The organism is Photorhabdus luminescens subsp. luminescens (assembly GCF_001083805.1).
GTDB lineage: Bacteria > Pseudomonadota > Gammaproteobacteria > Enterobacterales > Enterobacteriaceae > Photorhabdus > Photorhabdus luminescens.
The window spans coordinates 576,715-1,038,087 of record NZ_JXSK01000001.1; the positions used below are offsets into that span (position 1 = coordinate 576,715).

General features: G+C 41.6%; 366 protein-coding genes, 5 tRNA genes, 2 other RNA genes, 12 pseudogenes and 2 CRISPR repeat arrays (2 of these 387 cut by a window edge). Of the genes and pseudogenes, 173 read left to right on the forward strand and 212 right to left on the reverse strand.

Annotation, left to right across the window (positions count from 1 at the left end; translation table 11 throughout):
• The 3 genes from TI10_RS02270 to TI10_RS02280 all read left to right on the forward strand — a co-directional run.
• On the forward strand, positions 1–797 hold the 3' portion of the coding sequence (locus TI10_RS02270; protein WP_049581545.1) for an Rpn family recombination-promoting nuclease/putative transposase. It extends 106 nt beyond the left edge of the window; only the last 797 of its 903 coding nucleotides appear in the window; its start codon lies beyond the left edge, outside the window; it ends in the stop codon at positions 795–797.
• Positions 798–1,323: 526 nt separating this feature from the next.
• A complete protein-coding gene (locus TI10_RS02275) occupies positions 1,324–1,980 on the forward strand; it encodes an SGNH/GDSL hydrolase family protein (RefSeq protein ID WP_049581546.1) in 657 nt (218 codons plus the stop codon).
• Between the two features lie 10 nt (positions 1,981–1,990).
• Positions 1,991–3,034, forward strand: a complete 1,044-nt coding sequence (locus TI10_RS02280) for an acyltransferase (protein ID WP_049581547.1) — start codon at positions 1,991–1,993, stop codon at positions 3,032–3,034.
• A 169-nt stretch (positions 3,035–3,203) separates the two neighbouring features.
• On the opposite strand, the gene TI10_RS02285 is transcribed toward TI10_RS02280, so the two are convergent.
• The 11 genes from TI10_RS02285 to TI10_RS02335 form a co-directional block, all read right to left on the reverse strand.
• A complete protein-coding gene (locus TI10_RS02285) occupies positions 3,204–3,818 on the reverse strand; it encodes a rhomboid family intramembrane serine protease (RefSeq protein WP_049581548.1) in 615 nt (204 codons plus the stop codon).
• 279 nt (positions 3,819–4,097) lie between these two features.
• Positions 4,098–5,264, reverse strand: coding sequence for a cupin domain-containing protein (locus TI10_RS02290; protein WP_049581549.1), 1,167 nt, complete (start codon positions 5,262–5,264; stop codon positions 4,098–4,100).
• Between the two features lie 184 nt (positions 5,265–5,448).
• Positions 5,449–8,346 carry a salicylate synthase gene (locus TI10_RS02295; RefSeq protein ID WP_394298755.1) on the reverse strand — a complete coding sequence of 966 codons (2,898 nt, stop codon included), beginning with the start codon at positions 8,344–8,346 and terminating at the stop codon, positions 5,449–5,451.
• 35 nt (positions 8,347–8,381) lie between these two features.
• On the reverse strand, positions 8,382–9,179 hold the full coding sequence (locus tag TI10_RS02300; RefSeq protein ID WP_049581551.1) for a thioesterase II family protein: 798 nt from the start codon (positions 9,177–9,179) through the stop codon (positions 8,382–8,384).
• The gene (locus TI10_RS02305) at positions 9,179–10,276 is read right to left on the reverse strand and encodes a Gfo/Idh/MocA family oxidoreductase (RefSeq protein WP_049581552.1); all 1,098 of its coding nucleotides are present in this window, start codon (positions 10,274–10,276) and stop codon (positions 9,179–9,181) included. Before TI10_RS02305 ends, TI10_RS02300 begins: the two co-directional genes overlap by 1 nt.
• The gene (locus TI10_RS02310; RefSeq protein ID WP_049581553.1) at positions 10,273–21,984 is read right to left on the reverse strand and encodes a hybrid non-ribosomal peptide synthetase/type I polyketide synthase; all 11,712 of its coding nucleotides are present in this window, start codon (positions 21,982–21,984) and stop codon (positions 10,273–10,275) included. Before TI10_RS02310 ends, TI10_RS02305 begins: the two co-directional genes overlap by 4 nt.
• Positions 21,984–28,106: a non-ribosomal peptide synthetase gene (locus tag TI10_RS02315; RefSeq protein WP_049581554.1), complete on the reverse strand. Its 6,123-nt coding sequence runs from the start codon at positions 28,104–28,106 to the stop codon at positions 21,984–21,986. Before TI10_RS02315 ends, TI10_RS02310 begins: the two co-directional genes overlap by 1 nt.
• A 47-nt stretch (positions 28,107–28,153) precedes the next feature.
• On the reverse strand, positions 28,154–29,995 hold the full coding sequence (locus TI10_RS02320) for an ABC transporter ATP-binding protein (protein WP_244161490.1): 1,842 nt from the start codon (positions 29,993–29,995) through the stop codon (positions 28,154–28,156).
• Positions 29,895–31,694, reverse strand: coding sequence for an ABC transporter ATP-binding protein (locus tag TI10_RS02325; protein ID WP_244161491.1), 1,800 nt, complete (start codon positions 31,692–31,694; stop codon positions 29,895–29,897). Before TI10_RS02325 ends, TI10_RS02320 begins: the two co-directional genes overlap by 101 nt.
• Entirely contained in the window at positions 31,687–32,931 is a 1,245-nt protein-coding gene (locus TI10_RS02330) for an MFS transporter (protein ID WP_049581556.1), read from the reverse strand. Before TI10_RS02330 ends, TI10_RS02325 begins: the two co-directional genes overlap by 8 nt.
• Positions 32,928–34,934: a TonB-dependent receptor gene (locus TI10_RS02335; protein WP_049581558.1), complete on the reverse strand. Its 2,007-nt coding sequence runs from the start codon at positions 34,932–34,934 to the stop codon at positions 32,928–32,930. The genes TI10_RS02330 and TI10_RS02335 overlap by 4 nt, the downstream gene beginning before the upstream one ends.
• Positions 34,935–35,230: 296 nt before the next feature.
• On the opposite strand from TI10_RS02335, the gene TI10_RS02340 reads away from it, so the two are divergent.
• On the forward strand, positions 35,231–36,208 hold the full coding sequence (locus TI10_RS02340) for a helix-turn-helix transcriptional regulator (RefSeq protein WP_049581559.1): 978 nt from the start codon (positions 35,231–35,233) through the stop codon (positions 36,206–36,208).
• A 78-nt stretch (positions 36,209–36,286) separates the two neighbouring features.
• On the opposite strand, the gene TI10_RS02345 is transcribed toward TI10_RS02340, so the two are convergent.
• Positions 36,287–38,137, reverse strand: a complete 1,851-nt coding sequence (locus TI10_RS02345) for a polyurethane esterase (protein WP_049581560.1) — start codon at positions 38,135–38,137, stop codon at positions 36,287–36,289.
• Positions 38,138–38,797: 660 nt separating this feature from the next.
• On the reverse strand, positions 38,798–39,067 hold the full coding sequence (locus TI10_RS02350) for a CopG family ribbon-helix-helix protein (protein ID WP_049581561.1): 270 nt from the start codon (positions 39,065–39,067) through the stop codon (positions 38,798–38,800).
• A gap of 272 nt (positions 39,068–39,339) precedes the next feature.
• On the opposite strand from TI10_RS02350, the gene TI10_RS02355 reads away from it, so the two are divergent.
• The 3 genes from TI10_RS02355 to TI10_RS02365 all read left to right on the forward strand — a co-directional run bounded on the left by TI10_RS02355 (position 39,340) and on the right by TI10_RS02365 (position 41,352).
• Entirely contained in the window at positions 39,340–39,594 is a 255-nt protein-coding gene (locus TI10_RS02355) for a type II toxin-antitoxin system Phd/YefM family antitoxin (protein ID WP_049581562.1), read from the forward strand.
• The gene (locus TI10_RS02360) at positions 39,594–40,010 is read left to right on the forward strand and encodes a type II toxin-antitoxin system VapC family toxin (protein ID WP_049582139.1); all 417 of its coding nucleotides are present in this window, start codon (positions 39,594–39,596) and stop codon (positions 40,008–40,010) included. Before TI10_RS02355 ends, TI10_RS02360 begins: the two co-directional genes overlap by 1 nt.
• A 328-nt stretch (positions 40,011–40,338) precedes the next feature.
• Positions 40,339–41,352, forward strand: coding sequence for a tail fiber protein (locus TI10_RS02365; RefSeq protein ID WP_049581563.1), 1,014 nt, complete (start codon positions 40,339–40,341; stop codon positions 41,350–41,352).
• A gap of 160 nt (positions 41,353–41,512) precedes the next feature.
• Here TI10_RS02365 and TI10_RS02370 read toward each other — a convergent pair whose 3' ends face one another.
• On the reverse strand, positions 41,513–41,767 hold the full coding sequence (locus TI10_RS02370) for a hypothetical protein (protein ID WP_049581564.1): 255 nt from the start codon (positions 41,765–41,767) through the stop codon (positions 41,513–41,515).
• Positions 41,760–42,188: a putative toxin-antitoxin system toxin component, PIN family gene (locus tag TI10_RS02375; RefSeq protein WP_049581565.1), complete on the reverse strand. Its 429-nt coding sequence runs from the start codon at positions 42,186–42,188 to the stop codon at positions 41,760–41,762. Before TI10_RS02375 ends, TI10_RS02370 begins: the two co-directional genes overlap by 8 nt.
• An 827-nt stretch (positions 42,189–43,015) precedes the next feature.
• Between TI10_RS02375 and tssB the strand changes: the two genes are divergently transcribed.
• The 20 genes from tssB (at position 43,016) to TI10_RS02475 (ending at position 68,642) form a co-directional block, all read left to right on the forward strand.
• Complete coding sequence (tssB, locus tag TI10_RS02380) at positions 43,016–43,564, forward strand: type VI secretion system contractile sheath small subunit (protein ID WP_049581566.1); 549 nt, start codon at positions 43,016–43,018, stop codon at positions 43,562–43,564.
• Positions 43,565–43,571: 7 nt separating this feature from the next.
• Positions 43,572–45,053 (forward strand): type VI secretion system contractile sheath large subunit, encoded by a 1,482-nt coding sequence (tssC, locus tag TI10_RS02385; protein WP_049582140.1) that lies wholly within the window; start codon positions 43,572–43,574, stop codon positions 45,051–45,053.
• A gap of 56 nt (positions 45,054–45,109) precedes the next feature.
• Positions 45,110–45,604 (forward strand): Hcp family type VI secretion system effector, encoded by a 495-nt coding sequence (locus TI10_RS02390; RefSeq protein WP_049581567.1) that lies wholly within the window; start codon positions 45,110–45,112, stop codon positions 45,602–45,604.
• Positions 45,605–45,658: 54 nt separating this feature from the next.
• Positions 45,659–46,099, forward strand: a complete 441-nt coding sequence (gene tssE / locus TI10_RS02395; protein ID WP_049581569.1) for a type VI secretion system baseplate subunit TssE — start codon at positions 45,659–45,661, stop codon at positions 46,097–46,099.
• A 4-nt stretch (positions 46,100–46,103) separates the two neighbouring features.
• Positions 46,104–47,915, forward strand: coding sequence for a type VI secretion system baseplate subunit TssF (gene tssF, locus TI10_RS02400; RefSeq protein WP_049581570.1), 1,812 nt, complete (start codon positions 46,104–46,106; stop codon positions 47,913–47,915).
• Positions 47,906–48,862 carry a type VI secretion system baseplate subunit TssG gene (gene tssG, locus TI10_RS02405; RefSeq protein WP_049581571.1) on the forward strand — a complete coding sequence of 319 codons (957 nt, stop codon included), beginning with the start codon at positions 47,906–47,908 and terminating at the stop codon, positions 48,860–48,862. The genes tssF and tssG overlap by 10 nt, the downstream gene beginning before the upstream one ends.
• A gap of 24 nt (positions 48,863–48,886) precedes the next feature.
• On the forward strand, positions 48,887–50,893 hold the full coding sequence (locus TI10_RS02410) for a type VI secretion system Vgr family protein (protein ID WP_049581572.1): 2,007 nt from the start codon (positions 48,887–48,889) through the stop codon (positions 50,891–50,893).
• A gap of 34 nt (positions 50,894–50,927) precedes the next feature.
• Positions 50,928–51,524 (forward strand): DUF6931 family protein, encoded by a 597-nt coding sequence (locus tag TI10_RS02415; protein ID WP_049581573.1) that lies wholly within the window; start codon positions 50,928–50,930, stop codon positions 51,522–51,524.
• Complete coding sequence (locus TI10_RS02420) at positions 51,524–51,823, forward strand: PAAR domain-containing protein (RefSeq protein WP_175445317.1); 300 nt, start codon at positions 51,524–51,526, stop codon at positions 51,821–51,823. Before TI10_RS02415 ends, TI10_RS02420 begins: the two co-directional genes overlap by 1 nt.
• Before the next feature lie 13 nt (positions 51,824–51,836).
• On the forward strand, positions 51,837–52,919 hold the full coding sequence (gene tssA, locus TI10_RS02425) for a type VI secretion system protein TssA (protein WP_244161492.1): 1,083 nt from the start codon (positions 51,837–51,839) through the stop codon (positions 52,917–52,919).
• An 8-nt stretch (positions 52,920–52,927) separates the two neighbouring features.
• Positions 52,928–53,605: a type VI secretion lipoprotein TssJ gene (locus TI10_RS02430; RefSeq protein WP_049581576.1), complete on the forward strand. Its 678-nt coding sequence runs from the start codon at positions 52,928–52,930 to the stop codon at positions 53,603–53,605.
• Positions 53,606–53,608: 3 nt separating this feature from the next.
• Positions 53,609–55,006, forward strand: a complete 1,398-nt coding sequence (gene tssK, locus TI10_RS02435; protein ID WP_049581577.1) for a type VI secretion system baseplate subunit TssK — start codon at positions 53,609–53,611, stop codon at positions 55,004–55,006.
• Positions 55,003–55,626, forward strand: coding sequence for a DotU/TssL family secretion system protein (locus tag TI10_RS02440; RefSeq protein ID WP_244161493.1), 624 nt, complete (start codon positions 55,003–55,005; stop codon positions 55,624–55,626). Before tssK ends, TI10_RS02440 begins: the two co-directional genes overlap by 4 nt.
• A 15-nt stretch (positions 55,627–55,641) precedes the next feature.
• Positions 55,642–59,151, forward strand: a complete 3,510-nt coding sequence (locus TI10_RS02445) for a type VI secretion protein IcmF/TssM N-terminal domain-containing protein (protein WP_049581579.1) — start codon at positions 55,642–55,644, stop codon at positions 59,149–59,151.
• Entirely contained in the window at positions 59,144–61,687 is a 2,544-nt protein-coding gene (gene tssH, locus TI10_RS02450) for a type VI secretion system ATPase TssH (RefSeq protein WP_049581581.1), read from the forward strand. The genes TI10_RS02445 and tssH overlap by 8 nt, the downstream gene beginning before the upstream one ends.
• A 111-nt stretch (positions 61,688–61,798) precedes the next feature.
• A complete protein-coding gene (locus tag TI10_RS02455) occupies positions 61,799–63,067 on the forward strand; it encodes a hypothetical protein (protein ID WP_049581582.1) in 1,269 nt (422 codons plus the stop codon).
• Positions 63,068–63,070: 3 nt separating this feature from the next.
• Positions 63,071–63,697, forward strand: coding sequence for a response regulator transcription factor (locus TI10_RS02460; protein ID WP_049581583.1), 627 nt, complete (start codon positions 63,071–63,073; stop codon positions 63,695–63,697).
• 3 nt (positions 63,698–63,700) lie between these two features.
• The gene (locus TI10_RS02465; protein ID WP_049581584.1) at positions 63,701–67,312 is read left to right on the forward strand and encodes a transporter substrate-binding domain-containing protein; all 3,612 of its coding nucleotides are present in this window, start codon (positions 63,701–63,703) and stop codon (positions 67,310–67,312) included.
• Positions 67,313–67,604: 292 nt separating this feature from the next.
• Positions 67,605–68,018, forward strand: a complete 414-nt coding sequence (locus TI10_RS02470; RefSeq protein WP_049581585.1) for an Exc2 family lipoprotein — start codon at positions 67,605–67,607, stop codon at positions 68,016–68,018.
• Between the two features lie 345 nt (positions 68,019–68,363).
• Complete coding sequence (locus TI10_RS02475; protein WP_049581586.1) at positions 68,364–68,642, forward strand: KilA-N domain-containing protein; 279 nt, start codon at positions 68,364–68,366, stop codon at positions 68,640–68,642.
• Between the two features lie 45 nt (positions 68,643–68,687).
• Here TI10_RS02475 and TI10_RS02480 read toward each other — a convergent pair whose 3' ends face one another.
• From TI10_RS02480 to xylA, 3 genes are all read right to left on the reverse strand, one after another.
• Positions 68,688–69,062: a VOC family protein gene (locus tag TI10_RS02480; protein ID WP_049581587.1), complete on the reverse strand. Its 375-nt coding sequence runs from the start codon at positions 69,060–69,062 to the stop codon at positions 68,688–68,690.
• A 365-nt stretch (positions 69,063–69,427) separates the two neighbouring features.
• Positions 69,428–69,529 carry a DUF5397 family protein gene (locus tag TI10_RS26565; protein ID WP_162202213.1) on the reverse strand — a complete coding sequence of 34 codons (102 nt, stop codon included), beginning with the start codon at positions 69,527–69,529 and terminating at the stop codon, positions 69,428–69,430.
• Between the two features lie 192 nt (positions 69,530–69,721).
• Positions 69,722–71,041, reverse strand: a complete 1,320-nt coding sequence (xylA, locus tag TI10_RS02485) for a xylose isomerase (protein ID WP_049581588.1) — start codon at positions 71,039–71,041, stop codon at positions 69,722–69,724.
• A 319-nt stretch (positions 71,042–71,360) separates the two neighbouring features.
• Here xylA and TI10_RS02490 point away from each other — a divergent pair, with 319 nt between their 5' ends.
• Positions 71,361–72,545 (forward strand): XylR family transcriptional regulator, encoded by a 1,185-nt coding sequence (locus TI10_RS02490; protein WP_049581589.1) that lies wholly within the window; start codon positions 71,361–71,363, stop codon positions 72,543–72,545.
• Between the two features lie 52 nt (positions 72,546–72,597).
• On the opposite strand, the gene TI10_RS02495 is transcribed toward TI10_RS02490, so the two are convergent.
• Entirely contained in the window at positions 72,598–74,040 is a 1,443-nt protein-coding gene (locus TI10_RS02495) for a 6-phospho-beta-glucosidase (protein ID WP_049581590.1), read from the reverse strand.
• Positions 74,041–74,081: 41 nt separating this feature from the next.
• Positions 74,082–75,395 (reverse strand): glycoside hydrolase family 30 protein, encoded by a 1,314-nt coding sequence (locus TI10_RS02500; RefSeq protein ID WP_049581591.1) that lies wholly within the window; start codon positions 75,393–75,395, stop codon positions 74,082–74,084.
• Positions 75,396–75,623: 228 nt separating this feature from the next.
• Between TI10_RS02500 and TI10_RS02505 the strand changes: the two genes are divergently transcribed.
• The 4 genes and pseudogenes from TI10_RS02505 to TI10_RS02515 all read left to right on the forward strand — a co-directional run bounded on the left by TI10_RS02505 (position 75,624) and on the right by TI10_RS02515 (position 79,284).
• Complete coding sequence (locus TI10_RS02505; protein WP_049581592.1) at positions 75,624–76,502, forward strand: PhzF family phenazine biosynthesis protein; 879 nt, start codon at positions 75,624–75,626, stop codon at positions 76,500–76,502.
• Positions 76,503–77,032: 530 nt separating this feature from the next.
• The gene (locus TI10_RS02510) at positions 77,033–78,076 is read left to right on the forward strand and encodes a nucleotidyltransferase family protein (protein WP_244161494.1); all 1,044 of its coding nucleotides are present in this window, start codon (positions 77,033–77,035) and stop codon (positions 78,074–78,076) included.
• Between the two features lie 153 nt (positions 78,077–78,229).
• A pseudogene (locus TI10_RS24785) lies at positions 78,230–78,298 on the forward strand (IS200/IS605 family transposase); the annotation flags it as partial.
• A 77-nt stretch (positions 78,299–78,375) separates the two neighbouring features.
• Positions 78,376–79,284: a LysR family transcriptional regulator gene (locus TI10_RS02515; RefSeq protein WP_049581593.1), complete on the forward strand. Its 909-nt coding sequence runs from the start codon at positions 78,376–78,378 to the stop codon at positions 79,282–79,284.
• 57 nt (positions 79,285–79,341) lie between these two features.
• Here TI10_RS02515 and nemA read toward each other — a convergent pair whose 3' ends face one another.
• Entirely contained in the window at positions 79,342–80,454 is a 1,113-nt protein-coding gene (nemA, locus tag TI10_RS02520) for an alkene reductase (protein WP_049581594.1), read from the reverse strand.
• 490 nt (positions 80,455–80,944) lie between these two features.
• Positions 80,945–81,865: an alpha/beta hydrolase gene (locus tag TI10_RS02525; RefSeq protein ID WP_049581595.1), complete on the reverse strand. Its 921-nt coding sequence runs from the start codon at positions 81,863–81,865 to the stop codon at positions 80,945–80,947.
• A gap of 254 nt (positions 81,866–82,119) precedes the next feature.
• Here TI10_RS02525 and TI10_RS02530 point away from each other — a divergent pair, with 254 nt between their 5' ends.
• The 5 genes from TI10_RS02530 to TI10_RS02550 all read left to right on the forward strand — a co-directional run bounded on the left by TI10_RS02530 (position 82,120) and on the right by TI10_RS02550 (position 88,651).
• Positions 82,120–82,371 carry a type II toxin-antitoxin system Phd/YefM family antitoxin gene (locus TI10_RS02530; protein WP_049581596.1) on the forward strand — a complete coding sequence of 84 codons (252 nt, stop codon included), beginning with the start codon at positions 82,120–82,122 and terminating at the stop codon, positions 82,369–82,371.
• Entirely contained in the window at positions 82,368–82,655 is a 288-nt protein-coding gene (locus TI10_RS02535; protein WP_049581597.1) for a type II toxin-antitoxin system RelE family toxin, read from the forward strand. Before TI10_RS02530 ends, TI10_RS02535 begins: the two co-directional genes overlap by 4 nt.
• A gap of 474 nt (positions 82,656–83,129) precedes the next feature.
• Entirely contained in the window at positions 83,130–86,495 is a 3,366-nt protein-coding gene (locus TI10_RS02540; protein WP_244161495.1) for a molybdopterin-dependent oxidoreductase, read from the forward strand.
• A 174-nt stretch (positions 86,496–86,669) separates the two neighbouring features.
• Complete coding sequence (locus TI10_RS02545) at positions 86,670–88,001, forward strand: aspartate aminotransferase family protein (RefSeq protein ID WP_049581600.1); 1,332 nt, start codon at positions 86,670–86,672, stop codon at positions 87,999–88,001.
• Positions 88,002–88,201: 200 nt separating this feature from the next.
• A complete protein-coding gene (locus TI10_RS02550) occupies positions 88,202–88,651 on the forward strand; it encodes a cytidine deaminase (protein WP_049582144.1) in 450 nt (149 codons plus the stop codon).
• 20 nt (positions 88,652–88,671) lie between these two features.
• On the opposite strand, the gene aac(3) is transcribed toward TI10_RS02550, so the two are convergent.
• Entirely contained in the window at positions 88,672–89,502 is an 831-nt protein-coding gene (gene aac(3), locus TI10_RS02555; RefSeq protein WP_049581601.1) for an aminoglycoside 3-N-acetyltransferase, read from the reverse strand.
• A gap of 497 nt (positions 89,503–89,999) precedes the next feature.
• On the opposite strand from aac(3), the gene TI10_RS02560 reads away from it, so the two are divergent.
• The gene (locus TI10_RS02560) at positions 90,000–91,181 is read left to right on the forward strand and encodes a DmpA family aminopeptidase (protein WP_049581602.1); all 1,182 of its coding nucleotides are present in this window, start codon (positions 90,000–90,002) and stop codon (positions 91,179–91,181) included.
• Positions 91,182–91,303: 122 nt separating this feature from the next.
• Complete coding sequence (locus TI10_RS02565) at positions 91,304–92,065, forward strand: DUF4184 family protein (RefSeq protein ID WP_049581603.1); 762 nt, start codon at positions 91,304–91,306, stop codon at positions 92,063–92,065.
• Positions 92,066–92,208: 143 nt separating this feature from the next.
• Here TI10_RS02565 and TI10_RS02570 read toward each other — a convergent pair whose 3' ends face one another.
• From TI10_RS02570 to TI10_RS02585, 4 genes are all read right to left on the reverse strand, one after another.
• The gene (locus TI10_RS02570) at positions 92,209–92,475 is read right to left on the reverse strand and encodes an LCI fold-containing protein (protein ID WP_049581604.1); all 267 of its coding nucleotides are present in this window, start codon (positions 92,473–92,475) and stop codon (positions 92,209–92,211) included.
• A gap of 764 nt (positions 92,476–93,239) precedes the next feature.
• A complete protein-coding gene (locus TI10_RS02575) occupies positions 93,240–93,782 on the reverse strand; it encodes an MltR family transcriptional regulator (protein ID WP_049581605.1) in 543 nt (180 codons plus the stop codon).
• Between the two features lie 89 nt (positions 93,783–93,871).
• Positions 93,872–95,032 carry a mannitol-1-phosphate 5-dehydrogenase gene (locus TI10_RS02580; RefSeq protein ID WP_049581606.1) on the reverse strand — a complete coding sequence of 387 codons (1,161 nt, stop codon included), beginning with the start codon at positions 95,030–95,032 and terminating at the stop codon, positions 93,872–93,874.
• A 2-nt stretch (positions 95,033–95,034) separates the two neighbouring features.
• Positions 95,035–96,999 (reverse strand): PTS mannitol transporter subunit IICBA, encoded by a 1,965-nt coding sequence (locus TI10_RS02585; protein WP_049581607.1) that lies wholly within the window; start codon positions 96,997–96,999, stop codon positions 95,035–95,037.
• 561 nt (positions 97,000–97,560) lie between these two features.
• On the opposite strand from TI10_RS02585, the gene TI10_RS02590 reads away from it, so the two are divergent.
• Together TI10_RS02590 and TI10_RS02595 are read left to right on the forward strand one after the other, a co-directional pair.
• Complete coding sequence (locus TI10_RS02590; RefSeq protein ID WP_049581608.1) at positions 97,561–98,649, forward strand: AAA family ATPase; 1,089 nt, start codon at positions 97,561–97,563, stop codon at positions 98,647–98,649.
• Positions 98,646–99,101 (forward strand): annotated as a pseudogene (locus tag TI10_RS02595) (DUF4276 family protein); the annotation flags it as partial. The gene TI10_RS02590 and the pseudogene TI10_RS02595, both read left to right, overlap by 4 nt.
• 207 nt (positions 99,102–99,308) lie before the next feature.
• On the opposite strand, the gene TI10_RS02600 reads toward TI10_RS02595, so the two are convergent.
• The 13 genes from TI10_RS02600 to TI10_RS02660 all read right to left on the reverse strand — a co-directional run bounded on the left by TI10_RS02600 (position 99,309) and on the right by TI10_RS02660 (position 123,950).
• Positions 99,309–101,639, reverse strand: a complete 2,331-nt coding sequence (locus TI10_RS02600) for a beta-ketoacyl synthase N-terminal-like domain-containing protein (protein ID WP_279615313.1) — start codon at positions 101,637–101,639, stop codon at positions 99,309–99,311.
• A 38-nt stretch (positions 101,640–101,677) separates the two neighbouring features.
• Positions 101,678–102,622: a nuclear transport factor 2 family protein gene (locus TI10_RS02605; RefSeq protein ID WP_162202216.1), complete on the reverse strand. Its 945-nt coding sequence runs from the start codon at positions 102,620–102,622 to the stop codon at positions 101,678–101,680.
• Between the two features lie 22 nt (positions 102,623–102,644).
• The gene (locus TI10_RS02610) at positions 102,645–104,453 is read right to left on the reverse strand and encodes a phosphopantetheine-binding protein (RefSeq protein ID WP_049581611.1); all 1,809 of its coding nucleotides are present in this window, start codon (positions 104,451–104,453) and stop codon (positions 102,645–102,647) included.
• Between the two features lie 2 nt (positions 104,454–104,455).
• Entirely contained in the window at positions 104,456–108,733 is a 4,278-nt protein-coding gene (locus tag TI10_RS02615; RefSeq protein ID WP_244161512.1) for an SDR family NAD(P)-dependent oxidoreductase, read from the reverse strand.
• Positions 108,619–114,453 carry a beta-ketoacyl synthase N-terminal-like domain-containing protein gene (locus tag TI10_RS25800; RefSeq protein WP_049581613.1) on the reverse strand — a complete coding sequence of 1,945 codons (5,835 nt, stop codon included), beginning with the start codon at positions 114,451–114,453 and terminating at the stop codon, positions 108,619–108,621. The genes TI10_RS02615 and TI10_RS25800 overlap by 115 nt, the downstream gene beginning before the upstream one ends.
• Before the next feature lie 194 nt (positions 114,454–114,647).
• The gene (locus TI10_RS02625; RefSeq protein WP_049581614.1) at positions 114,648–115,523 is read right to left on the reverse strand and encodes an ACP S-malonyltransferase; all 876 of its coding nucleotides are present in this window, start codon (positions 115,521–115,523) and stop codon (positions 114,648–114,650) included.
• A gap of 30 nt (positions 115,524–115,553) precedes the next feature.
• Positions 115,554–115,958 carry a DUF1801 domain-containing protein gene (locus tag TI10_RS02630; RefSeq protein WP_049581615.1) on the reverse strand — a complete coding sequence of 135 codons (405 nt, stop codon included), beginning with the start codon at positions 115,956–115,958 and terminating at the stop codon, positions 115,554–115,556.
• A gap of 129 nt (positions 115,959–116,087) precedes the next feature.
• Positions 116,088–117,155, reverse strand: a complete 1,068-nt coding sequence (locus TI10_RS02635; protein WP_049581616.1) for a cupin-like domain-containing protein — start codon at positions 117,153–117,155, stop codon at positions 116,088–116,090.
• Positions 117,152–117,406, reverse strand: a complete 255-nt coding sequence (locus TI10_RS02640) for an acyl carrier protein (RefSeq protein WP_049581617.1) — start codon at positions 117,404–117,406, stop codon at positions 117,152–117,154. Before TI10_RS02640 ends, TI10_RS02635 begins: the two co-directional genes overlap by 4 nt.
• 1 nt (position 117,407) lies before the next feature.
• Positions 117,408–117,671, reverse strand: a complete 264-nt coding sequence (locus tag TI10_RS24790) for a hypothetical protein (RefSeq protein WP_049581618.1) — start codon at positions 117,669–117,671, stop codon at positions 117,408–117,410.
• Positions 117,672–117,737: 66 nt separating this feature from the next.
• Entirely contained in the window at positions 117,738–118,406 is a 669-nt protein-coding gene (locus TI10_RS02650; protein ID WP_049581619.1) for a KS-MAT linker domain-containing protein, read from the reverse strand.
• Positions 118,355–122,851, reverse strand: a complete 4,497-nt coding sequence (locus TI10_RS02655) for a type I polyketide synthase (protein ID WP_049581620.1) — start codon at positions 122,849–122,851, stop codon at positions 118,355–118,357. The genes TI10_RS02650 and TI10_RS02655 overlap by 52 nt, the downstream gene beginning before the upstream one ends.
• A gap of 445 nt (positions 122,852–123,296) precedes the next feature.
• A complete protein-coding gene (locus TI10_RS02660) occupies positions 123,297–123,950 on the reverse strand; it encodes a Crp/Fnr family transcriptional regulator (protein ID WP_049581621.1) in 654 nt (217 codons plus the stop codon).
• A 534-nt stretch (positions 123,951–124,484) separates the two neighbouring features.
• Between TI10_RS02660 and TI10_RS02665 the strand changes: the two genes are divergently transcribed.
• Positions 124,485–125,066: a beta-class carbonic anhydrase gene (locus TI10_RS02665; protein WP_049581622.1), complete on the forward strand. Its 582-nt coding sequence runs from the start codon at positions 124,485–124,487 to the stop codon at positions 125,064–125,066.
• Positions 125,067–125,239: 173 nt separating this feature from the next.
• Here the strand turns inward: TI10_RS02665 and TI10_RS02670 are convergent, their stop codons facing one another.
• The 4 genes from TI10_RS02670 to TI10_RS02685 all read right to left on the reverse strand — a co-directional run bounded on the left by TI10_RS02670 (position 125,240) and on the right by TI10_RS02685 (position 130,527).
• The gene (locus TI10_RS02670; RefSeq protein WP_049581623.1) at positions 125,240–126,841 is read right to left on the reverse strand and encodes an APC family permease; all 1,602 of its coding nucleotides are present in this window, start codon (positions 126,839–126,841) and stop codon (positions 125,240–125,242) included.
• 60 nt (positions 126,842–126,901) lie between these two features.
• Entirely contained in the window at positions 126,902–128,482 is a 1,581-nt protein-coding gene (locus tag TI10_RS02675; RefSeq protein WP_049581625.1) for an aldehyde dehydrogenase (NADP(+)), read from the reverse strand.
• A 42-nt stretch (positions 128,483–128,524) separates the two neighbouring features.
• Entirely contained in the window at positions 128,525–129,445 is a 921-nt protein-coding gene (locus TI10_RS02680; RefSeq protein WP_049581626.1) for a dihydrodipicolinate synthase family protein, read from the reverse strand.
• A 245-nt stretch (positions 129,446–129,690) separates the two neighbouring features.
• Positions 129,691–130,527: an AraC family transcriptional regulator gene (locus tag TI10_RS02685; RefSeq protein ID WP_139180473.1), complete on the reverse strand. Its 837-nt coding sequence runs from the start codon at positions 130,525–130,527 to the stop codon at positions 129,691–129,693.
• Positions 130,528–130,930: 403 nt separating this feature from the next.
• On the opposite strand from TI10_RS02685, the gene TI10_RS02690 reads away from it, so the two are divergent.
• The 7 genes from TI10_RS02690 (at position 130,931) to attM (ending at position 137,730) form a co-directional block, all read left to right on the forward strand.
• The gene (locus tag TI10_RS02690) at positions 130,931–131,881 is read left to right on the forward strand and encodes a 4-hydroxyproline epimerase (RefSeq protein WP_049581627.1); all 951 of its coding nucleotides are present in this window, start codon (positions 130,931–130,933) and stop codon (positions 131,879–131,881) included.
• The gene (locus tag TI10_RS02695) at positions 131,878–133,005 is read left to right on the forward strand and encodes an NAD(P)/FAD-dependent oxidoreductase (protein ID WP_049581628.1); all 1,128 of its coding nucleotides are present in this window, start codon (positions 131,878–131,880) and stop codon (positions 133,003–133,005) included. Before TI10_RS02690 ends, TI10_RS02695 begins: the two co-directional genes overlap by 4 nt.
• Positions 133,002–133,256, forward strand: a complete 255-nt coding sequence (locus tag TI10_RS02700) for a 2Fe-2S iron-sulfur cluster-binding protein (protein ID WP_049581630.1) — start codon at positions 133,002–133,004, stop codon at positions 133,254–133,256. Before TI10_RS02695 ends, TI10_RS02700 begins: the two co-directional genes overlap by 4 nt.
• Positions 133,257–133,258: 2 nt before the next feature.
• Entirely contained in the window at positions 133,259–134,569 is a 1,311-nt protein-coding gene (locus tag TI10_RS02705) for an FAD-dependent oxidoreductase (protein ID WP_049581631.1), read from the forward strand.
• 139 nt (positions 134,570–134,708) lie between these two features.
• Complete coding sequence (locus TI10_RS02710) at positions 134,709–135,680, forward strand: P1 family peptidase (protein WP_049581632.1); 972 nt, start codon at positions 134,709–134,711, stop codon at positions 135,678–135,680.
• Positions 135,681–135,867: 187 nt separating this feature from the next.
• Positions 135,868–136,578, forward strand: a complete 711-nt coding sequence (locus TI10_RS02715) for a hypothetical protein (RefSeq protein WP_049581633.1) — start codon at positions 135,868–135,870, stop codon at positions 136,576–136,578.
• A gap of 360 nt (positions 136,579–136,938) precedes the next feature.
• Positions 136,939–137,730: an AttM family quorum-quenching N-acyl homoserine lactonase gene (gene attM, locus TI10_RS02720; protein WP_175445313.1), complete on the forward strand. Its 792-nt coding sequence runs from the start codon at positions 136,939–136,941 to the stop codon at positions 137,728–137,730.
• Positions 137,731–137,831: 101 nt separating this feature from the next.
• Here attM and TI10_RS02725 read toward each other — a convergent pair whose 3' ends face one another.
• Entirely contained in the window at positions 137,832–138,809 is a 978-nt protein-coding gene (locus TI10_RS02725; protein ID WP_244161496.1) for a class I SAM-dependent methyltransferase, read from the reverse strand.
• A gap of 381 nt (positions 138,810–139,190) precedes the next feature.
• Positions 139,191–140,090 (reverse strand): hypothetical protein, encoded by a 900-nt coding sequence (locus TI10_RS02735; protein ID WP_049581636.1) that lies wholly within the window; start codon positions 140,088–140,090, stop codon positions 139,191–139,193.
• A 421-nt stretch (positions 140,091–140,511) separates the two neighbouring features.
• On the opposite strand from TI10_RS02735, the gene TI10_RS02740 reads away from it, so the two are divergent.
• Positions 140,512–141,750 (forward strand): stiblene epoxidase, encoded by a 1,239-nt coding sequence (locus TI10_RS02740; RefSeq protein ID WP_049581637.1) that lies wholly within the window; start codon positions 140,512–140,514, stop codon positions 141,748–141,750.
• A 131-nt stretch (positions 141,751–141,881) separates the two neighbouring features.
• On the opposite strand, the gene TI10_RS02745 is transcribed toward TI10_RS02740, so the two are convergent.
• Positions 141,882–143,585: a glycosyl hydrolase family 18 protein gene (locus TI10_RS02745; RefSeq protein ID WP_049581638.1), complete on the reverse strand. Its 1,704-nt coding sequence runs from the start codon at positions 143,583–143,585 to the stop codon at positions 141,882–141,884.
• Positions 143,586–143,987: 402 nt separating this feature from the next.
• On the opposite strand from TI10_RS02745, the gene stlA reads away from it, so the two are divergent.
• The 5 genes from stlA (at position 143,988) to TI10_RS24395 (ending at position 148,967) form a co-directional block, all read left to right on the forward strand.
• Positions 143,988–145,586 carry a phenylalanine ammonia-lyase StlA gene (gene stlA, locus TI10_RS02750; protein WP_049581639.1) on the forward strand — a complete coding sequence of 533 codons (1,599 nt, stop codon included), beginning with the start codon at positions 143,988–143,990 and terminating at the stop codon, positions 145,584–145,586.
• A gap of 101 nt (positions 145,587–145,687) precedes the next feature.
• Positions 145,688–146,437, forward strand: coding sequence for a bifunctional NADP-dependent 3-hydroxy acid dehydrogenase/3-hydroxypropionate dehydrogenase YdfG (gene ydfG, locus TI10_RS02755; protein ID WP_049581640.1), 750 nt, complete (start codon positions 145,688–145,690; stop codon positions 146,435–146,437).
• A gap of 117 nt (positions 146,438–146,554) precedes the next feature.
• A complete protein-coding gene (locus tag TI10_RS02760; protein ID WP_049581641.1) occupies positions 146,555–146,917 on the forward strand; it encodes a DUF1283 family protein in 363 nt (120 codons plus the stop codon).
• Positions 146,918–146,939: 22 nt separating this feature from the next.
• Positions 146,940–147,212 (forward strand): DUF1161 domain-containing protein, encoded by a 273-nt coding sequence (locus tag TI10_RS02765; protein WP_049582149.1) that lies wholly within the window; start codon positions 146,940–146,942, stop codon positions 147,210–147,212.
• Positions 147,213–147,569: 357 nt separating this feature from the next.
• Positions 147,570–148,967, forward strand: coding sequence for a metallophosphoesterase (locus TI10_RS24395; protein WP_080984980.1), 1,398 nt, complete (start codon positions 147,570–147,572; stop codon positions 148,965–148,967).
• 107 nt (positions 148,968–149,074) lie between these two features.
• On the opposite strand, the gene bioD is transcribed toward TI10_RS24395, so the two are convergent.
• The 3 genes from bioD to TI10_RS02785 all read right to left on the reverse strand — a co-directional run bounded on the left by bioD (position 149,075) and on the right by TI10_RS02785 (position 152,213).
• Positions 149,075–149,782, reverse strand: coding sequence for a dethiobiotin synthase (gene bioD / locus TI10_RS02775; RefSeq protein WP_049581642.1), 708 nt, complete (start codon positions 149,780–149,782; stop codon positions 149,075–149,077).
• A 174-nt stretch (positions 149,783–149,956) separates the two neighbouring features.
• On the reverse strand, positions 149,957–151,168 hold the full coding sequence (gene mlc / locus TI10_RS02780; protein ID WP_049581643.1) for a sugar metabolism global transcriptional regulator Mlc: 1,212 nt from the start codon (positions 151,166–151,168) through the stop codon (positions 149,957–149,959).
• 130 nt (positions 151,169–151,298) lie between these two features.
• A complete protein-coding gene (locus TI10_RS02785; RefSeq protein ID WP_049581644.1) occupies positions 151,299–152,213 on the reverse strand; it encodes a LysR family transcriptional regulator in 915 nt (304 codons plus the stop codon).
• Positions 152,214–152,372: 159 nt separating this feature from the next.
• On the opposite strand from TI10_RS02785, the gene TI10_RS02790 reads away from it, so the two are divergent.
• Positions 152,373–153,614: an MFS transporter gene (locus tag TI10_RS02790; protein WP_244161513.1), complete on the forward strand. Its 1,242-nt coding sequence runs from the start codon at positions 152,373–152,375 to the stop codon at positions 153,612–153,614.
• Positions 153,615–153,800: 186 nt separating this feature from the next.
• On the forward strand, positions 153,801–154,820 hold the full coding sequence (locus tag TI10_RS02795; RefSeq protein WP_049581646.1) for a hypothetical protein: 1,020 nt from the start codon (positions 153,801–153,803) through the stop codon (positions 154,818–154,820).
• Between the two features lie 157 nt (positions 154,821–154,977).
• Here the strand turns inward: TI10_RS02795 and TI10_RS02800 are convergent, their stop codons facing one another.
• The 16 genes from TI10_RS02800 to TI10_RS02875 all read right to left on the reverse strand — a co-directional run bounded on the left by TI10_RS02800 (position 154,978) and on the right by TI10_RS02875 (position 174,894).
• A complete protein-coding gene (locus tag TI10_RS02800; RefSeq protein WP_049581647.1) occupies positions 154,978–155,514 on the reverse strand; it encodes a hypothetical protein in 537 nt (178 codons plus the stop codon).
• A gap of 462 nt (positions 155,515–155,976) precedes the next feature.
• On the reverse strand, positions 155,977–157,122 hold the full coding sequence (locus tag TI10_RS02805; protein ID WP_049581648.1) for an acyl-CoA dehydrogenase family protein: 1,146 nt from the start codon (positions 157,120–157,122) through the stop codon (positions 155,977–155,979).
• Positions 157,112–158,758, reverse strand: a complete 1,647-nt coding sequence (locus TI10_RS02810) for an amino acid adenylation domain-containing protein (protein ID WP_049581649.1) — start codon at positions 158,756–158,758, stop codon at positions 157,112–157,114. Before TI10_RS02810 ends, TI10_RS02805 begins: the two co-directional genes overlap by 11 nt.
• Positions 158,758–159,012 (reverse strand): acyl carrier protein, encoded by a 255-nt coding sequence (locus TI10_RS02815; RefSeq protein WP_049581650.1) that lies wholly within the window; start codon positions 159,010–159,012, stop codon positions 158,758–158,760. The genes TI10_RS02810 and TI10_RS02815 overlap by 1 nt, the downstream gene beginning before the upstream one ends.
• 37 nt (positions 159,013–159,049) lie before the next feature.
• The gene (locus TI10_RS02820; RefSeq protein ID WP_049581651.1) at positions 159,050–160,183 is read right to left on the reverse strand and encodes a 3-oxoacyl-ACP synthase III family protein; all 1,134 of its coding nucleotides are present in this window, start codon (positions 160,181–160,183) and stop codon (positions 159,050–159,052) included.
• Positions 160,184–160,683: 500 nt separating this feature from the next.
• Positions 160,684–161,379 (reverse strand): SDR family oxidoreductase, encoded by a 696-nt coding sequence (locus TI10_RS02825; RefSeq protein WP_049581652.1) that lies wholly within the window; start codon positions 161,377–161,379, stop codon positions 160,684–160,686.
• A 109-nt stretch (positions 161,380–161,488) separates the two neighbouring features.
• Positions 161,489–161,671, reverse strand: a complete 183-nt coding sequence (locus TI10_RS02830) for a hypothetical protein (protein WP_049581653.1) — start codon at positions 161,669–161,671, stop codon at positions 161,489–161,491.
• 60 nt (positions 161,672–161,731) lie between these two features.
• Positions 161,732–162,655: a hypothetical protein gene (locus TI10_RS02835; RefSeq protein ID WP_049581654.1), complete on the reverse strand. Its 924-nt coding sequence runs from the start codon at positions 162,653–162,655 to the stop codon at positions 161,732–161,734.
• Positions 162,645–163,568: a hypothetical protein gene (locus TI10_RS02840; protein WP_049581656.1), complete on the reverse strand. Its 924-nt coding sequence runs from the start codon at positions 163,566–163,568 to the stop codon at positions 162,645–162,647. Before TI10_RS02840 ends, TI10_RS02835 begins: the two co-directional genes overlap by 11 nt.
• 2 nt (positions 163,569–163,570) lie before the next feature.
• Complete coding sequence (locus TI10_RS24795) at positions 163,571–165,388, reverse strand: HEAT repeat domain-containing protein (protein WP_049581657.1); 1,818 nt, start codon at positions 165,386–165,388, stop codon at positions 163,571–163,573.
• Between the two features lie 527 nt (positions 165,389–165,915).
• Complete coding sequence (locus TI10_RS02850) at positions 165,916–170,790, reverse strand: RHS repeat domain-containing protein (RefSeq protein WP_049581658.1); 4,875 nt, start codon at positions 170,788–170,790, stop codon at positions 165,916–165,918.
• Positions 170,791–170,953: 163 nt separating this feature from the next.
• Positions 170,954–171,964 carry a hypothetical protein gene (locus TI10_RS02855; protein ID WP_049581659.1) on the reverse strand — a complete coding sequence of 337 codons (1,011 nt, stop codon included), beginning with the start codon at positions 171,962–171,964 and terminating at the stop codon, positions 170,954–170,956.
• A 23-nt stretch (positions 171,965–171,987) separates the two neighbouring features.
• The gene (locus tag TI10_RS02860; RefSeq protein ID WP_049581660.1) at positions 171,988–172,548 is read right to left on the reverse strand and encodes a hypothetical protein; all 561 of its coding nucleotides are present in this window, start codon (positions 172,546–172,548) and stop codon (positions 171,988–171,990) included.
• 52 nt (positions 172,549–172,600) lie between these two features.
• Entirely contained in the window at positions 172,601–172,846 is a 246-nt protein-coding gene (locus TI10_RS02865; RefSeq protein WP_049581662.1) for an acyl carrier protein, read from the reverse strand.
• A 12-nt stretch (positions 172,847–172,858) separates the two neighbouring features.
• On the reverse strand, positions 172,859–173,635 hold the full coding sequence (locus TI10_RS02870; RefSeq protein WP_049581663.1) for a hotdog family protein: 777 nt from the start codon (positions 173,633–173,635) through the stop codon (positions 172,859–172,861).
• 5 nt (positions 173,636–173,640) lie between these two features.
• On the reverse strand, positions 173,641–174,894 hold the full coding sequence (locus TI10_RS02875; RefSeq protein WP_244161497.1) for a beta-ketoacyl-[acyl-carrier-protein] synthase family protein: 1,254 nt from the start codon (positions 174,892–174,894) through the stop codon (positions 173,641–173,643).
• A gap of 731 nt (positions 174,895–175,625) precedes the next feature.
• Here TI10_RS02875 and TI10_RS02880 point away from each other — a divergent pair.
• Positions 175,626–176,252, forward strand: coding sequence for an RES family NAD+ phosphorylase (locus tag TI10_RS02880; RefSeq protein WP_049581666.1), 627 nt, complete (start codon positions 175,626–175,628; stop codon positions 176,250–176,252).
• A gap of 40 nt (positions 176,253–176,292) precedes the next feature.
• On the opposite strand, the gene TI10_RS02885 is transcribed toward TI10_RS02880, so the two are convergent.
• The 3 genes from TI10_RS02885 to TI10_RS02895 form a co-directional block, all read right to left on the reverse strand.
• Complete coding sequence (locus TI10_RS02885) at positions 176,293–176,982, reverse strand: hypothetical protein (protein ID WP_074524806.1); 690 nt, start codon at positions 176,980–176,982, stop codon at positions 176,293–176,295.
• Positions 176,983–177,094: 112 nt separating this feature from the next.
• Entirely contained in the window at positions 177,095–177,505 is a 411-nt protein-coding gene (locus TI10_RS02890) for a putative toxin-antitoxin system toxin component, PIN family (RefSeq protein ID WP_049581668.1), read from the reverse strand.
• On the reverse strand, positions 177,505–177,744 hold the full coding sequence (locus TI10_RS02895; RefSeq protein ID WP_049581671.1) for a ribbon-helix-helix domain-containing protein: 240 nt from the start codon (positions 177,742–177,744) through the stop codon (positions 177,505–177,507). The genes TI10_RS02890 and TI10_RS02895 overlap by 1 nt, the downstream gene beginning before the upstream one ends.
• Before the next feature lie 539 nt (positions 177,745–178,283).
• On the opposite strand from TI10_RS02895, the gene TI10_RS02900 reads away from it, so the two are divergent.
• On the forward strand, positions 178,284–179,894 hold the full coding sequence (locus tag TI10_RS02900) for an ABC transporter substrate-binding protein (RefSeq protein WP_049581672.1): 1,611 nt from the start codon (positions 178,284–178,286) through the stop codon (positions 179,892–179,894).
• 86 nt (positions 179,895–179,980) lie between these two features.
• Here the strand turns inward: TI10_RS02900 and TI10_RS26570 are convergent.
• Positions 179,981–188,979, reverse strand: a pseudogene (locus TI10_RS26570) (TcdA/TcdB pore-forming domain-containing protein).
• Positions 188,980–189,639: 660 nt separating this feature from the next.
• Here TI10_RS26570 and TI10_RS02915 point away from each other — a divergent pair.
• On the forward strand, positions 189,640–189,930 hold the full coding sequence (locus TI10_RS02915; protein WP_049581675.1) for a hypothetical protein: 291 nt from the start codon (positions 189,640–189,642) through the stop codon (positions 189,928–189,930).
• A 528-nt stretch (positions 189,931–190,458) separates the two neighbouring features.
• Here TI10_RS02915 and hcaD read toward each other — a convergent pair.
• Genes hcaD through hcaE form a run of 6 tightly spaced genes read right to left on the reverse strand, consistent with a single transcriptional unit; the run spans position 190,459 to position 195,632 of the window.
• Positions 190,459–191,628 (reverse strand): phenylpropionate dioxygenase ferredoxin reductase subunit, encoded by a 1,170-nt coding sequence (gene hcaD, locus TI10_RS02925; protein WP_049581678.1) that lies wholly within the window; start codon positions 191,626–191,628, stop codon positions 190,459–190,461.
• A 1-nt stretch (position 191,629) separates the two neighbouring features.
• Positions 191,630–192,583, reverse strand: a complete 954-nt coding sequence (locus TI10_RS02930; protein WP_049581679.1) for a 3-carboxyethylcatechol 2,3-dioxygenase — start codon at positions 192,581–192,583, stop codon at positions 191,630–191,632.
• On the reverse strand, positions 192,573–193,415 hold the full coding sequence (gene hcaB, locus TI10_RS02935; RefSeq protein WP_049581680.1) for a 3-phenylpropionate-dihydrodiol/cinnamic acid-dihydrodiol dehydrogenase: 843 nt from the start codon (positions 193,413–193,415) through the stop codon (positions 192,573–192,575). Before hcaB ends, TI10_RS02930 begins: the two co-directional genes overlap by 11 nt.
• Positions 193,415–193,732, reverse strand: a complete 318-nt coding sequence (hcaC, locus tag TI10_RS02940) for a 3-phenylpropionate/cinnamic acid dioxygenase ferredoxin subunit (protein ID WP_049581681.1) — start codon at positions 193,730–193,732, stop codon at positions 193,415–193,417. The genes hcaB and hcaC overlap by 1 nt, the downstream gene beginning before the upstream one ends.
• Positions 193,732–194,274, reverse strand: a complete 543-nt coding sequence (gene hcaF / locus TI10_RS02945; RefSeq protein ID WP_036806283.1) for a 3-phenylpropionate/cinnamic acid dioxygenase subunit beta — start codon at positions 194,272–194,274, stop codon at positions 193,732–193,734. Before hcaF ends, hcaC begins: the two co-directional genes overlap by 1 nt.
• Complete coding sequence (gene hcaE, locus TI10_RS02950) at positions 194,271–195,632, reverse strand: 3-phenylpropionate/cinnamic acid dioxygenase subunit alpha (protein ID WP_049581682.1); 1,362 nt, start codon at positions 195,630–195,632, stop codon at positions 194,271–194,273. The genes hcaF and hcaE overlap by 4 nt, the downstream gene beginning before the upstream one ends.
• 136 nt (positions 195,633–195,768) lie before the next feature.
• On the opposite strand from hcaE, the gene hcaR reads away from it, so the two are divergent.
• The 3 genes from hcaR (at position 195,769) to TI10_RS02965 (ending at position 198,536) form a co-directional block, all read left to right on the forward strand.
• Positions 195,769–196,647: a DNA-binding transcriptional regulator HcaR gene (gene hcaR / locus TI10_RS02955; RefSeq protein ID WP_049581683.1), complete on the forward strand. Its 879-nt coding sequence runs from the start codon at positions 195,769–195,771 to the stop codon at positions 196,645–196,647.
• Positions 196,648–196,766: 119 nt separating this feature from the next.
• On the forward strand, positions 196,767–197,669 hold the full coding sequence (locus TI10_RS02960; RefSeq protein WP_244161500.1) for an alpha/beta fold hydrolase: 903 nt from the start codon (positions 196,767–196,769) through the stop codon (positions 197,667–197,669).
• An 84-nt stretch (positions 197,670–197,753) separates the two neighbouring features.
• Positions 197,754–198,536, forward strand: a complete 783-nt coding sequence (locus tag TI10_RS02965; protein ID WP_049581684.1) for a fumarylacetoacetate hydrolase family protein — start codon at positions 197,754–197,756, stop codon at positions 198,534–198,536.
• A 90-nt stretch (positions 198,537–198,626) separates the two neighbouring features.
• Here TI10_RS02965 and TI10_RS02970 read toward each other — a convergent pair whose 3' ends face one another.
• The 8 genes from TI10_RS02970 to upp form a co-directional block, all read right to left on the reverse strand.
• On the reverse strand, positions 198,627–199,562 hold the full coding sequence (locus tag TI10_RS02970) for a pseudouridine-5'-phosphate glycosidase (protein WP_049581685.1): 936 nt from the start codon (positions 199,560–199,562) through the stop codon (positions 198,627–198,629).
• A 55-nt stretch (positions 199,563–199,617) separates the two neighbouring features.
• Positions 199,618–203,490 (reverse strand): amino acid adenylation domain-containing protein, encoded by a 3,873-nt coding sequence (locus TI10_RS02975; RefSeq protein WP_053093414.1) that lies wholly within the window; start codon positions 203,488–203,490, stop codon positions 199,618–199,620.
• 305 nt (positions 203,491–203,795) lie between these two features.
• Positions 203,796–204,974 (reverse strand): questin oxidase family protein, encoded by a 1,179-nt coding sequence (locus TI10_RS02980; protein WP_049581686.1) that lies wholly within the window; start codon positions 204,972–204,974, stop codon positions 203,796–203,798.
• Positions 204,975–205,001: 27 nt separating this feature from the next.
• On the reverse strand, positions 205,002–205,439 hold the full coding sequence (locus TI10_RS02985; protein ID WP_049581687.1) for a DMT family transporter: 438 nt from the start codon (positions 205,437–205,439) through the stop codon (positions 205,002–205,004).
• Positions 205,439–205,915: a DMT family transporter gene (locus TI10_RS02990; protein WP_049581689.1), complete on the reverse strand. Its 477-nt coding sequence runs from the start codon at positions 205,913–205,915 to the stop codon at positions 205,439–205,441. Before TI10_RS02990 ends, TI10_RS02985 begins: the two co-directional genes overlap by 1 nt.
• On the reverse strand, positions 205,912–206,580 hold the full coding sequence (locus tag TI10_RS02995; protein WP_049581691.1) for an HAD family hydrolase: 669 nt from the start codon (positions 206,578–206,580) through the stop codon (positions 205,912–205,914). Before TI10_RS02995 ends, TI10_RS02990 begins: the two co-directional genes overlap by 4 nt.
• 39 nt (positions 206,581–206,619) lie before the next feature.
• Positions 206,620–206,844 (reverse strand): tautomerase PptA, encoded by a 225-nt coding sequence (pptA, locus tag TI10_RS03000; RefSeq protein WP_049581693.1) that lies wholly within the window; start codon positions 206,842–206,844, stop codon positions 206,620–206,622.
• Positions 206,845–206,897: 53 nt separating this feature from the next.
• A complete protein-coding gene (gene upp / locus TI10_RS03005; protein WP_049581694.1) occupies positions 206,898–207,554 on the reverse strand; it encodes a uracil phosphoribosyltransferase in 657 nt (218 codons plus the stop codon).
• Positions 207,555–208,294: 740 nt separating this feature from the next.
• Between upp and TI10_RS03010 the strand changes: the two genes are divergently transcribed.
• Together TI10_RS03010 and uspE are read left to right on the forward strand one after the other, a co-directional pair.
• Positions 208,295–209,050, forward strand: coding sequence for an FNR family transcription factor (locus TI10_RS03010; protein WP_049582153.1), 756 nt, complete (start codon positions 208,295–208,297; stop codon positions 209,048–209,050).
• A 177-nt stretch (positions 209,051–209,227) separates the two neighbouring features.
• A complete protein-coding gene (uspE, locus tag TI10_RS03015; RefSeq protein ID WP_049581695.1) occupies positions 209,228–210,172 on the forward strand; it encodes a universal stress protein UspE in 945 nt (314 codons plus the stop codon).
• Between the two features lie 63 nt (positions 210,173–210,235).
• On the opposite strand, the pseudogene TI10_RS03020 reads toward uspE, so the two are convergent.
• The 7 genes and pseudogenes from TI10_RS03020 to TI10_RS03050 all read right to left on the reverse strand — a co-directional run bounded on the left by TI10_RS03020 (position 210,236) and on the right by TI10_RS03050 (position 215,842).
• Positions 210,236–211,200: pseudogene (locus TI10_RS03020) on the reverse strand (urease accessory protein UreD).
• Complete coding sequence (gene ureG / locus TI10_RS03025; protein WP_049581696.1) at positions 211,197–211,850, reverse strand: urease accessory protein UreG; 654 nt, start codon at positions 211,848–211,850, stop codon at positions 211,197–211,199. Before ureG ends, TI10_RS03020 begins: the two are co-directional and overlap by 4 nt.
• A 34-nt stretch (positions 211,851–211,884) precedes the next feature.
• Positions 211,885–212,571: an urease accessory protein UreF gene (locus tag TI10_RS03030; protein ID WP_049581698.1), complete on the reverse strand. Its 687-nt coding sequence runs from the start codon at positions 212,569–212,571 to the stop codon at positions 211,885–211,887.
• Complete coding sequence (gene ureE, locus TI10_RS03035) at positions 212,568–213,164, reverse strand: urease accessory protein UreE (protein WP_036775655.1); 597 nt, start codon at positions 213,162–213,164, stop codon at positions 212,568–212,570. The genes TI10_RS03030 and ureE overlap by 4 nt, the downstream gene beginning before the upstream one ends.
• Positions 213,165–213,238: 74 nt before the next feature.
• Positions 213,239–214,954, reverse strand: coding sequence for an urease subunit alpha (locus TI10_RS03040; protein ID WP_049581700.1), 1,716 nt, complete (start codon positions 214,952–214,954; stop codon positions 213,239–213,241).
• Between the two features lie 104 nt (positions 214,955–215,058).
• On the reverse strand, positions 215,059–215,448 hold the full coding sequence (locus TI10_RS03045; protein ID WP_049581702.1) for an urease subunit beta: 390 nt from the start codon (positions 215,446–215,448) through the stop codon (positions 215,059–215,061).
• Between the two features lie 91 nt (positions 215,449–215,539).
• A complete protein-coding gene (locus tag TI10_RS03050; protein ID WP_011146425.1) occupies positions 215,540–215,842 on the reverse strand; it encodes an urease subunit gamma in 303 nt (100 codons plus the stop codon).
• A gap of 373 nt (positions 215,843–216,215) precedes the next feature.
• On the opposite strand from TI10_RS03050, the gene TI10_RS03055 reads away from it, so the two are divergent.
• Both TI10_RS03055 and TI10_RS24800 read left to right on the forward strand, forming a co-directional pair.
• Positions 216,216–217,241 carry a HoxN/HupN/NixA family nickel/cobalt transporter gene (locus tag TI10_RS03055; protein WP_049581703.1) on the forward strand — a complete coding sequence of 342 codons (1,026 nt, stop codon included), beginning with the start codon at positions 216,216–216,218 and terminating at the stop codon, positions 217,239–217,241.
• Positions 217,242–217,350: 109 nt separating this feature from the next.
• Complete coding sequence (locus TI10_RS24800) at positions 217,351–217,524, forward strand: hypothetical protein (RefSeq protein WP_155416457.1); 174 nt, start codon at positions 217,351–217,353, stop codon at positions 217,522–217,524.
• 125 nt (positions 217,525–217,649) lie between these two features.
• On the opposite strand, the gene pntB is transcribed toward TI10_RS24800, so the two are convergent.
• Positions 217,650–219,038, reverse strand: coding sequence for a Re/Si-specific NAD(P)(+) transhydrogenase subunit beta (pntB, locus tag TI10_RS03060; protein ID WP_049581704.1), 1,389 nt, complete (start codon positions 219,036–219,038; stop codon positions 217,650–217,652).
• A 10-nt stretch (positions 219,039–219,048) separates the two neighbouring features.
• Positions 219,049–220,578, reverse strand: a complete 1,530-nt coding sequence (gene pntA, locus TI10_RS03065) for a Re/Si-specific NAD(P)(+) transhydrogenase subunit alpha (RefSeq protein ID WP_049581705.1) — start codon at positions 220,576–220,578, stop codon at positions 219,049–219,051.
• A gap of 440 nt (positions 220,579–221,018) precedes the next feature.
• Between pntA and ydgH the strand changes: the two genes are divergently transcribed.
• Positions 221,019–221,972, forward strand: coding sequence for a DUF1471 family protein YdgH (ydgH, locus tag TI10_RS03070; RefSeq protein WP_049581706.1), 954 nt, complete (start codon positions 221,019–221,021; stop codon positions 221,970–221,972).
• 201 nt (positions 221,973–222,173) lie between these two features.
• On the opposite strand, the gene stlE is transcribed toward ydgH, so the two are convergent.
• From stlE to stlC, 3 genes are all read right to left on the reverse strand, one after another.
• Positions 222,174–222,416 carry a stilbene biosynthesis acyl carrier protein StlE gene (gene stlE, locus TI10_RS03075; RefSeq protein ID WP_049581707.1) on the reverse strand — a complete coding sequence of 81 codons (243 nt, stop codon included), beginning with the start codon at positions 222,414–222,416 and terminating at the stop codon, positions 222,174–222,176.
• Between the two features lie 79 nt (positions 222,417–222,495).
• Positions 222,496–223,644, reverse strand: a complete 1,149-nt coding sequence (gene stlD, locus TI10_RS03080) for a beta-ketosynthase StlD (RefSeq protein ID WP_049581708.1) — start codon at positions 223,642–223,644, stop codon at positions 222,496–222,498.
• Positions 223,645–224,592: a stilbene biosynthesis aromatase StlC gene (gene stlC / locus TI10_RS03085; RefSeq protein ID WP_049581709.1), complete on the reverse strand. Its 948-nt coding sequence runs from the start codon at positions 224,590–224,592 to the stop codon at positions 223,645–223,647. It abuts the gene before it with no gap.
• 971 nt (positions 224,593–225,563) lie between these two features.
• Here stlC and TI10_RS03090 point away from each other — a divergent pair.
• Positions 225,564–226,955: an amino acid permease gene (locus TI10_RS03090; protein ID WP_049582154.1), complete on the forward strand. Its 1,392-nt coding sequence runs from the start codon at positions 225,564–225,566 to the stop codon at positions 226,953–226,955.
• 313 nt (positions 226,956–227,268) lie between these two features.
• Here TI10_RS03090 and TI10_RS03095 read toward each other — a convergent pair whose 3' ends face one another.
• A complete protein-coding gene (locus tag TI10_RS03095; protein WP_049581711.1) occupies positions 227,269–228,111 on the reverse strand; it encodes an alpha/beta fold hydrolase in 843 nt (280 codons plus the stop codon).
• Between the two features lie 580 nt (positions 228,112–228,691).
• Here TI10_RS03095 and TI10_RS03100 point away from each other — a divergent pair.
• From TI10_RS03100 to TI10_RS03115, 4 genes are all read left to right on the forward strand, one after another.
• Positions 228,692–229,222 (forward strand): fimbrial protein, encoded by a 531-nt coding sequence (locus TI10_RS03100; RefSeq protein ID WP_049581712.1) that lies wholly within the window; start codon positions 228,692–228,694, stop codon positions 229,220–229,222.
• Between the two features lie 130 nt (positions 229,223–229,352).
• Complete coding sequence (locus TI10_RS03105; protein ID WP_049581713.1) at positions 229,353–230,027, forward strand: fimbrial biogenesis chaperone; 675 nt, start codon at positions 229,353–229,355, stop codon at positions 230,025–230,027.
• A gap of 37 nt (positions 230,028–230,064) precedes the next feature.
• Entirely contained in the window at positions 230,065–232,605 is a 2,541-nt protein-coding gene (locus TI10_RS03110; protein ID WP_049582155.1) for a fimbria/pilus outer membrane usher protein, read from the forward strand.
• A gap of 18 nt (positions 232,606–232,623) precedes the next feature.
• The gene (locus TI10_RS03115) at positions 232,624–233,616 is read left to right on the forward strand and encodes a fimbrial protein (protein WP_049581714.1); all 993 of its coding nucleotides are present in this window, start codon (positions 232,624–232,626) and stop codon (positions 233,614–233,616) included.
• Between the two features lie 245 nt (positions 233,617–233,861).
• On the opposite strand, the gene TI10_RS03120 is transcribed toward TI10_RS03115, so the two are convergent.
• Both TI10_RS03120 and TI10_RS03125 read right to left on the reverse strand, forming a co-directional pair.
• A complete protein-coding gene (locus TI10_RS03120; RefSeq protein ID WP_049581715.1) occupies positions 233,862–234,128 on the reverse strand; it encodes a CcdB family protein in 267 nt (88 codons plus the stop codon).
• Positions 234,103–234,351, reverse strand: coding sequence for a type II toxin-antitoxin system CcdA family antitoxin (locus tag TI10_RS03125; RefSeq protein ID WP_049581716.1), 249 nt, complete (start codon positions 234,349–234,351; stop codon positions 234,103–234,105). Before TI10_RS03125 ends, TI10_RS03120 begins: the two co-directional genes overlap by 26 nt.
• A 298-nt stretch (positions 234,352–234,649) precedes the next feature.
• On the opposite strand from TI10_RS03125, the gene TI10_RS03130 reads away from it, so the two are divergent.
• Genes TI10_RS03130 through tssD form a run of 3 tightly spaced genes read left to right on the forward strand, consistent with a single transcriptional unit; the run spans position 234,650 to position 236,024 of the window.
• A complete protein-coding gene (locus tag TI10_RS03130) occupies positions 234,650–235,012 on the forward strand; it encodes a tlde1 domain-containing protein (RefSeq protein ID WP_049581717.1) in 363 nt (120 codons plus the stop codon).
• Positions 235,009–235,536, forward strand: a complete 528-nt coding sequence (locus tag TI10_RS03135; RefSeq protein ID WP_074524809.1) for a hypothetical protein — start codon at positions 235,009–235,011, stop codon at positions 235,534–235,536. The genes TI10_RS03130 and TI10_RS03135 overlap by 4 nt, the downstream gene beginning before the upstream one ends.
• Positions 235,537–235,538: 2 nt before the next feature.
• On the forward strand, positions 235,539–236,024 hold the full coding sequence (tssD, locus tag TI10_RS03140; protein WP_049581719.1) for a type VI secretion system tube protein TssD: 486 nt from the start codon (positions 235,539–235,541) through the stop codon (positions 236,022–236,024).
• A 447-nt stretch (positions 236,025–236,471) separates the two neighbouring features.
• Here the strand turns inward: tssD and hrpA are convergent.
• A pseudogene (gene hrpA / locus TI10_RS03145) lies at positions 236,472–240,244 on the reverse strand (ATP-dependent RNA helicase HrpA); the annotation flags it as partial.
• Positions 240,245–240,569: 325 nt separating this feature from the next.
• On the opposite strand from hrpA, the gene TI10_RS03150 reads away from it, so the two are divergent.
• Positions 240,570–241,172, forward strand: coding sequence for an FMN-dependent NADH-azoreductase (locus tag TI10_RS03150; protein ID WP_049581720.1), 603 nt, complete (start codon positions 240,570–240,572; stop codon positions 241,170–241,172).
• Between the two features lie 78 nt (positions 241,173–241,250).
• On the opposite strand, the gene TI10_RS03155 is transcribed toward TI10_RS03150, so the two are convergent.
• The 3 genes from TI10_RS03155 to TI10_RS03165 are packed head-to-tail and all read right to left on the reverse strand — an operon-like array spanning position 241,251 to position 244,411.
• On the reverse strand, positions 241,251–241,577 hold the full coding sequence (locus TI10_RS03155; protein WP_049581721.1) for a YdbL family protein: 327 nt from the start codon (positions 241,575–241,577) through the stop codon (positions 241,251–241,253).
• Between the two features lie 12 nt (positions 241,578–241,589).
• A complete protein-coding gene (locus TI10_RS03160; RefSeq protein WP_049581722.1) occupies positions 241,590–241,787 on the reverse strand; it encodes a YnbE family lipoprotein in 198 nt (65 codons plus the stop codon).
• The gene (locus TI10_RS03165; protein WP_175445314.1) at positions 241,784–244,411 is read right to left on the reverse strand and encodes a YdbH family protein; all 2,628 of its coding nucleotides are present in this window, start codon (positions 244,409–244,411) and stop codon (positions 241,784–241,786) included. Before TI10_RS03165 ends, TI10_RS03160 begins: the two co-directional genes overlap by 4 nt.
• Before the next feature lie 241 nt (positions 244,412–244,652).
• Here TI10_RS03165 and TI10_RS03170 point away from each other — a divergent pair, with 241 nt between their 5' ends.
• The 3 genes from TI10_RS03170 to TI10_RS03180 all read left to right on the forward strand — a co-directional run bounded on the left by TI10_RS03170 (position 244,653) and on the right by TI10_RS03180 (position 247,049).
• Entirely contained in the window at positions 244,653–245,657 is a 1,005-nt protein-coding gene (locus TI10_RS03170) for a 2-hydroxyacid dehydrogenase (protein WP_049581723.1), read from the forward strand.
• A 21-nt stretch (positions 245,658–245,678) separates the two neighbouring features.
• Positions 245,679–246,104: a heat shock protein HslJ gene (gene hslJ, locus TI10_RS03175; protein ID WP_049581725.1), complete on the forward strand. Its 426-nt coding sequence runs from the start codon at positions 245,679–245,681 to the stop codon at positions 246,102–246,104.
• A gap of 324 nt (positions 246,105–246,428) precedes the next feature.
• A complete protein-coding gene (locus TI10_RS03180) occupies positions 246,429–247,049 on the forward strand; it encodes a hypothetical protein (protein ID WP_049581727.1) in 621 nt (206 codons plus the stop codon).
• Positions 247,050–247,117: 68 nt separating this feature from the next.
• Here the strand turns inward: TI10_RS03180 and TI10_RS03185 are convergent, their stop codons facing one another.
• The 4 genes from TI10_RS03185 to TI10_RS03200 form a co-directional block, all read right to left on the reverse strand.
• Complete coding sequence (locus TI10_RS03185) at positions 247,118–247,759, reverse strand: hypothetical protein (RefSeq protein ID WP_049581728.1); 642 nt, start codon at positions 247,757–247,759, stop codon at positions 247,118–247,120.
• Positions 247,760–248,071: 312 nt separating this feature from the next.
• Entirely contained in the window at positions 248,072–248,506 is a 435-nt protein-coding gene (locus tag TI10_RS03190; protein WP_208599769.1) for a YcgN family cysteine cluster protein, read from the reverse strand.
• A 21-nt stretch (positions 248,507–248,527) separates the two neighbouring features.
• Positions 248,528–249,184 (reverse strand): fumarylacetoacetate hydrolase family protein, encoded by a 657-nt coding sequence (locus tag TI10_RS03195; RefSeq protein WP_049581730.1) that lies wholly within the window; start codon positions 249,182–249,184, stop codon positions 248,528–248,530.
• A 106-nt stretch (positions 249,185–249,290) separates the two neighbouring features.
• Positions 249,291–249,563, reverse strand: coding sequence for a YcgL domain-containing protein (locus TI10_RS03200; protein WP_049581731.1), 273 nt, complete (start codon positions 249,561–249,563; stop codon positions 249,291–249,293).
• Positions 249,564–249,703: 140 nt separating this feature from the next.
• On the opposite strand from TI10_RS03200, the gene minC reads away from it, so the two are divergent.
• Genes minC through minE form a run of 3 tightly spaced genes read left to right on the forward strand, consistent with a single transcriptional unit; the run spans position 249,704 to position 251,496 of the window.
• The gene (gene minC / locus TI10_RS03205) at positions 249,704–250,387 is read left to right on the forward strand and encodes a septum site-determining protein MinC (protein WP_049581733.1); all 684 of its coding nucleotides are present in this window, start codon (positions 249,704–249,706) and stop codon (positions 250,385–250,387) included.
• A gap of 23 nt (positions 250,388–250,410) precedes the next feature.
• Positions 250,411–251,223 carry a septum site-determining protein MinD gene (gene minD, locus TI10_RS03210; protein WP_049581735.1) on the forward strand — a complete coding sequence of 271 codons (813 nt, stop codon included), beginning with the start codon at positions 250,411–250,413 and terminating at the stop codon, positions 251,221–251,223.
• Between the two features lie 3 nt (positions 251,224–251,226).
• Entirely contained in the window at positions 251,227–251,496 is a 270-nt protein-coding gene (minE, locus tag TI10_RS03215; RefSeq protein WP_036775580.1) for a cell division topological specificity factor MinE, read from the forward strand.
• A 138-nt stretch (positions 251,497–251,634) separates the two neighbouring features.
• Here the strand turns inward: minE and rnd are convergent, their stop codons facing one another.
• Positions 251,635–252,762 carry a ribonuclease D gene (gene rnd / locus TI10_RS03220; protein WP_049581736.1) on the reverse strand — a complete coding sequence of 376 codons (1,128 nt, stop codon included), beginning with the start codon at positions 252,760–252,762 and terminating at the stop codon, positions 251,635–251,637.
• 90 nt (positions 252,763–252,852) lie between these two features.
• Entirely contained in the window at positions 252,853–254,541 is a 1,689-nt protein-coding gene (gene fadD, locus TI10_RS03225; RefSeq protein ID WP_049581737.1) for a long-chain-fatty-acid--CoA ligase FadD, read from the reverse strand.
• Positions 254,542–254,894: 353 nt separating this feature from the next.
• Here fadD and TI10_RS03230 point away from each other — a divergent pair, with 353 nt between their 5' ends.
• Entirely contained in the window at positions 254,895–255,428 is a 534-nt protein-coding gene (locus tag TI10_RS03230) for a GNAT family N-acetyltransferase (RefSeq protein WP_049581739.1), read from the forward strand.
• Positions 255,429–255,527: 99 nt separating this feature from the next.
• Here TI10_RS03230 and TI10_RS03235 read toward each other — a convergent pair whose 3' ends face one another.
• From TI10_RS03235 to TI10_RS03245, 3 genes are all read right to left on the reverse strand, one after another.
• Positions 255,528–256,109: a Slp family lipoprotein gene (locus tag TI10_RS03235; RefSeq protein ID WP_049581740.1), complete on the reverse strand. Its 582-nt coding sequence runs from the start codon at positions 256,107–256,109 to the stop codon at positions 255,528–255,530.
• A gap of 95 nt (positions 256,110–256,204) precedes the next feature.
• Positions 256,205–256,900, reverse strand: coding sequence for a tRNA (adenosine(37)-N6)-threonylcarbamoyltransferase complex dimerization subunit type 1 TsaB (gene tsaB, locus TI10_RS03240; protein ID WP_049581741.1), 696 nt, complete (start codon positions 256,898–256,900; stop codon positions 256,205–256,207).
• A gap of 67 nt (positions 256,901–256,967) precedes the next feature.
• Positions 256,968–258,884, reverse strand: coding sequence for an ATP-dependent DNA helicase (locus tag TI10_RS03245; protein ID WP_049581742.1), 1,917 nt, complete (start codon positions 258,882–258,884; stop codon positions 256,968–256,970).
• Positions 258,885–258,977: 93 nt separating this feature from the next.
• On the opposite strand from TI10_RS03245, the gene TI10_RS03250 reads away from it, so the two are divergent.
• From TI10_RS03250 to TI10_RS03260, 3 genes are all read left to right on the forward strand, one after another.
• Positions 258,978–259,322, forward strand: a complete 345-nt coding sequence (locus tag TI10_RS03250) for a RidA family protein (protein ID WP_049581743.1) — start codon at positions 258,978–258,980, stop codon at positions 259,320–259,322.
• 334 nt (positions 259,323–259,656) lie between these two features.
• Entirely contained in the window at positions 259,657–259,989 is a 333-nt protein-coding gene (locus TI10_RS03255; protein ID WP_049581744.1) for a helix-turn-helix transcriptional regulator, read from the forward strand.
• 70 nt (positions 259,990–260,059) lie between these two features.
• Positions 260,060–260,293 carry a hypothetical protein gene (locus TI10_RS03260; RefSeq protein WP_175445315.1) on the forward strand — a complete coding sequence of 78 codons (234 nt, stop codon included), beginning with the start codon at positions 260,060–260,062 and terminating at the stop codon, positions 260,291–260,293.
• Positions 260,294–261,062: 769 nt separating this feature from the next.
• Here TI10_RS03260 and mdtI read toward each other — a convergent pair.
• The 3 genes from mdtI to zwf all read right to left on the reverse strand — a co-directional run bounded on the left by mdtI (position 261,063) and on the right by zwf (position 263,788).
• On the reverse strand, positions 261,063–261,395 hold the full coding sequence (gene mdtI, locus TI10_RS03270) for a multidrug/spermidine efflux SMR transporter subunit MdtI (RefSeq protein ID WP_049581746.1): 333 nt from the start codon (positions 261,393–261,395) through the stop codon (positions 261,063–261,065).
• Between the two features lies 1 nt (position 261,396).
• Positions 261,397–261,813 (reverse strand): multidrug/spermidine efflux SMR transporter subunit MdtJ, encoded by a 417-nt coding sequence (gene mdtJ, locus TI10_RS03275; protein ID WP_049581747.1) that lies wholly within the window; start codon positions 261,811–261,813, stop codon positions 261,397–261,399.
• Between the two features lie 499 nt (positions 261,814–262,312).
• Entirely contained in the window at positions 262,313–263,788 is a 1,476-nt protein-coding gene (gene zwf / locus TI10_RS03280; protein WP_049581748.1) for a glucose-6-phosphate dehydrogenase, read from the reverse strand.
• A gap of 344 nt (positions 263,789–264,132) precedes the next feature.
• Between zwf and TI10_RS03285 the strand changes: the two genes are divergently transcribed.
• The 9 genes from TI10_RS03285 (at position 264,133) to darE (ending at position 276,970) form a co-directional block, all read left to right on the forward strand.
• Entirely contained in the window at positions 264,133–264,993 is an 861-nt protein-coding gene (locus tag TI10_RS03285; protein ID WP_049581749.1) for a MurR/RpiR family transcriptional regulator, read from the forward strand.
• A 491-nt stretch (positions 264,994–265,484) separates the two neighbouring features.
• The gene (locus tag TI10_RS03295) at positions 265,485–266,387 is read left to right on the forward strand and encodes a tail fiber protein (RefSeq protein ID WP_049581752.1); all 903 of its coding nucleotides are present in this window, start codon (positions 265,485–265,487) and stop codon (positions 266,385–266,387) included.
• Positions 266,388–266,625: 238 nt separating this feature from the next.
• The gene (locus TI10_RS03300; protein ID WP_049581754.1) at positions 266,626–267,639 is read left to right on the forward strand and encodes a tail fiber protein; all 1,014 of its coding nucleotides are present in this window, start codon (positions 266,626–266,628) and stop codon (positions 267,637–267,639) included.
• A 606-nt stretch (positions 267,640–268,245) separates the two neighbouring features.
• Complete coding sequence (gene pyk / locus TI10_RS03305; protein ID WP_049581755.1) at positions 268,246–269,688, forward strand: pyruvate kinase; 1,443 nt, start codon at positions 268,246–268,248, stop codon at positions 269,686–269,688.
• Positions 269,689–270,520: 832 nt separating this feature from the next.
• Positions 270,521–270,697 (forward strand): darobactin family peptide antibiotic, encoded by a 177-nt coding sequence (gene darA, locus TI10_RS24805; RefSeq protein ID WP_088373068.1) that lies wholly within the window; start codon positions 270,521–270,523, stop codon positions 270,695–270,697.
• 441 nt (positions 270,698–271,138) lie between these two features.
• Positions 271,139–273,646 carry a darobactin export ABC transporter permease subunit gene (gene darB / locus TI10_RS03310; protein WP_049581757.1) on the forward strand — a complete coding sequence of 836 codons (2,508 nt, stop codon included), beginning with the start codon at positions 271,139–271,141 and terminating at the stop codon, positions 273,644–273,646.
• A gap of 82 nt (positions 273,647–273,728) precedes the next feature.
• Positions 273,729–274,907: a darobactin export ABC transporter periplasmic adaptor subunit gene (darC, locus tag TI10_RS03315; RefSeq protein WP_244161514.1), complete on the forward strand. Its 1,179-nt coding sequence runs from the start codon at positions 273,729–273,731 to the stop codon at positions 274,905–274,907.
• Between the two features lies 1 nt (position 274,908).
• Positions 274,909–275,571: a darobactin export ABC transporter ATP-binding protein gene (gene darD / locus TI10_RS03320; RefSeq protein ID WP_049581759.1), complete on the forward strand. Its 663-nt coding sequence runs from the start codon at positions 274,909–274,911 to the stop codon at positions 275,569–275,571.
• Positions 275,572–275,680: 109 nt separating this feature from the next.
• The gene (gene darE / locus TI10_RS03325) at positions 275,681–276,970 is read left to right on the forward strand and encodes a darobactin maturation radical SAM/SPASM protein DarE (protein ID WP_049581761.1); all 1,290 of its coding nucleotides are present in this window, start codon (positions 275,681–275,683) and stop codon (positions 276,968–276,970) included.
• A gap of 140 nt (positions 276,971–277,110) precedes the next feature.
• On the opposite strand, the gene lpxM is transcribed toward darE, so the two are convergent.
• From lpxM to znuA, 3 genes are all read right to left on the reverse strand, one after another.
• Complete coding sequence (gene lpxM / locus TI10_RS03330) at positions 277,111–278,079, reverse strand: lauroyl-Kdo(2)-lipid IV(A) myristoyltransferase (protein ID WP_049581763.1); 969 nt, start codon at positions 278,077–278,079, stop codon at positions 277,111–277,113.
• 157 nt (positions 278,080–278,236) lie between these two features.
• Positions 278,237–279,547, reverse strand: coding sequence for a murein DD-endopeptidase MepM (gene mepM / locus TI10_RS03335; RefSeq protein WP_049581764.1), 1,311 nt, complete (start codon positions 279,545–279,547; stop codon positions 278,237–278,239).
• Positions 279,548–279,567: 20 nt separating this feature from the next.
• The gene (gene znuA / locus TI10_RS03340; RefSeq protein WP_049581766.1) at positions 279,568–280,515 is read right to left on the reverse strand and encodes a zinc ABC transporter substrate-binding protein ZnuA; all 948 of its coding nucleotides are present in this window, start codon (positions 280,513–280,515) and stop codon (positions 279,568–279,570) included.
• 76 nt (positions 280,516–280,591) lie between these two features.
• On the opposite strand from znuA, the gene znuC reads away from it, so the two are divergent.
• Both znuC and znuB read left to right on the forward strand, forming a co-directional pair.
• Positions 280,592–281,350 carry a zinc ABC transporter ATP-binding protein ZnuC gene (gene znuC, locus TI10_RS03345; protein ID WP_049581768.1) on the forward strand — a complete coding sequence of 253 codons (759 nt, stop codon included), beginning with the start codon at positions 280,592–280,594 and terminating at the stop codon, positions 281,348–281,350.
• A complete protein-coding gene (gene znuB / locus TI10_RS03350; RefSeq protein ID WP_049581769.1) occupies positions 281,347–282,132 on the forward strand; it encodes a zinc ABC transporter permease subunit ZnuB in 786 nt (261 codons plus the stop codon). Before znuC ends, znuB begins: the two co-directional genes overlap by 4 nt.
• Before the next feature lie 108 nt (positions 282,133–282,240).
• Here the strand turns inward: znuB and ruvB are convergent, their stop codons facing one another.
• The 6 genes from ruvB to aspS form a co-directional block, all read right to left on the reverse strand.
• Positions 282,241–283,248 (reverse strand): Holliday junction branch migration DNA helicase RuvB, encoded by a 1,008-nt coding sequence (gene ruvB / locus TI10_RS03355; protein ID WP_049581771.1) that lies wholly within the window; start codon positions 283,246–283,248, stop codon positions 282,241–282,243.
• A 16-nt stretch (positions 283,249–283,264) separates the two neighbouring features.
• On the reverse strand, positions 283,265–283,882 hold the full coding sequence (gene ruvA, locus TI10_RS03360) for a Holliday junction branch migration protein RuvA (protein ID WP_049581773.1): 618 nt from the start codon (positions 283,880–283,882) through the stop codon (positions 283,265–283,267).
• 78 nt (positions 283,883–283,960) lie between these two features.
• The gene (gene ruvC / locus TI10_RS03365; protein ID WP_049581775.1) at positions 283,961–284,482 is read right to left on the reverse strand and encodes a crossover junction endodeoxyribonuclease RuvC; all 522 of its coding nucleotides are present in this window, start codon (positions 284,480–284,482) and stop codon (positions 283,961–283,963) included.
• 115 nt (positions 284,483–284,597) lie between these two features.
• Positions 284,598–285,341, reverse strand: a complete 744-nt coding sequence (locus TI10_RS03370; protein WP_036806426.1) for a YebC/PmpR family DNA-binding transcriptional regulator — start codon at positions 285,339–285,341, stop codon at positions 284,598–284,600.
• A gap of 29 nt (positions 285,342–285,370) precedes the next feature.
• Positions 285,371–285,808 (reverse strand): dihydroneopterin triphosphate diphosphatase, encoded by a 438-nt coding sequence (gene nudB, locus TI10_RS03375; RefSeq protein WP_049581777.1) that lies wholly within the window; start codon positions 285,806–285,808, stop codon positions 285,371–285,373.
• Positions 285,808–287,580, reverse strand: a complete 1,773-nt coding sequence (gene aspS, locus TI10_RS03380) for an aspartate--tRNA ligase (protein WP_049581778.1) — start codon at positions 287,578–287,580, stop codon at positions 285,808–285,810. The genes nudB and aspS overlap by 1 nt, the downstream gene beginning before the upstream one ends.
• A gap of 231 nt (positions 287,581–287,811) precedes the next feature.
• Here aspS and TI10_RS03385 point away from each other — a divergent pair, with 231 nt between their 5' ends.
• Positions 287,812–288,207, forward strand: a complete 396-nt coding sequence (locus TI10_RS03385; RefSeq protein ID WP_049581779.1) for an MAPEG family protein — start codon at positions 287,812–287,814, stop codon at positions 288,205–288,207.
• Between the two features lie 129 nt (positions 288,208–288,336).
• On the opposite strand, the gene TI10_RS03390 is transcribed toward TI10_RS03385, so the two are convergent.
• Positions 288,337–288,582, reverse strand: coding sequence for a type II toxin-antitoxin system RelE family toxin (locus TI10_RS03390; RefSeq protein WP_049581780.1), 246 nt, complete (start codon positions 288,580–288,582; stop codon positions 288,337–288,339).
• A gap of 221 nt (positions 288,583–288,803) precedes the next feature.
• Here TI10_RS03390 and cmoA point away from each other — a divergent pair, with 221 nt between their 5' ends.
• Both cmoA and cmoB read left to right on the forward strand, forming a co-directional pair.
• Complete coding sequence (gene cmoA, locus TI10_RS03395; protein WP_049582159.1) at positions 288,804–289,562, forward strand: carboxy-S-adenosyl-L-methionine synthase CmoA; 759 nt, start codon at positions 288,804–288,806, stop codon at positions 289,560–289,562.
• Positions 289,559–290,530 carry a tRNA 5-methoxyuridine(34)/uridine 5-oxyacetic acid(34) synthase CmoB gene (gene cmoB / locus TI10_RS03400; protein ID WP_049581781.1) on the forward strand — a complete coding sequence of 324 codons (972 nt, stop codon included), beginning with the start codon at positions 289,559–289,561 and terminating at the stop codon, positions 290,528–290,530. The genes cmoA and cmoB overlap by 4 nt, the downstream gene beginning before the upstream one ends.
• Positions 290,531–290,697: 167 nt before the next feature.
• Here the strand turns inward: cmoB and cutC are convergent, their stop codons facing one another.
• From cutC to TI10_RS23410, 3 genes and pseudogenes are all read right to left on the reverse strand, one after another.
• Complete coding sequence (cutC, locus tag TI10_RS03405) at positions 290,698–291,444, reverse strand: copper homeostasis protein CutC (RefSeq protein ID WP_049581783.1); 747 nt, start codon at positions 291,442–291,444, stop codon at positions 290,698–290,700.
• Positions 291,445–291,611: 167 nt separating this feature from the next.
• Positions 291,612–292,166: a VOC family protein gene (locus tag TI10_RS03410; RefSeq protein ID WP_049582160.1), complete on the reverse strand. Its 555-nt coding sequence runs from the start codon at positions 292,164–292,166 to the stop codon at positions 291,612–291,614.
• A 153-nt stretch (positions 292,167–292,319) separates the two neighbouring features.
• Positions 292,320–292,409: pseudogene (locus TI10_RS23410) on the reverse strand (transcriptional regulator); the annotation flags it as partial.
• Positions 292,410–292,948: 539 nt separating this feature from the next.
• Between TI10_RS23410 and TI10_RS03415 the strand changes: the two are divergent.
• Positions 292,949–293,320, forward strand: a complete 372-nt coding sequence (locus TI10_RS03415; protein ID WP_049581784.1) for a LecA/PA-IL family lectin — start codon at positions 292,949–292,951, stop codon at positions 293,318–293,320.
• Between the two features lie 262 nt (positions 293,321–293,582).
• Here TI10_RS03415 and TI10_RS03420 read toward each other — a convergent pair whose 3' ends face one another.
• Together TI10_RS03420 and TI10_RS03425 are read right to left on the reverse strand one after the other, a co-directional pair.
• On the reverse strand, positions 293,583–294,161 hold the full coding sequence (locus tag TI10_RS03420) for a YceI family protein (protein ID WP_049581785.1): 579 nt from the start codon (positions 294,159–294,161) through the stop codon (positions 293,583–293,585).
• Between the two features lie 26 nt (positions 294,162–294,187).
• Positions 294,188–294,742 carry a cytochrome b gene (locus TI10_RS03425; RefSeq protein WP_049581788.1) on the reverse strand — a complete coding sequence of 185 codons (555 nt, stop codon included), beginning with the start codon at positions 294,740–294,742 and terminating at the stop codon, positions 294,188–294,190.
• A 543-nt stretch (positions 294,743–295,285) separates the two neighbouring features.
• Here TI10_RS03425 and TI10_RS03430 point away from each other — a divergent pair.
• The gene (locus TI10_RS03430) at positions 295,286–296,023 is read left to right on the forward strand and encodes a cyclase family protein (RefSeq protein ID WP_049581789.1); all 738 of its coding nucleotides are present in this window, start codon (positions 295,286–295,288) and stop codon (positions 296,021–296,023) included.
• Positions 296,024–296,253: 230 nt separating this feature from the next.
• On the forward strand, positions 296,254–297,984 hold the full coding sequence (argS, locus tag TI10_RS03435; RefSeq protein WP_049581790.1) for an arginine--tRNA ligase: 1,731 nt from the start codon (positions 296,254–296,256) through the stop codon (positions 297,982–297,984).
• 158 nt (positions 297,985–298,142) lie between these two features.
• On the opposite strand, the gene murJ is transcribed toward argS, so the two are convergent.
• Positions 298,143–299,681, reverse strand: coding sequence for a murein biosynthesis integral membrane protein MurJ (gene murJ, locus TI10_RS03440; protein ID WP_049581791.1), 1,539 nt, complete (start codon positions 299,679–299,681; stop codon positions 298,143–298,145).
• Positions 299,682–300,476: 795 nt separating this feature from the next.
• Positions 300,477–301,404: direct repeats of the CRISPR family, unit length 28 nt; unit sequence TTTCTAAGCTGCCTGTACGGCAGTGAAC.
• Between the two features lie 227 nt (positions 301,405–301,631).
• A complete protein-coding gene (gene rimJ, locus TI10_RS03445) occupies positions 301,632–302,216 on the reverse strand; it encodes a ribosomal protein S5-alanine N-acetyltransferase (protein WP_049581792.1) in 585 nt (194 codons plus the stop codon).
• 189 nt (positions 302,217–302,405) lie between these two features.
• Between rimJ and mdtH the strand changes: the two genes are divergently transcribed.
• Positions 302,406–303,611, forward strand: coding sequence for a multidrug efflux MFS transporter MdtH (mdtH, locus tag TI10_RS03450; RefSeq protein WP_049581793.1), 1,206 nt, complete (start codon positions 302,406–302,408; stop codon positions 303,609–303,611).
• A 37-nt stretch (positions 303,612–303,648) separates the two neighbouring features.
• Entirely contained in the window at positions 303,649–304,212 is a 564-nt protein-coding gene (locus TI10_RS03455; RefSeq protein ID WP_049581795.1) for a lipoprotein, read from the forward strand.
• 65 nt (positions 304,213–304,277) lie between these two features.
• Here TI10_RS03455 and TI10_RS03460 read toward each other — a convergent pair whose 3' ends face one another.
• Positions 304,278–304,817 (reverse strand): TorD/DmsD family molecular chaperone, encoded by a 540-nt coding sequence (locus tag TI10_RS03460; protein ID WP_049581797.1) that lies wholly within the window; start codon positions 304,815–304,817, stop codon positions 304,278–304,280.
• Positions 304,818–304,889: 72 nt separating this feature from the next.
• Positions 304,890–305,831: a glyoxylate/hydroxypyruvate reductase GhrA gene (gene ghrA / locus TI10_RS03465; protein ID WP_049581799.1), complete on the reverse strand. Its 942-nt coding sequence runs from the start codon at positions 305,829–305,831 to the stop codon at positions 304,890–304,892.
• Positions 305,832–306,160: 329 nt separating this feature from the next.
• Between ghrA and TI10_RS03470 the strand changes: the two genes are divergently transcribed.
• From TI10_RS03470 to mazF, 7 genes are all read left to right on the forward strand, one after another.
• Positions 306,161–306,250, forward strand: a tRNA-Ser gene (locus TI10_RS03470).
• Between the two features lie 48 nt (positions 306,251–306,298).
• Positions 306,299–306,422: non-coding RNA, RtT sRNA (locus tag TI10_RS23420), on the forward strand.
• A 48-nt stretch (positions 306,423–306,470) separates the two neighbouring features.
• A non-coding RNA gene (locus TI10_RS23425) (RtT sRNA) lies at positions 306,471–306,594 on the forward strand.
• A gap of 247 nt (positions 306,595–306,841) precedes the next feature.
• Positions 306,842–307,120: a type II toxin-antitoxin system RelE/ParE family toxin gene (locus TI10_RS03475; RefSeq protein ID WP_049581801.1), complete on the forward strand. Its 279-nt coding sequence runs from the start codon at positions 306,842–306,844 to the stop codon at positions 307,118–307,120.
• On the forward strand, positions 307,120–307,422 hold the full coding sequence (locus tag TI10_RS03480; protein WP_011146340.1) for a HigA family addiction module antitoxin: 303 nt from the start codon (positions 307,120–307,122) through the stop codon (positions 307,420–307,422). The genes TI10_RS03475 and TI10_RS03480 overlap by 1 nt, the downstream gene beginning before the upstream one ends.
• Before the next feature lie 19 nt (positions 307,423–307,441).
• Positions 307,442–307,687 carry an AbrB/MazE/SpoVT family DNA-binding domain-containing protein gene (locus TI10_RS03485; protein ID WP_049581802.1) on the forward strand — a complete coding sequence of 82 codons (246 nt, stop codon included), beginning with the start codon at positions 307,442–307,444 and terminating at the stop codon, positions 307,685–307,687.
• A 3-nt stretch (positions 307,688–307,690) separates the two neighbouring features.
• Positions 307,691–308,020 carry an endoribonuclease MazF gene (gene mazF, locus TI10_RS03490; protein WP_074524814.1) on the forward strand — a complete coding sequence of 110 codons (330 nt, stop codon included), beginning with the start codon at positions 307,691–307,693 and terminating at the stop codon, positions 308,018–308,020.
• A 36-nt stretch (positions 308,021–308,056) separates the two neighbouring features.
• Here the strand turns inward: mazF and TI10_RS03495 are convergent, their stop codons facing one another.
• The 16 genes from TI10_RS03495 to TI10_RS03570 all read right to left on the reverse strand — a co-directional run bounded on the left by TI10_RS03495 (position 308,057) and on the right by TI10_RS03570 (position 324,624).
• Positions 308,057–308,479, reverse strand: coding sequence for a hypothetical protein (locus tag TI10_RS03495; protein ID WP_080984981.1), 423 nt, complete (start codon positions 308,477–308,479; stop codon positions 308,057–308,059).
• Between the two features lie 549 nt (positions 308,480–309,028).
• Entirely contained in the window at positions 309,029–309,610 is a 582-nt protein-coding gene (locus tag TI10_RS03500; protein WP_049581804.1) for a hypothetical protein, read from the reverse strand.
• Positions 309,611–309,780: 170 nt separating this feature from the next.
• On the reverse strand, positions 309,781–310,893 hold the full coding sequence (gene luxE, locus TI10_RS03505; protein WP_033875254.1) for a long-chain-fatty-acid--protein ligase LuxE: 1,113 nt from the start codon (positions 310,891–310,893) through the stop codon (positions 309,781–309,783).
• Positions 310,894–311,071: 178 nt separating this feature from the next.
• A complete protein-coding gene (gene luxB / locus TI10_RS03510) occupies positions 311,072–312,055 on the reverse strand; it encodes a luciferase subunit beta (RefSeq protein ID WP_033875255.1) in 984 nt (327 codons plus the stop codon).
• A gap of 14 nt (positions 312,056–312,069) precedes the next feature.
• Positions 312,070–313,152 carry a luciferase subunit alpha gene (gene luxA, locus TI10_RS03515; protein ID WP_033875256.1) on the reverse strand — a complete coding sequence of 361 codons (1,083 nt, stop codon included), beginning with the start codon at positions 313,150–313,152 and terminating at the stop codon, positions 312,070–312,072.
• A 48-nt stretch (positions 313,153–313,200) separates the two neighbouring features.
• Entirely contained in the window at positions 313,201–314,124 is a 924-nt protein-coding gene (locus TI10_RS03520) for an acyl transferase (RefSeq protein ID WP_049581805.1), read from the reverse strand.
• 12 nt (positions 314,125–314,136) lie between these two features.
• Positions 314,137–315,579 (reverse strand): long-chain-fatty-acyl-CoA reductase LuxC, encoded by a 1,443-nt coding sequence (gene luxC, locus TI10_RS03525; RefSeq protein ID WP_049581807.1) that lies wholly within the window; start codon positions 315,577–315,579, stop codon positions 314,137–314,139.
• Positions 315,580–316,382: 803 nt separating this feature from the next.
• Positions 316,383–317,363 (reverse strand): hypothetical protein, encoded by a 981-nt coding sequence (locus TI10_RS03530; RefSeq protein WP_049581808.1) that lies wholly within the window; start codon positions 317,361–317,363, stop codon positions 316,383–316,385.
• A gap of 75 nt (positions 317,364–317,438) precedes the next feature.
• The gene (locus TI10_RS03535; protein ID WP_049581809.1) at positions 317,439–318,314 is read right to left on the reverse strand and encodes a class-II aminoacyl-tRNA synthetase family protein; all 876 of its coding nucleotides are present in this window, start codon (positions 318,312–318,314) and stop codon (positions 317,439–317,441) included.
• A 189-nt stretch (positions 318,315–318,503) separates the two neighbouring features.
• Positions 318,504–320,255, reverse strand: a complete 1,752-nt coding sequence (locus tag TI10_RS03540) for a carbamoyltransferase family protein (RefSeq protein ID WP_049581810.1) — start codon at positions 320,253–320,255, stop codon at positions 318,504–318,506.
• Positions 320,256–320,341: 86 nt separating this feature from the next.
• On the reverse strand, positions 320,342–321,526 hold the full coding sequence (locus tag TI10_RS03545; RefSeq protein ID WP_049581811.1) for a beta-ketoacyl synthase N-terminal-like domain-containing protein: 1,185 nt from the start codon (positions 321,524–321,526) through the stop codon (positions 320,342–320,344).
• Positions 321,516–322,265 (reverse strand): hypothetical protein, encoded by a 750-nt coding sequence (locus TI10_RS03550; RefSeq protein ID WP_049581812.1) that lies wholly within the window; start codon positions 322,263–322,265, stop codon positions 321,516–321,518. The genes TI10_RS03545 and TI10_RS03550 overlap by 11 nt, the downstream gene beginning before the upstream one ends.
• Positions 322,255–323,115 carry a hypothetical protein gene (locus TI10_RS03555; RefSeq protein ID WP_049581813.1) on the reverse strand — a complete coding sequence of 287 codons (861 nt, stop codon included), beginning with the start codon at positions 323,113–323,115 and terminating at the stop codon, positions 322,255–322,257. The genes TI10_RS03550 and TI10_RS03555 overlap by 11 nt, the downstream gene beginning before the upstream one ends.
• A gap of 61 nt (positions 323,116–323,176) precedes the next feature.
• Positions 323,177–323,467 (reverse strand): acyl carrier protein, encoded by a 291-nt coding sequence (locus TI10_RS03560; RefSeq protein WP_080984982.1) that lies wholly within the window; start codon positions 323,465–323,467, stop codon positions 323,177–323,179.
• Between the two features lie 247 nt (positions 323,468–323,714).
• Entirely contained in the window at positions 323,715–323,939 is a 225-nt protein-coding gene (locus TI10_RS03565; RefSeq protein ID WP_049581815.1) for a hypothetical protein, read from the reverse strand.
• Positions 323,932–324,624 (reverse strand): SDR family NAD(P)-dependent oxidoreductase, encoded by a 693-nt coding sequence (locus TI10_RS03570; protein ID WP_049581816.1) that lies wholly within the window; start codon positions 324,622–324,624, stop codon positions 323,932–323,934. The genes TI10_RS03565 and TI10_RS03570 overlap by 8 nt, the downstream gene beginning before the upstream one ends.
• Positions 324,625–325,383: 759 nt before the next feature.
• On the opposite strand from TI10_RS03570, the gene dauA reads away from it, so the two are divergent.
• Entirely contained in the window at positions 325,384–327,099 is a 1,716-nt protein-coding gene (gene dauA, locus TI10_RS03575; protein ID WP_049581817.1) for a C4-dicarboxylic acid transporter DauA, read from the forward strand.
• Positions 327,100–327,204: 105 nt separating this feature from the next.
• Here dauA and kdsA read toward each other — a convergent pair whose 3' ends face one another.
• The 5 genes from kdsA to hemA form a co-directional block, all read right to left on the reverse strand.
• Positions 327,205–328,059, reverse strand: a complete 855-nt coding sequence (gene kdsA / locus TI10_RS03580) for a 3-deoxy-8-phosphooctulonate synthase (protein WP_049581818.1) — start codon at positions 328,057–328,059, stop codon at positions 327,205–327,207.
• 96 nt (positions 328,060–328,155) lie between these two features.
• The gene (gene sirB1, locus TI10_RS03585) at positions 328,156–328,965 is read right to left on the reverse strand and encodes an invasion regulator SirB1 (RefSeq protein WP_049581819.1); all 810 of its coding nucleotides are present in this window, start codon (positions 328,963–328,965) and stop codon (positions 328,156–328,158) included.
• Positions 328,949–329,797, reverse strand: coding sequence for a peptide chain release factor N(5)-glutamine methyltransferase (gene prmC, locus TI10_RS03590; protein ID WP_049581820.1), 849 nt, complete (start codon positions 329,795–329,797; stop codon positions 328,949–328,951). Before prmC ends, sirB1 begins: the two co-directional genes overlap by 17 nt.
• Entirely contained in the window at positions 329,797–330,879 is a 1,083-nt protein-coding gene (gene prfA / locus TI10_RS03595; protein WP_049581821.1) for a peptide chain release factor 1, read from the reverse strand. The genes prmC and prfA overlap by 1 nt, the downstream gene beginning before the upstream one ends.
• Before the next feature lie 31 nt (positions 330,880–330,910).
• Complete coding sequence (gene hemA / locus TI10_RS03600; protein ID WP_049581822.1) at positions 330,911–332,173, reverse strand: glutamyl-tRNA reductase; 1,263 nt, start codon at positions 332,171–332,173, stop codon at positions 330,911–330,913.
• A 249-nt stretch (positions 332,174–332,422) separates the two neighbouring features.
• On the opposite strand from hemA, the gene lolB reads away from it, so the two are divergent.
• From lolB to prs, 3 genes are all read left to right on the forward strand, one after another.
• A complete protein-coding gene (gene lolB / locus TI10_RS03605; protein WP_049581823.1) occupies positions 332,423–333,046 on the forward strand; it encodes a lipoprotein insertase outer membrane protein LolB in 624 nt (207 codons plus the stop codon).
• Positions 333,046–333,921 carry a 4-(cytidine 5'-diphospho)-2-C-methyl-D-erythritol kinase gene (gene ispE, locus TI10_RS03610; RefSeq protein WP_049581824.1) on the forward strand — a complete coding sequence of 292 codons (876 nt, stop codon included), beginning with the start codon at positions 333,046–333,048 and terminating at the stop codon, positions 333,919–333,921. Before lolB ends, ispE begins: the two co-directional genes overlap by 1 nt.
• 63 nt (positions 333,922–333,984) lie before the next feature.
• The gene (prs, locus tag TI10_RS03615) at positions 333,985–334,932 is read left to right on the forward strand and encodes a ribose-phosphate diphosphokinase (protein WP_011146321.1); all 948 of its coding nucleotides are present in this window, start codon (positions 333,985–333,987) and stop codon (positions 334,930–334,932) included.
• Positions 334,933–335,061: 129 nt separating this feature from the next.
• Here the strand turns inward: prs and ychH are convergent, their stop codons facing one another.
• From ychH to TI10_RS03660, 9 genes are all read right to left on the reverse strand, one after another.
• Entirely contained in the window at positions 335,062–335,337 is a 276-nt protein-coding gene (gene ychH / locus TI10_RS03620; protein ID WP_049581826.1) for a stress-induced protein YchH, read from the reverse strand.
• Positions 335,338–335,816: 479 nt separating this feature from the next.
• Positions 335,817–336,776, reverse strand: a complete 960-nt coding sequence (locus TI10_RS03625) for an Ig-like domain-containing protein (RefSeq protein WP_049581827.1) — start codon at positions 336,774–336,776, stop codon at positions 335,817–335,819.
• A gap of 113 nt (positions 336,777–336,889) precedes the next feature.
• Complete coding sequence (locus TI10_RS03630; RefSeq protein WP_049581828.1) at positions 336,890–338,215, reverse strand: hypothetical protein; 1,326 nt, start codon at positions 338,213–338,215, stop codon at positions 336,890–336,892.
• Positions 338,212–338,898, reverse strand: a complete 687-nt coding sequence (locus tag TI10_RS03635) for a hypothetical protein (RefSeq protein ID WP_049581829.1) — start codon at positions 338,896–338,898, stop codon at positions 338,212–338,214. Before TI10_RS03635 ends, TI10_RS03630 begins: the two co-directional genes overlap by 4 nt.
• Positions 338,899–339,068: 170 nt before the next feature.
• A complete protein-coding gene (locus TI10_RS03640; protein WP_049582163.1) occupies positions 339,069–340,571 on the reverse strand; it encodes a hypothetical protein in 1,503 nt (500 codons plus the stop codon).
• A 447-nt stretch (positions 340,572–341,018) separates the two neighbouring features.
• Positions 341,019–342,518 (reverse strand): hypothetical protein, encoded by a 1,500-nt coding sequence (locus TI10_RS03645; RefSeq protein WP_049581830.1) that lies wholly within the window; start codon positions 342,516–342,518, stop codon positions 341,019–341,021.
• A gap of 444 nt (positions 342,519–342,962) precedes the next feature.
• A complete protein-coding gene (locus tag TI10_RS03650) occupies positions 342,963–344,468 on the reverse strand; it encodes a hypothetical protein (RefSeq protein WP_049581832.1) in 1,506 nt (501 codons plus the stop codon).
• A gap of 693 nt (positions 344,469–345,161) precedes the next feature.
• Positions 345,162–351,689 (reverse strand): Ig-like domain-containing protein, encoded by a 6,528-nt coding sequence (locus TI10_RS03655; RefSeq protein WP_155416458.1) that lies wholly within the window; start codon positions 351,687–351,689, stop codon positions 345,162–345,164.
• Positions 351,690–352,102: 413 nt separating this feature from the next.
• The gene (locus TI10_RS03660; protein WP_049581833.1) at positions 352,103–353,785 is read right to left on the reverse strand and encodes a phage tail protein; all 1,683 of its coding nucleotides are present in this window, start codon (positions 353,783–353,785) and stop codon (positions 352,103–352,105) included.
• Between the two features lie 365 nt (positions 353,786–354,150).
• Between TI10_RS03660 and pth the strand changes: the two genes are divergently transcribed.
• Both pth and ychF read left to right on the forward strand, forming a co-directional pair.
• Complete coding sequence (gene pth, locus TI10_RS03665; protein ID WP_049581835.1) at positions 354,151–354,741, forward strand: aminoacyl-tRNA hydrolase; 591 nt, start codon at positions 354,151–354,153, stop codon at positions 354,739–354,741.
• Between the two features lie 135 nt (positions 354,742–354,876).
• On the forward strand, positions 354,877–355,968 hold the full coding sequence (gene ychF / locus TI10_RS03670) for a redox-regulated ATPase YchF (RefSeq protein ID WP_049581836.1): 1,092 nt from the start codon (positions 354,877–354,879) through the stop codon (positions 355,966–355,968).
• 224 nt (positions 355,969–356,192) lie between these two features.
• On the opposite strand, the gene TI10_RS03675 is transcribed toward ychF, so the two are convergent.
• Both TI10_RS03675 and TI10_RS03680 read right to left on the reverse strand, forming a co-directional pair.
• Positions 356,193–357,941 (reverse strand): ABC-F family ATP-binding cassette domain-containing protein, encoded by a 1,749-nt coding sequence (locus tag TI10_RS03675; RefSeq protein WP_049581837.1) that lies wholly within the window; start codon positions 357,939–357,941, stop codon positions 356,193–356,195.
• A gap of 527 nt (positions 357,942–358,468) precedes the next feature.
• On the reverse strand, positions 358,469–359,677 hold the full coding sequence (locus TI10_RS03680) for a phage tail protein (protein WP_049581838.1): 1,209 nt from the start codon (positions 359,675–359,677) through the stop codon (positions 358,469–358,471).
• Positions 359,678–360,466: 789 nt separating this feature from the next.
• On the opposite strand from TI10_RS03680, the gene TI10_RS03685 reads away from it, so the two are divergent.
• A complete protein-coding gene (locus TI10_RS03685; RefSeq protein WP_049581839.1) occupies positions 360,467–361,273 on the forward strand; it encodes a hypothetical protein in 807 nt (268 codons plus the stop codon).
• A 560-nt stretch (positions 361,274–361,833) separates the two neighbouring features.
• Entirely contained in the window at positions 361,834–362,676 is an 843-nt protein-coding gene (locus TI10_RS03690; protein WP_049581840.1) for a hypothetical protein, read from the forward strand.
• Positions 362,677–362,830: 154 nt separating this feature from the next.
• Here TI10_RS03690 and TI10_RS25820 read toward each other — a convergent pair.
• Together TI10_RS25820 and TI10_RS03695 are read right to left on the reverse strand one after the other, a co-directional pair.
• A pseudogene (locus TI10_RS25820) lies at positions 362,831–362,950 on the reverse strand (AbrB/MazE/SpoVT family DNA-binding domain-containing protein); the annotation flags it as partial.
• A 22-nt stretch (positions 362,951–362,972) separates the two neighbouring features.
• The gene (locus TI10_RS03695) at positions 362,973–364,400 is read right to left on the reverse strand and encodes an aminotransferase-like domain-containing protein (RefSeq protein WP_049581841.1); all 1,428 of its coding nucleotides are present in this window, start codon (positions 364,398–364,400) and stop codon (positions 362,973–362,975) included.
• A 130-nt stretch (positions 364,401–364,530) separates the two neighbouring features.
• On the opposite strand from TI10_RS03695, the gene TI10_RS03700 reads away from it, so the two are divergent.
• The 9 genes from TI10_RS03700 (at position 364,531) to TI10_RS03735 (ending at position 374,257) form a co-directional block, all read left to right on the forward strand.
• On the forward strand, positions 364,531–365,868 hold the full coding sequence (locus tag TI10_RS03700; protein WP_049581843.1) for a cytochrome ubiquinol oxidase subunit I: 1,338 nt from the start codon (positions 364,531–364,533) through the stop codon (positions 365,866–365,868).
• On the forward strand, positions 365,858–366,865 hold the full coding sequence (cydB, locus tag TI10_RS03705) for a cytochrome d ubiquinol oxidase subunit II (protein WP_049581845.1): 1,008 nt from the start codon (positions 365,858–365,860) through the stop codon (positions 366,863–366,865). The genes TI10_RS03700 and cydB overlap by 11 nt, the downstream gene beginning before the upstream one ends.
• Entirely contained in the window at positions 366,846–367,019 is a 174-nt protein-coding gene (locus TI10_RS23440) for a DUF2474 domain-containing protein (protein WP_074525009.1), read from the forward strand. Before cydB ends, TI10_RS23440 begins: the two co-directional genes overlap by 20 nt.
• A 208-nt stretch (positions 367,020–367,227) precedes the next feature.
• Positions 367,228–368,316 (forward strand): histidine kinase, encoded by a 1,089-nt coding sequence (locus TI10_RS03710; RefSeq protein WP_244161501.1) that lies wholly within the window; start codon positions 367,228–367,230, stop codon positions 368,314–368,316.
• Between the two features lie 138 nt (positions 368,317–368,454).
• Positions 368,455–369,288, forward strand: a complete 834-nt coding sequence (locus TI10_RS03715; protein ID WP_049581848.1) for a siderophore-interacting protein — start codon at positions 368,455–368,457, stop codon at positions 369,286–369,288.
• Between the two features lie 580 nt (positions 369,289–369,868).
• Positions 369,869–371,794: a lipase family protein gene (locus TI10_RS03720; RefSeq protein ID WP_049581849.1), complete on the forward strand. Its 1,926-nt coding sequence runs from the start codon at positions 369,869–369,871 to the stop codon at positions 371,792–371,794.
• Complete coding sequence (locus tag TI10_RS03725) at positions 371,791–372,543, forward strand: hypothetical protein (RefSeq protein WP_049581850.1); 753 nt, start codon at positions 371,791–371,793, stop codon at positions 372,541–372,543. Before TI10_RS03720 ends, TI10_RS03725 begins: the two co-directional genes overlap by 4 nt.
• Before the next feature lie 101 nt (positions 372,544–372,644).
• A complete protein-coding gene (locus TI10_RS03730; RefSeq protein ID WP_049581852.1) occupies positions 372,645–373,400 on the forward strand; it encodes a hypothetical protein in 756 nt (251 codons plus the stop codon).
• Positions 373,401–373,501: 101 nt separating this feature from the next.
• Positions 373,502–374,257 carry a hypothetical protein gene (locus TI10_RS03735; protein ID WP_049581853.1) on the forward strand — a complete coding sequence of 252 codons (756 nt, stop codon included), beginning with the start codon at positions 373,502–373,504 and terminating at the stop codon, positions 374,255–374,257.
• Between the two features lie 263 nt (positions 374,258–374,520).
• Here TI10_RS03735 and phoH read toward each other — a convergent pair whose 3' ends face one another.
• From phoH to TI10_RS03780, 9 genes are all read right to left on the reverse strand, one after another.
• Positions 374,521–375,312 (reverse strand): phosphate starvation-inducible protein PhoH, encoded by a 792-nt coding sequence (gene phoH / locus TI10_RS03740; RefSeq protein ID WP_049581855.1) that lies wholly within the window; start codon positions 375,310–375,312, stop codon positions 374,521–374,523.
• 623 nt (positions 375,313–375,935) lie between these two features.
• Positions 375,936–376,919: an endonuclease gene (locus tag TI10_RS03745; RefSeq protein ID WP_049582165.1), complete on the reverse strand. Its 984-nt coding sequence runs from the start codon at positions 376,917–376,919 to the stop codon at positions 375,936–375,938.
• A gap of 250 nt (positions 376,920–377,169) precedes the next feature.
• Positions 377,170–378,444: a phage tail fiber protein gene (locus TI10_RS03750; protein ID WP_049581856.1), complete on the reverse strand. Its 1,275-nt coding sequence runs from the start codon at positions 378,442–378,444 to the stop codon at positions 377,170–377,172.
• Between the two features lie 289 nt (positions 378,445–378,733).
• Positions 378,734–379,360, reverse strand: coding sequence for a tail fiber assembly protein (locus TI10_RS03755; RefSeq protein WP_049581858.1), 627 nt, complete (start codon positions 379,358–379,360; stop codon positions 378,734–378,736).
• Positions 379,361–379,381: 21 nt separating this feature from the next.
• A complete protein-coding gene (locus TI10_RS03760; RefSeq protein WP_049581859.1) occupies positions 379,382–380,140 on the reverse strand; it encodes a phage tail protein in 759 nt (252 codons plus the stop codon).
• 360 nt (positions 380,141–380,500) lie between these two features.
• On the reverse strand, positions 380,501–381,196 hold the full coding sequence (gene aqpZ / locus TI10_RS03765) for an aquaporin Z (RefSeq protein WP_049581860.1): 696 nt from the start codon (positions 381,194–381,196) through the stop codon (positions 380,501–380,503).
• Positions 381,197–381,562: 366 nt separating this feature from the next.
• Entirely contained in the window at positions 381,563–382,000 is a 438-nt protein-coding gene (locus TI10_RS03770; protein WP_049581861.1) for a universal stress protein, read from the reverse strand.
• Between the two features lie 430 nt (positions 382,001–382,430).
• On the reverse strand, positions 382,431–382,859 hold the full coding sequence (locus TI10_RS03775) for a universal stress protein (RefSeq protein WP_049581862.1): 429 nt from the start codon (positions 382,857–382,859) through the stop codon (positions 382,431–382,433).
• Between the two features lie 721 nt (positions 382,860–383,580).
• On the reverse strand, positions 383,581–383,805 hold the full coding sequence (locus TI10_RS03780; protein ID WP_049581864.1) for a DUF2594 family protein: 225 nt from the start codon (positions 383,803–383,805) through the stop codon (positions 383,581–383,583).
• Positions 383,806–384,239: 434 nt separating this feature from the next.
• Between TI10_RS03780 and uvrY the strand changes: the two genes are divergently transcribed.
• The 6 genes from uvrY (at position 384,240) to TI10_RS03810 (ending at position 387,773) form a co-directional block, all read left to right on the forward strand.
• A complete protein-coding gene (uvrY, locus tag TI10_RS03785) occupies positions 384,240–384,905 on the forward strand; it encodes a UvrY/SirA/GacA family response regulator transcription factor (protein ID WP_049582166.1) in 666 nt (221 codons plus the stop codon).
• Positions 384,889–386,721, forward strand: coding sequence for an excinuclease ABC subunit UvrC (gene uvrC / locus TI10_RS03790; RefSeq protein ID WP_049581865.1), 1,833 nt, complete (start codon positions 384,889–384,891; stop codon positions 386,719–386,721). The genes uvrY and uvrC overlap by 17 nt, the downstream gene beginning before the upstream one ends.
• Positions 386,722–386,778: 57 nt before the next feature.
• Positions 386,779–387,327, forward strand: a complete 549-nt coding sequence (gene pgsA / locus TI10_RS03795; RefSeq protein ID WP_049581866.1) for a CDP-diacylglycerol--glycerol-3-phosphate 3-phosphatidyltransferase — start codon at positions 386,779–386,781, stop codon at positions 387,325–387,327.
• Positions 387,328–387,471: 144 nt separating this feature from the next.
• A tRNA-Gly gene (locus tag TI10_RS03800) sits at positions 387,472–387,547 on the forward strand.
• A 59-nt stretch (positions 387,548–387,606) separates the two neighbouring features.
• Positions 387,607–387,680, forward strand: a tRNA-Cys gene (locus TI10_RS03805).
• Between the two features lie 6 nt (positions 387,681–387,686).
• Positions 387,687–387,773, forward strand: a tRNA-Leu gene (locus tag TI10_RS03810).
• A 287-nt stretch (positions 387,774–388,060) separates the two neighbouring features.
• On the opposite strand, the gene TI10_RS03815 is transcribed toward TI10_RS03810, so the two are convergent.
• The 4 genes and pseudogenes from TI10_RS03815 to TI10_RS03830 all read right to left on the reverse strand — a co-directional run bounded on the left by TI10_RS03815 (position 388,061) and on the right by TI10_RS03830 (position 391,739).
• Entirely contained in the window at positions 388,061–388,441 is a 381-nt protein-coding gene (locus TI10_RS03815) for a hypothetical protein (RefSeq protein ID WP_049581867.1), read from the reverse strand.
• Between the two features lie 144 nt (positions 388,442–388,585).
• A complete protein-coding gene (locus TI10_RS03820) occupies positions 388,586–389,212 on the reverse strand; it encodes a tail fiber assembly protein (RefSeq protein ID WP_049582167.1) in 627 nt (208 codons plus the stop codon).
• A 225-nt stretch (positions 389,213–389,437) separates the two neighbouring features.
• Positions 389,438–390,067 (reverse strand): annotated as a pseudogene (locus tag TI10_RS03825) (tail fiber protein); the annotation flags it as partial.
• A gap of 790 nt (positions 390,068–390,857) precedes the next feature.
• On the reverse strand, positions 390,858–391,739 hold the full coding sequence (locus TI10_RS03830) for a tail fiber protein (RefSeq protein ID WP_049581869.1): 882 nt from the start codon (positions 391,737–391,739) through the stop codon (positions 390,858–390,860).
• A 539-nt stretch (positions 391,740–392,278) separates the two neighbouring features.
• On the opposite strand from TI10_RS03830, the gene TI10_RS03835 reads away from it, so the two are divergent.
• The 3 genes from TI10_RS03835 to TI10_RS03845 all read left to right on the forward strand — a co-directional run bounded on the left by TI10_RS03835 (position 392,279) and on the right by TI10_RS03845 (position 394,957).
• The gene (locus TI10_RS03835) at positions 392,279–392,785 is read left to right on the forward strand and encodes a DUF2569 domain-containing protein (protein ID WP_049581870.1); all 507 of its coding nucleotides are present in this window, start codon (positions 392,279–392,281) and stop codon (positions 392,783–392,785) included.
• A gap of 309 nt (positions 392,786–393,094) precedes the next feature.
• Positions 393,095–393,796 carry an XRE family transcriptional regulator gene (locus TI10_RS03840; protein ID WP_049581872.1) on the forward strand — a complete coding sequence of 234 codons (702 nt, stop codon included), beginning with the start codon at positions 393,095–393,097 and terminating at the stop codon, positions 393,794–393,796.
• Positions 393,797–393,805: 9 nt separating this feature from the next.
• A complete protein-coding gene (locus tag TI10_RS03845; protein ID WP_049581874.1) occupies positions 393,806–394,957 on the forward strand; it encodes a type I restriction endonuclease in 1,152 nt (383 codons plus the stop codon).
• A 228-nt stretch (positions 394,958–395,185) separates the two neighbouring features.
• A CRISPR array of direct repeats spans positions 395,186–395,633; the repeat unit is 28 nt; unit sequence TTTCTAAGCTGCCTGTGCGGCAGTACAC.
• A gap of 201 nt (positions 395,634–395,834) precedes the next feature.
• On the opposite strand, the gene TI10_RS03850 is transcribed toward TI10_RS03845, so the two are convergent.
• Positions 395,835–396,752, reverse strand: coding sequence for a phage tail protein (locus TI10_RS03850; protein ID WP_049581876.1), 918 nt, complete (start codon positions 396,750–396,752; stop codon positions 395,835–395,837).
• 726 nt (positions 396,753–397,478) lie between these two features.
• On the opposite strand from TI10_RS03850, the pseudogene TI10_RS03855 reads away from it, so the two are divergent.
• Positions 397,479–398,152: pseudogene (locus TI10_RS03855) on the forward strand (LuxR C-terminal-related transcriptional regulator).
• A 408-nt stretch (positions 398,153–398,560) separates the two neighbouring features.
• Complete coding sequence (locus TI10_RS03860) at positions 398,561–399,229, forward strand: PAS and helix-turn-helix domain-containing protein (protein WP_049581877.1); 669 nt, start codon at positions 398,561–398,563, stop codon at positions 399,227–399,229.
• 258 nt (positions 399,230–399,487) lie between these two features.
• Here TI10_RS03860 and TI10_RS03865 read toward each other — a convergent pair.
• A pseudogene (locus tag TI10_RS03865) lies at positions 399,488–399,712 on the reverse strand (S-type pyocin domain-containing protein); the annotation flags it as partial.
• 982 nt (positions 399,713–400,694) lie between these two features.
• Here TI10_RS03865 and TI10_RS03870 point away from each other — a divergent pair.
• The 12 genes from TI10_RS03870 to TI10_RS03920 all read left to right on the forward strand — a co-directional run bounded on the left by TI10_RS03870 (position 400,695) and on the right by TI10_RS03920 (position 408,795).
• Positions 400,695–401,387: a PAS domain-containing protein gene (locus TI10_RS03870; protein ID WP_049581880.1), complete on the forward strand. Its 693-nt coding sequence runs from the start codon at positions 400,695–400,697 to the stop codon at positions 401,385–401,387.
• Between the two features lie 52 nt (positions 401,388–401,439).
• Positions 401,440–402,120, forward strand: coding sequence for a helix-turn-helix transcriptional regulator (locus TI10_RS03875; RefSeq protein WP_049581881.1), 681 nt, complete (start codon positions 401,440–401,442; stop codon positions 402,118–402,120).
• A 29-nt stretch (positions 402,121–402,149) separates the two neighbouring features.
• A complete protein-coding gene (locus TI10_RS24810; protein ID WP_387554914.1) occupies positions 402,150–402,326 on the forward strand; it encodes a hypothetical protein in 177 nt (58 codons plus the stop codon).
• Positions 402,311–402,991 carry a helix-turn-helix transcriptional regulator gene (locus tag TI10_RS03880; protein WP_049581882.1) on the forward strand — a complete coding sequence of 227 codons (681 nt, stop codon included), beginning with the start codon at positions 402,311–402,313 and terminating at the stop codon, positions 402,989–402,991. Before TI10_RS24810 ends, TI10_RS03880 begins: the two co-directional genes overlap by 16 nt.
• A gap of 28 nt (positions 402,992–403,019) precedes the next feature.
• The gene (locus tag TI10_RS03885; RefSeq protein ID WP_049581884.1) at positions 403,020–403,700 is read left to right on the forward strand and encodes a helix-turn-helix transcriptional regulator; all 681 of its coding nucleotides are present in this window, start codon (positions 403,020–403,022) and stop codon (positions 403,698–403,700) included.
• A gap of 29 nt (positions 403,701–403,729) precedes the next feature.
• Positions 403,730–404,413, forward strand: coding sequence for a helix-turn-helix transcriptional regulator (locus tag TI10_RS03890; RefSeq protein WP_049581886.1), 684 nt, complete (start codon positions 403,730–403,732; stop codon positions 404,411–404,413).
• A 28-nt stretch (positions 404,414–404,441) separates the two neighbouring features.
• Positions 404,442–405,122: a helix-turn-helix transcriptional regulator gene (locus TI10_RS03895; protein ID WP_049581887.1), complete on the forward strand. Its 681-nt coding sequence runs from the start codon at positions 404,442–404,444 to the stop codon at positions 405,120–405,122.
• A gap of 29 nt (positions 405,123–405,151) precedes the next feature.
• Positions 405,152–405,832: a helix-turn-helix transcriptional regulator gene (locus TI10_RS03900; protein WP_049581888.1), complete on the forward strand. Its 681-nt coding sequence runs from the start codon at positions 405,152–405,154 to the stop codon at positions 405,830–405,832.
• A gap of 29 nt (positions 405,833–405,861) precedes the next feature.
• On the forward strand, positions 405,862–406,542 hold the full coding sequence (locus TI10_RS03905) for a helix-turn-helix transcriptional regulator (protein ID WP_049581890.1): 681 nt from the start codon (positions 405,862–405,864) through the stop codon (positions 406,540–406,542).
• Between the two features lie 29 nt (positions 406,543–406,571).
• Positions 406,572–407,252 (forward strand): helix-turn-helix transcriptional regulator, encoded by a 681-nt coding sequence (locus TI10_RS03910; RefSeq protein WP_049581892.1) that lies wholly within the window; start codon positions 406,572–406,574, stop codon positions 407,250–407,252.
• Between the two features lie 30 nt (positions 407,253–407,282).
• Complete coding sequence (locus TI10_RS03915; protein WP_049581894.1) at positions 407,283–407,954, forward strand: helix-turn-helix transcriptional regulator; 672 nt, start codon at positions 407,283–407,285, stop codon at positions 407,952–407,954.
• Positions 407,955–408,099: 145 nt separating this feature from the next.
• The gene (locus TI10_RS03920; protein WP_049581895.1) at positions 408,100–408,795 is read left to right on the forward strand and encodes a helix-turn-helix transcriptional regulator; all 696 of its coding nucleotides are present in this window, start codon (positions 408,100–408,102) and stop codon (positions 408,793–408,795) included.
• Between the two features lie 237 nt (positions 408,796–409,032).
• Here TI10_RS03920 and TI10_RS03925 read toward each other — a convergent pair whose 3' ends face one another.
• The 10 genes and pseudogenes from TI10_RS03925 to TI10_RS03975 all read right to left on the reverse strand — a co-directional run bounded on the left by TI10_RS03925 (position 409,033) and on the right by TI10_RS03975 (position 419,912).
• A complete protein-coding gene (locus TI10_RS03925) occupies positions 409,033–410,130 on the reverse strand; it encodes an aminotransferase class V-fold PLP-dependent enzyme (protein WP_049581896.1) in 1,098 nt (365 codons plus the stop codon).
• A 224-nt stretch (positions 410,131–410,354) separates the two neighbouring features.
• A complete protein-coding gene (locus TI10_RS03930) occupies positions 410,355–411,710 on the reverse strand; it encodes a YhfT family protein (protein ID WP_049581897.1) in 1,356 nt (451 codons plus the stop codon).
• A 10-nt stretch (positions 411,711–411,720) separates the two neighbouring features.
• Positions 411,721–412,080: a DUF2620 domain-containing protein gene (locus tag TI10_RS03935; protein WP_049581898.1), complete on the reverse strand. Its 360-nt coding sequence runs from the start codon at positions 412,078–412,080 to the stop codon at positions 411,721–411,723.
• A gap of 12 nt (positions 412,081–412,092) precedes the next feature.
• Positions 412,093–412,982, reverse strand: a pseudogene (locus TI10_RS03940) (phosphotriesterase-related protein).
• Between the two features lie 58 nt (positions 412,983–413,040).
• The gene (locus tag TI10_RS03945) at positions 413,041–414,219 is read right to left on the reverse strand and encodes a YhfX family PLP-dependent enzyme (RefSeq protein WP_049581900.1); all 1,179 of its coding nucleotides are present in this window, start codon (positions 414,217–414,219) and stop codon (positions 413,041–413,043) included.
• A gap of 114 nt (positions 414,220–414,333) precedes the next feature.
• Positions 414,334–414,693, reverse strand: coding sequence for a hypothetical protein (locus TI10_RS03950; RefSeq protein ID WP_049581901.1), 360 nt, complete (start codon positions 414,691–414,693; stop codon positions 414,334–414,336).
• Between the two features lie 24 nt (positions 414,694–414,717).
• Positions 414,718–415,622: pseudogene (gene yhfZ / locus TI10_RS03955) on the reverse strand (GntR family transcriptional regulator YhfZ).
• 152 nt (positions 415,623–415,774) lie between these two features.
• Positions 415,775–417,445: a PTS fructose transporter subunit IIBC gene (fruA, locus tag TI10_RS03965; RefSeq protein WP_049581905.1), complete on the reverse strand. Its 1,671-nt coding sequence runs from the start codon at positions 417,443–417,445 to the stop codon at positions 415,775–415,777.
• A 72-nt stretch (positions 417,446–417,517) separates the two neighbouring features.
• Entirely contained in the window at positions 417,518–418,645 is a 1,128-nt protein-coding gene (gene fruB / locus TI10_RS03970) for a fused PTS fructose transporter subunit IIA/HPr protein (protein ID WP_049581906.1), read from the reverse strand.
• Positions 418,646–419,291: 646 nt separating this feature from the next.
• Positions 419,292–419,912: a tyrosine-type DNA invertase gene (locus TI10_RS03975; RefSeq protein WP_049581907.1), complete on the reverse strand. Its 621-nt coding sequence runs from the start codon at positions 419,910–419,912 to the stop codon at positions 419,292–419,294.
• Positions 419,913–420,873: 961 nt separating this feature from the next.
• On the opposite strand from TI10_RS03975, the gene TI10_RS03980 reads away from it, so the two are divergent.
• The 7 genes from TI10_RS03980 (at position 420,874) to TI10_RS04005 (ending at position 427,200) form a co-directional block, all read left to right on the forward strand.
• A complete protein-coding gene (locus TI10_RS03980) occupies positions 420,874–422,415 on the forward strand; it encodes a PTS transporter subunit EIIC (protein ID WP_049581908.1) in 1,542 nt (513 codons plus the stop codon).
• 13 nt (positions 422,416–422,428) lie between these two features.
• Positions 422,429–423,787 carry a 6-phospho-alpha-glucosidase gene (locus TI10_RS03985; RefSeq protein ID WP_049581909.1) on the forward strand — a complete coding sequence of 453 codons (1,359 nt, stop codon included), beginning with the start codon at positions 422,429–422,431 and terminating at the stop codon, positions 423,785–423,787.
• Positions 423,788–423,837: 50 nt separating this feature from the next.
• Positions 423,838–423,978, forward strand: coding sequence for a hypothetical protein (locus TI10_RS24815; protein WP_155416459.1), 141 nt, complete (start codon positions 423,838–423,840; stop codon positions 423,976–423,978).
• Between the two features lie 206 nt (positions 423,979–424,184).
• A complete protein-coding gene (locus TI10_RS03990) occupies positions 424,185–424,961 on the forward strand; it encodes a MurR/RpiR family transcriptional regulator (RefSeq protein ID WP_049581910.1) in 777 nt (258 codons plus the stop codon).
• Positions 424,962–425,285: 324 nt separating this feature from the next.
• Positions 425,286–425,759, forward strand: coding sequence for a hypothetical protein (locus TI10_RS03995; RefSeq protein ID WP_049581911.1), 474 nt, complete (start codon positions 425,286–425,288; stop codon positions 425,757–425,759).
• A 444-nt stretch (positions 425,760–426,203) separates the two neighbouring features.
• On the forward strand, positions 426,204–426,449 hold the full coding sequence (locus TI10_RS26440; protein ID WP_336431634.1) for a helix-turn-helix transcriptional regulator: 246 nt from the start codon (positions 426,204–426,206) through the stop codon (positions 426,447–426,449).
• A 55-nt stretch (positions 426,450–426,504) separates the two neighbouring features.
• On the forward strand, positions 426,505–427,200 hold the full coding sequence (locus tag TI10_RS04005) for a helix-turn-helix transcriptional regulator (RefSeq protein ID WP_049581913.1): 696 nt from the start codon (positions 426,505–426,507) through the stop codon (positions 427,198–427,200).
• Between the two features lie 320 nt (positions 427,201–427,520).
• Here the strand turns inward: TI10_RS04005 and TI10_RS04010 are convergent, their stop codons facing one another.
• From TI10_RS04010 to TI10_RS04020, 3 genes are read right to left on the reverse strand one after another with little or no spacing between them, the layout of a single operon-like run.
• Positions 427,521–428,774 carry a PTS ascorbate transporter subunit IIC gene (locus TI10_RS04010; protein WP_049581916.1) on the reverse strand — a complete coding sequence of 418 codons (1,254 nt, stop codon included), beginning with the start codon at positions 428,772–428,774 and terminating at the stop codon, positions 427,521–427,523.
• 13 nt (positions 428,775–428,787) lie between these two features.
• A complete protein-coding gene (locus TI10_RS04015) occupies positions 428,788–429,075 on the reverse strand; it encodes a PTS sugar transporter subunit IIB (protein WP_049581917.1) in 288 nt (95 codons plus the stop codon).
• Between the two features lie 29 nt (positions 429,076–429,104).
• Positions 429,105–429,548 (reverse strand): PTS sugar transporter subunit IIA, encoded by a 444-nt coding sequence (locus TI10_RS04020; RefSeq protein WP_049581918.1) that lies wholly within the window; start codon positions 429,546–429,548, stop codon positions 429,105–429,107.
• A gap of 316 nt (positions 429,549–429,864) precedes the next feature.
• Here TI10_RS04020 and TI10_RS04025 point away from each other — a divergent pair, with 316 nt between their 5' ends.
• Entirely contained in the window at positions 429,865–430,905 is a 1,041-nt protein-coding gene (locus TI10_RS04025; protein ID WP_049581919.1) for a LacI family DNA-binding transcriptional regulator, read from the forward strand.
• A gap of 218 nt (positions 430,906–431,123) precedes the next feature.
• Positions 431,124–431,333 carry a hypothetical protein gene (locus tag TI10_RS24820; RefSeq protein ID WP_139180533.1) on the forward strand — a complete coding sequence of 70 codons (210 nt, stop codon included), beginning with the start codon at positions 431,124–431,126 and terminating at the stop codon, positions 431,331–431,333.
• Between the two features lie 23 nt (positions 431,334–431,356).
• Here the strand turns inward: TI10_RS24820 and TI10_RS04030 are convergent, their stop codons facing one another.
• The 4 genes from TI10_RS04030 to TI10_RS04045 form a co-directional block, all read right to left on the reverse strand.
• Positions 431,357–431,758, reverse strand: coding sequence for a nuclear transport factor 2 family protein (locus tag TI10_RS04030; RefSeq protein WP_049581920.1), 402 nt, complete (start codon positions 431,756–431,758; stop codon positions 431,357–431,359).
• A 182-nt stretch (positions 431,759–431,940) separates the two neighbouring features.
• Positions 431,941–432,996 (reverse strand): alkene reductase, encoded by a 1,056-nt coding sequence (locus tag TI10_RS04035; protein WP_049581922.1) that lies wholly within the window; start codon positions 432,994–432,996, stop codon positions 431,941–431,943.
• Between the two features lie 343 nt (positions 432,997–433,339).
• Complete coding sequence (locus tag TI10_RS04040; RefSeq protein ID WP_049581923.1) at positions 433,340–433,669, reverse strand: type II toxin-antitoxin system RelE/ParE family toxin; 330 nt, start codon at positions 433,667–433,669, stop codon at positions 433,340–433,342.
• Positions 433,638–433,874, reverse strand: a complete 237-nt coding sequence (locus TI10_RS04045; protein ID WP_011146234.1) for a TA system antitoxin ParD family protein — start codon at positions 433,872–433,874, stop codon at positions 433,638–433,640. Before TI10_RS04045 ends, TI10_RS04040 begins: the two co-directional genes overlap by 32 nt.
• A gap of 407 nt (positions 433,875–434,281) precedes the next feature.
• Here TI10_RS04045 and TI10_RS04050 point away from each other — a divergent pair, with 407 nt between their 5' ends.
• The gene (locus tag TI10_RS04050; RefSeq protein ID WP_049581924.1) at positions 434,282–435,880 is read left to right on the forward strand and encodes a phospholipase D-like domain-containing protein; all 1,599 of its coding nucleotides are present in this window, start codon (positions 434,282–434,284) and stop codon (positions 435,878–435,880) included.
• A gap of 193 nt (positions 435,881–436,073) precedes the next feature.
• On the opposite strand, the gene TI10_RS04055 is transcribed toward TI10_RS04050, so the two are convergent.
• Positions 436,074–437,405, reverse strand: coding sequence for a D-serine ammonia-lyase (locus TI10_RS04055; protein WP_049581926.1), 1,332 nt, complete (start codon positions 437,403–437,405; stop codon positions 436,074–436,076).
• Positions 437,406–437,839: 434 nt separating this feature from the next.
• Positions 437,840–439,183, reverse strand: a complete 1,344-nt coding sequence (dsdX, locus tag TI10_RS04060) for a D-serine transporter DsdX (RefSeq protein WP_049581927.1) — start codon at positions 439,181–439,183, stop codon at positions 437,840–437,842.
• A 241-nt stretch (positions 439,184–439,424) separates the two neighbouring features.
• Between dsdX and dsdC the strand changes: the two genes are divergently transcribed.
• Together dsdC and TI10_RS04070 are read left to right on the forward strand one after the other, a co-directional pair.
• On the forward strand, positions 439,425–440,363 hold the full coding sequence (gene dsdC / locus TI10_RS04065; RefSeq protein ID WP_049581929.1) for a DNA-binding transcriptional regulator DsdC: 939 nt from the start codon (positions 439,425–439,427) through the stop codon (positions 440,361–440,363).
• 544 nt (positions 440,364–440,907) lie between these two features.
• The gene (locus TI10_RS04070) at positions 440,908–441,525 is read left to right on the forward strand and encodes an Ail/Lom family outer membrane beta-barrel protein (protein ID WP_244161502.1); all 618 of its coding nucleotides are present in this window, start codon (positions 440,908–440,910) and stop codon (positions 441,523–441,525) included.
• Positions 441,526–441,939: 414 nt separating this feature from the next.
• Here TI10_RS04070 and TI10_RS04075 read toward each other — a convergent pair.
• Positions 441,940–442,015 (reverse strand) — tRNA-Lys (locus tag TI10_RS04075).
• A gap of 252 nt (positions 442,016–442,267) precedes the next feature.
• On the opposite strand from TI10_RS04075, the gene cycA reads away from it, so the two are divergent.
• From cycA to xylB, 3 genes are all read left to right on the forward strand, one after another.
• Positions 442,268–443,674: a D-serine/D-alanine/glycine transporter gene (gene cycA / locus TI10_RS04080; protein WP_049581932.1), complete on the forward strand. Its 1,407-nt coding sequence runs from the start codon at positions 442,268–442,270 to the stop codon at positions 443,672–443,674.
• A 480-nt stretch (positions 443,675–444,154) separates the two neighbouring features.
• The gene (locus TI10_RS04085; RefSeq protein WP_049581934.1) at positions 444,155–445,183 is read left to right on the forward strand and encodes an NAD(P)-dependent alcohol dehydrogenase; all 1,029 of its coding nucleotides are present in this window, start codon (positions 444,155–444,157) and stop codon (positions 445,181–445,183) included.
• A 3-nt stretch (positions 445,184–445,186) separates the two neighbouring features.
• Entirely contained in the window at positions 445,187–446,698 is a 1,512-nt protein-coding gene (gene xylB, locus TI10_RS04090) for a xylulokinase (protein ID WP_049581935.1), read from the forward strand.
• Between the two features lie 176 nt (positions 446,699–446,874).
• On the opposite strand, the gene putP is transcribed toward xylB, so the two are convergent.
• The gene (gene putP, locus TI10_RS04095) at positions 446,875–448,359 is read right to left on the reverse strand and encodes a sodium/proline symporter PutP (protein ID WP_049581936.1); all 1,485 of its coding nucleotides are present in this window, start codon (positions 448,357–448,359) and stop codon (positions 446,875–446,877) included.
• A gap of 486 nt (positions 448,360–448,845) precedes the next feature.
• Between putP and putA the strand changes: the two genes are divergently transcribed.
• Positions 448,846–452,826, forward strand: a complete 3,981-nt coding sequence (gene putA / locus TI10_RS04100; RefSeq protein ID WP_049581938.1) for a trifunctional transcriptional regulator/proline dehydrogenase/L-glutamate gamma-semialdehyde dehydrogenase — start codon at positions 448,846–448,848, stop codon at positions 452,824–452,826.
• Between the two features lie 72 nt (positions 452,827–452,898).
• Here the strand turns inward: putA and TI10_RS04105 are convergent, their stop codons facing one another.
• The 4 genes from TI10_RS04105 to TI10_RS04120 all read right to left on the reverse strand — a co-directional run bounded on the left by TI10_RS04105 (position 452,899) and on the right by TI10_RS04120 (position 456,225).
• Positions 452,899–453,417, reverse strand: a complete 519-nt coding sequence (locus tag TI10_RS04105; RefSeq protein ID WP_049581939.1) for a GNAT family N-acetyltransferase — start codon at positions 453,415–453,417, stop codon at positions 452,899–452,901.
• A 212-nt stretch (positions 453,418–453,629) separates the two neighbouring features.
• Positions 453,630–454,142 (reverse strand): flagella biosynthesis regulatory protein FliZ, encoded by a 513-nt coding sequence (fliZ, locus tag TI10_RS04110; protein ID WP_011146218.1) that lies wholly within the window; start codon positions 454,140–454,142, stop codon positions 453,630–453,632.
• 52 nt (positions 454,143–454,194) lie between these two features.
• Positions 454,195–454,917, reverse strand: coding sequence for an RNA polymerase sigma factor FliA (locus TI10_RS04115; RefSeq protein WP_049582169.1), 723 nt, complete (start codon positions 454,915–454,917; stop codon positions 454,195–454,197).
• A 234-nt stretch (positions 454,918–455,151) separates the two neighbouring features.
• On the reverse strand, positions 455,152–456,225 hold the full coding sequence (locus TI10_RS04120) for a flagellin FliC (RefSeq protein ID WP_049581940.1): 1,074 nt from the start codon (positions 456,223–456,225) through the stop codon (positions 455,152–455,154).
• Between the two features lie 274 nt (positions 456,226–456,499).
• Between TI10_RS04120 and fliD the strand changes: the two genes are divergently transcribed.
• Genes fliD through fliT form a run of 3 tightly spaced genes read left to right on the forward strand, consistent with a single transcriptional unit; the run spans position 456,500 to position 458,721 of the window.
• A complete protein-coding gene (gene fliD / locus TI10_RS04125; protein WP_049581942.1) occupies positions 456,500–457,924 on the forward strand; it encodes a flagellar filament capping protein FliD in 1,425 nt (474 codons plus the stop codon).
• 12 nt (positions 457,925–457,936) lie between these two features.
• The gene (gene fliS / locus TI10_RS04130) at positions 457,937–458,347 is read left to right on the forward strand and encodes a flagellar export chaperone FliS (RefSeq protein WP_036775505.1); all 411 of its coding nucleotides are present in this window, start codon (positions 457,937–457,939) and stop codon (positions 458,345–458,347) included.
• Positions 458,347–458,721 carry a flagella biosynthesis regulatory protein FliT gene (fliT, locus tag TI10_RS04135; RefSeq protein ID WP_049581944.1) on the forward strand — a complete coding sequence of 125 codons (375 nt, stop codon included), beginning with the start codon at positions 458,347–458,349 and terminating at the stop codon, positions 458,719–458,721. The genes fliS and fliT overlap by 1 nt, the downstream gene beginning before the upstream one ends.
• Before the next feature lie 385 nt (positions 458,722–459,106).
• On the opposite strand, the gene TI10_RS26775 is transcribed toward fliT, so the two are convergent.
• The 4 genes from TI10_RS26775 to fliE all read right to left on the reverse strand — a co-directional run bounded on the left by TI10_RS26775 (position 459,107) and on the right by fliE (position 460,428).
• Positions 459,107–459,499, reverse strand: a complete 393-nt coding sequence (locus TI10_RS26775) for a DUF7823 domain-containing protein (RefSeq protein ID WP_455430404.1) — start codon at positions 459,497–459,499, stop codon at positions 459,107–459,109.
• On the reverse strand, positions 459,496–459,678 hold the full coding sequence (locus TI10_RS04140) for a PIN domain-containing protein (RefSeq protein WP_049582170.1): 183 nt from the start codon (positions 459,676–459,678) through the stop codon (positions 459,496–459,498). The genes TI10_RS26775 and TI10_RS04140 overlap by 4 nt, the downstream gene beginning before the upstream one ends.
• Positions 459,678–459,923: a type II toxin-antitoxin system Phd/YefM family antitoxin gene (locus tag TI10_RS04145; RefSeq protein ID WP_049581947.1), complete on the reverse strand. Its 246-nt coding sequence runs from the start codon at positions 459,921–459,923 to the stop codon at positions 459,678–459,680. The genes TI10_RS04140 and TI10_RS04145 overlap by 1 nt, the downstream gene beginning before the upstream one ends.
• A 193-nt stretch (positions 459,924–460,116) precedes the next feature.
• Positions 460,117–460,428 carry a flagellar hook-basal body complex protein FliE gene (gene fliE / locus TI10_RS04150; protein ID WP_049581949.1) on the reverse strand — a complete coding sequence of 104 codons (312 nt, stop codon included), beginning with the start codon at positions 460,426–460,428 and terminating at the stop codon, positions 460,117–460,119.
• Between the two features lie 284 nt (positions 460,429–460,712).
• On the opposite strand from fliE, the gene fliF reads away from it, so the two are divergent.
• Positions 460,713–461,373 carry the 5' end (the start) of a flagellar basal-body MS-ring/collar protein FliF gene (gene fliF, locus TI10_RS04155; protein ID WP_049581950.1) on the forward strand. 1,043 nt of this gene lie beyond the right edge of the window, so only the first 661 of its 1,704 coding nucleotides appear in the window; the start codon lies at positions 460,713–460,715; the stop codon falls past the right edge of the window.

The window sequence follows — 461,373 nt, forward strand, 5'->3', positions numbered from 1 at the left end:
TCCAGTCGTTGTGTGATTTAGCCACATTGAAACTGGAACCCGGCAGTTTTGTGGACCGGCATTTACGTCAACTGCACAGTGATGTGCTGTACTCGGTTAAAACGGTCCAAGGACCAGGTTATATCTACTGTCTGATTGAGCATCAGTCCACCCCTGACCCGTTTATGGCCTGGCGGTTGATGTATTACGCCATGTCAGCGATGGCGGCTCACCTGAAAAAAGGCCATACTGAACTCCCTTTGGTGGCGCCTCTGCTGTTTTATCATGGCGAGGTTCGACCTTATCCTTACTCAAACCGGTGGCTGGATTGTTTTACGCTTCCTGAACAGGCTGCTCGCTTATACCGTCAGGCGTTTCCGTTGGTGGACGTCAGTGTGCTCAGCGATGAAGAAATCCTGACACATAAAGGCGTTGCCCTGATGGAGCTGGTGCAAAAACACATCCGCTGTCGGGATATGCTGGAATGGGTCCCTCAATTGGTGGAACTCTTGAATGCGGGGTATAATACAACCGAGCAGCGCAATATTGCGTTAAGCTATATTTTACTGAATGGACATACGCTGGATCTCTCCCAATTTGTCCATCAACTGATTGAACAATCTCCGGAGCATGAAACGATGTTGATGACTATTGCAGAACAGCTTGAACAAAAAGGGCGCGAGCAAGGCCGAGTTGAAGGTAGAGAGGAAGGTAAACTGGAAACGGCTCGTGCCTTATTACGGCATGGAGTGAGTTTGGACATTATTGTCACCAGTACCGGACTGAGCCGGGATAAAATTGAAATGTTAAAGCATTAAATTAATCTCCTCTTTCGCTGCAAAATGCCGATATTCAAGATCGGCATTTTTGTTATTAAATTCAGGTGGTCAGGAATTCAATATTATGTTTCAGATCCATTTTTCTCCTTAGCTAATTTATCAGCCATTTCTTTAGCAAACTAATTATCGCTATCAGCATTTTTTAGTGCCTGACAATAATTTGTTTATGATAGCCAATCCGTATTTCTGTTATGAATGTGTACGATTAAAGGGTCGTAAAAGGGGTTGATATCGAACTATTTATATGAGACAACTTTATCCGAGATCCAACCGCAGTGACGAAATTCATTTTCACTATCCGGTCAGCGATCCTCATACGGATATGATTTACATGGGATCAGGATGATGACTCGTCATATAGACCAAGCTACCAATAAAACACAAAGGCTTCTCGCCGAACATCCGGGCGCCATTCTACTGAAACGCCTGCGTCCATTCCAGCTAACATTCGATACTGATAGAAAGCCAGTCGGTCTACATTTTATTTTTAAAAGGATGAAAGTGAATGTCTTATATTCAATCGCATTTGAAGGGAGGGTGTTGGTTTGCCCTCGGAGACAGTATAACTGAAAGAGGGTGGTATCAACCAATAGTGACTAAAGATTTAAGTCTAAAAGAATGGAAAAACTACGGAATAGGGGGAACATGCATAGCCCAAAAAGATAAAAATGACAATTCAGCCATTTGTTTAAGATATGAAAAAATGGGAAGTAATCCAGATATTATTACAATATGGGGAGGGGTAAATGATTTTGGATTTGACTTTGGCTCCTATGGGGGTGTGGAAATAGGCGATTATAAAGATAGAACCTCCTTGACATTTATTGGAGGCATGAAGTTATTAATGACTGGCATTACCAAAAAATACCCATTAGCGAGAATAGGGTTTATTATAACAACACCAATATCAGTACAAAGAGGTATGAATAGTAAAAACGCCAAAGGGTACTACTTGTCTGACTATTGCAACGTTTGTCGGGAAATTTGCGAAAAACACTCCATCCCATATCTGGATTTGTTAAAACAATCTGGATTCAATGAAGGAAATATCGATATTATGACCAGCAATAGCTTGGGCACAGTGTCCGATGGTTTGCATCCATCAAAAATAGGTATGGCCAGGCTTGCCCCAAAAATTTCAAACTTCATTTTATCCATTTAAGAGACAAATAATGAGAATATTAACCATAGATTTATTAAAGATCGTTTCTATATTTTTCGTTGTAATTTCTCACGTTACTTTATTTTTCTTGTTGCGCGATGATAATGACGTGGTTTTGTATTTTTTTAGGCAGATCGGTCAGTTGGGAGTCTCGTTGTTTTTTATGTGCAGTGGCTATTTTTTACTAAACAACAAGCATGAAAAGCAGGTGGATTACATCATTAATAAAGCCAAAGGGATATTAACTGTATTGTTGTTTTGGCTTATCTTTTATTATCTTTATGACACATGTTTTATCAGTAAATTTACAACAGTACCTACTGTTGATTTTTTAAATTATATTAATGTTAGTAGAACCACATCAGACGCCACCCATTTATGGTTTATATTTGCAATTGTCTCTCTCTACATATTAACACCACTAATGCGTAACACATTTAACGAAACAAATGCAAAGGGGATTATGAAAATACTTGTCATAATGCTTATAATTTCTAATCTTACATTGCTGAATGCACTAACAGATTACCAATTCTCTTTTTCCCTAATTCCATTCAATATTTTGCTTCCGTTCCAAGTTGAGGGTTTGATTAGTTTCTTGATAGGCGGATATTTAGGGCTAACTAAACCTCAAATAAAGACTTTTTCCTGTAAACACATAATGCTGCTGGTGTTTTTTATTATATCATTGATATCTTTATCAATCATTTCATCCAGGACGGGGATGACCTTCTTTTATGGGAAGTTTTATAATATATTCCTTCAGGTTTCTTCGGTTTGCCTGTTTTTATTCTTGGTTAATTTGAATATCAACGAAATACCATTATTAATAAATGATATTAGCAAGAATATACTAGGAATATATCTCGTTCACAATATTTTTGTTATTGAAATACATAACGAATTTGTCCATAATTTATTTTTAGAAAAATTTAATTACATAAATATATATGTTTACATAATAGCCTATTCTTTGCTGGCTTTTACTCTGTCATATATATTATGTGTTTTGCTACGGAAATCAAAAATAACATCAAAAATTATAACCATCTAACGTTATATTTTCGTTGGCAGTAAAATGTATTAGCTAAATGGAAGGCGTTTTGCAATTATCACAGACCACACAGTGGTTTGAAAGGTAAAACGCCTTATGAGGCTTCCGTTGAAAAAATGTTTCATAGAATATTCTCAATTATTAATTTATTCGTGGATAATTATTATTTTCAAATAACAATATTATCAAAATAAGATTTATTTTTCCTATAGAAAAACAAACTCATTGCAAGCCCAATACAAATAGAAAGAACATGACCTGGCTTAGGGTAGTGAGCATAAATAAAATCTAAAGCCATCGCCGGCAGCATGGAAAAAACAACAGCGAACTTTAATATACCAGAGGTATGTTCTTTGACAAAAACCAACAACAATGCAAAGGAAGATACGCCCAAAACAGCTTGTGATGCTCCTGTACCAATATTCCAAGGGTAACTAACAAAGTTAGTACTATAAAGAGTTCCCAAAGCACCAGAAGTAAACCATAAAACTAATAAAAATTTAGATCCAAGATGTTTTTCTAATAAAATTCCCAGTATGGAAAATGATAGCACATTGTAGACCATATGCAGTTGTTTAACATGTATGAACTGAGAAACCAGAAGTCGCCAATATCCAAATTCATATAATTTACTTGGTGTTAACCCTCCATATTTCTCTAGATCTATAATACTTATTTTACCGATAAAGCTACCTGTTAATGAATATGAAACAAATGTGGAATAAACAATTGTCACACATACTATAAATAATGTTGTTATAGGCGTTTTTTCAATTTGGAACATTCAATATTTCCTTCATAATCATGAGATGTCATCATAAATTATATCAAGTAAATCTTTACATGTAATGTCTATATCATCAATTTTACTTGATTCTATGTTACGCTTTAAAGTTAGTTACAATCTCAGGATTATCCAACCCTCTTTTTATTGGTAAATATTAAGATTAATACCTACCTGTTTAATCATTTTTACTACTGTTAAATAAAGCCCCGTGTAAACGAGGCTATTTCTGATATACAAGGTTATGTAAGTTTCTTCAATACACCACGGTGTAATATCTCAACTCCTACGGCGTGATATAACTAACTTATCCTTAGGACGATCCACCCAATCGGAAGGCTTATTGTTGAAGTTATCCGCCAGCAGATAAGACGGAGTTTTAGCTAGCCAATCAGAGAGTGAAATATCTTCGTAAATACCATTATCCAGTACAACCAGCACTGTAAGATCATCATTGCCAATATTTTCGATATAGTGACCAAATCCTTGTGGCACATAACCAACATCAGTTGGCCCATATTTTGCGGTTTGTGCGTGTCCGTGGGAACTAAACACGGTCATACGTCCTTTGCCTGAAATGTAATATTGCCACTCGTTGGCATTCGGATGCCAATGTAATTCACGTATTGCGCCAGGTTTAACCGTCTCTATGAGACCGGTGATCGTTGTAGAAATAGGAAATTCTTTCGATGATGCCCGATAAATACTTCCTGCATCGTTTTCAAAGAAGGGTTTGTTCTTCAAAAGTTCATAACGGTGGGTGAGTGGAGCATCATTCAATCCCCCATCGTCAGCAGGTAGAGGAAGTTTTGGCGGTATGGCGCCACCAACGATGTAAGCTTCACCCTGTTTAATATTAGAAAAAACAGATGCCGGCATGTTAACGCTTTTCTCAAGCACCTCTTTCGGCATATGCGTTATCCAATCAGTGATGCTGAAAGTACCAAATTCTGAGAAGTGCCCGTTATCAAAAGCCAGAATAAAATGCGCGCCATCTGCAAGCGCCTGAATGGAATGACCATGACCTTTGGGAAAATACCATACATCGCCGGGGCCAAAATCGGCTACTTCACTTTTGCCTTCCGGATCGATAATGGTAATACGCGCATGACCTTCAAGCATATATGCCCATTCAGCGGCAATAGCATGCCAATGAAGTTCACGGACACCACCCGGTTTAAGTAACATATCAACACCAGCAACACCTTCAGATATCGGAAATTGTTCTACTGTAGCTTCCCGTGCCCATCCATTTTCCAATATCCGTTTTTTGCTATCGGTGAATTTATATTTATACAAACTTTTGGCATTTGTTGGCGGTTTATTATCACCAGCAGTGATTGTATTGTGTTGTTCATCAGCAGCGGCAGCTTTAATCATACCGCCCATGCTAGCGGCTGCCGCGCCAATTGCGGATGCCTTCAAGATATCACGACGAGAGAACATATTTATTGCCTCCAGGTAAAATGGGTATCAGCAGGAATAAAGCTGATATCTATTTGTTTGGGTTTTTTTAAGTTAATGGTTGTCACAGAAGGAAAAATTAGAGGTGACCTGTTAAGCATAGTAGAAAATGAGTCGTCTAGGGAAAACCAGAGACAACTCTGGTTTTCCCGGAAGTGTTATTACTTCATTCTTTTTTGCCAGAATAAGGGCGAACGTATTTCATAATGCAGTCAAGTTTTTCACAAGTTTCCTGCCATTCTCTTTCTGGTTTTGAATCTCTTACCAATCCTGCACCCGCCTGAAGCCAACAGCGCCCTTGATATTGATAGAGAGAACGTAATACCAGCGCCGCATCCAGTTTACCTGAGCTATCTAGTAACATGACACAACCGCTATAAAGCCGGCGTGGTTCGCCTTCATAACGTGAAATTGCCTGTAAAGAAGGTTTTTTCGGTATCCCAGAAGCGGTTACTGCCGGGAATAGGGCGATAAACGCATCCCAACAATTTTTGTCTGTTTGTAGTAATCCTTTTACCCGTGATGCCAAATGTTGTACTGAACCCCGTTCACGAATCGCCATAAACTCTGACACACAAAGTGTTTCAGACTGACAAATCGGCGCCAGCTCTTCTAATGCCAATTTGGCTGAAACGGCATGTTCTGAGATCTCTTTCGGGTCAGAAAGCAAATCTGCTCTCAATCGTTGATCCTGATCTTTGTCATGTGTCAATGCTCTAGTTCCAGCCAATGGTTGCGTGCTGACCCAACCTGAACCATCTGCTTCAACCACGGTTTCTGGGCTGAAACCATAAACAGAGAAATCTTCATCCCGTAAGAAGAAGGAGCGGGCAGGTGTATTAGCCTGACGACCTAACCAGTAACTGTGCGGCATATCAATGTCTGAGCCAAGTTCAACCCGACGTGACAGGATCACTTTCTGGTAGTGGCCCGCAGCAATATCCTTAACCGCATTGGCGACGTTATCCTGATAATATTTCGCTGCGTCTGGCTTATTAATGATTTCCATATCTTCTGTACATGAGAAAACGGGTGTGCCTAATTGATCAGCCTGGCTAATTTTCCCACTCAATATGGCAAGTTGACCTTCTTCGAGCGTTCGTATCAGAACCTGTCCTTGAGTTATGCGTAATTCATGTTGTGGAATGGTGATTTTTATTAACGCTTCGTTTTGTTGTGCTAATGGCAACCCATATGTCATGTGGGAGAATTCAAATAAAGTTCTTCCATAGGCCCGCCAATCCTGAATGGGGAGGGCATTAAGCGCCTGTTCCAGTTTTTGGCTCAATGTGCTGATATCGTATGGATGACAATTACCTTGTGCATCAAGCAATTGTCCCGATGCATCCGCGCAGATGGTCGCTGCACAGCCTATCCCCAATGACCATTCACCTTTCACTTCATAAAGCATATAAGGTTGTGCATTGTCATCCGAAAGCAAATGCGTAATTAAATCTAACGGAGTGCTGGCAATCGAGACGGTTTGTTCATGATATTGCTGCATCGGACAGCCATGTTCTGCCTGTGCCATCTGTACCAAGCGGCGTTTATCGATTTTTCCCACAGTGGTGAGTGGCCAATATGGGACAAACAACCATTGATCAGGGATTTTATGACGCTGAACGCCTTTCTGCTGTAGAAATTCCTCTATTTGCCCCGGTTCTGGTTGATTACCGTTGTTAGGTAAACAAGCGCAAGTTCGTTCACCCAACAGTTCATCAGGCACAGAAATGACAACTGCATCATCAATGTCAGGGTGTTGTAACAACAAGGTTTCAACTTCTTGGGTCGAAATTTTTTCACCACTGCGGTTAATCTGCTCTTTAATTCGGCCTTCAACGATCAGGTTGCCATCTGAGGTCATTCGCACCAGATCGCCAGTACGATAGAACCCATCGGTGGTGAAAGCCACAGTATTATGCTGTTCTGCACGGTAATATCCCGTGATGGTGTAGGGGCCACGTGTAATCAGCTCCCCGACCTCACTGGGCGCCACAGGTTGCAAATTGGCATCAACAATCTTGATTTCATCTTCTTCTGATAACGGACGCCCTTGAGTATTAATAATGACCTCATGAGGATCATCCAATCGGGTATAACAGAGCAATCCTTCTGCTGTACCAAACACTTGCTGCAAAGGTCCAAGGCGTGCTATTACCTGTTCCGCCAGTTCTGGCGTCAACCTGCCTCCACCTACTTGCAAACAGCGTAAGGATGAAAGATCGCTTTGTTCCCAGTCGCGAGCCTGTTCCCAGAGCCGCGCCAGAGCCGGAACTAATGCTAGATGGGTTACCTTGTACTGTTCGATCAACGGCATAGCTTCATCACAACTGGCGGTATCACTCATAAGAACACTGCCGCCTTGAGAAAGGGTACCCAGAATACCGGGGCTGCCTAATGTGAAGTTATGTGCAACAGGCAGCACAGCTAAATAAACGCTTTCCGTGTTTACTGCACACAGGCGAGCAGAGAGCACAAAATCATAAGTATAAGCATCGTGAGTACGGGGAATTAATTTCGGTGTACCGGTCGTTCCCCCTGAAAGCAACAATACGGCAATATCGCCATAGCTTGGACCGGGAATATTTGCCGGTTCATCATCAATGGAGGCCAATGCGGTAAATTCCTCCGCTTCTCCGTCAACAATAATATGTTTCAAATCGGGGCAAGATGCCGCAATTTCTCGCGCCATTTCCCGGTAGTCAAAATCATGGATGCAATCAGGAATAATGTAAGCGACCGGGCGGGCAATCTGGCAAAGGGCATGAACGTCATGTGTCCGCTGTGTCGGCATTAATAACACAGGATGAGCGCCTAACCTAAACAGGGCAAAACAGGTAACGACAAAGGAGATACGGTTAGGCAGTTGTACCATAACGTTATCCCCGCGACGGACCCCACGACGAAATAGTCCACTAGCCAATCTCTCTGCGGATTGGTGCAATTCACGGTAAGTTAGTTGTTGTTCTTGATAGATCAGCGCTGTTTTATCGCCCCAAATACCAGACCATCCGGCAAGTTGTTGGTCTAGCGTTTTGCCATTCCAAAGATAGTCTGGCGTCATAGTAAGTGTTTTCCCTGGAATAGAAAAAGGTGCCATTATGCAAACTCCTGTACATATTGTATAAATTGTGTAATGTGACGAATAAAACTTTCAGGTTCTTGAGTAATATAAAAATGGTCGCCTACAACCTCCTTGTAGCGATATGAAAGATGTCGCTCTCCGTCTACAAGCCATTGCTGCCATTGCTGAACCTCTATCGCGGAAGCCTCTTTGTCTCCACTGCCATAAAGCAGCAATGTTGGTGTTTGCAGTTTTACCGCATCAGTCTGCATGAGCCGGTAATAGCGTTCTGTAGCAAGGAAATCAGCTCGCAACATTGGTAAAAATAGCGCAAGCAAGCTGGGATCTTCCCGCAAAATCGGGCTACAACCGCCGATATCAATCAATTGTTCGAGAAACTCATGATCAGGTAATCCGCTAAGTTGACGGCGAGATTGAAGATGAGGAGCATGGCACCCCGAAAGCACCAGCGCCTTGGGTGAGCAGTTTTGTTGCTCAAGGCGATAGCAAGTTTCAAAAGCAACTTGTGCCCCCATACTGTGACCGACAAGTATCAGGCTCTCTCTTTGCGCAGGGGTGAATGACACCATCAGGTCAGAAAGTGACTGTGCCAATGGCGCAATACTGGCGGCAGCCTTTTCCGCCATGCGACTGTCACGTCCGGGGTAAATCACCAATGAAGCCGCGATCTCTGAATTTTCCAGTGTGGACCAACGGCGGAACGCACTGGTACTGCCCCCGGCAAAGGGGCAGATTAACAGCGTGTATTTGGGTTTGCCTTGAGTCGTCAGGCAAGGACGAATCATCGGGTGTGTAGGGAGTGCCCACGTCATCAACATTCTTCCTCAGTTAACATCAATTTTGCTGGTTCAATCCAAACAGGAGGCGGCAAGTCCTGAGTAATAGGCTCTCCCATAATGCGCAAAATTTGTTGCCATAAACCTGCTAACCGCAGTTGATAATCGTAAGCAAAAGCAGACGGGCAAGGAGCGCCGTTCAATACAGAACTTAAGGTATTGAGTAGAAATGCCACACCTTTAGCGCCATCACATTCAAATGCCGTCATCCAGTTTTTGGTTGCCGGACAAAGAATTTGTGATGTTGCCTGGTGCAAATAGTTACCATCCGGCTGACTGGCATTCAGGTAGAGGCTTTGTTCGTTATTCAGATGATCAGGAGCATGAAGGACGGGAGTCCAAATGACCGGCCCATAACTGGCTTCCTGCGTAAGATAACCGGCAGGCCAAATCAGCGTCATTTTATGCATCACCAGATTGTGCATATCGGGATCTCTCGGGTCCAGATAGGATTGCACGTTCAATGTTACTGTTGTTCCTGCGAAGCTAAGTTCAAAGCAATGAAATGCGTTGCTTCGCTGACCAACATAGACTATCTCCATCTGTTCTGGACAGTGACATGCCTGTAACAACAGATCGAGCGCGGAAAACAGCAATTGGCGACTGGTTGTCAGATAACCGCTTACCGGACGCTGCTGTGATAAGCGACTAATTTGCCGTGCCGCGTGTAACCAACTTCTTCCAGCATGACATTGGCTATAAAAGCTATTTACCAAAAACACCGCATTATGTTTGTTGGCGGTTAATTGATGTCTTTTGATGGCTTCGGCGTCAAGGGGGTGTTCCTGGATGACAGAAATTCCACGCGCCAAGAGTGCCTGAGTGAGCTGATCGCCTTTGCCGCCAATAACCTCTGCCCGTATTACTACGCAGGCAATATCAATATCGTCTGGTAACTCATCCAATGAGCGGAATAGCGGCACATTGAAATCACGAGCAAGTTGCTGCGAGCGAGCGCTGCCCTGTGCCAAAATACCAGCCAGTTCCAGACCAGACTGAGGTTGTAGGAACGCATTAAGATATAATTCGCCAAATTTCGAACCGACAATCAGAACCCGCCGTGGCTTTATCATATGTTCTCCTTAACAAGATTAGTGGTTGGTGCTGAATTCAAGATATCTTTCATACAAGTAACCAATGAGCCAACATGTTCATGTTGGAACAAGGTGTAATGATCGCCCGCAAGTTGGGTCACATGGACTGGCCCAAAAGCCTGCCAGCCAAGATCAATTGAGGCGATGGTGGTTGGATCGAGATAATCCATAAAATCAGGTAATGCCTGCGCTGCCCGAATAAGCCAGAAACGCTGTGAAGTCTGCGGTGGACAGTAGTCAAGCAACGCATTCAAGTTATGGCGCCACACGTCATAAAGCGCGGTCAGAGAGCTATCAATCTGGGCAGATTGCGGCAAAGCATCGTGCAATGCATTAAGGAAAGTTTTAGTGTCGGCAGCGATAACATGATTATCCAACGTCAGATCGGGGAATTGTCCCTGCAAATCAAGCAGGAAATGACGATGACAAAATGTTTCATTCAGCGTCAAATCAGTGCGCACATTTGGCGCAAAGCTGTCAATTAAGATACATTGAGAAACACTTTCACCCATCGCTCGTAATTGATGAGCCATTTCATAGGCCACCAATCCACCGAAAGACCATCCTGCCAAAGCATAAGGTCCTTGCGGCTGGAAGGCGCGGATTTGATTGATATAATCAGCCGCCAACGCCGCCACGGAAGGGGTATCGGTATTTAAATTATCTGGCGAAAACGCCAGTCCAATCATGCGTTGGTCGCCGAAATTGGCTGCCAAATGGCGATACCCCAACAGATGCCCGCCAATAGGATGGACGATAAACAGGGCTGGTTGCTCAACGCTTCCCTCATTCAATATCACCCCTTGGCAAGGGCTTTCTGGTTGATGTTCAATAAATTCAGCCAAAGAATGTACGGTATCGTAAGTTTGCAGCAGACTGAGTGGGTATTGACGGTTAAACGTCTGGTTGATTTTCACCATTAACCGCACCGCCGCCAGAGAATCGCCGCCTAGCGTAAAGAAACTCTCATGCACACTGATAGATTGTTGTGCCAATACCGATTGCCAAAGATCCAACACAGTTTGTTCTGTCACACTGAGAGCAACTGATGTTGGATTGGCTTCCTGTGCAGTTTCCTCAACCAAAACCGCCAATGCGCGTCTGTCAATTTTGCCGTTGTCTGATACAGGTATGGTATCGAGAATGATAAAGCGCTGTGGACACATCCAAGCAGGTAAGGTTTGTTGCAACCAATGAGGCAAAACCGGTAAAAGTTCGGTAGATAGCGGCGCTTCATCAGATAAACGCACACCTGCGACAAGTTGCAATGCGCCGGTTGACGTAGTATGCGCAAACGCTAACGCCTGTTGTATATCTGGGTGCTCACATAAACGATGTTCGATCTCGCCTAGCTCAATCCGGTAGCCACGAACTTTAATCTGATGATCATTGCGCCCCAAGAATTCAATATTACCGTCTGGCCGCCAGCGCCCTAAATCACCGGTGCGGTACAACCGTTCACCGGTTTGAGGATGAGTAATAAAGGCTTGGGCGGTTTTTTCTGAATCAGCCCAATAACCTAAAGCTAACCCTTGTCCGCCAATATAAAGTTCCCCCGTTACCCAGACCGGGCAGGGTGAAAGCGTTGCATTGAGCACATAGAAAGTCTGATTAGCCAATGGCTTTCCATATGGAATGCTGCGCCAGTTTGGATCAATCTGAACAATAGGATAAGCAATAGACCAAATTGATGCTTCGGTTGCACCGCCCAAACTGAGAAGATTCAGCGCAGGGTTAAGGATAGATAATCTTTCCGGCAAACTGATCGGTATCCAATCACCACTCATCAATACCCAACGCAAACTATCCAAGGAATGTGGATAATCTCTGGCGTATTCCTCAAGCAGTTGCACAAATGCCGGAACGGAGTTCCAAACTGTAACCGATTCTTGCTGTAACCACGTCAGTAATTTGTCGGGTTGTCGGCTGTCACCGGGAGAAGGAATAACCAGTTTTGCTCCACAACTTAAAGTACCGAACAGATCATAAACTGAAAGGTCGAATGTCAATTCTGAGATTGCCAGTACGCTATCGTGTTCATTGAGGGCAATGCGTTGGTTAATATCGAGGATAGTATTAACCGCGCCCTGATGATCTATCATCACGCCTTTGGGTTTGCCGGTAGAGCCTGATGTGAAGATCACATAAGCCAAATCCTCAGCACAAGCAGATAAGCTCTGTACACCAGTATTTTTCGGCAAGCAGTTAAGTAATATTTCATCCAGAGAAATAACCTGTACACCATCAGGCCAACTCATTTGTTGAGTAAACTTAGGTTGAGTTAATACCGTATCAACTTCCCCTGATGCCAATAGCTGATGGATGCGCTGTTGCGGGTAGCTGGCATCAATAGGCAGATAAGCCCGTCCTGCCAACAAAATCGCCATAACCGCGACAATCTGTTGCCAACCTTTTTCCATCACCACGCCAATCAGAGACGAATGCTGATTTTCTTGCGCTTGTAGATGGGCGGCCAGCGCCAGGCTTTGTGACCACAAAGTGCGATAATCGATTTGACGATCAGCATCGACTACCGCGGTACGTTGTGGGTAACGGTTTACCGCCTGTTCAATCAACGAGCAAAGCGTATACGGCGGAAAAACTTCCTTTGTCGCATTACTGTCTTGGCACAAAATCTGATCACTTACCGGGAGCCACTCTGGCAGTGGAGCGTTCCATTGGTAATCGGGTTCAAGCAGGGCGGCGACGCTAGCCTGATAATGAGCAAACATGTTTTCTGCAACTTGTGGCTGGAACAGTTGCGGCAAAATTGCCCATTGAATGATAACGCCGCCGTCTGAGCTAGAAATCAGCATACAGTCGAGATAAACATGCGGTGTTTGTGCGCCAAAAAGATTCAGCGTTCCCAATCCTGATGGCCCTTGACCCGCAGTACCAGTTGTATCGTTGAACACGATCGGCATACCGGCATTGAGATTGTGGCGGTGCTGATTTTTCTCTCTGAGCACTAATTGTCCGTCAAATAGCGCATGTTGCAGATCAGCTAACCACTGTTTCTGTATCCGACTTACCGCGTCGCTGAATCCAGTGTTATTGCGTAAATCCACTTCCAATAATGACGTGGTGGACAGATTTCCTACCAGCGTATCGCAATGTTGCGGCATTAACAGCCGGTTGCCATGCAGGACATTGATGGTGAAATGCTCACTGTTGCTCCATACCGCCAGAATATGGGTGAATAACGTCAACATAACCTGTGATGGCGACACTCGGTATTCTGCTGCACGCTGTTGCAAACGTTGCCATTGCTGTGGGCTGATATAGCCTGCCAGACATTGTTGATTAAGCTGTTGTGACTGATGATCTTTTAATGGTAATTCAGGAGCATCAGGCAGATGAGGTAAACGATTAAGCCAGTATTGCCGGCTTTGTCGCCAAACTTCCCCTGCTTTCTCATCTTCCAGTGCTTGAATATAGTCACTAATCGTCGCTGCTGGTGGTTCTGGCTGCCAGTTAGGTTCCTGATATCCACGTTGCAAATCCCCTAGGATTAACGTCAAACTTTTACCATCAGCGACCAACAGGTCGATAGTCAAATGCAATAAATGTGTCCGGTCATCAGTATGATATAGAATTAAATCAAACAGCGGCCAGTTATCGCTAGGAACACCTTTAGTGCGCAGGATATCGCGGGCATCAGCGAGTTTGGTCTCGCGTTGAGCAGGCATCATGTTACGACAGTCGATTACCGTTGGGGTATAGCAGGGAACTTCCGGCAAAATATGATATTGTCCCTCCTTCACATAACCACGTAATTGCGCATGATGGTTGATCACACGGTTCCAGGCGGTAGTGAAACGTGGCAGATCAAGATCATTGATAGCCAGTTCAGCGTAGAAATGTGCAATACCGTTACCAAACTGAAACAGTTGGCTTTCACCTAACCAATAAGCATATTGCAATGCAGTAAGTGGAAGCGTCTGCTCCGATGCTGGCTTAGTCTCAAGTGGAATAGCCTGTGTAGCGGGTGTTGTTTCAACTACTCGCAAGGTACGACAAAACTCACTCAACTTAGGATGTTCAAACAATTGTTGCAGATTTGCCTGTTTGTAACCTTGACGACGCAATTGCACCACCATCCGGGTAGCAATTAAGCTGTCACCGCCACTCTGGAAAAAGTCACTGTGACGCTGTATTGGTTGAGGAAGCAGTGAACACCAGAGCGCGATTACCTGCTGTTCTATATCATGAAGCTGGTCATCCGCGGTTTCCGATTGCACTGTTCCCACAGTTGATGACTGTGCCACGCTCTCTTTAGCGGTCACAATCAGCGGCAATTGTTCTTGTTGTTGAATATGCAATGAGTAAGGCAAAGTGGAAAATTGCGCCGCTATTTCACTGACATCAAGCCGCGCTTGCCGTTCAGCCCGCGCCAGAATCAGTTGTTGATGCAGTTCTGGCCCATCTTGCCCCGGCCATTCCAATGAAACCCGATAGCCGGATTTCTCCAGACATTGACGCCAATCATCAAGCGCCATTAATGCGCTATCACCGCGATCATCACTCCAGGCATTAATGCCTTCAATAAAGCCGACACTGGCGAGTTGCATCGCGCTTTCGGATTTCGTTGATTCAATAATCAATAACCATCCACCCGCTTTCAGTAACCGTGACAGACGTTGTAGGGTATTTCGCAGATGGGTTGCATCATGTAGCACGTTAACCGCCATAATCAGGTCATAACCGGATTCAGGATGCTGGCTAAAATCAATATGCTGATTAATATCGAACAACGCAAATTTTACGGTTTCGCCATAGTGATTAAGCAACTGGCGTGCATCATCCAGAAATAGCGGCGAAACATCGGTAAAGTGATAGCGTTCAATTGATTGTGCATTGTGCTCAAGTACCTTCGCTGAGGTTGCGCCAGTCCCTGCGCCGACTTCCAGGACAGTGAAATCGTTAGATACCTGACTCAATTGCCGGATAATTTCAGCGGCAGTTTGGTTCAGGCATCGTAACGCGGGATTCTCGCTATAAAGGCTGGCAGTGGTCTGTTTATCGGCAAACAACAGTTCCAACGCATTACCTCGTCCGGCAAGCAGGGCGTCATGTTGCTCGATACATGTCGCTACATAGCGGCTAATTGTTTGACACCACCCTGCGTCATCCAGTTTTGCCGTAGGGGCAGGAACATGATTAAGTGGTTGCAAACAGCGGTATCCATCAGCGGTTTTCTCAATAAATCCTTGGTTGTTTAATAACGTCAACCATTGGGTAAGAAGACGCTGATACTGTGGCGCAAGTTGTAAACGTTGTTCAATCTCCTCATGGGAGTGACATTGCTGAGGATAAGTGAATAGGTTATGGCGCAGTAATGTCTGGATCAGACCAAATAACGCTTGCTGTTCAATGTGTTGCCAAGAGCGCTCAAACGCCTGTTGCTCTGCCAACTCAGGCAGCGGTAACACATCGGTGTTTATTGCCAATGGTTCTGGTAGCGATAACGGCAAATTGTTTTCTGCCACCAGCCATAAATTATAACCTTGCGTGTCGTCCTGACGTGGCTGAATCTCTGCCAGTCGGATTTCAGGCTTGGAACGCAAATATTGCTCGACCTGACGTAATTCAGGTTGTTGCGGCCAGAAATCATAACGGGTATGACCAGAAGGTGGTGTATGAAGATCATAATGTTCTATGTGGTCAGGCTGGCGGCAAATTTGCACTAACAGCGCGTTATAAGCGGTAAACAGCGCCTCAATAACCCCCGGTTCCAACACATCATCCATGCAGTACCAGTTAAACAGTAAATCACCATCCACTTCCATGACCTGATGATCCAGCCAGACTTGTGGGGTTTGACTCAGAACAAAAACCGGGTCCCCCAGTAACTGAGTGATAGATTGTTTGATGGCGACGCCTTCTTGCGCCATTCCTAACATGCTGGTGAAAACCACCGGCGTCAGCGGTTGTCTGCTTTGCGCTTCACCATTTTGCTGGCGGCCAAGTTCCCGCAACACTTCAACGCCATTGATATAGTTATGGCTCAGTCGTTGCCATAGCAAAGCTTGTGTTTTCTCCATGCTGGCACGCAGGGAAGTTGTCTTACGTAAGTCAAAATCCATCAACATGACGGAGGTAAAATCACCAATCAGATCTTGAACCTCTGGATGGAAAGGCTGACGGTTAAAGAATGTCAGGTTAAGAGTAAACAACGGATGGCGGCTGTACCATTCCAGAGTATGAGCAAACAGCGTCAACAGACCGGCAGAAGGCGTTACGCCCCATTGTTGCCAGCGTTGTTTAAGCATTTGCCAATCAGATTGTGCTAATCGACCTTCATAAGTCGTGAATTGCGGCTGACTACGCTGAGGCAGTTGTGGATTCAGCGGCAATCTTGGCGCCGGAGGCAACGAAGGCAATTGTTCCTGCCAGTATGCCCATGATGCCCGCCACTCTTTACTTGCCCGTTGAGCTTGTTCGGCCATCACATAGTCACGGAAAGTAAACACCTGTGGAGCCAGTGGTTGCTGGTGGTAAGCGCGTTGCAAATCGTCCATCATGATTCGGAAACTCTGGACGTCAAACTGCAACAGATCCAGATTCATGTGTAAGCGACAGTGCGCATTCGGTAACAGGGAAACAGAAACTTCAAATAACGGCCATTGTTCTGCTGGCGGGACTTGGTAGGAAAGCGTGTGACGACGCTGAACCAGCGCCTTTTGGCAAGCCGTTTCATCCAGCATACGCAAATCATCTTGTGATAAAGCGTACCAAGGGGTTTCAGGCAGAATTCTTTGTTGTCCGTCTTCATCCACTACCATGCGCAACATGCCATGACGCTGAATTAAAGCATTCCATGCCTTCTCAAAACGCTGAACATTAAAACTATCCAGTGTCAGATCCCATTCAAATAAGACGTGACAAGCGACACCGCCAAAATCAATGGCCTGAGTACGACCAATCCAGTAAGCATGCTGAATAGGTGTCAGAGGGAATGGCGCATGACGCTGGGCGCTGTCAATAATCATCTCAGGCGGAGAGGCGGTTACTGGCTGTTCAGGCAATGCATCTCCGATGAGCCCATTAAGCCCCTCTAAAGTCATATTCTGATAAGCCAATTCGGCTGTTAATCTGAACCCAAATTGCTGGTGGATCACCGCATTTAGCTCCAGAAATAACAGGGAATCCAAACCAAGTTGCAGTAAATCCTGTTGCGGTTCCAAACCTTCAGGCTGTTCTAACCGTAACAACACAGAGATACGTTGACGCAACCAACTAAGCCGTTCCTCATTATCCTGATACAGCATGTTATCGACTGAGTGCGAAGGAGAAGGAATAAGCGTTGTCGTTGTTATGTCAGCCTGTAAACGGCGCAAAATATCGGGATGATGCTCATCTAACCGTATCGCCAGATAGCAGGGAGATGCGGTACGCAGAGATTGATTAAAATGCCAGATACCTTCATTGACGCTGAACGGCAACATGCCATCTTGCGCCAATTTTTCCACTAATCGCTGGTCGCTGGCCATACCAATGCCACCCCAAACACCCCAGACCAGTGTTTTTACCATCAACGGATTCGATGCTGTCAGCGCTAAAGATTCTAAGTACGCATTAGCAACAGCATAAGCGCCTTGCCCTTGAGCGCCTAACATGGATGCGGCAGAAGAATGAAGCAACAGATAGTGTGCATTATGTTGCTTAAGAGCAGTTTGCAACGCCGATGCACTCAGGGCTTTCACCGATAACATCTGTGACAGATGTTGAGGTCCAAGTTCTGCCAACCGGGTGTGATCTGCGATACCCGCTGCATGAATTGCCCCGGCGATACCATCCTCTTGCGCCAGCGACTCTATTGCATTTAACAAAGCTGGCGTATCAGTAACATCAACGTTAATCCAGCGTATCTCACATTCAGTATTCAGTGATAACTCTTGTACAAAAGTCTCCCAATCTGCATGTTGACGACGGGCAAATACCGCAATCCTACGTGCGCCTTGGGCCAACAACCAACGGATAGAAATCTGACCAATTCCTCCCATACCGCCGGTCACGATATGCCAACCCTGATGGGGAATCGCCATCGGCTGTTGGGAAAGCAGTAAGGATTGACGTTGTAAAACCGGTACCGAGACTTGACTTCCGCGTACTCTCAGCCAACGGTTATGTTCATTCAAATATCCAAGCGCCAATGATAAAGAGTCAGCATCGTTGATATCAGCAATATCAATCGCTTGAATATGGCGGTGGGGATACTCTTCAACCGCGACACGCAGCAACGCCCAAACAGCATATTGAGCTGGATTGATATTCTCTGGTGATAAGGTAGTTTCCGGTTGAGCACAACAAGTAATAACAGTTAAAGATGTTGCTTCATCACGTTTTAATTCGGTAATAACCTGACTGCATAATTCAACTACATCATTGCCGGTAAGCAGTAATAAAGTGTTTCCGCTTGCTGGCTGTAAATGAATACCCGCCTGACGCCAATGATTAACCATTTCGTCATTCGCAGTTGAAGAACGGAGAGTATATACCGTTGAAGATCTTGGGTTATCTGCGGTGTTTATGGTGCGCCAGTGTAGGGCATAATGAGTGTCAGGACACGGTTGTGGTGCAGGAAGCCATGAGTTGGTCATGACCTGTGTTGCCACAAACTGACGCGGCAGATCCGAACGATCGCTTAACAGGGCGAATAGACGCTCACCCGCATAGATCAAGGCAGGAAAAGCAGTGAGTAAACGTGACTCTAATAATCTGCGTTTGACATATGGCAAAGCGCGATCAGGGCGATACATTTTACTGGCTGTTGGCCCAGAAACTTCCCGGTAATAACCTTGCTGGACGCAATAGGTTAATAATTGTTCCAACAAAGGGCGCCAACAAGGTTGCAGTCGGCCAGCCCGAATAGTGTCGATGGCACTGAAACCTTGTTCAGCATCACGCCCATGACATTGATATATCAATGCATCGGTATACAGTACCCGTAGTGTTGCAGCATCGGGATTTTGCTCAATGGCAGGATCGAGCAGAGCATTCACATCAAGTTCAGCATTGATATTGGTTGTAGACTGAACAGATTTGGCAGCAGGGAAGCGGTAATGCTGCTCATCAAATGGATAAAGCGGAGCGTGGCATTTTTCCCCAGTAAGTGGGAAAAGCTGCGGCCAATCAAGCTGTACACCAGCACAGTAAAGTTGCATCAGAGCCGTTTGCTGATTTGTCTCTGGAGAGCTTTGACGTTGTACGCCAGCAATCCAGGTTTCCTGTGGCAGACTAACACGCCGCCCAATGCCGGTTAATTGTGCATCAGCCCCCATCTCCATAAATAATGCCACACCTTGCTGACGGGCAAATTCAATAGCCGGATAATAGCGTACAGTCTGACGCATATGGTTGCGCCAGTAATCTGGTGAAGCCAATTGTTCAGCCGTTGCAATATTGGCTGTTAGGGTAGAAATCAGCGGAATTTCCCCCAATGCAGGTTGCAACTGGCTACAACGTAGAGAAAATGCCGCTAGTACACCATCAAGCATGGCTGAATGTGCCGCACAGGCAACGCTAAGACGCTGGCAACGAATCTGTTGTTGCTCCAGACGTTGTGCCAAAGTAGCAATTTCCGTCTCTGTACCGGCCCAAACCCAATGTTTCGGGCCATTGCAAGCCGCCAGATCTAATGTCAGTGAATGAGTGAAGGGGATAATCTCTTCTTCGTTGGCAAAAACTGCCAGCATTGCTCCCCCTTGGGAGCAGCTTTGCATCAACTTGCCTCGTACCGCCACTAACGGCATCACCTGTTCAGGTGTGAAAATCCCGGCGACAACCGCAGCGGCAAATTCGCCAACCGAGTGCCCCAATACATAATCAGGTTTTAATCCAAGCGCCCGCCAATGTGCCGCCAGCGCAATTTGATGCGCCACAATCGCTAGTTGTGCATATTCGGTGGTGGCTAATGCGGCATCATGCTCTCCGAACATCACGGCTTTTAATGGCAATGCCAACTCTGACGCACATGCGGTACAGCAACGATCCAACATAGCGGAAAAAACAGGGGAGCTGGCATACATTGCTTTTCCCATGCCAGACCATTGACAACCCTGGCCGCTGAATTGCCAAAGTTGCTTACTTTCGCTATTGACTTGCCCACTGAAAATATTTTGTGTTGGATTTTTGTTGGCAAAGGCGGATAAATTTTCAGCGCCTTGTGGCGTTAGCATCAACGCTAAACGCCAAGGTAATGAAAGATCACGCCCCTGTAATGCGGTCCAGGCCAAATCTGCATGATGCTCTGGCGCATCATTAAATGCAGTCGCATAACGTTGCGCCAATTGACGCAACGAGGATTCAGAAGCGGCGGAGAGCAACAACGGGGCAAGTTGTGCATTATCGCTACGGCGACATTGTAATTCTTGCGGTAATGATTGCACTACGACATGACAGTTGGTACCGCCAATTCCGAACGAAGAGACGCCCGCAGTACGTAATGCTTGTGTCCAGCGCTGCCCTTGTGTTGCCAGCCTGAATGGACTTTGTTCCAACCGTAACGCTGGGTTGGGTTGCTGAACATTGATTGTCGGTGGAATATAGCCATGCCAAACAGACAGAACCGCCTTAATCAAGCTGGCAATGCCGGCAGCCGTATCAAGATGGCCCATATTGCTTTTCACTGAGCCAAGATAACAAGGCGGTACCGTTGCACTACGGTCAGAAAATATGCTGCGTAGCGCATCAACTTCTATCGGATCGCCAAGAGGCGTTCCTGTACCATGCGCCTCGATCATACCAACATCATCAACACTGACATCCGCCAGTTGGAGTGCTTCGATAATAACGTTGCGCTGACCGTTAACCGACGGGGCAGTAAAGCCAACTTTCTCATTGCCATCATTATTAATTGCGCTGCCACGTAATACAGCCATGATGGGATCGCCATCACGCAAAGCATCGCTCAAACGTTTCAGTGTGACAACACCGACGCCGTTGCCGCCGTAGGTGCCATTTGCCTGACTATCAAAGGGGCGGCAATGTCCATCAGGGGAGAAGATCATTCCCGGCTGATACGAGTAACCACTTTCTTGAGGGAAAGAAACCGCTACACCACCGGCTAACGCCATGTCACACTCACCGGCACGCAGGTTTTCACAAGCCATATGCACGGCAACTAGTGAACTTGAACACGCTGTTTGTACCATCAACGCTGGGCCTTTTAGGTTTAATTTATAAGCGGTACGTGTCGCAAGATAATCTTTATCGTTACTGATTAACGCTTGAAGCCCTTTAACTTTGCCAACATCGGTCATGGTAAATTGTGACCATGAAGGCCAAGTACTGACCCGGCTGCTACCAAAAACACCGGTTTTCAGGGGGACATGACGTGGCGCATAACCGGCATGTTCAAGCGCATGCCAGGCGGTCTGGAGAAAAAGACGCTGTTGAGGATCCAGCATTTCCGCTTCCTGGCGGGAATAGCCAAACAGCGAGGCGTCAAATTGTTCCGCCTTCTCTAATATCGCTGCCCGATTGACAAAATTTTCACTCTCAATGACTTCAGGAGGAATACCTGCATCTAATAATGTTTGACGGGAGAGTGGAACAGTACATTCAACTCCGTGTTGCAAGTTATGCCAGAAAACATCACTATCTGGCGCCTGCGGAAAACGGCAGGCAAGGCCAATCACTGCGATAGGATCGCAATTATCGTAGTGAGGCGTTAAATCAGTCATTATGCAGCTCCTTTATGACGTTTTTCCCGTTGTTGCAAACGCTTCTGTTGTTGACGCTGACGAGCGGTAATCGACTGGCGATTTCCATCGTGGGAATCCTTCCGGCAGCGCAAACTGAGCGTCTCTGGTGTTGGATAAGCAAATAAATCAGTCACAGCCAGATGATAAAAACCCGCATGTTGTAATTTGCTATGCAATTGAATTAGCTGTAGCGAGCTGGCTCCTGCCTCAAAAAAGTTTTGTTGTGCGTTAATAGGATGATTTGTTATGGACAAGAACAGGCGTTGAATTTCGCTGCATATTTGAGGATCGAATCCCTCCGAATACAGTGATGGCGCAATGACAACAGCATTATTTTCAACCATCACAGATTGCTGGCGCGGCATCAGTTGTTCCAGTGCTGCATGCCAACTTTCTGGCTGTGCCGCAAGGGTACGCAATAGCGTCATGTAGCTATTGAACATGTTTTGTAATTGATGCGGTTCAAACAATTCTTCGACAGCATCCCAATTTAGACAAAGTTCATTATCAGATTCATAAACCTGGTGATCCAACCAGATTTGTGGTGTTTGTGAAATACCCCAAACAGGTTTCATCCACGATGAATGCGAAAGGAATTGTCCTTGGCGTGTTCCCAATGCGCTGGTGAAAACAACCGGCATAATGGCCGCATCGGGGCCACGGCTCTGCGCCAGTTCACGCATCACTCTGATTGCTGAAATGTGGCGGTGATCCAGATCCTGCCAGAGCTGTTGTTGCAATCTACGGGCACTCGACAACCAATTTTTCTCCGGGTGCCAGGCCAGTAATGACAGAGAAGTGAAATCACCCAGAATGTGATTAATATCTTCATGCCAGTGTGGACGATCGAACAGGGTAAGGTTGAGCGTTAACTCCGGTTTAGTACTGAACGCAGAAAGAACCGCCGCATAAGCCGCAATTAATAGCGCGGAAGGCGTTATCTGATAGGGAGCCGCATGTTGTTTTAACTGACTCCATTCATGTGCAGACAATCGATCGCTATAGCGCACAAAACGTGGGGATTGAACACTTTCCGGGGCAATACGTAGTGGCAATTGGGGCGCCAGTGGTAATGTTTTCACTTGCTCCTGCCAATATTGCAGCGAACTCTGATGCGCTGGCGCCTGTTGCTGACGTAGTACACAATCCCGGAATGTTACTTTCAATGGCGGCAATGCATGCTGCTCGTCGAGATAGAGCTGTTCTAACTCGGCCAGCAATATCTGCATGCTCAACCCGTCTAATAACAGATTATCCAGACTGACAAACAGTCGGGAGATAATCCCATCGTCTTGCGCAAGCTGGAAATCGAATACCGGCCAGTTACTGGCATCTAATACCTGATGTGAAAGTTGTTCACGTAATGTATCTGCCTGCGTAACGTCAGTGAATTGATGTTGTTTGACGGAGAACTGCGGGACATTTTCTAATACCTGTTGCTGCCCATTAACAACCACGGTTCTCAGCATTGGATGACGCTGGATCAAGCGATTTAACACCCGATTTAAACGTTGAACATCTAACCGCTCTATCCGGTATTCAATAAAGAAATGCGCCCCAACACCACTCAAAGCGAAACCCGGATGACGTCCGACCAGATAAGCCTGCTGAACTTCCGTGAGTGGGAAAGGCTGGTATTCATTTTGCTCTTCTGGCAGAGCGCACTCTGCTGATGAGGTTTCAGCCAAAGGAACCAGTGTAGCCGCAAATGCCGCCAATTGCGGGTGACGGAAAAGATGCCCCAGTTCACCTTTGAAACCTTGTTGTATCAGCTCACCAACCAAACGTGTAGCCAGAAGACTGTCTCCGCCAAGCTGGAAAAAATCACTGTCACGGCCTAATTGCTCTGTATTGAGCAAGCGTTGCCAAATGCCAGCAACGGTTTGTTCCACCGCATTCAACAAAGTCATTTCATTCTGGCGTGGTGCTGCCTCTGTTTTTGTCGCTGACTGTAGTTCTTGCGACAACGCCTTACGATCAATTTTGCCATTAGGTGTCAATGGCAAGCGAGGAATGATATGCAAGCGCTGTGGAATCATATATCCCGGCAGATGCTGTGCCAGTACCGATTTAATCTTTTCCCGATCAGGAATGGTGACACTGTCACTTGCTTGCATCAATAACACACTAAGGTTACCGATGGTAATTGGCGTTTCGGCCTGTAGTGGTAATAGTTGCGGTAATAGCGATAACCACTGTGACGCAGAGCGTAATTGAATACCTTGAGGTGAAAGCAATTCAGTCGTAATCAAGGAAAGAGACGATGTTTGTTGCAACTCCATTGCCAATATCAACGCGCCAGGTTGAGCAAGCGGTACCAATTCCTTGATACAACGTGCGGGATCTGCTTCCCGATGTAATACGTTATTCAGCAAAATAATATCAGCCTGATGTTGCAGTGACTCAGGAACTTGTTCAGGCCAACGTTGCTCAGACCAATATTGTACTGATGCATGAGCATAACCGCTTAACCGTGTTTGCGCCTGATTAACCAGTGTCTGAGAACGTTCAAAGCCGAGATAACAGAGATGTTGATCAGTAATATGCTCTGCCAACCATTGTGCGCAGCGACCGCTACGAGCATCAAACTCTATCAAAGTCACAGGGCGTTGTAATCGCTGAGAAAGGGCAGTGATGACCTGTTGTAATCCTGCCAACCATTGCCGGGTTTCCGGCAACACAAACAATTGTTGTTCCGGTGCGAATTGCGGATCATCAAGTAATGCGATTGCCGGCTGTTGACCAGTAAGAACATCACGTAGCACAGTATGCCAGCGTTCAGGGATGTATATCGCCTCATTGTTGGATGCAGCAGGTAACCATCCGGCTTGATATACATGCTGTGTGGATTCAGTCAGTGCTTTGCATTGGCAAAGATATGCCAACATACGGCCAAACCAATCATGATATTCCGGTTGGGGCTGGTAGCGCTTCAAGCAATCTGTCAGCGATTGTGGTGAAGTAAAGGTAATATCGTGACGAGATAGATGTTCTAGCAGGAACATTGCAACTTGAGGTTCATTGCTATTCGCGGTTATTGCATGCACTGCGGGGAACAGATCTCGATAGCCAGCGGGTAACTGCGGCGCCCGATTTACTCGTCGGCATAAAGAATCACCTTCCAATTCAAGGAACGCCACCAGCGACTTCTCTTTTTCACCACTGGCTAATGCAACTCCTTTACTGATTCCAATTACTTGATTGAGGGCGGCATCAATTTCTCCCAACTCAATTCGATAACCACCAATTTTTACCTGGCTATCACGACGCCCCAGAAATTCAAGCCAACCTTCGGGATGGTAACAACCCAAATCACCGGTGCGGTACCAGCGCTCCCCTTGATCGACAACAAATTGCGCGGAAGTACGTTCTTCATCATTAAAGTAGCCTAATGCAACACCGGCGCCACCAATCCAAAGCTCACCGACAACCCAGTCAGGGCAATCACGACCATCCTCACCTACAACGCGGTAACGCTGGTTAGCTAAAGGATAGCCATACGGAATAGATCTCCACTGTGTTTTAACCTCTTTGACGATATATTCGTTTGACCAAATAGCCGCTTCTGTCGCGCCCCCCATTGCACTCAAAACACCATCAGGGTTGAATGCTCGGTAACGTTCAGGCAGCGATAAACCTATCCAGTCTCCAGACAACATCACGGTACGAAGCGCTTTCGGCGCATCCACCTCCATCCCTTCACAATAGGTCAGTAGCATATCGAACAGGGCAGGCACACTATTCCACAACGTCACATGATGACGTTCGATCAACACTTCCCAAGTTGATGGGTCACGACGTTGCGCTTCATTAATTAATACCAGCGCGCCTCCCGCCGTGAGGATACCGAAAATGTCATAAACGGAGAGATCGAAATGTAGGGCAGAGAGGGCCAATAACCGGTCGCTACTTTGGACTTGATGACGGCGATTAATATCCAAACAGGTATTGAGCGCGCTTTGGTGGCTAATAACCACCCCTTTTGGCATACCGGTTGAACCAGAAGTATAGATGATATAAGCCGGATCAGTAACCGCACGTTTAGCCATGTTTGCCAAAGGCTGCCATTGCTCATCCTGATGCCAGGAAACACAATGTACATCTTGTGACCAGTCATCATATTGTTGTTCTGGATTAATAATAACGACACGAATTCCAGCACTTTCGCAGATAGCACGACGTCGGTTTACTGGCTGATCAACCGGGACCGGCACATAAACGCCGCCGACATAAAGTATCGCTAATACCGCAACAATTTGTCCGACGCCTTTTTCCATGCTGATGGCAACCCGATCTCCCGGTATCACCGACATTTTTTGCAACACAGTTGCCAACCGGCGGGCGGCCAAACTTAATTCACAATAACTAATTTCCTTACTATTAGTCACCAAAGCAACAATATTTGGTGTACGTTCTGCCTGTAAAAACACACCTTCATGTAGAAGAGCATCCGGCAAAGGTTCAGTTGTGTCATTGATCTGAAACCGAAGCTGGTATTGTGATTCAGGCATCAGATCCGGTAATTCTTTACTCCACTGGGTGGCGTCTTCCGTTAGTCTCTCAATGAACCTCTGATAGGCGGTAAATAAAGTATCCATTAACCCATCGGGGAAGAGTTCGTCGTTACTATCCCACTGAATATTCAGCATGTTTTCATGTTCAAATGCAACGAAATCCAACCAGACCTGAGGGGTTTGCGATATTCCCCAACTTGGTTTTCCCAGAACATCACGGGTATTTTCGCCATACAAAGGTCGGCCTAAATTGCTGGTAAACACAATTGGCGCACCATGTGGATGATTGCCGCGTTTTTTAAGTTCACGTAAAACTTCTACACCAGACCAGTGACGGTGTTCGTAAGCTTCGGCAAATGTTGACTGCGCATCTTGAGCCAGTTGGCGGAACGGCAAATTATCAGCGGGAATATCTAACAGCAGAATATTGGTAAAGTCAGCCAGCAGACTATCCACTGCGGTGTGCAACGGCGCTCTATCAAACAACGTCAGGTTAAACAACAGGCGGGTTGCATGATTCCAGCGACATAATAAACCGGCAAATGCAGTCGCCAATGCCATTGTTGGCGTTACACCATTTTGTTGAGCAAGCTGTTTAAAACGTTGCCAATGTTCAGGCGCTAAACGAAAACATCTGCGTTGAATGCGGACGTTTTTTATCAGAGACGGTTCCTTAGCTAACGGAAGTTGCGGAGCAGGGGGAAGGGTATCCAATCGGTTACGCCAAAATATTTCTGCTTCTTGTCGAGCCTGCGCAAATTGCGCCTGATATTGCGCCAAATAACGGCAAAAATCGTAGTCAGAAGGGATATCCGGTAGGCTGCGTTTAGCAATTAATGCCGCCAGTTCAGTAAAGAACAGGCTAAAACTGGCGGCATCCATGATCAGTAAATCAATATTAGCGTGCAACCGGTGCTGACTCTCACCAAACAGACTTAGCTGAATATCGAACGTTTCCCCTTGTTCAACCTGTAATACCCGATGGCTTAGTTGTTCACGTATATTATTCAGCGCTTGTTGCTGTTCGTCTGTTGTCAAACTGCGCAGGTTATGAACCGTTAATTTTTTCCAATAAGCGTCGGCCATCCCTTGCTGGCGACCATCCGGCAAAAACCGTACTCGTAACATCGGATGTCGTTGAATCAACCGATGAATTGCCGCTTCCAGTTGTTCAGGTTCCAGCCCGATACCGTCAAATTCTTGATATAAATGGCAGCCCACGCCGCCTAACGTCTGTTCCGGCGAACGTCCAACAAAATAAGCATGTTGTACGGCGGTCAGCGGGAACGGACAAGCATCTGCAATCAGCGGCTGCAAAGTCGCGTCGGGTTTAGGCGCCATCTGTGTGACAGGCGTATGACGTTGCAGAAGCTGGTTCCAAGCATGCAACGTGGGTTTTTGATACAGTTCACGAAGGGTGACGCGATATCCCTGACGTCTCAACTGGTTTAACAATGCCATCATTTGCATTGAATCCAGCCCTTTGCGAATTAAATCGTCGTTATCATTCACCAGTATATTTTTCTGATTAAGAAGGCCAGATATGATCTGGCGCAGTGAATCTGGAGAGACAAGATCCGTATGCATGAAGATATCCTATAAATAATGACAATTACGAAACAGTAGGTTACACCTTAATTTGGTGTATTTGGGTATAGATGCCAGTGCTCTTCTGAGCCAAGATGGCTTTCCCAAAGAGATTGATAAAGTGAACAACGTCTTAACAATTCGTCGTGAGTACCACTATCACAAAGGGCGCCATGATCCATCACCAATATTTGGTCAGCGCGAGTTATCGTGCTCAATCGGTGAGCGATAACAAAGACCGTTTTATTCTGGGTAAGAGAATCAAACGCCTGTTGTATCAATTGTTCGTTTTCAGGATCGAGAGAAGCTGTCGCTTCGTCGAGGAATAAAACCGGAGATTGCTTTAAGATGGCGCGGGCAATGGCAAGGCGCTGACGCTCGCCGCCAGACAGCGTACCGCCATCCACCCCTAGCGGTGTATCGTACCCTTGCGGTAATGCCATAATCGTATCGTGAATATTGGCAAGGCGAGCAGCCTGCTCCAGTTCTAACTGGGTGGCATTAGGATCACCCAACCGAAGGTTATTAGCGACGGTATCCTGAAATAGTGCAGTTTCCTGAAATACCATAGTCACAGTGTCATACAGTGCCTGAGTTTGATAACGATGGATATCATTCCCACCCAGACGGATTTCCCCCTTATCCAGTTGATAGAAAGAGAGCAGCAGATAAGCCAGCGTGGATTTACCACTGCCGCTGGGCCCGACAATAGCAGTCATACTGCCTTGCGGAGCATAAAACGACACGTTTTGGATAGCGGGTTGATTCGTACCTGGATAACTAAACGAGATATTATTCACTTCAACATCATATTTGTCAGGCGCCGCTAATGGCCCGGAAGCTTGCGTGGCAACAGCTTCTATTTCTGCAATATGAGTTTCTCCTACTTGCGTTAAGGCCGTGATATTGAGCAGGGGGATGACTCCACGTAGAGGGGTGATCGTGGCAAACAGCAACAGAATAGTGATAAGCATTTCCGACAGCGTTAATGCTTCTGGTGCATTAAAGCGCAGGGCGCCCGCCAGAATACCAACAACCACGCTGGTATCAATGATGATGTAAAACAGGCTCAGTAGCGGAATACTTCTGAATACCCCACGGCGAAATGCAACCCGTAATTGGTCGATTTCGCGATCAAAACGCTGTTCTACCGTCGTGGTCGCTGCCGCAGCACGAATAAAGGACATACCTTGAGCGTACTCGACAATCGCTTCGGATACATCAGCCATCATAGTGGCACGTAACCGCAATATTTCATTCAGTTTTTTACGGATAGCCCCCAGGATGAACATCCCAACCATCAGCACCAATAATGCACTGCCGGCAACTACCCAATCGAACCAGAATAAAGCCAAGTAGATGAGGGTCAGCATCATCACCTGACAAGCGATTTGCGGCGTGGTATAGGCTGACTGATTTTCTTGCCATTGCACATCTTCTGATAACGTCAACGCTATCTTTCCGGCACTCAATCCTCTAATCGTGGCGATAGACATACTCACAAGGCGTTGTAGCAGGGCGCGACGGATTTCTATGCCCAAACCATAGGCGGCAATGGTGAGTTTGCGTAATGCGCGAGCCATAAAAGTAAATCGCAGCAACAGCAAAATAATCAATAATCCCAACGTGATAAGCGGCAGCATCACATTGTCACTTTCCCCCAGATGGGTAATAGCCCAGGCAGCAATAGCAAGTTGAGCCATAATCGCAACGGTATCAAATTGTTTATATAACAACCCTTTAAACCAAACTCTTTGCAGTTTTGGTGATAGATGTTGCTGGAGACGATTAAATAGCCCCATGATAATTTGCTCCTGTCCCGGTTTTTTCTCCCCGCCAAGCGGCCCACTGTCTGGCGTATGCACCTTGCTGTACGACCAGTTCTTCATGGGTGCCTTGTTCGATAATCCGTCCTTTATCTAAAACCAGTATTCGATCAAGATGACGGATAGTCGGCAGGCGATGAGCAATGACAATCACTGTCTTATTGCGGCATAAGGCATTGAGCGCCTGTTGCATCTCTTTTTCACATTCTGGATCGGCATAGGCTGTAGCTTCGTCTAATACAAGAATTGGCGCGTTTTTCAGAATAGCGGCAGCAACGGCAATACGTTGTTTTTCACCCACCGATAAACTTACGCCGCCGTTCAGTACCGTGTCGTAGCCTTGTGGTAATTGTCGAATAAATTGATCTGCTTGTGCTGCGATAGCCGCCGCTTCAACTTCCGACAGTGAGGCATTAGGACGGGCTAGTCGTATATTATTAGCCACCGTATCGTTGAACAGAAGCACACGCTGGAAAACAAAAGAGACGTTATTGCGTAGCGTCGGTTCATCCATATTACGGATATCAACACCGCCAATAGTCACCTGACCATGTTGCGGGTCCCAAAGACGGGCGATAAGACTCGCCACTGTAGATTTACCCGAACCACTGGCGCCGACTAAAGCTAATGAACTTCCCGCTGGTATAGAAAATGAAATGTTGTCTAATGCATTCTCCTGTTCATCCTGGTAGGAGAAACTGACATTATGCAGCGCGACACTGTGATCCGCCGGCGTTTGGCTTTGGGTACAAGGCGCCAGTTCAGGTTGATTCATTAACCAACGATAGCGGGTGATTAACGCCTCTTGCTGTTGCAAACGTGTCATCACAGCGAACATGGATGAGGCAATATTGCCAAATGCCATTGCCGCCAGAATAAAGAAAGTGAATTCGAATAACGTGATCTCTTGTCGATTTAATAGCCAGACCGCCAAAGGGAGGACAAACAACAAGTTAGCACTGGATAGCACGAAAAACCGACTGGATTTGACCTGCACTTTCTCAACCCAGACATCAATAATCCGTGTCAGGGCAGTGAAAGCTTCTTCAGCTCGTTGCAACGCAACCTTGCCGCCTGAGTAGGTTTTTACCACCGGAATCGCATTAATAACTTCACCCATTGTTGAAGCAATACGGTTTTGAGCGGCATAAAAACGCTGAGTTGTTGTTTGAACTTTTATCTGGATATAGATGAATAACAGGCAAGCGCCCAAAGTTGGCGCGAATGCCGCCAAAGCTAACCGCCAATCAATAACCAGCATGACGCTCAATGCGATCAATGGGCCAAACAGAGTAGCTGACATCTCTGGGATGATATGGGCAATCCCATCTTCAAGCTGTTCGACATCATCTAGCATCATCTTTTTTATTTCAGTGCTGTCAGTCAGCATGAAAAAGCCCAAAGGAACCGATTTCAACTTACTGCTAATGTTGCGGCGAACATCAGCCTGCACGTCGGCAGCAATCAAATGAGCAAAAAACGTTGAACCACTAAAGGTCAACATAGCGGCAAACGTGAATCCCAATAACATGACGCCATAATTCAATAGCGAGTCATATTGCCCGTCATAGATAGATTGGGTGATCAGCCCGGCCACTGCCGCCGGCAACATTTGCAAACCGGCGGAAAGAATCGCAAGTACAATCGCAACGTAACTCAAGGTGCGATATGGACGCATCATATACCATAACTCTTTAATTACGCCGGCATCAGCCGCACGCTGCTCCGGCGAATTCTGAACAGAAGTATCATGGCTATGCATGCACATTCTCCCTTTGGAAATCATGGAATTTACGCAATGTCCAAAACAGGGCAGTGAAGGTGCAGATGAGCGCAAGCATGAAAAGGGTAGAATAGTCTGCTTTAGTTACAATCAATCCACCCAACACTGAACAGATAATTGCAATACCCATATCTGCGGATTGCATCAAGGCGAAATCCACACCGGACTGAGCGCCTGCGGCTAGCGACATCATTTGGGTATATAACGCGACAAATTTAGCAGCGGTGATTAAGGTGATGAAGACATACGCCGCTGAAAGCAGGGATAACGGCGCCTCTGGTTGCTTAGCAAGCCAGAAGATGCAGGCTAATACGATAGCTTCAAGCAACATGATAGCCAGTAATGTCTGGACAGCACCAAATTTACGGACAATGATGCCGCCAAGCAAAACACCAGATAATCCAGCCAATGCGCCGCCACTGGCGGCAATGATACCGAGCTGAGCTAAATCTACGCCGCGATCTATCAGAAATGGCGAAAGCATACCGAGTGAAAGGCGTGTACCGATCATACACAACAATATCAAAACCAGCGCTTGCCTAACCGGCGCCCGGCGGAGTGCATTCTTAATAGAGGGGGCAACCGAGGCTTTTAAAACCGTTGGCGCTTTTTCTACCTGTGTTTCCCGTAAAAATAGGGCAGGCAATGACATCAACAGAATCACTATAGCTAACACTCCTGCGCCAATGTGCCAGCCATATAGTGAAACAAGGTATAGAAACAGGCCGCTGCCTATGATGGAGCCTAAATAACCGCCGCCAACTTGCATAACATTGCACCAAGGGCGGTGCTTTGGTGATAACCGGTCAATAGCGTGACCGTCTGTAGTGGTATCCACCACAGTCAGACAAATGGTGATCAAAAACAGACCGACGATAATCAGCGGCATATGTTCGGCAGGTCTTGCCAATGACATTGAACAAAAAAGCAATGTTATTAGCAGATTACCGCAGATCATGATACGACGGGGGTTTGTATCCCCCGAACCCGCTTTACGGTAGCGCTCTATAATCGGCGCCCAAAGGAATTTAAACGCCCAAGGCAACATCAGCAAGTAGAGCAAGCCGATTTTATCCGGGGTTACGCCGTGGCTGCGCAGAAACGCCGGCATACTTTGTAACGTCAACATGCCAATCGTGCTTTGGAGGGTGTAAACACCCGCCAAAGTTAGCAGTAATAACGATATATGACGAGGATGGGAGATATTATGCGTCATAGTGCGACACTCACATCCAGCCCAACATTCAAGCCTTTATTGATCATACTGAGCGTATTTGGCCCCACGGTGAAACTGGAGACACGATACTTTTTATCGCCCAGATTTTCGCCATAGAGTTTTACACTAACCCCATGTGCCATTTCTAAACTTAATGAAGCGTCATAAAGGGTGTATCCACCCTGTTCAAGGGTATTCGCTTCATTAAAGTAGCTTTTTGAATAGTAACGGGCACCGGCATTTAAATAGAGGTTACCCGGTAACAACGTTTGATCAATCAAATAGTCAAAACTTGCATTGAGCATGACATCTGGCGCATAAGGCAGACGTTTATCGTTATAACTTATGCCATTCTCTGTATCGGTTACATCAGTGAAGTTTGATTTACCAACATTTCCCCCAAGAGAAAATTTCAGCCCTTTCATCGGCTTAATCTGGCTACTCAACTCAATGCCTTTGCTCTCTGCTTTACCCACATTGCGTATAAACTGTGCGCCGATCGGACCAACATAAATTTGTTTATCTTTCGAACGAATGTAGTAAACAGCGCTGTCTAATGTCACCGCGTTATCAAAGAACGAGGTATGCCAACCGAGTTCATAATTATCTGAGGTTTCAGTATTGTAGGGTTTTCTATCATTGGCGGAGGAGACAATGTTATTGAATCCACCGGGTTTGTACCCTTTAGTGGCAGAGATATAGAAACGGGTATCTGGCGTCAATTGCCAACCCAATGCGGCCTTAGGTGTGAACTCATTGCTGGAAACCTGGTTATCAAAAGCTTCGAGCGCCATCATGCCAGGACGGCCCGCATAATCTATCTGCGATTTTTCATGGGACAAACGCCCGCCCAAAGTCAAATCCCACTGAGCAGCAAACGGCAATTTGACTTCACCAAACAGCGCCAGCGATTGACCTTTTATTGTGTTAGCCGCATCGCCATAGTAACCGGGATAACCACTGGTATGATGCTTATTCTTTTCATCTGAAAACCAACCGCCGAGAACACTGGTAATCCCATTTGAGAAATTGGAGTTCAAACGCAGCTCTTGCGTGGCGGCGTGGTGCTTCTCTTTCCACTTACCCCCGATGAAATCACGGTAAATATCGCGATCCTGATAAGAAGTCACACTGGTTAATACACTGTCGCCGAAATCATATTCAGCCTTGAATGCATAACTGTTTACCCGGCGGGTTAACTCTGGAATAGGGCCATCGTATTCTTTTCGGCGAAATTGCTCGTCGGTTAAATAAAGTTCTTCATGGGAATCGAGATCTTCATGAGCAAAACTGAGTTCAGCACTGAACGAAGAATCCTCCGGCGCAAATGTCAGTTGCCCTCGACCGAGCCAGGTTTTGCTGGAATCAATATTTTTATCGCCGCGATTTGGCGCATCAATTTGCCCAGGCTCTTTTACCCAACGCAGACTGGTGCTGCCATAAAGGATATCTTCAATAAGCGGTATTGATCCGCTGAAAGAACCGCCTTGTTTCAGCTTAGAGTAATTACCGGAGAGGTTAAGCCAGGGGCCTTCTTTCGGCGAACGGGTGACAATATTGATAACACCAGCTTGCGCGTTTCCGCCATATAAAGTCCCTTGCGGGCCGCGTAATAATTCTACACGTTCTACATTAATTAATTCTTGTGTTAAGAACTGGTGATCCTGAGGAACGCCATCGACATAAATTCGAACAGAAGGCGAGTAGAAGTCCGGTGAACTAATACCTCGAATGGTAGTTGCTGAATAGGTTCGGTTTCCCCGTGAGCGGATTTGTAAACCGGGGAAAGCGCGCTCAAGATCTTGTACTTGAGTGATACCCGCCTGCACAAGTTCCTCGCCAGTTTTAACCAGAACGCTACCATCGACTTTATTTAATGCTTCTTCCCGTTTATTGGCCGTCACAATCAAAGCATCTTCTGTCGCGCCAGGCGAATGTTCTGCCCATACCACAGGCGAAATTAAACAACATAAGACAGACGCCTTAGCATATTTTTTTTTCATATAAATAACTCGTTATGCACTGTTTAAATCATGTTTTACGAAAATTAAGTATGGTAAAACAAAAAACCTAACGGGAGACTATCGATAGTATTCCATCAGGGCTAACGGAATAGGGACAAAAGTAGCGCATTACGCACTATTGATAATGATTCTCATTAATGATAAAGTGAGTGACATTCACAATATGCATATATATATAAAATAAAAATATAATGCCTTTAATATGCAAAAAACACTGTTTTAAGTGCGAAAGCACTTTTTAACCGGTATCCGATGCTAATTTTACAGGGGATCTCATGAAGACGATCTATAGCAAGAAATTAGGAGTTTTCACGGCTGACCATTGCAATTGCATGCATTCACATGCGGAGAAAAATAACACACATACGCCTTTATTAACTGAGGAATTATCTGACGGAATTCATATAAACCGAATTCGCTTTGAGCTTAACAAAGATGTCACAGAATATTGTGAAGGGCCGCCAACGGTATCAATTGCGTTTATTTTAAGCGGGAAAGGGAAAATGGCGATTGAAAATGGCGATGTTTTAGATATCAATTCAGGAACGATGATATTTTTCCATTCCCCTAAAATAACGCGTGGCATGAACTTCTTTGGTTGCGGATCATGGCATATTCTCGATATCCGTTTTTCGTTGAACGAAATTGAAGCTCAAGAATTACCCCCATTCACCCAATTAGCGGCTGGCTTTGAGAAGAACGCCAGCTATAGTGATGTATTGATGATGGCATGCCCCATTTACCCGCCATTTATGCAGATAGTGAATCAAATAGAAGAGTGCCAATTAAGTGGCAGTATAAGAAAGGTTTATTTAAAAGCAAAAGCGTTAGAAATACTCGCTTGCGTAGCGTCTCAGGTTTATGATTGTCAATATAATGTGATCAGCGGGTTGCAACGCCGGGCTGTTTATAATGCAATAAAAATAATTAACAGTGATTATCATTACCCTTGGACGATAAAATCATTATCAAGAGCAGTTGGCTTGAATGAACGGAAATTAAAAGAGGGATTTCGTGCGGTTGTTTTTCGCACTTTCCATCAATATCTGGAGAATGTCCGTATGACAACCGCAGAAGATTTATTGAAAAAAGGCATGAGTGTGATTGATGTTTCTACCGCAGTGGGTTATTCCAGTCCAAGTCACTTTTCTAAACGTTTCCGGCAACATTATTTGATCAATCCTAAAGCATGGCAGGCGAAATACGCTGTTAGTCACACCTTATTAACAGAAAATCTCGTAGCCGGGAACTAGCTATTCAATTGACTCTAGCGCAAAGATGGCCATTTTACATGGCCACTTTACGGATAGGGGTATCGCATAATTTATATGTTACGCCAGTATTATATTATCTACCAATAAGCTGTCCATGCTGACGCCAATCAAAGTGACTGAGTTTTGGCCGAAAGTAAACACCAAATTATTGTCCACCATAGAAGCATGATCCAGATAATTACTTTTATCACTGCTGCCTTCGGTACCCAAGAACACCAATTTATCGGTCTTATTGTAGCCATAGATGATATCTTGCCCAAACTCGCCGTTGAACAGGAAAGTATTGTTATTACCCTGACTTTTCATGACATCGTTGCCTTCACCACCGACGAAAACATTATTGTTGCCGAAGCCGATCAACGTATCATCACCATCCAGACCGAACAGCCAGCTACCGGAGGTTTTAGAAGTCAGTGTATCATTCCCATCGTTGCCGGTTACTGAATTAGCGTATTTCGTTACTCCACGGCTGGAATACAAACCATCGGCTTTAACTTGAGAATCCACCTGTTTAGTCAGAAATAGCCAGGTACTTTCCTTACTTCTTATCGTCGAAATATCCGTAGCAACGGTGATACCACCTTGTGCATCACGCACATACAATGTCCCTGCCTTGTCATAGGCTATTTCTGCATTTTTTAGTGACTTCTGTAAGTCAAAGGTATTATGACCTTTTCCGCCGGCAATCATGTTAAATCCCCCGTCATCACGGAAGATATCATTGCCATCGCGCCCTTCCAGATAATCGTTTCCTCTACCACCTTTAATGAGGTCGTTGCCGTCGGTACCAATAACAAAAGTACTACCTGTGTGTTTCTCAGCATTCCGGTTCAAATCTTGTACCCAAGTATTTTCACGGGTGACATTGGAAAGATTGCTGACAACAATAGTAGAGTCTTTATGAGTTAGATTGTAGAACGTTGACTCCATAATACGTTGCATGCCGCTCTGATAAAACGGCGTCACATGCGAAACCCAGGTTGACAGATTAGCAATAGAGAAGGGCAATATATTCCACCAATTTGATGCATAGTGATCGTTAAAGTTAACAATATTATTTGTAGCCGAATCCCTTGGTACATCGTGAACACCTGGGGAGAACGCATCAACGGTGGTGCCGTTTAATACACGGAATACGGGATCATTTTCATATCCTACATTCAGCACCTTGTTACCTATTTCATACTGTGATGGCGAAGCGAAAGAGATATAATTCGACTGAGAGTAGAATCCCCCCCATTTCGTATCGCTAGACTCCGCCATACTATTCACAGCTAACCCACCCAAACTATGGCCGCTGACCACAACGTCATTGCCTGTCAAACCGTGAGCTTTGGCATAATTAGCCACATGGTCCAGCAGCCGACCAAAAGCGTTTGGCGTGTAGTCATTCGAATAGTCTTTCTTACCCAAAGCTACCAGCACATTATTCATAATGTCGCCGAATGTATCGGTAATAACTGACTCTCGAGGACCACTCGTACCACGAAACGCAATGCCAATAGAAATCAAATTACCATCAGCATCATATTTTCCCATTACCTCTGCCTGAGCAGTGGAATGACTTGATTTTTCGCCAAAAAAAGTACCGCGGGCATCAGTTTTACCCTGATAGCCTAACTCATCAGCACTGATAGTAAACCATCCCGATTCATTGAGTTTATCTCGTGCCTGTTTTTCTGCGTCCGGATTCCAAGGCAATTTAGGTGTGATACCCTGCGATGTCGTGCTGCCGAGAAGTGCGGTCACCAATGTTAATGGCATCCCTAAACCATAACCATAATTGTAATACCCCTCAGCAAATCCGCTGCCCAGATTATGGTAAGCATATCCGGAGATAATTTTTGCGTCGGAAAATAACTCTTTGGAAGTAGTGTCATCAAAGTCTTTGTACTGAAAAACACCCATGATGCATATCCTTGTTAAGTTAAAATAAGGTTAAAAAAGTGTTTTAAAAATATTAACCAGCTAGGTAAGTATAGATTGATGTAGATCATTTAAAGAGTAATTGTCTAAAAATTTATAAATTAGTGAGCCATAATGAAAATTTAATATTTTTACAAAACTTGTATTGAATAAATCTAGTTTATATGCTAATTGGTCTCGCGGGTGAGAATAAACACACTGACATATCTATTATCATCGTTGATAGTTTTTAGAAGTGACTAAATTAATAGATAACTATATGACATGACAAAGAGAGATTGATTCCATTTAATATTCTTGAAAAATATAGATGTGTGGATTGTGGTAGAAAATATTATCGCTGATTTATTTAATTTAATTGATTAAAGAAAGATAATTAAAACCCGTTATTCCATATAATGTCTTAACGTTCTTGAATATTGATTCAATATAAATTAATTCATGATATTGATATTCATTCTCCATATTAAAATAAGTCTCCATTACACCATCAATATAAACTCATTAATAAAAAATTCATGAAATAATTTATTTTTCATTTAAAGCAAGTGGTTAAATTAACATTACGTGTTGCATTCAAACAAAAGGATTATTTTAAATCGGCTAATGGATATATATCAGCGAAAGCAGATGGAGACCAAATCAAACGTGGCATTCAGGTAACTCCGCATCTTCTCCTGCTTCGAGCTTAGCTAACCAGTCATCCGCTTCTTCAAGCGTCAGGTGTAGTCCATTTTCTTGATATGCTTCCCAAGCATGCAACGCATCCTGTTTGAAAGATTCACGTTTTTCTTCACGCTCTACATAATCACATATAGCTTCACGCATTATCCAATGAGCTGAACGATGTCGCACTTCTGCCAAATACTGGATCCGGCTTTTCAAGTTATCGTCATTTACTGAGGTTGCCATTTTCTTCCACCTTAGTATTAAAAGGTAATACCTTTTAATACTGTATCATGAAATCTCCGCTTTGCTACCAACCAGGTAAAGAAAACCTTCGTTTTTCACTTGGTTGGGGCATTGGCTGAACTTGAACGTAATCTAACAAAGGGAAAGGACGCAAGCCAGACTTAAAGCTGCACGAGCCAGAGGGCAGAAGAGGAGGAATGACTAAAATTTGCTCCCCTTAGCATTATGTAGTAACGTACCTACATAAATTAGCGATTATACCGAGGTGCACCATGTCAATCACAACCTTATCGAGTCGGGAGCTTAATCAAGACGTCAGCAGGGCAAAAAAGGCGGCTAAAAGCGGTCCAGTATTCATCACAGATCGTGGCAAACCGGCACATGTCCTGCTAACCATTGAAGAATATCAACGAATCACCAAGCAGCGTCGGAATATCGCTGATGCTTTAGCAATGCCCGGTGTTGAAGATATTGAATTCAATCCACCACGTGTTTCCATTAATAGCCGTCCAGCCAATTTCTCATGATGTATGTTCTTGATACTAATATTGTCTCCGAACTTCGGAAAGTTCGAGTGGGTAAGGCTAATGCCGGTGTGGCTGCATGGGCTGAAAGTGTTGATGCAACAGAGCTCTTCCTGTCAGCCATTACCATTATGGAGCTGGAAACCGGCATCTTACAGATTGAACGACGAGACATAACCCAAGGCGCATTATTGCGCTCATGGTTCAACCACCATGTAATACCAGAATTTACTGGTCGGATCTTGCCAGTAGATATGGCTGTGGCTCAACGGTGCGCCCGGTTGCATGTCCCAGATCCATGCTCAGAGCGTGATGCACTTATCGCCGCAACCGCGCTGGTTCATGGTATGACTGTCGTCACACGAAATGTGATTGATTTTGAATTGACCGGCGTGCCAATATTAAATCCTTGGGTTTAAGGATGATAAAATATTTAAATATTCATGTTTATATTAATCAGGAAATAAACATGAATATTGATTTATTTATTAAAAATAAAAACGCTTTCATATTTCAACCTTAATGTCATATAAATTAATTTTCCATAAAAATATGGAAATAATAATTCATATACATCAATTTGTTTATTCTCTCCTTATACAAAAATAATTAACCCTGTAAGTTATAAAAACACTCCATTATTATTTTTATGAACTAGACTATGATTGGCGCCAATGGATAAAGTTATCTGCACGATAATTTAATATATTGATTACATAAGAAAACAATTTAATTAAAGAGGGGTGTATGAGCCAAAAAAATGATTTTAAAGCTTTTTCCATTAGTAATAATGCTAATGTAGTGAGTCAAGAAAAATATGAAGAAAATCAGAGTTTGCAGGTAGGATTCCCACCAGAAAATATCTCTACACATGTATTAAATAAGGCGTTACGCCAATCATCAACAATAGCTTCTGTGATAGCTAATTTTATCGCGACACAATCTGGCGATGATGTTTTGGATGATGGTGATCTAGCTAAACTCACTGCCCAATTAAACCAAGCGTTAAAACAGAAAGTTACAACAGAAATTCCCAGTGCCTCATTGACACAAAAAGGCGTTGTTCAACTGACCAATGAAATTGGCAATAATGACACATTAGCAGTGACACAAAAGCTAGTTCAGGAAATTATCAATTCATTGCGTGAAAATATTGATAGCAAAGTATCCAATAGCCGGAAAATAAATGGTAAAGCATTGACTGAGGATATTAATCTGAATGCAAGTGATGTAGGGGCTTATACTCGAACAGATGTATACACTCGCTCAGAAGTATATACACGAGCAGAAGTAGATAAACTGATTAAAACAGCCAGTGAAATTCCTATTGGTGCTCCTATTCCCTGGCCGTTAACGCATCCACCTATCGGCTATTTCACTTGTAATGGCTCCGCTTTTAATAAATTACAGTACCCGAAGTTAGCAGAAGCTTATCCTGATGGCAGATTGCCCGATTTAAGAGGCGAGTTTATTCGTGGTTGGGATGATGGACGTGGAGTAGATAGCGGGCGCAGAATTTTAACATTACAGAATGATGCGATTAGGAACATCACAGGTATAATCGATAACATAGCTCATGGAATTTCTCGTTATTCGTCAGCATCAGGGGCTTTTGTGAGAGTACATGGGAACGATACAGGTAACGCGCGAGGAGGAGGCTATACTGGAAAATTCACGTTGGATGCATCACGTGTTGTCCCAACAGCAAACGAAAACCGCCCCCGTAATATCGCCTTTAACTACATTGTAAAGGCGGAATAATAATGACCTAAGAATATAAAAGCTCATCAGGTAAGATGAGCTTGCTTATTTTCCAGCCACACTCAAATTTGGATTGAGCATTATCGCCATATTTAAAAATCCCTGATGGGCAAGAATACGGTTCCTATGCTCTGAAAAAGTAGCTTTCCAGTTCGGTATGTTATTGATGAGCAAGTTCATCATCAGAACGAGGCACTTCTCCACCTGTCCGGAACAGGATATCCCTGAATGCTTTCATATCAGCAGTTTTGGCACGGTCTGAAAAAAATCGCTCAGTTTCCAGAGCAGAAATTTTTTCCGCAACTGCGATAGCAATAAACTGGTTAACACTGGTACGATCACGCTTTGCCACTCTTGTGACTTCCTCTCTCAAGGATTTCGGTAATCGCAGTGGATAGGTTGATGTTTCACTCATTTCTCACTCTCCTAATAGCAATGGCCGGTGTTAGAACCTCAATATTAAACGTTCTAGGTACAGTACCATAGTCGCGTAAATTAAAGGTTACAATGGCATTAGCTCTGCCATTAACCGCTGCCTCCAGTACCATTTCATCATTGGGATCACGGAGCATTGGTCGCCATAAATAATGCGTTTTGACCGGCTCAATCAATGCTGCAAGCCCATCAACGAAAACATGAGCTTGCTTCTGAGTTAGGCCCGCCGCAATCCAATGCACAGGCATAGTACACTTTGCCTCATACTCAAAAAATAGCGGGACACTGGCCAATGACACAATCTTGTTATCTAAGGCTGCCCCTAACAGAGCAGCAGATGCACCACTTGGGCTACGCATGGCAGCTACGATGACATCAGTATCTAAAACGAATCTATTCATGCTTTGAAATATATGTCACATCACATACGATGTCAAACTTTCAAAACGCATAAGTAAAAAAACCTCGTTTTATTAACCATCTCATGCAATCCCTAAAAATCAATGAGTTTGATTAAAGTTAAATAATTTTCCAAAATGGTGCTACACCTTATCTACTAACAACCCTATGTATAACAATGGATTGAAGAAAACCACGTGTAGCGGAATTATGAAACCTTATTTAATGGTTAATATAAGTCGAATAGATATTTCATTAGTACTAAACATTAACTGACCTAAAAAGACATAAAAATAATAACGCTAAAACTTTACCAACATCAAATATTAATAAAGCGCTGTTTTTCAGTCAGCGCTTTGATTCAATAAAAACTCGTAAAGTATTTTGTTTTTCTTCCAAAGCTCATCCAAAGTTAAATTGAATTTTAATTCCATCCATATTTATATTTTTCTGACTCGTCAGATTCTCATTATTAAAAACGGCGAAATGAAAAATAAGACAAGTATGAAAATACATTTTTACCACGATGTGCTTTATCGATTTTTCCGCATAAATACAATCAGTTACAAAACAACACAAAATCGCAGATATTATATTTCACCCTGAGACTATTGCATTAAACTAATATTCGTGAGAATTTATTCCCCGCCGAAATACGGTGGGTTTTAAATATCATTAAATGCGTCACGGCATATTTACTTGCTATAAATAGTATTAATTGATCTCTCCATTTATTTCTCATCTTATTATTCGGCTATTTAATCAGGTTTGGTGCGGTTTAACGTAAGTAAGTTTGCACTTCCTGTCATATATAAAGGTAAAAGGTGCCATGAATACTCAACGTAAGCTTGATAAAGTCAGACCGCCCCGAGTTCAGATTACTTATGATGTTGAATTAGGCGGCGCGGTCGAGAAAAAAGAATTGCCTTTGGTTATTGGTGTTGTTGGGCAATTTGCTGAGCAATCTATTCCCATGCGTGAACGTCGTTTCATGCATGTTGATAAAGATAACTTTAATGCAGTGATGGAAGGTTTGTCGCCTTCATTGGAATTACAAGTTGAAAGCGCGCTGCCGGGTCAGAGCGGATTTATTAATGTCGATTTGCAATTTAAATCAATGGCTGACTTTACCCCAGAGAATTTGGCGAAGCAGATAGAACCGCTGCGCAATTTATTGGAAGTACGCAGCAAACTCAGTGATCTGAAAGGCCGTGCATTGAGCAATGAAAAATTGCGTGACCGTCTGGCGGAAATTCTGGCTGAACATGCGGATAAATTACCGCCGATAAATGAAGAAGCAGAAACCACCACAGAAAATACAGCGGATGACGTCACTCCGGAAAATAACAATACCCCGGAAAATAACAATGCACAGTGAGGACAGCATGGAACAAAGCGTTGTTGAACAACAAGAATTGAAAACGACGGAAACAAGTGGTGATTTTCTTGATCAGATTATTGATAACACGCAAGCCATTCGTCGGGAAGCAGATCGTGATCGGGTAAAAAGCCAGCTTGACCAGTTTCTGGCCGAAGTCACTTCCGGTTCATTGGTGGTTTCCGGCGATTTGGTAAACAGCATTGAGGAACGTATCGCAGCAATTGATGCGCTGATGTCCGCTCAACTGAGTCTGGTATTGCATCACCCGGAATTTCAACGTCTGGAATCTTCTTGGGTAGGGCTCAAAGGATTACTTGACCAAAGCGAAACGGATAATACTCAGATCCGCATGTTGAACGCGACAAAAACCGATTTGATTAAAGATTTTAAATCGGCATCGGATTTCGATCAGTCAATGCTGTTTAAGAATGTGTATGAATATGAATACGGTACGTTTGGTGGCGAACCTTATTCAGCGTTTGTCGGTGATTTCGACTTTGATAACAGCCCAGAAGATCTCTACTTACTGGAACAGATTTCTCATGTAGCAGCGGCAGCTCATGCGCCGTTTATCAGTTCAGTCAACGCGGGCATGTTGGGGCTGAATGATTTTGGCGAGCTACCACGTCCGCGTGATTTGTCCAAACTACTTGACACATCCGATTATCTGCGCTGGAAACGCTTCCGGGAATCTGATGACTCCCGTTATGTCGGCCTGACTTTGCCGCGAGTGATTGGCCGTTTGCCTTATGGGGCAAAAACTATCCCGGTCGAACAATTCTGCTTCGAAGAGCAGGTAAAGGAAGGGGATAGCGGTAGTTATCTGTGGATTAACGCCGCCTATGCACTGGCAGGCCGTATGGTGGCTGCATTTGAACAGTATGGTTGGTGCGCGGCGATCCGCGGTGTGGAAGGCGGAGGATTGGTCGAAGCATTACCAACCCATCATTACTCTTCGGTGTCTGGTGAAAAGATGCTGCAATGCCCGACCGAGGTTGCCATCTCTGATCGCCGTGAAAAAGAGTTGGCAGAATTAGGGTTTATTCCTCTGGTTTATTATAAAGGGACTGACTATGCCGCATTTTTCTCGGTGCAGTCACCGAATAAGCCAAGAAAATATAATTCTGACTTGGCAAATGCCAATGCAAAGTTATCAACCCAATTGCAATATATTATGACAACTTCTCGTTTCGCCCATTATTTGAAGATGATTGTACGTGACAAAGTGGGCAGTTTTATGTCCCGCGGAGAATGTCAATCTTATCTGCAAAATTGGATCAACCAATATATTGTTGGCTCGGATACCGTTGGCGCAGAAATAAAAGCGAGTCACCCATTACGGGAGGCAAGAGTTGATGTTGTTGAAGTTCCTGGATCACCCGGAACATATCGGGCTGTAGCCTATTTAAGGCCGCATTTCCAATTAGAAGGGTTAAGTATGTCTTTACGGTTGGTGGCTGATTTACCACCGTCATCGGCGGCCTGATTTTTCTATTTATTAATATTTATCCTATTTATTACAACTAACTGGAGTAGTTAATTATGAGTTCTTCAATTTTTTTACAAATTGATGGTATTAAAGGTGAGAGTACCGACAGCAAACATAAAGAGTGGATTGAGCTGGAACATGTCAATTTTGGTGCATTTAACCATGCTCGTATTGCAGACAGCGGTAAACGCAAAATTACCTCTGGCGCAGCGGATTTCCGTACCATTGACTGTGTGAAAGTGATGGATACCAGTTCTATTGGCTTACTGTCCGCCGTGGCGCAAGGTACCTCGATTAAGAAAGTGAAATTGGAAATCTGTACAATTTTTAAAGGGGAAATGCACCCTTACGCAGAAGTTGAAATGGACGAATGTATTATCTCTGACGTTCATGAAACCTGTACACGTGGCGGTGAATTCCCACAAGAACAGATTTCTATCACCTATTCCAAAATTAAATGGACATTCACACCACTCAACCCAGATGGTACTAAAGGCAACAAAGCCGGTCCAGAAGGTTGGGATCTTATCGAGAATAAGAAACAGTAATTTTGATTATTTACTGCCGGCCTTTGGCCGGCAGTTTCTACCCGGAAAAATATAATGATTCAGCCTTCATTACTCCATCGCCTGAAAGATGATTATCCACAAGATGAAAAACGGGGTGTTACTCTAGCCTGGTCACGTCAGGAAGTGGTACAAAGCCTGATTTCCGATTTAAGTATGTTATTTTCATCAAGACCGATTTCTGAAATTTCCCCTTTATTTGGTGAGTTACCGAAATCCGTTTTAAATTACGGCGTTTCTGATGTCATTAATGTGGATATTTCCGATGATGAACGTATTGATGCACTTAGCAATAATATTTACCAAGCTATTTCCTGGTTCGAACCTCGTTTGCAAAATGTCGTGATTACATTACAAAAAAATACGCCAGAAAATATCATTTTCTGGGTGAGTGGAATTTTCCTCGACGAACAAGTGGTGTTTTCTATCTCATGGAACAGTACCGCATATACTTATTCAATTTCATGGGATAAATAACAAGATGATGTTATTACCACAAAAAATACTGACTTATTACAACCGGGAATTGAGTTATTTAAGACAATATGGCGCGGCTTTCTCTCAGCATTTTCCCAAAATTGCTAAACGTCTTGGGTTCGCGGAAGGTGTTTCAGAAGATCCGCATGTAGAACGTCTGGTGGAATCTTTTGCTTTTTTGACAGCAAAAATCCACCAGCGGATTGATGAAGATATGCCGGAACTCAGTAATGCTATGTTGGAAGTCCTGGCGCCACAGTTTTTACGTCAGGTACCGTCGGTATCGTTGGTACAGTTTCAACAGGACCCATTAGCATCCGGCGTGACAGGCATGACGACGGTGGCGCGGCATACTCCGTTGATTTCTCAACCGGTAGGTGATGTAACCTGTCGTTTCCGCACCGTATATCCGCTAGAGATGTTGCCATTGGATTTGACGCACGCAGAACTGACACCAAACCCTTACGATCGGGACTTTATCTTAACGCTGAGTTTTACCCTATGGCCGGGCGCCAGCTTTCAGACACAACATATCCGGTTATACTTACATGGCGCACCGGTGCTGACTCATAGTTTGTATGAATTGTTGTCGGCGCAAGTTAAGCAACTGGAATGTCAGTTAGGCGAACGTACATTCAACCTGAATAGTCGGGGTGTTCAGGTGGTGGGCTTTGATCCGCAAGATAACTTATGCACTGATGATCCATTGATAAATCCGGTTCATCACTTATTTCGTGATTATTTCAGTTTCCCAGAAAAGTTCCTATTCCTGGATATTCCGTTACCAGATGCCGGTTTGATCACCAGTTCATTAGGTGAGCTGCAATACCGTTTCCGGCTTAAGGATTGTGTCGCATTGCGCCGCATTGAACGTATGAGCGATAAAGTCAGCAACGAAACCTTCCGGCTAAATTGCGTGCCGATCATTAACCTGTTTCCTCATCAGGCGGAACCCATTATTCCACTGGAAACAGAGCATGAATATCTGGTTCAACCGGATGCTCGTCGCCCCCAAAGTATGGAAGTTTATACCATCAATCAAGTCGAGATTGTCAGCCGTCAACAGGAACAATTAAGTTCCAAACCAGTGCCATCATTATTTGGTATTGAACATACACAGTCTGACGAACAGTTCCCGTTATTTTGGCAGGCAACGCCGCGCCCCTCACTCAGGCATAACGATCTGGGGATGAATATGTTTATCGGTTTTTCTGATAGCAACGGCGAACATCTGAAACCTGAAACCGATGTGGTGGTCCTGAACCTGACCTGTACCAACCGTGATATACCGCGGCAGTTGAGCAACGGTCATCCTGATGGCGATTTCGAATCAGAAAGCGCATTGCCAGGGGTAAAAATTCTGGGATTGATCCGTCCTCGATTGCCGGTACGTCCACAACCCAATAGTGCATTGAACTGGCGGTTGGTATCGCAACTCAATTTGAACCAAATGCTACTGAATGGTCCGCAGGGTGTTCAGTGCTTAAAAGAGACGCTGGAACTCTACAACCTGCTTGACGATCCAGCTATATCGCGGTTGATTGCACAATTACAACAGGTTGCTATTGCGCCAGTGAGTGCACGCCTGAATCCCGCCGACCCTTATTCTCTGGCGCGTGGGCTGGAGGTGGCCCTGACATTTCAGGCACAAGCAGGGGAATTTGTGGATTTTTATCTGTTTTGCAGCCTGTTAGAACGCTTTATCGCGATGTATGCGCCGATTAACAGCTTCACGCAGACTGTAACACAGCTAGAGACGGTTAATAACAGTACTCACCGTTGGCCTCGTCGCTGTGGGAGACTGACATGGCTGTAGAAAACAAGATACGTTTAGCTGGCGGCCGTTTTTATCAAAATGTACGTCGCCTGCTCAAACGTGGTCGCCAACGCGAAGAAGCGATAATCACCCCCGATGATATGGTGCAATTCAGCTCTGTACTGACATTAGATGCGCCAGAAAGGGAAGTCGAGTCGCTATTACCGCCACAAGAGGGATATGAGCAGTATCGCATGGCGGTACATCACTTTGGTTTATTAGGAACCCTTGGCGCATTACCGTTGCGTTATACGGAATGGCTAATTGACAGGCGTTACCGCTATGGCGACGAATCAGCTCAGGCATTTATTGATATTTTTACTCATCGTCTGCTTAGCCTGCGTTTTCAGGCATGGCAGAAATACCGGTTATATATTAACGCCGAATTACAAAACCATCAGGCTTTACCGGCAGTCATTTCAGCCGTTGCCGGCCAATTGATGGAGAGCAAGATACAGCGCCCTCATCCAGCTTGTGTTGGATTATTGGCAACACCGGTCCGCTCAATGGTGAATTTACAACATCTGTTGCAACGAGAATTGAGTATGGCGGTCAACATCCAACCCTTTAAAGGACGCTGGCAATATGCTGAACAGGCGCACTGTTGCTGTTTAGGTCGCAGTTTGTTAGGCGATAACCCGATGTTAGGTAGCGCTTATTGGGATATTCAATCAGGATTTCATATTCAGTTAGGGCCGTTCGCCGCTCAGCAACGAGCCGCCTTTATGCCGGGAAATGAACAATATCGCAAACTGACACAATGGGTGTGGCAATTTGCCGGACCATTGCTCTCCTTTTCACTGGAATTGTTGGTACAACATAGTGGACAAGGCAACGTATTAAACGGCAGCCATCAATTGGGGTGGGATGGTTGTTTGGGCGATACCGGCGAAAGCAATATTCAGCGTATTTATTTGGACGAATGTACAGGTCCTTACGCAAGTTAAACAAAAAATTCAGGTAATAAAAAGATGCTGTTAGGGCAAAAGAATCGTTTTTTACAGGTTATCGGTAGCCTGTCAGATATTGTGGCACTGAACAAAATAGAAGGTGAAGAGCATCTATCGCGGCCTTATTCATTTTCTGCTCAGCTCTATTCCAACGCAGACTGGGATACGCTGGAGTCTCATATTGGTAAACCTTTGGCATTTCGTATCGGTGATGCACCGAACCACCGCATTGTTCATGGCATATTGACTGAATTACAGCAGCAAGGTTTTAGCGACGGCCAGTTTTGTTATCAGGCACGAATTGAGCCCTGGCTGAAAATGCTGACATTAACCCACAATCTGCGCGTCTATCAGCGCATCAGCGTGCCGGATATGGTATGTGATATCTTCCGCAAACGTGGGTTTAACGACGTTGAACTGGCGCTAAAAAGTCGTTATCCGAAGCTTGAATATTGTATGCAATACAAGGAATCAGATTTTGACTTTGTGACGCGTCAACTGGAGCAAGCGGGGATTTTCTATTTCTTTCGCCATGAAGAAGGGCGTCATGTGCTGGTATTGGCGGATCACCCTTCAACGTTTATTAACGCGCCCTTAGCAGTATTGCCATACCAATCAAAGATAGGTGATCAACAGGGCTATGGGCTACGCGCCTGGCATATTCATCGCACCATGATTCCAGGTACGACGGAAATGAATGGTTATAACGCTAAAAGCGCAACGGCAATCAGCGCCAGCGCCAAAGCGAACAGCGGCTATTCTACCAATCCTAAGCTTTCTATCTATGATGACCGGCGTCAGGAGGAGCGTAATCAACTGGAAGCACAGGCAACGTTGTGCATGGAGCAATGGGAATCACAGTCCTATTACGCACGTGCCGTTAACAGTTATCCCGGTTTACAAGTGGGGCATCAGTTCACCCTGAAAGGGCACGCCAGCGCCGATGGCCGCTATGCAGTGGGCCGCCAGCGATTAAAAGCGGAGAACAACCTGGAAGAAGGCGAATTACTGTTTTTGTCTCAAGTGACCTTACTCCCGGCGAATAAAGCATTTCGCCCGCGTCCTTCTGTTACGCGGCCTTACATTTCCGGTGTATTGTCCGCGCTGGTGGTAGGGCCGACGTCAGAAGAGATCCATACTGATGAGCAAGGGCGAATCAAAATCCAGTTTCACTGGGATAAAGAACATAAAAAAAATGATGACAGCTCCTGTTGGATACGGGTCAGTCAGTTCTGGAATGGCGCAAAGTTTGGCGCACAATTTGTGCCACGCGTGGGTAGTGAAGTATTGGTGAGTTTCATCGATGGCGATCCAGATAGCCCGCTGGTGACCGGAACGGTTTATAACGGGGTAAAAATGCCGCCATTCGCGCTACCGGGACAGAAAACCCAAAGTGGTATTGCTACGCGCAGTAGTGCAAAAGGCACAGTGGAACAAGGACATCAGCTTTGCTTCGAAGATAAAAAAGGTGAAGAGTTTATTTTGCTTCACTCACAAAAAGATATGCGTCTGAAAGTGAAAAATGATTTTTCGGCGCAGATCGATCGCAACGTGTTATGGGAAATCCAAGAAAAACGCGACACCCAAATTAAAAAGGGTAATGACACGTTAATTTTGACCGAAGGCAATGCCGTAACCGAAGTAAAAAAAGGCGACAAGAAACAAACGTTGGATCGCGGTAATTTCACCACCACCGTCAGCGCAGGCAGTTATGAGCTGGAAGTATCCAGAGGTAACGCCAAAATCAATGTAGGTCAACAATGCACAATTACGGCAAATCAGGGTATTGAACTGAAAGTCGGCGCCAGCAAATTATCGATTACCCCATCCGGGATCACCATCAAAGCGCCATCCGTCACCGTAGAAGGATCAGGAAAACTGGCGTTAAAGAGCGGTGGCATGGCGGAGCTAACCGGCACCACAGTAAAAGTAGAAGGCAGTGCAATGGCACAATTAAAAGGCGGCATTGTTCAGGTGGATGCAACCGGCATTGCTATGGTGAAAGGAACTTTGACCAAGATTGGTTAATAGCAGGATCAACGAATAATAAGAGTTTGCAGTCATGGTCAAATTACGACATTGCCCGCTTTCGCCACAGGCGGAATCGGCGCTACAACAACACGCAGCACATGAACAGAATCTATCAGCGCTTAACAAGGAAATGTTGTGGCAAGACGCGGTGTACTACACCATTTTTATGTTGCCTTACCCCCAGGCTCTGGAGCTGGTACTGACATTTATCTCCTGCATTTACGAACGCGATCTCATGCAAGGACAACGGTCGTTATTGCAACAGGTGCGACGCTGGCGGGTTGATGGCGGTGATCCTTTGCGTCATGAACTGTTCGAACAGGCACAAACAGTTGGGTTCGATAACCCAATTTCATGTCTGGCGCTTTCTGTTTTTTGGAGTGAAGGCAGCATGACCACTGCGGATCTGGAAGCAGTCTATCCACAACCGTGGCTGTCACCGACGGCATTAGCCGATACGTTGTGCCTAATATTGCACCTTTACGGCGAGCAACCGGAACAACAAATGCAGTACGTTGAGCAATTTTTTCAACTGGCATACAGCCAACTAAGGCAATTGCCGCCGTCACAAGATCAGGGGCGCAAAAATTATCTGTACCATGAAGCCACATTATCAGGAGAGCAATGATGCCAATGCCAGCAGCCCGTGTGGGTGATATGCATATTTGTCCAATGGTATCGCCTGCGATACCGCCGGTGCCACATGTAGGCGGGCCGATTATGCCGCCAGGTGTGCCGACAGTGCTAATTGGTGGATTACCCGCGGCAACAATGGGCTCAATGCTGGTGTGCGTCGGTCCACCGGATACGATAGTCATGGGCAGCCCAACGGTATTGATTGGCGGACGGCCTGCGGCCAGACTCGGCGATTTGTGCGCACATGGCGGCACAATTACTACCGGTTACCCATTGGTGATTATTGCTTGAAATGGAAGTCACCGTGAACTTAGCCCAGACAGATATCGCGCGTTTTTTACAACCCATTACGGTTGACAAACCAGCCGGGTGCGATATCGAATACGAACCTATTTTTGAACAGATAAACGCAGCACGCGAAACCGACGATAATTTACTCCAAGACGACACATGGGGGTATGAAACCCGTCAGGCTGATTGGATGAAGGTTTCAGCGTTGTGCCAGGAAGTGCTGGAAAAACAGAGTAAAGACTTGCAAATAGCCTGTTGGTTAACCCAAGCACAAGGGGAACTGTATGGTTTGGCCGGGATTAGCGGCGGTATCACATTACTTGCCCATCTAGTGGAAACTTTTTGGCCGGTACTTTATCCGCCGCTGGATGATACAGAGACAAACAGCGCGGATGCCCGTCTTGGTCGGTTGAGCTGGTTAGATAAACAATTGGCGAAACAATTGGACAATCTGACACTAACCGATGATGGCAAATTGAGCCTAAACATTTGGCAACGGGTGCAATATTTTGAACAACGCGTTGCCGTTAATAGTGAATTACGCAGTGCCTTGATCAGTGACGGTTATTTCGGTATCGCTGAATGTGACGGCAGTATTCGCACTACGCCAGCCGAACGATTTAACCAACTGCTGGTACAAACTGGACAGGTCAGTAAAGCATTGGCAGAACTGCAACACATCATGGCGAGCCTGTTGCCAGATGCCGGTAACAGCATGAGCGCCAGTACCCAGCGATTGCAAGATCTGGTGGCCTTAATCGAACGATTTCGTGAAATGGCGGCGCCGGAATTAATTCAGGAATATAGCAATGCAGCAATAGCGGCAGGGGGAGATGCGCCAAACGGCATGAATACAACTTTTTTAACAGAAGATCGGGCGCACCATGAAATGCGCACTATCGCCATAGGACAAATGATCAATATCGCCAATTACTTTCGTCAAAATGAACCTACCAGTCCGGTACCCTATTTAATTGAACGTGCAGCACGTTGGGCCAATATGGGCATGGCCGAATGGCTGGAAGAAATGATGTCAGAAAATACCTCCGCGCTACAGGAAATTATGCGCGTGATAAAAGGACCAGAAGATAAATAGAGAGCAAAATGAATAACATGAATTTTTATAATATCATTAAACGCCGTTTTTTAATATTGACGGCAATTCTTTTAATAAATGGTTGTAGTCATTCTATTTCCAACGATGAAAAACGCTTACAAGCAATTGAACAAGCCAAACCGGTTTATGCCAGCAATGCCATTCGTTTAAAAATAACTGCGGTTCCACAACTGAATGTTTTTAATAATATGTCGAACAGTTGCACAATATTAATTGTTCAAGCGGAGAAACGTGAACAATTAGATAAATTACTGGCTAATTCCGCGTTATTACGCAATTTATTTGCCGGCACTGGGACAACAGAGCAAATATTACAGTTGGATAATTACGTGATGATGCCGGGGCAATCCGTATCTTTACACATCGATAGAGCAGAACAGGCGCGTTATATCGCACTAATTGCCGGTTACTACCCGGCGCCAGATAGTACTCATACGCGAGTATTATCATTGCCGCTGCGCCTTGAGCAACACGGTTGGTGGAATAGCTCCTGGAACGCTGAATTTATTCCCATGAGCATTAATCTGACGCTAGGACGTTACGCCATTACCCGCAGTGATTTCTCAGCAGGTAACACGGGAGATGAGGTGGTTTTCCCAGGACAAATAGTTTTCCCCGGACAAACGGCAGAATCCGGCAGTGACGAGAGTTTGTTGAGGAAGTAACCTATGTTTGAACATAAACCGATGTATTGGTATTCAGGCTTATATTTACAGCCGCAACACTTTCAGGCCCATGAATTGCAACAACAATACTGGCAAGGGCGCTATCAGTTACTGACACAGCCTTATGCTTTTGGTGTGGTGAAACTTGCATTCAATCTGGCCGCACTCAGTGACGAATTGCTGAGCGTCCATCACGCCGCGTTCATTTTTCCCGATGGCTGTTACGTAGATTGTGATGTCAATGGCGTACTGAGTGCCCGATCATTACGGGATGGCTGGCCGATACGCGACAAACCGCAGCGTATTTATGTCGGTTTGCGTATGTTCAGCCACAATCAGAGTAACGTCACCGGTATCACGGATGCCAACAGTGTCGGTCATATCACCAGCCGTTGGGTAACATGGCCGCAAGAACAGCGTATGCGAGATGCTTTTGGCGAGGGGCCGGAAGCGGAAGTGCAACAACTGACCTATAACTTACGTTTTTTCTTGCATGATGAGATTGCTCAGGCAACGGGTTATACATTATTACCGATTGGTCAACTGCACTGCACCAGTGACGGTATTACGCTGGATAACCGCTATCTACCACCCTGTTTGACGCTCTATGCTGTGCCACAACTGGGCCAACGCATTGATCAACTGTGTCAGGAGTTAACCGGGCGAGTCCATCAATTGGAAGAGTTAAAACGCCCGCAAACGCTAGAAGGGGAAATTTATACCCAGGAAAAAAGCACATTATTGCTGACACTACGGACTCTGGCGCGTTATGTCGTACAGTTGCACCATTTTCAGGAGGCGAGAGATATTCACCCCTTACAGATTTTTGGGTTATTACGCCAACTGATCAGCGAGCTTTCCTGTTTTACCGACCGTTGCTCCTTTTTAGGCGAATGGAACGGGCAGGAAGAAGTACTGGAAAAATATCAGCATTCGGATCTGGCGCTAACCCTTGATAGTTGTGAACGGACAATTACTGATTTGCTTAATGCACTGGTGCTGGAACCGAACACCGTGATCCCTCTGCAACAAGAAAGCCACGGCTATTATCATGCGGCCTTCAATGGAACAGGCGTCAATGAACAACAACGGCTCTATTTGGTGCTGCGCTCTGACAGCTTTACCCATCGTGAGCGTGAAATTCCTGACGATCGCCTGATTAAACTGGCTGCGGCGGAACAGATCGACAACATTATTAACCGTGCTTTGCCCGGTGTACGTCTGTACTACCAAGAAATTGCGCCACATGGTTTGCCCAACCGGACAAACACCCGCTATTTCCGGGTAGAAAACCGCGGTACGTTGTGGCGTCAGGTAGAAGATAGTAAACGTGTAGCGGTGCATTGGGCAGATGCGCCAGACGATTTACAAACAGAAATCGTTATAGTGAGAGCATCATGATGCAATTGTTGGATTGTTATATTCCAGTATTCACTTGCGTATTGCGCATGATCCAGCAGCAGGTGAATCAAGCGGAAACACTGCGGCAAGCCGTATTAGCTGAATTGACACAAGCACAGAATAGGGCGCGTTTGCAGGGTTATGGGGCGCAAGATATCGAAGAAGCAAATTTCGCCGTGGTGGTTTGGGCAGACGAAGCCATTCTGTGCGCAGGTCAGAAAGAATTGAATATTTGGCGCCAATCGTCGTTACAAGCAGAGCTTTATGATGCCGAACTGGGTGGGAATACATTTTTTGATCGCCTTGTCGCATTAGTACCGGATAATTATCAGGTCCGATTAGTCTATGTTTTTTGTCTGCTTGCTGGATTTTATGGTCGTTACGGCAAACGCGATAATTTGGAATTACACAATATTATCCAGCAAGAATTAGATAATCTTCCTGATACTTTGCGTGATTATCTCTCTTTAGAAAATCACCGATTAATGAATAGATACGATAATAAGTTGGAAAATAAGCGTGCCAATAATAAATGGCGCAGAAAATTAATATTATTCATGTCATCTCTTACATTAATTTATATTTTTCTTACCGTCTATTTATTAAGTATTGGCCGGTAAACTCGGAAATTAAACATGAAAAAATTACTTTATGCCATTGGCTGGCTTAGCGTGATGGTTATCCTTTTATTACTCAGTTTAACCATCGCTGTGGCATTCTCATGGCCGACAATAGGTGGCTTGTTATTATTTCTTTGCCTACTCCTGCTGTTATTATTGCTGCGTGTAGCAATTACACTCATGCCGCAAATAATGAATAAACTTAGCTGGATAAATAAATTATGGCGGAAAGGAGATAACCGTCTGGAATATTTACTGTACCAGCACTGGCGGCAGGGAGGATATTTACAAAGCTGGCGTCGCTTCCGTTCACTGTTACACCGTAACGATCCCGTTCCACCGTGGTTTCTGGTGGTAGGGGAACGGGGCAATGGTAAACAGAAGCTGTTAACACGCTGCAATGTGGCGCCTATGACGGGGAAAAATCTGCCATCACTGACAGAAAACACCTTCACGTGCCGCTGGTGGTTCTTCCGCCGGGCAATGTACATGGTCGTTTCCGGCCGCTATACCGAAGGTCAATCCCTGTACCGGCAAGCTTGGTTGCGTCTAATACGCTGGATCGCGCAGGTGCGTAAACCTGCTGGCGTACTCGTTTGCTTGTCAGTGGAGCAGTTGTTAAACAGCGACAATAGAGCGCTCTATATCGCCGCACGTCAGGTACGTGCGCAATTGGAACCATTACAGATACGTCTGGAACGCCGCTTGCCAATCTGGTTGATCCTTACTCATAGTGAAACATTGCCGGGATTTGACCATTGGTGCGCCCAATTGTCAGTAGAACAACGTGCCGAATTGCTAGGCGATTTTATCGGGCATCACACGGTGAGTCATGTCGCCGACATGCTGGATCAGAGCATGAACACCATCGTTAACACGTTGAAAATGATGCGTCTTAAGTTGCTCAATCAGCAACGGCAGCAACCCAATGCGGAAGTCTTAGCATTACCAGAAACCGTAGCCCAACTGCAACCAGCACTGGCTTGCTACCTGAATGCACTGTTCGACCAAGACCATTATCTGGAGCATGGCCTGCTACGTGGCATGTTTTTTACCGCCGAACATCAAACCGATGGCGTTTTCAGTCACCGTTTGTTGGGAGAATCTCTGCCTGATCAAGTTCAACATAGTCAAGATCAACGTAGTGATAACGTATTACTGACCGGCTGGCGGACGTTAACCAAACGCGTATTGGTTAGCCTATTAATCTTGATACTGGTGTGCGGCGCGGGCAACGCACTGATGACGACTTGGCGGGGTGTTACACAACTTGAAAATATCCATGAGGTAAACCCACTTGAGCGGAGTTATTTGCGTTACCAACAAGTTGAGTACTGGTCACAGGAAACTCTGTCACCTCTGCTTTTTTATCCAGTCAGCCATACGCTGGAACAACGGATAGCGCGGCAGTATCAACAACAAGCACCTGTTGACGCATTCAACCCGGAATCGGTAGCGACACATTTGCTAGCACGTTTCCGTCGTGCTGGGGCACTGCAAAAACAACAGTTGGCTTTACACTGGGCACGCTTTATTAACACTGAACAAGCAATGGCGCATGGCGCTACGCTGGAAACTTTACAGCATATGCCTGCTTATTCAGCGTCACTGTTAAGTGGTAAAAACGATCCTTTATCAGCAGAACAACGCGTCGCACTCCGTCTGGCGCAATATCGCCAAGGCAATGCACAGCAAGAATTTGATCAGTGGCGAAATGTATTGCAGACACTCTTGGAAGATAGCCATAACTGGCAGTGGCTGTTAGCTGACGAACAACCAGCAGGAACACGTTCGCTGACACTGGCTGATTTCTGGCCGCTCGCCAACGATGATGCTGCCGCAATTAACACGCGTATTCGTGGTGTTTATACCCAAACCGGCGAGCAAGATATTCAGGCAACCTTGGGGGAACTGGCACAAGCTCTTAACAGACCAGCATTTTTTGCTCCTTTACAGCGCTCATTCTATCAACAGTATCAAAATCAGCGCCAATCAGAGTGGTTAGCATTTGCTCAGGCTATGCCTCAAGGAGAAACATTAGTACGAGGCAAGAAAAACTGGCAAGCGCTGGCATTAGCCGCAGGTCAATATGGCAGTCCCTATATCGCCTTTCTGACCCAGTTAGAACATGATTTATCCACGGTAGAAAAGGCGGATCAGCAGTCCTGGTTGCAGGCACAGCAGCGCTTATGGCAACTGCATGGTTATGTGCAAAAAAGTAGTGTGATGCAACGAGTCTCGCTAGGGAACCTCTCTTTACGCCAACGCATCATGTCATGGCTTGGTATTTCACCGCAGATCTCGGTACGACTGGATGACACTGCGCTGACGCGCTATCGCGCCTACCGGCAAGCAGTGCAGTTAAATAGCCAACGCGAGTTGCTTAGTGATATGGAAACCGAGGTATTGGTTAAAAATGCGCTAAGTAATGAGAAAGGAGAGTTGAATGATAACGGTTTACGCGCATTGTTTAACCGTTTCACCCTGTGGCGCCATGAGACCGAAAGCAAGCAAGACGCAGGAGTAAATGAAACCTTATGGCGGCTCTATCAGGGTGATGCACATCTGGTACTACGTTACGCCTTCTTAAGTGCCGCCAGCCGCTTGCAAACCCAGTGGGAAAGCAAAGTGATTTGGCCGATGGAAAAATTGAGCAGACAAGAACTGTTTGATGGCCGGGAATTGAACGCGCGTTTGTATGAATACAGTAACTCATTTGTACGGGATACCGCAGAGTATGCGTTGGATATTCGTCCAGAAGGGATTAAGCCTCAGGAAATAGAAGATGTGCTCTTTCCGTTTAGCGACGATTTCACTTTCTACATCAATAACCTTATCCAGCCGAATGACCTACTTTCAGCGACATCGGATATTCGCCGTCGCCTGCAAGAGAAACTCGCCTTACTGGAAAGCGAGCAGCAACTGGCAACGGCACAACAGGAACCGGAGCAAGAACAGAAGCCATCGGCGGAAGTCACGATTGTCAGTCAACCGGCGACGGCTAACCAAGGGGCAAAGGTGTTGCCAGTGGGCAGTTCAGTGACGTTGAGTTGTGATGATGGCGTACAGCAGCTTAAGAGTATGAATTTCAATGACAGCATGACGCTGCATTGGAGCCCAGGAACATGCGGTAAAGTACAAATTGATGTCTATTTTCCTCGCTTTACATTAAGCAAAAGTTACGTTGGCCCCGATGGTTTGCTGAAATTTATGCACGCTTTTTCCCGTGGCGAATTGACACTGGCAGCACAAGCGTTCCCACAGCGGCGCGATGAATTAAGCGCACTGGGTATCAATAACATCACCGTGCGCTATCAGGTCAGCGGAAGCAAAACTGTTTCAAAACTCTATCAGCAGTGGCAACAACGTCAGCAACAACAAACAGCGTTGTTGGAACAGCGCAACCGACTGGATAGCCAGTTGTTAAATCTAAGTGAACCAACAGTGGCAAAAGGAACCCTCTCTACTTTGCCATCACAGATCACCACCCATTGGAACGAATTAAGGAAACCTAAAAGTGAGTAATTATCTTAAACAGATCGTTAGTAAATTAACGGTAGAAGCGCGTCAGTGCCTTGATGAAGCCGCTAATCTGGCGGTACGGCGCACCCATCATGAAGTGGAAATTGAACATCTGCTATTGGCTTTGTTTGAAAAACAGCTTCCGACGATGCAACAAGTGTGTCACCACGGTAGTATTGATGCCATGACGTTGCTGAATGCCTGTCAACGATCACTGGCATTATTACGCAGTGGTAACCATCGTCCGCCGGTACTGGCTACCAGCCTGACTGAATGGATGGAACAAACCTGGATGTACGCTAGTACTCACTGGGGAGCATCACAGATTACCGTTCAGGCATTGATTGTGGCGCTGATCATGAATCCGTCACTGCACCATTCACTTACCTCGGAGTTACAGCAAGCGTTACAGGGTAACACCGACGAAATAGAGCAATGGTTGCGTACACAGACACATACGGAACCGCAACACATTACGACGCCTGTCGGGGATAACACTCAATCCGCACTGGCACAATACACACATCACCTGACACAAGCAGCGCGTGACAACAAACTAGACCCGGTTTTGGGACGTGAGCGGGAGATTCGTCAATTAATTGATGTGCTATTACGCCGTCGCCAAAACAATCCATTGTTAACTGGTGAAGCAGGTGTCGGCAAAACTGCGCTGATCGAGGGGCTTGCTCAACGGATCGTTGAAGGCCGTGTCCCGAAAGTTTTGGCACAGGCTGAATTATTTACGCTGGATATGGGACTGTTACAAGCAGGCGCCAGCGTAAAAGGCGAGTTTGAAAGCCGCTTGCAGAAATTGTTGGATGAAGTGAAGGGTTATCCTACACCAGTGATTCTATTTATTGATGAAGCGCATACACTGATTGGCGCAGGCAGCCAAGCCGGACAAAACGATGCAGCCAATCTGTTGAAACCTGCGCTGGCACGTGGCGAATTACGGGCGATTGCGGCAACCACCTGGTCTGAATATAAGAAGTACTTTGAAAAAGACGCCGCGTTAGCCCGCCGTTTTCAGGTGATCAAAGTTGAAGAACCTTCGCTAGAGCTGGCAATCGCCATGTTGCGCGCCATGACACCGGCAATGGAAAAACATCATGGCGTCAAGATACTTGCAGAAGCGGTCACAGAAGCAGTTACGTTAGCCAACCGTTATATCACTGGACGTCAGTTGCCGGATAAATCGGTTAGCCTGTTAGATAGCGCCTGTGCCCGCGTTGCAGTTTCACAAACGGATGAACCAGCGCCGATTGAAGATCTGCGTGCTATGCTGGCAAACATTGTTACCGAACAAGAAGCATTATTGCGTGAAGGTGGTCATGAAACCCAGTTACAGAAATTGGCGCAGCGTCAGGCTGAATTGCAAACATCACTGGCAGAAATTTTGCCGGAATATCATGCTCAACGTCAGTTGGTGAGTGACATCCTCACCTGTGAAGAACACGACGAACGGCTACCTGTGTTACGTGCAGAACTGCATCAGCGCCATCATCAGCATGCTTATGTGTTTGACTGTGTTGATGCCGCCTGTGTCGCAGACATCGTTGCCGGTTGGACCGGAATCCCCCTTGGCCGGATGGTAGAAAATGAGCGTGATGTGTTGCGTCAGTTAGAGACCCGCCTCGGCCAACGGGTCATGGGGCAAGATCATGCGCTCAACCAGATAGCGCGTCAAATTCGGATTGCTAAAGCGCAACTGGCCGATCCGGTCAAACCTACCGGAGTATTTATGCTCGCAGGGCCTTCTGGTGTAGGAAAAACCGAGACTGCCTTAGCATTGGCTCATGAGTTGTATGGCGGTGAGCATCATCTGATCACAATTAACATGTCGGAATATCAGGAAGCCCATTCGGTTTCCGGCCTGAAAGGTTCTCCCCCAGGCTACGTCGGCTATGGACAAGGTGGTGTATTGACCGAAGCGGTTCGACGTCAACCTTACAGTGTAGTGTTACTTGATGAAGTGGAAAAAGCGCACCCCGATGTACTGGAACTGTTCTTTCAGGTATTCGATAAAGGCATGATGGAAGATGCTGAAGGGCAACAGATTAACTTTCGCAATACACTGATTATCCTGACCACGAATGCAGCATCAGATTTGGTGATGCGGGCGGCAATGCACGGAGTAAAAGAGCAGGGAGAAAATCGCCCGGCAACTCTCGAAGATATTCAAGAGATTATCCGGCCAGAGCTGCAACGTATTTTTACACCGGCATTTTTAGGCCGTTTGCAGGTCATTCCTTATCTGCCGGTACATGGCGAAGTTCTGCATGCCATTGTGCGTCATAAACTGAACAACGTTGTCGCACGATATCGTCAATCAACCCAATGCGAATTGCACTACAACGACACGCTGGTGGATTTTATCGCGGAAAGATGCCAGATCGCGGAAAGCGGCGCCCGTGAAATTGATAACCTGTTGACACAGTTTGTCCTGCCGCTGTTATCAGATCAATTGCTGCTAGGGGATACGCCAGTTAATCAGGATGTTTGGATGGACGTTATAGACGGTCAAGTGCAGTTACGATAAGACAAAAAGAAACTATCACTATCTAATATTATCAACTAAGGGTAGCAAACGCTTATCTCTGCTATTATTATCTTACATAAATGTAACATCAGTGTTACGGAATAGATCCCGATGAAAATGAAAAAGATAGTGATCTTCTGGTTTATTTTTACATTGGTCAATTTCGCACTGGCACTGTTAAGCCTACAGGTACGGGATGTGTGGAGTCTGTCATCACTGGTGTGGTTTCCGGCAGGCTTGTTACAAGGCATATTTTGCGCCAGGGCGCCACGGTACTGGCCTGTCTGGTTAATAACGGGCGCCTTGATTTCTCTGACTGCCAGTCAGTGGTATGGAAGACCGGTAAACGTATCGCTGATCTTTTCCTGCATCAATGTGATGATGCTGGTGGTAACCGCGCTGATCTGGCAGTTTTTTTACGGTGTTATGCGTGCCCCAAAGCGGGCAAGGGACATCATTAGCCTGACCATACTCTGTTCGTTAAGTGGCATCATTGAGCGATTTATCGCAAAGTGGATACTTCATCTCTTTGGCTATCCTACCGACATATCGGTTTCATTACCGATTGTCGTAGGCTCAGTGTTGAGTTATCTGCCATTTACGCTGTTTGTTATCTCCTGTATCACCTATGAGAAAAGTAGGGTTGAGAACTGGAAAGTCTACGGTTTATGGCTGGTGGCTCTATTTGCCATGACAGCATTGTTCATTAGTCCGCCCCCGGAAGCCGGGAAAATACACTGGCAAGGGATCGCACTGCTGTTTTCCTTTAGTTTGCCGATGTTGCTGGCACTTAGCGGTAATCTGCTGATATTAAGCAGCTTTTTATCCCTGTGTACGGTGGGGATCGTAAGTGCCACCATTTTTGGTCTTGGGCCATTCTCATCCCCGTTAACCAATCTCCAACAAAATGTGCAGATAGCGGCTTGGTACAGTACAGCGTTGACCTTGCCCGCGTTATTATGCTGTAGCTGTTTATCTAACATAATCAATGCATTACATCGCCGCAAAGCGCATCTTCTGTTAATGAGAGCCATGCTGGATGAAGAACAGGTGAATTGCTTTCGGTTAAGCGCCAAAGGACATCTGTACTGGCATCATAATGGTTCTGCTTGGATGCGGTACGGAAAAGCGCCTGCCTCCTGGTCGCAATTGATGGCTTGGGTACATCAGGAAGATCGGCATAAAATCGAACAACTTAAAAATTCAGTCTCGCAAATACCGCAGACACTAAAAGTTCGGATTGCCGATGGCAAAGGCGAATTTAACCTGATCATTATCGCTTTAATCGTCCATGTGGGAGAAGATGCCGGTTTTATTGAAGGAACGATACGTGAAATAGCACATAAAAAAAGTAAAGTAGAAAATAATCTGGAGAAATAACTTATGCCCAGACGAGTCATTATTGCTGACGATCATCCGGTATTTTTATTAGGACTACGCACGATACTGTCAACATTGCCGGAAAATTACCAGATTGTGGGGGAAGCTCATGATGTCGCCACGCTTTTCTCTCTACTGGAAGAAAAAGAAACGGATATGCTGATTACAGATTTCATTATGCCGGGTAATAACCAGAGCGACGGTCTGAGGATGATTAGCCGAATACGGGAACAATATCCAAACTTGCCTATTGTGGTCATTACCATGATCAGTGACCGAAAAATCATTGCTTCATTGATTGACTACAGAGTGAAAGCAATTCTGAACAAAAACAGCTTATCCCATGAGCTGGTCAAAGGGTTGTACAGCACAACCGGGCGTTATGAACCGTATTTAAGTGAACAATTTCTCGAATCGCCGTGCGAGGAAGTGGTAAAAACACTCACCAGCAAAGAGTTGGAAGTAATTAAATTGTTGGGCCAAGGGTTGAGTGTGAATGATATTGCTGCGCGTTTATACCGTACCAAACAGACGATCAGCGCACAAAAAATCAGCGCAATGAAAAAGCTCGGGTTAGATAATGAAGCCGAACTTTATAATTATTTGCATCAGATTGGACTGGGGCTATAAGCCATGAAGCACTGGCGTAAAGAATGGCGATGGCTTGTCCTATTGGTATTGCTGTTACCGCTATCTGGCTGGAGTCTCAACCTGTTTGAATACCGCAATGCGCAAAAGCTGCCTGCAAATGGACTACCGGTGGAGTTTTATTCAAACATCACGCAAGAATCGCAGGAATTTTTGCCTTTTCCCATCAAAGAACAAACTGTTCTTCCCTTACGATTTCCGACATTAAAAGTCGGCATTCTCTGTTGTATCGGCGCGCCATTGGTGATCCATCGTTGGGACGGCAAGTTAGAAGGGATTTATGCGGATTATCTGCGCTTAATTGAAACCGTACTAAAAAGGCCAGTGGAGGTACGGCTATTTGGCAACTGGGAATCCGGTTATAAAGCGTTGCAACGTGGAGATATCCAACTGTTATCGAATTCCGCCTCATCACAATCAGGAAATGGAGCAAATGACACTTACCCGATTCTGGTGCAACCACTTGCCCTGATTATGCGCAAAGAACAAGTGAATATGCCATTTGCCAAAATGAATATTATGGCGGCGCCAGGCAGTGATCCAGATGTCATTAAGCAATTACGTAAACATTACCGCACTATTTCAGTGGCGAAAAATCAGCAGGAAGGGATACAGGCCGTTGTGGATGGTGAAACGGATGCCTATCTGGATGGACAAAGCCAGATTGCCTATTTACTGGCTTTTCGTCCGTTTACCGGATTGACTTACCGCCGGGATATTTCATTCGGGGAACGATATGATTTTCTTGGTCATAGCGGCGATGGCATGGTTGAAGCAGTAAATCTGATTCTGACATCCATTCCCCATGCCATCAGAAATAAAGTTTATGAACGTTGGATTTCTGGACTGGCGTTGGGTAACAATAATGACGCCGCAATCTTTTCAGCTCAGGAAAAAGCCTGGATTAAAAAAAATCCTGTCGTTAATGTGGCACTGAATCGCAATGCGCCACCTTATTCCTTTCTGGATAAAAACGATCAAATCACCGGACTGGATGTGGACATTTTACGTTTACTGGGAGAAAAAAGCGGCATCACCTTTAATTTTATCCCAACAGATGGCGCAGTAGGCATTAAAAAGCTGCTAGAAAATGGCGAAGCACAAATGTCTTCCATGCTCAACACGCCCGAACGTAGCCGTTGGCTCTCTTTCAGTCATCCCTATGGTACCGTGGAATGGGTGATGATCACGCGCAATGAGCGCAATGCGCCTTATGAGTTTGAACAACTTAAACACCATCGGGTGGCGATTCAGCGCGGCAACGCACTTTTATCACTATTAAAACCGTATCCAGATATTTTTATCATCGAAGTTGACAGCGTGACGCAAGGTATTGATATGGTGCTGGCCGGAGCGGCAGATGCCACTTTCGATAGCCTGATCAGTGCTGATTACCTACAAGCAAGCCGCTACGGCGCCAATATTTCTGTTCAATTCTTTAAAGGCTCGTTGCAACCGGAACAATACGCCGTCATACCGGCTTATCCTCAATTGGTGGACATCTTAAATAAAAGCATTGATGCACTGCCGCCAAATGAACTGCGAGTATTACGGTTGAAGTGGTTATCTATGGCGAATGTCACACCTTATAACGACAATAAAATCTCTCCTTGGGTGAAACTGTGGGGAGGAGCGTTACTTGTGATTGCGTTAAGTTCAATTTTTTGGGGCAGTTACCTCGCACATCAAATCAGAAGACGTAAGACTGCGGAAAGCAACTTACAGGATTTACTGGCTTATTGGGAAACGCTGTTTAATAACATGCCTACGCCGATGTTTGTCTGCGATCCCACCATGTGCATCACGGCGGCTAACCTCTATTTCCGACATGAAATGAGCACTATCGGATCTGAAGTGATTGGCCGTAGTCTTTTTTCCCTATGCTTTTTAAAGCCGACCGATGAGCAAGAGATCAGCCTAATTTTTCTACGCTGTTTGGAAGGCGCTCCTGTACATTTTTCCGATCGCAACATTGTTATTCAGGGGCAGGATAAAGATGTCTATTTATGGCTTGAAAGTTATCGCAATACCGAAGGCGTTGTTCAGGGAATCATTGGCGGCTGGTTTGATGTGACCGAACGTAAATTGCTGGCGCAAGAACTACGCCAGGAACGTGATAAGGCGGAACTCGCCAGCTTGGAGAAATCAGATTTTCTGGCCCACATGAGCCATGAGATCCGCACCCCGCTGCAAGCCATTATCGGTATTCTTGATCTGGAGGTAAAACAGCAAACTCAGCCATCCACGCCATTACATATCGCCTGGCAGGCAGCAATATCTTTGCAAGGAATCATCGGTGATGTGCTGGATTTCTCCAAGATAGAATCTGGGCGGATGGTGCTGAATCTCAAACCGGAATCATTGCAGGCGATTCTGGAAAAGTGTGTGGCGACTTTTAGCCATCGAGCAAAGGAAAAAGAATTACTTTTCACCTATCAATTTGATTTACCGTCTGAATATTATCATCTACTGGACGCGACACGCGTAACCCAAGTCATCAATAACTTGTTGGGTAATGCCATTAAATTTACCGAACAGGGTAGTGTACAGATCAGCGCCAGTTATCAGCCTATTCCAGAGAGTCAGCAAGATGAAATTACGCTGGTGGTTGCTGATACTGGTTGTGGCATCCCGGAAACCATGTATGAAGCGGTTTTGCTGCCCTATGTACAGGTAACGCAAAATAATGGCGGTAAAACCGGGACGGGGTTGGGATTACCTATTTCTGTACAGTTAGTTGAATTAATGGGCGGTAGTTTGAAAATCACTGGCGCACCTAGTGGCGGCGCACAGGTTACCGTGGTGCTACCGCTTACGCGCACTATTATTGAAAAGCAGGCGATAAGTGAAAAAACCGAAAGCATTGAGACGCAAATTCATGAATCATTGAATATCTTAGTGGTTGATGATCTACCTGCCAATTTACAGGTATTGTCATTACAATTAGCGCCATCGGGCCATCGTATTGAGCTAGCTGAGAGCGGCGAACAGGCCATGAATCTGGTGGAAGAGGGCTATTTCGATATCGTGCTGACAGATTGCCAGATGCCGGTAATGAACGGTTACGAACTGGCTCAGTTACTGAGAAAACATGAGCAATTACGGCAACTACCGCCATTTATTATTCTGGGATGTACCGCGAATGCGTTTTCTACCGAACAGACTCGTTGTTTGGAAGCCGGAATGAATGGGGTATTAACCAAACCATTGGTGCAAAGCAAATTGCTGGCAGAAATTACCCGTTATTACCGGCAAGTCAATGACAAAACAACGTTAAAATTCGATGAAATTCAAGCGCTGGCTCAACAAGATGTAGCGGTAGAGCGCCAGTTACTCAGCGCAATACAGCAAGGGATGTCCGAAGACATTGCAGAATTGCAACAGCAGGAAAACCAACAATGCCATGAAAAAGTTGTGCATCACGCTCACCGTATGAAAGGCGCTTTTGCGCTGATGCAATATCAGCAAGGAATACGTGTCTGCCTGCGAATTGAAAAAAGTGAACATTGTGATGTGAAAACAATAGCCGTCTTATTAACTCGTGCGGAATATTTCCAACAGCAAATTAAGCAGAAATTGAGGGAATTGCATAGTTAGAAATCAAATGAAACGACACAGAAAAACCTTAGCTTGAAAATATAAATGCAATTTTTGTCATCGTAAAAATTGGAAAATACACCATTTTGACGTACATTGTTCTCACATTACACCTAAGGAAGGTATTTTCTATGAATACAGCTACAGTTAGTAACTTTATCCTGACCAGTACATTGGTTCGCTTCAATAAAAAGCTGGCAGATGCCTTCGAAGAACATAATCAACACATGATCAATAAATGACCGATAATTATTTAAATCTATTATTAGGACAAAATCATTGAGGATTTTTTATGCGTGCTTTATATTTTTTCCCTATTTTCTTATTTTTATCTTCTTGTTCAATAAATCTCCCACCTTATGAACGGGAAGCCCGACATTATGTTTATCGCTCTAATGATGATTTTGACCCTAATTTTGAAACACATGTAAATAATTCTATTAAGCTTATGACGCCATTCTTTGAACAATTTTATCGAGAAGGAGTTAAGGATAGAATGAATAACATCAGTTCACATGAATTTGAGCAAAAAATTAATTATTTTAAGAGTGATAATTTAATTCAAGAAATCGGCATGTCCGAAATATTCATTTCACCAAAAGTACACACAAAAGAAATCAACAATAGTCAGATTTCAAATAAGAAGAAAAAAGCATTAATTAACGGAATCATCAATTCTTACGAGGCAGGTTACTATGGCAAGTAAGAAAATTAACTCATGTAGGACTTCACAATCGAAGTCCTTTAGTTGCTATTTAAAGATATGGGTAAGCAAAATTTCTAGTATTGCGATAAACAACATACTGCATCTCAGAACACCCTATGCTATTCTTTCATGTGAAATCATAACGTCCCCAAAATGACACATTAAAACTATTATTAGCTATAATGGATAATTATTAGAACATTATCAACTGAGTTGCTAATTCACTTAATAGACATAGATTTATATACAATTTATATTATATCTTTCCATCCGTATTTAGGCTAAAACAAGACTGTCATTTAAACCTTCGTTTAACTGACACATCAAAAGTGAGAAAAAAGGTTTATGGCGCAAAAAATTGATGTCCGGGGTATAAAAGTCTCTGTTTTTTCCGACAAACAAGATGACTATATATCGCTATCTGACATCGCTAAGTACAAAGATGGCGACCGCAGTGATTACATTCTGCAAAACTGGATGAGAAACCGCAGTACCATTGAGTTTATCGGTTTGTGGGAACAGCTACATAATCCCGATTTTAATTCCATCGAATTCGATGGAATTAAGCAAGAGGATATGAAGACGGACGTTCTTTTAAACTCACAAAATCTCAGATTCGCCTAGCACACGCTTCCATGAAAAGTAGAAATTGTAGCGGAATCAATACATCTAATCCAAAGGACATACCCGAATAATATGACCATCGGGATCTTCAACGAGGAAAGTACGACCAAAGATTTCAGTGTGGGGTTCCTTCACAATCTTGATATCGGGTTTCTTCTGCCATTCTTCAAATAAGCGATCTACATCCTCACCAGATGGCAACATAATACCGATCTCAGAGAACCGAGGAATAGAGGCATCTGGCGTTGTTCCGCCTGACCAAATAGCGAATAGTGCTTCACCGCCGGCGGCAAATGCTACATAACGAGGACTCGAAAATACTGGTTCAGAATTCAAAAGTGTCTTGTAAAAGGCTGTCGAACGTTCAATATCAGATACGTAAACAAGTTGAAGGTTAGGTTTAGGGGATAATGTCATCATGTCATCATGTCATCATGTCATCATGTCATCATGTCATCATGTCATCATGTCATCATGTCATCATGTCATTCTCATCTAAGTTAGATTCAATAAGAGAGTAAAAGCAAATCGTTATATAAATCAATAGGTAAAATTTGTTACCGGATTACGCTTATCATTATAATATGATGTTAACCACCTGTATATACATACATATGTAAAGTGATATGAAAATTCTGGACGATAAAGATGTGCCTAAGATCGGATCTTGTGGAGATAATTTGTATTAGATGGAATTGTTATCATGAAATATGAAAGTTACCTCTTATGTTTTGGTATTTAAGGATTCGACATCCATATCAAAACCGGTGACTCTCAACCTTTTACTAAAAAGATCTTCCATTCGTACATTTTCCTACTTCATATTTTGGCCCAAACACACCAAAGCTTTTTATCGTGCCAACAGGTACAAATGGTGTCGTTATCATGACCGTTCCTCATTATTGAAATTCATTGATAGTGTAGTATTTTGAGAATATTGTTTCAAGAACGACTTTCGGGAATGCTAACCCCTTGATATTGTGTACTGTAAATTGGCCGTATAGTGCTTTCTCATAATTAAGTACTATTTTCGCTAATTTATCTGTTACCAATACGAGACCTGTTAGCCAACAATTAATTTAACCATAAATATAGCGATTAATAAGATTTTCGAGTAATTCCTGTTGTCCACTTCGATGCTTAGGTTCTTGAACCAATGTTTCTGCATAGTGTGCTACTTCATCAAGTGTCATTTTTCCTTCAAGAATATTTCTACCTAATTCACTATTCCAACCAGAATAACGTTGAGCGACATATTCATCTAATTTTCCGTCTACTAATATTTTCACCGCACTTTTTAATGATAAAGCCATAGTATCAATGGCGCCGATATGTCCATAAAATAGATCATCAATATCAATACTTTGACGGCGAACTTTCGCGTCGAAATTTAAACCACCCGTCGTAAAACCACCGGCTTTTAAGATTTCGTACATTACCAGCGAATTTTCCTCGACACTATTTGGAAATTGATCGGTATCCCAACCCAATTGAGCATCCCCACGATTCGCATCAATAGAACCAAATATCCCCAATGCAATCGCCGTGGCAACTTCATGTTGAAATGAGTGTCCAGCTAATGTGGCATGGTTAGCTTCAATATTCACCTTAATTTCATTTTCTAAACCAAACTGCTTTAGGAAACCATAAACGGTAGCCACATCATAATCATATTGGTGTTTGGTCGGTTCCTGAGGTTTAGGTTCAACTAATAATGTTCCCTGAAAACCAATTTTGTATTTATAATCCACAACCATTTGCATAAAACGGCCGATTTGTTCTCTTTCCTGACGTAAATCTGTATTGAGCAAACTTTCATAGCCTTCACGTCCGCCCCACAGTACATAGTTTTCACCACCCAGTTTTTTAGTCATTTGCATCACCTGACATACCTGTGTTGATGCATAAACGAAAATATTAAGATCTGGATTAGTTGCCGCACCGGCAGCATAACGCGGATGTGTAAAACAGTTTGCCGTTCCCCATAACAATTTAACGCCAGTCTCTGCTTGTTTATCTGCAAGAATATCGGACATGACGTCCAAATTATAAATATATTCTTTTAAACAACAACCTTCAGGGGCAACATCAATATCATGGAAACAATAAAAAGGAATATTGAGCTTGTAGAAAAATTCAAAAGCGACATCAGCTTTAAGCTTAGCCAGTTCTAAAGCGTCACTTCCTGTTTGCCAAAAACGCTCAAATGCCCCAGAGCCAAACATATCCGTACCATTCCAACAGAAACTGTGCCAATAGCAGACGGCAAAACGCAGATGATCTTTCATTTTTTTGCCTAAAATAATCTCTTCTGGGTTGTAATGACGGAAAGCCAATGGGTTATTACTTTGCCGACCTTCGTAACTAATTCTATTTATTCCCTCAAAATATTGCTGCATATCTGCCTCTATCTAATAGGTATATGTGTATATAAAATTTTGTTCATCAATGTCGCTATTTTCAATTGCGTTATTTTATTTCTTCATTAAGATTATTGTTAATTGTGTGATTTATCTCATAATTTATCATTAATTTAACCCTGAAAATAGAAAAATAATTATAATTAAGATTGTATATACCTAATAGATTTCGAGTTGCAGCGCGGCGGCAAGTGAATGAATCCCCAGGAACATAGATAACTATGTGACTGGGGTGAGTGAAAGCAGCCAACAAAGCAGCAGCTTGAAAGATGAAGGGTATAAATCAATAAGGAAATAAATGATGAATAGACGATACCATATAACACTATTATTTAACGCTAATAAAGCCTATGATCGTCAGGTGATAGAAGGAATAGGTGAATATTTACAGGCATTTAAATGTAATTGGGATATCTTCATTGAAGAAGATTTCACCGCGAAATTAAATAGTCTAGAAACCTTGCAGAGTGACGGAATTATTGCTGATTTTGATGATATAGAAATTCAACGTTTTTTTAGCCAGTTAGATATTCCTGTTATTGGTGTCGGCGGCTCTTATCACCTGGAAAGTCATTATCCTGCGGCTCATTATATTGCAACAAATAACTTCGCTTTAATAGAAAGTGCATTTAATCATTTAAAAGATAAAGGTATTAAACGTTTCGCATTTTATGGCCTACCACAGACAAGTGGTAAACGATGGGCAATAGAGCGTGAATATGCTTTCCGACAATTAGTTGAAAAAGAAAAATATCAGGGTGTCGTTTATCAAGGAATGGAGACAACACCAGAAAATTGGTTTTATGCACAAGATAGATTAAAAGACTGGCTCCAAACTTTATCCCCAAATACCGGAATTATTGCGGTAACGGATGCCAGAGCTCGACATATTTTGGCCGCGTGTGAACACCTCAATATTCCTATTCCTGATAAAATCTGTGTTATCGGTATAGATAATGAAGAAATAGCTCGTTTTCTTTCACGTACCGCGCTCTCTTCCGTCGTGCAAGGTACACAACAAATGGGCTACCAAGCAGCAAAATTGCTTCATAAACTCCTTAAAGGCCACGCTCCTAAGAAATACCACCGCCAATTAATTCCACCTTTAAAGGTTATTGCAAGGCAATCGACAGATTTTCGGGCATTAAGCGATCCCGCGGTTATTCAAGCAATGCATTATATTCGTCATCACGCTTGTAAAGGGATAAGGGTTGAACAAGTTATTGATGCTGTTGGTATGTCACGCTCTAATCTTGAAAACCGTTTTAAAAATGAATTTGGACAAACAATGCATACCATCATTCATAATGAAAAGTTAGATAAAGTAAAAAACCTTTTAATACATAGCTCTATTTCAATCAGTGAAATTGTTACCGTTTGCGGCTATTCTTCTTTACATTATTTTTACTCCATGTTCAAACGAAACTATAATATGACTCCTAAAGAGTATCGAGATAAATATAAAATCACCAAAGAGAATTAAATATTTCAAATCAATAAGCCATCCCAAACCAACAGGATAGCTTTTAATTTAATTAGATATCTTCGCCATTCGTTGCTATGACTTTTTTATACCAATAAAAACTCTTTTTCTTATAACGGGAAAAATCGCCATTTCCATTATCATCAACATTGACATAAATGAATCCATATCGTTTACGATATTCGCCAGTTGAAAAAGAGACGCAATCGATACATCCCCATGAGGTATAACCAAGGATATCAACACCATCGAACAAAATAGATTTTTTAATTTCAGATAAGTGTGATGCTAAATATTCAATACGATAATCATCATTGATAACACCATCTTGGAGTAATTTATCAACGGAACCCAACCCATTCTCAACGATAAAAATAGGTTTCTGATAACGTTCAGATAATTCAGATAAACTGTATCGAATGCCTATAGGATCAATTTGCCATTCCCATTCAGAAGATTTTAAATAGGGATTGAGCTTTCCTTTCTCAAAGAAGGAGAGGGATTGGCTATTTTTTTCTAACATTTCCGTGGATGAAGAGACAATATTACTCATATAATAGCTTATCGCTAAATAATCAGCGCAACCTTCCCGCAACCAATTTAAATCGCCATCTTCAATATGAAGTTCTATATTTTTTCTTTCCCATTCCTTAATAAGATAAGATGGATAATATCCACGAAGTTGAACATCACTAAACAGATATTTCTGACGCATAGCTTGTTGTGCATATAAAACATCTTCTGGCTTACAGCTCTCTGGATATAATGGCGACATATGGATCATGCAGCCAATTTTAAAATTAGGATTTATTTCATGGCCTAATTTGACAACTTTTGCACTAGCAACAAATTGATGATGAATGGTTTGATACATGACCTGTTCTGGATTATCGTGATCCTGGAAAATCACGCCTGAATTACAATAACCAAATAGTGGATATTGCCAGTTTATTTGGTTATTAATTTCATTAAATGTAATCCAGTATTTGACTTTATCTTTATATCTTTCCATAACCGTTAGGCTAAAATTCATAAAAAAGTCTATTACTTTTCGGTTATACCAACCACCATATTTCTTAGCCAAGTGATAAGGCATTTCAAAGTGAGATAAAGTAATAATGGGTTCAATATTATATTTCAACAATTCATCAATAAGATCATCGTAAAATTTTAAGCCTGCCTCGTTAGGTTGTAATTCATCACCATGAGGAAAAATTCTTGACCAAGCAATTGATGTCCTAAAGCATTTGAATCCCATTTCTGCAAATAATGCAATGTCATCTTTATATTGGGAATAAAATTTCACACCTTGATGATTAGGGTAGATTTTATTTTCCTCAATACCATTAGTGATGACACGATCAACACCGTGCTCTCCTTTTGTCATAACATCAGCAATACTCATTCCTTTGCCATCCTGATCCCAATGACCTTCAACTTGGTTAGCAGCAACCGCGCCGCCCCATAAAAAACCAGTAGGAAATTTATTCTTCATAAGTAACTCCTGATTATTATCTTCATCAAAAATCTACTTTCTTAGTTAAAGATAATAGAATTAATCGAGTTAGATTCCAAATAAACAGACCAAATCTCATTATTATAACTAATATTTATTTTTTGCTTTTCTTTATAAGAGTTATTTATATTCACCACAAGGGAACCCGTTTTATTCTCGAAAGCAACGGCATTTCCTGACATATTACCTTCTAATTCAATATGTTGTGCGTCAGGTAAAATTAAACCCGAAAAATGGCGCATGACATAATACTCTGGATTATATATTACTTTATTTATTCCTTTTGGAATACTTATCATGCTATTCTGTTTCCAACCCCAACTACTTTCTCCCTCCGAATGCAGCGCCATATTCCAGTAAAAATAACCATTAGCGCCATTGGTTAAATAATGCCTGAAAAGGGTAAATACATAATGAGCATATTCCCAACTATTATGACCATCACCACATTCATTTTCAGTTTGATAATATTTTAATTCTGGATAGCTTTGTACCGTTCTTTGAATAGCATTTTTCCCTTGCCATTGATAACCAACGCCTTTTATATATTTATAGGCCCCCACATCACGTAATACACAGTTTGCATAATCATCATAATCCTGTCCAATTTCTTTAGAGAATTCAGGGGCATTAATAGTACCTAGCCAAATCTCAGCTTTTACATTATTTTGTTCGAATTTAGGTCCGAGATATTTTTTTATAAAATATCTTAATTGCTCACCGCTCCACACACAAGAAGGGAATTTTTGATCCGCAGCAACTTCATTCTGGATATGAATTTGATTAATTAAAATACCTTCTTTCTGATACTCTTCGATAAATTTTGCAAAATATAAAGCATAGGCATCCTGACTTTGAGCATCACTCTTTAATCTGCCAAAATTATAGACCTGATGAGTCTTAAGCCATACCGGAGGGCTCCACGGTGAAGCAGATATTTTTAAATTTGGTTGTCTTTTTAAAGCTTCCTTTATATAAGGAATTAATAAATTTTTGTCTCTTTGAATTGAAAAATGATCCATATTATAATCATCTTCAATATCGTTTAAACTATACCAAGAAACAGCATAATCGCTGGCGCCTATTGGCATTCTAGCTAATGTTAATTTACATTCTCCATCCGGCGAAAATAGTTTATCTAAAACGGTTTTTCTATTCTCTTTATCCAGATCTAATAAAGCTTTCATCCCAAGTTCATTAAAACAACCGCCAAAGCCATCTAGTTTTCTACCTCGTTTATTGGTGATAATTAAATTAGCTTTTTCATCTGTTTTTTTAATCGATAATCCTTCTTTCCATTGTTCTTTATTATTTGTATAGATAAGTTTGATCATGGTTTATTGTTTCCCATAAAAGTATTAATTCATTGCAACCAATTAAACATAATTATTTTAATATTAGTATTATGTTATTTCATAAAGGATTTAATTTAATTGTTTTCTTTGAGTTTCATCACATATATTTTACCGAAATTATTCTTTTATTATAAACCACCGTGTTAAACGGTATATTCCCTGATACACCTCTAAACTGCTTTCTGCCACTAAAAATAAGGAAATTTCATGTCTCTCGTACCATTTAAACAGGTTGATGTATTCACTCACCGGCCTTTTAAAGGAAATCCCGTCGCCGTTGTTATGGATGCTCAAGCACTTTCACCGATACAGATGCAAGGCATTGCCAACTGGACCAATCTTTCTGAAACCACTTTTATTCTGCCGGCAGAAAATCCATTGGCAGATTATCGTGTACGGATTTTCACACCCAGTAGTGAACTTCCTTTTGCCGGTCATCCCACGATTGGTACCGCACATGCTCTTCTTGAAGCCGGATTAATTCAGGCGAGAGAAGGGCGTATTGTGCAAGAATGTGGGGCAGGACTGATTACACTAAATGTTACCGAAATAGAATCTGGTCAACAATCAATCACCTTCGAACTGCCAGAACCCACCATCACATTGCTTAATACTGAACAGACCGATCGCCTCGAAAATATTCTGGGCTGCCGGTTAGATCGCGCGTTAACACCCGCGCTTATTGACGTAGGAGCTAGCTGGATTGTCGCTCATACTGCGGGAGCAGAAGCCGTGCTGGCAACAGAACCTGATTATGCCAAGTTGTATGAACACGACACGCAAATGAACATCACCGGAGTTTGCCTGTATGGTAACTACCGTGAAGGAGCAGAAGCTGATATTGAAGTACGCTCTTTCGCCCCATCATGCGGCGTCAACGAAGATCCTGTTTGCGGTAGTGGAAACGGCAGTGTTGCCGCATTTATGCGCCACCACAAAGTAACAATGATTGACGATAAAGTCGTTCATTCATCACAGGGCAAAAAACTTGGCCGTCAAGGAAGCGTATGGCTCAGTCATTCTGATGGTAAGATTTTTGTCGGCGGCAGTGCTGTAACCTGTATCAATGGCGCCATCACGATCTAAAGAAAGCTATAAACCCTAATATGCATAATACTGCTTGAGGTTTTAGGTAAAATTTCTAATTAGATAACTCAAAAATAGCGCTTGCTTTGTCGGAAAACAAATGTTTTCCGACAATATCATATTATGAATCTATATCCTTCTAGTGGCTTAATTGTCATAGATAAGCCCTGCAATCAATAATTACTTTGAACCCACAAAATAATTCTATCCGAACCTCAAGCCAAGATTAAATGATAATGAATCCACGTTATTTGATAATGAAAATGCTCTTTTTTGATGGATATACTGACGATTACCATAGAACAGATTTATGAATTAATGGTGATATCGAAATCAACACTCTATAAATATATCGATGCAGCAAAACTCTGAAAGCTCTGCTTATATGTTATGGGCGATTCAAGATTATAAGTAACGGATTGAATTAATCACTACTGAATTAATTCCTATTGAAATTCTCAATGAAACATAGGAACAAATCCACCACCATTTAAAACTATCTAGTTATTAACTAAACTTAAGGAGTATATATGAATAATAAATTTCTTTCTTTATTGCCAGTCACACTATTTTTTTTCTCCTCGTTTTCCATAGGAGCAATTCAAGAAACGAGAATGATTAACTTTGAAAATAAAATTTCATTACCAAAAAGTACAGAAGAGCAACTATATAAACTTGGGAACGAGCTGTATAGCGCATCTGTTGACAAGTTGTATTCTGCAAAATATTGGGGCAAGTATGGTACTTTTTCAAAGGTTGGCATAGAGGTTCAGGGAAGTTTAGCTTATGGAATGGCTCTGGCTGGTCCATCGGATCTTGACATTGCATTTGTTTATAAATACAACAATGGCGACTCTATGGACAAACTTAGTCCGGTTAAACTAAAGGATGATGCTGTCAATGTATTCAAAGAAGTTTTTGGTAATAAGTATAATTATACTATCAAGATTCCAGTAGTAAATTTAAGTAACAGTACAGAAGATATCGATATTGCATTTTTCAATGTTCTGAACAAATCAGTACCTTTATGCTCTATCGATAAAAGGTGTTCTGAATTGAACTATGGAAAAGATGCCGACACATCAGAATGGTATCGTTCAGAACGTCTGAGTTTGTACTCCGAACTTGATAATATTTTCAGTAAAAGTACACCCAAAAGAGAGATAATTAATCGCTCAGGAAAAATATTAAAAGTATGGCGGGAGAAAATTTTTTCCGATCAAGAGGTGAAAATACCCTCAATTGCCTTAGTTACTATGATTTACGATTTCAGTAAGGATAAGGGCGCTACATATAATTATAATAAATCCACAGATACTCTTCGTGATGTCACCAGCTATAGTATTATTAAGTATTTTAAGAATGATAAATGTGAAGGTGCTCCAAATGCAAAGATTGACTTGCCTGTATATCAGAAAGATCAAAACCTCTTAAGTAAATTAAATTTATCACAACGTATTAATACCTGCCTGAAATTAGTTGAATTTAATAAAGCACTTATAAGGGCAACATCAGCTCAGGTAAGCGAAGCTGAGTCGGTTAAAATTCTTGAGCCTTTTATTGGTCGGTTCTGAGCTTTAAAGAAGGCACCCAAAGATATTTATGCAGGTGTGAGATTAGTATAGCAAATAAAACCTCATCTCCAGCTTTGTTGAATAAATCAGTCCAGGGAAACAATTCTTCCTGGACTACATACGCTAGTATGTCCGGTTAATTTCAATGCAAAATTTGCTGGTTCGTACGGTGGTACGCCGTTGGAAGTGGTTAAACAATATATTCAGCATCAGCGTGGCTGATTATTCTTCGGGCTTTTCAAGCCCGTCCCAATTTCCCTCCCGCCTTATGTCGGCGGGAGTACCCTTTGGAGGAAAAGATGGAATTGAACAGAATCGGCGATATTGCGGCTTTTGTGGCCGCGGTACGGGCCGGAAGTTATACACAAGCGGCGGGTTCTTTGGGGCTTACTCGCTCCGCCATTGGTAAAAGCATTGTGCGCCTGGAGACCCGCTTAGGCGTAAGATTACTGAACCGAACCACTCGGCGGCTTAGCCTGACAGATGAAGGGCGCATTATGTTCGAACGCTGTCGTCAGATTCTTGAAGACCTCGAAGAAGTGGATAACACGATGGCGATGCGCAGGGTAAACCCGACCGGGACGCTGAAATTAACCGCGCCGATCTCCTTAGGGAAACGCCATATTCTTTCCTTGCTGGAAACTTTCCTGAAACGCTGGCCTGAACTACAGGCGGATATTGCCTTTACTGATCGTTATGTTGACTTGATCGAGGAAGGGTTCGATATTGCCATCCGCATTGGTGAACCAAAAGATGATTCTCGTATTCTTACACGTACCATCGCTACTCAGCGGATGATTACCTGTGCATCACCGGATTATTTGGCCCGGCGAGGTGTACCTGAAACGCCGCAGGCGTTGCATGCACATGACACTATTTTCTTCCTGAGTGCGGATAAACGCCGTTCCTGGCGTTTTGAAACTGCGGAAGGAACCTACATTTTTGAAGGTCCAGGACGGCTAAATATCGATAGCGCGGAAGCTATGCTCGAATCGGCGCTGGCAGGGTTCGGTCTCATTCATCTACCTAGCTATGTTGTTGGCAAAGATCTTAGTAACGGTAAACTTGTTCCTGTGTTGGAAAATTACCATGTTGAGCCCGAACCTATCCGAATCATTTATCCAAGTAAAAAGCATCTTTCCCCTCGCATTCGGGGATTTATCGACCTCTTGGTAGAGAACTGGGAAAATGGCGTACCTTGGGAGTAGAAAGTGAAAGCGCTTTAATGGCGGTAATTATCACCGTCATTAAAGCGCACAGTACAATTATGCGCTTAATTGCTCTAAAGTAGGATAATCGGTGTATCCTTCAGGGCCATTAGCATAGAAGAATTCTGGACGTTGCTCGTTCAGGGGGGCGCCAATCCGCAGTCGCTCAACTAAGTCAGGATTAGCAATAAAGTTTCGCCCGAATGCCACTGCATCAATTAATCCTTTTGCAATCAGTTCCTCCGCTTTCTCGGCAGTATAAGCGCCTGCCGCAACAATCACACCAGGATAAGCCTCGCGGATAGTTTGACGAAATGCTTCACTGAAAGGTTCTCCTCCAGCCCAATCAGGTTCGGAAATGTGTAGATAAGCCAGATTACGTTTTGCCAACTCGCGGATCAGGTAAAGCGCGGCTTGCTCCTCATCTTCATAACGACTTAGACCATTATATGGCCCTAACGGATAGATACGGATGCCAATCCGATCAGAACTCCAACTTTCAGTGGCAGCATCCACCACTTCCAGAGCAAATCGCGCACGGTTCTCAATATTGCCGCCATATTCATCATCACGTTGATTGGCTGCGGGCGACAAGAACTGATGAATAAGATAACCATGCGCGGCATGGATTTCCATCATGTCGAAGTCAGCTTCTTGCGCATTGATGGCTGCCTGACGGTAATCGCTGACAATCTGATGAATTTCATCTTTCTTCAAAGCTCGCGGCTTGGACGTGTCGATTCGAATCACATTGCCTTGAGCGTCTCGCACCGAGGTCCGCGTGTTAGCAAATATCGCAGAAGGCGCCACTGGAGCTTGCTGTCCGGGTTGAAGAGATGAGTGAGATATTCGCCCCGTATGCCATAATTGCACATCGCTAAGGCCACCCGCTTGATGAATTCCTTCATTAATTTTTTTCCAGGCGCTTATCTGTTCAGACGTATGCAAACCGGGCGCGCCTGAATAACCTTTCGCCTGAAATGAAACCTGTGTAGCCTCAGTGATGATCAATCCGGCGCCAGCACGTTGACGATAATATTCAGCCATCATTGATGTGGGAATATCGCCGGGTTCAATACTTCGCAAGCGGGTAAGAGGCGCCATAAAAATACGATTAGGCGTAGTAATAGCACCTATTTTTAATGGATTAAACAGATGGGGAAATTTCATAAATCCTCCTTTATATGAGATCGCGAAATACTCAGACAAGAAAACGTATTTGTATTATTTTGTTGATGAGGGAAGGGTAATTGGTAAGAAAATCATGTTCAACAGTTTTAACTTGATGCATAAATCCAGTGAATTTATAATTCATTGTTTTAATTGATTTTAATTTCAATTAGGGAGAGTATGTACCTTAATATGGGAGCGATATTCCCCAAGTTGCTAATAATCAAACTTCAGAAGGAAAGGGGAATTAAGAGTAGATATATTGAGATGAAATCAAAGACTGTTTAGTTAAAATTTATAGCAATTAATGCTATTTCCATATTATGAAGAATCTAATTTGCTAATATTTTCGAAATGACATTAATCAAATCCCCGGAAGAGAAAGCAGTCATAGTTCATATTGAAAGGAACAACTACCAGCGCCCGTACCCTGATGATTCCAGAACATCATTGAGGCCAATTTTTATCAAATTGGCCTGATAGATACTTTTCAACAAAAGCGGGGCTTTTTGTAAAATACTTCAACAAATGGCGTCATCGCAGTCATATGCATCGCACCATGTATCATTCCCTCAATAGTTTCAATCTGTACAGACACACCGGCATCCCTTAATTGCTGTGCATAAGATTCTCCTTCACTTCTTAGCGGGTCATATTCGCAAAGCAAAATAGTTGCATCTGGCAATCCTTCAAAATGCGTTAAATTAGCAGGCGAGATAAGTGGATTTGTTCTGTCGTTGTGCTCACTGATGTATGCCTGCCAAAAGAATGTCATCATCTGCTTTGTCAATACATAGCCTTCACCATATTTATCGTATGAATCCGTTTCCATTGATGCATCTAACGCTGGATAGAATAGCAATTGATGGCAAATAGCAGGTCCTTTTTGGTTTCGCGACATCAAACAAGCCGCAACGGCAAGATTACCCCCTGCGCTATCACCGCCGACCGCGATTTGTTGCGTATTGATGCCAAATTTTTCCGCATTATCCGTGATATAGCATAGAGCTGCATAGAAATCCGTTAGTGGTACCGGAAAAGGGTTTTCGGGGGCAAGCCGATAATCTACCGAGAAGATAACGCAACCCGTTGATTCCGCCAGCTTGCGGCAAGGACGATCCCAGGCATCAAGACTGCCTACGCACCACCCACCGCCATGAGCATAAACCAGCGCAGGTTTATCACTCATCTTTTCTTTTCCATAAGGTACATACACGCGAACAGGAATGGGGAAACCATCCTCTGCGGGGACAGTAAAGCTGCTATTATATGTCGCATCGTTCCATTCGCCCTGTTGTTGGATAAGAGTATCCTCAATAGAGATTCGAAGTTGTTCCAAGGGGGAATTTGCTGTTATTTCAATTTCAGGCATGGAAGCAAGCCATTTTTCAACATTTTTATCAAGCGGCATAATGATGATTCCTCTGTAAAAAGGTGATTACCAGATGGCAAAATTTCTCGTGTCGCGTACTGAGCGCCAATAATAGCTAAAACCAGCATAGATAATTGTGTACGAGCTGGGCAAATCACCGAAAAAATACGCTGATAGTAATTGAGAATAAAAAAACACCGGAGAAGAAGACCTTTTAAGTGGTCTTTTTTGTTTCTCTTCTGAACAAAGAAAGCTACTATAAGACTTACTAACAAGTCTTTTGGAGTATTTCTATGGCTAATATAATTCTGTCTGAGATTAGCGCAAGCGTTAGTGAGCTTAAAAAGAACCCTATGGCGACCGTTAATGCTGGGGCTGGATACCCTGTTGCGATCCTAAATCGTAACCAACCTGTGTTTTATTGTATTCCTGCGGAACTCTACGAACAGATACTTGATACTTTGGACGATCAAGAGCTTATTCGACTAGTAAATGAGCGTAGAGGACAGGCATTGGTTGATGTAGATCTGGATAATTATCTATGACCTATAGCGTGAAATTCAGGGAAGATGCTCTCAAGGAGTGGGAGAGGCTTGATAAATCAGTCCAACAACAATTTGCTAAGAAGCTGAAAAAGTGTTGTGTTGAACCTCATATTCCATCAGCTAAACTTCGAGGCATGCCGAATTATTACAAAATAAAATTACGCGCTTCTGGTTTTCGCTTGGTTTATGAAGTCATGGATAATGTGTTGATCATCGCCGTGGTAGCAGTTGGTAAGCGCGAGCGGAATGAAGCGTATGAGCTGGCAAGTAAGAGACTAAGATAGATAAGGGAATAATATTGCCAAGAAATTAAAAAGGGAGTTAATTTTAATATTACTGAAAATTAAATTTCGACACCTATCATCAAAGCAGAAGAGGGGATAAATGAAGAAGTTATCTATGTCCCGGATACAGCAAAAACAACGCAAGTAAGTAACATTAGTATGAATTAGTTCAATATATGAAGTCACGTATAGAAAATTCAAAAACCTTCTATACGTGAAATTGTTCATTTAGTTTTCTATTACAATGAAATTTACGAGAAAAATATAAAAATGATCAGTCATTACGTTGTTAATCCTTTAGTTAATTAAGAAGGAGCCAGTAATACGTACTGGCATCAACCCTGCGCAACAACCGTGAAGCAAACATTTTGTGAAGTTATATGAGGTTATCTTATGAAGAGCGAGTTTAAAGAAGGATACTGTACCCTCTGTAGATCGAGATGTGGCACTGTCAACGAAGTTCGTAACGATACATTGATAAAAATCAAGCAGAACCCAAATCACCCCACCGGCAATGCCATGTGTATGAAGGGGAAAGCTGCACCAGAATTAGCTCATAGTCCTAACCGGATTCTTTATCCTCTCCGTAGGACAAATCCCAAAGGTGATGCAGATCCAGGTTGGGAAAAAATCACCTGGGATGAAGCTTTGAAATATGTTGCTGAGAAACTGGCTTTCTATAAGGCTGAGTCTGGTTCAGAATCGATTGCTTTCTCAATCACCTCACCGAGTGGAACACCTCTTAGTGATAGTTTTGAATGGATAGAACGCTTCACGCGACATTTCGGCAGCCCTAACGTCTGCTGTAGTACAGAAGTGTGTAACTGGCATAAAGACGAGGCACATAAGTTTACTTTTGGATGCAGTATTCCTGTGGCTGATTACAGAAATGCCGAGTTGATCATTTTATGGGGACACAATCCAACAAATACCTGGCTTGCGCAAGCTGAAGCTATTGGAACAGGCAGAAATGCCGGCGCCAAACTTATCGTTGTCGATCCTAAACATACGGCTCTTGCTAGAGAAGCGGATAATTGGCTCAACATCAATCCTGGGACGGATGCCGCGTTAGCCCTTGGGCTAATAAATATCATCATAAACCGAAGAGGATATGATCAGACATTTGTAGCACGGTGGACGAACGCCTCATTGTTGGTCCGAAATGATAATGGTCTTTTCTTGCGAGAAAAAGATATAAACATTTCAGCTCAGAAAAACAGATATGTTGTCTGGAATAATATAACTCAGTCTCCGCTAACGTATGATATTCACGAAAATGTGTCATGTGATGAAAATGATAATTATGCTTTATTCGGCGAATTTTCGGTTAACTCTGCGAAAGATGTGAATAAAAAAATACAATGTAAATCTGCATTCCAACTACTTATAGATGAGTGTCAACAATACACCCCTGAATATGTAGAGAAAATCACAGGCATAACCAAAGAAAAACTCCTATATGCAGCAGATTTAATCATGTCTTCCAAGCGAATTGCTTATCATTCTTGGACTGGTGTGGCTCAGCATACCAATGCAACCCAGACTGAACGAGCAATTGCCGTGTTGTACGCATTAACGGGATGCTTTGACACTCAGGGAAGCAACAGGGTGTACAATAAACATCCCGTTAATCCAGTGAATGACCGCAAACTTATGCCAAAAGAACAGCAAGAAAAAGCACTTGGCTTTAAGGAAAGACCGTTGGGGCCACCGCTAGATGGCTGGGTAACATCACAGGATTTGTATCAAGCAATCTTGCGCAAACGACCTTACCCTATTAGAGCTATGATGGCATTTGGTACGAATATGTTGTCATCTCATGCTGACACAAAGATTGGGATAGATGCGCTAAAACAGCTTGAGTTTCATGTTCATTGTGATCTCTTTGAAACGCCTACCGCACATTATGCTGACATCTTACTACCCGTGAATACGCCTTGGGAGAGAGAAGGGCTACGTGTAGGATTTGAGATTTCAGGTGAGGCAGAAGAGCTAGTTCAGTTAAGACAAAGAATGATTTCGCCTCGGGGAGAAAGCCGGTCAGATAATGAAATTGTCTTCGACTTGGCCTGTCGCTTAGGCATGAATGATATATTCTTTAATGGCAGCGTTGAAGCGGGATGGAATTATATTCTTGAGCCCATTGGCTTGACCGTAGAGGCGTTAAGAGAAAAGCCGGAAGGAATTTCAATTCCATTAATTCAGAGTGATAGGAAATACGCGGGAATCGATCCAGTTAAGAACACAGTTAAAGGTTTTGATACCGAAACAGGAATGGTTGAAATCTATTCTGAGAAATTGTGGCGGCATGGTTATCCACCACTCCCGATATATGATGAACCAAAAGAGAATTTAAATTCTGAGTCACATTTCCCTTATCGACTGACCTCGGTAAAAAATGGCTTCTATTGTCATAGCCAACAGAGAAGTTTAGCCAGCCTGCGTAAAAAATCACCTTATCCTAAACTTGATATAAACAGTAAATTGGCTGAAAAGAAAGGTATTAAAAATGAAGATTGGGTAGAAGTCATCACCCGCAATGGCAAAGCACTCTTTAAAGCCTCGTTAGATGATAATATTGCTTACGATACGATAATTGCTGAGTTTGGTTGGTGGCAAGCGTGCCCCGATTATGGGAAAGAGGATTTTCCCGTCATAGGAAAAAACAACAGTAACTATAATGCGCTCATTTCTGACGACTCTTGCGATCCTATTAGCGGCGCTTCTCCGCTCCGTTCATTCCGCTGTGATATTAAACTCGCAGAAGATGTCAACCCGGAAAGAAGGCCGTGGCAAGGCCGTAAGGCATTTCGGGTTGTAGGTACAAAACTCGAAGCCAAGGGTGTCAAAACCGTTGTTTTTGAGTCAAAAGATGGAGGAATGTTGCCTGATTATGAACCTGGTCAGCATATTACGGTACAAGTTTCCATACCTGGGCAGGATACCCCTGTCATTAGGGCCTATTCTTTAACAGGAACGGCAACACAGGAAGATAGAAAGACTTACAGTATCTCCGTACGGCATCAAAAAAGCATAACTTCTAACGGAGAAATTTTTGAAGGCGTCATGTCTTCATATATTAATAGGGCACTGGTAGCAGGAGCCGAAGTGGATCTGACGCCTCCGGGAGGAAACTTTATTATTCCGCTTAATGCTAAGCAACCTGTTGTTATGTTGGCAGGAGGAATTGGTATTACTCCATTCATAAGTTATCTTGAATCTCTTCCAGCTAACGGTGAAAATCCTGAACTCTTATTGCTGTATGCTAATCAAAACAGCAATACACATGCTTTTTCCAAAAGGCTAAAAGAACTTGAGTCAAAAATTAAGCAGTTGAAAATAATCAACTATTACAGCAATCCGCTGCCCGTGGATATTGAGGGTATTAATTACCAGCATCACGGATATATTACCGCCGATGCCGTTCCTGAATCGCTAATTAAACAGCAAGCTCGTTTTTATATGTGTGGCCCGGCTCCTATGATGAAAACTTTCGAAGAAGGTTTACTCACTCGGGGAGTTCCGCCTTTTGATATCTATAAAGAGGTGTTCCGATCGTTAACTCCGGTAAAAATTAAAGGCGGAAAAAGTTTCACAGTTAAATTTGAAAAATCTGGCGTTTTTCTTAAATGGTCTCCTGACAAAGGGACACTCCTTAATTTTAGCGAAAAAAGTGGTATTAAGATGGCAAGTGGATGCCGGGTTGGACAATGTGAAAGTTGTGCTGTGAAATTAAAAAGCGGCGAAGTGCAACATTTAAATGATGTAGAACCTTCAGAGCAAGGGATGTGCCTGACTTGTCAATGTATACCTCTCTCTGATATTTCCATTGATGCCTAAAAGAATACTAAGGTAACTTGCAGAGACGTTCAGGGAGAAATGTATGTTGATGACATTTCTCCCTCGCTCATTGTCGAGGTCACTGATGCCGTCATAAGGCTAGTTATTTATTGTTGGCGAAAACCGGAGGATTGAACTAAACTCAAATTTTACTTTTATGAGAGGAATTTAGCTATGTCCGAAACCCATTTTTCTGAATCGTTAAACCTAAAATCTCACTGGATGCCATTCACTGCCAACCGTAGTTTCCAGCGCGATCCACGCCTCATCGTTGCTGCCGAAGGACATTGGCTAAAAGACGATAAAGGACGCCGGATTTACGACAGTCTGTCCGGTCTTTGGACCTGTGGAGCAGGGCATACCCGGACAGAAATTCAACAAGCTGTCGCTAACCAATTGAGCACCCTCGACTACTCGCCAGGCTTTCAGTTCGGTCATCCCTTGTCGTTTCAACTAGCAGAAAAAATTGCCAATTTAACACCAGGTGATCTCAATCACGTCTTTTTCACCAGTTCAGGTTCTGAGACTTTAGACACCTCAGTCAAAATGGCGCAAGCCTACTGGCGTGTGAAAGGCCAGCCCGAGAAAACCAAACTGATTGGCCGCGCACGTGGTTATCATGGCGTCAATATTGCAGGTACTAGTTTGGGGGGAATTGGTGGCAATCGCAAAATGTTCGGACAGTTGATGGACGTAGATCACTTATCCCATACGCTACAGGCCAATATGGCATTTACGCCAGGTATGGCAGAAACTGGCGGCGTGGAATTGGCTAACGAGATGCTCAAGTTGATCGAACTGCACGATGCCTCCAATATCGCGGCGGTCATTATTGAGCCTGTGGCCGGTTCCGCTGGTGCGATTATTCCGCCCAAAGGGTATCTACAGCGTCTGCGTGAAATTTGCGATCAACATGATATTTTGTTGATTTTTGACGAAGTTATTACCGGCTTTGGTCGTATGGGATGTTGGACCGCTGCTGAGTATTTTGATGTGACGCCAGATATTCTTAATTTTGCCAAACAAATCACCAATGGCGCCATTCCTCTGGGAGGCGTAGTGGCAAGCAGTGAAATTTATGAAGCCTTTATGTCTCAGCCGCTACCAGAACACCTTGTAGAGTTTAGTCATGGTTATACCTATTCGGCACATCCGGTAGCCTGTGCCGCCGGGTTGGCAACCTTGGATCTGCTGCACAAAGACCATCTTATCCAACGCTCTGCTGAACTTGCTCCTCATTTCGAAATGGCCCTTCATTCTCTCGGAAACTGTCCAAACGTGACTGACGTCCGCAACTGTGGCTTGGTAGGGGCAATTGAGTTGGCTGCCCGTGACGGTGATGCCGCTATACGTCCTTTTGATGCCAGCATGATGCTTTGGAAAGCCGGTTTTTACGTACGCTTTAGCGGCGATACGCTGCAATTCGGGCCGATGTTCAATGCTGAACGAGCCGATTTGGATCGTCTTTTTGACGCCGTTGGGGAAGTATTGCATTACATTGACTAAGGGAAGGGATGGAACATAGAAGGGTATCAATGTACCGTTATAGAAAGTCTATGTGATGAATAAGGATATTACAGACGGAAGACGTGACTTTATAACTGACACAATATTCAACGCTCACCTATTAAGTGAGCGTTACTATATTCATAAATACTATGATCATGGTATTTATGATTTCTATATTAATAATGCGAGAAATAATAATGATTCCGAACAACGAAAACGTCGTTCTTGAAGAACAAGATGTTTCCCTAATTGAAGCTGCAAAAGCTGCGATCATATCTCGATATAAACCGGATTGGCATGTTGTGGGTGCCGCCCTACGCCTGCGCTCTGGCGAAATTGTAACGGGCGTTCATCTTGAAGCAAATGTCGGTCGTATCGCAGTTTGCGCAGAAGCCATTGCGCTTGGGCGTGCTGTGACGGAGTACGGTTCTGCCGATATCGACACGATAGTAGCTGTTTATCATTCTCGTGACGGAGAAGTTAGTATCGTGTCCCCATGTGGTATGTGCCGAGAACTGATTTCTGACTATGCGCCACAGGCGATGGCGCTGATCCAAGACGAGAAACACAACTACGTGAAGTGTCCAATCATGAGTTTACTTCCTGCTAAGTATCAGCGAGATATAACAAATGAGCCGAAAACCTGAATAATGGGCCAACGGTGGTATTAACTATATGACCCTGAATATGACTCAATCCAATGTACAGCAAAAGGCAGAATTTCAGCCGCTGGTACAAGCAAAGTTTTTGCATTTCCGACAACAGATAGGCCGATAATTTCTGGGTAAGCTGAAATAAAATCAGTAACAATCGTTGCAAAATACCCTTCCGGTAAATTTTGCGAAACAGGTGCGACAGTATCAAACTCTTCAATCATCTCCCAAATTACCGAACCGTCTTTTAAGAAAGGTACAGGCATATAACGGATCTTCTTATTCGGTATATTGGCTAAATGTTCAGCATGATGTAATAAGCTCATGGTGTCGTAAGGAGCGCCAAGCATTAATATTTTGCCTTTTTGTTCCACTAATTTGGCGAAAGGAGAGTTATCGCCATAACCGTACTGCAAGGAATGATTATCCGTATACCATTTAGCTCTTTTGCCAATAGCTGAAACAGATGCGCCGGGATTACTGCTTCTCAATGAACCCGGAAACGTGCGGATAAATTCCGCTAATATCCCGTGGTCTGAGCTGGCTCGGCTAAATTTAGCATCAAAAGGGGTAATATCGACTTTGATTTTTTCAGATAAATATCCATTTTCATCTACAGCATCTTCATAATTCTGATTCCAATTAACATAGGACAGTAATGTTCCGCTTGAACCAATGGTTTCTAATATGGCAGCAATGACATCATCGGGGCCGTTTATACAAGTACCTAGATTACGTATACTCGCATGTACCATAACATCATCATTCTTATGTAATCCTAAATTGGATAGTTGTTGCTTCAATAGGTTTTTTGTCCAAAATCTATCATTGCCAATTGTTAACATGTATACACCTATAATATATATTCCGCATTTTTAATATGGGGAATTGAGCTCTTTCTTAATAATAAACCGTCAGTATTTTGGCATATTAACGGTTTTGTAAAATTTATCAAAGTTCCATTTCCAACATAATCTTGATATCTGTCGGATGCCCCTTTGCGGCTCGTTTCGTAAATTTGAACGTAACTGCTTCTGGGTGAATAACTCTTTCACGTAAATAACCATGTTATCGATACCATTTTTTGAACAGATATTAGATCAAAAATTGTTGCATTTATGTGATTGCTCATAATTTTAGTACTAAATTGTCAAAACTATTGGTATTGATCACGCAGGAGGCTTACCATATTGGGAGTGAAACGCTAATGTTTAATTCCCACGAACCCAGAGAAAATGAATTGCGCATCATTGACAAGTTGATAGGTACAATGTGGATGCCATCGTTTTATTTATAGGGTTATTAATTTAGTGCTAAATTTATAGAGAGTGGTTAATACCATATGAAAATATTAAATATTATAATTTTATCTATATCGACAGTCATGGCTTCTAATTCTTTAGCCAATGAGATTAGAGCAAGGGATTTAGGCATTCCTTTCTCTGGAGTCACCGGGAAATATAATGCGATTACAGATGTTAGTGGTGTAGAAGTTGGCTATTCAACCATAATAGAAGGCGATGGAAAGCTAGAGGTCGGAAAAGGCCCAATCAGAACAGGCGTGACAGCTATATTGCCAAGAGGGAAGAAATTTAGCCCGGTATTTTCTAGTACATTCTCTTTAAATGGAAATGGAGATATGACCGGCAATCAATGGGTCAAAGAAAGCGGTTTCCTGGAAACGCCAATATTAATAACCAATACTCACAGTGTTGGTGTTGTTAGAGACTCAACAATTAGCTGGATGATTGATAATAATCTAACATCACCACTAAAAGATGATTTATTTTGGTTATTACCTGTGGTTGCAGAAACGTGGGATGGAATATTGAATGATATAAACGGTATGCATGTAAAAAAAGAACATGTATATCATGCGCTGAATAGCGCTAAATCAGGAGCGATAGAAGAGGGTAATGTCGGCGGCGGAACGGGAATGAACCTTTTTAAGTTTAAAGGAGGCACAGGTACTTCATCAAGAATTCTAGATAAGAAAGATGGAGGATATACTGTTGGCGTTCTTGTTCAAGGCAACTTTGGCGATCGGGATGACTTGATTATTTCTGGGATTCCGGTTGGTAAGGAAATAAAGGATCTCAACCCGATATATCATGGAGATAAGAAAAAGATAAAGGATGCCGGCTCTATAATAGCAGTGGTAGCCACTGATGCGCCATTAGCGCCTCACCAATTAGAAAAAATAGCTAAAAGAGTATCTCTGGGGCTGGCAAAAGTAGGTGGGGTAGCCAGGAATACGAGCGGTGAGATATTTATTGCATTTTCGACCGCAAATAGTGATGCTTTCTCTAGAAAGGATATAAGAACAATAAAAATGCTAGCAAATGACAAACTAGATCCTCTGTATGAAGCAACAATAAATGCAACAGAAGAAGCAATAATTAATGCTATGATCGCCGCCAAAAAAATGGTTGGGAGAAATGGTAATACTTCGTTTTCTATTCCTAAAGATAGAGTTAAAGAGATATTAAGAAAACATAATGTCTTAGTATCACCTGAAATGTAATAGCTCAGACCCAATCTGACGCTTAGATTTAAAAACAAACGAGTTACCGACTTTGATGAAAGGTTCTAAATCTGAAATCGAAGTCGGTAACTACTTTAACATTTATTTCAGGATTTTTCGTAATGCCGTGGACATTTTCACATCCAGCAGCCGTTTTTCCTTTGAAAAATCTTCCGGGGGGAAGGTTATTGAATTTGCCTGCGCTAATTATGGGTAGCTTATCTCCTGATTTCTTTTACTCTGTTGGGTTATATGATGTTGCAACCACTGCGCATCACTTACCCGGATGGTTTTATACCGCATTTCCTTTATGCCTATTGATATTTTTGATCGTACACCTATTGTCGTATCCTTTATCCATCCTTTTCCCAATATCCTTTGCTCGTTATGAAAAACAGGGCTATAAGGACAGAATTGTTTTTGTACTATCGTTGTTTATCGGAGCGGTAACCCATATTGTCTGGGATGCATTCACACACGATAATGGTTTTTTTGTCGAACTAATTCCTCTATTACAGTTCCGCGTTTTTCATTCCATTACCAACGAGCAGGGGATAAGTATATATAAAATTCTACAGCATCTCAGTTCATTGTTAGGATTATTGTACCTGACCATAAAGTACTGGCGATATCAGAAAAAATTGACTCCTATTATTCAAAAAAAGAACAAAAGAAAACTTTACCATCTGATTATTATTGGATTTATCTCAGGTTTTTTAACATGCCCTGTAGCACTGTTTTTATCCTGGGAGGTATCTGGGATAAATATAAGCAAGTTTATTTTTAAGGAACTTACTCTATCTGTATCAGTCTTTTTTATTATTCTGGTATTTATTGCGTTATGGATAAGGCATCCTTCTTCGAAGGATAAATCTATTCAATAAGAATCTATTGGTATTTAGATAGATTGATTCAAACAACGTAGTCAATAAAGTAAAAAACATAATAAAAGCAAAAACCCCGTTATTTTCAACGGGGTTTATCAGTATTCTAAAAATCCTATAATAAGCAGATTTTCTGTGGAATTTTATATTTTTCTACCTTCATAGAGCGCAACATATCGCCCATTACCACAAGATTTAGAAGCTTTAAAATACCATTTATACCCACCTTCTTTAATTACATTAGAAAAAACGTTACTAGAATTAACAATAGATTTAACTCTTACCCCCTTTCCACTATCGTATCCTTCCGAAGCTCTACAGTATTCATATCCATCGAATGCCGATGCAGTCCCAATGCCTCCGATTAATGCTGTTGCTAATGCCCCAACTGTTAATAATTTCTTGAACATAAAACTCTCCTTAAATAGTTTCAGAATTTACATATTTTAAACGTATTATTTACCAAAATCATATGTGATAATGCATGCAAAATCTAAATCACCACATCGATGATATTACAATTTTAAAATTCAAAAACTGCTTATATTTTTAATCCTAAGTTGGATTAGATTGGAAACCTAACTTCCATTTATCATCATAGTACCAGAAATCAAAAATGGCAAATCTAATATATAATGACAATTTGTTTTTCTATAGTTTTCCATGAAACTATCTTGAATATCAGTATATTTAACTTCTTTGGAATTTATGATTTACCTCACATATTAATAGGGGTTGAAATCTATAAATGTAGCAATATAGGGGTATCTTGAATAATGGAAAGTGGGCACTGATAATTGAGACAAAAAGAAATGCGTTTATATTTTACTCACTCACGCTGGATGAATTTCCTGATAATAATGTCAACTATCCTGACTCTGGGTGCTCTTAATGTGATTAACAGAAAACATTTTCCCTCATTATTCTTTCGGAATAATTATGATAAAAAATTCTTTTTATAATTATTGCCTTCAAATGCTATATATATTAATTATAATATTCATGAACAAGTAATCTCATCGTAATTATGTGACTACCCAATAAAAACATTCATGATTCCCCAAAAACATCATTTTTATTTTTATAATAAATTCACTCTTTATATTTTCATATAAAAAATAAATTTACTTTAAAGGTTAATCATCAAACATAAGCCTCAAAAAAATACCCATCTTCAGACTCCTATTCCAATCTCCCCCGTATCCAAAATTTCGGCAACTAATGCTGTAACTGCCAGCACCAAAGAAGAACGCACCATTTGTTTATATCGGTACTTTTGTAAATCAATTAATTGCTGATCAATCACATCCTCTGGCTGGTCAAATCGCATCATTTCAGGTAAAACCCCCATGCAGTGCAGCATCCTGACTGGACCGAGGATTTCATCATCTGTAAATTCATAGCGCTGCTGTTCTTGTTGTAACGTTGCATTTAAAGCCAGAAAAAGTTCGATGTCTTCATAGATTTCACGGGAAATAGCGCCAAGCGCATAAACCAATTTAAGTCTGACTGCCAGTTCGCCCAGCGGGCCATCTCCCTGGAGGAGCGGTTCAACAGCATATTTCACGGCATAATCATCTTTACGGAAAACTTTTAGCATCAATTGGTCAATAGCTCCCGTTATCAGGTGGATCACTTCCTGAATAAATGGCTTAACCTCGGTTCGCTTGTTGAGCCGCTCGAGGAGCTGGTTTTCTGTTTTTTGTCTATTTTCCATGATGATTCTTCACTTCACAGCGACATTGTTCTCTGTAGCCATGAAGTGAGTTTTAACAGTTCATTAAGTGTAGAAATTGATTACCGTGTTCACCGAATAAGTGCCCCTAAGCGCTGATATTCACTGCATATACGCTCAATAATAGGAAACTGGACATCCAGTCGGCAAATACGGAGAACTGCCTGTCTTATACCTTCCTCGTTAATTATCCTTCTCATTTCTACCGCCTGCGGATCAGAATCACTCCTGAAATGCAAAGCCGCAGCAATGCCGGTAATCAGGTTGTCGTTCGCCGAATAATACGCCATAGTCCCTGATAACGGCTTAATTAACCTGTCCTCTGGGCTGAGTTTACGCATTGGCTGACGCCCGACGCGTTCTACATCATCCTGTAAATAAGGGTTAGCAAAGCGATTCAGTATCTTTTCTATATATTGCGCATGGTTATCAGGGGAAAAACTGTAACGCCTTATTAACACTCGTCCGCTTTCTTCCATTGCTCCTTTAACAATGGTACGAATCTGAGGATCATTAATTGCTGCGCAAATCGTCTTATGACCGAAGAGTTGTCCCAAATAAGCCGTGATAGCATGACCAGTATTGAGGGTAAACAGTTTACGCTCCACGAATGCCATCAAGTTATCGGTCAGTTCCATGCCGTTGATAGCCGGGATTTCTCCTTTAAATTGTGTCCGGTCAACAATCCACTCACTGAATGTTTCAACGGTGACATCCAAAGACTCATCGTTAGCAGCATCTGTCGGCGGCACAATTCTGTCTACGGCTGAATCCACAAAACCGATATGCAGTTGTACCCATTTATGATCTGCCTGTGGAATAACTGCCAGCACATGCTGTTTCAACAGGCTGGTTCCGCGAACCATATTTTCACAGGCAATAATGTTCAGAGGTCGGTCATTACCTGTTTCTTTGCGCAACATGATGCCTTTTGCCAATGTTGTGGCGATCTTCTCCAATACCTGCGGGCCGACGGCGGTTGTCACCATGTCAGCCCGTGCAATGTATTCCACGGTTTTCGGATCAGTGCTATTGATGGCATTAACTTGTCGCACGCTTTCAACGCGATGTTCTTTGCCCACAATATGAACCTGATAGCACTGCTTATGTGCCAACTGGTCAACCAGCGGCTGGTCGATATCAGCAAATGTCATATCTGAATTAGCATCAGCCAAGAGTTTACCGATAAAACCTCGACCAATATTACCGGCGCCAAAATGAATCACTTTCATGATTAACCTCTCTGCTTAAACTGCACTTTCCCTGATAAGATTTCCAGCGCTTCCTGAACACTTTGCGTTTTGCTCAGGCGCTCAATCACACCGTCTTCGTCGAGCGTGCGGGTAATGTGGGCAATGACTTCAATATGCTCATTGCTACGAGCAGCAATACCTATCACCAGACAGGCGATTTCGTCAGGTTCTTCGCCAAATTGAACACCGGCCGGATACTGACAAATTACGATACCTGTTTTAAGCACCTGATCTTTCGCGTCAATCGTGCCGTGAGGAACGGCGATAGATTCCCCCAGATAGGTAGACGTTAGCTTTTCTCTTGCCAGCATCGCATCCACATAGTCCGGTTCGACATAACCGCCTTCCACCATCTTGTTGCCAGCAAAACGGATCGCTTCTTCTTTGGTCTGTGCAGTCAGGTTGAGGTAAATATGATTCTCATTCAGTGTAAATAGCGGCTCCTCCTGATTTTCGGGGTCATAATATTCATCGTTGGCAGCAGCGATTGTTTGGACCATCCGGCCATCGTTTGCCGCATTCGGGTGCTTTTCTGCCATCAGGCGGGTAACAAGGTCGCTGTAGACCTGACTGTTCAGAAAATGGGCCAGTGAGATATGAATGGCGCCCGGCGCAAAGATTTTCGCCCTGTCGGTCAAATCCCGGTGCGTTACCACGATATCCACATCATCTTTCAGATCGTTTATCGCCATGTTGGTAACAAAAACGTCAGCCAACCCCACATCATGTACTTTTTTCGCTAGTAAGCCCGCACCCATAGCGCTTGACCCCATACCTGCGTCACAGGCAACCACAATTTTTTTCACGTGGGATAAATTTTTATTATGGTTGTCTGCCAGAACGGCTTCCCTCTGTTTATTCGCCAAGTTGGGCGCTTTCATCCCACGTACTCGCTGAGTCGTATGGCTCAAAGCGTCTTCATCACCGATGCGGGTTCTCTTCAACAAAATGGCTGACACCAGAAATGAGACCAATGTTGCACTACACACTGAAAGAACCACGCCAATAAGAGAAGATTTCGGCGTCATCAGCAGTACAGCAAAGATGGAGCCAGGAGATGTCGGAGCAATCAGTCCAGCATGGAATACCCCCATGACGAAAACTCCTGTCATGCCACCAAGGATCAATGCAATCAGCAAACGAGGATTCATTAATACATACGGGAAATAGATTTCATGAATACCGCCAAGGAAATGAATGATGGCCGCCCCGGAAGCAGTGTGTTGGGCATTCCCTCGACCAAAGAACATGTAAGCCAGCAAAACACCTAACCCCGGCCCTGGATTTGCTTCAATAAAGAAGAAGATAGAAGCTCCCGTTTCAGTTGCCTGATGAATCCCCAAGGGAGAGAAAATACCGTGGTTGATTGCATTGTTGAGGAACAGGATTTTTGCTGGTTCGACAACGATAGACGTCAGCGGCAGCAGATTATATGTGACTATCACATTCACACCGGCAGCCAGAACTTTTGATATCTCAGCGATCAGAGGACCGATTGCCAGATAGGCAAGTATTGCAAGGAGGCCCCCGATAATGCCTGATGAAAAGTTATTCAGCAGCATTTCAAAACCGCTTTTGACTTTACCTTCCACCCGGCGGTCAAAATGACGGATGGCAAAACCCCCTAATGGGCCAGCGATCATAGCGCCCATAAACATAGGGATATCTGCGCCGGCAATGACCCCAATGGTTGTGATAGCGCCAACGGTACCACCGCGCTCGCCACCGACCAGTCGGCCTCCTGTATAGCCGATTAGCAAGGGGAGTAGATAAGTGATCATAGGGCTGACAAGTCGCGCCAGCGTTTCATTTGGGTACCAGCCAGTCGGGATGAATAGGGCAGAGAGAAGCCCCCACGCAATAAAAGCACTTAGATTGGGCATAACCATATTACTGAGAAAGCGCCCAAAATTCTGTACCTTTAATTTGATATTTGATGTTACCATGACAAAACCTCGTGGTACGAGAAAGATAAGGTTTGGTAGACGTTATCGCCAAATAACGCCTGTTGATTGTTGAACACCTTCACTTTATCACGCCTTTTTTCGGATGCGTACCACGGGTTTTTTTGTGATTAATATCACCAACTATCTCTTCTTCATCCCTTATTTATATCGCTCAGATCACATTTTACTCATTCAGAAAAATTAATCCGATCAAATATTAATCTATAAATAAAAATAACGTGAACTAAATCACTTTTTATTTAGTGGGCATTTTTCTTAAATAGAGAATTAGATCACAAAATATCTTTATCCAAAATCAGAAGGGTAGCGATGACCCTGTGGGATCACCTCTTTCGTTCCAGCCAGTAGCAATTAGAGCAGTCGTGACGGTAACAAAGCGTGGTGTATTAGGAGGATCATTTTAATGATAATGTATTCCACAAAGGAAAAATTTTTAGAGGAAGAACTGGACGCAAACCTGGCAATCAAGATAATACTTAACCTATTATTTACCCTAACATAGGGCATATTTGAGCCGCATAATGCTGAAAAGGCAAAATTATGAAACCAGTAACCAACAATAATTTCTTAAGAAAAATTAATATAAAAGGCTACAAATCTATCTTAGAATGTGATTTACAAATGGGATGTCTAAATGTACTCATTGGTGCCAATGGTGCTGGGAAATCCAATTTCATCAGTTTTTTTCGCCTAATCGCCGTTGTACTTGATCATCGTTTACAATCTCTTGTTGGCAAAATGGGCGGCCCCGACACATTATTGCATTTTGGTCGTAAAAAAACTGAGTCTATAAGCGCTGAGCTTTATTTTGGTCACAATGGTTATAAGTTTGAACTGGAACCCACAAATGATAACCGTATGATGTTCCAACATGAATCACTCTTTTTGGACACCAAAGGGGATTATAATATTGGTGCTGGACACTTTGAATCTCAGATCGTTCAGCATCATAACATTGAGGATTACGCATTACTTACTATGCTCCGATGGAGGGTTTACCATTTCCATGATACGAGTGATAATGCCAGAGTTAAACAAACTCATCGTATTAATGATAATGACTATTTACGGGAAGATGGCGCTAATTTAGCGGCATTCTTATATCGTCTGCAAAAAAATCATATTCTGCACTACAAACGCATTGTCAAAACCGTTCAAATGGTTGCACCATTTTTTGGTGATTTTTACTTGCGGCCCACCCCGGATAATACTGATTACATTCAACTCGAATGGACAGAGAAAGAGCAGGATATTCCCTTTAAAGCGAGTGAATTGTCCGATGGTACTTTACGATTTATTTTATTGACTACCGTGTTACTGCAACCCGAAGACTATATGCCAAGTTCAATTATTATTGATGAACCAGAGCTTGGACTCCACCCCTATGCTATTAATGTACTGGCTGGTTTGATCAAAAACGCCAGCAGTAAGCACCAACTGATTATTTCTACCCAGTCAGTCGAACTGGTTAATCAATTTGATGCTGATGATTTGATTATCGTTGACAAACAACAAGGGGCATCTACCTTTAAGCGTCTGAATAGTGACTTTCTTTCTGAATGGCTTGAAGACTATAGCCTTGGTGAATTATGGAAGAAAAACTTACTCGGCGGGAGGCCACAGCGATGATCCGTATCAATGTTTTTGTAGAAGGGCAAACGGAGGAAACTTTTGTGCGGGATGTGTTAGCTCCCTATTTTGTAGCACAGCAAATCTATCTGACGCCAATATTAGCTCAGACGAGTACCAGTCAGAAAGGCGGTATTACAAGTTACGGTAAGGTAAAATATCAAATTACTCGCTTATGTCGACAAGATCCCAGTGCATTCGTCACAACATTAATTGACTACTATGGCTTGCCTACTAATTTCCCTGATTATAATGAACAACAGGATAATGCAGCTAACGAACGGGTAGTTAAGCTAGAGCAAGCTTTCGCTAATGATATTGGGCAAACTAATTTTATTCCCAACCTGTTATTACATGAATTTGAAGCACTGTTGTTTTGCCAACCTGAAAAATTTGCGGATTGGCTTGATGACAACGCCCCCATTTCAGCATTACAAACCATCAAAGCTCAAACTTAAAAGCTGCGCCAAAATTGAGACATGGGGGGAGGGAGCCTCACACAGATTTCCGATACCCAAACAATATTTAACATAATATACATTAGGCGAACTATGATTGTAGCACCAATTGTTGGTGACTATGTCAGAGATTCAAATTCAGATAAAGAATCAAATCGATTGCGGTGTGCTACATAGCTTGCCCCCTCATTAACCGACGGATTAGAGGTGTTGTAATAGATGCTTAGCACCAATCTGAATACCAAACAGCGTAAGTACGTCGTAGCATTGTTCGGTGGTTAATCGACGCTCCTGACAGTATTGCTGACACTGAACAATATCCAGAGAAGACGAGGGTTGCAACGGCGAGAAAACAATACTCCCGGCAGTAAAATAACCTGAATACCGACTATCTGCTTCTTCACTCTTTTCTGTGCCTAAAGTAACATCAAAACTAAAAAACTGTCCTTTTTCAGACCAAGGCTCTGGTTTAATATTCACCGTCAGAGTCAATGCCTGTTCTGTTTCTGCCATGATGATCGGCTTCGCCCAACCAATGTTGCGCAAACTCAGCTGATTTGTTGCAAATGGGATATCCGCGCTTTCTATCTTGTTTGACAGCAACAGTATGACTGCATATCGTACAAACTCAAGATGAACCACACCGGGAAGAACCGTTTGCCCATTGACTATATGCTCACGTAAGTAGTGCTCAGTAGCGTTAACACGAAATTGATAGGATTTCTGTTCATCATTCAATTTAAATGGCGTAGTCAGCCCATCAGAGGAAGAGGAAAATGGCGGGCGATGGACAGCCCCTAAAAATGCACGAACTGGCAAACCTGACAGACGACGTGGATGCGTATTTCCCCATAAGAGTGACCAGTCAGGTTCTTCACCTTTTAACCAACGAAGCGCTAACTCAGCGAGCTCCCGATCTGTCAGGAATAGAGATATTGATTGTTGCGTCTGTAATACCGATCTTAACGTCTCTTCCTGCCGGGGTTCCTCTACATTCTGAATACAGATATCGCCATTAAGTACGCTATCTAGTTGTAATATCAGCTCAGGTAAATAAGATACGCCCAACATTACCCGATATTGTCGCGCTTCACGGGATTGCAACGTGAATGCTAAACGCGCTAAATCAACATCCTGTTTCTGTAAATACCGTTTTATCTGAACAACATAATCGTGTAACGATGCCTCCGAGTGCGACGACAACGGTATTAATACTGGCATGGTTGTTCGCTTAGCGCCGGTATTTTTCTGCCCGATAAACTCCTTAACGACGACGTGTGTGTTATATCCCCCTCCGGCAAATGAATTGATACCGGCAATCCTGGGTAATGAATATCCTTCCCGTGTGGAAGATTCCCATTTTCTATTCTGACGATTCAGATATAGCCCGGAACCCTCTATCCCCAAACTGTCATCAATCTCGCTTAGTCCCTGAATCCCGATAATTGTCTGATGACGCAGTTGCAGCAAAACTTTCACCAGCGCCACCAGCCCGGAAACAGCCTCCGTGTGCCCAATAGCGCCTTTTACGGTGGATAAATGGATATGTTGATCAGGCCGAAAAACTTTTTTTAAGGCGGTGATTTCAGTGAAATCGCCGGCTCTGACGCCGGATGCATTACACTCAATAACGGAGAAATCATCTGCCGATACCCCCGCATTTTGCCAGGCTTTAATGAGGGTTTTAGCCTGCTGTTCAACATTGGCGGAAATAAGTGAAAATGTTCTTCCGCTATTATTTGCCGCTCCACCGGCAATAATGGCATAGACATCATCGCCATCTTGTTGCGCTTTTAACAGCGATTTAAGCACCACAGAGACCACCGCTTCTCCCCTGAGCTGTCCTTTGCTTCGCCGACTGAACAATTCAGGCGCTGCCGTCGGCGATAGAATTCCTTCTTCACGGGCAATAAAACCGTAAGGATGCAGGAAAAGACTGGTCGCACTGACAATAGCCTGATCCATCTGCCCTGAGCGAATCAAATCATACGCTCCAAGCAATGCAGTGAGACCTCCCGTACATTCGGTATTAACAAATTGGGTGGGGCCCTGAATATCAAGAAATTGGGCTATCCGGCCTGATGACATCGCAGGTTCATTACCCGCCCAATAATAGAAGTTTTCCTCTACTTTATTGTCCCTCAACAGCTTTTCATAGTCACCAGACAAGGTTGAAACGAAAAGAGCTGTACGATCTCCACTCATATCTTGGTTTGTGTGACCACTGTCTTCAATGCTTTGAACAATGACTTCAAGCAGTAGGCGATGCTGAGGGTCCATGTACTGTGCGACTGCGGGTGGAATCTGGAAATATTGTTCATCAAACCGGAAAATATCATTAATAAACCCGGCGAAACGAATTATCGTTCCCACAGACAACCTTGGACGCTCCTCAGGAAATACAGAGAAACCCAGCTTTCCTGCAAGGAGGTTTTCCCAGAATTGAGCTACAGAATCAGCCTGCGGAAAGCGCCCCGCTATCCCAACAACCGCAACTTGCTCATTCTGAACAGATCTTGCTGACGACTGGATCGTTACCTCTGAACTATTTTTCTGCCGGCGTGTTGTCTCTAATCGCGGTCTGTGCCCCGAAAAAGCTGTTTCAGACGCGTTTCATGTTGAGAAAAATCAAGTCCCAGGAAAAACAGATAGTTCTCAGGATAAGTTTGAATTTTCGTAATATAACGATCGTCCATCTCCAGCTTCAATGTACATAACATGCCGTTCAAGCCGGATAAAACAAAGGGAGATGCCTGCGTTAACCCTATTCTGACAAATAAGGTTAGAGAATTCCTGTCGCGAATAAACAACTCATCAAATAGTGCTACCCCTCCCTCCCCGATCGCCGTCCGTAATGCATAAATAAAACTTTTCCACTCAGCAATTCCATATCCTTTTATATCGCCATTATGAAATATCAGCTCCGGGTGTAGCAGATTGTTAATTCGGCGTAACGCACCATGACCAAAGACACAATTAACAAGCTGTTGAGCCCATTTACTCATCTGCACAGACTGTTCATCGCAGTTTGTATGCAAACGTTCATTTTCTTTAACCAGCAAACGGTGCTGCCAGGGAGGATAATCCAGACGCTCTTCAGAGAAAGGGCTACCAAGCAGAAAAAGAAAGTTCTGTGCTTGTTGCCATAGCTCAACGATTTTGCCGTCACGGATACGCATTGCGACCTGACAAAAATTAGAGTATTCCCCACCAGAAATAACATCATCATGCCAGCAATCCGCTTTCCAACGGTGCAAGAGATGCAGGGTATCATCCTGAACAATAACGCTTTCCGGGATCAGTTTTAAATTGGATATGTTTTGCCTTACAGAATGAATAAACTCCTGAAACGCCTGAGCGCTTTTCAACTCATTACCCTGCATATGACAAACACAGGTTTGAGCGAACAGATTATTAAAGACGTCAGAAGATAATTCATCTTCCCATGCCTCTTTCAACCCCAGAACAAACTCCATGTACGGATGTTGCAGCAACCAAGTTGTTTTATCGATCATAGAAATGCCACCCATCACATAATCATATGAATAATTGGGGTTTGTCTTGTCTTACTTTGCTATCTTTTAAGTAAGGCAGTCGTACCTGATGCCCCATTGACTTCAACTGCATGAGTTTCTGAAATATCAAATCGGTCTGTTGTTGACGATCTTCGGGGCGTGCATGTGTTGCTATCTGTCTAAGAAAATCGAAGTACTCCTTGTCAATGGCGACATTCTCCTGCCAGAGTTCACGTGCAACCTTTCCGCTGGTTTGACCATCTATCTCACCGAGCAAGAAGAAAGAACTGATTCGGTTTCTTGCCTGTTCAACAACGCCGCTTAGAAACTTAAGCGCATCCACTGCACCAATATTCGATTCCATGAAGGTGTCATAAATAGTCTGTGTTTTCGCAAAACCACGGACATGGGTGGAGTAATATTCACCATAGATTCCCGGTGATTGAATGATTTTTGACGCAATAGAGGACATAAAGGTCGCGATACTTAAATTTGAGCCGGAAGTAAACCACGTACTGGTTCCACTCCCGCCGACCAGCGCCCAGTTTTCTCCGGTAAATCGTTCATACATGAAATGTTGTGTCGGGAGACTGACGATTTCCCGGCGACATGTGAAATGTTTTGAATAATCTAATCCCCGTCTCTTATAAGCTTTCGTCAGCAAAGCAATAATTTCTTCTGCCGTGCGATCACGAATATCTTCAGGCAACATACTGATGCCAACTGATATATAACTGCCCATCGGTATCAGCCAGGAAACCCCTTTTAACTGATCAAACTCTTCATCCGCACTCAGCAACGATGTCGCATGGACCCAAGGAAGTGCCTCTGAGTCACAAAGCTTGCTTCCCGCTTTTTGATAATAGTGGGTAAAAATCACTTCCCGGAGATTATCAAGATCGATGTATGGGAGCCCGATTTTACGGCCTAATAAACGGATGTGGTTAGTACAATCCCATACATAAGCGGGTTGAATAATCTGTCCGTCTGACAATTGAAGTAATGAAATCCTGTCACTGTCCTCAGAATATTCAACATGTTCAACTAATGTTTCAATCCAGATACATTCAGGAGCCGCAATAACTTCATCGTAAATAGCCTTATCAAATCCAAGCCTGTCAATATGAATAAAATGCTTCGGAATATCTTCTTCCATGAAAAGCGAAGCCAGCGATTCGAAAAAGTGGAATCGCAGCCCGGCGACTAATTCTCCCATAAAAAATGGCGTGAACTCTTTGGAATAAAAATAGCGGGACAGCTTTTTAAAACGCCGGGCAAATTCAATACTCACAACTTCAGTCATAGATTCACCGAGTTTTGGCGTATCACCGATTTCCGGCTTACCTACTACGATATGCGGGATCTTATCCTGAATAAGCTGATGGCTGATTAGCATACTTGCGATGCCGCCGCCAATAATGACAGGAAGATGTTGTTTGGTATCTCGACTCATTCCCTCCATATAAGCGACATCTACCATATTTTTGAGGCAACAAGCACTTTGACCGGCGTTTTCATCCTCCTGAAAAACATTCTCTTTTTTCTCTATTAACGCGACCGAGGATGAAGCAGTAAGAAATTGTTTAACTGCTGGCATCTGATAGGTAATGAGATAATCGGCAAATTTATCCAGCGTTGTGAACTCAAACAACACGCCGGGATGTATCTCTTCATCCAGAATATAGGAAATCTTATCTGTAAAGGTGACCAGCAATTTAGAATCAAATCCCAGATCCTGAATATGTGCTTCAGCGCTAATATCACCGTTACGCTGTAACACTTCTTTCACTATTGTTTTCAGTGATTCCAGTAACACATTCTTCTCATTCATCTCTATACTCCTTTTTCAATGCAATATTCTGCAAAAAACCAATATCTCTGTTCATCAAACGGGTAACCGGGAATATCAACGTATATCCCCTGACCATGAGCAAAAGCCCGCCAATCGATACAAGCGCCAGCAATCCAATCGTCCGCCAGTTGTTTCAACACAGGTAATGCCGTGGAAAATTCAACCTGTTTTTTTGATGTACGGCTTTTTTGAGAAACCATTCCCATTGCAACCATACCGTCTGTCGTGGCTTCATTTTTCTCTGCGATAACCCACTCCAGTACCGCGATGAGTTTTTCTAAATCGTTAACGATAATCGCCATGCGAAATGGCATATCTGAGCGACCCGTCTGGGAGCTGTAAGCCAGGTTCCTTAACGTGAACGCGTTACCATTACGGGATGACTTTTCCTGGCGTACATAATCCCGCCACTGGCTCAGATATGTATTTAAGGTTTTACGGTTTTTTGCAGAGATGGTGATTAAAAAGTAATCTCCATTTTTTGGGGGAGCCGATTCTGCTGACCAATGAGGTTCTTCCAAAATGACATGTGCATTTACACCCGTGATCCCAATCGAGTTTAAACCGGCCCGCCTTGGTTGTGTTTTGTCTAAGCCGGTTCGCTGCCATGAAACCGGTTCAAGAGGAAAGAACAAGGGAGTATTCTCAATAAAAATCGAGGGATGTAATTTAGAAAAAGAAGCAATGGGCGGGATTATTCTATGCTTCATTGACAATATCACTTTAATCAGTGACGCCATACCAGAAGCCGCTTCTAAGTGACCAATGTTGCCTTTAACCGTGCTGACTACACAACGATATGAAGCACAATGATGTAGAACTGAATGATGTAGAACTGAATGATATGGAGCTGGTTGATTTGCTGAGAAAATCTTTTTAAACGCAGCAACTTCGCTGGCATCATTAAATTGAGTCGCAGAGCCGTGGGCTTCAATATAGTCAACAGAACAGGGATCGATACCCGCTAAACGGTAGGTATTTCTAATATTCTCTTCTTGCTTCTCAATACTCGGCGCCATTGACGAAAATGCGCTCCGGCCATTATGAGAAACGCCTACACTTCTGATGACGGCCCGGACAGGATCACGTTCAAGGCGCGCCTGTTCCAAGGGCTTAATCATGACAGCACCTACTCCTTCGCCCCTGATATAGCCATCTGCCGTGTAGTCAAAAGGTGCCATTTTGCCTGACTGACTGAGAATTCCTCCCCGATCTCGAATATAAAACTCCATAAAATCAAGGATGATGTTAACCCCCGCGACAATAGCCACATCACAATCACCTAGCAAAATAGCCTGCCGGGCTTTTTGCAGAGCGACAAACACACTGGCGCAGGCGTTATCCACCACTTCACTTGGGCCGGTAAAGTTGAAGAAATATGAGATCTGATTAACCATCATGCCCAAACTGAGGCCAGACTGTAATCCGCCATATTCTCCGGCGTTTTTGATCAGAGATTTGTATTCGGTGGAATCAACGGCAACAAATAATCCGACTCTACGCTGTGTGAGGTATTCCAGATCAGAACCGGCATGCTCAATACATCGCCAGATACACCGCATAAGCAAACGTTGCTGTGGGTCCATCTGTTTTGCCGTTTCTGCATCAATTCCCCAGAATTCAGCATCAAACTGATCGATATCTTGCAAAAAACCGGATGATTGCATGCGTTTTACCGCATCTTCTTTGTCAGGCGGTGTGATGATGTGGCGCTGTTGCCACTCTTCCTGAGTGATCCCCTGAATAGAAACCGTTTTTTGGACAATGTTCTTCCAATACGCTTCCGCATTCTTAGCGCCGGGAAACATACAGTCATATCCCACAATGGCAAAAGATGGCGCCGTGGCAGGTACAGGCATCGCCGGTGATGGTGATGATGTGTCAGCAGTGGTTAAATCAGCAGTGGTTAAACGAGTTTGCTCTGACAAAAGCTGCGTCAGATGTTCTGCCACACGGCTTAGTGTGTTGAACTCTAAAAAAGTCGCCTGTGACAGTGTAACTTCAAAACAGGCATTAATATACTCGGCCAATTCAATCAGCCCGACGGAATTCATTCCATAGTCACCAAATTGCCGATGGATATCGATTTCATCACTGCGCATACTTAAGAGTTCAGATAATTTACCGGCAACAATATCAACAATGGTTTCTACCGACGTCTGTACCAATAAAACGGAATTTATGTTCTGTTGGTCGCGGTTTAATGACTCGATTCTCGCCTCATATTCTTCAGTCGGTGAAGTAGTTGAAACATCATGAGTTGCATCAGAGGTAGATGAAGAATCGGCAGAGAATCTCAAGTAATCCGCAATCTTTTGACTGTCGCCCTTCATCACGCCAAACTGAGAGAAAGGTGAACGAAGGGCAATTTCCAGTGTTTCCAGCGCAGTTTTCGTGTCCAGGGGCACAATACCAAAGGTATCAAACATTTGCTCTTTTACCCTCTGAGTCACGTTCATGCCACCCTCCAGCCAAAGAGGCCAGTTGATTGACAGACTTTTTCCGCTTCTTTTTTGCTGTCGAACTAAATCCTCACGATACGCCGCAAAATTATCCAGAAAGGCGTTGGCCGCCGCGTAATCTATCTGACCGATATTCCCCAGGGAAGCAAGTGAAGAGAACATGACAAAAAATGCCAGAGGCTCGTGTTGGGTAACTTCATCTATCAAACAGGCCGCCGATGCCTTCGTGGAGATCACACGGTCAATCTCCTCCTCGGTTTTATTGATAATCAGAGCATCATGGATCACTCCGGCACAATGGATAACACCGCGCAGAGAGCCAAAGCGCTGACGAATAAGCATCATGGTTTTTTCCAGTGCTTCACGGTTATTAATATCGCACGGCACATATTCTGCTTTTATTCCACGCCTTCTTAGTGCATCCAGCCGGGCTTCTTTATCAGCATCAATGGCAGAACGTCCCGATAGCACAAGATGTGCCCCCGTTTTGGCGCCGATATATTGCGCAATCTGGTATCCCAATCCCCCCAGACCACCGGAGATCCAAACCACATGGTATTCATGATTAAACCATTCATGGTTAAACAAAGAGGGAATATCCGTTAAAGAAGCCGGTTCTACCTTTTTTTGACGCCATACAAAGCGATGCCCATCTTTCTGATAGAGCACAGCAATATCTTGATTTGCAGAGAAGAGTTCTTTTTCAGCATTTCGGCAGAAAGTGTCACCATCTGCACTTTCCAAAGAGGCATCCAAAATAAGTTTCGTTTGTATTGCAGGAAACTCTATGCTGATGGTTCTGAGTGCGCCCAATAAACTGCGATAAGACAATCCGCTATCTTGCCACGGCGCGAAAACCACTATTAATGTCGGCAATGCCTGACCGGAACGCATTCGCTGCTGGCAATAATCAACCAACCGCAGAACGAGACCAGACAAAGGGGCTGGGCACGCGTTTTCTGCATGGAGATAATGTATGTGCGACACCCCAGATAACGAGGCCAGCTCAATCAGTGAGGTTTCATTCAGGTCCCCAATAACAAATAAGTCAGTGCTCTCAGATTTCATTGCGCACGCTGTTCTCTGACGAATATCGCATCGTTCCCAACCCGATGTATAAAACACCGTCGAAGCGGTATCTTCCATTGATTCAAGGAAAGTCGGCGCCTGAACTTCTGAATCTGGTATCCAATATCTTTCCCTAGCAAAAGGATAAGTTGGTAAACTTAAGCGACCCGGCCGTATAGGAAAGGATTGGTAATACTCCTGCCAATTAACGTTGTGCCCTTGAGTCCAGGCACTGGCGATTTGTTTTAACTGCTCATACTCCTCTTCATACCTGTCTTTCCCGGCATAGGTGGGAATAACTAACTGTTTTGTATAATGAGATTTTTCTACTCGTCCTATCCAGCAATGCATTGACGGTAAATAGGATAGGGAAAATGCCTTTAAGCTATCAATCAGTACGGCAAGGGAATCCACAATAAAGGCGACCCTTTCCTCCATCTCTTCTCGCCCCGTCTGCAAGGTATAGGCAATACTGTGCAGATACTCCGTTTCGGACATCTCTGAGCACCATTCTGCCTGTTCAAGATACTGTGATAGCGTTTGCGCCAATTCACGATGCTGTCCGTGCGCTTTTGCGGATAGAGGTATAACGACCCATTTTGGCCAATAGACATTTAGCGGATTCTGATGGTTGTCCTGAATGTATTCTTGTACAACCAAGTGAGCATTTGTTCCTCCTGCACCAAATGATGAAATACACGCCGTTCTGGGATGTTCGATTTGAGATATCTCACCCAACAGGGCCTTTTCCAGTCTGTAAGCTCACGTTGCACATAAAATGGTGAAGCATCAAAATTGATATTGGGATTTAATTCAGCACTATGCAAAGAAGGGACTAACTGTCGGTGCTTAATTTGCATGAGTACTTTGGCTATCCCTGCAATACCCGCCGCACTTTCACAATGGCCGATATTAGATTTTACCGAACCTACTGCGCAGAATGCGTTCTCTTGTGTGTATTGTTGAAGCGTATATTGTTGAAACGCCCGATTAAGACCGGATATTTCAATTGGATCACCGAGTGAAGTCCCTGTTCCATGCGCTTCAATATAGCTAATGGCACGCGGATCAACCTTTGAAAACTGGACTGCCTGAGAAATGACTGCGGCTTGCGCGATAGGATTAGGTACGGTGTAACCGTTGGTTTTGCCGCCGTGATTAACGGCTATCCCTTTGATAACGCCATAAATATGGTCGCCGTCTTCAATAGCTTTCATCAACGGTTTCAGTAAAATTGCGCCAACGCCTTCCGCCGGAACATACCCGGTTCCTCCCTGTCCAAAACTCCGGCATCGCCCGTCATTAGACAAAAACTTAGACTGACCGAGGATCAAATACTTATTAGGATGAATAGAAACATTCACTCCCCCCGCCAAAGCCATCTCAATATCGCCCTGTCTGAGCGCCTGACAGGCAAGGTAAATGGAAGTTAATGAAGAAGAACACATCGTATCTACCGCAAGACTGGGTCCATTTATATTGAAAAAATGCGACACCCGGTTTGCTATTGAGCCAAAACTTCCCGTCACGATAGACTGTTCAAGAACATTCCCTTTTGCCAATTCCTCAATGTTATAAAACTCATATTCTTCATACATGACGCCAACATACACGCCCATGTTTTTGGGTAACCGTGTCCAGTCACGGGCACCTAATGTTCTGTGGCTATATCCAGCATCCTCAACGGTTTCGTAGGCACATTGTAAAAATAACCGTTCCTGCGGACTCATAACACGCGCATCGCGCGGTGAAAGATTAAAAAACAGCGGATCGAATTCATCAACACCATCAATAAAACCGCCCCATTTGCCATAGGTTTTTCCTCGTTTGGTTTTATCCATGTCGAAATAGCGTGAATGCGCCCAACGCTCAAAAGGGATCTCTGTAATGCAATCCTGGCCTTCTCTCAGGAGTTTCCAAAAGTCACGCATATTTCTTGCCTTGGGAAAACGTCCGGCTAAACCGACAATAGCGATGTCACCTACATCCGTTGTGATATGGGTCACCTCGCTTGGCTGAGGGACAGAAAGCCGTTTCGACCTGCCAACAACCGGTCGCGCTGGCAGGCGAAAGCCAGATTCCGTTGATTTCGGTTGGATGCTTTGTTTCGGCAAAATATCTTGTGGGGCGTTTTGGACCCATTCCGATACAACATGGCGATGATGGTCAATAAAATAAGCGGCTAGTTCCCGAATGGTGAGATATTCAAAAAACAGGGTCTTAGGGAGTGCGCCGAAATCCTGTTCCAATTCTTCTGTCATCCTGATGGATAGAATGGAATCTATTCCATACTTCTCCATGCTGGCTTCTTCATCAATTTCTGCCAAGGGAAGTCTGACTGCCTTGCACACAACCCGCTTGATCAGATCCACCGCAGCCAATTCGAGATCGGATGATGCTTGTATCTCCCTCTGAGTTGGCTGAACTGACTGAATAGTTTGAGCGACCAGTGAACTTGCGGGTTCATAATACGGACGAATCCCCAACATTTCTGTTCTGAAATGTTCTATTGCCCCCCCTTCCATTAGCATCAATTCGCCACTACATCCATCATGCAGTGCCTGATACAAAGCCCGAAGCGCCATGTGACGGATGAAATCCTCCTCACTCGCACCGTTATATCGGGGAAGAATCAATGCAAGTGTTTGCCTTTGAGACGCTCCTGATTCACAACGCTGTTGCCTGTAACGAGCAAAGTTGTTCACTACGGCACAATAGGCAGCGAACATGGGATGCCCGGAACGCCCCAATACACCATCCCTACAAGTCAGTACCGTAAAGAAATCAAGTAACAAACCATGAGTAGCCATCGCCAATTGTGATAGCCCTTGATAACGTTTAAGTATTGCATGTACGGTTTCTTTCTCTGTGCTCTGCGAAGTTATAGAGAAGCGCTGACCGACACAGAAAAATACGCCTCGTAGTGCACCAAAATTTTGCTCAATTCTGCTGATAAGAGCTGTTAATGCTGCGGCATCAAGGCACATTACCCCATCATCAGTGGTAGCGATCTTTGACGCTATAGTGATTTGGTACTGATTCTTTTCAGATTCGCTCAAGACAATAGCAATTGCTGAAACTGTCTGCGCAATGATATCTCTGGCAATAAAGCGCCCCATACTGCCATCTTCATCAACAATTAAGTAAACAGCCTTTTCTTTCCAGGGAGGTGTTAAAACATTTACATCGCCTTTGGGAAACCAGGCAGCCCAATGCGGTATCCAACGTTCCTCAGAGTGCCACTGTATCATTTCATATTTTGGCTGTGAGGACTCACCTGACAGTTTCTCCGCCAGTCGTCCCTCTGAGTCATCACAATAAATCGTCTGGCTGAGCAGATTTGCATTGTCCTGATAGGCTGTTTTTAGTACAGCCGCAACAATGGCATATTCGGGTAGTACTTCTGCTTCCGGTAGTACAAGCTGAATCAGAACAGGTTCTACAGGAGGATGACTAATAAGCTCATTAATTTTCTGGCAAAGAGTGATGACATGATGCTGCCTCTTTAACAGTCCTTCACCACTGCGAAGTCTTGGCAACACAACATACTCACATGCGTCGGTATCAGACGTGAACCACTCGGGCTGAAAATTATCTAATTCACACAAGAACACGATGCGTTTTGTAAAAGGCCGTAATGCAGTACCGGAGGGCAACGGCTGGCTTTTCCACAGGGGTTGTAATAAATAAGGTTCAACCTCTGCTGGCGACACAGATGGCGCACCGAACCCCCGACAACTAAACCCCTTAAACCGGATACACACTTTTCCGTTAATATCACAACAATCTACATCAACTTTAGGAAAAGGCTCCGAGGCGCCACTGTCAGCGCTATAACTAATCCAGGCCCAGTGTAATTGGGATTCTTCGTCATGAAATTCGATTTCATCAAGGGCAAAAGGTATTAAACATTTAGATGGAATGGGTCTATCGAGATCGCCAAAAATCATTAAAAGCCCAACTGACGCAAGAAGAGCACCATCCATTAAGCAAGGATGCAAAACAAATTGCTCTCTGGTCGGCTCCAGAGATTGAGGCAACGCCAGTTTTGCCAATACATGATTCATCCCCACATATAATTCTTCAATGCCTTGGTAGTCTGGCGCCATATACAAGCCAAGCGCATAGTACATTTCATAGTATTGCTTAGGAGAATAAGCGTTTTGCAGATATCTGGATTTCAGACTATCAATATCATAAACAGGGGGAGGTGTGAGCGTTCTTAGTACAGCAACGCCGGAATTATGGATTATTTCCTCCTCAGCACGGCTATATAATTGATATCCTGCTTCACCATCTCCATGATTGATAAAACGAATATGTACCGTCTGAGGCTTATCAATAACGCTGATAATCTGGGCCCAGACGACATTTTTCAACGTTAACCCTGTTTCTTCCTTCTCTGCTGACAAGGAATTCGGTTTCGATCCGAATGAGTAATGTGCAGCAACGCGGGCCAACTCTAAATGTCCGACACCAGGTAACACTCGAATACCATGAATCACATGCCCTTTCAGGCAAAACTCTTCCCCAGAAAATGTTGTGCTAAAACGTTGTTCCGCAAAATCAGAGGTATTTTGATGGACAAACGGATGGATAAACTGTCTGGAACCTTCCCTGAGCAACAATTTACTGACTTTACCTTTAGGAATCCAATAACGCTCCCTGGCAAACGGATAAGTGGGCAACGGAATAGATCGCCATTCAGCGTTGCCCCAATATTGCTTCCAGTCAATATCAACACCCGCAACCCAATATTTCGCGACAGTCTCTAATGAAGCTGCCTGAACCCCATTGTTTACCACCGCTTCAAATTCAGCACATTGAGCTATTAAAGCCTCTCCGCATGCGTTTCCCAGATATATTGCTGAATGCTGTTTTTCCGGGTATTCAACAAACGCTTCTAATACACACCGCAGTTGTTCGATTGACGAAGCTATCGTTGCCCAACGATGTGTAAACGCTTCTCTCCCTGTACTAAGCGTCCAGGCAAGCTCGTACAGATTGAAAGTCTGTGCAAAATCCGGCTCATTCACCGTTTCACGCAGGTTTAATACTTGTCGGCGGAGCTGCTCATCACTCTTTGCTGACAGACAAATCAATACAGGCTTCTCTGCTGCGATTTCCACAAGAGGATTTATTCTGACGGCAGGTTTGCTATCAGGTTCTCGCAGGACTATAGCCGCATTGACATTGCTGAACCCATAACTGCTGAAAAATATATGCCTGGGTGTATCTGCCTGAGATTTTGACCAATTTACCGTCTCTGTCAGGAAATGAATTCCCCTGGTATCTGCTGGAATGTCGGCATTCAACCCTGTTTTATCCAGTCCGCGGATTAGGGGAATCTGGTTATATCTGAAAGCCAAAAGCCCCTTGATGATGGCGTAAAACCCTGAGCTTGCATGATTATGACCAATATTGGGTTTTACCGTACTCACATAACAGGGTGAAACATCCTGTGAACGACCAAAAACATTCACTAAAGCATTCGCTTCAATCGCATCTCCCATTTGAGAAGCAACACCGTGTGCTTCCACATATTGAATTTGCTCAGGTAAAACGTTCGCCTGTTTTAATACAGCCTGAAACAGACTAATTTGCTGCTCTTTATTTGGTTGGGCAAATGAACTGGTTTTACCGCCCGAATTATGACCGGTAGCCTGCACTACACCATAAACATGGTGATGCCGATTCAATACATCTTGGTTTCTTTGCAAAAGTAAAGCAGCGCATCCTTCTGAGGTTCTGTATCCTGAAGCTTTTCCAGCAAAACTGTGGATATCCTTTCCTCCTGTTTCAAATGGCGTCGCGGTGGTTTCTCCCTCTTTCCAGGGATTCAAAAACAGCGAAACACCCCCCACGATAGCGTAGTCACAATCACCGGATTCAAGTGCCTGACATGCCATATCCAAAGCAACAAAAGCGCTTGAGCAGGTTGTATCAACAACGATTGATGGCCCAATGAAGTTGAAAAAGAAAGAGACGCGATTTGCCAGAAAACAAGGATCGTTCCCCGGAACAACAAACTCCTGACTTCCCTTATGTTCGTCAGGAATTCTGTCTACATAAGAGCTTAAATACCAGCCATCCTGAGCAACAAACACGCCCACCTTCTTGCCTGACAGCATTGATGGTGGAATCCCTGCATCTTCAAGGAGTTGCCAGCAAGTTTGTAGAAACAGTCTTTGTCTTGGATCAGCAAACATAATTGCAGAACCTGAGAGAGGAAAGATATGTCTATCGAAGGTATCAATATCCTCAAGAAACATACCGCGTATTTTTTCCCTAAGCCCCCATTTAACCAACGTTTGGCGGTTATTAAGTTGATAGCGTTTTTCTCCGATAACATCAATCAAAGATCCACCTTCAACCAATGTTTGCCAATAACGAGATAATGACAAACCTCGACAGAAATGTGCAGCTACGCCGATAATAGAATATTCCATCAATAATCCTCCTATTTTTATTTTGGCAAACAATAAAAATAATTTCTTTTAAAGGAATAGAGCCAATCCCTTGGCGTATAATAAAATATTAATTCCTATACAAACCGTTTTTTTGAAAATAAGGTCAGAGTGATAATTTTTTATTTAATCATCACAAATAGAATTAAATTTTGCTTATTTTAATAATTAATGCATTATTTCATTAGTGTAATACGTTCACCTAATATTTGTTTAGTTAGTGGGCCTACCACCGTTTTTGGCCCATATTCAAAACCAATAATATGCTTATCTAAAGGTAATTTTTCTATACATTGTTGCCAACGTACAGGATACGATAATTGTTTAATTAATAAATCTATTAATTGCTCCCGATTATTTAATGGATAAAAGTCAGCGGTTACATTAGATAATACTGGCGCTTTCAGTGGATAAATATCAACATACTCAAGGAAGTTTTTAAATTTTTCTGCAATACTCACCATTCTTTTCGAATGGAATGCGCCATTAACCTGCAAAGGATAATAAATACCTTTCGCATTTAATACCCTATCTTTAAATTGAGATAATTCAACTTTATCACCTGAAATAACAAATTGTGTCGGCGAATTAAAATTGGCTATAGTTAAATCACTAAATTTGGAAGTTGCTAATAAATCCTCTACCTGTTCTAATTTAAGGCCAATGACGGCAGCCATAGCTCCCTCAGAGCAAAGCGCCATACACCGGCCCCTCTCCTGAACAATAGATAAGGCAGTCTCGAAACTAAAAGCGCCTGCGGCAAACAAAGCACAATATTCGCCTAGACTATGACCCACAAATATTTCAGCGTCAAAGCCATGTCCTTCCTGGCTCTCTAAGTAGTGAAGAATGTTAACGACAAACAAAGCTGGCTGTGTAAATTCTGTTCTGTCAAGAACATTAGTTTCACCTTCACACAACTGAGTAAGTGAATATCCCAATACTTGTTGTGCCAGCCTCATATGGTATTCATATTTATCAAACAGGTTGCGCCCCATGCCTTGAAACTGGGCGCCCTGTCCAGGAAACATTGCGACGGTACATGTTTTCATTGTTCACATCCTGTTTTCTAAATGGAGTTTTTATCTCTTTTTTCTCAACTTATAAGTGAGTGACATTTCAATACACATACTTAATTCATCTATTGGCAAATCGGTCTTCGGATCTAAGACTATTGCCCGATTTTTTGAATAAGTCAGTTCAGGAAAAAGTGTCCTGAATGTATCAACCAATGTAGTCTGGCAGTGAAAAAAGATAGCCACATACGAATGACCGAAACGATCCAATCGGATTGTTGTTCCCGATCCAGTTTCAAGAGTCAGGTAACTGGGTTGCCCCCATTTCAAAGTCTCAGTAATTAAACCTACACCTTTCGTTTTCGATGCGACATCAAATATTAACTCTCTTATCATCAACAAAGGTTTTTGATATTGTTCAGGATAATTATTAAATACCGAGTGAACTTCGTTACTTTGAAATGCTTTCATAAGATGGCTACCTTATTCGCTAATTTGTGCGTTGTGACTGTCTCACACAACCGTGTCTTTAGATTAAAAAACAAACCATATAATATACCGTTTCTGAATTTTATCCAAAAGACATATCACTTTTAGCAATCAACGCCCTATCCACCCCATTTCTTTATATGAGACATATTTCTTACGTAATTCACTATCAGGTACAACAACATCGTCCTCAGACATTTTCTTTCCTTCCAGAGTCAATCTTTCTACTCTTTGGGATTGAACAAATTCATATAGCGGATTCTGATGTTGATAAGGCATTTCGATCTTCCAGCGAGAGGCAATAGCAATTGATATCGGAGGTTGATTATTAATTGCATGCCACCACCAGGGGGGATTAATTAACATATCTCCCGGTTCTAAAATAACTCTAAGTTTAGGTATACGGTTATAAAGCGGCTGGTGTTCTTCTAAATATTTTACCGGAGCATTATGTTTGACAAATGAACCAACAAAGATCCCTTTGTTAAAAATGGAACTATACATAGCCGCAGAATATTTAGGATGAACAAATATCCACTCTTTGCAACCATAAATATTTAAGAAACAATTAAGTTCATTAGCACAATGGTAAACAGCTCCTGTACCAGCCCCGCCAATGAAAAGTTGGGCAATTTTATGATATGAGGCAAAATCGCCTAAAAAGCGATTAATATGGTCAATACCAATTTGCTGATGCAAAATAGGGTATTCATTAAAGATATCACTTAAGTTTTCAATATATGCTCGACTAACATCACCATTTAATACTGCATTGATATAATGACGTAACGATGTGCCATCTTCTTCAAAAAGCTTTTCTGTTGTCGAATACCATAGTTGAAAATCTCCAAAGTTATCTCTGAAATACTCCGGCGTCCATAGCTTCACACAGGGAAAAGATGATGAAAACCCTTTAATTACAATAGGACGAATATCTTTAGCATAGATTTGAGCCAATTTCTGCCAAGTCAATTCTCCCTCTTTATAGGTTTCTATTTCTGAGTATCCTGATCCTAAAGCAGGTAACTCAGATGCCATACTTTGTTCAACTTGTTGTAGTTCGTTCTGAAATAGATCTGGTTTTAAAAAAAAGTTCCTTAGAAAAAAAATGTGTTCATACTCCAGACGCTCTTTTTCAGGCAGATCCACGTAATCATAATTTGAGAATGATGTTGTCATGATATCTTCCCCTCAAGTATGGAATGAATAAATTTAGCTACCTTATTAACACTCTGATAAGGTAAGATATCCTGTACAGAGAGATTAATTAAAAATCGTTTATTTATATTCATCACTATTTTTGTCAAAGTTGTAGATTCCAATCCATAACTTGAAAACAAAGCATCTTGATCTAACTCATCCGTTGTCATATACATAGCAGTCAAAATTTCCCTGCTAAGAAAATCTTTAATTTCTTCAAATTTCTCCATATCAGCGTCTCTCTTGCGGAATTTGAGATATGATTTCTTTATATAGCGGAAGTATCTCATCAGCCGTTTTTGTTATTCCCACCGCAGTCAAAAACTTATCTGTCGATTGATATAGCGACATAAATTTTGACACTATATCGGCATTTTGCTCATCCAAGATGCTGCCCTGCATTTTATTTTCAGAACACGACAGCCCTAACATTACTGCTCTTGCCATCACCTCTTTTAGTGCATTTATCACTAAATCTTCATCTTTACCTTCCATAACTTATGTTCTCCAATAGTCATTTCTCGCTAGAAATATGCAATCCTGAAATATTTTATGACTCATTCAACTCGGTATTTTTCCTCCCCGGTATTTCGGGGCAATATAAAGAAGTAAGGAGCGATCGAACGGATATTTTGGCCAAAAACTCCGTTTATCCACGGGCGGTCTCATCCCTTCGTCACCCTCTTTTTTCTTTAACCATATACGCAATGTCTCTGGCAGAGCTGCCGACATGACATCATCATCCTGACAGTCTACAGACGTCTGTAATCCATCAACTGTGCGCCCTGCCAAAAATGCCTCCAACTTACTGAGCAATTCCTCATAATTGCTGACTTTTACCACCAACCGCACATCTAAATGTTTGCGATAAAAACGTAGTGTCGATATTAACTGAGATAGTGGTGTAATATGGCAATATTGGTGAATTTGCTCTATTACTGAAGCCACATACCGTTTTAATGATTCAACATTATTCGCTGAAAGACAGAAGTAATAATCTTTCTCTTCAATAATGAGATCTTTTTTATATTCATCAGATTGATCGACAAAAGGTTCTAAAAGTACAAATGCAGAAACCCCACCTAATCCATATGAAAGTAAACCAATTAATCCTCTAAGCTCATTAAATGACTGACTGGTGTTTTTAATGTGTAACCGGCTACTATCAATCCCTTCATTTAACTCATGTAATTCAGAAATACCTGGTATCTGTTGATGTTTAATCGCCAATATTGTTCGTACAAAAATCCAGCAATACCCGAACATACTTCAAGATGTCCCACATTCGACTTCATTGAGCTAACCATACAGGATGCACGCTCTAACTTTGATAAAAGCGCTGCAATGGCCTCTGCTTCACTGAGATCACCCACATTAGAAGCAATACCATGAGCTTCAACATATTGTAATTTTTCGATATCCGCATGTGCTTTTCGAAAAGCCATTTCCATAACATTCACATGCGTAGAGGCATCTGGTGCAGTGAAGGAGTCTCCCTGCCCCCCGTGCCAGCTTGCAGCGCTTTTTACTTTGACTAATACCTCGTCGCCATCAGTAACCGCTAATTTCAGATTCTTTAACAAGATACAACCAACACCTTCGCCGCGAACAAATCCGTGCGCATCTTTATCAAAGGGTTTAACCATACCATCCGCACTCAGCAGATTTCTTTTTTGCAACGCCTTAAAACGAGAAGGCAATAAGTTGATTTGCGCAGCGGCAACAACAGCTTGTTCTACGACACCTGAACTAATTAACTCTTTAGCTTTTTCAATAGCGGAATAAACACTGGCGCAAGCAATGTTAACAATTTCGCTTGGCCCCTTAAAATTAAACAGATGGGATAACCGGTTGGCTGATAAATAAGGTGTTGATGAACCAATTGAGAACTCATCTATTAATGAATCAAATTCAGTAATTAATGCGTAATCATTGGCATCAATACAAACAAAAACGGCAGTACGTCTTTGATTAAACTGATCAGGCGAGTAACCCGCATCAGTAATTGCAGACCAGACGCTTTCTATCAGAGTTCTATGCTGGGGGTCCATTAACATAGCCTCCCGGCGAGACATACAAAAAAATTTATGGTCGAAAGACAGACAGTCCTTAATGAAATATCCCTGTATCTTTTCTCTTTCGATATCTCTGGTCAGCTCATCCGGCAACAACTGCCAGCGTGATTCAGGGTAAATCTCAGGCGACAATACCTTATTGCTCAACAATGGCCAAGAATCGCGCCAGTGTTCGGAGCCACACATACGTAAATCAATACCAATCACGCCAACTTCTTTTTCATCAATTTCTATTCGTGATGGCGGAAGGAATTCAGACGTCCGGTGTTGAAAAACGTCTTCATTACCTGGTTTCTCAGAATATTGACTCAGGTACTCTACCAAAGCATGTATGCTAGGGTTTTTTGCCAGAACCACGTTGTTTATCGTAAATCTCGTTGCCTGACTAATCTCCCGTGCGATCCCCCTCATCGCAATGGAGTCTATTCCCATGTCAGAAAAACGCGTTTTTAAACCAATATCCGCAGGCTGTAACCCCGTTATATCCGTAATAACCGACAAGATGGTGGAAACCAGACGCTTTTTGTCACTCAATATCGGTTGACGAACAAGTCGGCTGTTGAGCGCATTATCGATTCTTTTACCCACCCCCGTCACAACACAGAGTTCTGCGGGTTGATGAATAAGCGCATGATTAAAAATCCTGATGCCATCATCGGTTAGCAGAGGTTCAGTACCTGTTGTTTCCTGTAACATAGACAAGGCTGACTCATTGATTTTCATGCCGCCATCCAGCCAGTAAGGCCAATAAATTGCTGTTGTTCGCCCGGCTCGCAGCCCTTCAGACTGTTTCCTATTACGGTTATGAGCAAACTCGACGAGGTAATGGTTAGCTGCGGCATAATCCGTTTGTCCCGGGTTCCCGAACAAGGCGGTTATTGAGGAGAACACAATAAATTGTTTAACAGAAAGTGAACGGGTGAGTTCATCCAACAATTCACATCCAATTACCTTACTTTCAACAATGTCTCTAACGTTTTGCTCGGTCTTAAAAAACATACTTCGGTCTTCAATGTTTCCTGCGCTGTGTATGATGAGATCGATGTTTTTATACTTAATGACAATCCGTTCAACGGCTACGGTAAGCGCCTGACGATTGCAACAATCCGCCTGAATATATTCAATAGTTCCTTTCTCTGATGTCATACAATCCGCAGGCAATTCATCACATTTTCGACGACCGATGATCACAACATTTGCGTCAAATGTATTTGCTAAATATTTAGCAAATACTTGTCCGATACCACCGGCTCCTCCACTGATTAATACTGTGGGTTTAAGACCAGATAAAGCTTCACAATGTTGTGCTGATTCTGGAAATGCACTTATGTGATAGTGTAAGGCTTCTAATATGAGAGCATCTGACTCTATTTCATAATTCAAGCGCCGACAGAAAGAGCTAGATACAGGCATTTGAAATAGTTTTAGACATTGCTCTATATGCCGTGAAAACGTGGTGTGATGGAGTTGATACCAACCACAAGGGAGACCAAACTCTTTTTCAAGTGATAGTGCATGTGCATATAGCGTATTCCCTCTGATATCCTCTCGGTCAGACAACAATATCCAAGAACTCGGTTTTATTAATTCGATGGCGCTGATTAGTTGCTTTAGGAAATTTAAATACCAATTAATCCAGTCGCCACCTGAGGCCTCATTTGATAATCTGGGAAGTTCAAAATATCGCCCAGGTAAAATACGCTTTTTCAATATTGAAGATTGCTCTTTCCCTAGCATAGAAAAAATAATTGGCGGTTTGTTTTCTTCATGATTCATCCCATCATAAAATGATGAAACAGAAGAGAATAACGGTTCTATCTGGTACAAAGCAGTGATATCACTCTGCTTTTCATGCTCCGCTATTTCATCTCTTTTCGCTTCAAGCTCATTGGGAAAATAAGCATTGTGCTGAAAAGGATAAGGGGGAACATAAATAATTTGGTGATGACCTTCTGAGAATAAATCTTTTAAACTATCCCGCCCTCCATTCAACCAGTCCGCCACTTTTTCATAACCTGGATATCTGCTGATAGGAAGTACTTCAGCGGCTAATCCATTGGCAAAAGAGATAATCTTTCCCAATAGCTCCTGCCGAGTCTGATATATAAAAGCGACACGATATGGCAGATTTGTTCTTCTGACCAAGGTGTAAGCGCAATCATTAACTGAGACTAAAGGTGTATTCTGCAAAAACGTCAAAATCAACAATGCATATGCTCTTAATGCCTTATCTGAGGATGCTGAAAACGCAAACAGATGGGTGGTCGGTTTGAGCTTAGGGCTCCTCTTATCCTGATATTCAGAAATAATCGCATGGGCATTGACACCACCGAACCCAAAACTACTAACACCAAAGCGCCGTATTCCTCCATCTGATGGCTGCCAGTCACACTCTTTAGTGAGGATATGGAAAGGACTTCCTGCCAAAGATATTTTTGGGTTTAATTCATTGAGATTAAATATAGGTAACAGGCGTTTCTTCTGAATAGAAAGCAGCCCTTTAATCAAACCTACCATGCCCGAAGCCGACTCAAGGTGTCCAACATTCGCTTTAGAGCCAGATATTACACAATAAGCCGTCCCTAATGTTTCTCCACATTCTTTAGCATGGGCACGGAATGCACGTTTCAACCCATTAACCTCAATAGGATCTCCTTTCGGTGTTCCAGTACCATGAGATTCAATATAGGAAATTGAATTTGCAGAAATATTAGCTTTTTGAAGCGCTCTTCTTATTACATTCGCTTGAGCATAAGCACTGGGAGAAGTGATCGTGGCAACACTACCACCATGATTTACGGCCACAGCATCAATCACGCCATAGATCCGATCATTATCTGCTAACGCTTTTTCAAGCGGTTTTATCAGAATCATTCCTGCGCCTTCTCCGCGAACATAACCATCAGCTTGTTTATCAAACGTTTTGCAATTTCCGGTTGGAGATAACATCCCTGCTTGGGAAAATGCGACAAAGTAAGTGTGACTAAATAGATAACTTACTCCTCCTACAAAAGCCGCTTCACAGTCACCTGCCTGAATAGCTTGCACAGCGTAAGAAAGTGCAACCAAAGAGCTTGAACATGCGGTATCAACAGGGACGCTGGGGCCTTTTAGATCCAAATAGAAGGAGATTCTATTGGGAATTAATGTAGTATAAGTTCCGGTTGAAAGATGTCCTTGAATATTATTTATTGATTTTTCCAGACGTTCCTTATAATCAAAGTTACACACACCAAGAAAAACACCAATATCAGCAGATTTTATATCAGAAACTCCATACCCCGAGTCCTCTAAACATTCAATTGCTAGCTCCAGGGAGATACGCTGCTGAGGGTCCATTAATTCTGCTTCACGAGGAGTAATGTTAAAATAAGGGGCATCAAAACGGTCAAAGTTTTCTACCAGACCAATCCAACGACTTAAAGATTTGTTTTTTTCAAATTGTGGCGAGTAGTATTTACTAATAGACCACCTGGATTCAGGGATTTCAACAATAGCTGATTTTTTTTCTTGATATAATTTCCAAAATAACTCTTGGTTATAACACCCCGGGAAACGGCAAGATATTCCCACAATAGCAATTTTTTTTCTGTCATTCATGCTCGTATCCCCTTCTTTTCCTTATCTTTAACCTTTTTCTCAAATATAAAAACTCTAGCCATCTATAGAAAATTATAAACTCTATTTCAAATAAAAATGCTCAAAAATGAGCGTATTAAAAAAACTATTTATAAATCTCAAAGCTGAGTTATAAAAACTTTTGATTTATACCCGTCATCTTTCAAGTTGCCTCTTTGGTGGCTGCATAAAAAATATTGACACCCTCACCCCGGGTATAACCCCGGGTATAATTTAGCTAAGTCAGCTATTACCATCCTAAGATGGATACATTTGAAAATGTCTTTGATAATAACAACCCAACACCTTGATTCTTTACTTAATCGTTATTAATAAAAATTTTTCCTGACCTCTCTGAATAGAATTAAATATGTTTTTACTATTTTTATCCAATCTGAATATAAAAATTAATTCACAAAATAATTCATTATTCCATTAAGTATTCTTCAATTCTTTTCTTATCAATAATTAGAAAACAATCTTTAGACTCCTTAATAATCCCCTGTCTAAAAAAATCATTCATAAAGTATCCAACACGGGAACGAGTTGTACCTATCATATAAGATAAATCCTGATAAGAAATCTTATTTTTAATTGAAGACATATTCTCATCTTTGATTTCTGACGCCATTCTCATTAATGTATAGGCTAATCTTTTTTCACTATTAAAAACAACAAACCCAGAAATGGTATCTTGATGATTCATTATTTTATTTGCCATATAAATCATAAAATCATATAAAACATCCTTACCTTTCATTTCTTCCAGGAATGAAGTAAAATTTATCTTTTTTATAGTGCAGTCAATTAAAGCTGTCGCCGTTTCAGATATAATATCTCCAGAGAACCCACTTTCACCAAAGAAATCTCCTTCTTTATAGAAACCAATATTACATATTCTGCCATCTTCGGTTTGGGTAGAAACTCTAACATGTCCTCTTTCTATAAAATATAAACTTCCTCTCCCCCCTCCTATATATATACATTCTCCCTTATAGAACTTTATATTCTTAACATAATCCCTATCCATACGAATAAAGTCAATAACACTATCATTGAAATTTGCAGCACTATTTCTCATTAGTATTACCCCGTTTCTTTAATTAAATAGCTATCCCTGAAAAAATTATTATAATTATAAAGAACCAGATAAAACCTTTAACTTCCTATTAACTTTTTGTAAACATAGCCTATGTAGTTAGGATAGGATGCTCAATATTGAGCATCCTATCCTTGTTCTATCCACAGTATTCATGGACAATTTATAATGTTTATTTTCCTTACAAAGAGGCTAACTTAAATCAATATCTTGAAATACATGTATATTGTCTGGGGTAATACAATTTCAATTCGAATAATAAGATAATGCCTCTATTGTCCCTTAAAAAACAGTTTAAAGCGATTTCGGACTAACTCTCTCCGTTAAAAACTCCAAAAACGTCATTACATCACAATGTTTGTTGAAACACTTAGGATTTACTTGACCAGTACAAAGGATACGAGTATATATTTTTTCATAATCTTTTTTATATATCTGTATTTTCAGCCTTATATTCATTTATCTAGATGGATGTCCTAGCTTTTTATTAAACCAGAAAATATGAAGGGAGGAAGGATGAGCAGTGTTATCAGAGAAATAAGTGACGCTAATCTTGCATATGCAGCAACTTTTGGTGATAAAAAAAACCTTGGTTTACCTGCTGTCAGACGAATTGCCATATTGACTTGTATGGATGCCAGGTTAGATCCGGCAAAATTTGCAGGTTTATCTGAAGGTGACGCTCATATTATTCGTAATGCAGGCGGAAGGGCCAGCGATGATGCCATTCGTTCACTTATCATTTCTTATAAACTTTTTGGAACAAAGGAGTGGTTTGTCATTCACCATACTAATTGCGGGATGGAGCTGTTTACAGACAATATCATGGGCGACTTGCTGGAAAGTAGCCTGGAAAGTGCGGTAATGACAGATGAAGGATTTAAAGATGTCGGCAACGGTACAGGATCATCTGAGGGGAAATATATCAGATGGCTTACCATTGATAATCACGTTAATAGTTTAGTTGAAGATATTCATCGTATTCGTACCCACCCTCTTGTCCCCGCAAATATCTCCATATATGGGTACATATATGATGTGAAATCAGGAAAATTAATTGAAGTTCCTGAAGCAACAAGCATTGCAGAAAGTACTTGATTTTTCAGGAAAGCACACCTGACTACGCCAAAATCCAATAAAGCCGGCAAAAGCCAAAAAATACAACAAATCAGCTCACTGTTTTTAGCGATTCAGTGAGCTTTAGTCAGTTCCAGAGCCAACCTTAAATGGTTAATCCCTTCCCTACGCTTTTACTTACAGACCAAAAAGCACTAATCCTCATCCTCCGTTGGTAAAATAGCATTGGGTAAAGCACTAAAAGTTCCCCAATAGAAGGCAATTAAAGAGATCACTGCCACTGCAATAATATCCCAAGGTGCAGGAATAATGCCTTTACCGCCAAATGTGCCTAAATAGGACAGAATAATCATGGCGCTGTAGAAACCGATCAACCATAAAGCAGAGGTTATCTGTTGGCGCAGGCTCACTTTGCTTGTAGGGATTTTATTTTTGAACAACAAATAGATAAAAAACAAGACAATCTGTAATCCAAGCAGCCAGGAAACGGTTTTCCAACCAGACCAATAAACAATGAAGGCGGAAATAATAAAAGAAAGCGGGCCAATGATCGCAAACCCTTTAACATAAAAAGGGCGTTTTATTTCTTTGGCATTACGACGTAAGGCAGAAGCGGTTACTGGCGCTAATGCGTAGCTCAGAATTAACGCCGCAGAAACAACACTGATGAGTTTTTCCCATGAAGGAAAAGGTAATGTCCAAAAAATAGAAAGAATAAACGTCAACCAAAGCGCAGGTCGTGGTATTCCCGATTTTTCATCAATATGGGTAAACACATTAAATAACGTTCCACTTTTTGCCCAACCATAGACGACACGGGGAGTGGCATTCATATAAATATTCCCAGTACCACTTGGAGAGATCACCGCATCACATACCACCAAAAAAGCGAGCCACCCCGCACCAAGGATTAAGGCTATATCACGAAATGGCAGTGAAAAATATTGCCCAATATTATTCCAACCACCAAAGAGTAGATCAGAGGGTATCCCGCCAAGAAAAGCTAACTGCAATAAAACATAAATGACCGTAGACAGTGAAATAGACAGAATGAGGGCAATAGGAATTGTTTTTTGGGGTTCTTCTACTTCACCCGCGACAGAAATAATGGGCGTTAGGCCAAGGTAAGCAAAGATAATGCCGCCCGTTGAAACCGCAGCTTCAACACCCGATATCCCAAAAGGAGAAAATCCGTGAACTTGCAGATTACCCGGATTGAAATAATTAAACAGGATAATAATGACGAGCAGCGGAACGATAAACTTGAAAACACTAATAACATTATTGGATTTCGCAAAGGTTTTCACGCTGTTGTAATTAAGATAAAAGAAAAACGCTAATAAAATAAATTGAACCAGCCAACCTACCAAAGTTGGATTACCAGAATCAGGCTGACTGAGAAATGGAAACCACGCCGCCGCATATTGTCGAGCAGCGACGACTTCGATAGCTATTAGGCTAGAAAACGCAATTAAGGTGATGGAACCCATTAAATACCCCATGAGTTCACCATGAGAAAATACCGGATAACGAATAATGCCGCCTGATTTCGGCAATGCCGCACCCAGTTCGCAATAAACAATGCCGAGTAAGAGCACAGCGATACCGCCAATCACCCAAGAAAAAATCCCTGCGGGTCCTGCAATCACAGACACATGACTGGCCGCAAATAACCAGCCAGAGCCAAAAATAGCCCCTAATCCGATAAAGGTTAAATCCATGAGTGTTAATTGCTTCTTAAATTTACCCTGCCCTGAATCGGATTTTGGCAGTGAAGAGGCTTCGTATAGCGCCATAATTATTCGCCCTTTTCTGTTTATTATTTGATATACGCCAAAGTCGGGTAACTGTGTGTTTTACAAAACTTCTTTGCTCATCACCCCATTGATTAATCGAGAAATATTCAACGGATTATGGTCTTGCAGCGCGGGTGGAAGTAAGGATTTGGGGTAGTTTTGAAAACATATTGGACGCAGAAAACGCCAGATGGCCAGAGTACCAACGGAAGTCCCTCTTGCATCTGAAGTCGCAGGGTAAGGCCCGCCATGAACTACGGCATCACAGACTTCAACACCTGTCGGGTAGCCGTTGACAACCACCCTGCCCGCAATGTGTTGTAATCGTCGGCTGAGATCGTGTGCATTCGCTAATTCATCGTGCTCACCAATCAAGGTAGCGGTAAGCTGCCCCTGCAAACAGTCAATTGCGCGTAAAAGCTGATCTTGGTTCTCAGCTTCAATCACAATCGCAACAGGGCCAAAAACCTCCTCTTGTAACAAAGCATTTTTATTCAACAACAAAGTAATATCTGCGCGATACAGCATCGCACTTGCTTGATTTTCATGATGTTCTCCAATGGCTAACCGTGTCATTAAGGGTTCATCATCCAGTTGATGAATACCTTTTTGATAATTGAGTAATGTGCCTTGGTTCAGCATGGACTGTGCCGGGTGAAACGTGATCTCCTGCGTCAAGTGAGTAATAAATTGATCAAATTCTGGTGAACGAATCCCCAAGATTATTCCTGGCTTGGTACAAAACTGACCGCTACCTAATGTGAATGAATTTGCCAACTCTTGGGCAATCTGTTTTCCCCGCTGTGCTAAGGCATTTGGCAGCACAATAACCGGGTTGATACTCGACATTTCAGCAAAAACCGGAATAGGTTGTGGTCGCTGCATAGCCATATTGAATAATGCACGTCCACCCGCGAGTGAACCGGTAAAACCAACGGCCTGAATAATTGGGTGTTTGACGAGATCTGCCCCCACGCTATTGCCATAAATCATATTGAATACACCTGCGGGCATTTGTGCGGCGATAACAGCACGTTCAATGGCTTCTGCGATGACCTCAGCGGTAGCCATATGGCCGCTATGTGCTTTGAAAACAACGGTACAGCCCGCAGCTAATGCTGACGCCGTGTCACCACCAGCAGTTGAAAAAGCCAAAGGGAAATTACTGGCGCCAAAAACCGCAATAGGACCTAGAGGAATATGGCACTGGCGAATATCAACTCTGGGAAGCGGTTTTCTCTCAGGTTGCGCAGTATCAATACGGGCAGCATGAATATCACCACGGCGTAACAGCGTGGCAAACAGCCTCATTTGCCCGCTCGTTCTCGACCGTTCACCTTGCAGTCGAGCTGGGGGCAGAGCCGTTTCTTCTGATACAAGGGTAATGAAGTCATCACTGAGAGCATCAATTTCATCGGCAATTTTATCTAAAAAAACAGCACGTTCTTCCAACGATGTTTGGCTATAACGGGTAAATGCATTGGCGGCTGCTTGGGCGGCGAGATCGACCTCATGTCGTGTAGCCTGATAAAACGCATAACCTATTAGTGAGTTATCCACCGCTCGCCGGCTGTGCAAACAGCGTTCTCCCTCTGCTTGCCTGCGACCCCCAATAAACTGCATACCTGTATGTACCAACATAACGATTCCTCCCAAGGTATCAGAAACAAGTTACAGCCCAATTCAGAGACCTACATCAGGCAATGAAGGACGATTAGCGAGAGCTTTTTCTACAATGGCGCGGACTTCTGCCAATGTTTCCCCTTCGAGTGGTAAACGCGGTGGGCGGGTAATGGCACTACCACGGCCAACCATTTCTTCACACAGTTTGATGCATTGCACCAAATCAGGGCGGAAATCCAAATGCAACAGAGGCATAAACCAGCGATACAATTCCCGAGCTTCTTCATAACGTTTCTGTTTAGCCAGACGGAATAAAGTCTCTCCTTCCCGTGGAAAGGCATTCGACATACCTGAAATCCAACCTTCTGCGCCCACTGCGACTGACTCTAAAACGACGTCATCCAAACCGGCAAAAAGAATGAAGCGATCACCTGCTTCGTTGGGAATATCACTAAAAGGACGGGTATTGCCTGATGAATCTTTAAATGCAACGATATTTTCGCAATCGGCCAGAGACGTCAGAATTTTCGGCGTAATATCATTTTTATACAGCAGAGGGTTGTTATATAGCATGACGGGTAAATCGGTAGAGGCAGCAATGGTACGGAAATACGCCCTGCTTTCTTTCGGTGTCGGCGTATAAACCAGCGGCGGCATGATCATCACCCCATTAGCGCCTGCCTGACGGCATTCAGAGACCATTTTACACGCATTATCGGTTGTTAATTCTGCGATACCCGAAAGAATGGGGACTTTTCCACCAGCAACATCTACCGCGAGTTCAACAACAGCACGCTTTTCCTTCATAGACAGAGAGGTGTTTTCCCCCACAGAACCATTGACGACCAAACCAGAAACGCCATCTTTAATCAGGTTCGTCATGACCTTCTTTGTGGCGTCCAAATTAATGGAAAAATCGGGGTTAAATTGTGTCGTCACTGCCGGAAAAACACCATGCCAACTAACCTTTCTCTTGTTCATAGCCCTATCCTTTGATCGTCATTGATTTACTTGATATTTAAAATGCAAATTGTTTTTATTTTGTTAATAAAATGTGGCTTATTGGGTTCTTATGGAATGATGGCTATTTCACCACAGAGAAGCTTGTCACTTTTCACAGTGAACAATGACGAAATTAGCATAATAGGAACGGCAAACTTAAAGCTGAGAGACTTTGATAGAACTCGATAATTCCTCATGAACGGAAGTATCAGGAGAACGGCAAATTACTCCAACCCTATTGACTGACGAAAATCACTGGGAGTGAGTCCAGTTAACGCCTTAAATTGCCGGGTAAATGCACTGTGATCCGTATAACCACATTGCAAAGCGACATCTATAATAGGTAATTCTGTCGCCAACAATTCCGAAGCTTTTTCAATTCTGATTTTGTGGATCATCTGCCGGGGCGTCAGGTGAAAGATGCGTTTACAGTAACGTTCTAATTGAGCAACCGAGAGACGTGTTAAATGAGTTAGCTCTTCGAGACGAATGGTTCGATCAAAATTTTCACGAATATAATCATCAACGATAGCCAATTTTTGGTACACAGGATGATTTTCCTTAACTTCCATCAGATCATGAGAAATTCCTGCCATACCAATAATTTGATTATGTTGATTATACAATGGCAATTTATATGTCATGCACCAGCCTGCTTTGCGTCCATGATAAAAATGGAGTTCCAATTGGTTTTGGATAATGACCCCTTGACGTAACACACGCAAATCCTGTTCGGTGTAACAACTGCCCATCTGAGCAGGAAAGATTTCGGAAGAAGTTTTACCAAGCAGCGAAGAGATCGACCTAAATCCGCAACGTGTGGCTAGCGTAAGGTTCACAATTAGATAACGTGCTTTAATATCCTTGATAAAGAAAACCACGCTAGGAATCGCATTTAACAATGGTGTAATTAAGGCAACTGCATTAAGAATATCTTGCAGGTTATTGGGTTTATGATTAACCAGTCCACTACAAAGCGCCGATAAAAACTCAACATTACAAGCATCATGACCATGTGTGCCAATGCCGTTTTTTTCATTGTTCAGGTCTATATTCATCATCGATATCTCCCGTCTATTACCATTAAAATAAGATTTTTAACTCGTGTTTAGTTATTTATCTTGATTAAAAAGATAAATATCAGATTCGATGTATTAGCAATATTCAAAATAACTATTTTACGTTCATGTGATAATTGTCACAGAATTTTATTCCGACCATTGTTATTCATCTATTTGATTTTATAGATTAATTCTCCATTTTTTCTGGTAAAAACAGAAATAATACTCATAAGGTTTATTTATAATTTTTCACTTTATTTCTTTATTTTATTGAAGTGCCTCTATAATAATTCAGTGATTCTTTCATTGTGCTGATTTCAGCATATTGCAGTATGAAATTCATCAAGCGACAAGCGAAATATTACGTCACCATTTCTCAAAAATAGATTAATTGGGTGGCTTTATGGCAGATAAGCATGATTATCAAATTATTCGCGTCATTGATTCACACACAGGTGGAGAACCTACTCGCATGGTAATTGAGGGATTTCCATCTCTTGGCAAAGGAACCGTCGCCAAACAACGTCAACGCTTTGAAGCCGAATTTGATCACTGGCGCAAGGCTCTCATTCTTGAACCAAAAGGGAATGATGTCTTGGTTGGCGCACTTTTATGTCCTCCTACTGCACCTGACGCCGATATGGGGGTAATCTTCTTTAATAACGCCGGGTATTTAGGCATGTGCGGCCACGGCACTATCGGCCTTATTGCTTCGCTCCATCATCTGGGCTGGTTGACCCCCAGAAAGTATAAAATTGAGACGCCGGTTGGGATTGTGGAGGCGGTGCTCCATGAAGATGGAGCAGTGTCTGTTTATAATGTCCCCTCTTACCGTTATCAGCAAAATGTCACCGTGAACGTGCCTGATGTGGGTGATGTTAATGGGGATATTGCCTGGGGAGGAAATTGGTTTTTTCTAGTCAATCAGCACGACCTGTCTCTAACCCCCCACCATATTGATGAACTCACACAATACAGTTGGGCCGTCAGGCAAGCATTGGAACAAGCAGGAATCACCGGCAAAAATGGTGAGTGTATCGACCATATTGAATTGTTCGCCTCTGATAACAATGCTGATAGCCGCAATTTTGTGTTATGTCCGGGGAAAGTCTATGACCGTTCACCATGTGGCACTGGAACAAGCGCTAAGTTAGCCTGCTTGGCGGCGGATGGAAAATTGCAGCCGGGTGAGATTTGGCGCCAATCGAGCATTATTGGTAGTGTTTTTGAAGCCCAATATCAGTGGGTTGGTCAGAAAATTATCCCAGTGATCCGAGGAACCGCCCATGTTTACGGTGATAACAAGTTAATCATTGCTAAGAACGATCCTTTTGTTTGGGGAATCAATGTATGACTTCACCCCAAACACCGGATGTGATTATCGTTGGCGCCGGCATCGTTGGCGCGGCATGTGCTTATCAGTTGGTACAGGATGGTTTGAGAGTCACTGTGATTGATGATGGCGGTAAAGGGGCGACACAGGCAGGAATGGGACATTTAGTGTGTATGGACGTTAATCCTGCTGAATTGGCACTAAGTAGTTACTCACTAGAGATATGGCGAACGTTCACCCCACATATGCCAGAAAATTGTGCATGGCGTAGATGCGGCACACTTTGGCTGGCGGATACCGAAGATGAAATGGAACTGGCTGAGGAAAAAAGCACACGCCTTGCCACCTACGAAATCGAGAATACTCCGATGACCGCGGCACAAATTCATCAGATGGAACCTATAGTGAAAAATGGGATTGCCGGTGGTTTGTCTGTTCCCGGAGATGGGATTGTCTATGCGCCAAATGTCGTACACTGGTTTCTTGCTAGTTGTGATGAAAAGATTCAATTTATTAAAGGGCACGTACATGCCTTAGAGCCTCGGACCGTCGTGCTACGTGATGGAAAGAAATATGGTGCGCCGAGGATATTACTGGCAAATGGGTTATGGAGCACACATCTGTTACCTGAGTTACCGATTGTCCCTAAAAAAGGGCAATTGGCGATTACCGATCGTTATCCTACCTGCATCACACATCAATTAGTGGAATTAGGATATAGCGCCAGTACACATACCTCAGATGACACATCAATCGCTTTTAACGTTCAGGCTCGCCCTACAGGTCAGCTTCTAATCGGCTCTTCACGCCAGTTCCATAACGAAAAACACACGATTGATCTCTCCCTACTCCGTTCTATGCTCCAGCGAGCACTTCATTTTTTACCTCAGCTTGGTCAGATGAATATTTTACGCTGTTGGTCTGGCTTTCGTGCTGCGACGCCGGATAGCTTGCCGCTATTGGGGCAACATCCTGATTACGAATGGCTATGGCTGGCGGTAGGCCATGAAGGATTAGGTGTGACGACCGCACCGGGCAGCGCCAAAATCATCTCTGCATTGATGCTGAATAGAAAAACGGAGATTGATCCACGGCCTTACCAACCTGCACGCTTCACTGCTATAGCCCGTCAGAGGTTGCCATGACACGCAAAAAACCCCCCTTTATCGCTCTGTTTATTGATGGCGAACTGATCACAGTTCCTACGGGGATTACTGTTGCGGCAGCGCTAGCTTATACCAGTGATGAGCATTGCCGTATATCTATATCACACCAATTGAGAGTGCCTTTTTGTGGGATGGGGATCTGCCAGGAATGCCGTTTGATGATTAATGGTCGCCGTCGTATAGCGTGCCAGACAGTGTGTGAAATGGGTATGAAAGTCGAGAGGATCTGAACATGGCAACACCATCACCTTTTACTACATCATCTCCTTCTGCGGTATTGCGCTGTGATGTGCTAGTTGTTGGCGCTGGACCGGCAGGATTAGCTACCGCACAGGCTGCGATACAAGGGCGACAATCCGTTATCCTGATTGATGACAATCCCAAAGCAGGCGGACAAATTTGGCGCCAAGGACCACTTCATACATTGCCGCCGATGGCGAAACGTTATTTATCGGTATTATCCGAAGATGCACTGATCTATTTACCAAGTTGCAAAGTGATTGCAGTAGACAGCCAATGTGTCATTGTTGAAACGGTAGGTAAGCCCCGAATGATTCACTACCAACGCATTGTTCTTTGCACTGGAGCTAAAGAAAAATTACTGCCCTTTCCTGGCTGGACATTACCGGGTGTCACCGGCGCAGGAGGATTACAGGCGCTGATAAAAAGTGGTCTCCCCATGACTGGCGAGCGTGTTGTTATTGCGGGTAGCGGCCCCCTTTTACTCGCGGTTGCCGAGACGGTAAAAAAAGCCGGAGGGAGCGTAGTTGGCATTATTGAACAAGCGCCTTTACACCGCTTACTTTCATTTGGCTTGCGACTATTCCATTGGCCCAACAAATTACATCAAGCCATCACGCTCATACCACTTAAAAACTATTACAAAAACAGTATGGTATTAGGAGTAGAAACCTCGGCAGAAGGTAGATTGACAGGCGTGTACATCAGCAATAAAGGGCGGAAACAGAAACTATCCTGTACGCGCTTAGCTTGCGGTTTTGGTTTAAGACCTAATACGGAACTGGCGCAACTACTTGGTTGCTTGCTGGACGAACAAGGGAATGTTCAGGTAGATACGTGGCAACAGACTACCATACCCGGTGTATATGCAGCGGGAGAATGCACAGGTATTGGCGGCAGCGAGCTTGCGCTTTGTGAAGGATTTATTGCCGGGTTTACCGCGAGTAGTAAATACGCACTGGCAGAGAAATGGCAGCAGAAACGAGTAAAATGGCAGCATTTTGCAACCGCAGTAGCGAAAGCGTTTACATTAAATAAAGAGATCACACAGTCACTTCCCCTTGATACCTTGATCTGTCGTTGTGAAGACGTGAGTTTAAACGAACTTGAACCATTTCAGGATTGGAACAGCGCAAAAATGGCAACACGGTGCGGCATGGGAGCTTGTCAGGGAAAAATCTGTTCAGCCATTCTTCACGATATTAAACATTGGGCAATACCATCCCCTCGCATTCCGCTATCACCTACCAATCTTGAGACGCTGGCAGCAGGAGATACAGAAAAAATTAACTTTTCTGACTGATAGATAACTATCCCCCTTCATTTATCAAACAGAATTCCCACTAAAAATCACAGCTTGTTTGATCGCCTTTGCTATGATTCACTCCAAAAATCATTAAAACCAGTAATGAATGACTTTAAAGATTAAGGTGTGAACATTTATGTATAAGACAAATGGAACCATTTTGGATGTACCGGGTGTTAAGGTTGGGCATGCTGAAGATGAGTTGCAACAAACCGGTTGTAGCGTAATTATTTTCAACAACGGAGCTGTTTGTGGCGTTGATGTCAGAGGCTCTGCCCCAGGGACAAGGGAAACCGAGCTTTTAGATCCCATTAATACTGTTCAGAAAGCCAACGCGGTGGTGCTAAGTGGGGGTAGTGCTTTCGGGTTAGATTCTGCTTCTGGCGTCATGCGTTATCTTGAGGAAAGAAAAAAAGGTTTTGATGTCGGTGTCACTGTCGTGCCTATCGTCCCTGCCGCAATAATTTTTGATCTAAACTTTGGCGATCCTTCTGTTCGTCCTGACGCTAAAATGGGCTATATTGCGGCGCAAAACGCTTCTGAAACCCCTTTTCCATCGGGAAATGTTGGCGCAGGCGCCGGAGCTACTATCGGTAAGATGGCCGGTTTTAACAAAGCCATGAAAGGCGGACTTGGGACCGCATCAGTTAAATTGCCTGGGGGACTGACGATTGGCGCAATGGTTGTTGTCAATGCGGTTGGTGAAATCAGAGATCCTAAAAATGGTAAAACCATTGCAGGCGCATGTGATGAAAATGGTCATCTTATCGATCTCACTCCTTACATCATAAAAAATAACAAAGATAATAATTTCATTCAGGGAGCAAATACCACCATTGGTATAATTTGTTGTAACGCAAATATGAATAAAAGCCAGATGAAAAAAGTTGCCCAGATGGCTCATGACGGTCTTGCAAGGACGATATACCCCGTTCATACCATGAGTGACGGGGATATTATTTTTGCGGCCGCAACAGGTGGTGTAGATTCATCGGTGAATACTGTTGGTATTCTCGCGGCTGAAGTCATGGCTGCTGCGGTTTTAGATGCTGTAAAATCAGCCAAATCAAAATTTGGTGTTAGAGGTTATGCCGATTTAGCGGATTAAAAACTCAGGTTATGGGAAGGCGCCAGTGACGCTCCAAATGCCGCCTGCGCCAACGGAAGCAAACTATGCCTCAATCAGTAAATTAAAGTTATTATCACCAAATTGGACTAATTCATAAACTGCTGCTATAAAAATTAGTGCTGTTTGATATAACTTTTTTTTATTATAAATGATTGGGGTATAAGATATGAAATATGAAATGCCGACATTAAGGCGAGATCTAGAATCACTAGGCCACAAAAAAAAGGTCAATCCATTCTTGTGGGAACAAGATAAGGATATTGTTCATGAAAATCTTTCCAATCAGTTCCCTAACAACCGCAGACGCAAGAATTATCTTAATGATCTAACTGAGTATTGCTGGTTAGTTTATCGTAAAGCCCTTTCAGCAAGCGGGCCGATGCTAATTGGTCGAGGTGGCGACCTCTGGCAGGAAAGATTGTTTAAACCACTCGGACTTGGCCTAGAGAAAAGTGAGAATTCATGGAACCCAAACGCCCAGGGGAATATGTTAATGATAGATAAATGGACCGATGTGATAAATGATTGTTGGGTACTTGGCGGTATTCATAGACATGCAGATTTTCATCTAATGTCGGCCGAAGCCCCATCCAATTTATGGAATCATGAACAAGGCTACCACATCGTTACAGCGAGAGAGATATTAGGTCTTCTCAATTTTGGGTATGAACGTGAAAAACATGGGAAACAAGTGATTTATAGATGCAAAAATCCTTCTTCTGCCGATAGAGCAAGTCTTCACCCCTATAGAATCTTAATGAAAAAAGCAATGGAACAAGGACCTTCTTCAATTACAAAGCTTATTTCTGAACAAGTGACCGGTTTTAACGAGGAAATTAGAACGTTCGATTATTCCAGCTTAAAACCCGTTGTGTAATCCCCCATAACTGCGCACCAACCAATTATTAACCTTGATAAATTATTAATGGAGGGCGTCTTGAAAATAACATTGAAGCACGATGAAATTCATAATCTATAGCGTCTTATCACCCTTTTCACCAATGCGTCAAAAGGGTGATTACGGTCTGATAGATTATTCTGAATCACTCTTAACCTAAATAAGGTAATTTTTCTAATCCCCTAAAGATCAGCACCACAGACCTCTTCATATACAACTTGATGTCGATAAAATCAACTTGGGGCATATGTTAGCATCCACGATCTAGCCTTACCTACAATACCCTATGGATTTTAAAAAGATAACGGATATAAATAATCTAATCAAAAGGTTAACACTATGTCAGACATTCGCCTGTATATGCTGCAAACCGGAACCATCAAATGTAAGGTTCACCACATCAAGATGAATCAAGGCAACGGCGCCGATTATGAAATTCCGATTCCATTTTTCTTACTCACTCATCCCGACGGTCATACGCTAATTGACGGCGGCAATGCAGTTGAAACTGCAACTGACCCTCAAGGCTACTGGGGAACTATCACCAAAGCCTACTGGCCGGTGATGCGTGAAGATGAAGGTTGTGTCGCTCAAGTTAAAAAGTTGGGTATCGATCCCGCAGATATCCGCTATGTGGTGCAATCCCATCTTCACCTCGATCACACTGGCGCAATAGGACGCTTCCCTAACGCGACACACATCGTACAGCGACGTGAATATGAATATGCCTACACACCTGACTGGTTTACTACCGGCGGCTATATCCGCAAGGATTTCGATCGTCCCGGTCTAAAATGGGAATTTCTCGATGGGGAACGCAATGACATGTTCGATGTTTACAGAGATGGCACATTAAAAACGGTATTTACTCCGGGGCATTCCCCCGGACACCAATCACTACTGGTGACCTTGCCGAACAGCGGCAGCCTGCTGTTAACGATTGATGCCGCTTATACCCTCGATCACTGGGAAGAACGAGCACTACCAGGGTTTCTCACCTCTACCATTGAAACCGTCCGTTCGGTGCAAAAACTACGGCATCTAGCTAAGCGCACGAATGCAATTGTGGTAACAGGGCACGATCCGGATGCCTGGCCAACATTCCGTAAAGCGCCGGAATATTACGATTAACCCGAATTTATCAATGCAAAATAGCCAGAAACTGGAATCGACTCGACGTTTCTGGCTTGGCGCTTATTTCATTAAAGCTTAACTTATCTAACCGTTTTTCCTCACTCTTCCACTCTCAGCCAATCATTGACAAAAGATAGGGCATTTTCAGATTTAAACCCAATTGAAGATATACCGGTTGGTTTCCACAATAACTCGATAACACGAACTTTTTGGTTATAATTAAGAGTATTAAAGAGTTCACTTAATTGCTCATCTAAAGATAAATCGCAATATTGAAGAAAATATTCATTATCGAATTGCTCGCAACATCCAGCAAAAAGCTTATTACTATTTTCACGATTTAACCCACAACATCTCACACGTTTAAAACCAGATTTATAATAAAAATCGCATATTTCATCATATCGGTATGCATTAACGATAGGATTTAAAAATGCGTCTACATTAACAGCAATCTGATCAACGCTATCATCTAAATGATTAGCTGTATTATCGCCATATTGATTCCGACTTAAATTTTTACATAATTTATTCATTAAATCGATATGTAAAAAATACTCTTTCGCGTGAGTTTGCTTTACAAAAATCTGCAAAAGCTCTCGCTGCTTCAATCGTTCATATTCTCCTATCACGTTGTATAGCCAAATAAGCGCTATACCATCTTCATTTAATGAACGTGAAGCGGCGAAAAAACCCTGTTGCGGACACTCCATATGATGAATAACACCGGTAGAAACAACAACATCGAATTGATTATTTCGTGTTAGCTGCTCAATCGTATTATTTTCTAACGTGACGTTATCCAATCGATGATAAGATATCAGCTTATCTGCTACCTCTAACGCTTTATCCGTCATATCAATGCCCACAAATTGGGTATCGAGATACATACTTGCCAGCCCTACCAAACGATGCCCCGTTCCACACCCTAAATCGAGCACATATTTTCCCGTTAAATAACCCGGCTTAAATATAAGTCCTACAATCGTTGCCATATCATAAATAAGATTATCTCCAATGGCAGAACTAGGATATGGGTATCGGTTATACATCGCTTTGACATCCTGATTACTCATATCTATTTCTCCGAACAAAATGATAAATCAGTGGTACTAGCTCATAATGACCAATCATAGTTAGTATAGTAGTTACCCACATCAAATTCATGGCAACGAATAATTAAAGTATCTCATGATGGGAAAAATATCTTAAATTCAATTATACCCGTTATCTTTCAAATTGCCTCTTTGTTGGCTGCACTCACTCACCCCGGTCACATAGTTTTCTATGCTCCCGGGGATTCGCTCCCTTGCCGCCTCAATGCATCTTGAAATCCATAGGGTATAGAATGAAAATAATTTCATATCAACCAGAATATTAATCACAATAATATATCTGCCAAAATGACATTCAGTTGTCAGAATAATCATCTGTCATAAAATAGTGAATAACCCATTTTATTTTTTCCGACTAAATCTGGCCATGCCCGGCTTTTCCGGATTAGGAATAAACCCTGGATTTTCAGCATCGGGTCTCCAACTTACTTTCATTTTCGCGCCAACCCGATTGTAGAATTTTTCCAATTCATAAATATCGTTTGCTATGGTCCATTTTCCCTTACTGATAATAGCAACAGGAAACTCTCCAGGTTCAGCAACAGCTTTAACAATTCCGCCACGCTCCTTTACTTCCTTCCTTTCTTTGTCCATAGCGAAAGCCGGATAATTTACTTGAGGACCATGTCTGATAACATTACGTTCTATATCATCAAATAATCGCTTGGAATCATATTTGGCAATAAATTGGTTAATAATATCGATTATTTTCTTCTCTTCTGGTGAATCAGATGGAACTGAATGCGGCTGCGTCGTAAAACTAATCATGTCATGCATATCATAGTCACCCGTGAAAGGCAGCTTGGCCCAGCTTTTTTTTCTTTTCAATGGAGACAGACTTGTTTCGAGATTATCCAAATCTATTGGATAAATGTTTCCATTGATCAATCCATCTGATGACCCGTAGCGACTGCTCATATACATACCTTGAAGACGACCGCTTTCTCTATCCCAGTGACCGACATAACCTTCAATAGACGCCCTACGCACTTTATCTATGACATCTGAAGCTTCATCTCCAGAATAAGCTTTTCTAATTGAACCCGGTTTAATTGTTTTTTCAAGAATATCATGCCCTTTCGCTGCGGCGCCTTTACTCAACGCTTTCAGAGTAGGTCCACCTGCCGCACGAAAACTGACAGCAAAATTACCCTTTATGGATGCTTCTTCAATCGCTTCCATATGTCCTTCCCAAATAAACTCTCTCTTAACTTGCTGGCGAATATCAGAGTCGCTTAACATATTTGTAACTCCTTTGAATAGTTGAAAATCAGAATAATTAAAACAAGGTGAATATTAATTTATTTAAATATCCACCATGCCACATAATATATTTATATGTAAAAAAACTCTAAATCAAACTAACTCACACATCAAAAATAAATATTAATTTTATGACAAATCAGAAACTGTAAACACAAAACTACAAGTTCACGTCTGTAATTTAATCAAATATTATTTAACAAACAGCAAGATAACCTGTTTTATAAGATATTGTAAAAAAAACCAAACCGTCTTGCTCTATTCCCATATACAGTATATTTTTATTTTAAATACTAAAACAAAAATCATGGCTGTGATCAGATAATATCAAATAGATATAGTCACTATAATCTAGCGAGAATCTCTCACACCTATATAACAAATAACAAAGGGGGATATTATGCATGTCGGTATTATTGGAGCCGGAATTGGTGGTGCATGTTTAGCACATGGATTACGTAAAAATGGAATCAAAGTGACAATTTACGAACGCAATCCTATTTCATCAATCGATCTTCTTGGCTACGGAATTCATATTGATATATTAGGTCAACAGGCAATGCAGGAGTGTCTCACGGATGAAAATTGGCTCACCTTTAAACAGACGTCAGAACCTATTGGTGGACAATCGCGATTTTATAATGAGCGTCTGCGTCTTCTCGCTGTTCATGGCGGTATTTCTCCAATGGCAGGACGGATTATTTCCGAGCGGCGTCTGTCAACTAGCAGATTTGAACTCAAAGAAATACTAAGCAAAGGACTTTCAGATATAACTCAATGGAACAAAACATTCGTTCATTACGAACATATCGAAAATGGAGGTATTAAAATTTTCTTTACCGATGGTAGCCATGAAAATGTCGATGTTCTTGTCGGCGCAGACGGTAGCAATTCAAAAGTACGTAAGCAGTACCTTCCTTTTATCGAAAGATTTGATGTCGGTGTTAGTATGATAATGGGTCGTTCACGTCTTACTCCGACTCTCGCAGCTTTGCTGCCCCAAAATTTCTTGGATGGAACACCCAACAGTATCGTACCTAAAAGCTCTGACTGGTTGTTTATCACTATGTGGCGTGCCCCAGTTGATACCCATGCAGAGGCTACCTCGACAGAAATGGGCGATTTTATAATTTGGGTTTACGTAGCAGCAACAAATAGTTTTCCCAACGATATCACCAATTTTTCCTCTGAAGCCCTCTGCGACCTAGTCCTATCCCGAATGGTTTCATGGGATTCAAATCTGCATACTTTAATTAAGCATAGTGATATGGAAAACGTATCTTCGATAAATTTACGCAGCATGCCTCATCTTCCCCCTTGGAAATCCAGTAACGTCACATTACTCGGAGATGCTATTCATAACATGACGCCAATGGCAGGCTTCGGCGTCAGCACTACACTTCGAGACGCTCTTTTACTCACACAGAAGCTTGCTAGCGTAGCATCGGGCCACGAAGAGTTAGTCAAGGCAATTTCAGATTACGAACAACAAATGCGCGCATATGCTAATGAGATCGTTGGAATTTCACTGCGCAGCGCTCAAAATGCTGTAGAACATTTTTCAATACCACCATTAAAACAACGCCATTTGAACATAAGAAGAAAAAATACATCTCAAGGTTATCAACTCCGGCGTTAATATTCCGAGCGAATTGTCATACCTGAACTCATTCCATTATTCTAGATATATTGTTACAGCAGTACAGATAAAGTAAAGATAAAAAGGAGCTGCCACCAGTACATATTGTACTGGTGGCTTGGTTTAACTAATTATGCAATTTTTACCCAAGGATAAGTATCAGATGTTCCTCCACCATCCGGCACGGTGCCTCTATTCCACCATTTAGCTTCCCAATTTTGATTGTTCCAATTCACTCTATCACCGGCCTGATACACCTTATTTGCATCCCAGACAGGGTAATCACTCCCGTTATCTGGATTAACGGGATCAACCGGTTCAACATTAATACCCTTGAAATAGAATGGCGCCATCTCTATTTTTTGCGTGATTAATTCACAACCAAGACCCTCTCTGGCCGCATTGACTAATAAACCTCGGTCTTGATCTACGGTCCAGGTAAATATTCCCCCCAGATTCTTTTCTAATGCATATTGCGCTTTAGCTTTAACTGAGCGAGGGGTATCAAGAGAAATAAACAACTTGCTTTCCTTATTATAGAGATAATCAGCATCTGCTATTTCATCGGTATACAAGTCAAAATTATTTCTCCCCCTCTTTTCTTCCAAATCTAGATAATTATATATCGTGTCGTACCATTCTGTTGTCCCTGATTCAAATGATCCGGTTGTTGTAATCTTCGGATCTTTTTTCGGGACATAACCGGGATCATAACTGCCAGATAATGGAGAATAACTATCAATAACCGTATTTCTGCCATTACGCGAATAGCCGGTGTAACCAATATTGATTGCAGATGCAGGTACACCAAGGCTCAATAAATATTCAACCGCTTTCTCTACACTATTATCACCACCAGGATAATTACGGAGATTCGTATGATGTAACAACCTCTCAGCCCACGGAGTACCAAAGAAATCATAGGTCATCACGTTAATACCATATAGCCCAACTTGCAATAATTCAGGTATTTTTGATTTTTCCATTTTCTCTGGTACCGCCGAACAAGCAATACTGATTTTTATATCTGAACGTCCCGCTTCTTTAAACGCAACAGTTAAATCTTTAATTAAACTAACGTAATAATCGCCATCATCTGGCGCATAGATGTTACCTTCATTTCCAGCAACGCCGGGATACTCCCAATCAATATCAATTTCGGTAAGCATAGGGAAACGTTGAAATATATCAACTAAACTCGAACAGAAATAGGATTTTAGTGTTTCGTCTCTGACCATATTATAAAAGCCATTACTCATGGTCCAGCCACCAACACTAAATGACATAATAAGGTCATGGCCTTGAGCTTTTGCAGCTTGTTGAACTTTAGCCAATCCACCTAATACGCCCATACTTTTAGATTGATCAAAATCCCTTGGCATTTGGATATCTTGCCAACCAGAATAAGTACAATTCTGATAAGATTGGCAATCTCCCCAAGCATCTGTGAATGTCACTTCTCCATTATTAGTGCGGGCAAAAAATGGCGCTTGCTCTTTAATTTGCTGCTTTTTTTCACCCTCATCACCTAATATTCCACAGAAGCCAATAACTAATTTATCATAAGCAAAAGGATTATCTAAAAGGTGCTGTAAATCTATTCCTCTACCTCGACGAATAGGATCTTGATTTCCTTGTAATCTACCGTCATATTGCGACCAATCTGTATAATAGCCAAAAACTTTAGGTTTATTTCGTGTGTCATATTTATTATAGACTGGTAATAAAGTTCTTCCCGATGTGTAACTGAAATTTATTGTTTCAGTTGATGGATTGAAATTATCTATCTTATAAGACTGTTCACTGAGAGAATCTGTCTGGATTATTTTTGACATAAATCACCTCGACTAGATATCAATTTATTTTTCGATGAACACTCCAATTGCTTTACTTGCGTGGTAACATAATTACATTCTAGCTTGTATTCTTAGGAAAACAAATAATTGCTATTTGTTTGATTGTTAATGGTCAACTCAAATTTATGTCAACGAAACTTACATTACCGACCATTTATTATCAGATAGTAAAAACAAATAATTGCAAATTGTAAATATATTAACCGTCATTATTACAATTATCTACCTAAATTAAATTTGTAAATTAATTTTTACGAACCATTTATTTTAATTTTATTTTCAATTGACTATTCCTTATATTTTATATCTATACTAATTTGTATCCTTAGGGGTGTTCGTTTCTTTGAAATATTATTACCATACTTATATATGGAGATTAAAATGAAAGCTAAAGATGTTCAGCCAACCATTATTATTAATAAAAATGGCCTTATCTCTTTGGAAGATATCTACGACATTGCGATGAAACAAAAAAAAGTAGAGATATCAACGGAGATCACTGAACTTTTGACGTATGGTCGTGAAAAATTGGAGGAAAAATTAAATTCAGGAGAGGTTATATATGGAATCAATACCGGATTTGGGGGGAATGCCAATTTAGTTGTACCATTTGAAAAGATTTCAGAGCATCAGCAAAATCTGTTAACTTTTCTTTCTGCTGGTACTGGGGACTATATGTCCGAACCTTGTATTAAAGCGTCACAATTTACTATGTTACTTTCTGTTTGCAAAGGTTGGTCTGCAACCAGACCAATTGTCGCTCAGGCAATTGTTGATCATATTAATCATGATATTGTTCCTCTGGTTCCTCGCTATGGCTCGGTGGGGGCAAGCGGCGATTTAATTCCTTTATCTTATATCGCACGCGCATTATGTGGTATCGGCAAAGTTTATTACATGGGGGCAGAAGTTGACGCTGCTGAAGCAATTAAACGTGCAGGATTGACGCCGCTATCGTTACAAGCAAAAGAAGGTCTCGCTCTGATTAACGGCACACGGGTTATGTCAGGTATCAGTGCAATTACCGTCATTAAACTGGAAAAACTATTTAAAGCCTCAATCTCTGCTATTGCCCTCGCTGTTGAAGCATTACTTGCATCTCATGAACATTATGATGCCCGGATTCAACAAGTAAAAAATCACCCTGGGCAAAAAGCGGTGGCAAGTGCATTGCGTAATTTATTAGCAGGCTCAACTCAAGTTAATTTATTAACTGGAATTAAAGAACAAGCTAATAAAGCTTGTCGCCATCAAGAAATTACCCGGCTAAATGATACCTTACAGGAAGTTTATTCCATTCGTTGTGCGCCACAGATATTAGGTATAGTGCCGGAATCTTTAGCTACCGCACGGAAAATATTGGAGCGGGAAGTTATCTCAGCTAATGATAATCCATTGATAGATCCAGAAAATGGCGATGTTCTGCACGGTGGGAATTTTATGGGACAATATGTTGCCCGGACAATGGATGCATTAAAACTGGATATTGCTTTAATCGCCAATCATCTTCATGCCATTGTGGCACTGATGATGGATAACCGTTTCTCTCGTGGATTACCTAATTCACTGAGTCCGACACCCGGCATGTATCAAGGTTTTAAAGGCGTCCAACTTTCTCAAACCGCTTTAGTTGCTGCAATTCGCCATGATTGTGCTGCATCAGGTATTCATACCCTCGCCACAGAACAATACAATCAAGATATTGTCAGTTTAGGTCTGCATGCCGCTCAAGATGTGTTAGAAATGGAGCAGAAATTACGCCATATTGTTTCAATGACAATTCTGGTCGTTTGTCAGGCCACTCATCTGCGCGGCAATATTAGCGAAATCGCGCCTGAAACCGCTAAATTTTACCATGCAGTACGAGAAATCAGTCCTCCTTTGATCGCTGATCGTGCATTAGATGAAGATATAATTCGCATTGCGGATGCAATTATTAATGATCAACTTCCTCTGCCAGAAATCATCCTGGAAGAATAAAAAGAAAATCACTGAAAGCTTTTCAGCCATCTCTTGACTAAAAATACAGAACCCCATTTACTACTGAGGTAGAAACAATGAGAGTAAACAAGGGGTTTTGTATGGTCGTTTTTGTGACAGGAGCAACTTCAGGTTTTGGTGAATCCATTGCCAGAAGATTCATTCAAAACGGTTCTAAAGTTATTGCGACTGGACGACGTAAAGAACGGTTAGCAAAATTAAAAGCTGAACTAGGTGATAATTTTTACTTTGTTCAACTTGATGTAACTGATCGGACAGCTATCAACCAGGTTATAGAACAATTACCAGAATCACTCCGTGATATCGATATTTTAGTCAATAATGCAGGTTTAGCGCTTGGATTAGAACCTGCTCATCTGGCTAACCTGGATGACTGGGAAATCATGATTGATACCAATGTCAAAGGACTTGTCAATATGACCCGTGCTCTGCTGCCTGGAATGGTAGCAAGAAATCATGGGCATATTATTAATATCGGTTCTACCGCTGCAAGTTGGCCATATTCCGGTGGGAATGTTTATGGCGCAACTAAAGCTTTCGTCAAACAGTTTAGTTTAAGCTTACGAGCAGATTTGCAGGGAAAAAATATCCGCGTTACTGATATAGAACCCGGTTTAGTTGGTGGAACTGAGTTTTCTTTAGTCCGTTTTAAAGGTGACAACGACAAAGTAAATAAAACTTACGATGGCGCCCAAGCATTAACTGCTGAAGATGTCACTGAAGCTGTTTTTTGGGTCGCCAATTTACCTGCTCATGTCAACATTAATACATTAGAAATGATGCCAGTTTGCCAATCATTTGCCGGACTCAGTGTACACAGAAGTGAATAATTGCATTCTTCTTGATAATTTGTTGAACATCTTGATGCTATCTTATAATTTATCTATCTGATAGTTTCTTTTTGCGCCATCTAAATTGGCCCCACTCTACTTTCAAGAGGATAAAAAATGAATACTCGTAATTCTTTGATATTAAAAGCTATGCCAGCTATCGCTCTGGCAATACCATTGTTATGGCAAACGCCGGCATTGGCGGCAACTTGTACTAGCGGAAGTACCTGCGTCACCGTGCATGGCAGCGGAGATAGCGTGCTCGATAAAGAAGCCGCTCGTCAAAGCAAAGAACAATGGGATGAAACCAAAAATCTTCGCACTAAGGTTAATAAACGTGCCGAAAAAGAGTTCGATAAGTTTGATAAAGCCATTGATGCTCGTGACGCATGTCTGAAAAGCACCAATATCAATGCTTATTGGGAACCCGATACCGAACGTTGTTTAGACAGCAATACAGGTATGCCTATCAGGCCGTAATATAGAGGTGATGATAATGAAGATGAAAAAAGCGCTTTTATGCAGTGCATTGTTCTTTACCCTATCCCCATTTGCACTTGCTGCACAAGCTTCGTGCGAAAGCGTGAAAGAGCAAATTACGCAGAAAATTATCAATAATGGTGTGCCGGAATCTGGCTTTACATTGGAAATTGTCGCCAATGACCACGTTGAACAAGCCGGAAGTAAAATCGTTGGGCATTGTGAAAATAATGCCAAAAAGATTGTGTATACCCGGCAAGGAAGCCAATCTCAACCTCATCCGACCGCCAAATAGACCCACATCATCTTTCTGAAGGAAAATACTACAGTTTGGAGAAAATATTACGCCAATATTTTACCATTGATGAGTAGAGGTCGAGGCTATGCGCTTCGGCCCTTTTCCATATTATCTCTCTGTGAACATCACGTTAGTGGTGTTTTCCGTAGCAAGTTGCACCTAAACGATACCTCCAATATCACCTCTAATATAGTTTCATATGTAAACCATTAGTTTTTTTAAAACTGACAATTCAGATCATCAACTCTAATATTATCACGCTTTGAAATATAAATATTTGCCGAATAATTATGGTGAGTTAAATATCTTATTTACTCAAGAAATCATATTGAAATTTTAAAATAGGAAACCGTTATGAGCGATCTTATCGCTAAGAAAATTCTCTCTATCATGGTGTTTTTCACAGCATTAACTGTATCAGGATGTAACGCTATCGCAGGAAATCAAACAGAAACCGATAATTTTAGTAGTAATAGCAACGAGCAATATGTAAAAATTTATTTGCATAATAATACATCACATTTATTAGCGGCTGAAAAAACAGACTTACTTTGGGGAAGTTGGATTGAAAACCCATCGTCATCAATATCCGCATATAGTCGCGATTCATTCGCTTCAAAAGGTAAGATTTTTAGTGGCACTGAGGGCGAAGTTATTTATCGTTTACCCAACGGTGAAGGTAAGTTAAATGTTCACTGGAGTCTTTCATATTGGGGTGCTCAGAACCACAATATCTATCTTTCCGAAGTATCAGCTAATTATAAACTTGAGAAAACCGTTAAAAGTTCCTCTTCTTACGGCATCAAGATTGATATTTATCTCACTGAAAAAAATATAGATAGCAATTATAAAATTGCCGTGATGTCAGATCCTCAACCGTGGCGTTTAGATCCTGAAACAGGCGATCCCAATGCCGACAAAAAACCGTGGGAAGAATTGAATAGAAAGGTAGCAAACAGTATCAATAATATTTATGAAAGCAATCATCTTGCTTTTGGCATCGTTAATGGCGATCTTACCGAGTTTGGACGTGCTAGCACCAGAAGAAGCCTTGATGAGATATATACATCAAAAATCAAATTCCCGCTATTTATGGGATTAGGAAATCATGACTATGCAAATAATGTTAATGATTGTACTTATCCTGAGGGCCTTGATTTCAGTCGTAATGCCTGTGCCAGATCCGCAGTATTTGATATGGCAGAGAGAATAAGCGTTTATAGTAAAGAATTAAATAATTTCTCCTATGACTATGACAATGAAACATGGAAAGGAAGTTTGTCTTATTCATGGGATTTTGGTGATATTCATTACGTCCAATTACAAAATTATCCTACCTATAGCGTCAATCTGGATCACTATGTAAGCCCAACCATTTACATTACAAAATCCCTTGATTGGTTGGAAAGCGATCTTAAATCTGCCCAAACCAGAGGAAAGGCCGTCGTTTTAAACTTTCATGATGGGTATGACCATTTTATTGATAACAGCAGTTATGCTGAAAGAGAGAAATTTAAGTCATTGATTAAAAAATACAACGTTATGGCTGTTTTCGTTGGACATTCACATTTTCTTAAAGAATACAACTCCTCGGTATTTGGAAATGCAAGAGTCTACGATAGCGGAGCACTATTTAAAGGTGATTTCTTTATCATTAATGTTAACAAAAAATGCATGGAAATATCTGCATATAATGGAATAAGTGGTATCCCCAAGTTTGTTAAAAAAATGACGAGTGTTTGTGGTAAATAGAGATCAAACCAATTTATATCGTACTCAGATTTTAGCTTGATGATAAACCTCACTTTTTCGCAAGTGAGGTTTTCTTATTGATCGTTCACAGATCGCAATCACGATATTTATATATATTGGTTCTCTATACCAACTTCACTCTCACTTCCCCCAACTTGTTTAAATATAGTGGCGACATCCAAGTAGCAGGATAAATCTTTCTCTTCGGGACGTAAAATATAAGGAATTTCACCTAATTGCGGCGCATTAATGTGACGGCGTAACCTACCCATCACTTTGGTATAGTGCGATAAACCAGGATTAATTCTGTTAGCTATCCACCCGACTAATTGCAATCCATCATTTATTATTGCCTGCGCAGTTAAAATTGAGTGATTTACACAGCCAGGCTGAATACCAACAACTAAAATGACTGGGATTTTTTCCCTAATCACCCAATCAAAATAAAAAGTTTCATCATCCAGTAATACACGCCAACCACCGTTACCTTCAATAATAACGCGATCTGCTTTATTACTAAGATTATTCAATCCTTTTTTCATCTGTTCGAAATCAACCTGATTTTCTTCACAATACCTGCTTTTCCAGATAACTGGGTTAATTTCTTCATATTTAAGCAGAACAGGAGAAGATTTTTGTAGAATCACGCCATCTCGATTACGCATACCTTCTTCTGTTTCATACCCTTCTGTGGCTATAGGTTTATACCCTACTGCCGTTGCTCCGTCACGATTAAAAAATTGTAATAATGCACGGGTAACAACTGTTTTACCTATGTTGGTATCTGTCCCCGTAACAAATAGGCGCGTTAACATAAATTTTATTTTCCATAATGACAGATAGAATCCGATTAATGAGCGCTTAAGTCTAGAGGATGCCACTATAAGGGAGATTGAGTTAGCTCAATGTTTTGTTTAATTGCCAGGTCAATTTAGCAAAAAAATCTATATAAAGTTAATATTACAACCAGATAACCGCTATCAAGCATATTATCCTTTCATTAAATTGATCAATAATGAACCATCATATAAAGCTTTTTTAACCGATGCTACGGAAGATAATGTACCTGAATTATTGAATTCTGTCGCAACTAACTCAATCTGTTTGCTATAAGCGGGCAAAGCGTGTCGTTGAATACATTCATTAATTACCGGATACAAAACTTGCTGTGAAGCATTAAGGGGAGAACCCATCAAAATTTTTTCTGGGTTAAATAAATTAACCATAATTGCGATAATATGACCAATTTTCACCCCGATATCACGAATAATATCTATTGCTAAAGTATCGCCATTATTAACCGCCTGACAGAATGATTCAATAGTCAGTGGTTCGCTGTTCAGTAAAGAATCCGGTACCACTGTCAACTGCTGTTTTACTCTGGATAAAATATGGCTGATACCGACAACCGTTTCCAAACACCCAACATTCCCACAATAGCAGCGTTTACCATCAGGTTCAGCCTGAATATGCCCTATCTCCATGACACCACGGTTGCCAGCATGTAATGTTTGCCCCGCAATAATCACGCCAACGCCAACATGTTCATCAATGACCATTTGGATAATATTCTGACAATTTTTTGCCGCCCCATATAATGATTCAGCTATTGTCCAGGCGGTTATTTCATGTTGAAGAAAAACCGGTAATCCAGTACGACAATGTAGATATTCTCCTATTGGCAATTCCTGAACTTGGTAATAAGGGAAACTGTGGATTAAACCCCTGATCGGATCAACAATGGCATTTATCGTTATGCTAATTGCCGTCAAACGCTCAAGACGAGATTGATAACGGCCGAAAAATGCATCAATCTCGTCAATAATACACTCTAAAAAGGATTTTTTCTTGTTGATCGGTAATGGCAATCTATCTTCAACAATTAACTTACTACTTAAATCACGCAGTCCCAATATTAAACTTCCCAAGTTAATACTGACACACAGGAAATGCCAACCTTCTGAATCAAGCTTCAATCCAGTCGCCGGACGCCCTCTGAATCCCAAATCCAGAAATTCCGTTTCCATAACTAAGTGCGCATCAATCAATTCACGAACAATTTTAGTAATACTGGCTGGAGCAAGTTGCGCTTTTTTGGATAGCTCAATCCGGGAAATTGGACCATATTGATCAATTAACTGATAAACAGTACCAATATTAATCTGTTTTATCTGATCAACATGCCCCGGCTGTCCATCCATTATTTACCCTTTTACGCGCTAATTAATTCATGTTTCAAAATAATTGTTGGTTGATTATGTCGAGGTTTTAGGCAAAAAGTATGATTCTTTCAGTAAATATGTGATATTCAGCACGAAATTTAGCTGATTTCTACTTATTTTTTCCATTTAAGATATTAGATATGAGTAGGTTTATCAGTCTGTCTGCCGCGGCCGATATTGGCCGATTTTTGTGATTGACCAACCAAACCTCAGAGCAAGAATGATTATCAGCTAATGAAATATACTGGACACCATCCACTTTCATTCGAGTAAAAGATTCAGTCACAACGCTGACGCCTAGCCCCGCAGAAACCAACCCAAGAATGGTCATTGCTTCGCCTGCTTCCTGTGAAATCATCGGCGTCACACCTGCTTGAGCAAGTAATGTGATAATTTCATCATATAAAGCAGTCCCGACATCGCGCTCAAAAAACACCATCGGATAACCCGCCAACATTTCGAGCTTTATTCCCTGCGGAGCATATTCCAGCAAAGGATGTCCATCATAGACAGCCAGCATAAAAGGTTCTCGAAATAATAACCGATACTCAAGGTTATCGGGTAATGAGGTATTACGCATAATGCCAACATCGATCCGTCCAGTCAGTAATGGCGCAATCTGCTGTTTAGTGTTCATCTGATGCATATGAATAGCGACTTCCGGGTAACGTTCCCGAAACTGCCGTAAACTCAGAGTGACCTTATGCATAAAAGGTGTCGTAGAAGTGAAACCGATAGATATTTCCCCTAACTCTCCTTTTTGCATTCTTGCTGCCTTTGTTGCCGCAGCATCAACCTGAGCCAGGATCTGATAAGCTTCTTTTAGAAACATGTTACCTGCCGGCGTTAAACTCACATTCCGGTTATTACGTTCTAATAACTGTGCATTGATATTATTTTCAAGTGACTGAATTTGTTGGCTTAACGGAGGCTGTGAAATATTAAGCCGTTCTGCCGCACGACCAAAATGTAATTCCTCTGCCACTGCAATAAAGTAGCGTAAGTGCCGTAACTCGATAGCCATAATCACCTTTGAGATCTAAGAGATATTATTATTAATGATTAATATATTAGACAAAATATTTTGCAATTCATATGCTCAATCTCCATCAAGATACAAGCTAGTTAATAAATTAAGTAAGGAAATGATGTGAGCGCCAGCCCTAGTAGTCATAGTAGCAGTATCAGTGAAAACCCAACTCTTGATAATAATCTTGTCCAAAATGTTCAAAATAAGAAAAGTTATATTCAGAAAGACGATCCTCTGTACATGAGAGTGACGTTGTCACTCTTTATTGTCGGATTAGCGACATTTGCCCTGCTCTATTTCGTTCAACCTATCTTACCCATGTTATCGGATGATTTTGGCGTTTCTCCCGCTACCAGTAGTTTATCTTTATCCCTTTCAACCGGCATGTTGGCGTTGGGTTTACTAATAACCGGCCCTCTGTCTGATGCCATTGGTCGTAAAAATGTGATGGTAACCGCGCTAACAGCGGCTGCCATTTTCACTTTACTCAGTGCATTTATAACCAGTTGGCATGGAATTCTAGTTGTACGCGCTCTGGTTGGTTTGTCTCTCAGTGGCGTAGCCGCCGTTGCCATGACTTATCTTAGTGAGGAAATCCACCCTAATTTTGTTGCTTTATCAATGGGACTTTATGTTAGCGGTAATTCTATTGGCGGCATGAGTGGGAGATTAATATCAGGCGTTATTACTGACTATTTCTCATGGCGGGTTTCTGTCATCGTATTAGGTTTATTGGCATTAATTGCGGCAATGACATTTTGGCGTATGTTACCTGAATCGCGCCATTTTCGGCCAAGCTCTCTCAAGCCTAAATCTTTATTAATCAATCTTAGATTACATTTTCGTGATGAAGGATTGCCATTACTGTTTTTTGAAGCCTTTTTACTCATGGGCGGCTTTGTTACCCTATTTAATTACATAAGTTATCGTTTATTAGATTCACCCTATCATTTTAATCAGTCAATTGTCGGTATGTTATCTATTGTTTATTTGGCAGGGACATACGGCGCATCTAAAGTGGGCACATTAACCCATCAATATGGACTTGGAAAAGTGCTGATCGCGACGATAAGTATGATGCTAATCGGTACGCTTATTACCTTATTCTCATCTGTGGCGACGATTATCATTGGGATGATAGTCCTCACTTTCGGTTTCTTTGCCGCACATGCTGTTGCCAGCAGTTGGGTCGGACGTCGTGCTCGCCGGGCCAAAGCACAAGCGTCTTCTCTTTATCTGTTTTGTTATTATTTAGGCTCAAGTGTGGCAGGTACTCTCGGTGGTATATTTTGGCTCCAATTAGGTTGGAATGGCGTTGTTTTATTTATTGCCATTCTTATCTTTTTGGCTCTACTTTTAGGGTTTAAACTCGCCAAACTTCCAGAGGCAAGATAATAGAAAACAAGAATTATTCGCTATCTGTATTTAACTATTTATTTGACACTTTTATCCATCAGTTAATCCTTCATTTTCTGATTTGTCAAAAATTAAGTTGTCTTTTTGCGGCAATGTTGAAAATCATGACAATATTGTTCAACAAAAAAATAAACATTAATACTCATATATAAGGAAGCATTAATTATGGGACATTCCAGATTTGAAGGTTTCACTAAAGAGGAAATAAAACTGGCATATGAATTTGATATGCTAAATCAATCTATGGTGATGGCGGAAGCGAATGCCTATGCACTGCAAAAACAGTTATGTCGTCTTAGCGAACCGCAAAAACTGCTCAATAAGATAGGTCGGAATGCGCTGGTGGAAATTAAAGACACAATGATACGTTCAGTTCCCGCCTCAATATGTGCAGGATTAGCGGGCGCTGCTACAGCATCAGGTGGGCCCGCTATCTCTTTTCTCGCCAGTGCGGCGGCGGGAAGTATTGGCGGAGAATTGGCAAAACCCATTACGTCAAGAACCGGTGTTCATACTCAGTTGTATCCGACCTGTGCCGGCAATACGATTAAAGACATTGAGCAAGAGGTACAGGGGAAATTACAAGGTAAATTGAGTGGCTACCCCAAATTACATGAACTATATCGTACTTATGTGAACAAAGAATATGCGCGGGATTTTGTACTTGATACTGCACTGGCAAATACGCCCGATGTGGTTACCAGCGCTGTAACAGAAGGTGTCAGTAACTGGACGGCGGGCACTTTCAGTTCCATGCTGAAATATGGCCCAATACCTGTTGTGGCTTTAACTGCGGCAGCGGGATTAGATCCTCGTGGTATTTATAACAAAGGCAAAGATACACTGCATGCAATGGCTAGCATAAAACCTGGCCCACACGCAGGAGGTAATCTGAAAGCAAAAAAACTGGAAAAACTACGGCATACTTATCAGGAATATTTACCCTATCTGGAGCAAAATTTATTACGTGCGCGAGATTGCTTAACCCAATTAATTGCGTCATTAAACAACAATCCGAATAGAAAACTAAACATTGAAGCGTTCATGAAGAAATCCCCTAATCTCGCCTTATCACATCACAACGCCCGCATGGTATCTAAAGAAATTATCAATATGCTTGATTTGTTGATTATGCTGGAAAAAGAAAGGGAAAATGAGGTAATTAAAGAAACCTGCTTCTTATAAAGCTAAATCTTCTTTTGGGTGTGTTGACACAGATCAACCACCCGAGTCAAGGTGATAAACTTGACGCCAAAGAGAGCTGTTCATGTAACACAGCATACCTGAAACATCCACCAGCCCCCTCAGCATCATTTGCACAACAAATTTATATATCATGAAACTAATTAATAATAATATTAAAATCTGTGGAAATTAAATTTGCTAAAAAATTTGAACTCACTTTATTTTTTACAAAAAAAGATAGATTTGGAAAGATAGAATCTTTACCACTATAACTTAATTCACCCTCTTTTATAATATAACAACAAGGTTCAATTAAATTTACGCTGTACTCTCCGGCGCCGGTATCATCGGAATATATACCAAAATTATCAAAACCATTCTCAACGTATTCCCCGCTATTAAAAAACCAATCTTGAGTTGGCTTCTCCCTGGACATTTCTGCCGTAAAATTTCGTGGAGTGAAAAACTGTGCTTTAAACGTGAATGCAAGATAAAGGTTTGAAACATTTGGATAACAAAATAAATTGCGAAATTCTGAAATATTCCGACCACCCAACCATATAAATCCTGGAGTATAAATGCGAAAATTTAAATTCTCCGCACTCCACTTCTCTATCTTTCTATCGAGTGTCAATGGGAATTTCATCACGATACCATTTGGAGCATATTTGTTTACATAGATATTAGTCATCATTGTGCCTCATCTTTTAATTAATTTACTTGGCTCAATAGCCCCAACCTTGTTTATTATCTCTTTTTTACAGTATAATGCCATAATCCGATTACCGCTAATATTCCACGGTCAAAATCACTTCACGCTCATCCCATTGCTAAAAAAATAAGAAAACACTGAAATTTATTTAGGACAGGTGAAAAACATTAACCTACTGAAAAATTATTATCAGTACCGATCAATATTAAAATAATATACAGCAAGATTATTCCCAAGCGGGAATAAACAGTAAATAGAGTAACGAGAATACGCCGAATTAATCTCCTTATACTCACTTTAAATGACAATAAAATTTCGGGATTATATTGACACCTCCCCTTATTTTAAGCAAGAAAAGAGGAGGTCATCATGACACAATATGAGTTACGGCTATATAAGTTACGGCTATATAAGTTACGGCTATAGTATTAAGCAAAAGTTAATTTATAATCCAAGTTCACTGGCGATGATATTACGCTGGATGTCGGATGTACCTGAATAAATGACTGATGCAATCGAATTGCGAAGTTCTCTTTCAGTGGGACTCTCAGCTAGATAGCCTTTTGCTCCGTAGATCCGCAATACATCCAGCGATAATTTCGTGTATGTTTCGGAGACGAATAGTTTTGCACAGGCCGCCTCCATTATGGCATTTTTACCTGCATCTTTTAGGCGTCCCACTTGGTAGACAAGTTCACATGCAGCATCCAGATTGACTTTCATGTCGGCGATACGATGGGATACAGCTTGATTTTTCCCGATGGGCTGACCAAACTGCCGACGTGTACGTGCATAAGTGATGCATGCTTCAAGGCTACGGCGCATCGATCCCAAGGTGGTAGCAAGAATACATCCACGTTCGTACTCCATAGCACTTTCGAAAATCTTAATGCCCCTTCCTTCCCTACCCAATATCGCATCAGCGGGAATACGGCACTCCTTGAGTGTGATCTGACCCATCAGCGCGGTGCGCAGCCCCATTTTTTCTAGCGGTTGACTTACCTCTATACCCGGAGTGGTCGATTCGATAAGGAATGCGGTTATGCCAAGCGGACCAAGCGTAGGATTAATTGTGGCGTAGATGACATAAAGATTAGCGATAGGTGCGTTAGTGATATAAATCTTCGAACCATTAAGAACATAGCTGTCTCCATCTCTCACTGCATGAGTGCGCATGGAGAACACGTCCGAGCCTGCTTCATCTTCCGTCGAGCCATTGGCGCCGATCAACGTGCCGTCTATCAGACCGGGTAGAAAACGTGAACGTTGGGCAGGTGTGCCATGAATGGCCAGTTGCATGGTAACCGTCCACAAATGAGCGTTGAGTGAAAACAACAGTCCCTGATCCTCACAACCGTACCCCAATCCTTCCATGACCGACAACAGGTCAGACAATGATGCTCCCTCGCCGCCGCAGTTTTCGGGTATAGCCATTTTAAACAGCCCGAATTCTGCGCATTTCCGCCAGCCCTCCCAGTAAAAAGTCCCGGTACGATCGGCGGTTGCTATGTCTGTTTTTAACTGGTCACGGGCAAAACGTGCGGCATTATCGTGCAGCAATATCCGTTGTTCATCAATTCTATTTGGCATAACCTTGTTGCTCCAAAAATTGACAGTTGGTCTCGATAAATTGGCAGTTAGTCTCGAGAAATTGATAGTCGGTCTTGCCCGTTGAGGTGCGGGGAAGAGCTGGTAAGTAGCTGAAATTGTCGGGTATCATGTATCGTGCAAGTCGTTTATGACAATACTGACGCAGCTCTGTTAGGGATAGCTGAGAATCGCAAGCAACGAGAAATGCTGTGATAGTCGCCTCTCCGTCAATTTCAGTGCAGACAACCGCACAGGCTGAAAGTTTAGGATGCGTCATCAGGCATGACTCGATCTCGTCTAGTTCTATCCGGTATCCATGACGTTTAATCATGCGATCAAGCCGTCCCATGAAAACGTAACCTTCTGGTGATGAACGAACCACATCACCCGTGTTGTACCAATATTTGCCATTAAGGTAGAAGATGCGCTGAACGGTTTTCTCAGGATCGTTCCAATAACCAGTAATGACAGAATCCCCTGAGACACATAACTGACCGGATTTGCCTTCTGGTACTGGCTGCAAATGTTCATTGACAACAATAGTTTCACAGTGAGTACAAGGATGGCCGATCGATAATGGCTCGAGGCGGTTTTCCTGTATGATCGTCGGCACTTGGTAGACAGTACATACATTGGTTTCTGTGGGGCCATACAAGTTGTAATAGGCTGCCTCAGTCCACAGCAGCATCAGCTTGCGCAATTTCGTAATAGGGAAAACCTCCCCTGCAAACAGCACAAGTCGTAGCCGGTTATGAATAGGCAAGCCTTTGTGGCGCTGTTCAGCCAACATGCCTAAAATTGCAGGAGCAGAATACCAGACGGTGATCTCCCGGCTGGCAATGAATGTCGCTAAATGCCGCGGACTTGCGGCAAGGTCAGTATCAATCAGGTGAATGCATGCTCCATTCTTCACAGAGACATAGATGTCGAAAATCGACAGATCAAAGTGAAATGGGGCATGGCTGGAGACTTGATCTTCTGCCGTTATATTGAAGAAAGCTGAAGCCCATTCAACGAAGCTAATCGCATTGCGGTGACTTATTGCTACTCCTTTCGGAGTTCCGGAAGAACCGGACGTGTACAGAATATATGCGAGCCGATCCGCATCAGGCGTGCTGCGCAGGTAGTCGAATTTTCCTTCATCTTTTTTTATAGATAGAATCTCCAGCGCCTGTAGTTCTTCACTTATATCGTTCATTTCTTCATCATTCGGCTGTATCACAATGATGCGAGATTTGAACTGAGAGGTGACATGTATCAGATATGACGCAGATTCGGGATCGGTGAAAATGACCTGAACATCGCAATCACCAAATACCGTCGATGCCCGCAAAGCTGAGCTATCCACATCTATGGGCACGTATGCAGCACCTAAACGGAGCACACCAAAAATGACAGCGAGGGTGTGTGGGTTTTTACGCATGAAAATTCCCACACGATCACCTGTAACAACGCCTTTTCGATAGAGAAAAGCGGCAATCTTATCCGCTGTATCGGAAAGTTCTTTGTAACTCATTGCCGAACCATTAGAACCAATGACCGAACAAGCGTCGGGGTGTCGCACTACGGAATCGTCTAAGTATTTCGCTAAGTCTATTGAAAACTCAGATTGTTCCTTCAATACAGCTTCTATCATTATTTTTCAACTCCTGACGATTTCTCATCCACATAACGCGCGATCTCGCAAATAGTAGTGAAACGTGTTCTCGGGTCACTGACACCAACTATGATGTTAAATTCATCTTCAATAAACGACACCAGACGCATCATAGCCAAGGATGAAAGAATTCTTGATTCTCCTAAATTCAGATCGTCAGAAATATCGAGGTCATTTCCTTTTAGGATATTTTCGATAATAAAAGTACGGATTTTCGTCAAGGCGTTAGACATAGGAAGTTCTTCTAATAGTTAATATTTATGTTATGAATTACAAATGCTCACTGCGGGTTGTCGGATTGATGACGGAAGCTTCTTTGGGTGAAGGCGCGAGGATAACGTCAGACCAGCGGAATATGGCTGCGGAAGCTTCCGCCTGACCACCGAATCCATACAGCAGTACTGTGTCACCGGGTTTAATGTGACCACCAGCCGCCGCGGTATAAGCATTGAACGGCATCAGCGCCGGCCCGATATTAGCAACCTGTGGGAAAGTATCTACAATACGGTCAGGTTCGATTCCCAACACATTGGCGGAGAACTCTGCATGCCAGGCTGTCGGCGTGTTCACTACGACGAAATCAATATCTTTCAATTCAAGTCCGGCTTTTGCCAGTGCGCCTTCAGTCGTCTGTACAAGATACTCTTCAGCCGTGGCACGCAACACGTGAGAGATGGAAGGGTCTACGCGCAAACGGATCTTTTGTCTCTCAAATGTTACTCCCGAAATGTCTTCCACTGCGTCCAGCAGCCAAGTGCCGCAGGTTTTTCCTGTGTGTAAAGATTCAGCCCCCAACAAGCCAAAACCGCTATCTACTGGCCCGACCAAAAACGCCGCCGAAGCATCTCCGCACAAACGCAGAGTAACATCGTCAGATTCGATCGCCCGCGATAGTCTGGATGTTGTGACGACCAAAATTCGTTCTTTCAAGCCTGCCTGCACCCAAGCACATGCTGTCAACAACCCTGACATAGAGCCACCACAGGTCGCTTCCACGTTGAAGGCTCCGCCGCCTGTCCCAAGTGACTGTGCAAGATACGCTGCATCACCTGAACCGATCCGATCTGGGAACATCGATACTGAAATTAGGCAATCTACTTCATTTGGAGAAACACCCGCGGCATCTAGTACACGGCGCGCTGCTTCAATCCCAAGTTCCACACTCCCTTCGTTATTTGCTACGACTCGGCGTTCGACGCTACCGAAAAAGGGATCTTCCAGATAACGTTCTATGGCTGCATCGTACAGGTTAAGCCTACGACGCCTGGATGAATCACTTGGCTTCGATGTTATTACTGACGGTTCAGTATCCTGTGCTGGAGGCGTTTCTTCACACCACCAAGCATTTGTACGTACACCATCAGGCAAATACACAGCAATAGCTTGAATTCCTACTGCTTGCATATAATCTCCTCATATAATTTTGCCAGAAATCTGATTAATTTAATTTGTACGCCATTGTTTAGGAAAGAAAATAGATTCGGAATGGGAATTTCATCACGATACCGTTTGGAGCATATATTTTTACATAAATATTATGTCACCATTGTGCCTCATTTTTTAATTGATTTACTTGGGTCAATAGCCCCAACCTTAGTTATTATCTTTTTTTTTACAGTATAATGCCATAACCGGATTACCGCTAATACTCCGAGATCAAAATTATTTCACACTCATCACACTGCTAAAAAAATAATAGAAAATCCCCTAAGTTTATTCAGAATAAGTGCAAAACATTAACCTACTGAAAAATTATTATCAGTACCGATCAATATTAAAATAATATACAGCAAGATTATTCCCATGTAGAAATAAGAAAGTATCAATCATAACGATGCTAAGGCTATCTTTGACTTTATATTTTGTCAGTCAAGAACAACAGACAAGTAATACTTTATTTATGATTAACAACTAGCTATCGGCCGTAAAACAATTTCTGCCGGACAACTACCTGCTGGATGCTGAAGGATAAAAACAATCGCGTCAGTGACGGATGAAAGTGAGATAGTTCCTATATTATTTGGTAACACCGTGCCTAACACCTCAAGCTGACCCGGTGAAATTGCACATACTCGTACACCTTGTTGCCATAGTTCTTGCTGTAACGCTACAGTAAATCCAACGACTGCCCATTTTGATGCTGCATAGCAACTGGCCCCTGGCAAGCTAGCTTTTCCGGCCAAGGAGCTAATATTAATAATGGAGGGCTGCGCGCTTGATAATAGATGTGGCAAGGCGAGATATGTCATGTGAATTAAAGCAGTGACATTAGTCGTAATAACCTGATCAATTTCTTCCGGTATTAGATCCATCAGATTGCCAAAATGGAAAGCACCGGCATTATTGATTAATACATCCAATCCACCCAACTTTGCACAAGTGAAATCTATCAAATGCTGGCGGAAATTATCATGACATATGTCCCCAGAAAATGAGTATATTTCACAGTTATCCTGATATTGCTGGGACAATTCTTTAAGTCGATTCTCACCTCTTCCCGTTATCACCATTCGAGAACCATTGCTTGCAAGCATTTCAGTGATTGCATGACCAAGCAAGCCGCTGGCGCCAGTGAGTAAGACACGTTTACCATGCAACATCTTCCCTCCCTAATAACGCCAAATAGCGGACCTCCATCCGGTGGTATTATTCGCCAATTAGAAATCCGCTTAACTTTATATTGCTATCAAATAGCTACAGAGTTATTTATCACTCGTTTTTTGATGATTCGGTACAAGAACGACAACCAAAGCCAAGCACCCTTCCCGCTTCACTACCAGATAAGGTGCGCGGTACTGCCCCAGCCAGACTAACCGGTTGGGAAAAAGTCGCTAACCGGAGAGAGTTTTCCATTTGGCTTGTTTCAATCTTGCCCAGATTAGTGTTTTTCATATGATTTACCTCTTTTTTTATATTAGTGCGTCTGGTATGACGCGGTACTATCAACGCTCGCTAAGCCAGCGCTAACATACATTGCTGAGCTTGCACACGGACATAACTACTGGGATCACTCATGGCAAGGTGATAAACCTGATCACGATATTGTGTATCGGTAGAAAAACTCAGCATGGAAACAAAAGCGATAGAACGTAGCTCTTCTCGGGTATGGCTGCTAGCAATTGTATGCAGTAGTTCTCTGCTACGTTCATTGCCCTCTTTCATCAAAACAGCAAACAAGGACTTATGTGCACGGAATCGTTCAAACCGCCCGTTTTTAATACGTGCAACCTGAAAGCCAGAATTATTTTCCCTATCCAGATCAAATTCATATTGGCGCTGTCCATTCCCTCTAGGTTGAATGATGATATTGATAGAGACGGATAAATTTGGTGGTGGAAATTGAATATGCATATCTTTACTGCGAAAGAAAAATATGACTTTGCCTGGAGATAACATCTGTTCGCCAAAGTAATTCATAGCGACTTCTTCACCCTCAGCGCCATCAACACTGTTATAGTCGTACTCATAAAGACGTGTCGTATAACCATCACCAAAAAAGTTAGTTGTCAAAAAATCAAAATTATGGTCATGAGGTTCTAGCCAGGAAAATGGCGCAGGCGCGGACTGAGGTCCAGGTGGTAACCATAGCACCATGCGAATGGCAAATCTCCGTTCGCTGTATAGAATAAATGTCGGCGGCTGAACATCATTTCCAGACTGGAATTGGTTGGGGAATACCAATTGGTTACAGATGATGTCCAATATTTCTTGCTTGTTAGCCGCAAAATCTACCAACCATTGACTGGCCATCTCTATCTCTTCCCGCTGGTAATGACCACAAGAAACGTTATCCACCATATTACTGGTCTTCAAAAGCTGAACCAACTCAGGCAATGCCAATGGCTTACCTGGTTTAGGCGTGAATTCAAGCGTCATGAATTTTCTCCTGCAAAGTTACCAACACTGCCTGAATCGCATTACGGACATAATTGCTCTTGTCATCCAACGCGCTATCAATTAATGATTGTGAGGGCTGATGACGAAGAATAGCAGCCCATGCCATCGCTCTGGCTTCTTCCGACTGATGATTTTTAGCAATATGGATCAGTAGTTTTTGTGTACGTAGATTCCCCTGATATGCCATCAATGAGAAAATCGAACGCTGAGAAATTACCCGTTGCAAGTTATTGAATATAGGTTTGCCAACAATACGCCCTGACGATTCCGATAATTCAAAAATCGTTTGTCGAACTGAAGGAATGCTTTTAGGAATAATGAGATTCAAAGATGCTGACAACGAAACAGGTTCGTGCTGAATGTGCACATCCTGATTAGCGTAATAGTAAATAATCTCCCCTTCTTCCAGAAACATATCCCCTGCGTAGCTAAAAAGTGTTTCCCCACTGTCACTCTGCTCGATCTGAGAATAGTCAAAACCATATAGGGAGGTGCGGTATCCAGGACCAAAGAAACCAACACTCATCAGGTCGAATGCATGATCATGGGCATAACGATAGGAAAAAGGGATACTCCGGGCCTGAAATCCCACAGAGAGCCAAACCATCAGACGCAATGTAAAAACTGGGCAAGTGTACAAAACATAACTTTGCGATTGTCCATTATTGGTATGTTGGAAAGTTTCAGGAGTCTCTAAGGCGTTACTTATATGTTGCAATACTTCATGGCGATTAAGCGCGAAGGCCTTAAGATGGGTTGCCGTATTTAACATATCATCCTGGCTATAACAGGATGCTCTCAAACTTTCGAGCACGCCGGAATCAGTCAGATATTCAATTAAAGCCGTCAAAGTGATTTGAAAGCCAGGTTCGACTACCAATTTTATCGCCATGTTTAGTCCTCCCTTGCAATGTCAAACCCACTGAGCCGTAAACTATTTTTTGCCGTTTCTCGCATCATCGTATCGGTATCTTCACAGGCTATCTGGTGTAACAATTCCAAGCATGCAGCACTATCAATCTGTGCCAGACTTTCAACCGCCTCCCAGCGAACAAAATTGGCATAATCAGATGTTGCGAGTTTCTCCAGTACAGCGCTTGCGCCATGATATTTCATCGCCCCTAAGAGCCGAACATATAGCTGAATACGTGACGCACTTAAATTAGTACAAATGGTTTCGACGGGTTGTAAGCTCATTCGATCATAAATCCAACTGATCCACCCTTTAGCGCCTGAATGTGCAATGAGTAAAAAAGAGCCATTACGATTCTCATAACCGAAATCAAGAATATCCTCGTAAGCTTTAAAGCTATATAGCTGGTTTGGTTCGAAAGTAAAAACGCCTAATGAAGTCAATGCTTCTGGTTGTATAAATGGATCATTATGATTAATTTTGCATTTATAATAAGGAATTTGTATTGCCTCTCGTGATGGATTGATGATAAAAGTATCGAATTCATTGACGTATAATTTTTCATTATTCGTTTTACCAATAAAGCGAACAAGTAAATTAAAATTTTTCTGCCGATGAAGATAAATACTATCTTCAGAGAGAAGTTCATATTTATCAGTAATTTCTTTCTTTTCTAACAGATCATTCAATATATCGATAATATTATCACGTGATAACTTACCCAAAACCTCACCAACCGACCAGAAATCTCCACCATTATCCGCCATCTTCTTGGTAATTATTTTCTCCAATTGGTCTAATTTGGTAATTTCTTCTGCTGCCTGCTCATCACAATGTAACCATTTACTCTGTTCAGCTTTGGGTAATCCCTGTTTTTCATATAGAGAGGTAAAATAGCTATCACGTGAAGCACGTAACCAGTCTGATAGAGAAATATTTTTTTCTTCCGCTTCAGCGATAAGATTATCAATGCCTTTTTTAGCGATTGACTGGGCAATACCTTTATTAATGAGCATGTTTTCCAAACGGTCTTCTGTTTCTTTATTCACGACAATACCCATGCCAACTGAATATTGTGGCGTATTTCCAATATGATAATGATGTGGTGGAAGAATAAATATATCACCGGCCTCTATTATCCAGTTATCGGCATAGGGCCGTAGTTTCTCCATATTAAACCGATATTTAATCCCGTCTATTTTTTCAAAAATATCCTTACTAAACAGAGACATTTCTTTAGCATTAGGCCCACAATGGAAATGCACTACCGAGCTATAAGGATCATCAAGATGAACCCCAAATGGCGTGTACCCATAGTTACCAATAAACAGACAAGTTCCTATGAAAGTATTTCTTTCCCCAAGAATTTTTCGCAAAGGAGCGAAAATAGAAGAAACTGCTTGAAAAATATAATCAGACCAACGTTCAGTATCATTGACAATCACACCGAACCGTTCACCCCCAGTAGCTCGTGATATCCAACTCTCAAATGTTTCGTTTTCATGAGGCTCAGTATAAAGAATAGGATCAATATGTTCCGCACTCAATCGCCCCTCTATATATACCCGAATTAAAGACTCTTGAGAAACCATCATTTCTTTTTTCAATATGCTAAATAGTGAAAATAAGACATCATCAGAAAACAACTCAGGATTAAAAGCCTCTTTTATTAACTTAGCTGACATAATCACAGGTTTATTAACTGGATCATAAATTTGTTCATCTTCTCTTATCTTATGCATCTGATAATGCTCACAAACCTCATTAAATTTTTTAACGTACTTAATATAAGCGTTCATATGTGATCCCGCCTTTTGATGATAGCGAAGAGAGATAGATAAAATAGGTAGGTAGATAAAAAAATAGTAGGTCAGGATGATAGAATAGCAAGGGAAAATTATATAAGCGCTTATTAATGTGAATAGGTCAACATGCACTTCGGAGAGCGTTAATTAAAACAGGAACTGGATAAAAAAAACCAACTTAAAAATATGATCTAGAAATAATTTATTTTAGTTTAATGATGAAATAATAATTTATTAAAAATAAAATTATAAGGCGATTTCGCGTAGCAAATGCAATAAAATTAAATAATAAGAGGAATTACATTGACATATAAATGCGAATAATATCACATATTTTACAATTAACCATTATCACCCTTGACATCATTTCCCTCTATTTTTTATCTCAGAGAAACCAACATCCGTCGAAAACAAAATAGCTTCTTATAAATGTAACCTGATAAAGTTCCTTAAAAAAGGCGACGCAAATGTCGCCTAATAGTTATTTTTCGTGAGACTTAACCAATCGGTTCGCAGAATCTTTATATTGTCAAACGACGTCGCAACACATTACGGGTTTCAATGGACGATTGGCTAAATAGGTTCCCGGTACTATTTCGAAACGTTTGATTAACCTCAACTGCCCGAGGAGGGTTAACATTCACTGCTTCTGATTCCAGCGGTGTGAAACGAGACAACGTATAGGCTTCACTTCCCTCCGAAGTACCTGCTGATGAACTCAGTTCCCAAGTCTGATGATTCACTGCATAAGCTGTACGCGTAAGCTCAATTATTCCTGAGGTTGTCGATACTGCACCAAAACCAAAGGATACCCATCCCAGAATATTAGCTGCATTCGCATTACTGTCTGCAACCGCCGCCGCCGCTATCCCCGTAGAGAGAGACGCCGCATTTGCGCCCAACGATATCGAAGATAACGCAATATCCCATCGTCTGCTGGAACGGCTAGCAACTTCACCAAATTCAAGAGGCACTGACCCGATAACACCCGCGCTGACTGCCTGAGAACCACTCCGTGCCGATTTTACCAGCGAAGAGGTAAAGGTTATTGCGCTGATACCAAAGCTTAAAACCCCCAATCCCGCACTAATCCAATTTAATATCCCAGATGTTTTCGGATCTTTTTCCGATAATGCTGCTGACGCAATCCCTATCGAATCGGCAGCCAATCCAATGACAGTCGCAGTAACTGCAAGCGCGCTGGTAGAAGCAATCGCCCCCAAAGCGCCCCCCGCAGCAATGAGACCCGCGCTAATCGCCGCTCCGGCTCCCAGTGATACAATCCCGACAATGATGCCAATTGCCCCTAGCACAATGCCTAATATCCCGCCGGCACTAAGATGACCGTTCAGATCAATCCGGTTTATGGGATCGCCTTGGCAATAGGTATAAGGGTTAATCCCTCCCCGACCAAAAGGACTCCAACTATCGGGGCTGTGAAACCTCATGAGAACCGGGTTGAAAACACGATATCCGTTACCTAAGAAGTACCAGCCTGTTACTGGATCAACCTGTGCGCCATTCAAACCCGGTAATGAGGAAATTAAACTCCTAAAGCCATAAGGTGTATAGGATAAAGCCATCAACTCGTTTTCGTTCTGACTGGCGATAACCGTACTGTTATGGTCAATACCATATTGATAGTAGACTGATTGACCATTCTTGGCGCTTTGATGTCCAATTCGTTGCTTATCACTGCTCAACCAAGTAATCGCTTCATCACCCAATTGAATATTCGTCACTTTACCGGAAGCATAATGCTGTCGATTAACGGTACCATTCGCCAAAACCTGTGCGGTTAATTTGTTCAATGCATCATACTGGTAGCTGCACACCAGATTGCCCAACCGGTCTTTGACCTGTACCAAGCGATTATTCTGATCGTAAATGAGCGTTTGCCCTTTTTCGTCACGTGTTAGGTTGCCATTAGCATCATAACTTAACTCTATCTGCTGTTTGTCGCTGGTAATACGAATAAGTTGAGTTGGATCGGCTTGACTGAAATGATAATCCACCGTTTCCTTACCATCTCGATATGTATTATCGAGCCGCTTAATATTTCCCCATTGGTCATAATGGTAAATCTGCTGATTTAATACACGACCCGTATGATCAATCGGAGATTGTTCTCCCTCACATTGGTATTGGCTTAAGCGTTGATTATTATCATATTGATAACGTTCATTTTTCATAACCACCCCATCGATGGAGGTGATACGTTGACTGATTTGATTATTCTTCGTATAGCTTAAGGTAATAACTTGTATTGAGAAGTCACTAATTAGCGAGCGTTTTATTTCTCGATCAAAAGCATCATATTCGATTTTTGTCACTAATTGGGATAATGACGTCGTGTCTTTGGTCGTCGTTGTTATCAATCGCCCAACATTGTCATATTCAAATGTAGCGTATTGTGCATCCTGTTCTGTTTTGACCAATCTTCCCTGAGCATCGTAACTATAAACATGATTATGACCAAAACTATCTTTATGACGTTGAATCAAACCGGACATCGTATAAAGGTACTCGCCCGATGAAATCGGTTTATTATCCCGTAAAAATGATTCTCGCTGTAATACACCCGATGGGAAATAACTGTAATTAGTCTGAGATACGCCTTCTGACGCAGATAATAATGTTCCCGTTTTCGAATGATAACGAAAGTTTTGTTGGTCTGTCCCCGTGGTAAATTTGGACATCACACTACCAAGATAGTAGAGGTAATCCATATTTTGCTTATTATGCGAAGGAGTAATTGACTGAATCGGTTTGTCACCTTGAGGCCCATATAAATATTCCGTTTTGCGACCACCCACCGTATCACTTATTACCCGCCCAAGACCATCATAAACTAATGCCCCCAACTGTGTGCCATTCACGTTCAGTGCCGAAATTAATTCTTCATGGCTAAAGCTTGCATAAGCGGATTCTAATATTGTTCCGTCTGGCAACGTTTTTTTCACTATACGATCAAACACATCATATCCAATTTGGGTAGCATGACCTTCTGCATCTGTTTCCGTCACTGTACGACCAAATCCATCATAACGATAAGTACGGGTGCTATATATCGTACCATCAGGATACACAGCTTTGATCGAAGCCGGTTGCTCAAAATTATTTTGCTGAATATTTAACATCCCTAATCCTTTGACCCCTTGAGTAATTGTCCTCGTAATAGGATCATGGATTTCCAGCTCTATCCGACCATCACTGTATTCCGTGCTGTAAAGATTTCCCCAACCATCATATTTATAGGTTTTCGTTGTAACCAACGGGGTAGCAAGACGAACCAAAGGATTGGCAGATAAATTCCATAACCAATCATTTGAAATTTCCTTGCTCAACTGCCCCAAAACATCATATTGTCTGGCAAGAACTTTTCGATATGTGCCTTGATAAATCCCCGATGTGCCCCAGGCGCCATCATCATCTTGTTCTTCAATCGAACAAATACGTCCCATTCCATCGTAATGGGTTTTACGTCTGACGCCTTGAGAATCAACTTCTATCATCACCGGCCAAAAATCATTTTCGTCACCGCCGGGATATTGATAAACGTAATTACGTTTAATTTCTCTTGCCGTGCCGGGATCAATAATTTGCCCTGTAATGCGACCCAAAAGATCATAAGACTGATCGGTAATCACGTGGTTTACATCAACTTTACGAAGTTGCCGATGGGTATAAATAGACGTCACATTTTTCGATTCCATATGTGCGCCATCAAAACCGGTCACCGTAGCATTTGTGGTCATCTCACTTTCTGAATATTCATATTTAAATGTGGTGACCGTTTGCTGGTTATTCATCACTGACGTTATTTTTGCTAACGAACCATGAGATTTACTCGTCGGTGAGTTAACATAGCTAAAGGTTCTCGCTATTTTATTGTCTATCGTCTCTGAGACTTTACTGACATATTCCTTAACATAAGCGCCGGTAAAAGTAGGAAATTTTTGATATGTATAATGAATCACTTTATTTGCGACACTTTGAGCAGCATCAGGCGATCCTTTTTGCGTAACTGATTTTAAGAACCGAGAAAAACCCAAGGGATCGGCAGGGCAACTATTACCTTCGCCATTGACCGGATAATAAACGTATTCTTTCTGTATCCCACTGGTCTCAGTAATAAGTAGAGTATTTCCCCAATCATCACTTTTAATATTGACAGTCTCTTCTCGTGAAGTATTTGTTTGTATATCCGTATAACGGGTTAACACGCGAGAAGGTTGTTGTAAATTTTCTGGTTGCTCTGAGAAACTTTTTGATAGATCCTCATTGTAAGTAATTTCTGTTGTAATTCTCTTATTATCTTGTGTTTTTGCTTCTTTGGTCATTAAATGGAATTTATTAAATACTCGTTCTATTACTGAAACCACACTTTGACCATCTAAAACCCGTTCAATGGATGAATAAGTGTATTTCCCTGTGACCAAATACAAATTATCTTGACTGGAATCAAAGCTTGTCCGGCCAGAAGAATAGCCCAAGAAGTTATGTACTGAACTATATTCATAGGATTTGCTGACCGCAGGTTGTCCATTGCCGGGTTGAATAGTGAGTGCAGCCGCATAAGGAATATATTCCGTGTCCGTCACTTTATGCCCATTCTCTTTATAACTCACCAGCTCAACATAACCGGTTGGTGTACGGAAGGTGCTGATAACTGGAAATACGCCTTTTAATGTCTGATAGGTCATCTTAAATCGGGCAGAATCAATAGGACCAGAAGCATCGTAAGGTACAGTCACCGTAATAAGGTAATCGTTACGATAATCGAATGCTATTTTCGCAGAAATATTATTATCATCAGGGTATTCCACTGATGTACAGTTATTTCCAGAGTAATTGAGTTTAAGATAAGTTTTACCTGTCACACGGTATTTTATTTCGGACAATGCAAATCTTGAATTATAAATTAAATCAAATGCTTCACCATCAGGAAATTCAAGTGCAACTGTTTTTGCAATATCACTCGACCCAATTCGTTTAAGTATCTCTATAATGCCGTTTTTGTTATAAACATAAAAAGTATTGCTATCGAGCTTATATACGCGCAAATCTTTTAGTTTTTTATCTTTAAAACTAAGATCATTATTATTAGGCGGCAATGGCTTACATTTAAATTGCTCCCCATTTGCTCGGCTAAATGTAAGTGTTTTTATATCTAATGTTGTTAATGAAAAGCGCCAGCCAATACCAAAGCCATTGTTTAACGTTGTTAATGGCGAGAATGATAGGCTCAATGTTTGTTCCGAATTACCCACATTATTAGGTCTTAACGTGATAATATTAATATTTGCACTATATTGACCTGTTCTGGGATCGACACCAGTATTAATATAAGAACCGAAATTAAAAGCATTGGAATATATATCGGTAGCTTTCATTTTAAATTTCCTGTTTGATCAATTAAAATTATATTCGAGTAAAAATTCGTTTATGTATAATTACAGATATGGCTATATTCCTATTTCAATAATGGAATATATTAATTGCTGGCAAACGCACATGCGTTTACCAGCATAAACAAAGGTTTTTTACTAAGGAAAATCAACTTATTCTCGCTATGCTTAGCGCACGTCCAATATTAACCGAAGAAATTCTAAATTTATGCTGACAACCGTAGTTATCAATGATTGTGACATCATGATATCCATCATAATAACCACTCGTCCACGAACACCCTGTCACATGAAGCACTTCAGCAGCAAGCTGCGTGTCCGGAATAGTTACGGTATAAGCATAGTCCATAACACATCCTCCACTCACATTATCACGTGCATTCACATATGAGGTTCCTCGTTTAAATACCCTTCCTCTTGTCAGGAATCTATCATTTGATGGCTCTTTACCAAGGACATATATTCTATTAACAGTACTGTCATTCCCTTCAAGAATCCTCAAATGATATGGCAATGTCCAGCGATAAAGATTAATTATTTGATGATGAGTATCGGATTTTGTCGGCTCTTCTGTTTTATCAAACAATGTATTGATGTTTTCATGCAATTGATTTGTATTAATTGCATAAGGAGCAATGGCTTTTAATAAAACCTTGCTGTCAAAAACTTCATCACCAACTGACATATTCGTTGTTAATGTGCGTTTCCCATCCGTATCTTCAAATGTCATTTTTGCCATTAGGTATTCTGTGCTTGTTCTATTACTACTGACATAACGATAGATAATTTCAGGAACACTTTTCACACTGTTCTGATAGTTTTCATTTGTGCAGCAATCTCCCGCACGATCTGTTACCTGTTCGTCAATAAAAGCATCAGCATGATAAACACCATTTAATAACCCAAGATCAAATTTATTTCTTGCATCTGTCGTTGTCCAACCTGAAGGCATTTTTAATTGGTCATATATGAGGCTATCACTTAATGCCGCCACCTGAATCGATCTTTTTTCAGCCTCACTAAGTGCTAATTTTATCCAATCACCATTCCTATATTCTTGTTTAAGTACAGAGATTTTTACCATACATTGATGACGCCCATTAGCATAAAAATTGTCATCAGTTTTCTCAATGGTAAATGTTGTTATTTTCTTTTCCATAACACTCTCCATAATATTGTGAATTAAGCTGTAATAGAAAGAATATCAAGTTCAAAGCCATAATACGGCCCTTGCAATTCAGGAATAATTCTGACTCGATAACGTTTTGATAATTCGTCTTCAACTGTCTTTAAGGCATTCATGATAAATTCACTGTACTTTCCTTGTGCAAAGAAGATAAATTGCGTAGTTGAAGGATTAATAGCAACATATTTACCAAGAGCATGGCGTAACGTCTTAATAAATAGTGAACCATCCTCATTTAACTCGAATAGATTTTTATCTGTCGTCGTCCTATCCATAAAATTTCCTTCACCTAAAAGATAAATATTTATCTCACGATGGTCACGACGCAGTAAAAATTGTTTATTGATATCCAAATCGAATACTCTGGGTTTAACCGTTTTATCAAGTAAATGATCTGGAATAACAAATTCAATCAAGAAACGACGCCCATTCACGATAATAGGCAAATGCTCCCGATCACTTGAAAAACAGCACAAGTTTCCCACCCACGAAGAACCTTCTGTTTCCGAATAGGCTGAATATAAAGCAGCAACCTTACCTTGTTCTAAAACGTTCATTATAACCTCTTAATGTTAATGGTGAAAAAACATAATTAAGTAAAAATTCAGATTACAATTTTGATTTTAAATAGTCAGTGAGCTCATTTAATGTTGAAATAGAATGATTTGAAAAAAGTTCGGCTTTAAGCACAATACCATACGCTTCCAACACAAAAACTTGGATTTCCACATAGTCAAGACTATCAAATTCAAGCGAAACAAAAGAGGACTCTGGTGTTATTTCTTCATCTTCTATATCCTTCATCATTAATATTCTATTCTTTATTTCAGTGAAAATATCACTTTGTGTTGGCATTTCGCTTTCCTTTTATTTCATCTTAGAGATAATTGAAGTCTTTGATACAAAAATAGGTTTTTTATCATATAAACATCGATAATAGAAAATACGAATATAATCTTTATCGCCATTCTTAATCAATAAAGGAGGATTTAATTCAACACAGATATCCGGTGAAGATAATAATACTGTACTATTAACAATCTCCTTCCTGATTTTAATCGCTTGCCCAGTATGCAAAGTAAAAGATTGACTCAGATAATCCTGTAATTGGTTAAAATGGTAGTGCTCAAAATTAAGAAATCCTGTCGAATTAATAATAAGATGAAAAGCAAGCGCATCCAGGAACCATCCAATAGAAGTGACACTTGGGAAATAGTATCTAAAGACAGCATACTTTTCACAAACTTCCTCCCCTGTTATCGTTAGTTTTTGACAATTATCCTGAACGATCCAATCTTCAATTGACTCCATTGTATTCTCTACGCTGGTATTGCCGAACAACGTGTTTTCTTTACTGGGATTTTCTAATTTAAACGTTTTGTTTTTAGTATTAATCCTCAGTTGATGGGGTAATGCGGTATAAACATACTGGCGGAAAGAGGCATCAATGTTCAATATTCCCGTTGTAAAAGCGGAAGTTAATTGAGAAAACTGTTGCCGTACATAGAGCAAACTCAACATTCCCTGCACCGGGTGTTGCTGTATATTGCGCAAAGACTCGCTTTTCGCCGAATAATGGATGGGGTTAAAATCCCCAGAGAAATTCGACCAATGTTCAATATCTTCCATTGCAAAAATCAACATATCAGTTACCTTACCTTAGCGATAACCAACGCAGCGTTATGCCCGCCGAAACCTGCGCTAATATTGAGTGTCACCTCTGGTTGAGCGGTGTAGCAATGTTGATTAGGCAAATAATTGAGATCGCAATCTGGATCGGCCCGGTGTAAATTCAATGTTGCTGGCAAGCAATTTTCAGCTAATGCTTTCACACATACAATCGTTTCAAAACTACCGGCGGCAGCAATAAGGTGGCCGGTATAAGATTTTGTGCTTGATATAGGTACCTGATAAGCATATTGGCCCAGTGCTGCTTTAATTGCCTGAGTTTCATAAAGATCATTTAACGGTGTAGAAGTACCATGAGCATTAATGTAGTCAATATCTTTCGGCGAAATCTGTGCCTGCTCAATGGCTTTAGTTATCGCTAATATTTTAGGTTCAATATCTTCTGTTGGCCGGGTTAAATTAACGGCATCTGAATATTGGGCGTAACCTTTAATTTCCGCTAAAATCGTTGCACCACGCGCGATGGCTGAATCATAATTTTCCAGACAAACTACCGCCGCTCCTTCGGCTAATACAAATCCAGAGCGATCAAGGCTAAATGGACAACATGCAAGATTTGGGTCCGCTTGTTCTTTCGATAATGCATTCAGTACATCAATACTCCAAATATTACATTCCCGCGTGAGTGATTCAGCGGCTCCGGCAATCATACATTTTGCCCGCCCTGAGCGAATAATTTCAAAGGCATCGCCTATCGCCATTGTGCCCGTTGCGCAGGCAGCCATAACGGTATTTTGATAACCACGTAGTCCATACATAATCGAACATGCAGCCGTCATGGAGCTTGGCATGGTAATAAGATTACTCATAGGATGAGCTAATTTTGCTTGCTTATATTGGCAAGCATGATCTCCGGCATTATCAATAGCTCCCCAACCACTGCCAAGAATTACGCCACATTCGTATTTATCGTAATATTCAACAGGTGATATATTCACGCCGAATGCTTGGGTAAAAGCTTGATAAGTCGCCTTCAATGCTGCTTTTCCGCAGTCAGAAAGTGTATGAGTCAACTTTTTTGGTAATAACTGATAGCGGGATGGGTTTGGTGCAAGGAAAGAAAAGAAACGCGAATTAATGAATGAGTCAGGAAATTCAATTCTGTGAAATCGATGTTGTTTTTCAATAATACTTTGCCAACATGATTCAACATCTTCACCAATCGGTGTTACGGCACCCATACCTGTAATAACAACTCGTTGAGCTCTCTGCATATTGGTTACCATTTATACATGGATTGAAAATGTCAATTTTTCTAGTTATAAAAGTAGGCTAATGAAGATATATCACCATAATCATAAATAAGTATTTTTAATATTCCTGGTTAATGGAATCGCTATTTGTGAATTATGTAAAACTAATTTATAGATTATTCCCCATGTAATAAAACCGATGATAAATACCCATGAATAAATATATTGTTATTTTAATACCATTATATTATTAATCTAATTATAAAATAATTGTTCACATCACATTCGGCCATAATATCATGATAAATCCCGAGGATTTATTTATCATTAACTCATTATTCTGTTTAATAAAGCATATCATTGTATAAAAACAAAATAAAAATAATAGCTTTAATTATTGCGCCAACTGTTTATTTCATAGCATATGAATTCAATTATTATATTAATAATCCAGAAATGTAATTAAATAAAATAAAAATAATAAACGTTTCATATTATTCTCGTGAATGAGTAAATCAACAATGAATACATTAATATTGTCCTGCCGCATATTCTCACGGCTAACTGACAGCATACAATGAGGCACATTTTCTAATCATTTTTTGCCTCAAAACATATACCCTGCCCCGTTGTCTGTAATATACTGACAAGACTGGATAAATACACAGCATTGCGTGTCTTCACTGTCCAGTTAATGTAATAAAACCGGAGGCAATATATGGCTGAAACAGGCAAGAATACAGGAGTGTTCAGTGGTAACAAAATCAGAGACAAGCCCTGACTCAGTGACAAAGCAGCAGTTAGACGCTCTCACCACCGATAAGATTACGCAAAGTATCATTATCATCTCAGTCGGCACAGTTTTTTACCGACTACAAGAAGGTAAACACGGAGGCAGCGGCGTATTCTTTAACCGCGCCGGAGGACATACCCGGTACGGGTTAACGAACGGCACAGTTGGTAACTTATATCTTGCCAACTCGCCAAGAACATCGATGAAGGAGGTGTTTCAACGTCTGCCAGCCATAACAGACCGGGAACTGGATGAGTACCATATGGCTACATTAGTGACAGAGAAAGATTTACGCATTGTAGACATTACCCGGCTTGCGCCGAAAATGCATATCACCGCTCATCAGCTAACTGGCACAGACTATCGGATCACACAGCAACTCGCGGCGAAGCTGTCACCACACGCGGATGGACTGGCCTATATGTCCAACGTCACGCTTGAGCCCTGCATCGTACTCTGGCATGACGATCCTTCGGGTAAAGACGTGATACGCACCGAGGAACTCAAGATGCTCAGGGAATTTGAATATGAAGGAGAAATTGCCGAAGATATCCTGGTGAACGACCTGGATATTCCCGTAATATAATAAAAGGGGGAGCCGGTATGTACTCGTTCCCCTTCTTTATTTATGCAGCATCTTGAGTACCAAACAACTTGGCTAAACGGATTATCTGATGAAGTTTATCATCCGAAACACCATCTCTCAGCAAATCAATAACCGTGAACTCTTGACCTTCTGGTAAACGATGATCCAGTACATTACGTTTCTGCACGAAAAACCCGTACTGCATTACACCGCTAAAGTGATTGAGATGAAGCAAGATCTCCGCCACCCCCCTGAGCACACCTTTTTCGCCTTTGCTTTCATCATCGGTGAACTGAAAAGCCGGATAAATAAATTCACCATCGTATTCCAGAGCCAGTAATTTACCGGTGTCCTTTTTCTTTTTAACTGTTACCTTACTGACCCCTAGCAAACTTGCTACCTCGGCAGAATTTAACACACCGCCGTTCTCACGCACGTTGTCAAAAAAGCGCGCTCGGCTACGCACACGATTAAGTAACCTCTTCTTTTCCGGCGTCAGCTCAGCAAGCGACCGTGCGGGTATCGCCAAAAACAACATATTCATCAGAAACTGATTATCCGGCAACGCTAGCTGGCGCTTGATGTTAGCCTTACCCTTACTGCGAATACCATCAGCCAGTTCCTTAATAATATTCTCAAGGCGATCAGCCGCTGCATGAGCGTCGTCGTACTCATCATGAGGTGCCGACACGTTATTATTAAGTCTGGTCTTCCTGTACAAAGTTTGCATAATGCACCTCAAGTTAACGATTGATAGCATAAAGAATATAACCACAATCGTTAACCAATGCAAATTTTATCCATCTATACTGTGTGCTATTTCTCCTCCTAGATTCTTTCCTTTATAAAACCTCAAGGCAAAAATTAGCAGGCGTAATAATACGAGTACGACCAAAACACCCACGCTGTAATAATCCAGCCCGACGATCTCCGGTTACAAGATAGTCTGCTTCACCAGCACATGCCATAGCGAGTAAAAGCGCATCATCAGGATCATCCGTATCCTCTTTAATATATAGTTTCTCCAATACCAGAGCACGTTGTAAGTTGTTGATCATCGCCCCCACTTTAGCGGGTTGTAAGACAGTCTGGAATTTGGGATAACGACTTGCACGGCGAATTTCATCAAGCTGTAACCGTGAAGTCACCACTTCGAAACGTGCCGCACGCCAAGCACGGTAAATCGCATCTGGCGCACCATGTGGTGAGATCAAAGCACTAAATAGGATATTAGTATCAAGAACAACCTTCATTAGCGTTTACGTGCCCAATCTAGAGCCTCATCAACTATTGAAGCTAGCTCTATTTCACTAACATCAGTGTTAGCCACTTTAACTTGTTCTGCTGTCAGTTCTAAAATGTGTGACCGTACTGCCTCTTCTATAAAACGGGATAAGTCCCCTTTTTTTCCACCTCCTTGACTCGCCAGAAATATACGAAGAGATTGGTCAGTATCGGCAGAGACAGCAACGTTCCAACGAACACTATTCATAATATATTCTCCTTGCTTATGTGTTTATGTGTTTATACGCCAATTTTACATGAAACGCAAAATCTTACACACTCGCTCCGCTAATCTACAACACTTATGCTCACTTCTTACCTTGCCGTCGCGATGCATCTTGAAATCCATAGGGTATATGTAAATATTCATTAATACCCGGCAATAGTGGAAATCGTACTGTTGATAAATTGTGAATGCATTCACAAAACACGATTTTCAAAGTTAAAAACCAACTAATATCTGGAACAGATAATACAGTCATTAAATAAATTTTTTTAACCAAAAAATTAACAATGTTCGTATAAATTTTTATAAAAATAAGTCATTAAGGTTATTTTTATCACTCTTTAAATAGGGTAATTAGAAAAATAAAATTATCAATCACCGACATCTGGAATGAAATAATACATATTTAGCTATAATTAGCTTTGGCTCCACGTTTAGTCGAATGACTTACCCTAGATCCAATTTCAGGCGTTACAACTTGCAATATCAATCTGAAAAAATGCGTTATTATTGGAGAAATCATGATGAAAAAAACAATAAAAAACATATCTTTATTCACAGGAATTATGCTTGGAAGCTTGACATTATCTCATGCCGCAATTATTCCACCCGGTACACAACTGGCGACCAACCAGAATATTATTCGTCATAATGGTTCAGAACCTGCTTCTCTTGACGTTCATAAAGTTGAAAGCGATGTTGAGTTTGATATTATAAACGACTTTTTTAGTGGATTAATTAGTATAGGGAATGATGGTAAGTTAACCCCTAATTTAGCGATTCGTTGGGAAACTAACGATAATAAAACCTGGGTGTTTCATCTAAGAGAAGGAATAAAATGGTCTGACGGCTCACCTATTACTGCTCATGATGTGGTTTTTAGTTGGCGACGTTTAATTGATCCCCAAATGGCATCCCCGTATGGCAGTTATATTGAAAACATGTATATAGCAAATGCCAAAGATATTCTTATCGGGAAGAAAAAAACCGATGAATTAGGTGTAAAAGCATTGGATGATTTAACGGTAGAAGTGACATTAGAACAACCGCTATCCTATTTTTTAAATATGTTGGCACATCCAGTTATGGTTCCCATCAGCCAAAAAGCGGTTGAGAAGTATGGTGAAAAATGGACTCAACCGAATGTGTTTGTCAGTAGCGGCCCATTCAAACTCGCTGAATGGATCGTCAATGAGAAGGTGATTGGCGTCAGGAATCCACAATATTGGGACAATGAACACACCGTGATTAATAAAGTCACCTATCTTAACGTAACATCAGAAACCGCAGTGGTGAACCGTTATTTGGCAGGAGAAATAGATATCACCAAACTTATCCCATCGGTTTTATTTAACTCGTTAAAAACCAAGTTGGGTAGCCAGGTCCATATTTCCCCTAAATTAGGTGTTTACTATTACGAATTCAACACCCAGAAAGCCCCTTTTAATGATATTAGAGTCAGGCAGGCATTAAATCTGGCTTTAGACAAAAGTATCATAACAGATAAAGTTTTGGGGCAAGGCCAAAAACCAGCCTATAATAATACTCCGCCAAACACCGGAGGAATGAACTTAAAACAGCCGGATTATGCATCATGGACGCTGGCAAAAAGAATTGAAAAAGCCCGGCAGTTATTGAATGAAGCAGGTTATAACAGAAATAACCCATTGAAACTTCATCTTCTTTACAATACATCAGAGGATCATAAAAGGATTGCTATTGCAGCCACTTCAATGTGGAAGAAAAATCTGGGCGTGGATGCTGTTTTACAAAATCAAGAATGGAAAACAATGTTAGACACCATGCATCAAGGTAATTTTGATTTAGTAAGACACGCATGGATAGCTGATTACGATAATCCTGCTTCGTTTTTAAATAATTTTGTCACCAATAGTTCTAATAATGCATCATCATATCATAATGATGTTTATGATGATCTGATCAGTAAAGCCAAAGCAACAAATAACATAGAATATTTCCAGCAAGCACAAGATATTCTTACAAGAGATGTCCCGGCAATTCCTATTTATTACTATGTTAGCGCCAGATTAATAAAACCTTATATTGGAGGATATTACATCAGCCCACTCGGTCTTATGTCATCGAAAGATCTTTATGTTATTAAGCACTAACAGGGGCATTTACAGAAAGAATGATTCGACCAGAACCCGGAGACAGGAAGGGCTTTACGCCCCTCCTGTAGTTTCTCCTACCAAGCTCAAAGCAACGACGGCACTAACATCGCCTGCGTGGCCTGATGGTATTGCGGCAGGTTCTCGCGGGCGCCGCCGATATCAGGGAACGAGGCCATAGCCTCGTTCAACTTCGCCAAATTCGGCCCCTCCGCTTCCGGGACAGCAGCAACTGCATGGGTCTTGATGACGGGTTGCCTGCTGGCCCAAGACAACTCCACCAATCCCCTTTTGGTGTAACCCCACTGGGTAAAGTTATTGACCAAGTGGTCCACGCTGATCATCGACGAGGAACCTTCCAACTCAATCTCCAGATGCCGGTGAGTCATCGCCTGGCTACCAAACACCTTACGAATCATCAGGGCCGTACCATCGGCCGAGTCAGTCAATATCAGGTCATCCTCGCGGCGGCTGACAAAGATTTTTTCCGCATCGGTCACCGGAATGACCAAGCGGTCCAGCGCTTGGCCCGGATCATCGTTGTCAATGATCACCGTGCGGTAATGTGACCATATCGCCTGACTGAGGCGGTAGGTATCGTTATCGGCACCGCCATGCAACACCACGCTATCGACACCAACAATTAGCGGTGGGGACAGATCGTCCTGACGGCCGTCCACACTCCCCCCCTGAAGCAACAGAGACGAACCAATACGCTCGACGCCGGTGTAATGGTTCAGCTTTCGCACATCGCCGTCCTGAACCCAATACAGCAACTGATTCGTTGGGCTGTACACATACGCGCCCATCTTCCCGGCAGCAATTCCGACGAAACGCAGGTTGTCTGCGGCAGGGATGCCACTGCGAGAAAACATCTGACCACTGCTGACATCGAACCAGCCTTGCATGTTATCACCTTGCAAGGTCAGCACGCCTTTGGCTCGCCACTGACCGGCAACCTTAGCAAGCGCCTGTGGCAGATGGGCGAAATTATCCTGTTGCCAGCCTTTGTCGACGGCAACCAACTGCAATTTGCCGTCATTGGTTCGCAGCAGGATCTCCCCCTTGACGGTAGTCAAGCGTAACCCGGCATCAACTTGCTCCGCCGCCTTGAGGTGCAGTTCAGGCGCCAACTCACTGGCAGCGGGAAGCTGCGCCGAAACATCAAGCACCTCGTCGGTACCGAATGCGGCAGCCAACGCATCAGCAGTCATCGGCGGCTGACGATACAACTTACCACTGGCAGGTTCGAACAGTCGTGCGCTGGAACCGTCTGCGTCGAATCCCAAGAACTGTAGGTGCTTGTCTTGCAGGGGAGCGGAAGCCGCCACTACCTGACCGTTGTGGTACCACACCGGCAGCAGGTTCTTGCCGTCGGCGCCCTTAACGCCGAACACCGCCAATGTGGCTCTGATACCGGTAACATTAGCCAGATCCTGCCACCAGTGAGTACGTCCCTTGAGCCAATGTTCGTTGACCGCTTCGTAGTGAAGCTGCCCCAGCGCATCAAGCCGGGCCACACGCCCATCCTCGGTGACGGCGAGCAAGCTACCGTTCAGGTTGACCAGATTAGCTAACGCTGGAGTGTTGATGCGCAATGCGCTCGGCTGGTTGGCGTCGAGTATCGCCGGACCGGGTCCTTCCTGACGGAACAGGGCCTTCTGCTGCTTACTGTAGAAAAAGAACACCTCCGCGCCGGCGGGGCGAGGAATGCTACCCGCCAACACCAGATCCGCCGGGATTTGCCAGGCGCTGCGGGTCTGTTCGTGCTCTTTGAAATGCAAGGTTTGATCCGCCGGCGGCGCCAGATTCGGCTTGATTAGCGTACCGTCGCTGGTACGTATCCAATAGCGGTGCGGCACGCCAGCCGCATCCACGCCGAACACCGTGACTAGCGCCGCGTTGGTCGGCTGGATCAACAACCGTGCGTCCAACGTATACGTCGGAGTCTCACGCTGTGTGCCATTGCTCTCGTAATCCTGGAGTATGGACTTGAGCTCATCACTATGCCGGTCGGTACGTGCCAAAAACTGGAGCAGCGCATCATCACCCACCACACTGACCAACTCCATTCGGTCACCGAGGATTCGATAGCTCAGCTCAGCCTCCCTCTCCTTTAGCTGGTGACGACGCGCCAGGTAAACCGCATCTCCCTCCTGCCATAGCCGACTGATCCTGCCCTCATTCTGGTTGAACCACGGCTCAAACTGCGCATCGACCTGTCCGGTGGCGGCGTTTACTCGCCACGCCGCTGCATTGTCGGCATCAAAGAAATAGGCATGGTCGCCCATCACCGCCCCCAGTTGGGCATGTTTGGCCTGTTCGTGAGTGGTATCGGTGAATAACATCCGCTCTTTAGCTACGTCGTAAAAAGCTCGACCAACATCACGTCCGTTGTGACTGTAGTTCTCTACCACTACGTACTGCCCGTGCAACTGATGCGCCTTAGCCAGATCACTCAGGTGTTGCTCGATTTGCTGGCCGGGTACCTGCCATTTGCTTGCATCTTCACTTACCACCTGAGTTGTCAAGCCGGCAAAGTCAACTTCGCGCACCTCGCCTTTGCCATTGACCACCAATACCTGTCCGCTCTGGGTCGGGTCAAGTTCTACCACAACCCCGCCGACCATCAGTTGGTTCTTCGACACGCTGATGCCGCCACTGGCGAGTTGGCTGCTATCGATAATCCAGCGCGACAACGCACTGTCGCTATCACTCGTGAGCTTAACCCGGGTGCCTTCGTTGAGGCCGATCAGGTATTCTCCGCCCGCTCCCTTGATCTCGTAGCGCAGAAAGCCGTGCAACTCCTTCGGCAGCTCAGGTACCACCAGTTGCCGGTTGCGCTTATCAAGAACCACCTCGATCGGGGTATCGACGTACTCATGATGAATCCTACGGATCGTCTCTTCCCCCGGAAAGATGTAGAAGTCGTAGTCGAACCGCTTGCCTTCCTCAAGCCTGCGGATCACGTCAAAGCCAGCATCATGGCGTGTGGTAGCGCCGGGGAGCAGCATGTATTCGTAACGGATGTAGGACTTGGGCGTACCCGGCAGGATCACAACATTGCTGTCGCCGTGCTCGAGGGTCTGGGAGGCCTTATTATAACCAATGCCGCTGCGCACCTCGATCGCCTGACCACGGTCATGGACCATTCGAGGAAAATCACCAACCCAGAAGAAATAATTGATTTTCCCCGAACCGGTAGAGCCGGAATGGGTGCGGTAAATGTACTGGCTATCGAAGACTATCTGGTTATTGTGCAAGTCGAGACGCTTGACCACCGCCCCCGGCAGGGGCACCAGCACCTCTTTCTTGTCGTCATATTTATAACCGTTGTTCTTGTAAGCCTTATCGACTATATCGAAGTAACGGCCTACCGCCTTAGCATCCTCGGCAACCGCGCCAAAAGCCTGCGCCAGTGCCGTAAAGCCCACCGCGAGTCCGCCAAGAATCACCCCGGCCCCACCAAGTACTGCCCCGGCCGTCGAGGCGCCCATCAACCCTGCTCCCACCCCGGCGGCGCTGGTAACGAAGCTAGCCGAATCGAATGCCAATTGGGTACCGAATACCGCCTTCTGCACATCATTCTCGGCGTGAGCTAGCTCATAAGCATCAAAACCGACCATAGCGCCGCCAAACAACACACCAGCGCCTTCATTAACAGTGTGGCCTAAGGTGGAGGCAAAGTTCTTGAGCGAGGTTTCAGCGGCTACCACTTCGCCGCGCAGCGCGGTGCGCACCAGTTCAGTGACTTTAGCCACGTCCTGTACGCCGCCGTGAGCCATCTGGGCAAAGTTGAGGTAGCTGTGAACTTTGAGCGCAGTAGCCAAGTCAGGTGAAGCGATCCCACGCGCCGCGTCGTTGCGATTCTTGTCGGCAAACCACTGGATCAGCGTCTGCACCGCAAACCCGGCATTCAGCCCATCAACCGGAGCTGCTTCGTTGACACCCGCCTTGGGCCGTATCTGGTTATGTTCGAGGGTGAAATGTTGGTTCAGGGTGAGCATATGCTCATCAACGAAGCGGCGGAATTCGGTAAAAGTGGCATCGCCGCTGTTTACCCAACGGGTCTCCTCTGGCTGGTCACGATTGATGAACTGGATACGGTAGCGGCCTTCGCCCAAATCCTGAGTATTACCAATCACCGGCATCCAACGCTGGTCGAGACTATTTTCCCGGGCGAGATGTGTACTGGCCTCGTCGAACCTCGCTCCCCACTGCTCGGCATCGAAAGTCGCCAACGCCGTATGCAACCGGGTATCCTCGGCAATCCGCGCCTGAGCGTTGACCGTCTGCTCAACCTGCCGCCGTTGCTCTATGACCATAGTCAGTTCACCGGGGCGGGTCAGGTCGGCCACATCCAGACCATTACCCACCGGTACCTCAGCCATCTTGCCGGCATTGATCTCCACCAGGTTGAAGATAGGGGTCGATTCGCTGCCAAGCGAACCGTAATGAACAGCCAGTTTGCGCTCCACTAAGTGTTGTTTCATGGCTTGGGAGAAGCTAACTGTGTCGTTGAAGGCAAAAATCCCGACATTCGGGTCATAGAAATAGTAACGACGCCCTTCAGTTCCGACCGTACTCCCCACCATCATCGAGTGATTCAGGGTATTGAGCGCGAACGTCGAGGTCCCGGTCGTCTCTTTCAACAAGGAAACCACCTCGGATAATTTGACCTGCCCCCATGCCGTTGACGCTTGTACGGCCTCAATATTATTAGAATGCAGCCTGATCAGACTGTTCTTTAGCAGCGTGGAACTGCCTGCCTGAGGATCGGCGGCAGCCAGGAAGAGTTTTTCCACCAGACTGTTGATACCCGCCTCGCCCCTGCTGGCTAGCGCTACCGCCATAGCCCTGACCAGAGGGTAGCAACGGCCGCCGGACTTGTCGCCGACCAACGACAAATAAAAGTCCTGCGGCACCAGTCGGTCGAAGCTGCTGCCGGCGCGGTGAAAGTCCTCATTGTACACCGCCGCCCACTTCAACACCTTGTCGATATACTCAGCCTGGCTGGTTTCGGTGATGCGGCCGCTCAAGGCTCCTTGCTGTTCAGGAGTGAGCTGACCTTTGAGAAACAGACGCTTCATCTCCAGAGCTGACATTTTGTCATTCACTTTCGGAATGCTGATGTCACGGAAGTTGCGCAAACCATCGGTAAACTCAGTACCCTGCACGCCTCGCTGATAAGCCTCGGCGATCGCATAGCGCTCGCCCACGCTGCTGGTATGCTCCTGCCCGCTATTCTGGATAGACGTATCGTCAATCCGTACCACGGCAGCACTGCCGTTTTTGGCCTTGATCTGCTGCCAAAGCCAGCTTTGTTCAACCAAGCTGGCTTCACGCAGGACTGTATCGTATTGCGCCTTGTAGTATTCCAGTGTGATATCGATCTGCTTTATCTGTTGATCAATCAGGTCGGGCCGAGTGGTATTGCTCTGGTCCTCATAGAGTTTATCCCGCTTGTCCATCAACTGTTTGATGTCAGCATTGAGCCTGTTGTGAACCTCAGTGCGAAGTTTGGCCCACGCAGCAATCGCCGGATGATCAGGAGAAAATTCCCCTCCGTGTAGACACCGTCGGCGACCCCTTCAACTGACACCCCAAACTGAGCTGCAACCTTTTTCAGTTGTTGGTGGACCTGTTCGCGGTAGGTGGCGAATTGAGCCTGATTGCGTTCAATGACTTGACTGCCTGCGACCTGGATCGAGATCGAATCTTCGCCGCCATGCAATTTCGGCCAGAGCATCTGACCGTCTCGCTGATACTCCTGACGCTGGAACACGAGTTGCCATTCTCCATCGACGTACTGCATGTACGCTGCGGCGAGGTCTTCAGTGGCGCCGGCTACCCGGTAATCTTTGTAGTCCACCGCCATGACCACATTGTCGTACAGTAGCGAGCTATTGATCCGACCGTCGCGGTAGACTCGATAGGTATTCGCGTCGAGACTGGTCACCACCAACGAGCCGCCCGATAGCGTTCCGGTGAACAGAAAGTTCCTTATGGTCGCATGCTTGGGAATGTCCACATAGGCCGGCGACGTATCAGCCTGATTGACGCTGCTGTAGCCAAGGAAATACACCGGTACACTGTTAGTGTCCTTTGCCTTTATATCGTTGGCGCTTCGATCAATGTATTCGAGCTCGTATAAGCCTGACTCGACCTTTACCAACTGGGCGCTCCCTTCTGCCGAGAGACGCCCTGACCTGATCAATGCCTCGGCGCTGATGGTGTTGGATCTGGCGAACAATACCGGATCGGCGACAAACTGATAGATGTCGGCGCTGTTCTGGCGGGGTTCAAATCCATCGCCTACCGGCACCAATCCGGTCTTAAGTTCGAGATCCTTCACCGCTTGCCCCAACAGCGCCGGCCTTGGACCAATGATAGTAAAACGCGGTGGATGGAACTCATCAGCCGCCGACAGACCCTGATTGACGATTGGCAGGACTCGCGCCATCACTCCATCATACAGTTCACCCAGCAACACCCTCTTACTGCCTTCAGCGCGATACTTGTCGAACATCTGCAATATGTCCTTGCCGATGCTGTCCGCACCTTCCGGTTCGTAACGCGCGGCGACATAGAAAGTTTCGAAAAATGAATGATAGCCATTACGGATCATGAAGGCCGCATTAGCCATCTGGAACTGCCAATACTGTTTAACGCTCAACTCGCCACCGAACAATTCCGGCAAGACATTGCTGACAGTCTGGGTGGTCCCGGAAATTCCCCCCACGAATGGCGTATCCAGATCATTCATGTAGCGGGTGGCGGCATTCTTGGGGTCCGGGCGAAACTGGTTGTAGCTGCGGTATTTATCTTCCTTAATCAGATACGCCCCTTCGTGATACGCCTGCTCCTCAGGGTTAGTATTGAGAGGGTTAGTATTGAGGATCAGGTACGGGTCGGGCTGATTCAGCCGGTTATTGATTATAACCTTGTCTGCCCCCAACATGGCATGAGGATTGACCGGAACCGCAGCCTTGGAAAGGCTATCGGCTACCGGGCGCAAGACATGAAACAAGACCTGTTTACGCAGACTTCTGCCCTTATTGCTTAACAACGCCGTCTCAACCTCTGGACGCAATGGCGCATCGGCGCCCTCCAGGCCCTGCGGACCGGTCAATAACAGGGTGAGCAACTTGCCATCCAGCAAATGCTCAACCGCGGCTTTATCGAAGAGCTGCACTCTTGGGTTGCTTGGATGCTGTGCTGCATTGGCGCTGGCGACACGCCGGGTTTCTTCTTCGATGGCCCGAGTACGCCATTGTTCGTACAACGGCGCCAGCAGCCCCTTGGCCTGAGCAATATCACTTTGCACATAACCACTTTGCAGGACCTTGTCCATAGCCGGGTTCTTCGCCAGTTTCGCCGCCAGTTCGAACAACAGCGGGTCATTATCCCGGCTCTGCCAGACCGAAGCGGCGAATGCCTGTTCCCACAGCACCTTGTTCAGATTATTGCCCTTAATATCGCGCATACGGTTACGAGTGTGCTCTGGCGCCAACACTCCTGCGGGGGTGATGTGGTTACGTTCGAGCAAACGCAACAACTGTTGCTCGAACGCCATGCGCTCGCTGCTGTCTTTGAACAGACGACTGGCTTTCGTTCCGCCGTCACGCAGTTGTTCCAACTTCTCGAAAAATGCAGCGTTGTATTGATACAGCGCATCGGTCTGCATTTTGTTTAAGTGACTGCTGCTCACCTTATCGCCGTCAATGTTCATCACCCCAAAAGGCGTCGCGGACAAGTAATCGCTACCCTGCGGCATTTCCAGCAAGTATTGGCGATTGGCAAAACCGACTGAGCGTTCCAGCTCATGAATATTGACGAAAAGCCCGTCACGGTCCGGGTGGTAATTATTCTGGCGAAACCCCTCCAGGCCAATAGTCTGGAAGCTGGTAATATCCGCATTTTGGTTGATCAAGTCACTCAAGGCGCTTGCCAATGGCACCTCGCGGGGAAGTGTGGTATTCAGCGCCTGACCGGACACCTGAATCCCAACCTGATTCGGTACCTTGCGGTCAACATTGGTCAGCAGCATCTTGTGACCGTTACCCAACAACTGCGCTTTGAAACCTTCGCGCAAGGTGCTTTCCGAAACCAGATAGTTGGCAAAGTACTTCTCGACGAATGCGGTTTTGACCAGCACCGAGCGAATTGGCGCATACGTCGGCGAACGAAAGGATGGCGGCTCACTCTTGAGCCGGTATTGCTGTTGCCAAGCCAGGGAGCGGGCGGCAGTACCGAAGGAGAAGTTGAGTACCCCGTCCGTCGGCACGACCAGCCTGCCGTTCTCCAGGAAGAAATCCTTGAAGCGGCCATCAGTGCTGGCATTGACCAACGCGACGTTCATGCGGATATAACCGGGACGTTCCTCCATCATCAACAGTGAAATATTTACCGGCAGATCATCGGAGGCCCGAGGCACTTTGGTCAGTGTGTTGAGGATCGCAGCCTCTTCTGTAGAGGATGCCTTAAGCAAAGCGTTGTAACGGGCATTGACCTCCTTGTAGGCCTGTAACTCGGCAAACCGCGTCACGTATCTCTGGCTGAATGTGGAATCGGCCGCCTGTATGGTCAATTTCTGTTCCAGACGCTTGATCTCGGCATTCAACCTGATCTGCTTGCTCGCCGCATCCTCTCTCAGGGTCGTCGCACTCAGGGTACTGGAGCCGCCGGGATTGAGCATCGACAAAACCTTGTTCCAAGTGCTGTCAAAATGCGTCATGGCCGTCTGCTGGCGACGGTATAACAGGATGTCGCGGTCCAGTTGCTGCTTATAGGCATTGATCGCTGGTGTGCCGGTCACATCGTTCATCTGCTGCCGTCTTTGCTGCAATGTCTGTAACTGATCGCTGACAGAAACGGGGTTGTCCTGCATCTGAAAATGCTGAGCAGCCAGCACACTCAAGGTACTCTGTTGCATTTCCTGTAGCCGCTCGTCTACCTGCCTGATGTAGTCGGCACGCTCATCGGAACTCATGTTGAACCATTCGGTTTGACGACCTGCCGCCTTGATCTGTTGATCGATCAAGGAATTGAGTAAATTCATGAAGTCTTTGGATATAGAAGCCATTTACAGTAATCCTTTGTCTGTTTTTAAGCAAAACCCTTTATACCCGTTATCTTTCAAGTTGCCTCTTTGTTGGCTGCACTCACTCACCCCGGTCACATAGTTATCTATGCTCCCGGGGATTCGTTCCCTTGCCGCCGCGATGCATCTTGAAATCCATTGGGTATAGTAGCAAGTCTCATGGTTCTTTAAGTTCGTGAATATTGGATAGCCAACATTTATTTGCTCTGTAGTTGTGAGCATGATTATTTCCTTATATTTTTCTTTTATATTGCAGATTATATGAATGATAACATTGAATTATAGTTACAATTGTATAAATTTAAATATAAATTATTATAATTTTTAATTATTCATATATATTATTATTCCATGTTAAAACATTCCCCAGTCATATTGTTGAGTTTTTTATAGAACATTAAATAATAACGAATTTTAGGAGGGTTATTTGTTAGTGAATTGTTATATATGATTTTTAGGAGTAACGAGATAATCTTACTTCCATATAGTTATTTACAGTTTGGTCGATTTCCGCCGGAGCGAGGCCGTAAGTTTCTGTTCAAATACCTCCCGCTAGTCCATACTTAATATTGTTAGTACGTGCCAACACTCTAATAAATTAAATCTTAATGAAATCATATTGAAATAATGAGGGGTTGTAATATGGGTATTATTCACGTTACCAACAATATGAAAGATGATACGATTGAAGTTGCAATTAACTACTGGAGCACTGATTACGCACGATTCACAGTGTCGGACAATTATTTTAATATCACTCCTGAACATTTTAGGGCTGCTTGGTTTGTTGACGATTGGCGCGGTTATATAATGTCAGTCAAAAAACTAGGAATTACATATTCATATTTCATTTTACCTGATACCAAAATTATCGTCGGAGAAAATCGGGTGACAGAAAATGAGTACGTAATAAGACCTTTATTGGTAAGCTAGTTCATTTATACTTAATGTTGTTAGTCCGAAACAGCATCCTAATAAATCAAATCTTAATAAAATCAGATTGAAATAGTAAGGAGGTTGTAATATGGCGAGCATGATTCACGTTACCAACAATACGAAATGTGACACGATTGAAGTTGCAATTAATTACTGGAGCACTGATTACGCTCGATTCACCGTGTCCGACGATTATTTTACTATAGCTCCTGGAACTTTTAGATATTCTTGGGTTGTCGATGATTCGCGTGGTTATATAATGTCAGTCAGAAGGCTAAAAATCATATATTCATATTTCATTTTACCTGATACTAAGATTATTGTCGGAGAAAATCGAGTGACAGAAAATGGGTATGTGATAAAACCTTTACTTGTAAGATAGTTCATTATCTTAATTGAATATATAAGAGTATAAATGATCCAATATAATCCTCGTCGGTGACCGTCCAAATGGTCACCGAATTCAATAATAAAATCACTCATTACCAATAAAATACCGTTATTACCTATTTCTATAAAACTAACCTACACCGGAACAACCGTAGGATTAGCAAGTAATTTCCGTAAATTGCGCATTTCTCTTCCTTGATTAATCGCCACAGCGCCCACTAAGACTTCATTTTCTGTACCAAATAAAATGGCCTTATCTAATTGCAAATCGCCCTGAATATGCCATTCTTCAGCCTGCATGTTGCCAACCATCTGGATGTTAATGCCCCACTGATCGGTCCAGAACCACGGCGCCCCCGGCTGTGGAGGTTGCAACCCCATCATGGCATGCGCGGCGATAGTCGCCTGACGGTTAGCATTTTCCCAGGTTTCACGGCGCTGGAGATCACCTGTCAGCGGTTCTCTCTGGAGGCAAACATCCCCAGCGGCAAAAATATCCGGTTCAGAAGTCTGGCAACTGCTGTCAATGACGATACCGCCATTAGTCACCAAACCAGCATCAGCGGCAAGCTGATCCCTGAATTCAGCGCCGATACCATAAATAATAATATCTCCGATCACCTTTTCACCGGTGTTCAATATAAGTACTAATTCACTCCCTTGCTTTTGCGCGGAAACAATGTTGGTATCAAGGAAAAATTGCACTCCTTTTTCCTGATGACGATTCAAAAGATAATCTTGCAATAATGGAGGAGCACAACGCCCCATGATGTTGTCCGCCTGTTCGATAACCGTAACATTTGCTCCCAATTCACAGGAGGTTGCCGCCAGCTCCAGACCAATCACACCACCACCAACAATCAAAATCCGTTTGTCTTTTTTCACCGCCTCACGTAAACGTTGCGCATCATCCAAGGTTCTCAAGGTATAAACATTTTCACCCAATTGATCGAGTAGCGGAAATCGTCTGGCTCTTGCTCCCATTGCAAGTAAGAGTTTGTCATACTTGAGCTTGCCGCCATTTTCTAAAACAACACAATGTTTCGATGGCATAATCTGGCTGACCGCCTGACCCATGCGCAAATCTATCTGGTTTTTTAGATAAAAATCTTCGGAGAAGAGGTATTTCGGCGCTTCCTCTGGGTTGATTAAATACTCTTTTGATAAAATCGGCCGCTCGTAAGGCGCATGATATTCCTTACCAATTAAAATAATATCGCCATCAAACTGCTGCTGCCTTAAGGTTGCGGCGGCCATCGCCCCCGCTTGCCCTGCTCCAACGATAATAAAAGTCTGATTCCGCATACTACGCTCCTATCTGAGTTACAGGTTGAGCACTGACCATTGCCATCCCTGCCAACCACTCCTTAATAGGTTGGTAATAATGCCGTTGCGCTTTATATTCGCCATAAACAGAAAGCGCTGCAAAAGCCGCAATCCAACAACGAATTTCCTGTCCGCCTTTCCCGCCCTGAATGGCGATTCCTCCCTCGGTTAACGAAGCAAGACGCCGAATATCGCCACTACAAAAAATACGCAATAACTCGTCATCCCACTGTGGATTCAACGGAGCAACAATATTCTCACCACGAGCCAACGATTTTCCAACCTCAATTACCCGGTTTTGCCGTTTCTGACGCGCTTCTTTTGTCGGATTTCTCCCGGCAATCAATCCTTCTTCAACTTCCGGCGGAACTTGTCCCATCTGTGGTATCGGCGGATCATGAGATAAACCGCCAGAACCTAACAACAATACCCGCTGATCTGTGGTGAATAGGAATTGCCCCACTGCACGACCTAACGCAACAGTACGACGGCAGGTGGGTAATGGTTTAGCGGCACAGTTAATAAATATTGGGATAGTTGGATAGCGCTGTAAATCTTGACACAGCAGCATCAAGGGTTGAGTAAAGCCGTGATCAGCCTGCATACGCCAGGAGTGAGCCACATCAATCCCTGAATCATATAAGGCAGAGATTAAATCCTTCGCGGTGTTTTCAGGAACATTGAGTGGACCTTTGCCAATATCCCAATCCCCCACTGCATTCGCCCTTACTCCAACGCAAAATGCCGGCATGAGATCATAAAAAAAACCATTAAAATGGTCAGGAGCGAAAATCACTATCAATTGCGGGTCGTAGGCCTTTATCTGTTCAGCCAATTGCTGAAAAACCTGCCGAACATGCTTTTCTGTCATCTCCGGCGGAGAACCAAAGTCCATCAAAGGCGTGTGTGAAGTACAAATCAATTTAACGGTCATTTGAACTCTCCTTTTTGTTCGGAGACATCACCCCCGCTGTAGTTTGGCGAATGCCGCGGATACTTAATCCGGCATCAGCCGTTATCATCACCCCCGTTAAAGTCCGGTTATTGGCGCGAGAAGCCAGCATGACATACGGGCCAGTGAAATCTTTTGGCTGAGGCGTGAATTGCAAAGGTAAAACTGCACCGAGACTTTCTAATGACAGGTTATCTGTAATACATCTATCTTGCTGAGATAGTGAAGCAGCCCCACGAAGATCACTTGGCATACCACAAGGCGCAACACCATTAACCCTGATAACTGGCGCTAATTCATAAGCTAACTGGCGGATCATGCCGACCGCGCCGTGCTTGCTGGCGGTATACAACACACCACCGCCGCCAGAAAACCATGACGAGTTTGACAACGTAAAAATCATGCTGCCTTCTGATGCGGTTAGTGCCGGCAACACGGCTTTAGCCCCTAAAATGTACCCTTTCAGGTTAACACCCATCAGCTCATCAAATCCTTTATCAATCTGCTCTGGCGAGGCATCCAGCAGGCTGATTTTGTGATCCCATATCCCGGCATTGCCAACAAAGCAGTCTAGTTTGCCAAAACGCCGAACAGTTTCAGCCACTGCTCGTTCATTATCCTCAAAAGAGGCGACATCACCGTGAATAACACAGATATCTTTACCAAAACAGTGCGCCAGAGCTGTCGCTTTTTCTGCCGATAGCTCCAAAACGCCCACTTTAGCGCCTTCATCAATAAAACGTTCTACTAAAGCCAAACCTAAACCGGAGCCACCGCCTGTTAATAAAATGACTTGATCTTTGATCCAACTCATTATTGCTCCTCCGATACAGTGATATAAATGTTTCCGTCTTTAACAACAACAGGATAGGTCTTCAATGGATCTGTTGCAGGAAGGCAAAGCGCCTTCCCAGTTCTGAGACAAAAACTGGCCGTATGCAGTGGACACTCAACTGTCGCATTGTCTTCCAAATACCCTTCGGATATAGAGGCATTACCATGACTGCACCGGTCATCAACAGCAAAGAATTCGCCATCATAGTGAAACAGCGCAATATCCGGTGTGTATTCAACCTTACGCGCTTCTCCATCGGGCAATTCTTCAACAGTACATACGAATAATTGACTCATCAGAATAAGACACTCAAGTTATGGAAAGTTAAAACTGCCTGATCCAAAGTAATTTCACGTTTGCAAATCAGCCAGCTATCCGTTTTCGGATTACGGCGGACGCAATCCAGCCGCTTACCAACGTAAAAAGCTTCATCTCGCTCTTTTTGTGAACGGTACAACAAATAATTGGACTGAACATAAAATTGGTCAGGCGAGTCTGTCTCAGTAATCACTAAGTTTGTCAGTAAATGACGTGTACGAGATGGGGGTTCTTCTGCCCACGCCATACCGGTTTCCAACCGGGCTATCCGGCGTTCAAGCTGAAATTTATTGTCATTAAACAACCAAGTGGTTGGCGGCTGGATACTCTTACGGCGATCGCGGGTTTGAGCATTAACAATAGTGCGCATGGTATAGCTGAGATCTTCTGACAACAGCTCAAGCCAATCACGAAATTTCCACTCATCCAGTAATGCAATTTCGTAATACAAGAACTGGCTTATTTCATAATGCAGTTCCGACGATACCCGCTTTTCTTGATTGACGATTAACTCTTTCATTTGACCAACTCCTGCTGATAAGCCCGGCTTTTTTCCTCTACCTCATCCCAGGTTTCACTGGTGAGTAAATCAGCCCAACGCTGATACATGCCACGGGCAACGGTTTCGGAAAAAACATAATTGGTCACGCCCGGAATGCCATCATCCCGCACTCTTTCTTGTCCCAATCTCATTTCCATACACAATACGCTGTTACGGGCTTTGTAACCTCTAAGTACTTTTTGGATTTCTACCCAATTTTCTGAGTCATCCTGCTCGAGAAAACCTGCCGGACCAAACGCACGGGTAGTACTGTTCTCAAAAGCGGCTTTTACTTCTGGGGAGGCTGCTTTATCGGCAATGCAGAATGCCCAGACTTCAACCTGGTTAGGCCCACGTGGATGCCATACCCGCATAGTTGCAGTACCGTTAAGCCAAGAAAGAGTCGGGAAAATATTGTTATGACCGGCAAGACGCAATGCTCTGACTTTTCCCAGTCGCTGCTCTGCCTCAGCATAGGTTTCACGGTAGTAACGGGCAACGGCGCCATCAACCCAAACGTTGGCATCGGGTTTGTCGGTCAAGAAAAATCCACAACCGTGACCATTCTGAGCAAATTGCACGGCATCTTTTGCCGTTTCCCAAACTGGCCGTGAGGTCTGATCAGCGCCTAATGCTTTGCTACTGTCGCCATCTTTTACACTCAAAACCTGTACAGCGGAGGCATGACTAAATAAAGCATGGTATTGATCGCCAGCAAACTGTTCAGCGGGTAATTTCCAGTTACAATTGATCACCCATTTTTGTACACCGCCAATAACCTCAGTTCCTCCTTCACGGCGATCAAGCACACCATCAAGATACCAGGCTATATCACCGAGATAATCAATCAGGGAGGGCGCAGTTGTATCCCAGGTACCAAAAATCAATCCTTTATAACTTTCCACACACGGCACTTCCTGAAGTCCCCATTGCTCTTTGCAAAGCCCATGTGGATAAGCACACGCTTCCAACGGAACGTCAATTAATCGCCCATCCACACCGTATGACCAACCGTGATAAGGGCAAGTAAATGCACGGGTATTACCGCTATCCGCGTAACAAACCCGCATGGAACGATGGCGACACTGATTAAGGAAAGCTTTGACGGAACCATCTTTCTGGCGGACAACAACAACACTGTCCTCTCCCATATAAGTATTGAAAAAATCACCCGGCTTGGGGATTTGGCTCTGATGAGCTAAAAACAGCCAACAACGGCCAAATATTCTTTCGAGTTCTAACTGATAGAGTTCGGGATCGATATAAATCTGAGGAGTTACACGACCGGCTCGGGCATCAATCAGGCGGTAAATATCTGAATCTTTGCTCAATGTCATATTATTCAATCCTCAAGTAAAAGAAAGGTTGACTTTTTGCCAACATGCAAAATGAATGCTATTAATAGATTAATATTTTGTGAAATACATTGTTTGTTTAAATTGAGACTTTTTTTCGATATGTGAGGAAACGGCAATGGAATTAAGACACTTACGCTATTTTATTGCGGTGGCAGAAGAATTAAACTTTACTAAAGCCGCAAAAAAGTTACATACTGCACAACCTTCATTAAGTCAACAAATAAAAGATTTAGAAGATTATATTGGTTCCACACTATTAGAGAGAAATAAACGTAGAGTCTCTCTAACCAAAGCGGGAGAAGTTTTTTTCCAACAAGCCAAGCTTATTCTTGACAATGCAGAGAAAGCAAAAAAAATGGCCCGTAGAGCAGCACAAGAACAAATTGTGCTAACTATTGGATTTGTTCCATCCGCGGAAGTTAAAGTATTACCTGAAGTCATTCCAATATTTCGACTGGCTCATCCTGGAGCAAAAGTAGAACTTATTAGTTTATTTAATCCAGGACAAGAAGAGAAATTATTACAAGGCGACATTGATGTCGCTTTCATGCGTCCACCGATAAAGAGTGATTACGTTGATTTTAAAGTCATTCTTAATGAACCGCTGGTGGTTCTGATGCCTGCTAATCACCGATTAAGATATTGTGAGAAAATTTCAGTCGAAGACCTACACGGAGAAAATTTTATTACGCCAGATCCAACACAATCTGGCGTATTACAACAGATTATAGAAAACTATTTTACCGAACATAATGTCGTTCCTAATATTATTCAAACAGCTAACAATATGCTATTAATTTTAAACATGGTTAGTCTGAATTTAGGGTGTGCAATAGTACCGCTCTATATTACTAGCATCATGACAGACGCCGTTATTTGCCGGCCATTATCAGGATATTCCCCCACAATAGAGTTAATAATGGCATGGCGAAAAGACAACGCATCAGAACTATTATCGCACTTAATAGATGTCGTTGAAAATAAATACCTGTAAGAATAAAAATAAGCATCATTGTTTTTACCTTTCAGACCAGACATATTAAGTATTAGTGAATATTACCCGCTGTCGTTATATTAATAACGTATTAACTTAAAATAAATAAGGGAGATATCATGATGTCAATATCAGCGAATCCTCAACATAAACCTACACAACCTGAATTACGTTCGCTTTGGTCGGCCATTGCCAGTGGTGAAATCCATCTACATCATCTTGATGTAAAAGGAATAAAAACCCGTGTTCTTGAAGCAGGTAACGGGCCGATTCTCATTTTCTTACATGGCATTGCCGGTCATTTAGAAGCTTATATGCGCAACATACTGCCCCATGCTGCCCATTTTCGTGTACTGGCGATTGATATGCTAGGACATGGCTTCACAGATAAACCTGTCCGCTCCTATGAGATTATCGATTATGTGGAGCATCTACGGGATCTTATTGAAACGCTAAATCTGAAAAAAATTCACCTTTCTGGCGAGTCGTTAGGTGGGTGGGTTGCAGCCCGGTTTGCAGCAAAATATCCGCAATATATTCACCGTCTGGTGTTGAACACAGCAGGCGGCATGATTGCTGATCCAAATGTGATGGAACGCCTGCGCACACTCAGCTTGAATGCCGTGAAAAACCCGGATCGAGAAGCTACCCGCAAGCGCCTTGAATTCCTGATGGAAGATCCTGCGATAGTGACAGAAGACCTGGTTGAAGCCCGTTTTGCCATTTATCGTCAACCGGGTATGTTATCCGCAATGGAAAACATTATGTGCCTGCAAGATATGGACACCCGTTTACGTAACCTCTTGACCGAAGATGAGCTGGCAAAAATCCAGGCTGAAACCCTAGTGCTATGGACCACACACGATCCGACTGCTGCGGTTTCAGTAGGTCAGCGCCTTGCCGGGCTTATCAAAAACAGCCGTTTTGTTGTGATGGAAAAATGCGGTCACTGGCCTCAATATGAAGATCCGGACACATTCAACCGACTCCATATCGATTTCCTGTTAAACGGCAACAAATAATGCCTCTTTCAGGCAAGTGATATTCCAATTGGAATGTCACTTCTTTGGTTTGATCAGGAGTAACATGATCAGGAGTAACAATAGATGAATAACGTCATAAACCATCTTAGTGAAAAACTATTTCAATCGTGGCAGAGTCGCCAAGCTATCGATCCCATCTCGAATGAATATCCAGAATTAACATTACACGATGCCTATCTCATCCAGCAAAAAGTTATTGTTCGCCGGCTGGAAGCAACCGGGGCACAAATTGTCGGAAAAAAAATCGGTATTACCAGCCAGGCAGTTATGGATATATTGGGCGTCGATCAACCCGATTTTGGCATTCTCACCTCAGATATGCAGTACAAAAATAATGCCATTGTCCCCATTGAACAATTAATTGCGCCGAAAGCTGAAGGTGAAATTGGTTTTATCCTGAAACACAATCTGAGTGGGCCAGGTATTACGGCAGGAGATGTACTCAGAGCAACAGATTATGTCGTACCCTGTATCGAAATTGTCGATTCCCGTATCCGTGACTGGAAAATAAAAATTACAGATACCGTTGCTGATAATGCCTCATCAGGATTATTTGTCATTGGCAATGGCGCCCGTCTGCCATCAGAAATTGATTTAGCTGCCGTGACAATAACGTTGGAGAAAAACGGTAAGCTGGTTGACACCGGCATTGGCGCCGCAGCATTAGAGCATCCAGCCAATGCAGTTGCCTGGCTAGCGAATATGCTAGGAACACTGAATATGGCGTTACTCAGTGGAGAAATCATTCTCTCTGGCTCCCTCACTACAATGGTTCCAGTTAATATTGGCGATCAGTTGAAAGTTAACTTACTCGGGGTGGGATCTGCCAAGGTAAGTTTCGCCTGAAAAGGTGAGTCACTCAATACCTACCACCCAAAAGAGGCGGTAGGCTTACTAACTTAAAGCGATATTCTGGCAGTAAAATAATGGGAAAGATCAACATCCATTTTTATGAATGGTGTGGGCCACCGCCAACTTCCCCGCAACGTTGGCTGTATTAACTAATACCGCCATATTAGCTTTCGCAGAGATCCCATTGGTTTCTCGGTCAATCATTCTCATCAGATACTTTGTCAACGAATTGCCAACAATATTATTCTTCTTAGCCTCTAATACCGCATCTTGTATAATCATATCAATCTTTTGACTATCTATCGCATCCTCTGGCTTGGTTGGCGTCGTAATTAATATCCCTTTTCCTCCCGGCAACATCCAATTTATTTCAATCGCTTTGGCAATTACCGCAGGATCATCAAGACGTTGTGGACTTTTGAATCCACTGGAACGACAGTAGAATGCAGGAAAATCATCCGACTGATAGGATATAACTGGTACATTCCATGTCTCCAGGAATTCCAATGTTAATCCAATATCGAGGATATTTTTTGCGCCAGCACAGACCACAGCAACACGGGAACGCGTTAACTGAGTCAAGTCTGCTGATATATCCATACTCGTCTCCGCACCTCGATGTACCCCACCAATCCCCGCAGAACAGAAGAATTTAATACCCGCTATTTCTGCTGCAAGTATTGACGATGCCACGGTTGTCGCCCCCATACCGCCACTCGCTAATACGACCGGAATATCCCGACTCGTGACCTTTGGAACATGAGATGCGGTAGCAAATTTTTCAATTTGTTCATCTGACATCCCAATCAGAAATTCACCATTATCTATTCCTATCGTTGCGGGAACTGCCCCACTTTCACGAACAGCCTGCTCAACATGCTTAGCCGTTGTGACATTATCAGGGTAATCCAAGCCATGTGTAATCACATTGGATTCCAGAGCAACAACAGGTTTTCCTGATTCAAGCGCTTCTTTTACTTCACGACTGAATTTAAGTGGAACGCTATGACTGATATTCATGTTATATACCTTTTAATTTTAATATTTACTTATTGAATCTCACGAATTGTATTTATTACTGGTAATTTAAAAAAGAGGTTATTTTCTCAATTTCAGTCACACCTTCATTTTCCAACAGTTGATAGTGATCCGATATCAATTCAATTATTTTAGATGGTGTTGATAAAAACCCACCGGATTTTTCGATAAATGAATCATTATCTTTATTCGCCTTGAAAATAGTTATAGGCGCCTTTAGATATCTGTGATAAATCTCATCAAAACTGTACTTGAAATCATAAGTTAAAGTCACAATCCTAACGATACGTTTTACTAATGATGGATCCAGGTTTTTAAAACGACTACATATAAAGTTAATAAATGTCGCTTCACTATTCACCTGTTCTAAGCAAGTTTTAACCATTGGACTACTGATTGAACGAGCAAATACAGAAAACAGTATTTGAACAAAAACCGGATTAGTAAATTCAGCGCCTTTATCATGATATTTCTCTTGATTCACGTGAAGATGAGGCGATCCCGGCGCCAACAAGTTCAACGCTTTAACTTCTTCTCCGGCTTGTTCAAGCTGGTACGCAGCCTCAAATGCTACCCGGGCGCCAAATGAATATCCCCATAATGTATAGGGCCCTTCTGGCTGTATTTTCTTTATCTCTTTAATATCTTCCTCTGCCATTCTCTGGATAGAAGAAAACGGTATTTCACTCTCGTTTATCCCATATGCCTGTATTCCATAAAATGCCCTATCGGGAACCACTTTATTAGCCAGCAACCTCAAACTCATAGGATATCCGCCCAAGCCCGGCCAACAGTAAATTGGGTCCTGACTTGCCTGATTCAATAAGATTAATCTTGATATTGTTTTAGCATCAGCTTGCTCAATCCACTTAGCCAACTCTTCTATATTGGGCGATTGGAAAAGTATCTGTAGCGGAAAATGAATATTAAAGGCTTCGTTGATCTTATTAACCATAGCTACGGCCATCAAAGAATTACCTCCACTCTCAAAAAAATCATCGTGTGCAGATACTGAATCCCATTTCAGTACTTCCATCCAAATTTTTCCAAGCCTCAATTCAGTCTCTGTCCGTAATGGCGCTAATGGTCTCTGTGTTGAGATATCTTCCACTGCTTTAGATTTTGACAAAGACTGGTAATCTACTTTTCCATTGGCCGTCAAAGGTAATTTATCGAAAACTAATACCTTATTTGGAATCATATATTGAGGGAGTTGCTGATGAAGATCATCTTTAATGATCTCAACTGGCCCTTTCATATGAACAACATCTTCTTTCATACCTTCACTAATATATTGCTCTTGGCTAACACACCCACCTATACAGAAATAAAATGCCGCCATAGGTCTATCAAGCGCATTAAGAATAGATCGCATCCTTTTCGCCGAAGGTAAATCGTTATTACTCTCTGAGCTGTAACCAGATGACATTAATCCAATACACAATTGATTACTTTGCAACGCATGTAATCGACGACCCAGTGTAATATAATAATGCCATTCAGGAACACAACGTGGAATAATTGACACACCAAAACTGGAACGATCATAAACTTGCTGATTAATCGCGATAACATCCTTTTTCCGAACAATATCATCACTTATCCGCACAAATTCCCCGTTAGAAAAGTGATATAAACCACAGGGCATCTCAGGTATTTTATTGGTATGTGTTTGCAAATAAAGATCGGTATCAAATGGCGGCAATCTATTTTCATAGCGACATATTTCAAATGCGCCAAGGTAATAATCCTGAATATTACCATCATACCAATCAGGACATTCAGCTTGATATTCACTTTCACCAATACCCAAGCCGATTTCCGGTAATATGTCGTCAAATAGCCCTATCATATGACCCGCTTCCATTTTCAGAACTTCTTGTATGTTGTTCTTATAAACAGGCTCAATGGCTTCACGCTTTCCAATAAAATGTACTTTTATCATTGGCTTTTGCCGACGACTCAATGTCGAAATTTTTATTAACTCGTGAGTCACAGGATGATAATAGTAAATCCCCGCATCCAAACCGAAAACATGATGCAATTCAAAATACATTTGAGTCGCATAGAGAGCACCCGGTGAAGCATAGGCATATTTTGGCAATAAACGTTGATGACTGGTAAACTGACCAAAATAACGCAACACATAGCCGAAATCTTTGAGTGTTAAATGACTCAGCGGCAAAGAACAAATTTCACGCTGCTGAGTGGTTGTCAGCAATGTTTTTAGTGTCTCTATCGTTATTTCTGTCCCCTCAAAATAGCGATATGTCTTGCGCCCAAATACATATTCTCTTTGTTTTATCTCTCCTTCTTTATAAGGCAGTAAGATTACAGGACGATTCTCACACAATTCTTCACTCCGACAACCAGAATTAGAAAGTTGAGCTTTCACCTGGAGTTTATTGGTTTTTGATTTGTGATGTGAGCTACTATTGCCTTGGTCCATCAGCGCGGCTTCTTTTTCATCCAGTTCCACACATGCTATGAGATTTTGGAAACCCGTTCTGGCATCTTTCTTAATTAACATTGCCGCCGTCTTTATCCAGCTATGTTCTTCAATCGCATGACGTATTTCATCAAGCTCAATACGATAACCCCGTAACTTGACCTGGCTATCAACCCGACCAACAAAATAAGTATTACCATCATCCCCTCTCGTCACAAGATCTCCCGTTCGATATAACCACGGGTGTTTAGTTTCGAGTGCAAGGTGATTACAAATAAATTTATCTTTTGTCATTTCAGGTTTATGCAAATAGCCACGTGCTAATTGAACACCCGAAATATAAAGCTCGCCAATTTCTCCCACCGCTACGGGTAATCTATTCTCATCAAGAACGTAGTATTCTGTATTATCTACAGGTATACCAATTGAAATAGATGTTTGATAACTCGGCAAAGTTTCATTTGTCACCCGGAAATACGATGAATTAATCGTACATTCTGTTGGGCCATATAAATTGACTAATTCACAGTGGGTAAAACTATTCAAAAATTGAGCGGCTAATTTGGTTGTCAGCGCCTCTCCTCCACTGAATACTTGAGTCAGTGATAAGCAATCCAAAAAATTAGGATTATCTAGCAACGCTTGCAGTAAAGTAGGAACACATTGCAAAGTCGTCACTTGATGTTGAAGAATTGTTTTAATAATCGCATCCGGATCGCGATAGCATCCTAAAGGGCCAATAATCACTTGGCTGCCTATTGCAGGCGCTAAAATTTCCCATTGAGCAGCATCAAAACTCATTGGCGTTTTCTGCAAAATTCGAGAGTGCTTCCCTAAGCTGAACGCTTTTGCAAGAAATCTCATTTGATTCACAATACTGTGATGCTCAATCATAACTCCCTTTGGTTTACCCGTACTACCAGAAGTATAAATAATATAAGCCAGACTGGTTGAGTTGGGAACTCGAGCCGTATTGAGAATATCTTCTATTGTTCGTGTTTCTATCGTCAGAGCGACATCTTCCGGTGTTATAATTAATACCGATTTTGGTGCAATGTCCTGCAACTGTTCTTTTAAATGCGATTGGGTAAAAATCACATCAATGCCAGAATCTTCTATCATATATTTGAGGCGTTCAACTGGATAGTCAGGCGATAAAGGCAAATAGGCTTTATTCGCTGATAAAATACCCCACGCGCCACAAATTAAATCTATAGAAGGGTCACAAAAAAGCCCAATACCCACTGAATTTTTTGAGCTCATTTCTGATAGACAATATCCAATCTCTTTCACTTTCAAATAGAAATCAGCGTAATTGAGTGATTGTTCTTTATCAATAACAACATATCCATCTGCCTGGTGATTCAGTTGATTCTCAAGCATATCCATCAATGTTATTGCGTCTTCTTTAAGGCAAGCATCAGTGATTAAATCACATTGTGTAATATTATTTGCTAACATTTTCATTAACTTTATATAATAATAAAATAAATATCGTCGTAGTTAAAAATGACATTTTATCTACGAAATTCTAAGTGTCTGTTTGATCATGATTGATGACTTATATTTTATTAAAATCATTCAATCAATTAGATTCAACAAAGACACACTCTTTGGGGCAGATGAATACCCTTATCAATGACTATATCCTTCATCTTTCAAACTGCTGCTTTGTTGGCTGTTTTCACTCACCCCAGTCACATAGTTATCTATGCTCCCGGGGATTCACTCCCATAATATTTTAATAAAACAATAGAGCCAGTTTATTATTCAATCGGTGCTTCTTCGAAAGAAGGAGGAAGCAAAGGCGTGTTTGTAAATTGATTTGCGGCTGCCCTATAAATGGTTAAACCATATTTTTTCCACAATTGATTCATGACATAAACTAGTTTCGGGTTATGTTCTTCTTCTTCCTCTAATGCCCTGGCAATAATATGCGACCACTCCTGTTCCCAGACAGAATAAATCATTTCGTCTTGCCTGAATGAATAAGCCTGATTAAGCGCAGAAAATTTAGCAGGCTTCGATAAATCAGTTGTTGAAAACAGAATGCACAACATACCAACCCAGTAACATTTAATAATATTTTTACTTTCTTCAACAGGTAAACGTGAAGCGATATTTTTCATTGCAAACAATGAGGTAACCAAATGAAGAAACAGAAAATCACCTGGTTTAGCGAGATAAATCAATGTTACGACATAGAATAACCGAGCCCAACTTTCTTCTACATCTTGTGTCTCAATCCAAACCGGCAAACGATATATTTCTGGGTGGCCTTGCATTAAGACACGCGCAATACGATATTGAAGCCCCGATCTCTTTAATTCAGGATGTATTAAATCAGTATCGGCCAGATTTTCATTATTAACCAACGCATTCATCCAATCGGTCAATTCTACTTTCCTTTCCTCCCACAGCGTTGAAATTCTCAATATAGAATCAAAAGCATTCTTGTCGTTTAGCGAACTATCAATAAATGCTCTCTCTGAATGACAAGGAACATAGGAGAATGCCATGTAAGCAAGCCCTTCAATAATCATCCAAGGATGATCGATATCCAATGCCCAACCTAAATGAATTGTACCGTGAGTTAATGCGCCAGCCCATCCAGACAAAAGCGTCGGCATATATTCTTGCAATACCTGTTCAATTCCTTTCTTTTTAATTTCCTCTTCAAAATAATCACAGTAGGAAGAATAGCTTGTTCTCTTGCCTAAGAAATATTTCCAATTCGCACTGTCTATCACATGCTTTAATGTTTTTGGGGGTTCAAGCCCCATACCATAGGGCGTCAATTTAGCATAATTATCATAATAGTCTTTAATTCTACCCGCACTGATTCCCAAGCCATGCAGCGCTATCACAGCATGTTTAACGTGATTAGTAAGGTGACCGTTAAATTCAATATGATATGAACGATCATTAAGTAGTTTGTTAATCATTTTTTTACCTTATCGTTGATTCTATTCTTATTTTGACTCAGTTGTTTTTCTAGTTAGGTAAATTCCTACTAACACAAACAATACTCCAACAATCTTCACTAACCCAGGAGTCATATCCTGACATAACCAATCAAGCAGTACCGCTGATAACATTTGCCCGGCAATAACAAGGATGGCGGCATTCATCGCACCTAATTTAGGGAAAACATAGCTACTGACTGCGACAAACAGAGCGCCAAAAACCCCACCCATATAAGCCGCTGCTGGAATAGAGTCAAAATCCCATTCATTCCATTGCCAACTCGATAAAAGCGTCAATATCACTGTTAAAAGAAGAAAACCACCGATATGATTCCAAAGCGAAGCGCCAAAAGAACCTATCGAGACACTTAATTGCCCGTTAATCGTCCTTGTCGCCGCTATAAATATGCCATTTAAAAAGGCAATAAAAATCAAACTCAACATTAGTTGCTTCCACCAAATAGAATTAACATACTGCCAAATAGAACAAAGAAAATAACATATAAATCTTGTATCACTATCTTTCTTTTTTTTGTTCTTAAAAGTCCGAAATAATCAGCAACCAGACCAAAAATTATTTGCCCAACTAACCCTAATGAAATTGTACTAGATAATGGTAACCCACCATTAATTGCAACAGCCGCTAGCACAACAGTAAGCGCGCCAGGAATACCACCAAGATAAAACCATATAGGAATATTCGATTTCTTATGTTTCTTTTCGTCTGTTTCTTTTTTAGAAAAGAATTTAGCCACAATAATAAACAATATCAAAGCAACAATCGCACCAATACCATGAGCTACCCATGATGCAAAAAAGGGTGTTGTACTTTCCGACAATATGCTATTGGTGTAAATCATCAACGTCAGTAGACTTCCACCAATAATTGCCAATAAGATATTTCTTATCGTATTAATCACTTAAGTATATTCTCCTCAATAATATGGCGTACGTCATAAAAACAATTAGCAATCCAAGTCGGCCTGGCTTCTTCCAACATACCGACACTATGTATGCCATATGTTACGGCTATTGATCGCATGCCAACTGCCCTTGCCATATAAATATCGTGAGTGGTATCACCTACCATAACAGCCATCTCTGGTACAGCACCGTAATATTCCAAAATTTTCCTTCCTGATTCTGGATCAGGTTTAGGTTTTGAAACGTGATCAGCGCCAATTACCCTGTCAAACACAGCGTCTATTCCCGCAGCCTCAAGTAATGCTGTCGCACTTGCGGTAAATTTGCTGGTCGCTACCGATAGTTTTATATCTTTTTTGTTTAAAGCGATTAATCCATCTTCAACACCAGGAAATAATAATTCCTTTGCTTTCGGCAGAATACGCCGACGATACTGCAATTGATATTGTTCAACAGCTTTAGAAATTAACGCCTTTTCAAGAGATATATTTAAGAGCGTTGCAAATGCTTTTTCTAAAGGCAGGCCAATTGTAGCGCGAATGTTTTCATCTCCTGCTAATGGAATGTTAAATACCTTAAAAACAGCATTGAACGTTTCTATTATTGCTCGAGAAGTATCAAACAATGTACCGTCTAAATCGAAAATGAGTATTTTATTCATTAAAAATATCTTTAAAAGATCCTCAGTTATAAAAATAACTTAATAGTTTGGCAATTTAATCAACAAGGTTTCTTTGAGTTTAATTTCAGGAAAATAAACCTCTTCATTCCATTTTTCTTGTTCGATCGGCTCTAATGAAATGGAAATAACATCTTCTCTACAGCCAAATATCTTTGTTACCACCTTTGTCAATTCTAAAGATAAGATATCTTTATCTTCTTGTGAGAGGTGGGCAGGAAAATGTTTTATACTAATATGTGGCATATGCCATCCTTTCAATTCTAAAAGAGAATTACTCTATTTTGGTTATATGGCATTCAAGATGGTTTATACGTTCCAAAATATCGATCACCAAAATCACCAATGCCTGGATTCATAAAAGCATCTTCATTAAGTCCATTTTCAATTGAAGAAGTAACCAGTTGAATTTTAGGATATGATGTCATGATTCTATTAAGACCAACAGGAGAAGAAAGAAAATTAACAACAATAATATTATCTTCAGGCACGCCTTTTTCTTTCAATAAATCGATAGCCTTAGCTAATGATCCGCCCGTCGCCAACATAGGCTCAAAAAGTAAAATAGTTCTCTCTGCAATATCATCAGGTAAATTCGAATAATAATAATGAGGCAGTTTTGTCAATTTATCTCTTTGAATAAGAATTTTTCCCGCTGGAGAATCAGGATACATTTTTCTATATTCGCCTTCTATGCTTTCTCCGGCACGTATTACCGACACACCACAAAGTTTAGTATTTAAAACAGTTCCATTATAAATATCCCCAATTGGGGTTTGAATATGATGAGAGGTATAGGGTAGCAATTCAGATGCTGCCTCTAATAATAATCGAATAATACGATCAGAATAAAACACAAATTCCGATTGTTCGGCGTTACGATTACGCGCTTTTGTATGCAAAGAAGTCAAATACTGACTTTTCGGTAAAACATGTACGTTCTTATAATTACCCATTATAATTCCAACTAATATTTATATACTCGTTATCTTTCAAGCTGCCTCTTTGTTGGCTGCACTCACTCACCCCGGTCACATAGTTATCTATGCTCCCGGGGATTCGCTCCCTTGCCGTCGCGATGCATCTTGAAATCCATATGGTATAGATAAATTTTTTTCAACTATGTCCGAGATCAAATAAATTCGTGACAATTCATTTAAGCATCACATATCGCCTGAAATATAAACTCTCATATCTATTTTTTTAATTCAATAGCCTAAATTTACAGCACCATGCTGTAGATTATTATTTTATCATTTAACTAATTGTATTTAACAATAAAATCAAAAATAGGCTATTAAATTCAAACCCTATTTTCAGATTTGTCTTATCTATCTATAAATCTTTATATAGAATAATAATCTGACTTGTCAGAAAAATAAAAAAATAGATAGATTTTCCAAATCACGCCCATTATCGCAATGCCTTGTTTTTCCTCAACTCCAAAAATATTTTTCATCCTACTTTCCCAAACAATAAATCGTCGGTTAAATTCAAGTCTCTGATATTGAATATAGTCTTGCGATGAAAATCACTAAACATCAGCTTTATACATACAATGCAATAATTTCTTACGGATAGAATAAACAGGTAATACATTTTCCTAAATAAATTGCAGAAAGCTATTATAGCTCTTACCAGAATCATCAAGAAATGCTAAAGTTGAACTATATGAATATTTCAAATGAGCGTGCCTATGATCCAGGAAAAACGTGTTATTCGTCGAATCCAGTCTGGTGGTTGTGCGATCCACTGCCAGGATTGCAGTATTAGCCAGCTATGCATTCCTTTTACCCTGAATGAGCACGAGCTTGATCAGCTTGATAATATCATTGAGCGTAAGAAACCTATCCAGAAAGGCCAAACGTTATTTAAAGCAGGCGATGAGTTGAAATCTCTTTATGCTATCCGTTCTGGCACAATTAAAAGCTACACCATCACGGAAGAAGGCGATGAGCAAATTACAGGTTTCCACCTCGCAGGGGATTTAGTCGGTTTTGACGCTATCCTCAACACTAAGCACCCAAGCTTTGCTCAGGCTTTAGAAACATCAATGGTCTGTGAAATTCCGTTTGAAACACTCGATGATCTGTCCGGCAAAATGCCTAGTCTCCGTCAGCAAATGATGCGCTTGATGAGTGGAGAAATTAAGGGCGACCAAGAGATGATATTGTTGTTATCTAAGAAAAATGCCGAAGAACGATTAGCTGCATTCATTTATAATCTCTCTCGTCGTTTCGCTCAACGTGGCTTCTCACCAAGAGAATTCCGTTTAACCATGACTCGCAGTGATATTGGTAATTACTTGGGTTTAACAGTTGAAACTATTAGTCGTCTGCTTGGACGTTTCCAGAAAAGCAATATTCTCGGTGTAAAAGGCAAATACATCACGATTGAAAACATGGATAAATTGTCTGAGTTAGTCGAAAAAAAATCTATTTCAATTACCTAATCTTAAAACCAGATCACCCTATTTTGTTGATCTGGTTCTCTTTTGACCTGTCCGGTTTGCTTATATTGGTTTATCTTTAGTATTGAAACGTAAGTATTGAAACGTAAGTATTGAAACGTAAGTATTGAAACGTAAGTATTGAAGCGTATTTTGTCCAGCCTCTGTGAGGATACCATTATGGCAAACTATCAAAACCTTTTAGTTGTAATTGACCCAAGTCAGGACGATCAACCGGCATTAAGACGCGCAGTTTATATAGTGCAACGTAACGGCGGCCGGATTAAAGCTTTCTTGCCCATTTATGATCTCTCTTATGAAATGACCACCTTACTCTCCCCAGAAGAAGGTAGCGCTATGCGTAAAGGTGTTACCAGCCAACGCACGGCCTGGCTTAAACAACAAGCGTACTACTATCTGGAAGCCGGTATTGATATTGAAATAAAAGTGATATGGCATAATCGACCTTATGAAGCGATTATCCAGGAAGTCATTACTGGTAATCACGATTTACTTCTGAAGATGACGCATAAACATGACAAGCTAGGCTCCTTGATTTTTACCCCACTTGACTGGCAGTTACTCCGCAAATGCCCATGTCCGGTATGGATGGTAAAAGATCAGATATGGCCGGACCAAGGCTCGGTTGTCGTCGCGGTCAATTTATCTAATGAAGAGTCATATCATCATGAACTGAACCTGAAACTGGTTAAGGAAACTCAGGAACTGGCAAATAAGATAATGAAAAACCCGGAAATTCATTTGGTCAGCGCTTATCCTGTCGCACCACTGAATATCGCTATTGAGCTACCCGATTTTGACCCAAGTGTTTATAACCATGCTCTGCGTGGTCAGCATCTTATTGCCATGAAAGAATTGCGCCAAAAATTCTGCATTGATGAAAAATATACTCATATCCATGAAGGACTACCGGAGAGTGTTATTCCTCAAATGTGTGATGAGATGAATGCGGGCATTATTGTCCTTGGCATCCTCGGCAGAACTGGGCTGTCCGCTGCTTTTCTGGGAAATACCGCAGAACATGTGATCGACCATCTTAAATGTGACATTCTGACAATCAAACCTGATGGTTTTGAATGTCCAATTAAAGCTGCTAAAGAGTGATAGTGATAGCATGACAATCATCCATTTGGCGATAAAACCCGAAACAGATTTTCGTCCCAGGTTTTATCGCCAGATAAACGGCTCAGGCAGTGTAACACCAAGGATCTCCTCACGGGCTATACGCCAAAAAAGACGAATACCCGCTTTAACTTGATAAGTTTCTTTTCCCAATACCTTAAAGATTAGACCACACTGATTAGGTAAACGACTGGTGCCACTCGCTATACCCGTTTCAGCATCGTACTGAGGAGTCATACGCGCCAGAATACGATCATGGTGAACCTGAGGTGTCAGCAAGATCACATTGCCGAATACATGGAACGGCCCATCACTCCTACGCTGTTCAATGGCTGCTTTTTAGGCTCCAAGACATAACGTTCTGCAAACAATACTTTGCCGCCAAAATCAGTTGCCGTAATGCGTGATGAGTAAACATCAAATTTAAACCCCTGATCAGCCAGATGATACTTGCGACCAGACATAATTATCTCAGAATAAATCAGGGTGGCTGTCGGATGAATGGTTATCTGAGTGTCGGTAATAAACCGGGAACCACTGTGAGGTATAACCGGATCGGGCATCATTTCCAGATAGCCTCCCTGCTCTATCTGGATAGTTTGCACTTGCGCCGCGTAGTTATTCACCATCGAATGAATCTTAGTCGCCGATTGGGTGGTGACATGACCAAATGCCTCTGGAGCGACATGAATATCCAGCGCCAATCTATCCCCTTGCAATATACATCCCGACGTGGAGATCATAAATACGCACGGCATCTGCGGTAGTGCCTCATCCCAATACAACGCCCGCTGTACCAAATAAGGAACCCGGCGTTGCACTTGCGCCAAAATGCTCCGATCGCCACGCCGGGCAAATCCCAACCGCAGATAACCACTTTTACCGACATCACCGCTTGCCATCTGCGGCGGTTCATCCTGAAATCGTGCAAGTTCCGGCGCGTTGATGCCAAGATTATTCGCCCGTTGACACACTTCTCCAATATCTTGCGGCGAGCGGGTGGAAGTCATTGCATCGCCTGTGATGAATGAGTAAACAGGAAATCACGCATGATCATATTTACCAACGTTTCAACACCCTCACCGGTTTTGCAATTGGTCAGGATATAAGGGCGCTGACCACGCACAACTTGAGTGTCATGTTCCATCACCGCCAGGCTGGCGCCAACATAAGGCGCTAAATCAATTTTGTTGATCACCAGAATATCGGCCTGTACCAGACCCGGCCCGTTCTTACGCGGAATTTTCTCCCCTTCGGCGACATCAATCACATAAATATAAAAATCTGCCAACGCCGGACTAAAAGTGAGTGTCAGATTATCACCACCACTTTCAATCAACACAACGTCGCTGTCAGGAAAACGCGCCTCCATCTCCTCTACCGCCGCAATATTCATACTGGGATCTTCACGCACCGCGGTATGAGGACAAGCACCGGTTTCCACACCCAGTATCTTTTCTTCATCTAAAATGCCTTTCAAGGTACGTTTAACCTGTTTAGCATCCTCAGTGGTAACAATATCATTGGTGATAATCAGAGGTTTTATTCCGCGTTGAATCAAAATAGGCGTAATGACTTCAATAACAGCGGTCTTACCTGATCCCACCGGACCGCCAATACCAATTCGGGTAATTTTTTTCACAGAGATTTCCTCACACATGTAAGAAGTGGTTAAAAGCGATATCAGGAGCCAGTTAGTTACTGAATAGCCGGGTAAATGCGCTAACGTGCAGAGCTGCCAGAACATCGGTCATAGGCGCATACGATGTCATCTGTTCAATCCCCCCTTTTTCCGCCTCATCACAAAACAGTTCAATATCCTGATTCAATGAGAACAAGATACGTTGAATTTCAATATGGGTAACACGCATCAAGCGTATCGCCGCACTGAGTATCGTCATCGCAACACCATATTGATGCATGACAATCACTTCGCGTGGAGCAGCGCCCAATGCGCTCATGACAACCGCCAAAGTAATCGGATAGGTACCCGCGGCAATATCGCTCTTTATTTGTGCCAACCACCATGCAATTAACGACTCACCGGTAACTTCAACTGCCATTTCCGCTAACTTTTTCCCCATCCGCGTGACCATAGTGCGACTTTCTTCATTTAATTTGCGGTTAAGTACTGCCCAATCATGGGAGATAGCGGCATCATGTTGCCCACAATTCAGTGCCTGACACGCAGCCACGACTGCACGGCCATCACCACTCACCGCCTGTAATAACGCTGTTCGCGTAAACTCACTCAACGTTGCCACGTCATACACAATTTTGCTCTGAATGGCTGATTCCAAACCGTTTGAAAAAGAAAATGCGCCAACAGGCAGCACTGAATCAGCAAACTGCATGATTCTGATTAAGCGGAGCGCATTCATTTTAGTTTGATCACATGCTGATTCAGAAAGGTGTTATCGACATGAACGTGTGTCGCGGAATCCTCCGCGCCGCCGAATAATAAGCGCGCCTCTGAGTTGTTAAGAGAAGGCAATATCTCTTCGCCTTTAACAAAGGAGTAAGGCAACGCATGAAAACCGTGGGTTTTCATGACTGAATCCATGACCTTAGTTGACACTGTCAGCGGAATATAAATCTGGTTATTTTTAATCACTGACTTCCAATGCTGATTACCTAAAGCATGACCAAGCTCAAAGCTGGTTTTCATTACTGTCTCTAAATCTAATGACAGCAATGATTTCAGATGAATAACCATCACATCACGCAAGCTCATTTGAACAATAACCGCCAGCCCTTTAGCTTCGTCCCACAGTAAAACGTCGCCATCAGACAATACCTGATGACGGTCAAGGGAAATGCCTAAATCCAATCCGTTAAGGGTAGATTTACGACAACGGCTTTTTTGTGCTTCCCATTGCGAAAGTACTAAGATATCCGGCGAGATCCCCTGCAAACGATCTCGCCAGAAAACATCCTTTTTAGCATTACCAAGAATCTGTTCAATAACAATCATAAGATAATCCTCTGAACGCATGGATCGGTTAACCCGGCCAGAAAAATATTCTCTAACCGGCAGCAAAAAATAGATTAACTAAAGAAGTAGCGCTGATTGAGCGCGACTGTCCTGACCGGTTTTACTGTGGCATATTCACCATTCACCTTGACAGCAAAGGTTTCAGCATCCACTTCAATGGTGGGCGTCTCAGCATTACGCACCATATCTTTCTTAGAGATCGCCCGGCAGTTGCGCACCGCCATAACCTGGCGCTCCAAACCAAGGCTCTCTTTTACCCCCAGTTCCATTGCCGCCTGTGATACAAAAGTGACACAGGTTTCCTGAAGGGTTTTGCCCAATGCGCCAAACATCGGACGATAAAATGTCGGTTGCGGCGTCGGCAGTGAAGCATTTGGATCTCCCATCACCGCCCAATTAATCATACCGCCCTTGATGACCAACTTAGGCTTCACGCCAAAGAAACGGGGTTCCCACAACACCAGATCAGCCATTTTGCCCACTTCAACCGAACCGAGCACATGACTTATTCCCTGAGCAATCGCCGGGTTAATCGTAATTTTGGCGACATAACGTAATACACGGAAGTTGTCATTATGTGCCGCGTCCTCCGGCAACTTGCCACGCGCCGCTTTCATGGCATGAGCAGTTTGCATCACCCGCAGCCAGTTTTCTCCCACTCGCCCCATTGCCTGAGAATCACTGGAAAACATCGACAACACGCCCATATCGTGCAAAACATTTTCCGCAGCAATAGTCTCAGGACGTACACGGCTTTCCGAAAATGCGACATCAGCCGGCACTTTGGGATTTAGGTTATGACAAACCATAATCATATCAAATAGTTCCGCCTGACTATTGATACCGTAAGGCAGGGTAGGATTGGTGGAACTGGGCAGCACATTCATCTGGCTGGCAACTTTAATGATATCTGGCGCATGTCCGCCACCGGCGCCTTCGGTGTGGAAAGTATGAATGGTGCGACCTTCAAAAGCATCAATGGTATCCTCAACATAACCGCCTTCATTTAGGCTATCGGTATGCACCGCGACTTGGATATCCATTTCATCCGCTACACGTAAAGCATTACGCAACGCCGAATTAGTTGCGCCCCAGTCCTCATGCACTTTTAGCCCGGCAACGCCCGCTTTGATCTGTTCAACCAGCGGCATAGCCACCGCAGCATGGCCTTTTCCCAAAATACCGACATTAACCGGTAAACTTTCAAAAGCACGCAACATGCGGTGGATATGCCACGGACCAGCGGTGACAGTGGTGCCATTAGTGCCGTCAGTGGGGCCAACGCCACCGCCAAAGAACGTCGTCACGCCATTGGATAAAGCATGTTCAGCCTGTTGAGGAGAAATAAAATGAATATGGGTATCAATACCCGCAGCCGTGAGGATGAGATGCTCGCCAGATATAGCATCAGTACTAACGCCAACCACCATACCGGCGGTAACACCATTCATCATGTTAGGGTTACCACTTTTACCTATCCCGACAATGCGTCCCCCTTTTATGCCGACATCCGCTTTAATGACGCCTTGCCGAGCATCCAAAATAGTGACGCTGGTAATCACCAAATCCAAGACGTTTTCGCTGGTCATACGGTTATCCGCCCCCATGCCATCACGCAACGATTTACCTCCGCCATAGACCGATTCATCACCATAGCCACGCAGATCTTTCTCAATTTCAATAAATAGATTGGTATCACCCAGGCGGATCTTATCGCCGGTCGTTGGACCAAAAAGACCTACATATTCCTGTCGGGAAATGGTTGGCATAGTTTATTCCTTTGTTCGAAAGATTTTCCGACGTTTGTCAACTCTACCTTTAATTTATTCGATAATTTTATATATCCGTTACCATAGGGTATAACTCAATCCTACTACCCGGCATGTAACCAGGTTTTCTCCACCGGCTCATCAATAGCAACCTGATTTTTACCTGCCCAACCATCGACTAAATTATTAAATCCATAAACGTTTTGTTTCCCGCCAATCGGGATTAATGACACCTCGATTTCATCACCGGGTTCAAAACGGATAGCCGTTGTTGCTGTGATATTAAGTCGTTTACCAAACGCAGCCGCACGATTAAATTGCAAAGCTTTATTTACTTCAAAAAAGTGGAAATGAGATCCCACTTGAATAGGACGATCACCTGAATTACGAACTTTTAATTGAATAACCGGACAATCTTCATTAAAGGAGATCGGGTCTTCAGCCAGAATATACCCCCCCAATGGAGTAATATCTTCTTTATTATTTTGTTCCATCGGAAAATCTCCACGTTAAGGCGTAAGCCAAAACATAAACTAATATTTTGTCTAGATAATTTTTCCTACTATTTATAATTTATTTAAACAATTATTGAATGGGATCATGCACCGTAACTAAGCGACTGCCATCAGTAAATATTGCTTCAACCTGCACATGCGGAATAAGATCAGCTACGCCATCCATCACATCCTCTTTAGTCAGAACATGTCTGGAATCATCCATAACTTCCTCCAATGTTTTTCCCTCTCTGGCGCCTTCCAATGCCGCCGCAGTAATAATCGCGACGGCTTCAGGATAATTGAGTTTTAAGCCGCGAGACTTACGCTTTAATGCGACATCAGCCAGTGTATATACCATAAGTTTCTCGATTTCCCTTGGCGTTAATTGCATAAAACCCCCTAATCATTGGTTATTCCATACGGTCACACTGCTATGTCAATATATAACTTAATACGATTTTTCCAACAGACTTTATTCAAAAGCTGCTGTCCCTATCCGAATATTGATTTAGATAATCTTTTAGTAAAAAATCTTTGACACAAAGACCATAATATGTCAATTAAGATCATTCTTCTCAACACAGGTTAGTCCTCTTACCTCTTATTTAAATTTATCCAAGGTAATATTACAAGCTGATTAGTATGCCTACGTCGTAAAAAAATTATAGGTCATGGAGTCAGAAAATACTTACTGTTTTTTTGAACTTCTAACAATCCCCCGTAAGGCGGGTTTTACATTTACAGATTTACAGGTATTCCATATTATGAATAATCTAACGGATAAAAAACGTGCTGTATCTCTTCTTGTTGTTCTGATTGTCGCCAACGTGCTGGCTTGGGTTTGGGCATTTATCGCTTTCCGTCATCATGCGATTATGATGGGGGCAGCCCTGCTGGCTTACGGTTATGGATTGCGCCATGCGGTGGATGCTGATCATATCGCCGCAATTGATAACGTCACCCGTAAATTGATGCAACAGGGTAAATCACCCATTGCCGTCGGCGCTTTCTTTTCTCTTGGGCACTCTACCATTGTTATTCTAGCCTGTTTCGCCATCGTTCTGACCTCAATGGCGTTTAAAGATCAAATGGGCTGGGTTCATGATTATGGCGGCATTGTCGGTACCTTAGTTTCTGCCTGCTTTCTGCTAGCGATAGCGCTGATTAATTTGCTGATATTGAAAAGCGTCTACCAGAAGTTTCAGGAGCTAAAACGCGGCAGAAATCTGACTAAAAGTGAATTAACTGAACTGGAGACGACACCGGGGGGGATCATGACGCGCCTGTTTCACTCAGTCTTCCGGCTGGTAAGCAAAAGCTGGCATATGTATTTGGTCGGTTTTCTGTTTGGATTGGGCTTCGACACCGCCACCGAAGTTGGGCTATTAAGTATATCTGCCGCCGGTTCTCTCAGTGGGCTTCCTCTGTGGTCGTTGATGGTATTCCCGGCGCTATTTACCAGCGGTATGGCGCTCATCGACTCACTGGATAATTTTGTGATGGTAGGAGCCTATGGTTGGGCGTTTTCCCAACCGACACGCAAACTCTACTACAACATGACCATTACCGCCGCCTCCGTCGCCGTAGCGCTGTTCATTGGTGGATTGGAAGCGCTTGGACTTATTGCTGAACAATGGGATTTGCATGGCTTTTTCTGGGACACCATTGGGATATTAAACGACAACATGGGCAATGTTGGTTTTTGGGTCGTCGGGATTTTCATTCTGTTCTGGACCTTATCAGTGATGAATTATCGCTGGCGGGGGTACGATACGCTGGAAATTAAATAACAAACGCAGAACTCTTCACATACCGTGCGATGTATTACATCCTGAAACGTTGCTATTCTTACTTCCCAATGGCAACGTTTATTTTATTAGCGATATTTGTAGAAAGATTATGCATAAACAAACTAATACTCTGAAATCCAGACAACAATTTTTACGTGATGCTGAAAACGCTTGGTTAGAATATGAAGCTACCGGCTTGCATTTAACTGGCAATGAACTTTCTGACTGGTTAGACGCTATTGCACGTGGCGAGGATAAGGATCTCCCTGAATGCCACCTGTAGTCTGGCGCCAAAGGATAAATTTACAGGGTTGACGGTTGGAAACTACCAATTTCTTCTGTCTCTCAATCATATCTCGATTGAGAGACAGTAAATCCATCAAATCTGTACGTTAAAAAGATAGAAAATCACAGTGCACGCAGGATTGCCTCTACACTCGCTTTCGCATCACCGAACAACATCTGACTGTTGTCTTTAAAGAACAATGGGTTTTGCACACCAGCGTAACCTGTGTTCATAGAGCGTTTGAACACAACAACATTTTGTGCTTTCCAGACTTCCAAAACGGGCATACCCGCAATTGGGCTGTTGGGATCTTCCTGTGCCGCAGGGTTAACAGTGTCATTGGCGCCAATGACCAACACAGTATCGGTATCAGTGAAATCATCATTGATTTCATCCATTTCCATAACAACGTCGTAAGGCACTTTCGCTTCTGCTAACAGCACGTTCATATGCCCAGGCAAACGTCCCGCAACGGGATGAATACCAAAGCGGACATTAACTCCCTTCTCTCGCAATTTAGCTGTGATGTCATGTACCGGATACTGCGCCTGTGCAACAGCCATACCGTATCCCGGCGTAATAATAACCGAAGTTGAGTTTTTCAATAGTTCAGCAACGTCTTCCGCTGTGGTTTCGCGGTACTCGCCCATCTCCTGTTCATCACCGGTTGAAGAACCATCAGTACCAAACCCGCCGGCAATCACACTGATAAAAGACCGATTCATGGCCTTACACATGATGTAAGAGAGAATCGCCCCCGAAGAACCCACCAGCGCACCCGTTACAATCAACAAATCATTGCTCAACATGAAACCCGCAGCAGCGGCTGCCCAGCCCGAATAGGAGTTCAGCATTGAAACCACCACTGGCATATCCGCGCCACCGATGGAAGCAACCAAATGCCAACCAAACGCCAATGCGATTGCTGTCATGAGCAACAACGTGAACACTTGCAGACCGGTGCTTTCCGTTTTCACAAAGGTAATCAACAGCACAAAGGAGATAACAAGCGCTGCAAGGTTTAATTTATGACGATTTGGCAACATCAACGGTTTAGAGGAAATTTTTCCACATAATTTACCAAATGCCACAACAGAACCGGTGAAAGTAACCGCGCCAATGAAAACCCCTAAGAAGACCTCTGTTAGATGGATATTTTCCATCACAGGTTCCGCAAAACTATCATGAGCAATAAAGCTATTAAAACCGACCAGCACGGCGGCCAAACCAACAAAACTGTGCAGAATAGCAACCAATTCCGGCATTTCAGTCATTTCAACTTTATTTGCCAGACGAACACCAATAACCGCACCAATCACCATCGCCAGAATAATCCAGACAACACTTCCGGTATCAGGCCCGAAAATAGTCGCAATCAATGCGATTGCCATCCCGGTGATACCAAAAATATTTCCGCGTTTAGAACTCTCATGACGAGATAAACCTGCCAGGCTGAAAATAAATAAAATGGCGGCAACAATATAGGCTGCTGTAACGACTCCACTCGACATTAGTTACCCCTTAGTCCTTACGAAACATTTTCAGCATACGTTGAGTGACAGTGAAGCCACCGAAGATATTAATGCTGGCAATAAGAACAGCAATAAATGAGAAGAAACTTACCCATCCGCCATCGCCAATTTGTAATAACGCCCCAACGACAATAATCCCCGAAATGGCATTAGTTACCGACATTAATGGTGTGTGCAACGCATGGCTGACATTCCAAACCACGTAATAACCCACCACACAAGCCAATGCGAAAACCGTAAAGTGAGATAAAAATTCTTTTGGCGCAACATTGGCTAACCAACCGAATAAGATAACAGCCAATGCCAATAAACCATATTTCAACCAAGGTGAAACGGGTTTCGCCGCTGGCTTTTCTGCTTTAACTGATGCCGGTTTTGCCTGTGGCTGAACTGAAACTTGAATGGGCGGCGCCGGCCAGGTAATTTCGCCCTCTTTGACGACAGTCACGCCACGAATAACAACATCGTCAAAATCAATATTAATTTCGCCATTTTTCTCTTTGCACAGTAATTTCAGCAAATTAACCAGGTTAGTGCCGTAGAGTTGTGAAGATTGTGTTGGCAAGCGGCTTGGCAAATCTGTGTAACCAATAATTTTCACGCCATTTGCAGTAATAACCAATTTATCTGCTTGCGTTAATTCACAGTTCCCTCCCGTCTGAGCGGCCAGATCAACAATCACACTACCCGGCTTCATGGATTCAACCATCTCTTTAGTAATAAGACGGGGAGCCGGTTTCCCTGGAATTAACGCTGTTGTTACAATGATATCAACTTCTTTTGCCTGTTCAGCAAAAAGCGCCATCTCCGCTTTAATGAAAGCTTCGGACATGACTTTTGCATATCCGTCGCCACTCCCGGCCTCTTCTTCAAAATTCAGCTCAAGAAACTCTGCTCCCATGCTCTGAATTTGCTCTTTAACTTCAGGACGAGTATCAAATGCACGAACAATCGCGCCCAGACTACCCGCAGCGCCCACAGCAGCTAAACCAGCAACGCCGGCGCCAATAATCATCACCTTGGCTGGCGGGACTTTTCCTGCCGCAGTAATCTGACCAGTAAAGAAACGACCAAATTCGTGAGCCGCTTCGACTATTGCACGATAACCCGCAATATTTGCCATAGAACTCAACGCATCCAGCGATTGCGCTCTGGAAATACGCGGTACTGAATCCATAGCCAACACCGTGACTTTGCGGTCTGATAACTTCTGCATTAACTCAGTGTTTTGTGCCGGCCAGACAAAACTAACCAACGTACTCCCTTCTTTCATTAATGCTATTTCGTCATCCTCAGGAGCATTAACCTTTAAAATAATATCTGAACGCCAAATATCATGACGATCAGTAATTTCAGCGCCTACTTGTTGGTAAGCACTATCCTCAAAGCTGGCTAAATGCCCTGCTCCATTCTCAACAACGACATTAAATCCCAATTTCAGCAGGTGTTCCACTGTGTTCGGTGTGGCTGCAACACGTGCTTCATTGACAAGTCGCTCCTTCGGTACACCAATACGCATAATGTTCCCTTCCTAAAGCCTAAGATTAATGATGATTATTGCTTGCTACAGTCGATTTAGCGACTAAATTAACTTTATTACTGCCATCAGTAAAATCTATCAACAAATATTTTGATAACCAACTGAAAATATTATCGGCGATCGATCGCTAATGGGTAAAAAAATAACTAAGTGGTATTACCGGTAAGTGGTATTACCGGTAAGTGGTATTACCGTTAAGTAGTATTACCGGTACAAATCGCACTTTTTAACTGGACCACTCCTTATGTTGATAAAAACTTATGACGCCCTATTCTATAAACTTGCATTCATTCATACTGATAGCATAAATTCGTGGGACATTAGCTATTATTACATGTAATAATTACCGGCTATGTGATACACAGCCATGTTCAGCAAGTTACAACTATTATTTAATGCGCAAGGTGGAAGGATTTTTTATGAAGCTGAAAACAACGATCATTGCAGCAGCGGTATTCTCATTAACGGGTATTACCACTGTTCAAGCAGCTCAGGAGTTATCCCCGGAGAAAGCAGCAGAGCTGAAACCGTTTAAACGTATTACGGTTACAGGCCCTTTTAATGCTATTTATGAAGCTGCCGATGCGGTTTCCCGTCGTGCAGACAAAATGGGGGCAGATGGGTTTTATATTCAAAGCCTTGACGATCTGAATAATAGTGGCAACCTGCGCGTTACAGCGGATCTGTATCACAAAGATGCAGAGAAAATTGATAATTCACCTAAATACCGTCTGTTTCGCGGCATCAAAGAATTACCTAAAACAGAAGCTGTAACCCTGGAACCATTCGATACAGTCACTATCAGCGGCTTTTACGACAATGAACCCGATTTGAAAGAAGTTATTGCAAAAGAAGCCAAGAAAAAAGGCGCAGCGGCTTTCTTTATTGTTCGTCAGATTGCAATTAATGATGGCGGTAATCAAACGGTTACCGCTTATGTTTATAAAGATGATGCGCCAAAACGCCAAATTCAGACTGATGAAGCTGTCATCCCGGCAGATTCCGATTCTGGACGCACTGCATTGGCTGCTGGCGGCGAATCAGCTAAGAAAGTAGAAATTCCTGGTTTAGCCTCTTCAACTTCAACCAGTAATTCTGTTGGCCGCTTCTTTGAAACCCAGTATTCTAAAGGTGAACGTTACACGGTAACTCTTCCTGACGGTACGAAAATTCAAGAATTAAATAAAATCAGCGCTGCTCAAATGGTCCCTTTTGATTCCATCACCTTTTCAGGTTATTACAACAGCATGCCTGATGTTTCCTATGAAGTCGCTAAACGTGCCGCAGCTAAAGGCGCTAAGTACTATCATATTACCCGTGAATGGCAATCCAGTGGTGGAACTTCCACTATCAGTGCAGATCTGTTCAAATAATCTATACCCGTCATCTTTCAAGTCGCCTCTTTGTTGGCTGCACTCGCTCACCCCGGTCACATAGTTATCTATGCTCCCGGGGATTCGTTCCCTTGCCGTCGCGATGCATCTTGAAATCCATTGGGTATATAACCAAAAAAAAGGCACACATGGTAATCATATGTGCTTTTTTTACTTATAAAGATAATGAAGTTCTTCAAATTAGTCAGCGGATTCCAACTTTGAACCGATACAATCAATAGCGTTCTGTATCGTCACTATTTTTTCCGCTTCTTCATCATCAATAGTTATTCCGAAATGCTCTTCTAGAGCCATAATCAGTTCAACATTATCTAACGAGTCGGCACCTAATTCTTCGAATGTTTGTGTATTAAGAATCTGGGTTTCAGGTATTCCAAGTTGTTCTGCAACAACACTTTTGACACGATTCTCTAAATTTTCCACGCTGTATTTTCCTAAATGTACCAATTACGAGGGGAAACAGGTCGTTTCCCCATTCTTCATTAACACTAAGATTAAATATTTACACGACAGTCAGGTGCATGAATGCCCCTGTAAATCTGGCACTTTCAGGGATAAAACATAACAGACGCTGATCTTTCTTCAATTTACCCGACTTCATAAGCTCATCCAACATGATATAAATAGAAGCCGATCCGGTATTTCCTTTCATTGTTAAGTTAGTAAACCAACGTTCTTGTCCAATACTAAAATTAATATCATCAAGACCATCGGAAAATTTCATGCGGAAATATTCAGATGAGTAATGAGGCAAGAACCAATCAATAGATTCTGCCGATAAGTTACGAGCAGCAACTATCCGTCTCAATGGTTCGGTAAGTGTGTATTTAACGACCCTCTCATTTAAATATCTGACATCTTGTTTGATGCAGAAAACAGAATATGAAAGCCAATCAGCCTGACTCATTTGTGACCAGCCTTTTAAACTACCATCTGCTAACTTTTCTCCACCTGAGTACATACATGTCTCTTGCTCATTAGCAAAAGAGTACATATCTATCCAATCAATTCGCAATGAAATGCCATCAGGTCGAGGTTTGTTTTCAAGTAAAGCAGCGCCGGCGCCATCAGAAAGCATCCAACGCAGAAAATCTTTTTCAAAAGCGATTTCAGGGCGTCGTTCCAGTTCTGCAACCCGAGCTTCGTTTTCACTCTGGAAATTGCGGGCATGCAATACAGTGGAAGGTACTTCCGACGTTGTTGAAACCGCATTACTTGTCGCTCCTGAGAGAACGGACAAATAAGCATATTTCATCGCTGTCATACCCGAAGCGCAAGCACCGGCAGTTGAGATAACCTCACATGGTTTATTTTTTAGCTCTCCATGAACCATGATACCATGACCCGGTATAATTTGATCAGGAGTACCACTGCTTGCTGACAAACTTTGCATATCATCTAAAGAAAAGTGTTCATCAACCAAACCTTTTATTGCCTCAGCCGCTAATTGAGCAGATGAATAAGTTGTCTCGCCTGTCTCCGGATCCAAGGCATAATGGCGATATTTGATACCATTATTGCGAAGGACTATATGACGAGATCTTGATGGACGACCACCAACAAAACCAAGGACAGATTCCATTGTATTATTATCTATCGGGTTTCCCGGCATAAACGCGGAAACTTTAGTGATATAAACGTTGTTACTCATTTACTTATTTATCTCCTTATCATCATAGCGGGCAGAACCTGAAGGCTGTTCATAGTATTTCTGTAATTCATTAAGACGTTCTTTAAGTAATGGGGCAAGCAAACGGCGCACAACCACTGAAATAGGAAAAACGACGAGTACCATCAATATCAAATAGGTTACAAACAACGCTAATAAAGAGCGTCTTACCCATATTCCTCGTTTGCCCACACGGCAAATCAGCCCGGACCAAAATCTAAATCCTCGATGCGCCGCACGTTCACCGAAAATAAAAGCTTGGTCGACAACCGCCGCTCCCAGGCCTTTCAACATTGGAGCATCAAGTTTCTCTTTATCCGTTTTAAGCGCTGCCAACAATGCATCGCCAAAACGTGTAGCATCTTTAACGTCTTCCTCCGATACACCTGCCCGCGGTAAGCTAGGAAATGGCTGCCTTTTTCCTGTCATAAGCCATATCGGGGTTGTGAATACTGTTGCAAAAAAGTTTGCTTTATCAACAAAGACCACGTTATCGCGCAAATACGCTCCACTTTCATGCAACAATCTTTTGACAGTTTCCTGAGCTATCAACCACATGTTTCGGCAAGCAATAACTGTCACCACCGGTCTGCCATTAAGTAAACGCTTTCCTTCTTTACTCTTAAGAAATGCGGTTATCGGAGGAGCTGGCGATAAATACCAAACCTGGTAGCCTAATATGACCAAATCAAAAGGTTCTTCATCTTCCAGATTCAAAGGCGCTAGCTCAGGCGGATGTAACTGCACTGTTTCTGGGAAAACATCAACAAATTTGGAAAATTTCCAAGGAAACGCAAATTCCGGAATCGGTTTCAAAACAACTTCACGGATGTATATCTCGTCAGACTCTTGCAAGGGTGAGATTATGCTATTTACCACCTCGATCAATTGGCCGCTTTGGGAATACGACACTACAAGAACACGTTTCATATGTTCTAACCTTTATGAATATTTAATACCGAGCCATTCATCGGCGCCTAAAAGATAAGAATTTGAATGACAGCTATCCTCTCTAACCATCTGAGAATATTTTTTGGCATATGTACATATAATCATTCCTGAAAATTAAAAACATATGCAAGAAAATAAGTTAATAAATGGCAGAGTAATATTTTCACAAACAATATAAATCAAAGCAGTCGTTGTCAACATGATTTTTTTATTTTTATATAAGATTAGTTTTATATCACATTGTGGGAAATTAATTAGTTACTGATAAAAAAGTCAATGAAAAATATATTAACTTAAATATAAAATTAACAAGATCAATTAAAATCAAACAAATATTTAAATTAAATCAACAAATTAAAAAAACATTCCACATGTTTTAATTCAATAATACATTCATAACATTGTGAAAATACATATTCAATAAATTAATTTAATAATCTGACATGAAAACAAGAGATGATTATTACTTATCAGTAATATTACATAACAAAATAAAAATTAGAGATAAAATTTTATCTTTTTCAACCATTTTTATTAGATTTTGAGATCGATCGAAAAATTAAAATAAAAATTACTTAATTAGTCATAATACCATAGTACTTCATACTTATTACCTATTTATCTCAGCACAACAAACAGAATTATAAAAATAACTTAAAGAGGCAACTTGAAAGATAACGGGTATAAAAATAAATCGCATCTCACTACACTTAAGCATCACCAAACTTACCATCAAACAACGCATAAATCTTATAGTTATTTGCATAGAAAACCATTGCATCCAGCCCACACCCTTCGTAGAATCCCCCCTCTATTTCTAGGTTCAATCAGTCTGTTTTTCCGTTCTGTACAGCTTGGAAGCGATGAAAACCCGATACCCAGTTCATCTTTATGATCAGGGTAATGAACTGGCTAGTAATGCAGTTTTATGTCACATTAGGAACATATCTTTGGAAAAGAAACTAGGTCTCACAGCTCTCACTGCTCTGGTACTCAGCTCTATGGTCGGTGCGGGTGTTTTCAGCTTACCGCAGAATATGGCTGAAATCGCCAGCCCAGCAGCGTTAATGATCGGTTGGGGAATAACAGGTGTCGGTATCCTGTTCTTGGCTACCGCACTGCTACTGCTCTCTCGTCTTCGTCCGGATCTTGATGGCGGGATTTTCACTTACGCGAAAGAAGGCTTTGGTGAACTAATAGGCTTCTGCTCTGCCTGGGGATATTGGTTATGCGCAGTCGTCGCCAATGTTTCTTATTTGGTCATCGTTTTTGCCGCCTTGAGCTTCTTTACTGATAAAGAGGGCATCGTCATTTTTGGTGATGGCAATACTTGGCAGTCCCTATTGGGCGAATCCATTCTCCTCTGGTTCGTTCATTGGTTGGTACTCCGCGGCGTTCAAACCGCAGCCGGAATCAACAAATTGGCGACAATGGCAAAATTGCTGCCTTTAGGCGCTTTTATCATACTTGCCGCCATAGCCTTCAAAATGGATATCTTTAATCTCGATTTTAAAGGCATCGATCTAGGCGTTCCTGTCTGGCAACAAGTCAAAGACACCATGTTGATCACCCTCTGGGTTTTTATTGGCATTGAAGGTGCTGTTGTGGTTTCAGCCCGAGCGAAAAAACGGACAGATGTTGGTATTGCAACCATGCTGGCTGTCGTTGCGGCATTAGCAATATATATCTTGGTCACCTTACTCTCCCTCGGATTAGCGCCACGACCTGAGTTAGCAGAAATGCGCAACCCATCAATGGCAAACCTGATGGTGGGACTTGTTGGTTCCACAGGTGAAATCATTATTGCTGCCGGGTTGATTATCTCCGTCTGCGGCGCTTATCTGAGTTGGACAATCATGGCGGCAGAAGTGCCATTTATCGCTTCTCAACACGGCTCTTTTCCAAAAGTATTTAGCCAGCAAAACCGCAATAATGCACCATCGTCTTCATTATGGTTCACTAATGGCGCGGTGCAGCTCTCTCTCATTTTGATCTGGTTGAGTGGAAGCAACTACAATTCATTACTAGCAATTGCATCAGAGATGATTTTAGTGCCCTATTTCCTTGTTGGAGCATTTCTTTTAAAAGTCGCTTTTGATCGTAGCAATAAAGGATTATTACTCATTGCTGCTGGAGCCTGTATTTATGGCATATGGTTACTTTATGCATCTGGCTTGATGAATTTACTATTGTCTGTTGTTCTTTATGCACCAGGTCTTATTGTTTTTCTGTATGTACGCCGTCAAAACCCACAGAAAAATAGCTTACATTTAGCTGAAAAGCTCACTATTGCCGTATTGCTGGTAACAGCAATCCCTGCCACTGGGTTGCTAATCAAGTAATCCCGTCAGATTCAGGCCATTACTTTCCTGTGATGGCTTTCTGTATTTTCATATAGCAGTTTGTTTAGTTTTTCGTTGTTCTGTCATATCTTGTTGGTGTTATGTTTAATAGTATGTTGTAACTAATATTGTTAATACAACTTGATTGGTATGGTTCCTTAGTCAATTTTATTTAATTTGAAAGGTAGATGTATTCCAGCTCATCATCGGCAAAGGTGTAAAACTTGATATTGGAATCGTTTCTGATTGGGGCATTCGTACTAAAACAAATTCGATACGAATGCCCCGATAGAGACCAGATATTGTCTTTAAGTTATTTCAGTTTGTCGGCCCAATCAGCAATGGCATTCGCTGTCTCGGTAGGCTTCTCCGCAGGGAGTGCATGGCTGGCCCCTTCAATCACTGCAACAGTCACGCGTTTACCGAACTCATCCTTTGCCTCCATCCGAGACGTTTCAGGTCGAAACGGGTCGGAACCAGCTTGTAGATCGAAGATTGGCGCCGCCCCGCCAGCCCACCAATCTTTGCGATTGGTCAGCTTGCGCGCAGCGGACTGGCTTTTTATAACATCGGAATGCCAACCCTCAAGCCAAGGCGTCGGGTCATTACCTTCCGCGAAGAAGGCAAGTCTAAGTTTCGCCAACCGCTCCTCGCGGGTGGATTTCGGATCACTAATCACAGTGATCGCATCCGAAAGCTCCGAGGGCCAAGATTTCGCAGCCCCTGCCAGCAGCACTATGCCACGCGTCATTTCGGGATAATCCGCGGCAATCGTCTTAGCGATCCAGTGGCCATAAGCGTGCCCTACTACGATTGCCTTACCTCCTTCCGCCGCAACCACAGCCGCAAAATCGTCGGCAAAGTCGTGGAAAGTCACGTTTTCCATCGGACCGGTTGACTTTGATATTCCACGTGGCTCCGGCAGAGCAACACGGTAGCCGCGCATCGCCAGTCGATCCGCGAGTGGTGAAAATTCCGCTGTTCCCCGCCCGGTTGAAGCAATCACCATGAGCAATGGCCCTTCCCCACGCACCGAGTATTCGATCGATGCTACGCCATTGGTAACAATTTTTTGTTCTACTTGCATGGCCGAAGCGGGACACGCAACTGCAAGCACGATGGACAAAAAGCCCAATACAAAGACGAACTGTTTCATTTTCCTTCCTTATAGTGTTAATCGCGTTGAGGGTTCATAACGTCAACTGAAATAAGTACTGCTATAAACAATAAAATAGAGAAAACTATAGAATAATTTTATCCAGATGACTTACTCTATCAAAATAAACATTCTCAGAGAAAAAATGACAGCGAGAGGTAATAACATGAAAATAATAGCACAAAAAAATAAATTCTTAAGCGTGATAAATTAATTGTGATTTATATCACAATTAATTTTATAACCAGTTATTAATTAAAAGATATTCTCATTAATTAGCATAATGATTTATTACATACAATAAATCACATTAATATTAAAAAATAATCCTGTTTAAGAAACAAATACAGATAAAAGTCTTAAATACAATACATTATCCAGTCATTCTTTGGATTTTTGCTAATTAATCGCTATGATCACCTAGCTTGATCCCAAAAAAAGACACAGTTTGAATTGTCGTTGTTGTTATTGGGTAAAAGCTATAAATATTTACACGCTGTATTGATGTTTATACAGTTCCCATTAAATCAGTATTTCTATTTCCCTGGCGCCATGCTCGACAGGGTTAGGGTCCATTAAAATGAAAACTAAACTGATTATTTCATGCTTACTTGCATCTTCTGTATTTATTTCTGTAGCAAATGCAGCTGATGGAAAAATCAACTTTACAGGTAATATCATCGCAAATGCCTGTAAAATCGATACTGATTCTGCAAATCAAAACGTAAACATGGGAACAATTAGCTCAAATGCATTTAGTGGTGTAGATAGTACCGCAGCAGCAACACCCTTTAGCATTAAGCTGAGTGATTGCCCACCAGAATATACTCATGCACAAGTTAAATTCGACGGGCAGATAGACAGTAGAAATAACAATCTTTTGGCCTTATCCAATGATAAAGGCCAGGCAGTCGCCGATGGTGTTGCTATTGGTATCTATGAAGACGATAATTCAACGCTGATTCCTTTAGCAAAAGCTTCCAAAGCTCAAGCTTTTACTGACCAAAAAACAGCAGAGCTGAAGTTCATAGCAAAATATGTTGCTACCGCTCAAGCAATTAGCCCTGGCTCAGGTGATTCAGTCGCCAATTTTACGATTGTTTATAACTAAAACAGGCTAAATTTAGAACATAATTTCATTCACGTTTTGTTTCTAATTTCTAATAGAGAAGTACAGGGCATGGATGCCCACAAATCCGACAAAATAACACATAAAAACACGATAAAACGGAGATGCTACCGTGCAGTATCAACGCCTATTTTCAACAATTTTTCTCTATATTATCAGTATAAATTTCGCTATCGCAGGTGTCGTTATCGGCGGAACCCGCGTTATTTACATGAGTGACAAAAAAGAAGCGTCTATTTCCATAAACAACCCGGAAAAAGATGCCCCTTACCTGATTCAGTCTTGGATCCAAGATGAAAATGATAATATGAAGACCCCTTTTATCGTTACTCCTCCCATCTTTAAACTCGCAGCAGGCCATGAAAATATCCTGCGTATTGTAAAAACAGAAAGTAACTTGCCTCAGGATCGGGAATCACTTTTTTGGTTAAATGTAAAGTCTATTCCCACCTCTGTGAAATCAGACAAAAATCAATTACAAATAACAGTTAAGTCAAAGTTTAAACTGTTTTACCGCCCTGCAAATTTGGCAGAAGAATCAAGTACCGCATACAAAGAGCTCAAATTTCGCACGGAAAACAACTTATTGATCGCAGAAAATCCTACCCCTTATTTCATTTCATTCTCTTACCTTAAAACAGACCAACATGAAATAAAACCTGCGGGCATGATTAAACCTTTTAGTCAACTAAGCTGGCCTCTGCCGGCAAAGAATATAAAACAGGTAAGTTGGAAAGCAATTAATGATTTTGGTGGCGTTACTGCCGAGGAAAAAACAACCATTTAATAAAACCATTACATTACTCTATGCCAGAAAGTTAATTATGGGAAAGTGCTCACAGCATAAAATTAATAAGCAACCATATGATATTGAACATTCATGGCTATTATTATTGCCATTTATAGCTGCTGGCATACTTTTTTACCCTGCTAAAACTTATTCTGAAGATTATTTTAACATTCATGCACTGGAAATAGGTACTGATTCTGGCTCGCCTGAAGATATTGATCTCTCTATTTTCACCCAAGATGACTATCCGCCCGGTATTTACTGGGTAGATATTTACCTTAATAGAGATAAAATAGATACCAGAAATGTAACCTTTGTCACGATAAATAATAAATTGCAGCCCAAGTTGACAATTCAGCAATTACAGGATATGGGAGTAAAAGTTGATAACTTTCCAGAGCTGATCAGTTTACCACCAGAAACAGAGTTGTCTGATTTAAGTCAATATATACCATCAGCAAACGCTCTCTTCAATTTTAGTCAACAAAGGTTGGATATCAATATTCCACAAGCAATGTTAAACAATCAGGCAAGAGGTTATGTTTCGCCTGAATTATGGCAGCAAGGATTAACTTCATTACTGATTAACTATAATTATAGCGGTTCAAATACCTGGCAAGATAATCCATCTGGCTCTACGCAGGCCCATTATCTGAATCTTCGAACAGGCGCTAATTGGCAAGCATGGCGTCTACGCAATTATTCTACCTACACTAGTCGTGATAAGAGTTGGAAGCATATTAACACCTATTTACAACGGGATATTCATGCACTAAAAGGGCAATTAACGCTAGGTGATAGCTTTACCCCTTCCTATATTTTTGAGGGTGTCCAATTCCGCGGTTTACAACTAGCTTCTGATGACAATATGTTGCCAGACAGCTTACAAGGTTTCGCCCCGAGTGTCCGAGGAATTGCTCAAAGTAATGCTCAAGTTACAATCAAGCAAAACGGCTATATTATTTATCAAACTTATGTTTCACCGGGTCCATTTGTCATTAATGACCTTTTCCCAACCACGACAAGTGGAGATTTAGAAGTTATTATCAAGGAAGCAGATGGTCAGGAATATCGATCTACTCAATCTTTTTCAACTATACCGATTATGTTGCGGGAAGGAGGCTTGCAATATTCGATAACACTGGGCCAATATCAATCGTCAAATCATCATGGGAGAGAACCTAATTTTGCCCAAGGCGCATTAATTCATGGTTTTTCTAATAATATTACTACCTATGGCGGTACGATTTTTTCAAAAGATTATCGTTCCATCGTTTTAGGATCAGGTTATAATCTTGGTATATTAGGTTCTCTCTCTTTTGACATCACTCATGCTAACACCGATTTACCATCCAATATAAGTACCAAAGGGCAATCCTACCGTTTTCAATATGCAAAAGATCTTTCATTAACCGGAACTAATTTTACTGTGGCAGGTTATCTCTATTCAACACGTGGTTTTTACGATTTTAAAGAAGCCAATGACATAGATGATTCTAATAAAAATGACTGGCGTTACCGCACCAATAAAAGAAGTAAATTGCAACTGCATATTAATCAATCTTTGGGAAACTTTGGCAGTTTATATCTGTCCGCTCTTCAACAAAATTACTGGCAACAACGTGGCTATGAACGTAATATCAATGCAGGTTATAGCACCAATTATAATAATATTAATTACAGTCTGAATTATACCTATAGCCAACTTCCAGATACGGATAAAAATGAACAGCTATTTTCATTCAGCATACAGATTCCATTAGATCGCTGGCTAAAGAATAGCTGGACCAGTTACAATTTCAATACCAATAAAAACAAAGATATTTCCCACCAAATCGGTTTAAGTGGCACCGCGCTGGAAGACAACAATTTAATCTATAGCTTACAGCAGAGTTACACGAATCACGGTACTGGCGCTGGCGGTCATATTCATGCGGAATATAAAGGCGCTTATAGTCAATTTAGTACCGGTTATAGCTATGATCGCCATTCTCACCAACTAAATTACGGCCTCCAGGGAGGTATTGTCGCTCACCCATACGGTATTACTCTTTCACAACATTTGGGAGATACATTAGCATTAGTTCGGGCTGATGGCGCTCAAGGAATAAAGATCCAAAATAATGCAGGTATCGCCACCGATTGGAATGGTTATGCGGTTATTCCTTATGTCAGTAGTTACCGGAAAAATCGGATTGCCTTGGATACTCATTCGTTAGCAGATAATGTCGATATTGACGTTAATGCCCAAACCGTTATTCCTACTCGGGGGGCATTAGTCCTGGCGGATTTTAAAACCCGAATAGGCCACAGAGCTCTCATCAATCTCTATTATCAAGAAAATCCTATTCCTTTTGGTGCGATTGTCACATTAGAAAAACTCCATGACATTGATGAAATAAACAGCGCCATTGTTAGTCATGAAGGGCAAGTTTACCTCACTGGTTTACCCGATAATGGACGATTATTCGTAAAATGGGGTTATAAAGATATTCAGGAATGTGTCGTTAATTACAAACTACCAGAAAAAAGTCCTTTATCAGGTATTTATATAATAGAAGCGCACTGTAAATAATTCCCACAGGAAAACGCTATGCTTAATATTTACAATAAACTTAAATATCTATTCGTTATCACCAATTTATTAATTGGTTTGACAGTCAGTTCTCATAGTTTAGCTACTAACTGCCAGTTCGAGAAAGGTTTTAAACCAGAAATCACTCATCTCTCTTTTGGAACCCTATATGTCCCAAGGGATCACCCTATTGGCACAACCATTTATGAATATCGCGCAGATGAATTAGACAATAAAAGTAATATCTTCTATTGCGATACAAAAATTACTACATCATGGGGATATACATCCTACAAAAGCGCGGAATACAACAAGGATGCTATTTACGAATCCGGCGTTCCCGGTGTTGGTATCAGAATAAATACTTGGGGTCCCGGCTACGGTATCGACTGGTTACCCCGTATTGCTAATAACCCCGTAAGCTGCGACAATTCTGGTCGTTGGTATTGCGGAAAAACATGGGGTTATTTGACAATTCAACTAATAAAAATAGCACCAACAACAGGTTCTGGTTTTGTCAGAAACGATCAATTAATTCAGGCTCGAGTAAATAACCACGTTGTTCATACTTATCGCTTGGGAAATACCCGCATTATTACTAAAAGTTGCTCCCTGAGAAATAACAATATTAATGTTCCTATGGGCGATATCAAAAAAATTGATTTTTCTGGTATTAATAGCACCGCAGGAGGGAAAGATTTTGAGGTTATTTTAGATTGTGATGATGATGTCCAGATTCAATTAATGCTTGATGGAAAAAAAGCAAAAAATAACTTATATCATGTATGGGCGCTTGATCAAAATGATAATCGCACAACTGCTTCCGGTGTGGGTATGCAAATTCTTTATAATAATCAACCTATTATTATTCATTCACAAATAAATATTGGCAACAGCTATTCAGGTGGGAGGTTATCTATCCCTTTACACGCCCGCTATTTTCAGACCGATCACAATATTACCCCCGGCCAAGCAAATGTAACCGCAACAATGACATTAACTTATCAGTAATACGTTTATCTGCATCAGTTATATACCCGTTATCTTTCAAGCTGCCTCTTTGTTGGCTGCACTCACTCACCCCGGTCACATAGTTCTCTATGCTCCCGGGGATTCGCTCCCTTGCCGTCGCGATGCAACTCGAAATCTATTAGGTATAGAAAGTTTATTTCTTGGCTGATGCGCTGTTATTTTATTATTTTTATCTGAAAAATATTTGAAAAAAACTCAGTAGATTACTCCCACTAATTAACATGTTATGTGTTAGTAATAATAGCATCAATTGCTGAGAGAATTTCTCCCCGTGAAATTACAACATTACATATAAAATCTTTTTTCTTTATTTTATTGGCGTCAAGGAATGTAATAGCCGGAATAAATACGTAATATTTATCACCATTGATATCGACTACCGGCGTAATACGTTTATGAGTTAGCTCCATTTCTCCTGTTGAAGTCAGTGGAACAATTAATCTTGTTGAAAAGTTACAATAAACATCAAAAGCTCCCAAAAAACTCATCATCCGTAATTATCCCTGCACGCTCCAAAAATGCGTTGATTGCCTGCATATCTTGTTTATCTTCTTTCTGACCGTACTTTTTAGCTTCTATAGCCTGTGCCAAAAGCCCATCCAACATAGACGATAAGTTCATATTTAAGCTACGAGCCGCATCCACCAGATCATCAGTGAGGTATACATTAGTATTTTTCTTGGTTCCAGCCCGTGTAGCAATTGTAGATCTCATAGTATTACACCCTATATACAAAATTATGAGCGTAATTATAATCTAATGAACCTGCAAGAGATAAGAGATTCTCAATATAGAATTGAACTTCTTTCTCCAATAGAGCAAATTTATCTTATACAATTCGTTTATCGTTCATACCTACTTACTAAAATCAATAATCATTAAAATTACTCTTAACTTATCATCTTAAATACTTATATTTACAAAAGTATTACTATTTTTACAAAATTATGCTTTTAAAAATGTTTATTAAGTTTAAAGTTAAATTTCTTAATATTTACTAATGGAAACAAGTATGACGTGGAAATATTTACAAAGCACTGGCGAGCTAACACATAACGGCTCTTTTATTGCAAAAGGTTATAGCGGTCACGGAACAGGGATAAATAACCCATCTATGGAACAGGTTGAAGGTGAAGGACCAATTCCCCGCGGTTATTACAGAATCAACGGTTACTCTAACTCAATAACCAGGGTCACCGTAATATTAGACCCTATTATGGGAACTAATACGTTTGGACGCTCTCTTTTCAGAATACATGGTGATAGACGGGATGGCACATACCGGCAAGCATCACATGGTTGCATCATTATAAATGGCTCTAATCTCAGAAAAGAGATAGCCAACTCTAGCGATACAATTCTGGTGGTCGAATGAAAAAACTGGTTTTGCTTTTAATACTGGTATCATTTAGCTCATTGGCCGTGGATCATCATGTTACGGCTAAAAATCCATATCCGAATTTAACACCAAAGCAATTGACCCTACAAATAAAACAGCAAGGTGCAAGAGCAGTAATTGCAAATATGCCAGAGGGAGACAACGGAGAATGGGATTATATAACAGATCATATTGCAAGTGGAGATATAGCGTGGCTCAAAGTAGCTCCTTTACTTGCAAAGGGAAGTGATGCCCATTCATCAGAAACACTATCAACAGCGTTAGCTACTGCATTACCGAAAAACGTAAACGGAGTATTATCTATTCTTGATGATTCCAATGTTTCAATTAGCACTGACTCTGTCTGCTCACTGCCTTTTTATCGAGGAACAGAAGCAGAATTAAATCAGTATGTCGTTGATAGTATTCGTGTACTGTATAAAAGTAAAAGTGGTGAAAAATGCTTACAAAAGCTTATTTCTGCCACCGGTAATTCAAAATCGTTTTCTGAAGGAGATTAATAATGGCTATTCCTCTATATATGTATATAAAAGACGATGGTGGAGCAGATATTAAAGGTTCCGTTGATATCTATGGTAGAGAAGGCAGTATTGAGATTTTAGGTCTTCATCATAGCGTCAGTACCACCACTGATGATAATACAGGAAAATTAACTGGAACGAGGAAACACCTTCCATTTATGATTGAGAAAGAAATTGATTCGTCATCCCCATATCTTTATAAGGCATTGACTACGGGGCAAACACTAAAATCAGCAGAGCTTAAATGGTATAAAATAGACGATCATGGTCAAGAAAAGGAATATTTTAATACCTTAATGGAAAATGTGAAAATAGTGAATATTGTCCCCGTTATGCTGGATATCAAGGATACATCAAAAGAGAAATTCAATCATATGGAAATCATTGAACTTCGCTACGAAAAAATTACCTGGAAACACAATGATGGAAATATAGTCCATTCTGATAGTTGGAATCAAAGGATATAACTACTTATCCCTATAAGCGATCGCTTGTACAATACAGGAAATCAGGGTATTGGAATTCCCAAATATCATTCTTGAAATGATATTTTTCGAAGGGTATCTTTACAATGACCAGAATAAAGATGATTCCCTTCTGGATTATATTGAAGAATCCAGAATATGAAGATTCAATGAGGAGGCAATTATGTTGTTAAAACGTGCTACAACAACCATAGAAGAAGGCAACTCAGGCTGACTACGAGCGTAACCGCAAAAATAAAACCGCGATGGTTAATGCTTTCGTTGAGGCTAACAAAGCCAAACATACGGAAAGTACCTGCTAACCAGTTCATTCGTTTCAGTCTCAGTAGAAAGCCACCTTTAGAATAGGTGGCTTTACCAATCCATAAAAAAACGACACCACAAATGTAAAATTTGCGGTGCACTTTAGAATATGGCCTTCCTCTTTAATCAAAAAGCAATTTGCTCCATCGTTTGCAAAATTCTCTTATCAGAGACCGGATATGGCGTACCCAATTGCTGAGCAAACAAGCTGATCCGCAGTTCTTCAATCATCCAACGAATCTCTTGCACCTCAGGCAACTGTTTTTGTTGCAGTGATAATTTCGCCAGCCATTGTTGCCACTGTTGCTGAACATTTTCAACTCGCCCCATTTGCGCTCTATCTCTGTGCGGATCAATTGCCAATTTTTCAAGCCGGCGCTCAATGCCTTGCAGATAACGCAGGACATCCGGCAAACGTTTCCAACCATTAGCGGTAACAAATCCTTTGAAAACCAAACCAGAAAGCTGCTCTTTGATATCCGATAACGCCAAGGCCAGCGAAATATCAATTTTCCCCTTAAGGCGTTTATTAATAGCAAAAATAGCGGTGAGTATCTGTTCCACTTGCTTAGCTATTTCCACGACAGTATCGTTCAACTCAGCCCGCACCTTGTCCTGTAGCTGAATAAAACCCTGCTCATTCCAGGCTGGCCCGCCATTCACTGCCATCAATTTATCCACGCCGCAAGAAATACAATCGTCAATCAAATCCAATACCTTGCCATAAGGATTAAAATAAAGTCCCAATTTGGATTTATTCGGCAATTTCTCATGTAAATATTTAATTGGTGAGGGAATATTGAGCAACAACAGTCGACGAGTGCCTTCCCACATGGCAATTTGTTGCTCCAACTCAGTTTCAAACAATTTGATACCGATACTCTCTTTTTCATCCACCAGCGCAGGAAATGCTTTGACAGAGTAGCCACCACGTTTTTGCTCATATCGTCCCGGTAATTCACCGAAACTCCAAATATGCAGCCCACTCTGTTCAATCCCATCATCAGCAACAGCGGAAAGTGTTTCCTGAACTTTCTCTTTCAAGCGTAATTTCAGTGCAGATAAATCTTTACCCTCAGCGATGGTCCGGTTCTTCTCTCCTACCACTCGGAATGTCATTTTGAGATGCTCTGGTACTTGCTCTAACTGCCAATCATCACGTGACACCGTAACACCCGTCATCCGCCGTAACTCTTTCTCAAAGCTATCTAACAAGGTCGATTGTGGTTGAGGTACTCGCTCCATAAATGCCTGAGCATAGTTTGGCGCCGGGACAAAATTACGACGAACCGGTTTTGGCAGTGATTTAATCAGTGCAACAACTAAATCATAGCGAATACCGGGGATCTGCCAATCAAATCCTTCATCCTTAACCTGATTCAGCACCGGCAGCGGAATATGAACTGTTACACCGTCGGCTTGCGTGCCCGGTTCAAACTGGTAGCTAAGCCGTAATTTCAGTGCATCCTGATACCAATAATTAGGGTAATCCAACGCGCTGATTTTATCGGCATCACCTTTGATCAACATGTTTTTTTCAAAGTTGAGCAAGTCCGGTTGCTCTTTACCTGTTTTCATCCACCAGCGATCAAAATGGCGAGCAGAAACCACATTCTGAGGTATCCGTTGATCATAGAAATTAAACAAGGTTTCATCATCCACCAAAATGTCACGACGACGGGATTTATGTTCTAACTCCTCAATTTCCTCACGTAATTTCAGATTCGCTCGGAAAAATGCATGTCGAGTTTGCCAATCACCTTCCACCAGCGCATGACGGATAAACAGTTCGCGACAAAGCATTGGATCAATTTTGCTGTAATTAACCTGACGACTAGCCATAATCGGCAAACCATATAAAGTGACTTTTTCCTTAGCCATTACCGCACCCTGAGATTTTTGCCAGTGCGGCTCGCTATAATGATATTTCACCAGATGTGCGGCTAACGGTTCAACCCATTCAGGTTCTATCCGCGCAGCAATCCGCCCCCATAAGCGACTCGTTTCAACCAATTCCGCTGCTATTGACCATTTAGGCGGCTTCTTAAATAAACCAGAACCCGGAAAAATAGCAAAACGCGCATTACGCGCACCAGTATATTCCTGTTTATCTGTGTCTTTTTGACCAATATGGGATAACAGCCCAGAAAGTAACGCAGTATGAATACTACGGTAATCTGCATCCTGACTATTTACCGACAGACCAATTTCTTTCACAACCTGTCGTAACTGGGTGTATATATCCTGCCACTCTCTGACTCTCAGGTAGTTAAGATAATCTTGATGACAAAGCTTGCGAAATTGCGACGAAGAGAGCGCCTTTTGCTGTTCTTTCAAAAAATCCCATAATTTCAGAAATGCAATAAAATCGGAGTCTTTATCAGCAAATCGACGGTGTTTCTCGTCAGAAGCCTGTTGTTTCTCCAGTGGCCTCTCCCTTGGGTCCTGAATAGACAGCGCAGAAGTGATGACCATCACTTCACGCACACAACCATGATGACGAGCTTCCAATACCATACGCGCCAACCGGGGATCAACCGGGAGTTGAGCAAGCTGCCGCCCAATTGATGTAAGACGGTAGTTACCCTTAGCCATTCTGTTCTGATCAATAGTGCTCTGGTTAATAGTACTCTGGTTAATAGTGCTCTGGTCAATAGCCCCAGCTCTTCCAGAAGCCGAACACCATCCTGAATATTACGTTTATCCGGCGGTTGCACAAATGGGAAAGCGCTAACATCCCCAAGGCCAATTGCCGTCATTTGTAGAATGACCGAAGCCAGATTAGTACGTAGAATTTCCGGATCAGTAAACTCTGGCCGAGAAAGGAAATCATCTTCCGAATACAACCGGATACAGATCCCGTCAGACACACGTCCGCAACGCCCTTTTCGCTGATTAGCCGATGCCTGTGATATTGGCTCAATCGGCAATCTTTGCACTTTTGTTCGGTAACTGTAACGACTGATACGAGCATACCCGGTATCAATCACATATTTAATTCCCGGTACCGTCAACGAGGTTTCTGCCACGTTAGTTGCCAGTACAATTCTCCGTCCCGTATGTGACTGGAAAATCCGGTTCTGATCACTGTTCGAAAGACGTGCAAATAGTGGCAATACTTCGGTATGACGCAGATTCAGTTTATTCAGCGCATCGGCTGTATCACGAATCTCCCGCTCACCACTCATAAAGATCAGGATATCCCCAGGCCCTTCCCGGTTAAGTTCATCAATAGCATCAATAATTGCCTCAAGCTGATCTCGCTCTCCGTCATTATCTTCCCCCATGACCGGACGGTACCGCACTTCTACCGGATAGGTACGGCCAGAAACTTCAATAATTGGCGCATGATTAAAATGGCGGGAAAAACGCTCAGGATCGATAGTCGCCGAGGTAATAATGACTTTCAAATCAGGACGTTTTGGCAGCAATTGACGCAAATAACCCAGAATAAAATCAATATTCAGACTACGCTCATGCGCCTCATCAATAATGAGCGTGTCATACTGTTTAAGCAGCCTGTCATTTTGCAGTTCCGCCAGCAAGATACCATCGGTCATCAGCTTAACCAACGTATTGTCGCCCACATGATCACTAAAACGAACTTTATAACCGACAGCAGAACCCACTGAGGTTTCTAATTCTTCCGCCAGACGATTGGCAACCGCGCGAGCAGCCAATCGACGGGGTTGAGTATGACCGATAAGGCCTTTTATTCCTCGACCTAGTTCAAGACAAATTTTCGGGATCTGTGTTGTTTTACCCGAACCGGTTTCACCAGCAATAATGACAACTTGATGGTCACGAATAGCTTTATAGATATCATCTTTCTTCTGGCTGACGGGCAAGTTTTCTGGATATTTGATCGTTGGACAAGCAGCCTGACGGTTAATGATTTTCTGAGACTCTTTCACTTATATTGATCCTTGTAACTTCTTAACTTTACTGATTAGCCAGCTTTTATTGATGACATAGTTCTTATCGATGACATAGTTCTTATTGGCAACATGTTTTTATGAACAACATATAGTAGCACATCCCATCTATTGACAATAATTTCGGCGGACATTCTCCCACCACGCTATATCAACATAGGTAAAAGTTTTTCAATAAATTTGAACACTGAGCTCTAAATATTGCTCTATTACCAGAAGATAATAACTCATAGAATGACTATATCGTGATTAACACGTGAATTACCAAAAGTTAATTTAAGGAATAAAAATGAGTAAGGTTCTGGTTCTTAAATCCAGCATTATGGCGCAGCACTCACATACTAACCAAATGGCAGATTTCTTCATTGAAAAGTGGCAAACCAATCATGCTGATGACCGCATTAAGATACGTGATCTGGCCGCGCAACCCATTCCTGTTCTGGATAATGAACTGGTTCATGCATTACGCCCAAGTGGCAATGAAATGACTGTTCGCCAAAAAGAGGCGTTAGCATTATCTAACGAACTGATTGCGGAATTGCAGGATAATGACATTATTGTTATCACTGCGCCTATGTACAACTTCCACATTCCAACCCAACTGAAAAATTATTTTGACCTGATAGCCCGTGCTGGCGTGACTTTCCGTTATACCGAAAATGGCCCCGAAGGCCTGTTAAAAGACAAACGGATAATCATCCTGACCAGCCGTGGCGGCATTCATAAAGACGGCCCTAGTGATCTGTTAGTGCCTTATCTGCGTCTGTTCCTCAGTTTCATTGGCCTCACTGATGTAGAGTTTGTATTTGCCGAAGGTGTAGGGTTAAGCCCTGATGCCGCCAATCAAGCGCAACAAACTGCTCGTGAAATTTTAGAAGCAATCGCTTCCTAATCGCCACGGTTTTGTTCATAATTCATACATTACCTATATTTTTATATTGCTGTTTTTTGCGCGTCACCCGACGCGCTTTTATTTCTTCAACCATTTACCATTAATACCAAGCACATATTCACCAGATTCAGCTCTGTACACAAGTTTTTCACCCGTAAGTTTAGCCACTTGCTCTGTAGAAATATTATTGCCAGCCGCAATTTCTGCGTATTTTTTCTTACGAGCCTGATTAATCTCTGTCACCAAAGCCTGTGCCTGACTATCTGCTTTCACTATAGCCAGATAACCACTGAAAGTTTCACCAACTAACCCTTTCTGCTTTGCCTCGTTCAGAGTCATTCCTCCAACGAAAGCGCTGAACAATGCGCTAGCCAATAACAATATTCCCGTACCTATTTTCTTCATAATGCCAACCCCCTAGAATAAGCCCGCGTTATTCTTGAGCATCTCTTCAACTTGTCTGTCTACTTTTATCTGAATTTCATGCTCAATCTTGACATTCATATTAATATTAATGGGCTTCTCAGGCGTTGCCACTTCAAGGCGTATACAACCTGACAGCATTAAGGACCCTATTGATAGTAAGAACAGCTTCGTTCTGGTTTGTTTTGTCATTTATCACTCCCATTTAATACAGATACATTCTGCTGTAACCAATCTTCAAGATTGTTGCCAAACCGTAAACTACGCCATAAGTGAAAGATATTCTCTTCATGACGGTAATTTAACTTGACTTGCCGTTTTTTATCTCTTAATGAATTAACACCTTGAATTTCAGCATTAAGTGTCAAAACTCCTAAATTATCAAGATTGACTTGCGCCCGTAAGCGGTTGATTTCTAAATAGCGTAACCAATCCATCGCGGCGCCGGCGGAAATATTATCTTTGTTAATGGAATCTATCGTGTCTTTATCCAGACGTAAGGTCATATGGTTAATATTGGTAATCTGACCTTGCTGAACTATCCAGCGTTCATTGTTAATAAACAACGGCAATTTTCCGCTGATTTTGCCGGACATCGCAAATTGTTTAACTTTCAACACAGTAAAAAGGCGGCTTAACTCCAATTTATCAAGCGTCAAAGTAGCAGGATGATGCTGAGGAAATCTCAATTTATCCAGGTTAATACGCCCATCCAATATACCGACATTCACATTAGTCAATTCCAACGGTTTTTGTTCCGATGGTGGATAAAATCCCTGTAAATCAGCCGTTAAATTATGCATTTCAAACAGATTATTAATTGTTTTCACTCGTAACTGAACCGGCGATTTAACACCAAATTGCCAGATACTATCTCTCAGCCGCCACGGTAAGACAAAATTAAGGCCACTGATTTCACCATCTTTAAGCCACATGCCGCCATTTTTTACCACCCAGTGACCACCCGCAACAAAACCTTGCCCTCTTGTGGCAGAAAAGGCAGCCTGTGCGTAAAGATCGCCTGAACGCAAATTTATCCCTAAATCTTTAGGTATCAACGGCTGAAATGCGAGTAAAGATTGAGTAGGCCAATGCGCCTCACCACGCAATCTTGCTCCATCCCAACGACTGTAAAAAGGGATCGGGCCAATATTTCTTGATGAGAGATCACCGTTAACAATAAAGTTGTTCGGACCTTCCCCTGCCAATTTCGCTGTCAGTTCAGTGGGAGGCAAAAAACCACCGGATCGGAACGATGTTTTTTTCGCTGTCAGTCGTAACTCACCATTAAAAGTGCGAGATTTCTCTAAACGTTGCCATTCCAATGGCTTGGTTAACTGTAGACGCGGCATATCCACCCGGATCATGTCGTGTTTAATAACATTAAAGCCGGTGGTCATTTCGTTGACGCTAATCAATGTATCACGCCAGCGTCCTTTTCCAGCGATATCCCACTTCGCTTGTAGTGGCGGCAGATAGCCATCCCCCCAATAGTTCCAATGCCAATAGCCTCTATCCGGCATAAAATTCTCGGCATGACCATCAAGATGCAAACGGAATTTTCCCCAGTCACGATGTTGCGCATTAACAATCGCCTGTAACCGACCAGTAAAACCTTCACGCGTCAGATAAGTTCCCGCTAACGGTGATCGGGCATCTTTAACAATAAATTCATCAGATAAACGCCCCCAAACCCGAAATAATGAGCCTGACTGGAAAGTCATTTTCGGATTAACCAGCGGACCATTAATTACCGCAGGCAATGACATCGCCATAATCATATCCTGCACATTGATCTGACCGGTTAATTGAAAAGGAAGTTGCGTATTTAACGAGCTTATCCGGCCAGGTTTTATGGTTAATACAATATTCGCTTTACCACGTTTGCCCTGCGTGACCAAATTTATACGGCCACTCATCAGCAGGTTATCCAATCCTTGTTGCCAATGAGCAATCTTAATATTCACTCCACCTGCAAGAGGTTGCCCTACGCCAGTCCACTGCCATTTACCATCAATAATATCAAGCTGTTGTTGATTAAACTGCCAAGGCAATTCGGCCAAAGGTGCTGTCATCCCCTCTTCTCCGATAGTAAGTTTGCCAGATTTCCCTTGCCAACCTAACTTGATATTTAGCGGATGCGCATATTGCCTGGCAATAATTTTACCTTTTACTTCACCATGAGGAGGTAGTTTGTCTATATTAAGTGGTAAAGTCATCTCACCATTAAGGCTAATTTCTTGTTCTGGTAATTTAATTGCCAGTTGGTCAATAACTAGCGATTCCTTACCATAAATATGCGCTGACAATTTAACATTCTGCCCCTGATAACTCAGTTTTTGCCCCTGAGGAGATGAATTGAATTTTAGTTTTCCAGCAAAATCTTGCCAGGGATGAAAAGAAAGATTATCCACAGACAAACTTCCTTGTGGAATAAGCGCTAAAATATCAGCAACAGACAATGGAGCAAGGCCCTGCGTAGATTCAGGTAACTGATTTAGGCAATTGATATCCCCACTAAGATCCGCGACATTTAATTGCCAATGATAACCGTTATCTATCTCTGAATATGGGTAATTAACAGATAATCGCGATACACGAATGAGCCTGCAACCCTTCACCTGCAATGAAATATCAGCCAGTTGCAAAGCTCCATTTTTCCATTCTGGTTGTTTCAATGAAACCGTCATACCTGGAGGTAGCCAGTGACTGGCGACTTTAGGTAACCAATGAGGAATAGAAAACCATCCCGCCGCTATCAGCAATACCAACAGCATCAGTATAGTAATGAATATTTTTAACCCTTTGGTTATCAAGTTCTTTCTTCTCCTTATTAAGCCTTAGATCGGTTACTTCTATTGTTATTCCATAATTTAGCAGACAAACCTTAAACTAAGACATTGATTATTAAGCAAATTATGTGGAACATATAGGGGAACAACAAGCAATACACTTATAGAGTTAATTAATTTATTGGTTTATTTAACCCTTTACGTCAGCAATAATTTAAGCCCAAAACAATTTATTAGCTACTTAAATTATAGCGGAGATAATTCCATGAAATTAGTCGTTTACAGTACCAAACAGTATGACCATAAACATCTGGAGCAGGTCAATAAAAAGCTCGGATTTGGTTATGATTTCGAGTTTTTCGATTTCCTTCTCAGTCCAAAAACGGCCAAAAACGCTATTGGCGCAGATGCTGTTTGTATTTTTGTCAACGATAATGCTGACCGTGAAGTGCTTGAAGAATTGGCTGAAATGAATATAAAAATCCTCGCATTACGTTGTGCGGGTTTTAATAATGTCGATCTGGATGCGGCTAAAGAATTGGGTATTCAGGTTGTACGGGTTCCAGCCTATTCTCCTGAAGCTGTTGCTGAACATACCGTCGGATTAATGTTGTGCTTAAACCGTCGTATTCACCGGGCTTATCAACGTACCCGTGACGCCAATTTCTCTCTTGAAGGCTTAATTGGTTTCAATATGCACAACCGTACCGCAGGAATTATCGGAACCGGTAAGATTGGTATTGCAACCCTACGTATTCTTAACGGATTTGGTATGCGTCTGCTAGCTCATGATCCTTACCCCAATCAAGCTGTTTTGGATCTCGGTGTTGAATATGTCGATCTGGATACGCTATATGCCCAGTCCGATGTCATATCTCTTCATTGCCCGTTAACGCCAGAAAACCATCATCTGCTGAATGAAGTTGCTTTCAGCAAAATGAAGAACGGCGTCATGATCATCAATACCAGCCGAGGAGCTCTGATTGATTCCGCTGCCGCCATTAACGCATTAAAACAACAAAAGATTGGCGCTCTGGGTATGGATGTTTACGAGAATGAACGCGATCTCTTCTTTGAAGACAAATCTAATGACGTAATTCAGGATGATATTTTTCGTCGCTTGTCTTCATGTCATAACGTGCTGTTTACCGGTCATCAGGCATTTCTGACAGAAGAAGCCTTAACCAGTATCAGTGAAATTACGCTGAGAAATATCCAGCAATTACTCAACGGGGAAAATTGCCCGAATATTGTTAATAAGTACCTTTAAAATAATATATAGGAGATAAACATGAAAAAAATACTACCTTTGGCAACAGCAACTTTATTGTTAGCCACATTCCAAGCTTCAGCGACGGAGAACGTGTCAATTGATGATTTACAACATCACAGATTTGTTCTGGTAAGCGTTAACGGCGAAAACGCGAAAAATCAAGATGGTCGCGTACCAACTCTTGAATTCGGTGAAAAAATGCATATTTCCGGTTCCATGTGTAATCTCTTTATGGGCCAAGGAAAACTGAAAAATGGTGTATTGACCGTTAAAAACCTGGCCAGCACTCAGATGCTTTGTTCTGATGATAAGTTGAATCAATGGGATTACCTGATTGGTAAAGTATTAGCCGATGGCGTTAAAGTGAAATTGAAAGATCAAAAACTGACACTATCTCACGCCGATAATACATTGGTTTATAAACTGAAGGATTACGTTCAGTAATTAAAAAACTTATTTATAAAGTTAACATTAAACATTTAGCAGAGTGGAATTCCTTGAATGGACTCAGGATTAAACTCTGCTTGTCCAAGTGTTTCATGTTTTATTTAGGTGCCGGGAAATACTTTTCGGCACCTCTAGATATAATATCTAAGCAATAAGTTCACCACTAACATTAAATTTTTAAATATTATAGGAGAACCAAAAACAACAGAAATAGATATATAATGTAATTTATTTTTAACTTATTCCTTCTAATTTAAATAAAGAATTATACATTTTTACATTTAATAGATAGTTTACTAACTAAATAAAAGGAAATAATTTATGTCTAATATTACACCGATAGATATTCAATTTATCGACTTCATGAACGAAATGCGCCAACACGCAAAACGTATGTTAAATGATTCTAAAATTGAACCATTTATGCCATCGACACCTGAACTCCAGGCATATGCAAATATGCTTGCGGAACAATACGGAAGTATAGATATTACGGAAAATAAGGAAGCAGATGGTATTATTAATCAATTGAAAGATTCTGTGAAATCTGGCGCCAATTCAACAACAAACATATCCAAGGCAAGTGTAACTGATAGCACACAGAAATATAAGGCAGCAATTATCGCTGATCCAGACAACGCAGACCAAGACTGGATCGATAATATGAACAAATCTCGTCAAAGAACCAAAGATGAGAACAACAGACAAATTGATACAAGTTACGATAAAGCGATTCAATTTGGATTACAATTTCCTAACGCCAGAGCAGCAATACAAAGTTTTATGGAAAAAACTAATGCATTCTTCTCCAGCTTGTTCGGCAGACTTTCAAATTTTATACTTGATGCAACCAGACAACTCTCTGAATGGATAAGCAGAGCATGGGAATCAATTAAATCTTTCTATGACAAAATTAATGTTTGGATTTCCGGCGCTTTGTAATTAATTAATAATGGTTCGAATTAATTCGAACCATTATATTTACCTTATATATAACCTGGAAAAATTAATTACTTATTAGGCAATTTGATTCTGGAAATAATTGCCAGTCTATCCATATAATATTCCGCATTACCCCATAACCAACTCTGCTCTTTACTGACATCATCTTCAGCTAAAATATTTCTTAATTCACAGGTCATAACATCATAACCGTAAACATAAAGCCCAAATTGTAACGCCTCATACATTCTGGCTTGCCAAAAAGAGGTGCCTTCTATTATTTGACTTATATTTGAAGCAACAACATCATAAGTTTTAATCAGGTAGTGGAAAAAGATCTTAGCGGCCAGATCACTTAATGCCGCTTTATGTTGTGGCTTCCTCGTTCGCCACACAAGTATCTGCGAAGCTGGACGGCAGTTAAGCACCAAATCACTTATTACAATCACTTTGTTGTAATAAACCACCTCTTTTGTTTCGTCACTAAGTAATGCTAATTCAAAGTAAGGCTCATCTATATCATCCAAATCTAACCTGTTATCAACCCTGATCAACCGATAACCTGGCGGAAAAATGAGTTCATCCACATCATGCACAATATCAGTACCAGAGGAATTAAGCGCATCGTACAGAACACGATTGAACTCTAATTCACTCAATTGGATGAAATCATTGGTAATCTTTTCTATGTTTCCCACATGTATTGGCATACTTTATGCCTCCTATAGTAGACCGCAGGTTCAATTACCTAATGGTAATAGTATAGATGCAATTATATACAATCAACCTTTAGTTTATTCTTGGTGGATATACCATTGAATAACTTAACTCTGGAGCAAGCTCCCAACTTGGGAAACATAGAAATAATTTATTAAAATATATACCCTATGGATTTCAAGATGCATCGCGACGGCAAAGGAGCGAATCCCCGGGAGCATAGAGAACTATGTGACCGGGGTGAGTGAGTGCAGCCAACAAAGAGGCAACTTGAAAGATGACGGGTATAGTTAGCTAAATCATTATCAAGGTTTATTAATAATATGATCTTCCCACTCTACAACATCAATTTCCCGCACAGCGATATACCTAACTGAAATTCTTTCGCTATGCATTGCTGATTTGGAACCTTTAATCAGAGGATGCCACGGTAATAATGGCTTCCCTTCTTCAAGCAAACGATAGGCACAAGTCTGTGGCAACCATTCGAAAGTCGGCAAATTATAACGGGTTAACTTGATACAATCCGGTTCATATCTGAAACGATCTGCGTAATTTTTGCATTGGCACGTTTTTATATTGAGCTGATTGCAAGCAACGTTAGTAAAATAAATTTCATCGGTATCATCATCCATCAATTTATGTAAGCAACACTGCCCACAACCATCACATAATGACTCCCATTCTTCATCCGTCATCTGATCTAGGGTTTTTACCTGCCAGAAAGGCTGAGACATCACTTCTACTATTCCTTATATTATTCAAATCACCCTGGTTGTGAGTGAATTATCATTCAGAGTAACCTTTAACACATCACCGGCTTGCAGTGCTCCAACACCCTCCGGTGTACCAGTGAGAATCACATCTCCCGCCCGCAAAGTGAAAAAGTGCGACATATGGCTGATCAGAGGAACAATTGGCGTCAGCATATCGCTACTATTACCGTTCTGCCGTAGTTCATCGTTGACCGTCAGTGAAAACTGGACATTCTGCGGATCACTAAAATGACTTATTCGAATAAACCCAGATATCGGACAAGAGCCATCAAATGCCTTACTTTTTTCCCACGGTTGACCCGCTTTCTTGAATTTAGATTGCAAATCACGCAAGGTGAGATCCAATGCAACAGCAAAACCGGCGATAGCAGCACTAACCCGCTCTTCATTTGCCTGTTTCAACGGTGTACCAATCAGCACAGCCAGTTCAACTTCATGATGAACGGCGCCAAAATCCTTTGGAATTGCAATTGGTTGATGTATATCACACAACGCAGTTTCTGGCTTAATAAAAACGATGGGTTCTTCCGCTGGCTGAGTTCCCATCTCTTTAATATGTTTAGCGTAATTACTACCAACGCAAACCACTTTATTGACAGGAAGATCCAGTAATGCCCCCTGCCAGTCTCTGTGTTGATACATATTCGTTCCTCACTCTGGTTTATTAGGCAACACACCCATAATTATAGCACTTCTTGCCACATCTCATCGGCCGCCACGCCAAAACTAATCGCAAAATAAGGTCTTATTATTTTTCCATCTGGCTCAGATGTGCATTCATTAAGTTTTCAACCGGAGGTGGGATTTGCAGGTAAAAACCCTGCTCAATTAACGATATTTTTACCTTTTCTATATCGGCGCCTGCCAGTTTCTTTCTGTCTGCCAGAGAGATCATCATTGTATATTGAGGCTGACCAAAACTTTTCAGTAACTCTTCGGGAACGCGAGAGAAATTATCTCTTTTTTCAACATAAAGGTATGTTTGCTCCCTTCTCGGACTTCTGTAGATCGCACAAATCATTATAATAAACTCTTTTAAATTCAGGTCACAACTTGCTTGAATAATTCAGTAATTATAACATGTTTATTGTATTTCAAAATATCGTATCCCAGAGGTTGTTCTGGGGTGATCTCAAATTTGCTGAATCTGAGTCAGGATAGATGTCACAGTCGCCAATTGAGCTAAAAGGCAGTAATTTTACGCTTTCGGTTGTTCATTTACACAGTGACCAACCAGAAATCATTCTACAGGCCCTACAGGAAAAAGTGGAACAAGCACCGGATTTCCTGAAAAATGCGCCTGTTGTTATTAATATCTCCGCTCTGCCGGCAGACGCTGATCTGAAAGCGCTGCATCACGCTATCGATTCAGCAGGATTTCGTATTGTCGGAATCAGTGGTTGTCGTGATGAGCAACAACGCAGAGCGGTAATAAAAGCATCTTTACCACTATTAAGTGAAGGCAAAAAACAAAAAGTTTCGGCAACGGAAAATAAACCGGCAGAACCCGAGATTAAAAAAACTCGCATAATTAATTCACCTGTTCGTTCAGGTCAAAGAATTTATGCACAAGGCAGTGATCTTATTGTTACCAGTAATGTAAGCGCCGGCGCCGAATTGATTGCAGACGGCAATATTCACATCTACGGTATGATGCGTGGCCGGGCATTAGCCGGTGCATCCGGCGATCAGGAGTGTCTGGTTTTTTGCACCCATTTAAATGCTGAACTTATCTCTATCGCAGGGCAATATTGGCTTGGCGATAAGATCCCGACTGAATTAGCAGGAAAAGCCGCAAAACTTAGCCTGGTAAATAATGAATTAACTATTGAACCTTTAATCTAGCCCTTTTAATAAGGAATCACTTCATGGCACGCATTATTGTTGTTACATCAGGTAAAGGTGGCGTTGGCAAAACCACTTCAAGCGCGGCCATTGCTACCGGCCTTGCTCAAAGAGGTAAAAAGACCGTCGTTATCGATTTTGATATCGGCTTACGTAACCTCGATCTGATTATGGGATGTGAACGCCGCGTAGTTTATGACTTCGTGAACGTTATCCAAGGTGACGTCTCGCTTAATCAGGCATTAATTAAAGACAAACGTACCGAGAATCTTTATATCTTGCCCGCATCGCAAACCCGCGATAAAGACGCTCTCACCCCTGAAGGCGTTGAGAAGGTTTTAGTCGATCTGGATAAACAAGGTTTCGAGTTTATTATCTGCGACTCCCCGGCAGGAATTGAAAGCGGCGCGTTAATAGCACTCTATTTTGCTGACGAAGCGATCATCACAACCAATCCTGAGGTCTCTTCCGTTCGTGATTCAGACCGTATTCTGGGCATTCTGGCTTCTAAATCTCGACGAGCTGAACGGGGCGAAGATCCCATCAAAGAACATCTGCTATTAACTCGCTATAACCCAGGCCGTGTAAATCGTGGTGATATGCTGAGTATGGAAGACGTTCTGGAAATTTTATGCATTCCTTTAATCGGTGTTATTCCTGAAGATCAATCTGTACTGCGTTCATCTAACCAGGGAGAACCGGTCATTCTGGATACAGAATCCGATGCAGGAAAAGCATATGCAGACACTGTTGAACGTTTATTAGGGGAAGAGCGTCCTTTCCGTTTTATTGAAGAAGAGAAAAAGGGCTTCTTAAAACGCCTATTTGGGGGGTAAATCATGGCCTTGTTAGATTTCTTTCTGTCGAGAAAAAAAACGACAGCAAATATCGCGAAAGAACGGTTGCAAATCATCGTGGCAGAGCGTCGCCGTGGTGATTCTGAACCTGCTTATCTGCCTGATATGAAACGGGACATCTTGGCGGTGATCTGTAAATATATACAGGTAGATCCCGATATGCTCTCAGTACAATTTGAGCAGAAAGGTGATGATATTTCCGTATTGGAGCTTAATATAACGTTACCTGAGACGGAAGAAGCGCAAAAATAACGCAGATAAACAGTATCATCACCATTACTGCCATCAAAGTAATTAAACCAATTATGTAGCAGTCTGAGATGGGGTAACCCCAACGGGACCCCCTTTCTCGTGCTTTAGCCTAACATTAGGATAAATATCTGATATGGATTAATCAGGATAGTTCACCAGAATCTCTGCAACGGGTTCAGCCAGCAACTCTCCCCGCCATCCACTAAGCAGTTCAGGTTTGCCATTTAATTGTTTCAATTTCCAATGAACACTGAGTAATTGATTAATCTGACGACGAGATGCCAATAATTCAGAATTAAATCTATGCTGCTCACTTACCTGATGGATCAGCGCCTTAATATCCTTAAACGCTTTACGGTAACCAGGCTGATCAATCAAATTCGTCACTGGCGGCGGGCATTCGCTTTCTGGAATATTTCCACTTTCAGCGACCATTGACAACAGACGACGGCCATGACAACGAATCTCCTGCCCACTTAACCCTAACGCATCCAACTCTGCCAAAGAAGTTGGCATATAACGCGCTACCTGCCATAGGTTTTCTTCACGAATGACGAAATTCACGGCTAAATCACGTTCTCTGGCCTGATTCAAACGCCATGCAGCCAGTTTTTTCAAACACGCAAGCTGTTGAGGACGTAACTGACAGATATTGCCTATCTGTTTATAAGCAGATTCCGGTTCTAATATCTCTTTACGACGTCGACTAATAAGCTGACACTCACCCGTCGCAGCCTCCATATATCCGGCTTTTGCTGTTGCAGTCATCAGGATATCCGCCAAAGGCAACAGATAATAAACATCCGCTGCCGCATATTCGCACTGTTTTTCACTTAACGGGCGGGCAAGCCAATCAGTTCGGGATTCACTTTTATCCAGCTCGACATGAATATATTCAGCCACCAGCGCGGCAAAGCCACATGAAAGCGGGTGCCCAATAAAAGCCGCCAGAACCTGAGTATCAATCATCGGTTCCGGCAAGCATTGAAAAGCATTCAAAAAAACTTCCAAATCTTCACTGCCAGCATGTAACAGCTTCAATATTTGAGGATGAGTAATTAACTCACGAAAAGGTTGCCAGTTGGTGATATTAAGTGGATCAATCAAAGAAAGTTGTTCGCCATCATACAGTTGTATCAAACCTAATTGCGGGTAATACGTCCGTGTGCGTACAAATTCAGTATCCAATGCTACTTTTGAGTATTTTTTTGCCATTTCGCAAACTTGTTGCAACTGAGCATCTGTGGTGATCAACTGATAATTCAAAACATAGTTCTCTTAGCCATTCATGGAATAAGCACGACAACGCCGGCTGATACCGGCGTTGTCGTGCTTATCAATATTATGAAGAGGATCTCAGGCTACAGCTACATTCCTGACCTTTTCCTCTTCATCACGCAGTTCCCTGCGAAGAATTTTACCTACATTAGATTTAGGCAATTCATCCCGGAACTCAATGATCTTCGGTACTTTATACCCTGTTAGATAACGACGGCAATGGGTTCTAAGCTCATCCTCGGTCAAACTAGGATCTATCCGAACCACAAACACTTTGACAGTTTCACCGGAACTTTCGCTTGATACCCCTATTGCTGCTGACTCTAGCACTTTAGGGTGAGCTGATACAACATCTTCAACTTCATTAGGATACACATTGAAACCAGAAACCAAAATCATATCTTTTTTACGATCTACGATATGAATGGAACCCTGTTCATTAACATTCGCAATATCACCCGTTGCTACCCAACCATCTTTCAACACTTCTTCTGTTGCATCAGGGCGATTCCAATAACCAACCATCACCTGTGGGCCACGTATCCACAATTCCCCCTGCTGGCCCATCTCTACCTCATTACCATCATCATCCACAAGTTTGATTTCTGTTGAAGAGACCGGGAAACCAATACTGCCAGTATAATGTTTCGAGTTATAAGGATTACAGGAAACTAAAGGTGAACATTCCGTCAGACCATAACCTTCAAGCAGATTAGTACCTGTCACTTTTGCCCATTTCTCAGCCACCGCTTTCTGTACCGGCATACCACCACCAACAACCAGACGCAGGGTAGAAAAATCAAGCTTCTTAAATTCTTCATTATTCAACCAGGCATTAAACAACGTATTTACCCCGGTGACCGAAGTGAATGGATAACGACCTAATTCTTTAGCTGTACCCGTAATATCACGCGGGTTAGTGATCAGAAGATTGCACCCACCCAGGTAAATAAGTAACAAGCAATTCACCATTAACGCAAATATGTGATAGAGAGGCAACGCCGTAACAATCAGCTCTTGGCCTGCACGTAATAATGGAGAATAAACCGCTTTTGCTTGTTCAAGATTTGCCAATATATTACGGTGAGTCAGCATAGCACCCTTAGCTACGCCGGTAGTGCCGCCGGTATATTGCAGAAAAGCCAAATCATTGCCGTTAATCTCTGGTTTTACATATTGCATGCGATAGCCCTTCTGTATCGCACAACGGAATGAAATAGCATCAGGCAAATTATACTTCGGTACCAACCGTTTAATATATTTCACCGCAAAATCAACTAACGTACCTTTAGGACGAGATAGTTGATCACCCATGCGCGTCAAAATAACATGCTTAACTTTAGTATTAAAAACGATCTTTTCCAATGTATGGGCAAAATTGGAGACGATCACAATAGCGGAAGTACCGCTATCATTAAGCTGATGTTCAAGCTCACGTGGCGTATACAGCGGGTTTACATTTACGACAATCATACCTGCACGCAGCACGCCAAACAGTGCAACGGGATATTGCAGCAGATTTGGCATCATCAGCGCAACGCGATCTCCTTTACTTAATCCCAAACCATTTTGCAAATATGCTGCAAATGCCCGACTACGCTCTTCCAATTTACGGAAGGTCATAATCTCACCCATATTGATAAATGCAGGTTGATCTGCATAGTGCGCTACGGCATTTTCAAACATCTCAACCAATGATGCATAACGATCCGGGTCAATTTCCGCAGGAACATCCGCCGGATAGTGTTTTAGCCAGACTTTCTCCAAGGTAGTACTCCTGAAATTTTAATTGCTATGTTATCACTCGCCTAATAAATAACGCACGCCTTGATTTAACAAATTATTAACTCAGCGTACCAGTTTAAAAAAGAAACATTGTTCAGGTTGAGATACACATCACTAATTTCATGTTAATCCTTATACATAAAAACAAAGAGAATGGTGTCGTCTGTGAATTATTTTTAATTATCAGTATATTATTGCTATAGTTAATATTTAACTTAGTAGCTATTGGTTATACATTGACCTACTTATTTTTTGCCTAAGATAGCATTTTTGAAATAGCATTTATTGCTTTCCTCTATTCCAATACGCTATTAGAAATACAACGGTAATAAAAAATGATTATAAATGACATAACAGTCAGAAGGGCAACCTATGAAGATAGGGCAACCATCAGCGATATAGAACGCCGAGCAGCTTCTCTTTTTCCAGAAAAACTCTTACCAAAAGCACTCGGTGACCAAACTCTACCCATGTATGAAATTGAATCAGGTATCCAGAAACAGCAACTTTGGGTCGCTGAAAGTGATCAAAAGCTGGTTGGATTTGCGCTAATCCGCCGTTTAAATCAATTGATGCTGCTAGCTGAGATTGATGTGTTGCCAAAATATCATGGCCAAGGTATTGCAAGCACCCTGCTTAGCTTAATCATTGAGCAATTAGAGCAGAGCAAAGAAACCGCACTTTACCTCACAACTTTTCGTGATTTTATGCCAAGCCGTAAATTATATGACAAATTCGGTTTTGTCATACTGCAATCGGATGATATTCCTGATGAACTACGAAAAATTCTGGCAGAAGAGATGACTGCCGGTTTAGGGGCGAGAATTGCAATGAAATTAGCGATCAATCCAAAGATAGATAGGAAATAACAAATAGATTACCGCCACATCTATTATTGCGGCGGCTCAAACTGGGAATAAAGTTACAATGTCACAAGGTATACACCAACAACCCCGATTGAAATAACTCTACTTGGTCAAAATAGTCTCAACAGGTGCGGGGTCGGGATAGTACCCATTCCATCCCCAACCTGAATAATATGGATAGCCATAATAATTCCAAGACCCCGGGCCATAAGGCATCAATACCCGCTGAACAGCTTTCCAACGTTGATAGCCTATTACATCAATCACAACATAATTGTAATCCGCGCGACCAATTTTACCCTTTTTTAACCCCATTATCGGACCAACAACAGTAACGTAATTTCCTTTAAAATCGTCAGGTTCAAGGAAATTATTAACATAAGCATAAATACGACCAAGGGAAGGCTCATGTAGTTCTGGACTGGCATCCGATGCTAATGGCAATGACGATATTTCTAGACGAGTACGGTGATTTTCATTCACTACACCAAGTACCTTGCCGCCGAATCGCCCTTCCTGACCGATAAACAACTCAGGCATACTCTTAACAGAGAGCAGATCTTGAACAGGTGTTGGTGACGTTCCTTTTACTGAATCAGGAACGGTGATACAGCCTGTAAGCATTACAGCACCTAACAAGATTAGCGCTTTAATACTCGTCCGGTAGTTTATTACTCTTAACATAACCACCTTCTCCTGAAAATTGTCCCAATCATGATGTTTAAAATAACTCTGTCTATTTGATACTTTCTTTTACTACAAGTTTCATCAATCGATACTTAACGGCCTGGTAATTTTTTCCAAGTAACTTCATTACGCAAGTATACCGGTTCAGCATGTTCTACGGCCGTCACCTCACCGTTTCGCCACATCTGTATCGCCAGAGGTAACATATCTTCAGCATGAGGTAATGTGATACTACTATCAGTTAGCGTTAAATGACTTGTCACCAACTGAGGATAAGCCTGCCAGCCCGTACCCGCAACTACCCAATCGCCACTCAATGAAGCCATGAATGCCTGTACCTGTTCCGGTTTCAGCACAGCTTCTGTTTCACTGCCTTGCCATTCACCTTGCTGATTACGGATATATTGCCCCCAGTAAACCTCTCCCATTCGGGCATCAATGGCGGTTAATACCTGAGTTGCGCCTAACAGACGAAAAACACCTTGAGCCATTGCATTAAGCGTTGAAACGCCAATCACCGGCAGTTCAGCCCCCAGAGCCAAGCCCTGAGCAATACCAACACCAATACGTACCCCGGTAAAACTACCCGGTCCTCGGCCAAAAGCTAAAGCGTCAAGCTGCTGTAAACTAATCCCCGCTTCTGCCAGAACAGATTGAACCATAGGTAAAATACGTTGCGTGTGTTCACGGGGAGAGATTTCAAACTGCGCCAAAACGGCGCCATCATTCCAAAGAGCAACAGAACAAGCTTCCGTTGCAGTATCAATAGCCAGAATTCGTACAGGCATGCCTTAAGCACCTCGGCAAGAAATATAATCCAAAATAAGGCGCTATTTTATCATAGCCTAGTCGATTTTACTCAGATTGCCGAGCTTGCAGGAAAGCGATTGCTTTCGTTAAATCTCGGGTTCGTGGCGAAGGTGGCAAACTATTCAAAAACACTTCACCATATGGACGCATCACTAAACGATTATCACAAATGACAACAACGCCATAATCATCAATATCACGAATAAGCCGTCCGACACCCTGTTTCAAGCTAATAACCGCGTCTGGCAACTGAACTTCACTAAATGCATCACCGCCTTTAAGCTGACAATCTTCGATTCGAGCTTTTAACAGCGGATCATCCGGTGCCGTAAAAGGCAATTTATCGATAATGACACAGGAAAGCGCCTCGCCCCGCACATCAACACCTTCCCAAAAACTGCTGGTTGCCACCAATAAAGCGTTGCCAGCAGCAATAAACTGCGAAAGTAGCTGACTTTTACTGGTTTCACCCTGAACCAAAACCGGTAACGTCATGCTAGCCCGGAACTCTTCCGCCAGACTGCGCATCATCTGGTGTGACGTACATAAAAAGAAACATCGGCCTTTATTGGTTTCAATAAGCGGTTTGAGCATCCTCGCTAACCATTTTGCACTACCTGGCTGATTTGGTGATGGCAAATAACGGGGAACGCAAAGTAGTGTCTGACTTTGATAATCAAATGGACTTGGCAGTAATAACGCCTTCGCCTCTTTTAACCCAAGCCGTTCAGTGAAATGAGAAAGTTGCTCGTTAACAGAGAGTGTAGCTGAGGTAAAAACCCAACAACCTGATTGCTCATTAATTATCTCGCTAAATTTGTCGGCAACAGACAGCGGCGTAAGTGCTAAAAGAAAATGGCGCCCATAACTTTCAAACCAATAGCTATAACCGGGGATAGTCACCTCTTTCAAACGCTTAAGACGATTACGATAAATTGTTGCCCTTTCAAATGCGGCATCCAACATAACTGAACGCCCTAAAGACAATTTCATCACGTCATAACAAAGCTCAAGGGCATCATCAAGCAATACTAATGCTCTCTGCACTTGCGGATTTTGCAATAACTCCCGCAAATTACCCCGATAGCCGTTCTCTCCCAACGCTAACCGGAAATCTTGTGCACTCTGACTCAGACGATCCGCGCTCTTTTGTAGTTGGACTTGATCCCGGACTTCCGTGCGATACGCCATAATGATGTCTCTGGAGAGATCCATCAGTTGGCGGCTACTTAATTGCTGCCCAAAATATTGACTAGCGATATCAGGGATTTGATGTGCCTCATCAAATATTTTGACTGCTGCTTGCGGGATCAACTCACCAAATCCCGTTTCTTTCACCACCATATCCGCCATAAACAGATGATGGTTAACAACAATAACATCCGCCTCCATTGCCCGGCGGCGAGCTTTGAGAACAAAACATTCCTGATAACGCGGACAATCACTGCCAAGGCAGTTATCGTTAGTGCTGGTGACCAACGGCCAAACCTGGCTATCTTCCGCCACTTGGTGACAAGTACTGATATCACCCTCTTCAGTTTGTGAAGACCAGCCTCTTAGCCGAACAATATCTGACAAAATTTCTGCTTCCAATTGTCCGCCCCCAAAAGAGTGCTGTTCCAACCGTTCCAGGCACAGATAATTTGCACGGCCTTTCAACAACGCCAATTTACCGGTGAAATTAATTGCTTCAGCGACTGTCGGTAAATCACGATTATAGAGTTGATCCTGTAATGCTTTAGAACCTGTAGAAATGATAACTTTCTGCCCTGAACGCAGCGCGGGTGCTAAATAGGCAAATGTCTTACCTGTTCCCGTACCTGCTTCTACGACCAATTGTTGATGGTTTTTAATCGCACACTCAATAGCCACCGCCATTTCTCTTTGAGCATCACGGGGTTTAAAACCTGTTATTGCTCTAGCAAGGGCGCCATTTTTCGCAAATCGTCTGACACAAATCATCTCTTTCAATAGAATGGATGGAGATTATGCCAATAGTATGTTCTGATCACCACCCAAAATCAGGCAGATAGTCATTCACAGAAAGGAGTATCCATGACAATTGAACGTATTGATCCACAGGATCGCTGGTCCGAAGCGGTAATTCACAATAAAACCATTTACTACACCGCGGTACCGGAAAATCTGGATGGTGATATTACTGAGCAAACAGCGAATACACTGGCCGCTATTGATATTATGTTACAGCGTCTCGGTTCTGATAAAAGCAAAATTATCGACGCCACTATTTTTCTGGCTGATGGAAAAGAGTTTGCTGGCATGAATGCCGCCTGGGATGCATGGGTTGTTGCAGGAAACGCGCCTGTGCGCTGTACAGTTGAAGCTAAACTAATGAACCCCAAATACAAAGTCGAGATAAAAGTTATCGCCGGTATTTAATATTAACTTTGGGATATTCTCTATCGCCTACATTATACATTCTAATTATATGAAAGTTATTCAGAATATCCCAATAGGTGTTAATGTAAATAACTCTGGTTTAGCTACAATAACACTTTAAAATAAGATATTAATTAAACTACATTATCTGTTGATCCAAGTGGAATATTATAAACTCAATAATTCTAACCTTCTTCCTATGCCTTGAACTATAGATGACCATATATAATGATCATCTAATATTGATATTCTCATTTTGACAAAACACCTTTATGAACATTATAATGGTCATTAATGCTATTAATGACCATTATAACAGTCAGTAGGAGGGAGTATGTCAAAACATAGAGCCTATTCAAAATTCTCCCAAGAGGCAGTCATGTTACTCGGAGAACAAATCAAATTAGGTAGAAAACAGCACCATTGGTCAGAAAAAAATTTGGCAGAACGTGCGGGGATATCCAGAACCACACTACAAAAAATTGAAAGCGGGGATATGGGCTGTTCTATAGGATTAGCATTTGAGTTAGCCAACCTTGTAGGTATTAGCTTGTTCGGCAGTGATAAATTTCCTATCTCAACTCGTATGGAACAAACAAGAGATAAGCTAGCTTTGTTACCACAGCGTATTCAGGAAAAAAAGAGAGAGGTATACGATGATTTTTAACAGTTTTTAATATACTGTTCGGTACGATATATGCCCTCAAGGTAGATCGGGCAATGAGGCATCTCAGGCAATGTTAATAGTAGGAAATAAAAATCTAAGTCAATTACAAACTTGTTTGGAAGCTGCACATAACTTTAATATCTCAGAAAAAAAAGCAAAAGAGATCTTTAATAGACAAATATCAATAATCCGAGATAATTGGAATAGTATTTGTGAAGAATCTGAATTAAGTGAAGTAGATAAAAAATTGCTCTGGCATAGACAGTTTTTAAATCCGTTTTCTATAGCTTTTCAAAACTTTTAAATAGTCATCGAGATATAAAAAAATTCAATAAGCGCCTATCATTTATCAAAAATTTATTATAACCCCATCTTACGGGCCAAAATGCCTACTTTATTTTAGCAGTGGCCCTTAATGATTCATTTTAGAAATATATGTTATGTTTGAACCGCTGATAATATTCTGGTGATAAATGTAAATAAAATAGTTTCCAATATTACTTATCACAAATAGCATTAATTTCATCTAACAGAATTAACTCACCAAATGGATTTGCTATTATTTACCTTTTCAATGTTGAATTATACTTATGCGTCGTCCATACTTTCTAATAAGCACATTAATGCTTAGCCACAGTTTAATGAATATAAACATGGCCTAATCTTCAATAACTTTTGTCACTTGATATGGAGCATTCTATGGATGTTTGTTCAGGTTGTCATGATTCCCTTCATGATTCCGTTGTTGCGGAAGCAGAAGGCAAGATCTATAAAAGTTGCCCATGTTGTTCCGCCTCAATGGGTCAACACGTTTTTTATCGCTATGAAGACTTTGGTATGAGGGATATGGGTGATGGCCGCTATATTGTTCATTCTTGGTGTCCTGGTTGTCGTTTGAAAGATGGTAATAAACCAGACATATGTTTTACCTGCTAGAAAGTTGTTTTACTCATATCTGCTGGTGACTATGCAAAATAGTTGCATGCCAGCAGATACTATAAGAAATAAACAATTAATAATACTTAAAATAATCTCTGTGAATCACTCTCCCCCAGATTAGGTTACGCCACAGCTTAAGCCATCTTGATTATCACCATGCCCAATAGCAACAAGGCAATTCCACCCCAACCTTTACAATTCAAACGCTGATTAAACATAATCCAACCAGCCGCAACCGTCGCGATAATACCGAAAGCGCCCCATAAGGCATAAGCAACGGAAAGCTCAATTCCCTTCACTGCCTGAGCAAGCGCACTGAAAGCCCCAAGGACGGTAATAAGCGAGAGAATACCCATCCAAGGACGTCTAAAACCATTAGAAAGTTTCAGTAAAATATTCGCTAAAATATCCAAAGCGACAGCAAGGAATAAGAACGCCGCATGCCACCATTCAAATTGTTGCAACATGTTATGCCTCCTTTATTTTACTGTTTTTGGTTGTTGCGACACTGGCAGCCTTATTTGCCATCTGTTTCACTACCTCTGCCGATTTTTTTACTGCCGATTTTCTAGTGCCGGATTTAATCAACATAATTCCGGTTATCAGCAGAGCCAAACCACCTACTTTCATCAATGACAGTGACTCATCAAACCACATGACGCTAAAAACAGTAATAAATAGAATGCCAACCCCTTCCCACAACGCATACGCAACGCCCAGTGCAACTTTTTTCACCGCCATTGCCAGCAAAATATAGGATGCGGCGATCATAATGTACATAACAGCCATGCCAACTACACCACCAGAAACGCTGGCATGTTTCATCGATAAGGTACCGATAACTTCGGTAACAATTGCCATTGCAAGGAATAACCAATAAATCATTTTCTTTCTCCTGACTACGCAAATACGCACATCAAGACGCAAGTTAATAAATGATCTAACCCACCTATGCATAAGATGAGAAATAATAACCTGACGTTTTGACGAAACAGAAATACCGGTTGAAAACCGGTCAACAGGAGTCAGACGCTATAATGCGCCGCACCAATAATGCTCACTGGATAAAATGGCAGAAAGGAAAAGCATGTGGGTGGAACTTTGAAACTTGACGCTTTTGGCGCTGTTCATAAATATTTTATTCTTTCATCGCACCGATATTCTGCGCGATATACTAAGAATCCTCATAAATAATGTTAATGTTCCTATTACTTCTACCATACGAAATAATAGAAAGCAACCACTCAATTTTGCTTATTTTTTTATCTGATAAATAGAGTTGAATCAAAAAACAGCATTGATATCAACACAGGCAGATACCTTGTTTATAACAACCCAAGCCGCTTACAACGCGGCTTGAGCTTCAACGGATAAGGTTTGCCAATTACTCAAACTCATTCCACGAACGACCATCGCGAGTGATCATAGCAACAGAAGCAACCGGCCCCCACGTCCCCGCCTGATAAGGCTTAGGCGCATCATTATCCGCCGCCCATGCATTCATAATAGAATCAACCCACTTCCAAGCTTCTTCCACCTCATCACGACGAACGAATAGCGCCTGAATACCTCGCATAGCTTCCAGCAACAACCTCTCATAAGCATCGGCCAATGAAATATGGTTAAACGTTTCAGAGAAACTGAGATCCAACTTAGTCGTTTGCAAACGATGCTTGTGTTCCAGCCCCGGGGCTTTGTTCAGCACTTCGATATCAATACCTTCATCCGGTTGCAGACGAATCGTCAACTTGTTCTGCGGCAGTTGTTGATAAGATTCAGAGAACAAATTCAGCGCCGGCTTTTTAAAATAAACTACCACCTCGGAACATTTCGTTGGCAGACGTTTACCCGTTCTCAGATAGAAAGGAACCCCGGCCCAACGCCAGTCATCAATATCGACGCGGATAGAGACAAAAGTTTCCGTCCGGCTGGACTGGTTAGCCCCCTCTTCTTCCAGATACCCCGGTACCTTATGCCCCTGAACAAAACCGGCGGTGTACTGACCGCGTACTGTTTTCTCCCGCACATTCGTGTGATCAATACGGCGCAAAGAACGCAATACTTTTACTTTTTCATCTCGGATACGGTCTGTTGTCAGATCTGCCGGAGGAGACATCGCAATCATGGTCAATATTTGCAACAGATGATTCTGAATCATATCGCGCATTTGCCCGGCTTGATCAAAATAACCCCAACGGCCTTCAATACCGACTTCTTCAGCTACCGTAATTTGCACATGATCAATTGTCCGGTGATCCCAATTATTCACAAACAGAGAATTGGCAAACCGTAGCGCTAATAGATTCAATACAGTTTCTTTACCCAGATAATGATCGATACGATAAACCTGACGCTCATTGAAATATTTTGCCACTTCATCATTAATAGCTTTGGATGATTCAAGATCGGTGCCTAAAGGTTTTTCCATCACAACCCGGTTTGGCTCTTTATTCAGCCCTGCAAGGCCCAACCCGTGACAAACCGAACCAAAAGTGCTCGGTGGCATTGCAAAATAATGGATTGCAGGCTGGTGTCCCTGTTTAAGAATTGCCTTCAATTTGGCAAAGTCTTCCTTTTGATTAACATCCAGATTGCAGAATGCCAAACGTTCACTCAATGTCTTCCATAACTCTGGATCTAATTTTTCCGGCAAGAACGTATTTAAAGCTTCTTCAACAACCTTGGTATACGCCTTTTTATCCCAATCAGCCCGGCCAACACCGATAATCCGGGTTTCTGGGTGGATATAACCCGCTTTCTCAAGCTGATAAAGGGAAGGCAATAATTTCCGGCGCGCCAAATCCCCTTTAGCGCCAAAAATGACTAAATCACAAGCCTGAGCTGTAGAAGTAACCGCCATATGTCTCTCCTCGTTGCGGGATATTGTAATTTTGTTACAGCATTAACCAATAATGTACTCTTTTGACCATAGCGCGTAAACAGCGATAACGAATAACCATCACTTCGCGTTAACAATATGTTTCACCACTGATAAAAATGTGATAACTTTATGTAATTTTACAACGCTTATGAAAGATAATTACCAATATGAAAGTTAGACACTAGTCATACTTTTATGAAAAACATTAAATTATTGTGACTTCCTACTGCCAGCTTCAATTTGCTAATAGTATATTTTCATAAAATTTATTATAGATTTCTCCTCTGAATGAAATCGTCAAAAACCACAGGTAACTGCGTTTTATGAATACACTGGAACGAGTCCAAAACAGTATCGAATTCTTGAGTAAATCAGAAAAAAAAGTGGCGCAGATCATCCTGGCTTCACCGCAAACTGCGATCCATGCCAGTATCGCAACGCTGGCGAAAATGGCGGAAGTCAGCGAGCCCACGGTTAATCGTTTTTGTCGCCGTCTGGATACTAAAGGTTTTCCCGATTTCAAACTTCATCTAGCCCAAAGTCTTGCCAACGGCACGCCTTATGTAAATCGCAATGTTGAAGAGAGCGATACAGTTAGTGCCTACACCAATAAAATATTTGAATCGGTAATGGCAACTCTGGATACCGTGAAAAACAATTTGGATATTACGTCTATTAACCGAGCTGTTGACTTACTAACACAAGCCCGGAAAATCTCATTTTTTGGTTTAGGGGCTTCTGCTGCCGTCGCCCATGACGCAATGAACAAATTTTTCCGGTTCAATATTCCCGTTATCTATTTTGATGACATTGTGATGCAACGGATGAGCTGTATTAACAGTGCCGAAGGTGATGTCGTCGTACTGATCTCCCATACCGGTAGGACTAAAAGCCTGGTTGAAGCAGCACAACTCGCGCGAGAAAATGATGCAACAGTTATCGCAATTACCTCCCAAGATTCTCCCCTCGCTCACGAAGCAACGCTCGCCATTCTTTTGGACGTCCCGGAAGATACAGACATTTACATGCCAATGGTCTCAAGAATCGCTCAATTAACCGTTATTGACGTTTTAGCTACTGGTTTTACCCTGCGCCGTGGTTCAAAATTCAGAGATAACTTGAAAAGAGTCAAAGAAGCGCTGCGGAATTCACGCCTTGATAAAATTGACTTTCCCTCAACCTGAAAGTCATCCTCTTGTTGTTAGGCTGACTCGCAGCAATTGCGTAGTCAGCGATCGTTTATAGATCATCGAGTGCCAGTAAATAATCTACATTGGTCAAGATATGAGAAGAATCATATAATTATGGCAAGAAAATCCTATGTCACTTAGTTAACTCAGTAAAATAATGATAGTTTAAAAAATAAAAAATCAAACCAAAGAATCATTATAAAAAAATTCCGAAATAAATCGAAACCGGAAGAAATAGAAAACAGTAATAGCAAAATAACTTTCAGATGTTGAATATAAACGAATTTAATATTTATCCAATCATACAGTTTCGCATTTTTTATTTCCATCTATTATACAAAAACAATTAACCCTTTAAGTTATAAGAATACTTTATCATCATTTTTCCGAGCTAAACTACTATTAACATATATTGCTGAAAATGAATTTTGCAATAATTCGACATTCTGCTTATAAAAACATATTACTTAATCTGAGGAAAATATATGAATCCCAAGAATGATTTTAAAGCTTTTTCTATTAGTAATAATGCCAACATAGTCAGTCAAGAAACCTATGAAGAAAGTCGAAGTTTGAAAACTGGGTTCCCCCCAAGCGATATCACGATTCATGTACTGAACAAAGTATTACGTCAGTCATCAACCATATCCTCTGTCGTCGCTAACTTTATCGCGACCCAATCTGGCAATGATATTCTGGATGATGGGGATATCGCTAAACTCATTGCCCAATTAAATAGCGCGTTAGAACAAAAAATTACAACAACAGTACCAAATGCCTCATTAACACAACAAGGCGTTATTCAACTCACAGACAAAACAGGCAACAGTAATACCCTTGCTGCAACACAGAAGCTTGTTTCTGATGTTAATCAGAATGCGAATAACCGACTGGCAAAAGACCAAAACGGTGCCGATATTCCTGATAAAGATGCTTTTGTGAGAAACCTCAGTTTATTTGAAAAATTAATCCCGGTAGGGGTACCACTTCCCTGGCCAACTATTACCCCACCAGAAGGATGGGCACAATGTAACGGCGCTCCTTTTGATAAAACAAAATATCCGAAATTAGCGCAAGCCTACCCTAATGGAATATTACCCGATTTACGTGGTGAATTTATTCGTGGTTGGGATAGCTGGCGTGGTATTGACAACGGACGTAATATATTGAGTTTTCAATATGATGCGTTCAAAAGACATAATCATAGTATTTATACTACTAACAGCGATAAAGCCACTCTTGAATATACAGACCCCATGCGTGGCAGTATGACTGGTGGTCCAAACGAACGAGGTAGCTTAGGGGAAAATAAATCCATTGGGATGAATGGTGATAATGAAACACGTCCAAGAAATGTAGCATTTAATTACATTATAAGGACCGCCTAATGAGTAAATCTGTACTAGAAAAAAATAATATGACTATCAGCATCTTTTCAGATGTTGAATATAAATGGCCTAGATATTTATCTGATCATAAAATTTCGGGTTTTTATTTCTATCCATTATACAAAAACAATTAAATTCCTAAGTTATAAGGATACTTTATCATAATTTTTCCGAGCTAAACTATCATTAAAATAATTTAACACTTTTATTATAAAATCATTTAATTTTAGGAGGAAACATGAACCAAAAAAATGATTTCAAAGCTTTTTCCATTAGTAATAATGCTAATGTAGTCAGTCAAGAAGCCTATGAAGAAAGCCCAAATTTGAAGACTGGATTTCCACCAGAAAATATTACTATTCATTTGCTAAACAAAGTATTACGTCAGTCGTCAACCATATCCTCTGTCGTCGCTAATTTTATCATGACACAATCTGGCAATGATATTTTGGATGATGGTAATATCGCCAACCTCACAACACTATTAAATAGAGCATTAGAACAAAAAATTGCAGCAGCAGTGCCAAGCGCCTCATTAACACAACGAGGAATTATTCAACTCACAGATAAAACAGGCAATAGTAATACCCTTGCGGCAACGCAGAAGCTTGTTGCTGATGTAAACGATAACGCTAATAACCGGTTAGCAAAAAACCAAAACGGCACCGACATTCCTGATAAAAATGCATTTGTGAAAAATCTTGGCTTAATCGAAACCATTATCAACACTCAATATCCTGTAGGAATTGTGATTTGGTTCGCTCAAAACAAAAACCCCAATGTACTATTTCCGGGCACTACCTGGGAATATATTGGTGAAAATAAAACAGTTCGGTTAGCTAACGCCGATGGTTCCGATCTTTTATCAACCGGCGGCAACGATTCGATAAGTCTGACGGCAGCACAAATGCCAGCACATAATCATACATTTTCTGGGATAACGAGCACATTTGATTATGGCACTAAAGCTACCAATGTCACTGGAGATCACTATCATGATAGCAGTTGGGGTGAACACACAGGTGGACGTTATGGTCATTACGACGACTCTAGAAACAATCAGGGGTCACAAGCTACAGATTGGGATAATGCCAAATTCAATACCAGCACTAATGGAGCCCACGCTCATACGGTACCAATAGGAGCACACAACCATACAATTTCAGGTAATACCGGAGATGCGGGCGCCAATGCAGCGATTACAATTACCAATTCATATATTAAGTTGATGGGATGGTATCGCAAGGCATAAGGGCACTGCATCTCCCAGACCGCTGACAAACCTCACGCAACTAACTGTCTCTTAATCATAAATCTGACTTAAGAGACAGTGACAACTCGTTCTACTCAAGGAAAAATTATCATTTATATACTTTACAGCGTACCTAATCCTGAACGTTTCGTCTCTTCTAACCATCAAGTATTGCCAGATTCCAGTAAACCTAATCACTACCACTTTTCATTATCAAAATCTCCAAGGCTATTAGATTATTGATAAACCGGGAACAAATCATGATAGGATAGAAATGCGGCAATAAATATCCGTTAAAAAAGGGTTAGCTGATTCGCTAGGGCATAGCGATTGTGTAAAACGTTCCCCCTGTCGTTCCTCTATAGTTGACAACGGTCAATAGGCACGACAGCGAAAAGTATCATGATAAGTTGATACGGGTCACAAAAAGCTCCCACGGTAGTCGCTTGCGACTTTGCAACGGGGCAAGTTACAAGAGTAATCTATAAACAGCCTTGATAGTTGGATTGCCGAAGAGTTTTTTTACTCGTTTTATAGGATAATTAATAGATTATTGATTATTTTTATATAACCAATACCAATACTCACAGGTCAACGGAGTAACACATGTCCAGACGGCTCAGAAGAACTAAGATTGTTACTACACTTGGTCCGGCTACCGACCGCGATAATAATCTTGAAAAGATTATTGCTGCGGGTGCAAACGTAGTCCGCCTTAACTTTTCCCACGGTACCGCCGAAGATCATCTCCAGCGAGCCAACAAAGTCCGCGAGATTGCAGCCCGACTCGGGTGCCATGTCGCTATTCTTGGCGATCTTCAAGGACCTAAAATCCGTGTATCAACGTTTAAAGAGGGCAAGATTTTCCTGAATGTCGGAGATAAATTTCTGCTTGATGCCAATCTTGGTAAAGGCGAAGGCGATAAGGAGAAAGTCGGTATCGACTACAAAGGATTACCCACAGATGTTGTACCGGGCGATACTTTGTTGCTGGATGATGGGCGTGTTCAACTCAAAGTATTAGAAGTTCAGGGAATGAAAGTATTCACTGAAGTCTCTGTAGGCGGCCCGCTATCTAACAATAAGGGCATCAACAAACTGGGTGGTGGATTATCCGCGGAAGCTCTAACTGAGAAAGACAAAGAAGATATTATTACGGCGGCCAGAATCGGCGTTGATTACCTTGCCGTCTCTTTCCCCCGCACCGGAGAAGATCTTAATTACGCTCGCCGTCTGGCGCGAGACGCAGGCTGTGAAACGCAGATCGTGGCAAAAGTTGAACGCGCAGAAGCCGTTAGCAGTGATAAAACCATTGATGAAATCATTCTGGCTTCTGATGTCGTCATGGTCGCTCGTGGTGACCTTGGCGTAGAAATCGGCGATCCAGAGTTGGTTGGCGTTCAGAAAAAATTAATTCGCCGTGCCCGCCAACTGAATCGTGTAGTTATTACCGCGACCCAGATGATGGAATCAATGATCACCAACCCAATGCCTACCCGCGCAGAAGTGATGGATGTGGCAAATGCCGTTCTTGATGGCACTGACGCCGTGATGCTCTCCGCTGAAACCGCAGCGGGCCAATACCCTGCCGAAACGGTTGCCGCAATGGCGCGAGTCTGTCTCGGAGCAGAAAAAATGCCCGGCCTTAACGTCTCAAAACATCGGCTAGACACAATTTTTGACAGTATCGAAGAAGCCATTGCAATGTCTACCATGTACGCGGCAAACCACCTAAATGGGGTTAAAGCCATTATTGCAATGACCGAATCAGGCCGCACCACTCGTATCATGTCTCGCATCAGTTCTGGTCTCCCCATATTCTCTATGTCGCGTCATGAGAAGACCTTAAACCAAACTGCACTTTACCGTGGCGTTACACCGGTTTATTGCAGCAGTCATACTGACGGTATAACCGCGGCCAATGAAGCGGTTAATCGTCTACGTGATAAAGGTTATCTGGTTTCCGGCGACCTTGTTCTGGTGACTCAAGGTGATCAGATGGGGACAATTGGCAGTACTAACACTTGCCGTATTCTTGAAGTGGAATAAAACGTTACGACATTTTGCGCCAAACTTGCAGGGAATTAAGTTAGATCGAAAAAACTGGCGCATCCCGCTTAATCCAACGGCAACTCGACGGTAAAATAAGCTTTTACCGTCTCTTATCGCTTTTCTATTGACTCTGATTGCTCATAGTGATGAATCCTTTACCTCAAAAGGATAATTTTAATCCATTCTAATATTTTATTATGGAAATATTTCAATTATATATAATGAAGACACAATGTTAAATTTAGGTTAAATTCATTTACCTAAAATACAGTAATAATAACGACTTAAATAGATTATCGTGCCGAGAAATTTTATTTCCTAAAAAATAAATTTCATGATGATATATTTTCATTGGGAAGAAATCGTCAATCACTCATTCATTATCTGAAAATGTGGGTGGAAAATATCATGCAAAATATATCCATTGAAACCAACAAAAACCAAGAATTACTGCATTGACTTGTTACATCATTTAAAGGAACAGAACTTTTGATTACAGAAAAAGCCCTAGATGAACTAGCGAATAAGACTGAAATCCCTGAGACTACTGACTGGAATTGGGCAAAAAAAAACCCTATCTAATTCAAATAAGGTTGCTATTAAGTTTCCATTATATGAGGCATTTAAAAGATTTAATCTAAATATTCTGAATTAAATCATAAAAAGCAAAAAATCATATTGACAACCACTTAGCATAGTATTATTAATTAAACGTTGATATCAGCATTTTCCATATGGAAGCACCACATTTCCTAATAATATATTCCTATTAGCAGGAAATAATCAGTTAAATAATTAATCACCTAAAAAAAACAAAGTGGAGATTATCATGCATAATGCCTCAATTATAAACTGTACAACTCAAGAAGCACTGAATTCTCTTGCTGCATCATTCAAAGATACCGAGCTCTCAATTACTGAAAGAGCGCTAGATGAATTAAACAGTAAACCCAAGATTCCTGAAATCACAGCCTGGAACTGGTCAAAGAGCTTCCAGGAAATTTAAAGCCTATTCCATTAGGTTACTTTCCTGTAACAATCATATCTATTGGGATAAACAATCTATTAGTTCAATTAAAATATACCCTATGATTTCAAGATGCATCGCGACGGCAAGGGAGTGAATCCCCGGGAGCATAGCGAACTATGTGACCGGGGTGAGCGAGCGCAGCCAACAAAGAGGCAACTTGAAAGATAACGGGTATAAAATTTTTTTGAACCCTAACCATAGGGTGATCCTATGAGTTGTTCTGGATTACCCTAAATAATTTCATTATGTGAATATGATAATTTTAACAATATAGATGAACGCCTTCACTCTCAAAGGAAATTGTATCTCTCTCGAAAAGATACAATATACTCACTGGATTAAATTTTTTCATCGCGACATATAAATATAATGGATTTCAGTAACTCAAAAGAGTAAAAATATAAGAAAAAACTAATATTGACAGAAAAAACATTTTTGCTGGATCTTTATGCAGGTTATGTGAAATACTCAAGAGCAAAGAGTCAGTATCTAAACATCATACCTCAAAATCCATTTTGCAAATTCACCTTGCTAAGTAAGGAACGGCAACCACAAATGAACGCTATTAACATCTCAAAATCCATGAAGCGTTTCAATATCTCGATATCGATATTCTCCGTATCAATAGCGATATTAGCCATTTATTTACTTTCTACCGCCTTCTATTCAGATGCTCAAATTGATAACTATTATCAGCATAATGGCAACCTTTACCGGATAGAAACTACCTTTAATTTACCCAACGGAGAAAAAGTCAGATCAGCACAATCGCCATTGCCACTCATAGACGAACTAAAAAAGGATGAGAGGATAAACCACGTAGACTACCTTTTCAAACTTAACGCTACTGTTGAGTCACAAGGAAAGAAAATAACGAAAGTTCCCGTGTTCGCGGTAAGTCATGAATTCCTGAATACCCTATCTCCCTTTAAGACAGCGGATACTGACCTGGGCGCAAACGAAATTTATATCACAAAAGATTTCAATAACCGTTATCTCGGCCTGGATAATCCCAAAGGAAAATCTATTATTCTAGATAATGAGGCCTATATCATTAAGGATATCGTAGAAAAACGCCATGATTCAAGTATCAATATAGATGCAATTATTTCATTTAAACCAACGCTTATCAAAAACTACAATAAAGAAATATTCAATTGGTATGATACCCATGCTTATATTTTTATAAAATTCGCTAATGAAAAAATAATATCCAACCCTAATACGCTGCTCAACAATATTATTGAAACTAAAGCGCCAAATCTTCCAGGCGCACCATTTACTGCTAAAGAATTTATTCATTTATCATTAAAAAAGTTAAAAGACATTCATTATCAAGACGGATTACCTGACGAAATCTCTATTGGTTTATCAAAGGAGGTCATTTATAGCTCATATATTGCATTCGCATTCATCTTATTTTCCGCATTAACAAACTATTATAATTTAACTTCTGCTGATTCATCAGAAAAAAGGGATATTTATCAGTTAAAGAAAGCGCTAGGTGCTTCAACTTTCAATATCATCTGCGACTCATTACCAACCATGCTAATTAGGATGATATTTTCCACCCTTATTTTCTTACTGCTTACCATCACTATATTCAACTTTTCTCTTTATATAAAGAACATATTTACCCTATTAGAGCCAAGCAGTTTAATATATCTAGGGCTATTTTCCATTATTATGACTTTCATTCTTATTTCATCAATACATTTTTCATTCTCATTACGTTTCTATATTTACCAAAGAAATAGAAAAATGGATATGAGATATGAATCGACACTTGCCTCTTGGTTTAGAAAATCATCATTAGCTATTCAGTTACTTGTCTCTGGAGTATCTATCTATTTAGTCACGGGATTAGCTAATCAATATATTCACCTTGTTGATTTACATACACCCTATGATAATACCAAGACAATATCAATAGCAATTAATAATGATAATAGTAAAAAATTAACAATTAATGAATTAAGCTATAATCTTGTTAATCAATATAATACGTCAAAAATAACGTTAAGTAATTGGCGCCCCTTTGATATGTCGAGAGAAAACATCACCATTTATTATTCTGGTCAACAAAACAAGAACAATTATATCTCTTCAAATGTTATTACTGCGGACGAAAATTTTACCGATGTATGGAAAATGAAGATTTTAGCAGGTAGCGACAAACGCGTATATCAAAGCGATAATGCTGATGTCGTCAATGCATTGGTCACAAAGGAATTTTTAAAACAGAATGGCATTACCCAATATGATGATATTTTCAACAACTACTATTGGTACATCATGGAGGATAAAAAAATCCAAATTAGATTTATTCAGATTATAGATGACTTTAATTTAGGTGCTGTAGATGAGCCCTTTAGGCCAATCGTTATTTTTATAAAGAAAGATCACGGTAAATATGCTTCGCTGAATCTTAACGAGATGAATAATCTTTCTCCAGTACTAAACGAATTGTCAGAACAAGGCTTTGATAAAAATCAAATTTATTTAACTAGTCACTTATTCGATTCTTATTACGATAATTATCTAAAAGTAATAAAATTATCATCTGCTGTTGCTATTTTTTCTATCCTATTATTGATTATAGCCTGCTTTACTACCAGTATGACTGATTTTAATTATATGAAAAGAGAATTAAGTATAATGGAATCCATCGGTGGTTCTGTTTACACAAACCTCATCCATTTTTTATCGAAAAGCATCGTCCCTATTATCGCATCAATTTTCGTAGCGTATCTACTAGGAAGAACAGTTTTAGTTTATCTACTTGATGAATATAGTGTCATTTACACTGACTCTTTTGTATACAGTGCTCTCGCTCTATCTGCGACAATGATATTCACCATCATTATAATGATCACGACTTATTTGATGAATTATAGAAAACTATCTGCTACTAAATTTTTGTGAGATTAATCATGGACATAGAAATCAGAAAAAAAGCATACATAATAAGGAGAAATTATTAATTCTCATTTTCTTTATCGCTTTTATTTCATTTGTCGGATTTATTATCTATTATGCCATTTCAGCTAAAGAAGCTTCCATCAATGAAAATGAAGTTACCAAGTTTCATGTCAGCGGCAAAGTAGCCAGTGATATTCTGAAAACAAGAGCGGTTGTCGTGCCTAATAAAAGTGTATCCATCTCAACAGAAATTGGTGGCATTGTTACTGATATAATGAAGAAACCATCACAAGATGTTCTAAAAAGTGAAGAAATAGTTAAATTATCCAATTTCAATTTCACCCTGAATAATTCTGCCATGTTAGCTGACGTTACGGATAAATTGAATAATTTAATCAATATCAAAATAAGCTTGCAATCTGATTATCGGGATATCAATAATAGATTTTTAGAAGCTGTTAAAGAATTGAAAGAAGTCAAAGATAAATTAAGAAGATATCATGATCTTGTCGATAAAAATTATGTTTCTAAAGAAACAATTTCCGATTTAGAGATTAAAAGAGACTATTGGCACGATGTTTATCTGTTTTATAAAAAATTGAAAAACGATAAAGATCGTGATATATCAAAACAGTTAAAAGAGATTGATGAATTTGTCGAAAAACAGAGAAAACTCTCTGAAATTATCGAAAATGGTTTTGAACAACTTTCAATAAAATCACCTATATCCGGTAATATCAGTTCATTAGATTTAATTTTAGGTCAGCGGCTAAAACCCGGCGACCAAATTGCTATTGTTGACGATTTATCAAGTTTCTATTTTGAATCAGAGATTAACGAATACTATTTGAATAAAATAACCTACCATTCATCTGCCAGCTTGATATATAACAACGGAAAAATACCTTTACTTGTGAAATTAATTTCATCTGAAGTCAATAATGGTACCTTCAAAGTCAGATTTGAACTGGAAGATAAGAAAGCCATTAACTTCAAACGAGGACAGTCGGTTGATGTTATCATTAAACTTAATGAAGATCGGAAAATATTCTCCGTACCTTCATCAATGGTATTTACCATTGATAATAAAAGCTATGTGTTTGTTTACCATCCAGATAAAAAAATTGCCCAACGTATTCAAGTTGCCACCGGACAGGATAATGGCTCCGATATTGAGATTAAAAATGGTGTTACTGAAGGACAAACCCTAGTGAGCTTTGGTAAGAACAGATTGGTTAACAATGATACCGTAAGGATTGAATAAAATGATTAGCATGATGAACGTCTGTAAATCATATAAAACGAAATTTATTCAAACGAATGTTTTGAATGAAATAAATCTCAATATAGATAAAGGTGAATTTATCTCTATCATGGGCGCATCAGGATCAGGGAAATCAACATTACTGAATGTTATTGGTATGTTTGAAATGATCGACAGTGGTCAATTAACGCTGAATAATAGCAATATTTTGACTATGAAATATTCTGAAAAAATATCATTCAGACGAGAATTTATTGGCTATATTTTTCAATCATTCAATCTGTTACCCAATTTAACCGTATTTGAAAATATAGAATTGCCATTGAAATATAGAGGTTTTTCTAAAAAGCAGAGAAAAAGTAGAGTATTTGATGCAATAAGCCGTTTTGGATTAGAAAATCGGGAAAACCATAAACCGATACAATTATCTGGTGGACAACAGCAACGTGTCGCTATCGCCAGAGCCATGATATCAAACCCCGCGATTTTATTAGCCGATGAACCAACGGGGAACCTGGATAGCGTCAATGGTCAAAATATTTTATCTTCACTTAAAGATCTTAATGAAAACGGCACGACGATTGTTATGGTAACGCATTCCAAAGAAGCGGCGGCGTTTTCTCACAGAATATTAACGATGAAGGATGGCCATTTACTTATTTGAGCATATACCCTATGGATTTCAAGATGTATCGCAACGGCAAGGGAGTGCAGCCAACAAAGAGGCAACTTGAAAGATAACGGGTATAAATAACATAATAAAGGAGTTCTTTATGGACACAATAATTCCGATAAAACATTTAGATGCAGATGGATCATCAATTCTCAAGAAATCGCCTAAAATTAATTACAGGCAGTTAGCTTGTAGAATTATCGGTGAAATTCCAGCCGAAAAAATATTAGATGATGATGAGCTAGCTTTATATAATGAGGAAATTGGTATACATTTTAGCCCTGAAATTATTAATGCCAATAAGTTAGTGGTGGTGGTTAAAGCCACAAGACTTTGCAATTTAAGGTGTACTTATTGTCACTCTTGGGCAGAAGGAAAAGGCAATACCTTAACATTTTTCAATTTAATGCGCTCAATTCATCGTTTCCTATCCATACCTAATATAAAGCGCTTCGAATTTGTCTGGCATGGTGGTGAAGTGACTTTATTAAGTGTTAATTACTTTAAGAAACTCATCTGGTTGCAAGAGCAATTTAAAAAATCAGATCAAGTTATCACCAATTCAGTTCAAACCAATGCGGTCAATATTCCCGAAGATTGGCTGGTATTCCTTAAAGGTATTGGTATGGGGGTCGGTATAAGCGTTGATGGTATTCCAGAAATACACGATAGCAGGAGATTAGATTATAGAGGAAGGCCAACATCTCATAAGGTCGCCGCAGGTATGAAAAAATTAAGAAGTTATGGTATACCTTACGGTGCTCTGGTTGTTGTCGATAGAGATGTTTACGCATCAAATATAGAAAAAATGCTCTCCTATTTTTACGAAATTGGTTTAACAGATATTGAATTTCTGAATATTGTTCCAGACAACCGATGTCAACCCGGTGATGATCCTGGCGGCAGTTATATAACCTACCATAATTATATTAATTTCCTTTCTAACGTTTTCCGTGTTTGGTGGCATGGTTATCAGGACAAAATAAATATTCGCCTATTTCATGGCTTTATTGATAGCATTAAATCATCTCAAAAGAAAATATCAGATTGTTATTGGGCCGGTAATTGTTCTCAGGAAATTATCACCCTGGAACCTAATGGTACCGTATCAGCATGTGATAAATATGTTGGTGCTGAGGGAAATAACTATGGTTCGATTATCGATAATGATCTTGGGCATTTATTAACTAAATCAAATACAAATAAGGATCACCTTAAAGAGGAAATAGAATCATATGAAAAAATGCATCAATGCAAATGGTTTCATTTATGCAATGGTGGATGTCCTCACGACAGAGTAACTAACCGAAAACATAATCCGAATTATAATGATTCTTGCTGTGGAACCGGAGGTTTGTTAGAAACAATAAAACAAACCATAGCCGCGTAAATGCTATCCTGATATTTTAAGTGCCAGTATAAAAATGCCTCGTCACAAAACCCCCTAATTATTGGATGCCATGTCCAATATTAGGGGGACAATACAAACTTTCAAGCCGTGATAATAACTTTACATCTTTACGACGAAAATCACAGGTCTTCTCTCCCATATGGCCCAATATCACCTGCTTTCCGAGTCTTAAGTAATTTAAGTATCCAGGTATATTGTTCAGGGTTTGGTCGTACTAATTGCTCCAATTCTTCATTCATTCGGCGAGCAATAAAAGCATCATCTTTGCCATCAATATCATCCATTGGTGGACGAATATAAATATCAAGTTGATGGGTACGATAATTATAAACCGGAAACAACGGCACAATAGCGGCACGACAAACTTTCATCAATCGCCCAATAGCCGGCAATGTCGCTTTATAAGTTGCGAAGAAATCAACAAATTCACTGTGTTCCTCACCATGATCTTGATCAGGCAGATAATATCCCCAGAAACCCTGGCGAACAGTAGCAATGAACGGTTTAATTCCAGCGTCACGAGAATGTAAACGACCGCCAAAGTGACAGCGAGCTCTATTCCACAGATAATCTGATACCGGGTTGCTCTGGTGATGGAACATGCCTGACACTTTCAGTCCCCTCTCAGACAGTAACATGGCAGGAATATCCACCGCCCAACCATGAGGCACCATGAAAATAACGTTCTTTCCCTGTTCTTTCAGTTGAAGAATAATCTCTTCACCATGCCACTGCGTCCGGCTTAAAGTTGATTTTACACCACGTAAACAAAGTTCAGCCAACATAACAAAAGGTTGAGGTGCGGTAGAAAACATCTCATCAATCAATGCTTCGCGCTGTTGCTCCGTCAGTTCCGGCATACAGTAACATAAATTTATTCTTGCCCTGCGACGTGCCCCTTTCGCAAACTTACCCGCCAACCGACCTATTTTAGCCAACAGAGGATCACGCACTTTAACCGGCAAGTAAGCCAGCCCAGCCAACACACCAACACCTAGCCATAATCCCCAGTAGCGAGGATGCAGGTAGGATTTATGAAATGTCGGCACATAACCCACTTTACTGTCTGTATCTGTTTCTTTATACATGAGCTAACTCTTTTAAAAACAAAAGATCATTGTTCATTTCACATGTACAGGAGGGTTATATCAAAGAATCAACACACCCTTTTCTGAACATAAATAAAACGACAGCGGATGATAGCAATCATCCGCTTTAAAGTCTGTTACTAATAAACAATTAAACTCAATCTAACAGAAGCTGAGGCGTTATCTCTTTTACCGTTGCCAAGAATTCTGAGCGTTCTTTACCACTTAAACCACCAGAACGCGGCAATTTCGCCGTTAATGGGTTTACCGCCTGCTGATTGATCCAGAATTCATAATGCAAATGTGGGCCCGTAGAACGACCGGTGCTACCGGACAACGCAATACGATCACCTCGTTTTACCTTCTGACCCGGTTTCACCAACAGCTTTCTCAGGTGCATATAACGCGTGGTATATTGGCGGCCATGACGAATGGCGATAAAGTTACCTGCTGCTCCGTTATATTTGGAGACAATCACCTCACCGTCACCCACCGCCAAAACAGGCGTTCCCACCGGCATAGCAAAATCCACCCCTTTGTGTGGCGCAACCCGACCAGTGACTGGATTCACGCGCCGAGGATTAAATTGGGAAGATACCCGAAATTGCTTGGTAGTTGGAAAACGCAAAAATCCACGCTCCAGACCGGAACCTTGACGATCATAAAAACGCCCATCTTCCGCCCGGATAGCATAATAATCTTTACCACCACTATTTAGGCGAACACCAAGTAACTGGCTCTGTTCACTGTGACCATCCAACATTTCACGAGACAGTAATACAGAGAAACGATCGCCTTCATGTAATTTACGCAAATCAATTTGCCATTGCAGCGCCTTGGTGACTTCACGTGCTTCACTGCTGGTTAAGCCGGCATTTAAGGCGCTGCTGGTAAAGTTACTATCGACAACGCCAACGACGACGCTGTTTTCCCACTCCCCTTTCTGAAACTCTTTTATTTCTTTAAACAGATCGCCTTCACGGGTATAAATGCGCGTTTCACGGCGGGAAACACCCCAAGTCAGCGTTTGCAAGTCACCCGCTTCATTTACTGTCCATGACAATGGTTGGCCAATGTTCAGCCCCCGTAGCACTTTATGCTGACTTGCGAGTAACGCTACATCAGAAGAGTCGATACCAAACTGCGTCAGAATATTACTGAGAGTGTCGCCGTCGGAAACAATATATTCATGCGGAGTTTGAACCGTAACCTCTGAGTTCGTCTCTTCATCAGGAATACCCTCATCCGGTAGCTGCTCACTGCTATCTGCAATAATCTCATCACTATCTACGGGAGAATTGATGGCAATGCTGCCGACTGTTGTTTCTTCTTGTTGTTCATGATGATAAGCAATAGGTTGCCACATAGTGACAACCAATGTTGCTACAGTCAGCGAACCCAACATAATTTTATGCGGTCGCGGTAACTCCTTATACACCAGAACGATAGTTTTAACTATCTGTTGCACTCATTGAATTCCTTATTACTCTAATTCAGGCAACCCATGTACTGTTCCGACAACTGAGTTATAAATTTCATATAGCTGTCTTTATCCAATACGATGCGGCTTCCTAACGGGTCCAAGGTGCCCATACGCACTCCCGTATCCTTCGCCACAGCATTAATAACGGTCAGCCTGAATTGTGGCTCAGCAAAAATACAAATTGCTTTCTGCTCAACCAATTGTGTTCGTATGTGATGTAATTTTTGTGCGCCAGGTTGTATTTCAGGATTAATCGTAAAATGCCCTAATGGAGTCAGGCCATAATGCTGCTCGAAATAGCCATAAGCATCGTGAAAAACAAAATACCCCTTACCGCGCACCGGCTTAAGAATATTAGCAATATTTTTGTCAATTTGCGCAAGTTGAACATTGAATTTACGTAGGTTTACGTCCAGCGCCGTTTTTTTCTGCGGATAGCTCACCAATAATTGGTCATGAATCCCCTGTGCAACCTGTTTCGCTATTTCTGGTGATAACCAGATGTGCATATTATATTCACCATGAGAATGATGTTCATGGCCTTCTTCATGTTTATGCTGATCCGGTTCGGATAAATCTTCATCATTTTTCAGCAATAATGGCTTAATCGTTGGCAATTGTGCTAAAGCTAGCTGTTTATTTTGTGAAATTTTGGCTAACGGTTTAGACAAAAAGATTTCCATCTCAGGTCCAACCCATACAACTAAATCTGCCTGCTTAATTCTCTTAAGATCAGACGGTTTCAACGCATAATCATGCGGCGATGCCCCATCAGGCAACAGTACCTGCGTATCAGTTACACCATCAGTTATTGCCGCAGCAATAAAACCTAACGGACGAATTGATGTCACAACATCAGCATTAGCCGATTGTATCGTCCCTGACATGAAAACAGCAGTAATCGCGACCTTACAGAGAAACTTGCGCGCTAGTTTATATGATTTGTGCAACATAATGTAAATATCTCGTGGACAGAAACAAGAATTGTTATATTATAACATCTCAATGTTCACGCAAGATATATTTAGCATGCCAACACTCATCACTTTAAAAAATGTTGCGGTTACCTTCGACAATCGTCAGGTATTAAACAATATCTCTCTTCGTTTACAACGAGGGAATATTCTGACTCTGCTAGGTCCCAATGGCGCCGGTAAATCAACTTTAGTTCGTGTTGTTTTGGGGCTTGTCGAACCATCATCCGGCACAATTGAATATACCGCTGGATTAAGAATCGGCTATGTTCCACAGAAGTTGCATCTTGATCCCACTCTGCCATTAACAGTCAAACGCTTTATGATGCTAAAACCCGGCGTAAAATCTGCCGAGATATTGCCGGCACTTGAGCGGGTGAATGCAGCTCATCTGTTGCAGCAACCCATGCAAAAATTATCCGGCGGGGAAAACCAACGGGTTTTATTAGCCAGAGCGCTATTAAATCATCCGCAACTATTAGTCCTTGATGAACCAACACAAGGAGTCGATGTTAATGGTCAATTAGCACTTTATGATCTAATCAATCAAATTAGAACCGAATTGCATTGTGCTGTATTGATGGTATCCCATGATTTACATCTGGTTATGGCGAAAACAGACGAAGTTTTATGTCTTAATCAACATATTTGCTGCTCCGGCACACCTGAAGTTGTTTCAACTCACCCTGAATTTATCGCTATGTTTGGTCATCATGGCGCTGAACAATTAGCAATATATCACCATCAACACGATCACCACCATGATCTGAAAGGGAAAATTGTCTTGGAAAATAACAGGGAATGCCGCTCATGATTGAATTATTATTCCCCGGTTGGTTGGCCGGCGTATTATTGTCTATTGCTGCCGGGCCATTAGGTTCATTTGTTGTCTGGCGCCGAATGTCCTATTTTGGCGATACTCTGGCTCATGCTTCATTACTGGGCGTTGCTTTCGGATTATTGCTAAATATTAGCCCTTTTTACGCGATTATCGCTGTCACTTTGATACTAGCAATTATGCTGGTTTGGCTGGAGAAACGCCCTCAACTGGCAATCGATACTTTATTGGGGATTATGGCTCACAGCGCACTATCATTAGGGCTGGTCGTTGTTAGTTTAATGTCTAATGTGCGAGTTGATTTGATGGCTTATCTGTTTGGTGATTTGTTGTCAGTCACTTATGAAGATATTTGGTTGATTGCCATCGGTGTCGCCATTGTCACCACACTTCTGTTCTGGCAATGGAACGCTCTGCTCTCTATTACCGTCAGTCAGGAAATGGCTTTTGTGGATGGCATTAAAATACAGCGGTTAAGGGTACTGTTAATGCTGGTAACAGCCTTGACAATCGGCCTGGCAATGAAGTTTGTCGGCGCGCTAATTATCACCTCCCTGCTCATTATCCCGGCAGCCACTGCTCGCCGTTTCGCCCGTACACCGGAGCAAATGGCTGGTATTGCTATTGCGGTTGGTATGCTTGCCGTCACCGGCGGATTAGCATTCTCCGCCATTTACGACACACCAGCAGGGCCCTCTGTCGTGCTATGCGCTTCGGTGATGTTTATTATCAGCCTGCTCAGTAAAGCAAAAAGTTGATCCTCTGAGTGGGTACAACCCAGTTATCAGAAGAACGGGATAGGTTTCCCTTGTGATAGGTTTCCCTTGTAAGAATACCCATCCCGATTTTTCAGGCAATTAAACAGCTCATTCCTGATCTCTGACCATGCCAAAATGACGATAAGCATGTTCGGTGGCAATTCGTCCACGGGAAGTCCGTTGAATAAAACCCTGTTGAATTAGAAAGGGCTCCAGTACATCCTCAATCGTTTCCCGCTCTTCACCAATAGCAGCGGCAAGGTTATCTACCCCAACCGGCCCGCCCATAAATTTATCAATGATGGCAATCAACAACTTACGATCCAAATAATCAAAACCGGCAGCATCTACACTCAACATATCCAACGCTCTGGCGGCAATATCGCCATCAATCGAGCCATTCCCCTTCACTTGAGCAAAATCACGTACCCGGCGTAGTAAACGGTTCGTAATCCTCGGCGTTCCACGAGAACGCATGGCAACCTGCCGGGCGCCATCGTCAGTGATCTCTACCCCCATAAAACGGGCGCTGCGGGAGACGATACTTTGCAAATCGTCCACATTATAAAATTCAAGGCGCTGCACGATACCGAACCGATCACGCAACGGAGAAGTCAAAGAACCTGCACGAGTAGTAGCCCCAATCAGGGTAAAAGGAGGCAAATCAATTTTGATCGAACGGGCTGCCGGCCCCTCGCCAATCATAATATCCAGTTGATAATCTTCCATTGCCGGATAGAGAATTTCTTCCACCACCGGCGACAAGCGGTGAATTTCATCGATAAACAACACATCATGCGGTTCAAGATTGGTCAACATTGCCGCCAGATCCCCCGCCTTTTCTAAAACCGGGCCAGAAGTTGTGCGAAGATTGACCCCCATCTCATTGGCGACAATATTCGCCAACGTTGTTTTCCCCAACCCCGGCGGACCAAAAATCAGCAGATGGTCAAGAGCATCACCACGCTGTCTGGCAGCCTGAATAAAAATCTCCATCTGCTCACAGACTTGCGGCTGCCCAACATATTCAGATAACGACTTAGGTCTGATTGCGCGGTCAATGGCTTCATCGTCTTGCAAAACTTCCGCAGAAACCAGACGGTCAGCTTCAATCATAGCTTACCCCTGTAACTTAAAGAGCGGCGCGAAGTGCTTCGCGGATAAGTGTTTCACAATCAGCGCCCGGTTTAGCGACTTTACTGACCATGCGACTAGCCTCTTGTGGCTTGTAACCCAGAGAGACCAATGCCGCAGCGGCTTCTGCTTCGCTATCAGCGTCAGAAGTTGTCTGTTTGGCCGTTGCCGGCAAATTAATATCACTGCTCTGATTGAAGAGATCGCCATTAAGCCCTTTAAAGCGATCTTTCATTTCAACCACCAGCCGTTCGGCAGTTTTCTTACCCACGCCCGGCAGTTTAACCAAAGAAGCGATCGCCTCTTGTTCAATAGCAGAAACAAATTGCTGCGCAGACATGCCCGAAAGAATAGCCAACGCCAATTTAGGCCCTACGCCATTCACTTTAATTAATTCACGGAATAGCGCCCGTTCCTGCTTATCATTAAAACCATAAAGTAATTGCGCATCTTCACGCACAACAAAGTGAGTAAACAGAACAGCTTCCTGTCCGGCATCAGGCAATTCATAAAAACAGGTCATTGGCATATGGACTTCATAACCAACGCCATTCGTTTCCAGTAAAACCAAGGGTGGTTGTTTTTCCAACACAATTCCTCTGAGACGCCCTATCACTCGTTTACCCCCTAAAAATAAAACTGATTGTTCTGCTTATGGTTATAACATAAAAAAAGCTGGATGCATATCCAGCCGTTATCTTAAACGTCCACGTGACAAGATTAATCTGGGATCGCCAACCCGCAAAAGATTCTGATTAAAGTGACAATGGGTTATCGCAATAGCCAATGCATCTGCCGCATCCGATTGCGGGTTAGCAGACAATTTCAGCACCGAGCGCACCATGTGCTGAACCTGACTTTTTTCAGCCGCCCCGGTTCCGACAACCGTTTGTTTCACCTGCCGAGCAGCATATTCAAAAACCGGTACCGATTGATTAACGGCAGCCAGAATCGCCACTCCCCGCGCTTGCCCTAATTTCAGCGCTGAATCGGCGTTTTTTGCCATAAAAACCTGTTCGATAGCAAAAGCATCTGGTTGAAATTGCGTAATAATTTCAAGGATACCCGCATATATACGCTGTAACCGGCTAGGCAGATCATCAACTTTTGTTCGGATACAACCACTACCAAGGTAGCTCAAATGACGCCCCTGCTGACGGATCACACCATAGCCAGTGACGCGGGAACCTGGGTCGATACCTAAGATAATCGCCATATTCTGTCTATTCGCCTTTGATTATCACCTTTAATAAAGGAGATAAAAACGTTAGAGAAAGTGTCCTGTACCGCAGCACAACCCACTTTCTCTACGCTGTACAATCCAATTAAAATTACAGCAACGCAGCAACTTCATCAGAGATTTCACCGTTATGGTAAACCTCTTGTACGTCGTCTGAATCTTCCAACATATCAATCAAGCGCAATAATTTAGGCGCAGTTTCCGCATCTAACTCTGCTTTAGTGGAAGGGATCATCGAAACTTCTGCTGATTCAGCCACAAAACCCGCTGCATCTAACGCATCTTTCACATCACCAAAGGTTTCTGGTGTAGTGTAAACATCAATCGCGCCATCATCATAGGTTTCTACATCATCAGCACCGGCTTCCAACGCCGCTTCCATAACCGCATCTTCATCCAGTCCTGGCGCGTAAGAAATCACCCCTTTCTTGGTGAACAAATAAGCAACCGAGCCATCAGTGCCCAAATTACCACCAGTTTTAGTGAAAGCATGACGAACGTCAGAAACAGTACGGTTACGGTTGTCACTCAAGCACTCAACCATCACCGCCGTTCCCCCCGGACCATAACCTTCATAAATGATGGTTTCCATGTTATCCGCGTCATCGTTGCCGACACCACGGGCGATAGCACGGTTCAAAGTATCGCGGGTCATGTTATTGGACAGTGCCTTATCAATCGCGGCACGCAGACGTGGGTTAGATGCCGGATCTCCACCCCCCAGACGGGCTGCCGTTACCAGCTCTCGGATGATTTTGGTGAAAATCTTACCGCGTTTCGCATCCTGCGCAGCTTTGCGGTGCTTGGTGTTGGCCCATTTACTATGACCTGCCATAAGGTTCTCCGATAAAACGTCTAATAAACTTATTCAATGACAAACTCTTCAATCGCCTGCTGATTGCTCCACGACTTAGTGAGCTTGACTGCTTTATCCGCATCCAGCCACTGGTAAGCCTGATGTTCAGTCAACAAGCATTCTCGCTCTTCAGGCAATGCCAGACAGAACCAGTACTCTTTATTACGGGTGACTCCTGGAGCATAGCGATGGCGCAAGTGGGTAAAAATCTCAAAATAGAGAGAACGTCGGCAATCTATCAATTCAAGATTTTCACCTATGATATCAATACCAACTTCTTCTTGCACTTCGCGCAATGCTGTCTCACGCGGCGTTTCGTCGCCATCAAGGCTGCCTGTCACAGACTGCCAAAAACCAGGATCGTCCCGCCGCTGTAACATCAGCACCCGTCGGCTGGAAAACGCATAAATAACCACCAGCACGGATTCAGGGCGCTTATAAACCATTATTCACTCTCTTTTCTGGCAACAACAGAGATTGATAACTCTTCAAGTGCCGACGGATTGGCATAACTTGGCGCTTCCGTCATTAAACAAGCGGCAGCGGTGGTTTTAGGGAAGGCGATAACATCACGGATGTTATCCGTCCCTGTCAGCAACATCACCAGACGGTCAAGACCAAATGCCAAACCTGCATGGGGCGGCGTACCAAATTTCAGCGCATCCAGCAAGAAGCCAAATTTCTCCTGTTGTTCCTGCTCATCAATACCCAGAATACGGAACACCGCCTGTTGCATTTCGTTACGGTGAATACGCACCGAGCCACCACCCACTTCGTAGCCGTTAATCACCATATCGTAAGCATTAGCAATGGCCGAAACTGGATCTTGCTCCAACTCCTCCGCTGACATATTACACGGTGAAGTAAATGGATGGTGCATGGCGGTCAGGCCGCCTTCCCCATCATCTTCGAACATAGGGAAGTCGATAACCCACAATGGCCGCCAGCTATCCAATTTTGTCAGGTTCAGATCACGTCCTAATTTCAGACGCAACGCTCCCAAGGCATCAGTGACCACTTTTACACTGCCAGCACCGAAGAACAAAATATCGCCATCCTGTGCATCAGTACGGGAAAGCAGGCTTTCAATCACCTCTGCATTCAGGAATTTGGCTATCGGGCTTTGCACCCCTTCCTGACCGGCAGCACGTGCATTGACTTTCATCCAAGCCAGCCCTTTTGCGCCATAAATCCCAACGAATTTGCCATATTCATCAATCTGCTTACGGCTAAGCTCAGCACCACCGGGTACCCGAATGACGGCTACGCGGCCTTTACTGTCATTCGCCGGTTCAGCAAAAACACTAAATTCCACATCTTTAACCAGATCAGCAACATCAACCAACTCCAATGGGTTACGCAGATCAGGTTTATCAGAACCGAAACGACGCATCACCTCAGCAAACGTCATCACCGGGAAATGCCCCAGCTCAACACCTTCAATTTCAAGCCATAATTCGCGGATCATCATTTCCATCATTTCCCTTACCTGCTCGGCAGTCATAAAGGAAGTTTCCACGTCGATCTGGGTGAATTCCGGCTGGCGATCTGCACGTAAGTCTTCATCACGGAAGCATTTAACAATTTGATAATAACGGTCAAAACCGGACATCATCAGCAATTGTTTAAATAACTGCGGGGATTGAGGCAAGGCATAAAATTTGCCTTTATGAACACGACTTGGCACCAAATAATCACGGGCGCCTTCGGGTGTTGCTTTAGTCAACATTGGCGTTTCAATATCCAGGAAACCCTGATTATCCATGAAACGACGAACAAAACTGGTGATTCTAGCGCGTGTTTTCAGGCGATTTGCCATTTCAGGCCGGCGCAGATCGATATAGCGATATTTCAGACGCTGCTCTTCACTGTTCGTCTGGTTGCTATCCAAAGGCAGAGGTTCGGAACGGTTGATGATATTTAAACTTTCCGCAAAAACCTCTATTTCACCGGTAGCCATATCTTTGTTGATTTGGCTATCAGGACGGGCGCGTACAGTACCGGTGATTTGAATACAGAATTCATTACGCAGTTCAGCAGCCAGAGAAAATGCGGCTTGCTGATCCGGGTCAAAAAATACCTGAACTATCCCTTCACGATCACGCATATCAATAAAAATCAAGCCACCCAGATCGCGGCGGCGGTTTACCCAACCACAAAGAGTCACCTTCTGGCCTTCATGGGTCAGATTCAACTGCCCACAATAATCAGTACGCATACAATATCCTTTTACTCGGCTGTTGTGCTGTTGCTGCGGAAAAAAGGTCGTCATTATAATAGAAATTCTACTCAGAGATAAGGGCAGGCAATATCCCGATGCTATACCATTGCTTGATGTCTGATAATCAGGCAATTTGTTTTCAATTCCCATCTATTTATAGCGACAGTTTTATTTTTGCGGTTTATCATAACTTAATTGGCCAATTTCGGTTAGGCAATGGAGTTAAAAATGGTTAGCTCGCTTTATGTTGTGTTGGGCGCACTATTATTGATTAAGCTGTCTTTTGATGTGGTTAAGTTAAGGACGCAATATCGTGTCTCATATGGAGATGGTGGTTTTTACGAACTACAAACAGCGATCCGCATCCACGGTAATGCTGTGGAATATATTCCCATCTCTATGTTATTGCTGGTCATGATGGAGATGAACGGCTCAAATGTCTGGATGATACATGTCTGTGGTTTGATTCTGCTCACCGGCAGAATCTTGCATTATTATGGCCTGCACCACCGTGAGCTCCGCCGGCGACGTTCAGGCATGGTAGCGACTTATCTTTCAATCATATTAATGGTGATGACGAATATTTACTACTTGCCTTGGGAACAGATATTTTCTCTCTACTAACGAAGCGAATAGCACCGGCGCTAAAATAACAGGCAGCAAACCTTGCTGCCTGTTATTCTAACCATAGCTGTTTCCCATGTAAGGAAGACTTTCCAACGTTGATATGCAAAGCGAGCAAGTGTTGTTTTTTTACCTCTCATTGGCGAGAGTATAAACCGCATCTCCGGCCCGTTTACCAATAGCAATTGCCAGCAAGATAATCTTATTGCCATTATTCACTTCATAAACTAAGCAGTAGCCAGAAGACTTCAATTTAATTTTGTATCGGTTCGCTCGCCCACTTAATCTTGCTGACGGCACATGAGGGTTTTCTAAACGTTCAGCCAATTTTTTCTTTAGCTGCTCCTTAATTGGATGACCTAACCTCTTTTTCAATGCATCTTTGCTTGTTTATATAAAACCCAAAGCTCCCCTAACGCTGATTGACTAATGAAACCAAGGATTGATCGCGCCATGATATGATTTTTGTGCAACACCCAAGTTTCTCAAATACTTCCATTATTCACTACTTTTAAACACAAAGAAAATTGGTTCAAGGTCAAGCTTTACATCTGTTAGAATGCCACCTTCTATTTTTTCTGATAATTAATGCTGTTATGTCAAATCAAGATCCTTACCATCAAAGGGATAGCCTATTTGCCACGCCCATTGCCAATCTGGGAGACTGGCATTTCGATGAACGGGTAGCCGAAGTTTTCCCTGATATGATCCAACGCTCCGTGCCAGGTTATTCAAATATTGTTTCTATGATTGGTATGCTGGCCGGTCGTTTCGTGACATCAAACAGTCAAATTTATGACCTGGGTTGTTCTCTAGGCGCATCAACTCTGGCAATACGCCGCAATATTGCCGCTAAAAACTGCAAAATTATCGCCGTTGATAATTCCCCGGCAATGGTAGAACGCTGTCGTCGCCACATTGACGCTTTCCGGGCACAAACACCGGTTGAAGTCATTGAAGCCGATATTCTTGATATCGACATTCAACATGCTTCGATGGTCGTACTAAATTTCACCTTACAATTCCTCAATCCGCAAGATCGACAAGGTTTACTAAACCGGATTTATCAGGGATTGCGTCCCGGCGGCGTTTTAGTTTTATCAGAGAAATTCAGCTTTGAAGATCAACAAATTGGTGAGTTGTTATTTAATATGCACCACGATTTTAAGCGTGCTAACGGATATAGCGAACTGGAAATCAGCCAGAAACGCAGCATGCTTGAAAATGTGATGTTGACCGATTCTGTGGAAGCACATAAATCTCGTCTCCATCAATCCGGTTTTAACCATGTTGAAGTCTGGTTTCAATGTTTCAACTTTGGTTCACTGCTGGCGATAAAAGGAGCCGACAAATGATCGATTTCGGTAATTTTTATCAACTTATTGCAGGCAATAACCTCCAGCATTGGCTTAATTGCCTTCCTGCTCAACTGCATGAATGGCAAAAAGCGGCCCTGCACGGCAGTTTTAAATCATGGGTAAAAACCCTGGAAAACCTACCTGTAATTTCACCAACCCAATTAGACTTGAAAAATGGCGTAATCGCAGAACGTAATCCTGCCCTATCCGAAGGTGAAAAAGTCTGCATTACCAATATATTGCAGGTATTCATGCCGTGGCGTAAAGGCCCATTCTCTTTTTATGGTGTCAATATTGATACTGAATGGCGTTCAGACTGGAAATGGGATCGGGTATTGCCTCATATTTCCCCACTATCCGGCCGGACAATTCTTGATGTTGGTTGCGGCAGCGGCTATCACTTGTGGCGGATGGTAGGTGAAGGGGCTGAACTTGCCGTTGGTATCGATCCAACTCAACTCTTCCTCTGCCAATTTGAAGCCGTCAGAAAGTTACTTGGTAATGATCAACGCGCTCATCTTTTACCTCTGGGCATTGAACAATTACCAGCACTGGCCGCCTTCGATACGGTCTTTTCGATGGGAGTCCTCTATCACCGCCGCTCTCCTCTTGACCATCTCTGGCAATTGAAAAACCAACTGGTGTCCGATGGTGAGCTGGTCTTGGAAAGTCTGGTTGTTGAAGGAGATGAACATACCTGTTTAATCCCCGGTGAACGTTATGCTCAAATGCGCAACGTCTACTTCATTCCTTCGGCAAAAATGTTGAAAATTTGGCTAGAGAAGTGCGGTTTTGTCGATGTGAAAATTGCCGATCAAGCGGTAACAACCACAGAAGAACAACGTCGTACAACCTGGATGAGAACTGAATCGTTATCTGATTTTCTTGATCCTACTGATAGCAGTAAAACCATTGAGGGTTATCCTGCCCCTCTGCGGGCAGTACTGATTGCCCGTAAGCCCTGATTTTGCGAACTGGCCCAACTCTGGGCCAGTTCATAATATACCCTATGGATTTCAAGATGCATCGCGACGGCAAGGGAACGAATCCCCGGGAGCATAGCGAACTATGTGACCGGGGTGAGTGAGCGCAGCCAACAAAGAGGCAACTTGAAAGATGACGGGTATAGATTTTATTCAAACAAAGTCAGACTCAACATCCCTTTCATTACTTCTACTACACCACCATCAACACAATAATGTGAAAACTCATCTGCCTCATTGTCCGCGCTCATCGTCACCCCCGCTTTACGGTAGGTCATGGTAGAAGGCATAATCCGGCTTGCCGAACTGTGAACTTCCGTTAACCCGATATCAATAAATTTATGAATATTACTCATACGAACACCCGCACCTGCCATAATAATTGGCCCCTGACTGGCTTGATGCAGCTCTTTCAATAAAGGTAATCCCAATTCAGCATTCTGTTGCTGGCCGGAAGTCAAAATTCGTTTAACACCAAGTTGAGTGAGTTGATCCAGAGCCACATAAGGATTGAAACACATATCAAATGCACGGTGAAAAGTGACGGCCATATCGCCAGACAGCGTCATCAATTGTTGCATACGGGGCAAATCAATATGCCCTTCTTCATCTAACACACCAAAAACGACGCCCATAAATCCCATATCACGGATCTGAGCAACATCATTTTTCATCACCTCAAAATCTGAGTGACCGTAGCAAAAATCACCACCTCTTGGACGTACAATGGGATGTACAGGAATAGTTAATTGCTCAATAGCCTGCTTCAATGTACCAAAACTCGGTGTTAATCCCCCTTCCGCCGGACTGGCGCATAACTCTATTCGGTCAGCACCCGCCTGTTGTGCGATTAATGCGCAACCTACGCTAAAACAACAAATTTCTAACTTTGTCATCAGAAGTTCCTTGGACACCCAGTCATTAACGAGCAATCAATGAATCTAAGCGATTCAGTAATTCAATTCACTAACTATGACATCTAATTATTGCCGATGATTTGTAGGAAATCACAAGGTCAGAACTTTTATCTGGATCACAAAGACGAAAAAGTCAATTTTGCTGGCTAGTGCTCATTTTTAACAATTTCACGCAATGTAAATGGGTGAAACTTGACTGTGATCTCACTATCAGTGATAGCTAAGGTGGGATTAGGCAGCCGCTCCTGTTCCCCTTTGGGTTGACTCTCTTTGACAGAAAAACCTGCCGGCAAAGGTTGCGGTAATAATGCTTTTGCTGCTGTTGATAAGATCTCAGGCGCCACGGGCAGCACTAGCTCCACATGTTCCCATCCTTGATGCAAGTAAGTTTTCTTGCCAGGATAGGGCAGTTCAACACAATCGATTTGCCAATTAAGCACTACGATTGGGTGTTCTAAATCAAACAAGCAGATTGGACGTCCATTAATGAGACTTTCTGACATCAAACTGCCACATTGCAAAAAACCTTTACGCCAGCGCTCGGCTACAGATATATCGTGGCAACGTAAGGAGATATGATCGGCTTGATATTGCTCAACATTCAAATTAAGCCGCTGTTTGAACCGCGCCAATTTTTGCTCAAATATTGCCAGATCAGCCACTAAATCCTGTAATTCAACAATAGAAGAAAAATGTGTCATATTTATCCCGGTTAACATGGAATAGATTGGTCCCTTCCCTTGGCCCCAAACAGCCCAAGAGTTTTAGCCGTTTCAAGCCTCGAATGATACTCTCGATTTGTAATAATTGAAATTTAATGGCGCCAACACAACCACTCTTTCAATAACCTCCATGAATTCACGAGATGGCGCACATTCACCGTTAATGATCTCATTCATCTGTGTCATGCTTTCAGTCAACCTAGCAAACAATTTACTATCCATCTTTACCACCTCTCATTTAAGTCTCTCAGGATCTTCTTCTCTGATTCACTCAGATCGTCCTGTATCCCTTTTTTATAAATCAACAACAATCCGATATGTGAAACGTCCACTTTGTAGTAATAAATAATTGCTCCATGCAAGAAATACTATCTATCAATAATTTACTGTAATCATTTTACACAATTTCCGCACGGAATGGGAATTAATGGAAATTCTGGTTTTTTAATATAATTAGATTAGAAAATTAAAAATAAGAATTATTATATTTCATTCCAACCATTCGTTGGAATCATTTAAAATCAAAAATAACCATAAATTTATCATTCCAATATGAAATTAATATTCCATAAAAAAATAAAAGTAAAAAAGCAATTGTTATATTAAATAAATCATCGATATAAAATTATTATTTTCATTAAGTCAGGTCACAGTCTATGATATCTACAGTTGTTTCTACTGTCAGGAAAATATAAATTTCTTTCAGTTAAACATCTTTAAAAAAACTATTTTTATAAAACCTAATTTCTAGAGGTAATACTATGTCTGATTGGTCAGGAAGTGTTCCAGGTAATGCTGAAAACGGTAAATCCACAGGGCTTATTCTCAAACAAGGAGACGTTATATCTATTGTCGCTAACGGATGGGTGAGATACGGCAAAGAAAATAATATGATAGCCGCACCTCAAGGTAGCATCACGCTCTCTACGAATCCAGAATACAATCTCGTTGCAAAAATTGGCGGCAAAACCTATAGGATTGGTAATGGCGTGCTCCATAGAACGGTTCCCGTAGATGGTGAACTGGTACTTCTGTTCTCTGATACACCCGGTGTATATTACGATAACTCTGGAGAGTTTCGTGTCGATGTTATAATAGAGTCTCGGTATTCTCCTCTTGAGGAAAAAAAATAAAAACTATATGAATACGTATTACCAATATAATAAACAGTCTCATTGATATAATGCCAAGTGAAAAATTACATTATTTCACTTGGCAGATGACAACCCACCATTCCCTATCCTTATTTAACCTAACTCCACCCTATTTTTCAGATGGGAATCCGTGAGATACATTCATAATGTACATTGCTAAATACAATAGAGCATCAATAAAACAGGCCACGCAATGCGCAGCCCTTAATAAATTACACAACTGAGTTAAGTAATCAGCGTATTACTTTTCCCGGACGCCTTCGATAGAGATCAGTAGTTCCGCTTCCTGTGATTTAGGCCCCAAATCTTTTTGGAAATTAAAGTCTTTCAGTTTGATTTTGCCGTAAGCATCAAAACCTGCGCGGTAGCCGCCCCACGGATCTTTACCTTCACCCAATAGCTCTGCATTCAGCACTATTGGCTTTGTCACGCCATTTAAAGTCAGATCACCGGTAACAACATATTTATTCCCCTCTTTTTTCACTGCTGTTGAAGTGAATTTTGCTTCAGGATATTTATCCGTATTAAAGAAATCCTTACCGCGCAGATGCTTATCACGTTCAGCGTGGTTGGTATCTAAGCTGGCTATTTTGATCGTCACATCAACTTTATCCGCCGCCGGGTTTTTCTCATCAAATGTGAAAGAACCATCAAAATCTTTAAATGTTCCATATAACCAACTGTACCCCAAATGCTGAATACGGAATTGAATAAAGGCGTGCTGGCCCGGTATATCAATTTTATAATTGGCGGCTAACGCCGAACCTGCATTCAGTAACAGTGCGCCTGCTGTCAAGCCAAGTAATGTCTTCTTCAACATATTCTTCTCCATAATCGTCTTTTGTATTATTCAGGGCGGAAACCTAGCATCCGCTTTAAGGTTGCATCACGATCAATAAAATGGTGTTTTAATGCCGCAACAGCGTGTAATAGCGATAAAATTACCACCGCCCAAGCAAGATAAAGATGAATCATTCCAGCAGTATCTGCCTGTTTGCCCTGACCGATTAATGTGGCCGGCACAGTAAACCAGTCAAAGACAGCAATTGACTGTCCATCAGCGGTCGAAATTAAATAACCACTAATCAAAATGCTAAACAGTAAGATATACAACAAAATATGCATCAAAACAGCACTGACTCTGATTAAGCGGCTATAACTGGCTAATGGCTTGGGTGGTGGAGAAACAAAACGCCAGATAACACGCACAACCATCACTATCAGCAGTACCATTCCGATGCTTTTATGAATTTCAGGGGCTTTGTGATACCACGTATCGTAATACCCCAATGTCACCATCCACAGCCCTAGCGCAAACATGCCGTACACAGCCAATGCAACCAACCAGTGTAGAAGGACAGATAAATGACCAAATTGGTTAGAAGTATTCTTCCAAAGCATAGTCGTTCCTTTTTAAATCAATGCTGATGAGCTTTTGGGGATTAATTAAATCATAAACGATATCAATTTCTTTTTTATGAAAAATTTCAACAAATAATTTGCAAAAGATTTTCAATTTTAATCAATGAAATTCAATTAAAGTAAAAAACATTAAATAACAACAAGATAAAAATAAATCACATTAATAATAATTCCCCAAAAACGTATAATATATATTTTTTTATTATATTGGATTTTTAATTTTAACCAATGCAAAAATCAATCATCTTATTTTTTGTTATTTCTTTATAATTTTCCGTTTATAAGAAAAATAATCTGATGTGCTCATACCTGACGAGTCTAACATAAGCCTTAGTAGCCAGAAACAACGAACCCCACTGCCTTTAAACCTATTATGCCTTTATGTCGTATGTTCATTACTAGAACAATAAAAGTGAATAAAACATGAGGAACATCACTATTTACGGCAACAAATCTTACAGCATTCATCATGCAATAGTGGTAAAAATAACATCAAGAAATTATCAAAAATGAGGTTTTTTTATGTCAAATAGCATTTTACAAGCACTCACTTTGTTGAAGTCAAAAAAATGGGTCGATTTGACTCATGGCTTCGATAAAGATTCTCCACACTTTTTTATGCTTGATTCAGCCGAGTTTAAAACACTGTTTGATTATAAGGATGGCTTTTTTGTTCAGAAATTTTCCTTTCCCGGCCAATATGGGACTCACATTGATGCTCCCTGCCATTTTGTCCCTAATGCTCGTTGTCTTGATCAGTTGGAATTAAAAGAATTGGTTTTACCTTTAATCGTACTTGATCAATCAGAAAGAGCAAAACAGGACCCTAATTTTTCACTCTCTAAAGAAGATATTCTTAAATTTGAAGAAGAATATGGAATTATTGAGTCAGGTACTTTCGTTGCGCTCAGAACTGATTGGAGTAAACGCTGGCCATCTCAGGAAAAAATGGATAATAAAGATGATTGTGGCAATAACCAAATACCTGGGTGGGGAATGGATGCCCTTAAATTTTTATTTGAAGAACGTCATGTTAAATCTATTGGGCATGAAACATTTGATACTGATTCCGCTAAAGATTTTAGAAAGAATAATGCGTTGTTGGGCGAAGATTATGTCTTAAAGCAAGATACTTATCAGATAGAACTTTTGGCTAATTTGGACCAAGTACCTGCACGTGGCGCAGTCATTTTTAATATCGTGGCTAAACCTAAAAAAGCCTCTGGTTTTCCTGTTCGTTCGTTTGCCATACTCCCATAACTACTACCTGCCCTATATGCCGTATATTCATTACGGCATTATAGTCACGATCATGATTTTTCGAGAAAACGCACTTTTTATCTTCGTAACCTGGCACAAAGCAACAGTAAAGTGGTATGTCATGTGTTGAATATGGTATAAAACCCGCCGTTTCTTCTTATGAACCATTTTGCAGAGGGTATTGTTTGCTACAATAATACCTATTCTCGTTCATCATTTAAGGTAACCAGGTGAATATTCAGGCGATTCTTTCAGAAAAAGTCAGCCAAGCGCTGATTGCAGCAGGCGCTCCAACCGACAGCGAAGCTCACATCCGCCAATCCGCGAAAGCGCAGTTTGGCGACTATCAGGCCAATGGAGTAATGGCCGCCGCAAAAAAAGTGGGTATGCCCCCCCGACAACTGGCAGAAAAAGTTGTTAGCCTGCTAGATCTGCAAGGTATCGCCAGTCAAGTTGAAATCGCAGGCCCCGGCTTTATCAATATTTTTCTCGATAAAGCGTGGATTGCATCGAATATCGAAACTGCCCTGAAAGATGAAAAACTGGGCGTGACTCCAGCTAAATCACAAACTATTGTTGTCGATTACTCCGCCCCCAATGTAGCGAAACAGATGCACGTTGGTCATCTGCGCTCCACTATTATTGGCGATGCCGCCGTCCGTACACTTGAATTCCTCGGTCATAAGGTTATCCGCGCTAACCATGTGGGTGACTGGGGAACCCAGTTCGGTATGCTGATTGCCTATCTGGAAAAAGTGCAAAATGAAAATGCCAGCGATATGGCATTGTCCGATCTGGAAGCTTTCTATCGCGAAGCGAAAAAGAATTACGATGAAGACGAAGAGTTTGCCATCCGCGCCCGTGGCTATGTAGTGAAGCTGCAAGGCGGTGATGAATATTGCCGTACCATGTGGCGCAAGCTAGTAGATATCACGATGGCCCAAAATCAGCAAACCTATGATCGTCTGAATGTCACGCTGACTAAAGATTCCGTCATGGGTGAAAGTCTGTACAACGATCTGCTGCCCGGTATTGTCGCTGATCTGAAACAGCAAGGGTTGGCAGTGGAAAGCGATGGCGCAACCGTAGTTTACCTTGATGAGTATAAAAACAAAGAAGGTGAACCGATGGGCGTTATTATCCAAAAGAAAGATGGTGGTTATCTTTACACCACAACGGATATCGCCTGTGCGAAATACCGTTATGAAACCCTGCACGCGGACCGCGTTCTTTACTACATCGATTCCCGCCAACATCAACATTTGATGCAAGCCTGGACTATCGTTCGTAAAGCTGGTTATGTGCCAGAACCCGTGTCACTGGAACACCATATGTTCGGCATGATGTTGGGTAAAGATGGCAAACCCTTTAAAACTCGCGCCGGCGGCACGGTCAGATTGACCGATCTATTGGATGAAGCCATTGAACGGGCCAATACCCTTATCCGTGAAAAGAACCCGGATATGCCAGCAGATGAACTGAAAAAAGTGGTTGAAGCTGTCGGTATCGGCGCCGTGAAATATGCAGATCTCTCCAAAAGCCGTACCACAGATTACATCTTCGATTGGGATAATATGCTCGCTTTTGAAGGCAATACCGCACCTTATATGCAATATGCTTACACCCGTGTTGCTTCCATTTTCAAACGTGCCGAAATTGATGAAAACAGCCTGACATTACCAGTTATCCTAAATGAAGAGCGTGAACAAACATTAGCCACCCGCTTGTTACAATTTGAAGAGACTATCACCACCGTTGCCCGTGAAGGTACGCCACATGTTATGTGTGCTTACCTGTACGATCTAGCCGGTCTGTTCTCTGGCTTCTATGAACACTGTCAGATCCTCAATGCAGAAAGCGAAGAGTTGCGTCAAAGCCGCCTGAAACTAGCTCTACTGACCGCTAAAACCTTGAAGCAAGGCCTAAATACTTTAGGCATTGAGACGGTAGAACGAATGTAACCGGATAATCGTTACTTGTTTGAAGAATTGGCGTGATAAGGACACTCCCTATCGCGCCTTTTATATACCTGTATTCAATCCTAGCAAGAAATATATCCCAGCAATTTCCAATCATTAAAACTTCGCCTAAATCTGAATAACTGCTGGAACACCTGAATTTATTGAAAACTGCGGTGGGCAAAATCTTTTAGCCGAAAACCCATCAGCACCAGCGCAGCAAAATAGCTGCCTGCCCCGGCGATAACCACCACCATTAATCGCGACAGGCGCATAGCCATATTCCCCTGCTCCCATGCGGGCATTAACCACAAAGTAACCGCCAATACTAAAATCATTACTGCAATTGCTACCACCAATTTAAATAAGAACATGCCCCAACCCGCTAACGGCTTAAAAATATTTTTCTTACGTAATTGCCAGTAAAGCAGACTAGCATTGAAACAAGATGCCAGACCGATAGACAGGGCCAACCCAGCGTGTTTTAGTGGTCCAATAAAAGCAAGATTCATTAGCTGAGTCAGAATCAAAGTGGCAATTGCAATTTTCACCGGGGTTTTAATATCGCGACGAGAATAAAAACCCGGCGCTAGTACTTTAACAATAATTAGCCCCATCAACCCAAAACAGTAAGCAATCAGCGCTTTTTGGGTCATTACCGCATCAAATGCCGTAAAATTACCGTACTGAAACAGAGAAACTGTCAAAGGTTCCGCCAATATACCTAACGCAACCGCACAAGGCAGCGCTAATAAAAAACAGAGCCGCAGTCCCCAATCCATTAATTTAGTGTATTCGTCATGATTTCCGCTGGAAAAACTTTTCGCCAGTGAAGGTAAAAGAATTGTCCCAAGCGCAACACCCAATACACCAGAAGGTAATTCCATTAAACGGTCAGCGTAATACATCCAAGAGACAGAACCGGACACCAGAAATGAGGCGAAAATCGTATTAATAATTAATGAAATCTGGCTGACTGACACCCCAAGAAGTGCTGGCCCCATCTGCCGCATAACCCGCCATACGCCGCTGTCACGGAAGGAAATACGCGGTAACACCAGCATGCCAATCTTTTTTAAATGGGGAAGCTGATATAAGAGCTGTAAAATCCCTCCGGCAACCACCGCCCAACCCAATGCCATCACCGGCGGATTACAATAAGGGGCGACAAATAACGCAAACACAATCATGCTGATATTCAGTAACGTCGGAGCGAAGGCAGGAACAGAAAATCGATTCCAAGTATTTAATATCGCGCCTACCAATGAGGCCAGTGATATCAGAAAAATATAAGGGAAAGTAATTCTTAACAGATTTGTTGTCAGGGTAAATTTATCGGCGGTATCAGTAAAACCGGGGGCAGTAACATAAATCACCCACGGCGCCGCTAAAACGCCCAACACAGTAACAATTGCCAGAATTAACGTCAGCATACCAGAAACATAAGCAATAAATGTCCGAGTGGCTTCATCACCTTGCTGGTTCTTATATTCTGCCAAAATAGGCACAAATGCCTGAGAAAAAGCGCCTTCGGCAAAAATACGGCGCAGTAAATTAGGCAGTTTAAATGCAACAAAAAAGGCGTCCGCAGCAACACCGGCCCCAAATATGCGGGCAATAATGGCATCGCGGATAAAACCCAAAACCCGAGAGAACATGGTCATAGAGCTAACCGCAGCCAGCGATTTCAATAAATTCATCGTATTTATCTCAAAATCATGTTAGTTGATTCCTGAACTACCTGTACAGCAGTGCAAAAAAGTACCAGTTTATGCAATCTTAACCCAGATTTCTAAGCTGCCTATACGGCGGCGCACTGTTAGATATTAACTTTAACCTACTGACGGTTAAAGCATATATTGATAAAACAATAAAAAAAGCTTTTTTAAGAAAAATAATATTCCTTTATAATCCATAGATTATTATTCAACACAAAATTATGTACAGACTCAAATTATATAACTATCCATTTTCACTCACTCTTTATTTATCTATTTTTTCAATTCAATTGCTATTATCCAGAAAATATAAAATCGAAGTTGGCATTTATTAAATGACCAAATCAGAATAATACCTATTTTTATAGATTAAGGAAACTATTCAAATTATTTTCATGACAATTAGGAAATAATAATAAAACGTCCAATGAATTATTTAAAGGAATACGGATATATTTACTTACGAAGTAACGATATTGCACTTATTATGTGAATCTACCACTCATTATAATTCCAAAAATAATAAGCTCTTAACTGTTATTTACCATAAGAAAAAGCAAAATTTGGCGCTTGTCTTAACTGATAACGTTACAGATTCAGAATTCTCTCTAGTAGCACCTTGCAACTAGCCTTACTACAAAAAGCTCGAATAGCCACTTTAAAAAGCGCACCAACCGAAGTCAATGCGCCGAATAAGTCAACTTATTGAAGTTTATTCAGGATAGAACTCTTGAGAAAAGATCTGATTTATATTCCAGATACATTCATCCTTTCTAACTTCTAAGCTGCCTGTACGGCAGTAAACTATGTCAGTTTTGTTGTCCCATCTTTTAAAATTTTCTAAGCTGCCTGTACGGCAGTGAACTTCCTCATATTCGGAAGTCCAACTTTCTATGTTTTCTAAGCTGCCTGTACGGCAGTGAACAATGTTAAATGCCATGTTTCCACCTCGTGTTATTTCTAAGCTGCCTGTACGGCAGTGAACATATTTTGCACCAATTTATGTTGCATCACGCATTTCTAAGCTGCCTGTACGGCAGTGAACTAGACGCCTCTAATTTGTCTTCGTCGCAGCCGTTTCTAAGCTGCCTGTACGGCAGTGAACGTCATGTCCGGGCGTTTACGAATATTCGGCGCTTTCTAAGCTGCCTGTACGGCAGTGAACACGAGTCGTCAGGGGGTCAGCTGTAAGCTGGCTTTCTAAGCTGCCTGTACGGCAGTGAACGCCCCTTATGAAATCGCCCGCAGCTAATACACTTTCTAAGCTGCCTGTACGGCAGTGAACTAATTTTGCAAGCTTTACCCCCAGGGACATCATTTCTAAGCTGCCTGTACGGCAGTGAACCGCTGTAAATATCTCAAGCGGGGTTTGCCATATTTCTAAGCTGCCTGTACGGCAGTGAACATTTAGAGTATTGGAGTGACTGTATTTCTTATTTTCTAAGCTGCCTGTACGGCAGTGAACCAGCATTAAGGCATCTTAATGGATCTCGTATTTTTCTAAGCTGCCTGTACGGCAGTGAACATACCCGCTGCATCAGCTATAGCAGCAAGACCTTTCTAAGCTGCCTGTACGGCAGTGAACCCTGTTTTAATTTCATATATTCACAATCGGCTTTTCTAAGCTGCCTGTACGGCAGTGAACGAGTTTTAATAATATGGAGTAATGAAGCCAGTTTTCTAAGCTGCCTGTACGGCAGTGAACTGTTACATATTAACTTCAACCTACTGACGATTAAAGCATATTTTAATAAAACAATGAAAAAACCCTTTTTTTCAAGAGAAATAATATTTTATTAAAAATCAATAAATTAAAATCAGTCCTTAAAAAAGGGTCAAAAATAAGGTGTGGAGAAAGCAGATTTTTAACGGTGATTTAATTCATCATTACTAACTTGCTTTACTTCATTTGGTGACAGTACAGCGTAATAATCAACTTTTTCCACTCCATTTTTCATCTGTCAATGCGGTTAATACGTGATCCTGCCAGACTCCATTAATCATCAAGTATTTCTTAGCATAACCTTCGCGTTCAAAACCCAATCGTTCCAACAATTTCCCACTACGATGGTTATCCGGCATATAATTAGCCATAACCCGATGCATCCCCTGTTGACGTTGCATATAACGGATAGCGGGTTGTAAAGCTTCATACATCAACCCTTTTCCCTGCCACTTTTCACCAAGCGAATATCCCAAATAACAGGCATGAAAAGCCCCACGCAGAATATTACTGAAATTGGCAACACCAATAACTTCATTTTCATTTGGATCAAGTAGCAGAAAATGAAAAGCCGCACTCTGTCTTTGCATTTCTATGATTAAATTCAATCGATTTATCCAGCCAGAAGGCTGGCAATGACTACTATCTCTGGTCGGCTCCCAAGGTTTAAGAAACTCGTGATTTTCTGAATAGTACTCAGCCAAACGATAAGCATCCCGCTCGTACACCAAACGCACCACCATTCGTTCTGTTATCAGACGAACTTTCGGTAAAGTGGAACGATAACCAAACATTATTTCTCCCTAACTATATTAATTTATCCGTTAAAAATTTAAGCTATTTATCTGTAAAAAACAGCTTCCAGTCATTACTTTTACAATAAAAAAATATTATCCATAACTCACTATCCTAATGATCGAATTAAGTACAGAATATAAAGGAACTATTATTGTCCTCTCTTCTTACTACTCCAATGGTGAGCAATGTCACTGGTTTCACAAGCACGTAGCCTGGGTAAGTACTTCCTGTTATTCGATAACTTGTTGGTCGTTCTGGGTTTCTTCGTCGTATTTCCTTTAATATCAATACATTTTGTTGAGCAACTGGGTTGGGCCGCGCTGGTTGTCGGTTTTGCGCTTGGTTTACGCCAGTTTGTACAACAGGGCTTAGGCATTTTCGGCGGCGCAATTGCAGACCGTTTCGGCGCGAAGCCGATGATCGTCGCCGGCATGCTATTACGCGCTCTTGGTTTTGCTTTAATCGCCTTAGCCACCGAACCGTGGATACTGTGGATTGCCTGCATATTATCCGCACTGGGGGGCACCTTATTTGATCCTCCCCGGACCGCACTGGTCATCAAATTAACCCGACCGCACGAGCGCGGCCGTTTCTTCTCTCTGCTGTTGATGCAGGACAGCGCAGGCGCGGTTATCGGCGCACTGATTGGTAGCTGGCTGCTGCAATATGATTTCCAATTTGTCTGTTGGACAGGCGCCGGTGTTTTCGTTCTGGCAGCCATCTGGAATGCATTATTCCTCCCTGCCTACCGAATTTCTACTACCCGCACTCCTATCTGGGAAGGGATGGAACGCGTTATTAAAGATCGTCGCTTCTTCACCTATGTATTGACGTTGACCGGCTACTTTATGCTGTCTGTCCAAGTGATGTTGATGTTTCCGATTATCGTCAATGAAATCGCCGGAACACCCGCTGCGGTAAAATGGATGTACGCGATTGAAGCAACCCTATCGCTCACTTTACTGTATCCGATCGCCCGTTGGAGCGAAAAACGATTCCGGCTAGAACAGCGTCTAATGGCCGGGCTTTTCCTGATGAGCCTGAGCATGTTCCCAGTCGGTTTGGTTGGTGAAATAAATACCTTGTTTGGCCTTATTTGTCTGTTCTATCTCGGTACCGTCACCGCTGAACCTGCCCGCGAAACATTAAGCGCTTCACTGGCTGATCCGCGGGCGCGTGGCAGTTATATGGGATTTAGCCGTCTTGGACTGGCATTGGGCGGTGCCTTAGGTTATACCGGAGGCGGTTGGTTATATGATACCGGCCATGCTCTGCATATGCCGCAACTGCCTTGGTTCCTGCTTGGGATTATTGGCTTGATAACCCTGTATGCCCTGCACCGTCAATTCAACCAACGTAAAATTGAATCTGCCATGCTGAGCGGCAATTAATGAGGTAAAATCTGCCCTCCAAAATAAAGGAGTCGATATGAGAAAATTTTTCTTGGGGGCAGTATTATTGCTAGCGGGGCTGATCAGTGGTTGCGATCAGTTCAAAGGTGTCAGTATTAGCGAAGAGTTAATTAATGGTTATCTGGCAAAACACGTCCATTACCAGAAACAAATTGAATTACATGGTATTGCCAACGCGGATATTGAATTGACAGAATTATCCAGCCAAATTGGCCGGACAGAACCAAACAAAATAGCGTTAACTGGACAAGCAAACGTAAATATTACCTCCCTGCTTGGCCCAGCTAAGGCCGACATGAAACTCACCCTGAAAGCACAACCTGTTTTCGAACAGGAAAAAGCGGCTATTTTTCTGAAAGAATTGGAAATCGTCGATTACCAAATCACACCAGAAAAAATGGAAAAACCGATTAACGCATTAGTTCCTTATTTAAATAAATCACTTAACTCTTTCTTTGATACTCACCCGGTTTATGTATTAAAACCGGAACACAGCAAAGCTGAAGCCGCCGCTAAAACATTAGCAGAAAGGTTAGAAGTGAAACCTGGCAAATTATTTATTACGCTGACCGATAAATAATTTTCATCAAGATATAGCAAAAAGGCAAATAATTCGAAATTATTTGCCTTTTTATCATTTTAAAATTAAGAATCTAACTCTTCTCTTAACGCCTGTAACGCTTCGCGGGTAATCACAGCTAATGTCCGGTAGAAACCAGTTGTTGCATGGGCTTCCACTTTACCCAAAAATTGCCCACACCACGGCAGAAGATACTCATCAAACAATACAATTTGCCCTTGAACCTCATCTTCCGCTGCCTGATCCTCCAGCCATGAAGCCCCTAATAGCAGAGAACCAAACTGATCGACTGGCCCATCTGACAACGGCATTCCCCGTTCAATCAGAAATTGACGAATATCGTTTTCACTCTCCCCGGTATAGTCAAAACGGCGGCCTGGCACACTAGCATTATCTCCATAAAACAGTGTCATATAATCAGTTTGCATTGCTGATAGATCACAATTTTGTTGCAAACGATCTAACAACGCATCTTGCTCCAATGGCCATGATTGCTTCAATTTACCTTCGACAATCACCGTCAAAAGCGGTTTCAGAATCGGGTCTTGCGGTTGACGATTAAATAAAGTCCCTAAAATACGGCAGACTATTGAAAATTCATTCATCTCAGTTTCCAAATAAATAGCAATTTTACCGTTATTGTCTCCAATAGCCGCCCCAACTGTAAAGAGACGTTATTAATATCCTAGTTTCATATCCACAACACTGGTTGGTAATTCCCCTCTTTCAATCCGCTGAATATTTTCACTAATCGTATCCATAGCAATCTCGGGAATAGTAATAGCTGCAATATGTGGCGTTACTGTTATACGGGGATGAGTCCAGAATGGGTGCATCTCTGGTAGAGGTTCCTCAACAAACACATCCAATGCAGCCCCGGCGATATAACCTTTCTCAATCGCCACCAACAGATCATGTTCTACTAAATGGGCGCCTCGTGCGATATTAATCAGATATGACTTTGGTTTTAGCTGGCTAAACAGCGATAAATTCAAAATACCACGTGTTTTGGGCGTATCGGGCAGCAAATTGATAATCACCTTACTACCGGAGAGAAAATCGCCCAATTGATCTTCACCGTGAAAATTAACTATGCTATTAACCTGTTTCGGAGTACGGCTCCAGCAACGCACCGTAAAGCCCAATTCAACTAACGTCTCTGCAACACCGCGCCCCAGAACACCGGTGCCCAACACGCCCACGACAAAATCTTTACGATCATGAGGTTCGAGTTGTTTCCACATCCTCTGCCCTTGTTGCAACTTATACTCATCCATGCGCCGCAAATAATGTAAAACCATTGCTACCGCGTATTCCTGCATTTGCAGCCTCATACCTGCATCTTCAAGCCGCATCAGTGGCACACCGGCGGGTAGCATCCCTGGTCTTTGTTGCTCTTGCTTCAAAATGGCCTCTACTCCTGCTCCTAAAGTAAAAATCCCCTTCAAACCGGAGCGATTAGCCAACATCTCATAGGGAGGCGCCCAAACCATTGCATAATCCGCATGCTTATTATCGCCGCGTTTCCATTGGCGAATATGGATATTGGGCAGTCGTTGCTGCATACCTTGAATCCACTGAGCAGCATCAAAAAAGGGGTGGTAAAAGATAATCTCCATGACTACTTATCCTCAATCTTACATTTTCATACAGGGTTATCTGATGATTGAGAGTAGGTTGCAAGTCCCTTTGTTAATCATCATTACGAAAATTTTGAGAATGTTAAGTAGTTAACGAATTCATTTTTTTCTTATCGAAGGGCTTGCACCTAACTATCTCAGCGGCATCGGGTGAATACCAATTCACCGAATTGACTCTTATTTAGCTAAGCAATCAAAAAACCAAAGAAAAATATCAGAAGAGTGTTGACGCTTGTAACGGTTTTCCCTATAGTAGCGCCCCGTTGCAGCGACGATGTTAAACAAAGTTGCTGGAATGAAAAAAAGATGGTGAGGTGTCCGAGAGGCTGAAGGAGCACGCCTGGAAAGTGTGTATACGTGAAAACGTATCGAGGGTTCGAATCCCTCCCTCACCGCCAGAATTGAAGAGAAGCTCAGGTTTACCACTTGGGCTTTTTTACTTGTATATACCCCCGATGCAGGGAGGGTTGAGAACCCTCGACTAGGGTTCGACAAAACGGCTTGCCGTTTTGGACCGCCAACGGCGGCCCGTAGGGTGAGCGCAGCGAATCCATCCCTCCCTCACCGCCAGATTCGAAAGAAAGCTCAGGTTTACCACCTGGGCTTTTTTACTTGTATATACCTCCAATGCAGGGAGGGTCGAGAACCCTCGACTAGGGTTCGACAAAACGGCCTGCCGTTTTGGACCGCCAACGGCGGCCCGTAGGGTGAGTGCAGCGAATCCATCCCTCCCTCACCGCCAGAATTGAAGAGAAGCTCAGATTAAACACTTGGGCTTCTTTGCTTGTATATACCTCCGATGCAGGGAGGGTCGAGAACCCTCGCCAGGGTTCGACAAAACGGCCTGCCGTTTTGGTCCGCCAACGGCGACCCGTAGGGTGAGCGCAGCGAATCCCTCCCTCTCCGTCACACCTTAGTTCAAATGATGTTGCGTAACAAGGAACACTTTGCTATAAGATTTCTTGTAGCGCAACACGGAGCGATAAGGAATGATAAAGAGTTTCAAGCATAAAGGACTGCGCCAATTTTTTGAAAAAGGTGTTTCTGTTGGAATTAACCCTCAACATGCAAACAAACTCCGCCAACGACTCGCTGTTATTAACGAAGCTGAGGATATAGGGGAAATCAATCTTCCCGGATACAATCTACATCCTTTAACGGGAAACAGACAAGGACAGTGGGCAATTACCATTTCAGGAAATTGGCGTGTAACATTCGAATTTATCGATGGTGATGCGTACATCGTTAACTACGAGGATTATCACTAATGAAAATGTTTAACCCGCCTCATCCAGGCGAAATTATTGCTGACTCTTTGGAAGAACTAGGTTTAGGAATTCGTGATCTAGCGCGAGCATTGAATGTTGCTCCATCTACAGCTCAACGTCTAGTGTCGTGTAAAGCAGCAGTCACACCAGAGATGGCAATAAAACTATCAAAAGTACTTGGTAGCTCTCCACGGTTGTGGCTAAAACTGCAAGAAACTTATAGCCTTGATAAAGCAGAAAAGACAGTTGATATTTCCAAACTGACTCCGTTATTTAAACCTGTCCATTTATCTCATACCTAACTTATGGAGAGAATAAATCATGTCTCAGGCGACGATTAAAAAGTGGGGAAATAGCCCATTAGTAAGGCTGCCCATAGCTGTTATGAAAATGGCGCCTTTAAGTGCTGATGATACCGTCAATATTTCTGTAGAAGATGGAAAAGTAGTTATTATTCCTGTCAAAGCAAAAGAATATAACCTTGATGCGTTATTGGCTGGCGTAAAAGATGAAAATATTCATGCTGAGGTAGATTTCGGCGCACCAGTAGGAAAGGAAATATTATAAGTAATTAATCGCTATATCCCTGATATGGGAGATATTATTTGGCTTGATTTTGACCCGCAAACGGGACGTGAACATGCCGGACATCGCCCCGCTATTGTACTAAGCCCTGCGGCTTATAACGGTCAAATAGGATTGATGCTATGTTGCCCTATGACAACGAAAATTAAAGATTATCCCTTTGAGGTTGTAATTAGTAGAAACCCCGACAGTGTTGTGCTTTCCGATCAAGTAAAAAGCCTTGACTGGAGGAAACTTAACGCCATCAAGAAAGGTAAAGTTTCTGATGATGTTTTAGCCGAGGTCAGAGCAAAAGCCAAAACATTAATAGGGTAAATACTCACAAGCTCAGTTCAAAATAGGTACAGGACTTTAATTCTTCTCGACTAAAAACAAAATGGTACGCTTCGTAACATTTTGTTTTATATTTATGAGTACATTATCTTTACGCCAATATTCATCATGCCAATATTCGTCAAAGTATTTTTCAAAACCCATACTTTCAACATACTTTATTAGCTCTGCTTTACTATTCGAATTCACATTTGAGAAAACAATTTTATTAGTCATTATTGGTGTTCCATCAGGCGAATCATAATATATGGCATAATCATCTGAAACCAAGGGAATATTTTTAATTTCCTCAAAGGTAAACATATTATAATAAATAAAATTCCCTTTCGTATATGACAAATTAACATTTGCAAGCGACATAATAAAAATTAAAGTACATCCAATGAGAATAGATATCACAACGATTATACGTATAAAACTACTCAATCGAAATCCCAGCATATTCCACATCCAAGTTAATCCCAGTCCGATCGCTAATATGAATTATATCATGACTTGTTTTTATACCCTATGGATTTCAAGATTCTTTACTTACTATTCCTAACTTCTCCGTGTAAACCAGTCTTCCTTATTCTATATCAAACATTGTAGTCATTATAACTCCTGTAATTTATTAAAGCACTATTTTCTACCTATCATACTTTATTTCGGAACCAGTTATTTTTTCTTCTCAATTATTGATAACCTGATCAAGTTGGGATTAGTTCATAAATACCCGGCCTTTTTACTTGTATAAATAACTTTCCAAAATGGTGCTACACCTTATCTACCAACAACCCTATTTATAACAATGAGTTGAATAAAACCATGTGTAGCGGAATTATGAAACCTTATTTATACCCCCAATGCCGGGAAGATCGAAAACCCTAGAACAGGGTTCGACAAAACGGCAATATATTTACCTCGAAAGCATTGAACAAAAGATATTAACTACCAAATGTTGGGGACTAAACAGATATAAAAAACCACCCGAAGGTGGCTATTGTCGTCTCAAACATCTTCATCCAATTTTTCACGATCTAATTCCAGTAATTCTTGGAATTCCTTTAATCCCTTTAATTCCTGGATTTTTTCTCCGAAATCTGGGAGCGTATAAACATCTGGACTCGTATAAATCAGTTGACTGGTTTCTATGCCTTCTTTGCCACATATTATATGTATATCAACTAATACCGTATTATTATCATAACCTATAGACATAGTTCCATTGTATTTTAGCGCGTTCTCAAATTCTTCTTTTGATGGATACGATGATCCATCTCCGTACTTTTTCGTTAACGATTTGCTTACTGGCTTCACAAGTCTGCCAATATTAATCTCTAATCTTTTAAATTTCCCATTTAAAAAAAATGCCATTGCTTCACGCTTTTTGTTAGCAAACGAAAAGTCAGAACATGAATAAAGTGATACTTCTTCTATTCGAGAATCTCCCTCAAATTTTTCAAAATCACATAACCTCTTCGAAAGAAACTCTTCTTCTGTCATGCCAAACTTTGCATCTTTATACCCATCAACTGCCATTGCACCAAAGCTAATCATTCCCAATGCAAGCATAACTGCCAATTTTTTCATGTTATCTCCTTTTGCTTTGAGCCAATAATAACAATGAGAACAATGTTAAGCCAACCCCATAAACCTCTATCAAGTACCCAAATGTGGATGTTTTGGAGAATTTTGTAAAGTGTAGATGTCATTCAGATTTATATAACGCAAGCATTCCACTTACAATTAGGCAAAGGATATCAACTATCAAACGCTTCGGTTAAGCTTAAAGCACACCCTTTCTGCGTCCTCGTATTGACGCGACGTAAAATTTCAACGAGCACGCCGGGATACTTACCATATTCTCTGCTAATTATCCCGACATCATCGGTAACAATAAATGCTGGATAACTGGTTGCTGACGCATCCATATAACTCATCAACCCCGGCGTTCCATCAGGTACAGGTTTCAACGTTTCAGGATCAAGCGCTCGCGCATATACCCACGGCGGAACATGTTTACGCTGCATTTCATCCTCAAAGAAACAAGTGTTGAGTTCAACTTGATTAAATATATCTCGGATCTGACTAATATCACTGAGATTGAAAGTATCAAATAAAAGATGATTGAAATCATCACGTTTCAGAGATTCTTTTTCGTAACTTTTCCAGCCGCCTCCGGTTATGATATAAAGGCTTTTATCTCCAGAAAATGAGATTTTTTTATCTTTCATATAATGGCAGAGTAAATAAATAAAGTATGGCGAACCAATAAGACAAAGATCTTTCCCTTGATTTTTTATTCGTTCAAGACTATTCAATGTTTTAACAAAATCTATTCGTTCTTCTGTTACGGTAAATGTCGTAGGATATAACAATTCCACCAAACTCATAACATATTTAAACCAAATATTATGAGCATTAAATCTATCTGGTCCCAAATTGACTAATTCTATTTGATGATCAAACCAACTACCAACATATTTCATGCCATAACTCACAGAGCCTAAGAGTCTCTCAATACTTAATCTGTCACGCGCCACCTGACTTTTTAAACCATTCGTGCCGCTACTGGTAAACCAACTTTCAATCTCGTTTTCCTGAGAAGTTAATAAGCGAGTAAACTTAAAAACCGATGTTGGGAATACAGGTATGTCATCAATTTCCGTAATATTGTCATCTACTTTGTGTGCCTGACAGTAGTGACGATATTCTCGACAATGTTTATAATGATTACGAAATGCATCAAGCACAAGTTTCTTTCTGATTTTTTCCTGCTCGTCGTAAGACCACACTAATGGATCGCTCGAAAAAATCAAATCATCAATTTCTGAGCTTGCTGTAATTTCTTGTTTATCAACATATGAAGTCATACCTGTTTTACTCCTCAAGATAATATTAGAAAGTATGGCAGCACTGCTGTCATACTCTTTTATACCCTTCATCTTTCAAGCTGCTGCTTTGTTGGCTGCTTTCACTCACCCCAGTCACATAGTTATCTATGCTCCTGGGGATTCGTTCACTTGCCGCCTCGCTGCAACTCGAAATCTATTAGGTATATTCCATGTGGTACTTCTTAATATTATCATCAACAATATTGATTACATTTTTTTGGCTCATCAAATCATTCATTGGTTCAAAGGACAGCAATACACTTTTCGCACCACACTTTTCAATTGCCAACTTAGCCGCAGTTATACACTCCGTATAATTTCCGACAGCGTTTTCTGCAATTATTTCTTCAAGTTTATTTTCGAAATTTTCATTAGGGTGCATTTCAAGAACATAATCACTAATAAATGCACGCGTCTCTTGTTTAGCTTTATTACTATCTTCGTTATAGTTAACTAATATCATTAACTGATGGTCTATCTCTGATAGGTCAACGTCATATTTATCCGCAACGGCTTTATATCTTTCAGCATATTCATATCTAACATCATTAGAATCATCCCACTTAAAGATGAGAGGAATACCTTTTTTGGCCGCCCACTCAACAATATGATGACTGGTTGCTGTTACATATTTCCGAGGTCCGCCTGGCGTATAAGCATGGGGATTTACAGATATTTTAGGGAAGCTATAAAAATCGTTATCTGGATTACAATAGCCTGTTGTTAAAGCATCGTTAATGATTTCATAACACTCTTCAAATAGTTGCTGTTGATATTCAACCGGGCGATTAAAAAAATGCATTTCATCTTTTTTTTCGCAATCACTAAACCCTAAAATAAATCTCCCTTCACTTAACTGATCCAATAAGCAAGCTTCCTCCGCTATGCGGACAGGATGATGAGTTGTAATGATGTGATTTAATGAACCAATTTTAATTTTCTCTGTTAAACCGAGCAGAAAACCAGAAACAGTCAGAGGAGCGCCGACAACACCATTATCTGAAAAATGATTTTCATACACTAAAATCTGTTCAAAATTCAACTTATCAACATACTCCGTTATTTCCTGCATGCGAACTATACTTTGTTCTTGAACAGTTGTTGAATTGATGAAGTTAAGGAAGAACAATCCAAATTTCATTTCTTTCTCCTTAGCTAATATAATAGCGAACGTTGTTTTTCTTTAAGAAATGGCATGACATCAGACTGGAAGAGCTTCATGGAAGCAATAATTTCGTCTACTGTTCCATTAGCTTCAAATCCACAACAAATATTTGATATTCCTGTAGCATCAATGTCTTTTTGAATTATGTCAATACATTCCTGCGGCGTTCCCACGGGATTGATTTCGTAACTGTAATCAATACGGCGATTAGTATCTTTATGTCCTTTTAATACAAAGTCACGCCACTGCCCTTTATTGAAATCATAACCTCTTGTTTGGTCTGAATCATCAAAAATAGTCGTAGCATTCACATAAGAATCATACCAATGCCCCAGAAATTTCCGGCAAATCTCTTTCGCTTTAATTGAGTCATGATCTACAGATGTTATATATGATAAGCAATGGTCGATATTATGAATATCGTGCCCATATTCTTGAGCCACTTCATTATAAAGCTCAAGTTGTGCTTTCTTTTCGTTAGTATTTATAATCCAACTTAATATCATCGGTAGGCCAAATTGAGCAGCCCACTCAGTCGTCGAAGCTGATTCAGCCACCACATAAACCGGTGCGCCACCTCTGCTATACGCCGCGGGGTTTACTTTTACCTTATGGAACTTGATATGTTCATTATCAGCTTCCATATATCCCTCTGTCATGCCATTCTTTATCAGCCCGTACCAGCATTCCGCTAAGGCGCGACTGTTATTCATATCTGTGCCGAATACGCGAAAGTCCTTGTTGTAAAGCCCTCGGCAAATACCAAACCGAAATCGTCCTTTTGACATTTGATCCAATAAATTCACATCTTCAAGTTGGCGTACTGGATGGGCTGTGGGAAGAACAATAGCGGCAGTTCCTACATTCAATTTTTTAGTCGCGCCAAGTAAATATGCAGCAGCGACATAAGGGTTACCAAGCAAACCAAACTCCGTGAAATGATGCTCCAGTAACCATACGGTATCAAAACCACACTCCTCAGAGATGCGACCTAATTTAACCAAACGTTTCATTACCTCTGTTTGAGAAAATTGGGGAGGTTGGTATGTAAGCAAAAAGTTTCCAAATTTCATAGAGAGTCCTTATATTGCTATTTGAGTGATAGAATATCTCAATAGATTTTAAGACAGAGAAATTGCTTGATTTTCAATCTCAATTCTCATTCGGCGTTCATTGACTGTCGCAATAGTTAAATGTTCAAATGACGGTTCAGTAATATCAACATCAATATCCAGATGATCATTATCCATCGCGATAGCGGCTTTCGTAACCGATTGATAAAAATTGCGCAGGACCACTAAATTTTCACTCAAGTCATGCGAACTTCCTAACAAAGAATATATCTTGCATCGATTACTACGAATATTTGATAACAATGTGATAACTTCATCTTGCTTGACCCAATTATCGTTATTTGCAGTAAAAGCAATAAACGGTATATCAAGATACATCATGTTATTAATTGTAGAAGCTAAATCTTCCCAACCAAAATCAAGACAATCTCTCGCAAAGACTTCAGCACCCAATTTATGGCCTTCAAAATCTAGATTATTCGGCAATTCATTAATGGGTAGACTGAGATAATCAAACCCTAAAGCTCTTTCAAGAGAATATCTTAAGTTAACAACACCGACTGCGGTGATTAAAAACGAAGCATTGATTTCAGATAGGCTTGCATAAGCTATCCGCGCAGATAAGCTTGAAGCCAACATACCGAAGTTATTTATTTTTCGTGTAGTTAACCAATCAACCACTGCTAACAAGCTCTGCTTTCCTATAGACATTGTAAATTCATCAATTGTCCCTGAACTCAATCCAACGTGGTGAAGCGAATCATAGCGGATCACATGAAATCCATTCCGCGATAAATATTCCGCCAGACCAGCAAAATGATCCATCCTGCGGGCAAAACCAGACGCAATAATAATGGCATTCTTTCTCTTTGGGCTGTTTTCTTCTGGCAGCGTTTCCCAAACATGAATTTTTTTATTTCCTTCAACACAAATAACGTGGTCGATGGTTTTATATTTTGATTCATTTTCCATACTTTTTACCTATTATGGGACAAATACAAGGAACTTATCTTCTTCCAGGAATCGAGTCTGTTCTATTTCAACCGCAACATCCTTAGCCGTATAGTTAGATGGCCTTTCATGAGAAATATATGTCACTAATCGTTGCAACGGTCTCATTCCGTCATGAGATCCACCAACTCGAAATATGTTATTCATTCCTGCTTCTACAATCCTTTCCGCACCTTTTAATGCTAACGCATCTCGATATTTAAATGATGACTCCCAAGGAAAAATAGATATGGTTTGCGTCTTATTTTTTTGAACATAAGGCAATATTTGCTCAATATTATCGACGTGATGAAGGTACACACATCTGCCAAGTGGTTGATTAAATTCCACACCTGCATTTGACTCAATAATCATCCAACGTTGATGAATATCCACCTCTACTTTTAATCCAGCAAACAAGCTTTCTTTTTGAACTAAAGAATAGGCCGCCTTTTCATCAAAATCTTTTTTGGCATTCGGTAATATATGCGCATATAGATTAAGTTTTTCTATCAACGCTAACTTAAATTCCTCATAATGATTTCCCATGTAATATATGTTTTGGGCAGAAAAACAAGCTCGCTGATCGTAAAAACAAACATCATGAGCCGCACCTGTCGCTGCGGACGTCAAATCAACAGGATTATCGATAATGCAAAGACTCTTTTTAGAACCAAATTTAATCACATCAGCATAAGATGGCGCATGCTCTACCGCCCAATTAATCGCATCTGGCCCTCCCCAAGCGACAATAACATCCGCATGTCGCATAATTTCTTTTGCGAGTGATGTATCACCTTGGTGGGGCCAATATATAACAGATAAAGAGCGCGTTATCGGATGATTAGGGTCTACATCAATAAAACTTAACGCTAATGCATTAGCGGTAAAAGGATCGGTTGACGATGTTTTTATAATACACTGATTCTTAGTTAAAATTGCGCGTAATATAGACATGATCCCAGATAATGGAACATTACCTGCCAACAGATGTACAGATTTACCTTTCGGAAAAGCCCGAACATAACTTTCATCCTGAGGTAGCCATTCATCCATGATATGGCGAGAACCAAGTTCATTTTCTACAACATCATAAAGGCCGCCTTTAGAACATAAAATCATAGATATCCAATTGGCCTCTAGCTTAGCCATTTCTTCTGAATATCCCATATATTTTTTTAAGTCACGAATGTATGTCCTGCGTCTTGAGTATTCTTCATTTTTCCATCTTTGCCCTACCGTATAGAGAAAATTGACAATGTTATGCAACCGTAATTCGTTATTTCCATTACAATCAATAATGTTTTTTACATGAGAGTCATTCAATATTGGCAGGTAAACACTATTATCACCAAAATTAATGGATTGCACTAAATCATCACTTTCGGGAAAGATTTCAACCTGGCCGTTAATAATGAATGAAATTTTTTTAGTCATATTTGCCATCCATTTAATGGGGGTAATTTCAACTTAAGTTGCTGTTTAACTATCTTGCGAACTGGTCGTACCAACACTTGCTTCTTATATTTTTGTGTTATGACGATGTAAATAACAAATATATAGAAAATCAGATTCTGACTACGTGGTTCCTGGCCTGTAACTTTCGTCATAATTATGATAATAATATAAATTTTCTGCTCAAGGTTTTTAATCTAACTGAATGGATCGTCAATATAACGCCTATTCCCGTTTTAATATCTGTTAAAATAGCAAAGGAAAATTTTCATATCAACAAGATTTGTTAATGAAAAGTTTAAATTAAAAAAGTCATGCTCTTCTCTAATGCGTGATAATATTTATGTAAATTATTATCCTGAGTATTATTTCACAAATACCGATAGAAATAGATTGAATAGCAATCTAATTTTTACCGGCAGATTTCTAAAGAAGAATTCAAATTCAAAAATACCTGAGCTTTTTATTTGCATACGCCTACGATGGAGGGTCTATGCCCCTCCAATTAAAACAATAAATTTAGCTATTTTTTGAGGTGTGCTGCGGCTCGTCGCACAGCATCATAGTAGCTGGCTGGTAACGTCCCCATACGCGGCGTAATAGGGATTGTGCATGGTGTGTTCTCCAAGTCATGTCAAAACAATGTATATCAATTTTATATCATGATAGCATATTGATATACGTTACCAAATTCCTATCACTTACTCAACGTAATCAATTACTCTTCATCTCCCACAAGATATTAATTAACAGCATTTCCCAACACCGATATAAAAGATTCAAACTTAACCTTTATACCGATATAAATCCCGCCACATCATGTTAGTCATTTGCTCAATATGATCAAAACGCCCTGCAATTTTTTCCAATACTTGTGGTGATAATGTGGCTTCAAATTTCAAAGCTAAAATAGATAAAACTTTCCAGTGATCAATCAATTCCGTACAACGTTCAATCAGAGAAGGCGCAATATCAGCTCTGATTAAAGAATGTTTTAACAAATTCAAATTAGGTATCACATACAATACACTAATATGATCAAACAATCTTTTAGCCGCCCGGCACGCTTTTTCTTCTTCCTGCTGAAACGCATTTAGACATAATTTGCTATAATTTTTCAACGCATCATAATATTCAGGCAAGGTATTAAATAATTCGGCCTGACAAGTCAATAATTCCCTTACCGGCATAGTTTCTCGATCTCTTAGTGAATCAACAACATAAAAATTACCCATATGATCATAAGTTTCACTGGGCACTTTATCGAAAAGCGCTAAGTAAAATTGCTTGGATGACATCCATGCCTCACAAGCATAGGATTCCCGATCAACCACCAAAGAATCGAAAATACGCACTTGTGAATAATCATCTGTAATAGCGGTGATCAGCACAGCATGTAGATATTCCGGTTTATTGGCATAAGCCTCAGAATAAGATAAATATGCGGAATTAACCCAAGCAATAACACCTCTCTTTTGACATAATAATTCATATAACTGACGACGCCAATGTGCGTAATCTATTGGCAGCGAAGCTATATTCGCGCCCAAAGTCGTCGCGCCAGTTAATCCAACAGTTTCAACCGAGAAAATATATTCAGGTATATTTAATGCATCATACCCACTGCGAAATAAATAGCCATTGCCAGCTTCAAAGATCTCTGCCTCAAAGATCTCTTTACCCTGTAGATTAAGTAATTTTGTCAGACTACCGGTAAAACAATTGATGGCGACATTTATTTGTGATTTATCCGTCACATTTTCCATAAGTATTTTACCACCTCGATATAATGGACTGATTTATGAATAGCAGATCAGATATGTTACTCCCCGCAATCACTGTTATTGTTCCTTTAATATTATTGCCACCGCTTGTGCTATATTTTCGATAAGTAAATCAGGTTCATAATTCAAAGTATGGGCTAACAGCACTAAAAGTAATCTTTCCATCCCAAAAGCAACACAAGCAGAATGCATAGGGCGATCACTAGCACGACTGGTAATATTGAAGTTTGTGGTAAATAAATCTCGGTGTAAATTTCGTGAACCAACGCTAACGTTATATTTATCAAACCAGGGAATAAGTACTTCGCACTTGACGCCCATTGATAATTGCACTTTACGAGTCACTTTAGAATGTTCCCCATAAAATACATCACTGGCTTTTTCTACCGAAAGAGCAGGAAACAGTAAGCGTAAGAATTTAACCGCTTGCCCAAATATCATTTCACAATGCGTTTCTACTTTTTCCTGTAGTCCCACCAATATTAATTCACGCATGGTAAAATTCCCCATACGGGTAGGCTCATCTTTAGCCGGTTCATATCGATGACACTGCCCCTTAGCCGTAAAATATTTCAGTTCCCAATCATTAATACTATCTGTTAAATGAGCAAAGGTATGATAGCAAGTCGATGGACTCAGTACCCATGTATCCCCGCTATTTTCACTTATAACATCGTGAGCTAAATGGGGATAAACATGCAATGGATTGCTAGGCAATTTGTCGAAGAAATTGATACGCTCTAACGTCGAGCGAGGTAATAATGTGGTACACGAATGTGAAGCAACAGATATTCCCTTACTTAAAACTTGTAAAAGTGTTTCATCAAGAAACTCAGCAGCAGCATATAAACTGTCAGAAAACCGATACCCGACAAGGCCGTTCTGCGACTGCACAATTGATAGCAGCTTACGCTGTTGAAGTTCTTTTATCATATTTTATCTTACCTTTGCTGATCGATAATGACATTATGCTGCCCAGTAGATAATCTCTGTTTTGCAATATAGAAAGGATATGTTTCTATATCATCAAATATCATCTCCAGACATTTTTCTAAGATGATAAAGAAACACATTTGATCCCAAAATCAATTAACTGACATTTTAATCATGGCCCCACCAGGATTATTCTTTCCATACGACGAACCCCTCAATATAAAGTTTGTCTAGTGAGGTTTTCAAAAATGTCTCTACTGCAATCTCTGGTGACATGATAAGCGGCTGTCCCCTAACGTTAAATGACGTATTCACCAGACAGCCATAACCCGTTATCTTCTGTACCTCTTTCAATAATCGCCAAAAAGTTGCGTTAAAAGTACGTTCAACAAGCTGAATACGCGCCGTTCCATCAGCATGAACAATACCTGACACCGGCTGCATCATTTCTGGTTTTACTTTGGCGGTGCAAAGCATATATCGAGTCGGCATTAAATTACGTGTCTCAAAAATAGTGTCGCAATCCTCATCCAAAATTGCCGGGGCAAATGGTCGGAAAGCCTCACGGAATTTCACTGTGCTATTAATCCTATCCTTTATTCCTTCACCTGCCGGCAAAGCTAAAATCGAACGGTTGCCAAGCGCCCTTGGGCCAAATTCCATTCGATCATGGAACCAAGCAATAATTTTATCTTCTGCGATATCTTTAGCCGCAGAAACAAAATAATCATCATTCAGTCCCAAATAACGCCATTTCATTCCCGCATTGCCGCCATGTCGGAATAATACATTACGGACTTCATCAGTGGAGAAACGAGGGCCAAGATAAGGATTAAAGCAATGATCTGTACCATTGTGGTAGCCGCCAGCCACAAAAAGCGCAGCGCCCAAAGCCGAACCATCATCACCCGATGCCGGTTGAACAAAGACGTTTTCCACACCATCAAGCTGGCAAAGGGCTTGGTTTGCTTTGCAGTTTAAGAACGATCCTCCAGCAAGGCAGAGTGATGTTTCACCGGTTTTTTGCAGCCAATAAGTCACTAACTGTTTCAGCAACAGGGTAAATTTCTCCTGTAATCCGGCAGCAAAATCTTGATGAACATCCAGTAAAGGGTCATCTTCACTTCTCGGCATCAAACCAAACATATCACTCAGTTGTGCTATTGCAGCGGGAAAACCATATTCCGCATTGTCAAATGCTTGCGATAACCAATTTATCTGTATCGTTCCGCTCTCTGCATCGAATTGAGCCAATTTATTGAAAATATCGCGATATCGTTCAGGGTTACCATACGCGGCAAGTCCCATGACTTTATATTCATCACTATTAAATACAAAGCCAAGGAACCGGGTACAGATAGAATAAAATATGCCTAATGAAGAACTAATTGGCTGGCTGTACAATTTCTGGAATTGCTGATCTTTAGCAAGATAAACACTTAAGGATTCTATTTCACCCATACCGTCTGAAATAATACACAATGCAGACGGGAAGCCGCTGGGATAAAAAGTTGATGCCGCATGAGCCAAATGGTGATCTACCCCCTGAAAACGTGATTCAATATTCTGCCACCCCTCTGAAGCCAATGCATTAATCACCGTTTCTCCACTAAAAACCTCTTCAAACATTTTCTTATTCGACATGAAAAAACGGCGATAATTATCATAATTAAAGCCGTGGGCAATAATCTGTATATCATCTTGCGTAAGACCCGCTTCCGCCAAACAATAGTTAATAGCATTAGCAGGAAACCGCCCTGTTCCTTTTTCTCCGGTAAAGCGCTCTTCCGCAGCCGCCGCGACAATTTTTCCATCAATAATCACACAGGCCGCGCTATCGACTCCCTGACAAATACGCTCGTCTAATTTACCTATACCTGGGTAATTCTCCCGCATAAAATGTTGAGAATTAGGAAGGCCGCTGATACCTAATATAACCATTTTCTTCACCTCCAAATTGTTATTTTTCTTTCATAAAAATTAGACTATGCGCTTTATACTGATATCCCATTTTGCATTACGAGGAATCAAGTCACCTTGCCAAATAAAGTAATGGCATTATTACCACCAAAACCAAATGCATTATTTTGTATATATTTTAAATTATTTTTCATTTCCATTTTTCGAGTGATTAAATTAAATTGATATTCAAAATCCTCCGGCAAAATATTTGTTGGCGGCATAATTTGATCTCTCAAAGATAAGCAAGCACTAACTGCGCCAATCGCCCCCGCCGTCGCCATCATATGTCCGATAGTGCCTTTAATTGCTGAAACCGCCGAATTCGGGAAATACTCAGAGAATATCGCTGCTTCTACTGCATCATTAGCCTTTGTTCCAGTACCATGTGCATATATACCACCTATATCTCCAGCTTCCATTCCTGCCGAATCTAATAATTTTTTATGGCACTGAGTAACACTGTTAATATCAGGATTGGTCGGATGTAACGCATCATTATTACTGGCAGTAGCGATCAATTCAGCATAAGGCGATTGATATTCGCCAACGTGTTTTCTATTCTGCAATACCAAAAAAGCGGCGCCCTCGGATATCGTAATAAAACGCCTTAATTTCGAAAATGGACGGCACTGTTCTGCGCCTAATGCATTAAGCATGTAAAAACCTGACCACACTTTTTTTGAAAAGGCATCTCCGCCTCCAATGACGGATGTTGAGACAATTCCAGCATTCATCATGCGTAATGCTGTTTCAAGCGCAATATTTGCTGACGCACAAGTATTATGGATCGTCATGGAAGGCCCGAACGAACCAATTGCACGAGCAACATTATCGGAAACTGCATGACTCGAATAGATATTCGAATGCCAATTTACCGGCCTACCTTCAACTAATTGATCAAGAATATCCGCCTCAGCCTCATTATTACCTACACACACTAAGGCATTACGCAATTCAGCACATCCTGGTTGTAATCCTGCATCCGCTATTGCTTGGAGTGCGGCATCAACAGCATACAGAGAAGAATCAGGGACCTGTGCGCCTGTACATTTCGGCGCCCTGGCTTTTATATCCAGACGCCGCTCAGCCGAAATTCTTCCAGCAATAAAATTTGGCTTCAAAGAAGAATAGATCGGTTCCAGCCGAGTAAAATTTGACTCGCCAGCACATAAATTTTGCCAATAACTTTCGACGTCTATACCAATTGGAGTAACGACGCCAAGACCTGTAACATATATTTTATCTAACATCGTTCTCCTTCCTCTTAATTGATACTGCGTCAGTTATCCAAAGTAATTTTTCCCCTTCACAATATGCCCTGGCATCCCAACACATTATTGAGCCAAATCGGGTTACTTTAGTCTCAATAAACACAGGCGAGTTAATATGTTCAATATCAGGACTGAAAGCCAATTCACCAAATTTAGCAAAAACATAATCGCCGGCTGTTGAAATACTCTGTTGCTGATGCTGCAAAATTAATGCTAAATTCCCCATTGCCTCGACAAGAATAATCAAAGGGAAATAATGATATTTTTGCAAATAAACAGTTTCACCGCACAATGATTTCATATCCAGGCTGCAATTCGCTCTGTTTAATCCATCATTAACATAGATTATTTTTGGTAAAAACCAAAACTCTGGTTCACGTAATGATGGTGATAATAAAGAAGATGGGTAAAAAATTTTTTTACTTTCACCTTTTACATCTTTACTAGAATAACTTAGAAGAAAAGAAAAACAGTGTTGTTCCGATACTATTGCAGAAATCTTATTTTCCTCCTGGCGATATTGGATATTTTCATCAGGACGTATAAATTGATGAAAAATTAGATTTCTTAAATTGATAAAATCGGCAGATGTATCAGCTATCTCTTTACAAAAAGCGGCGACTGGCAAGATCCCTGGAACAACAGGATTATCAGGAAAATGATATTTGAATATTTCATCTTGCGGTGAAAAAACATGGTTAATACGATTAATCATCATTGTGTATAACCCTTACGCCTGAAACATTCATGTTATCTATGACAATAAATACAACGGCATCGCCTTTTTCACTGTGCTTAATCGCCCCCATAAACTCATGAAACAGAAACGCACTGTTATATTCTTGATATTCAATTTTATTATTATCTTTAACAACATGAATTAATTCGTCATTCTGATCCAACGTATTGTGTACAAATATCTTCGTATCCGGTGATAAATCATCACACCATTTTTTTATCTCTTCCGCTGTTAATCCGAAGAAAAAATCTGCCGTAAACTGTTTTCCACTCAATAACGTTGTACACATCACACCAGAAGATATTGACTTTTGATTACTGATTTTCTTTCGTATATCATCAAGCGCTTCTGTGCAATAAACATCACCGAAAAAGAGATAGCTGGCGCCTACTGATCTATTATGCAGATTAAGCAATGCCTGCATGAATACTATTACTGGGGTTTTACTGCCTGCATTTAATGTACAGTTTCCTCCCGTCACCTTTTTGTCAATGTTAATAAAGGTTGAAGCTGAACTGGTAGTAGCATAAGGGAATTGTTGAGCAGATACCGTTTTATCATTGTTCATGACCTGCCGCTGAAAACGAAGCATCGCTTCAAGGTTACCGTATTCTGTCCCCACAATGACAGATTCATTTTCTCCATTTCTATCTTCTGCAATAAACTGATTCGCCAGATAGGTACAAACGCGGCTAAAATCATCACGAAAACGATCACCTTTATTGCTTACAAATTCAGAAATATCAGCAGGAAGAGAAAATTCCCCCTTTTTCTCATTCCGAAATATATTCGGATAAATAGCTATATTTTCCACGTTAAAAGTCAACATTTTCCCTCAACTTATTATTTGAAAAATAGAGAGTTTTCAATTATTGATTAAGTCAACCTGATCATTGCAGGTTATTTTTTATTTCCTCCCATAACTCACCTACAGTTTGAATGCGGGCAAGCGCATCTTCAGAAATCTCTTTGCCAAAGGTTCGTTCAACTGACAAAATGACATCAATTAACTTTAATGAGTCAATACCAAGATCACTCTTCAACAATTTATTCGAAGTTATTTTAAAATCGGAGTCTAACTCAGCAACATTCACCAAAATACTTGCTAATTCTTCATTAACCATATCAATATTATCCATATTACATCCCCAATGATGTTTATTTAAATCTATACCCGTCATCTTTCAAGTTGCCTCTTTGTTGGCTGCACTCGCTCACCCTGGTCACATCGTTATCTATGCTCCCGGGGATTCACTCCCTTGCCGTCGCGATGCATCTTGAAATCCATAGGGTATAATGGTTTAAATCAAGTATATAAATTTCACCCGAATCACTTCCCCCATACATACATCGAAAAACACGCTCCGATTAACTGTTTGCAACAATTATGCCTACTGGGGTAGATTTTCATTTACCCAAGGAAATAATTTATAAACGATTTAAAAATAAAGATATCTGATAATGAGTTTTGGCCCCTACTCCAAATAACGTAACCAACCATTGGAATAATAACCAATAACCTTTTCTCATTAAAGCGATTGACAACATTAGGCCAAGTGAAGAAATACATTTATCATAAATCCAACCTACTATCCCAGATAATTGATGAAAACATGCTTGCAGATCACGATTTATGATATTGTTATTAACCACTTAATCCCCCATCAATGCAAAGAGATGTCCCTGTGATATAGGTTGATGTACTCAACATCCCCACACAAAAATTGGCAATTTCATCAACATCCGCCATTCGTTTTAATGCGGTGCTTCTGGCGAATTCCATCTTTTTTTCTGGAGAAATATGACGCAACATACCACCATCAACATATCCCGGCATTACAGCGTAAGCCCTAACATTAAAACGGCCGTAGTCATTAGAGATGTTTTTTACCAATGCATTCATGGCTGCTTTCGAACAAGAATAAGCGGTGGCGCCTGTCTCTCCACGCATACTTGCTGTAGAAGAAATAAATTGCATCACGCCATTACGATTCTTCATAAAATGCGGCAGCAAATATTTTGCTACTCTTGCTGCGCCAAACAAGTTGACATTAAAAACATCATGCCAACCCTCAATATCCTGAGCGTGCAACAGGCCATCCAATGACATTGCCGGCGTATAGATAACCGCGTCAATACATTTCATCTTTTCAATTGCAATGTTAATGGCTTCTCTAACACTGTTATCCGACATAACATCTAAATAAATTTCTTCATTACGCGGTTTACGTGAAGTACCTAATACCTCATAGCCGCTGGCAACCGCATGCCGGCAAATTGCATTCCCAATTTCACTTGATGAACCAATAATAAGTATCTTGCTGTTATATTTATGCATTTAAACATTCCTACCTTATCTAAAAATTATTTTCCAACAGTAACCCCTACTTTAAATAAAGCATTCAGAATAAATATCATCTAAACAAGAAAACATTTTTAACTTATATATTTTAAACTTACATACTTTCAACGCATATATTTCTAACTTACCTATTTTCAACTCATTTAATCCATCTAATTCTATGAGTCACTCTAAATAATAGGGTGAGTTCTTATATCTGTCAAATTATTAATCTAATATTTAAGAGATATCAAAGCATTGGTTAAATTACATCCAAAAATTAAATGAAAACCATCATACGTAAAAATATCCAAGATAGCTAATTTAACCCGGTCATAATCAATACATGTGGTGAATGCATAATTAATTATTTAATTTTCTAACAATAACAATTAAAAATTGTAATCAATCCTGTTAATTCATTATAAAAATAAAACATTATAATTTTATAATTAATAGAGAAAACATATAGCTTCAAATTCAAAAATATTAATTAGATTCTCTATAAAGTGAGTTCAACAATACTCACCAATAAGAATAGATAGTTAATAGAAACCGATTCCAGCATATTTTACAGCGATAAGAACACTATTCTCCCTTTTACTTTTCACTTCCCTATCGTTAAGCTATTAACATTAAGTTTGATTTATAGCGCTATCGCTTTGAACTAAAAGCACTATTTTTGTAATTTGGTCTTGCAATTCGGCTGTAACAGCCTTATTGCTTTTTCCCTCTATATTTTTGGTTTATGCACAGATGAAAACTCGTAGAATGAACGGCATACGGCCGTTTAGTGCTGTAATTGATGCTTGTTGGAAAGAAGCCTACTCTTTTGCTCGTTTAACTAAAGATATTATTGCCGGTATTACTGTCGGTATTATCGCCATTCCACTCGCTATGGCGCTGGCAATCGGGAGTGGCGTCGCGCCGCAATATGGGCTTTATACCGCCGCTATCGCCGGGATGGTAATCGCGATAACCGGCGGATCACGCTATAGTGTTTCCGGCCCTACCGCCGCTTTCGTTGTCATTCTTTATCCAGTTTCTCAACAATTTGGTCTGAGCGGTTTGCTCATTGCGACCTTAATGTCAGGCATTATTTTGCTGGTGATGGGATTAGCCCGCGTTGGTAAATTGATCGAGTATATTCCTCTACCCGTAACACTTGGTTTTACTTCTGGGATCGCAATAACTATTGCAACCATGCAAGTAAAAGATTTTTTTGGCCTACAATTGGAACATATGCCAGAGAATTATATCAATAAAGTTGCAGAGCTATTTCATGCACTGCCGACACTGCATTTGAGTGATACGCTGATTGGCCTAACGACGCTTGCCATTCTGATTTATTGGCCCAAGCTTGGACTGAAATTACCCGGGCATCTTCCCGCTCTCATTGCAGGAACTGCTGTGATGGGGATCATGAATTTATTCGATCAACATGTTGCTACCATTGGCTCTGAATTCAGTTATATATTGAACGACGGTACCCAAGGGCAAGGCATTCCCCCCATCCTGCCGCAATTTGTTTTACCGTGGCATTTACCCGATACGGGTTTTCATCAGGTTGATATAAATTGGGCGACAGTTTCAGCCCTATTACCCGCCGCCTTTTCAATGGCAATGTTAGGCGCTATTGAATCACTGCTTTGTGCCGTAGTTTTGGATGGTATGACCGGTAAGAAACATCACTCAAACAGTGAATTGATTGGTCAAGGATTGGGAAATATTGTCGTGCCATTCTTCGGTGGCATTACGGCTACCGCCGCCATCGCCCGTTCAGCCGCCAATATTAGAGCCGGCGCAACATCACCGATTTCAGCTATTGTTCACTCTCTGCTCGTGTTATTAACTTTACTGGCATTGGCGCCCATGCTTTCCTATCTTCCTCTGGCCGCTATGTCCGCCTTGTTGCTTATGGTCGCCTGGAATATGAGCGAAATACATAAAGTTATCGACCTAATGCGCCGTGCGCCAAAGGATGACATTATCGTGCTGGTGCTTTGTATGTCGCTCACCGTATTGTTTGATATGGTTATCGCCATTACGATTGGTATCGTATTAGCTTCACTGCTGTTTATGCGTCGAATAGCCAATATGACTCGCATCAGTCAATTGCCACAAACAAATATCGCTCAAGGTCTGCTGGTTGTCCGTATCAATGGCCCGCTATTCTTTGCCGCCGCTGAGCGTATTTTCACGGAATTAAAACAAGAAAGCGCCAGTTATCAGACGATCCTGATGCAATGGGATGCCGTTCCTGTGCTGGATGCAGGCGGGATGCATGCTTTCCAACGCTTTATTGATGAAGTGGGTAAGGATAAATATATTGCTGTTTGTGATATTCCCTTTCAGCCGTTAAAAACACTGGCCCGAGCCAGAATCCAATTAGTCGAAAATCACCTTAGCTTCCATGCGACATTGCCACGAGCAATGGAAGAGTTGAATTTCAATAGCAAAATGGATAACTGAAATTGCCAAACAAAAGTTTAATGACTCTTGTCGCAAAAATAATGGCGCTGTAAACCAGCGCCAAATCTCTTCACTAATTTGATGTCACGCCATCAGAAAGTCGCTTTATTTACTGGTATCCAGTTGAGGGAAACTTTTCACCACATCATCAATCGCCTTCATCTGGCTCAAGAATGGCTCAAGTTTTGCCAACGGCAATGCTGATGGACCATCACACCTCGCATTCGCAGGATCAGGATGCGCTTCAAGGAACAGGCCAGCAATACCTACGGCCATTCCCGCACGCGCCAGTTCAGCAACCTGAGCACGACGACCGCCAGACGCAGCACCCAATGGATCGCGACATTGCAGTGAATGAGTGACGTCAAAAATTACCGGATGCCCCCCCGTTGCCTGAGCCATAACATTGAAGCCCAACATATCCACCACTAAATTGTCATAACCAAAGTTGCTGCCACGGTCACACAAGATCACCTGATCGTTGCCGCCTTCTTTGAATTTTTCCACAATATTCCCCATCTGCCCTGGGCTGATAAATTGGGGTTTTTTAACGTTAATCACCGCGCCGGTACGCGCCATCGCCTCAACCAAATCAGTCTGACGCGCCAGAAATGCCGGCAGTTGGATGACATCAACCACTTCCGCCGCCGGTTGCGCCTGTGCCGGTTCATGCACATCCGTGATAATTTTCACACCGAAAGTTTGTTTCAGCTCCTGAAAAATCTTCATTCCCTCTTCCAGACCGGGGCCGCGGTAAGAGTGAATTGATGATCGGTTTGCTTTATCAAAGGAGGCTTTGAAAACATAAGGAATGCCCAATTTTTGTGTCACTGTCACATAGTGCTCACAAATACTCATGGCCAAATCCCGTGACTCAAGGACATTCATACCACCAAAGAGAACAAACGGCAGATCATTAGCGACCTTGATATCACCAATATGAACCACTTTCTGTTGCATACTTATACCTTCCGTTAGGGACCAATAAATTAATGAGGTAAATCAGTGCAAAACGATATTTCAATGCAAAATAATATCTTAGTGTAAAACAATATTTTAGTGTAAAACAATGCATTGCTGCTTAATGTCGTATATCTGCATTCTGATCATTTCTGCCACCGGGTCCTCCGGGCAGTGCTCCACAAAATAATTTAAATCAGAAACCGCAATATGATTACAATCAAGTTCCGCATAAATCAGCCCCCTATCACGTATTTCATAGGGGTTATCGGGATCAAACATCAGCACCGCTTCACTCGTCCTCAGCGCCAATTCCATTTGTCCTTCATCCATTAATGCGACTTTTATCGTATCCAGCATTTTACGTACAATGCTGGCGTTATCGGCGCCTTGCAAATCATCGTCTGCTAATTCCGCTGTCTGGCAAATATTACCTTTAAGCCATACATCAAGCACACGTTCACTTAGCGCTTCGCCAGTGATTGGATTAATAAACTTCACCGTGTTATCTGGATAATCAACCCGCAGAATCAATTGGGTCGGAAAAATAACCGGCATAAACGGCAGTTCTAAAGCCTGAGCAATATGGATAAGAATTGCGCCTAAAACAACAGAGGAACCTCGGCGAGTTTGTAGTACTTTATCAAGCCATAATGTATCTGACAGACAATAAACACCACTGGCGCCGCCGAATTTCCAGCTTCGATAAAAAAGCCTCAGTAATTTTTCCAGTCGTTCTTCTATAGTTAGCTGCGGAGATATTTCACTTCTGGCTTCATCAATCAATGCCTGAAGCTGCATTTCCACTGAATATTGCGGAAAATCAGAACGAAGGGTTCTGGAAACTAATAGGATACCGCTACTTAAAGATGCGTTATTAAATTCATAATCAGCTATGGCTTTCATCACTTTTCCACTGGCCCAGTGTTATTCGCTCATTACCGCCATAATCCTGAAAAGTAGCCACCTGCCGGTAACCACTCTCAGAAAACAGGCTTCTTACAACATTTCCCTGTTTCCAACCATGTTCCAATAACAACCATCCACCTGGCGACAAAAAATGGCGAGATAGATCAATAATGGTATGCAGATCAGCAATTCCCTGTTGTGCCGCAATTAATGCGCTATCTGGCTCAAACCGAACATCGCCCTGAGATAGATGTGGATCAGTTTCATCTATGTAAGGCGGATTACTGACAATCATACCAAACTGTTGATTATTCAACGAAGAGAACCAATTGCTTAACAAAAAATCCACATTTTGTATTTTGAGTTTTTCTGCATTGCCCTGCGCCAACATAACTGCATCAGGATTAATATCAACTCCGGTAATCCGGCAATCTGGGCGTTCGCTGGCGATTGCCAGTGCAATTGCGCCAGTTCCCATTCCCAAATCCAGAATGCGGCAAGGCGTCAGCGATAACCGTTCAAGCGCCTTTTCTACCAGACATTCCGTGTCAGGGCGCGGGATTAACGTGGCGGGAGAGACATTCAATGACAACGACCAAAATTCACGCTCACCCGTGATGTAAGCAATAGGTTCGCCTTTCACCCGGCGAGCAAGTAAAGCCTCAAGCTGGTTGAACTGCTCCGAAGCTAGCTGCGTTTCACCGAATGCCAGTATGTAAGTCCGGGAACGGTGAGTGACAAACCCCAACAAAATTTCTGCATCTCGTTTAGGACTGTCACTTGCCGATAACTGTGTTGCGGCTTGTTTAAGCCAAGATTGGTAATCCATCAATCCTGCTCTGACAAAGCCGATAACAGATCAGCCTGATATTCATTAACGATCGGCTGAACAAGCATATCCAATTTGCCTTCCATCACCTCATCAAGGCGGTATAACGTCAAGTTAATACGGTGATCCGTCACTCGTCCTTGTGGAAAATTGTAAGTGCGGTTACGGTCCGAACGGTCGCCGGAACCTAATAAGTTACGACGCTCAGAAGCCTCGGCCTCTTGGCGCTTGCGCACTTCCGCGGCATGAATACGCGCGGCCAATACGGACATCGCTTTCGCTTTGTTTTTATGCTGAGAACGCTCATCCTGACACTCAACCACAATACCGGTTGGAATATGAGTGATACGGATAGCGGAATCCGTGGTATTGACGTGCTGACCGCCCGCCCCAGACGAACGAAAGGTATCAATACGCAAATCACTTGGGCTGATATCGGTCAACTCGGCTTCCGGGACTTCCGGCAAAACCGCTACGGTACAAGCGGATGTATGAATGCGCCCTTGCGATTCGGTTTCGGGCACACGTTGGACACGATGACCGCCCGATTCAAATTTTAAGTGACCATAAACCTGCTCGCCGGAAACTTTAGCAATAATCTCCTTATAACCACCATGCTCGCCGTCGTTAGCACTGATAACTTCGACTTTCCAACGACGGGATTCAGCATAACGGCTATACATACGAAACAGATCCCCGGCGAAAATAGCCGCTTCATCACCACCGGTTCCCGCGCGTACTTCAAGAAAACAGTTACGCTCATCATCAGGATCTTTCGGCAACAACAACAATTGTAGTTGCTGCTCTAACTCTTCATTGCGGACCTTAGCGTCTCTGATCTCTTCCTGTGCCATCTCCCGCATTTCAGGGTCATCAAGCATTATTTCGGCTGCTTTAAGATCATCCTGAACAACACGCCAGGCCTTAAAACAGTTCGTCACATCAGTCAGTTGAGCATATTCCCGTGACAAAGCACGAAAACGTTCCTGATCAGCAATCACATCGGCATCACCGAGATGAGCCAAAACTTCCTCGTGACGTTCTTGCAATGCTTCCAATTTAGCAACAATAGAAGGCTTCATTCTTGGTTTCAGACCCTATTCCGAGATATGGTTAATTATGTTCCAGCCCCAGGCTGTCACGTAATAAATTAAGGCGCTCCAGATCGCCATTGCTGGCTGCTTGCTGGAGTGATTTGGTAGGAGCATGTATCAGACGGTTCACCAATTGATGAGTCAATTGATTAACAGCCTGCTCTACGTCAGCTCCCTGATTGATAGCAGTCAGTGCCTTAGCTGTCATTTCAGCCCGTACCTGCTCTGCCTGATTACGATACTCACGGATTGAATTTACTGCGCCCTGCGAACGCAACCAGTCCATAAAATAACGGCTTTCCTGCTGAACAATACATTCAGCCTGAACCGCCGCCGCTTTGCGCTGCGCAAGATTCTGCTGAATAATTGCTTGTAAATCGTCAACGCTGTAGAGATAGACGTTATCCAGTCTTTCTATGTCAGGCTCTATATCACGGGGAACCGCAATGTCAACGAGCAACATCGGTTGGTTACGGCGTAACTTTAATGCACGCTCAACCATCCCTTTACCAATAATAGGCAAAGGACTGGCAGTCGAGCTGATAACAATATCAGCTTCTGCTAAACGTGTGTCAATTTCAGGCAAAGTAATCACTTCCGCCTGAACTTCATCAGCCAACATCTGTGCCTTCTCTTTCGTCCTATTAGCAATCATCATATGGCGCACGCGATGCTCTTTCAAATGACGAGCAGCCAGTTCAATTGTTTCTCCGGCGCCTACCAGCAAAATATTTAGTTCAGAAAGTGATTCAAAAATCTGCCGCGCCAGGGTGCAAGCGGCAAATGCAACAGAAACCGCATTTGAACCGATCTCTGTTTCCGTCCTAATGCGCTTGGCGACAGAAAACGATTTCTGAAACAGTCGCTCCAATTCACTCGATAAAGAATGGTTGTGCTGCGACTCGGCAAACGCTTTTTTCACCTGCCCAAGAATCTGAGGTTCGCCAAGCACCAATGAGTCCAGCCCGCTCGCCACTCTCATTAAATGGCTGACAGCTTCATTACCACAATGCCAGTAAATGCTGGATCTGAGATCTCTGGGATTTAGCTGATGGTATCCACACAACCAGTCAATTAACTGCTCATACAAATTATCTTGCTGTTCTACGCTGAGATAAAGCTCCGTACGATTACACGTTGACAATACAACCCCACCTTTCACTAGAGGATGCTGGAGGAGGTTATCAAGCGCTTCCCCAATCGTGCCCGGAGAAAAAGTCACCCGTTCACGCAAGGATACAGGAGCCGTTTTATGGTTAATACCAAGTGCTAACAAAGTCATATCAACTTCATTGAGTTATCAGCAGAGAGACAGTTCATCGTAAAAAATTCTATACTGATGAAATCATCACCCTTAATAAGGACTCTTATAAACTGTGCATTCTACTTGATACCTCAGATCAATAAAAGACAATCAGCGGTGTCTGGTATCATTATTCAGAACATTTTTTTGAAATTTAACTGGATTAATACTTCATTCTTCATTATTAAGTGACGTAAAAGTTTTCACGTTATTAAACAGAGATTGCCGATGAAACCAATACAAAAATTACCACTATTCCGTCTGTTGCCACTCTCTTGCGTACTGTTGACCGCTTGTACATTAACGCAACCCAGCGGAACAGGTTCGGCAAATTCTCCCCAATGGCGGACACATATCCAACAGCTACAGCAATTAAATCAATATCAAACCCGAGGATCTTTTGCCTATCTGTCTAATGAGAAAAAAGTTTATGCCCGCTTTTTCTGGCAACAATATCATCCTGAACGCTACCGTTTATTACTGACTAATCCGCTAGGCAGCACTGAATTAGAGCTGCTCGTTCAGCCAGACATGACGCAATTAACCGATAGCCAGGGTAAAAAATATTTCAGTGATAACCCTGAAAAGATAATTTATCAGCTCGCCAATATGGATATTCCATTAGATAATTTACGGCATTGGATAACAGGTTTACCCGGTGATGCCAAAAACTTTAAACTGGATGCTAACCATCTATTGAAAACCGTCAATTTCCAGCAACATGGCGCGACATGGCAGGTTAATTATCAAGCCTACGATACCTCAACAACTCCCGCCCTTCCCAACCGTCTGGAGTTGATTCAAGGCGATCGTCGCATCAAACTGAAAATGGATAATTGGACCACAAAATAATGACATTAACCTGGCCTTCACCGGCAAAACTTAACCTGTTTCTTTATATCACCGGTCGTCGCGCTGATGGTTACCACCCGTTGCAAACGCTGTTTCAATTTCTTGATTATGGTGATGAAATTACCATTACCCCGCGTCAGGATAATGAAATCCGTTTACTGACGCCGATAACGGGGGTGGAACACGATAACAACCTGATCGTTCGCGCCGCGCGTCTGTTGCAATCCTACAGCGACAAACACCATGCGGGGATCGCTCATAAAGGGGCTGATATTCATATCAACAAACGTCTGCCAATGGGCGGTGGATTAGGCGGAGGTTCATCTAATGCCGCTACCGTACTCATTGCCCTGAATTATCACTGGCAAACCGGTTTCACAGACGAAACATTGGCAACCCTGGGCGTGAGTCTTGGCGCTGATGTGCCGGTCTTTGTCAAAGGACACGCCGCATTTGCAGAAGGTATCGGTGAAATTCTGCACATGGCCGAGCCGGAAGAAAAATGGTATCTGGTTGCGCATCCCGGTGTTGAAATCTCAACTCTGCGCGTCTTCACAGATCCGGAATTAAAACGTGATACGCCAATTCGCCCTCTGGCCGCATTATTAAAGGCTCCGTACGTAAATGATTGTGAATCTCTTGTAAGAAAACGTTTTCGTAAGGTTGAACAGCTTCTTTCATGGCTGCTAGAATACGCGCCGTCACGCCTGACCGGAACCGGTGCCTGTGTATTCAGTGAGTTTGAATCAGAAGCATCGGCCCGTAAGGTGTTAAATCAAGCCCCTGAGTGGTTGCAGGGTTTTGTTGCGCGTGGCGTTAACAATTCACCTTTGCACAGTTTTCGCTCTGGGATACCCGTGTTATTGAACCAATGAATAAATATTGTTATTTACATTGGTCAACAATATCTCTCTGGACGCAAGCCTGAGGTCTTTCTCGTGCCCGATATGAAGCTTTTTGCTGGTAACGCTATTCCGGAACTAGCACAACGTGTTGCCAACCGCCTGTACACCAACCTTGGAGACGCGGCTGTCGGCCGTTTCAGCGACGGTGAAGTCAGCGTGCAAGTTAACGAAAATGTACGCGGCGGCGATATTTTCATCATCCAGTCCACTTGTGCGCCGACTAACGACAATCTAATGGAATTAGTCGTTATGGTTGATGCACTGCGTCGTGCTTCCGCAGGACGTATTACCGCAGTAATCCCTTATTTCGGTTATGCTCGTCAGGACCGTCGAGTCCGTTCAGCCCGTGTGCCGATTACCGCCAAAGTTGTTGCGGATTTCCTGTCCAGCGTCGGTGTAGACCGCGTACTGACCGTTGACCTGCATGCCGAACAAATCCAAGGGTTCTTCGATGTTCCGGTTGATAACGTATTTGGCAGCCCAATTCTGCTGGAAGATATGTTACAGAAAGAGTTGGAAAACCCTATCGTTGTTTCCCCGGATATTGGCGGGGTTGTCCGCGCTCGCGCTATCGCTAAGCTGCTGAATGATACCGATATGGCCATCATCGACAAACGTCGCCCACGCGCTAACGTTTCTCAGGTGATGCACATTATCGGTGATGTCGCTGGCCGCGATTGCGTGCTGGTCGATGACATGATCGACACCGGCGGCACCTTATGCAAAGCGGCTGAAGCATTGAAAGAACGCGGAGCAAAACGGGTATTCGCCTATGCCACTCACCCGATTTTCTCCGGCAATGCGGTAGACAACATTAAAAACTCAGTGATTGATGAAGTGGTTGTCTGTGACACCATCCCATTATCTGCTGAGATCAAGGCGCTCAATAAGGTCCGTACTCTCACTTTGTCCGGTATGTTAGCTGAAGCGATCCGGCGTATCAGTAATGAAGAGTCCATTTCGGCGATGTTTGAGCACTAACCAATAAGTTGCACTCATAATATCGCTATCTAAGAAAAAACCCGTTGTACAAAAGCTTCAACGGGTTTTTTGCTTATCTGGAATAATAATACTTTTCCATTAGCACAAACTATAACTAACTCTATTTTATTATGGATACCGATGATCACCACGACGATAACGCTCATCATAGTTTCTTAACCACCAATAACGATCTGCCACACCTTCCCGGCCTCCCACACCGGCACCAGCCAACCAAACAAGCGCGCCAATAAAAACGCCCAATAGCGCTGCTTCAGATAAAAACTCAGGCCAGCCAAAACCGAAGATGTGAGGCAGTAATGTATAACCCAGGCTACTCACTATGGTGAACATACCGACACCCATTAATACATTACCGACTATGAAAGCACTTTGACGTTTCATATGTTACCTCCAACACTCTTCGTGAATACACACTCTCCGTGAATACACACTCTCCGTGAATACTAAGAACCGAAAATTCAACAACTAACGTTAATTGACTCAATATAACTATAAGGTCTATTTATAGTATAGCCCTATTTCACAAAAGGTCATTGCGGGCGCGATCACAACTCGCGATCACAATTAAAGGAGATTTAATAACAATGCCCTAATTATTTTAAAAAATAACATGAAAAAATAATAAGTTAAGTAACCTGGACTTCGCTTAAAGAGACGTTCAGGTTTTTAACTAAATATTGATGTATAACAATGATAGTTGTGAAACTCCATCCGGGTTATATATTTTCAAACAATGATTCCTACCGAGATAATAAAAATCATCTTATTTTCACACGACATGATAACGGTTAAAAACAGGGGATGTGTCTAATTTTTCAATGAGTAATAATGCAATTAGTATCCCCCAAAATATCCAGCGCCTAATATAGCTCTGGGATTAATTTTATCCACGTTTGACTATATATCCGTCCATCAATACAACTTACACGAACCAATGAAGATTGATTCATGAGAGGTACATGATGATGAGGATAACACTCTAGAGTAGCAACTCTAAAGCTAAAATAGCCATTTTTATCGGTAGTCATATATTGGTCTAGACTACTCAATAACACAGAAGCTCCCATAGATACATCTATGTCTACATTAGGTTCACCTATGCCATTCTTATATAAATATCCAGCTATAACACCGTTTGAGAATGAAGACAACGCAACCGGAGATTCTGTGATCTCTAACCGATATGGATTATCCGTGAAACACATAGCTACAGCCTTTTCAATATCTCCCGCTTGCGCCATTAGCGTTACTTGACCAGCACTATTAGATTGTATTAACGCCGTTATCTTACCCTCTTTATCTGTCATCCCCGACGATGGAACTACTGTTGCCCCATTATCTGCATAAAAGGTTATTTTTTGGTTTTTAACTCCATTACCCAACCGATCATACATCGTTGCAACTACCTTATTCTCATCGGTACTATTAATCCATGCATTATTTTCTTTTAATTTAAGATTAAGCGCTGCCACCGATTGAACAGCAGAAGTAAACTCGACCTGAAGAGGGGGGGCTTCTATTTGAGTATCATCTTCCAAGCAAGCATACACATTCCCTTGACACGGAGTTGCATCAGTAGAGATTATTTCAACTGATACCTTACCCAGCACTCCCGTACCTTTTATAATTCTACGATCATTATTCTCTTTAAATACCATAGATTTATTATCTAACGTTAAAATTACATTCATCCCATGCAATAAATATCCATCTTGAATTACGCTTACACCGACATATATCGGTTTATCCGCAATTTCCGTTTTTTCATTTAATATCCAATTTAATGTTTTAGCCTCTTTTGATGCTTGTTCGTCATTCATTTCATTCTCCTAATTTATCACCGTCATGTATATTTATACATGTTATCATCGAGTTAAAGCTAAAAAATAATTTCAACTCGACAATATCATGCTAATTAACAATATTCCTTACATTAAATAGAAGGAAAATGTTTAAAATTAATAGAAAATTGAATCGACTTATCAACATCGGGTAAACTTATTATCACATTATTTTTCTCTGCTTTGGTATTAGTGATATGGAAAGTTGTACAACCATCCTTACTAATTGCAACCTGCAACTCTCTTTCATTATCACCATAACCTGAAATTATCGCGGAGCCATCAGTACGAACAAGTAATCTTTTACCGAAATAAACAGTACGATCCACAATCACATAACCACTACAAACACTCACGCCATCAGCAGGGACTTCAGAGGTAAATGAATAAGCTTCGATAACACCTCCTCCATCTCTCCACTCGCTAAATATTGCCTGACCTACGCCCGGTGTTATAGACCCGTCTTCCGCAGAAACAGTACAGCAAAAACTACCCGTTTCCTCAGATTGCCAATGGAAATAAGCCAACCCAAAACTATTGGGGGCAAATTGATATTTTGTACCATCTCCTTCAACAATACTTCCTGATTCAACACTCGCCAATAACCTCTTTCCTGGCGGCCCATAAACCGCAACCAAATTTTTCGGTTTTATTCTGGGATATTCATTAGATACCATCGGCGCACCTTCACTAATTGACATAATGACAGATGACATATCCGTTAGCGACAATATCACTGAACCTGGCGCAGAACTAGTCTTACCAACCTCATAATAACCGGTTCCCACGCCTTCTTGACCCAAACAAAGCACGTATTCCATCGGCACCACTAAAGAAACATAACCCTGCTTAACATCCTGATCACTGACTGTTATGGGTTGTGCATCCCAGGCCGCCCTCGCAATTAGCTCATAGTTAAAATTATGTCCTTGCCAATGGAATATAACGCTATCGCCTTTCCGCATCTGCCGATAACTGATATGCACATTTAACCCATGATGTTGTACAAGAGATGAATAGTGAATAACGCCAGATGTTGAATCTGGATAAATTGATGGTAATAATTTTATCGATGGAGAATTAATAACTTTAATAACAGCCGGTTCAGAGAAATCTTCATTCTCGAAATCATCAGCTGATGTATAAGTCACATTATAGCAACCATCAGGTATTTCAGAGAACGGAATAGTTACAGTAAAAAAATCAAGATTAATATTCTGAACATAATAGGGACGAGAAAAAATTCCCCCAACATTTACCACGATCACATCCCCGATTCTTAGCCACTCATGATAAGGTACTTTAATAATTAAATCTTGGTTCTGTTGAACAGAAACGTCAATCAAACCATCATTATCTGCTTGCGGCAATTTTGGAGCCGATAAAGCAATAAGCTCATTGTCGTTATTGGTAATCATATTTTACCTCCCGTTGGAATCGGTCTGAATGATAAAACAAAATTGACTTTATCCCCTGAATCTGAATCAGGCGCTGTTAGCCAGACATTAACTTTACCTACTGTGTTGCTAGTTACATTCACTGTCGCACTACCATCCTCCTTTAATGGAATATCGGCCCAATCTTTATTATAACCATCGATGAGTGCATTATTATTCACTCTTACCCGGATTTGATTAATATCACCATTATGTTCACGATCAATAAAAAGATATATCGAGCAAGGCGTCTTCCCATCTGCCGGAGCGCCTGTAGTATAATTATAGGCGGTAAATACTATAGCCTCATCAGACTGACGATAATTACCAAAAATAAGCGGGAAAGATATTACCTTATTGATATCTTCTTGTGGATAAATCATCAAAACGGCCGAAAATTCTTCGCTATTTTCAATATTTTTATGTTCAAACGGAGAACGAACATAAAAATGCCCTTTTCCAGCTTCATCCAATGTTAATGTGATCTGATCTACATCAACGTTATCGTCTGCAATAAAAGCGCCGATAGATGTCGTAGCATAGAATTTATGTCCAGGTAGACCATATATAGTCACAATATTTTTGGGATTAAGATTAGGATAATTGGTTAAATCACTTTTTGCCGCGTTTTCTGTGATAATCACACTTGATATGCCGTTATTCATACTGTCACCATTAACTCCATGATTTATTAATTGAAAATAAAATGATAACGCTTAATAAAATATTATAGTTACACAATAAATCGCCAACTTACAAATAAGAAATATGCCCGGAAAAATGGAAAATACTTACGCATTTTCCAATAAGCAAATAAAAGCACAATCAGTTAAATCTATTGTCCAGGGGGAACCGTATCAATGCGTCCAAACCAAATCTTGGAGTTCTTTATACTTGCACTATAAGTGACATAAACTAATCCTGGTCCATCATCATATGAGTCCACACCGGTAAAAGGTGCCTGACCAAGCAGAATAATAGCCTCTCCTGCCGCCACTTCGTCGGCAGTTACCGTATGAGGCTCAAGAGAATAAATTTTTGAAGATGAACTATGATTGACGACACCATTAACGTAAATACGCACATTGATAACACTATCTACATCTATTCCATTTTTTTTACCCACAGCAATACGCGCATCCAGCCCTCCCCCTAAAATTTTTACAAGATTGATCTTACCTCGCTGTTTAAGTTCTTCCTGATCTTTATGAGTGAAAATTCTAGGTGCCGCTAATGTACGCCTAATCTCTGGTGGTTGATTCGGTACTGACTTCGTTAAATAAAAATAGAGGGAAGATGATATAGTTATGTTTCCCATTGTATCAGCCACATAATAGTATAATTCATTATCGCCAATATTTGGGATACTAGCATATGGAACTGAAATAAATGGTATATCCAACTGATTCAGATCAGTAATGACAGTAGATGTACTTTGTGTTTCATCATTATCTTCTCTGATCATTAAGAAAATTCTATCTTTCGGTTTAGCACCTTCATAAAATGGAATACTCACATGAAAACCCGTGCTACTATTTCCTACTGATGGTGTTAATCTATCGCCATCTAACTCTTTAATATCTGGCATCACAAGGGTTGGAGCAATATCTTCTGTAATAAACAGAATATTTGACGAAGATTTCCTTGAAAACCCCTGCAATTCAGTAAACATATTAACTGTATAGCTCCCCTTCTCCTCATTACTAGGGAACACCTTTAAAGCAACAAAACCTCTATTATTCGTATTAATATAGTATTTGTTGTTATCTAGTTCTTGAATAAAAGGAAATATTTCTTCCGTAAGTTGCCCTCTCTCATAACCAAAAATACGCACTCTCCTATCAGTTACTAGGGGAATTTGAAAATAAGGTAACGGATCATCTGTTTTACTCAGAGCATATAAATGAACGAGGAGGCTGCCATTAAATTCAGAAGGTCGTTCATCATCTTCTGCCGGAGAAAAATCTTTTATCAACGAATCGCCAATAATGATAGGTTCAAACGCTGCATGTGAAAAAACATTTTTACCAATAGAATGAAATGCTATCTCTAATTTAGCATCAGGGTCCGTAGCCTTATCCATTGAAAATGTTATGGTGAAATCACCAGCACCAGAATTGGCAGTAACAACAAATTTTGCAGTGCAGGTATTATTTTTGACATCCCTTGAAATACGATGAGTCTCATCAAAACTGACATCTTTCTGTTCACTGTACACTATATCAGTCGTTTCCGTTACTTTATGAACCTCATCACCTGAATAAGTTACAGCAACGAGAACTGGGCACTCTTCTAAAACCGTTATTCCTGAAACGATATCTGCTGTAAGTATCGACATATTAAACCTCATATTAAAGTTAAACACCAATAAGTAAAAAGCACCTGATTTTCTATCAAGATAATGCATTTACACAGCGATGCTTATTATCTATTACCTCCTGCCTACTTCTCTCATAAATGAATTACTATAACCACTACTGTATGGTGATAAATCCACCGCTCGCAGCATAGGCTTTATATCCAAGCATACCCTATATAGTCACCATATTTTATAGTCAAAATCAGGATAATTGTTAAATCACTTTTCGCCATGCTTGCCATTATTCATACTGTCACCATTAATTTCATGATTCCTTAGTTGAAAATAAAATAACAACGCTTAATTAAATATTATAGCTCGGTAATAAAGAAACCGCCAGTTCACCAATAAGAAACATGTCCGGGAAAATGGAAAATGCGTAAGCATTTTCCATTAAACAGGTAAAAGCTCAATCAGTTAAATTTATTATCCTACTGGAACGGTATCAATGTGCCCACTCCAAATCTCCGACTCCTTCGTGTCTACACTGTAAGTGATATAAACTGAGCCTGGAGTACCATCACAATACGAACCTACCTGAGTAAAAGGTGCCTGGCCAAGCGGAATAATAGCTTCTCCAGCCGCCATCTCGTCGGCAGTTACCGTATGAGGATCAATAGAATAAAGCCGTGAGGATGGGTTATTATTTACAATACCATTAACGTAAATACGTACATTAATAACACTATCCACATCTATTCCATTGTTTTGACCCACAGCGATATGGGCATTCAATCCTCCTTCTAAAATATTTTCAAGATTGATCCTACCTGACTGTTCAAACTCCAACTGCTGTTTATGAATAAAAATTCTAGGTACTGCTAATGCCCGATTAACTTCTGGCGGTTCATTCGGTACTGACTCTGTTAAATTAAAATAGAGAGCAGATGACATAGTGATATTTCCCACTACATCAGACACATAATAACACAACTCATTATCACCAATACTTGGAACGCTGGCATATGGAACTAAAATAAATGGATTATCCAACTGATTCAGATCAGTAACGACAGCAGACGCACTTAGCGTTTCGTTATTATCTTCTCTAATTATTAAAAAAACCCTATCTCTCGGTTTAGCGCCTTTATAAAACGGAATACTCACATGAAAACCTGTGCTACTATCTCCTACTGATGGCGTTAATCTATTTCCATCCAGCTCTTCAATATCTGGCGCAGGAAGCGTTGGAGCAATGTCTTCTATAATAAACAGAATATTTGATGAAGCGTTCTTTAAAAAACCCGGCAATTCTGTGAACATATCGACAGTATAATTACCATCCTCTTCCTTACGAGGGAAAACCCTTAAAGCAACAAAACCGTTTTCATCCGTATTAATATAGTATTTATTCTTGTAATTTATAACAAGAGGCAATATTTCTTCCGTAACGTTTTCTCCATCATACCCAAAAATACGTACTAAATTATCAGTTACCAGAGGAATTTGAAAATAGGGTAACGGCTCATTTGTTTTACTCAACGCATAGATATGAATAAGCAGGCTGCCATTAAATTCAGAAGGCCGTTCATCATCTGCTGCCGGTGATAAGTCTTTTATCAACGAGTCGCCAATAATGATAGGTTCAAACGCTGCATGTGAAAAACCATTTCTATCAATAGGATGAAACACAACCTCTAATTCAGCATCGGGGTCCGTAGCCTTATCCATTGAAAATGCTATAGTGAAATCACCAACGTCAGAATTGGCAGTAACAATAAATTTTGCAGTACAAGTATTATTCTCGACATCTCTTGAAATACGAGGGGTCTTATCAAAGCGGGTATTTTCTGGATGACTGTACACTATGTCAGTCGTTTCCGTTACTTTATGTATATCATCACCAGAATAAGTCACAGTAATGACAACTGGACACTCTTCTAAAACCGTTATTCCTGAAACTATATCTGTTGTAAATATCGACATATTAAACCTCATATTAAAGTTAAACACCAATCAGTAACAAACACTTAATTTTCTGTCAAAATAATGCGTTTATACAACGATGCTTACTCTCTATTACCTCCTTTCTGTTTATCACACAAATAAATTTTTTAGCTATTAATGCAGTAGCAATAAATCCACTACTCATAACATAAGCTTTATATCCAAGTATATCCTATATAGTCATAATATATCCTGGATTAAAATTAGGATAATTGTTAAATCACTTTTCGCCACATTGACCATTATTCATACTCCACCATTAATTCCATGATTCATTGTTTGAAAATAAAATGACAACGCTTAATGAAATATTATAGCTCGGTAATAAAGAAATCGCCAGTTCACCAATAAGAAATATGTTCGGAAAAATGGAAAATGCATGAGCATTTTCCAACAAACAGTTAAAAGCTCAATCAGTTAAATTTATTTCCTAGGTGGAACAGTATCAATATGTCCAAACCAAATCTTAGATTCATTTTGGCCTACGCTGTAAGTGATATAAACCGAGCCTGGCGTACCATCAAAATGCGAGTCTACATTAATAAAGGGTGCCATACCAAGCGGAATAATAGCCTCTCCTACCGCCGCTTCGTCGGCAGTTACCGTATGAGGATCAATAGAATAAATTTTCGAAGATGGCTCCTCATTGATAATACCATTAACGTAAATACGTACATTAATAACACTGTTTACCTCTATCCCACTGTTTTTACCCACATCAATATGGGCATCCAACCCTCCACCTAAAATATATTTAAGACTAATCTTACCTGGCCAGCTAAATTCCTCCTGTCGTTTATGATTAAAAATTCTAGGTCTCGCTAATATACGTTTAATCTCTGGTGGTATATTTGGTACTGACTTTGTCAAATCAAAATAGAGGGCGGATGACATAGCTATGTTTCCTATTACATCAGCTACGTAATAATATAACCCATTATTGCCAATATTTGGAACACTAGCATATGGCACTAAAATAGATGGTATATCCAACTGACTCAGATCAGCAATGACAGCAGACATGCTTTGCGTTTCATTATTACCTTCTTTGATCATTAAAAAAATTCTATCTTTCAGTTTAACACCTTCATAGAACGGGATACTTACATGAAAACCTGTACTGCTATTTCCTACTGATGGCGTTAACCTATCACCATTCAATTCTTCAATATCTGGCTTCACAAGCGTTGGAGCAACGTCTTCTGTAATAAACAGAATATTTGATGAAGATTTTTTTGAAAAACCCTGCAAATCGGTGAACATATTAACTGCATAGTTCCCCCCCTCCTCCTGACTGGGAAAAACCCTTAAGGCAACAAAACCTTCATTATTCGTATTAATATAGTATTTGTTGTTATCTAGTTCTTGAATAAAAGGAAATATTTCTTCCGTAAGTCGATCGCCATCATACCCAAAAATACGTACTAAATTATCAATTACCAGAGGAATTTGAAAATAGGGTAACGGATCATTTGTTTTACTCAGCGCATATAGATTAACGAGGAGGCTACCATTAAATCCAGAAGGTTGCTCATTATCTGCTGCCGGAGATAAGTCTTTTATCAACGAATCGCCAATAATGATAGGTTCAAACGCTGCATATGAAAAACCATTTTTATCAATAGAATGACATGCAATTTCCAATTTAGCATCGGGGTCCGTCGCCTGATCCATTGAAAATGTTATGGTGAAATCACCGGCGCCAGAAGTAGCAGTAACAACAAATTTCGCAGTACAGGTATTTTTCTCAACATCTCTCGAAATACGAGGGATATCATCAAAACTGGTATTTTTCGGGTTATCGTGCACTATGTCAGTCGAATCCGTTACTTTGTGAGTATCATCGCCTGAATAAGTCACAGTGATAACAACCGGGCACTCTTCTAAAACCGTTACTCCTGAAACTATATCTGCTGTAAATGTTGACATATTAAACCTCATATTAAAGTTAAACACCAATCAGTAACAAACACTTAATTTTCTATCAAAATAATGCGTTTATACAACGATGCTTACTCTCTATTACCTCCTGCCTGTTTGTCATATAAATAAACCATTTACTCTAGTCATTACTGTAATAGCAATCTATTCTTTATCCAAAAGGTATTATAAAATGGGATACAGTGTTTCCTCCGCATATTCAGAAAACTAAGCCAGAAACCATCAGCATATGAGTCCACATATGAAAAAAGCGCCTGACTAAGCTAATAACACTTACTCCAACCTCCACATACTCCTTGGTAAATGTATAAGGATCAATAGTAATAACTACTGAATCTAACTCCTCTCCCATACATTGATTTTCCCTCTCGGTCCAAGTGCTAAATGATCTTTGTGAGTAAAAATTCTAGCTACAGCTAATGTACGAGCAACCTGTCGCGGCTCATTAGGGGCTGAATCTGTTAAAATAACAAGAAGATAACATGGCTACGTTTTCACTATAATTCACAGTAATGGCAACTGAGCACGCTTCTAAAACCGTTATTCCCGAAACTATATCTGCTGTAAGTATCTACATATTAAATCTCATATTAAAATTAAACACCAATAAGTGATAAACACCTAATTTCCTATCAAAATAACGTTCTTCTACAATAATGCTTACTACCTATTATTTCCTCCCTATTCTTCACATAAAACTACATAAGCCAATGAATTATAAGCCAATGCATTTCGAACGTTGTTATCCAAAAAATGAGCCTGAATACTTGTCTCATTTTTTTGTAGCCCTCCCATTCTTACTCCGTTAGGATTTAACCCCCTCCGTGGATCTCCTAATAAACCCTTCTCAATAAGATTTAAATTTAAATTATTAACCAGATAATCAATTGATTCACCAAGATCACTCTCTTGTATCCTATTTCCTCTTGTACAACGAGGTAAAGGTTTACTATTGTCAATACGATCCCCTGAGAAAACTATACCAATCCCCGGCCCTCCCGGGTTAGAGTCAATAATTACAAAGTGGTCAATTTTCACATCAGGAATAACATATTTTAAATACCGACCAGATATTGGGTGTGTAAACGTCGCAGTTAATGTAACTGTTCCTGTTTTTTTAACTCGAAAATACTCTCCATCCACATCAACTATGTTCCTATTATTTGAGTCATATACTCCAGTATAACCAGCTATAGTTAATTTTCCAGGCAAATACTCGGGGACAAACTGCATTTTTGGCCAAGCAAAATTCATTCTTTCTTTTGGAACCGAATTCCCGTACCCTTTTCCATCCACAGGGTCATAATCCAATATAAAGAAGCCAGTAACATCCTGTTCATTAGCCTTAATTTCCACCGTCTTATTCTTAGAGCCAACAGATGAATCATTCACTTTGGCCGTTACCATAACAGCAACAAACCCACCACTTTTGCTATATATCTGGTACTGAGCTTTCCCATCAGCATCTGTTTTACCATCACCCACTACCTGAGTAACCAAGTTTTTATCAGTAATGGTAACTCCCTTACTATTTGTTGCACTCCAAGCCACCGTAACACCGCTTTTCGCCTGCCCGGAAAAATCTTTTACTGTGGCAGTAAAGGTGTAAGTATGCCCCTCGCCTTCTCCTTCTGTTACGTGATCTGGACTAACAGTCAGAGAAGCAAGCTCATCAGGACTGATAAAACTGATTTTTTTATCCACCTTCACCGGCGTCTGCTGAGTAGCCGTTTTGGCAGACACTTGTACATCAATCGCTACCACTGTACTGCTTAAGGTCGCCGTGACCTGCCCCTGCGCGTTACTCACCGGATTACTCTGTTTCGTCAGGGTTAACCCGTCTACCGCTGGATCTGTCTGCCAGTCAATATCGATCGGTTTATCCACCACCAGATTGCCATACGCATCTTCCACCGTCGCCGTGAAGGTGTAAGCATCAGTGCCTTCGTTGTAGAGCGGGCCTTCTTTGTCCACCGTTACGCGGGTAACATGATAGCTAGTGCTCAGATCCTCAAAGCTCACCTTTCGATCAGCCTCGACCCACGACGGGTTAGCCGCCGCCTTCGCCGATACCCGCACATCCTTCACCGCCGCCGTGCTGGTTAAGGTCGCGGTCACCTGCCCCTGCGCGTTACTTACCGGATTGCTCTGTTTCGTCAGGGTTAACCCGGCCTCCGTTGGCTCTGTCTGCCAGTCAATCTCGACCGGTTGATCCACCACCAGATTGCCATGACCATCCTTCACCGTCGCCGTGAAGGTATAACTGTCGGCGCCGTTGTTGTAGCGCTTCTCGTCTTTATCTTTATCCACATCCACCGCCACGCTGGCGACATAATAGCTGGTGCTCAGCTCCACAAAGCTGACTTTGCTCGCTGCCTTCACTGCCGTTTGCTGGCTGGCCGTTTTCGCCGACACCTGCACATCCGTCACCGCCGCCGTGCTGGTTAAGGTCGCGGTGACCTGTCCCTGCGCATTACTCACCGAATTGCTTTGTTTCGTCAGTTTTAGCCCGGCTACCGCGGGGTCTGTCTGCCAGTCAATCTCGACCGGTTGATCCACCACCAGATTGCCATGACCATCCTTCACCGTCGCCGTGAAGGTATAAGTATCGGCGCCGTTGTTGTAGCGCTTCTCGTCTTTATCCACATCCACCGCCACGCTGGCGACATAATAGCTGGTGCTCAGCTCCACAAAGCTGACTTTGCTCGCTGCCTTCACTGCCGTTTGCTGGCTGGCCGTTTTCGCCGACACCTGCACATCCGTCACCGCCGCCGTGCTGGTTAAGGTCGCGGTGACCTGTCCCTGCGCATTACTCACCGAATTGCTTTGTTTCGTCAGTTTTAGCCCGGCCACCGCGGGGTCTGTCTGCCAGTCAATCTCGACCGGTTGATCCACCACCAGATTGCCATGACCATCCTTCACCGTCGCCGTGAAGGTATAACTGTCGGTGCCGTTGTTGTAGCGCTTCTCGTCTTTATCCACATCCACCGCCACGCTGGCGACATAATAGCTGGTGCTCAGCTCCACAAAGCTGACTTTACTCGCTGCCTTCACTGCCGTTTGCTGGCTGGCCGTTTTCGCCGACACCTGCACATCCGTCACCGCCGCCGTGCTGGTTAAGGTCGCGGTGACCTGTCCCTGCGCGTTACTCACCGAATTGCTTTGTTTCGTCAGTTTTAGCCCGGCCACCGCGGGGTCTGTCTGCCAGTCAATCTCGACCGGTTGATCCACCACCAGATTGCCATGCCCATCCTTCACCGTCGCCGTGAAGGTATAACTGTCGGTGCCGTTGTTGTAGCGCTTCTCGTCTTTATCCACATCCACCGCCACGCTGGCGACATAATAGCTGGTGCTCAGCTCCACAAAGCTGACTTTGCTCGCTGCCTTCACTGCCGTTTGCTGGCTGGCCGTTTTCGCCGACACTTGCACATCCGTCACCGCCGCCGTGCTGGTTAAGGTCGCGGTGACCTGCCCCTGCGCGTTACTCACCGAATTGCTTTGTTTCGTCAGTTTTAGCCCGGCCACCGCGGGGTCTGTCTGCCAGTCAATCTCGACCGGTTGATCCACCACCAGATTGCCATGACCATCCTTCACCGTCGCCGTGAAGGTATAACTGTCGGTGCCGTTGTTGTAGCGCTTCTCGTCTTTATCCACATCCACCGCCACGCTGGCAACATAATAGCTGGTGCTCAGCTCCACAAAGCTGACTTTGCTCTCTGCCTTCACTGCCGTTTGCTGGCTGGCCGTTTTCGCCGACACCTGCACATCCTTCACCGCCGCCGTGCTGGTTAAGGTCGCGGTGACCTGTCCCTGCGCATTACTCACCGAATTGCTTTGTTTCGTCAGTTTTAGCCCGGCCACCGCGGGGTCTGTCTGCCAGTCAATCTCGACCGGTTGATCCACCACCAGATTGCCATGACCATCCTTCACCGTCGCCGTGAAGGTATAACTGTCGGCGCCGTTGTTGTAGCGCTTCTCGTCTTTATCCACATCCACCGCCACGCTGGCGACATAATAGCTGGTGCTCAGCTCCACAAAGCTGACTTTGCTCGCTGCCTTCACTGCCGTTTGCTGGCTGGCCGTTTTCGCCGACACCTGCACATCCGTCACCGCCGCCGTGCTGGTTAAGGTCGCGGTGACCTGTCCCTGCGCATTACTCACCGAATTGCTTTGTTTCGTCAGTTTTAGCCCGGCTACCGCGGGGTCTGTCTGCCAGTCAATCTCGACCGGTTGATCCACCACCAGATTGCCATGACCATCCTTCACCGTCGCCGTGAAGGTATAACTGTCGGCGCCGTTGTTGTAGCGCACTTTGTCTTTATCCACTTCCACCGTCACGCTGGCAACATAATAGCTGGTGCTCAGCTCCACAAAGCTGACTTTGCTCGCTGCCTTCACTGCCGTTTGCTGGCTGGCCGTTTTCGCCGACACCTGCACATCCGTCACCGCCGCCGTGCTGGTTAAGGTCGCGGTGACCTGCCCCTGCGCGTTACTCACCGAATTGCTTTGTTTCGTCAGTTTTAGCCCGGCCACCGCGGGGTCTGTCTGCCAGTCAATCTCGACCGGTTGATCCACCACCAGATTGCCATGACCATCCTTCACCGTCGCCGTGAAGGTATAACTGTCGGCGCCGTTGTTGTAGCGCTTCTCGTCTTTATCCACATCCACCGCCACGCTGGCGACATAATAGCTGGTGCTCAGCTCCACAAAGCTGACTTTGCTCGCTGCCTTCACTGCCGTTTGCTGGCTGGCCGTTTTCGCCGACACCTGCACATCCGCCACCGCCGCCGTGCTGGTTAAGGTCGCCGTGACCTGTCCCTGCGCGTTACTCACCGAATTGCTTTGTTTCGTCAGTTTTAGCCCGGCCACCGCGGGGTCTGTCTGCCAGTCAATCTCGACCGGTTGATCCACCACCAGATTGCCATGACCATCCTTCACCGTCGCCGTGAAGGTATAACTGTCGGCGCCGTTGTTGTAGCGCACTTTGTCTTTATCCACTTCCACCGTCACGCCGGTGACGCGATAACTGTCGCTCAGCTCCGCAAAACTGACTTTTTTATCCGCATTCACCGCCGTTGGCTGGCTGACCGTTTTCGCCGACACCTGAACATCCTTCACCACCACCGTGCTGGTTAAGGTCGCGGTAACCTGCCCCTGTGCGTTACTCACCGGGCTGCTCTGTTTCGTCAGTTTTAATCCGGCTTCCGTTGGCTCTGTCTGCCACTCAATGTCGATCGGTTTATCCGCTACTGGCTTGCCATGCGCATCCACCACCGTCGCCGTGAAGGTATAACTGTCGGCGCCGTTGTTGTAGAGTCCGCTGTCTTTGTCCACCGTCACGCGGCTGACCCGATAGCTGCTGCTGGTCTCAGTAAAGCTGACTTTTTTATCCGTAGTAATACGTTCGCCATTAATACTGACGCTGACTTGTATATCGGATAATGGTGTTGTACTGGTTAATGTCGCAGTCTGTTGCCCATTTTTATCTGTTGCTTCTGAATCAGGTTTTAATTTCAATCCCGGATCTTTTTTATCCGTATCCCAAACCAATTTAGCATTCTCTATCGGCGTCTTTTTGTCAGCGCCAAGCAGAGTCGCTGTATAGACATATTTCGCATTGCCATCAGCAATTAAAGGATCGGTGGTATTAACACTCAAAGAAATATTACGTTGTAATACATGAATTTGTATTTGCACATTCTGCTGAACATCTTTAATTGTACCTGTGATGGTATAGTCATTTTTGCCATCAGGCTGATATTCCGGTAACTGAATTGTATAACCATGAGTACTTTCTACATTTATAATCCCGCCATTCTTCTGGAATAATTCAGGCAGATCCCAAGTCACATTTTTGAATGGAGTATCAGATTGAATTTGTATTGGTTTAATTTCACCACCGTAACCACCAATTTCTATTACAGGGACCAGTAACCTAAAATGTTGCTGTTTTTTCAGATAATTCAGAATAATATTATTATTTCTTTCTACTAAGTCATAACGACTTCCTGCCAAACTTCGTAGTGAAGAAACATTTTCTGGTGAAAGTTGTTCTGATAACGGAACACCAAATCGGTAATTCACATTCAATGAAAATATACCATCGCTTTTTCCCTCTTTCCCTAATTTATAGTCAACTCCTGCTGTTATCAGTGGAACTGGGGTATAATTTACCCCAATAGTTGCCGCATAGGGATCTTTTTGCCTATTGTTAGTTCCGAATAATGCAACATTATCACCAAAATATTGTTCATATTTTATTTTGGCGCCGAGGGATGGCATTGAAGGTAAATACATGTCGGCAATCAAGTCATAACCATTTGCCGGGCGCTCATAATAATTGGCTAAATCACGGGAGTTATGCCAATCACTCAGGCGAAAATATGCGTTAGCAGACATTTTTAGGTAGTTAGTCCACAATTCACCACCCAGGCTGAATCGGCTATTATTACCGGTTAAATCGTTATCGTAAAAAGTGTTCGCCCCATACATCCAGTTATTTATGAATAAACGGGTTCCAACCCCTAAATTCACTGTGTCACGGCTATCTTTATGACGATATCCATATTGAGAGTAAACAAGCCAGTGATCTTTATCGTCATAGAAAGGAACGAGTAAATCTACAGAACTTTCATCCAGGTGCCCATGATGATCAATATTTAGATTAATTTTGGCTGTACCAAACTGTGATAGCCATTTCTGAGTATTATTGGTTATCTGACTATTTAATTTATTGACAACATAATCTTGGGCTAATTTTTTTGGATCTGAATTTAACAATCCCAGGAGTTCAGTGCCGCGAGATAGGATTAAAGGGGGAGTATTTTGATTATCATCTTTATGACTATTTTCATATAACTGGGGTATTTTGGGTTTTTCATCGCTATCGTTTTTTCCTATTGCGCTTCTCTTTGATAAGAAGTCACCACACCGCCTCTGACCTGATTGCTTTTTCTCTTTATTAGTAACGTTTTCGTGTAATTTATTGCTATCCTGTCCGGTTATCGGTTTTTTTCTATCAATATCATGCTTTATAACTGCTTCTGGATATTCCTGACAACTTTCAACACCAATCAAAGACTTTCCTGGTTCAGATAAAACAGGGTAGCTTTTTAGTAGCATAAGCGCTGCAAATAAAAAAAAGACCAGTAGCGCACTCTTATTTATCTTATAACTCATTAAGTTACGAAAAATACGATTGATGTTCATCAGTAATACCATAAATCTCTTACCTTTATATTCAGTTATAGCTACTGAGCACATTAAATGACTTTCTATAACTTTGTATAATGAAAATAAATTATCAGCCGATAACCATTAGTAATCACTTAGCAAAACAAAAACCGCAGGAAACCATTTTCTAACACGGCATTCAGTATTTATACAATTTTCATTAAAAACATATTTTCATTAAAAACATAAGCAGAAAACCCGTTGTACAAGTATTCCAACGGGTTTTCTGTTTATACTCGTTATCTTTCAAGCTGCCTCTTTGTTGGCTGCGCTCACTCACCCCAGTCACATCGTTATCTATGCTCCTGGGGATTCGCTCCCTTGCCGCCGCGCTGCAACTCGAAATCTATTAGGTATACTTGTAATTACTGAGTTCGCACTCAGTAATATTATGGTTTTTCCGGCCGTTGAACTCTAACATTAATCACTCGCCCATCGGGAATATCGCATAGTTCACCATCATTATAATAAATGACTTCTCCATCACTATTAACGCTCTTGACGCGTTTATTTTGGGCAAATATCGGCGCATCTTTATTTTGACGATGATAACATTCAATAGTGATATCGCCATTAGATGGATCTACTGATTCACAAACCCAAATCAGATTTAATCCGTTGCTATCTGCCGGAACGATAGTACCACCGTGAATGCCCCATGCTCCATCTTTAGCAAAACCGTTGCAACCACTAATGCGATATTTCCCTATATCTATTCGCTCGACAGTCATGCCTTCCGCTTCACGAGTTAGCTCATAAGTTCCGTCTGGATAAATACTCACTACAGGGCTGGATACTTTGAGATTGCCGTTAGTATCGGCAATGCAATTATCATTAAAAACTGCAATAGGGTTACCGTTATATCTCAACTTCTCGCCAACTGTCAGCCTGCCATATTTTTTTTCATTGCAAATATCAAAATCCGATGACCCGTCACCTGGAAACCCAATGTAGGCGGTTCTTTTTCCTCCCTCAACAAACTGGAAATATGCGTGTCTATCCGTGTCATATATTATATTAAAAACGCCTCCGGCCCCCTTTAAATTTGCCGACCCGGCATCAATCTGACCCGCAGGAGAAACAGAAAAAACCCGATTGTTATTAAAATATGCAACCAACTCACCACCGATTGTTAATTTGCCAGATTTTTTTTCGTTACAAATATCAAAATCCGGTGAACCGTCACCTGGAAATCCAACGTAAGCCGTTCTTTTTGCTCCCTCAATAAACTGACAATATGCATGTTTACCCGTGTCATGAATTATATTAAAAACTCCGGCATTCCCCCTTATACTCGCCGACGCAGCTTCAATATGACCTGCGGGAGAAACAGAAAAAACTCGCTTGCCGTTAATATCTATCGTATATCCGTAGGTATCGACGCTACCCCCACGCACAATACCGGTTTTAATATAATTGTCATACCAATTGTAAAGCGTAAACCCGACTATCTCACTTGTCGGTTTAGCTCCCTGCAAAGAAACTAACATAGTCGCATTACGTTCAGTAGGCAGTGTTTCAACCTGTTTAAACCTAAAATACTGTGGATAATTTCCACCATTGGCCGATACCGCATTTTTCGCCAATTCCACTGTTTCCGATAAGCCGAGGTTTTTTACAAACGCGTTTTTATCAGGAATATCTGCGCCATTTTGATTTTTTGCCAACCGGTTATTAGCATTATCATTTACATCAGAAACAAGTTTCTGCGTTACCGCGAGGGTATTACTGTTACCGGTTTTATCTGTAAGCTGCGTAACACCTTTTTGTGTTAATGAGGCACTCGGTACTTCTATTGCAATTTTTTGTTCTAACGCTCTATTTAGTTGAACAATAAGTTTAGCGATATCTCCATCATCCAGAACATCATTGCCGGAATATGTTGCGATAAAATTAGCCACAACAGATGTTATTGTCGATGATTGACGTAATACCTTGTTTAGTAAATGAGTAGTAATATTTTCTGGTGGAAATCCCGTCTTCAAACTCCGGCTTTCTTCATATCCTTCTTGACTCACCACGTTAGCATTATTACTAATAGAAAAAGCTTTAAAATCATTTTTTTGACTCATATATCCTCCTAAAATTAAACAACGTCATTTTATGATCAACATATTAAATCATTGTAAAAACTGCTCCACATAATTTATCTTAATTATAGTTTATCTCGAAAAAACAATAATGAAACTTTCTTATGACTTAGGTCGTTAACTATTTTTGTACTGCTGACAACAATAAAAGATTCAATATTTTCAATCCAGACAGATATCAAAACTATTTGCGCTTAATATCTTTAAGTAACTTTTCTCTTTCCAATTTCCTCCCGAAGATTTTCGTAACAATATTTCCTATACTTTCAAACTGAACTTTGTACTTGTAGCCCCCGACAGGTAAACTATTCTTCTTTTTGTTTTACTGCCAAAAGTGAAGAAAAATAGTGAGTAACATAAAATTAATCGTCGGTCTGGCTAATCCCGGCGCTGAATATGCCCAGACCAGACACAATGCCGGAGCCTGGTATGTTGACCTGCTCGCTCGGAGCCGCAATCAATCACTGAAAGAAGAGAATAAATTTTTCGGTTATACCGCCCGAATTAATATTTGCGGTCACGATGTTCGTCTGTTAGTCCCGACGACATTTATGAATCTCAGTGGTAAATCTGTCGCTGCCCTCGCCTCTTTCTACCGCATCCAACCGGATGAAATTCTGGTGGCCCATGATGAACTCGATTTACCGCCAGGAGTGGCAAAAATGAAACTGGGTGGCAGTCATGGCGGTCATAATGGTTTGAAAGATATTCAGAACAAATTTGGCAATAACCCTAACTTTCACCGTTTACGCATCGGTATCGGTCATCCCGGCGACAAAAATAAAGTTGTTGGCTTCGTGCTAGGCAAACCACCCGCCAGTGAACAAAAGCTGATCGATGATGCCATTGATGAAGCTCTACGTTGTACCGATATCCTGATGAAACAAGATATGGATAAGGCAATCAATCGGTTACATAGCTTCAAAGCCAGCGCTTGATAACATGAAATCGATAAATCTTGTCTGTAAGATCGTGATAGCCCGCCATTCCGTGTATAATGGCGCCAATTTTTTTTGACTCATCGAACAGGCTAACACAGCCTTTTGATTTATAAGTAAATTAAGGTGAAAATCATGGGATTCAAATGCGGTATCGTTGGCCTGCCTAACGTCGGAAAATCAACATTATTCAATGCGCTGACTAAAGCCGGTATCGAAGCAGCAAACTTCCCGTTCTGCACCATTGAACCCAACACCGGTGTGGTCCCTATGCCAGATCCACGGCTTGAACAACTGGCGGAAATTGTGAAACCTCAGCGAATCCTACCGACCACGATGGAATTCGTCGATATTGCTGGTCTGGTAAAAGGCGCATCAAAAGGTGAAGGCTTAGGCAACCAGTTTTTGACCAACATTCGTGAAACAGAAGCCATCGGTCATGTTGTGCGCTGTTTTGTCAATGACAATATCATTCACGTTTCCGGTCAAGTTGACCCTGCTGCTGATATTGAGATTATCAATACCGAACTGGCCCTTTCCGATCTGGACACCTGCGAACGAGCTATTCATCGTGTCCAGAAAAAAGCCAAAGGCGGCGATAAAGATGCCAAAGCAGAACTGGCAGCACTGGAAAAATGTCTGCCTCATCTGGAACAAGCGGGTATGTTGCGGGCGTTGGATCTCAGTACCGAAGAGAAAGCTGCTATCCGTTATCTGAGTTTCCTGACGCTAAAACCCACCATGTACATCGCTAACGTCAACGAAGAAGGTTTCGAAAACAACCCACACTTGGATGCGGTTCGTGCGATCGCAGAAAAAGAAGGCTCCGTGGTGGTGCCGGTTTGTGCGGCGGTAGAAGCGGATATCGCCGAGCTGGAAGATGATGAACGTGCAGAGTTTATGGCTGAACTTGGGCTGGAAGAGCCCGGTTTAAATCGCGTTATCCGCGCTGGCTATCAGTTACTGAATTTGCAAACTTACTTCACTGCCGGCGTGAAAGAGGTTCGAGCATGGACCATCCCGGTTGGCGCAACCGCGCCACAAGCCGCCGGTAAGATCCACACTGATTTCGAAAAAGGTTTTATTCGCGCACAAACCATCTCTTTTGAAGATTTCATCTCTTACAAAGGTGAACAAGGGGCAAAAGAGGCCGGCAAGATGCGCTCAGAAGGTAAAGACTATATCGTTAAGGATGGCGATGTGATGAACTTTTTGTTTAATGTCTAAATAGCTTCTGTCGTCTCAGGGCATTTCAGGATGTTTCATAGAGACAATGAAAACACTTAAAATCCACGCGGTTGCGTGGATTTTTCAGACCATTGACACACCTCGTTTAAAATAACGGAGTTTGTTTGAAAGACATCAAAGTGATGCAAGCCTTACAAAGAAAGGTCAAGCATCACCGTGATATTACATTCTCAGGGCTAAATGCGCCTGTTACGGGCAACGAATTACAGGTTCAACTGAGCCTGTATTTTTTCTATCTCCTTTATCCACTGCTGTTGAAGGTGCGGTTTCTGGTGAGCGATCTTACGTTTCCTATCGACTTCCAGCTTTTCTTCAAGATGAAACAGGCGCTCCAGTAATTGCTCTTCCGGCAATAAGAGAGGTTGTAACCTGTCGTCAGCAATATGGGAAGCATAGCGGCCGTATTCCTTGTGTTTACTTTGCTGCTGACTCATCTGTTCAATTTGCTGATAGATAGCCTCAACATCGTAATACTCTTCCAACTGGTTGTTATTGATAAACCAAAAACGCTGACAGCTATTTTCGATCAACCAGCGATCATGGCTAACAACAAGTAATGCGCCACTAAATGTCGCAATTTGCTCACACAGCGCTTCTTTACCTTCAATATCCAAGTGGTTGGTCGGCTCATCCAGTATGATCAATTCATACTTCGCCAGACTCAATCCTACAAACAGTAACCTTGAACGTTCACCGCCACTAAGGGTAGCCACTTTCTGCTGATGGCGCGAGTAAGCAAAACCAGCGCCGATCAGAGCCATCTTACGCTGTTCGTCTGTCAGTGGCGCAAATGGCCGTAACGCATCTGTCAAGCTGTCGTTATCATGCAACTGGTGCAACTGCTGATCGTAATAACCTGCTGTAATGGCCGGATGGAACTTTATCTCGGGACTGTGGCGCACCTCTGAGAGATAACGTTGCCACAACAGTCGCAACAAGGTTGATTTACCACAGCCATTAGCACCGATGATAGCAATGCGATCACCACTTTTTACCTGATGAAAACCGGTGGTAAACAGTGGCATTGAGCTGCCCTGTACTGCTATGGCGGCATAGTCAAGTTCAAGAACGCGATCAGCTTGAATAGGCTGACCAGTTAATGTCAACTGCCACTGGTAGCCTTCCGTCAATACTGTCTGAGTATCTTTCAGGCGCTCAACATGTTTTTCCATCTGTTTCGCTTTGCGTGCCAGATCCTCGTTATCATAAACGCGTCCCCAGATTGCAAGACGTTTGGCACTGGACGTGATGCGATCAATCTCCTTCTGTTCAAACTGATGGCGATGTTCATCACTCATATCTTTTTCTACGAGTGCTTGCCGGGCCTTGGAGCAGGGTAAACGATAAAAGTAGAGGGTCTTATCACGCAATATCCATGTGCAATTGGTGACCTTATCAAGCAGAGCCTGATCGTGGGAAACCAGAATAAAACTACCTTTCCAAGATTGAAGAAAATTACCCAGCCACCATAGGGTAGGTAAATCCAGATGGTTACTTGGCTCATCCAGTAATAGCAGATCAGGCTCCTGTATTAATGCCCTGCCTAATAGCAAACGTGTGTGTTGCCCGCCGCTGAGCTGACTGGCAGGCTGTGCCCACAGGGTTTCAGCGAAACCTAACTGTGTCAGAAGGACTTCCGCACGCCAGCGCTCTGTCACACGTTCATCAGCAGGTAATTTTTGCAAAACTGCATCGATCAATGGCTGATTTTCCACGTCTTCCGGTAAATGCTGCTCAATATAGGCAGTCACACAGTGGCTGGCATAGTGAATAGCGCCGCCGCTGGGAAGTAGCTGTGCCGTCAATAATTTTAATAGCGTACTTTTTCCACTGCCGTTATGACCAATCAGACCGATACGATCACCAGCCTGAATAGTGAAAAAGACATCATTCAGCAATGTGCTGGTTGATGTTTCGTAACAAATTGATTTTACAGATAATAATGTGCTCATGGCTTACTCATTTTTCAGGCGTGAAAACGCCCGGGTTAAGTCGGGAACGACAACCCAGTAAGCTGAGGAAGAGATTTTTTTGGATAACTTCGCTCAGGCAGGATTATCGCAGTGTAATACTGTGAAAGCCTGAGCTTTGGCGATTACCAAAGAAGTGTGAATATTCGATCACATCACACAACATCATAATTAGCCTCCTTAATTTATTTTTCCAAGTTGAACGGTGCTGTTATCGTAACAAAGCTGTTTGTTTATAAGCAAACAATAATATTAAAACTCCTAAAATCCGCGTAGCTACGCGGATTTTTTTATCTCCTAAACTACCAAATAAGTCTGACCATAAATTGCAATTTGCACATTATTCAGTAACGAATCACAAAGCGCCATTTATACCCGTCATCTTTCAAGTTGCCTCTTTGTTGGCTGCACTCACTCACCCCAGTCACATAGTTATCTATGCTCCTGGGGATTCGTTCCCTTGCCGTCGCGATGCATCTTGAAATCCATAGGGTATATTCCCGATAGTATTATTCTTGTGGTTTTTCCGGCAGTTGTACTCGAACATTAATTACTCGTCCATCGGGGATATCGCATAGCTCGCCATCATTGTAATAAATGACTTCCCCATCGCCGTTAATACTTTTAACACGCTTATTTTGCGCGAATATCGGCGCATCTTTATTTTGACGATGATAACATTCGATGGTTATATCGCCACTGGATGAATCTACCGATTCACAAACCCAAATTAGATTTAATCCATTGCTATCTGCCGGAACGATAGTACCACCGTGAATTCCCCATTCTCCATCTTTAGCAAAACCATTGCAGCCGCTAATACGATATTTCCCGATCTCTATCCGCTCGACAGTCACGCCTTTCGCTTCGCAAGTTAACCGATAAGTTCCGTCTGGATGAATATCGACCACTGGGCTGGAGACTTTAAGATTGCCATTCGTATCCGGCTTGGCGTTGCTTGTTGACCAGACTTTATACCACGAATTCCATTTATTAATGTTACCGTCACCATTATGCGTTCTATAGTGTAATTCGCTCTTCTGAGCATATGTGGATTGAATCATCAGTTCATAACCCTTAAAGCCTCCATACCCTCCTGAAAGTCTAATTCCTGCTCCATATACACCTGGACCATTTAGTCCTGTTGGATATGCAAAATATGTCGAATTCTGAGGAATGTTATCAAAATTATCGATTGTAGATGATGTATTATTCCCAACAACAACCGGTTTTGTACTAATCACTTCTAAACCGAGATTTTCTACAAATGCTTTTTTATCAGGAATGTCTGCGCCGTTTTGATTTTTTGCCAATCGGTTATTAGCATTATCATTTATATCAGAAACTAGTTTCTGCGTTACCGCAAGGGTATTACTATTGCCGGTTTTATCTGTGAGCTGAGTAACACCTTTTTGTGTTAATGAGGCATTTGGCACTTTGGTTGCGATTTTTTGTTCTAACGCTTCATTTAATTGGACAGCAAGTTTAACTATATCCCCATCATCCAAAACATCATTACCAGAATATGTTGCGATAAAGTTAGCCACAATAGATGCTATTGTTGACGATTGACGTAATACCTTATTGAGCAAATGAACTGTAATATTATCTGGTGGAAACCCAGTCTTTAAACTCCGGCTTTCTTCATATCCTTCCTGACTCACTACATTAGCATTATTACCAATAGAAAAAGATTTAAAATCATTTCTTGGACTCATACACCCTCCAAAATCAAACAATATTATTTTATAAATAACATATTGAACTACTGTAAAAATCATTCCCCATAAATCACTTCAATCATAGTCTAACTTAGAAAAAGAATAATAGAACACTCTTACAACTTACATTACCAACTATTTTTATAATTGATAGAAATAAAAATAAAACTCCCTAAAACAAGCATACATTGAAACTATTTATGTCCAATATATAAAAATGTGCTTTCATAACCATTTCAATTTGAAAATATTTATGATAATGATTACTTCCCAAGAATAAAAACAATAATTATCCACATAATAAACCCATATTATATTATTAGGTAATGCTTTTCACGGCAAAACAGATAAGACGAACTACAAAAAAAATATTTCAATCAAGAAGTTAATATAATTGATCTTAATTTTTACTTGTAATTATTTATTTACAATAAATATGAATCTAAACAAACCAATAAATAATTAATAATAAAATGCATTATTAGAAAATAAAAAATAAACAGCAAAACAATATAATTTAAGATTATTCAATGAAAACAACCAAAACACAAATTTTACCATAATGGACTTTACATATTACATTTTTACACTATTATTAAAAGATTAGATATATATTTTTACCTATTGATTAAAGTATTCTCGGTTTTCAGGAACATATGTTTATCACATAAATAAAACCCTATATTATTGATATAAAATAAATTATCGTTTCTGACTCTGGGACTCATTTTTAGCAAAAAATAAAAATCAATTACTTATCTAATAAATCTATAAAGGAAAATAACTATGAAAGATATATTAACAAATTATGATCATAAAATTAAAGATATTCAAGAGTGGATAGAATACATTAAACACAGAGGAGAAAAATATCCTAAAACTCAGCAACATTTAGATAACATTTTTACTCATTTCTTAGAAACGGAGAACCTTTCTGATATACAAAGTCCAGCCAGTGTAGCAGCTACAGATAAATACATACTATTCGCAAAGAAATCGGCCACACCAAATAAATATCCGGTCAGCGTCACTGAAGGTCTACAAACTATCATCAATTTATGTCGAGTAGCATCCGGCTACGATCCATTGGAACCAGAAGGTGATGGCAACGCGCAGAAATTCATTGCATTCACAGAAGAAATAGCAAAAGTTCCCTTTCTCTCTTTACTATGGACAGATAAAAATACGATTACTCAACAAAGCCATGATACCAATGTCTTGATCGATTCTTTTGTCGAAGCCTTTCGCGGGTTATCTCCCCAGGATAAAATTAAGATTAAAACTTATTTGAAAGAGTTGATTAATACCGCCTTATCATATGCCGATCAAAAAGAAAAGAAATCTAACCTAGTACAATATGCTCTGACTAAAACCCCAAATGGGGCGTCACTCTTACTTTATTCTTCTGTGCTAATAATAAAGAAAGTAGATAACAAGGGTACTATTAAATTCACCTCTCATTATAATCTTTGCCAAGCAGAGTATAATCTCAGCCAGAAAATGTGGGAAATAGTAAAATCTGCATTCGAAAAAGAAGATAAGATAACTATAGAATATTTAATTGATTGTATGACAACCAAAATGAAGGCATAAATTAAAAAATTTCTATAAGTAGATTAATTGATTTATATCAATAATATTATTACCAATATGTAATGAGATTATTTCAATCATAGTTATTCAATAAAATCATCAAGTTAAAAAACATACAAATATAATATAAAGAATAGAATATGCGATCAATATATATAAAAAATGAATTATCTTAAAATGTGAATTTCCAAACAGTATGTTAATACTAATATGAAAATATCACATGAACAACTATTTATCTGTGAAGAACAAGTTAAATTACACACCCTTAATATTTGATAGTGAAAAATACCCACTTACGGATATAATTAGTTTACACAAAAATATATTTAACACTTATTAAAAATTCAAAATAAAATATTTACCTACATAAACAATAATTCACAGAGAATAAAAACATGCTTTATTTCTGGAATATTACCGAGCTAAAAAAAGTAATATTAAGTATATGATTGTCAATTTATCTCTCTGTTAAAAATAGGGTTCATCATTGTTCCCTATTTTCAACAGTACTCTAACATTCAATACCTAACTTAATAAATCTATTAAGGATAAAAGTCATGGAAAATATCTTAAACAATCCTGATTATGCAGTTAAAAAAGCCCAAGAATGGATAGAACAAATTGAAAAAGGAGGAACAAGGCTCCTTAAAGATTGGGAACGTTCAGACAATATTATTATGAATTATCCTGATGTTGGAGATTCTTCTGATGTACAAAGCCCAGCTAATGGCGCAGCGACAGGAAATTATACACAGCTTGCAAGAGATTCCTCCACACCATCTAAAAATCCACTAAGCATTGCCGAAGGCTTGCAAACTGTTATTAATATGTGCCGTGCGGTCTCAGGCTATAATCCTTTAGATCCTCAAGGCCCAGGCAATAAAAAGAATTTCTTCTCATTTACAGAAGAATTATCTGGCGTTCCCTTCCTTTCTTTGCTGTCAGCAAGCACACAATATGTTATTCAAAAAAGCCATGATGCAAATGTTTTGATCAACTCTTTCCTGGAAAACTTCTTAGGGTTATCTAGTCAGGAGAAAGAGCAGATGAAAATCCCGCTGAGGCAACTGGCTATTGCTGCATTATCCTATGCAGGTAGAAGGCAAACTCAATCCAATTTCGTGCAAAGTGTTCTTGCTACATCACCAAGAGGCGGCGTGTCATTCTTCTTGTATTGGTCTGAGTTTTCAATCATCGCTTCCGAAGATGATAAAGGCATGATCGAATTCAAATCTAGTTACCTCCTGCCACAAGCAGAATATAACCTGAGATACGAATCATGGGTAAATGTAAGGCCTGCATTCGAGAAAGCACAGAAGGTATCATTAGAAGATTGGATCAACAGTATGACAACGCGGAAAAAACAAGGAAGTAACGTAAGAGCGCTCTGTATAGAATAATGTGGTGAAATAACCCCAAAATGGTGTCTGCAAAAGCGTCGTGGACACCATAAGTTTCCTAGATTTCCTGATTTCCCTGCGCTTTTAATAAGCTCCATCAATGCCACAGTATTGATATACCTTACTTAATCGTGATCAAGCCTGTATTTCAACATCAGAATTCTTCACGTTTTTGTACTGGCGGCTGGTCACGTTCTGTTAAGAAATCTGCCGTAACACCAGGGCCATCAAACCAGCTATCCCAAGACTCGCCAGCCATATCAACCTGTCTCGTTGCTTTCTCCATGAAATTCTCCTTAATTGGGATTAATATCAGCCAATAATGTATGGCAAATATTGCCTAAAGTCTGCATAGCGCGTTCCATTTCCTGATTCCAATCAAAAGAGGCATTCAGACGGAAGGCATGATTAAACTGTTCGCTGGTACAAAACATACTACCCGGCGCAATGCTGATCCCTTCCGCTAATGCTAGCTGATAAAGCCGCTGTGCATTGAATAGAGGCTCCAATTCCAACCAGAGGAAATAGCCGCCTTTAGGACAATTTACTTTTACTGAAGCGGGCATATAGTCACCAATCGCTCGTAACATCAGGTGTTGACGTTGCTCCAATATGCGGCGAAGGCGGCGTAAGTGGTTGTCATATCCCCCCTCCGCCAGATAATCAGCAATTGCCAGTTGCGTCGGCATGCTGGCAGAAACGGTGCTCATCATTTGTAGTTGTTGAATTTTCTTGGCATGTTTTCCTGCTGCAACCCAACCTACCCGAAATCCCGGCGCCAAACATTTAGAAAACGAGGAGCAATGCATAAAGTTGTTTTCGCTGTCCAACCCTTTCGCCGGTACAGGCCGTTGTTGATCGAAATAGAGTTCACCATAAACATCATCTTCAATTAGCGCCACCTGATTACTGTTCAGAATATTCACCAGCCGTAATTTACTTTCAGCAGACATCGTTCCCCCTAACGGGTTCTGAAAGTGAGTCATTAACCAACAGGCTTTTATCGGGTATTTCTGAATCACCTCCTCCAGCGCATCCAAATCAATACCGTTTTGTGGATCAGTTTTGATGGCTACCGCTTTCAAGCGTAAACGTTCAATGGCCTGTAAAGCACCGTAAAAAGCCGGTGATTCAATCACGACCCAATCGCCCGGCTCTGTCACCGACTGTAAACTGAAACTCAGTGATTCCATCGCGCCAGCGGTAATGACAATCTCATCAGGAGAAACATGAATACCATGCATCGCATAGCGGCGCGATATGTTACGACGTAACTTATCATTACCCGGCGGTAAATTGGCTAAAGCGCTATGTGGCGCTATTCGCCTGGCAGCCGCCGCTAACGCTTTGGAGAGTTTAGGTTGAATCAATAAGGATGGATCTGGAAATGCTGAGCCAAAAGGAATAATCGCAGGATCTTTACACGCCTGTAATACATCAAAAATCGAAGCGCTTATTTCCACGCTTTCACTTAAATGTAATCGCGTCCCCCCTTTTGCTGCGGCAAAGGGTTGCAAACGTTTAGCGACGTAATAACCCGATTGCGGACGGGAAATGATCCATCCCTGACTCTCTAATAATTGATAAGATTGAACAACGGTCATCAAACTCAAACCTGATAACTTCACTGATTCTCTCAGTGAAGGTAATCTATCTCCCACCAGCCAGGTACCATCTTCGATATGTTGAAGAATTTGTTTGGCAAATTGTTCATAACGCTTCATCAATTCAGACCTCTCACAAACTGTTATAGTTAATATACAGAAAACTGTCACTATTATAGTTATTTTTTTCATGCTTTACTTACCCACACACATTTCCTGCCTTTATTCAAACTAAAAATAAGAGGTCACTATGTTTGGTTTAAGTGCCTTGGAACTGGCCAGAATTCAATTCGCGTTTACCGTCTCGTTTCATATTATCTTTCCGGCGATTACCATCGGGTTGGCAAGTTTTTTAGCGGTACTGGAAGGGTTATGGCTGAAAACGCGGAATACCGATTACAAAGCGCTATATCATTTCTGGTCGAAAATTTTTGCCGTCAACTTCGGTATGGGCGTGGTTTCCGGTCTGGTTATGGCTTATCAGTTTGGCACCAACTGGAGTTTTTTCTCTGATTTTGCCGGTTCAATCACCGGTCCATTACTGACTTACGAAGTCCTGACCGCGTTCTTTCTTGAAGCGGGCTTTCTCGGCGTGATGTTATTTGGCTGGCATCGTGTCGGTGAAAAATTACATTTCTTCGCCACCCTTATGGTTGCGTTAGGTACTCTGATATCCACGTTTTGGATACTGGCCTCCAATAGCTGGATGCAAACCCCGCAAGGCCACGAAATTGTTAATAATCAGGTCGTCCCCGTCGACTGGCTGGCAGTGATATTTAATCCCTCCTTTCCCTATCGTCTGGCTCATATGTCTACTGCGGCCTTCCTCGCCTCAGCATTCTTTATTGCAGCTTCAGCGGCATGGCATTTATTAAAAGGCAATGACTCGACAGCAATGAAAAAAATGCTATCCATGTCGATGTGGATGATCCTGATTATTGCGCCTTTACAGGCATTGATTGGTGATGCTCACGGTCTTAACACCCTCAAGCATCAACCCGCCAAAGTTGCGGCAATGGAAGGCCATTGGGAAAATCTTCCCGGCGAAGCGACGCCGCTGATCCTGTTTGGTCTCCCGGATATGAAGCGCGAAGAGACGCATTATGCCGTCAAAATCCCTTATCTCGCCAGTCTGATTTTGACTCACAGTATCGATAAGCAGGTTCCTGCGCTTAAGGAGTTTCCACCGGAAGACAGACCAAATGCGCTTATGGTTTTCTGGTCATTTAGAGTGATGGTCGGCCTCGGTGTATTGATGATAATTGCCGGCTTTTGGGGACTTTGGTTGCGCTATAAGAGGCGACTTTATCAGTCAAAAGCCTTCCTGCGTTTTATATTCTTGATGGCGCCTTCCGGCCTGATCGCCATTCTTGCCGGTTGGTTTACTACCGAAATAGGCCGTCAACCGTGGGTCGTTTATGGTTTGCTACGCACCAAAGATGCGGTATCCGCACACGGTGAAATACATATGAGCATCAGTCTGTTGCTTTTCATCGCGGTTTACAGCTCGGTATTTGGTGTGGGTTACGCTTATATGATGAAACTTATCCGTAAAGGTCCCAAAAAGGAGTTAAACAATGGGTATTGATCTGCCGTTAATCTGGTTCATCATCATTGTGTTCAGCATCATGATGTACATTGTCATGGACGGTTTTGATCTTGGGATTGGGCTGCTTTATCCCACGGTTAAAAGCGATAACGACCGCGATTTAATGATGAACAGCGTTGCTCCGGTGTGGGATGGTAACGAAACCTGGCTGGTGCTTGGCGGCGCAGGGTTATTCGGCGCTTTCCCTTTGGCTTACGCGGTTATCCTTGATGCATTAACAATCCCACTGACATTAATGTTATTTGGCCTGATTTTCCGTGGCGTCGCCTTTGAATTTCGTTTTAAAAGCGCGCCTGAGCATCGTCATATCTGGGACAAAGCCTTTATCAGCGGCTCTGTGATGGCGACGTTTGTTCAGGGCGTGGTAGTAGGCGCCTTTATTCAAGGGTTCCCGGTGGAAAACCGGGCTTACGCCGGCAGCTATTTCGATTGGTTCGCACCCTTCCCTCTATTCTGTGGTTTTGGACTGGTGGTTGCCTATGCGCTGTTAGGTTGTGGCTGGCTGATTATGAAAACCGAAGGTCACCTTCAACAAGAGATGTACCGTGTCGCCCGCCCACTCATTTTTTTGATGCTGGCAGTTATCGCCATTATCAGTTTATGGACACCCTTCATTCATCCGGCAATAGCTGAACGTTGGTTCAGTCTACCTAACTTGTTGTTCTTCCTGCCTGTGCCGCTGTTGGTGGTCTGCGCTGGCTGGAAACTTCTGCATTCCATCAAACGTAAAGCCCATTACACACCGTTTCTATTAGCGCTGTTGTTAGTTTTTCTTGGCTACAGTGGATTAGGCATTAGTATCTGGCCTAACTTGATCCCGCCGACAATCAGCTATGAAGCCGCGGCAGCGCCGCAACAAAGCTTAGGTTTTATGCTGGTCGGCGCCTTACTTATCATCCCAGTGATTCTGGTTTACACCTATTGGAGCTACTACGTTTTTCGGGGGAAAGTTAACCATGAACAAGGCTACCACTAATCAAGCTATCACTAATCAAAACATCCCACGCCCTTCTATATGGAAACGGATAGGCTGGATGGCAATGATCTGGTTATGCAGTGTGATGGCTCTTTTTGCTGTTTCCACACTATTTCGCTTTTTAATGACAGCAGCGGGTATGAAATTGAAGTAATTATTAACACTATTTAATAAATTGAGCTAAAGTTTTCATCAGTATTGCAGAACGGAATCTTAACCTGATGAAAACAAGTTCAAATAACACCATCTTTAAAAACCAAAAACTGTTTGTAATCAACTCCATTATAAATTTATTTTTACTTTTTATACTGTTGTTGATTAATAAACCGTCGATTCCAGATTTAATTTTACCGTTATTGATAATGTTAAGTATTACAAATGTCTACTTTCTGATAAAAGTGGTACATAACTCTGCTCCTGTTAAAGAATGGCAACATGCAAGATACAAAGCAGAAATTAACGCACTGAAACAAAAAAATGGCTATTTGGATTTCCTCTGTCAAAGCCATTTCAAACTCCAAAATTGTAAGCTACTACCTGAAAAGCTTCAGGAGATTTTTTCCCATCTCAATCGCCTGATCCCTTTCTGTGAAGCCAAAATCATCTTTTATCCATCACAACAAGAATATTCCTTCCGTAATCCCCACCAATGTCCCTATTTCGATATGCCGCTTATTACAAGATGGAATCTAGATGACAATATTGATAACTATGGAATACTCTGGATAAAAACACACAGAAATAGTGATCTTACTCCTGATGAAAAAAGCTTGGTCCAGGATGTGGTGACTTTAATGACAAATAAACTATTACGGGAAAATCAGATCCAATGCCAACACCAGAGTATGTTGGCCGCAGAGAGAGCCGCTATTTCCCGTGAACTGCACGATTCCATTGCTCAATCCCTCTCTTTCCTTAAGATTCAAGTTAATTGCCTATATATCGGCAGTGATAATTTACCCAAGCAAAGTTTAACCTCACTGAATATGATTAAAGATGAGTTGAATATTGCCTATCGCCAGCTAAGAGAATTACTGGCAACGTTCAGGAACGAACAACCTCAATGTAATCTACAAGCATCTTTACAGGACTTGATTAATGAATTTAACCACCGTCTAGGCTTCAATATTGAATTCAATTATCGGCTGACACATCAGCACATTCCTGACAGTTACAGCAAACATTTGATACAAATCATTAGGGAATGTTTGAATAACTGTTATAAGCATGCCGATGCCAATTGGATCAGTGTCCGTATTTATCCGATTGATGACAAAATTATTACAGTTGTCAGTGATAACGGTCAGGGTATCAATCTGAACTCCGTTAATAAGAACAAATTTGGCATGGCTATTATGCAAGACAGAGTTTCTATCCTGGGTGGACAATTACAAATAAAAAATCGTAAACATGGTGGTACAGAAGTAGAAATTCAATTTTCACTGGATTGAAAAAGGCAGATAAATCCCATTATCGGCGGCAATGCAATTTGTTGAATGATAATAATTAGCATTTACGTTAATTGCTGTTACACTAAATTTGGTTTTATCAGATAATAACCTTAGGTAAGTTTTCCAGAGGAATTTTACGTGACTAATAGAATAATTGAAGAAAAAAATATTTACCGTCCTGCACCACCGAGGCTTGTTCAGGTAAAAAACATTTTCGATGTGACACCTAATATGCGTAGCATTACTTTCACCAGCGAGTGTCTGGATAGTTATCCCACTGAATGTGAAGGTGGGCACCTAAAGATATTCTTACCGCTTCCGGGGCAGACCAAACCGGTATTACCTGCTTTATCCCCAGAAGGCCCGATATGGCCGCCGAGTGAACTGCGTCCAATTACTCGCACTTACTCGGTTCGGGCCATCCGTACCGAACAAAAAGAGATCGATATTGAATTTGCACTACACCACAACGGCGGCCCGGCAGTGGAATTTGCTTATCGAGCCAAAATCGGTGACTGGATCGGCATCACTAACCCCGGCGGCCCAGATCCATTACTGCCAAAAGTCAGCAATTATTATATGGCCGGCGACCCAAGCTCCCTACCGGCTATTGCCGCGTTACTGGAAACCGTAAAACCAGATGCGACTGGACAAGTGATTATTCGTATCGACAGTGAGCAAGATATTCAGGAATTAAAAAAACCGGCTGGAATAGCGGTTCATTGGATCACTGGTGATGTTGAAATAACTGACACAATCGTATCTGAATTCAAATCCTGGTCATTACCAACAGAAGATGTCACTTTCTGGCTTGCCGGTGAAGATAAGCTGGTAAAAGAACTTCGTCGCTATATTCGCCGAGAAAAAGGCTATGAACGTCACCAGCTATATGCTATTCCCTACTGGAGGCACGGCTTTGATGAGGAAGGTTATCATGTCCTGCGCCATGAAGTGATGGATAGCGACGATTAACAGCCTTGCATATTTATACTCGCTTGATCCCCTCTCCTATTGAAATCAGAGGATGAGGGAATCAGCGATACTGATATTATCAACAAGATCACTTAAAACGAGATTTTTAAAATCGAAGAAATGAGATTGACGATAACTCAATCTCTATTGAGTTTGTAACACTTTCTTACAAATTATTTTTTCGTAAATTAAAAAAATGAAAATTTTCCTTGCTATTTACTGATGATTTAATAATCATAATTTAAGTTCCATCATATGGACAGTATGAAGGAAATTCTAGCTCCTGTTCCCTTTGTTCAAAGGGATTAATTGATGGGAATACATTTTTGTATTCCTGTTGTTCAACTCGCTATTACTCACGGCATAAGCGGTGTTTTTTATCTGTGGTAATAGGATTTTGACTCTCTTATTTCTTTGGCGACGAAATCAATTACTGCTATCCAAACGGGATATTTATGCTGATTTCATCAACATGATAATGAAGGTGATTGATAGCCGGACGGTGAAGTCTTATGAGACTTTCAACCCATGACATGCGGACTCGTGCCTATATAACGTTAATAGTAAGGAAAGAGTATCAATGAGCAAATTAAGCCCACTCGATTGTCTTGATTGTAAAGACATGCTGAAAAACTGGTTGGAATTTCAGTTGGTGGATGAACAGGGAAAACCCTTGGTCAATATGCCTTATCGTTTGAAAATCCGTGGAAATCCTCGGCTAGGACGTAAAGGGGTTACCGATGGTAATGGATTATTAAGGGAAGAAGATATGCCGCCCCATCCGGTAACCCTGTATATCGGCGCCCAACCGCTGGCCGATGAAATGGAACAACGTTCGTTGCGGGAAAAACGGGGAGAGGAATTTTCAGTAGTGAAGCCAAAAGCAGAAGCGGAAGGTCATCAATATCGCTATGTGACTATCGGGCAGATCAGTGATGGGTTGCCGGCGCTAAATGATTGGAATGATCCCAAAAAAATTCCACCTCCCTATCATTTCCCAGACCCGGAACCAAAAGGCTATGAGGTTTATCCGGTAAATCGACGGTATGTACTGGAAGTATGTCCTTTTCGCGCATGGGTTTTGCAACTGCATCATCAGAAAGAGTATTCCATTGTTAATGCCTATAATCAGTGTTTGATGAGCGTGCTGGCCTATGCTGGCGGGGATGTTGATGTTGAAGGCTCTGTACTTCACTTTTTTAACCGGCAAATGGTGGATGTCTCGAAGCTGCCTTATCAGATGGAAAAGGCATCGGCGACGCCTGTAGTTTACGATGTGCCATTTAGTGAACGTTATACCCGGGTGGAGTTTATTGATTCACAAGCGGGGGACAACAAGCAGAGTGATACCAAACTGTTTTATGTTGCCAGTAAGAAAGATGTGATTGTGAGTTGGCGGGGAACGGCTAGCCTGGAGAATTACCTGACTGATGCCACCTTCCAGCCATTGGCTTTAAGCTGCGATGATGACAAAGCGTTGTGCAGCGAGTTTATTCATCATGGCAAAGTGCATAAAGGGTTTTGGGAGGCATTCAGTCTGGTTGGGAAGTTAAAAGTTCCCAGTGATGAAACTGAAACTAAAACAGTGTTTCGAAATATCGCCGGTTTGGTTACAAACAAGCGATTATTTATTTGTGGCCATAGTTTGGGAGGTGCGTTGGCATTATTGCACAGCGCACAACTAAAAGAACACAATCCTTGTCTCTACAGTTACGGGATGCCGCGAACATTAACTCGTAGTGCAGTAGAGGAATTGTCCTCCATTATCCACTATCGCCATGTTAATGAAGATGATGTAATTCCTTCTGTACCATTTGAGCAGGATATGGATAATGGTTTTTTCAATTACTGGACGCTGGCGGGGTATGACTGGGAAATCATGAAATTATTGTCACCCTCACCGATTATTCAGGCAATTAAGCAGGCGACAGCCAGTAAAGAAATTTATCTGCATCATGGTAAAGTGGTTCATTTTTTTCAAGCCAACAGTTGCCCAGAATGGCTGATTTCCGCCCGGAATATCTCTCTTATAACGGGTATTGCCGAAGAAATATTGAGCAATACTACAAAGCTCTATTTAATTCCTGAATTGAACCAGGAAACAAAAAAGGATTTTTCTCTGGCCGGCGAGCAGCAAAATGCTTTGTTTAATCAGCTCAGCCAACAAGAAAAAGACAAACTGTTTGTTGAAAACAGAAGTGCTGATTTGAAAGGCGGATTCGGTTTTTCTAACCATAGCTCATATAAATATGCGGGGTATATTGACCAGCGCCTCAGAGAGTTATGTGAACCGGATAAGATTACGGCCTATCAGGACAGTCAACGTCAATTTAAGGCGAAAATGGATAGTTATAAGATGCTTATCCCTGACAATGTTTACTACCGAAATCTCTATTTTCTGGATATGGATAAGCAGTTAATAAAATCACTGATTGTAAGCCAGCAAGAAGAACAAGGAACACTGGCCTTACAACATTACTGTGATAAGAAGGAACTGTCTGTATGAAAATATTTAAAGTAACGCTGTCCTTATTATTTCTCTATTTTATTTACTGGGCATTTGGCGATACCTTTTTTAACTGGCTTTTTCCTTTTTCATCTGCCGGAAAGGAGCCGTTAATTACTGTGGAAGGCATAGCGCCGAAATACACAAAACCCTATGTATCCGCACAGTATATATCAAAAAACTGTCTTAAATATCAGTTTGATGCAGGTATGTCACCTTTTAAAGTGCCGACTTATTATAGATTGCGTCTAGATGTGAAATCAGATTCACAAACCGGTTACTTTCAGGTGAAGTTGCCTTTTAATGGTGGGGGCTGGTGTAAATGGAAAATTAATCGGGCCTCTGTGGCAGTGGGTTATGCCGATGTTAGTCACTTGGTGAAAGATGCTGTTCCCTCTTCAGGAACAGGATTAGCAGCCTTTATCAATGACGCAGCGCGAACAAATTATTCTGAAGCCTCTGAAACTCGTGCATTGAATACTATAGATTACAGACCGGTTATTTATCCTGTTTTAAACATGTTCGAGGGATATCCAGACGGAATTTCCTTACAGGGTGAGGTGGATTTATTTCCTTTTCGGCTGAAATTAATTCCAGGAGCGGAATGGAAAATCACCTTTAAACCTAAGCTGGATGAAACCAAAATGCCCAAAATTACTATTACTAACGGTAAGGGAGAATGGGTTGAATATCCTGATGGACGAATTGACCTTAATCGCCAAACAATAGACTACTGGAAAATAAAGTAACGTTATCAGAGTCTTCTATAAAAATCATTGACCGTCAGTCAGCAAGAAGAAAAAGGGAAACTGGCTTTACAGTACTACTGCGATGGTAAGGAACTTTCAGCATGAGGATATTAAAAATCACACTGTCATTATTACTGCTGTCTTTTATTTACTGGTCGATGGGAGATACCTTTTTTAACTGGCTATTTCCCTTTTCATCTAAGGGAAAGGGGCCGTGGATCACAGTGGAAGGCGTCATGCCGAAATACACCGAGCCGTATGTAGCAGCAAGATATATCTCAAAATCTTGTCTTGAATATGAATTTAGTGCGACGATGACACCTCATAAGGTACCAACCTACAATGTGCTTTACCAAGAGGTAACCTCTGATCCCCAAACAGGTTATTTTCAGACAAAATTGCCTTTTAGTGGTGGAGGTTGGTGTAAATGGAAGATTGAGCGGGCTTATGTATCGGCGAATTATACCGATGTCAGTCACTTGGTGAAAGATGCTATACCCTATTCGGGGACAGGTTTAACCGCTTTTATCAACGATGCTGACCGAGAAAATTACTCTGAAGCCTCTGAGACTCGCGCACTGAATACTATAGATTACAGGCCGGTTATTTACCCTGTTTTAGATTTGACGGAGGGATTTCCGAAACATATATCCTTACAGGGAGTAGTAGATTCGTTTCCTTTTCGGTTGAAATTAATTCCAGGAGCGGAATGGAAAATCACCTTTAAACCTAAGCTGGATGAAACCAAGATGCCTAAAATTATTATCCCACCAGGTGAAGAACCCTCAAGAGTTGAATATCCTGATGGCAGAATTGATTTAAACAGAGACTCTATTGATTACTGGAAAATAAAGTAGCGTTATCAGAGTCTTCTATAAAAATCATTGACCGTCAGTCAGCAAGAAGAAAAAGGGAAACTGGTTTTACAGTACTACTGCGATGGTAAGGAACTTTCAGCATGAGGATATTAAAAATCACACTGTCATTATTACTGCTGTCTTTTATTTACTGGTCGATGGGAGATACCTTTTTTAACTGGCTATTTCCCTTTTCATCTAAGGGAAAGGGGCCGTGGATCACAGTGGAAGGCGTCATGCCGAAATACACCGAGCCGTATGTAGCAGCAAGATATATCTCAAAATCTTGTCTTGAATATGAATTTAGTGCGACGATGACACCTCATAAGGTACCGACTTACAATGTGCTTTACCAAGAGGTAACCACTGATCCCCAAACAGGTTATTTTCAAACAAAATTGCCTTTTAGTGGCGGAGGTTGGTGTAAATGGAAAATTGATCGGGCTTATGTATCAGTAAGTTATACTGATGTAAGTCACCTGGTGAAAGATGCTATTCCCTATACAGGGACAGGACTAACTGCATTTATCAACGATGCTGAACGAGAAAATTACTCTGAAGCCTCTGAGACTCGCGCATTGAATACTATAGATTACAGGCCGGTTATTTACCCTGTCTTAAAAATGGTTGAAGGGCGTCCAAACAGAGTTTCCTTACAAGGCAAGGTAGATTCGTTTCCTTTTCGGTTGAAATTAATTCCAGGAGCGGAATGGAAAATCACCTTTAAACCTAAGCTGGATGAAACCAAGATGCCTAAAATTATTATCCCACCGGGTAAAGAACCCTCAAGAGTTGAATATCCTGATGGCAGAATTGATTTAAATAGAGATTCTATTGATTACTGGAAAATAAAGTAGCGTTATCAGAGTTTTCTGTAAAAATCATTGACTGTTAGCTATTAGATGTACTAGCTCAGACCAGATCTGACAGTTACCGGTTATTTATATAGATGTCTGTCAGATTAAATACGCTTTCAATATAATAACTAATCACAAATAAGTTTATCCAGAATCAAAAAATGAAAATAGAGATCTAAAATCTACCGAATAATCAGCGAATATGCTAAGGATTACGCCGTGAGGCGCTTTCGCAAAAGCCCTCAACGGCGTATTTCCGCAATTTATTCACAATAAGCCAATAATGTTTTCTGGCACAGTTGAGAACGAACGCAATCCTCTTGATTAAAATGGATAACACTGACGATTTCATCATCTGAAAATCTTTCCAGTGCATCACGCAATCCTGATACGACGCCAACCGGCAAATCACATTGACTTATATCACCATTGACAATCACAGTCACATTTTCTCCAAGCCGAGTCAGAAACATTTTCATCTGATTAATCGTTACATTCTGAGCTTCATCCAGAATTACAAATGCATTTTCAAATGTCCTGCCTCGCATATAGGCGAAAGGCGCAATTTCCACTTTGCCAATTTCAGGCCGTAAGCAATATTGCAGAAACGATGCTCCCATGCGTTTTAATAAAACGTCATAAACCGGCCGGAAATAAGGGGCAAATTTTTCAGCCATATCTCCGGGCAAAAAGCCGAGATCCTCATCTGCCTGTAATACAGGACGGGTGACGATAATCCTATCAATTTCCTTATTAATCAATGCACCCGCAGCCATTGCCGCACTGATAAACGTTTTACCGCAGCCCGCCTCCCCACTGGCAATAATCAGTTTCTTATAGTTTATTGCGCGCATATAACGCCGTTGCGTTTCAGTCCGTGGCAAAATTTCCGAAGTATCCCGGTTATCACGTGCCATTCCAATAGCTTCTACGCCACCGAGTTGCACCAGAGAGGTCACATTATCATCCTGATAACACTGATGATGACGCAAATCCCTTTTCATCATCCGCTTTGCCTCTCGACGTGATTTAATCACTGCTTTCTGTCTATTCATAGCAGTATCACCTTATCGTTGTTTTCACCCATACGGTGTCATATCACCGATATAATCACTACACCCGTTATCTTTCAAGATGCATCTTGAAATCCATTGGGTATACGTTATTTCAAATAGATAGGCGCCTCCTTTTCGCTTATTTAGCCCCATAGAAAAACGGTGGTAGAACCGTCACAGATATTAATGACTTTGATATTCCCACAGGTTCGCATATCATCGGAATATCAATCATTAACGTTACTCACCATTATTTCTATTTAGTGAAAACTAACGAATCATTATGACAGTATAATGACAATTTCCAAGTTATGGCAAACAAGCCAGAAACTCTCGATTAAAAATAATCGACAGTATTGTTTATCTATTTTTGCGATAAGTTTAATTCATTTAATAATATGACTTAATATTTACAGTGATAAGTATTCATTAATATAAGCTAATGACTTAACACCACTAATTACTTAACACCATAGTAACCATTATTGATTTGGCTACTATGGTATTGATCCATTCAGTTACCATCCAGCAAAGAAGTTACTATCTACAAGCGCTCTTCTCCACCGGATGGCAACAATATGATTATTGATGACAACAGAGAAAATAGTTAATTATCTATTTTGTTAAGTACCCTTACAGTTTCCAGCCAATCGAAAGCCCGCATTTTTTGCTTCACCTTCTGTTTTAAAATAGACCGCATTCTTCTCCTGAATCACCTTATAACCTGAACAATGAGAAAAATGATAGATTTTGCTGTTGTTATTCCCTTTAATTAATCCTGTAGAAGAGGCTCCAGATAATCCCCGTTGTTTCTGGGTATCTGTTTGACTATTTCTCTGCCCTTTTCTCTGCCCAGTTTTGGGAATGCCCGCCGCTGAGTTTTTATGCCACAATTGCCATTTCTGTTCACCGGTAACAAAAGGATTATGATGCCCCATAATACCGGCAATGCGGTTATCTCTCTCCCGCTCCCATTTACTCGGTGGATATTGACGATCCCAAGCGATAAATAATTGCTGTTGTTGACGGGACATGGAAAGATTGTAACGATCATGCATATAAAAATTGATCCGAGCGACCTGCCCTTTTACTTCATTTCTTGGCTCGAACGTGCGAGATTTAAAATCGACTCTACTGGTACAATGACCATAATCATTCGGCATATTTTTCGGTAACATTCCATAACTGAAATTACTGCGATCGCCATTAACCTCGCCAATTGATGGCGCCAAATTATGCATATCAGATTCCATCGCCCTGAAAACCGGATCGGAAGCGACACAATTTTTCCTCCCGCCATTTTGCCAACATTGCCGCTGATGACCAAAAACCCAGGCAGGAACAATATGTTCCCATTCGATTCGTTCAGCACGATTCTGTTGTGATCTGACTTGATAACCACACGAAGAGAGAATTGCACGCCCACCGCTCTTACCTGTCCATTGCCAATGACAACCACAATAAAATGTCCCGGTCTCAGACTTAAATTGATCATGGTAAATGCGTTTACGCAATTCAACTTTAGCTTGTTCAAAGGTAGACGGAGCGGCAAAAGAAGATAAAGGAGCAATTAAACTAAAACACCCAATATGAATTGTCCAAAAAATAACTTTACGTTTCAATGATAAACCCTACTTATGCAAAAATATCATTCTGATTTTACACTTTTATGTTGCCTCATAATCGACCTATAAGACAAACATTGTTTCTTTGCATTTCTTCTTAGCACTCCTTTTAAGAAGAAAGACTATTCAATAAACAGATTGAGATATCACAAGAGGGTCGTTATTCCAATAAGTTACAGGGCCGATATACGGCCCCGTATTACTACAATTTATGACCAAAAGCGCTGGTACTTTATATTTCTTCCTGTTCCATTTCTTCTTGTAACTTCTTTCGATTCAAATTCCAGAGTGAATCTTCTGGCATTTGGACCCGAATATCTAAACGGCAAGAATCGGGAATATCACAGGATTCCCCATCTTGATAGAAGATCTTGTTGCCATTGTCATCTATAGATTTGAGTCGCCAATTTTGGAATCTCTCAGGTAAATGCGCATGTTGGCGATGGAAAGTCTTAATGACAATAGAGCCGTCAGGTTGAACCTGATCATCAACAAAAATCAGTTCGAGATTATTGTTGTCGCAGGGAACAGAAATGCCTCCATGCACACCCCAAGCACCATCAGCGTTATAACCCAAGATATTTAATATACGATATACGCCGGTTCCCTCTTTTATCACTTCTGCACCCTCTGATTCTTCATTAGTCGAGAATGTGCCATCAGGGTAGATTTCTATTACCGGAGAAGCTGTTTTAAGGAATCCGTTAGCATCCGGGCTAGCATTATGATCATCCCAGAATTTACGCGTAATTTTATAATCTAAGTTTATATGATCTGTACGGTATGTATCTCTTCCATGAACAAAAATTAGCCTATGACTCCATACTTGATCTATCCCTTCACTTGATGGACCATTTATATTGCTAAATCTTAGCTGAACTCCAAAACGATCAGATGGCAACCCATGTTGGGTGAGGAACGGCGCATTCGGCCTAAACCCGGCACAACCATTGTATAGATTCTCCCTGCCATCTAAACGATCAAGATTCATTGAATACATTGCATCATTAGTTAGTACCGCACCCACATCTCCCGCAGTCAGATTAATATCCCCAGTCAACGGCTTACCGTTTATTTTCCGGCTATTAGGTACTCTGGCATTAATATTTTCACGCAATGAATTGACTATTTCCTGAGCCAGCTTCTGTGTCACAGCCAGTGTGTTATTATTACCCATCTCATTGGTCAGTTGAACAATACCCTTTTGCGTTAATGAAGCATTGGGAATTCCTGCTGTGATTTTTTGTTCCAATGCCCTATTTAATTGCGCAGTAAGTTTAGCTATATCGCCATCATCCAAAACATCATTACTAGATTGCGTCACAATAAAATTAGCTACGACAGAGGCTATGGTTGACGATTGGCGTAATACTTTATTTAACAAATGAGTCGGAACATCATTTGGTGGAAACCCACTCAGCAAATCCCTACTCTCTTCATATCTTTCTTGACTCACTACATTAGCATTATTACTCGAAGAAAAAGCTTTAAAATCATTTTTACTCATATACCTTCCCCAAATTGAATGATATTTATTTACAGTCAATAAATCGAATTATTAGAAATAATTCTCCATAATTTACATCAGTTATAGTCTAATTCTGAAAAACAATAAAAATATCCTTACTGACCGCCCTCCACTTTTAGTAAAAATAAATTTAAAGTCGATAACCAAATCAACTTTACGAATCAGAGTTCATTTTTATATGAACTTTTATACGAATTTTTTCCAATCAAAGCACTGATTAAAAACCAGCGCTTCGTTAATATTTAAGAATTATAAAACTTTAATGATATTATTCTTGCGGCTTTTCCGGCCAATTAATCTCTGGCGCCGATGAAACATCAATCCGACGCAGTAATACCAAATACTTTTTCCAATCTAGCAATAAAGTTTTTTCCGCTTCCGATGCCATTTCAGTTTCAACCGCATATTGCAATACAGTGATAGCGTCATCAGCTTGCCGACGAAAAATAGCACGTTGTTGTTCTGCCTGCTCAATTTGATTGACTTTTTGAGCTTCAAAATCCGTTACCCATTTTTCACCATCCCATTTATCAAAATCGGTGGACGGTTGCTCGAATGTTAATGTTTCTGGTAATTCACCCAATGCAGCTACTTCTTCCTGTGCACCCACTTGCGTGTTGTAAACTATTTTTCCACGGTGGTCAGGAACAATTTCCCAATAACTTCCGTCCTCACTGCGGCGCACAGCCATATCATCAGAATCGGGCAGATTTGGCGCATCTAAATAAGAATGCGCTGACAAACCTACGCCTTCCGCAACATATTCTAAATCAGAGCCAGAGAATTCTCTCGAATAGGGATTAGCATGATAAACTTTTATCCAGCCAGCTTGAGTTGCTAATCCGTCTTCACCTAATACAGCGGTTTCAGTATCTAAAATATTTTCTTGTGTCATTATTATTCTACCTTTACGATATTATTCTGCTTTTACTATATAGTTAAATGCGATATTACGGGGGCGATTTTCATTCGCAGTAGGTACAATGCGAGAAGCATCAATTTCTAGTAGACTAAATCGATCCTGGGCTACAGAATTATATGTAGCGCCAGCATTAAAATGACTTCCGGGGTTAGTTACAGAAGTATAAAAAGCACCACCAGCATAACTAAACATACGGGATGAGGTGGATACAGTTCGTCCACTTACACTACCAGTAATATTCCTAATCGCATCCCCTTGATGAGTTAAGATTCCACGACCACTATCAACACCACGCCCATCATCCCAGCCACGAATAAACTCGCCTCTTAAATCAGGTAATCTACCGTCAGGATAAGCTTCTGCTAACTTCGGATATTGTGATCTACTAAAAGCGGAACCATTACAAGTGAAATAACTAGCAGGTGGATGGGACAACGGCCAGGGAATAGGAGAGCCAACGGGCATGCTGGAAATACTTGAAACTTTTTGCTCTAAAGCTCTATTGAATTGCACAGTAAGTTTAGCTATATCACCATTATCCAAAACATCATCACCAGATTGTGTCGCAATAAAATTAGCCATAACAGATGATATTGTTGAGGATTGGCGTAATACCTTATTTAATACATGAGTAGAGATATTTTCGGGTGGAAATCCCGTCTGTAAATTCTGACTTTCTTCATATCTTTCTTGACTTACTACATTAGCATTATCACTAATAGAAAAGGCTTTAAAATCATTTTGTTGGCTCATACACCCCTCTTAAATTCAATAATGTCATTCAGCAATCAATATATTAAATGGTCGTAAAAATAGCCTCTCTCAATTGGCGCTAATTATAGTCTAGTTCAGGAAAAGAATAATGAAATTCATTTTATAACTTATAGGTTTAATTATTTTTGTATCATTGGCAGTAATAAATCACCCAATACATTGCAATAAAACACACCCAAATTATTTGCATTTGTCATCTCTTACCTCATCTTTGCCATTTATCACTGAAAATCTTCATGATAATGTTTACTACCTTTATTAAAACAGATGAAAAAATAACAGTGACAAAAAAGACCACACTATAGCATGGCCTTAAGCAAGGTAACTCACTAGTAAAACTTATTGTTTTTCAGCGAAAAATAGCCTGTAAATTCCCCCTCCAACAATCCCGCCAATAATTGGCATCACCCAGAAAAACCATAACTGCTCTAAAGCCCAGGTATTCTGGAATATAGCAACAGCCGTGCTTCGTGCCGGATTGACTGACGTGTTAGTAATAGGAATGCTAATCAAATTAATTAAAACCAACGCCAAACCTATTGCTAATGGCGCAAAACCCGGAGGCGCTCGTCTATCTGTCACACCAATAATGACGATTAAGAAAATAGCCGTTAAAACAATTTCAGCTACAATAGCTGATTGAAGTGAAAATCCACCCGGTGAATGCTCACCAAAACCATTTGATGCAAAACCACTCGTGGTCGCATCAAAACCCGCCTGCCCACTGGCAATAACATACAGTACCGCCGCAGCAAGAATACCACCGATAACTTGAGAAATAATATAAGGAATAACGTCTACTGCCCTGAAACGACCACCAACCCAAAGACCAATTGTTACAGCGGGATTAAAATGCCCGCCAGAAATATGCCCAACCGCATATATCATCGTCAATACGGTTAAACCAAATGCCAAAGATACACCGACAAAACCAATCCCCAATTCAGGAAATGCAGCAGAGAATACAACACTACCACATCCCCCAAAAACTAGAACAAAAGTTCCAAGTAATTCAGCTGCTAATTTTCTTAACATATTTTGTCCTCATCCAGTTATTCAAAACGAGTTACCTTGCTGAAATTAACTATAGCCAATAAATTAAAATCATGCTTATTTTTACTATAACCGTATAAGTCTCTGATTCTTGTGGCATCTTTACTTGATATTCACTTTAAACCGGGATTTAATGCACCTTCTATCCTGTTCAGATCAACTTTTCGGTGAAAAATGGATAACTTAAAATCAATTATCGCCAAAATAAGTTCAATATCCTGTTTAAAAATAGGAAAATCCGATGCAAGATACCTGCACCGGATTATCACATCAGTATTGAATAACACAATATCTATTAGACAATGAGTACTATGTGAAACCGTTTTTTTTCACTACGGAACAAGTCATTCATCTGACTACCAAAACTGAAATATTCGCATATCCGACAATCCCTGAAGCGTTTGAACCTAATAAATGGGTGGAAATATTAGGCCGCCGGGAACCAACAACAATTAAATCTGCTTTAATCTCATCTGCTGTCGATAATACTTTATCCCTCGGTGATCCAAAGGCTACGGAGAAAGAGACTCGCTCTTTTGGCAAATCTATTTTCTCAGCCACTTTTGCCAATTCCTCTTCTGATCTTGCAAGAGACTTCTTAGCAAAAGAGTTGAGCAAGTCATAATGGTAACTATAACTAATTGAAAATCTTGATATATCAGGAACGGCATGGAAAAGATGTATATTAGCATCAGATAACTTCGCCAAATACTCTGCATGTGCAATCGCTTTATCGGTCAACTCATCCTCTGAAATATCCACCGGTACTAAAATCGTTTTGTACATACGCACTCCTATATTTATATACCAAACCTAACTCTACCTACTTCAATGAGTATATATACCCCTCATCTTTCAAGCTGCTGCTTTGTTGGCTGCTTTCACTCACCCCAGTCACATCGTTATCTATGCTCCTGGGGATTCGCTCACTTGCCGCCGCGCTGCAACTCGAAATCTATTAGGTATAAAATATTCCATTATTTGTTGTGAATTGTTTAACTAAATCAAATAAATTACTGTATAGAGCTATTTTTAATCACTCAGAACCGAGACAGTCAATTTTTCTATAACTATTGTCTCCTCAACAATTTTACAAAAACTTATACAATCTCAATGAAAATATTTAATAAAAATACAGCGACACAGCGTTAACTAAATAGTAAATCGAGCAAGCCATCCGAAGATGGCTAGCCAATCTCTTCCATTACATTTCACCTCATCTGATAACCAAAACAGATGTTGTCGAATATTTAACAACACCTGATGCATTAGATCCTAATAAGTGCGTTGTAATATTGGGCCTTCTGGAGCCAATAACAATAAGATCAGCATTAATTTCTGTCGCTGCTGCTGTTATTTCATCTCTTGGCGACCCAAATGCAATGGAATAGGATAACCTGTCATCAGGAAAATCGATGGTATCAAGCAGCGCTTTCAAATCATCTTCGGCTTTAATTGTCGCTTTATCCTTAATTTCATCGTATCCCAACGAATAGGCATTAACAATCGCTGATGAAATTGGCAGTACATGAAGAATATGGAGCCTCGCACCTGTTTTTTTTGCTAAAGACAGTGCATGCTTAACCGCTTTACTCGTTAGTTCATCTTCTGAAATATCTACCGGTACTAAAATAGTTTTGTACATACGCACGCTCCTATATTTACATACCCAACCAGATTTACATACCAAACCAGACTACTACATTTAGTATATACCCGTCATCTTTCAAGTTGCCTCTTTGTTGGCTGCACTCGCTCACCCCGGTCACATAGTTATCTATGCTCCCGGGGATTCACTCCCTTGCCGCCGCGATGCATCTTGAAATCCATAGGGTATACTCTATATCCTGTTAATTACTATGAGTTATTCAACCACATAAATGCAATGATAAAAATCAATAAAATCACTTATATTTCATATCGATATAAAGATATTGCCAATACCATTCACACAAAATTAACATTTATAAAAATAAAAACCAATCATTATCATAATAATAAATCTATTACTGTTTGTCATCAATACTGATTACATTACCTATTCGCAAAAGAAAAAGTCAATTGATACCTTTATTCAATATATCATTCTGTATATAACGATAAAATAATAATTATAACTTAAGGATTTTTCACAAATCATTCTCCTTCCCGCACCTTTTTCTATAACCAGACAATTAATATCATTTTTAATTTATTTATATTATACTTTTAGTTTCATATACTTACACTAATTTAATGCATATAATAATATATTTTTCAAAATAAAAATATTATGAAAACAAACGCTGGTCATTTCAACACGTAGCAAAAGTGAGATGTACAGGGGAATAGAACAGGGGCAATAAAATTAACCCCTGAGACCTATCTCACTGCCGATATAACGTTTTTATTTGCTGAACCGTATTTTCAAATATCCTAGCTTGTTTTTCATCTCCCATTTCTGCAATAACACGCTCTAAATTCAGTACAACTCTCCCTGCATGAGCTTGCCCCATAGTTTTAAGAATAGAAGCCAACAGAACTTTCAAGCATGTCACCTCTGTTGCCAGAGTTTCAGTATCGGATGAAGAAATTAAATCGATTTTATTCATAGTCGTTACCTGCTTACGTATTAATTACATTATGAAAATAATAATTATACCACATGATTCATCCCCTATTTTTATACATTTTCCAAATATATCCACGCAAAAAAACGTTAAATTATTGTTAAAGCCATTTATTTTATAAATATTTATTTAGTTATTAATTTCATCATAATCAGAATATACAGAATGTTCTTATTGCGAATAAATAATACTTGCTATCGTATAAAATAATTCTCTTTTGTCTTTGAAAGAGATAAGTATAATATTCACATTCCTGATGAACTTTTAGGATAATTTATCTATTCTATTGTTTTATATAATCTTTACTAAAAGTCAAAAAATAGACAATTGAAGTTAACTCTTCTGAAACAAATTCAATACACAAGCAATATCAATGAAGCTCATGTATGAGCATAGAGCCAGTTGGAGACACTTTTTTGATAAATGTTTTGTTAGTCGATGATCATGAACTGATCAGGGTTGGTGTAAAGCGTATTCTTGATGACGTAAAAGGGATAACAGTAACAGGAGAAGCCAATTGTGGTGAAGATGCGATAAAGTGGTGCCGAGCTAATAAAGTAGATATCGTGTTAATGGATATGAACATGCCAGGCATTGGCGGCCTGGAGGCAACAAAAAGAATCCTGCGTTATTGTCCCGATGTCCGTGTCATTATGCTGACTATCTATACTGAAAATCCTTTGCCAATGAAGGTGATGCAGGCCGGCGCCAGAGGATATCTCAGTAAAGCTTCTACCCCTCAGGACATGGTGAATGCAATTCGTGCAGTTAATGCCGGCCAGCGCTATATCGATCCCGATATTGCTCAACAAATGGCCCTTAGCCAGATTAGCCCACAGAAAGATAATCCATTAAGCTGTCTGTCTGATCGTGAATTACAGATTATGTTGATGATCACGAAAGGACAAAAGGTGAGTGATATCTCCGAACAGCTTAATCTTAGCCCAAAAACCGTCAATAGCTATCGCTACCGAATGTTTAGTAAACTAAATATCAGCGGTGATGTAGAATTAACACATATGGCAATACGTTATGGGCTATTCGACACAGAGAGTCTATTAAATAGTGACGGAACAATTTGATTCAAAAACATTTTTACAAACAGTAACCAGTCAGCCTGGTGTTTATCGTATGTATGACGCCTCAGGAACGGTTATTTATGTCGGTAAAGCCAAAGATTTAAAAAAACGGCTTGCCAGTTACTTTCGTGCACAGGTCGCCAGTCGTAAAACCGAATCTCTGGTTAAAAATATTGTTCAAATAGATGTGACTGTCACGCACACTGAAACAGAAGCACTGTTATTGGAGCATAATTATATTAAGCTCTATCAGCCCCGATATAACGTTTTACTACGAGATGATAAATCTTACCCTTACATTTTGCTCAGCGCAGATAAACACCCACGACTGGCAATGCATCGGGGAGCTAAACATTTCAAAGGTGAATATTTCGGCCCATTTCCAAACGCTCATGCAGTACGAGAATCATTAATCTTACTGCAAAAACTTTTTCCTATCCGACAATGTGAGGATAGTGTCTACCGCAATCGCTCGCGGCCATGCCTGCAATATCAAATTGGCCGCTGTCTTGGGCCTTGCGTTAAGGGATTGGTCAGTGATGAAGAGTATCAGCAACAAGTTGATTATATTCGTCTGTTCCTTTCAGGCAAAGATCAGCAAGTTTTAACCAGACTAATTAACCGAATGGAACAAACCAGCCAGCAACTGAAATTTGAAGATGCAGCAAGATACCGTGATCAAATCCAGGCCGTTCGTCAAGTCACTGAAAGACAGTTTGTTTCAGGAACAGACGATGACCTAGATGTTATCAGTGTTGCCTTTGAAGCAGGCATGGCTTGTCTGCACGTACTGTTTATACGTCAGGGCAAAGTACTAGGTAGCCGGAGTTACTACCCTAAAGTCCCGACTGGGACAAAGATTGATGAGATTGTACAAACATTCCTTGGCCAATTTTATTTACAGGGCAGCCAAAATCGGACTTTGCCCTCAGAAATTTTGCTGGATTTTACTCTGCCAGAGAAAGACATTTTGTCTGATTCTTTATCTGAAATATCCGGGCGAAAAATTCATATTCAAACTCGCCCCCGTGGAGACAAGGCCCGTTATCTGAAACTTGCCCGCACAAATGCAACAACCGCCCTAACTACCCGCTTATCGCAACAATCAACTATTCACCAAAGATTAGACTCTCTCGCTCAATTAGTTAAGTTAGCAAAAATTCAGCGAATGGAATGTTTTGATATTAGTCACACTATGGGGGAACAAACTGTTGCATCCTGTGTCGTCTTTGATAGCAATGGCCCACTACGTTCTGAATATCGGCGCTATAATATCAATGGCATTACTCCCGGTGATGATTATGCTGCTATGAATCAAGTACTACGCCGTCGATATGGGAAAGCATTAGATGAGTCAAAAATTCCCGATATTATTTTCATTGATGGCGGTAAAGGGCAACTAGCTCAGGCAATAGATGTCTTTCAGTCTCTTGATGTTGAATGGGATAAAACGCGCCCTCAATTGATAGGTGTTGCCAAAGGCAGTGATCGCAAAGCCGGGCTTGAAACACTATTTTTCGCGACGGGGGATAAAGGTATCGCATTACCGTCCGATTCTCCTGCCCTGCATGTGATTCAACATATTCGTGACGAATCACATAATCATGCAATAACCGGGCACCGCCAACGTAGAGCTAAAGTTAGAAACACCAGTACGCTGGAATCTATTGAAGGAGTTGGGCCAAAACGCCGACAAATGTTACTGAAATACATGGGAGGTTTGCAGCCTTTACGCAACGCAAGTGTCGAAGAGATCGCAAAAGTACCGACGATTTCCTATGCATTAGCAGAAAAAATTTATAATGCATTGAAACACTAAGTACATTGATGCACCATACTTATAAATTCCACTATAGCCAGATAGTTAAGAAGCACTATGCAATTAAATATACCAACATGGCTCACTCTATTTCGTATCGTCCTGATCCCATTTTTTGTCCTGGCATTCTATTTGCCATTTACATGGGCGCCGATGGTTTGTGCCATAATTTTCATTGTCGCTGCGGCGACAGACTGGTTTGACGGTTTTCTCGCCCGCCTTTGGAAACAGACAACTCGCTTTGGCGCATTTCTCGATCCTGTCGCGGACAAAATCATGGTTGCTGCCGCATTAGTTTTAGTTTCCGAACATTATCATACGTGGTGGATAACCCTCCCCGCCGCAACCATGATAGCGCGTGAAATTATCATCTCCTCTCTCAGAGAATGGATGGCTGAATTAGGCAAACGCAGCAGTGTTGCCGTTTCCTGGATGGGTAAGGTAAAAACGACAGCGCAGATGGCGGCGTTAGTTGCTTTATTATGGCGACCTAATTTTGAATTCGAATTGGGTGGATTCATATTACTTTATGTTGCTACAGTGATGACATTTTGGTCAATGTTTCAATATGTAAACGCGGCCTGGTCTGATTTGCGTGAAGCTTGATCGAAATGACGCAAAAAACATCGAACAAACACAGCGTAACAATAATTGTGTTGACTCGATACGTGAAGTAAGTAGAATGCAACGCATCGAACGGCACACAAGATTTACAAAAACAAATAAGTAAATCAGCCAGTTCAAAGCGGTGCGGGAATAGCTCAGTTGGTAGAGCACAACCTTGCCAAGGTTGGGGTCGCGAGTTCGAGTCTCGTTTCCCGCTCCAAGTTACTAGCCAGAAAGATAGTTAGTAGTTGAATAATAGTTAGTAGCTGAATATAGAAAGGCGCGTTGGCAGAGTGGCCATGCAGCGGATTGCAAATCCGTCAACCTCGGTTCGACTCCGGGACGCGCCTCCAGATTCAGCCCAGGTGGTGAAATCGGTAGACACAAGGGATTTAAAATCCCTCGGCTGTAAGGCTGTGCGGGTTCAAGTCCCGCCCTGGGCACCAAATGAAACTTGCTGATAATTCAGTGAGTTAGGGAAAAGAAAAAGCCACCGTAAGGTGGCTTTTTTGCTTTCTGCGATTGCACGAAAATCGCAAAATGGCAGCAGATTGGCAGCACCTTGGCACCACTGTATAAACCCACACTATCTATTTCAGGCAATCTCTCCCCCTCTCGAAGCATCATCAGAAAAATATTTTTCACATAAAAAAAGTTAAGTCATGATTGCTTCATTACTGTGAAACCTGTCTATTGGCAGAATTCGCAGAAAATTATTATCTTTTTATATAGTTCATGAGCTTTTGTAGGAACGATTTTTTATTTCAGGTTGATTTGATTTAGCCCATGACGGATTTTCCAAATCGGTTGGAAGTAAATACAGACGATCATCGTCATCAACAACTTTTGCATTAAGTTTTTCAGCTATCTGTAGCATCTTACAATATAGGGCTGTATCGGGGTGTTTTGTACTTATGTTCCCATCAAACCAATCCAGCCAAGGTTCTTCATAGACGCTTTTTCCTGTCCATATAGCATGAAACTGACCATTCTTTTCATCAATGAATAATTCGTCATCTTCAGCCACTAATGCAAGCCATTCATCGCTACTAATTTGGCAATCTTCATTCATTGAGAAGCATTCAGCTCTTGTTATATGAAGCTCCCACCCCATAATTACTCCTTAATTATTTGAAAAATACAGAAATAAAAGGCCACAGCAAGGTTAATACCGATCCTTAAACGATCGGCATTAACCACAAGGTAACTTTTTCTCGTGATGGAAATCACTATCCACTATATCCTTTCACTATACTTTTTACCTCGGCTGTTCTGGCCATTCAATATCGAGAGCCAGTGAAATATTTACTCTACTGAGCATTACCCTGTATTTCTTCCATTCCAACAGAGCGGCTTTCTCTGCTACGGTAGCGATATCTAAATCAGCAGCATCTTGCAGTAATGCAATGGATTCATTCGCCTGTCGCAACAGAGTTACACGCCGCTGCTCCGCTTGTTCAACCTGATTTGCTTTTAGGGCTATATTATCAGTGACCCATTGTGTGCCATCCCATTTATCAAAATCGGTGACAGGTTGCTTGAAGGTCAGAGTTTCAGGTAATTCACCCAACTCAGTAATTTCCTGTTGAGTTCGTGTTAACGTGTCATAAGCGATTTTTCCGCGATAGTCAGGTACTATTTCCCAACGCTTACCGTCTTCACTGCGACAAACAGCCACATCATCAGAATCGCAAAAGTTTGGCGCATCTAAATAAGCATGCGCTGACAAACCGACACCGAGCATAACATATTCAATATCAGCGTTAGTAAATTCTCTTGTTATTTGATTCGTGTGATAAACTTTTATCCAGCCGGGTTGAATTGCTAATCCGTCTTCACCCAATACGGCGGTTTCATGTTCCAAAGAGTATTTTTGTTCTGTCATTACGCTGAATGCTGCTGCTCTCACTATGTAGTTAAAGGCTATATTGCGGGGCCTTGATACCCCTATAAATGCGGAATTCGCTGTCCAGTCTGTCTGAGCTTTATAATATACAGCCTTTATCGAAATATTGTTATTTCGGGGGGTATCCCATTGCAATTTTGTGAACTCATTGCGCGAAGGAGTAATAATAAAATTACTAGCCCGATCAACATTCTGTACCAAATAAGCCCCTTCCTGCCACGACAATATTGAACGAAATGGATCAACATTTCGACCACTGTCCCAACCACGGATAAACTCTCCCCTTAGATCGGGCAACCTACCGTCAGGATAAGCTTCCGCTAACTTTGGGTATTGCAATTTATTGAAAAAGGCACCGTTACAAACGAGGTAGTTGATCGGTGGATAAGGTAACGGCCACGGAATGGGGGAACCCACAGGTATATTAATTTCTTCACGTAATGAATTTATTATTTCCTGAGCAAGTTTTTGTGTAACCGCCAATGTATCGCTATCGCCAATTATATTTGTAAGCTGAACAATACCTTTCTGAGTTAATGAGGCATCGGGAATCTTTGTTATCATTTTTTGTTCCAGCGCTCCATTTAATTGGGCGGTGAGTTTCTCTATATTCCCATCATCCAGAACATCATTGCCAGATTGTGTGGCGATAAAATTAGCGACTACAGAGGATATCGTGGACGACTGACGTAATGCCTTATTTAACATATCAGTGGTAATACCATCTTGTGGAAATCCAGTTTGCAAATTCTGATTTTCTTCATATTTTTCTTGACTAATTACATTAGCACTATTGCTAATAGAAAAAGCCTTAAAATCATTTTTTTGACTCATGTACTTCCTCCTTAAGAAAAATAATATTTTTTATAATCAACATATTTAATAATTACAAAAATAATCCGACTGTAATTTATTCAAATTAGAGTCTAGTTCATAAATAAGAGTAATACATCATTCCTATTTATTAGAAGATTGACTGTTTTTATATAATTTTCAGCAATAAATAATTCAATACCTTAGAATCGAAAATATATCCAAACCATTTATAGTTAACATCTGAAAACTATTTTGCTCTTATATATTCTATCTATTCCAGCAACTCCTTTTGTTTTAAGTTCCAAGATGAATCTTACGAAATTTAGGCATAAACATCTAAACGACAGTATTCTGGAATGCCACAGAACTCTCCATCTTCATAAAACATACATTCACTGTTCTCAGCAATAGAACTTAAGTCGCCAGTTCTGAAAACGGTCGGTAAATGAGAGTGCTGACTTTATAAGCTGCCTGTACGGCAGTACACGGAAAGTAACCCTTATGTGCCACTAACTGATCTTTCTAAGCTGCCTGTACGGCAGTACACATTAAATCAATAGTACTCAAATCTCGCATTGATTTCTAAGCTGCCTGTACGGCAGTACACAGTTACATATTAACCCCAACCTACTGAATATTGAAGAGTAATCATTATAAAAAATAAAAAACCCTTTTTTACGAGACAAATAATATTTACTTAAAAATCAATAAATTAAAATTTGCCGTTAAAAAAGGGTCAAAATTCCCTCCATCCAAGTAGAACAACCTCTACTTCTGTTTCTGATTTAAAGGGTATTTTGTTCAGTCATCATGCTGCTCTCACTATGTAGTTAAATGCTATATTGCGTGGCCTTGAGACTCCTATAAAAGTAGTATCAGCAATCCATCTATTTGTATTTGCATGTACATACCTAGCCCACAATGAAATGGCTTTATCTTGAGGAGTATCCCACTTTAGCGCCGCACGATCATGAGATGAGAAACTAACAACATTATTAACTGGATTAACATCCTGTAACAAATAAGATCCCTCCTGCCATGACAATAATGAACGAAATGAATCTACCCCTCTTCCATCATCCCATCCCCGGATAAACTCTCCTCTTAAATCAGGTAATCTACCATCAGGATAAGCTTCAGCTAATTTCGGGTACTGTAATTTATTAAAAGCTGAACCGTTACAAGTGAAATAACCAAATGGTGGATGAGGTAACGGCCACGGAATCGGAGAGCCGACAGGAATTTCATTGGCAGTTTTAATCCGGTTATCTATCTGTTCGCGGGTATATTCACGTAATGAATTTATTACTTCCTGAACAAGCTTTTGTGTAACCGCCAATGTGTCGCTATTGCCAATCACATCTGTAAGCTGGACAACACCTTTTTGAGTTAATGAGGCGCCGGGAATATCTGTTGTAATTTTTTGTTCTAACGCTTTATTTAATTGAGCAGTTAGTTTAGCTATATTTCCATCATCCAGAACATCATTGCCAGATCGTGCCGCAATAAAATCAGTCACGACGGATGATACCGTTGACGCTTGACGTAATACCTTATTTAACAAGTGAGTGGGAACATCATCTGGTAAAAATCCAGTCTGCAAACTCTGATTTGCTTCATATTTTTCTTGACTGACTACATTCGCATTATCACTAATAGAAAAAGCCTTAAAATCATTCTTGTAACTCATATACCTTCTCCTTAAGAAAATAATATTTTTTATAATCAACATATTTAATTACTGAAAAAAATAATCCGATTGTAATTTATTCAAATTAGAGTCTAGTTCATAAAGAAGAGTAATACATCATTCCTATTTATTAGGAGGCTGACTGTTTTTATATAATTGTCAGCAATAAATAATTAAATATCTTAGAATCGAAAATATATCTAAACCGTTTATATTTATTCAGTGATGTTATTTATAATTTCCTGCTATGTGTTGGAATATAACCCTGAGAATTTTTTATATCCCTAGCCAAAAACTTACACAAAACTCTATCAAACATCTGAATATGGATGCTTTTAAGAATTCTGCGAAATGTTAACTTCTTGGTTCACTATATTTTTGATGCAACTTCAATCATATTAATCAACATTGACCCTTATCCTATGGTAATTAGTCTATTATTGATGCATACTCCCAAAAACTAGCAAATTTCGTTATTGCTTCAACGTCAAATTACGTTAAAATTCGTCAAATCATGTAAATATAAAAGGTTTATTCATATGCAAAAGTGGGTTTGTACTAAATGTGGTGAAAAAGAAATACCTCAAGACATAGAGTATTGTGAAGAATGTACAGAGAAATCTTTTAAAAAAATTGGAGGGTGGCTTTATCTACCTGCTATAAGCCTAATATTATCCATAATTAATACCCTATTTCTGCTCGGAAAAACTGTTAATACAATGCCTCAATTCTATAGCGCATTGCCTGATCATTGGCAGTTCTTCATAATATTTGAAATTACCTCTAATGCATTATTACTCTTGTTAACTATTAGCACTGTTATTTTCTTTTTTAGAAAGTCTAAGAAAGCCCCTCGTTTATGTGTATTGTTCTACCTATCAAACACCATCATTAAAGGTATTACTGTTTTCTTAATAGCTAATATTCTGTCAATACCAATAAGCTATAACAACATATTACCCACTCTACAAGCTATAGTTACTACTGCTATATGGGTACCTTATTTCATGGTATCAGTTAGAGTTAAAAGAACTTTTGTGAACTAATCAACTATCTCCCCTATCTTTGCAACCGCAGAATCATTTGCTCTGAGGTTGCAATTTATTCTCTTCTATATTGCTGTATTACCTTCTTGAAGGTGATATATACCCTTTTTTGTTCCGCTGATGAACTATTCAATCCCCAATGCTTAGCATTTTGGCTAACGCTGGTATGCCGCCAACTTATTTTATTGCTATATCCAGTATGTTCATAAAGGTTTTATTTTTTACTAGCGACAAAAAAATACAATAAATACTTTAAAAATAAAGTTTTGCTTGCTATAAAAATAAAAGCCTCGCTTGTATATTTAAGGCATGAAAACAATGCATAAAAGAATCAAGCAAGCTCGGCTTGCAAAAAAATTAACTCAAGCTGAACTAGCAGATATGCTTGGGGTTACTCCACAGTCTGTACAACAGTGGGAATCAAGCACAGAACCGAGAAAATCAAGGCTAACAGCATTAGCATCTATCCTTGATGTTGATGTGAACTGGCTTTTATTTGGTGAAACACTCAAAAAAAGTGCGGACCAAGTTCCACCTGAGAGTGAATGGACAACTATTGCGCAATGGGACGATAACATGCCACTAGATGGTGATGAGGTGAAAGTACCGTTCTTAAAGGATATTGAATTCGCGTGCAGCAATGGTAGATGTATTGATGCAGATCATAACAGCTTTAAGTTAAGATTTTCTAAAGCAACATTAAGAAGAATTGGCGCACCAACTGACGGCTCTACAATTGTTTGTTTTCCTGCTAATGGCGACAGCATGGGGCCAGTTATCCCAAATGGAACAGCAATAGCAGTAGATATTTCTAATAAGAAAATTATTGATGGAAAAGTGTATGCAATTGAACAGGATGGGTTAAAGCGTCTTAAATGTCTTTATAGACGCCCGAAAGGAAAATTACTTATCAGAAGTTATAACCGTGATGAATACGAAGATGAAGTTGCAGATGAAGATCAAGTGAACATCATCGGAAAAGTGTTCTGGTATTCCGTTTTAGATTACTAAGGTTATGGAATGGACAATTTTAAGGTAAAAATAAAACATCATGTTGACCACGTTAAAAGCGCAGGCCAACACTGCACCACCGAAGAAACAACTAAACAAGCATTAATATTGCCTTTTTTAGATATTCTTGGGTTCAGTTCGTATGATCCTCAAAAAGTTAAAGCCGAGTACGGAGCGGATTTCCCCGGGTTAAAAGCAAATGAACGGGTTGATTATGCTTTGTTTTGCCAAGGTGTTCCAGTTATGTTTATTGAGGCAAAAGGATACAACGAAAAGCTAGATAATCACTGCCCTCAGTTATCCAGATATTTTAATTCCACTCCAGAAGTGACTATTTCAGCAATTACAAATGGATTAGAGTGGCGTTTCTTTACCGATTTAAAACAAAAAAACGTAATGGATACTACCCCATTCTTACGCATTAAAATGGATGAAGTTAGCGATGCAGATGTAAGCCAGCTCTATCGATTTAGACACGATAAATTCAAACCGGAAGCACTAAGAACACTTGCAGAAGAAAGTGTTTACTTATCCGCTTTTACTAAAACCATCAGCACTAGCTTGAGAGATGTTGATAGTGAATTTGTGAGATATGTTGCCAATAGATCTAATGTCGAACGCCAACTAAATCAGCGCTTTATTGAATCAATCACTCCGTTGGTAAAACAAGCTGTTGAGAAATCTGTTAGCGCAATGGTGGTTTCCGGTCTTTCAAATAAACATGTTCCAATTGATGGAGTTCAAGACGAGATAGAACTTCAAGAAAATTCGAAAGAACCAGATGAGATAGTGGATCTAGATAACCCCAATATTGTTACCACCAAAAACGAATTAGCTCTATATGAAAAAGCAAAATCAATAGTCGGGGATTCTGTTGACTTACAATACAAGGATACAGAATCTTACTTTGGAATTCTTTATCAAGGAAAATCAAATAGATGGATAATAAGATACTTTGACAAGAAGAATAAACCTTACATCCAGATACCTATTGAGCTAACTGATATATTAGCTAACGAAGTTAATAGGGCTGGATTATCTGCTAATAACTCAAGAATATTTATAGAAGCGCCAGAAGATATATTGAGGATAACAGGTATTATCCTTGATGCTTTTGAGTTCGTTAAAAACGACGATAACTTTAGAAAGAAAGCACAATAATTATACCAGCCACCACTCGGTGGCTTTTCTGCCCTAGTATCCTTCACTATCATCTAAGAATGTCTAAGCAATCACATTTCCAACAATCAATAAAAATAAACCCACCCTAAAAACAAGTATTACTTGTTTTAATAAACCAATACTTGTATGCCCTAATCATCTTAATATGACTCACTACTGTCTAGAAGAACATATCCGCAAGTCTGAGGAAAACAACGTAGCATTATCTTTCTAAGCTGCCTGTACGGCAGTGAACGGGGTTCTTTTCCATTACCACCTTTATCGTCCTTTCTAAGCTGCCTGTGCGGCAGTACACTATTGCAGGACATCTGTTATTCGACGCACGATTTTCTAAGCTGCCTGTACGGCAGTACACAATGGGTGTATCAATTGCCGCTGTGTCGCTGTTTTCTAAGCTGCCTGTACGGCAGTACACAACTTAACGAGAAGACCGGAGGTGCTCGATTATTTCTAAGCTGCCTGTGCGGCAGTACACGGTGGCTTAAAAAAAGGGTGCGCGTCAATGATTTTCTAAGCTGCCTGTGCGGCAGTACACATTCCTGTGTGACAAGGGTTCATTTTTGAACATTTCTAAGCTGCCTGTGCGGCAGTACACGCTGCGGTGAAACAAACCCGCCAGATCTTTTTTTTCTAAGCTGCCTGTGCGGCAGTACACAGTTACATATTAACCCCAACCTACTGAATGTTGAAGAGTAATCATTATAAAAAATAAAAAACCCTTTTTTACGAGACAAATAATATTTACTTAAAAATCAATAAATTAAAATTTGCCGTTAAAAAAGGGTCAAAATTCCCTCCATCCAAGTAGAACAACCTCTCCTTCTATTTCTGATTTAAAGGGTATTTTGTTCAGTCATTATGCTGCTCTCACTATGTAATTAAAGGCTATGTTGCGAGGGCGGTTCTCCGGGGCTACAGGAACAACCCTTGAGGCGTCAAACCCAAAACCATATTCAGTGTATACAACATCAGGGGTAAAATGACCTACCGATTTAGGCTTACCATCTGTAGCCACCCCAAAAGTTGCGCTAGCATAACAAGCCCCTTTTGTTGCCAGATGAAAGCCATTTGTTATCGCTCCAGGAAATGCCCCCTCAATATTTCTAATAGCATCCCCTTGATGAGTTAAAACTCCGCGGCCACTATCAATACCTCGACCATCATCCCATCCGCGGATAAATTCGCCCCTTAAATCAGGTAATCTACCGTCAGGATAAGCTTCCGCCAACTTCGGATACTGTAATCGATTAAAAGCTGAACCATTACAAGTGAAATAACCAAATGGTGGATGAGGTAACGGCCACGGAATCGGAGAGCCGACAGGAATTTCATTGGCAGTTTTAATCCGGTTATCTATCTGTTCGCGGGTATATTCACGTAATGAATTTATTACTTCCTGAACAAGCTTTTGTGTAACCGCCAATGTGTCGCTATTGCCAATCACATCTGTAAGCTGGACAACACCTTTTTGAGTTAATGAAGCGCCGGGAATATCTGTTGTAATTTTTTGTTCTAACGCTTTATTTAATTGAGCAGTGAGTTTAGTTATGTTTCCATCATCCAAAACATCATTGCCAGATCGCGCCGCAATAAAATCAGCCACAACAGATGATACCGTTGATGCTTGACGTAATACCTTATTTAACAAGTGAGTGGGAACATTATCTGGTAAAAATCCAGTCTGCAAACTCTGATTTGCTTCATATTTTTCTTGACTGACTACATTCGCATTATCACTAATAGAAAAAGCCTTAAAATCATTCTTGTAACTCATATACCTTCCTTAAATTAAACAATATTATTTCATAAAAACATATTGAACTATTGTAAATATGATTTCTCGCAATTCACATAAATAACAGTCTAGCCCAGGAAAATAACAATAGATTGTTCTTATTAATTATAAGGTTAACTATTTTTGTATAATCAGCAGAAATAATTAGCTCAACATTCCATTTAATTTATCAAGGTAAGTCACGATAAAAAATAATTAATCCATATTGCCTAATTATCTATTAACGCAACATTACTTACAGAACCATAAAATAAACTTTTTCATCACGGTAAATATATCGATACCATTTGTAAATATCAACACCTATAACCGTTCACCAATAATTAATATCGTAAAAAAAGTAAGTATTACCGACCATCATTTCCCGTTCATAAAAAATATCATTATTAAATAATTTTTCTATAAAATAATATTTTATAAATATATTTACATTTATTTAAAGTTTCCTTATTAAAGTATTTAATTAATAGTGTATCTTTTCCTGAGAAAAAATTGTCACTCGATGCTATGTGACCAAGTTATTTTAAGTAAAATCATTACTTAAATCATTTAAATAACCTCTTAAGTAATCAGCAAGGATTTACTATGCAAAATATAAAAAGTAAACTAATCAGCATCACTTTAATCTTAAGTTGCATGAAGAATAAAAATAGAGCTATTTGAACACATAAATTATATTTAATAAGCTTAGAACAGGTCTTAATCATGAAGAAACTTAATGAAACATATATTTCACCACAAATAATAAACACAATGGAAGCAAGCAATGAACCGTGGGAATCAAAGATAAAAACTCACACTTTATTTATGGTAACCCGGCCCTAAAATCTATTCAAAACATTCCAACGTCATTTGATTATGAAGGGCTTTCTGATGACAAACTTCCTTGGAGTGGGGCGGAATTTGCAAAAGAATTTATTGATCATGATAAAATTGTCATGAAAAAAGGGAAAAGAGTTTGTTCACTCGAAACATATACATATGGAAAAGAAAAAATCTTATCATCTTACTTCCAAGAGAAATTACCACTATATAATGATACAAATGAGTGCATAGGCATCTTTTTTCATGGATGGAAAGCCAAAGATTTTTCATTAATTAACCTATATCAATATTATAATGTTCTGCCCACATCGATTATATTCCAACCACCAACAGATACTTTTACCCAACGTGAATGGGATATTATTTTCTTCTTTTTACAAAAACACACCAGGAAACAGATTGGAAAAATATTAAATATTGCTTATCGTACAGTTGAATCCCATATGACTAATATATATCACAAGATAGGTGTTCGCTCCAATAAGCAATTGGAAGAATATTGTCTCATCAATAATTTTAAACGCTATGTACCCGAAAAATTTTTACTATCTTAATAACTCTATTTACTATTTTTAGTCATAAAGAACATGATTACATAGTCTATCGCTGTCGGTATGATGCAATTCCACCATCAATGGATAATGATATTAGCTCAAATTATACTGGCAGCATTTTCACATATAAAAACACTAGTTAAATAAACAATTTAAATTTTAGAAAAATAATAATCTCCCGTTACATTTACTCATATTTAAATCTCACCCCTTAAATAAAAATGAGTCTCATTAACATAAATGAATTAACCATTTCTCTCTACCAATTAAACGACTCTCGTAATAAAAATAACCATAATAATTATTTTCTGAAAAAGTCTGTCATTGCTAGTAATAAAGTATTAAACTGACAATATGATTCAAATATATCACAACTTAAACACAAATTGAGTAAAAAGGAACAATAATATGAGTAATCACACAACTATATCATCTCAAATTATTAACACACTGGCCGCAAGCAATGATCCTTGGGGAATCAAAGATAAAAACTCATGCTTTATCTACGGCAATATGGCATTAAAATCTCTTCAGAATTTTTCAAATGTATTTGAATTTGAGGGGCTTTATGAAAATGAACTTCCTTGGGATAGCGCTAAATTTGCCGAAGAATTTATTAATCATGACAAAAAAGTGATGGAAAAACAGCAGAGAATATGTTCAATCGAAACCCATGTATTTGGTAAAGAGCAAACCCTATCGTCTTACTTTTTCGAAAAATTACCTTTTTACCATAAAGATGGAGATTGCATCGGAATCATATTTCATGGCTGGAAAGCACAAAACCACTCATTAACCTATTTACATCAATATCACGACAAACTCCCCGCCTCAATTATGCTCCAGCCACCAACCGATCTTTTTACTCAACGTGAATGGGATATCATTTTCCTCTTTTTACAGAAAAATACCAGAAAGCAGATTGGACGGATACTGAATCTAGCCTATCGCACCGTTGAATCTTATATGACTCGGATATACCATAAGATAGGTATTAATTCTAGCCAACAATTGGAAGAGTATTGCCGAACCAACAATTTTAATCGCTATATACCGGAGAGGTTTTTATTGTCTTAGATTACGTATTTATTCCCAGCTTTTACGTGCTATTCTTATCCATTATTAATGAAAAAAAATAACCAGCCCTGTTGGAATATTTTTATTTAAAAATATGATAGTTATATTCAATAATTTTTAAAGGTTATATATGAACTCATCAGGGCCTAAAAAATCTCCCTTATTACTATTCAGTTAACAAATACTAAGTAATCCTCTTCACCCTCATTCAATCCTGATGAATAAAACAGTCCCATTAATCCGACTTGTTACCACTTGATGGTGGGGTTGTTTCTGCTTCTCGTAGCTGCCCATAAGCGAGTTAATAAACCGGGCCAGACAAAAGCAGGAAATGATACTATCCAGTGTGCCAGCTAATCGTTGCTCCATATCAAACATATCTGATATGCCACCAGCAATAATATACGTGCCGAAATGTTTACCACAGGTAACTTTATCCCCTTCATAAGCCATTGCTTACCCATTAAGGTCACCAGTAACAATCTATCCACCACAAGTGGTTTTGTCGCCAACGAGCAATACCCTATTAGCATCTATTGACGCGCCCATTGACCAATCACATGAAACATGGGTTTAATCTGAATTTATACTATATTATTAATACTTAAGTATTAATATATAATCGATAATGCAATAAATTTGAATTAAAAAATGTAATAATATTCTGAAATTAACGAAAATTAGGTCAATTTTTTGCCTCTGACGCTACCTCACCGGCACTGTCAAAGCAAAAAATCATCGATAAAAACTGCGGGAAATGGGGTGAGAAGGTGATTGTGACAAACATCTAAGTGGAACTTAAAATGCAACTTTATATCTTGAGCTATACCATTTTAAGTAAGTTTTTTATTTAATTATTCTTCAAAAATTTAATTTCATAGAATTTACCTAACCTTAATTTTATTTAAGAATAGCTATTGTCAGCAGTAAACAAATTCAGACGCGGTTTTTAGGCTGAAAACTCCATATAGTTGATTATTCTGACAATTCCGAAATATATTTTACCGAATTACGATGATCAATATATGCCGTTTAAAAAGCATCCTTTAATTGATCGAATATTATTCCGATTAAATGCCATTTTTTCGCCGTTATTCTTTCCCAAAGATAACACCTTTTTTTTCATTCTATTATCGATCATCGTTATAACAACCGCTCCCCCATACTTCAGCTAACGGCAGAAAGTTTTTGACCTACGTCACTTAATTACTTATGACTTAAAAGTTTAATTCATTAATTTTATTGCTTAGTAAGTAAACTAAAATGTTTTTATACAAAATAGTATTTTACGTTATATTTATTCAAGTTAAAAATACCATTACATAACAATAAAAGGTTTAATTAATAAATATATGTATTTTGACGAGCAAGTTATTATATTCTATTATATGACTAAGGCGTTTTAAGTATAATTAGTTAATAAACTTGTCAGATAGCAACTGAAATAATCATTCAGGAGTCACCGATGCAACATATAAAAAACAGACCTAATAATATCACTCCACAATTAATTCATATGTGGGAAAACAGTGATGAACCTTGGGGAGCTAAAGACCTTCAATCAAGATTTATTTACGCCAATTCCGCTTTTTATCAACTACTCAATTTGCCGGAAGATTTCGATATTACCGGGCTTTCAACAGGTGAATTACCCTCGCCTATTGCAGAATATGAAAAAGAATGCCATCGTCTGGATCAAAAAGTTATTCAAACAATGCAGCGCGTTACTTCACTAGAAACGCATCCATTTGAAGAACATAAGATTAAACAAATCTATCTTTGTAATAAATATCCACTTTGTGATGAAGATGGCAATTGCATTGGGATCACTTTCCATATGTGCAAAACCCAAAATTTTTCTACTGCTTACTATTATGAAAAAACGCCTCCGGCAACGCTGGAATTTATCGCCCCTAATGATAAATTGACTCAAACTGAATGGGAAGTTCTCTTTCTAACTCTACGCTCATTAGACGAAGAGAAAATCGGTGAAGAGTTAATGATAAGTACCGAAGATGTGGTTAATCATCTTCAATCAATTTACCAAAAATTCAATTTGCCACTACATGCAGAATTAAAAGATTTCTGTAGAGAAAATAAACTTGATCTTTATATTCCAGCAAGATTCGTCACCATTGGTAGTTTAGAATTAAGTTGACTATAAGATTAATAATCAAATTTTTAAGGCTAAAGAAAATAGGAGTGATAACATGGACAATAAATTAATTATTTCATCTCAAGTTATTAATACATTAAAGCAAAGTAATGATCCTTGGGGAATAAAAGATAAAAACTCATGCTTTATTTATGGTAACTTAGCATTAAAATCTCTTAAGAATTTTTCAAGTTCATTTGAATTTGAAGGACTTTATGAACATGAATTGCCTTGGGATGGAGCCGAATTCGCCAAAGAGTACATCGCTCATGATCAAAAGGTGATGGAAAAAGAAGAAAGAGTATGCCTACTTTTAACACATACTTTTGGAAAAGAACAAATTCTTTCGTCTTATTTTTTTGAAAAATACCCTCTTTATTATAAAGACGGAAGCTGTATGGGAACGATATATCATGGTTGGCAAGCTCAGGATTTCTCATTCACCCGGCTATTTCATGGAAAATTGCCAGCAAATATTATGTTCCAACCACCGACCGATCTCTTTACTCAACGGGAATGGGATGTGATTTTCCTTATGTTACACAAGTATACCAGCAAGCAAATCGGTAGAATGTTAAATATTTCCTATCGTACGGTTGAAACCCATATTTCACGCATATATAAACGCATTGGTGTCCACTCTAGTCATCAATTGGAAGAATATTGTCGCTCAAACGATTACGATCTCTATGTGCCAGAAAGATTTGTGCATCCAGAAACCAGAATGTTTCTTTAACTCTTAGATTACAAAGGAACTTTTATAATATGAAGAAGAACTATGCAATATCGCCTCAAATTATTAACACAATAGAAATGAGTAATGAACCGTGGGGAGTAAACGATAGTTCTTCAAATTTTATCTACGGCAATTTAGCTACAAAAGAACTTACTGGTAATTTTAAGACCAGAAAAACAGGAGTGATAACATGGACAATAAACTAATCATTTCACCTCAAATTATCAATACAATGGAACAAAGTAATGCCCCCTGGGCAATAAAGGATAAAAACTCATGCCACATTTATGTCAATCAAGCATGTAAACGTCTTCTCAATATTTCATGTTCTTTCGACTTTGAAGGGCTTTATGATCATGAGCTTCCCTGGGAGGGAGCCGAATTTGCCAAAGAATACATCGATCATGATCAAAAGGTGATGGAAAAAGAAGAAAGAGTATGTTTGCTTATAACACATACATTTGGAAAAGAACAAATTCTTTCTTCTTATTTTTTTGAAAAACATCCTCTTTATCACGAAGATGGAAGCTGTATGGGAACAATATATCATGGCTGGCAAGCTCAGGATTTCTCATTCACCCGGCTATTTCATGGAAAACTGCCCGCTAATATTATGTTCCAGCCACCGACCGATCTCTTTACTCAACGGGAATGGGATGTGATTTTTCTCATGTTACACAAATATACCAGTAAACAAATCGGTAGAATGTTAAATATTTCCTACCGTACGGTTGAAACCCATATCTCGCGTATATATAAACGAATTGGTGTGCATTCCAATTATCAATTGGAAGAATATTGTCGCTCAAAAGATTATGATCTTTATGTACCAGAAAGGTTTGTACATCCAGAAACCAGAATGTTCCCTTAACCATTAGATTAAAAGGAGTTCCACTGATATGAAAAAGAACTATATCATCTCCTCCCAAGTTATTAATACAATGGAGCAAAGTAATGAACCCTGGGGAATTAAAGATAAAAACTCATGCTTTATTTATGCTAATCAGGCATGTAATCGTGTTCAAAATATTTCACGTTCCTTTGATTATGAGGGCCTTTATGATCATGATCTTCCTTGGGGTGGTGCCGAATTTTCTGAAGCTTACATGGCGAATGATAAAATAGTCATGGAAAAAGAAGAACGAACATGTTCGCTTGTAACACATAAATTCTTCAAAGAACAAATTTTGTCATCTTACTTCTTTGAAAAATACCCTCTCTATCATGAAAATGGAAGCTGTATAGGAACGATATATCATGGCTGGCAAGCTCAGGATTTCTCATTCACCCGGCTATTTCGTGGAAAATTGCCCGCAAATATTATGTTTCAGCCACCGACTGATCTCTTTACTCAACGGGAATGGGATATCATTTTCCTCATGTTGCACAAATATACCAGTAAGCAAATCGGTAGAATGTTAAATATTTCCTACCGTACGGTTGAAACCCATATCTCGCGTATATATAAACGAATTGGTGTGCATTCCAGTTATCAATTGGAAGAATATTGTCGCTCAAAAGATTATGATCTCTATGTGCCAAAAAGATTTGTACATCCAGAAACCAGAACATTTCCTTAACCATTAGATTAAAAGGAGTTGTTACTAATATGAAAAAGAACTATATCATCTCCCCCCAAGTTATTAATACAATGGCGAAAAGTAATGAGCCCTGGGGAATAAGAGATAAAAATTCATGTTTTATTTATGGTAATTCAGCAACAAAAAATCTTATTCATAATTTCAAAGAGTCATTTGATTATGAAGGATTTTATGATCATGAATTGCCTTGGGATGGAGCCGAATTCGCCAAAGAGTACATCGCTCATGATCAAAGGGTGATAGAAAAAGAAGAAAGAGTATGTTCACTTATAACATGTACATTTGGAAAAGAACAAATTCTATCGTCTTATTTTTTTGAAAAATACCCTTTTTATCATGAAAACGGAAGCTGTATAGGAACGATATATCATGGCTGGCAAGCTCAGGATTTCTCATTCACCCGGCTATTTCGTGGAAAATTGCCCGCAAATATTATGTTTCAGCCACCGACTGATCTCTTTACTCAACGGGAATGGGATATCATTTTCCTCATGTTGCATAAATATACCAGTAAGCAAATCGGTAGAATGTTAAATATTTCCTACCGGACGGTTGAAACCCATATCTCGCGCATATATAAACGGATTGGTGTTCACTCTAGTCATCAATTAGAAGAGTATTGTCGCACAAATGATTACGATCTCTATGTACCAAAAAGATTTGTGCAATCTGGCAGCAGAATGTTCCCTTAACCATTAGATTAAAAGGAGTTCTACTGATATGAAAAAGAACTATATCATCTCCCCCCAGGTTATTAATACAATGGAGCAAAGTAATGAACCCTGGGGAATTAAAGATAAAAACTCATGCTTTATTTATGCTAATCAAGCTAATTATCGCGTTCAAAATATTCCACGCTCCTTTGACTATGAGGGGTTTTATGATTATGAACTCCCTTGGGATGGCGCCGAATTTGCTGAATCTTACATGGCGAATGATAAAATAGTCATGGAAAAAGAAGAACGAACATGTTCGCTTGTAACACATAAGTTCTTCAAAGAACAAATTTTGTCATCTTACTTCTTTGAAAAATACCCTCTCTATCATGAAAATGGAAGCTGTATAGGAACGATATATCATGGCTGGCAAGTTCAGGATTTCTCATTCACCCGGCTATTTCGTGGAAAATTGCCTGCAAATATTATGTTTCAGCCACCCACTGATTTATTTACTCAACGGGAATGGGATGTGATTTTCCTCATGTTACACAAATATACCAGTAAACAAATCGGTAGAATGTTAAATATTTCCTATCGTACGGTTGAAACCCATATCTCGCGTATCTATAAACGCATTGGTGTCCACTCTGGTTCTCAGTTAGAAGAATATTGTCGCACCAATGATTATGATCTCTATGTGCCAAAAAGATTTGTACATCCAGAAACCAGAACATTTCCTTAACCATTAGATTAAAAGGAGCTGTGACTAATATGAAAAAGAACTATGTAATATCACCTCAGGTTATTAACACAATGGAGCAAAGTAATGAGCCTTGGGGAATAAAGGATGAAAACTCATGCTTTATCTATGCTAACCAAACATGTAATCGTGTTCAAAATATTTCACGTTCCTTTAACTATGAGGGGCTTTATGATTATGAGCTCCCTTGGGATGGCGCCGAATTTTCTGAAGCTTACATGGAGAATGATAAAATAGTGATGGAAAAAGAAGAACGAACATGTTCACTTATAACACATGTACATGGAAAAGAACAAATTTTGTCATCTTACTTCTTTGAAAAATACCCTCTCTATCATGAAAACGGAAGCTGTATAGGAACGATATATCATGGCTGGCAAGCTCAGGATTTCTCATTTACCCGGCTATTTCGTGGAAAATTGCCCGCAAATATTATGTTCCAACCACCAACTGATTTATTTACTCAACGGGAATGGGATGTGATTTTCCTCATGTTACACAAATATACCAGTAAACAAATCGGTAGAATGTTAAATCTTTCCTATCGTACGGTTGAAACCCATATCTCGCGTATATATAAACGGATTGGTGTTCACTCTAGTTCTCAGTTAGAAGAATATTGTCGCACCAATGATTATGATCTTTATGTACCAAAAAGATTTGTTCATCCAGAAACCAGAACGTTCCCTTAACCATTAGATTAAAAGGAGCTGTTACTAATATGAAAAAGAACTATGTAATATCACCTCAGGTTATTAACACAATGGAGCAAAGTAATGAGCCTTGGGGAATAAAGGATGAAAACACACGCTATATTTATGTCAATCAGGCATGTAAGCGTCTTCAAAATATTTCAAGTTCTTTTGATTATGAGGGGCTTTATGAGCATGAATTGCCCTGGGATGGAGCCGAATTTGCCAACGAATATATGGTCCATGATAGAAAAGTAATGAAACAGGAAAAAAGAATATGTTCACTTGAGACACATGTACATGGAAAAGAACAAACTCTTTCATCTTACTTTTTTGCAAAATATCCTCTTTACCATGAAGATGGAAGCTGTATGGGCATTATATATCATGGCTGGCAAGCTCAGGATTTCTCATTCACCCGGCTATTTCGTGGAAAACTTCCAGCCTCTATTATGTTCCAGCCACCAACCGATCTCTTTACTCAACGGGAATGGGATGTTATTTTCTTCATGCTACAAAAGTATACTAGTAAACAAACCGGTAGAATGTTAAATATTTCCCACCGTACGGTTGAAACCCATATTTCACGAATATATGAAAGAATTGGTGTTCACTCTAGTTACCAATTGGAAGAATATTGTCGCATGAATGATTATGATCACTATATGCCAAAAGATTTTATTCATCCAAAAAGTAGAATGTTTCTTTAACCTTTAGATTAAAAGGAGTCGTTACTAACATGAATAAGAGCTATGCAATATCACCTCAAGTTATTAATACAATGGAGCAAAGTAATGAGCCGTGGGGAATAAAGGATAAAAATTCATGTTTTATTTATGTCAATCAGGCATGTAAACTTCTTCACAATGTTTCAAATTCTTTTAACTATGAGGGACTTTATGACTTTGATATTCCTTGGAATGGTGCCGAATTTGCTAAAGAACATGTGATCCAAGATAAAATGGTGATGGAAATGGAAGAACGAATATGTTCACTTGAAACACATACATTTGGGAAAGAGCAGATTTTGTCATCCTACTTTTGTGAAAAATACCCTATTTATCATGAAGATGGTAGCTGTATAGGAACTATATTTCATGGTTATCAAGCTCAGGATTTCTCATTCACCCGGCTATTTCGTGGAAAACTGCCAGCCTCTATTATGTTCCAGCCACCGATCGATCTCTTTACTCAACGGGAATGGGATGTTATTTTTCTCCTATTACACAAATATACTAGTCAGCAAATCGGTAGAATGTTAAATATTTCCTATCGTACGGTTGAAAACCATATTTCACGCATATATAAACGGATTGGTGTTCACTCCAGTTACCAATTAGAAGAATATTGTCGCACAAATGATTATGATCTCTATGTACCAGAAAGGTTTGTGCAACCTTGCAGCAAAATTTTCCCATAACCCTTAGATTAAAAAGGAGCTGTTACTAATATGAAGAAGAACTATGCAATATCACCTCAAATTATTAATACAATGGAGATAAGCAATGAGCCGTGGGGAATAAAGGATAGTTCTTCAAGCTTTATCTATGGTAATCCAGCGACAAAGAGGTTTATTCATAACTTTAAAGAATCATTTGATTATGAAGGACTTTATGATCATGAACTGCCTTGGGATGGTGCTGAGTTCGCCGAGGAGTTTATGATCCACGATAAAAATGTCATGGCTAAAGGTGAAAGAGTTTGTTCACTTGAAACCCATGTATTCGGACAAGAGCAAACTCTATCATCCTACTTTTGTGAAAAATTACCTCTTTATCATGACAATGGTAATTGTATGGGAATTATCTACCATATGTGGCAAGCCAAGGAGTATTCATTGACCTACCTATATCAATATTATGATAAATTACCGTCATCCATCCTACTCCAACCACCGTCTGATCTTTTCACTCAACGGGAGTGGGATATTATCTTTTTCTTCTTACAGAAGCAATCTAGAAAACAGATTGGAGAAATATTGAATATCACCCATCGTGAGGTTGAAGAACATATGGCAAGGATATATCGTAAAATTGGGATTCACTCTGACCAACAATTGGCAGAATATTGTCACGCCAATAACTTTCATCATTACATCCCTGAAAGGTTTTTATTGTCTTAGATTACGTATTATTTCCCAGTTGCTACACACTACCTTTGTTAGTTATTTATTGATAAAATATACAGCCCTATGGAAATAGGCTTTTTTCAACGGAACATTTCCATTCAATAGTTTAAAAAAGCAATAATTATCTTAAAGGATATTTATGAATAAATCAGGATTAAAAAAAGTCCCTTTGATTACGCCTCAATTTACACTTATATGGGACAAAAGCCCTGAACCGTGGTTCGTAAAGGATACGGAATCCCGCTTTATTTACGCAAATACTCATTTTATTAAAGCCAATAAGTTACCTGAAAACTTTAATGTTATTGGGTATACCGATGATGAATTACCAACACCGGTTAATGGCTTTGCTCACCATTTTAAAGAACATGATCGTAGGGTGTTAGAATGTATGCAACGAGTATGCTCTGTTGGCACTTATCCTCAAGGTAATGGTCGACGACCTAAATCCTATTTTTGCGAGAAATATCCATTGTTCGGGGAAGATAATCAATGTATCGGCATTATTTCCCATGCCAGAGAAATAGAACACTTCACAGTGTTCCATTATATTCAAAGTAACACCCCAATATCTGCCTGTCCCAGACCACCTAATGATTTGCTAAACGAGAAAGAGTGGATGGTTATTTTTCTATTTTGCTGTGGCATGAGTAATAATGATACCGCCATTGAAATGAATGTTACATGCCATACTGTGGAAAAACATTTTGAAAGTATTTACGAAAAATTATCTGTCAACTCAGTGACAGAGTTACGATCACTTTGCAAAGAAAATGGCTATGACCTCTATATGCCACCAAGGTACTTTCTATCCATAGGCCATTTTATATTATAAACAAATTGATTTTTCCATTAACTGTTACTCACATCATTTATTAATTTTATTAATAATAAGGAATGCTATTAATGACATCGCAGAATTTTACATTAATTCAGGATCGATAAGCCTTGATATCGATTTCCCCATATTCAGAAAATATTGTACATATTTTGGATGACAGACGATATATACCGCCGATTACGGCGGATGTTACTGCATCCAGAATAATCTTCTGTCTGTCTTTTAGCCTTTTTACCACGAGACGACGGCCTGCGCACAACTTTGACTCAGGAGCCTTATCACCGTCTCGGCACCACTTCGATTAGGATTTATCCTTATCATCCGTTTCTCTAACGTGGGATCAGATTGACGGAATGTACCGGACAACCGATAAAACAGTGGCGGGATGTCGAATTTCGATTCGGCGCCTACCGGATAAGGCAGCGCACCAAGCTTATGAGCAATATGAAGTACTTGTTCAGCAATCTCATCATAAAACTCCACTAGCAATACTTTCGACTGTGCATTGGCGATAAGAGCCTGTTTTACCTGCGGAATAACTCCCTGATTCAGCCGGGCCACTAATGTTTCACTTACCTGAGCCTGCACAGCATGCATCACCGGGGCAAATACCAATCCACGCAATACTTCCAATGCCTGAAATCCCTGTACCTGACTGCCACCGGAATACATACCACGCCGGATGCGCTCTATTACCGCTTGTTGACCTACCACAACACCGATACCTTGCGGGCCAAACAGTTTAAAGCTGGAGAAGGCCGATAACGCAGCACCCGATTCACAACCGATATGCTCCACTTTCATAGCGGCATAGTTATCGTCAACCAGAACCGGTAAGGATGCGGCATTCAGCAGTGACATAACCTCTGCCAATTCATAAGCATCATCAATTTTCTGCCTCGTGTGTTGTACCAACCCCGCCACCGGCGTATGTTGCAAAATCGCCGCCCGTATTCGTTCGGGTCGATTGAAATCAGCCCGTACCAGATGTAAACCCATCTGCTCGGCAGTAACCGCTGTAGAAGGATATAACGGCGCATCATGAACCAACAGGCTATCGCCCGCGTTAAGTAATGCCGACAGCCCACAACGTATTGCGCCGGTTCCCGCCCCTTGCACTAACACGGCAGCCTCAGCGGAGAAGAAATCTGCGATAACTTGTTCAACACGTTGTGTCGCTTGCGGCCGATTCAATCCCGGCACCAGCCCTAAATCTCCGGTGGTGAGAAAATCCGCACCAGGAAAATGGCGGCAGATAATATCAACTAAACGAAACTGTTTGTGCTGCGCTTGCTCCATGCTCAGACTAGGTAATGGATAGGTGTTCAATATCTGCTCTCCCGCACTATCTGTTCTCCTGTATTATGTGTTCTTCCGCCCTTTCCCCTCTATTTTTATCATCACAAAATAAAGGGGAGACTTATACCCTATAGATTTCAAGATGCATCGCGACGGCAAAGGAACGAATCCCCGGGAGCATAGCGAACTATGCGACCGGGGTGAGTGAGTTCAGCCAACAAAGAGACAACTTGAAAGATGACGGGTATATTCAATTAACTGATACCTACCAGATAGATGACGTTAGCTAGCACACCAACCACAATCGTTGCAATCGGCCCAATCGCCATTTCAACCAAAGGACGTTTAGCAGTGCGGTTGAGCAGATAAATGCCCGCCACCACCATGAATCCCATGCCCGGCAGAATGGCGTTGGAAGCTATCATTCCCCCCACCAATAAGGCAACTTCCAACATGCGGGTAATAACGGTACGAATATGCTCACCACAAGCTTTAACTCCGGGATATTTATCCAGCCAGATAGCAATTCTCGCCAGCAGTTTGATTTCCACAAACATAATCACACTGCCAGCAATGAAGGCAATCCACAGATTATTTGTTACTAGTCCCGCGACAAACACAAATTTCATGCCGACCGGGCTATAAACCCCTGTAGCAATAGCTGTCATACCAACTAACGGCACAAAGCTGATCGCTCTGGCAAGCGCCACCAACATGGCGTTAGCCCCTTCTCCCTGCGCCATCAGTTGTAGTGATACAGGCCCTTCCGCCAGCAGACTAAGCGACATCGAAGACGCTACAGCGGTCAATCCTCCACTGAATACCAGCAACCAGATGTTATTTTGAATACGCTGTATCCGTGTGGAAAATAATCCAACTAACATCTCATTCGCCCCCTTGGCCGAAGCAGATTCCTCGCCAGCTTTGGGCGCACGCTGTTTCATAGCAAAATAGAACATCACTATCATCGAAATCAGTAGGGCTATCCCGTTAGGGTCCAACTGCACCGGTTTGCTCAGGGCGCCGCCAAAACTCAATGATCCTACCGCTTTTGTCGCGATATACCCCACCAATGTCGCAATCAGCACCCATATTCCTTTGCCATATCCGTATTGATAGGCCACAACAATTGCAGGAAATAATGCAAAGCAAGCCACGATAGGATCGCCAACTTTACTCAGGTTGCCCATGAAATTAACCGGCAAATGGGCAAAGATATCGACAACAGATCGTAAACCGGTCATCAGGGCAATGGCATACAGCGCCCCCAAGATAGCGGAAAGTATGAAACCTTTTTTGCTGTTTGCGCACCAGGTACCAATGACATCGGTTCCCAATAATAAGCTATGCACCAAAATAATCGGCGCAGTCAGAGAAAATGGAATCCCAAAGCCGATAACCAGACCAAAACTTAGCGCAAAACTGGTGGCAGCCAGGGTCTTACGATTCATACGTCCTTCCAGGTGTTCCGGCATTAAAGGACGTAGCCCATCATGAAATACTGCAATACCACGGTTAGCCATCATGGCGGATATCCCACCGATCACCGCCAACAAACCGGCTTTAAATGGATCAATCTCCATTAAACGGGTGAAAAATTCATATTCCATTTCCCTGTCCTCATGAAGAAAAAATAGCCTTGATAATCACCGGAATAACTGCGTCCATATCCTGACCAGTAAAACCAAATGCGGTTTTCCCCGCGTTAACATGCGCAATAATTTCTTCATCAGGCAGGATCTTGCCTGGCATGCTGACGGTGACGCATTTATCAATACCAACAATAGCAATTGCCATTGCTAAAGCGCCCCCTCCCGTATTACAGGCGCCCAAATAGTAATCCGCATTACCACTCTTAAGCGCCATAGCGGCATCTATGTCGCCCATCACGGTAATGGATAAGGCTTTATCCCCGGCCAGACGGCGTAAAGTTTCAGCAATTTTTTCTTTCTCAATTTGTCCTCCAATAACAAATCTCATAATGCTTTTCCTTTATTTGAAAAATAACGTTGGGTTATTACGTAACATCAAATCAATATCGGTTTGCGTTAATCCAGCCTGATTTAGCATCGGCACAAAGGTGGTGATCAAATAGGCAAAACCATGACCGCCATTGGCTTTTAAGTGAGAACGACGGGTAATATCCATCGATAACATGACACGGTTAAGTAAGCCACGCTGGGCCAAAGTCTGTAACATGGCGATCCGCTTCTCATCCGGGTAATAATCGTTTTTGCCAATCGTGTCGAACTGGATGTAAGCCCCCTGTTCAATGATGCGCAAAATGTTGTCCAGATTGTCTTTCAGATCACAGTGACCAATAACTACGTGCTCAGCATCTACACCGTGCTTTTCAATAACGCCAGTTGTTCAAGGCCCATCGTGCTTAATGTCGTATGTGTCGAAACAGGACGCCCAGTTTCCAAATGAGCTATAGCCGCAGCATGAAATACTTTCTCTTCATCCGGCGTAATTACCCCCTTGCTGGAACCAATTTCCCCAATCACTCCGGCTTTCAGCGTTGTACCGTCGATACCCTGCTCAATCTCAGCGATCATTTCATCCGCCAATTGTTGAGCTGTGGTATGTGCTACATGCTCAGGAAAAAAGGCAGATTGGTAATAGCCAGTCGAAACTATTACATTAATGCCGGAGTCCCGCATCAGATCCAGCATAAACTGTGGGTTACGTCCCATGTAACGATTGGTCATCTCCACAATATTGTGTACACCCAAGCTGATCAGTGTTTTCATCTCTTCACAAATTAAGTCGTACTGATCCAGCCGGCAGTCAATGTTGTTTTTAAATGATGATAAGTCGAGATGCAGGTGCTCGTGCGCATAGGTATAGCCAGATGCGTCAATTCTGTTTTGCTGAGTCATAAGTAAGATGGTCCGAAGATAAAGAGGATGGAGGTGAAGAGAATGGAAATGCATCTATTCACGGGTCGTTTTCTCCATTAATCGAAATAGGGTTCCCCTGGCTGTCATAAAGCCCTTCCAATACCGGATGCCCTGACTGAATACCGCTAACCAACGCCACATCACTGCGTGTAGCAAATATCTGAGTGCGAAAGCACAACATAACAGCACAACCGACCGGAAATTCACCGCTCAGGGGAAAATGGTAATCAATACTGGTGTCATCCATCGGTAACAGGTGAGTGGAGGCGATCTGGCCGTTTGGCAGGAATATCAGCGCATTATGCGCCCGTCCACGACGGTAATAACCGCCGCCATAACAGTAGCTGTTACCGTTAAATCGGTGGGATATTTCTGTCAGATAGAGCATAGCAATGCGTTCTGGCTGTTCCCCCCGATAATTGGCAAGAATTGTTCCTGTTAGCGCATGTCCAGGCTCGGTATGGGTAACACCATATTTCGCCAGTAACGGTAGTGTGCTACAGCTTGACGCCGACGGCGCATTTATCTGCGTCACCTCAATCCCTGCCTGTCGTAAAATGTCTTTTGCTTTCAGTAAAGTAAATAAGTTCGGCGCCGGCAGTGTCTCTTGCTGGACGTCCTGCCACAGCAAGCAAGGAAAATGTGTCAACCCCGTCAGCTTTACACCGGGCATCGCCATAATGCGCTGAACGACGGTGTTCAATTCCGACAAATGAAAACCCGCTTCCTGACCAGGATATAAATGATCATGATCATCATAGATTTTCAGCATAATGCATTGCACATTTCCCTCACGTTGCGCCAGACTGGAAATTTCCTCCGCTTTTTCTAAAGAAAATACTGTGATCACTTCCGGATGTTGCTGCATCACTGAGGAGACCATATTGCGAGGGATCTGTACCAGATGGCCTACATGAGTCACCGGGATCTTCCCGCTCATCAAGACTCTGGCTTCTTTAAAATCCACCGCGGTGACACCCTGATAACCCAGTTCTATCAGTTTACGCGCCAACCAGGAGTTACGCCCAACCTGTTTGGTCATCAGGTAGAGAGCAATACCATGATGCTCCGCTACCGCAAGCAACCGTCTGGCATTGTCTAAAACCTGATCAACGTCAATAACATAAGTATCAGGCAGTAAGGCCCCTCGCGCCCATAACATCTGGGCCGCCTCAATCAGTGCCGGATTTTGTTTGTTCAGCGCATGCATAAACATGCTGTACCTCCTGTACTTCTTCGGCGATCAATGCCAGTATAAAAGCTAGATGTTAAATCATCATTTTTTTGAATATTTGATGGAAAAAAAAATTTCCCTCATCTCTGCGGTGGTTTACCACTGCTCCTTTGCCACCCAAAGGCTAAACAAATTTGCCAGCAGGTATCCCTCCTCACAGGGATGTAATTGCACGTCAAAATGTGTCAGTAGCGAAGCGTTAACCGCTTGCAAATGAGAAAAGACACTCGATTGACGCATTTCCATCAGCAGCTCAATATCCATTGAACTGATTTGTTCTCCCCGGCGTGAGCGCATCAACGCGTTAGCCATATGTGTTATTACAATTTCTCCTAGCGCATTCCTGACAGGAATTTCCCAATCATTTTCAAGCTGCGCCACAACCTGTAACATGCCATCGCAGATATCCTGATCAATGACATTTCCCTGACAGAGCAGATTCAGCCGATTTTCCATTTCGTTAACGCCATCCATGCCAAGTTAATAGCTTGGGTCCTGCTGGCCTGCCAGTACACGTTGTTGATGAGCCAACAACTCTGTTTTATTCACCATAGTACGTAAAAGTTGTTGAATCAGAATGTCATCAGTCCTGGTTAAAACCACCGCTTCAGAGGCCTGGATAAAACATGCGCTTCCACGGAGCGGTACTGCAATAAGATCCCTAGAACTCAGTTCAATTTCTCTGCTAACGTTCCAGATCACTGCATCAATGTCACCTTTCGCCACCTTATACAGGCTTTCGTGGTAAGAGATATCCACCAACGTAATATCCTGCCCGGCAAAGTACACTTCAGTCATAATCTTCTGGTCAGCAGAACGATGATCCAGCCCGACACGACAGATATTATGTTCACCTCCTTTACGATAAATCAATTGGTGTGCGCCAACATAGGTATGCGGCCCCAATTCAAGTACAGCGCGGACATCACCTTGTTCCAGATAAGTTTGCGCCGCCAAATGCGATACCACCGCCAAGTCATAAATACCATCACGCAGGCATTCCACCCTAGCATCTGAACCTCTCATGTGGGCGAAGTAAAACGGAATGCCCTCAAATTGCGCTTTCAAGCCGCTCGCCAATCCTTCATACAATCGGGTATAAGGCAGCGGCATTGCGCAAACCACGTTATTAATATCAGCATGAGCTAACAACGCTTTGTGATCCACACTGACCAAATAGCTGCCATTGCGCCCCCGCCGTTCCACGTAAACCGCGCCAGAACTCTCCAATTTTTTAATGCAAACTGAACTAGCCCAACAGATAACCCATAGTCAGACGACAGCTCTTCAATCGTCTTCAACCGATTACCACAGTGCTCACCTAGCAGATAACGCGCCAGACACGCCTGAGCAACCCCCTCTTTTTTCAACAGCCCACGACTCATAATAATTCTTCATTTTTTTGAATGTATTTATATCTAATTTAAGCAGGCAAATAACAATCGGAAAATAGCAAGAATGCGAACGAGGTCACGAATAAAGAGGTAATTTCTTGCAATTTCAATTAGTTTCGTTTGATAACTAATAATTTCTGACTTTATGCTTTAGTCGTGGTCGTTTCTGGACGCTTAAGTAATGCATAAATCAATCCTGCCAACAGGGTACCGACAACAATCGACATCAAATAACCTACTATTGGCGTGATAGCGCCTGGGATCAACAGCACAAACAGGCCGCCGTGCGGCGCCATCAACTGCGCACTCACGGCCATAGAGATCGCTCCCGTCACCGCACCGCCAACGATACAACATGGGAGCACTCGCATCGGATCGCGGACAGCAAAAGGAATCGCACCTTCGGAAATAAAACACAGTCCTAACACCAATGCAGCTTTACCACTTTCCCGCTGAATGTTATCGAACTTCTTCCGAGCAATCAGAGTCGCCACTCCCATCGCCAACGGTGGAACCATCCCCGCAGCCATAATGGCAGCCATTGGCGCATAGGTTTGCGAGCTAAGCAAACCGACACCAAATGCATAGGCAGCTTTGTTTATCGCTCCCCCCATATCAGCACACATCATCCCACCCAAAATAGCCCCTAGCAGGAGCGCGTTGGTTGTCCCCATATTAGAAAGCCAGTACGTTAGCCCCGACATGATACCAGCGACGGGTTTACCAATAACGTAGATCATAATCAGACCAGTGATCAGGCTGGCAAATAGCGGAATGATCAAGATCGGTTTCAACGCTGCCATACTCTGCGGTAATTTCACTTTGGTATTAAGCAACTTCGCTATGTAACCGGCGAGAAAACCCGCAATAATACCACCAATAAATCCCGCGTTCGTGCTGGTTGCCAACATGCCGCCAATCAAACCGGGTGTCAGACCTGGACGATCAGCGATCGAGAAAGCAATGTAACCTGCCAACACAGGGACCATCAGCGCAAAAGCTGAACCACCCCCGATTTGCATCAGCGCGGCTGCCAATGTACCCGGCTCTTTAAATGCCGTGATGCCAAAAGCAAATGACAGCGCGATACACAGGCCACCCGCCACTACCATCGGCAACATATAAGAGACGCCGGTCAACAGGTGACGATAAATGCCGCTACTCTCCTCTCCTTGCCCGGTTTTAGTACTATTCTGCCCTGCCGGCTGGAAAGGTTTAGCCTCGACCAGCGCTTTATCAAACTCTTGCGCTGTTTTCTTCAACGCCAGCCCGGTGGAAGTACGGTACATAGGTTTTCCTGCAAATTTCGCCAGATCTACATCAATATCTGCAACGATCAGCACCAGATCTGCTTTTTCTACCTCTTCCGATGTAATAATATTGCCCGCACCTACCGAACCGCGAGTTTCCACCTTTACCCACCAGCCGCGCTTTTTGGCTTCGGTTTCGATAGCTTCAGCGGCCATAAAGGTATGTGCTACGCCAGTAGGGCAAGCAGTAACCGCAACAATGCGTTTTGTATCACAACTGATATCAGTTGCTGATACCTGATACGGTTGCGCATCAGTTTTCGCCCGCTGAAAGAAATTTTCTGGCGCATGTAAAGCCAGTTCTGTGTCGCCATGATAAACAAGCTTACCGTTCAGTGCGTTATCGGTGAGGATGCGACTGCCGGTCATGACCACTAAATCGGCTTCCGCTGGATCTTCTGTTAGTATCAGTCCGTTTTTCACCGCAGCGGCACTGAGGACTGTTTTCACCAGATAACTTCCGGCAAGCCCAAGTGAAGGATCAATGATAAGCAGTGTTTTCATCATGCTTCTCCTGATGTTAGCTAAAAGGGTTGTAGATAGACGCGCGCCATTATCACTGCCAACTGGGGGTTTTTACTTACTCGGCCCTTCCCCCAAACCGGAAACAATCGCTTCACCAATGGCAGCTATCGCCTGCTGCGCATCATCGCCATTAGCAGTAACATGAAGCCGATGCCCTTTTTTAGCCCCCAATGCCATGATTTTCATCAGACTACGGCCGTTTACCGGTTGACCGGCGCCATCAAGATTGATGATGGTAATTTCACTGGAAAATTGCCGGATAACATTAACCAACACAGCGCCAGGACGGGTATGTAAGCCATGCTCGTTGCACAGAACAAATTCCCCGTTGGATATCGTGCTCTGTGCCTGTACGCCACTGGTCAGTAATGCCAGCACTGTCGGCGCATCAGCTTTCAGCAAATACTCCGTTTTTTGTGCTAATAACAAGTTACTTAGGTGATGCAACACATTTAGCGGCTGGTCGTCGGCAACCGCAACGGTCAACAACATCACCACCGGTTCGTTGTCCCGCGTGAACAATCGGCTCACTGCCACAGCGCTGGTTAAATTACCGTCGGGACTATCGCTTAGCCAAATGCCCTGCCCAAGATCCAACGGTTTACTGTTAATCACTTTGCTGACAAAGGTCGTATCCACAGCCCCCACTTGCTGTAACCGGCCGGCATTTAATGCCTGTAGCGTCATTAGATCGCGGGCGTTAACATCTAGCGTAATCAGGCTGGTATCGAATTTAAACTCAGGCTGCTGAACTTTTCCCATTAGCAAGCTATGCAGTGCCTGTGCTGATTCAATTGTTCTTAGCTGACTAGCAACACGATCATCGCTCAGAAGGTGTGTTAACTGACGCAGTAACGCCAAATGCTCATCGGAACGTGCAGCAATACCAATAACCACATAACACATCGCTCCTTGATCCCATTCAACACCCTGTGAGAAGTGAAATACCTGTACATCGGTTTTCATTACCAAATCGCGGGTATCTAGTGTGCCATGCGGAATGGCGATACCGTTGCCAAGGTAGGTGGAAATTTGCTTTTCACGTTGCAGCATGCCGTCAACATAAGCATCACTGACGTTACCATTTGCGGCTAGCATGGCCGCCACCTGGCGAATGGCATCCTCTTTACTGGTCGCAATTGCACCAGTATGGATATTGTGCAGAGCCAACTGGAACATAATTTTCTCCCTATTGCCAAAAATAGAATCGTTTCAGTTTACGCAGAGAAAAAAGCATTAAGTCCAATAAAAAAGAAAAAGGGATAAAAAAACTGAAACGTTTCAACGAGTGTGTAACATGACTAATTTTCATTCAATACTTATGTGAAATAAAATCGCAATTTTTTGAGATTACTCACATTTTTCCTGCCATCGTTTTTGCCTACCTCCCAGCCCAAGGGGTTTCGTAAACCAATAACTCACTTTCCATTCACCAATCCTCCTAAATTGATACAGGATTACGTCAGCACGGGTAATCAAAGAAATAAGTTATTAAATAAAAATCAGTAATACTATTAACATACTATTTAAATAATTCCAATATAACAATACAACCATTTATCTACTGACAGATTATTATGCCATTTTGAACAAAAATTAATCCATATTAAGCAATTAAGTTCAGGAAGCGGCTTCAAAAAAACCTTTTGAAAAAAGGAGACAAGGCTGATGAGCAAATTAGGTTCGCTGGATTGTAAAAAGGGAAGCTAATACTACAGAAATGGGGCAATAGTTAAGGAACTTTCAGCATGAGAATCTTAAAAGTCACACTATTTTAAGATGGTCTTTATGTATGCGCCTGTTAAGGCGCATACATCAGAATCACTTATTCAATTGAACAAGCATTTTCCTTTGGGACATAATCAAAGTGTAATTCTCGCTGCCGATTCCTTTTCACACCCCAAACACCGTGGAAACGCTCTGCATTACTGGCGGTATACCGTACAGTATGGCGAATATTACTGTGCCCAAGATAATCTTGTATCAACCGAGTATCTATCCCCCTATCTGCAAGCGCAAAACCGCAGGCATGGCGCAACATGTGCGGATGCGAATCTACGGAAATATTAGCCAATCGTCCTAATTGACTAATAATTTGATAAATGCGCTGGCGAGTTAGCGGTCTCCCGGTACGTGACAGAAATAACCAATCACTTTCTGCCCCCCGAAAGGTTTTACGGACTTTAAACCACTCCCTGATCGCTTGGATTTCATAGCCCAAAAGAGGATGAATAGTAGAAAATCCGCCTTTTAAACGTCGGATATACAAACTTCCATCTTCCAAATCCAGATCAGATAACCGTAGATACCTGGCTTCACTGACACGTAAGCCATGAACAAAACTCATGTATACCAGACAATAGTCGCGCTCCCCATTAGGGCTCTTCTTCGCCATTTCCAGCATTCTTTCCACTTCGTATTGCGTTAGATGTCTTCGTTGACCCATTATGGTCTATCCCAAATATTCTTTATTTCAACGCATGTAACACACTGCATTATCTGTAACTGATTAAGACCCGGAACCAACCCTAAATCCCCCATAGTAATTAAACCTGCGCCAGAATGGCGGCAGATGACTGGATGAAACTTCTGTTTCTGTACTTGATCTATGCTCAAGCTGCGTAACGGATAGATATTCAATGTCTGCTCTCCGGTAATCCCCCTATTCTTACCATCACTAGATCAAAAGAAAAATAGTGATTCAATTAACCGACTCCCACCAAATAAGGCTTTTGGCTTGAATTACCAACAAAAATCGCTGCGATAGGCCCAATAACCATTTTAACAAAAGACATGTCAGTCAGATTGATTTCTGGTTCAAATCACTAAGGAAGGATGTTAATGCAGCAATGTTTGTCGGCTTCCGATAAACATTTATACCCGTCATCTTTCAAGTTGCCTATTTGTTGGCTGCACTCGCTCACCCCGGTCACATAGTTATCTATGCTCCCGGGGATTCGCTCCTTTGCCGTCGCGATGCATCTTGAAATCCATAGGGTATAATCTCTCTATCTTTGCCAGAGAAAACCCGGCAGGCAACACATTTAACAGACTGGTAACACTAGTAGACGATCCTCTATGCAGAATGATCTGGTATATCAGCTAGATACAACATTCAATTTTTCAAATCATCACCAGATTTTAGCCATGTCACCACCGTAATTACTCTTTTACTACCTAAACTCCAAGCATTATGACTCATAATTGTCCTCTTCTGCCAATCCTTTGTAACAAAAATTGATTTGCGAATGTACTCACACGTTTAAAAGTTACATGTTACTTTTTCAGTCATTTGTTATTTAAAACAATCAGATAAGTGTCATTTTACCCTCCTGAGCTGTTATTCTTAATCTGTCTCTTTAGTTTTATGTAATCGAATAATATCTATAGCAAGGAACAGAAGTTTAATGAAAAGGATCATTAATGCATTGCAAAACCTTGGCAAATCTTTGTACGGCCCGGTGTTAATTCTCCCTATCGTTGGGCTATTTATTGCTTTTGGCAATGTATTGGGAAACGGCAACCTTGCAGAATATTTTCCATTTTTAAACCATTGGTTAATTCAGCAATCCGGGAAATTGATCTCCCAATCTGCTGTTTCAATATTGAGCAATCTGGCGTTGATTTTCGCTGTTGGAATTCCTATTGGGCTGGCAAAACGCAATAAAGGTTATGCCGCCCTGATCGGCTTGGTTACTTTCGTCATTTTTATCAACGCTATGCACGTCACTTTAGCATTACAGGGAAAATTGGCGCCAGAAACGCAAATGCGCAATGTTGGTCAAGGTACAGTGCTAGGGGTGCAAGTGTTAGAAATGGGTGCTTTTGCCGGGATACTGATCGGTGCGCTGGCGGGTTATTGCTATAACCGTTATTCGTCAAAACAGTTTAATGGTGTGATGGCAATTTATTCCGGGCACTGTTTTGTCGCCATTCTAATGATCCCGCTGGCTGTTATGTCGGGCTACTTAATGAGTGATATTTGGCCCTATGCACAACGGGGCATCAGCGCCCTTGCTCACGGTATTCATGAGTCCGGGCCATTTGGAGTCGCCATATATGGCTTTCTGGAGCGTATTCTGATCCCCTTAGGTTTACATCATCTGGTTTATACGCCCTTTTTGTATACCGAATTAGGGGGCATTGCTGAGGTATGCGGCACTGTTCATCAAGGAGCGCGTAATATCTATTTTGCTGAAATGGCCTGCCCGACCGTACATCAACTCAGTAACAGTGTGGTATGGGATGCACGAGGGATCAGCAAGATGTTTGGCCTGACTGCCGCTGCACTGGCAATGTATGTCACTGCCCGCCCAGAAAAGAAAAGCGCAGCAAAAGCTGTTCTCATCCCTGCCGCTACGACCACTTTTTTATTAGGCGTGACAGAACCACTTGAATTCTCTTTCCTGTTTGTCGCTCCGCTACTATTTGGCGTTCATGCCGTGTTAACTGGCTTAGGTTTTATGCTGTTTTATCTACTCGACGTACATGCTATCGGCGCTAATGGCATAATCGACTTCATACTGTACAACTTACCGCTCGGCACCGAAAAATCTAACTGGCCGATGTATATCGCCGTAGGGCTAATCATGTCGGTAATTTATTTCTTCGCATTCCGCTTCCTCATTTTACATTACGACCTGAAAACCCCCGGACGAGAAAGTGACGATCAGGAAACACGCCTCTATAGCAAGAAACAGTATCAAGTTGCTGATGATGACAAACCGGGACAACAAATCATCTGCGGTTTAGGTGGTACAACGAATATTGTCACTATCGACAATTGCTACACCCGACTGCGTATAACGGTACATGACACCACGCTCATTGACGAAAACAAGCTTAAATCGACTGGCGCAAAAGGTGTCATCTGTCAGGGAAATAACGTTCAAGTAATTTACGGTCTGCACGTCAAAAAGGTGCGTGAAGCCGTAGAAGAAGCACTTTAACAGGAGCACAAATATGGCTAACTCCTCTTTCATTTTAACTATCGCCGGCGGCGGTAGTACCTATACGCCAGGTATTGTAAAAAGCCTGATGGTACGGCTAAACGACTTCCCATTAACGGAAATTCGTTTGTACGACATTGATACTCACCGGCAAGATACTATTGCGCCGGTAGTGGAAAAAGTGATACGTGAGCATAGCCAGACGATTCGCTTTGTCGTAACCAGCGAGGCAAAAACAGCCTTTAGCGGCGCCCACTTTGTCTTTGCCCAAATACGCGTTGGTCAGTACAAAATGCGAGAACAGGACGAAAAGATCCCCTTACGCCACGGCGTAATTGGTCAGGAAACCTGTGGTCTTGGCGGATTGGCTTATGGCCTACGTACTATCATGCCAATGGTGAAATTGATCGATTTGGTGGAGCGCTACTCAGATAACGCTTGGATCGTAAATTACTCTAACCCTGCCTCTATCGTTGCCGAAGGAATACGCCGTTTACGTCCACAAGCTAGGGTACTCAATATCTGTGATATGCCAGTGGCCGCTATGCGCAACATGGCAGCAATTTTAGGTGTGGATCGCCATGATATTACCGTCGATTACTTTGGTCTGAACCATTTCGGCTGGTTTACCAAGGTATGGGTGAACGGAAAAGATCATTTGCCTGAATTGCGTCGTCATATCGCTCAGCATGGCCTGCTGACTGCGGATGCAGCACAGACAGATCCGCAACATTCTGATCCGTCATGGGTTAAAACCTGGCGGAATATCAAGCCGATCATGGACCATTTTCCTGATTATATTCCTAATCCCTATTTACAATACTATCTGATGCCAAACCACATTGTTGAGCGCCAAAATCCTGACTATACCCGCGCCAATGAAGTAATGGACGGTCGCGAAAAGAAGTTGTTTAAAGCAGCGGATGAATTTAAACGCACAGGCATTTTGCCCGACGCTTTCCACATCGGGGTACACGGCGCTTTTATTGTTGATGTAGCATGTTCACTGGCTTTTGATTTGCGCCAGCGCCATCTGGTGATTACCGAGAACAGAGGCGCTATCGCTAACTTACCTTATGATGCAATGGTGGAAATACCTGCTTACATTACCGCTCAAGGCCCTGAACCGGTGCGTATAGGGAACGTACCACAGTTTCATCAGGCGCTGCTAGCGCAACAACTGGCTTCAGAACAGTTGTTAGTGGAAGCGGCATTAGAAGGTAGCTATGAGAAAGTGCTGCAAGCATTCACACTGAATCGTACCGTTCCCACTATGCAACAAGCCAAAGCGATTCTGGATGAAATGATCGCAGCTAACCAAGGTTATTGGCCTATACTTAACCAAGCTTGGCGCCACGGTGAGGCAATTTAACCCATATTTAACCTATAATCTGCCTTTCTTGCATAGGAAAGAAGATTTTTATGCGAGCCGGCTCACTGTCCGGCAATCACTGTCTTGAGGAGATTAAAAAAATTCACCACAATTCGATTACCAAGCATATAGCGGAGATGTTTGATAAATCTCTCTATTGCCTTCGACTGGTCGGCAAAATCAATATTTAAGTTATTGATGCTATACCCTATGGATTTCAAGATGCATCGCGACGGCAAGGGAGCGAATCCCCAGGAGCATAGAGAACTATGTGACCGGGGTGAGCGAGTGCAGCCAACAAAGAGGCAACTTGAAAGATAACGGGTATATAAGAATCAGCAAGATCAAAAACACTATGGATATGGCAGTTTATCTGCCTATTATCACTGGATAAATAATGGATAATCGGTTAGCACCTCTATTACAGCGCAGCGAAAGAATAACTCGCGCGGAATACCGCGTATTATCCTATTTAACCGCGCATCCATTGTTAATTGGGCAGATTACAGTACGTGAGCTGGCAAAAGCCACGTTCATTTCTCCCGCCACGATTATGCGTCTATGCCAGAAACTAGGATTTAGTGGCTATAGTGAATTTATTTGGTACTGCAAACAACTGCTGTCCGGTGGAATGTCCATTTCCGGGAATACGCAACCTCATCATGATGAGATAATTCCTGATGCATTTGAACACTTCGTAACTAATTACCGTAAAACTTTCACGTTGGTCACACCAGAAAGAATGTCGTGTTTTAGTACTCTGCTTCGTGAGAAAGAAAGCTTTTTTCTCTATGGAGCTGGTTTTTCCGGGCTATTTGTCAATTATTTGACGCAGAAATTACAAGTACTAGGGAAAACGGCTTTTAGATCCAGTCCGGGAGATAGCAGTAAGATCTTCCTAAATAATGCGATGAAATATGAAGTTTTTATTGCTATCTCTCGCAGCGGTCAGACAGAACAGGTATTGGATAAAGTACGCATTGCTCATAATATTGGTATGACAGTCATTGCATTTACCCGCTCATCTGTTAATCCATTGGCTTCACTGGCTGATGTGCACTTTGCACTGTATGACGAGGCAATTTATTTCGATGCGGAAATCAACGAAATCACTTCATTCGAATCTAATCTAATCATGCTCATCGATTTATTATTATTACAGGCAACGTCTTAATTTACGAACAAAAACCATACAATATGATTTCGATAGCCAAGGAAAATAAAAATACAAGAAAGGATGTTAACTATTAAATCAAACCAGCATAAAACGATTTAAATAGTTTTAGTACTAAACAATACTGATGTTTATATCTTCACACATAGAGGTATTTTTACGTAAAATAATAAACAATTTGATTAACAGATATAGGTAAAAATCGATAAATTTCATTTTTATACGAATTAATTATTGCAATCTGTTATATAATCAGGTTATTTTAAATAAAATCAGTAGAAAAACTCTTCAGATAATAATTCAAATACTCATTAAGGAGTTGTCATGTTAAACATAAAAAACAAAAAAAATAATATCACTCCGCAATTAGTTTACCTATGGAAAAAAAACCATAATCTTTGGGGAGCTAAACATTGCCAGTCAAAATTTATCTATGCCAATTCGTTTTTTTGCCAACCACTCAACTTATCTGAAAATTTTGATATTACCGAACTTTCAGCAAGTGAATTACCGGCACCTATTACAGAATATGAAGATTCACAGCGCTGTATTGGTACTCTATTTCATGTAAATAAAACAAAAGTTTTTTCTCTAACCTGTCGGTTTTATGGAAAATTACTAGCAACTATTATAGGTCAAACACCATCTAAACTTTTTACTCAAGTTAAGCATGCTATTATTTTCCTATTTTTACAAAAATACACTAACCAAAAACCAGAGGGATATCGTTGTCTTAACGACTTTGAGCTCAACGCACCAGAAAAATTGTCGCAACAAGAAAGCATAATGTTTTCCTAAATCAAAATATTACATGAATATGACTAGAAAAAATTCGACTATTTCTCTACAAGTAATCAACACCTTGGAAGCAAGCAATGAACCGTGGGGAATAAAAGATAAATCTTCCTGCTTTCTCTATGGTAATGATGCATTAATTAAACTTCAAAATATAAATGCCAACTATGACTATGAAGGTAAATACGATAGTGACATTCCCTGGAGGGGCAATGAATTTTCCAGAAATTTTATTACACATGATTTGCAGATAATAAAAATGGAGAAAATATTTTATCATTAGAGACACATGTATTTGGCCGAGAGAAAGTTTTATCCTCTTATTTTCAGGAAAAATTTCCACTCTATGATGATAAAAATGAATGCATCGGTATTATTTTCCATGCCTGGGCAGTCCAGGATAATTCAATAACTCGGCTATTTCATAGTAAACTACCTGCTTCTATTATGTTTAAATCACCGACTCACCTCCTTAATGAACAGGAGTGGGAAATTGTCTTTCTATTTCTGCAAAAATATAGTAGGGCACAAATCTGTCAATTACTTAAAATTTCAGATAAAACCATAGAGGAATATATAAGAAAGATTTATAATAAATTGAAAGTTAACTCAGATTCACAACTGGAGGAATATTGTCGACTAAATAGTTTTGATCTCTATGCGCCAAAAAGGTTCTTATTGTCTTACTTATAAATATCGTCTATTTATTCAAATTTTTTATAAGGTAATAATGTTATAAAGGTCAAATATGAGTCAATCAGGATGTAAAAAAGTCCCTTTTATTACTCCTCAATTAACTAATATGTGGGATAAAAGCTCAGAACCGTGGTTTGTAAAAGATAAGGAGTTCCGCTTTATTTATGCAAATAAAATGTTCATTAAAGCTAATAAGCTACCTGAAGGTTTTAATATTATTGGGTATACCGATAAAGAATTACCTTCACCAGTTAATCAATTCGCTCATCTTTTTGAGGAACATGATCATAAGGTATTGCAGGGTATGCAACGGATATCATCTATTAGCACTTTCCCTCAAGCCAAAAACGAACAAGCTACATCCTATTTCTGTGATAAATATCCATTAATGGATGAAAATAAGCAGTGTATTGGCATAATTTCTCACGCCAGAGAAATACATAACTTTACCGTATCTCATTATATGGAGAACAATATTCCTATATCAATCCGATTTCAACAACCTAACAAGGTATTAAAAGAGAAAGAATGGATAGTCATTTTTTTATTCTGCCGTGGCGTTAGCAATAGATATATCGCTGACGAAATGAAAATTTCATATCGCACCGTGGAAAAATATTTCGAAAGTATCTATGAGAAACTATCAGTTAACTCAGCAATTGAACTAAGAATACTTTGCAAAGAGAATAATTATGACCTTTATATTCCCCCCAAATACCTTCAATCCATAGGCCATATTTTGCTATAAATAATCGATTTCATTACTACATATTTCTCTCTGACCTGTTTAATTAACCTGAATTTTGCTTAGATTCCCCCTAACTGATATATGGATAACAATTTAACAAATTAAAATAAAGGGCTAAAAACGTGACTAAATAATCATTTTTTTGAAAATTTACTTTCTTATTTCTGTCGAAGACTTTATATAAAAAACGGTGAAACCAAGAGATTCTCATGAGCATTGATCGATGCCTTATCATGGTCAAATGGTTTACATCAACATTTTGGCAAGAGACAGGGTGTTTATAACCCTGTTTCAATGCCAAGATCCAGATACTTCCACAATCAACGAACAATAATCCCTAACAGAATGCCCAAGGCGCCAAAGTCAGCATCGCTGAATGTCGTGTTGGCAATACCTATATCCCCCAAAACGGGTAACAGGAACACGGGTAAGAAGGTGATCAGAAAGCCCTGAGCAAAAGCCCCGAGAATAGCGCCTCTACGCCCCCCTGTCGCATTACCAAAAACCCCAGCCGCCGCACCAACAAAGAAGTGTGGCACAACACCGGGAATAATAACCGTCATACCTAGTGCATACAGTATAAACATACCGATAACACCAGCCACAAAACTGCTCAAGAACCCGACTAATACTGCATTAGGCGCGTAAGGGAAGACAACCGGGCAATCTAACGCTGGTTTAGCATTTGGCACCAATTTGTCAGAAATCCCTTTAAATGCGGGAACGATTTCTGAAATTACCATCCTCACACCTTGCAGAATAATGTATACACCCGCGGCAAAAGTAATAGATTGCATTAGCGAGAACATAAATCCATTTTTCCCACCACTAACTTCTCTCACAAAATCACCACCAGCGAATAAACAACTGATCATGAAAATAATCGCCATCGTAAAAGAGATAGCAACCGGTGTATCACGCAGAAACAGCAAACTTTTCGGAACATTCATTTCTTCCGTTGAATGCGCTTTATTTCCCAGTTTGCTGCCGATAAAACCAGATAGAACATAGGAAAGCGTGGAAAAATGTCCAATCGCAACGTCATCAGAACCTGTTATTTTCTTCATATATGGATGGGCAATCGCCGGGAAAAAAACCATAGCAACACCGACAACCACAGAACCAATAGCCACTAGCATCGTGCCTTTGATCCCTGCTGTTGCTAAAATCACTGCAACCATCATGGACATAAATAATGTGTGGTGCCCAGTCAGAAAGATAAATTTCCACGGGGTAAAACGTGCAATCAAAATATTAATCACCATAGCAAAGAGCATGATCATTGCCATTTCTTTACCAAAACTTTTTTGCGCAATGGAAACAATTGCTTCGTTGTTTGGTACTACTCCCTGAATACCAAAAGCATGTTGGAAAATTTCAGCAAAACCCCCCAATGAAGAGACGACTAATCCAGCCCCCGCCCCCAAGATCAAAAACCCCATAATGGTTTTTATCGTGCCTTTGATACATTCAGTCACCGGTTTCTTTTGCACGATCAAACCAATAAGCGCAATAAGACCAACCAAAATCGCAGGTTCTGATAGGACACTCATCAAAAAATGGAAAAATTCCATGATGTCCTCCTGCTTACAATGCGCCAAGTTCTACTAATGCCACGGACAGACGTACTTTCATTGCCGATTTATCCACCATATTGTCCAGCGCAACAATTTTGCCATCGACTGCCTGAACAACCAGTTGTTCCGCAATATCTTTAGTACCGACAAAAATGTCGCTTTGAGTTGCCTTTGCCGACCCCAGATCGACGTGATCAACACTGGCATCGATTCCCATCTCTCTGAGAATATTTTTAATACTCATTTCCATCATCAAGCTGGTACCTAACCCATGTCCGCAAACGACAGTGATTTTCATACTATTTCCCCATAGCAAAAAATAACGACTTAATACTTGTTGATCACGGTAAGAATCTCTTCTTTACTTTTGGCACTCATCAGCAATGCGACATCTTGCTGATTATCAAACAGCTCAGCAAGCTGAGCGATCACTTCAACATGACTATTGCTGTCAGTTGCTGCTAAGACAATCAACAATTTAACTGGATCATTTTCACCAGAACCAAACTCCACTCCTTTACTAATCACAGTCAACGCTAAAGCTAATTCGTTAACCCCTTCCTCCGGTCTGGCATGCGGCATAGCAATTCCCGGGCCGACAACATAATAGGGACCAATTACCTCATGGGAACGATAAATAGCATCAACATAACAGGAAGAAATGGCGCCATTTTCCACCAAAGGTTGACAAGCAACCGCGATTGCTTCGCGCCAATCTTTAGCATCAGAGATCACTTGGATCACATCTTGAGTAAGTAACGTCTTTAACATCAATTTCCCCTGATTAAAACCTCACTCCGCTCTACCTTCTGTCTTCCGTCTTCTGTCCTCTGTCTTCTGTCCTCTGTCTTCTGTCCTCTGTCTTCCGTCCTCTGTCTCCCATCCTCTGCCAGTGATATTAATCACAAATGATAGCGCTATCTATGGTCGTAACTCATTATTGTGATAGCGCTATCATTTGTTATCCGATTAATTCACCAAAAAGCGAAAGTACATTCATGGTTTTTTCCCACGAATTGCCTGAGATCGGGTAGAATCCCAACGTCAAATTCATAGCCGTTAATTAAAAAAACAGAAAAATATTTTGATGAGAAAGACACGAAAACGCCGTAATACAGGGCGAGTAACATTACAAGATGTTGCTAAGTATGCCGGTGTCGGTTCAATGACAGTTTCACGCGCATTGAGAACACCAGAAATGGTATCGGATAAATTACGAGAAAAAATTGAACAAGCCATACAGGAATTGGGATATATCCCAAATGGCGCTGCCGGCGTACTTGCTTCCGGTCAAAGTAATATTATCGCGGTACTTGTACCCTCACTGACAGATAAAGCCAGCGCTACATTTATACAGTCACTGCAACAAGTGCTCAATAAACATGCCTTTCAAGTTTTACTTGGTTGTCATGAATATGACCATAATAAAGAAGACAAAATTATCATGACACTACTGCAAAGCAATGCCGCAGCACTAGTGATTTTTAGTTCGCAATTAGCAGATAAAACCTACAGCAATATTTCTCATATCAATATTCCCATTATTAATGTTGCTGGTTCCCATCAACAGCAGACAGCAATTAATATAGCAACCGATTTTTCTGCGGCCGCCTATACGTTGACTGAACATATGTTAAATAATGGCCGCAAGCATATCGGTTATATTGGCGCCCAAATGGACAGCCGTTTACGCAATCAGCAAATTAATGGCTGGCATAAAGCCATGCTGCATCACTATCAGAATGCTGACCAAAATATCACTACCTCAGATACTGCCAGCATGCAATTTGGCCGCCAGGCAATTACTGAGATGTTATTACGTCAACCTGAACTGGAAGGTGTTATTTGCAGTCACGAAGTGATTGCCTTAGGCGTCATATTTGAATGCCAGCGGCGTCTACTTAAAATACCCGCTGATTTGGCTGTTGCTTGCCTGGAAGGTTCAGATAACTGTGACCACACAAAGCCAACACTGACATCAATTCGCATTGATTATCCCCAAATAGGCAGGGACACCGGAAAGTTGCTGATAAAACTGCTCAATCAACAAGGTGAAGATGAAGCAAAATATCAAAACAACCAATATCACCTATTTTCGTATAAGTTCGAACCTAGACAAAGTACGTAATAAAAATGAATCAATTCTGCAACTTACTGAAATCCACCTTAATTGCAATTGCAGATAAATCTGACACAGGTTGCAGGCATATTTACCTTCCGCGCAGTATAATTTTGCTCCTTTTCCATTACTTGGTATCTGTTATTTTATGAGACTTATTCCTGTATGTTTTCTTATCATCACACCGCTAGCTCATGCACTCACCTTAAGTAATACCCACTGGCAGATTGAGATTAACTAAGGATCTCAGCTTGCCGGGGGCGGGTTTTGATTATGGTAGCCATGTGATTTCCGTGCTCTTTGCTAACCCCTTTAATAATGCATTAACGTTTACCCCTGATGATAACGGCATAGGCATGACAACAACGTATCAGTTTACACGCCTTGATCCTACTCCTCCCGTTTTGCTACCACATGCTATTGTTTGGCTCAGTTAATATTAAAAGCATGATAACCGATGTTACCGAATGGAATAATCTGCATGAGCACGCTCAATTTGAAGCGTATCAGAAGTTTGTTGTAATTTAACTAATTGTCCATCCCGTACTGTCCATATATGAACGAAACGAGCAATGAATCGTTTGCCACGCTTCACCCGTCCCAAATAATTACCCAGAACAATGACATGATCGTCTGATTCAAAATACTCAGAATTGTCCATAACAAACTCATCTATATCATTTAAAAATGGCACAAAGAAATTATTTAATATATCTTCAATCCCTTCATAAACTCCACCATACCGAGATCCTTGAGTAACATCCCAAATAATATCATTCGCCATGATCTGGCGAAGAACATCAATATCACCCATAGAGTCATAAAAACGGCGAACAATAGAGACACTTAATGAATCTGACATTATTATTCTCCTTCAAATTATCCTGCAATGAAATATGACCGGCTCTTATAAAATGAGCCGGCCGGATATCTTGGGGACGTTCAACCATAAAACGCCATTGGCGCTTTAAATTAACATCCCCGGAAAACAATTCGAACATCTTTCATGTTAGGCTATCCATTGCGGGTAAGATATCCCCTTACCTAGGTAAGCGCTGGATAATCAGTATAGCCTATAGCACCAGGAACCATAAAAGTTTCCGGTTGTTGTTCATTAAATGGCGCTTCAACTAACAATCGGTAAGGTAAGTCTGGATTAGAAATGAACAATTGACCAAAAGCCACGGCATCAGCTCTGCCGTCAGTAAGAACTTGCTCAGCACTTTCCTTAGTTAACTCCTCGTTAGCAATGTAGGTTGACCCAAAGGCTTCTTTTATCACCTTGCTTAAGTCACCATCAACGACGGAATCACGCGAGAAGATAAAAGCAATACCACGTTTACCTAGCTCACGCGCTACATATCCAAACGTCGCCACAGGATTGGAATCCGCCATAGAGTAATGACCACCACGAGGGGACAAATGCATGCCAACACGTGATGATCCCCAAACTGAAATACAAGCGTCTGTCACTTCCAGCAGCAACCGCGCCCGATTTTCAACTGAACCTCCGTACTGATCTGTACGCAAATTAGCATTATCTTGCAAGAATTGATCAAGCAAATATCCATTAGCGCCATGTATTTCTACTCCATCAAACCCCGCCGCTTTTGCATTTTCCGCTCCACGTTTGAATGCTTCGACAATGCAGGGAATTTCATCAAGCTCAAGCGCCCGCGGAACCACAAAAGGACGTTTTGGGCGTAATAAACTGACATGTCCATCAGCCGCAATTGCACTTGGCGCCACCGGCTGTTCTCCATTAAGGAAAATAGGGTCCGATATCCGCCCCACATGCCAAAGCTGTATAAAAATACGCCCACCAACAGCATGCACAGCATCCGTGACCAATCGCCAACCAGCAACTTGTTCATCCGACCAAATACCCGGCGTATTCTCGTAGCCAACTCCCTGTGGGGTTACTGAAGTCGCTTCACTGATAATCAAACCAGCAGAAGCACGCTGAGCATAGTATTCCGCCATCAGCGCATTAGGGACACGCCCTTCTCCTACTGCACGATTACGTGTCAAAGGAGCCATAATGATGCGATTTGGCAAGTCGAGATCACCAATGCGAATTGGGTCAAAAAGTGTAGGCATATTTCCTCTCTCATATATACCCGTCATCTTTCAAGTTGCCTCTTTGTTGGCTGCGCTCACTCACCCCGGTCACATAGTTATCTATGCTCCCGGGGATTCGCTCCCTTGCCGTCGCGATGCATCTTGAAATCCATAGGGTATGGATTAATAAATGCACTTCATTGCAAATCATCAATAGGTATATCACCAGATACCAGGATATCGGCAAGCTTAATGCTATGACACAAGAATTATTTTGTTTGAAAGTGGCATAGGTCACTTGTAGCCTTTGACTTAAGTGAATAAATGAGTGGTATTAAAAAAGGCTACGTAACACGCAGCCTTGAAACGCTCTTTAGAACCCCTATCCAATGAGTTTTAAGTCCGCTTTTCTATGTCGCTTTTGTTCCTGATAAAAATTTTCATGAGAGCCAAAGTTCAGCAGGTATAACTCTATTTTCCCTTCAACCCAACAATAACCAAGCAATGTTAACTGGTTATTTAACTGAAATTTATGAACTCGAAGGAAACTTAAATCGCCTTTCTTCTGCTCACCGATTTCAGGGTTATCAATTATTCTATCAATCTCATCTTCTACTATCGTAAGAAGATCCTCAGATAACTTAGATAATGCCTTAGAGAAACGTCTTGTTTCATAAACATCAATCTTTGGATCTTTTTGTCCTTCTGACATAACGCGACACCTTACCGCTATTGACTTCGCTTTTTGCCAGTAAAGAATCAAGGATAAAAGAGTACGGCAAATCAGGGTTATCCTCCGCAATGCGGCCAATTTTAGCCCAATGCTCAATTTGCTTAGGTACACTTCTGCTTGAAGCTTCTGCATGAATTTTTACATCATTCACGAAATCATCGTCCAAACGTATACTGATAGCCATAGTTTAGTTCGCCCCTCTGGGATTTTGTACTACATGCGATATAAAACGCATCTGTATAGAATGCAACATTTTGTCGCATGTTGCAATTTAAAAAACCAAACAACACTCAGCCTTGAAACATCCTTTAATGGATAGATGCAATAACCTACGTTTGAAAATACGTAAGCCCGATTTTACCTTTTTTAACCTCCCATCCTCAAAAATTGGTTATGATTATAGATAGCTTGCCTGATGCTGGAGGCTGTTGGTTGATATGTAAAAAATTATTGCCATGAGGATAACTATATGAATTTATTGGATGGTTTACACAAAAAACTGGACGGTTACTTTCATAAAACAAATGGAGTCAACTATGTAAAAATATTTGATACTCCAAAAATATGGGGTTTCCTTTTGGAAAGGAGATAATGCCCCAAGCTATTAAAAGAGAAGCGGAATTTGAAGATGCTATTGTAAGCATTCTGGAAAACATGCGTTATCGCTGTGATATTTCCTCCTTAAATGCTCCGGATGCAGAGTGGAGAAAAGTTATCCTATCCGCTATTGATCGCGCATTTACCAAAAAAATAAACAGGAAGGACAGAACCCAGATAAGGTTCTTATTCGCTCAAACACCGACATCTTTATTAAACGGTGTGGATTCATACTTTGAAGGTACTCCTGAATATCTGGCATTGAAGGATGATATTATTAAATTAATTCAAGCAAGGAGAGATTATTGGGAGTGTATACCTGAAATATGGATCGGTCGGTTTTACAGGATAGTAGACGGACTTAAAGTATCATTAGAGAAGAAAGTGCTGCCAGAGGAAATGTTTCCAGAAGCTGATACCAGAATGACATGGAATCATACAAAAATTATCGCAGTTGATGGAATTGAGTCATTTGTCGGCGGCCATAATTTAAATATGGATCTGTTTAAAAATTATCCTCCAGTTCATGATGTCTCTGTTAAAGTTATAGGATCGGCATCATTAAGCTCACAATTATTTTTAAATAAAATGTGGAAGGCTGATACAGATCTCTTAACTAAAGAATTCTTTGATATAAATGAAAATAAATGGGTTAATGCAAATGGTATTGTAGGAAAGCCAGAAGATCCATTAAAAAGAAGGCACATTACTGAATATATAAACAGAAAAAAAGAAGAATACCGAAAAAATCCACCTAAAGACCCAGAATATAAGAAAGCAAGCAGGATATTATCCGTAGGTAAATATTGGGCAGGGCCTGATATGCGAACAGATTACAGAAAAGGCTCTGAAGTAATGAAAGAGTTTATAATAAAGAATGCAAAGAGAAAAATTCGCATGTCCCAACAAGATCTTGTCAGTGCATGGAAAAAACAGTGGCGAGATCATCATGTGTGCCGATGGTTGATCGAAGCATTACTTGCCAACCCCAAACTGGAAGTTCAAATTGTTGTATCGCCGCTTGATGCAGCAGCAGGTGCTGCTGGCGATCAATATTCTTTTGGTTCTGGCGCCAGAAGAACGTTTGAATTATTTCAATACTATTTGACACATGATGAGCACACCAATGAGAAGCTGAAAGATCCGCATGGAATCAGGCAAGCCGCACTGAAAAGAATAGAAGTTGCCCCTTTTTTCTTTACAGACCAAGTCCCTGAAGCTCTTTCGATTGAAGGTACTACATACAAATGGCCAGCCGCGGAGGAAAGTTCTTATACTTCTACGCTAAAAGAACCGTCTCTTTTTGAAAGACCTCCACAGGAAGGTGCTATAGGACGCCCATTCCGATCCTTAATTAAAGCAAGTGGTCCGGTATATCCTAAAGTTCCCCCTGCTCCGGGGAATCATGCAAAAGTAACAATAATTGATGATGAACTATACGTGGTTGGTTCTGATAATCTCTATCCGGGCTATCTTTCGGAGTTCAACTATCTCATTGAGGGAGAAGATGCGGTAAAAGCTTTCATTAAATCCTACTGGGAACCGTTGTGGAAATACTCAGGGCCACATTCATTTAATTACAAAAATACTTAATGTCAGTAACAAATGTACTGATATATTCCCGCCAACGGCTGGCGGGAATATTACTTGAAAAACATTAAAGAAATGACTTTTCAGAGTAGGAAACCAAATCAACGCGTTTTTCAGTAATAGCCTGGAAGCCAGCAGGACATTGAACCTAAGAAACCAGATGCTGGCAACCGGATTATCCCTGTGAAAGACACCATTAGATTTTGGCTGTCGCCAAATATTTTGTCATTTCATCATCGGGTACCATACCACCGCCAGTTGCCCAAACCAAATGCGTAGCTTGTTTCATCTTTTCCACTGAAAGATTCTTATTACGCAGGTAATCATGGTTTCCACTCACACGAGCAGGACCCGCCATCCCTGCTAATGCCGAAGGCTCTAACCGGATACCCTCATCGCGATTCAATAACCCCAACAGATTATACATTTCCTGATCTTGAATAGTATAAAATCCATCCAGCAAACGTTCCATCGCACGCCCAACAAAGCCAGAAGCCCTGCCTACCGCAAGACCATCAGCAGCGGTGATATTGTCGATACCGATGTCTTGTACACAAATATTGTCATGCAAACCAGTATATACCCCCAACAACATACTGGGAGAATGGGTAGGTTCAGCAAAAATACAGTGCACATGATCACCAAAAGCTAATTTCAGTCCAAATGCAACACCACCGGGACCACCACCAACACCACACGGCAAATAAACGAATAATGGGTGATCTTCATCAACCATAATATTCATCTGCTCAAACTGCGCCTTTATCCGTCCTCCTGCAACAGAATATCCCAGAAACAACGTTTGGGAATTTTCGTCGTCGATAAAGAAACAGTTAGGATCAGATTCAGCTTCTTTACGCCCTCTGGCTACGGCTACCCCATAATCCAGTTCGTGTTCCACGACATTGACCCCATGCGAACGTAGCTTTTGCTTCTTCCATTCACGAGCATCGGCAGACATATGCACACTGACATTAAAACCCAGTTTCGCACTGACAATACCAATGGACAGCCCCAAATTGCCGGTAGAACCTACAGCAATGCTGTATTGATTAAAGAACCGTTTAAATTCTTCCGAAAACAGCTTGCTATAATCATCGTTTTCAGAAAGCAACCCCGCCTGTAATGCCAACTTTTCTGCGTGAGTTAACACTTCATAAATTCCACCACGGGCTTTAATCGAACCTGAAATTGGCAAATGGCTATCTTTTTTAAGCAGAATCCGCCCTGTAATACTCACACCGTAATATTGCTCCAGTGTTTTCCACATCGTAGGAATAGCCACTATTTCTGATTCAATAATGCCATGTGTGACGGCAGTTTCCGGGAAAGCTTTACATAAATAAGGCGCAAAACGATCCAGGCGTGCTTCAGCATCCCTAATATCATCAGCGTCCAAACCGACAAAAGGCAATCCCTCTTTAAAGGTGGTGTTACAAGGGTTAAACCAAAAGATTTCCTCTAATTCCATTAAATTTTTTACTAACGGATGCTCATTTAGTAATTGTTGAATTTCAGTACTTTTCATGTATGTATTAACCCAAGATAAGTGTTTCCCTGGTATATACCCGTTATCTTTCAAGTTGCCTCTTTGTTGGCTGCACTCGCTCACCCCGGTCACATAGTTTTCTATGCTCCCGGGGATTCGCTCCCTTGCCGTCGCGAGGCATCTTGAAATACATAAGGTATTAAAACAACTCTTGCTTTTTTAATTATTAGAATTTTTATTATATTCAATATGTTATGTTTACTACAACTTCCTACAATATATCAGCACATCATACTTTTTTTATTTTTTATCTTCCCCTTATTTTGATTACTACGTTAATGTTTATTTTGTTTATTATTTTAGCTATAAAAGCTGCCTGTTTTACAGGCTTCCCTGGTATTGACACTTCGCACGTCTTATTCTTATTTTTCAAGCTGAGCTGCTACTTCTTTCTATTTACACAATGGTAGAAATTACACAATGGTAGAAAGAAGAAACGTCCCAACCAACGCAACCACAGACGCAATAAACGTTGCGGTTGTGTAATACTTAAAAGTTTCACTGAGCGTTGCTCCGCAATATTGCTTAACCAACCAAAACAGTGAATCAGTCACAATAGTACAGCCGATAGCACCAGAACCAATTGCTAATGTAATGATTTCAGGGCTAATATCTGGATATAACGGCAACATAGGCGAAACAATCGCTGTTGCCCCCATCATTGCAACTGTTGCTGAACCAACCGCCGCATGCAAAATAATGGCAACCAACCAAGACAAAAGAATTGGGTGCATATCCAGATTTGACAAAATAATAGCCAACGTATCACTCAGACCACTTACTTTTAAAACACTATTAAATGCTCCGCCCGCGCCGATAATCAATAAGATATTAGCGATGGAGGAGAAACAATCTTCTGTTTTCATCAACAGCGTATTCATTCCCATATTTTGCTTAATGCCCAAAGTGTAATAGGCAACAAACGCGGCAATGAACATGGCTGTAATAGGATTACCAACAAATTCCAGCACTGTATAAAAATAAAAGGTGGTGCCTTTTTCTATATTTAATTCAACAACCGTTTTAATCAACATTAACCCAATTGGCAATAACACCGTAAACAACGTTATGCCTAAAGAGGGTAAATCCTGCTCTTTACGTACTGCAATTTCAGAAAATTCAGCCGGAACCGATTTAAAAGGCAGACGGCTACCGAGAAATTTCTGAAATAATGGACCACCCACCAAAGCTGCAAATAGACCAACTATCAGCCCATAAACAATCACCGAACCAATATCCGCACCCAGTTTATTCGTCACAAATAATGCAGCCGGGTGTGGAGGAACAATACAGTGAACCGCCATCAATGCTGTACTTAATGGGATCGCTAATTTCAGCAGTGACGTATTGGTTTTCCTAGCAATAGAAAATGCCAGTGGAATTAACAATACCACCCCGACTTCAACAAACAGCGTAATACCACAAACCAAACCAATGAGTACCATAATGATATCAGGTGACAACCATCGGCATTTTTGCAATGTGATACCAATACGCTCTGCCGCGCCAGATATCTCCATCATCTTACCAAGAATGGTTCCCAGACCAATCACTACGGCCAAAAAACCTAACGTATTCCCGATTCCCCCTTGAATAGCGCTCACCATTTCAACAGGGTTCATTCTCATTAAAGTACCGACATAAAAACTGGCTAACAATAACGCGAGAAAAGGGTGAATTTTTAATTTAATTATTGTAAATACGATTAACACAATACTTGTGAGTAACGTACCAATCACCCAAGGTTGTGAATCCACTTAATCATTCCCCACAGTTAGCCTCTGTTCGTCATGCGAATTTTCATTATTGAATATGAATATTCAATTTTTGACAAATGATTAATACATAGCCATGCATGAATCAGATTGAGCCAATTCAGTGATACTGATCAAAATTTTCACTTTATTTGCGATTTAAATCACTAAAACTATCTGAAATACACCGCCTTAATGATACGGTTGTATTATCCTTCGCCGATGAACTAGAAACACTACAAATATGTACACAGATGACAATTTCATGGTTGTGAATAAGTTACTCAATGGAAGCCAGTTATCAAAGCTGCATACATTTGAGATAGCCGCTCGCCACTGCTCTTTTGTCCTAGCCGCTGACGAATTAGCTATCACTGCCAGTGCGGTCAGCCATCGAATCAGTTCTCTGGAACAAGAATTGGGATTCAAACTTTTCCAACGTTTTCACAGAAAAATTGAATTAACTTGTGAAGGAAAGCGTTTATTTTGGACAATTAAATCGACGCTGGAACATCTAAATCAGGAAATTCTGGAAATAAAAAATCAGGAGTTATCGGGTAATCTGACTATTTACTCCCGCCCGACCTTTACTCAATGCTGGCTAGTGCCTAAATTGGCTGATTTTAATCAGCTATACCCATCCATTAACCTGAACATCTTGGTCGGTAACGAAAATGTCAATTTCCGCGGTTATGGTATCGATCTTGCGATTTATTTTGATGATATTATATCCAATGAGCTATCACATCAATATCTGATGAGTGAGTATATTACCCCGGTCTGTAGCCCACAATATGCCGAAAAGCATAATCTAATGGGAAATATCGATAATCTACAATACTGTACACTATTGCATGATAAACAAGCATGGAGCTATGATTCCGATACCAAAGAGTGGAATACTTGGGCAGAACACTTCAATATTACGCTGGAACCATCACACAAGTGCATTGTCTTTGATCGTTCCGATTTAGCTGCCGTTGCCGCAATACACCATGCGGGTGTTGCAATGGGCAGAAAAAATATGATTTGGGAAAAAATTGAAAACAATGAATTAGTCGCCCCCTTTCCCAATACTGAAGTATTATGTAAACAGTATTACTATACCTGTACCCTGCCTCAACAACAGAATGAGAAAGTCAATGCCTTTATCCAATGGCTACAATCAACTATAGACGAATAAAAATATAGCCAACCATTAACGGATATAACAAACCTGCCCTGTTTTAAGTGGCGATGGTAAGTTTTAAGTGGCGATAGTAAGTCGCCACAGAAATTTAACACCGGATTCTACCGTACTTTCAATCCCATCACTTATTGACTCCAGCAAAATTTTGACCATATCAAGCCGGTGATCCTTGGCAAGCTTATATGCTCAAAACAATTAAATTATACTTTTCACAATCAGATACATCGATACATTCCCTAGCCCAGCTAAACAAGGTGTAGAATCAGTATCAAACAGAATGATAAAGACTGAATTCCATTTTCTACAAAATCCAGCCTTATTAAATAAATATTGCAACAGTAGAGATAATATCTATCGACCGCAATAACCACTTATTATTTTCACATTTTTACTGGGATTTTAATATCACTATTTCTATCCTTAAAAAATCAGTAATAATGTAATTATTTGAAAAGAACATCTAAATTTAATCAAAAAATATATACTAATAGTGTAAGTTATGATATTCATCACAACTGCTGATAAGCAAATCGTTTAAATGAGTTATAAAGTCGTTTATTTTAGAAGTATGAAGTATATAGAGTGTAATGAAATGCAAAAATTGTTATTAAGAAAATTGTTATTAAGCTGTGGAGTTATCTTTTCTGTATCTGCGATAACTTTACCTGCTCAAGCAGAACAACATACAGCTTCAATCGGATACGCCTACGTGAAACCACAAGATGCAAGCGCGCTAAATGGTGCAACATTAAGTTACCGATATGAGCTTGATGATCAATGGGGGCTATTATCATCATTTACCTTTGCTAAAGGGAATGAAAAAGAAACAGAGTATTATACAAGGGATGACTTAAAGTACTATTCTTTAATGATTGGCCCAACCTATAGAATTAATGACTACATTAGTTTATATGGGCAACTCGGACTATCTAGAATAAATGATAAATCTACTGCCCATTATAGTGGTGGAGAAATCGAAAAGGAATCAGCAAGCAAAAACGCTTTAGGTTGGGGAACGGGTTTTATTATCAACCCAACAACCAACACCTCAATTACTGCCGGTTATGAAGGTAGCCGTTTTAGTATTAAAGATGGAAAAGAGAAAGATCATACATCTACTAACGGTTTTAATATAACTGTCGGCTACCGTTTCTAATCTTAATCAATGAGCAATGTATCATCACCAAGGTTGAATATTCTATTTAATTGACAACTTTGGTGATTTTTCAAAACAGTAAATCGCCATAAATATTTTTACAAACCCAGTAAACATTATCAGAAAAAATCATAGAAAGAAATTAAATGGATGAAAGAAAAATAATTTTCAAATATTGAATATATATGATTTAGATATATTTTTATTGGCAATTTTTTTGATTTTTATTTCTATTAACAATATAAAACAAGAAATAACCACTAAAAGCGAAATTCAGAAAATATGTGTATTTATCGCCAAATCATCTTAAGAAGATGCAGAGAATATTAAATCAGACCTGATATGATTATGACATGAATAAGTTACATAGAAAAATAAGTTGTCAATGAAATCTTCACAATTCATTAATTTGATTGGTGGGTTGTCGGGGGCTCGAACCCCGGACCAATTGATTAAGAGTCAACTGCTCTGCCGACTGAGCTAACAACCCAATGTGCATAATTATTCCCCTATACAAAGCTGTCGTCAATATATTATGACCATTTTTTTCTGAACGAATAATTCATACTCAATTCCAACAGCATTAACAAGTTAAAATGTAACCAATTTGTTTTTAAAGTGAGATCAGACTGTTATTACTATAGTAATCTGTGTCACAATATTTTTCGCAAACATCATCATATATAAGGCCACTTAAAGAGCCGTAACAATTTACCTAAGAAAATATTGGATACTATATACTATGGCAGAAAATATACACACTTCACTTTCCGCTGAAACCGGGGAAACGCAGTTGCAACGCCATCTAAGCAACCGGCATATACAACTTATCGCTATTGGCGGCGCCATCGGCACCGGCCTGTTTATGGGCTCAGGGAAAACAATCTCTCTCGCCGGACCCTCGATCATATTCGTTTATATGATTATCGGTTTCATGCTGTTCTTTGTGATGCGCGCAATGGGTGAGCTATTGCTTTCGAACCTGAATTATAAATCATTCAGTGATTTCTCCGCCGATTTGCTCGGGCCCTGGGCTGGTTTTTTCGTCGGCTGGACTTACTGGTTCTGTTGGGTTATTACCGGTATCGCCGATGTGGTCGCAATCACTTCCTATATCAGCTATTGGCAACCGGATTTTCCACAATGGCTCACATCCCTGCTCTGTGTTTTACTATTGCTCTCCCTTAATTTGGCTACAGTGAAATTATTCGGGGAAATGGAATTCTGGTTCGCGATGATAAAAATCGTTGCCATTATCGCTTTAATCACAACAGGCGCGGTTCTGATTAGCATGCATTTTCAATCTCCAGCCGGTCATACCGCTTCTCTGGCAAATATATGGAATGATGGTGGATTCTTTCCCAAAGGATTAAGCGGATTTTTCGCTGGATTTCAAATAGCCATATTCGCCTTTGTGGGCATTGAATTAGTGGGTACTGCCGCCGCAGAAACTAAAGATCCAATGAAATCGCTTCCCAGAGCTATTAATGCCATCCCGATTCGTATTATCACCTTTTACGTGCTGGCGCTGATAATTATTATGTCAGTCACACCGTGGCGTTCAATCATTGCAGACAAAAGCCCTTTTGTTGAGCTGTTTGTTCTAATCGGTTTACCCGCAGCCGCCAGTATCGTGAACTTTGTGGTATTAACTTCTGCCGCTTCTTCAGCAAACAGTGGTGTTTTCTCCACCAGCCGCATGTTATTTGGATTAGCAAAAGAAGGTGATGCGCCACAGCAATTCGGCCGCCTTTCACGCCGTTCTGTACCAGCATCAGGATTAATTTTCACCTGTCTATGTTTATCCTGTGGTGTAGTGCTGATTTATTTAATTCCTGATGTTATGCACGTGTTTACCCTGGTAACCACCGTTTCAGCCATTCTATTTATGTTTATCTGGAGTATGATCCTAAGTTCATATCTGGTTTACCGGAAACGTCGCCCGGCATTACATAAGGCTTCAACCTATAAAATGCCATTGGGTATTATCATGTCATGGGTCTGTCTGGCATTTTTTGCATTTGTTCTGATATTACTCACTTTACGGGATGATACCCGCCAAGCATTAATCATCACACCTATTTGGTTTTTGATCTTAATTATCGGTTTTCAAATTGTAAAAAAACGTAGAACACGTTTGTACAGCTAACTCATTCAAATTTCATCTATATGACCTGTTGGAATAATACTCCACAGGTCTTTTTTAGTGATATGACTAAAATTCTTGTGCTTTATTATTCCATGTTAGCAATAGCGACTACACTCTCAAAAGTGGCTTTCTGTGGACGATGAACCGTCAATTTTAATCTCTAATAAACGTTATAATTATATAATCATTTAAACCAATTCAGTCACGCAAAAAACGTCGTATCACGACATTATATCGAATTCAAATATCCAAATGCTTTACTCTTGAGTTGAATATCCCTTTTGCAAAAAAACTATTATTTTCTCAATATAATATACATGTCAAAAAGAGTGACCAAGTGAACAATTCTCTTTTTAACATTGACACCAAAACATCACCATTGAATAAGACCTTAACTTAAATCACATAAATATAATAATTTTCGATCTAACATCCACCCAAATAAATGATATCGGTAACATCAAAATAAGAGGACGTATCATGAAAGCATTAGTATTAGAAAAAGCAGGTCAGATTTCAATTCAAGACTGGGAAAACCCCGAAATAGTGGGTGAAAATGATGTTGAAATAAAAATTCACTCGGTGGGAATTTGCGGCAGCGATGTGCATTATTATCAATACGGGCGGATTGGGCCATTTGTTGTCGAAAAACCAATGATTCTCGGGCACGAAGCATCCGGTGTAATCACCGCAGTAGGTAAAAATGTGACGCACTTAAAAATCGGCGATCGTGTCTGTATGGAACCTGGAATTCCTAATCTGCAATCACCACAATCACGAGCAGGTATTTATAACTTAGATCCTGAAGTTCGTTTCTGGGCGACACCCCCTATTGACGGCTGCTTACGTGAAAGAGTCATCCATCCGGCAGCATTTACGTTCAAATTACCGGATAATGTCAGTTTTGCCGAAGGCGCAATGGTTGAACCATTATCTATCGGTATGCAAGCAGCCACAAAAGCAGAAATTAAACCAGGAGATATCGCATTAGTTATTGGTGCCGGCACGATCGGAATTGTTACCGCACTTGCTGCATTAGCCGGTGGTTGTTCTGATGTCATTATTTGTGATCTGTTCGATGAAAAACTAGAAATTGCAAAACAGTATCCAGGTCTCCACCCGGTTAATAGCAAAATACTTGCTGAGAAAGTTAATACATTAACCGATGGTGATGGCGTCAATATTCTCTTTGAATGTAGTGGGGCAAAACCCGTCATTGCCACTATTTCAGAACATATTGCACCAGGAGGAATAGCTGTTCTGGTCGGTATGCCTATCGATCCGGCGCCATTTGATATTGTCTCTGCCCAAGCTAAAGAGATCACATTCAAAACAATCTTCCGCTACGCAAATATGTATCCTCGTACTATTCGTTTACTCAGCGCTGGCAAGCTCAAGGTAACCCCCCTATTATCCGCAACCTATAAATTTAAAGACAGCGTTCAGGCGTATGAACGAGCCGCAGAGGGTCGTCCGACAGATATCAAAATTATGTTGGAAATGGAGTAACACATGGCGCTCTATGCTGGTATCGATTGCGGTACACAAAGTACTAAAGTCATTATTGTGGATAGCCAAAAAGCGCATATTTTGGGTGAAGGCAGCTCTCCTCACCCAATAATTAGCGATTCAAACGGCCGTCGTGAACAGCAAGTTCACTGGTGGACAGAAGCATTAGAAAATGCCTTTGCTCAGGCGATCAAGCAAGCAGAAATTTCTGGTACAGAAATTGTCGCTCTTGCCGTATCAGGCCAACAGCACGGTTTTGTTCCTCTGGATGCAGAAGGTCATGTTTTAGCGCCGGTAAAACTCTGGTGTGACACTGAAACTGCGGTCGAAAATCAGGAAATTCTTGATGCGCTCGGTGGTACGAAAGCCGCTTTAGCACAACTCGGATTAATGCCGCAGACAGGTTATACCGCATCTAAAATTCTTTGGTTCAAAAAATATCATCCTGAGTTATGGTCAAAACTGAATGCCGTTTTATTACCTCATGATTATCTCAATTATTGGCTAACAGGCAGATTAGTTGCCGAATATGGCGATGCTTCAGGAACGGGATTACTGAATATTCGTAAACGCGAATGGGATAATCAAATTGCCCAATTAATTGATCCCGATGGCCGTCTTTGGCATGCACTGCCTGAATTGGTTTCTGCTGAGACCTGTATTGGCACAATAAGACCTGAAATAGCAAAAAGATTAGGGCTTTCACCGACAACCAAAATTGCGTCTGGCGGGGGCGATAATATGATGGCTGCAATTGGAACGGGCAATATCATTCCAGGCATCACGACCATGAGTTTAGGCACCTCTGGCACGCTATTCACTTACTCTGACAAACCGATTGTCGCTGATTCTGAAATGATCGCGGGTTTCTGTTCCTCTAATAATGGATGGCTGCCATTGATTTGCACAATGAATGTAACTTCAGCGACAACCACCATTCAAAAGCTGTTTAATATGGATATTCAGGCTTTTAATGACATATTGAACCCAAGCAAACCCGGTGCTAATGGTTTGATGATGCTACCGTTTTTTAATGGTGAACGTGTTCCGCCACTCCCCCATGCCAAAGCGAGTATCCATAACCTGGATACTAGCAATATGAATCAGCAAAATTTTATTTTGGCTGCGGTTGAAAGCGCCACATATGGGCTACGTTTTGGGATTGAATTATTTCGCAAACAAGGGATTGAAATTAATGAAATCCGTTTGACCGGCGGCGGCGCTCGCAGCAAAAAATGGCGACAAATTGTGGCTGATATCATGAATACGCCTGTTATTTGTGTCACTCATCAAGAAACCGCCGCATTGGGCGCGGCTATTCAAGCTATGTGGTGTGACTCTTTGACAGAAGAGAAAGATAAACAAGCGCAGCTCATCCATATTTGCCAACATTTTGTTCATCTTGATGAAGAAACCCGAACCGTTCCAACCTCCGAAACGGCCGCATTATATGACGTGCTTTATCAAGATTATTTATCTCTGCTTACTACTGAATATCCAGAGTTGAAGGTATGACGACATTGATCGCCGATAATTCTCCTGGTGAACTACTCTCCGGGAAAAATGATCAATAATTTTTCATGATGAAAAAAACAAACCTCGCTATTTTAAACGAGGTTTGTTAGCGGTATGGTGAAGGCATTCCACCTCCACACTTTCTTACCTTTATTTCAATTTACCTTTATTTCAACTCATTTAGTCTTGTATTGCGCCTCAGCATCAATAAAACGCTGTTGCGCGGCTCTACTCGGCGCTTGACCCAACAGACTCACAACCACGATCGCAATAGAAGCAAAGATAAAGCCAGGAATAATTTCATACAACGCAAACCACTGGTACTTCATCCACATCAATACCGTGACGGCCCCGACCAACATCCCCGCTAATGCGCCATTACGTGTCATACGTTTCCAGATAACAGAAATCAGTACAACCGGGCCGAACGCAGCACCAAATCCCGCCCAGGCATTACTGACCAGAGCCAATACTTTATTGTCCGGGTTAGTTGCTATCACCATCGCGATGATTGCCACCAACAACACCATGAAACGCCCTACCCACACCAACTCTTTCTGGCTGGCAGATTTGCGGATAAAAGGTTTATAAAGATCTTCCGTCAAAGCACTTGCACACACCAGTAACTGACAGCTCAAGGTACTCATCACCGCAGCCAAAATAGCAGACAGTAAAATGCCCGCTATCCACGGATTAAATAGAACAACCGCCAATTCCATAAAGATACGCTCACGATTGGCAGTAACTGAACCAGACAGTTCAGGATGCATTTCAAAATAGGCAATACCGAAGAAACCGACAGCAATAGTGCCTGCCAAACATAACACCATCCAAGTCATACTGATACGACGAGCCTTGCGGATAGTATGATGGGAATCTGCCGCCATAAAACGCGCCAGAATGTGTGGCTGACCAAAATAACCTAACCCCCAACCCAACAGCGAGATAATGGCAATAAAGTTCAGCCCCTTAAACATATCCATATAAGCCGGACTTTTTGCTGCTATCAGAGCCAGAGAGGTATCAATGCCCCCCACAGAGAAAATAACGATAATCGGGGTCAAGATAAGCGCAAAGATCATTAATGAAGCCTGAACCGTATCTGTCCAACTCACCGCCAGAAAGCCGCCTAAGAAAGTGTAGGCAATCGTTGCGGCTGCGCCAAGCCACATGGCTTTCTGGTAACTAATACCGAACGTACTTTCAAATAACAATCCTCCGGCAACCACGCCAGAAGCACAATAGATAGTGAAGAAAGTCAGAATAACCAGCGCGGAAATAATACGTAGGATTTTACTGCTATCGTCAAAACGACTGGTGAAATAATCCGGCAATGTCAGCGCATTATTATTGACTTCCGTCTGGATCCGCAGCCTGCCTGCCACCAATTTCCAGTTCAGGTAAGCGCCTAAAGAGAGGCCAATGGCTATCCAGCTCTCTGAAATCCCCGCGAAATAGACGACGCCAGGTAAGCCCATTAGTAACCAGCCGCTCATATCCGAAGCGCCGGCAGACAAAGCCGTTACCACGCTGCCTAATCGCCTTCCTCCCAAAATATAATCATCAAAATTCTTGGTTGAGCGATAAGCCAAAAAGCCTATCAACAACATTCCAGCAATGTAGACAATAAAGGTGATTAGCATTGGTGTATTTACTGTCATGCAAGTTCTCCATAGTGTTATCTCTGTTTTGCAAAGCCGCAGTTCTCCTGGGTATACAGAGTTTTCCCTGTCAGGTTCAGGAACGTTGCACCTGATTGCACCTAAAAATGGTCCATAATTCTAAATTGAAATAATTATTTTTGTAACCAATTAGAAAGTTACAGTGAATCCTAGATTAGCATTAGGCAATTTAACAACTAATTAACGCCGTTTTTTACAAGAAACGTCTACTGAATCACATTTATTTGATTTAAAAATTACACTTTTTAACCATTTCAGGGTTACACCCCTAATATTAGCCATAAAATATTAAACCAATGTGTATCAATCAAATAAAGTCACAAAAATAAATATATCCACCTAATTATAATAACCAGATTAATTTCACAAAAATAAAACAAGCGATTTGCATAAGGTTGCACAAAGTTGCAACATGTCAGATATTATCGTGCAACTTAGATAAACCTTACCTATTAAGGAGCAAGGATGGGTAGTACAACAATGGGCGTGAAGCTTGATGAAGCCACACGTGACCGTATTAAAGCCGCTGCGCAACGGATTGACCGCACCCCACATTGGCTGATTAAACAAGCTATTTTTAATTATCTTGAACGTCTTGAAAATGATGAACAGATCGCTGAACTCTCTGCCAATCAGGATGTTAAAGAAGAGAAGATAATCACAGAAGAAACGGTAATCGATTCTTCTCATCAACCGTTCCTCGACTTCGCAGAACATATCCTGCCTCAATCAGTAAAACGTTCCGCAATTACTGCGGCCTATCGCCTGCCAGAAACACAAGCCGTTCCCATGCTGCTACAACAGGCGCAATTGCCAGAAGATCAAGCACAAGCGACTCATAAGCTGGCTTACGGCATTGCAGAAAAATTGCGTAACCAGAAAAACAGCATCGGTCGTTCAGGTCTGGTTCAAGGGTTATTGCAGGAGTTCTCGCTTTCATCTCAGGAAGGCGTTGCGCTAATGTGTCTTGCGGAAGCCTTGCTCCGTATCCCTGATAAAGCCACTCGCGACGCGCTGATCCGCGACAAAATCAGTAACGGCAACTGGCATTCCCATCTGGGACAAAGTTCATCCATGTTTGTCAATGCAGCAACTTGGGGGCTGCTATTTACCGGCAAACTGGTTTCTACCCACAACGAGGCCAAACTCTCCACTTCGCTGAATCGCATGATCAGTAAGAGTGGCGAACCATTAGTACGTAAAGGCGTAGATATGGCAATGCGCCTGATGGGTGAGCAGTTTGTAACCGGTGAAACCATCTCTCAAGCGCTGGCAAGCGCACGTAAGCTGGAAGAAAAAGGGTTCCGTTACTCCTATGATATGCTAGGCGAAGCCGCTTTAACTGAGGAAGATGCTCAGAATTATATGGTTTCCTACCAACAAGCAATTCATGCTATCGGTAAGGCATCTAACGGCCGCGGCATTTATGAAGGCCCCGGCATTTCCATTAAGCTATCCGCTCTGCACCCGCGTTATAGCCGTGCTCAATATGAACGCGTCATGGACGAGCTATATCCACGCCTGCTTTCCCTGACATTACAAGCACGCCAATATGATGTTGGTATCAATATCGATGCCGAAGAAGCGGATCGTCTGGAAATTTCTCTCGATCTGTTGGAGAAACTCTGTTTTGAACCACAACTGGCTGGCTGGAATGGCATTGGCTTCGTTATTCAGGCTTATCAGAAGCGCTGCCCTTTTGTTATTGATGCAGTCATTGACTTAGCGCAACGTAGCCGCCATCGGTTGATGATACGACTGGTAAAAGGCGCTTACTGGGACAGCGAAATTAAACGTGCTCAAATCGATGGGCTGGAAGGTTATCCAGTTTACACCCGCAAAGTTTATACTGACGTTTCTTATCTGGCTTGTGCCCGCAAACTATTGTCAGTACCCAATCTGATTTATCCTCAGTTCGCTACCCATAACGCCCATACTTTAGCTGCTGTTTATCATATGGCGGGCCAAAACTATTATCCCGGACAATATGAATTTCAGTGCCTGCATGGCATGGGAGAACCATTGTATGAACAAGTGGTCGGGAAAATCGCTGATGGTAAATTAAACCGCCCATGCCGTATTTATGCGCCAGTAGGCACTCACGAAACATTGTTGGCTTATCTGGTTCGCCGTCTGTTAGAGAACGGCGCTAACACCTCTTTTGTCAACCGTATCGCCGATACCACATTACCACTGGATGAACTGGTTGCCGATCCGGTGAAAAAGGTTCAGAAGCTGGCCGAAACCGAAGGTCAAATTGGTCTTCCACATCCGAAAATTCCTCTGCCTCATAATCTGTATGGAAAAGATCGCGCAAACTCAGCCGGTCTGGATCTTGCCAATGAACATCGTCTGGCATCTCTTTCCAGTGCGCTATTAAGTTCTGCTACCGAAGAACAGTATAGCGAGCCGCTACTGGGCGGCAATTATCACCACCAAAGTGAATTACCGGCCGCTAAACCGGTTATTAATCCGGCGGCACCTGCGGATATTGTCGGCTATGTTCGTGAAACAACTGAACAAGAAGTCAGTCATGCGCTGGATGTCGCAACAGAAGCCGGCGCAATCTGGTTTGCGACACCGCCATCAGAACGGGCTGCTATTCTGGTTCGTGCTGCGGAATTGATGGAAAACCAGATGCAACCGCTATTAGGTATTTTGGTTCGGGAAGCCGGCAAAACCTTTAATAATGCGATTGCTGAGGTACGCGAGGCGGTCGATTTTCTCTATTACTATGCGGGACAAGTTCGCCATGATTTCGCTAATGATACTCACCGCCCACTGGGGCCGGTTGTCTGTATCAGCCCGTGGAATTTCCCATTAGCCATTTTTACCGGGCAGATAGCGGCTGCATTGGCTGCCGGTAATAGTGTATTAGCAAAACCAGCGGAACAGACCCCATTAATTGCCGCAACAGCGGTCAAAATACTGCATCAAGCAGGTGTTCCCCACGATGCATTGCAATTGTTACCTGGCCGAGGTGAAACCATTGGCTCTCTTCTGGTGGGTGATGAGAGAGTACGAGGCGTGATGTTTACTGGCTCCACTGAAGTGGCCGGTCTGTTACAACGTAACATTGCCGGACGACTTGACGCACAAGGGCGTCCAACGCCTCTAGTTGCCGAAACCGGTGGCTTAAATGCAATGATTGTCGATTCCTCCGCGCTGACAGAACAAGTTGTTATGGATGTGGTCGCTTCTGCTTTTGACAGTGCAGGTCAACGTTGCTCTGCCCTGCGTATCCTCTGTATTCAAGATGATGTGGCAGAACGTACCCTCACTATGTTGAAAGGCGCCATGTCTGAATGCCGGATGGGTAATCCTGAACGTCTTTCTACCGATATCGGCCCGGTCATTGATGCGGAAGCCAAAGCCGGCATTGATCGCCATATTCAAGCAATGCGTACCAAAGGACGCACGATTTATCAGGCGGCACAAGATAATGCGGTAGACAATCAAGAGTGGGATCAAGGCACTTTCGTTAAACCGACACTAATTGAATTGGAAAGCTTTGATGAATTAAAACAGGAGATTTTCGGCCCGGTTCTGCATGTTGTCCGTTTTAAACGTAATGAACTGGATAACTTGCTGGATCAGATTAATAACTCTAACTACGGTCTGACTCTGGGCGTCCATACCCGTATTGATGAAACGATTGCACAAGTCACAGCTAAAGCGAAAGTCGGTAATCTGTATGTTAACCGCAATATGGTAGGCGCTGTAGTCGGCGTGCAACCGTTCGGTGGTGAAGGCTTGTCCGGTACCGGACCGAAAGCAGGCGGCCCACTCTATTTGTACCGTCTGCTCTCTTGCCGTCCTCAAAATGCGATCAACCAAACGTTGGAACGTCAGGATGTTGAATATCCACTGGATGCAAATGCTCGTTCATCGCTGATGGCTCCCTTTGATGCATTAACAGAATGGGCAGCCAATCAGCACAACGAAGAGCTAAATCAGTTAGTTCAGCAATATAAATTGCTGGCACAAGGTGGTACCACCCGTCTGTTACCGGGGCCGACAGGCGAACGCAATACTTATACCTTGTTACCTCGTGGTCAAGTGCTGTGTCTGGCGGATAATCAACAGGATACGTTGATCCAACTGGCAGCAACATTATCTGTGGGCTGTCAGTTGCTCTGGCAAAATGATGAACTACATCAGCAACTGTTTCGTCAATTGCCAGATAGCGTCCGTAAATCAATCCATTTGGTTCAAGACTGGCAGAGCGAAGATACGGCATTCGAAGCGGTTATCTACCACGGCGACTCTGATCAACTGCGTCAAGTTTGCGAACAAGTCGCTCAACGTAAAGGCGTTATCATTTCCGTACAAGGTTTTGCCCGTGGAGAAACTAATCTGCTGTTAGAACGTTTGCTACATGAACGCTCATTGAGCATTAATACAGCGGCGGCGGGGGGTAATGCCAGTTTGATGACTATCGGTTAATTTCGGCTGTAGCTAAGGGGAACACATTAAAAATATGTTCCCCTTAGATTAGAAATCAACCTCAGAACTCTATTAATTCCCATCAGATATTCCTTTAGTCATATAGTATTCATCTATCAGTTCACCATTTATAAATAGTGAGCCAGTTCTGATGCCGGAAAAAATAAAACCTGATGATAAATATAGCTTTATTGCCAATGTATTTTTTATTGCAACGGTTAACTCAAGTCTGCTAATTCCATTTTTCCGTGACCAATCTTGCGCTTTGTCGAGTAGAGTTCTCGCTATCCCTTTGTTTCTATATTCTTTTTTTACTCCAAGAGCAATAGAACCCAAATGCCTGTTCCTATTGAACACTCCTCTAGATATCACAATAAATCCAACAACGTTTTTGTTATCTTCACATATTAACATTTGCCTGTCTTTGCCAAATCCTTCTATTATATCTGCCTGTCCTTCAACACTTGTTTTTCTTTCTCCCGGCTCAAGCAACATAAATTCCGATGTATTATCCAAATCATTAAGAAAAACAATGAGATTGTTTGCATCTTCTACGTTAACTTCTCTAAAAACAAAGATTTCTTTTTCCATAGCGAATACCATATTAATGAAATAGGCATATACAATAATAGCGCCTTAGTTGGCGATTAAACTGGGTTAATGAGGAAATGAGTCGCATGATTATTCATCATGCAAGAAACAAACCTAGTTGTTTTTAACGAAGTTTGTCAACGAGCTAAGGGGAACACATTAAAATGCGTTCCCCCAAAATTAATCATCTCTTTGCTGTTTATATTTCCAGCTTAGTGACCGCCCTGCTGCCAGCTCAAATACTGTTCATACTTGCGCAAAGCAATGTTGTAGTTACTGAATGCCGACTGTGACAGCTTTTCACTCAATTTTTCTTGAATTTTCTCTGTTGTGAACTCTTTTACAGGGTAATTGCTTGAAGTGAGCAATTCATCCAAACGTCGTAAACGAACCACATACTCACGAACAGTACTATGACTCATTTCAGTCTGCTCAAACAGATACTGTTTGAACGACATGATGTCAAAATAATCTGTCTCGCTATTGCAATAAATCTCACTGCAAAAACGACATAACGCGACAAATTTATCTTGCAGCTCATCCCAGGTCTTGTCATCAATCAACTCCGTCATCTCGGAGATAGACTCTTTGTTGATCACTTGGCCATTAAAAACCAAAGAGATACGGTCAAGAGCTTTGTGACAATGCAAGCAATGAGTTTGACTATGTTTGTAGTCTTTAATGTAACGGCTGAGCGGCCGTTTCTTTTGTGTTGTAACAGACATAAGAGATAAGCCCTGTGTGTAGTCTTAAACAAAAAACAAATAAGCAAAAAAGTTACTTTTCCGGATTTAAGCGTGCCCGCAAGCGTTTAATCGCTTGGCTGTGTAGCTGACTTATACGGGACTCCCCGACTTCAAGTACTGCGCCAATCTCTTTCAGATTAAGTTCTTCCTGATAATACAGCGTCAGAACCATTTTTTCTCGCTCAGGTAACGAATCGATAGCCTCAATTACCCGTTGACGAATGTCACTCTCCAGCAATTGTTGTAAGGGATTAGTTTCATGCCCTTCTTCAATGACAGGTTCACAGCTTTCACCATGCATTTCATGCCATTCGTCATACGAAAACAACTGACTGTTATTCGTATCTAACAGTATCTGCCGATATTCTACCAGATCAATCTTTAATTCTTTAGCAACTTCCTGCTCACTGGCTGGACGGCCTAAGTCTTGCTCAAGTTTTCGGATGATTTGCGTCACTTCGCGCGCATTACGGCGCACGCTACGCGGAGCCCAATCGCGGCTCCTTAACTCATCCAACATTGCACCTCTGATGCGTTGTACCGCATAAGTGGTAAACGCGGTTCCCTGTAAGGAATCAAAACGTTCCACCGCATTTAGTAAGCCGATTCCCCCGGCCTGAAGTAGATCATCCAGCTCCACACACGCGGGTAACCTAACTTGTAGCCTTAACGCTTCATGGCGAACTAATGGTACGTAGCGCTTCCAGAGGCTGTTTTTGTCCATCACGCCTTCGGCGGTATACAAATCGCTCACAACAACAGACACCTTTGGAAAAAGAGACTAACCCTCATTATCCAATCCCCTAACAAGGGCAATCGTTTGAACAATGTAGTAAAAACGCTTCTTTTTCACCTATGCGAAATTTATTGTCTGCCTAATAGTATCACAAATTTTAGGCTGTTCCTGATAAACTCCTAAAAAAGAAGGACCGGCGAGCCGATCCTTGATTTGTTTGGATTTTTATGTGAATCAGGTTCACATATTGCCTTAGCCGCGCAGCAGAGACAATACGTTATTAGGAATTTGGTTAGCCTGAGCCAGAACCGCAGTACCTGCCTGTTGCAGAATTTGACCACGGCTCATGTTAGACACTTCGGTCGCATAGTCAGCATCTTCGATACGGCTACGAGCAGCGCTCAGGTTGTTAACCGTGTTGTTCAGGTTGTTAACGGTAGATTCCAGACGGTTCTGGATAGCACCCAGAGAACTGCGCAGGCTGTCAACTTTTGCCAGAGCATTGTCCAAAGTTTCTAGAGGCTTTTCTGATGCTTTAGCTGTGACTTCATTACCTGCGGTTAATTTACCACTAGTCTTATCAATCTTAGCGTCGAAATATTTTACTTTACCATCTGCGTCAGTACCTTTGACAACATAGTTGTCAGGATCAACTGAACCATCATCCTTAACAGCTTTATAAACTTCTACACTTTTCAGGTCTTTAACTTTAACATCAGCAGTGTGATCGATATTTTTCTTCGCACCACCTTTACCATCGTCAACCTGTGCAACTGCTTCGCCGTGTGGAACTGCCGCAGAAACAGTGAATTTACCCAGTCCCAGAATATTGCTGTCAATTTTTTCCAGATTAATTTTGATAACTTCGTTATCGTTAGCACCGACCTGAATGGTCATTTCGTTCTTTTCACTTAGAACATGAACACCGTTAAATTGAGTCTGTTTAGAAATACGATCAATTTCCTTTAAACGCTCAGTAACTTCTTCCTGGATAGATTTGGTATCACTCGCAGAGTTGGTTTCGTTTTTCGCCTGAACAGCCAGTTCACGAATACGTTGTAAGTTGGTGTTAATTTCGTTCAGAGCGCCTTCGGTAGTCTGTGCAATAGAGATACCGTCATTAGCGTTACGTGCTGCCTGAGTCAAACCTCTAACATTTGCAGTGAAACGGTTAGCGATCGCTTGACCAGCCGCGTCATCCTTGGCACTGTTGATACGCAGACCAGAAGACAGACGCTCGATAGCGTTACCCAAAGTACCCTGGGATTTGGTCAGGTTATTCTGAGTCAGCAGGGACAGGCTGTTGGTGTTGATGACTTGTGCCATAATTAGAGTTCCTTTTTAAAATCAAGTCGATATATAAGTTTGGGTTTTACCCACGGTGTTCACCACCGCCAACAGTTTTATCGGCGCTCCTCAAAGAACCTTTAATTTTTCTTGAAAAAACTTTTTCTTTTTTATCACTTTTCCCTGATAAGCCAAACAGCGTCGGTTCTTCACGACTATTCTTACCATAGAAAAATTATTTTTATTAGTAAACTTTTCTAAAAACTTACCGATAACCGGTTCAATAAAGCTTTACTAATAAAGGAGTCAATAAATGGCTAGCATTTCTTCATTAGGCGCCGGGTCGGGGATGGATCTTGGTTCTATATTGGATAAACTTCAGGCAGCAGAACAAAAGCGTTTAGTCCCTCTGGCAGAACAGCAAACCAGTTATAAAGGTAAGCTAACGGCTTTTGGCACATTAAAAAGCAGTTTGGAAAAGTTGGAAACCGCGTCTGAATCCCTGAAAAAGTTCGATAAACTTAATACAACCACTGCCAGCGAAAAACATGACGCATTCACTGCCAGTACTGATTCTAAAGCCAGCCCAGGCAGCTACAGTATTGAAGTTAAGCAATTGGCGCAGGCACAATCATTACAGACAGAAAAAGTCAGTAATATCAAAGAGTATATGGGCGAATCTTTGGGTGAAGGTAAAACCCGGACAATCACCATTACTCAACCTGGCGAAAAAAAGCCGATGAAAATCGAGCTGACAGACGGACAAACATCCATGATTGAGATCAAGGATGCAATTAATAAACAGGAAGGTAATGTCAGCGCCAGTATTCTTAAGGCCAAAGATGGCGAAAACTATTTAGTGCTGACGGCTAAAAAAGCTGGCACTGAATCCGTGATGACCATCAAAGTTGAAGGTGATAACAAACTTAGCCAATTTTTAGACTATACGCCGGGTGCAACAAGTAAACTAACTGAAACAGTCGAAGCTAAAAATGCACTCTTAACCGTTAATAAAATCCCAATTGAGCGTCAGACAAATCATATTACCGATGCGCCCGAAGGCGTTATGCTGGATCTGAAAAAAACGACCGAGGATAAAGACAAATCTAGGGAACATAAGCCAGAAATACTGGTCATATCCCGTGATATTGAGCCGATGAAAGAGGCGATTAAAAACTGGGTTGATGCTTATAATGAATTGCAAACGACGTTTGATTCGCTGACCAAATATAAGCCAGTAAAACAGGGTGAAGAACCGTCGAAAGATAATGGCGCTTTATTAGGTGACAGCACATTACGCGGAATACAGAACCAGCTAAGAAGCCAAATTTTCAGCTCTCAAAAAGTCAATGATATTCCAACCCTGAATAAACTGGGCATTAAACAAAAGTTTGACGGCAAACTGGAAATTGATAACGAAAAACTGGAAAAAAATCTAAAAGAAAAACCGGCTAATGTGAAAGCCTTCTTTATGGGTGACGGTAAAGAAACGGGTTTTGCCACTCAGACACATAAGCTATTAAAAGATGCTCTGGATAGCCATGAAGGTACCTTAGTTACCGCGACTAATGGCATTAACAAGCGTCTAAAAACCCTTGAGAAACAAGTAGACAGGACGAAAGACAATATTAACGCAACAATTGAACGTTATAAACGCCAATTTTCACAACTGGATAAAATGGTCTCTTCCTTGGGAAAAACCGGTAACTTCCTATCACAGCTACAGACAATAAGATAATTAAAGGAAATTATGTATCAACGTTCGGCAAGTCAATTATATGCCCAGATAGATGTGGAGAGCGAAATTATGAACGCCTCCCCCTATCAGTTGATTCAGATTTTGTTCAACGGGGCGCTTAGCGCCCTACGTCGAGCAATTATTCTGATGGAACAAGGTAATATCGCGGAAAAAGGCGCAGCTATTTCCAAAGCGATCAATATCATCGATAATGGCCTCAAGCAGGGGTTAGATAATGAAAAAGGTGGAGAGCTGGCACACAATCTCGCTTCCCTTTACGACTATATGACCCAACGTTTACTCCACGCTAATTTACGCAATGATGAGCCAGCCATTACCGAAGTAATAAAATTACTCACCGAGATTTCAGACGCTTGGCGGCAAATTGGCCCTCATTACAACGCCAGTCAGGATATTGTTTAATGGATAATGAAATGGATCTCTTGTCAGCTTACCAACGGATCCTAAGTTTAAGTGAGCAAATGCTTAGTTTAGCTAAAAATGAAAAATGGGATGAACTTGTTGATATGGAAATCACCTACCTCAAAGCAGTAGAAGTGATCAGCCATTCTTCAATATCATCGACTGTTTCTCTTTCGTTACAGCAGAAAATGACCAATATTTTGCAAATAATTTTAGATAATGAAAATGAGATTAAAAAACTACTACAGCAAAGACTTGATGAATTAAGTAAACTCATCAAACAAGCAAGCCAACAGCAATTATTAAATGATAGCTACGGCCAATTCCCTGTTGAACCTTATCATACTCTTATGAATTCTACGGAACAAAAGTAATCGAGAAATAAAGGTGATGTACTCTCATCACCATTATTTACCCGTTTTGTGAGCTTGGTTTAGGATGTCTTTAAAACCTTGTAGTATTCCGATCTACAAATCAGGATTGCCCTTCATCTTCATATTCCCCCCCATCACGACCAATAGGCATTAATGAGCTGTTATATGTAGCCCTGTGATTTAAGTTGATTGTGAAAAATAAAAAGACCACGCCGGAGCGCAGCCTTGAATAATCTAGCAATACAAAAATTCCAGATATTTAGTTGTAAACTCTAAGTTTACTACTGATATATACGAAGAATCCCCCCAGTTGCCCGTCTTTTAACCAGAACTCTGACTAAGATACAGAGCATTTGCCAAGGTTGAAAAAAATCAGCTATATAAATTAATCATGCCAATTACAGTAAAAACGGAAGGTTTTATCTATTTGTTTTAACAGATCACCTATTTTCTCAGCTTCACTACTTTTATATTGTGGAGAATAATAAACTGACTCTTTTATACGATGCCCAAGATGGTATTTGACTCCATCCACTATAATTGTTAGTTTTTTATTTGTAACACTTGTCAGATGGTCTTTGTATATAGATAATTCGGTCAAATTTATATCTAATGTATGCCCAAAAATAAGATCTTCGCTTTCTTTCCAATAAAAACCACTAACAGTTTCATTCCCATTGCTTATATTGTTTTCAATCGTAACTAAATTTTTATTACTATGATCCCCCCATTCTTTATCTGATAGCGTTAGTAATCTTTTAGAGACCGCGCTTATTATGGTGGGACGGAAAAATCAGGCTTGTTCAGATTCCTTTTAATGACCACCTCCCATATTGACGCTGCACTAAAACAAAGGGTTTTGCCGGTATCTTCCAAAAGATCAACAACATCACTTCTCAGTTTTTCCGGTTCATATGCCATAAACAGCAAGATATTAGTATCTAACAGCAATTCCATTAAAAATATTTTCCTTCGAACATATGAACAATTTCGGCACTGTTCATATCGTCAAAATTGGCGGGAACACTACCTTTGCCTTTGAGGAAACCTAATTTGCGCTTAGGCTTCTCTTCTCTGTATGCGACGACTTTAACCAGTGCATGACCATTCTTGGCGATCACTACTAATTCTCCAGTGCGAACAACTTCCTGAACAATTTTGGACAGGTTAGTCTTCGCATCGTAGATGTTAATCTTTTCCATAACATCACCTCTACCTCTTGATGTATACACTTTAAATAAATAAGGTTTCATAATTCCGCTACACGTGGTTTTCTTCAACCCGTTGTTATACATAGGATTGTTAGTAGATAAGGTGTAGCACCATTTTGGAAAGTTATTTATATTTGTTTTTATTGGTCTGGTCAATTTGGTTAGACCAATTTATGGAGCACTATCACACCGGCATATTCATAATCTCCTGATAAGAAGCCACCAGCTTATTTCTTACCTGGACGCCCATTTGCAAAGCGATACTGGATTTCTGCATCTCCACCATCACATCATTCAATTCAACACCGGGTACACCTAGTGTAAAATCCTGAGTTTGTTTTGTAGCATTCAAACGTGTTTGATTAATTTTACCAACAGCCGCCATCAGTTGACTGGCGAATCCACTCTGCAATGGTATTGGTTTTGCGATACTTGCTGCCTGTGACGCCTGAACTTGCATCAGTTGCAGCACGCCTTCAATTGCCTGAATTGACATAAAAACCTCGTGTTAAACCACTCTATAACCTACTCAATTCAATGCCATATTAACCCAAGGTATATACGGCATATTTTTAGACTGCCACCCTAACATAGCCCTCTCGATCTAAAGCGGGTAATTAAAGTAAAAAGTCTGGGCTTATTGTGCCATTAAAAGATGAGTGAACAGCGAATAATGACAAAACTGAAAATAGGAAGAATTTTTTCGCTTGCGTATGGGGAGTCTGTTTTGTTACGCCACGCTTTTAGTATTCATGTTGAACAGCAAGGCAAGGATCGTCTATGAGTGCCGCAACAACTGACGTTGAAAATCAAACTAAAGGTTTCAGTGCTATCATTAACCAGATAAAAGCTGATCCTAAAGTGCCATTATTAGTTGCCGGCAGCGCAGCCGTTGCGATTGTCATTGCCCTTTTCCTGTGGTTACGCAGCCCCGATTATCGGGTGCTTTACAGTAATCTAAGCGATAAAGATGGCGGCGATATTGTCACCCAATTAACCCAATTAAATATCCCTTACCGTTTTGCCGAAAATGGCGCTGCTATCATGATCCCTGCCGAACAGGTGCATGAGACACGGCTAAGATTGGCGCAACAAGGGTTGCCTAAGGGCGGAGCTGCTGGATTCGAACTACTCGATAAAGAAAAGTTTGGGATCAGCCAATTTAGTGAGCAAGTTAACTACCAAAGGGCATTGGAAGGTGAACTGTCACGTACCATTGAATCTTTAGGGCCGGTGCAAAATGCCCGTGTTCACCTTGCACTCCCCAAACCCTCGCTGTTTGTCCGTGAACAGAAATCGCCCTCAGCTTCCGTGACCGTTGGATTACTGCAAGGCCGCACTCTGGATGAAGGCCAGATAAACGCCATTGTTCATATGGTTTCCAGTAGCGTCGCTGGCTTACCACCGGGCAATGTCACCATCGTTGATCAAACCGGACGCC

Excerpts from the sequence above, each read along its gene's own strand:
- TI10_RS02970 (WP_049581685.1), bottom strand. The coding sequence starts at position 199,562 with ATGAATATCAGTCATAGCGTTCCACTTAAATTCAGTCGTGAAGTAAAA.
- TI10_RS04050 (WP_049581924.1), top strand. The coding sequence starts at position 434,282 with ATGCCCCAAGCTATTAAAAGAGAAGCGGAATTTGAAGATGCTATTGTA.
- ychH (WP_049581826.1), bottom strand. The coding sequence starts at position 335,337 with ATGAAACGTCAAAGTGCTTTCATAGTCGGTAATGTATTAATGGGTGTC.
- TI10_RS03920 (WP_049581895.1), top strand. The coding sequence starts at position 408,100 with ATGAATAAATCAGGATTAAAAAAAGTCCCTTTGATTACGCCTCAATTT.
- TI10_RS03295 (WP_049581752.1), top strand. The coding sequence starts at position 265,485 with ATGAATCCCAAGAATGATTTTAAAGCTTTTTCTATTAGTAATAATGCC.
- sirB1 (WP_049581819.1), bottom strand. The coding sequence starts at position 328,965 with ATGAAAGCCATAGCTGATTATGAATTTAATAACGCATCTTTAAGTAGC.
- TI10_RS02630 (WP_049581615.1), bottom strand. The coding sequence starts at position 115,958 with ATGAAAGCATTTCAAAGTAACGAAGTTCACTCGGTATTTAATAATTAT.
- dauA (WP_049581817.1), top strand. The coding sequence starts at position 325,384 with ATGAAAACTCGTAGAATGAACGGCATACGGCCGTTTAGTGCTGTAATT.
- TI10_RS02575 (WP_049581605.1), bottom strand. The coding sequence starts at position 93,782 with ATGGAAAATAGACAAAAAACAGAAAACCAGCTCCTCGAGCGGCTCAAC.
- TI10_RS03415 (WP_049581784.1), top strand. The coding sequence starts at position 292,949 with ATGTCTGATTGGTCAGGAAGTGTTCCAGGTAATGCTGAAAACGGTAAA.
- stlC (WP_049581709.1), bottom strand. The coding sequence starts at position 224,592 with ATGAAACGTGTTCTTGTAGTGTCGTATTCCCAAAGCGGCCAATTGATC.
- TI10_RS02665 (WP_049581622.1), top strand. The coding sequence starts at position 124,485 with ATGAGCAGTGTTATCAGAGAAATAAGTGACGCTAATCTTGCATATGCA.
- ureE (WP_036775655.1), bottom strand. The coding sequence starts at position 213,164 with ATGATTGTTATTGAACAGATTCTTGGTAATGCTAAAAAGGATGTTTTC.
- TI10_RS03100 (WP_049581712.1), top strand. The coding sequence starts at position 228,692 with ATGAAAACTAAACTGATTATTTCATGCTTACTTGCATCTTCTGTATTT.
- mdtH (WP_049581793.1), top strand. The coding sequence starts at position 302,406 with ATGTCACTGGTTTCACAAGCACGTAGCCTGGGTAAGTACTTCCTGTTA.
- TI10_RS03135 (WP_074524809.1), top strand. The coding sequence starts at position 235,009 with ATGAAAAAACTGGTTTTGCTTTTAATACTGGTATCATTTAGCTCATTG.
- TI10_RS02375 (WP_049581565.1), bottom strand. The coding sequence starts at position 42,188 with ATGAATAGATTCGTTTTAGATACTGATGTCATCGTAGCTGCCATGCGT.
- TI10_RS02815 (WP_049581650.1), bottom strand. The coding sequence starts at position 159,012 with ATGTCTAACGCCTTGACGAAAATCCGTACTTTTATTATCGAAAATATC.
- darA (WP_088373068.1), top strand. The coding sequence starts at position 270,521 with ATGCATAATGCCTCAATTATAAACTGTACAACTCAAGAAGCACTGAAT.
- TI10_RS02725 (WP_244161496.1), bottom strand. The coding sequence starts at position 138,809 with ATGAGTAATCAGGATGTCAAAGCGATGTATAACCGATACCCATATCCT.
- putP (WP_049581936.1), bottom strand. The coding sequence starts at position 448,359 with ATGACAGTAAATACACCAATGCTAATCACCTTTATTGTCTACATTGCT.
- TI10_RS02525 (WP_049581595.1), bottom strand. The coding sequence starts at position 81,865 with ATGCCGCTTGATAAAAATGTTGAAAAATGGCTTGCTTCCATGCCTGAA.
- TI10_RS24395 (WP_080984980.1), top strand. The coding sequence starts at position 147,570 with ATGAGCGATCTTATCGCTAAGAAAATTCTCTCTATCATGGTGTTTTTC.
- xylB (WP_049581935.1), top strand. The coding sequence starts at position 445,187 with ATGGCGCTCTATGCTGGTATCGATTGCGGTACACAAAGTACTAAAGTC.
- TI10_RS03840 (WP_049581872.1), top strand. The coding sequence starts at position 393,095 with ATGAAAACAATGCATAAAAGAATCAAGCAAGCTCGGCTTGCAAAAAAA.
- TI10_RS02745 (WP_049581638.1), bottom strand. The coding sequence starts at position 143,585 with ATGTCAAAAATAATCCAGACAGATTCTCTCAGTGAACAGTCTTATAAG.
- zwf (WP_049581748.1), bottom strand. The coding sequence starts at position 263,788 with ATGGCGGTTACTTCTACAGCTCAGGCTTGTGATTTAGTCATTTTTGGC.
- kdsA (WP_049581818.1), bottom strand. The coding sequence starts at position 328,059 with ATGCAACAGAAAGTGGTTCATATTGGTGATATCAAGGTCGCTAATGAT.
- hcaB (WP_049581680.1), bottom strand. The coding sequence starts at position 193,415 with ATGAGTTGGATCAAAGATCAAGTCATTTTATTAACAGGCGGTGGCTCC.
- TI10_RS03700 (WP_049581843.1), top strand. The coding sequence starts at position 364,531 with ATGTTTGGTTTAAGTGCCTTGGAACTGGCCAGAATTCAATTCGCGTTT.
- TI10_RS02285 (WP_049581548.1), bottom strand. The coding sequence starts at position 3,818 with ATGTTCCAAATTGAAAAAACGCCTATAACAACATTATTTATAGTATGT.
- TI10_RS03630 (WP_049581828.1), bottom strand. The coding sequence starts at position 338,215 with ATGATTACCAATAACGACAATGAGCTTATTGCTTTATCGGCTCCAAAA.
- TI10_RS04035 (WP_049581922.1), bottom strand. The coding sequence starts at position 432,996 with ATGCCTACACTTTTTGACCCAATTCGCATTGGTGATCTCGACTTGCCA.
- TI10_RS03695 (WP_049581841.1), bottom strand. The coding sequence starts at position 364,400 with ATGAAGCGTTATGAACAATTTGCCAAACAAATTCTTCAACATATCGAA.
- TI10_RS03850 (WP_049581876.1), bottom strand. The coding sequence starts at position 396,752 with ATGAGTTACAAGAATGATTTTAAGGCTTTTTCTATTAGTGATAATGCG.
- TI10_RS24810 (WP_387554914.1), top strand. The coding sequence starts at position 402,150 with ATGAAGAAGAACTATGCAATATCGCCTCAAATTATTAACACAATAGAA.
- lolB (WP_049581823.1), top strand. The coding sequence starts at position 332,423 with ATGAAACCAATACAAAAATTACCACTATTCCGTCTGTTGCCACTCTCT.
- hemA (WP_049581822.1), bottom strand. The coding sequence starts at position 332,173 with ATGACTTTGTTAGCACTTGGTATTAACCATAAAACGGCTCCTGTATCC.
- TI10_RS02855 (WP_049581659.1), bottom strand. The coding sequence starts at position 171,964 with ATGGAAAAGAAAATAACAACATTTACCATTGAGAAAACTGATGACAAT.
- TI10_RS03875 (WP_049581881.1), top strand. The coding sequence starts at position 401,440 with ATGGACAATAAATTAATTATTTCATCTCAAGTTATTAATACATTAAAG.
- TI10_RS03010 (WP_049582153.1), top strand. The coding sequence starts at position 208,295 with ATGATCCAGGAAAAACGTGTTATTCGTCGAATCCAGTCTGGTGGTTGT.
- TI10_RS02320 (WP_244161490.1), bottom strand. The coding sequence starts at position 29,995 with ATGAAGAACTGGTCGTACAGCAAGGTGCATACGCCAGACAGTGGGCCG.
- TI10_RS02455 (WP_049581582.1), top strand. The coding sequence starts at position 61,799 with ATGAAAATGAAAAAGATAGTGATCTTCTGGTTTATTTTTACATTGGTC.
- TI10_RS02330 (WP_049581556.1), bottom strand. The coding sequence starts at position 32,931 with ATGACGCATAATATCTCCCATCCTCGTCATATATCGTTATTACTGCTA.
- TI10_RS02510 (WP_244161494.1), top strand. The coding sequence starts at position 77,033 with ATGAATAATAAATTTCTTTCTTTATTGCCAGTCACACTATTTTTTTTC.
- TI10_RS03110 (WP_049582155.1), top strand. The coding sequence starts at position 230,065 with ATGGGAAAGTGCTCACAGCATAAAATTAATAAGCAACCATATGATATT.
- darD (WP_049581759.1), top strand. The coding sequence starts at position 274,909 with ATGATTAGCATGATGAACGTCTGTAAATCATATAAAACGAAATTTATT.
- fliS (WP_036775505.1), top strand. The coding sequence starts at position 457,937 with ATGTATCAACGTTCGGCAAGTCAATTATATGCCCAGATAGATGTGGAG.
- TI10_RS02985 (WP_049581687.1), bottom strand. The coding sequence starts at position 205,439 with ATGTTGAGTTTGATTTTTATTGCCTTTTTAAATGGCATATTTATAGCG.
- xylA (WP_049581588.1), bottom strand. The coding sequence starts at position 71,041 with ATGCAGCAATATTTTGAGGGAATAAATAGAATTAGTTACGAAGGTCGG.
- nudB (WP_049581777.1), bottom strand. The coding sequence starts at position 285,808 with ATGGTTTATAAGCGCCCTGAATCCGTGCTGGTGGTTATTTATGCGTTT.
- TI10_RS02550 (WP_049582144.1), top strand. The coding sequence starts at position 88,202 with ATGATTCCGAACAACGAAAACGTCGTTCTTGAAGAACAAGATGTTTCC.
- TI10_RS03200 (WP_049581731.1), bottom strand. The coding sequence starts at position 249,563 with ATGATTTGTGCGATCTACAGAAGTCCGAGAAGGGAGCAAACATACCTT.
- TI10_RS02835 (WP_049581654.1), bottom strand. The coding sequence starts at position 162,655 with ATGACGCTTGAATTCACGCCTAAACCAGGTAAGCCATTGGCATTGCCT.
- TI10_RS02640 (WP_049581617.1), bottom strand. The coding sequence starts at position 117,406 with ATGGAGAAATTTGAAGAAATTAAAGATTTTCTTAGCAGGGAAATTTTG.
- stlD (WP_049581708.1), bottom strand. The coding sequence starts at position 223,644 with ATGAGTAACAACGTTTATATCACTAAAGTTTCCGCGTTTATGCCGGGA.
- TI10_RS02480 (WP_049581587.1), bottom strand. The coding sequence starts at position 69,062 with ATGATGACATTATCCCCTAAACCTAACCTTCAACTTGTTTACGTATCT.
- TI10_RS02830 (WP_049581653.1), bottom strand. The coding sequence starts at position 161,671 with ATGAAAAACACTAATCTGGGCAAGATTGAAACAAGCCAAATGGAAAAC.
- TI10_RS03880 (WP_049581882.1), top strand. The coding sequence starts at position 402,311 with ATGGACAATAAACTAATCATTTCACCTCAAATTATCAATACAATGGAA.
- TI10_RS04120 (WP_049581940.1), bottom strand. The coding sequence starts at position 456,225 with ATGGCACAAGTCATCAACACCAACAGCCTGTCCCTGCTGACTCAGAAT.
- TI10_RS02350 (WP_049581561.1), bottom strand. The coding sequence starts at position 39,067 with ATGGCAACCTCAGTAAATGACGATAACTTGAAAAGCCGGATCCAGTAT.
- TI10_RS03420 (WP_049581785.1), bottom strand. The coding sequence starts at position 294,161 with ATGTTGAAGAAGACATTACTTGGCTTGACAGCAGGCGCACTGTTACTG.
- TI10_RS04085 (WP_049581934.1), top strand. The coding sequence starts at position 444,155 with ATGAAAGCATTAGTATTAGAAAAAGCAGGTCAGATTTCAATTCAAGAC.
- TI10_RS02460 (WP_049581583.1), top strand. The coding sequence starts at position 63,071 with ATGCCCAGACGAGTCATTATTGCTGACGATCATCCGGTATTTTTATTA.
- TI10_RS03170 (WP_049581723.1), top strand. The coding sequence starts at position 244,653 with ATGAAATTAGTCGTTTACAGTACCAAACAGTATGACCATAAACATCTG.
- putA (WP_049581938.1), top strand. The coding sequence starts at position 448,846 with ATGGGTAGTACAACAATGGGCGTGAAGCTTGATGAAGCCACACGTGAC.
- TI10_RS02585 (WP_049581607.1), bottom strand. The coding sequence starts at position 96,999 with ATGGTAACATCAAATATCAAATTAAAGGTACAGAATTTTGGGCGCTTT.
- TI10_RS03555 (WP_049581813.1), bottom strand. The coding sequence starts at position 323,115 with ATGTTGACTTTTAACGTGGAAAATATAGCTATTTATCCGAATATATTT.
- fliD (WP_049581942.1), top strand. The coding sequence starts at position 456,500 with ATGGCTAGCATTTCTTCATTAGGCGCCGGGTCGGGGATGGATCTTGGT.
- aspS (WP_049581778.1), bottom strand. The coding sequence starts at position 287,580 with ATGCGTACTGATTATTGTGGGCAGTTGAATCTGACCCATGAAGGCCAG.
- TI10_RS02370 (WP_049581564.1), bottom strand. The coding sequence starts at position 41,767 with ATGAGTGAAACATCAACCTATCCACTGCGATTACCGAAATCCTTGAGA.
- TI10_RS23440 (WP_074525009.1), top strand. The coding sequence starts at position 366,846 with ATGAACAAGGCTACCACTAATCAAGCTATCACTAATCAAAACATCCCA.
- TI10_RS02345 (WP_049581560.1), bottom strand. The coding sequence starts at position 38,137 with ATGGGTGTTTTTCAGTACAAAGACTTTGATGACACTACTTCCAAAGAG.
- TI10_RS03625 (WP_049581827.1), bottom strand. The coding sequence starts at position 336,776 with ATGAATGACGAACAAGCATCAAAAGAGGCTAAAACATTAAATTGGATA.
- TI10_RS03640 (WP_049582163.1), bottom strand. The coding sequence starts at position 340,571 with ATGTCGATACTTACAGCAGATATCGTTTCAGGAATAACGGTTTTAGAA.
- TI10_RS03245 (WP_049581742.1), bottom strand. The coding sequence starts at position 258,884 with ATGATTTGTGTCAGACGATTTGCGAAAAATGGCGCCCTTGCTAGAGCA.
- TI10_RS03045 (WP_049581702.1), bottom strand. The coding sequence starts at position 215,448 with ATGGAACAAAATAATAAAGAAGATATTACTCCATTGGGGGGGTATATT.
- ispE (WP_049581824.1), top strand. The coding sequence starts at position 333,046 with ATGACATTAACCTGGCCTTCACCGGCAAAACTTAACCTGTTTCTTTAT.
- pntA (WP_049581705.1), bottom strand. The coding sequence starts at position 220,578 with ATGCGTATTGGTGTACCGAAGGAGCGACTTGTCAATGAAGCACGTGTT.
- TI10_RS03530 (WP_049581808.1), bottom strand. The coding sequence starts at position 317,363 with ATGGAAAATGTGACGGATAAATCACAAATAAATGTCGCCATCAATTGT.
- cmoB (WP_049581781.1), top strand. The coding sequence starts at position 289,559 with ATGATCGATTTCGGTAATTTTTATCAACTTATTGCAGGCAATAACCTC.
- TI10_RS24800 (WP_155416457.1), top strand. The coding sequence starts at position 217,351 with ATGCATAAACAAACTAATACTCTGAAATCCAGACAACAATTTTTACGT.
- mdtJ (WP_049581747.1), bottom strand. The coding sequence starts at position 261,813 with ATGATTTATTGGTTATTCCTTGCAATGGCAATTGTTACCGAAGTTATC.
- TI10_RS02545 (WP_049581600.1), top strand. The coding sequence starts at position 86,670 with ATGTCCGAAACCCATTTTTCTGAATCGTTAAACCTAAAATCTCACTGG.
- prfA (WP_049581821.1), bottom strand. The coding sequence starts at position 330,879 with ATGAAGCCTTCTATTGTTGCTAAATTGGAAGCATTGCAAGAACGTCAC.
- TI10_RS02415 (WP_049581573.1), top strand. The coding sequence starts at position 50,928 with ATGGTCAAATTACGACATTGCCCGCTTTCGCCACAGGCGGAATCGGCG.
- TI10_RS02440 (WP_244161493.1), top strand. The coding sequence starts at position 55,003 with ATGATGCAATTGTTGGATTGTTATATTCCAGTATTCACTTGCGTATTG.
- TI10_RS04005 (WP_049581913.1), top strand. The coding sequence starts at position 426,505 with ATGAGTCAATCAGGATGTAAAAAAGTCCCTTTTATTACTCCTCAATTA.
- nemA (WP_049581594.1), bottom strand. The coding sequence starts at position 80,454 with ATGAAATTTCCCCATCTGTTTAATCCATTAAAAATAGGTGCTATTACT.
- TI10_RS02515 (WP_049581593.1), top strand. The coding sequence starts at position 78,376 with ATGGAATTGAACAGAATCGGCGATATTGCGGCTTTTGTGGCCGCGGTA.
- TI10_RS02660 (WP_049581621.1), bottom strand. The coding sequence starts at position 123,950 with ATGAGAAATAGTGCTGCAAATTTCAATGATAGTGTTATTGACTTTATT.
- TI10_RS03300 (WP_049581754.1), top strand. The coding sequence starts at position 266,626 with ATGAACCAAAAAAATGATTTCAAAGCTTTTTCCATTAGTAATAATGCT.
- pyk (WP_049581755.1), top strand. The coding sequence starts at position 268,246 with ATGTCCAGACGGCTCAGAAGAACTAAGATTGTTACTACACTTGGTCCG.
- TI10_RS02305 (WP_049581552.1), bottom strand. The coding sequence starts at position 10,276 with ATGATAAAGCCACGGCGGGTTCTGATTGTCGGTTCGAAATTTGGCGAA.
- phoH (WP_049581855.1), bottom strand. The coding sequence starts at position 375,312 with ATGAATAGACAGAAAGCAGTGATTAAATCACGTCGAGAGGCAAAGCGG.
- TI10_RS02365 (WP_049581563.1), top strand. The coding sequence starts at position 40,339 with ATGAGCCAAAAAAATGATTTTAAAGCTTTTTCCATTAGTAATAATGCT.
- TI10_RS02470 (WP_049581585.1), top strand. The coding sequence starts at position 67,605 with ATGCGTGCTTTATATTTTTTCCCTATTTTCTTATTTTTATCTTCTTGT.
- luxB (WP_033875255.1), bottom strand. The coding sequence starts at position 312,055 with ATGAAATTTGGATTGTTCTTCCTTAACTTCATCAATTCAACAACTGTT.
- fliZ (WP_011146218.1), bottom strand. The coding sequence starts at position 454,142 with ATGTCTGTTACAACACAAAAGAAACGGCCGCTCAGCCGTTACATTAAA.
- ydgH (WP_049581706.1), top strand. The coding sequence starts at position 221,019 with ATGAAGCTGAAAACAACGATCATTGCAGCAGCGGTATTCTCATTAACG.
- TI10_RS03645 (WP_049581830.1), bottom strand. The coding sequence starts at position 342,518 with ATGTCGATATTTACAACAGATATAGTTTCAGGAATAACGGTTTTAGAA.
- TI10_RS02300 (WP_049581551.1), bottom strand. The coding sequence starts at position 9,179 with ATGACGTGGGCACTCCCTACACACCCGATGATTCGTCCTTGCCTGACG.
- tssE (WP_049581569.1), top strand. The coding sequence starts at position 45,659 with ATGATTCAGCCTTCATTACTCCATCGCCTGAAAGATGATTATCCACAA.
- tsaB (WP_049581741.1), bottom strand. The coding sequence starts at position 256,900 with ATGCCTGTACGAATTCTGGCTATTGATACTGCAACGGAAGCTTGTTCT.
- TI10_RS03985 (WP_049581909.1), top strand. The coding sequence starts at position 422,429 with ATGGCTAACTCCTCTTTCATTTTAACTATCGCCGGCGGCGGTAGTACC.
- TI10_RS03230 (WP_049581739.1), top strand. The coding sequence starts at position 254,895 with ATGATTATAAATGACATAACAGTCAGAAGGGCAACCTATGAAGATAGG.
- TI10_RS02690 (WP_049581627.1), top strand. The coding sequence starts at position 130,931 with ATGGCAGATAAGCATGATTATCAAATTATTCGCGTCATTGATTCACAC.
- bioD (WP_049581642.1), bottom strand. The coding sequence starts at position 149,782 with ATGTTAACGCGCCTATTTGTTACGGGGACAGATACCAACATAGGTAAA.
- TI10_RS02695 (WP_049581628.1), top strand. The coding sequence starts at position 131,878 with ATGACTTCACCCCAAACACCGGATGTGATTATCGTTGGCGCCGGCATC.
- tssG (WP_049581571.1), top strand. The coding sequence starts at position 47,906 with ATGGCTGTAGAAAACAAGATACGTTTAGCTGGCGGCCGTTTTTATCAA.
- TI10_RS03815 (WP_049581867.1), bottom strand. The coding sequence starts at position 388,441 with ATGGGGTGGGAGCTTCATATAACAAGAGCTGAATGCTTCTCAATGAAT.
- hcaF (WP_036806283.1), bottom strand. The coding sequence starts at position 194,274 with ATGAAAGAGTTAATCGTCAATCAAGAAAAGCGGGTATCGTCGGAACTG.
- TI10_RS02820 (WP_049581651.1), bottom strand. The coding sequence starts at position 160,183 with ATGCAAGCAGTAGGAATTCAAGCTATTGCTGTGTATTTGCCTGATGGT.
- TI10_RS02390 (WP_049581567.1), top strand. The coding sequence starts at position 45,110 with ATGAGTTCTTCAATTTTTTTACAAATTGATGGTATTAAAGGTGAGAGT.
- TI10_RS04025 (WP_049581919.1), top strand. The coding sequence starts at position 429,865 with ATGAGAAAGACACGAAAACGCCGTAATACAGGGCGAGTAACATTACAA.
- TI10_RS02915 (WP_049581675.1), top strand. The coding sequence starts at position 189,640 with ATGGGTATTATTCACGTTACCAACAATATGAAAGATGATACGATTGAA.
- TI10_RS02710 (WP_049581632.1), top strand. The coding sequence starts at position 134,709 with ATGTATAAGACAAATGGAACCATTTTGGATGTACCGGGTGTTAAGGTT.
- TI10_RS02535 (WP_049581597.1), top strand. The coding sequence starts at position 82,368 with ATGACCTATAGCGTGAAATTCAGGGAAGATGCTCTCAAGGAGTGGGAG.
- ureG (WP_049581696.1), bottom strand. The coding sequence starts at position 211,850 with ATGTGTGAGGAAATCTCTGTGAAAAAAATTACCCGAATTGGTATTGGC.
- TI10_RS02290 (WP_049581549.1), bottom strand. The coding sequence starts at position 5,264 with ATGTTCTCTCGTCGTGATATCTTGAAGGCATCCGCAATTGGCGCGGCA.
- TI10_RS03655 (WP_155416458.1), bottom strand. The coding sequence starts at position 351,689 with ATGAACATCAATCGTATTTTTCGTAACTTAATGAGTTATAAGATAAAT.
- TI10_RS04040 (WP_049581923.1), bottom strand. The coding sequence starts at position 433,669 with ATGTCAGAAGGACAAAAAGATCCAAAGATTGATGTTTATGAAACAAGA.
- TI10_RS03195 (WP_049581730.1), bottom strand. The coding sequence starts at position 249,184 with ATGTATCAACACAGAGACTGGCAGGGGGCATTACTGGATCTTCCTGTC.
- TI10_RS02605 (WP_162202216.1), bottom strand. The coding sequence starts at position 102,622 with ATGATCGATAAAACAACTTGGTTGCTGCAACATCCGTACATGGAGTTT.
- TI10_RS03690 (WP_049581840.1), top strand. The coding sequence starts at position 361,834 with ATGGAAAATATCTTAAACAATCCTGATTATGCAGTTAAAAAAGCCCAA.
- TI10_RS04145 (WP_049581947.1), bottom strand. The coding sequence starts at position 459,923 with ATGGAAAAGATTAACATCTACGATGCGAAGACTAACCTGTCCAAAATT.
- TI10_RS04020 (WP_049581918.1), bottom strand. The coding sequence starts at position 429,548 with ATGTTAAAGACGTTACTTACTCAAGATGTGATCCAAGTGATCTCTGAT.
- TI10_RS02465 (WP_049581584.1), top strand. The coding sequence starts at position 63,701 with ATGAAGCACTGGCGTAAAGAATGGCGATGGCTTGTCCTATTGGTATTG.
- stlA (WP_049581639.1), top strand. The coding sequence starts at position 143,988 with ATGAAAGCTAAAGATGTTCAGCCAACCATTATTATTAATAAAAATGGC.
- minC (WP_049581733.1), top strand. The coding sequence starts at position 249,704 with ATGTCACAGTCGCCAATTGAGCTAAAAGGCAGTAATTTTACGCTTTCG.
- TI10_RS02315 (WP_049581554.1), bottom strand. The coding sequence starts at position 28,106 with ATGCATACGGATCTTGTCTCTCCAGATTCACTGCGCCAGATCATATCT.
- TI10_RS03750 (WP_049581856.1), bottom strand. The coding sequence starts at position 378,444 with ATGAGTAAAAATGATTTTAAAGCTTTTTCTTCGAGTAATAATGCTAAT.
- TI10_RS03180 (WP_049581727.1), top strand. The coding sequence starts at position 246,429 with ATGTCTAATATTACACCGATAGATATTCAATTTATCGACTTCATGAAC.
- TI10_RS03550 (WP_049581812.1), bottom strand. The coding sequence starts at position 322,265 with ATGATGATTAATCGTATTAACCATGTTTTTTCACCGCAAGATGAAATA.
- TI10_RS02825 (WP_049581652.1), bottom strand. The coding sequence starts at position 161,379 with ATGTTGCATGGTAAACGTGTCTTACTCACTGGCGCCAGCGGCTTGCTT.
- TI10_RS04010 (WP_049581916.1), bottom strand. The coding sequence starts at position 428,774 with ATGGAATTTTTCCATTTTTTGATGAGTGTCCTATCAGAACCTGCGATT.
- TI10_RS03975 (WP_049581907.1), bottom strand. The coding sequence starts at position 419,912 with ATGGGTCAACGAAGACATCTAACGCAATACGAAGTGGAAAGAATGCTG.
- TI10_RS03905 (WP_049581890.1), top strand. The coding sequence starts at position 405,862 with ATGAAAAAGAACTATGTAATATCACCTCAGGTTATTAACACAATGGAG.
- TI10_RS02570 (WP_049581604.1), bottom strand. The coding sequence starts at position 92,475 with ATGTTCAAGAAATTATTAACAGTTGGGGCATTAGCAACAGCATTAATC.
- TI10_RS02715 (WP_049581633.1), top strand. The coding sequence starts at position 135,868 with ATGAAATATGAAATGCCGACATTAAGGCGAGATCTAGAATCACTAGGC.
- mlc (WP_049581643.1), bottom strand. The coding sequence starts at position 151,168 with ATGGATGGACAGCCGGGGCATGTTGATCAGATAAAACAGATTAATATT.
- TI10_RS02625 (WP_049581614.1), bottom strand. The coding sequence starts at position 115,523 with ATGAAAACATGTACCGTCGCAATGTTTCCTGGACAGGGCGCCCAGTTT.
- upp (WP_049581694.1), bottom strand. The coding sequence starts at position 207,554 with ATGGGTAATTATAAGAACGTACATGTTTTACCGAAAAGTCAGTATTTG.
- TI10_RS03760 (WP_049581859.1), bottom strand. The coding sequence starts at position 380,140 with ATGAGCCAACAAAATGATTTTAAAGCCTTTTCTATTAGTGATAATGCT.
- hcaE (WP_049581682.1), bottom strand. The coding sequence starts at position 195,632 with ATGACATTGAGCAAAGATTCAGATATTTACCGCCTGATTGATGCCCGA.
- prmC (WP_049581820.1), bottom strand. The coding sequence starts at position 329,797 with ATGGATTACCAATCTTGGCTTAAACAAGCCGCAACACAGTTATCGGCA.
- pgsA (WP_049581866.1), top strand. The coding sequence starts at position 386,779 with ATGCAATTAAATATACCAACATGGCTCACTCTATTTCGTATCGTCCTG.
- TI10_RS03495 (WP_080984981.1), bottom strand. The coding sequence starts at position 308,479 with ATGCTGGGATTTCGATTGAGTAGTTTTATACGTATAATCGTTGTGATA.
- TI10_RS04105 (WP_049581939.1), bottom strand. The coding sequence starts at position 453,417 with ATGGAAAAAGAAATCTTTGTTTTTAGAGAAGTTAACGTAGAAGATGCA.
- TI10_RS03755 (WP_049581858.1), bottom strand. The coding sequence starts at position 379,360 with ATGACACAAGAAAATATTTTAGATACTGAAACCGCTGTATTAGGTGAA.
- TI10_RS03950 (WP_049581901.1), bottom strand. The coding sequence starts at position 414,693 with ATGGAAAATCGGCTGAATCTGCTCTGTCAGGGAAATGTCATTGATCAG.
- TI10_RS03910 (WP_049581892.1), top strand. The coding sequence starts at position 406,572 with ATGAATAAGAGCTATGCAATATCACCTCAAGTTATTAATACAATGGAG.
- TI10_RS02420 (WP_175445317.1), top strand. The coding sequence starts at position 51,524 with ATGCCAATGCCAGCAGCCCGTGTGGGTGATATGCATATTTGTCCAATG.
- TI10_RS02860 (WP_049581660.1), bottom strand. The coding sequence starts at position 172,548 with ATGAACGTTTTAGAACAAGGTAAGGTTGCTGCTTTATATTCAGCCTAT.
- znuA (WP_049581766.1), bottom strand. The coding sequence starts at position 280,515 with ATGTTGCACAAATCATATAAACTAGCGCGCAAGTTTCTCTGTAAGGTC.
- uspE (WP_049581695.1), top strand. The coding sequence starts at position 209,228 with ATGGCAAACTATCAAAACCTTTTAGTTGTAATTGACCCAAGTCAGGAC.
- TI10_RS02930 (WP_049581679.1), bottom strand. The coding sequence starts at position 192,583 with ATGACCGTTAAATTGATTTGTACTTCACACACGCCTTTGATGGACTTT.
- TI10_RS24790 (WP_049581618.1), bottom strand. The coding sequence starts at position 117,671 with ATGGAAGGTAAAGATGAAGATTTAGTGATAAATGCACTAAAAGAGGTG.
- TI10_RS03775 (WP_049581862.1), bottom strand. The coding sequence starts at position 382,859 with ATGTACAAAACTATTTTAGTACCGGTAGATATTTCAGAAGATGAACTA.
- cutC (WP_049581783.1), bottom strand. The coding sequence starts at position 291,444 with ATGACAAAGTTAGAAATTTGTTGTTTTAGCGTAGGTTGCGCATTAATC.
- hcaD (WP_049581678.1), bottom strand. The coding sequence starts at position 191,628 with ATGCGGAATCAGACTTTTATTATCGTTGGAGCAGGGCAAGCGGGGGCG.
- TI10_RS03995 (WP_049581911.1), top strand. The coding sequence starts at position 425,286 with ATGTTAAACATAAAAAACAAAAAAAATAATATCACTCCGCAATTAGTT.
- TI10_RS03130 (WP_049581717.1), top strand. The coding sequence starts at position 234,650 with ATGACGTGGAAATATTTACAAAGCACTGGCGAGCTAACACATAACGGC.
- fruB (WP_049581906.1), bottom strand. The coding sequence starts at position 418,645 with ATGTTCCAGTTGGCTCTGCACAATATCCATACTGGTGCAATTGCGACC.
- TI10_RS03730 (WP_049581852.1), top strand. The coding sequence starts at position 372,645 with ATGAGGATATTAAAAATCACACTGTCATTATTACTGCTGTCTTTTATT.
- lpxM (WP_049581763.1), bottom strand. The coding sequence starts at position 278,079 with ATGTATAAAGAAACAGATACAGACAGTAAAGTGGGTTATGTGCCGACA.
- cycA (WP_049581932.1), top strand. The coding sequence starts at position 442,268 with ATGGCAGAAAATATACACACTTCACTTTCCGCTGAAACCGGGGAAACG.
- ruvC (WP_049581775.1), bottom strand. The coding sequence starts at position 284,482 with ATGGCGATTATCTTAGGTATCGACCCAGGTTCCCGCGTCACTGGCTAT.
- TI10_RS02760 (WP_049581641.1), top strand. The coding sequence starts at position 146,555 with ATGAATACTCGTAATTCTTTGATATTAAAAGCTATGCCAGCTATCGCT.
- TI10_RS03480 (WP_011146340.1), top strand. The coding sequence starts at position 307,120 with ATGAAAATGTTTAACCCGCCTCATCCAGGCGAAATTATTGCTGACTCT.
- hcaR (WP_049581683.1), top strand. The coding sequence starts at position 195,769 with ATGGAATTAAGACACTTACGCTATTTTATTGCGGTGGCAGAAGAATTA.
- TI10_RS02500 (WP_049581591.1), bottom strand. The coding sequence starts at position 75,395 with ATGATCAAACTTATCTATACAAATAATAAAGAACAATGGAAAGAAGGA.
- hslJ (WP_049581725.1), top strand. The coding sequence starts at position 245,679 with ATGAAAAAAATACTACCTTTGGCAACAGCAACTTTATTGTTAGCCACA.
- TI10_RS02895 (WP_049581671.1), bottom strand. The coding sequence starts at position 177,744 with ATGAATAGTGTTCGTTGGAACGTTGCTGTCTCTGCCGATACTGACCAA.
- TI10_RS02655 (WP_049581620.1), bottom strand. The coding sequence starts at position 122,851 with ATGAATGACAGAAAAAAAATTGCTATTGTGGGAATATCTTGCCGTTTC.
- TI10_RS03385 (WP_049581779.1), top strand. The coding sequence starts at position 287,812 with ATGGTTAGCTCGCTTTATGTTGTGTTGGGCGCACTATTATTGATTAAG.
- TI10_RS03370 (WP_036806426.1), bottom strand. The coding sequence starts at position 285,341 with ATGGCAGGTCATAGTAAATGGGCCAACACCAAGCACCGCAAAGCTGCG.
- TI10_RS03870 (WP_049581880.1), top strand. The coding sequence starts at position 400,695 with ATGCAACATATAAAAAACAGACCTAATAATATCACTCCACAATTAATT.
- tssB (WP_049581566.1), top strand. The coding sequence starts at position 43,016 with ATGAATACTCAACGTAAGCTTGATAAAGTCAGACCGCCCCGAGTTCAG.
- TI10_RS03570 (WP_049581816.1), bottom strand. The coding sequence starts at position 324,624 with ATGCATAAATATAACAGCAAGATACTTATTATTGGTTCATCAAGTGAA.
- dsdC (WP_049581929.1), top strand. The coding sequence starts at position 439,425 with ATGTACACAGATGACAATTTCATGGTTGTGAATAAGTTACTCAATGGA.
- TI10_RS03185 (WP_049581728.1), bottom strand. The coding sequence starts at position 247,759 with ATGCCAATACATGTGGGAAACATAGAAAAGATTACCAATGATTTCATC.
- TI10_RS02900 (WP_049581672.1), top strand. The coding sequence starts at position 178,284 with ATGATGAAAAAAACAATAAAAAACATATCTTTATTCACAGGAATTATG.
- ychF (WP_049581836.1), top strand. The coding sequence starts at position 354,877 with ATGGGATTCAAATGCGGTATCGTTGGCCTGCCTAACGTCGGAAAATCA.
- TI10_RS03250 (WP_049581743.1), top strand. The coding sequence starts at position 258,978 with ATGACAATTGAACGTATTGATCCACAGGATCGCTGGTCCGAAGCGGTA.
- fliE (WP_049581949.1), bottom strand. The coding sequence starts at position 460,428 with ATGTCAATTCAGGCAATTGAAGGCGTGCTGCAACTGATGCAAGTTCAG.
- TI10_RS03685 (WP_049581839.1), top strand. The coding sequence starts at position 360,467 with ATGAAAGATATATTAACAAATTATGATCATAAAATTAAAGATATTCAA.
- TI10_RS02675 (WP_049581625.1), bottom strand. The coding sequence starts at position 128,482 with ATGTTGGTACATACAGGTATGCAGTTTATTGGGGGTCGCAGGCAAGCA.
- TI10_RS03725 (WP_049581850.1), top strand. The coding sequence starts at position 371,791 with ATGAAAATATTTAAAGTAACGCTGTCCTTATTATTTCTCTATTTTATT.
- tssC (WP_049582140.1), top strand. The coding sequence starts at position 43,572 with ATGGAACAAAGCGTTGTTGAACAACAAGAATTGAAAACGACGGAAACA.
- TI10_RS03095 (WP_049581711.1), bottom strand. The coding sequence starts at position 228,111 with ATGAAACAGTTCGTCTTTGTATTGGGCTTTTTGTCCATCGTGCTTGCA.
- TI10_RS03235 (WP_049581740.1), bottom strand. The coding sequence starts at position 256,109 with ATGTTAAGAGTAATAAACTACCGGACGAGTATTAAAGCGCTAATCTTG.
- TI10_RS02805 (WP_049581648.1), bottom strand. The coding sequence starts at position 157,122 with ATGCCAAATAGAATTGATGAACAACGGATATTGCTGCACGATAATGCC.
- TI10_RS24795 (WP_049581657.1), bottom strand. The coding sequence starts at position 165,388 with ATGAACGCTTATATTAAGTACGTTAAAAAATTTAATGAGGTTTGTGAG.
- TI10_RS02505 (WP_049581592.1), top strand. The coding sequence starts at position 75,624 with ATGTCTCTCGTACCATTTAAACAGGTTGATGTATTCACTCACCGGCCT.
- znuC (WP_049581768.1), top strand. The coding sequence starts at position 280,592 with ATGCCAACACTCATCACTTTAAAAAATGTTGCGGTTACCTTCGACAAT.
- TI10_RS03155 (WP_049581721.1), bottom strand. The coding sequence starts at position 241,577 with ATGAAGAAAATAGGTACGGGAATATTGTTATTGGCTAGCGCATTGTTC.
- TI10_RS02410 (WP_049581572.1), top strand. The coding sequence starts at position 48,887 with ATGCTGTTAGGGCAAAAGAATCGTTTTTTACAGGTTATCGGTAGCCTG.
- TI10_RS02670 (WP_049581623.1), bottom strand. The coding sequence starts at position 126,841 with ATGGCGCTATACGAAGCCTCTTCACTGCCAAAATCCGATTCAGGGCAG.
- TI10_RS02890 (WP_049581668.1), bottom strand. The coding sequence starts at position 177,505 with ATGAAGGTTGTTCTTGATACTAATATCCTATTTAGTGCTTTGATCTCA.
- murJ (WP_049581791.1), bottom strand. The coding sequence starts at position 299,681 with ATGAATTTATTGAAATCGCTGGCTGCGGTTAGCTCTATGACCATGTTC.
- TI10_RS03680 (WP_049581838.1), bottom strand. The coding sequence starts at position 359,677 with ATGAGTCCAAGAAATGATTTTAAATCTTTTTCTATTGGTAATAATGCT.
- TI10_RS04015 (WP_049581917.1), bottom strand. The coding sequence starts at position 429,075 with ATGAAAATCACTGTCGTTTGCGGACATGGGTTAGGTACCAGCTTGATG.
- luxC (WP_049581807.1), bottom strand. The coding sequence starts at position 315,579 with ATGACTAAAAAAATTTCATTCATTATTAACGGCCAGGTTGAAATCTTT.
- TI10_RS03485 (WP_049581802.1), top strand. The coding sequence starts at position 307,442 with ATGTCTCAGGCGACGATTAAAAAGTGGGGAAATAGCCCATTAGTAAGG.
- TI10_RS02980 (WP_049581686.1), bottom strand. The coding sequence starts at position 204,974 with ATGATTAACAAACTACTTAATGATCGTTCATATCATATTGAATTTAAC.
- TI10_RS03890 (WP_049581886.1), top strand. The coding sequence starts at position 403,730 with ATGAAAAAGAACTATATCATCTCCCCCCAAGTTATTAATACAATGGCG.
- TI10_RS02490 (WP_049581589.1), top strand. The coding sequence starts at position 71,361 with ATGATGAATAGACGATACCATATAACACTATTATTTAACGCTAATAAA.
- znuB (WP_049581769.1), top strand. The coding sequence starts at position 281,347 with ATGATTGAATTATTATTCCCCGGTTGGTTGGCCGGCGTATTATTGTCT.
- TI10_RS03520 (WP_049581805.1), bottom strand. The coding sequence starts at position 314,124 with ATGGAAAATGAATCAAAATATAAAACCATCGACCACGTTATTTGTGTT.
- TI10_RS03255 (WP_049581744.1), top strand. The coding sequence starts at position 259,657 with ATGTCAAAACATAGAGCCTATTCAAAATTCTCCCAAGAGGCAGTCATG.
- TI10_RS03990 (WP_049581910.1), top strand. The coding sequence starts at position 424,185 with ATGGATAATCGGTTAGCACCTCTATTACAGCGCAGCGAAAGAATAACT.
- TI10_RS03460 (WP_049581797.1), bottom strand. The coding sequence starts at position 304,817 with ATGAATGAATTTTCAATAGTCTGCCGTATTTTAGGGACTTTATTTAAT.
- cydB (WP_049581845.1), top strand. The coding sequence starts at position 365,858 with ATGGGTATTGATCTGCCGTTAATCTGGTTCATCATCATTGTGTTCAGC.
- ruvB (WP_049581771.1), bottom strand. The coding sequence starts at position 283,248 with ATGATTGAAGCTGACCGTCTGGTTTCTGCGGAAGTTTTGCAAGACGAT.
- TI10_RS02530 (WP_049581596.1), top strand. The coding sequence starts at position 82,120 with ATGGCTAATATAATTCTGTCTGAGATTAGCGCAAGCGTTAGTGAGCTT.
- TI10_RS03835 (WP_049581870.1), top strand. The coding sequence starts at position 392,279 with ATGCAAAAGTGGGTTTGTACTAAATGTGGTGAAAAAGAAATACCTCAA.
- TI10_RS02355 (WP_049581562.1), top strand. The coding sequence starts at position 39,340 with ATGTCAATCACAACCTTATCGAGTCGGGAGCTTAATCAAGACGTCAGC.
- TI10_RS03425 (WP_049581788.1), bottom strand. The coding sequence starts at position 294,742 with ATGCTTTGGAAGAATACTTCTAACCAATTTGGTCATTTATCTGTCCTT.
- TI10_RS03930 (WP_049581897.1), bottom strand. The coding sequence starts at position 411,710 with ATGGAATATGAATTTTTCACCCGTTTAATGGAGATTGATCCATTTAAA.
- pntB (WP_049581704.1), bottom strand. The coding sequence starts at position 219,038 with ATGTCGAGTGGAGTCGTTACAGCAGCCTATATTGTTGCCGCCATTTTA.
- hcaC (WP_049581681.1), bottom strand. The coding sequence starts at position 193,732 with ATGAGTCAATTATTCGTATGTACTGTTGAAGAATTGCCCGATGGAGAA.
- TI10_RS03055 (WP_049581703.1), top strand. The coding sequence starts at position 216,216 with ATGAATAATCTAACGGATAAAAAACGTGCTGTATCTCTTCTTGTTGTT.
- fruA (WP_049581905.1), bottom strand. The coding sequence starts at position 417,445 with ATGAAAACACTGCTTATCATTGATCCTTCACTTGGGCTTGCCGGAAGT.
- TI10_RS03780 (WP_049581864.1), bottom strand. The coding sequence starts at position 383,805 with ATGAATAAAATCGATTTAATTTCTTCATCCGATACTGAAACTCTGGCA.
- TI10_RS04030 (WP_049581920.1), bottom strand. The coding sequence starts at position 431,758 with ATGTCAGATTCATTAAGTGTCTCTATTGTTCGCCGTTTTTATGACTCT.
- TI10_RS03830 (WP_049581869.1), bottom strand. The coding sequence starts at position 391,739 with ATGAGTTACAAGAATGATTTTAAGGCTTTTTCTATTAGTGATAATGCG.
- TI10_RS02975 (WP_053093414.1), bottom strand. The coding sequence starts at position 203,490 with ATGTTAGCAAATAATATTACACAATGTGATTTAATCACTGATGCTTGC.
- rimJ (WP_049581792.1), bottom strand. The coding sequence starts at position 302,216 with ATGTTTGGTTATCGTTCCACTTTACCGAAAGTTCGTCTGATAACAGAA.
- TI10_RS03260 (WP_175445315.1), top strand. The coding sequence starts at position 260,060 with ATGTTAATAGTAGGAAATAAAAATCTAAGTCAATTACAAACTTGTTTG.
- TI10_RS03040 (WP_049581700.1), bottom strand. The coding sequence starts at position 214,954 with ATGCCAACCATTTCCCGACAGGAATATGTAGGTCTTTTTGGTCCAACG.
- TI10_RS03770 (WP_049581861.1), bottom strand. The coding sequence starts at position 382,000 with ATGTACAAAACGATTTTAGTACCGGTGGATATTTCAGAGGATGAGTTG.
- TI10_RS03660 (WP_049581833.1), bottom strand. The coding sequence starts at position 353,785 with ATGAGTCAAAAAAATGATTTTAAAGCTTTTTCTATTAGTAATAATGCT.
- TI10_RS03430 (WP_049581789.1), top strand. The coding sequence starts at position 295,286 with ATGTCAAATAGCATTTTACAAGCACTCACTTTGTTGAAGTCAAAAAAA.
- TI10_RS02840 (WP_049581656.1), bottom strand. The coding sequence starts at position 163,568 with ATGGCGATAAAATTGGTAGTCGAACCTGGCTTTCAAATCACTTTGACG.
- TI10_RS02965 (WP_049581684.1), top strand. The coding sequence starts at position 197,754 with ATGAATAACGTCATAAACCATCTTAGTGAAAAACTATTTCAATCGTGG.
- TI10_RS02310 (WP_049581553.1), bottom strand. The coding sequence starts at position 21,984 with ATGACTGATTTAACGCCTCACTACGATAATTGCGATCCTATCGCAGTG.
- TI10_RS03935 (WP_049581898.1), bottom strand. The coding sequence starts at position 412,080 with ATGAGATTTGTTATTGGAGGACAAATTGAGAAAGAAAAAATTGCTGAA.
- TI10_RS03560 (WP_080984982.1), bottom strand. The coding sequence starts at position 323,467 with ATGACGGGTATAGATTTAAATAAACATCATTGGGGATGTAATATGGAT.
- TI10_RS03475 (WP_049581801.1), top strand. The coding sequence starts at position 306,842 with ATGATAAAGAGTTTCAAGCATAAAGGACTGCGCCAATTTTTTGAAAAA.
- TI10_RS03895 (WP_049581887.1), top strand. The coding sequence starts at position 404,442 with ATGAAAAAGAACTATATCATCTCCCCCCAGGTTATTAATACAATGGAG.
- TI10_RS02960 (WP_244161500.1), top strand. The coding sequence starts at position 196,767 with ATGATGTCAATATCAGCGAATCCTCAACATAAACCTACACAACCTGAA.
- TI10_RS04045 (WP_011146234.1), bottom strand. The coding sequence starts at position 433,874 with ATGGCTATCAGTATACGTTTGGACGATGATTTCGTGAATGATGTAAAA.
- luxA (WP_033875256.1), bottom strand. The coding sequence starts at position 313,152 with ATGAAATTTGGAAACTTTTTGCTTACATACCAACCTCCCCAATTTTCT.
- TI10_RS03150 (WP_049581720.1), top strand. The coding sequence starts at position 240,570 with ATGAGTAAGGTTCTGGTTCTTAAATCCAGCATTATGGCGCAGCACTCA.
- TI10_RS03675 (WP_049581837.1), bottom strand. The coding sequence starts at position 357,941 with ATGAGCACATTATTATCTGTAAAATCAATTTGTTACGAAACATCAACC.
- TI10_RS02870 (WP_049581663.1), bottom strand. The coding sequence starts at position 173,635 with ATGTTGATTTTTGCAATGGAAGATATTGAACATTGGTCGAATTTCTCT.
- TI10_RS04140 (WP_049582170.1), bottom strand. The coding sequence starts at position 459,678 with ATGGAATTGCTGTTAGATACTAATATCTTGCTGTTTATGGCATATGAA.
- TI10_RS02360 (WP_049582139.1), top strand. The coding sequence starts at position 39,594 with ATGTATGTTCTTGATACTAATATTGTCTCCGAACTTCGGAAAGTTCGA.
- TI10_RS02580 (WP_049581606.1), bottom strand. The coding sequence starts at position 95,032 with ATGAAAGTGATTCATTTTGGCGCCGGTAATATTGGTCGAGGTTTTATC.
- TI10_RS03120 (WP_049581715.1), bottom strand. The coding sequence starts at position 234,128 with ATGATGAGTTTTTTGGGAGCTTTTGATGTTTATTGTAACTTTTCAACA.
- TI10_RS03115 (WP_049581714.1), top strand. The coding sequence starts at position 232,624 with ATGCTTAATATTTACAATAAACTTAAATATCTATTCGTTATCACCAAT.
- TI10_RS02565 (WP_049581603.1), top strand. The coding sequence starts at position 91,304 with ATGCCGTGGACATTTTCACATCCAGCAGCCGTTTTTCCTTTGAAAAAT.
- TI10_RS02995 (WP_049581691.1), bottom strand. The coding sequence starts at position 206,580 with ATGAATAAAATACTCATTTTCGATTTAGACGGTACATTGTTTGATACT.
- TI10_RS02280 (WP_049581547.1), top strand. The coding sequence starts at position 1,991 with ATGAGAATATTAACCATAGATTTATTAAAGATCGTTTCTATATTTTTC.
- TI10_RS02340 (WP_049581559.1), top strand. The coding sequence starts at position 35,231 with ATGAAGACGATCTATAGCAAGAAATTAGGAGTTTTCACGGCTGACCAT.
- TI10_RS02325 (WP_244161491.1), bottom strand. The coding sequence starts at position 31,694 with ATGCATAGCCATGATACTTCTGTTCAGAATTCGCCGGAGCAGCGTGCG.
- aqpZ (WP_049581860.1), bottom strand. The coding sequence starts at position 381,196 with ATGTTAAGAAAATTAGCAGCTGAATTACTTGGAACTTTTGTTCTAGTT.
- TI10_RS02590 (WP_049581608.1), top strand. The coding sequence starts at position 97,561 with ATGAAACCAGTAACCAACAATAATTTCTTAAGAAAAATTAATATAAAA.
- TI10_RS02740 (WP_049581637.1), top strand. The coding sequence starts at position 140,512 with ATGCATGTCGGTATTATTGGAGCCGGAATTGGTGGTGCATGTTTAGCA.
- fliT (WP_049581944.1), top strand. The coding sequence starts at position 458,347 with ATGGATAATGAAATGGATCTCTTGTCAGCTTACCAACGGATCCTAAGT.
- TI10_RS02430 (WP_049581576.1), top strand. The coding sequence starts at position 52,928 with ATGAATAACATGAATTTTTATAATATCATTAAACGCCGTTTTTTAATA.
- TI10_RS02795 (WP_049581646.1), top strand. The coding sequence starts at position 153,801 with ATGGGACATTCCAGATTTGAAGGTTTCACTAAAGAGGAAATAAAACTG.
- mdtI (WP_049581746.1), bottom strand. The coding sequence starts at position 261,395 with ATGTTGCAACAATTTGAATGGTGGCATGCGGCGTTCTTATTCCTTGCT.
- TI10_RS03860 (WP_049581877.1), top strand. The coding sequence starts at position 398,561 with ATGAGTAATCACACAACTATATCATCTCAAATTATTAACACACTGGCC.
- TI10_RS03820 (WP_049582167.1), bottom strand. The coding sequence starts at position 389,212 with ATGACAGAACAAAAATACTCTTTGGAACATGAAACCGCCGTATTGGGT.
- cmoA (WP_049582159.1), top strand. The coding sequence starts at position 288,804 with ATGTCAAATCAAGATCCTTACCATCAAAGGGATAGCCTATTTGCCACG.
- TI10_RS02735 (WP_049581636.1), bottom strand. The coding sequence starts at position 140,090 with ATGTTAAGCGACTCTGATATTCGCCAGCAAGTTAAGAGAGAGTTTATT.
- TI10_RS26440 (WP_336431634.1), top strand. The coding sequence starts at position 426,204 with ATGTTTAAATCACCGACTCACCTCCTTAATGAACAGGAGTGGGAAATT.
- attM (WP_175445313.1), top strand. The coding sequence starts at position 136,939 with ATGTCAGACATTCGCCTGTATATGCTGCAAACCGGAACCATCAAATGT.
- TI10_RS03540 (WP_049581810.1), bottom strand. The coding sequence starts at position 320,255 with ATGGTTATATTAGGTATCAGCGGCCTTCCTAATTCTCAACATTTTATG.
- TI10_RS03650 (WP_049581832.1), bottom strand. The coding sequence starts at position 344,468 with ATGTCAACATTTACAGCAGATATAGTTTCAGGAGTAACGGTTTTAGAA.
- TI10_RS02335 (WP_049581558.1), bottom strand. The coding sequence starts at position 34,934 with ATGAAAAAAAAATATGCTAAGGCGTCTGTCTTATGTTGTTTAATTTCG.
- TI10_RS02785 (WP_049581644.1), bottom strand. The coding sequence starts at position 152,213 with ATGGCTATCGAGTTACGGCACTTACGCTACTTTATTGCAGTGGCAGAG.
- TI10_RS03535 (WP_049581809.1), bottom strand. The coding sequence starts at position 318,314 with ATGATAAAAGAACTTCAACAGCGTAAGCTGCTATCAATTGTGCAGTCG.
- pptA (WP_049581693.1), bottom strand. The coding sequence starts at position 206,844 with ATGCCACATATTAGTATAAAACATTTTCCTGCCCACCTCTCACAAGAA.
- TI10_RS03050 (WP_011146425.1), bottom strand. The coding sequence starts at position 215,842 with ATGCAATTAACGCCAAGGGAAATCGAGAAACTTATGGTATATACACTG.
- tssF (WP_049581570.1), top strand. The coding sequence starts at position 46,104 with ATGATGTTATTACCACAAAAAATACTGACTTATTACAACCGGGAATTG.
- TI10_RS02495 (WP_049581590.1), bottom strand. The coding sequence starts at position 74,040 with ATGAAGAATAAATTTCCTACTGGTTTTTTATGGGGCGGCGCGGTTGCT.
- luxE (WP_033875254.1), bottom strand. The coding sequence starts at position 310,893 with ATGACTTCATATGTTGATAAACAAGAAATTACAGCAAGCTCAGAAATT.
- TI10_RS24815 (WP_155416459.1), top strand. The coding sequence starts at position 423,838 with ATGCGAGCCGGCTCACTGTCCGGCAATCACTGTCTTGAGGAGATTAAA.
- TI10_RS02875 (WP_244161497.1), bottom strand. The coding sequence starts at position 174,894 with ATGCAGAGAGCTCAACGAGTTGTTATTACAGGTATGGGTGCCGTAACA.
- ghrA (WP_049581799.1), bottom strand. The coding sequence starts at position 305,831 with ATGGAGATTATCTTTTACCACCCCTTTTTTGATGCTGCTCAGTGGATT.
- TI10_RS03125 (WP_049581716.1), bottom strand. The coding sequence starts at position 234,351 with ATGAGATCTACAATTGCTACACGGGCTGGAACCAAGAAAAATACTAAT.
- ydfG (WP_049581640.1), top strand. The coding sequence starts at position 145,688 with ATGGTCGTTTTTGTGACAGGAGCAACTTCAGGTTTTGGTGAATCCATT.
- TI10_RS03900 (WP_049581888.1), top strand. The coding sequence starts at position 405,152 with ATGAAAAAGAACTATGTAATATCACCTCAGGTTATTAACACAATGGAG.
- TI10_RS03160 (WP_049581722.1), bottom strand. The coding sequence starts at position 241,787 with ATGACAAAACAAACCAGAACGAAGCTGTTCTTACTATCAATAGGGTCC.
- TI10_RS03945 (WP_049581900.1), bottom strand. The coding sequence starts at position 414,219 with ATGTTTATGCATGCGCTGAACAAACAAAATCCGGCACTGATTGAGGCG.
- TI10_RS02560 (WP_049581602.1), top strand. The coding sequence starts at position 90,000 with ATGAAAATATTAAATATTATAATTTTATCTATATCGACAGTCATGGCT.
- TI10_RS03710 (WP_244161501.1), top strand. The coding sequence starts at position 367,228 with ATGTTAAGTATTACAAATGTCTACTTTCTGATAAAAGTGGTACATAAC.
- TI10_RS26565 (WP_162202213.1), bottom strand. The coding sequence starts at position 69,529 with ATGATAACGACACCATTTGTACCTGTTGGCACGATAAAAAGCTTTGGT.
- TI10_RS02700 (WP_049581630.1), top strand. The coding sequence starts at position 133,002 with ATGACACGCAAAAAACCCCCCTTTATCGCTCTGTTTATTGATGGCGAA.
- TI10_RS02685 (WP_139180473.1), bottom strand. The coding sequence starts at position 130,527 with ATGATGAATATAGACCTGAACAATGAAAAAAACGGCATTGGCACACAT.
- TI10_RS02635 (WP_049581616.1), bottom strand. The coding sequence starts at position 117,155 with ATGACAACATCATTCTCAAATTATGATTACGTGGATCTGCCTGAAAAA.
- TI10_RS03735 (WP_049581853.1), top strand. The coding sequence starts at position 373,502 with ATGAGGATATTAAAAATCACACTGTCATTATTACTGCTGTCTTTTATT.
- TI10_RS03410 (WP_049582160.1), bottom strand. The coding sequence starts at position 292,166 with ATGACACATTTTTCTTCTATTGTTGAATTACAGGATTTAGTGGCTGAT.
- TI10_RS02705 (WP_049581631.1), top strand. The coding sequence starts at position 133,259 with ATGGCAACACCATCACCTTTTACTACATCATCTCCTTCTGCGGTATTG.
- TI10_RS02295 (WP_394298755.1), bottom strand. The coding sequence starts at position 8,346 with ATGACGCCAGACTATCTTTGGAATGGCAAAACGCTAGACCAACAACTT.
- TI10_RS02610 (WP_049581611.1), bottom strand. The coding sequence starts at position 104,453 with ATGAATGAGAAGAATGTGTTACTGGAATCACTGAAAACAATAGTGAAA.
- TI10_RS03285 (WP_049581749.1), top strand. The coding sequence starts at position 264,133 with ATGAATACACTGGAACGAGTCCAAAACAGTATCGAATTCTTGAGTAAA.
- TI10_RS04070 (WP_244161502.1), top strand. The coding sequence starts at position 440,908 with ATGAGTTATAAAGTCGTTTATTTTAGAAGTATGAAGTATATAGAGTGT.
- minE (WP_036775580.1), top strand. The coding sequence starts at position 251,227 with ATGGCCTTGTTAGATTTCTTTCTGTCGAGAAAAAAAACGACAGCAAAT.
- TI10_RS02885 (WP_074524806.1), bottom strand. The coding sequence starts at position 176,982 with ATGCAAACTTTGTACAGGAAGACCAGACTTAATAATAACGTGTCGGCA.
- TI10_RS02850 (WP_049581658.1), bottom strand. The coding sequence starts at position 170,790 with ATGAAAGCTACCGATATATATTCCAATGCTTTTAATTTCGGTTCTTAT.
- TI10_RS25800 (WP_049581613.1), bottom strand. The coding sequence starts at position 114,453 with ATGGAATATTCTATTATCGGCGTAGCTGCACATTTCTGTCGAGGTTTG.
- TI10_RS03545 (WP_049581811.1), bottom strand. The coding sequence starts at position 321,526 with ATGTTAGATAAAATATATGTTACAGGTCTTGGCGTCGTTACTCCAATT.
- TI10_RS02275 (WP_049581546.1), top strand. The coding sequence starts at position 1,324 with ATGTCTTATATTCAATCGCATTTGAAGGGAGGGTGTTGGTTTGCCCTC.
- TI10_RS02810 (WP_049581649.1), bottom strand. The coding sequence starts at position 158,758 with ATGATAGAAGCTGTATTGAAGGAACAATCTGAGTTTTCAATAGACTTA.
- darE (WP_049581761.1), top strand. The coding sequence starts at position 275,681 with ATGGACACAATAATTCCGATAAAACATTTAGATGCAGATGGATCATCA.
- TI10_RS03030 (WP_049581698.1), bottom strand. The coding sequence starts at position 212,571 with ATGAATGCGCTCCGCTTAATCAGAATCATGCAGTTTGCTGATTCAGTG.
- TI10_RS03980 (WP_049581908.1), top strand. The coding sequence starts at position 420,874 with ATGAAAAGGATCATTAATGCATTGCAAAACCTTGGCAAATCTTTGTAC.
- TI10_RS03720 (WP_049581849.1), top strand. The coding sequence starts at position 369,869 with ATGAGCAAATTAAGCCCACTCGATTGTCTTGATTGTAAAGACATGCTG.
- TI10_RS03915 (WP_049581894.1), top strand. The coding sequence starts at position 407,283 with ATGAAGAAGAACTATGCAATATCACCTCAAATTATTAATACAATGGAG.
- TI10_RS03500 (WP_049581804.1), bottom strand. The coding sequence starts at position 309,610 with ATGAAAAAATTGGCAGTTATGCTTGCATTGGGAATGATTAGCTTTGGT.
- TI10_RS03635 (WP_049581829.1), bottom strand. The coding sequence starts at position 338,898 with ATGAATAACGGCATATCAAGTGTGATTATCACAGAAAACGCGGCAAAA.
- TI10_RS02765 (WP_049582149.1), top strand. The coding sequence starts at position 146,940 with ATGAAAAAAGCGCTTTTATGCAGTGCATTGTTCTTTACCCTATCCCCA.
- TI10_RS02475 (WP_049581586.1), top strand. The coding sequence starts at position 68,364 with ATGGCGCAAAAAATTGATGTCCGGGGTATAAAAGTCTCTGTTTTTTCC.
- minD (WP_049581735.1), top strand. The coding sequence starts at position 250,411 with ATGGCACGCATTATTGTTGTTACATCAGGTAAAGGTGGCGTTGGCAAA.
- TI10_RS03845 (WP_049581874.1), top strand. The coding sequence starts at position 393,806 with ATGGACAATTTTAAGGTAAAAATAAAACATCATGTTGACCACGTTAAA.
- tssK (WP_049581577.1), top strand. The coding sequence starts at position 53,609 with ATGTTTGAACATAAACCGATGTATTGGTATTCAGGCTTATATTTACAG.
- TI10_RS04055 (WP_049581926.1), bottom strand. The coding sequence starts at position 437,405 with ATGAAAAGTACTGAAATTCAACAATTACTAAATGAGCATCCGTTAGTA.
- TI10_RS02680 (WP_049581626.1), bottom strand. The coding sequence starts at position 129,445 with ATGAACAAGAGAAAGGTTAGTTGGCATGGTGTTTTTCCGGCAGTGACG.
- tssD (WP_049581719.1), top strand. The coding sequence starts at position 235,539 with ATGGCTATTCCTCTATATATGTATATAAAAGACGATGGTGGAGCAGAT.
- TI10_RS02800 (WP_049581647.1), bottom strand. The coding sequence starts at position 155,514 with ATGATGACTAATATCTATGTAAACAAATATGCTCCAAATGGTATCGTG.
- TI10_RS03885 (WP_049581884.1), top strand. The coding sequence starts at position 403,020 with ATGAAAAAGAACTATATCATCTCCTCCCAAGTTATTAATACAATGGAG.
- TI10_RS02865 (WP_049581662.1), bottom strand. The coding sequence starts at position 172,846 with ATGCCAACACAAAGTGATATTTTCACTGAAATAAAGAATAGAATATTA.
- TI10_RS02445 (WP_049581579.1), top strand. The coding sequence starts at position 55,642 with ATGAAAAAATTACTTTATGCCATTGGCTGGCTTAGCGTGATGGTTATC.
- TI10_RS03455 (WP_049581795.1), top strand. The coding sequence starts at position 303,649 with ATGAGAAAATTTTTCTTGGGGGCAGTATTATTGCTAGCGGGGCTGATC.